Raw genomic sequence first — 351,924 nt, 5'->3', positions numbered from 1 at the left:
CTAACCCTTGAATGATGGCTATTTTTTTGTGTGGCGTAAACTTAGTTCTAGGCATAATAAAATCCCCTTAAGATTGATAGATGAATTATAGTTTTTCATCTGTCAACCTTAAGGGGACTATAGCATTGTTTGCTAATCGTGGGACTTTTTTTCATCAGAACCTGATCTGTCGACTCGGCCAAGGCTGCCAAATCGACGGATCCGTTTCTAATTAGTTAATTTCAATTTTGCCATCACCGGTGACATCTTTAGACTTTGGCAATGTAATCGTCAAAACACCATCCGTCTGGGACGCTTGGATTTTATCAGCCTCAACATCGGGTAACATATAATCCCGTTGAAGCGTGCCTTCGTGCCGTTCATTCATGACAACATTTTGATCTTTATCACTGTGATCAACAAAGCTGTGTTTCTGAACTTTAATTGAAAGCAGGTTGTCGCGATAAGCCAATTTCACATCTTGTTTGTCGATACCTGGAATATCAACTTTAACTTGATACTGATCATCGGTTTCACTGATATCCGTCTTCAAAACTTGTTCACTATCATCAAATGGTGCCCACAAACGTTGTGCCATCCGTTCAAATGGATCCATCATACCAAAACCATTCCGAGTCATTAAATCATTAGCCATAATCACAATCCCCTTTCAAAAATAGTTACTGGCTAGTTATACCGGGTCGTGGCGGTCAAATATTGTTTGACCTTTCCTGACCTTCAACTAATATCTTAACAGCTCTGGTGAAGAATTCAAGAATTTAGCACTCTAACGTATATAGTGCTAAAGCTATGGCTCGATCCGATTAATTTTAGCTATTAGCCGAAATCGGTTACTACACCACCATTTTGACCGACCACCCCTTTCCGGCACCAAAAGCATAATTGTTTCAGTGGACGTCGGCGACTGAAAACGCTACACTTAGCTTAAATAAAGGAGGATTTCCCATGAAAATTAATATTCACCGTTCTAGAAATGATCGCGTTATCGCTGGGGTCATCGGCGGGATTGCTGAACATTTTGACTGGAATACCAATCTTACTCGGATCATTTTCGTCATTTTAGCCGTGACACCAATGTTCCCAGGAATTATTGCCTATCTGGTTCTTTGGTTACTGATGAAGGACCCAATTGAAGATTAAAATGTTTCACGTGAAACAAAAATGAGCGTTAAGTGCTGAATCCAGCCATTAACGCTCATTTTTTAATGTCGTAACCAAACGAGTCCAACTACCAGCGCTAACGTTGCCAGCACGCTTAAACACAGCCACCAACCATGTTTAGTGTTATGCGCCACCGAAATCGTCACCTGATTCTGACCAGTTGCTAATCTTGCGAGTAGCTGACCTTGTGAACGCCGATATGGTACAGTTCGACCATTCACCTTGACCTGATAATTGACGTGATGATAGCCGACTACCGGGAGTTTAACAAGCTTGGCGTGCTTCTGATTACTGCTAAAACGAACCTGCTCATCATTGGCACACTGATATTGAAATTGTGCGGCCGCTTGGCTATCAAAGGCAACTGCCAATTTGTTTAACCGACTAGCGACTGGTAAGTCCTGCTTTTCGGCGTTGGTAATAACTGGCACATTCGTCAGATCAGTCTTCTTCAACATATAATCCGCCATCGTCATGGCATCCAAATCAGCTTGATAATTATGCGTCGTTAAGTAGTGGCGATCATCCTTAATAATGCGCGTTTGTTGACCACTCGTTAGTGGTTGTCGGTCAGCCCACTGTTCTGCGGTCTGCGTTTGCTCACGAATCTGAGCGACTCCCGTTAACGCAATCACAATTAAAAAGCCGCTTAAAGCCCAAACTGTCAGTCGAGTTGGCAACCTGGTCTGTTCAAAATACAATACGACGCCAATCATGAGTCCCATCGCGACTAGTGTCAGCAGGCGCATCGTAAATTGCAATAACTGTAGTGGTGTATTTGCGAGATCCCGCCATGGTAACCAATTTTGTGCAATAACTAATAATGCTGCTGCCCCGACAATCCAGCCACGCCAAGGACCACTAGTCGCAGAGAATAATCGGCTGACCAGTAACAACAAAATCAGGCTGGCCGCCAAACCAATATGGGTACCGTTTGCTGATTCAGAGAAATCATTTTGCAGTAGTCGCGTCCAGACTGTGGTCGGATCCAATGGAATTAAGCTCGGCGTTGGCGTTACCATCCGATTATGGCTGATCCAAGTTAAACTATTAACTAACGAATAGCTCGCTGAAATCAAGGCCAGCCCAGCACTCATTAGTAGTGACCGCAACTCAAACCAGTCGATTCGGCCTTGGCACAATCGAATCACTTCAAGCCCCATGACCGTTCCTGTAAACAGTAATAGCGATAACCAATGTGAATTACCGACTAGTCCCATGCCTAAGCCGAGCCATAATGTTCCTCGCCAATCACGCTGCCAAATTTTAAACAAGCCCAGCATGATCAACGGCAAAAAAGCATAGCCTAATGCCTCCCCCAGATCGACCCGTGTGTACATCAATTGGAAATGATACGCATTGAACTGATACACCATAACGCCTAGCCAACGACCTAATTCTGAACGGGTCAACTGACGAGCTAACAAATAGCTGCCGGCTAGCGTTACTGTATTCAATAGGAAGAAGCCCACTGCCAACGCCGCCATCGGATTAGCCCCTAAGAGCCGTGGCGCCACAAAAATCAGGGTCGTCAACCAGGGATACATCGCGTTCATCGCCGTCCCACGATGCGAATAGCCAATAAAATTCACTAAACTGGGTAACCGCCCAGCATGTATTGCCTGATAAATTGACTCCATCCGCGCCAGATGAATCTCACCATCGTTATTGATGGCAAAAAAGCCCCCATGAAATGCAATCCACGTTGAAACACCAGCTAGCCCTAATCCCAATGCTAGTCCGAAAGCTGGGCGTTGCCATCGCTTAACTGTCTCCCAAGTCATTGCTTTAGCCCCCTCACTAAAACCGCTTAGGATTAGTATACGATGGCAACTAATCCGACCGGTTATGAATACAATTCGTTCGGAAACTAGCCAAAAAGACTGGTAAGAAACACAAATAACCGTTCAGAAATTTTAACTAATTCTGAACGGCTACCTCTTTATTATGATGGCCGAAACGTGCGACAATTAGTCCAATAAAATCGCCAGACTGTAATCATCTACAAACTGACCGTCGAGATAAAACGCCCCTCGGCTGACCCCTTCAACCTGAAACCCTTGTTGCGCGTAAAATTGGCGAGCCGCCGGATTCGTTGACAAAACGTTTAACTCAATTCGATGAATGCCACGTTGCTGGGCTTCTAATTTCAATCGACGCATCAATTGTTGACCCACGCCTTGATGCTGTGCCGCAGTTGCAACACCAATCCCAATATCCCATGTAAACCGGGCAGAAACAAATGGCGGTAACGGGTTCCACGAGATCATCTCAAGAACCTGCGTGCCGGCGACTGCCACCAACTGACTACCGACTGGATAATTAGTGGCATACGCCGTTAGCGTTTGCGCCAAAATGGGACCTGGGCTATTTTTCGAATTCCAGATTTGCTGATCAATGGCAAATAGCCCTGGTAAATCAGCTTCAGTGGAATACCGTATTTCAATTTCTGACAACTTTGTCACCCCTATTCACTCGTTTTATCACTGTTTTAGACCAGTCTGGCAGTCAAAATAGCGACTTTTAACTTTAGATCTGATACGCTATTGCAATTAACGTCATAATCAGTAATAAAAATGTCAAACATTTTTATAACATCAGTTATTAATATTCGTTTATAATAATAATTAACAATACAACAAACTGGAAGGGATGTGGCGAAATTGGCCTCCTTAATTCGGAATAAACGCCGAGACTTTACCGAACCAAACCGTTAAACCTAAAACTATATAAACAGGAGTGATTTTTTTAATGATAGATGATAATACCCAGCAGTCGGCCCATACAGAAGCGGCCGACCAAGACGCCATGCCACCGGATGACCCTAATTTGTGGCAGCTTGATGAACCAACTTTAGCCGCGAAGTACCAAACTGACCCAGAAAACGGGTTGAGCACCGCTGAAGCTGAGCACCGTTTACAACAAGACGGTCGGAACGAACTCGAAACGAAACGCGTTTCCTGTTTCGTTCAGTTCATCAAGCAGTTTAATAACAGCATTATTTATATTTTAGCCGCGGCCGCTGTCATGACCTTCTTCATGCACCGGTATTCCGACTCAATCGTTATCGGCTTAGTCATTATTGCCAACGCCATTATTGGTTATGTGCAAGAACGACAAGCTGGGAACGCTTTGGAACGGATTCGTGAAATGCTGATTTCAAAAAATTTCGTCATCCGAGATGGTCAAAAGCTCGAAGTTGACGCTCGCGATTTAGTCGTGGGTGATTTAGTCAACTTGGAAGCTGGGGATGCGGTACCCGCTGATATGCGGTTGATTGCCGCCGATAACTTAAGTGTTCAAGAATCTGTCCTAACGGGTGAAACGGCTCCCGTCGAAAAAATCGAAGAACCGATGGCCGACACCAAACTAGCGCTCGCTGATCGTTTGAATATGGTCTACGCCTCAACTGCCGTGACTAGCGGTTCTGGTTACGGAGTCGTCACGGCGACTGCCGAAGCAACCGAAATTGGTCATATCCAACAATCTGTTGGTGAAGTCAAAAACAAGCCAACGCCATTGATGCGTAACTTAAATTCGCTCGGTTTTGGCTTATCCATTGCGATTGTCGTCGCCGCCGTCCTGTTATTCCTATTAGGAATGGTTATGCATACGTATAGCTTGCCAACCTTACTGATTGCGGTCATTACGATGGTCGTCGGTTCAATGCCAGAAGGTTTACCAGCTAGCACATCTGTCGTTTTAGCCATGGGGACCCGCCAAATGACGAAGAAAAACGTCATCGTGAAGTCCTTACCAGCGGTTGAAACGTTAGGTGCCGTCGATATCGTTAATACCGATAAAACTGGGACCTTAACCAAAAATGAAATGACCGTTACTAAAGTCGTCACCCCGCACCATTTCTTTGATGTGACCGGTGTCGGCTATGATGACAATGGTGGCGTGAACTTTGATGGCGCTTTAAAGCTCAACGGTAAAACAATGGACTGGCACCAAGATAAGAGTATGGAATGGCTCGTGAATATCGCCGGTCAAACGACGGATGCGCAACTCCATTTTGAAAATAATCGTTGGGAATTAACTGGGGAACCGACCGATGGGGCCTTGACGACCCTTTATCGTAAGATGACCGGTCATGACCCTGAAGTCGCTGAAGTGGATTCGCTTCCCTTTGACTCGGCCTTCCGTTTTTCAGCGCGACTCGCTGATTTAAATGGGCAACGATTATTGATGGTCAAAGGGTCGCCTGCAACTGTACTTCGTTTAACCAACCAAGCACATAATCCCGACTACTGGGAACACGCCATGGCCGATTTAACCTCAGAAGGTTTACGGGTCGTCGCCCTCGCCTATCAAGTCGTTGACGAGACGGTCGACACGATCGATGCCAAGTCAATTGGTGGCTTGGAACTCGCTGGGATGGTCGGTATCATTGATCCACCACGTGAAGAAGCCGCCGCTGCCATTGCGGAACTGCGTCAGGCCGGGGTTGAAGTTAAAATGATCACCGGTGACCATCCAGATACTGCGATGGCTATTGCTAACAAATTGAACTTGGCACCCAACGTTAAAGCCATCTCTGGGCCAGAAATTGACGCCCTAGATGACGAACAGTTGAAAGCTAAGATCGATGACTATAACGTCTTCGCCCGCGCAACGCCTGAAAATAAATTACGGATCGTGCGTGCCCAACAAGCCAATGATCATGTCGTTTCCATGACTGGTGACGGGGTCAACGATGCGCCTGCCTTGAAGCAAGCCGATATTGGGGTTGCCATGGGGATCAAAGGGACTGAAGTGGCCAAGGAATCGGCCGACATGGTACTGGCTGATGACGACTTTGCCGATATCGTGGCCGCCGTCCGTGAAGGTCGCCACGTCTTCGACAATATTCGGAAAACGATTCGTTTCTTACTACCAACCAGTTTCGCAGAAGGCTTAGTGGTCATCATCAGTATTTTGATGGGGCACGAGTTACCACTCTACCCGACCCAGTTGCTCTGGATTAACATGGTTTCAGCATTGACCATCCAGTTCGCGTTCATTTTCGAGCCACCCGAAGCCGGTATCATGGCGCGCGGACCCCGGAACGTCAAAGCTGGACTGTTATCCAAGCTGGATTCGTTTGAAATCGTCTACGTCTCCTTGCTAATCTCTGGTTTAGGCATTTTCGCTTACGACTACTTGACGGCCCTCGGCTTGCCGAACGTTGTCGGTAGCACCATGTCCTTAAACATCATTATCTTTGGGAAGATTTTCTATCTGTTTAACTTGCGGAATGATCATCCGGTCATTTCCAAGTACTTCTTCCAGAACAAGATGGCTTTCTACATTATTGGAATTCTGATCGTATTACAACTGGGAATTATCTACCTTCCATTCATGCAATCCGTTTTCCATACGACGAGCATTAATTTCTGGTACGGTTGGGGAATTCCAATCATCGCCGGAATTATCGTGTTGATTGTTACCGAAATTGGGAAATTTATCCGATTTAGGTTCATTGACCGTGACGAAGCTTTGAATTAAAAATTAGTTTAACAAGCCCCATTGAGAACGCAATTACGGTTCTTTGTCAACTGTTGTTGGTAATCAGTTATCTTTTAGTGCCTAGCCGCCTTATGGCTAGGCACTTTTTGCACACTAAACATCAAGCGAATTCGTAATCTGAAGTTTACGAAGCTTCTAAAACCATATGCAACTCGTTTAAGCACCTTGAGTTTGTTATTGGTTCCTTCAAGCGGTCCATTCGAATAGTTATATTTTAAGGCGTTCTCAATAGATTCCTGATTATCCCTGAGAGAAGCTAGGTGTTTTTCCATTTCTTCTGGATATGCTTGCTCTGGGTTAAGAACATTCAATAGTCAACCCTCATCGCGTAGCCTTACTGCACTCATAATTGCCTGTAATGCTTCATAAGCGTGATTAAGCTCTTTATCGAAATCCAATAGGGTTTCGACCAAATTATTTTCAGTAGTCTGGTCAGAAACATACGTGAACTTGCGATAATTAATAAAGTCTAATTCACCATTGGGTTTTAAAAGGAGTTTCCAGTATCGCTTCAATGCTTTGTACTCTTGACTAGAATGGGCAAACTGTTTCATCACCCGGATACGAGTTTGATTGAAACCTACAACAACATTATTCACGACGTGGAAGCGATCCGTTACGACAATCGCATTTGGGAAGACTTCTTCTACCAGTTTGGGATAAGTGTAGTTCATGTCAGTGACGATAATTTGAACTCGGTCACGACTGGCTTTGCTATAACGGTTGAAATACTTAGTTAAATCACGAATTGTACGAGATTCGAGGATATCAATAAATTCTTTCTTCATTCCATCCATGAATACAAAACTCATGGCTCCTTTGGCATCCTTAGTTGACTTGATTTCGTCCATATTCATTACCGCTGGCAACCAGTCGTAATGAGTTTTGATATCTCGTTCATATGAGTGCAAGAAACGAAGAATCGTTGTAGATGAAATACTTAATTCATTGGCAATGTGACGCATTGAGACTGCTTCAGTGAGTTTTTCAAGACAAGAGAATTGAGTATTACGTGAAATTGTATGATTCTTTGTGGTTAATAGCGTTTGAGCTAGAAAATAACTTGTACATTCCCGACATTTAAAATAACGCTTTTTCAAGTGTAAGATCACGTCTTGCTCACTGATACGTGGAAGTTTTACGTTGGTCGAGCGCCAACCGTATTTAATGATTTTATGATCATTTTTAATACCACACTTTGGGCAAGCTTTTGGACGATAGTCCAAAACCGCCTCGGCGATGATTTGATGCTTTTCTTTGATAATATGAATCTTTTTGATGTTTTGGTCTTCAATTCCGAGCAATACTCTAGTATCATTATCCATGGATATAGTCGCTTTCTTTCTTCTTGAAATGTGGTAGTGGATAGACAAAAGCCTTGTGACTATGTCTATTTTTTTGCACTCATTTTAGTTTACACTATATAACACTTGAAAGAGCATAAAAAATACCTGTTGCCAGTAATCAAGATTTGTCTTGATTACCAACAACAGATATTTTAGAACCGCAATTACTGCGGGTCTCAATGGGGATTTTATGTGGACTTGTTTTTAATATTTGGCCTTTAAACATGACTGCTATTCAAGACAGCCACAGCACCTGCCGGTAGTGTGACACTGTTCTTAACCTTATTGATATGACTGCTATTCAAGACAATATGTCATTGATTACAGCACGAAATTTAGTTCTTAACCTTATTGATATGACTGCTATTCAAGACGATAGGCATCACGACTTGCCTTTTCGACATGTTCTTAACCTTATTGATATGACTGCTATTCAAGACGACAAAGATACAGATGAAAATGGCGATAAAGTTCTTAACCTTATTGATATGACTGCTATTCAAGACCTGATGGTATCGACGCGTGAACTGTCAGCCGTTCTTAACCTTATTGATATGACTGCTATTCAAGACTAACTTGTCATCTACGACATAGTCCATTTAGTTCTTAACCTTATTGATATGACTGCTATTCAAGACATCCATCAAGGCGGCATACGCTAATGACGAGTTCTTAACCTTATTGATATGACTGCTATTCAAGACCAGGTTTTGACGTCCCAGAAGACTTGTAAAGTTCTTAACCTTATTGATATGACTGCTATTCAAGACCATTAAGATTGATTTAAACCCAATAACGTCGTTCTTAACCTTATTGATATGACTGCTATTCAAGACCACAGATCCTCGTACTGTCGTGTCGTTCTGGTTCTTAACCTTATTGATATGACTGCTATTCAAGACATATTGATTTGAAACATGTATGTGCTGTTTGTTCTTAACCTTATTGATATGACTGCTATTCAAGACAAAACCATATTCGGTGGTCTGAACCCATCCGTTCTTAACCTTATTGATATGACTGCTATTCAAGACTGACGCTTAATGCTTCTAACACTAATTTTTGTTCTTAACCTTATTGATATGACTGCTATTCAAGACGCGGGTCAAATTGAAATTAACGGTACTAGTGTTCTTAACCTTATTGATATGACTGCTATTCAAGACCCATTGTGACTAGTGACAGCCGCAGTTTTTGTTCTTAACCTTATTGATATGACTGCTATTCAAGACTTGGCGTTAAGGTAGATTCGGTCAATAAAAGTTCTTAACCTTATTGATATGACTGCTATTCAAGACCGGTATTTAAATCACGACCGGTCATCATCGGTTCTTAACCTTATTGATATGACTGCTATTCAAGACAGTCATCAGCGGCCTTTCGTAAATCATTCTGTTCTTAACCTTATTGATATGACTGCTATTCAAGACTCAGCTTTTCGATTTTGCCAGTCAATGCATGTTCTTAACCTTATTGATATGACTGCTATTCAAGACAATCGCAAAGTCACTTGGCACGGTCGTCACGTTCTTAACCTTATTGATATGACTGCTATTCAAGACACCAATCCCAAAAATAGTCTTTAAAAAGTGGTTCTTAACCTTATTGATATGACTGCTATTCAAGACAGCGGCGGTTGCCGTGTCAGCGGTCACAACGTTCTTGACCTTATTGATATGACTGCTATTCAAGACTTTAGTAGCCCAGCAACGGCATCCGCAGTGGTTCTTAACCTTATTGATATGACTGCTATTCAAGACAGCCGGACTTCCCATTCTATATGGTGGGAAGTTCTTAACCTTATTGATATGACTGCTATTCAAGACTTAATATTCAAGGCTCTGGTCACCCACATTGTTCTTAACCTTATTGATATGACTGCTATTCAAGACAAATGGCGCTTAAATCATGCGAAACGGTGCGTTCTTAACCTTATTGATATGACTGCTATTCAAGACGAACTACATCGTCCAAAGTAGTAGTAGCCCGTTCTTAACCTTATTGATATGACTGCTATTCAAGACTAACGAGGAATATCAATTCTGTGTGATAAAGTTCTTAACCTTATTGATATGACTGCTATTCAAGACTTGCTTTATTTGCAACCGACGTCGCCGTAGGTTCTTAACCTTATTGATATGACTGCTATTCAAGACCCGTCAACCACGCCGCGGACACTTTCGCCAGTTCTTAACCTTATTGATATGACTGCTATTCAAGACGTAGCGGTTTATTTGTGTTAGTCATCAGATGTTCTTAACCTTATTGATATGACTGCTATTCAAGACTTCGGAACAAAAGAACAAAAGCAATCACAAGTTCTTAACCTTATTGATATGACTGCTATTCAAGACCACTCATGTTTATCTCGGCCAGATTTCAGGGTTCTTAACCTTATTGATATGACTGCTATTCAAGACTGGTGGTTGCATTCGCAAGTTGATATAGTGGTTCTTAACCTTATTGATATGACTGCTATTCAAGACGGAGAGTTCTGCCCGAACAGGGCAAGCGTCGTTCTTAACCTTATTGATATGACTGCTATTCAAGACTAACTCAACCACATTATCCATTGCGATTGTGTTCTTAACCTTATTGATATGACTGCTATTCAAGACCGTCATTTTCACATAAGGTTTTAACTAATCTATATTACGCCAATCCACAAAATCCTCATCAACATAATAATAACAAGCATCTACAAACTTTTCTGCCCGTCCGATTTCTGAGAATTCAATGTCAATAACAGTCGCGTTTAAATCACTGACCAGATGATTCAAATCGCTAAATTGCTTATTACTAAGATAGTGACTAATATTCGTTAAAACTAACTGCTTTTTAATACCTAACTCTACTTGTGTCTGAGCTAACGTTTCAAGTATAGCATATGGATCACCCACTAATTCAGCTGGAAAACTGAGTCCAACAAACTTCATGATTTTCTCAAGATCAGGTAATGAACTGACTTCTAATGGTAAATCCATTAAAAAACTGGCACCTGTTACTTCAGACACAACTTCTCGACTACGATCCAACAGCGCCACTTGCTGCTCATCACTCATAAGCACCATTAATCGCTGCTGAATTTTGCGTAAAAAAAGTTTATTCAGATCAACCGAAAGCATTAAATCACCGTACCAGCTACACTGTTTGCCACAATCTTGAATTTCAAAATCATCATTACTAATTTTAATCGTATCTGCTGATTCTGAAAAGCCTCGGCAAATGTCAAAATACATCTTGCTATTACCAATATCAAGAACATTTACTTTGTTTGACTCAATCTTAAACGGCTTAAAAGGATAATAGGTAATATTCATATGACGATAGTCCTTTCGGCTGAATTCAGGATATCCCCGCTAGGTTCACCAACAATGTAATGCATTGCCTGATATTGTTTTTCCGTCACGGTCATTGTTTGAACTTTTCCACCAGGTGGCGCTAAGGGCTTAATTCGTTTTTCTACAAAACCTGCCGTTTGCTTATTCGGACAAATGCGAACATAGACTGAGTACTGCATCATTAAGAAACCTTCTTTGATGAGTGCCTTTCGAAATTTCCGATAAGCACGCCGCTCTTCCGATGTATCAACTGGCACATCAAACATGACCATTAATCGCATGACTCGATACCTCATTAGGAATCTCCACCTCAATTTGAATCTGATCCGTTTCTTCACTTAAAAAATGTAGGCAATTTGCAACATGCTCCTTAATTGCATTGCTTAAAAGCTGTTGTCGCCCATTAAATTTTAGCTCAACACTCAATAACGATACCAAGCCAATCTTGATGTTCCCAGTGAATTCATTAAACCGTTGCTGACTTACCCATTGATCAATGATTGGACGAAATGGTTCCATCAAGTCCGAACCAAGGTTAAACTCGTTCTCATTATTTTCATGATGAATGCCAATACAGGTTAAATAACCATTTGCAACAATTGCTCTGTTTACTAACGATAGTAGCACTGCATAGCCATAATTAAGGGCTGCATTTATTGGACTAAAATCACGGCGATAGAATTCAGAGCCAAAGAGGATTGTAAAATACTTATTAGCAACAACCGCTTCCCGATTGGTTGAATCGTTTAGCTCTAACTTATCAAGTTCATCCACTAATGGGCTTGAATCAAGCTCACTAAAATCTATTACTTGAATTTGATTCTGAATCTTGCTACCGATATTTTTCGTCCATAAATTAGCAATACGACTCTCGGACCAATCTATTTGTCGTCTGACCAAGTCTGCTGTTCGGCGTGTTGGATAATAATCAACTGTTTCCGAAACAGGATTTCCTTGATGATCTGTAAAGATAACTTTGACTTGTTCTTCGGCTAACGCACATATTGCCGCTGTCGTGATCACGGCTTGGGTCGTCTCCAACATCAACAACTGCAAATCACCGACCGGTACGGTGTATTTGTCTTGATCGGTTTGAATAATTAATCTATTCATCGAATAAGATACTTTGGCATGTCGTGTCACAACTATATTTCGCCATCCCATTATTTAAAGCCCCCTTGTTTTTTCTGAATTTACATGCTAAACTGCACTTGTATCAATTTTTAACCTTATTGATATGACTGCTAGCGTCAAGATCAAACAAGGCTTTTATGCCAAGTTTCATCTTTTGAGGTCGTATTCGGCCCATTACATATGTATGACGATGTCACCGCAATTGCGGTGACATCTTTTTTTATCCTACAACTCTTTTAGTGCAACTTTTCGTTCAAATAATCCTGTTGGGGACTGATAAATAACCTCCGTGGAATCCGTTAATTTCAACCCACCTGGAACCTGTAATTTGCCAAAGGGAGTTTTAATGCCTAACACAGCCAAATCACCGAATGTGGCATTGGCATGTAATCCAACAAATATATTTTGTAATACGCCGCTCTTACCCAATATCGTTTTTGCACCATCCGTCGTATTATCAGCTTCTAAGCTTAGGAAAGTCTCTCGACCAGCTGTTACCTTATCCCTAAACTGATTAATATCATACAAACTAAAATAGGAATTAATCTGATTTAAAGTAGCTTCGAAAACATCATTTAAATTAGTATCACGTACACTTTCATCTACCTTTTTATTGATAAACTTACGCTGTGTTTTCAGCGGTAAGTATAATTCTTGTGCATTATGGTAATAAGTATCCGTACCTAACAAGAAACGATGTACTTGACCCTTTACGTTATCTCTCACCGGCTGTTCAAAGCGAACTTTAGGTAATACGACTTCATACTCATCCTCCTTGAATGACCATTTCTTTTTATCAAGCTTTTTACACTCAGGTATCAACTGTTTCAGAGCGGCCTTCTCAGACAACCCAGAGGCCACCATTCTTTCAATTTTAGTTACCATGATAGTTGGTACACCGATAACTTGATACTCAAAACCGGTCTTAGTAGCTACTTTTACAATAGAAAGATATGCTAATGTTTTCCCAGAATAGCCCCCATAAACATCCGTCTCAAAACCGTCTTTTTTAGGAATCAATTTACCGCTATTGTCACTAGCACCGTAAAGTGTCTGGTTGAAAAGTGCCCCACGATTTTCAAAAACTTCACGAGTAACTAAGATTCGCTTGAAGTTATAAATCTTCTCAAACATCGCCAAATCAGTGGCTTTATTCCAGATAACTTCTCCAGTTTCAGGAACTATAATTGGCTGTTCAGCCTTCGCCAGAGCCCGAATCACGTTAAAGTGTTTCAACTCAATCGGTGCTTTTGCGAATTTACCATAAACAAAGAAACGTTCTAATTTCGGATAGCGTTTTAACAAATAGGTGCCTATAAAGGCCGTCAAATAAGCATCAAACGCATGATGATAATTATTCACCTCACGCAATTTTGGAAAGTCAAAGGTTACTCTAAATTGATGTGTTAAATTAGCCTTAACAGAAACAATTGACGTTTCGGGATATTCAGTATCAATTAAACTTGTAATTAACTTAATGACTTGACGTGTCTCAACCAATTGACGATTAACAAAACCTACAGCATACTTATCAATATCTGATGACCGCATCGTTAAATGACGCAACTTTCGACTAGAAATCAAGCCCATTTTATGCCATTCTCGCCATTGCCAAGCCATCTTATCACCGAATTTTTCCATCGCAAATATATCGTTTTTTTCACGATTTTCAACTGCATTAGTTAGAACTCGATTATCTAATGAATCATCTTTGATTAGCGATTGCGGCAAAATATGATCAATATCATATTCTGAAAGCCGGTCAATGTTAATTGATTCGCCTGTATAAATATCGCGACCATTTTGCATAAAGTATAAGACTAGCCGATCGTTGAATACGGCCTTAGCCTTCATCTTCGCCTGTAGTTCCTTTTTGACTTGTGAATCAACAATTTCTTTCGCGGCATCTTGATAAATTGCCTGAATTTGATTGGCCCGCGATTGCGTACGACGTCCTTGTTGGCCACCTCCACGAGCTGCTTCAATAAAGACCCAACTTGGTTCTTGACCATGCTGTGCTTCCTTGATATCTGCTAGAACTAGCATCACTTCTCGAATAGCCTTTTTATTTTGTGGTGACGTATAGAGTTCATTAATCATATCTTGCATATCTGCTGAATTTAAGTCATGCGTGTTGGCTGCTTTAATTTGTTCAGCAACTTCTTCGCGACTCTGCAACGCCATGAAATTATCATTGGTTTCCCATAATGCATCAATAATCGATCGTCCATTACCATCTTTGAAACCAGTCAACAATTTCTTTGACAGTTGACCCCAACCGCGGTACCGAATTCGACTTAACTGTTTCCGTTGCGTCTCATCCAACCACGAAATCGTTTTTAACTTTGCATTAAAGATTTCAGCATCTTCAAATATCGTTGACCATAAGATAATTTTTTCAATATCATCACGCTTGCCGGCGTCAGTTAAAGCAACCGGGATAATTTTTTGATAATCTACATAAGTTGATAACGAGCTATTAACTTTTTTAGGATCAGACAACCCAGTAATTCTTGGTGCGGTTGGATATTCGCCAGCTGCAATTAGATTTTGTTGAATATCCTTAACGCTGACCGTCTTTTTATTTTTAAAGACTTGTTCAAATAACCGCTGCTTTTGTTTTAACTTAATCGGTTGATCGTCAATCTTAATATTGTTCAACTCATTCAAAACTGAAAATCGTTGATATAACAAACTTTGTTGTGGTAAAACTTCTTCTCCAACCAGATACGTATCAGTCGTTTGCATCCGTTGAATAAATTTTGTAGCTGATTCTTCTCGATCGACTTTCTCATCAAAATTCCACGGTGTAATCGCCCCATCAGCTTTACGAACCATCCAAGCAAACTTTGCGCCTGAAGTTTCACGTTGCTCATCCGCTGTAATCAGCGGACCAACATAGTAGGGAACTCGAAAACCAACTAATTCGTCCAATTTGTATGGAAACTTACCTTGCCGTTTCTTAACCGGGTTCTTTTCAGCTAACCACGGATAATAACACTTCTGATTATCAATAATCCGATCCAACTCATTTTGTTGCACTTGATAAGGAATTGACCCGTTTTGTTTTGTTCGTAATTTAGGCATGTATGTTTCATCAGCCATTTCAGCTTCGATCTCCACGGCCAATTTATTAGTAGAAACATCGTCCTTAGTAAACTTACCTAATCTTTTATAAAAATCTTCTTGCGTCACCTGCTTGTGTTTTTCACCATCGATATAGTGATCATAAGTCGCACGAATTTCACGCCCTCGTGAGCGATCTGATTGACTTGCTACATAGTCCTTTAGCAACTGTAAATCATGTCGATGCTGATTATATTTGGTAATCATACTTTGTGAGAATGTTTGACCTTCTGGAATTAGCTGCGCCAAATTAATTGCGGCATATAGCTCAGCAACCGCATTTAACAAGTCCATAGCTGCCCCTTCCAGATTTGACTCGATTGCTGGTAGCACATCCTGTAGGCTACCCATTTCAAATAACCAATCACTCTTTACCGCAGGATCAATTGCCGTCATTGTGAAAATATTGACCTTAGCTTTGTTTCCGACAAGGGCTTTGGCTAACTCAGTCGCAACCGATTTTTGCTGCTTTTTCTGATCAGTAGTTTCAGCTGTTGTGGTATAAATCAAGGGTAAAATTTGTTTCTGCCGATCACTGCGCGATAAGTCTGAACGCAATAAAATAGCCTTTATTTTCGTAAGTTGCGCTACATTAGTCGTTAATTGTAAATCTAACTCTGTATCAATTTCAGCCAGTAGTGTCGTTATCCGACTAAAAGTAGTATTCAGATCTAAGGGTACGGTACGATAACTTGCAGCGTCCCCCGAACGCAAAAAGTTACCACGATATTTAACGATATGATGAATTGCTAAATAAATCTCACGAATGTCAAATTGCCGTTTCTCAGTCATCAAGGCTTGCCGCAAATGATAGATTGTCGGATATTTTATGTAAAATTCTTTATCCGATCGATCATTAAACAGTGTTTTAGCAGAGCCGTCATACTGTGCATCGCGTGGTGAAATTGCTGAATACTTTCGACGTGCAAAAAAATTAGGATCAATTTTACTGATCGGCTCATCGAATATCTCACGTAATAGTCGTAAGCGCCACTTGACTCGGCTCAATCGACGTCGAGTCGTTCGAAATCCACGACGCTCAGCAGCTGCTTTCCCTTCCTTAAATAAACGGGCACCAATTGCCATTTTTCCTTTAACTCGAATCAAGTGTCCATTACTATCTACCACAGTCCAACCAATAGAATTACTCCCGATATCTAAGCCGACACCATATTTCTCTACCATTTAAAATCCTCCTGAGTGTTAATATGAATGATAACAATTACATGCTATCATTATCTCGCATTTAGTTAGCAACTTGCAACACAGAAACGCAGTAATAAAGGTATATGTAAGCGCTAACGTTCGGACGATAACTTAACCATCTTAACTTAGCAATAACACGAACATTCATTTATAGGAAAACTACGAGGGTTGTAGCGACCCAATACTAAATTTACTAGAAATAGGTCAAAATGTTTCACGTGAAACAAAAATTCGGAACCCCATCATCATGAGATTCCGAATTTTTTAGATTGCTTTAAATGTTCCCCGCATCAGCCAGTGCATGACTTGCGGTAACTGTTGATTCCATAATGGCCAATCATGCCGTCCTGGCAATTCATGCCAACTGAATTGATCTCCAAACTTTTCGGCTAACCGTGGTTTGAACGCAACATCCATGTCACGTAACATGTCCTCACTACCGGTAGTCATTAGGACTCGCAGTGATGGCTTCTTAGCCGGTAATTTATCTAGAAGATAGTCTAAACTAACTGGTGAATCAGTCAAATGAGCCGGTTCAAAGACCCCATCAAAGTCCGGCATTAGTGCCGCTTGATCTGTCCGAAAACGGGTTAAATCAGTCACCGGTGACAGGGCTGCCACCGCCGCAAAATGGTTAGGCATTGTCAAAGCCCAGCGTAGCGCACCGTAGCCCCCCATCGAATTACCCGCCACAAAATTTTGAGCAGGATCGTCACTCAATGGAAATATAAATCGAAGCCGTTCTGGTAGCTCCTGGGTCATAAATGTCCAATAATGCGGCCCCTTAGAGATATCGTTATAAAAGCCGCGTTCAGTTTGTGGCATGACGACTGCCACTCGGTATTGGGTCGCCAACGTTTCAATGGCGGTCTGTCGAATCCAAGTTGTTGCATCGCCCCCTAAACCATGCAATAACCAAATCACTGGCAATAATTGATGCCCACTACTGAAGTCGGCTGCCACGTTTCCAGCTGGATCTAACGGTTCTGGTAAAATCACTTGAACCGTCACCGATCGCCGTAAAATATTCGAATAGAAATTATTACTGTGAATAGACATGAGCTTGCCCCCTATATTTTATACTACTTAATTGCCTAACTCTTTCTATAAATATATTCGAATAAATTATGTCATATTTAGTTAACAAATACAACTAAAGGCTATTTTTCGCTGATAATCGCGTCAAAAAAGCCAGTAAAACTCGGTTGAAAGCAACTGACTGCTCTGCCATAACTAAATGACCAGCAGCCGGTATGACGACCGCCTGACCATTGGCGGCCAACCTAGCAGTGGCTGCCGCAAACGCTGGCCTGAATAAAGGTGACTGCCCGCCAGCAATGAGTAATAGTGGGCACTGTAGTTTGGCAACAGTTGGCCGCCAATTTTTCGTCAAATGGCTAAGCAACGATGGCGCCATTTGCCACTGGTGAAACGGACACTCAGTTTCGATGGCAGTCACCAATGCTGCGGTATCCTGATCCGTCGGCTTAAATCGAGCCATGCCCCACGGTCGTTGTACGTATTTAGGCAGGGCTGACCACTGTAATGGCTTTAAGCCATATCGCCAGCGACAACTGTTGAGCGCTTGTGGTGGTTGATCAACATCGACCACAGCCTGCACATTTTGTTCCCCAAATTGCGCCAGATACGCAAAACAGGTTCCCGCACCTAGTGAGTGTCCGACCAACACCGGCCGTTTCAAGGCCAGTAATTGAATCAATTCATGGACATCCGTCGCGCGACGCTTCAATGACTGGCCTTTGATCGTGCGTTCCGAGTGCCCTTGACCCCGACTGTCTAAACTGATGACCCGGTAACCGGCAGCCACCAGTACTGGAACTTGAGCCCGCCAGATTTCCTTAGGCACGCCAAATCCGGCCAATAAGATGATTGGTTGGCCGTTGCCATGATCTGAATAAGCCAACGTCACCCCATCAGAAGTAAGCAATCGCATTTCAACGCCCCCTCTTTTATATAGTTGACTAGTTAGTCAAAATCATCCGGATCTAGTTTGTTGAGCTGCGCAAACCAAGTTTGATTCTGCGCCGTAACTGCGATACTGTCACTGGTCGGCGCCAATAAACTAGCTACTTTCACCCAATCCAAACCAGTCGCCGTCTGAATACTCGTTTGTAACTGACTAATTTGGGCGGTCGTTAGTTGTGAAAGCTGTTGCTTATTTTGACCAAATAAGCCTAATAACGCATTAACCGCTAATTGTTGGCTAAGTAACTGTTGCCACTGTTCAGTCGATAAGGGTTCGACTAGACGCAATCGTTGTTGTAGCGGGACCGCTGGCACCTCTTTCGCCAAGAAGGCCTGAAGATCTGCCCACGCTTGATCCACAATGGCATAGCCTTGCCACGGTAACTGTAAATTAAACTGTTGCAACGTTTTCGTCGTGATCTCGGTCACAGACCAATTGGACGTTGGCGTTGCGAGTGCTAACCACTGTGTCAAAAATTGCTGCATCGTTTTACGAACCACTGGCCGTTGCTGTTTACCACGGGTGAGATGGTAGCGTACTAGCAAAAACTCAGTAACTGCGGTCGGTTCAATGATACGATCTGCCTGAACTTGATGACGTTGTTTAAGTTGCCGCACACGTTGCCGCCGACTTGATTTGGCATAATGCCCTTGCTTAACCATTTAGAGCCCTCCGTTTCAAATAAAGTTATAACCCATTTTACCGCAGAAAAACGCGAAAGAAAAAACACCCACCAGTTAACTGATGAGTGCATCATTTAATCGTCCGTTTTCGCTTGACGATACTTGTGAAAATAAATCATGGTCATAATCGCTAAAAAGACGACCCCGACGAGAATCGAATATCGCGTTTCTGGATTGATAAACATGAAAACTAACGTCAACGCCAAAAAGGCAAGCGTTAAGTAGTTGGAATATGGTGACAGCGGCATCTTGAAAGGATGATTGACCATCTTGGCCGCATTTTGTTTCCGGAACTCAATCTGGCTAATCAAAATCACGACCCATGGGACCATCCCAGGCAAGACACTGGAACTGTAGACCATGACGAAAATCTCACTGGCATCTTTAAAGAACATCGGTAAAATCACGTTTAACACAACGCCAATTAAGATTCCGGCCGAAATTGAGATAACGGCATAAAATGGCACCCCATGACGATTCAGCAACGTCATTCGATGCGGTAACTGTTTGTTTTCAGCTAACGTATACGTCATCCGACTCGCACTGTAAATACCAGAATTAGTCCCGGACAATGACGCCGTGATCACAACAAAGTTAATGATCGAAGCCGCCGCCGTGATCCCAATCTTGGCAAAGGTTTGTACAAATGGTGAGCCAATTTGACTGAGCTGATCCCAAGGGTAAATGCTGACAATCACAAAGATTGCACCCACGTAAAAGATCAAAATTCGAGCAACGGTCGATCGAATCGCTTTGACCAACGTGCTCTGCGGATTCTCGGCTTCACCGGCTGTGACCCCAATCAACTCGATCCCTTGATATGACGCCAAAACGATGGATAACGCAAATACGAAGCCTTTCACGCCACCGGTGAAGAAACCACCATGTGACCACAAATTGCTAATCCCAATCGGCTGACCATGATTCCCAAAGCCAAATAGAATCAGACCCAACCCAGCAATGATCATCAAGACAATGGTAACGACTTTAATCAATGAGAACCAGGTCTCAAGCGTCCCAAACATCTTCACTGAAATCAGGTTGGCAACCGCTAGAAAGACAATTGCAATCAATCCCGGAATCCAATCCGGTAGATTAGGCCACCAATAGCGGCAATACCCGCCCAAGGCAATCATTTCACTCATCCCGACGACCACGAATTGAAAAATATTACTCCAAGCCGTTAAATAGCCGAAAACAGGATGTATGTACTCCGACGCAAATTTCGCAAATGACCCTGTATTCGGATCCACATACAGCATTTCGCCCAATGCACGCATGATCAGGTATAAAAAGGCCCCTGAAACCACGTACGCAATCAACACGGACGGTCCGGTCCACTTGATGGTCGAGCTGGACCCCATGAACAGGCCAACCCCAATCGTGCCACCTAATGCAATCATCTGCATTTGGCCCGTACTTAATTTTCTCTGCATAGCTTTCTCTCTTTTCATTAATTCAAAGAACATCTTGCAAGTTGTCGCAAGTTATAACATCCATCTTAGCTAAAATTTCACTGTGGCGCAAATGATAATTTTCTAATAGAGTCACGCCGACTAGGGTTTTAACAACAATTTAAGCTATTAGATAGAAGTTTATCAACATATCCTTTCGTACTTGTAACCGTTATACTATAGGAAATAACTCAAAGTGAGGACGATTTTCATGGCAAATTATATTAAAGAAATTCGCGCTTTAGTCGGCCATAAACCTTTAATTCTAAATACAGCAGCCGGTATCTTAGTCAATGACCAGCAAGAAGTCTTACTCAATCTTAGAACCGACACTCATAACTGGAGTTTACCAGGCGGCTATCTCGAATATGGCGAAACTTATGCCGAAGCCTGTGTGCGTGAATATAAAGAAGATAGCGGCCTTGATGTCAAAATTGTGGCCCCAATTGGTATTTTTGATAAGGGTGAAACAGTCTACCCCAATGGTGACGTCGTTCAAACCATCACTGAGCTTTTCCTAGTCACCGCGATTGGTGGCCAACAGTTGCAGCACGCGACCGACGAAACCATCAAGTTAGCCTATTTTGATTTTGACAACTTACCACCATTACTCAATCAACAAACAGCTGATACTTTAGTTGCAGCCAAAGCTTTCCTCAAACGCTAATAAAAAAGCAGTGACCAAAGCTAGGCCACTGCTTTTTTATTTTGACCGATTAGTCTACATCATTCCAACTGTCTAAAAATAAAGTCAGCCAGTCCAGCTCTTCCGAGGGTGCCAGCCGTTGTGGATGCTCCGGATTTTCAATAATCGCTATGCTTGAAATCGCAGTTAACGGCACTTGTTGTAATTCAAAGCAATCAAAATTGTAAAATGCCAGCCACGCAATTTTAGGACTACCATCCTCACCTAAGGCCTCGCTGAACAGCTGACAAGGATAGACCGGTAAGCTAATCATGCCACGATCTGGTGAAAAGTAACGTAAGGTACTAATTTCGTGATAAATCGTCGCATGAATTACCGTTTGTAATAAGTCTTGATCAACATCAGCAGTACTTCCAGCCACTAACTGCACACAATCTTGGTAGCTCGACAAGGCATGGTAAGTCTTATCGCCTAACACGCCGCGAATTTTCGCAATTGTTAAATCGCTCACGCTCGGTGCCAGTTCTCGCCCACCTTGGATATTCGGCCGTGGCGAAACTAAGAGTGCGGCCAATTCCGTCTTAGTCAAACTCAGTTGCTGATGTTCCGCCGTTTGTGCAGTGTATGGCAGCCAAACATTTGCTTTAGGATAGTGTAAAGCCAGTCGCATCGCCCGTTTAACTTGTAACGCACCAAAGGGCACCCAACTCACGACAAAGCTAGCCGTTTGATGTGCTGAGACTTGATTAACTCGGTAAAAGGCCTGTGGCACCGTGACATCGGCAATAAAATTATCATTAGCCGCTAGATACGTTCTGGCACTAAGGCCAACGACGTAAAAACTGTCAGCGTTAGCTAAAACAACTGCTTGCTCAGTCTGATTTTTCCACGTGTCCACGACGTTTGCGGCCGCACTTAGGCTACAAGTGACTAAGCTTTGATCTGTGACCGCCGACCAATCTGGCGTCACTAAATAACGTTGTGTCACGTTGAAACGGTCATCGGGTGTCAACCACGGCGTCAATGGCGTTAACTGATAGGTCAACGGCTGACCATTACTTTTAACGATTAAATTTCCGAGTGGTGTCATCAATAACTGTTTTGGCAAGGCGGCTGGCCCTGACGTTACTTTTTGCGTCAACTGTTGTTGGATCCGCAAAGCCGGGTTGTCAGCGACTCCCGTAACCCGATATAAACGCACCTTTAATTTTTGTGCTTGCTGATCAAGCTGACAAATTTCACCATATAAAACGGCCCCTTGGTCCAGTAGCTGAGCATACGGCTCATTTTGATGCCGTGACAAATAGCCTAAACGCGCATGTGACAACGTCCAAACTGAGATTGCATGCGCATCATACTGATTATTGGCTTCGCGTTGTAACAAAACGGTCATCCCATCGGCCAAATCAGCCAAGGTCGTTTGAATATCAGTCACATAGTGCTCACCAACGACCGCAACACATGCCAATTCTTGGTCTTGTGTCTCAGTAGTCTTATCCGTTTCAAATTCAGCTATCTGAACAATTTCTGACGTTGCGATAATTTCGATCTCAGCATCCAGCACTAATTGTTTCACTAAACAGTGCTTACCTTGATCAATAACCGCCAGAATCTGATACCGGATTCCTGCCTGCGTCAAAACTTGCATCCCCACTGCAAAAGTCATTCACTCCCACCACCTTTATCTTTTTGTTTAATTATAGCCCAGCAACGCTAACCAATGAAAGCCTTATCAGCAGTCTTCTAAAAAAGCGTCAATTCCAGTTGCTTTCTGAAATCAACGCTGAGTAAATTTAGTTTAATTTTGATAAATAACGAAAAACCTGTTGCCCCGCTTGACGGCCAAAAACCACCGTTTCCGCAATCGAGTTACCACCAATGCGATTATTGCCATGTAAACCGCCCGCAATTTCACCCGCGGCGTAAAGTCCTGGGATCACTTGCCCAGTCTTGGCAACCACCTGAGTCGTGGGCTTGATTTTGACGCCACCCATCGTGTAATGAACGGCTGGTGCAATATGAATCGCGTAAAACGGTCCGGTCGTTAGGCCTTGCGTCATCCCAGTCGTCCGGCCATATTCAGCATCATTCTGATCAGCCACCGCTTGGTTCCAAGTCGCGACGGTCGTCGTCAAAGCATTAGCTGGTAATTGCAATTTGGCCGCGAGTGCCGCTAAAGTAGTACCGGTTTGGACTAGCCCAACTGAATCATAAAAATTAATTGCTGGCACCCGGTCGCGAACTGCTTGATCCAAAATCAAATAAGCATGCTTAGTCGGTAACTGATCAATCGCAGCAGTAACGGCCTTTCTAGTCGTCAATTCGTCGACAAAGCGTTGCCCCTCATCGTTAACCAGAATGGCGCCTTCACCGCGGACTGCTTCACCAATTAAAAAGGCGTGCGGTGTATCTTGTTGCACCGTGGGATGTACTTGAATCTGCGCCATATCGACTAATTCAGCCCCAGCCTGCTCAGCCAAGCTAATTCCATCGCCAGTTGCGCCTGGCTGATTGGTCGTCTTGTAGTCCTTCAATTCTGGGCGATACTTGGCAATCAGTGCTGGATTAGCGCCAAAACCACCCGTTGCCAAAATAACTGCTGGTGCGTGTAACTGACGTGATGAGCCAGTTGGTAGCTGGATAGTGACGCCATTGACGGTTCCGGCCGTTTGCAATAATTCTGTGACCGTGACTTCCGTGAATAACGGAATTTTTTCAGCCGCAACCACCTTCAACAATTGTGTTACCAAGAACCCACCAATTGGTGCTAAGCTGCTTGGCCGATGGGTCCGTTTAACACTCATCCCACCGGTAATCGTCAAGTCATCTAAGTCAATACCATGTGCCGCCAACCAATCAATAGCTAAGGCCCCGTGTGAAGCAAAGTAGTCTAACATGGCAGGGTCATTTTGTTTCCCACCACCGACAAAAGTTTCCTGATAAAAGTCCGCATAACTATCCACAACATGGTGTTTTAGTTGAACTAAAGTCTCCGCGGCATTCATACCGGACGAAGCCCGCGTCGTGTTACCCCCAATTTTGGGCATTTTTTCTAAAATGACTGGTCTTAGTCCTAACTCGTGCGCTTGTACGGCACTCACTAAGCCAGAACTACCAGACCCGATAATGATCACATCATATTGATCCTGTAAGGTATCCAGCGGTGTTGCTTCAAATTGAAACTTGGCCATGAAAATCCCCCATCCCTTCACTAAATCCGTGTGGCACATCGACTGTTTCACGTGAAACATTTTTGCTAAGTCCTATTCTACTGGTTCACTCTTCAAATAAACAGCCTAAAGTCAAAAAACGGCCCTGACACAGGGTCAGAGTCGCTTTGATGAACTCATTATTTCCAATAAGCATACCGGTATAACGCATCACGTAGCAACGTGAAATGCACGCCACCAACTTTAGAACTAATTAAATGTGCTGCCGATGTTTGATATAACGGCGTGACCCCTTGCTTTGCCGCAACTAGTTTTGCCGCTTGCTGCATACTCTGATAACGGGCCACTTTCGTTTGGGTGCCTGCCGTAATCGTTGCAATCAGCTTTTCATAATCAGCATCTTTGAATTTCCCAAAATCAACTGAATTCGTGACCGAAGCCTTATTTAAGAAATCGATTGGGTCCTGAAAATCGCTCGACCAAGCTAAAGTGGCAAAATCAAAATCGCCTTTACTCAAAGTGGAAATTTCATTCGTTAAAGGTACTGATTTCACATTAACTTTTACCCCCGACAAGTTCTTTTCAATCGCCGCCTGAATGAACTCGGCGACCGACTTGTTGACATCATTATCATTTGTCAGCAATTGTAAGGTAATCGTCTTTTTCCCTAAACTAGCTTGCGCCTTTTGCCAGTACGCTTTCGCCTTGGCTGGACTATAAGGATATAAATTACCGGTATCCGCATTAAAGTCCTGACCCGTACTTGGATTCTTTGTATTACCCGTTGGTACCAGTGACTTCGCCGGGGTTGACCCATCCTTCAAAACATCCTTAACCAATGACTGGCGATTCAAAGCATAGCTCACGGCGCGCCGTAAATCCGCATTCTTCGTAATAGGTCGCCGATTGTTCCACGGCATGAAGTATAGCTGGTTAAGTTTGGTCGTAGTTAACGACTTTTTCAAAGCACCCTGTTGCGCATTAGCGACTTGGGTCCCCGTGATTTGAGTGACTTGGACAGCGTTGCTTTCAAACAAATTTTGCGCCGTGCTATTCGTCTTGACCGTTTCAACTTTCACTGTCTTGAGTTGAACCTGATTTTTATCGTAATAGTTGGGATTCTTGACGTATTTCCAGGTATCACCGGTGCCATCCCAACTTTTTAACACGTAGGGACCGTTTGACAACGTTTTAGCCGCCGAAGTACCATATTTATTACCATACTTTTCAGTAAACGCTTTGTTTAAAGGATAAATTTCTGTGGCGAGCCGATAGTTAAAATACGGCACTTTTTGCGTTAACGTCAACTGGAGCTGATACTTTCCTAGTGCTTTGGCTCCCAACGTCTTGACGGCCTTTTTTCCAGCCGTGATTGCCGTCGCATTTTTGATCTCAGCAACATGCCCAACTTCTTGAGACTTCGTCGTTGGGTCAACTTGTCGCTGTAAGGAATAGACAAAATCAGCTGCCGTCACAGGCTTGCCATTCGACCACTTGGCATTATGGCGTAGGGTAAAGGTGTACGTTTTACCGCCATTCGTTGGTTTGACTACTTTCGTCGCAATCGCTGGAATAATTTTTCCTTTTTGATTGGTCGTATAGAGTCCTTCCATGACTTGAGCAATCGCCGCTTGACTCGCGATATCGTCAGCTTTATTTGGATCCGCCGTCGCAATCGCCTGCGATGCGGTGACCGTCAAAGTCTTGTTATTAGTTTTCGGCTTTGAACTCGCTCGATTCCCACAGCTCGCTAAAACTAACCCTAAAGTAACCAATCCAATGCCGCTTAACCACTTTTTTGTTTTTTTCATTCACAATCCCCGTCAATCTTCGTTATGACTTACCGCAATAAATTTAGCAAACAGCCGTGCCATGACTGGATTAACTGCTTGCATTTCTTCTGGATGCCACTGGACCGCTAATTGTAGCCCACCGTTTGTGGCTTCAATCGCTTCAATGACGCCATCGGGTGCAGTTGCAACCGCCTTAAACCCTGGTGCAATTTTGTGTAATGTCTGATGATGAAACGAATTGACTGTTAGTGCCGTCTCGCCTAGAAAATCAGCCAAGGTAGATGACGGCGTCACTTGGACATGATGCATCCCATAAGCTGGTAACTGCGCCTGCAAATGCTTGATAGTCCCCTGGCCCGTCGGCATATAAGTCAAATCCTGATAAATCGTCCCACCGTAACAAACGTTTAAAATCTGTAAGCCGCGACAAATACCAAAGATCGGCTTATGAGCCGCATGCACGGCCTTGATTAAGGCCAGTTCATACGTGTCGCGTTGCGGATCAATCCCACCTAATTTTTCCAGTGGCTCCTCACCATACTTCAATGGATCAACATCCTGGCCACCACAGAGCAAGAGCCCATCGATCAACCCAACATAGCGATCAATCGTAGCTAATGTCGTGGTGACCGGCAGCATCAATGGAATCCCCCCATTATCTGTAATCGACTGTAAATAAACACGATTAACGTAATCTCTTTGTCGGCCGGGAAACATTTGACTGTCCACGGCTAAAGTTCCTGGTGCGACCCCAATAATTGGTTTTGTCATTTTAAACAACCTCTCTCTTTTCTTTTTTTGCCGAGAAAAAGTCCCTGTACGCAATAAATGCATACAGGGACGATTGGTTTCGCGGTACCACCCCGAGTTCATGGCAAACTAGCCACCTCAGCGGCACATGAAACCATGTGCCAAGATGATAACGCGTCCCCACGGACTAATGCTTTTAAGTTAGTCAGCACTCCAAGTTCATCTTCGGCCAAATTAAGAAGCTACCCTCACACTATCAGTAGTCGCTACTCTTCATCCTTTGGCTTACTCTTCTCTTCAACGTACCAGTTTTAAATTAAAAAATAATGGCGATTTGATTAGTTACAGATTAAGTTTAATTCAACTAAAAGTCAACTATAAAGTTACTTTGCGGCTTAAAATCAGTTCGTTATCGGTATTGATTATTCATACCAATTCGTAACTATCTTGCAACTATTTCCCGGGAAATAGTCAGCCAATAATAATTAATGAGTCGTCGCTTGCAACATTTTTTGAACTGTTTCAGCGATATCGGTACTTTGAGTTAACAATGAAATGACTGCCGACCCGCTCGCGCCCGTCTGCGCAATTTCAGGTAATTGGTCTTCAGTAATGCCACCAATTGCCACAACTGGATGTCGTGAAAGCTGGACCAACTGTGCCAAGCCAGCCAACCCGATTACTGGACCAGCATCTGCTTTTGACCCTGTTGGGAAGACCGGGCCACTGCCAACATACGATAATTGTGCCAATTGATTAGCCTGCGCGACCTCGGCCGGTGTTGAGCAAGAGAGACCAACAAATAGCCGATCCGCCACTCGCGACAACACTTGTTGAATCTGCTGATCACTTCGGCCAACATGAATGCCATCTGCATGCAACGCGATAGCTAAATCAACATCATCATCGACAATAAAAGGTACCCGATACGTAGAACACAACTGATGCAGCTTTTGACCAACGGCTAATCGCGCTTTTGCTGTTAAGTGGCTCGCCCCTTTATCCCGAAATTGGAAAGCCGTAATTCCAGCACGTAACGCTTGCGCCACGACCGTCGTGAGTTGGCCTTCAGCAACATCTTGAGAACCACAAACAAAGTAAGCTTGTAATTGCGTTGGTGAAAACTTAATTGTCATGACGGCTTACCTCATCACTTGGTGTCGCCCAATGATTCAACGGGCCATGACCATGTCCCACTTGAATCGTTGCTTGGATGGCTGCGGTCACATAGGCCTTAGCCGTTTGAATCGCAGTTGCCATTGGCACACCTTTCGCTAATTCAGCCGTCAGACAAGCGGATAACGTATCGCCGGTACCATGTGTCCGAATTGTCTCAGTCCTCGGCGCAGACAACCAAAACGAGCTGCCATCTGCTAAAAGTACAAAGTCCGCCGCCGCTTGTGGATCAGTGACGTGACCACCCTTGATAATGACATTTTTTGCGCCCAGCTTTTGAAGCGCCACCCCAGCAGTAACCATGTCGTTAGCATCTTTGATTGCTAAGCCAGTTAAACGCTCAGCTTCCGGCAAATTGGGTGTCACAACGGTTGCTAGCGGAATCAACTCTTTACGAACAGTTTCAATCGCATTATCCGCCAACAAAGGGGCGCCCCCTTTGGCAATCATCACTGGATCAACGGTTAGTGGCCCAAAGTCATATTTTTGCAAGGCTTCGGCCACCACATGAACATGTTCTGCATCAGCCAACATCCCTGTCTTGCACGCTTTAATTGTAAAATCTGACGCAATTGACCTAAATTGTTCATTAATCAGTTTCGCTGGCAAGGCCATAAAATCCTGAACACCAATCGTATTCTGTGCAGTCACCGCAACAACTACCGCCGTACCGAAAACATGCCGTGCTTGCATCGTTTTTAAATCAGCCATAATTCCAGCGCCACCACCGCTATCCGTACCAGCAATTGTTAAAACTTGTGGAAACTCAGTCATTAATGTCACCTTTCTTTAGTCCACTACGGCAATCTTGTTAATCTCCTCAGTGGTAATTAAATGTAATTTATCGATGAGTTCAAAGGCAAAGGTTCCCGGACGATCAGCGGTCATTTGTTTTGCCACTAACTGACCCGTCGTTGCTAAGACTAAACAAGCGGTCTGAGCCGCATCAAAGTAATCCGTCGATTGAACTGCCGTAAAAGCTGCCACCAGGCTTGAAAGAAGATCACCTGAACCAACGTGTAATTGAAATAATGGCGTACCATTGTGAATTTGGCTTACTTTTTTCCCATCTGTAATAATATCGGTCGCACCAGAGAGCACAACGATGCAGTCATATTTCAAGGCACAAGTTTGGGCAATCTTCACCAAATCACCGGCGCCACTGCCCGCATCGATTCCTTTCGACTGCCAATCACTGCCGGCTAAGGTCGCAATCTCACCGGCGTTTCCACGAATTACTGCAACTTTGACCTGCTGAAGTAGCTCAACCGCGGTCTGATAACGATAGTTACTTGCACCCACTGCGACCGGATCAAAGACAACCGGCTTTTGCTGCTCATTGGCTAACTGACCCACAACTTTCATCTGCGCGACCTGTGTTTCAGTCAAAGTGCCAATATTGAGACAAACCGAACCGGAAATTTTAACAAGGTCTGGCGCTTCCAAGGCTTCGGCCGACATAATTGGTGAAGCACCAATCGCATTTAACCCGTTGGCAACGTCTTGAACCGTCACAAAATTTGCAATCGTTAAAACGATGGGTTTATCTGTACGTAACGTTTCTAGCAAATTTAAGACCATATTGAAACCCTCCCCAATCTAAAAAAACCACTCATCCAATTTTCATTGAACCAGTGGTTGCTAATTTGACTCAGCATCGACACTTTCCCTACGCGAGTCTGGACTCACAGGTTCAAAGGGATCAGCAAGCACATTGCCATCTCAGCCCGTCTATGGACACCCCTAGTGTTTATTCGAATTATCCTAAGTGTAACGGCTGTAAGCGCTACCGTCAACTCACAATAATTTCAAACAATCAGACTAAACATTGATTAACCGCCCTAAACTTTGCTATGATTAAGTTGAACCTTTATTCGGTTAATTCTTATTTTTCCATCATTAGAGTTAACTAACACTGTCCATCAAGGTGACATTATCTATGATGATGCAATTGATGACTTTATAATTGAGGAGTGGAGAATTTGATTAATCCAAATGGTGCTGTTCATCGTGGCTGGAATCGCCGAGTTGTTACTGGTAAGACTTTAGCCGAATGTGATGAACGTCTTGTCACATATTTAAACGATCAAGATTATGGTTCTGGCGAATTCGTCGTTTTGCATGAAAACGATGGTTCCAACCAAAATACTGGTTATGATTTACCTGATGGCGATAATTGCTATATTAGTTTCTTAATCTATAACAGTCGTCTTTAATATACTATAAGGCCCAGCTGAGTTTTCTATCCAGCTGGACCTTATTTATTTAGCATCAAAGATTTGATCTATCAAAGATTAACAATAGCTACTCGTTCAAAAAATCAGCATATGATAATTTTCAAATTAACGGCTTGACAGATTAAAACGACTAGCTGTACACTAGGTTCAACTTAAATATCGTCCTTATAAACCAATGAGGTGGAGATCAAGATTATCGTGCCCGCACAGAGAGTCATCGTTGCTGAGAGTATGGCCGAACGCAGGTAATTAAATGGACCACCGAGGGCTTTTCCGAAATTTCGAGAGTACGAAAAGACGTGTGACATACGTCAGTTGTCAGGAGAATGTTAGTTCTCTATGGAGCAGGAGCGCATATCAGGTCAAGTCGACTTGAGTGGGCTCAATTAAGGTGGCACCGCGGTTTACTAACCGTCCTTATCGCAGCATTGGCTGTAATTATAAGGACGGTTTTTTTGACTTTAAAACGGGGTGAATTAACATGATCCAGCTACGATGGCAAAGCTTACTGATTTTTCTAACCAATACTAAAATTATCTTTGGAGGAATTAATCATGAGCTTTTTAACACACAAAAAATCTTTAATACTCGGCGGCAGCCTAATTCTAATCGGGGGAATCGGCTTCACGATTCATGCCAACGCGCAACCTGCTAAGCACCATGCCAATCAAAGCATTAACCTGTACGAAAAAACAACTTTAACCAGCTTAGATGCTTCAAAAATTACCGATAGTGTCTCCAACTCGGTCCTCAGTCAAGTGGATGAAGGCTTATATCGACTCAACCAAAATAGTCAGCCGGTCAATGCCTTAGCCACTAAGACGACCGTTTCCAAAGATGGCAAGACCTATACCATTAATTTGAAGCATAACGGCCGCTGGAGTAATGGTGATCCCGTCACTGCTAAAGATTTTGTTTACTCTTGGAAACGGACGTTGACCCCCAAAACCAAGTCAGAATTCACTTACCTTTTCACTAACATTAAAAACGCCGATGCCATCGCGGCAGGCAAAAAAGCGCCAGAAACGCTGGGTGCCAAGGCCATTAACAACTACCAATTAAAAATTACGCTGAGCAAACCTGCTTCTTACTTCAAACAGGTTCTAGCTGGCGTGACTTTTTACCCAATCAACCAAAAATCGGTTCAAAAATATGGTCAAGCCTATGGGACCTCCGCCAAGAAAACAGTCTACAATGGCGCTTTCAAGCTGAGTGGCTGGACTGGTACCAATGATAGCTGGACCTTAACTAAAAACGCGACTTATCAGGCTAAAAAAGCTGTTAAGCTGAATAAAATCAATTATCAAGTCATCAAATCAGGAACAACCGCTTATAACCTCTATCAAGCGAATAAATTGGATACCGTCACCTTAACTGGCGAACAAAATGTCCAAAATAAACAGAATTCTGAACTCAAGACCCTTTCAGCTGGTCAAATTGGTTTCATTCAATATAATCAAAAGGATAAAACTGCCGCTAATCGTGACTTGCGGACTGCCATTTCATTGGCCATTAATCGCCAGCAATTGACCAAAACCGTTTTAGAAAATGGCTCCGTCCCTGCTAAGACTTTTGCAGTACATAACATGCTTAAGAATCCGCGCAACGGCCATGATTTTGTTAGTGATGCGACCGTTAAAGGAACCGCTTCTCTCGATTTAGTTCAAGCCAAGCGTTTGTTCCAATCAGCCAAAAAGCAGTTACATCAGAACAAGCTTTCACTAACCATTACTTGTGGTGATGATGATACCACCCATCAAGCAGCTGAATTCATTCAAGGCCAACTCACAAGTCATTTGAAAGGCTTAAAAGTTAGTGTCCGTGCAATGCCATTCAACGCAATGCTCACAAAAGTTTCACAAGGTGACTTCCAACTCAATTTGACGAGTTGGAGTATGGATTTCGCCGACCCTTCACAGGCCTTGATGATTTTAACCTCCCAAAGTAATTCTAATATGGGACGTTACACCAATAAAAGCTTTGACCAAGCAATGGCTGCAGCTGACGGTCAAGATGCCATGAACACTACAGCCCGATACCAGGATCTCGTTAAAGCAACCAAAATTGCGATGCAAGATCAAGCCGTGACCCCATTGTACGAAGGTGGTTCAAACGTACTGATCAAGTCAAACCTAAAGGGTGTGTCCATCAATAAATTCAGTGGTGTCATGTCTTATCGCACTGCTTACGTGGACTAACAACTATGAATTAGGCGCCAACGGCTTAAAACCGTTGACGCCTTTTTAATTCAGCCAATTCGTTTTAAAAAATAGATGGTACTGAGCCCTTTTATCGGTACATCAGCAATTTCACCAAAAACTTCATACCCATTTCGGCGGTAAAAACCAGCCGCCTGATTAGAGCGAGTCGTCAATATCACGGTGGTCACACCATGCTCACGCGCCCAGTCTTCAGCATTTTTCAATAACTGAGTACCCGTACCACTTTTGCGACAATGACTACTAACAGCCAACTGTGCAACAAGCAACGATTCAAATCGTTGTGCCGCAATCAAGCCGCCGACCAGTTGATCATCAAGATACGCGCCAAAAGCAATCTGCTGACTAACTGGTTCATGGGAAACTAACCCATTGTCAGCCCGTTGTTCAGCGAATAGCGCTGTTAGTAATGGTTGGACTGTTGCCAGTGAATTTTCCTTAATAACAATCATTAAACTAGCCCCGCTATCCGCTAAAAGCGCAACGTCCCTTTGTCCTGACCCAGGCCTGGATCAACATATAGCTCTTTAAGCTTAAGCTCAAACACAACTAGCTTAGGCCCAATTAAGTCCCAGACAGTTTGATAATTTGGAACTGTCTCTAGATACCGTGGTAATAAGTCGGCCATTGTCTTTTCAGAGCGTTTTAATTGCACATGCTGTGCTCGAATATAGGGATTACCAACTGCTCCATCATTAGGGACAGAAATCAAGGCAACATCAGGTTGCTGCGCATAAGTTGCTAGTGCGGCACTATTCTTCACTGATGAGAAGAATAATACATCTGGTTGTTCTGGATACCAAACAAAATTAACGATCTTCACATCTGCCTGATTATCTAAAGCCGTACTTAGTGCAATTTTATTCGTCATTGCGATGACATGTTGCAAAATTGTCAGATCCATTTTCAGAGTGCTCCTTTAACTAATCGATAACCTTAATTATACGCTTCTTTAGTTCTTAATCAAACGTATGTTCGTTTTTATTTTAATCTTTTGTGACTGGATCAAGTCAATAAAATGCTGTGCAATTAACGATAACTGATTTTCCTGCCAAATGACTGCAGTCGGCCGGATTAATTCTGGCACCGCTAAAGTTTTCACCTGTAATTGCGTCGTTTGAATCAAATCTAGCCAATCTTGTGGAATCAAAGCGACTCCAATCCCTTGATTTGCCAACCTTAGTAGTGTTAACGGATTATCAACCTGTGCTAAAAAGTTAGGTTCAAAACCGGCATTTTCACAAAGCTTCGTCACCAAGTCCACATGATAATGATGGACGAGTAACGCTTTGTGCTTTAAAGCGACAATTGGTTGTGCTTTATTTTTAGTCAGCCCAGTTAGGTCACGACCCACCATCACAATTGGGACACTGGGCAACTCCAATCGCTGAAAATTTGGCAATAAATTTGTCGCACGGCTAATTCCCAAATCGATTCGTCGTTGTCGCAGTAGATCCGGAATTTCACTACTATCATGCTCTTCAATTAAGAATTGAACCTTAGGGTAACTACGATGATATTGTGCTAGCCACGCCGGAATCAGCCCATTATTGATTGAAGTGATCACACCAATTCTCAATGTTCCCGCTTGACCATCACCAACTGAAGTAATTTCATGTAAAGACTGTTGACGTAATTCTAATATTTCCTGCGCTCGTTGCTGTAAAACACGACCAGCTGGTGTAACGGTCATTTCGCGAGTGGTTCGTTTGAGTAACGTGACGCCCAACTCATTTTCCAACTGCTTTAACTGCCGACTAAGGTAAGGCTGAGCAACATGTAGTTTTGCGGCTGCTTGCGTCATACTTTTCAAGTCAGCAATCGTCAAATAATATTCCATTTGTTTGAAATCCAACGATTTAACCTCCTCACATCATTGATAACTGTGACACGTTAGGAAATACTACTTAGGACCATCTGTTTAGTTACCATATAATACCTTACTCTCAAATGAATAACATCAAATTTGCTTAACCGCTTTCATAAATTTTGAACTATGATCTACTTAAGAAATTGTTGTCTTCGATCTTCTTACTATTATTTATAGTATTAGAAACAACTTCAGAATCACAATTGAGATGCCATCATTGAAAAAGCTACCACATAAAATTTTATGCGGTAGCTTTTTAGTCTAAATGTTTCACGTGAAACATACTAGTGTTCATCCAACCATGCAGAAATTAACGACTCATACTCAGCAATCAATTGTTCTTGTTCCACAAAACACTTTAAAACATGGATAGAATCTAATTCCTTGTGCAATACTGGGTTGCTAATTTGTAATTTTCGGCTACGTTTCAAATCAGCTTTACCCAACTGCGTCAACCACTGAAAAACATTAATTGGCGATTGAATCGCTGTAAAAGTCTCGATTGGCGTGACATTTAACCGGCTAAACAAGTAATCAGCCATTTGAATTCCTCGACTATCAAGGTCCCCAATGTACGTCAGCTTGACTTGGCGCTGCTCCAGTGACTGGACGATTGCCAAATAAGCGGTATTAAAGTCATTACCCGCCTGATTAATCAACGGCCAATCTGGATGTCGGTGTAATAACCAAATGAACACCCCGTTATTTTCCACAATCACTGCACGCTTGGCTGCTAACGGAAATGATTGCATTGACTCTGTTTGCCATGGATTAAGCGTCACGGGTTGTGGCAAGTCAGTTTTAAACACATTGGCTGCTGTAAAAGTGGCCCCAATCAGCTTTGCTGACAATTCATGTAATGGTTGCCCATCGAAACAGTTTGTGAGTACCCATTGATAATACTGATAAACTTCTGGATCTTCATGGGGGTCATTTAACGCATGCGCCGTGAAGCCTAAGTCTACAGCTTGCTGTCCCCGCGGTGGCAATGGCTTGCCAGTCGCAATATCGGCAAAAAGTGGCTCCAATTGTTTGGCATGACTAGAAACAACCCGATTCTTTTACTGTTCATATTTTTCACGATAAGGCTATAAAAGTCTCACGAGTCCAGCTAACGCTTTAAGTTGAGATAACACTCAACGGAAATAACTATTTTGAGACGGTTCGTGTCCCAACTAAATTACTTAAAATAACTGCCACAATAATAATGATGACCCCGACAATCTGGATTATCGCAACCTTTTCGTTCAGTAAAATGAACGCAGCCACAATTGAAGCTGGTAGTTCTAGTGACGAAAGGACCGGCCCGACGCCCAGAGCCAGTTTCGGCATAAAGACTGAATAACAGGCTAGTGGAAATATCATCGAAAAGAAGGCCGTAATCAAGCCCCATTTAACCGCAGCCAACGTCATCGGCACCGTCACTAACTGTGGCCCCCAAGCAATCACGATCATAATCAAAGCCCCCAGACATAGCAACCAAGTCTTACTTACAGGCGCTAACTCATTGCCCAAGCTCGCCGTAAACTGCAATGTACAGGCATAGGCGATTGCAGCTAGAAAGCCCAGCAGTAAGCCCCATGGTGATAAAGTTTGCTCAATTGGAAATAATCCCGCTGCGAGGGCTGTCCCGACTAAGACCAGGACGATACTGACAACTTGACGTCGAGTTGGCCAGCGATGTTGGCGGATTGCACCCAACAAGACTGACAACCAAACCGACTGCATGAGCATCACGGCCGCAACTGCGACGGGGATATAATGTAATGCATTAATATAGAACGTATTCGTAAAACCGGAAGCCGTCCCAGCCGCTAGCACCGCTAAAATTTCTCGATGCGTCACTGGCTGTTGCCGCAATGGCCGCCCGTGAATCAGCTGTAACAACGTTAGGATGACTGCCGCGCCCAGAAACGACCAGAACAACAACGGTCCGTTGGCGACACCTTCACGTCCAGCCAATTTGAACAATGATGCCGGAATCCCATAACTGATTGCCCCAAGCGCCACAAATAATGGCGCAATTTTCTTCAAATTCACTCACCTACCTTAATTAACCCTGGAGTCGTCGCCAAATAAGCCAAAATTTCAATTGACGACACCCCCAACGCCATGCGATAATACTCACGGTGCCAAACCATGATGGGGGTACGCGATCGGCGCGCAAGCGTTCAGAAGGTCGCCGCACCTCATCAAGAAGACCGCCTGACGTAACTGCGTCGAGCGGCCTTTTTTACAACCTTTTTTCGAAATAACCAATCGTCATCCCAGGTTGCAGAACTTCACAACGGTCTGGCAATTGCTGATAACCAGCACGCTGGTATAAATGCACTAATTTGGGTTCCTCAATAATGGTGTCCAGCTGCCAACAAGTAACCAGTGGAAAATGGTTTTCTAAAGCGCTTAACATCAATTTTGCCAAACCCCGATTTTGATATTCTGGCAAAATTAACAAGGGTGAAATTCGCATCGTGGTCGCCGACTGAGCCAGCAATCTAACCATCCCTACGCGACAGCCGTCAACCTCAAAAAAATCATATTCAGTCTCAGCTTGCCTAGCCTTTTCAGTCAGCGATGTCAGTGTTTCTAAATAAGGTGTCGTTTCGACATCATGATAACGGTCAAACAATGGTTTAAATGCCAACTGATACATCCGCAAAATTTCTGGTAACTCTGTCGGTGATACTTGCATAAAAGCCGTTTCAGTCATCTAATCCCCCCCTAGTCTTGTTGTGCCAACCAACTTTCCAGCCGTTTAAAGTACGCCGCTGGTTCATCAATGAACGCCATGTGTCGACTATGGGCAAATAAAGTCCAGTCGGCATTTGATAAATGATCCACCATCGTTTTAGCAATCAAAGGCGTACACAGATCGTTCACCCCACTCGTCACTAATGTTGGCGTGCTAATTTGAGCTAACTTTTCCGTATAATCATAGTCCCGTAACGTCCCAGTTGGGCAATACTCATTCGGCCCCCACGCTGTTTCATAGGCAACAGTGCCAGCATGCTTGGGACGTCTCAAAAATTCGGGCGACGCCGCTGTAACTGGTCCCGCCGCATATAACTGCATAAAGTGATCATTGGCTGCCTGATAGGCTGGTTCGCTAAAGTTCCCTGTTGCTTCCGCTTGGGCAATCGCCTGCTGTTCGGCCAATGGCATGGTTTTAATCAAACGATGTTCTTCTTGCGCCCATAATTTTGCCGAGGAGAGCGTACTAGCCAAAATCAAGCTCTGAATTCCTGCCGGCTGATGGTCGCACAGATAAATAATCGCCAACATGCCACCCCAAGATTGACCCAGCAGATGAACTCGCTTTAGCCCCAAATAAGTCCGTAGCGCTTTTAACTCAGCAATCCAAGTCGAAGCCTGCCACAAACTTTTATCGTTCGGCATTGAAGACTCACCACAACCCAATTGATCGTACATCACAACTGGTCGGCCAGTCTGTTCAGCCAAACGGTCGAAACTTTCAAAATAATTATGTGTTGACCCTGGACCACCATGTAATAACAACAATGGCGTTAGCTCACTTTTTAAGTCACCAACGATTCGATAATAAGTTTGATAACCGCGAAATGGTAAATATCCCGTTTGAACTTGCATCTTGCTCAGCCCCTATCGCTTTTCATACCATTACTTTATAACAATTGTCGTAGTTATGCTAAGCTAAACCTAATCATTTCAATGGAAAGAAGTTGTCCAAATGAAGATCATCATTGCTCCGGCCAAGAAAATGATTGTCGACACCGATACATTCAACTATCAGGCGCTACCGCAATATCTTGACCAAACCAGAAAGTTGCTCGCACAACTGCAACAACTCTCCTACGCCGAGGCCAAAGCCCTGTGGCATTGCAGTGACAAACTCGCTCAGCCAAATTATGCCCACTTGCAAAAACTCGATTTAACGCGGCAACTAACGCCGGCACTACTGAGTTACAGTGGGATTCAATATCAGTATATGGCACCAGACTTATTTACCGACGCTGGTCTCGAGTACGTTCAAAAAAATTTACGGATTTTGTCAGGTTTTTACGGCATCTTACGGCCATTCGACGGGGTCGTCCCTTATCGCCTAGAAATGCAGTCTAAACTTAAAATTAACGCTAACGGGAGCTTATATGATTTCTGGGGGCCACAGCTCTATCAAGCTTTGACTCCCAAACCAGAACCCATTATTAATCTCGCTTCAGAAGAATATGCCAAAAGTATCCGACCTTACTTAAAGTCAGCGCAACCTTTCATCAACGTTATTTTTGGCAGCCTGGTCAACGGCCAATTAAAAGTTAAGGCCACCTTAGCCAAAATGGCCCGGGGCGAAATGGTTCGCTTTTTAGCTGAAAATCAGATAACTGAACTTAGCGACATTAAACGCTTTGACCATCCGCATTACCAATTTGAACCAAATCGTTCTACCGCTACCAAACTAGTCTTTATTCATCACGACTAAAAAAGCCGGCTCTCGCCAGCTTTTTTTAATCTAGTCACTAATCACCAATAACGATTTGATGGCTTTACGTTGATCCATCGCTTCATAAGCGGCTTGAATATCAGCCAACTTGAAACGTTGGGTAAAGACTTTTCCGGGGTGAATCTCACCTTTCAAAACCGCAGCCAACAAAACTTGGCGATCATCAGTCGTTACCGAAGCAATCCCGCCACGTAGCCCAATGTTCTGCCAAAATAAATTATTCGTGTTCATTTCAGCCTTTTGTGGTACGCCAACGCGACCAACAACGGCGCCTGGCCGACCGACTTTGACCGCAGTATCGACGGATAATTCTGTACCGACACATTCCAAGACGGCGTCAGCACCCGCACCATTAGTTAATTCATGAACTTTTTTAATCGCGTCATCACCACGTTCGGCAATGATGTCCGTGGCACCAAATTCTTTGGCTAAGGCTTGCCGATCAGCATGCCGACTCATCGCAATAATTCGCGTCGCACCTAATAGCTTGGCCGCAATCACCCCACAGAGACCAACGGCACCGTCACCCATGACGACCACCGTGTCACCGGCCTTAACTTCAGCGCTTGTTGCTGCATGATAACCAGTTGCCATAACATCGGAAAGCGTCAATAAATCATTTAATTGAGTATCCGTATAGTCAGCGGGTTGACCGGGAATCTTCACCAATGCCCAATCAGCATTTTTAAAACGCAGATATTCCCCTTGATAGCCAACAATCTCATCATCAGTCTTGTTTAAACAATCACCATCAAAGCCAGCTAAACAGGCTGCACAATGACCGCACCCATGGGTAAATGGCGCAATCACAAAATCACCGGGTTTAACATTGGTAACCGCCGTACCGACTGATTCGACAATACCAATCGCTTCATGACCCACGGGACTATTCGCTTGGCGCTTAGAAATGCCACGATACCACCAGAGGTCTGATCCGCAGACACAAGCCCGTACGATTTTCAATACGGCGTCAGTCGGTTGCTTGACTTGCGCCTTGGGTAAGTCTTGAACAACCATTTTTCCAGGTTCGACAAATACTGCAGTTTTCATCACTACCATCTCCAAATTCATTTAGTTTAATTGTAACGAGTTAGCACTAGCCCGTCGAGAAAAGTTAATTATCCTAACAATTGTAGCCTACCCCTTAAAGTGGACTTTAAGGCAAGCCTTTTAAAAAATTGAGTTTGTTTCACGTGAAACATTTTAGCGTATAATTAGCTCAACTAGATAGGAGACCTCATGATGAACCCAGAAACCTTTTTCGAACAAGCTAAATCAGTATTGAATCTGCCTGCGACAACTACCTTACAAAGCGCCTATCAATTCGGCGTTGATGCGGACGACCTTGCCAAGCTAGTTTTGACTGGCATCAAAACCGCTACGACCAGCGCGTATGATTTATATGAAACTGATGAACCATTGCCGCAAGCGGGCGCCTATGACGTCATCTTGAATAGCCAAAATGACCCCATCTGTGTGACTAAGACGGACTCAGTCGAAATCAAAGCTTACGCGGCAGTCGATGCTGACCATGCCTATCACGAGGGCGAAGGTGATCGTAGTTACGCTTATTGGCGTCAGGCCCATGACACCTTTTTCAAACAAGAATACGCGTCAGTTGGTCAAAAGTTTGACCCTAATTCCGCATCAATGGTTTTAGAAAGATTCCATGTCGTTTATCCAAACTAAAAAATAAGAAGTACTAACCTGACAATAAAGGTAGGTTAGTACTTCTTATTTAGAAACCTGATTGTTCCACTAACATACCTTGTTGGATATACTTTATAATCTGTGGATCATCATAAGCCACTGTTCCCGTCTGTAAAGCCAAGTACACTGCCAAAGCTTTACAGCTTTCATCAGTTAAGGTCAACGTAATTCCGTGTTCTGTTAACTCGTCATGTTGATTATATAAAAAAGTTTTCCAACAAACAGATGAATTTAGAGGGTCAAAACACACTTCAAATGCCGATTCTTCTTCAATACTTTCTGAAAAGTATTGAACAGACTTTGTTAATGTTCCCTTTAAAAACTCTTGGCACAGTTTTGCAAGTGAATTTGCATCTGGCCATCCCCAGAAGCCCCTAAAATGATAATTTAAATTATCGTTGATAAATATCTCACCACGAAATTCTTTTAAATTATCAAAATATTCATCACTATAGCCATAATGATTATCAATTAATTGCGTTCGAAACCGCAAATAAATGTCTTCAAGATTTAATACTAACTCCATTTTTTATTTCTCAAATATTAGTCACTCAAATTGACTAACATACTTTCATTATAAACATACGGAAAATGCGCCATCGCCGGAACTTGATCCCATGGCACCGGATAACCAGCACCGTGCGCACAGAAGACGGAATCTGGCGTATTTTCCAAATCACCGACTGGATCATAAGCCTGTGCAGCCAACACTTCTGCCTGATTATGGCACGGTCGATAACCATCGATCAAGCACTCTAATTGGCCTTGACCATGAGTATACGCTCGCACTGTTTGTGGGTAAGCTTGCATTTCCGAAACTGGCGCCGTGCCAGTTAAGGTGGCGTGACCAGTTTGGTCCGTCACCGGGGTGTCAAAGCTCCCATGCATACGCTGAATATCCGTCATGGCACGCCCAATCTGATCCTGTCCAACCGTTAAGCTGAACCGATACCACGGTTCTAACAACTGACAGTTTTCTGTCTGCTTCAACATCATCAAGCCTTGACGCAGTGCCCGCCAAGTTGCCTCACGGAAATCGCCACCAACCGAATGCACATTGCTAGATCGACCACCGACCAAAGTCACCTTCACATCAGTCAATGGTGAGCCAGTCAACACACCCAGTTGTGGCTTGGCTTGCAAATTAGATAAGACTTGATGTTGCCAATTCTTGCCTAAAACTTCCAATGAACAATCAGCCTTAAACGTTAAACCACTGCCGCGTGGCGCCGGTTGTAGGAGTAAATGCACCTCGGCATAGTGTCGTAATGGTTCGAAGTGCCCGACCCCTTCAACGGCTTGTGTAATCGTTTCTTGATATAAAATGCTACCTTCAACAAATTTAACAGCTAACTGAAAACGATCGTTTAAAAGTTGTTGCAAAACTTCAAGTTGGATCGTGCCCATGAGTTGCACACGTAACTCTTGTAATTGACTGGACCAAGTCACTTTAAGTTGTGGGTCCTCATCTTCTAATTGTCGCATCGCAGCTAAACAGGCATGTAAGTCATTACCATTCGGATCTAGCCGATAAGTCAGAACTGGTTGCATCACTGGTCGTTGAGCATCTGCCAAAGTTCCTAACCCCTGACCCGGGTACGTGCCGGTTAAGCCTGGAATCGCACAAACGTCACCGGCTTGAATCGTTGGTCGAATCTCAAATTTCACGCCGTTGTAGACTCGAATCTGATTGACTTTTTGTTCGCCTAGAATAACTGCCTTATTTGCCAACTGACCACCAGTCAATCGTAACCAAGTTAACCGTGCGCCAGTCTCATCATAAGAAATTTTAAAAACGCGGGCACCAAATTCAGTCGGATAAGTCGCAGTTGTCGTCCACCGTTCTAAGCCGACAATTAACTCGTCGACCCCATCGACCTTCAATGCCGATCCAAAATAACAAGGGAAAGCCGACCGTGTCTGAATTAATTTTTGAACAGCCGTGTCCGCAAGTTTACCGTGCGCTAAGAACTCATCCAGCAATCTTTCATCTTGCAGTGCCAAAGCTTCATAAGTTTCATCCGAAAGTTCAGGTGTCTGAAAAGCGACACACTTATCAGAGAGTTCTGCTTGTAACTGGCTTAAAACTTGGCGTTGATTAACACCGTCGACGTCCATTTTGTTCACAAAAATGAATACCGGGACACGATATCTTTCAAGTAATCGCCAAAGTGTCCGCGTATAGCCTTGAATGCCATCGGTCGCCGAAACAACCAAAATGGCATAATCAAGCACGCTTAGTACTTGCTCCGTTTGGCTAGCAAAATCCACGTGCCCCGGTGTATCTAAGAGCGTCATGGCTAAAGCTGGCGTTTTAAAACTAGCTTGGTGTGAGAAAATCGTAATGCCACGCTGTTTTTCCAAATCATCTGAATCAAGAAAAGCATCACCATTATCCACGCGCCCCAGCTGACGCAAGGCTCCCGTCCGATAAAGTAACGCCTCTGAAAGGGTCGTTTTCCCGGCATCGACGTGGGCAATAACGCCAGCAACTAATGATTTCATGTCTAGACCCCCTTTCTAGTGCTTATGCTTAGCTTTGCGCGCATCGTCTAACGACACCACATTATCTGGCGTAGTACCATCGTCGTCATCATCACCATACATGTCATGCAACAACTGATCATACGAGCCATCCGCCTTCATGCGGTCAAAGTAAGCCTCAACAGCATCCCAATCCTGAATGTCGATGCCTTCACGTTGCATCTGGTCAATAACTAAATCTAATGGATCTGGTCCAGCTGCTTTCTTCTCAGCCGCCGCTAACATCTTAGCAACTCCTGACTGCAAGTAGCGTTGATAATTGGCTGCCCGCTTAGCGTTTAGCCATCCTTGCGACGCTACAAAGGCCAAGAATTGATTGAGCATCGGGACGATTGCCTGCAGCTCAGCCTCAGAAAAGTCGAAATCATCGACCATCGTCGTTGCTAAAATAGCGACCAATACCGACTTCGTCCACGATTTAGGCGTCTTGCGATAATGGTCATAGCCCCGCTCAACCAAAGCGTTAACGACCACCGTTAAGAATTCTTGGTCAACGCCGTCTGGCCGCTGTTGCCACGCCTTACTCTGATAATAAGCCGTCAGCCAACCGTCGGTATAATCCTGAATATCCTGTGCCGTCCGTGCTTGCCAGTTGGCTAAATGAGGATCTTGGTTAATGTCACGATCTGGAAAATCATCGGTCCAATCCCAATCATCATCACCATAGTAATCATCTGAAAACAGCCCATTTTCTTCTTCAAAGCTTTCTAGAAAAGTGGTTAACTCAGATTCGGACACCTCAATCTTCTGATTGGTGATTAGGTACTGTAAGAAAGCGACTAAAATTTGATAGGTCATCTTGAAAAAAGGTAAGGCATTCGAATTGTCATCCATCAAAGTCATGCCCCATAAATCCTCAAACATCGCTTTAATATCACTAAGGCGTAACTTTTTAAAACTCGTATGCAGTGATTGCATAAATGTGACCACAGTCGCTTTAACTTGCTGTGTTGGGTAATCTTGACAGGCCTTGTACTCATCGGCTTGTTGAAAATCTGACCAATATTTAGTTATCTCATTATTTGTTGGCATTTGACTGATATCCTATTCTTTTATAATTTGAGCGACACGTTGCTGCAATACCGGTACCACCGTTATCAGAAACCATGGATGCTGATTTAGCCAGCCATAATTTAAGGGTGACGGGTGGACTAACGGAAAATAATCCGGCAAATAGTCGGCATAGTGCGCAACCGTCGCCGTCAGTGTTTTCGGCCGAGTCGGTAAATAAGCCTTTTGCGCATATGCCCCAATCAATAACGTGAGTTGAATGTTCGGCATTAATTTCAGTAATGGCGCATGCCACTTATCGGCAAAACCTTTCCTTGGCGGTAGATCGCCACCATGCGGCTGTTTGCCAGGGTAATAAAAGTCCAGCGGTAGGACCGCGATTTTACCAGCATGATAAAACTGATCTTTGGTCACGCCCATCCAATCTCGTAATCGATCACCACTAGCATCATCCCAGAAGGTCATCGTGGCTTGTGCTCGACGACTGGGCGCCTGACTGATCAATAAAATTTTGGCATTGGCGTCAACATGATACAACGGTTGAATCCCTTGTTTGGTAAAATCTTGATTTTGTGGATCTGCCTGAATCGCACGAAAAATTTCATCAGTGGTCACGCTACCCCATCCCTTGGTTTAATTACTCTATAGCGTACCATATCTCACCTTTTTACCTGCTAAATTAGGCAATTTTCAACGGAAAAACAATTATATTCATCGTTTACGTGATTACAGTCTAAGAAAGCGCTTAATTTGGTATGCTAGTCTTGAGACTCAAAAGGAGGAGTTTAAATGCACACAATTGAAGAACTTGATGACGGCCGCGCCGTCTATCTGAATGGTCACCGAATTAAGGTGGCGGATATTCCGATTTTTCGCAAAACTTTAGCATTAAATAATCAATACTATACCTTGCAAAAGTCGCATCCCGACATCCACACCTACGTCGAAAATGGCCATCGCTACGACATCGCTTATAAGGTTCCCCGGACCGTTGACGATTTACGTCAAAAACACCAAGCTTATCAAGAAATTGCCCAAGCGAACAACGGCATGCTTGGTCGGACGCCAGACTTTTTGGCAACCGGGATGGCCGTTTTAGCGGAGCGGAGCGCCTTTTTAGGGCATAATCAGTACACTAACTTTGGCGAGAATGCCAAGCACTATGCGGAATGGGTCAAAGCCAATGATATTTTCATCAGTCACGCCTTACAAAATCCACAACTCGACCGGAGTAAGCCCATTAACGCGATTCCAAGCGGCTATGCTGGCGTGCACACGATCGAGCGTCGGCCAGACGGTATCGTTGTCTCGGGCGCTAAAATGGTCAACACAATGGCGCCGATCGCGGATGACTTGCTTATCTTTAATCCACCAGAGTTGCTCCTAGAAAAAGGCGACACCAGCTACGGGGTAGCCTTTGCGACACCGTTAAATACCCCCGGCGTGAAAATCATTTGTCGTAAACTGCTTGATCATCCCGGTTACACTGAGGACGATTATCCCCTCAGTAACGCCCTAGACGAAATCGACGCCTATATTGTCTTCGACCACGCCTTCATTCCTTGGAATCAGGTCTTCGTGGAAAACGACTACGAGATGAGTAATCGATTCTTTATTGAAACTGGTATTTTCGGGCATACCTCTCACCAAGATGAGGTCCGTGGCATTACGAAACTTGAATTTGCCACCAGTCTCGCCATCCGCGTCGCGCACACTTTAGGTTTAGACCACTTCCTAGGCGTCCAAGAAAAACTGGGCCGTTTAACCGCGAACTTGGAATTAATCAAGGGCACGATCACTCGTTCTGAGGATAACGGCCAATTGGATGAATTCGGTATCTATACGCCGGATTTACAGGCCTTGTTAGCCGTTCGTGCGAGCCTTCCGGGTTTCTTTGAAGAAGCCATGCAAGTCACGCAACGCTTAGCAGCTGGCTCCATGGTCGGTGTCCCTGGATTTGGTGAATTCGACGGCGACAATGGCTCCATTTTGGAAAAGGCTCTAGCAACTTCGCAAGCAGATGCTAAAGATCGGTCTAAATTACTCAATTTAGCCTTTGACTTATCTAGTTCCGGTTTCGGGCAACGCCAATTAATGTACGAATACTATCATGGTGGTGATCCCATGCGAATTCGTTCCAAGCACTACTTGGACGAAGATTTAAGTGCTGGGAATACCATGTTAGATCAACTCTTAAATCACTAAAATAATGACGAAGCTAATTGACTGGCTTCGTCATTATTTGGTTATTATGCCAACTAACTTGATCATCCCTACTGCTCCATCAATGCCCCGTTTAAGCAACCAATTGTTTCAAGTGTCATCATTTTTAACGACATGGTAATTTTTTGATAACAGTCCTGCAATACTTCCCCACTATGATAGCTACCATAGGGTTAAATAATCAGCGGGGAAGTTACATAAATGAAAAATATCAAACTTAAGATTGCGACTGTTTTATTACTACTTAGTTGTCTCGTTGGTTTAGGGACCAACGTTTCCGGAACCATTTTCCCACAGACCGCAACTGTGACGGCACAAGCAGCTAGTTTATCTGCCAGTCAAAAGCGGCAAATCGCCAGAATCAATTCACGGTTATCCAAAGCTCAAAAGAATGCTAAAAATTGGATTGCTTATCGTGAATCTGGCTACCGCTATAATGCACGCAATGGCCGTTGTTACGGTCGTTACCAATTACTTAGATCATACTTACACGGCAACCTTTCACCCGTTAATCAAGAACGCCGCGCCAATCAGTACGTTGCTAGTCGTTATGGGTCATGGACTAACGCCAAACGTTTCTGGCAACATCACCACTGGTATTAACTTGAATCTCTCCGACTAGTCAGTAATGGCTAGTTTTTTTGTTTCACGTGAAACATTGTTTCGTTTTGAATCAGCAGGAACGGCGACACAGTTGCCAACTGATGAATTTTTATGTATACTACTTTTCGGCTGTTACAGCCAGAATGAGGAGATGATCGACGATGATGGCGTCATTATTAGTACGGAAAAGTGCTGCTTGTTAGCGACACTTTTCTGCAATACCTTTCAGAGAAGTGTTTGGTTTGAATCTGAAAGGAATTTTATTTATGAAACCGACAATTACCACCACTGAATACAATTACATTACTCAACAAGTCAACGATTTGACGAGTGCCTACTTGGCCGTCAATGACTTTCAAGTCCGCCTCGCTGTGCGTGCGAAAACTATTGAGCGTGTCACACCTTTATTACCGAGTGACGAGCTAAACACACAACATTTTTTAGCAGGCCTTGAAACTGACCGCTTATCACGAAAAGCCGCCGCAAAGTTACTCGAGCTGTTAGTCCCAATGGTGGATCCATTTCCCGTACTTTCGACCAAGAAACTCGCAAAACTCTTTCGGAAAGTGAAAAAGTTAAAGCAACCAGAATGGGCAGGCTTAAAACGGTATGAATTGACTTACTTGGGCTGGAATGATGGTGGTAACCAAAAGAAATATCTTGTCGCACCCTATCAAGGCCGTTTAATCGGCATTCAGGGCGAGCTTTCACCCCAAACGGTCAAAGGCGTTTGCGCCATTTGCCAAACGATTGGCAATGTGGCGCTATTCCTATCGACAACTAAATCATCCGGCTTGGGTACTTACACCAAGAAAGGTAATTATATTTGTCGTGATAGCAACCAATGCAATCGGCAATTGACTGATCCACAAGCATTGACGGATTTTCTGACCGTGGTGCAACCACAACGAAAAAATTAAACTAATATAAAATGAGCACTGCGACTTTTTTAATTTAAAAGAGTTGCGGTGCTTTAGATTACTTACAACTGAAATTTTGACGGACTATTTTTTCATTGACCAACGTAATCAATCGTCCCTACATACGTGGGGAATACTGGACTATCCCCTATCGCAGTTCACACGTTTAAGGATCATCCCTACATACGTGGGGAATACTCAATGTCTAGTTTTATCCAGAACTTTCTCGTAGGATCATCCCTACATACGTGGGGAATACATTACGCTGAATGTTTTGTACCACGTCGACGAAGGATCATCCCTACATACGTGGGGAATACCTGTCATGAAGATGATGATTGACGCCAAGCTAGGGATCATCCCTACATACGTGGGGAATACTATTGTAGATCAATACACGAATTTACAAGGTAAGGATCATCCCTACATACGTGGGGAATACTTTGAAATAGTTTTTAGCATTAATTTTCATGTTGGATCATCCCTACATACGTGGGGAATACACTAAAAAAACATTGTCATACCGCGGTTCTTAAATTTTCAAAGCCCCGTTTTCAATTAACTTGGTTGCTAGTTTAAAGGTAGCTTCAGCATCCGATAATGAGTTGTGTGGCTCCTTATTTTCGATGTTGTACTCACTCAATACAGTTTGTAGTCGGTAATTATCCAAAAACTTATCCGACTTCTTAACCATTGGCATCAAATCTAACATTCGATTAGCCAAATCCGCCTGACCAACTTTTTTAAAACTATTAGTCAAAAATAGTTCATCAAAATGTGAGTTATAGCCAACTATCGTTAAATCACCTAAAAATTTCTGTAATGCCTGTAACCCATCACTTAAACTAACTCCTTTTGAAGTCAACATTTCAGCGGTAATATGGGTTAACTCAACGATATTTTTAGGAATCTTTCGCTCACACTGAATTAGCTTGTAAAAACGGTCTACTCGGCCATCTCCTGATTGCTTGACTGCACCAATTGAAATGATTTCATCCTGTGTTGGATCTAAACCAGTAGTTTCAAGATCAATTGCGACCATCGACACCTTTTCAGACTGAGACTGGGCCACCTTATTTCCACGCTTCTTCATCATTACCTTAGCTTTATGGAACTTAGCAGCGTTGCTGAAGCCATGTACCGTCTCTCCTGTGGCAACGTTTAAATGCATCATCAACGGAATGCCATCAAAATCAACGACCTCATAATCCCGGCGAGTGGTTCTAAATTGATACCCTAATTCGTTATTTGCGTTATAGACCATGGTTGCTTCACCCTGACCGATATTTTTCATGATTCGATCCCATAACAAATCACGAATTCGGCCACTAACATTACCCACGTAAACATTCGTTTGAATTTCTTGATACCACTTAGTCAGGTCGCCTCGTAATGATCTTGGTACCTTCGTCAAAGTAATCACAATCATGTGTGGTCACCCGCTGGCAACTCTTGATATTGGACACCAAACTTTTGTAATCCTAAACGGTCATCCCAGAGGTTAATTGTCTCAACCTCATCGTCTGATTCGGTCACGCCTAAAAGAGACTTTAAGTCTTTGACCATTCGGACGAGCAGCTTGCCATCTTTAAAAGCGTCACGCATTGCTAGTCGCGTCCGACTGCCAATGTCTGGATCATCACTATGTTCTGAGGCCACTTCAAAAGCAATTGGAATAGAATACTCCGCTTTATACAAATCCGCAAAATCATAAACAAATGATAGATCGTGACCAGTATGCACAAAGCCTAAGCCGGCAGAAGCACCTAGAGCTGAAATTACACTATAGCTCAACCCATAAAGTGCCTGATGAGCGGCCGTCAGCGCTTTATTAATCGGTGTGCCAGAATCAAAATCATCTGGATTGTACTCGCGCCGTGACCACGGCACCCCGGTTCTTTCCGATTGCTCAAGATAAACATGTCGAACTCGAGCACCCTCTTTACCGCGCAAAGCTTGCATGGTTAGCTTTGAAACATCATCATTTGGAAATCGCATCTGATACATCCGCCGAGCAACGATAACTCGTGACCGTTGATTTGAAACCAAACTGGCCTGGGCGACAAGTAACGCTGATGAATGATTCAATGACCGCCCATAGGCATATTGCCGAACGCCATATTCACCAACCCAGACAACCCCTAGTCCAGATTCACCAATTAGCTCCATCGCCCGATGAGTGACGTCAACTCCCGGCCCAAGCATCAATACACTGATCATGGCGGCAGGTACGTAGACGATACCACGATTATCCGTCACTTGAATCGCACTATCTTGGCGATTTAGCTTGGCATGCTCCAAGTATAAAAATGTGATTCGATCACGAACACGACCTAATTCATATCGATCTGGCTTTTTTGCGCCCATTTTTTTGCTCATTAATCTAAGCCTCCGGAATCACCGTCATCAAGCCCATTCCAAATGCTTTTTCTCGGCCAAGCCCGTTGATCAACGTTTGCTTAAACTCGGCAACATCCTCAACTCGTAACAAGCCTTCAAAAGTGACTCGGCTAAGCCGAACACCACGACCCACTTTACGATGTAACATCGGCCATTCGCGATTAACAATATCAAAGGCTAATGTCGCTGGTTGTTCCGGTCCAGCCGCTGGAACTTGTTCAACTAATTGAAAACCAGATTTTTCAGCACGCTTAACCAACCATTCGCGTTGTTGTGCGACTGTTATATGTGGCATCACCCGGCCTTGCTTTTCGCCCGGACGCGTCACTGTACGGGTAGGATTAGCAGTTAATCGAAATTGCATGATTTGCCCTACTTGGATATGGTCTAATAATTTAGCATACGATTTAGTGACTGCCGTTCCTGGTACGCCATACTGAGTTAATAACTCAAGATCTGGTTTTGACTCACTTAACACCAACAGATACTTTTTTTCAGCTAAAACATCGATCCGCCATAAGTGTCGAGACCGCGTTCCAGTTGCAATTTCAGCTGGAAAACTCTGTTCAACCCAATTATGAAAAGCACCAAGATGTGTTAAGTCTTTCGTTTTATATCGATCGTTAGTATCAATTTGAACTCTTGATAAATACATACACTTGTTCCTTTCTAGAGATATTTCATCGGATCATGCTGCGTTTCAGGCTCGTTGACCTGCACATCCAGCTTGTCGAGATCAACTCTGGTCTTAGTAATAGCGCGAAAGCGATGACTACGGTGACGTTGGTCAAATGAACCAACCTGATCTTTCACCATGGCACTAGCAGCTGCTGGTATTAGATTCGCATCAGCAACGATTTCGAGTGATTGACTATGGCAATTTTTTTGATACCGCTTAGTCGCTTGCCAAGTTAATTTTTGAAGAGCTGCGATTGGCGTTTCATCCGGAAAATCACGAATATCTAGTACGCCTGCAGGTGCATTGGAACGCCGTCCTAAAAACAGTGGAAAATGTGGATGCTTTAGAGCAACCTTAATATCATCGATTAACTGATCATCTTGACTCCCAAGTGCCACGACAAAAACCGCGTCTTGGAGATAATCACGATACGTAATTTTCCGGGTATTCTTCTTCCACTCGACCGTTTGATAATCTGTCAGATTTTTTCCAACTTGATCGATTCTGACCGCAAAATCTAAGTCGTTCAGGTCTAAAATCCGTTCATCAGTGCGACGATAGCCTAACGCAGCCGCAACCATCCCAATCATGGCACTTTTGGTTGGATAGTCATTCGTGGTCCGGCGTTCAAAAGTTGCCTCATTACCATATGACTGCAATGGCGCTGTTAATTTAATCGTTAATGTTTTCATCCTGAACCGCCTTCGTTAAAGCCGCCGTGACTTTCTCTAAAAGTTCAGTGACATTGGCAACTCTCTCACCAACTTTTGAGTCATCCTTACTTAATACGAGATTTAAAATTGGTTGGTCGACATATTGTAAGGTGCTTTCATATTCCGCTTCGAGCCGCTTAATCGAAGGTTCCACATAACCATTTCTCGACGTCACTGGTTCTTCAAATGCCGATACCAAATTGACGGGGGTATCCGTCCGAATCGTAATCATGACATAGCTTGGTAGTGTTTTATTGGCAAATGTATTCTGCTTACCATTTGGCATGGATAACAAGAAGTCCTTAATAAAGGCGCTTGCACCTTGAATCGCATCCTTTTCATCCAAGTTATGCACCAATTCAACCATATTCAAATTAGCGTAACGATATAATGTCGCCGAGTTAAAGTTAATGGTTCCTAACATCGCTGCGCCAGTTGCATCTTCAGGTTGTTCATCATCCAAAGCCGTGAAGTAATCATATTCGGGAACCACTTCATGCGTTGAAACGGCATGTGCCACTTGCGCGGAAGCATCAACATTCAATTCTGGATTATCCGCGACCATCCGACCAAATAAAGCTAAATCAACCGATTGATCACCGTTTAAAACCGCTTTAACTTCTTTTTTATCCAAGGTTTCATTATCAATGGCATATTGTGCTAACTTCGTAATCTGACCCTGACTGATCAGCAATAGTGCGCCCGTCTCGTTTTCCTTGTTCAGTTTAATCCCAGCAGCTTTAAAGAGCTCACTGGTTTTATCCGCAGCGACATCATCAGTCATCGCTGAATCAAGCTCTTTTAATTTCGCAGTCAATAATTTGGCCGCTTCCTTGGTGCGTGTTCCGATAGACACGTTATCATCCTTGAAAGCTAATCTCACAGCTCTTTTCCAACTTTGCGAAGAAACACGTGCTCGTGTCACGCCACCATATAACGCCGTTTTGGGCGCACCAGCATCGTCACGATTAATATTTGATGATGGCACTGTTTGTAAGACACTTAAGTCAACATATAAATTTTTTTTAGTCATTAGTTTTCTACCCCTTCAGTTTTGGTTGTTGGTTTCATACTAAAATATTGTTGTCCCCAAAGTAATCGCACTTGTGTTGCTTGTTCGTAACTGGCTTGTAACCGATATAAATCTTGTGCGAGCCAAGCAAAGTCTATTTTTTGTGTTTTGTTACGTCCCTTTAGCAGACTGTTCAAATGTGAAAGGCCGTTAATCACACTAGCTGCATTAGTCGTTGATAGAACACCTTGAACACGGCTATCCAATGCTTTACGTGTCTCTTCCTTTTGGCGTAAAATCGCTAATGCTGAGAAAAACTTAGCGCCATCCGGTTGGTCACCGCTAGCTTTAGCGTAAACAAATTGTTCCTGACCTTGCTGATAAATTGCATAAAAGCGAATTGCCGTATAGACCGCAATTTCACCTCGGGTGGGCACACCATTATGACTCAGCTGAGTGTCGTCCAGATTGGCCAGCAAGATGGGCCAAACCGCCTGCGCACGCTGACTTGTAATTGTCGGCGCATTAATTAAGCTACTCAAAGTTGCTTTGTCGCGGTTACTACCATCCCGATTTAACAACTTAATAATTCGATTGGTTGTTGCTTCAATTTCATAAGTCATTACTTTTCATCACCCTTTCTCTGGATCAAGATGCGTCCGTAAATTAAACATTAAGCGGTTTTTAGCCGTAAAAATGTTTAACAGTCCTTTTTCACCTGAAATTCCCTTAATATCGCGTGGTGAAGGCGACTGCATCACGTCCGCCACTGCTTGAGTCGTAATTTCTTTAAGTTGATCTTTCCACAAATTGATCTTTTCGTCTCGATCATCTTCACCTGTTAAGCCTGCCAACCATTGCTTGAAAGGTTCATTTAAACGATCATAAAACTTAGCACTCAGGGCACTCGCAAATGGCCGTGTTTCAACGTTGCGAATTGTCGCAATGTCACTGGCAAAATGATAATAATCTTTACCGACCGTTTGCGTCTGTTCAATGACGCCCTCAATTCGTGTTGGCCAATAGTCCGCAATTTCTGGATCAAATAGGACATCTGCTTGCAATTGCATATCATCGATCAATTCAACCGCTGGTGATTGTGAGGTGGCATTGCCATCACTAATCAAGGCAATCGAATTTAAAATCAATGGGGCATTCCGCGCAATCAAGTGCTCTTTTTTAAGTTTACGTAGCCAAATTACCATTCCTGGCTCATGAATATCATCTGCTTGCTTAACCTTGACATACTGTCCAAAGTTACGCCACATCGCAATTCCGACTGATTGTAGACCTTTAAGTGCTGGCCGATATTCATTGGTTTTCTTATCTAGCCGCCAAGTGGTCATCGGTTCAATCAACGCACTATCCGCTGCAAACATTGGGATGCCCGCACTGAAGATTGCAGGTTGGCCACTGTCACGCCACTCAATATGCAAGAGCCGTGACCAAGCAGTATATAATTCGGCTAAATTATCCGGTAAAATCTGTTTCTTCCGCATTTCAACATAGTCGTGGACCGTTGGATACTCCCAAACTGGCTTCTGGAACACATACTCAGCATCACTTTTTCGAGTATTAATTAAGACCAGATTTAACATCAGGGTTTCGAATAACGATTCTCCTTTGACAAAAACTGGATTAAGCCGATAAAGCCACCCGGCCGGATTAGAAAACTTCTCAGTCGTAACAACTTTGGTTTTATCAGTCACACCGGTAAAGTTTTGATAAGCAATGACCCAGCGCACAAGTTCATCGAGCTGAATCTCGTTCTTAGCTTCCCCCGACTTCGGAGCGAAAATAGCTGGCGTATTTGCACTTTCGGAAACCCGTCGATTGATTTGTTTAATCGATACTTGGCCTTTACCCGCCGCAACTCGCTTATTTTCAGGCACTAAAGCATCATAATCTTCAGTTGTCGCTTGATAAAAAGGTTGTTCACCAAAGAAATCAAACCGATTCTGATGCTGCTCCAAATATTGCACAACGATCTCAGAAAAATGACCAGCTTGATGTAAGCTTTTCCAAGTCGCTAGCAAGTCATGTTGACCAGTATCGTCATACATTTCCTGATCAACAGTTAACTCGTTTATTCCCTTCTCTAGCCATGAATAAAGCTCGCCATTTGTATCAAATCGCGTATAGACCGTTGTTAAAATGGCCAATAGCAAACGTAGAATCGCCAAGTCCTGACTATGCATTTCACCGGCAAGCTGTCGATAATTTTGACTATTTTCAAATAACTCCGTCAGCGAAACTGTGCGTTCCTGATTTGACTGTATTTCAATCACTTTTAGCCATGGATCAGTAACCAAGTTAAAACTTTTATTGTCCATAATCATCCTCCTTTACATAACTAAGTCCCAACCGCGATGAATAAGCTAACCGCCAGCCTTCAAAACTCGTTGAAAAGTCCTGATCTAACGGTAAAGCTAACGCACCTTTGAGCCACACGTTACTTTGCCAACCAGCAAAATAGCGACTAGTCAATTTTTCCAAGTCATTGATGGCTTGCTCAATTTTGTCTGGTCCTGGTGTCACAACAAAGGGAATTCTGACCAGTTGTTGTGCAATCTCTTGTGGTTGAACGCCTGTTAAGTTACGACCGTCGAGCAAGAAATTGCCCTCATCGGTGTGTTGCACAAGAATCACTTCCAGCGTTTCCTGAATATCACGGACTGCTGCACTCGCCTTTTGTTCATCCTTATCAACATTGCCAAGACTACGCCCTAACCAATCATGAATCGTCTCGCCAATCCTAAGATTTGGATCATCAATTTGAAAGGCAGTGGCTTTGTTCGTTTTCCTAGTTATCTCATCATCAAACTCAGCTCGTACCGCATCAATGCCGTCAATTTCAGAGTCCGTTTTCGACTCATAGACTCGCTGTACTAGTGGCGAAATATCATCCGGCAACGTAATTGTATTGCCTAAAAAGTGATCCGTTTTCATCAGTAAATAGTTACCGTAAACTGCTTTGTTGCCAGGCCCATAATCATTTGGAGCTTGAATGCCCATAATGAAAAGTTGTGGCTGTTGTAGATCTTTCGGCCGCGCAATCTGATGTCGGTGCAAGCGGCCGGCTCGTTGTAGAATCAAATCCATCGGTGCAATGTCCGTGTAGAGTACATCAAAATCGATATCTAACGATTGTTCCAAAACCTGCGTCCCAATGACTATCATTTTATCAGGACGTTCACCATTTTTGCCGATTGCCGCCTGTAATGCTGTTTCCTGAACAGTCCGGTCAGTGGCCAAAAACGCAGAGTGTAACACCATGAGTTTGATGTCAGACGGAACCAATTTCGCCAATGTCTGCGCACGCTTGACCGTGTTAACAACAATCCCGGCAATACCACCATCACTAATCTTTGTGACAACTGCCGAGATTAACTCATCGTCAGGTTCATTCAATCGTTGGACTTGTAATTTCTGGGGCTGCTGGTCACTCAGACCAGGGAAATCTTTAACTTGCTTAAGCTGATGACCATCTAAAATACTGAGTAATGGATAGGCCTCAGTCTCTTCCCAACCGGCTGGCGCGATTAATTTTTTCTCATAGTATTTACCGTACTTACCTTTTAAATAGGCTTTCAATAAGACATTTCGCTTATCCTTAGGTAAAGTCGCCGATAAGATAACCATCGGCACATGATAGGTGCCTAACCATTCGATTGCTTTGCACAGGTACGAGTCCATGTAACAATCATATGCATGGACTTCATCAATGATGACGACCTTGCCAGCAAAGCCCAAGTGCCGTAAGAAGAGGTGTTTCTGCTTCAATCCCATTAACAGAAAATTATCAATTGTCCCTACTGTAAACTTCGTTAAAATTGATTTTTTACCGGAAAACCATGAATTTAGGATCACTGAACCAGATTGTCCTTCATCAGCATAGACATTTACCGCATTTGGCAGTGCTAAATATTTTTGATTAAACATTTTCTTGCCATGCATCAGATTAATCTGAAATTTTTCGTCTTGAGATTTAGCTAAAATGTCCACCCAAGCCTCAACTCGATCAAACATTGCATTGGTCGTTGCTTGAGTTGGTAGCCCCATAAAAATACCATCCCGCCCAGTTTTATAAGCTAGCTGTTCGGCCGCAATCAGCGCAATTTCAGTTTTACCTAGTCCCATTGGCGCTTCCACAATCACCATGCCTGGATTGGTGGTGGCTTCGATTGCTTGCGTCATTTTTTCTTGCACGGGACGCTCGTCAAATCCCCATCGCGCTTTATAAGGATCATCCAGACTAACCTTTTGTGGCTCCCATTCTCCACCTAAATCCCAGGCTTGCATCGCATGACGAAAGCGCTCAGTCATATTAATATTTTGCCAAGATTGATCAAGTTCAATCAGTGGAAATAACGGAATACTCTGATCCTGAGTTAAGTATTCACTGGACGCTAACCAATCGGCCATGATAAGTAGTCCTTCTAAGATAACGGCTTGTGGTTGCTTGATCTCAGGTACATCACTAGCAACCTGATACCCCGAAGTAACCAGTCCATAATTAAATAATTCCTTTTGGACATGTTTCCACGGTGCCTGGAGCGCTGGTTTATTGTCGCTTTGAAAGTAATTCGCTGTATAGTCATCTAACTGATCGTACGGACTCTCAAATTCCGGTTTACCATGGTGCCCACCGATAATTGCCCCAATTGATTCTGGAACTTCAAAATTCTCAACAATGGCTTCGCCAGCGAGAGCATGCGGCGACTTATTTGCTGAAGCTAAGCGTAATTCATCAAAATCAAGAAAACCGCCATGAGCTAATTGTGATTTCAATTGTTCATCTAACGAGTCATCCCGATCATATGATGGTTTCGCTTGAAAAGCAGGCGTTGCTTTTCCAATATCATGGATGAAGCCAACGAATTTAACTAGTTTTTGCGTCTCCTCTTCCGATAAAGTCCCTTGTAATATTTGTCGCTGGCCGTCACACAACCACTGGTTAAACAGCCAATTGATCGTCTTTTGTGCATCCGTCAGATGCATAATCAATGGTAACCAATATTGTCGACCATCTTCAGATCGCTTCTTCGCCCATAAAACAGATGCTTGTTCAGATAATTTTACGTCCATAAGTATTTCCCTACCTTTCGCAATATAACCGTTTGCTATGTTTGTTTCGCTAAATCAATCATTTTCAAACAATATGAAAATGTACCATTACTATATAAATACGAAAGTTCCTGAAAAAAGCTGATGATTTTTGAGCAACACTGGTAATATGCTAATCGGCTGAAAACGCATACATTTCGTGAGAAACTAATTATTTTTCTGCGAGGCCTGTTTGCCCATCGTTAGCATATCTTCGTAACACATTCAAAGTCATCTTTTTCACTAATCACCTCTCCCAAATCTGCATCACCAATCTCTGCTATACCAGGTAAATAAATTGCAGCATCTGCACATTCTTCTTTAAAATTATCTTAAACATGATGTAAATGGGCCTGAAAAGGTTTATCAACTTCACCATACAACTTTAGTAATTCAAAATTTTGATCTGATTTATCACAATTCCATTTCTTATCAAAATCACCCCCACAATATGTGGGGAACACCCAACGAATTTTCTTGACACCATTGGCGTGCGAGGATCATCCCTACGTATGTGGGGAATACTGGATGATTCAGTGCTTCAGGAAACGATTACTAGGATCATCCCTACGTATGTGGGGAATACCTTTGCTATGGCGTATAACTTATTGACATGTTCGGGATCATCCCTACGTATGTGGGGAATACCCTTTAAATGCAGCACTGATAACCCAATCATCAGGATCATCCCTACGTATGTGGGGAATACTCAGAATCTGCATGAGGGAGTTAGTAGTGATGAGGATCATCCCTACGTATGTGGGGAATACATTCCGGTTGTTGCTGCCGTTGTCGGTGTAACAGGATCATCCCTACGTATGTGGGGAATACGATGCAAGAACAAGCATCTTAATCGATTCATCAGGATCATCCCTACGTATGTGGGGAATACCATAACCATATTTCGATGGAATAATTGGTGTGAGGATCATCCCTACGTATGTGGGGAATACTCGAGCCCTGTGGCTTTGGTAGCTTCAAGCTCGGGATCATCCCTACGTATGTGGGGAATACGATGATAAGCCGATGGGATATGTGCTGCAGCAGGGATCATCCCTACGTATGTGGGGAATACGTTTGCCAGTAAGCGACAATCCTGGAAAAATCAGGATCATCCCTACGTATGTGGGGAATACTTAACTGGTGAAGTGTTTGCTGGAGATGAAGTAGGATCATCCCTACGTATGTGGGGAATACAAAAATCAAAAGGAGGCCAACTAATGGCTAATAGGATCATCCCTACGTATGTGGGGAATACACTAAAAATTCGTTGATATAACGGCATTTTCAATCTTCAACATCAATAAATTACATTAACTTGCATCCTGACCTTCAGACCACATTTCAAGCATACAGCAGCAATTTGCCTTTAACAATGAACAAATTTACAACACATAAAATTGCCGTACAGGACCGATAAAAATACCCAACCTCTAATTCCAACACTCACATTGGACATAGTCATAATTTAGTGGAGAATATAACTCAAAAAGAGGGAACTCATGATGACTGCTATCCCCACAGTCCTATTATGCACACCAAAATAATCGGATTTATCCTTTTATCATAACTATCGAACTGACTTAAAAATCGCTACCGCGGAAGGCAGGCTACTTGAATTTCGATTCAGGATACCCAAGAACATCTTATAAAAATTATTGTCGGCAACAGTCTCACTAGTTTTTCATGGGCCATTATTCCCGAAAACAAGACCACCCCATCGGTAATATCGCTATTTGGAATTTCATTGATAACCAAATATCTGCCGAACTAGCGTATGGCCTTCATCCAAGCGCACAAGGCCATGGATATACGCCTGGTGCACTATCACAAGTAAAGAAAATTACTTTTAACACCTTTCGCCGAAACACTTGAATTGCTATACTGGCGCAACTAATGCCCCTTCACGAAAGCTCCTAGCACGTAATGACTTCCGATTAGATAAGTTTATCACCAAAAGCAGCTTAGTCGGTCCCCCCTCAGACGATGACCATCTATACGATGAATAAATCGACATTTAATACCACTCATCAAATGTAATGAATCATAGAAATCGGAAAGTAACTCGATAAAAAAAGTTCGTCAAGACGGACTTAACACAACACGCATTCACCTTTTTAGCCTCATTCTAATCAAGTTTCGACATCAACCCTAAATTGTCTGAACGAATTAGTTATTCGCCCGTATAGGACCACAGAGCTAATTGATCATTCAAATCTTGGCAATCAAACGGTAATGCAAATTCGGCAGCTTAGCCATCCTTTAGTACAATTGGCACCCCGACTCCACGAAAAAACTGGGAACTTGAACCGCTTTAACCTCAGCAAAAGTCAGCATATATTTAAAGGTAATCTTATGTTCCCAACCGTCACCGAAATCATAAGTGTATCTTATCTTCTTGTAAATCAAGATAGGCATACGCTTGGCTTGCTAGAACCTGCTCCGCCCATAACATCATCTATAAACGTGACATATTCTGAATCACGATGATGCATCAATTCAAAGTTATACAAATGCAAATTTGTCCACGAAAAAGCGAATTGAGTCAGAACATGCAATTAATCGTAACAAAAATGATCAATTTACGTGACACTGCTGGTTCAACGCTCTTCAACTTAATTAAAACTTCTATTGCGGCAACTTCTGACATCATCTGCGTGCAATTTGATCATACACTTTTTAATTCTAAAATCGTACCATTGCTACGTTCAGTTCATCAATTAAATCACTACAAATGCAAAATACGCTCCGTTCACGAATCACACAAGCTAATATAATGATTGCGCCACACCGCAACTTCATTATCATTGGTATAAAGCGCTAACGAAGATAACCTCTTGAATATCTACATTGTCATAATAGCTAATTGGACAGCCATCAATCACGGCACTATTTTCTGATTCACTCGAAATCAAGCTCTCCATATTGTATGAAATCAGTCTGTTACAGTATATCTATACAATGTGTCCCATTAACTTACTAATTTTGACACTTTCAATACGTGAGTACTTTTCTTTTAAGAGCTGTAAAAGTTCCAACTGACCATCACTACACTTAGGACCAGCAACTATTTTGAAAGTCACATTATCGCTTAGTGGAACATCCATGAAACTTTTATCAGCTATTAGTCTTAATCTGTTAATAGGGGTGTCTGATTCATATCCTGCATCGCCTGGATTTAATCCTCCACTAAAGTTATGCAGCAGATTTTCCTGTAACTTTATTAACTCTTTTGTTCTTTCCCATGGTACAGCAGTGAAAACAAACCGAACCTCGTGTTGAAATGACCAGGCATTTCTCTTATATTTTCCTATATCATTTAGCATAATGCTTTCTTCATACCCTGTAGCAGTTTCCGTACGAATATATACTTTTGGAAATAATTTTTCCATATCATCAGTATATTTCATCTTAATTAATTGCGGAATATATGGCGGACTAACTGTATACTCTTTGGAGTCAAATAATAATGGCATCACTTCCATCAAATTACCATTATCATCACGTCTCTTTTCTACTTGAAAAATACAATTTGGACGTTCATCCGATAATTCAATTCTGACCCCTTTCATTCCATTTGAATACATACTCCATTGGGGAATAGATTCATCTTTGATATTAGTCCAACAAGAAGCATACAAAAATCGTCCAATATTATCAAAATCTACAGTTTGGACTTCATCAGGATCATCCATACGACTCAAAGAACTGAAACGAATTGCATTATTTTTTAAGATACTCGCCAGTACATCAACACTTGTATAGTGATACAACGACATAAAAAACACCTTCAATATTTTTATAACTATACGTAACCGATTTCTTACCACCTATAATACGGAATCCCATACCCATTAAGGTTCAATCTGACAATCTATCAATATACTTGTGGTGCAACTTATTTGGAATATAGTAATCCGTATCATGCCTAAGTTCTATCTTTGCTATCTATCCCATTTAATTAAATTTATATTCGTCCAATAAATTAGATATTTCATATACAGGAATTTTAAAATCATTTTCATCTATCTCTCGGCATTCTATCCTAATTGGAATTATGCGTTTTTTCTCAGGATAGTCCGTGCGCGGGGCTAACATGTATTGGTAGAGATGTTGCACCATTTTTGCTTGACGTTCTGAAACACCTTGTTTTAAACTAATTTGGATTCTACTTTGAACAAGTCCTCCGAAGTGCGTGTGTAAGACATAACGTCGGACATTCAATATCACAAGCTCAAAATAAAAAAATCTTATAACTATAAAACTAATTGAATGTCCTAGAAGTCGAAAAATATTTTTCTTCTTAATCCGAAAATTATCAATAACATCAAACTGAACCATTGGTATTGCCAAAATTACTAAGGGAATATTTGCCAACCACGTAACTGGTTCGATTACATACCCTTCCCAAAAAATTGGCTGAAAAGTTATTTTAATATCACTAATAAGACAATATCCCGCATGTACAATGAAAAATATACCAATGACACCTAATACGCTATTTAAAATCTTTGCAACTTGCACTGAATTCTCATGTTCTGCTTGAATACCAACTATAGCTATAATAGTTGTTACAGGAACTAGTATAAATTCCCAAACATACGAAAACGTATAGGTAGATAAAAGGAACTGAACGAATGCACCAAAACCAACGCTCTGAATTAAGGCTCTCCAAAACATATTAAATTTTACCTTTGTTAAAAACGGTACAACTGTAAAGAAGAATAGTATCAGATAATCTTTCATTGCTGATACAGTAATTCCTTGTACATGAAAGTAACATGCACCAAACATCAACATAAGCTGATATATAAAAAATACAATGAACACTGGTTGTATTATCAACCCTCTAATTGATTTTAGAATATCCAATAAACTGCTACGTAAGTTAGAATGAAACATCATCGCGAAAAGTATTATAAAAATCCACGTTAATATAGCCCATTCCCTAGGATTTAAATACTCTATAAATCTATATTTTAATAATTCATCAAATTTTTCTGTAATTATATTTTTGATCAACATTTGACTAAACAATACTTTGAAACATCCCCTTATAAAGTATTCAGTGATTATATGAGCAGTTCTGTACCAGTATACCACAAAAATTTTAAAACATAGTATTTAGAAGTGTACATTACTCGGAATGTGATATTAATTTACATGGTAAAATTCAACTGACGATATGCATCTAACCCAACAAACCTCTTTTTGACTTCACCAACATACTGTCGTCGAAATTTTATAAAGAAGCACCAAATAGATTCTTTTTAAACTAAATTGATAGCCACAATTACTTGGTTAATAATTGCCATTTATCGAGTGAAATCACCTACAATCTTATTCAATTTAAGAAATATACTATACCCTCACAGGACGGGGATAAACATAGTATTATGATGTACATTTCAAATTATTCTATCTTCCAGCCAAAATCATCCGTCACACTTAGACTCAATTTTAGTAGTGCCTATGTGTTTTATTGAATACTCTGGCAATTATAGTAATCGTCGTGTACTTGGTGCATTTAATGCCTTGGACAACCAAGAAAATAGTTTGCACTTTTTATTAGATAACTAGACATTTCGCGTATTTCCGTACATGTCAAAAAAACCGACTAGAAATAAAAAGACTTATCTAAATTCAAATTGGTAGAATTTAGATAAGTCTTTCCATTTTTCATGAATAAAAGAACTCTTATCGCATTACACACACATTTAACCGAAAAATCACCCCCACATATGTAGGGAGATACAGCACTGTATGCCGTACACTACTTAAAACTATTGGATCACCCCCACAAACGTGGGGAATTAAGTTATTTTATCACACTTGAATTTGTTAAATCTGTATTACTTGTGATACGGAGACCCAATATTAATCATAAACGCCCGATAAACCTGTTCCGTCAGCACCAACCGCATCAACTGATGAGGCAACGTAAAGCGGCCAAATGAAATCTGCGTATCAGCGCGCTTCAAGACTTCCGGTGCTAATCCCAACGAGCCACCAATCACAAAGTCGATGTCGCTGTGTCCATAGGTCGTTAACTTATCGATTTCAGCCGCAAATTCTTCACTTGAGCGTTCTTTCCCCAAAATCGCCAACGCATACACGTAATCACGATCCTTGATCTTGTCTAGGATGCGTTCACCTTCTTTTGCCATCACATTAGCCATCTCTGCGTTACTTAATGACTCAGGGGCCTTTTCATCGGGAACCTCCACAATTTGGAATTTTGCAAATTTACTCATCCGTTTCGCATATTCCGCAATCCCCTGTTTGAAGTATTTTTCCTTTAATTTTCCGACACAGATAATTTTGATGTTCATAATTTACCACCTTTGCACAAGTTATCAACAAAGTTATCCACAGGTGCATAACTCCGTTTTCTATATGTTGTGTTGAACGTATGTTTGCCACAACATTTATTTAGACCCTTTTTGTCAAGTTCATCCGGACTTATCCACAGTTTTCCACAGCAACATTTGTTCGTAGACGCCGGTTACAAATCCCATTATATCAACAATCGGCAGTAATTAAAATAAATTTTAAAAATTTCGTCCACAGCCAAAAGCACTCGCTGTGGATAACTTTTGAACAAGCCGCATTGCCGGACTGACGCTTGTTAATAAGTTACCACAACCTACCACAAAAGTTATCCCCGAAGTTATGCACATTTATCCCCCATCGCCTTCACTGGCAAAAAATGGTTCAGCGTGACGCGTGCGACTTCGTTCGGATTCTCGCAACCAGAAAACGGTGAAATCCCCCTGACAGTCTGTTTTGAAACTCGTTTCTTCGGGTTTTCCAATTTTGACACAAAAAGAGCGTTAAGACGCGATTGCATCTTAACACTCTTATGAAAGCCTCATTTTTACTTGGCTTGTTTATTTAACGTTTTGGTCGTTTCCGTTAGCTTCATATTTGTCGTCTTCAACGATCCATTATGATAGTACTTCACGGTAACCGTATCATTGACCTTGTGATCATATAACGCCGTCCGCAAGGTTGCTAAGCTCGTAATCTTCTTACCGCCTAGCTCAGTGATTACATCATACTTCGATAACCCAGCGGCCTTAGCTGGTGAACCACTATAGGTCTTCATGATAACGACCCCTTTAGAGACGCTCGTTGGCAGCTTCAACACTGACTTACGATCACTAGACGAGATATTACCAAGATCATACGTCGCCACACCCAGCGCTGGCCGAACAACTTCACCATTCGCAACTAACTCGTTGATAATCTTAACAACTTCGTTACTTGGAATAGCAAAGCCCATCCCTTCAACACTAGTCCCAGAACTATCAGACGAGAGCTTCATCGAGTTGATCCCAACAACTTGGCCGGCTAAATTGAATAACGGCCCACCAGAGTTTCCGGGGTTAATCGCCGTATCGGTTTGGATAACCGTCGCATAACCGGTTTGTTGACCAGAGGTGTTTGTCGTCGCAACCGTCCGTTTCTTCGCGGAAATGATCCCTTCCGTTAAGGTTGTGGCGTAGTTTGAGCCTAAAGGTGAGCCAATAGCCAAGGCCGTTTCACCAACTTCGATATTATCAGAGTTACCGAAACTAGCGGTCTTCGTCACTTTAGCGGAATTGATCTTCAAGACGGCTAAGTCGGTCACCGAGTCGGTCCCAACCAGCTTAGCAGCTACCTTGGTCCCATTACTCATAATGACTTGAACCGCGTTTGACCCGCTGACCACGTGGTTATTCGTGACGATATAGGCCACGTTACCACTCTTCTTATAGATCAGGCCGGAACCTTCGCTATATTCCTGGAGCTTACTATTGCTAGAAGAACTGGAGCTCGAACTATCATCCGATGAGCCGTCATCGCCACCCAAAATACCGCTCCAACCACTAGTGGTACTTTGCTTTTGCAAGTTGATGACCGAGACTACCGCCGCTTTATTATCCTTAAAGACTTTTGTGGCTTGGGAACTGACATTGACCTTCACGTTAGTAGTCCCCGTTGACCCTGATTTGTTGGATCCTGTTGGCACACTGGTTGAAGATGTCGTGACATTATTATTGCTAAGATAATTGATGCCACCGTAAGCCACACCGCCACCTAACAAACCGGCAACAAGCGCGGTTACAGCGACTTTAACTAATGAATTATTTGCCATAATTTCGCGTCGAAACGCGATCCCTCCCTACTGAGTACTAAGTTTTAAGTTAAGTTTAGCTAAAAAGTGTGATTTTTCTATGACTGAACAGTTTAATCTCTGTTAAATCGTCTCTAAAGGGTCACTAATTTGGTTGCTGTTTCAGGATCAGTATCATAGAGTTGGAAATCATGTTCAACCCCAAAATCGTGTTCTTTCATCATTGAAGCGACCGTTAAATGGGCTAACGTCTTCATATTATTATCCTGACTCCGATGGCCTAAATAAATCCGCTTCGTCCGCTGACCGATCACGTCCATCAACGCATTTGCGCTATCCTCATTGGATAAATGACCTTCATCACTGAGGATTCGCTGTTTTAGCGGCCATGGATAGCGGCCCATCCGCAGCATTTCCAAATCATGATTACATTCAAATAAATACCCATCCGCGTTGCTAATGACCCCTTCAACGTGTTCAGACACGTAACCCGTATCCGTGATAATGACGAAGGATTTACCAGCGTGGTGCAATTCATAAAATTGCGGTTCAGCGGCATCGTGCGACACACTGAACGATTCAATATCCAAGTCACCTAAACCTAACGTGGTATCGGGATCAAAGACGTGTTTTAATTCAGCTGGCACGTTGCCGATGCGACTCGACATTGCATCCCAAGTCCCTTGGTTCGCATAAACGTCCAAGCCATACTTACGCGCTAAAATACCGGCTGAATGACAATGGTCAGTATGTTCATGGGTCACAAACAAACTGTCCACTTCATTAATGTCGCGCCCAATCGAACTCATCAGGTTCGCGATTTTCTTACCGCTCAATCCGGCATCGACCAACACTTTATGTTCAGGTGTTTCAATATAAGTCACGTTTCCGGTACTCCCAGAAGCTAACACGCTAACTTGCATTTGATCTGTTGCTAATTTTAATACCATTATTTAGGTTCTTCCCATCTCTGAAATTCAGCTACTACCGTTGTTATGATACACGCTTTTAGGCCTAGAGTGCAAGACTGCGACCCCCAAGCAAACTAACCTAGTTTCGGCTAATAAAAAAACGCCCGGAACTCAAAATCCCAGACGTCTTCGAACAAAGCCTTATTGTTGCTGCCAAATCATCCCCACGGTGCTACTCTCGACACTAGCGGCATCCGCGGTCGTTTCCGTGCTACCGTTCTTCATCGCAGCCCCTGTGAAGGCGTTGATGCGATGAATGCTGTAGTTGGAACTATTTTTACTGCGCACCGCAAAGATCCAAGTCGGCACATAAACGCTGCTATCCTTCAATTTCAATAGCCGCGAATAACCGAGCTTGCTCCAAACGATCCGTGAGTTATTCGACACTTGGTTATATTGGTAGAGCGCCACTAACGCTTTCTTTTCGCTGATGGTGACCGCTTTTTCACGCAAGGTCTTCACATCACTCACGTAAGACTGCGTGTAGCTGACCAATTGTTGATTCTTATTCACGATTAAATGTAACTGACCAGTCGCGGTTAAAATTTCACCATCCGCCACTTTCTGGATGTACACATAATCACCGGCCGACGACAATGCGGCTGAATAAACATACTGATCGCCATGAATCACGTTCACACTTTGTTTCACGAACGCATCGAGATCCACTTGCGGTTTATCCTTATCCACGGCCATCGTCGTGTGCAAAGTACTCGTCAATTTACTGCTAGTGACGAGCCGCGCCGTCTGTTCAGTTAACTGACCTAAATGTTGTTTTAAGCCACTGTCATTATTTCCAGCAATATAGTAACCCGTGCCCTCTTTGCTGCTCGGATCACTAAAACTAATATTATCATCGCGCATTTCACGAATGACGGTCGTCGCCGTATCACTCGACGATTTGGTACTCGAATCGTCTGAGCTCGTTTGAACGAACATGTAAATCAGGAAAATATCGAGCACGACGAACGCCATGACGAAAATCCATTCAATTCTTCGAAAATTCATTGCGTGCGCCCCCTTACGATCCGCTCAGCATCGACGTATACGTCCGCCAGGCCCCATTATAGTAGACGTAATACGTCGGCGTTAAGTCGATCACGAGTTTGGACGACTTATTTTGCGACCATTGATAGCCTAATTCAATGCTACCAATCTTATTATTTTTATAACCAGCTGCGACGAGTTGTTTCAACACACTCGTTGAACTTGGTAGCGTCACCGCAGTCTGTTTGCCCGTGGTTGGCACCGGCACTTGTAAACTATCGAGTGAGAAGTAATACCGATCTAGCCCATTCGACGTCATCTGAATCCGGACATCCCCGTTTTCCGTTTGATTGAAAATTGGGAAACCTTCGACGTAACTTCGGTAAATAACACTACTGCTCGTCGTATCGTAACCATAATAACGAATATTATCCATCGGCACGCCAAGACTCACGAGGTGGCTATAACTCTTCTGCAATTGCGTGGTAAAGGAAATCTGCCGCGTATCGCCCGAATCACTGTAGTCTTCGAAATAGACCGTCCCAAGTTTATTGTTGACGGTCATCCGTTTAAACGACCCCGTCGTGTAGATCTGTTCACCATTATGCGTGCGCACGGAAACGGACGAATTCCCATCTGCATCCAACAAACGGTTCGCGAGTTCGCTGGCCGATTGTTCGTTCATTAAATAGCTATAATGCTGCATCGTGACCGGTTGCGTATAGTCGAGATACGTATTATTGCCTTCGTAACTCATCTTGACCGCAATTGCCGTCACTTTATTGGCTTGCAAAAATTTCCGCATCGATTTTAACGATTTCTTTTTCAATTTCACGCTATAAATCTGATGTTTACTATCATTTAACAAGTATAAGTGATCCGTATCATTGACCGGAATAACAATGCGACTGAATTCAGAGGAACGATAATTCTTCAAATTTTGATTGAAAATCGTATTGAATAACGCGACCGTGACACTGTCGGGAAAATTCAACACGTACGAATCGGCCCCATTCAACAGCGCCGCATAGCTTTGGGCAGACGTGACCCGGACTTTGACGATGCCGGTCGCTTGCCACTTGCTAAGCTGTTCCTTGAATTGACTGACTAAACTGACATTTTTATTGATCAACAACGTTTGTTTACCGGCAGAATCCGTATGGACCAGCTGCGTTGGTAAATAAATATCGTCGAGTGTCCGCGTGGCTAACGTGGAGTTGGAAGAGGCGGTACTAACTTTATTTTCACGTTCATAGCGTGACGGATTCGTCCAAATATACGCGGACAAGCCCACGCTAAGGAGTATCAATAAGGTTAAGGTAATGGGTAAAATGAGGCGTCTAAGCTTGCGAGTCGTCATCCCAAAGATCCTCCTCTTCATAAGGTTCATATGGCAACGAAATATAGAACGTTGAGCCTTTGCCTTCAACACTGTCGACCCAAATCCGGCCGCCAAGCATTTGAACAACTTCCTTAGAAATTGCCAAGCCTAACCCAGTCCCACCTTGGGCCCGTGACCGCGCCTTATCAACCCGGAAAAACCGGTCAAAGACGTGGGTCAAGTCAGCCCGTGGGATTCCCAAACCTTGGTCACTAATACTAATAATGACCTGATTATGAGTCTCTAGTAACCGACAAGTGACGACCCCACCATCTGGTGAATACTTGATGGCGTTGTTCATAATGTTATCCAGGACTTGGGTAAATTTATCGGTATCAATTTCAACCCAAAGATCCCGTTTCGTAAATTCCCGTTTGATCGTGTAATATTTCGCCGGATTATCATCTTTTTTCAAGATCATATCAAAGCGATTTAAAACATAATTGAACATTTCATTGATATTGACCAATTCCATATCAACTCGGGTCGTCCCAGAATCCATCCGTGACAAGCTGAGTAACTCATTGATCATCCGAATCATCCGATCAGTTTCTTCTTGCGTCACTTTTAAGAAACCTGGGGCCACTTCTGGATCTTTCCACGCGCCATCACTCAACGCTTCGATGTAGCTCCGTAAACTGGTCAATGGTGTCCGCAATTCATGTGACACGTTTGAAACGAATTGTTTTCGGTCGTTATCGATCTTCTGCTGTTCCGTCACATCATGTAACACACAGACCAAGCCACTGATAAACCCAGATTCTCGTTGAATTAGCGAGAAATAGGCATTCAAAATCAGGTCACGTTCATTCGATGAGAAATCAAGTGTTAATTCATCTTGATTTTCAATCAGGTCACGTAACGAATAGTCATCGCGAATCTTGAGCATATCTAAGATGGAATTACCGATTGCTTTTTCAGCGGTCACATCGACAAAATCCGAAGCCGTTTCATTGATAATCGTAATATTTCCACGCCGATCAGTCGCAATGACCCCATCACTCATATGAGCCAGGACACTATCCAACCGTCGCCGTTCTGCTTCAGTGGATTCCTGCGACTCTTCGACCCGAATCGACAAGTTATTAATCGCGCCGGCCAATTGACCCAATTCATCATCACTATAGACACGGACTTGACCCGCATAGTCGCCACGAGCAATCCGTTGCGTCTGCCGCTTCATTTCTTCAATCGGCCGCGTAATTGCCCGGGCAATAATGATGGCAATCCCTAGACCTAGCGCCATCGCCACTAGTGAAGCCAACGCAAAGATACTCATAATTGAGTTGATCGTATTATAAACGGACTTCATATTAGCTCGAACGTACAAGACCCCGACCAACTGGCTGTTATTGCCCGTTGAGTTAGAGCTGTACAACGGCACAATTGAAATATAGTACCGCCCATTGTTTTGCGTATCATACGTATTTTTAGTATAGGAACGATTATTGTAGATGGCATTTTTGACATTACGATCGGTCGTCTTTTGACCGACAATCGATTGGTCATTCACATCATTCGTGCCTCGGATCGTCCCTTTACTATCTATGATCCGAATCTCATCAATATTAGAGTTATTATAATCCGACAGAATTGTTTTAATTTGCGAATTAGCCTTCGCTGTATTATTAGTTGACAGTTGTTCAGCTAACGAGTTATCGATGTACGTCGGAATCTGAACTTGCGTCTTAAACTGTTGCAAGTTTTTCGTTTCCAATTGACGCACAAAAATTGCGCCAACAATTTCTAGCGTAATTACGAGTAATAACGCGAATACGAGCGCAATTTTAAAATTAATCGTCTTAAAAAAATTCTTCCGCTTAAGTTTCAACACGGTTTAACGACCTCTACTCATTTTCAGGATTGCGAAGATAATAGCCAACACCCCGGCGTGTGACGAGCCACTTGGGATGACTAGGATTATCTTCGACCTTTTCACGTAACCGCCGCACTGTCACATCGACTGTCCGGACATCACCAAAGTAGTCATAGCCCCAAACCGTTTGTAACAAATGTTCACGGGTCATGACTTGACCGATATGTTGGGCCAAGTAATGGAGTAATTCGAACTCACGGTGGGTCAATTCAATATTGTCTCCCCGCTTTGAAACCATATAAGCGTCGGGGTGAATTACTAGGTCACCAATTTCAATGTCAGAATTGGTTTCTTCTTCGGCTGGTTGCGCTGCTGGCGTGCCTTGACGCCGCAAGTTAGCTTTGACCCGGGCCACTAATTCTCGATTTGAGAATGGCTTCGTGACATAGTCATCCGCCCCCAGTTCCAAGCCCAAGACTTTATCCAACTCAGAATCTTTGGCCGTGACCATGATAATTGGCATGTCATAATTTTTCCGAACTTGACGCGCCACTTCGAGGCCATCCATTTTTGGTAACATTAAATCAAGCAAGATCAAATCAGGGTGAACTTCTTCCACTTTTTGTAACGCTTCTTCGCCATCAGCAGCGACGTGGACTTCATAACCTTCTTTGGTCAAATTAAACTTCATAATATCCGAGATTGGTTTCTCATCATCAACAACTAAGATTTTTTTCATAACGGTTCTTCCTCCTTAGGGGAAAACAGGTTCAAGTCTATTTTTTGTAAAGCTTCGATTAATGCAGGGGTGCTGGACACCATGCCTGCGTCTGGACGGCTGAAAGTTCTTTTCAGCACTATTTTTAGTATATCACAAATAACCATGGCTTTCTTTGATTGCCAACCTCATGATACCGCGATTTGACGGCAACCCGACGACCCTTTTTATGGTACTAAGAAAGTCTAATTTTACAGAAAAGTTCACTTTTTTTGAAAAAAAACGCAAAATAGTATTGTCAGCGTCGTCGTTTCATGATATTATATTTTTTGTTGAGTTATGGGCAGTTAGCTCAGCTGGCAGAGCAACGGACTCTTAATCCGTGGGTCCAGGGTTCGATCCCCTGACTGCCCATCATAAACCATTAACCAGTTTTCATGCAGTGTCAAAACACCGTGATTACTGGTTTTTTTGTATTTTAAATGCAAGCACCGTTATCATCAGTTGTCATCTTTTTTCAATAAAAGTAAGCCAATTAGTAAGCCAGAAATATAACAAAAAAAGCCACTGTTTCCAGTGACTTAATACTTGCGCGGGGCAGTGACTGTTAGCCAACTTTGGTTAGCAGTTTTTTTAATGCAAAAAAATAACCAGCTCATAACTGAGTTGGTTAGCAATGTCAATAAGATTTGCTGGGATTAAATTTACAAACTTTTTTACTATAATCCTTCTGATTATGAGCCTCGTCAGGGTATATAAGATGATGTGGGTCTAAAAAAAGAGGATATACATTTTCACTATCATCGGTAAATGTAATAACTGCTAGTAGCCTTACACCTTGGCCACAGGAAAGTTGCCAAATTTCAGTTCCGTCATCTAAATCCAAGTTGTTGTGAAGTTTATTTATTATTTTTGTCGCTAGCTCTCTTTTGTCTCCACTCAGAAGATGACAATGTTTTTCCTGTTTTATATCTGAACCCTTTTCCTTTACAAAGGGCAATAACCTATCAACTAACTGGTAATAAACTTTCCCAACTTCACTTTTATCGTGATACTCGTTAGTAAATTCGCCGACCCTTAAGCTGTGAGTCCAATTTTTATATGAATTTAACTCAATGCTTACCTCGTTAGTTCTTTTTTTAAAGTTATAATCAGCTTTTACATTCTTTTTAGGATTAGTTGAATTTGAAACTCCCATGATTATGCAACTCTTTTAATATAGCAATCATAGATATCACGATCACTAATTTCTTCCTGGCATAACTCTATTGGACTATAGCCATTCCTTGCATTTTTCCATGGTGTCTCTTGATGTGTCATACTCTCCAATTCATCAGCAGTATATCCACCATAGACATCATTAACTTGATTCAAGATATCTTCTATATCAGCAGATACTTTGGGAGATTCTTCCCCCACATATTTTTCAATATCATGGTAACCATAGTCTGCATATTTTGCATAAATAGAAGGTATAACCGGCCCATGAACCCAAGCTTCAAATTCATCGTCAAAAAGTTTGTTTTTTAAATCACTAGAATTATCGTTCATTAATGTTAATACCCAAGAGTAAGCGTAATATATCATTTTTTGTAGTTTCTTTGGTGACATACTTGATCTTGTTAAAAACCACTTCGCTATTGTATCAGCGGTATACTCCTTTGACATGTGAATTCCTCCTTGTGGAAACCTTCCTTACAACAAGAATTCTAACATACTTGGAACATTATGAATAAATCTTTTTGAACACTTCTAGCGCCTGGTTCTTTAAATAGTTAAACTTGCTAACGCTAACCGATAATTGTTCACAGGCTTCATTCCGGCTGAAACGTTTCTCAATAATGTAATCATGTAAGATAAATTGATATTGTGGATCATCAATTGCATTGAGGGCGTCTTCGACCTCTTTTAGCTGGTAAGACAGGTCAACATGGTTTATCAGACGGATTTCAGCACCGTTTCGGCTGCTATGGCTTGATACTCCATCGAATGAGGGGCTAGAAACTTGATTAAAAGCCGTCAAATCACGTTTTAGTTTGGCATATTGCTTTAATAAATTACGAATTTTCTTAACATCTTGGCGCATTGGAATCACACTTTCTGGTTCCAGATATATGTATTAAAAAACGGGGCTATTACACCCCGTTCCGACTAATATCAACACAATGAATACTTATATTATAACACTTAAAACAAATATTTTCACTTATAATTGTTTCACATGAAACACATTCACTTTAAAACTTATCCTGTTACTAAGCCGCGCAATTGTTGGATCATGCTGACAACTTGATACGGTGTCTTTGTCATATCAGTTACTCGGTTTTGATACCAGAATTGCGTCAGCAAGGACACCGCAAAATCGTACTGTTTGTAGATAGTCAAATCCTCACTTTTGCTAACGGCCGTCTGAACATAGTCCTCGGCGGCGTCTAAATAGCTTTTAATCATTGGATCATCTTCGGTCACATCAATTCGCAGGCTTAGTTTAATATCATCAACGGTTACAGCCATGTAATCACTCCTTTTTAGGGGGGGAACGAATCGTGCCCCCTTAGTTTTAATTTATGTATAGGGGGGGTCTAAAATGGACACCCCTTTGTATAGCCGTCCCCAAAAGTGGGTACGATTATTTACCAGCAGTTGCGGTTCCTAACGCCACGTTAATTGCAGCGGTCTTATCAATCACTTCATAATCATTCCGCACAATGACGGAAAGTCCTTGACTGAACTGGTCGAACTTGTCCCATTGGGCGGTTACTTGGTTACGCCGGAAAACAGCCACGGCTTGTGATAAGTCCCCCACAATCATTGGGAACGTCCCGTCCGCATTGTTAGCCAGTAATTTATCACTGATCATGACGACTGGTGCCCCTAATAAGGTGAAACCACTGGGTGCTGTTGGATTAGGCTGTAATAAGTAACGGCCTTCGGAATCTTTCAAGGTATCAAGGTAATTGAACCCGGATTGGTTGACTAGCCACATCTTGCTCAAGGCGGGATCTAACGTCACGTTGAAAATCTTTTTAAGATCATCAATACTGGTGGCCGTCGCTTTAGCAAAGTTACTACCCGTTAACAGTCCCATGATCTGCGTGTTGTCCGTGTTATCAACCAATTGTTGTAATTGGGTTTTAACTTCGCTGACAATATCAACTTCGGCGTCTTCGACCACTTCATTAGATAAGGCAATCTTACCCGCCCGGGTCTTCACATCAAACGGCACTTCCGTAAACATGTTCGCATCAACATCGGCAATGTCCGCTAGTTCGTCCTTAGTAGCCAGTACCGCAGATTGTTGACTAGTGGCAATTGGATAAGTCCCGGAACCACTAGAAACTTGCTTAACCGTCGCATATTGGGCGAGGTTGTAATTGGATTGCTTTAATTGGAAAACGGGGGTAATCAGTTCCTTAGGAATAACGGCACTGGCACCGTCAGTCTTTAAACCGTCCCGTGTTTCCCCGTGTGTCCGCACATATTGTTCAAAGGCGGGAATACCGGTTTTGTTTTCATTGCTGTTAGGATCAATAATTGTTTGTTTTGCCATGTTGTCAGGCTCCTTTTCTTGGTTAATAAATTTTTCATAGCTACGGGTATCAACTTGCACATTGGTATCGTCATAAGCGGGAACGGCTACCACTGACACATCGAACAAGCTCTTAACTTGATTAATGGTGCGCGTGATATTACCTCCATCATCTTTAGTCCATTCGTCGGTGTCGTCGTCACTATCAAAGCCAAACGAGCAGGAATCAACGTTCCCACTTTGAACTTCTTCGTAAACATCATTAGCAAACGACGTATTCGGCAACTGCGCGGTGAAATGTAGCCCCTTGTCGTCCGTTTCTAACGTTAATGTGCCCGCCTTGGCACTGGCTAACACTTGGGTATAGTCGTGGTTATTAAGCATAAGAACGTTTGATAAATCGACACCATCAAGGGCTTTGGGGGTAACAACCTCAGTGAAGCCACCTAAGTCTTTACTTGGCGAGTTCCATACAATTGCATAACCACTAATTGTTTTGCCCTTGCTTGTTTGGGAATCTTTAGGTTGCGGGTCTGCTGAATTTTCAGCTGGCCCGTCTTCGGGTGTTTCTGACTGCGGCATTTGTGCTCGCAATTCGGCGTCAATCGTTAACCGTCGGTCTTGTTTCATGAATTAGTCACTCCATTCTTTTGTAAGTTTAAGAAAATATTGCCATCGTCAGTTGGTGGCAAGCCAATCTTGGCCCGAGCTTCGTTACGGCTCATAACGCCGCCAGTGAAACCAGCCACCGCTTGGGCTTGCTGCGTTTGTGGATCAAGGCTCAATAACTTGTCCGTGTTAAACGTAAAGTCATGACCAAACTTGAACGATAGTTCGCTGGTAAAGCTATCAAAGTAATGTTGTAACGTGCCTTGTAGATACTGCACACCACTTTGCTCTTGGTTAGAATGATCGTTCTCAACCCCTAAGCGCTCCGGTGGTAATCCAAAGGCTTTAGCAATTTGTCGGGTCGTCCAGTCATTAGAATTGACCAGCTTTAACACATCGGTATTTAAGGATAAGTTGCTAATGTCCATCGTATCGTCAGTCACAATCGTATTGATTGCATTGTCACCCGTATTGGCTTCATCAAACTGGCTGCGAATATTGCCCTTAGCTTCCGGCCCTAAATCAGATTGATGGACTTTAATAATCGTGGTTCCGTGCACACCAGCAGTAAAAAAGCCGGTTAGCAACTTATTGCCGGCCGACTGAATCTGGCGTTCATCTTTGAGGGCATATAGGGGACTAATTCCCGATACACCGTCTTTGGTGAAATATTTAAAATGTAAAATGTTGTTAGGCGCGATCTGACGACTGTTACCGCCAATCGGGGTATAGGTGTAGGTCAACGCCCCACTGACGTCATCTTGTTCAACCGTCAATTGGTTATTGGCAATCAATTTCAAGGTATGATTAGGCAAAATCTCGGCAAAGCTATTACCATTGAGTAACAGGTTAGCCGCCAACGCATATTTAAAATGGTACCCGTCCATCTGACTATTGGGAGTCTGATTAATCATGGTATTAAAAATGGCCGTATCACAAACAATCGGGTTGCTGGCAATATCACTCGCAATAATATTAATTGCCGCATAAATATCACTATTACGCAACACCGCAGCACTCACAAACGTATACGGGTCGTTACTTGATAAACTAACCAAGGCGTCGGCTACCGGATCATGCGTGCCGCTGGTGGTATTACTTTTAACAAAAAAACTCATTTAATCACCTCTTTGCTTTTCATAATTAATTAGCAAGGCCAACAGAATCATGGCTATACCAGCCAATATTAATCCCGCTTGCCAGCTGATCCAGCAACCAAAACCAATCACTAAGCAGATTAAGCCAAGCACCAACAAGATCGTTTGTACATAATCAGAACAGATCTGCCGCAGTCGCTGTTTTGTAGTAATCTTCTGCATGCTGTTGATCCTCACTTTCTTGGTAATAGTCCATACCAGCTACAAACGCGTTAATCAACGCCGCAATCGGGTCAATCCGGTTACTATTGCGGGCTTTATCCAGTTGCCAGCCATTGTTTATCACTTTCAAGATGGCGTTATTGACCGCATAAGCAAGAATATTATTGCCGTTATGTTTAATCTTGTCATCGTAAAGCTGATCACGGAAATTACGAGTTGGAATATTCAAAGTCTTAGTTCCTTGCCGTACTTCAAATAGTGGGTAGCTTAATTTCTCAAATTTTGTAATTAACGTTTGCGCGTTATACGGGTCATAAGCGATTGCTTTCACTTTCCAGTTGTATTTCCCGACTAGTTTTTGTACAAAATCAAATAGCTCATCATAATCAATAATGCCGCTATCTAATCGGGTGATACTACACTCACCAGCACGTTCCATTGACCGGTAATCAATGCCATCACGTTTAATCTTAGAATCGAGGCCATATTTAGTACCCACAAACGAATGACTATCACAATAAAACTGACCGTTACCAATTGGAACGAGCCAACTAACCGCGGTGAGGTCGTTACTTTTCGATAAATCAATCCCGATATAGGCGTCACGATTATGTAAGTCGGGCACCTTTGCCAATTTACCAGCGGCCCAATCGTCAGCAGAAATATAACTATCCTCACTGGCTTCCAGCCACAGATTGAAGTTCTTAGTCAGCACCGGAATAAGGTTATTTTGCTTAATGGCAAGATCCACATCGGCCTGAATTTTCTCCGTCATGCGTTTCCTAACGTGTGGTTCACTGAACAACGGGTTGGCCTTAATCCAATTGGCTTGATCGTAAACTTCTTCGCGGTCGTCTAGTTCCCAAATTGCCACAAAGTAGCGATCAGCTTCAATCTTCCCCTTTAAAACGTCCGTCAACATCTCATATTCGGCGTGCATTGGAACGTTAAGGTTAAGACCTGAAGTGGAAATCACCGCCAGCAATGAGTTATCTTCTTGTGCTTGACCAGACTTTAAAACGTTGTACACTTTGCGGTCTTTAGCTTCGTGCCATTCATCTAAAATAACGGTCGTCCCGGCATAACCATCAAGCGTACTGGTATCACTGGCAAGGGCCAAGGCTTGCGAATCAGTTTCTAAGTCAGTAATGGCTTGCTTCTGCACCTTGATTCGTTGCCGCATGTACTTCGATTGTTTACGGACTTGCCTTAACCCACTTGAAAGCATGTTATAGCCCAATTTAGCTTGTTTAAGGGCGTTGCTGATGAATAATATCTCTCGGTTGCGGGCGGGCTGACGTTCTCTTAAAAGGCCATTAGCGGCCATGCCAGAAGCCAGATAGGTTTTACCGTTCTTACGAGCCATGCTAATAAACGCCCGATCATAACGCCGGTTACCGGTAGTTTTTTCACGCCAGCCATACAGTTCGCTAATAATCCATTTTTGAAATGGCTGCATGGTGAGTTGGCTACCGTCAGTCTTAGGCATTAATTCGATAAATTTGACCGCCTGTGCCGCTTCGTCTTCGTCATAGTAGAACGGGAAGCTAGCTTCTTTAGAACGGCTTAAATCGCGTTTAAATCGCTCACACGCCCATTTAATTTTTTGACCAGCCAATACTTGACCCGATAATACTTGGTCAACATATTCAATCATGACAACATCGCCTCAAAAGTATCTTCGGGTTTATCATCTTTTTGCTTGTTTAATTCCATACGTGCTCGGCTAGATAGCGACATGCCTAAATCATTAGCTAGGGACTTTAGGTCCTTTATTGCTTGCGATTGCAAAGCCACGTAAGGGTTCGCTTTACGTACACCAGTCTCTGAATTAGTTTGTACCAGTCCGTTCTTACGAATATCATTCTCGCAAGTCTGTACTGTTGCATAAGCGCGGCAGTAGCTTGCTAACATAGCTCGGTCAAGTTCACTAATTGGAGTATTGGCCTTTAAATAAGGCGCTACCCGTTGCCATTCAGTCAAGGCCCGATCATGTAACCAATCCGGCGGGGTTAAATCAAGCACCGGATAATCAAACAAGGCAGTCTCGGCGTCCTTGCGCTGGTCGCGTTCTTCGTTAGTTAAATGTTTTTTCATACTAGCCAAGGGTTTTACTTTTCGACCCAATCGGATCACTCCTTTCGTTTAAATTTACGCACCAAAAAGCCCCCACGAGTTATACCCATAGGCGGCTGATTGATACATATATCCAGAATCCGTTTATTATATCTATATTATCGCACATATCTCTAAAAAGTGCAAATAATTACATGTATATATTGACACGTTTCCCCCTGACTTTTTATTCGTTTAAATTTCGCATTATTAGTAAGGATATTTCACAATCCAGCAAAATCAGCAAAAAATCAAAGTAAAAAAGGGATTTTTATAAACAAAAAAGTGTGTGCTCGCTCCTTTTTGGTCGACCATAGCCCCCCCATATCAACGTTTCTGGGCTGTCATGTTGTTTTGAATTAGTCTCGTGGCTCAAAATTGAGCCGCCAACTTTAATTGTTCACTCGGCCGAGAAATCGGCGCAGTCCATTGCCAATTTTGGCAACGTAGACGCAAAATGCGGGTTGGTTAACTAGGTCGAAAATTTCGACTCAGTAGCTCGGCTGAAAGTTCAGCGCAGTATTGCGCAGATCTACTACCTAAGTTAAACTTAGCCAGTCTGATTCATTCAGCGGAAAATTCCGCTCAACTAAAAAGCGCCGCGCCTTTCAGCACGACACTCATTGGTTATTTAGTTCGTTGTTCTCTAGCCAGTCTAGTCTTCCGGTTATGGTGTCGGTAGCACAATGGTTGTAGGTTGCTTTCATCTAATCGACGTGACCAATCGTCTTTGATTTCAATAACGTGATCGACCACATTAGCCTTGCATATCATACCATCTTGATAACACTGTATACACACCGGATTGCTTTCAAGAAACCGCCGCGATAACTTGCGCCATGCTGACGACTTGTAGAACTGTTGGTACTTACTCTCGGCTGAATCGTACATGCGTTTATGGTAGCGCAACTTGTTAGTGGCCTTACGGTGTCTCTCACAGTATCGTACATCATAAGCAACTAGCGTCCGACAACCAGGGTGCTCACACATCTTCACTGGTTTAGCCATGACCATTAACCTTGGTCAGCGTTATCACGTCATAGGCGTTCAGCTCGCTATCAGAACTAACGCCAGCAACGCGATACGTAACCCCATCTAATATTGCTTCCAAGGTTGTCGTGATTCGTTCGTCATGGCGCACCGCAATTAGCTCGTTAGTCGTGGCAGTCGTACCAGTAAGGCTAATAGTGTTACTGATGGTCAACGTGTACTCACCACACCAGACAGTGAACAGTGGCACGAATTGTTGCTTGGTTGTGCCGTTTATTAAATTTTCAACTGACTTAACGGTGCCAAACTGTACCCGCTTATTTAGTCGACTTAGATTATAGTTCTTCATCGTCGTCACCAGTCCCATAAACCAATGCTTCACAATAGATCATTTTCGAATCGCTCACTTTGATAAAATCAATGCTAGTGCCTATCAACTCATCGTCAATATCTTGTGCTTTGTCAACTTCCCGAACTCTTGAAAAAAGTTCATCAAAATTATCAGCATGTACCATCTTAATTTTCATTATTTTATACTCCTTTTATTCTCTAAAATATTCCCTCTTAACTACATCAACAACATGGCGATTTGCCAACAGGTCATAGTAATAGTAGTTATATGTTTCCTTGCTCATAATCATTACTAGTAAAGACTGGCCGGGATAATACCAATCTACTTTGCTATCAAAGATCACGCCCACTAAATCAAGCGACAAGACGTGCTCCGCTATTTTTCTATGAACGCTATCGGCCGGCCCATAATCATGAGCAATTGCAACAATTCGTGTAGTTCCACTTACCTTTTGTAATTCGGCATGATCCAGCCACTCCCCAAGGTAAGGTGGTGTATCATACTTATTACCCGCATTGTATGAACGATCACCTGCTAGTAGTTTTTCAAGACTATGTGGGCGTTCATACACGGCACATTTATCAAACTTAAATACGTCTTCAAATTTTTTTAGATTTTCTGAACTGCTATATTTTGTGTCTCTCAATAATTGCATTTCTTGCCATTTCATACGTGTTTCCTCCTGTACTTGGAAATGTTCTTTTTAACGTGGTACACGTGGTACACGCAGACAATCGTTGATATAACAACGTTTCAAAGTGCCCTAACGTGGTTCATTACCCGGTACAACGTGGTACACTTAGCATTTTCGATCATTGTACGCGAACATACCCATGTGGACGTTGGCCATTCATTCTAATTCTTTTAGCTTCCCAGCCGTCCATATTGTCCATTAATAACTTGATTCGCTTAGCTTCCGAGTTTGTGCGCCCGGTTAAATAACGATCAACTGTTTTATGGAAGACAACTTCCATAATTTCCCGAGTTGTTGTTTGATTGAGTAGTTTCCGTTCATTACTAACTTGATCTTGTAGCCACTTAGATTGCTGCCCGTAGTCACTGACATAGCTTTGTTTTAAGCTGGTACTCATTTTTCCCCAATCTGTGGGAACTTCCATTGCTAAAAACGCTTCGATGGCATCTCGCATAGGGTCGACAGCTTCCGCAGCCATCTGATAAGCCTTAGCCTCTTTCATGGTGGCCTGATCCAGATATAGCGGTTCGCCATTCTTAAACCAGCACATGGCCTCCGCCAATACTTGAAGCATGTAATTCTCGTCCGGGTGCCATACATCTAGCTTAGCCTTGTTGACCCCACATTTAATTGGATAGAATCGCCGTTCACCGGTCGCGTCCTTTAAATAGTCGGTTTGGTTAGTCGTGCCAATAAATACGCATTTACGCGGGTGTGGCAACGCATAGCGGCCGTAACTATTCCGATATGTGTCGGATTGTGCACTAATAAAATTTTTAATTCCCTCAACGTCCGTTTTTTTCATGGCGGAAAGCTCGGCAACTTCAATAATCCAACTACCTTGTAACTGTTGATAATCGTCTTTCTGCTTCCCCATTCCTTTCAACGAATCATTGAATTTATCCGGGTATAGATTCTTACCAGCCGTACTCTTGCCAAGTCCTTGGCTTCCCTCTAAGATAGGGACAATTTCAAACTTAACTCCGGGAACATAGGCCCGGGCAATAAGACCAGTTAGCCATTTCTTAGTGATGGTGCGGGTGTAATGATTATCTTCGGCACCTAAGTAATCAATGAAATAACGTTCAGCACGTGGCTGGCCGTCCCATTCTACCGCTTCAATACGAGCCTTAACCGGATTGATTGTCTTGCGGCGTGCCTCTGTAACTACCGCGTCGGTAATGTTTTCCTTGCTGAATAACAAGTTGTAATGATCTTCAATATAACTTCTCAATAACGTGTCATCACTATCATTCCAAAAACCTTTTTTGAACAGTGAATTGTCTGCTTGTGGTGTTTTGACAATTTGTTCCGAGAACTCGTCAAAGACAACTAGTCCTTTCAACATTTCGTCATGTTCCATAATTAAACGGATATTGTAAAGAGACTGTGTTTTGATCCCATCGTCCGAATTTTTTTTGAAATCATTCTGCCAATCAGCGTCACGTTGCATTTTGATAACATTATTGGCCGCTTCTCGGGTCTCTGCTGGTAAATCCATTGCTTTGCCCATTAATGAACCCCCTTACTCTCTCGTTTTAAAATGGATTGAAAAATCACATTAACTTCCTTGCTTGGTAGTGCCGGATCAACGAACGAATCATTGATCACTGACAGCATGTTATAGACTGTCTTGGGAGCAGCACCGACGCCAAACATACGACCGGCAATTTTAGTTAACCAAGCATTGCGATTACCTTGGGTTGTCCCGGTTACCATTTCATCTAATAAGCGACCGGTATACTTCTTTTGGCGTGTGGTACAGGCGTGTTCTGACGGCCAGTTCACTTTTTGGCCCACCAACTTATCGATTAGCCATTGAGGAGCCGGCTTAATATCAGCCAAGGTTCGACCGTCTAAGGGTTCATACATTTTGCCGTTAATCTCACTTGGTGCGATCACCGTGAAGTCACTTAGCAAGTCAATACCGGGCCAAACGTCAACTTTGCGAACCTTAGCCCCCGCGTATTTCAAAAAGTAATGGACGCCGCCGTTAGCCGTCCGTTCAATGTAGGTATCATTCGGTAACGTCTGTCCTTGCTTAAATAGTTGTGCCAAGCTATTACGACCGTTTTTAGTTGGCTCGTGCATATCAATATCAACAACTAATAAATCCGATAAATCTAGTCGCAAGCCTAAGTTGTAAGTGGGGTGCTTTTTAAACCATGCGAAGATGGTGTTCTGGTCACTAGTTGCGTCTTGGTAGCCGGCCACCCCTTTAGGTGGCTTCTTCGTATTCTCAATTAGTGGGTAAACCGCATAGCCTTGTTGGGCCAGCTCAATGGCTTTATCAAGCGTTGCGAACTCTTTCATTGTTCATCACCGCCAAACATATTAAGCTCATCAATATCTGCATAGTGATCTTCTGCATATCGCTTTATGACAGTGATTAGTCCACTCAATTTTTCGGAATAATCGTTACTAGCGAAGTGTACATCGACAAAATCATCTAAAGCATCTATTGAAGTTACGAGTGATCCAGCCTCAAACGCTAATTCATCTAAATCTTTAGTTTTCTTCATTACAAATTCCCTTCATATAACCGTGTTAACGTGTTAAAATAAGGGAAAGCATATTTTTGATTATCTCTTCGACCTACTGCTGTCCAAAGTAAAGTAGGCCTTTTTTGTATGCTTTCCCATGCGACTGACCTCACATTCCAAAATACCGACGCGGGTTCTTGACTAACTTAAACGCCACGTTGCCAACAAACGACACAATCATAAATTTGATTACCCATAAAATTGCTGTTGCTATCATGAAATCACCTCCTTAAATTCACTCTGCCCCCGCACGGTGCAATTAAATTGTTTTTGAGGCTAAATACTTATCTAGCTCTTTGCGTTCAATACGTTTTAGTCTGCCAATGCTAGTTACCTTTAAGCCGTCTTTAATCATCTTGTAGACTGTATTCACGCTGCCGATATTTAGTTCTTCCATTACTTGATGATAAGTTAGCCACTGATTTTTTTCGTTATTCATCTTTGCCGCCTCCTACTGTTTTATTAAAGAAACCGAAAACTCGATTTGGTTTCTTTAACTGAACTTATGATACATAGTTGTTCATTTGAAGTCAAGTATGTGATACCATTTATTCAGATAGGTTTCTTATAAAAAACTGAAAGAAGGCATTCAAATTGAACCCCATAAGGTCACGCATGCTTGAACTTCATATGTCATTTACGGATTTGCAAAATGATACACAATTATCTAAAGCTACAATTGCCAGGCTCATAAAAAACGATGAAATTCCTGATAATACCAGACTTTCCACACTAAAACTAATCGCTAATTCTATAGAGTGTCCTGTCTCCACTTTATTAGCGCCTGCCGTTACTAACTATTCCATTCTTCCCCCAACTTCTGAAAAAAAGAAGGTTCGTAACGAGATAAGCAGCATAGTCTTTTCCTATATTGTTCCAATCAATTTTGATCTGATTACCAATTCCACGTTTAAAATAGATTTTTTTCAGAATATAAAAAACCAAAATCTGAACAAAATAATAATATCAGTGGAAAAAGATCTAAATTTAGCAATCGGCGGTTTGATTTTGGGAAATCAACAGCGAACTTTGAAAAGCATATTAAATGAATTGATTATTAACTGTCATTACGAAATGAGCTCTTTTGATAAAAATAATGATATATTTTGCGACTTCAACGCGTTTATTAATTCTGAATTTTCAACACAAGGTACTTTCTCTTTTAATTATTCAAACACCAGCGAGTCCCATTTTTTGCACATATACTTTTAATAATTGTTTTCTTACATAACACTGCCCCCGCACGGTACGTTATGGAGGAAATTATAAATGGCAACAATCAAGAAGTATCAGGACAAGGACGGGAATACCCGTTATCAGTTTCAAGTTTATTTAGGTGTTGATCCTCAAACTGGTAAAAAGAAATCAACCCGGCGTCGGGGCTTTAAATCAAAAAGCGCTGCTCGTATTGCTTTATCCAGAATTGAAGTAGAGTTACAGCAAGAACCGGTTTTACCAGTTGATAACAATATTCTCTTCGTTGACGTCTATCATGAATGGTACGACCAGTATATTAATACCGTTCGTGAAAGCACTTGGGCAAGGACTGCTGGTATGTTCGATAATCACATCTTGCCGTTGTTTGGTAACAAGCGGTTACGAACCATCACCGTCAACCAGTGCCAGCGTGCTGTTAATCTATGGTTTAAAGAAGTCACGTACAATTACAAGCGTTGGTACAATTATCTGGTATCAGTCTTTGAATACGGCTTAAAACACGGCTATATCACACATAATCCAGCTAGAATGATTACAATGCCGGTCAAGCCTGATAGTTGGGGTGATAAGCCCGATAACTTCTGGGATCGCGATCAACTAAAGACGTTCTTCAAGTGCATTGACCAGCAAAAAGAACCCGAAAAGTATTGTCTCTTCCGGGTACTAGCGTTTGCAGGCGTGCGACGTGGCGAGTGTTTAGCCCTGACATGGCAAGATATTGACTTTGTCCATAAGACCTTGCGGGTTAATAAAACACTTACCCAAGGGAAACGCGGCAAGCAGATTATTCAAGCCCCTAAGACAAAAAAGGGCCGCCGCACTGTCAGCTTAGACAATACGACGGTAGAAATATTACAACGCTGGCATAAACAGCAACGTGAATATTATTTGTTTTTAGGTTTTAATACGTTACAGCCGGATCAGTTAGTTTTTGCTAACACTAAGAACGGTTTTAAATCACTTAATACTCCGGGTAAGTGGTTAAAGCGGATCATCACTGACTACCACTTAACCCCTAGTATTACCGTACATGGATTTCGACACAGTCACGCCTCCGCTCTGTTTGCCGCTGGTGCCACCATTAAAGAAGTACAAACCCGATTAGGCCATGAGGACGTTGCAACAACCCTAAATGTTTACACGCACGTCACTAATGGCCAAAATCAACAGGCGGCCAACAAGTTAGCCAATTATTTAGGCTTTTAAACTTGGTATATTCAGACAATTTTTACTAAGTGTACCACGTTGTACTGGGTAATGAACCACGTTAGGGCGCTTTGAAACGTTGTTATATCAACGATTGTCTGCGTGTACCACGTGTACCACGTTAAAAAAAACATTTTCAGTTCTAGCAGGAAACTGGGTTATTTTAACACTTCATAGTAAAAGTAAGCCAATTGGTAAGCCAAAGGTAAAAAGTCTCACGTGAAACACCGCATAAGCACTGGTTTAATAGCGTTTATGTTTCAGTTGGGTTCAAACCCCTGACTGCCCATCCATAACCACTAATCAGTTTTCACGCCGTGATAATCCACCGTGAGAGCTGATTTTTTTTATACCCTAAAATCGCGCTAATTTGAGCATAACGCATGACAAGTCCCGACCACTTCCGGCATACTAGAACCAAAGAAGGTGATCCGCATGCAACATACCACGCGTCAGGCTGCGCTACATATGATCCAAGCGACCGCAGTGTTCACGGTGGCCACAATCGATTCAAAAGGCTTTCCAACAACCGTAGCGCTAAGCCCGCTACCCTTAGATCGCAACTTAGAACAACTTTTCTTCTATACTAGTCGCCAAACGACCACTGTCAAAAATATTGAACGTTGCCATCATGCCACGTTATTTTGTTACCAACTGGCTGATTACTCTTCACTAATGCTCAAAGGCACGCTCACAATTGTTGGTCACACTGAGTTCACGACCGATTGGCGCAAAGAATTGAGTCCCTTTCAGCGTCGTTTGAACTATCATGATCCCGTGATTCTTAAATTCCAAACGGCTAGCATCAAGATCCGCCAAATGATGGCACTGGATCATTTGGAACTATTACCAAAATCTGATGAGCCATCATTGCATTAAGTGTCTGAAGTTTTTTTCAGGCACTTTTTTGCGGCCATTTTGACGTCGGCACCAAGCTTCATTCAGTGAACACATTTGACGCGAACCCGCCCACTAGCCCTTAAATTACCGTCCCAAAGATTGAAAATAACAAATCACTCATAAATCCAATAATATCAGTATTGACCATGTCTAAGATGGTCCTATATTTCGTATCACTTCGTCAGCCAGATTCAGTGTGCTATCTGAACGATTGGCTAATCACTTAAAACAGTTGACTAGCTGAAGGCTGTTGCTGATTGCATCGGGCGTGTGGGTGGCGTTTGACCGGTGCTTTTCCGGTCTTACACCACGGACCGTCTGGGAAATCTGCGGGCTCAGCAGAGCTTCCAGGCGAGGGGCAAGACGTTCCTAAGGCTTGCCCCGGTCCCTCGTCCGCATGTTATCAGCAATAACCGGAAGCGACAATCAGCGACTATCTTTCGTTATCTAATCACTAAAGCAGCGGGACGAATTAGCTTTCAAACTTTAATTATCGTCCTGAAAACTCCCGTGAAAGCAAGTAAACACACTAGTTTATTCAACTTAATTATTAATTTCATCTTTCTGCGAACAGGACCGCGCTGACGGTGACAATATTTGAAACACCCAAAAATCTGGTCTAGGCTTGATAGTGAGATAAACTTTTTCTACTTATCTATGACGTTTTTTCAGTCAACTAACTAAGGAGTGGTTATTCAATGCAACTGATTAAATTACGAATTGAAAACGATGCGATGAACATTGCTTACTACCCAAGCGCTGACGGCCCAGCAACGACCCGTTACGCGATTGCTTACAATCCAGACCAATCAATTAACGATAACCTAGAAAATATCAAAGTCAGATTAGCGGGGCTCAAATTCGACGCGGCGATTCTTGAAAACGGCTTGGATTACGCCTTTTCCGATACAATTGTGGGGGTCAATTACGATCGGATTGACGTTGGTTTAGCACTAACCAATCTGCTAAATATTCCAGTTGTGAGTCGCGCAGCCGTCGACCAAGACGGACTCGTGGCCGCAGTAAAAGCTAAAAAAACTTACTTAAAATGGCACCTCGACTATTATGGTCAATATCAAGGCGTCCGTAACAACGGGCAAGAAGCCATGCTAACAGTCGGCAACGGCTACTTTGGCTTGCGCGGCGCCTACGTCGAAGCGCGTGCCGATAAAAATAATTATCCTGGCACTTATGTGGCCGGTGTCTTTGACCAAGAAACCACGACGATCAAAGATCACGATGTCGTTAATGAAGACCTAGTCAACCTGCCCAACGCCCAATTTATCACGTTTGGGGTCGATCACCAAGAACCGTTTACGATCAACGACCGCGACGTTCAAGACGTTTATCGGAGTCTCGATTTAAAAACTGGAATTTTGACGACAACGATGCTAATTCAGTTGCAATCCGGCCATATGCTGCAGGTCCAATCGCAAAAACTGGCTAATATGCAAGACTGGCACCGTTTCAGCATTCGCTACACGGTCACCCCCCTCAACTTCTCTGGTAGCTTGCAAATCTACTCCGAAATTGATGGAAGCGTTGTCAACGGCAACGTTAGTCGGTATAATGTTTTTGACCAGCATCATTTACAAACATTAGGTATGGAATCTTGTGGGAACACAATGACCCTCGCCGGCGAAACTAAATCGTCCAAGATTAATTACACTTTTGGTGCTAAATTAACAAGCCCCGATTGTGAGACGAGCCAACTAATCGAACTCAAAAATCAGCCACAGGGTGTGCAACAGACGCTTTCCGTCGAAGTGCAGGCTGGGCAGACCTATACCTTTGATAAAAACGTGGTCATCGCGACGAGCAATGTGGCAAACGACACGTTGCTGAACACGGTAGAATCGTCCCTAGCCCAAGCTAGCTTCGACGATACCGTCAAAGCTAGCAGCGACTACTGGGCCAAAACTTGGCATGATGCCGATATTAAAATTCGCGGCGACCTGACCAGCCAACGACTGACTCGGGTCAACATCTACCATAGTCTTGTCTCAACGGCCGCCTTAGAAAGTGGCCAACTAGACGCTTCTGCGGGGGCGCGCGGACTACACGGTGAAGCCTATCGGGGTCATGTGTTCTGGGATGAAATGTTCATGTTGCCATTCTACAGTTTGCATCGACCGGAACTCGCCAAGCAACTCTTAATGTATCGTTATCGTCGACTTCCGGCCGCTCGAGCTAACGCGAAGGCCGCGGGCTTTGCCGGCGCAATGTATCCTTGGCAATCCGCGCAAAAAGGTGACGAACAGGCGCAATTCACCCATTTGAACCCGATCACCCAAGCTTGGGATCCCGACAATAGTCGGTTACAGCGGCACGTTTCACTGGATATTGCGTATGATGTTTGGACATACACTCATATCACGCAAGATACTGATTTTCTAGCTAAATATGGGATGGAAATGCTCTTATCGATCGCGCAATTCTGGATCAGTAAAGCGACTTATGATGAGACGACTGGCCGTTACAGTATCGCTGGCGTCATGGGGCCGGACGAATTTCACGAAAACTATCCGAACAACCAAACACCAGGCTTGAAAAATAATGCCTATACCAATCTCATGGTAGCTTGGCTGTTCGACACGATCGCACAATTGCGTGAACAGCTTGACAACGCTGCCTATCAAAAGGCGGCGTCGGCAGCAGCTTTCAATACCGAGCTCGCCAATAAAATGGCGGACATCAGTCACAAGTTAACGCTGGAAATCAACAAGAGTGGGATTATTGCGCAATTTGAAGGCTACTTCAACTTACCAACATTAGATTTTCATGCTTATCGGCAAAAGTTTGGTGATATTTCGCGGATGGACCGGATTCTCAAAGCGGAAGGTAAGACACCAGATGCCTACCAAGTTGCTAAACAAGCGGATGCGTTGATGGCCTTTTACAATTTTGACGTCCCAACCGTCCAGAAATTGATTGAAAAGCTCGGCTATACCTTACCAAAGGAATATTTGACGCACAACATTCAATATTATTTGGAACGGACGACCCACGGCTCAACGCTGTCACGAATCGTCTATGCGGTTCTAAATCAACTGGATGAAAACTACGACCAAGCTTGGTCACTCTTCTCAGAAGCGCTATTCTCGGACTACTACGACATTCAAGGTGGGACGACCGCCGAAGGGATTCATCTTGGGGTCATGTGTGCCACGTTATTACTTGAAACGCGGAACTTTGGTGGTGTCAGCGCTTTAGCAGATCAGCTACAAGTAGCGCCACAATTACCAGATCATTGGGAAGCTTTGAAGTTCAAGCACACGTTCCGCGGCGCCCACTATACGTTTGTCATTAACCATGAAAAGGTCACGGTCACGGCCGACCAAAAACGGTCGATTACGATTGCTGGTAAAGATTATCAATTACAAGCTAAGAAACCACTTACCGTGGCATACGCTCATAACTAGGAGGAAGTTTCAAATGGCAAAATTTGCTGATATTAAAGGATTTGTTTTTGATTTAGATGGGGTTATTACGGATACGTCGATTTTTCACAGTCAGGCTTGGCATCAAGTCGCTGACAAAGTTGGCGTTAAATGGGATGACAGTTTAGCGGATGCGTTGAAAGGCATTAGCCGGATGGATTCACTAAACTTGATTTTGGCACGTGATCATAAGGAAAATGATTTCACGGCTGCCGAAAAAGAAGCCTTGGCAACTGAAAAGAATGACAACTATTTGAAATTAGTTGCGCAAATGACACCAGCCAACATCTTACCTGGCATTCAAGCGTTTTTGGATGATTTAAAAGCTAAGGGCTACTTGCTTTCATTGGCCTCAGCTTCTAAAAACTCGCCATTAGTCCTCAAGCACTTAGGTTTAAGCGACTACTTCACTAAGTCCGTTGACCCAGCTAGCTTGAAGCATGGCAAGCCCGATCCAGAAATTTTCCGTCGGGGCGCTGAAATCCTCAACTTAGATCCAGCTCAATGTATCGGGGTTGAAGATGCCGCAGCCGGCGTTCAATCGATCAACGGTGCGGGTGAGACGTCCGTTGGGATTGGCGATCCAAAGGTCTTAGCCGCTGCTGACGTCAACTTCACCGAAACTGCTCAACTAACCTTAAGTAATATCGAAGCTGCAATGGCTTAATCCATTAGCTTAAAAATGACTCGTAATGACTGCTTAATTGCGGCATTACGGGTCATTTTTTAATCAGACTTATACTTGCGTTGCCGTCTCCGGTCGCCGCTGATGGCATGCGGTCGCGGGACCGGGTCAAGCCAGGAACGTCTTGCCCCTCGCCGGAACAGTTGCCAAAAACGCAATTGTCCCGGACGGTCCGTGGTGTAAGGCTGGAAAATCACCAGCTAAACGCCACCTTCACGACCGATGCTATCAACGGCGACCTCCGACTAGACAATTGTTTTAAACAGTAGTCAGTAAGCCCTGCTTGAAATCAATAAAGGCAGGGTCGCCAATATTTATACGATTAATCCACTACTCTAATAATCAAATCTCTAAGGGGTTAAAAGGAATCAGGGGAAGCATTCCACGTCAAAAGAAGCAGCTAGCCAGTAACGTTAGCTGCTTCTTTGTACTGTTATAAAAAGGATAATTTATCAGTTTTAAAGTGTTTTTGTCTATGACTAGTCACCAAGCCTACCTGACAAATCATTAATATCTAGGAAAGCTAGTCCTATTAGCACTAGTTCTAAATAGTCCTTCTTCACTAGCGTAGGTCGAACTGGCTGATGCTCAGTGGTGAAATTTCACTTGGTCAGCGTCGTTTGCTGGCCTAGTGAAAGGCTGGCTTGTGAGACCGCCCTTTGGCTCACAAACGGCCCACCACGTTCCAGCGTCAGCCAGTTCGGCTGCAGCGGCAAGCTCAGCTATCCAGCGCTATAAGACACTCAATTTTTCAGTAATCAGTTGCACCTGTTCGTCCAACGTTACTGTTGGTCCAAAACGAAGATCTTCATAGCCGAGTAAGTCATTAGCCTGCCACCAGCTCATTAAAGTGGCTTGGTCAAAGGAATTGGGCTTCATCTGATTGCGTTTTAAAGCAACCTCAAAGGGTAACTCAAAGTAGACCGTCAGCATCTGTGCGCCCCACTGTTGCTTCAACGTTGCTAACATTGGCCCATACACTGACTTTTTCAAAATACCCTCTAAAATAATCGTCTCAAACGACTGGTCTTGTCCCCAAGTAATCAACGCCTGAATGAGTGTAATCGCTGGCGTTCCAACCCGATCCGGCGCTTTTAAAATCACCCGCCGAATCGTATCTTGACTGAGTAGTAACGTTGTCGGACCTAAACGTGTCAATAACGCTTGTGCCGTTGTCGTTTTCCCGGCACCAGAATTCCCCCGTAAAACCACCAATTTCACAACGCCCAACCCCTTTTTACGCCAAGGTTAGGCCAAAACTGGTCACGCGTCAATCCGTTTTTTTACCCCTAAATCAGCCCAAAATGAGCTAACCCATTTTTAATGCCATCATGCATATTATCCGTGGTAATATAAGCCGCTAAACTTTTAACGTTCGCTAACCCATTTCCCATTGCAATTGGCTTATCCACGAGTTGGAACATTTCCAAATCATTCGCCGCATCACCAAAAGCGTACGTTGGCACGTTGGTGAGGCCAGCTTTGACCAGAATCTCACGAATCCCAGTCGCCTTGGAAACACCCCAAGCCATCGTATCGAGCGCTCGCGGATTATTCCGCACGAATCTCAAATAGCCATGATAACGCCATTGATACTTTTCCGCACTGATGGGGTCAAATGTCAGCAGAAAATGAATATGTTCGCGTAAAAAGAAGTCTGGCTGCACCCGGGCTTTTTGTCCCAAACTCCGATAATTCGCAACTGTCAACGCATTGCGATGGCTTAACGCAAAACCGGCGTCGTTATAATAAGCCAAAGCATCCTGATGCTGATTGGCATAATGCGTAATATCCTCAAGTAACCCCTTATCCAATTCATGGGCCGTTAAAAAGTGCCCTTCATACTGCACATAGCTCCCATTGGCACTCACGATCGAATCGATACCGGTCTGTCGCATGATATCCGCGACCTCAAACACGTTGCGCCCGGTCGCAATGACTGGTAGCACATGATTGGCCTTGAGCTGATGAATTGCGGCAACACTGCTAGGGGCCACCGTTTTATCGTCTTGCATCAACGTGCCATCCAGGTCGAAAAATACTACTGCTTGGTACACACAATTACCTCCTAGTGAAACAGTTGAGAACTGGCCTTAAGCCAGTTTTCACTAGGTCTATTATACCGCGGAACCTGATCAGCTATGAAAATCGGGTCTGTCACTTTCATCTAGAAACGGACACATCAAAAAAGCCATGACCAATCAAGGAAAGTCATGACTTTTTCTACGTCTCTTAAGGATCGACGGGGATACTTCTTAATGACATAATCGCGGGGTGCTGATTAAGAAGTACCTTTACAATATACCCACTAGTCCCCGTCTAAACTATCGTATTCATGTAAACTTCAAGTAAAGTTTTCAATAAGTTGCAATTGGTTGCCACTCAGCGCTTGACCAACTAGCCGCCGTTTGATCGCAGTCGCCAGCTGGGCTGGAACCACGTCTAACTGACAAGCGGCCGCGGTAATCTCATGGGTCATCGTCGTGACATTGATCACCACTAGCACCTGTTGCTGGTCTTGCCAGTAAACGTAGCCAATACCGTAGTCCGCTAAATAGAATGGCGCAAAATTAGCGGTATTGAGCCACGGATGGTTTTGACGCCAATGCGTCCACTGCTCTACCACCCGAATTTCAGCCAGATCGGCGTTGGCCCAAGGATAAAAAGCGCGATTGTCAGGATCTTTCCCGCCCGTCATCTTAGCCTCGTCACCATAGTACAGACACGGGACGCCGGGCAATGTCAGTAGCATGCCGACCGCCAATCGCAGCCGCGCCATGTCTTCTTGTAACATCGTTAAGATGCGTGGCGTGTCGTGACTCCCAATATTGTTGAAATTGAACTGGAACGTCGTTTTAGGATAATTTTCCTTTAACGTCATCAAGTCACGCCACCACTCAACGGGCGCCATTGTGCCAGTCAAAACGTGGATGATCAACCGCCGTAACGGGTAATTCATCACCGCTTGCAGCCCGCCACCTTCTAAATAATGACGGCGTTGCCCATAAGCGAGTTTGTGAGAAGCGTCTTCCCAGACTTCGCCAATCAAAACCTTGTCAGGATAATGGTCTAACGCTTGTCGAATCCCCGCGATAAAGTCATCTGGCAACTCATCCGCCACGTCCAAACGCCAGCCATCGACGCCACGCGACGTCCAATAATCGATCACTGAATCGGCTGCGCCAAAAATAAAGTCGCGATAAGCTTTATTTTCTTTATCCACAGTCGGCAAGTCACTGATACCCCACCAACTATCGTATTCGGTTGGATAGTTGATGAAGGTAAACCAAGGGTAGTATGGGCTCGTCCGCGCTTGCGCGGCGCCGACTGTATCATAATGCCCACTCCGGTTAAAGTAGCGTGAATCGACGCCAACATGGTTGAAGACCCCGTCCAAAATCAGCCGCATTCCGACTTGGTGTAATGCATGGACTAAATGGTCAAAATCGGATAGGTCCCCCAAAACAGGATCAATCTTCAGATAATCACCGGTATCATAGCGATGGTTACTCGTCGCTTGAAAGATCGGTGTCAAATATAAGATCGTCACCCCTAACTTCTTTAAGTAGGGGATTTTAGCTTCAATACCACGCAGGTTGCCGCCGAAGAAGTCCCAGCGCAAAATCTCTTGACCAGCCCCGCGGACGTACAACGGTCGATCACTCGCGCGCCCATAAATAAAACTATTGGGCTTGGGCGCGTTCACGTGACCATCAGGATTGCCATTGTAGAAACGATCCACGAAGATTTGATAGGCCACCCCTTCGCGATACCACTTAGGCAAAGTTTCGACAGCCGCGAGCGTCGTCAACTGGTACATCTGGACTTGTTCACGCCGCGCGTATTGCACGCCACGGCCCCCATAACCGCCGTCAACGCAACCATAGAAGACCGTATCACGACTCGTGCTGACCTGAAAATAGTAGAAATAGAGTCCCGCTTGCGTCGGCGTAAAATTCACCTGATAACGTGTCGCCGTTATGGCCGTCATCGGCAGCAGGTGTTCCGCATCCCACTGACCATCGTGCACGATACACAGCGTCACTTGTCCGATCGTTGCGCTAGTCTTCACATTGAGTGCGAATTGGACCGGCGTTTGCTGGGGTACGGCGCCAAAGGGGGTTTTATATTGGGGTTGAAACGAATCATACTCGAGTTGTATCATCATCCCCCGACCTCCTTTTCTAATTGAGTAATTTGGCGTGTGGGACTTGCCAAATATCTTCACTATAGCGTGCCACAGCTAAGTCAGCCGAGAAAATCCCGGCGGCCGCAATATTCGCTAAGGCTTTATGTTGCCATAACTGTTGATCTTGAAAATCTTCGCTGATCTGCTGCTGCTGCTGAACATAACTCTCATAGTCCGCTAACACAAAGTATTCATCATTGTAGCGTAAGAGTGAGTCGTAAATTTCGCGCCCTTCCGTACTGATGCCCGGAATCGTGCCATCCACTAATGTTTCGAGGATCCGCTTGAGCTCGGGGTCGGCATTATAAAAGTCAGCCGCGTGATAATCGCCACGTTCGTAGTAACCGTAGACCGCCTTGGCAGTCAGGCCGAATGAATACTCGTTGCCTTCACCAGCCGCCTCAATGATGTCAATATTTGCCCCATCTAAGGTCGCTAGGGAAACGGCCCCATTCGCCATCAGCTTCATGTTACTCGTCCCGGAGGCTTCTTTTGAGGCCGTCGAAATCTGTTCACTGACATCCGCTGCTGGAATGATCAACTCACCCAGCGAGACGCCGTAATTCGGAATGAAGGCCACCTTCAAGCGGTCTCCGACCTTGGGATCATGGTTTACGAGGTCCGCCAAGGCGTTGATCAATTTAATGATCGACTTCGCGTAGTGATAACTCGGAGCAGCTTTAGCGCCAAAGACATGGACCCGCGCCGGTTCAACCGTTTCAGGATGGTCTTTGATCGCCAAATATTCGCGAATAATCTCAAAGACGTGTAATAATTGCCGCTTATACGCGTGCAGCCGTTTGATCTGAACATCAAAGATGGCATCCGTTCGCACGTCAATTCCTAACTCAGACTTGATATAAGCCGCTAACGCAACCTTATTTTCCGTCTTCACCGCGGTGAGTTGCTTTAGGAACTTCGCGTCATTTTGATAAGCTGCCAGCGTCTTCAACTGGTTCGGCTGTTGCCGCCAAGTTGGCCCAATCTTCGAATCGATCAAGGTCGATAACGGCTCATTCGCCAATTGTACCCAACGCCGCATCGTAATGCCGTTCGTCTTATTGTTAAAGCGTTCTGGGTAGACTTGATATAAGTCGCGCAGCACGTCGGCTTTCAGTAATTCCGTATGCAACGGCGCCACGCCATTAACGCTATGGCTACCGATGACCGCTAGAAAGGCCATCCGAACTTGCCCATTGCCCAGCGGTGCCGTCCGATTAACTAAGTCTTCGCCAAAGACCGGTGTCTTGGCTGCTCGATAACGCCGATCGATTTCAACCACGATTTGATAGATCCGTGGTAGCAGCCCCTTGAACATGTCGATTGGCCAAGTTTCCAAGGCTTCCTGCATGATCGTGTGGTTGGTGTAACTCATGACCTTCGTTGTCAGCTCCCAAGCGACTTCCCAAGAACAGTGATGGTCGTCCAGCAAGATCCGCATCATTTCTGGAATGACGAGTGTCGGATGCGTATCGTTAATGTGAATCGCCACTTTTTTGGCAAGTTCTTTCATGCCTTGATGCCGTAACCCAAAGTGCCGCAAGATACTTTGAACACCAGCGGATGAGAAGAAGTATTCTTGTCGTAAGCGTAGCGCTTGGCCTTCCGAATTAGAGTCGTCTGGGTAGAGCACCTTCGTGATGTCATCGATGCGGTCGCGTTGGGCTTGTGAATAGTAACTATTGTCCGCACTTGGTGGTAATTCCGCTGACCAGAGGCGTAGCGTGTTGGTCACGTCATTTTGATAACCAATCATACCAATGTCATATGGGACGGCCAAAACGTCGTCAGTGTGCTCGTACATGGCCTTTAAGCTACCGTCAGGCTGTGGTGCCATCCACACGTTCCCGCCAAAACGAACCAGACAGGCTTTATTTTCACGCCGGACTTCCCAGACGTTCCCATTGCGCAACCAATCGTCGGGCAATTCCACCTGATAACCATCCATGAACACTTGCTTGAAGAGGCCGTAACGGTACCGAATCCCGTTCCCGTTACCAGCGATTCCCAGACTCGCCATCGAATCCATGTAGCAAGCCGCGAGTCGGCCAAGGCCACCGTTTCCTAACCCGGGATCTGGTTCAGCGGCACTGATGGTCTTAAAATCTAGACCAAGTTCGCTCAGTCCTTGACGCACCGTGTCCAACAGCCCTAAATTGAGTAAATTAGAACTCAATAGCCGCCCCGGCAAGAATTCAATGGAAAAATAATAAACTTGTTTTTGGTCGTGTTTGCGATAACGTTCCGCCGTGTCCTGCCAATGTGAGCCGTTATAGCGCCGAACTAAATGCCCTAACGCAATAAATTGGCCGAGCGACGACGTATCGCTGAGATCCGTGGCATATAACGTTTTAATTTCTGCTAAAAAATCTCGTTTAAACTGTGCTAATGTTAACTTCAAAAATTGCACCCCCTGAGACCTAACTCATGATTGTCTGATAAACTTGCTGGTACTTCTTGGCTGACTTCGCCCAGCCAAAGTCCGGTAACATCGCTTGTTGCTGCAATTGCCGCCAAGCTGTTGGATCTTGCGTATACAAGTTCACGGCCATCGTCATCATTTTTCGTAGCACGGCCGGCGTATAATCATCGAAGCCGAACCCCGTCCCCGCGCCGGTGTATTCGTTATACGGCACCACCGTATCTTTCAATCCACCAACCAGATGGACTAACGGCAATGTGCCATAACGCATCGCCATCATTTGTGATAAACCGGATGGTTCAAAAGCGGATGGCATTAAGAAAATATCGCTCCCGGCATAGATCTGTTGCGCTAACTTCACGTCAAACTTAATTTGCGCCGCAACTTGGTCTGGATAGGCCAACTGATAAATTTCAAACGCATGCTCTAACGCGGGATCGCCCGTTCCTAAGATGATCACTTGCGCGGACTGCGCCTTCAAAAAGTCATCCAACGCGTCCAACAAGAGATCCATCCCTTTTTGCGTTGTCAGTCGTGACACGACCCCTAAAACGGGCACATCCGCTTCTGGCAAACCGACCGCCGTTTGTAGCGCCGCCTTGTCGAGCGCTTTGGGCGCCAAATCTTTTGCCGTATACGTTGCGGTCAAGGCCGCATCCGTGGCTGGGTCGTACAATTTCATATCGATCCCATTCATAATGCCGCTCAACTTACCCTGATTCGCGCGCAACACACCATCTAATCGTTCCCCAAATTGTGGCGTTTGAATCTCCTGAGCATAAGTTGGTGAGACTGTATTGACGGCATCCGCAAAATTAATCCCAGCCTTCAAAAAGTTGACCTGCCCATAAAAGGCAATGCCTTCCTCATTAAAAGTCTGCCAGCCGATCTTGAACAAACTGTCCAAAATAATTGGATCGTAAATCCCTTGAAATTGCATATTGTGAATCGTCAAAACAGTCTTGATGTGCCGATAAGCCTTGATCCAGTAATACTTTTCTTTCAAAAGTACCGGAATAAAGGCTGTGTGCCAGTCATTCAAGTGGAGTACGTCTGGAATATAGTCGACTCGCTCTAACATTTCACAGATTGCCATTTGGAAGAACGCGAACCGCTCCCCATCATCCCAGTAGCCATACAACCCCTCACGCCCAAAGTAGTCTTGATTATCGATCAGATAGTAAGTCAGCCCAGCCAGCTTTAGCGTCTTAATCCCGCAATACTGGGCTTTATCGCCGACTTGTACCGTAAAGTGCAAGACATCTTTGACTTGATCACGATACTTTTCCGGAAAAAGGGCTTCATAGTACGGAATCACGACGCGAATCGTCGTCTTTGCCGCGCGTAACGCCTGTGGTAAGGCCAAACTAACGTCGCCTAGCCCACCAGTCTTATAAAATGGCGCAGCTTCGGCAGCGGCAAACAACACTTTAGTCACTGGTGACCACCTCCGTTTGGCGAAAGATATGTTCACCCTTACTGATGACTAACGGTTCGGTAGGTGTCCCTTTCAAAACCAAGTTCGGACCGATCACCACATTCTTATCGATGATGACGTTCTCAACCTTAGTCCCAGCACCAATACGCGTCCCTTGCATGATGACAGAGTCCTTGATCTGACTGCCACGGTTGATCAGTACATTTCTGAAGATGACGGAGTGGTCAACTTGGCCTTCAATGTAACCGCCAGTCCCACACAGACTAGCGCGGAATTGTGAGCCTTCCGCAAAGAACGTTGGAATTTCGTTCTTAACCTTCGTGTAGATTCGCCGTGAGCTATAGAAGAGGGCCCGGAAGTTGGCTTCTTCCAAAATCGCCATGTTGGCCGCAAAGTAACTCGGCAAGTCATGAATATTTGCTTGAAAGCCTGTATATTCAAACGCGTTCGCATTGTGTTGAATGACCGCTTGCTTCATTAATTCTTCCAAGCTGATCAAGTCACCACGCCGATTAGCCTCATCTAAGATCTCAATTAAGTCCACCGTGCTCATTAAATAAATATCCATATTTTTGGCGGCTTTTTTAGCAGTTTTAGCTAATTTAGCTTTGGCGGTTGGGATCACCGCTGTCGCCATCCCCTTATCCGTCAATTGTAAAATCGTATTTTTAGGAGTTAATTGGTTGGGATCAACACTCTTATAAACGGTCGTGACCGGATTGTCGCGTTCCTCATGATAACGGAGCAACGCCTTCAAATCGATATTGCCCACATTGCGCGTGCTCATGACCACTGAATATTCACTATGACTGCGCTTTAAGAATAAAATTGAGTTGTCATAGTAATGGTGAATCAATTTGGCCTTTTTTTCTGGCGCGACTAATTTCAAATCATTGTAGGGGTACATGAATAGGCCCCCGCGAATCGTATCGAGGTTCCAGTCACGCCCACTCCGCAAATGATCCGAAACCGAACGACCAGAACGTGGCGAGGTCACCATTACGTTTTGAATGCCAGCATTAATGGCACTCGATAACGGAAAATCCAATAACCGGTAACGGCCGCCAAACGGTAGCATTCCCACGGGTCGTTCGCTGGTCAATGGTTCCAACGCTTCCCATGGTTCCACCAAGTTGATGATTGCACTTACACTTCCACGTTTCATGGTTTCTCCACCCCCACAACTTCGTCATAACCAACCACGGCAATATCTGTCGCCGTGCCTTTCACGATCGCATCATCGCCAATCACGGCTTCTTCACCGACTAACGCATGATCGATGACCACATTTTTCCCGATCGTCGCGCCAGGCATCACCATACTGTCGACGACCCGACTACCCATCCCAACGGAGACGCGTTGCGACAAGATCGAGTGATCGACTTCCCCAGCGACATAGCAACTATCCACGATCATTGAATTGTTCACTTGGCTCGTCTCCGTTAAGAACATCGGCGGCAGCACTTGCGCCTTAGAATAGATCCGCCAGTTATTATCGCCAATATTCAAGCGATTATGCGGTGACAAGAATTCCATGTTGGCTTGCCACAAGCTTTGGATCGTCCCCACGTCGCGCCAGTAACCCTTGAAGGCATACGCATAGACAGATTCATTGTGCGCCAAGTAGGATGGAATGACATTTTTTCCGAAGTCTTCCATCGACTTATCCGTCGCATAACTCTTAACTAAATAGTCACGCAGCGTTGGCCAATTAAAGATGTAGATCCCCATGGACGCCTTGTCGCTCTTCGGATGTTCCGGCTTTTCTTCAAATTCAATGATCCGGTCGGTTTCATCCGTATTCATCATCCCAAAGCGCTTCGCTTCTTGTTTCGTGACTGGAATAACGCCGACGGTCAGTGAGGCTTTCTTCGCCTTGTGATAATCGAGCATTGCATCGTAATCCATTTTGTAAATATGGTCGCCAGACAAGACGAGCAAATACTTCGGGTTCTGTTGATCGATATATTCAATATTTTGATAGATGGCGTGCGCCGTGCCTTCGAAGAACTTTTCACCCTCACTGGATGAATAAGGTTGTAGCACCGTGACCCCGCCGTTTAAGTCATCTAAGCCCCAGCTCGACCCATTGCCAATGTGCGCGTTCAATTCTAGCGGTTGATACTGCGTGATCACGCCAACCGTATTGACGCCAGAATTAGCGCAATTACTCAATGTAAAATCAATGATCCGGTAACGGCCGCCAAACGGTACCGCGGGTTTGGCCGTGCCCTTGGTCAGCTTGCCCAGACGGGTCCCCTGACCACCGGCTAAGATAATGCCTAACATTTCATCATTCATTTTTTCGACTCCCCTTTGACTTTGCTCGGCCGGATGAGCAACGCGCCCATGGCCGGCAGCGTAACTTCAAAACTCGCTGGTTGCCCCTTATACGGTTCATCGATCGCCGTAAAAGTGGTTTCCAACTGCGTCCAAGTTCCCCCAAACGCTTTGGCTTCGGTATTAAGCAACAGTTCATACTCACCCGGGTACGGCACTCCGATACGGTACTGCCGCCGTTCAACTGGGACAAAATTGAAGGCCGCGACCACAAAGCTATACTTGCGCTTCGCTTGCCGGATGAAACCAAACGTTGAACTAGCGGCATCATCCGTATTGCTATAAATGATCCCAGCTGGCTGATGATCGAGTTCCCATAATGGTCGGTTCGCGTGGTAGAGCTGATTCAGCGCGGCCGTAAACTGCTGCATCTGATGGTTGAGTGGGTCTTTTAGATCGACCCATTCCAACTGACTCCAATCACGCCATTCCAAAAATTGCCCCCATTCGGAACCCATGAAATTGAGCTGTTTCCCAGGGAACGCCGCCATATAAGTCATCATTGTCCGTAAATTGGCAAATTGATTGTAGCGATCCCCCGGCATTTTATGCATCAAAGACTTCTTGCCATGCACCACTTCATCATGTGAAAATGGCAAAATAAACTGTTCATCAAACATGTAAACAAACGCAAACGTCAACAAGTTGAAATGGTCATGCCGATACAAGGGGTCCATTTCAAAAAAGTCTAACGTGTCATGCATCCAGCCCATATTCCACTTGAAATTAAAGCCGAGGCCACCTTGATCAACGCGGCCCGTCACTTGCGGATAGGCGGAGGATTCTTCGGCGATCATCAGGACGTCAGGATGCCGTTGAAAGACTTCCGTATTCAACTCCTGTAAAAAGGCGATGCCTGCCAAATTGCGATTATCACCATATTGATTTACTTGACCTTCGCGTCCCTCGTCGTAGTCTAAATACAACATGTTCGAGACGGCGTCGACCCGTAACCCATCCAAATGACAATCGTTGAGCCAATACAAGGCACTGGAGATCAAGAAACTCTGAACTTGCGTCTTACCGAGATCAAAATTCCAAGCGCCCCAACGCCGGTTATCCGCGCGATCTGGATCTGCATACTCATAAGTTGGCGTCCCGTCATATTGATAGAGCGCGTCATAGTTACGGATGAAATGACCCGGCACCCAATCGACAATGACGCCCAGATTGGCTTGATGGCACTGATCGACAAAACTCAGAAAGTCCTCGCGGGTCCCGAAACGACTCGTTGGTGCAAAATAGCCCAACTGCTGGTAGCCCCATGACGCATCCAACAAATGTTCCATGACCGGCATTAGCTCCACGTGAGAGTAGCCCATCTGATGCGCATACGGGATCAATTCCGCCGCCAACTCTGCGTAGGTATAGTAATCACCATTATCATGTCGGCGCCATGAGCCCAAATGCACCTCATAAATATTGATCGGCCGATTCTCCGGATGTGACTTTTTACGCCGCGCCAACCATAAGCTATCGTGCCATTGCCGTGCGACCGGCTTCAAAACGACGGCCGCGTCGCCAGGCTTCCGCTCAAATTGTTGCGCGAATGGATCGATTTTGAGTTGTTTTTCACCACGCTGACTTGTGATCTGAAACTTGTAGAGGTCCCCCGCTTGAACGTCCGTCAAACGACCTTGCCAAATTCCCGTGGTTCCAACTAAGGTCAAGGCGGTTGGCTGCCAATCGTTAAACGTCCCCACGACTGCCACCGCCTGTGCTTGTGGCGCCCAAACCCGGAAGCTGACCTGATCATCGGCTTCCCAGTGACAACCTAAATAATCCTGACTTTGAAATCCCCGCCCCGTGTTAAATAAATAACTCTGGGTTGTTACAGCTGTTTCTGAATCTGACAAAGTAGCCACACCCCCTACATGTGATTAGTTGAACAATATTAGAACTTGCCCTAAGTATACGGAGCAATTAAGGTTTTGCCTATCCTTGATTAAGTAGGCTTATTAAGTCATTCACATTGGTTATAAAGCCCGTTTTAATAAGGATTATAAGTTTTAGACCGTTAGAATGTGCAAACTGTAGCGTGACGACTATTCACAGAATCCCCATCTAATCCGGTTTCATCAGCGTCACAAAAAGATTAAGTTTTCCTTAAGAAGTAGTAAAAAATTCACAAAGTTGATAAGTTGAGTTGTCTAATCAATAAAAAAACTGATAATTCCATAAATTGGAATTATCAGTTGATTTTTTAGATCTATTTTTAGAGTCGAAACGGGGAAACTCTGATTATTGGCGAATTTGCCCGTTGCCGTCGATGACATACTTGTAAGAGGTCAATTCGGCTAAGCCCATGGGCCCACGGGCATGGAGTTTCTGCGTAGAAATTCCGATTTCAGCCCCAAAACCAAATTCAAAGCCATCGGTAAAGCGTGTCGAGGCGTTGATATAAACGCAAGCCGCATTAACGCGTTGTTGGAACAGCTTACCGGCTTGGTAATTATCCGTCACGATCGCTTCTGAATGCTGCGTGTTATAGTGATTGATATGTTGAATGGCTTCAGCCTCTGAATCGACCACCTTCACCGCGATAATCAAATCATTGTATTCAGTCCCCCAGTCCGCTTCCGTGGCTGGTACGACATCCGGGATAATCGCCTGCGTGGCGGCATCACCGCGCACTTCCACCCCTTGGTCGCGTAACGCCGTAATGATGGTTGGTAAGTAGTTGGCCGCCACCGCGCGATGAATCAATAGCTTTTCAGTCGCGTTGCAGACCGAGGGCCGCTGGACCTTACCGTTAACCACAATAGCTGTCGCCATGGGTAGTTGCGCTGCTTGATCCACGTAAACATGACAATTGCCAGCACCCGTTTCAATCACGGGCACGGTCGCTTGGGCCAAAACGGCTTGGATCAAACGGGCACTCCCACGTGGAATCAAAACATCAATATAATCAGTCAACTGCATAAACTTCGCCGCCGTCGTATGCGACGTGTCTTGAATCAATTGAATGGCATTCTGATTGACGTCAGCCGCCGCTAATGCGCCTCGTAAGACGCTGACTAATGCCTGATTGGAGTGTAAAGCTTCCTTACCACCTCGTAAAATAACCGCATTACCCGTCTTAAAACAGAGTGCGGAAGCATCGACCGTGACATTCGGCCGGGCTTCAAAAATCATCCCGATAACACCTAATGGCACCCGTTCCTTAGCAATCATCAGCCCGGCTTCATTGCGCCAAGCCCGATCCACATTCCCGATTGGGTCCGGTAAAGCCGCGACTTGTTTCAAGCCAGTTGCCATCTCAGTCAACCGGTCCGCTGTTAAGGTCAAGCGATCAATAAATTTATCCGCGACTTGGGGATTTTCCAAGTCCTTGGCATTTGCCGCTAAAATTTCAGCTTGATGCGCCATTAACGCCGTCGCCATCGCACGTAAAACGGCATTCTTTTTCGTCGTCGATAATAAGCCCAAGTCATAACTGGCAGTTTGTGCCTGTTGGCCGAGCTGCGTTAACGTTTTTGTTGCCTCATCCATTTTGAACCCTCCTATAACCTCTGATTACCCGAATAGTGTTCCCACGGGTTCGCCGGCTAAAATCTGAAAGATAATTGACGGATCTTCGCCGTTAGCGAGAATCATTTGACCATCTGCGTTCAACATCCGCTCAGCGGCCTTTAGCTTTGTGACCATACCACCAGTCCCAAAACGACTACCACTGCCACCAGCTAACTCATACGTGTGCTGATTGACCGTTTCGATATGTGGTAACAAGTTCGCTTTGGCGTCACCATTCGGATTACCGTCATAGAAACCATCGATATCTGACAACATGATCAAAAGATCCGCACCAATATTAGTCGCTACGATGGCTGACAATTGGTCGTTATCGCCAAATTTCGTTTCATGATCCAATTCATCAACCGCCACCGTATCATTTTCGTTAACGATGGGGACAATATTTTGAGCCAAGAGCGCATCAAACGTATTTAAAACGTTGTGATGACTCTTTGGATAGACAAAAATATCTCGCGTCAACAGTAACTGGCCAATTTTTTGTTCATAGACCGCAAAGCGTTCTTTATAAATGGAGATCAACTCCGTTTGACCAATTGCCGCGACCGCTTGTTGTTCCGGAATCGCTTTAGGTCGTTGCTTCAAGCCCATATAATTGAGTCCGACCCCAATTGCCCCGGAAGAAACTAAGACGACTTCACGGCCACGATGTCGCATGGCACTGATGACAAAAGCCAGCTGGTCGATGGCTCGTAAGTTGATCGACCCATCGGGATAAACTAACGTACTCGTCCCAACTTTGATCACGACCCGCTTCGCTTTTAATTTACGCATGACTTTCAAAACTGACACCAACTTTTTTGTTATTTTGTTTCACGTGAAACACTCACTCTGATTTAATTTCGGTATTGAGATAATTCTTCGCCTGATGTTGATTAACGTGTACCACACCCATATTAACCACTAATACGATTAACAATACCACAAAAGCCAGTAAAAATAGTGCTTTATAGGACCAATTATCGATCACGACCCCGCCAAATAACGGCCCAAGTGAACGTCCTAAGGCACTAAAAGCCTGCACTAAGCCTTGATAGCGACCCTTAGCGCTCACCGGTGAAAGTTGACTGACTAGTGTTGGCATGGCTGGTGACCAAGTCGCCTCGCCAATCGTCAGTAAGACCATCGCAAAGACAAAGTGCCCGTAGTCGTGTGCACTGACCAACGATAAGAATGATAAGCCCACAAATAACATGCCAAAGAAGAATTGATAATATAAATTTTTAATGCGATCACCCAGCAAGCTTAAAATTCCCTGAATAATCACTAATAGTCCCGCGTTGACGGTCCATAAGAAACTGTAATTACGTAATGGCATCCCGAGATCTGTCATATGGACCGATAAGTTGCTGACCCATTGTTCATATAATAGCCAAATGATGAATAAACTAATGAAAAACGTCCAAACCATCCGGGCGTTAGCTTTAGGTAATTTCACATTTCTAGCTTGCCGCGGATCAACGCCCGTGACGTCTGAAGAATCCACGTTATATTCCAGAAAGGCAATCACTAAGAAAATCACATATAAGCCAGTGACCATCGAGAATAACAACGCCATCCCCATGCTATAGACGATCCCAACAAACATCGTGCCAAAAACGACCCCAAGATTGGCTGCCAAATACATAAACGTAAAGGTTCGCCGGACTTTATCGTGCGGCACACTGGCAGCCAGTGCGTTGAACATCGTATTCAGCCAACCACTCGCAAACCCCGTGACGACCAATAAGATCGGATACATTGGCCAACCATGTAAAAAAATCAGGCTAAAATTAGCCAGACCATTGAGTAAAATTCCCATTAATAATAAGTAATACGGATTACTGCGGTCAAAGATCCGGCCACCCAGCGTACTTGCGAGTACGTTGGCAATTGAATTGAGCATCAAGACGACCCCAGTTTCGGTCAACGACTTGCCTAACACATTGTGCATGTAGATCGTCGTTAACGGCCAAATAAAGCTCATCCCGATGTTATTCATAAACTGACCGACAATTAACCATGGAATCCCGATCGTTTGTTTCCGCCCCATGACATCGCCACCTTTTTTAGAGCACTATTTTTATCATAGCAAACTATTACTAAAATAACAGATGCTAGGCAGAAAAAAAGCCTTCAACCCGAAGATTGAAAGCCAGCTTTATTTTATTGTGGCTCTTGCGCATAGGAAACTGACGAAAATTTATTAAATGGTTTCACAAATAATAACTTAACCGTCCCCCGCGCACCAGCCCGGTTCTTTTCAATAATGACCTCGACTTCACCGACATCTTGATCATCCTCATCACGCGGATCACCACCGTTGAAGTCGCCACCACTGCCACCAAAATTACCGCCACCGTTATCGTCATCGCCGCCTTCATCGCGATAATAATCTTCACGATACAGGAACGCTACGATATCGGCATCTTGTTCAATTGACCCAGATTCACGGATATCTGATAGCACTGGTCGTTTATCTTGCCGTTGTTCCACGCCACGTGATAACTGTGAGAGCGCAATGACTGGAATCCCCAGTTCTTTGGCTAACTTTTTCATTTGACGTGAAATTTCGGAAACTTCTTGTTGTCGACTTTCAGTATTGCCACCTTCGATCAGTTGCAAATAATCGACGACGATCAACCCTAAATTACCTTGTTCTTTTGCCAAGCGCCGACTCTTTGCCCGAATTTCGGACATTTTAATCCCGGGAGTATCGTCAATGAAGATGCTGGCTTTGGAGAGACTCCCCATTGCGACAACTAAGTGTTCCCACTCTTCTTCATCCAATTGCCCCGTTCGTAAATGACCGGCATCGATACTACCTTCCGCACAAAGCATCCGGTTGACCAACGATTCGGCCCCCATTTCCAAACTGAAAATAGCGACGGTCGTATCGGTCTTCGTGGCGACATTTTGCGCAATGTTCAAGGCAAAAGCCGTTTTCCCAACGGCTGGACGAGCCGCCAAAATAATCAAGTTATCTGGTTGCAGTCCGGCCGTCATCTTATCGAGTTCCGTAAAACCCGTCGGTAAACCGGTAATATCATCATCATTTTGATACAACCGGTCGATCTCTTCAATTGAGGAATTTAACACATCGGAAATTGACTTGAACCCGCTCTGGTTTCGCTGTTCCGAGACATTCATAATATCGCGTTCAGCATCATCCAATAAGGTCGTGACGTCATCATTTTCAGTGTACGCCTTAGTCGTAATTTCGGTCGCCGTCTTGATCAACCGGCGCACAGTCGCTTTTTGGGCGACGATTTTCGCATAGTAACCCGCATTGGCCGCAGTTGGCACAGAACCAGCTAGTTCAGCGATGTAGCTCATCCCGCCAACATCTTCCAACTGATTTTGCGCGGTCAAAAGGTCACTGACCGTCACGGCATCGATGGCTTCATCACGGTCATTTAAGGTGACCATGCTGGCAAAAATAATTTGATGTGCGCGCCGATAAAAGTCCTGGGCTTCCACGAATTCCATCGCTTCAACTAAGGCATCACTATTTAGAAAAACAGCCCCTAAGACGGCTTTTTCAGCCTCAATATTTTGTGGTGGCGTTTGATTCAACCCATCGTTGTTCATGTACGGTCCGTCCTTTTATTTTTCGACTACGTGGACGCGAATTTTCGCCGTTACTTCAGAATGTAACTTAACAGGAACATTAGTGTAACCTAATACCCGAATTGGCTCTGGTAATTCGATCTTACGCTTGTCTAACTTAACTTGATATTGATCTGCCAAAGCCGCGGCAATTTGCTTGCTAGGAATCGATCCGAATAACCGGCCATCTTTTCCGGCCTTCGCAGTCAATTCGACAACGGTTGCATCGTCTTCTAAAGCCGTTTTAGTCGTCTTGGCAGTTGCCAATTCTTCGGCTTCTTTAGCAGCTTCATTCTTTTGTTCGGCTTTTAACGTATTGATAGCCGCTTTAGTGGCTTCTTTAGCAAGTCCTTTTTTAATCAAAAAGTTCGTTGCATAGCCATCGGGAACGTTCTTAACTTGGCCTCGTTGACCCTTACCACGTACATCATCTAAAAAAATAACTTTCATGTGTATTCACTCCTAATTAGCTTCTGGATTTTTATCATCTGGTGCGGTTAACAAGTCAATCAAAGTTTGCTTAACTTCTTCAACTGACTGCCCTTCAATTTGGGTCGCGGCATTCGACAAATGACCACCGCCACCTAATTTTTCCATATAAACTTGAACATTGATCTCACCCAAGGAACGGGCCGAGATCCCGATCCGCCCATCTTCACGGCGCGTCACGACAAAGGACGCATCGACGCCCGACATCGATAGCAACGAATCCGCCGCTTGCGCCGCCGTGACCGGATCGTAGACCTGATCATTTTCGCCGACGCACAACGCCATATCCTGATTGACGAATTCAACCGATTCAATCAAATGATTCCGTTGCAAATAACTATCAACGTTTTCCTTCATGAATTGTTGGACGAGTAAGCTATCCGCCCCGGCTGACCGCAAATAACTGGCGGCATCAAACGTCCGCGAACCTGAACGCAGTGAGAAGGACTTGGTATCAATGACGATCCCAGTCAACATCGCCGTGGCTTCAATCTTATTGATTGGTTCCGCGTCATGTGACTGGTATTCGAACATTTCAGTGATCAACTCACAAGTTGAGGAAGCATATGGTTCAATATAAACCAAAACGGGGTTTTCCGGAAATTCTTCGCCTCGACGGTGATGATCGATAATCATCACGCGATTTTCAAGTCGTTCGTAGAGTTCCTTGGACATCGAAATGCTAGGCTTCGAATGGTCCGCCATGACCAATAAACTTTGATCGGTGGCTTTTTCCAAGGCTTCCGCTGGAGAGATAATCGACGCTTCGATCTTTTCGTCCGATTTCAGCTGATCAAGCAACCGTTGAATATCTGAATGCAAGTTCTGTTCATCTAAAACGATCCAACATTGCTTATCATTCATTTCCGCGATCCGACGAATGCCTAAGCAGGCCCCGACCGCATCCATATCTGGTTGATGATGCCCTTGCACGAAGACTTGGTCCGACTGATTCATTAATTCTTGGAGCGTCTGACTGATCATGCGTGCCCGAACTCGGGTCCGTTTTTCCATTGGATTGGTCTTACCACCATAGAAACGAGCCGGTTCGTCTTCGGCTTTCACCACGACTTGATCCCCCCCCCGGCCAAGCGCCAGGTCCATGTTACTTTGCGCTAAATCAGCCAAGGTGTTCATATTACGCTCGCCATACGCAATCCCAATACTTAACGTTAATGGGAAGTTTTGCTTCGAAGTCGACTCACGAATGCGATCCAAAATTCGGAACTTATTCGCTTCGACCCGTTGCAAGCTGCTGGCGTAACCGAGTAAGAAAAAGTGGTCATCATCCAAGCGTTTGAGATACATCCCAAACATCTGGGTCCACTTCGATAATTCATTCGTCACGTAATTATTTAAATTTGAAATATCGGTATCTGCCATGGATTGCGTGATTTCATCGTAGTTATCCAAGAAAATCTGCCCAATCACCAGCTTTTCGGCCTCAAATTGATCCTCAAGCTCGGCATACTTTGTCACATCCATCAGATACACCGTGTTAGTGCTCTGTTGGACGCGCAAATCAAACTGGTAATCTTGCCAACGAATCGTCGCTGGCGTCTCTAAATTGGCGCTAACCGCCGCTGCCAGTTCTTCATCCACATCTTCCAAGTGATAGCCGATAACATCTTGGTTGCCAAAGTACCGTTGTAAATACGGGTTGACCCACTCGATCGACTGGTCAGCATTAAAGATCAAGACCCCAATTGGCATCTGGATCAACGCTTCTTGCTCACCGCGTTTGATTCGATACGAGAGATCTGAAATATACTCATTGGCGCTAGAACTCAACTCAATCAACGTGTTGTACGACATAAAGCCGGCCATGATGATTAGAACGAGCACCACGGTGCCAAAAATCCAATTCATCAAAAAACCGGTTACCAAAGTAATCAACGACAAGCCAAAAATAACTAAAGCTAACAGGCGTAGTTGTTGATTCTGTAAGAAAAATGGAATGTTTTCGCGCGAAAAAAACTTTTTCATTTGAAATTCCCTCAAGTGTTCTCAGTAATAATTATATTTTATCACAAACCACGGGTCCGTTTCAGCGATTGCTTGTGAAAAGGGGCAGACAAGCTATGCCACTAGAAATTGGCACGTCATTTCCGCCTCCGGTTGCCGCTGATAACATGCGGTCGAGGGACCGGGCCAAGCCAAGAACGTCTTGTCCCTCGCCCGGAACAGTTGCAAAAACCGCAATTGTCCCGGCCGGTCCGTGGTGTAAGGCCGGAAAATACCCGGCCAAACGCCACCTTCACGACCGATGCTATCAGCAGCAACCTCCGGCTATATCCAACCCTCTTCTAAATCAAAGCACTGCTCTTTGAAGTTTAACACCCCTCAAAGCTGTGTCCTAGCAACCTTTTAGCCAGAATTGATACACACTTTCAAAAATATGGTTAACGTTCTTAGCCATGTTAACCCATGTTTTGAGTGACCCGCCATGACATATTTCTTTGCCGATAATGTGCTAAAACAGGCCGTAAAATATATTTTTTCCGGAGGTTGAAGGTATCAAAACAACCGTGAATCCAGTAATACTTGCGTTAGCTACGCCTAAAATGGTCCCATGCGAACTATCACTCGATCACGCAAAATCCGCTCTTGCTAGCACTGCCGACACAGTACACCAATTTTAACTGACTCCGCTAAGTTTAAACAATTGTCCAATCATTCAGAGAAGTTGACTAGCTGTAGGTGGTTGTTGATGGCATCGGCCGTGTGGGTGGCGTTTGACCGATGCTCTTCCGGTCTTACACCACGGACCGTCTGGGAGACTTGCGGTTTTAAGCAAGGCTTCCAGGCGAGGGGCAAGACGTTCCTGAGGCTTGGCCCGGTCCCTCGGCCGCATATGATCAACAACAACCGGAAGCGGCAATGATCAACTATCTTTCAAACTTTTAGACCAAAACAAAAAAACCACAGAAGTCTGTGGTTTTTAAAGTGGCTTTAATTATTCTTCAGAAACGAATGGTAATAAGCCCATGATCCGTGCGCGTTTGATAGCAATAGTTAAAGAACGTTGGTTCTTAGCACTAGTACCCGTTACACGACGTGGCAAAATCTTGCCTCGTTCTGAAACGAAACGACGTAATAAATCAGTATCTTTATAATCGATATATTCGATATGGTTAGCGGCGATGAAGTCGACTTTACGACGACGACGGCCACCTCTTCTTTGTTGTGCCATTGGTATTTCCCTCCTCGATATCTGTAGCTAAGCTACTAGAATGGTAAATCATCATCCGAAATATCAATTTGATCCCCATTATTGGCAAATGGATCAGCTTGGTTATTATTGGACCCACTCGTTGGGGCGCCATTATTACCGGCTGGAGCATTGCTGCTCGAAGCGCTAGCTGGATTACCATTACCAAAAGGATTGTTATTGTTATTCGATGAAGATTGTTGAGGAGCTGCATTTTGGTCTTGACGATTATACCCACTGTTATTATTGTAACCAGCATTATTATTGCCGTTACCGCCATTTGCAGCCTGATGACGTTCAGATTCTGCGCGTGATTCTAATAATGAGAAGTTGTCAACGACCACTTCTGTAACATAAACGCGTTGTCCTTGTTGGTTTTCATAATTCCGGGTTTGAATCCGGCCATCAATCCCAACAAGTGACCCTTTATGGGTAAAGTTTGCAAAATTTTCAGCAGCCTTACGCCAAATGACGCAATTGATGAAATCTGCTTCACGTTCCCCATTTTGATTAGTAAAACTCCGGTTAACAGCCAAAGTGAACGACGCCACTGCGGCACCACCAGAAGTGTATCGTAATTCGGGATCTCTTGTTAGTCGGCCAACAAGAACTGAACGGTTAATCATAGAAGTGCTCCTCTCGTAAATTATTTCGAATTAATTAGTCTTCGCGACGAACGATCATGTGACGTAAAATGTCATCATTGATCTTTGAAAGACGATCAAATTCGTTCAATGGGGCATCATCAGTAGTCGTTAAGTTAACGATATGATAAGTACCTTCAGTGAAACCGCCGATTTCGTATGCGAAACGACGCTTCGACCAGTCTTTTGAATCAATTACTTCTGCACCGTTATCGGTTAAGATTTTGTCAAAACGATCAACTAAAGCTGTCTTAGCAGCATCATCGATGTCTGGACGTACGATGTAAGTAATTTCATATTTCTTTGATTCACTCATGAAATTTGCACCTCCTTATGGACTTCAGGCCCCTTCTTTTTGAAAGAGCAAGGAAAGTAATCTAATCAAGCTTAGATACTCACGAATTAAAAGTATAACATCTAACTTTATTTGTTGCAAGGTTTGAAGCGGCCGACGTAACAATTTTCCCGAACACGTTACACCTATCAGTTACGAGTATTGCCCGGGAAATACTTTTTATTTCTGAAAAAAAGGTCGTTGCCAGCGAAAATACTAGCAACGACCTTCGTTATTAAGCTTCTGAATCTGGTGTATCGGTTGTTTGATCACTGTTTGGTGTTTCACTTGAGACAACTTCACTAGCGGTCTCGCCGTTCGTTGCCGTTGACCCCTCGTCAGTGGTGGTTTCACCATCAACGGGTTGTTCACCGTTCTCAGTGTCATCAGTCAATGGTTCTGGATCAACCTTCGCCATTGTCGCAACTTGACCATTGTCGTCCAAACGAATCAAGCGAACCCCTAAGGTTGCCCGACCAGTTTGTGAAACGGTCGCGATATTAAAGCGAATCATAACCCCTTGGTTTGTCATCACCATAATATCTTCTTGGCCGGCAACCGTGGTCAAGCCAGCCAAATGACCATTTTTCTCAGTCACATTAGCCGTCTTGATCCCTTTACCACCACGGCCCTTGATTGGGTATTCCGCAGCTGGCGTTTGCTTACCATAACCTTTTTCGGTAATGATAAAGACATTGCTATCAGGTTTGAGAATGTCAAATCCAATGACAAAGTCATCATCACGCAGGCGAATCCCACGAACCCCGGCAGCGGTCCGACCCATTGAGCGGACGGTCGTTTCGTCAAAGCTGACGGCGTAACCATCATGCGTCCCAATGATCATATTTTGCGTGCCATCGGTGATCGTTACACCGATCAATTCATCGTCATCCTTCAACGTGATGGCTTTCAGCCCATTACTCCGAATGTTCGAGAATTCTTGAACGGGAGTCCGCTTAACGACCCCTTTAACCGTCGTAAAGAACAAGAACTTATCGCTGTCACTAGCATCACCAGAGACATTGACAACAGCTTGAATCTTTTCGCCAGAGTTGACGCCCAGCAAGTTGATCACTGGAATCCCCTTGGCCGTCCGACCGTATTCAGGAATCTCATAAGCCTTCATCCGATAAACTTTCCCGGCATTAGTGAAGAACAACAACACATCATGCGTTGAAGTCGTCAACAAATGTTCGATAAAGTCATCATCATGGACATCCATCCCTTGAATCCCACGACCACCACGATGTTGTGATTTAAATTCAGTCGTTGGAAGCCGCTTGATGTAGCCATTATGCGTTAGCGTGACGGCAACTTCTTCTTCTTCAATCAAGTCTTCGTCTTCGATACTTAAGACTTCACCGACCATTAATTCAGTCCGCCGCGCATCACCAAATTTACGTTGAATTTCAAGTAATTCTTCGTAGATCAATTGGTTGATACGTTCTTTGCTGCCTAAAATGGCTTTGTAGTCCGCAATCGACTTCAACAGATCTTGATATTCGCTTTCGATCTTTTCACGTTCCAAACCAGTTAATCGAACCAGCCGCATATCCAAAATAGCTTGCGCCTGTTTGTCAGATAACCCATAGTTATCCATCAATTGGTTCTTCGCAACATCACTCGTTTGTGATTGTCGAATAATCGTAATGATTTCATCGATGTGATCAAGCGCAATTCGCAGACCTTCTAAGATGTGCGCCCGTGCTTGGGCCTTCTTCAAATCAAATTGGGTCCGTCGCCGAATGACGTCTTCTTGGTGTTCCAAATAATAGATCAAGATTTGCTTCAAACTCAGGACTTTTGGGGCGCCCTTAACGATGGCCAACATGTTAAAGCCAAAGTTCGTTTGCATCAGCGTCATTTTGTATAAGTTATTCAGGATCACAGAAGCACTGGCATCACGCCGCACATCAATGACGATCCGCATCCCTTCACGGTCACTTTCATCGTTGATATCCGTGATACCTTCGATTTCTTTGTCCCGTGCTAAAGAAGCGATTCGTTCGATCAATTTTGCTTTATTGACCATATACGGCAATTCGCTGACAACGATTCGTTCTTTACCGTTCTTTTGGTCTTGAATATCCACTTTGGCGCGAATAATAATATTCCCGCGGCCAGTTTCGTAAGCTTTACGAATTCCAGATTTTCCCATGACGATCCCGCCAGTTGGAAAATCAGGTCCCGGAACAGCTTCCATTAAGTCCGCGGTCGTCGCATCTGGGTTAGCCATCAACAAATGAATCGCTGAGATGACTTCAGCCAAGTTATGTGGCGGAATATTCGTTGTCATCCCAACGGCGATCCCGGTCGCCCCATTGACGAGCAAGTTCGGGAAACGGGCTGGTAAAACTTCTGGTTCCCGTTCGGTATCATCGTAGTTTGGTTGCCAGTTGACGGTATCCTTATTGATATCGCGCAACATTTCAACGGCAATTTTGCTCAGTCGGGCTTCAGTATACCGCATTGCGGCGGCGCCATCACCATCGACTGAACCGAAGTTCCCATGACCGTCCACTAACATGTAGCGGTAACTAAAGTCTTGAGCCATCCGGACCATTGATTCATAAATCGCCGAGTCACCATGGGGATGATACTTCCCCATGACGTCCCCAACAATTCTGGCTGACTTCTTATACGGCTTATCAGGGGTCACCCCAAGTTCACTCATTCCGTAAAGAATCCGCCGGTGAACAGGTTTCAACCCATCACGCACATCAGGTAAGGCCCGCGCCACGATAACACTCATGGCGTAGCTCAGAAATGACGTCCGCATGGTCTTGGACAAGTTCACATCGGTTATTCGATTTGGTAAATCTGATTCAGCCAAGTCTTGTATCCTCCTTCATCTATGTTTGCCAATTCGTTTTTAAGTTTCTTGATTACTTGCTTTGTGCTTGCTTCGCTTCCGCCAATCAGTTGAACTACTGTGCGGCAGACCTGCAGCCAAAGTGCGGTCTGCAGGGCGCTTTCAAGCCGTAAGATCACGGCTTAAAAGTCGGCCAGCCACTAAGCGGGGAAAATTCCCCAGCTAACTTGCTCGACACGGTAGTTCAACTGATTGGCTCCAGCTACGACGATAGCCAGACAATCAAATTTATTGAGCTGGATATTAGCCAACTAGGCGCCGGGGCTCAGCCGTGGGATTCCCTTAGTCGCGCTCTTGGCGGCTTAGGGAAAACCGAGCTTTGAGACGCGGTTTTCGGCTCAAAGTCGCGTTCACCGCGTTCCAGCCCGTCACGGCGCCTCGTTGGCGATGAAGCAACCACAATCCGCTAAATTTAGACGTCCAGGTCCTTAACGAACACGGCGTTGTCTTCGATGAATTCACGCCGGGGCTTAACTTGGTCCCCCATCAACATGGAGAACACGCCATCCGCATCCGCGGCATCTTCATCGCGCACCCGCAATAAGCGACGTTTGTCGGGATCCATCGTGGTTTCCCACAATTGTTCCGCATCCATTTCACCAAGCCCTTTGTACCGCTGTACAACTGGTTTTGGTGAGGGTGCCAATTGACCGACAACTTCTTTTAATTCTTCATCGGAATCAATATATTTCACGAATTTACCTTGCCGCACTTGATACAACGGTGGCTGAGCGATATAAACGAAGCCGGCATCCACTAATGGCCGCATGTAACGATAGAACAACGTCAATAACAACGTCCGAATATGGGCGCCATCGACATCGGCATCGGTCATGATGATCAATTTGTGGTAGTTGGCTTTGCTTAAATCAAAGTCGCCACCAAAACCAGTCCCCATGGCGGTAAATAATGACCGGATTTCTTCGTTAGCTAAAATCTTATCGATGCTAGCTTTTTCAACGTTTAAGATCTTCCCACGAATTGGGAGGATGGCTTGCGTCAAACGAGAACGACCTTGCTTGGCTGACCCACCGGCAGAATCCCCTTCGACAATGAATAATTCACTGATTTCAGGATCTTTACTAGTGTTATCAGCTAATTTACCAGGTAAATTACTGATTTCTAGGCCACTCTTCTTCCGCGTGACTTCACGCGCCCGCTTAGCAGCGACCCGCGCCTTGGAAGCTAACGTCCCTTTGTCGACCACTTTACGGCCAATGCTAGGGTTTTCCATCAAATACTTGCTGAAGTGTTCTGAGAACAGGCGATCAACGGCTGCCCGCGCATCTGAGTTCCCTAATTTAGTCTTCGTTTGACCTTCAAATTGAGGATCAGGATGCTTGACACTGACAACAGCGGTCATGCCTTCACGAACATCTTCACCAGATAAATTAGCTTCGTTATCCTTCAACAAGCCATTCTTACGGGCGTAGTCATTAATGACCCGCGTCAAAGCACGTTTAAACCCTTCTTCATGGGTCCCACCTTCGTAGGTATGGATGTTGTTGGTGAACGTCATCAAATTACTGTGATAGTCATCCGTATATTGCAAAGCAACTTCAACGGTAATCCCGTTTTGTTCGCCTTCCACATAAATTGGTTCAGGGAACAAGACCGTTTTATTCTTATCGAGGAATTCAACATAATGCCGAATTCCGCCTTCATACAAGAAATCTTTTTCAGTTGGTTCTTCTGGCCGTTCATCGCGAATTGAAATCTGGAGACCTTTGTTCAAGAAGGCCAATTCACGAATCCGAGTCGTTAAAATATCAATATCATAAGTCGTCGTTTCTCGGAAGATATCTGGATCTGGCAAGAAATGAACTACGGTACCGTGCGCATCTTCTGGGCAAGTATCGACGACTTTCATGGGCGTTTTGACTTTACCACGGGCAAAGTCCATGTAATAAACTTGGCCTTCGTGGAAAACCTTGACGTCTAGTTCCGTGGATAAGGCGTTGACGACCGAAGCCCCAACCCCATGTAACCCACCGGAAACTTTATAACCGCCACCGCCGAATTTACCACCAGCATGGAGAATCGTGAAAACTGTTTCCAAAGCTGGCTTGCCAGTCTTCGCTTGCGTGCCGACTGGAATCCCACGACCATTATCAGTCACGGTGATACTATTGTCTTTTTCAACGGTCACATGAATCTTGTCAGCAAAACCAGCTAACGCTTCATCAATCCCATTATCGACAATTTCCCAGACTAAATGATGTAGTCCTTGACTACTGGTCGTCCCGATATACATGCCGGGACGTTTCCGGACAGCTTCGAGGCCTTCCAAAACTTGAATTTGGCTGGCGTCATATTCGCGAGCGCGTTCAAGTTTGGTTTCTTTTTCATTTTCGGTCAATGCGGTTCCTCCTCATGTAAAATGCCATGGTTAACTTCAAATACTTTCGGTTCATTGATTAATTTTCTGGCAACGCCATCTAAACTCGGCGTCGTCAGAAAAGTTTGAACTTTATTTTGGATTGCTGTCAGCAGATGGGTCTGCCGAGCAGCATCTAATTCTGATAGCACATCGTCTAATAGTAAGACCGGATATTCACCCGTCTCAGCCTTCATGAGATCAATTTCAGCTAACTTCACCGACAACGCGGTCGTCCGCTGCTGACCTTGTGAGCCAAACGTCTGCACGTTTTTACCATTGACGCTAAATTGGAGATCATCACGATGCGGTCCCAACAGCGTGGTTCCTTGAAAGATTTCTTTGGCTTGCTGTTGCGCATACATGGTTTGTAGCGTTTGGTAAATGTGGTCTACCGACGTTAATTGATCATCGGCAATTTGGGTGACGTAATGAAAACTCAGTTGTTCTTGGTTTTGCGTAATTTCGGCATGAATCACTTGGGCCCAGTGCTCGAGTTGTTTTAACAGTTCCAAGCGTTTGGCAATAATTTCCGCACCAAAGGCCGCTAACTGATCCGACAACACCCCTAAATACACTTTATCCTTAGCTTCGTGGTGATTCAGCTGCCGTAAATACTGATTACGTTGCTTTAAAATCGCCCGATACTGGCTAAGGTTATAGAGATACTTAGGACTCATTTGGCCGAATTCCATGTCCATAAAACGGCGACGCAAAGATGGCGCACCTTTGACAATGGCTAAATCTTCCGGCGCAAAGACGATCACATTCAAATTGCCAACATATTGTGACAACTTGGCCTGTTCCAAATGATTCACTTTGGCGCGCTTACCTTTTTTGCCCAGTTCCAATTCTAACGGTAGGCTACCAGTTGCTTTATGTAGCCGACCCTTTAAAGTTGCCGTGGACGCCTGCCAGCGAATGAGTTCCTTATCGTTAGCCGTACGATGGCTACGGGTCAGTGCTAAAACATAAATGGCTTCTAGCAAGTTCGTCTTTCCTTGGGCATTTTCACCCAATAACACATTGACGCCTTGGCTAAAAGTCACCGCTAACTGTTTATAATTCCGAAAATCGTGCAGTTCCAAATTTTCTAAGTACATCTAATCAGTCGTTTCTGTCCGATTTGAGCGAATAAAAAATGACCCGTTATCCGCAACTTCAATCGTGTCGCCGGGATAAAGCTTGCGACCGCGCCGATCATCGGGTTCATCGTTAACTAAAACTTTGGTCTCGCGTAAAAACCACTTGGCCTGACCACCGGAACTAATAATGGCCTCTTCCTTCAGCAACTGCCCTAGCGTGATAAAGGGTGTGTCAATTTGTACTGGCTTTTTCAAAATGTCACCTGCCTAACTTTTCATTACAAGCTATCAAACGTCTGTGCCGAGTGTTTTTACACACTCCTCAACAGGTTATATTATACCTGTTTTTAATTAAGAATTCAATTTATAACGGCGTTGAGAGCTCATTTAAGCCGATTTGAGCAAAACTAATGTCGGGGTACTTACCCCCGGGTAAATTTGCTAGAATTCGAAATATTTACGCATTTTCGCGAAATCGGCTGATTTTTCGCGTCAAAAGTTCGCAAAATCGAGACATCATTGTCAGTAACGCCCACTTTTGCCAAAAGCCCAGTCAGGTTTTAGGCGGTAACGCCCCATTATGAGCACCACTAACAACGCTAATTTTACGTCGGTGTCTTTAGTCAAATTGCAGGCTAGAATCGCTTAGACCGTCTTTCGTTGGCTCACAGGGCCAATCCTGTATCGATAACTAGAACGGCCGTCAACTGAACATAACGCTCCGATAGTGACAACTTCAAACGCAGTTAATCGCTGCTGAGTGATCAGGGAAAAAGCTAATTTGTATAAAATCAAATTTCAGCGTGCCAACTTGTAACTTTAAAAGTTATATCAAACCTTAATTCCAGTAAGCATCAGCAATCCAAGCGATGTGCTAATCTAAAAAAGGGCCCGTGATTCACTTGGAATCACGGGCCCTTTTGAGCGTAATTGAATATTTATTCAGTTGCTTTAGAACGTCCGCACTGGGGTGATCAACTGGATAAAGTTTTCGCCTTCTTCAGTTGGCACCAAGGTGAATGGCCGCAAAGCCATGGTAAACGAAATCTTGATCATCGCTTGCCCGAATGACCGCAAAGCTTCTTTCATGTAGTCCGGGTTGAACGAAATTTCAAGTTCATCACCGTCTAATTCGGCTGGTTGCAACTGTTCGGTCACTTCACCAACATCTGGTGAGTTACCAAAAATCGTAATCGTCTTGTCGGTTGGATTGACTGAGAACCGAACCACGTTATTCCGACTTTCATGTGAAAGTAAAGAAGCCCGTTCAATGGCCGCGGATAATGCTGGCGCTTCAATTTCAACCGTCGTGTTGGATTCTTTTGGAATTAACCGCGATGTATCGGGATAGTTACCTTCCAACAACCGTGAATAGAATGATGTGTGACCTAACACGAACAAGACTTGGTTTTCAGATAATCGCATTTGAACGTCGGGATTATCATCGCCGATCATCCGGGACAATTCAGTTAAACTCTTCCCAGGAATAATCACGTCATAGTTGGCGTTATTGGCTTCTGGCAACTTGATCTTACGTTGACTTAACCGGTGTGAATCGGTCGCGACCGCCAAAAATTCACCATCAGCCAAAATAAAATGAACCCCAGTTAAAATCGGGCGACTTTCTTGGTTGGAAACCGCGATAACGGTTTGACCAATCAATTCTTTGAACACATCTCCAGCTAACGTGATGGTATTCGTCGTATCGATCTCTGGTAAATGCGGATAATTTTCTGGATCAAGACCGTTGATCGTGAATGATGCGGCGCCAGACGTGATTTGTGTTTGAAAACCGTCTGTAACGGCAACAGTCATGGTATCTTCGGGTAGTTTTTTTACGATTTCACTGAAGAAACGGGCTGGTAAAACGATGGAACCAGCATCTTCAACGACTAACGTATTGTTGTCATCATCAGCTGGAATCGTGGTTTCAATGGAGATATCAGCGTCGCTACCAGTTAAGGTAATGCCTTCAGTGGCCACATCTAATTTTAACCCAGTCAAAATTGGAATGGTCGTCTTTGATGAAATGGCACGTTGGACGTTAGTTAATTCTTTAATAAATGCAGATCGATTAATCGTGAACTTCATAACTAAATCCTCTCTTTTTCGTGATGCGCGTCTATAACTTAAATTAAGATCTTAAAGTTCGTAGTAATAGTAGAGCGGTGGGTAATGTGGAAAAGTTTATTGAATCCTAGCCCTGTCGAGTTTTCCACATGTGCATAAGTTGTGGAAAACTTTTGGACTTAGGCAATTTTATCCACACTACGCTTTGAGCTGACTTTTCAAATCACCGATCGCTTGTTGGAGATCGGGGTCGTTTTTTAGCGCTGCCGAGATTTTATCGTAGGCGTGAATGACGGTCGTATGATCTTTACCGCCAAATTCATTCCCGATCCGTGGTAACGAGCTGTCCGTCAATTCGCGGGATAAATACATCGCGATTTGACGCGGCGTGACAATCTGTTTGTTACGCTTTTTACCCTTCAACTCAGCCATGGTGACGTGATAGTACTTCGCAACTTTTTCCTGAATGACCGGAATGGAAACTTCCGACAATTTGTTGCTCAGATTGAGGCTCTTCAACGCGTCAGCCACTAAACTCGTGGTGATTGGTGAATTATTTAAGCGTGAGTAAGCTTGGACCCGCGCCAAGGCCCCTTCAAGTTCCCGCACATTGGAGTCGATTTGACCCGCGATGTAACTTAGGGTGTCATCGGGAATGTCGATGCCTTCTAAATCAGCTTTGTTCCGCAAAATCGCAATCCGAGTTTCGAGATCGGGTGGCGTGATATCAACGGACAAGCCCCACTTAAACCGTGATACTAAGCGATCTTGCAGCTTTGGTATCTCGTTGGGGAGTCGATCAGAAGTGAGGACGATTTGTTTATCGTCTTCATATAAAGCATTAAAAGTATGGAAGAACTCTTCTTGAGTTGCTTCCTTATTAGCAAAGAATTGAATATCATCGACCAACAGGAGATCAACGTTTCGATACTCTTCACGAAATGATTCTTGCGTCCCCGTTTGGATGGCGTTGATCAAATCATTGGTGAAAGCTTCACTCGTCACGTATTTAACCTTGCTATTCGGGTCGGTCTCTAATAATTTGTTACCAATAGCGTGCATCAAGTGGGTTTTACCTAACCCGACGCCCCCATAGAAAAACAACGGATTATACATAGTGCCCGGTTCTTCGGACACGACTAACGCCGCAGCATGCGCCATTTGGTTACCCTTACCAATGACGAAGCTTTCAAATGTATATTTTGGGTTGAGTTTCGTTTCCCGCATAAATGTGGGGGTAGTTGCAGTGGTGGTTTCACCAGCAGCAACGTTACCGGTAGTCGCTTGCGAGTTTTTCGTAAGCTGCTGACGTTCTTCTTCAGTTATCATCACTGGCGTAATCTGCTCGTTCGTAGCTTGGAAGGCATAATCCGTAAATTTTGCGGCCAAGTTATTTTCCCAATAATCACGATGCAATTTTGTAGGAACTTCAATTGTCATCTGTAAATTATTAAGTTGGAGTGGTTTCGCCGGCTCGACAAACGTCTGGAAAGTGATCGATGAAAGATCACCTTTCATGGAGAACTTAATGATATTCCATAAGTCATTACGGTCCAGCACGTGGATACCCCTTTTCTTAAAAAACGTAATTCTATTCTAGCATGAACAACTTGAGTTTTCCACAAGTGGACAAGGGAAGATAAAAATAAATCACAAGTTGTTTTTAAGGTTATCCACAACTAGATGAAAAAGTGACTAATTTTATTTTTAAACAAGTTATGCACAGCAGTGCGTTCGAAATCGAGCTTGATATAGCAGCATCTCTAGGAGTTATACACACTCAAAAAGACCCTTGTGGATAACTAAATCACAGGCTGTCATTTTGTCGATAAGCCTGTGCACAATTTGGGGACGGTCGAAAATGCTGCACGGTCAATCCACAGCGTCATGCCCAAAATTTTCGCGTCAGTTTTGAGCGATCCTATAAGAAGAAATAAATTTCGTGGTTTTCAAAATTGACAATCTATGCTATAGTATTCAGGAAATGCGTTTAGGTTTAGACTGCGTTTTGAAAATAACGACTTAATCGAATTGATTCATGTCATTATAGAGAAGGAGGTGTCATGATGAAGAGAACTTACCAACCAAAGAAGCGGCATCGGCAACGTGTCCATGGTTTCCGCAAACGGATGAGCACCAGCAATGGCCGTAAAGTGTTAGCCCGTCGACGCCAACGAGGCAGAAAAGTATTGTCTGCATAGGCCACTGATAATCAGTGGCTTTTTCTTTACAGTCCTGGACCTCATCGTTCAGGACTGTAAAGTTGTGTAGCAATTCGCTCAGGTTAGCTTGAGCGCACACATGGAGATGGATTATGCGAAAATCATATCGGGTAAAAAAAGAAACTGAGTTTCAGCATGTTTTTGAGACCCGCAACTCGTATGCCAATCGTCAATTTGTCATTTACGTTTTGGATAAACCGGAGCAACCACATTTTCGGGTCGGCATCTCAGTCGGTAAAAAGATTGGGAATGCGGTCGCTCGTAATTGGGTGAAGCGCCGGATTCGGCAATCAATCACCGAGTTGAAACCGCAACTTAAACAAGATGCGGACTTCCTCGTCATTGCCCGACCAACCGTTGCTGGTAAGTCGCAAGCCGAAACCAAAGCTTATCTTAGCCATGCGCTAAAGCTAGCGCACCTGCTGGACAATGATTAAAGTGAGGACATTCGTTTGAAAAAGTACAGAAAAATACTGGCAATGCTGGCCGTACTAGCTTTAGTGCTAGTTTTGAGTGGGTGTAGCAATACCCCAATCACGGATAAGAGTACCGGGTTTTGGGATGGCTTGATCATCTTGAATTTCTCACGGGCGATTATTTGGCTATCAAACTTGTTTGGTCATAGTTATGGACTTGGGATTATCGCGTTTACGTTGATTATCCGGGTCATCATCTTACCGTTGATGATCTTCCAAACTCGGAGCATGGTTGCGATGCAAGAAATCCAACCGCAGATGAAAGCTTTACAAAAGCAATATTCATCACGCGATATGGAAACGCAACAAAAGCTTCAAGCCGAGATGAAAAAGCTATATGCAGCACATGGCGTTCATCCGATGGCCAGCATGTTGCCGTTGCTAGTTCAAATGCCAGTTTTGATTGCCTTATACCAAGCTATTTGGCGGACTCAAGCGTTGAAGACTGGGTCATTCTTATGGTTACAACTTGGGAGCAAAGATCCGTATTACGTTTTGCCGATCTTAGCGGCGTTATTCACGTTTGCTAGTTCATGGTTGTCGATGAAGTCGCAACCAGAGCAAAATGGGATGACGACTTCGATGACGTACTTGATGCCATTAGTCATTTTGATTACTGCCATCAACGTGCCATCCGCGTTGTCGTTATACTGGGTTATTTCTAACGCGTTCCAAGTTGGTCAGACCTTATTACTTCAAAACCCCTTCAAGATTAATCGTGAACGGGCTGAGAAGAAGGCCAAAGAACGTGACCGAGTACGTAACATTGAAAGAGCCAAAAAGCGTGCGATTCGGAATCATAAACGTTAAATACAAATGGACCTGCCCATGTGGTGGGTCTTTTTTTTTGCAAGAGTGTGAGGTCAACCGGGTTGCTTCCGAGCATAGCCTAGCCAGTTAATTACTCGGCGATTTTCCGAGTGGTTAACTGGCTAGGCTATGCGGAGGACGCAGGTTGGCCGAACACGTTTCGGCTATAAAATTGTGAGGAGGACGCCTAACGAAATCCAAATCAGTATACATATAGCATCTATTTTTACTATTCAGTCAATAACGACGGTTCTCCAATTTAGCCGTAATTTTATAGTCAAAACTCCCAACAAGTCGCAAATACGCCCCGAATTCCCGCCCACTACGGTGTAATGCTATAATGAACCTAGGTATTTTTATCGAGGAGGAAATCGCATGACAGTATTTGAAGGTAATACCGTCGCAGCTGCTACGGCGGCTGGTTTAAAACAATTGAAATTAACCCGTGATCAAGTCGAAGTTGAAGTGGTCGCGGAACCTAAGAAAGGCTTTTTAGGCATCGGCAGGCAGGCGGCACAAGTTCGCTTAACGCTCAAACCGCAAGCGGCCGCACCACGGTCAACGGCAGCGCCAGTGGCAAAGTCGGCCACTAGCGCCGCCGCTTCGGTAGCGCCGGCTAAATCAGCGGTCAGTGCTGCTGCGCCGAAGTCGGCAGCCGCCCGGCCCAAAAAAACGGTCACAGCAAAATCAACTGCGACACCAACACCAAAATCAGCACAACCAGTTGTTAATTCGACTGCCAGTGCCGCTCCTGCCGCTCCAGAACGCACGCCAGAACAAATTGCGGCGCGGCAGGCAGCTAATGAACAGGCCGTTCGTGATCTGAGCGCGTACTTACTCGAAGTTGTGAAACAATTAGGCATCACCGCAGACTTGGATGTTGATTTTGGCAATCGCTATGCCACCTTGAATTTTGACACGGCTAAGCAAGGTCTTTTGATCGGCAAGCATGGCCGCACGATCAACGCCTTACAAGATTTGGCGCAAGTCTACATGAATCATCATGGCGCTTCGCACGTGAACGTGGTGTTAGATGTCGACGATTATCGGGAACGCCGCGAGGAAACTTTGGAACGGTTGGCGGAGAGTACCGCTCGTGAAGCCATTGCCACTGGCAAACAAGTTTTCTTGGATCCAATGCCATCGTTTGAGCGCAAATTAATTCATGCGGAACTGGCTAATAATCGGCACGTGACGACGTTCTCAGAAGGCCGTGATCCGCATCGGGCCGTCGTGGTTGCCGCGCGCAAATAAGGGGCCATTTGGGAAGCAAACAGGCGTTTGACAAATCAAAAATGTGCTATTATAGTAAGTGTTAATCATTCTTATCTTTTAGATAAAGTAGTCAAAGTGCTTTATCCACGCTTTAAGGTGGCGTGGACTAGGCACTTTTTTTCTGCATTTTGGGACATATTGTTAACTAATTGTAAGCAAAATTTGGTATGGTATTAGGCGGTAAAACGCTGAAACGACGTTAAGAAAGGACTTGATCGGTTATGCCAGCGACCACGGAATTTGACACGATTGCGGCGATCTCGACGCCACCTGGTGAAGGTGGGATTTCTATCATTCGCATTAGCGGTGATAAAACTTTTGATGTAGTAGCAAAGATTTTTAAGGGGAAGAACTTGCGCAAAGTTCAATCCCATACGATTAATTATGGACACATTGTGGATCCTGAATCGCAACAAGAAGTTGATGAAGTGATGGCTTCTGTGATGCGGGCGCCTAAGACGTATACGCGTGAAGACGTTATTGAAATCAATTGTCATGGTGGCCTTGTCGCCACGAACGAAATCTTACAATTGATTTTGAGCCATGGCGCACGGATGGCCGAACCTGGTGAATTTACCAAACGAGCCTTCTTGAACGGTCGTTTAGACTTATCGCAAGCGGAAGCGGTCATGGACTTGATTCGCGCGAAAACGGATAAATCTATGAAAGTGGCCTTGAACCAATTAGACGGTGATCTATCCACGTTAATTCGGCATTTGCGGCAAGATATCTTAGATGTCTTGGCACAAGTCGAAGTGAACATCGATTATCCGGAATATGATGCGGTCGAAGCGATGACGACGAAGATGCTGAAAGAAAAAGCGGCTGAAGTAAGCCAAAGTATCGATCAGCTATTGGCGACGGCTAAACAAGGGAAAGTCTTGCGTGAAGGCCTCGCGACCGCCATTATCGGGCGGCCAAACGTCGGTAAATCAAGTTTACTGAACCATCTCTTACATGAAGATAAAGCCATTGTGACCGACGTTGCCGGGACAACGCGGGACGTGATCGAAGAATACGTGAACGTCCGCGGGGTGCCGTTGAAGTTAGTCGATACTGCTGGGATTCGTGATACGGAAGATAAAGTTGAAAAAATCGGGGTTGAACGTAGCCGGAAAGCCATTGGTGCGGCTGATTTAGTCCTACTAGTTTTGGACAACAGCCAACCGTTGACGGCCGAAGATGAAGCGTTATTAGCGGATACGAAGTCGTCCAAGCGCATTGTCATTTTGAATAAAACTGATTTGCCGGCCAAATTGGACCGCGCTGAATTGGCAAAATTTGTTGATGACGCGGATGTGTTGAGCATGTCAGTCTTGCAACGCGCCGGTGTTGAGCAACTTGAACAACGGATCGCGAAGTTGTTCTTTAGTGAAGGTATCGAAAGCAGTCAGAACAGTGTCATGGTTACTAACGCCCGGCATATTGGGTTGTTAAATCAAGCCAAACAGGCCCTCCAAGATGTCCAAACGGGGATCGCGGCGGGAATGCCAGTGGACTTGGTTCAAATCGATATGACGCGTTGTTGGGAATTTCTCGGCCAAATTACCGGGGATAGCTATGAAGATGAATTAATCGACCAATTGTTTAGCCAATTCTGTTTGGGTAAGTAAGCGGTACGGAGGAAAGAAAGAATTATGACAGAAGTAAAGGAATATACTGGCCGCGACTATGACGTTATTGTTGTCGGCGCGGGCCATGCCGGTTCCGAAGCCGCTTTAGCAGCCGCACGGATGGGCAATCGGACATTACTCATGACCATTAATTTGGATATGGTCGCTTTTATGCCTTGTAACCCCTCAGTTGGGGGGCCAGCCAAAGGGATCGTGGTGCGTGAAATTGATGCCTTAGGTGGCGAAATGGGCCGCAACATCGATAAGACTTACGTCCAGATGCGGATGTTGAATACGGGTAAAGGTCCCGCAGTGCGTGCGTTACGGGCCCAAGCTGATAAGCATGCCTATCATTCAGAAATGAAGCATACGATTGAACGCGAACCTAATTTGACGTTACGCCAAGGCATCGTGGACGGCTTGATCGTGGAAGATGGCGTCTGTAAAGGGGTCATCACGAATACCGGGGCGCGTTACAGTGCTAAGAGTGTCGTTTTGACCACTGGGACCGCTGCGCGTGGGAAGATTATCATCGGTGAATTGATGTATTCTTCCGGCCCTAACAACTCGCAACCAGCCATGAAGTTGTCTGGCGATTTGGAAAAATTGGGCTTTGATCTCGAACGCTTCAAGACTGGGACGCCACCACGGGTTGATGGCAATACGATCGATTACGGTGTGACGGAAGAACAACCCGGTGACCCAGAACCCCATCACTTTAGTTTTGAAACTAAGGATGAAGATTATCTGGATCTGACGCATCAGTTATCTTGCTGGTTAACCTATACTAATGAAACGACTCATAAGATCATTCGTGAAAACCTTGACCGGGCGCCAATGTTTACTGGCGTGATCGAAGGGGTCGGGCCACGCTACTGTCCTTCAATTGAAGATAAGATCGTGCGTTTCGCTGATAAGAAACGGCATCAACTCTTCTTGGAACCAGAAGGCCGGAATACGGATGAATGGTATGTCCAAGGTTTATCGACGTCAATGCCTGAAGAAGTGCAACAACGGATCTTGCACTCGATCAAAGGTTTGGAAGACGCTGAAATGATGCGGCCCGGTTACGCCATTGAATATGACGTGGTTGCGCCATATCAATTGAAAGCGACTTTGGAAACCAAGTTGGTTAAGAATCTTTACACGGCTGGTCAAACCAATGGGACTTCCGGCTACGAAGAAGCAGCTGGTCAAGGTTTGATGGCTGGTATCAACGCGGGGTTACGGGCCTTAGATCGAGGTCAATTTACCTTGAAGCGAAGTGACGCTTATATCGGTGTCATGATTGATGACTTGGTCACTAAGGGAACCAACGAACCTTACCGTTTGCTAACGAGTCGGGCCGAATATCGGTTGATTTTACGTCATGATAATGCTGACTTACGGTTAACGGATAAAGGGCATGAACTTGGTTTGATCGATGATGATCGTTACACCGCCTTTGAAGCAAAACGGCAAGCGATTTCTGATGAACTTGACCGTTTAGGCAAGATTAGAATTAAGCCAAACGATGACGTCAATCAGTTCTTACATGACCACAATTCTGGGGAACTCAAGGATGCTGTTTTGGCTTCAGACTTCTTGAAGCGGCCAGAAGTGCGGTATGATGACTTGATGAAATTCATTCCAGCACCAGCCGAACCATTGGAACGCCACATTGTGGAACAAGTTGAAATCCAAATCAAATACGCTGGCTACATTAAGAAAGCCGAAGATCGGGTTGCGCATTTGAAGAAGATGGAAGCTAAGAAGATTCCTGATCGGATTGACTATGATGCCATTGATGGTCTTGCAACTGAAGCCCATCAAAAACTCAAGAAGATTCAACCAGCGACGATCGCCCAAGCGTCACGGATCAGTGGGGTCAATCCTGCCGATATCGCGATTTTGAGTGTTTATATTCAGCAAGGTCGAATCGCCAAGGTTCAAGATTAGTTAATCAATTTTAGCGCCAGTCATCCATGTGATGGCTGGCGTTTTTTGGCGTTCTATTGCCGCCTACCGGGTGTCGTCATTTAGGGCTGGAACGTGGTGGACACAGTTCGGAGCCAAAGGGCGGTCTCCGAAGCCGGTCTTTGACTAAGCTGCCGGAAAATCACCGCCAACTAAGTCAAATTTCACCACTGAGCCCTAAATGACGACACCCTCACGGCTAAGTTAGCTTAAACCAAAACCAACGACTACGATGCGAGTATAAAGTTAGGGGGATTGTTCATTTTTTGACACGCTGTGTGATTGTAATTTAGCTGTGAGAAGTTTCTGGAAAATGTTGAAATACCACGGATACGACTAGCCTTGTCAAAGCTACCAGTCTATAAGCTTGTTTTTTTACTGGGTTTGCCAAAATAGCGTTACACCAAGTAAAATGCCATAGTAGATCATCCTTTGACCCAACCAATCGGCTAGGTTAGTGCGTCTCTGCCAAATAAGTGAAGACGACTTAAAATTAGAAGAAACGTTGGTTAGCCGTGAGGGTGAGGGGATTTAGGGCTCAGTGGTGAAATTTTGCTTAGTTGGCGGTGGGCTGCCGACGACTTAGAAAAAGACCGGCTTTGAAGACCGCTCCTCAGGCTTCAAAACGTGTCCACCACGTTCCAGCCCTAAATCCCCTCACCCGGTAGGCGGCAATAGAACCACTATCAAAAAGATTGGACTGTGAGATTACGAATTTGTAAAAACCATCAGCCATTAACGGACAAAGACCGGTAATTGGGCTATAATTATTGGAAGTTAGAGTGGGGATAAGGGAGAAACGGGTTGATGAAAACTTTCAAGAACATCATGAGTTGGGTCCTACCGATCGTTGTGGGGCTGCTGATTGCCATGTTGATTCGCCACTTTGTTTTCACGATGGTCCGGGTTGATGGCCCATCGATGGAACCAAATTTGGAGAATAACGAGCGTGTCGCAGTCGTGAAGACGGCCAAGGTCAGGCATTTAAGCGTAATTGTATTTAATGCGCATAATGTGGATCCTGATGCGCGGTCAAAGCGTGTGAAATATGTGAAACGGGTCATTGGGATGCCCGGTGATACAGTTAGTTCCCGTGATGGTAAGCTATACGTCAACGGCAAAGCCTTAAGCGAGAAGTTCATCAGCCAGTTTGAGCGGACACAGGGGACTGGTAATTGGGATTTGAGCGGACTGACGGATAAATATAGTTGGACGATCAAAACGACTAAAGTTCCTAAGAATAGTTACTTTGTTTTGGGAGATCATCGTTCGGTCTCAAACGACAGTCGCTATTGGGGCTTTGTGCCCGCCGGCAAAGTCTTAGGGGTCGTCAAAGTCCCATTTTGGGATACCAATGCCACTAAACGGCATAATGTCAATTCAATCAGTTATTAAAAATTCAGCACTTCTAATCAGAGTAGTCTTGATTAGAAGTGCTTTTTGTTTAGAAAAGTAAACAAATTGGACGACTTTCGATTGAACTCCAGTGCTAACAAGGCTAGAATTGTGACAAACAATATAAAATTGCTTTTAAATGAGTATTGATGGAGGTAATTAAATGGCAACTGAATTAACGAAAACCGCGTTAGCCGCGTTACGAGCGAAGCAGGCGGAAGATCAACTTGCACCGGTTTTGACACGCGCGATTACCAAGAATGGGATCAAAGCAACGAGCTATGACAATCAAGCCGCTAGCCGCTTAGATCGAACTTTTTCAATCGAGCTACCCACTGGTAAGGTCAGCAATCAGAAGCATAGTGGCCGTTGTTGGGAATTCTCATTATTAAATACCTTACGTCACAAATTTGCGACTAAGTATCACGTTAAGGATTTTGAATTGTCAGAGAACTACTTATTTTTCTGGGATAAAATTGAACGCGCTAACATGTTTTATCGCAACGTTGAACAAACCGCACGCCAACCAATTAGTGATCGGCTAGTTCAGTTCTTATTTGATAATCCCGGTGAAGATGGTGGTCAGTGGGCAATGGCCGCCAGTTTAGTGCAAAAATATGGTGTCGTACCAGCTAGTGTGATGCCAGAAACGTATAACACGACGAACACGAGTGATTTCCAAGAGGTCATGAGTCGTAAATTACGCAAAGATGGCTTAAAGCTGCGTCAGTTGGTCATGAATGGTGCGAATGAAGCTGAATTACAATCGCTTGAGAAGAGTATGTTGCAAGAAGTTTATCGTATTGCCGCGTATTCCTTTGGCGAGCCACCGACTACTTTTGATTTGGAATACCGTGATGATGATAAAAAGTATCATCGTGAAACTGGCTTAACACCACAGAGTTTCTATCAAGACTATTTTGACACGAATCTGGACGACTATGTTGTGGTCACCAATTCACCAGATAAGCCGTTGAATCAGCTGTACAGCTTGCCTGATGAAGACAATGTTATTGGTGGGAAACCGATTGAATTTTTGAACGTGGATATGGGTGTGTTAACGGATGTCGCCGTACAACAGCTCAAATCTGGTGAAACGATTTGGTTCGGTAACGATGTGCTACGCCAAATGGATCGTAAGGCTGGTTATTTGGATGGCCATTTGTATGAATCTGCTAAGTTATTTGGCATCAATGGTCATTTGACCAAGGCCCAACGCTTACAAACGGGCGAAGGCGAGGTTAGTCACGCGATGACGTTAACAGGTGTTGATATTGTGGACGACACGCCGACGAAGTGGAAGGTCGAAAATAGTTGGGGTGAAGCGAACGGTGACAAAGGTTACTTTGTGATGACCCAAGACTGGTTCGATGACTATGTCTACGAAGTTGTCGTGCACAAACAATTCTTAGCGCCTGAATTCCAAGCACTGCTGAAGGAACCGGCACGTCGGTTGCCAGCTTGGGATCCATTGCACTAAAACTGACGGGAGGAAACTGCATGAGTATTTTTGCTGAACGACTTGAAACCGCGATGAAGCAGGCTCAACTGACTTCAGCCCAATTGGCAAAGGCCACTGGTATCGGTCGGTCTTCGATCAGTCAATGGTTGAGTAGCAAGTATGTTGCCAAACACGACAAAGTAGTGACGTTGGCATCAGTGTTACAGGTAGATCCAGAGTGGCTATTAGGGGCAAACGTGACGGCTGAGCCAGAATTGGTCGCGGCCAGTGTTGACCCAGAATTGGCGGCCATTTGGGAGCAATTGGATGCAGCAGGTCATAAAAAGTTATTGAAGAAAGCTCGTAAGCTAGTGGCGAAAACTTAAGCCCCAACTAGCAAGAAAAAAGGTAAAAAGAAGAAGAAAGCGAAAGCTTAACTAAAAGGACCGGCCTAACGCGAAAAAGCGTTGGACCGGTCCTACTTTATTTCTTTATTCAGGCCATTTTTCCCAGTCTTTTGCCCAGAATAAGCCCATGACGCCTTCGCCCACATGGACGCCGACGACAGGACCGATTTCACTTTGATCGATTGTTAAGCCTGGAAAGCTCTCAGCGATATCGGCGACCCAAGCGGCTTGCAACTTCGGATTATTCCCGTTCACAATCGTGATGCGTAACGGATAATCAGTGGCTGCGATGGCCGCCGCTAATTTGGCTTTGATTGCGGCATAAGCGCGGCGCATCGTCCGTTCTTTTTCAATAGCGACGATTTTACCGTCCTCAAAGGTCAAGACGGGCTTGATTCGCAAGAGGTTACCAACTAAGCGGGAAGCGTTTGAAAGGCGGCCGGTCCGGACCAAATGGCTCAGATTGTCGACGACAAAGTAAACCTCGGTCGTGTCACGCAAATGTTCAAGTTGTGTGATGACTTCCTCAGGTGTTTTGCCAGCTGCAATGAGTTTGGCGGCTAGCATTGCCATATTGGCTTCACCAGCTGCGGTAATCATAGAATCAAACGGATAAACTTTAATGTTCGTGACATTCGGTAAATAGCTTTCAAGGTTAGTGATGAAGCTGGTAATACCAGAAGAAAGATGGATACTGATGACGGCATCGTAGCCATCGGCGGCCAATTGATCGTACATTTGTTGCATTTGGCCGAGCGTAATCTGTGTGGTCGTTGGTAGTTCAGGCGCCGTCCGCATCCGTTCATAAAATTCTTTGGACGTTATTTCAACATTCTCCAGATAAGTTTGTTGGCCAAAGATAACGGTAATCGGAACGACAAAAATATGATATTTTTTAATTTCGGCGGCCGATAAGTAACTTGCACTATCGGTAACAATTGCTGTTCGCATTTTTCCCCTGCTTTCATCGTGACAGATTATGCTGTATTATACCGCTTGTGTCGTGGTGAATGCTAGTTTTCAAAAACGGTTATGCGCGATTCTTTGCGGCTGAAAATGCGGGTGCTATTGGTCGGAGTTGTATTCTGCCCCTAAAACTAGCATAATAACTTTAATGATGGGGGAGGGCTCAACGATGGCAACAATTGAAATTAAAACGGCAACGGCCGCTGATCGCGTGGCGTTAGCTGAGATTTACTTGATTGACCGGCAACAAGATTTTCCATGGGTCACAACACCCAGATTGGCCGATTTTGACCATGATACTCGGGGTGAATTTATTCAGGTTGCTTGGATCGATGGTCAACGCGCCGGTTTTTGTTCGCTCTATCGGCTAGCTAATTTCATTCATTTGCTTTTCGTTGCCCCTGAATTTCGACGGCAGGGCGTTGGTGAGAGTTTACTGACCGAAATGCGACAGTATGCGACTGAACCGCTCACGTTAAAATGTGTGATGGCTAATGAAGGGGCGCTTAAGTTCTATGCACGCGTTGGGTTTCACGTCGTTAAGGCGGACCGCGATGCCTTACCCCCCAATTATACGTTGCGCGATACACACACCGAACAGTACGTGGCTTTAAATTTGCAATAATTCATAAAACTGAACAGACAATTAAAATCGTGAGCCCTCGTGACGTGTCAGTCAAGTGGACGCACGATTTTTGTGCTTTACACATTTATTTTTAATAAAGTGATTGACATTAACTGAAAGTGGCGCTAAACTCAATTCATAAATTAAATTCTGATTAAAAGCAAAGAGAAGGAACGGTATTAAGTCAGTCTAGTTAGCGAGCTGCAGCTTGGTGAAAGGCAGTCATGACGACTTGATAAAGATCACCTTTGAGTTGAACCCCGAAATTAAGTTGGAGGCGGTTCTGGATGGCACCCATTAGTGTGCCGGCGTATCGCAATTTTGCTGTACGTGCTAAGGTGTTTATTGTGAAATGAACACGAACAAAGGTGGTAACCCGTTTTAAACGTCCTTTAACTGACTCGCTGAAGTTGGTGAAGGTCGTTTTTTTGTCATATTTTAAGGTGGTGAGGACGATGAAATCGGATATTCAGGTGGCTAGTTACCAACATCATTGGTCAAAGGTAATTAGTCCACTGACGACACAACGTTTTGAGGATGGCAACGTCCTGATAACGGGTTCGTCAAAACTGGCCATGGTTTAGATCACATAGTCGTATTTTGAATTAGCTTAAAAGCTAAACACATAATCGTTCCAACACATAGATGAACGAAAAAAACACACATAGAAATGGAGTCTGATTTTATGACGACAACCACTACAACAGAAACAGCATTTGCACAACAACTATTTGATGCTGCTCAAACGCAACACGCTTTAACAATGGCGGATTTTACCGCTGCCGTGCCGGATGAAGACGCCGCATATCGCGTACAGGATCAATTAACGGTGTTAAAGCAGCAACCAGTCGGCGGGTATAAAGTCTCGTTGACTAGTGCGGAAACCCAGAAGATGTTCGCGGCACACTCGCCGCTATATGGGGCACAAGTCACGACTCATTTCTTAGCCGCGCCAGCAACGGTTCGATTGGGCCAATTAATGGCGCCATTAGTCGAAGCTGAGCTTGTCTTTAAAGCTAAGGAAGATTTGGCAGCGACCGATACGTTAACTGATTTATGGCACAAAACGACCGTTGCCCCTGGCTTAGAGTTGCCGGATTCACGCTTTGCTGATTGGTTTCCAAGTTTACCAAAAAACTTAGTTGTGGCGGATGCTGCCGTGGGTGGCTTAGTGGTCTATGGCGAGGAATTAGATACAGATCAACGGTTTGCTTCGGCTGACGCAGTTGCGACCGTTAACTGTCGGTTAACCCATGATGGTGAAGTGCTTAAAACTGGGACGGCTAGCGAAGTACTCGGAAATCCGTTAAAGTCGTTACACTGGTTGGTGGGCAAACTGGCGGAACAAGGGAAGACTTTAACGGCTGGCCAACGCGTTTCATCAGGGACATTTGTGCTACCACCACATTTAACCGCAGGACATTGGGAAGCTAGTTTTGATCAACAACTCGGACAAGTCAATTTAGATGTGACTAACGATTAATCGTACGAACAGCAAACGGTCAGCACAAATTTTGTGCTGACCGTTTTAATGTTTCACGTGAAACATTATTTGTTTAAGCGATGGTAGTCTTGGTCAAAGTAGTTGCCATTACGAATGTCATCTGGCAAGCCTTTATAAGGCGCTTCGCTAATCACGTCGTCGTTGTTTTGACCAGCGTCACCCATGTAAGTGATGGTGGCGAATTCAGGGACCACTAGTTTAGGATAAGTCGCATACTTTTCGCGTGAAGCTTCCATTAAAGGGATGTGTTCGTTTTGGAAAGTGACGGTGATTTCAGGATGGTCTTGGACCCACTTAGGGAAGAAAATTGTCCCATTGACTTTACCCTCATTTGGCAAGAAGTCGAGCGCTACGTCAGTCCCAGTTGGTTCTGTCCAAGCAACCTTATAAATACCTTCAGTTAATAGGACAATATTGGCTTCTTGGTCTTTAACCCAACGACCAGCGACCATGCCGCCGTGAATCCGGTAGTCGACGGTGTGATCATTCTTCGCGTACCATTCATATTCCCAACCATTGTCATAAGTATAGATAAAATGGGTGCCTAAAAAATCGTCTAATGTTTTAAATGTTTTTGTCATGTTAGTAAACCTCTCTCAATCAAATTAAGTAAATTAAAACGTGTCATTCATTACATGTTTTAAACAACAAGGTTAGTGTATACTGAACTTAATGATTCGTCAAGGAGGAGTATCTCATGGCGCAAAAAAATAAACTACAATTCGTCATTTTAGGCTTGCTAAATCAACAACCGTTGACGGGTTACGATTTAACGAAAGCTTTTGATCACGAAATCGGAGAATTTTGGCAAGCGCAGCATAGTCAGGTTTATCCGCAATTAAAGCGGTTAGAGGAACAGGGGTATATTACCCATGAAATTACAATTAGTGGTGAGAAGCTAGAAAAAAAGCTCTACCATATTACCACGACTGGCCAAGCTATTTTGACAACTTGGATCACGGCTGGGACGCCAGAGTTGACGGCGACTAAGGACGAGTTTATTTTAAAACTCTACTTTATTCGTACGAGTCGTGATCCGCGTTTGCCAGAGATGTTAAGCGAACAATTGCAGCTCCATTCAGAAAAACTACAACATTTGCAAGCCCGTTTGACGACAGTTTTTCCAACTAAAAAATCCCAAACTGAAAACTTTGGGCATTATTTAATTTTGCAGCACGCCCTTGGCCGCGAAAATTATTACGTGACCTGGTTACAAGAGACGCTGGCGGCCTTGCCGCACAAGGCTTAACACTGTTCGGCAAAGAATTGTGGAACGGTCACGTTAGCCAGACTAAAGCGTTATAATAATAATGGTCATTACCAATTCAAACCAATGAGGAGGATTAAAAATGGATAGCAGTAAAATGAATGAACCGTTGATCTATCGGCGGATTCTCTTGACTGTGGATGAGGATGATAATACGTCTTCTGAACGGGCTTTTCGGTATGCCACTACGCTTGCGCGGGATTATGACGTGCCGTTGGGAATCGTTTCCGTGATGGAAAGTGAAGATATCAATATTTTTGATTCACTAACGCCATCTAAGATTCAGGCGAAACGAAGACATGTCGAGCAGGTCGTGCAAGACTATGTTAAGTTAGCTGAAACTAGTGGCATTAAGGACGTTGAACCGCTCGTCTATGAAGGCGGCGATGTGGACGACGTGATTTTGGAACAAGTCATTCCAGATTTTAAACCAGACTTGCTCGTCACGGGTGCCGATACGGAATTTGCACATTCGAAGATTGCGGGTGCGATTGGCCCACGTTTAGCACGTAAAGCGCCAATCTCTGTAATCGTTGTGCGTTAAAACAAAAAATTGAACTCAACCCCCTCAGGAGTTGTGATACGCGGAAAGAGGGCGTACCGTTTTGAAAAAAGAAACGGGCGAAAAGAAGAAGTCCAGTAAATTCATTAAAGAAACTGGCACCCAACGCAAGAGTCTGGATGAAATCAATGGGACGATTGAGGTCCCGGAAGATAAAGGCTATTTCCGGACCTTATTGGCTTATACCGGGCCAGGCGCGTTAATTGCGGTTGGGTATATGGATCCTGGGAACTGGATCACGTCGATCGGTGGGGGTGCGAGTTTTAAGTACACCTTGCTGAGCGTCGTCTTGCTCTCTAGTTTAATTGCGATGTTGTTGCAGGCCATGTCTGCGCGACTGGGGATCGTGACTGGTCGAGATCTGGCGCAGCTTACCCGAGAACGGACCACAAAATGGGCCGGCTTGGGTTTATGGGTCATTACAGAATTAGCCATTATGGCGACTGATATTGCTGAAATTATTGGTTCAGGGATTGCGTTAGAGCTCTTATTCGGATTTCCATTGATTGTCGGGATTACCATTACGGCATTTGATGTGTTGATTCTCTTATTCCTGATGAAATTAGGCTTCCATAAAATTGAAGCGATTGTGGCGACTTTAGTGGCTGTCATCTTGTTCGTTTTTGCTTATGAAGTGTTCTTATCTAAACCGGACGCCTTGGGTGTTTTAGGCGGGTACGTGCCGCGAGCTGAGATTCTGACCAATCAACCAATGTTGTATTTGGCCTTAGGGATCGTTGGGGCCACGGTGATGCCACATGATTTGTATTTAGGGTCATCCATTTCACAGACTCGGAAATATGATATTCATGATGAAGCTTCCGTTCGTAAGACGATTCGTTTCACGATTGCGGACTCGAATATTCAATTAACGTTGGCCTTTGTCGTTAACAGTTTATTGCTGATCTTAGGGGCAGCGCTGTTCTTCGGCACGCACAGTGATCTGGGCCGTTTCGCCGATTTATTCAACGCACTGAATAATTCGAAAATCGTTGGGGCGATTGCTAGCCCGATGCTCAGTATGCTGTTTGCAATTGCGTTGTTAGCGTCTGGGCAAAGCTCCACGATTACTGGGACGTTAGCTGGTCAGATCATCATGGAAGGCTTTATTCATTTACGGATGCCATTATGGGCACAACGGTTGTTGACGCGGTTATTGTCTATTACGCCAGTGCTGATTTTTGCGGTTTACTATCATGGTAATGAAGCAAAAATCGAAGGCCTATTGACCTTATCGCAAGTCTTCTTGTCAGTTGCGTTGCCATTTGCAATGATTCCGCTGATTATTTTTACCAGTGATAAAAAGTTGATGGGTGTCTTTGCCAATCGGCCATGGGTTAAATACACCTCATGGGTCGTGGCAGTTATTTTGATTATCTTGAATTTACAATTGATTTGGACGACCTTAGTTTAAGGTTGGAAAAGCGAGCTTCAGTTCTTGATGAACTGGGGCTCGCTTTTTTAGGGGAGATATTATGTCATACACGAGATTGGGAAACATGGATGACTAATCGAGTTTAAAAAGTGGTCTTAAACCAGGAACTTTGTTCAACGATGAACTTTATTTTTGCCGTTTCTGGGACGGTCAAAAGCCCACCGGGTTGGGAATGTGTAACCCTTGATATGATTGAATTTTAGATTTTATAAAAAGTATCGGTTGCATTTTTAAATGAGTTAGTTATAATAACGATTGTAAAATGATTCACAAAGATTTCAGTGGAGGAACCCGATATGATTAAAACCAACCAAAATTCAAAAGTTGAAACTGAAGTAGATTCACTTGTCCAACGTTCTAAAAAAGCATTGGCAGAATTAAAAACATATACACAGGCGCAAATTGATGATTTATGTGAAAAAGTCGCTGTTGCAGCACTTGATAATCATATGAAATTAGCAAAATTAGCAGTCGAAGAAACTGGCCGTGGTGTTGTTGAAGATAAAGCTATCAAGAATATTTATGCTAGCGAGTATATCTGGAATAGTATTCGTCACGATAAAACAGTCGGAATTTTAAAAGATGATGATGAAACCCAGCTGATGGAGATAGCGGAGCCAGTTGGGATCGTTGCAGGGGTCACTCCTGTGACAAATCCCACGTCAACAGTCGTTTTCAAAACCTTAATTTCGTTAAAAGGTCGGAACACGATTATCTTTGGTTTTCATCCTCAAGCCCAGCGAGCAAGTTCTGAAACAGCTCGAATTATGCAAGCAGCAATTACTGCTGCAGGTGGGCCAGCGGATGCAGTACTTTATATTGAAAAGCCAAATATTGATGCTACCAATGCCTTAATGCATCATTCTGATGTGGCAACCATTTTGGCTACTGGTGGTCCTAGCATGGTAACTGCTGCCTATTCATCTGGTAAGCCAGCTTTAGGTGTTGGCCCTGGTAATGGCCCGACTTATGTCGAGAAGACGGCAAATATTAAACAAGCAGTTAATGACATTGTGTTATCAAAAACATTTGATAATGGGATGATTTGTGCATCAGAAAATAGTGCGGTCATCGATAAAGAAATCTATGCGGCAGTGAAGGCCGAATTTATCCGATTGGGCTGTTACTGGGTCAAGTCAAAGGATGTCCAAGCATTGAGTGATGCAGTGATTGATCCCAACCGGCATACTGTTCGTGGCCCTGTTGCAGGAAAATCTGCTTATCAGATTGCACAGATGGCTGGCTTGCAAGACGTTCCTGTTAATTGTCGTGTTTTAATTGCAGAAATTAATGGTGTTGGCGTAAAATTCCCATTGTCTGGTGAAAAGTTATCACCCGTCTTGACTGTTTATAAGGCGGATTCGCATACCTCGGCTTTCAAGCGGTGTAATGAATTATTACACTATGGTGGTTTAGGTCATACTGCTGGGTTACACACCACAGATGACGAGCTTGTAAAAAAATTCGGATTGGCAATGCCTGCTTGTCGGATTTTAATTAATACACCATCCTCAGTTGGTGGTTTAGGTAACATTTACAATAATATGACGCCATCGTTAACCCTGGGAACAGGGTCGTATGGTGGCAACTCGATTTCTCATAATGTCACAGATATGGATCTGATTAATATCAAAACAGTTGCGAAACGTCGGAATAACATGCAATGGGTCAAGATGCCACCAAAAGTTTACTTTGAGCGTAACTCTGTTCAATATCTAGAACACATGGCTGGAATTGAGAAAGTCTTCATCGTTTGTGATCCTGGGATGGTCGAATTTGGTTATGCCGATCGAGTTACGACGGTGTTAAATCGGCGACCAGAACCAGTTGATATTGATATTTTTTCAGAAGTTGAACCTAATCCATCAACAGAGACTGTTTATAAGGGCGTTGCTCGGATGAAGGCATTTCAACCGGATACAATCATTGCATTAGGTGGTGGTTCAGCGATGGATGCGGCAAAAGGAATGTGGCTCTTTTACGAGCACCCTGAGGCATCCTTCTTGGGTGCTAAACAAAAATTTTTGGATATTCGGAAGCGGACTTATCGGGTCCCAGTTGCCAATAAGGTGACTTATGTTGGGATTCCAACAACTTCTGGGACTGGGTCAGAAGTGACACCATATGCGGTTATTACTGATTCAAAAACCCATGTGAAGTACCCAATTACGGATTACGCTATGCAACCAGATATTGCGATTGTAGACCCTCAATTTGTTGAAACAGTGCCTAAGCGGACGACAGCATGGACAGGATTAGACGTCATTACGCATGCTACAGAAGCCTACGTTTCAACGATGGCGTCAGATTTTACGCGTGGTTGGTCGATCCAAGCGTTGCAACTGGCCTTTAAATATTTGAAAGCTTCCTACGACGGAGACAAGTTGGCGCGCGAAAAGATGCATAATGCGTCTACTCTTGCAGGGATGGCCTTTGCAAATGCGTTCTTAGGGATTAATCATTCCATTTCTCATAAGCTGGGCGGGGAGTTCAATTTACCTCACGGTTTAGCAATTGCAATCACGTATCCGCAAGTTGTTCGATATAATGCGGAAATCCCCACTAAATTAGCGATGTGGCCAAAGTATAACCACAATACAGCGCTGTCAGATTATGCTAATATCGCTAGAGCCTTGGGACTGGCAGGCAAGACGAACGAAGAGTTGAAGGAAAGCTTGGTTCAAGCTTATGTTGATTTGGCACATTCGATGGACGTGACGCTGTCTTTGAAAGCTAATCGAGTTGAAAAGAATCACTTTGACGCGACTGTTGACAAGTTAGCCGAGTTGGCCTACGAAGATCAATGTACAACTGCTAATCCACGAGAACCACTGATCAGTGAGTTGAAAGCCATTATGGAACGTGAATGGGATGGTCAAGGTACTGAAAAATAGTTCGCAGCAATTATTTTATGGATTGTTGACTGAATAGTAAACGAAAAACCGTCATCACTGTACGTCAGTGATGACGGTTTTTGTTATGAAACATCTGATTCTAACAACAATTTGATAAGAAAACGATGGTAGCTGTGGCAATGATACAAGTGAAATGTTTGGATGTTAGTTAGAATCAAATAATTATTACAGAGGGCAAATTTATAATAAATTGTCTATCATTAATTGCTATTGGTAGTATAAATGATTTTCAGAAAGTTTTGTCAAAACATTGCGTAAATGATTACACTAATGATTGTTATTGCCAGTTAGCCTTAATTGTAATAGTTAATATTGCGGAACTTATATTAGTTCCATTTTTGACGTTTGAAGATAGCTCATTAGCCATTAGTATTATGAATGTAGCCAAGAGGTGATTATGTGACAACTAGTAATGGTATGGACGAACAAGTAAGTGATGACGTTCAAAGAGTTATTGCATATATTTATTCCAAGGATTTAGTGCACTATTCAGAATTAACTAAGTTGTTAGATGTCTCTAGGAAAAAAGTTCCAAAGTATCTTGATTTGGTAGAGGAGGCTCTGAATGGAACAGATGTTAGATTAATTCGCAAACGTAATGTTGGTATCTATTTTGAAGGTGACTTCGATAAGTTTAAACAAAAATTTCAGGATGATGCACAGTTATTAAATCTTGATGCAGTTGGGCGTGAAAGTCTGATTTTGTTAAAACTGTTGATCTCAGATCATGAAATAACAATGGCGCGATTATGCGAGCGCTTTTATATCAGTGGGAGCACTTTAGATCGTGATATTAAACAAATAAAAATATCATTAGCCAAGCACCATCTGCAGCTATTGAGCGATAATCATGGTCTTTATGTGAAAGGTACTGAACGCAATAAGCGCAACATTGCAAGTAAAATCGTTGCACGATATTGGCGTGAATCGGTCAAAGCAAATGCCCGTGTGGTTAACTTTCCGAGTTCTTTGAACGAATTAATAGATAAGGACTCGCTAAATAAGGTTCAAACAGTTTTACATGAATTACAGATCAAGACGGAGTTAAATTTTACGGAATATCAATATCAATCGCTGCTGATTCATATTTGTATTTCGACGCTACGAATTAAGAATGATCGCTTTCTACAAGATAGTGATTATGGTGTTAATCAGTTTTGTGAAGAGACCAGAGTGTTGGTTAAATTGTTGGAAACAACTTTGAAAATTAATATTCCTGTGACTGAACAAGAATATTTAAATATTCATATTTTAGCTGCGAAAAAGAATCGAATTGAAGTTACTGATTTTGAGCAACATACTAAGCTAAATGCGAAATTGCAAACGTTTTCTTTGTTTTTGACTGACGAACTCGCAGATTATGATGACCAACTCATCAATGACTTAGCAATTCACTTGGAACCGGCATTGCATCGTTTTCAAGTGGGATTACAGGCTTTTAATCCTTATACCAAGGAAATTATCAAACTTTATCCTCAATCTTTTGAGTTAGCCTTCGAATTAAGCCAAAAGATTGATCAACGATTCATGGTTACGATGGATAAGAATGAGATTGCTTATCTAGCGCTTCACTTTGAAGCCTTTCTAGAACGCAATCAACCAACAGCTCAAATTAAGAGTTTTGTCAATATCGTTGTTGTATGTAGCACAGGAATGGGTACCGCACGTTTGCTGACCCAAAGGATTCGTCGTTATTTTAATGGTGAAGTTGTAGTTAGACGGGTTATCTCGGTATCAGAATTATTTAGAACCAAGATTTCAGAGGATTTAATTGTTAGTACGTTACCATTGGATATTCCAAATCAGCGAGTTGTAGTAATTGAGCCATTCTTCAATGAAGCAGAACGGGTTCTTTTGAAGAAACAGATTAATGAAATATTAGGCAAGAAACAACCAACTTCTAATGCATTTATGACATTGTTGAGTTCTCAGCTAATATTTGTTAATCAAGTGTTAAATACTCAACAAGCGGTAATTAACTATGTGGGTGAACACCTGATTGCTAAAAAGTTTGCAAAATCTGGAGTTATTGAGGCAGCACTTGAACGTGAAAAGGTAGCTTCGACAGTTATTGAAAAAGGCTTGGCCGCTATTCCGCACACAGCTAGCAAATACGTAAATAAGTCTAGTATCTCGATCTTTATTAATCCAGGTGGTATTCAATGGGGTGATGATACTGTTAAGATCGTGTTCTTCATTGGATTCAGTCAGAAAGATTTAAAAACTTTGTCACTAGATGAAGTGTATAAATACTTTGATCGCCTGTTAGCTTCTAAGAAAACAATGACTCAACTAGTTGCTGCTAAGGATGTTCCTGCGGTTCTGCAAATAATTAATGAATTTTATAACTAATGAAAAATTTGAACTTAAGAGGGTGATGCGACATTCTTATTAGCGTCGCAATCAATATTAATGAAATGAAGGATGGTAAATTATGAAAGTATACTTAATAGGTCTCGGAAAAATGGGTTATAATTTAGCGCTTAACATGAAAGCGCATGGACACCAGGTGGTTGGATTTGATGTTAGTGTGGATGTGTTAAAGAAAGCAAATGCCGATGGTATCGAGACAATTGATTCTTTAGACCAATTACAAAAGGATACGGAACGAAAAGTTATTTGGGTGATGTTGCCAGCTGGTAAGATTACCAATTCAACTTTGTTACGATTGAAAAAGCTAGTTTCTGAAAATGATATTGTGATTGACGGTGGTAACTCGGACTATCACGTTTCTGTTGAACGAGCTAAAGAATTTGCTGACATGAAGGTCTTCTTTATGGACATCGGGACATCTGGTGGGACATACGGGGCATTACATGGTGCCAGTTTTATGGTTGGCGGAGATGAAAGCGCTTACGAATACATTGAACCATTACTTAAGTCCATGGCAGCTGAAGACGGCTTGCTGTATACCGGTAAATCGGGCAGTGGTCATTACTTAAAAGTTATTCATAATGCAATTTTACATTCAATGATGGAAGTTATTGGTGAAGGGTTTGATCTATTACATGCTAGCCCATTTGACTATGACTTAAAGAATGTTGCTTATACCTGGAATAAGTCGGCTGTGATTCGTGGTTGGTTAATGGAATTAATGTATCATGCGTTGGATCAAAACAAGAAGCTGGATGATGTCAGCACAGTCATTCATTCAAGTAGTGCTTGTGCAGATGCAGTTAAATCAGGAATGGATTTAAATATTCCGGTGCCGGCATTTGGACTTTCATTATTGATGCGCCAAAGAACTCAAAATCAAGCAACTTTTGATGCAAAAGTTATTAACTCCTTGAGAAAGGAGGTTGGCGGTTATCGGCCGGAAGCGTAGGTTATTCTATTGGTATAACGTGGAACATCAAAAAGGTAGAACTATATACTGTTGGAACACTTTAATCAGTTATATAAGATTATTTTTAATTTTATCAGGCGTAATTCTCTGTGTTCAGAATCATTATGTGATTGCGCTACTGGTTGTACTGGCCTATGGTGTTATTTACTTCTCGTACCTTCATAAGAATCACAATATCCTACTTAAGATTCATCAAAAAGAATCAATTGCAAAGATTACTGGATTTCGATATTCATTTGTTCGCCCGTTACAAATATGGGTTAAGTAGAATGTCAGGTAATTACCAATAGAAAAGGTTTATCAATTGAAGGTAGTGAAATTATGAATGATTTGATAAAAGACAATATTAATTTGCATGCAAATGTGAAAACAAGAAAAGAAGCGCTATATCAAATGAGCGTTATGCTTGAAAAGAATGACGTCATCAGTGATAAAGATGCTTTTTATGCAGCTGTACTTGACCGTGAAGCGATTGGCCCTACTGGAATGGAAAATGGCATTGCGATTCCTCACGGTGAATCCGATGTTGTTAAAGATGCAGCTATCGCAGTTTTTAAGACTAACCAAGATCTGAAATGGGATAGCTTAGATGGAAAGCCAATTAAATTAATCTTCATGTTGGTAGTCCCGACACAGCATCGAGATGTTAACCATCTGAAGATACTATCGCATCTCTCGGCAGCGTTAACTCATAAAGATGTTCAGCAACGGTTATTAACAGAAAACAATGTAATCGATTTCAAAAAAATATTAGAAAAATCTGGAGGTATGTAGTTATGAAAATTGTTGGTGTAACGGCTTGTACCGTAGGAATTGCACACACTTATATGGCTCGTGAAAAATTAATTAGTGCGGCTAAGAGCTTGGAAATGGAAGCGCATGTTGAAACGCAAGGTAGTGCTGGGATGGAAAACCAGTTGACGGAAGAGCAAATCCAAGCGGCTGATATTGTTATTATCGCTGCCGATGTTGCTATTACTGGTGAAGATCGGTTTCATGGAAAGGCAGTTGTCAAAGTTCCAACCAATACTGCCATTCAAACGCCTGAAAGTTTATTACGGACAATCCAAAAGAAGTTGCAGGTTGCTAATTAATTTTAGTTGAGTGTCATAAACTTTAAGGAGTGGTAGGACATGTATCGGGATATATTTAAAATCGACAACTTAAAAAGACACTTTTTAAGTGGATTATCTTATATGATTCCTCTTATCATTATGTCTGGATTTTGTACCGCAATTGCCCGAATTATAGGTGAAACAGAGACTAAAGGCTCGTTTTCTTATTATCTACTTGCAGCTGGTAATGATGGCTTTTCGATTATGATTGCGGTTCTGGCTGCTGGGATTGGATATTCGATTGCCGGTAAATCGGCAATCGCACCTGGCTTGTTAGGTGGTTATCTTTCGACGGTGGTTAATGCTAGTTTTTTAGGCGGGATTATTGTCGGGATTACGTCTGGGATGTTAGTTCTCTGGTGTAACAGTTGGAAGTTGCCGAAGTCAGTTAAGTCGATGGTGCCATTAGTTATTATTCCATTATTAGGCGGGATTTTAGAGACAGTATTAGTTATGTACGTCATCGGTCCACCGTTAGCCGCATTGACTGGGGCCGCAGTCAAATTCTTTATGGGTATGAATCATGCTTCAAGATTTGTACTTGGATTCTTACTTGGTAGTATGACGGGGTTTGATATGGGTGGACCAGTTAATAAAATCTCATTTGCGATTGTTACTGCGTTTGCATCTTCAGGCGTCTGGGGTCCAGCGGCAGGTAAAAACGTTGCTGCGATGGCACCGCCATTGGGGATTGCACTCTCTGTATTGTTATTCTCACCACATAAGTATACGAAAGCTGATCGTGAAAATGCGAAAGCTGCAATTATTATGTCAATGTGTCAGGTTACTGAAGGTGCCTTGCCGTTTGCCTTTGAAGACCCGATTCGAGTGATACCTGCAGTTGTATTAGGATCGGGAATTGCTGATGGCTTGATTTTGTCGTGGGGTGTTACGGTACCATTACTTTCAGGTGGAATCTTTACCATTCCAGTTGCAAGTAATCCCTTCCTCTATTTAGCAGCGCTACTAATTGGTGCTTGTATCACTGGGGTAACGCTTTCCCTAATCAAGCCCAAGATAAAGGAAGGCTCTAAAGAAGAAGAAGTTCATGATGATTTAGATATCGATATTAATATTGATTAAAGATTAGGAGATTGTTAGTTATGACTAGACCAAATTTACAAATTGCTTTGGATCAGGATTCTTTGGAAGACGCACTTGGAATTGTCAAACAGGCTGGTCCTGAAGTTGATGTTGTTGAAGCTGGAACTATTTTACAATTACAAGAGGGTGTTAAAGCAGTCCGTTGTTTACGGCATATGTTCCCAGATAAGATTGTCGTTTCTGATACTAAGTGTGCAGATGCTGGTGGAACTGTGGCAAAACACAGTAAAGATGCTGGCGCTGATTGGATGACAATGATTTGTTGTGCAACGATCCCAACGATGCAAGCTGCTAAGAAAGAATTGAATGACTTACAAGTTGAATTGTATGGCGATTGGACTTGGGATCAAGCCAAAAAGTGGCGTGAGATTGGGATTGATCAAGCTGTCTATCATCAAAGCCGAGATGCTTTATTGGCTGGTGAAGTTTGGGGCGAAAAAGATTTATCAGTTGTTAAAAAGCTAATTGATATGGGATTTAAAGTTTCAGTTACTGGTGGTTTAACCGTTGATACCTTGAAACTCTTTAAAGGTGTTCCTGTCTTTACATTTATTGCTGGTCGAGCAATTACTGGTCAAGATGATCCACATGCTGCTGCAAAAGCATTACGGGATGAAATAACCAAGTATTGGGGCTGATATAAATGCTTGGAATCTATGAAAAAGCTTTACCACATCAAATGGACTGGAATCAGAAATTAAAATTGGCGAAAGACTTGGGGTTTGATTTCGTTGAAATGTCAGTTGATGAAAGTGATGAACGCTTAGCACGATTAGACTGGGATAGTAATGAAGTTGAGGCTGTACATCAAGCCATTGTTCGTAATAATTTGCCAATCTTATCGATGTGTTTAAGTGGTCATCGGCGGTTCCCACTAGGGTCACTGCAGCTTAAAAGTCGCGAGACGGCGTTGTCAATGATGTTAAAAGCGATTAAACTTGCTTCTCGACTTGGCATTAGAAATATCCAATTAGCCGGTTATGATGTTTATTATGAAGATAAGTCACCCCTAACTCGGCAATTGTTTCTACAAAACTTGACTAAATGTGTCAAAATGGCTGAAAAATATGAAGTTATGCTTTCAATTGAAATCATGGATGATCCGTTTATTAATTCAATCTCCAAGGTTCAACATATTAAGACGTTGATTCATAGTCCTTGGTTACAAGCCTACCCGGATATCGGTAATTTATCTGCTTGGCCAGAAAATGATGTTGGTTACGAGTTGGAACATGGCATTGATAATATTGCTGCGGTTCATTTAAAGGATACATTACCAGTTCATGGTGATTTCCCAGGTAAATTTAAAAATGTACCGTTTGGTGAGGGTGCTGTTGACTTCGTTGGCTGTTTAAGAATATTGAAGTCATTGGGGTACAATGGTCCTTACATGATTGAGATGTGGAGTGAGACAAGCTCAAACCCAGTTAAGGAAATCAAAGTGGCTAAGCAATTTATTGACGAGGTATTTGCAAAGGCTGAAACGGAGGTTGACGATCATGCTTGAAACGTTGAAACAAGAAGTCTATGAGGCGAATATGCAATTACCAAAGTTAAATTTGGTAACATTCACATGGGGAAATGTGAGCGGTATTGATCGTGATAAAGAGCTATTTGTCATTAAACCAAGCGGTGTCGCCTATGATAAATTGAAACCGAATGACATGGTCGTGGTAGATTTGGACGGTCAGATTGTTGAGGGCGAGTTGAATCCCTCTAGCGATACGCCAACGCATGCAATTTTATACCGTGAATTTCCTGAAATTGGCGGTATTGTCCATACTCATTCACCATGGGCAGTTTCCTTTGCGCAGGCTGGAATGGATGTACCCGCTTGTGGAACCACGCATGCAGATACTTTCTATGGCCCTGTACCAGTGACACCACAACTCAGTCGGGAACAAATTACCGATGATTATGAGGGAAACACCGGCCGTGTTATTGTTGAAACGTTTAAAAAATATCAATTGGATACAGATGCTGTACCAGGTGTCTTAGTACAAGATCATGGCCCATTTACTTGGGGGGCAACTCCGGATAAAGCAGTTTATAATGCGAAGGTGTTGGAAGTTGTCGCTGAAACGGCATATCATACCATGCAATTATCAGGGCATACTGACCCTTCAGTACCACAATATTTATTGGATAAACATTACTATCGCAAGCACGGTGATAACGCTTATTATGGTCAAAGTAACCCCAAATCAATGACGCATGAACATATTTTGTAAAAAGAACTGGTAGATTGGCTTGAGTAATTGTTTTTTACTCAAGTCAATTTTTTGTACACCCGGCATGGGTGATAACTAGGCGGTGTGAGTCCGCTGTGGGCCGCAGTAGTCAGATCCACGAGTTGAAGGCAAGGGTATCTGCCGCAAGACGGAATCTGAAGTAAGCCTAAAACAAAGTACTGAACTGATGAATAAGAAGTGGCGACAAGGCTAGCCTTATTTGGACGAAGTTGCCAAATAAGCTGAAATCTAATATTACTCGAAGATAATGAAAGTAAAGCCAACAGTTGCATGGTACGAAAGCTATCACGCTTACCAGGAGGGACCTGATTTACAAGTCCCCGGCTAGAACACCGATATGGTATACAGGAACAATTTAGCCAGTGATGGTTACTTGAGCATTTCAGCAGTCAAGTAATTGAACGTAAATACCAGCGAGGTCACCTTTCTTTTGGTTACCGGCGGTTGGTGTAATTGCAATTAAATCGTAAATAATGGTTGTAAAGGCTTGTTTGAGTTCAGTTCCTTTAACTTTTTTAAATAGCTTTTAACTTGATGGGAAGGAACAACCTCATAAGCCAATATCTTTTTTTAACTGTTCCTTAGTCATAGGCGATTCGTTTGCTAAGGTTTCTTGCTCAATTTGTTTGAGTGCCTGTGGAATGGCTTGTTGGCGCTTTTTAAATTCATCTACTAGTTTGTAGCTAGGAGTTTCCTCGGCGATTAAATCGGTTAGGATCTCTGCGTCAAAATTTAGAATCGGATTCTCTTCAACGAAGCGATAAAAAATGCCATCGGTGGTTAGTTCAGGTTCCACAGTAACACCAGCAGCAATGTTGAATGTACTTGGGACGGTTAATGTTATTGAATTACCTTGTTTTCTAGTTTTAGTTTTCATTTTAAGCCTCCAATTGATGTCATGCGAATATGACTACAAGGGTAGTATACAAGTTGTCGGATGTAATTACAAGTTTGTACATCTGAAACCTGAATTGATGAAATACACGGTAAGCAAAAAGAGCCTGGACAAAGATCCAGACTCTCGTGATTACGCTTGTTGAAGTGATTCAGATTTTTCATTTCCAGTTTCAGAAACAGTGGTACTTAAAATTTCATCACCGAAATTAACATTATTGCCTAAACTGACAGTTTTAATTGAATTAAATTCTTTAGTGTTAGTGACAATGATAGGTACTGTCATATCATATCCGTCTGCTTCAATAGCTTTGATATCAAAGGTTTCTAATAAGTCACCGGCTTTAACAATGTCGTTAACCTTAACCTGAGTATCGAAATGTTCACCTTTCAGGTTGACGGTATCTAGTCCTAAATGGATGAGTAATTCAATGCCAGTGTTGGATTTTAAGCCAATCGCATGTTTAGTGGGAAAGACTGAGACGACTTGGCCATCAAATGGTGCATGTACCTCGCCAGTGGTAGGTAGGATAGCTAATCCTTTACCCATCATTCCAGTTGAGAAAACTTCATCTTTAACGGCGGATAATGGCATTGTTTGACCAACTAATGGTGAGCCAACTTCACTGGCTTTGACTGCAACGTTGAGCTTCTTTGCTATAACTGGTTTAGGCTTAACAACTTCACCAAATACCATACTTAAGGCAAAAGCAACACCGAAAGCAACAACCAATGAGATTAGGAACCCGATAAAGGAACTATCAAAACCATTTTTGCCCATGAACATTGGAATCCCGAAGATACCACCAGGCGCAAAACCGCCGTACATCTTGGCACTTGAAAATCCTGCAATTGCACCACCAAATGCTGAACCGATTGAGGCCATTACGAAGGATTTCTTATGAGTAATTGTGACACCGTAAATAATAGGTTCAGTAATTCCGAGAATCCCTGATAATGTCGCTGAAGCGGCCAATTCTTTGAATTTTGGATCTTTAGCCTTGATGGTTAGCGCTAATGCGGCACCAACTTGACCAAAAACAGTGCAGAATAACATTGCGTCAATTGGGTCGTAACCTTTAGTAGCAATATTATTTAGGAAAATCGGAATGAAGGCCCAATGTAAGCCAAGTAAAACAGCTAATTGCCAAATTCCGGCTAAAACAAATCCCGCAACAACTGGTGCAATGCCGTAAACCCAGAGAACTGCATCAGCTAGCCAAGTACTTAACATACTAGTGATTGGTCCTACGACCAAGAAGGTTGCTGGAACGACGATTACCAAACTCAGTAATGGTACAAAAATCATTTGTAATGATTTCGGTAATTTAGCTTTTAGTAATTTGCTGACTAAGGATAGCAACCAAGCAGCTGCAATGATTGGAATTAGTGTTTGAACATAATTCATTAAAATAACTGGTGCTCCTAAAAAGGTTAGGCTAGTTTTAGCTGTGTAGGCACTAACCATACTTGGGTAGACTAAAGCACCACCGATGACTGCAGTTAAATATGGATTGGTTTTGAAAGTGTTTCCAGCTGCAAATCCCAAAATAATTGGTAAGAAATAGAAAATAGCATCGGATGCAGCGTATAAGATCATGTAGGTTCCTGATTTAGCAGTGAGCCAACCGGTAGCAGTACATAAGGCCAGTAGTCCTTTCAAAACACCAGAAGCGGCTAAAACACCTAAGACTGGCATAAATAGTGAAGATAATAGTGCCACAGCCTTATTCCAGAAACTGGTGTCTTTGTCATCATCATCAGTTGATTCGGTTGTTGAAATGTTACACAACAGTGGCATCACTTGATTGTAGATATCATCAACCTTGTCTCCAATAACAACTTGGTATTGACCGCCACTTTTTACAACGGTCATGACACCATCCAAATCTTTAATTGCATCAGTATCAGCAATGCTTTCATCTTTAAGCTTAAAGCGCAGTCTAGTAACGCAATGAACTAAGCTTTTAACATTATCGACGCCACCTACTAGTGAGACAATCGATTTTGCTAGGTCTTTATCTTTCATAATAATTAACCCTCCCGTTTATTAATTTTAATTAGAACATCTTCTAAACAAGTTGATAGACCGATTCGAGTTGACGAAATCCAGTGACCTTGTTTTTCTAAATGAGTTTGTGGATCCCAGATGGTAATTTTAGAATTTTCTTGATTCAATCCTAATGGTGTAACGTCTAATTCAGTATTAGTTGGTAAATAAATTAGGTAGCTCGTTTGAGTATCGTTAGTGGCTGATTGAATTTGTACAGTGTCATTCAACGTTTTACCAGTAGGGTTACAACCACTTGGAAAAGTTGTTGTCATGATTTGCTTTAAGAAAGCTAAATCGTTGGCACCTCGAAAGCGTAAGGCATCATGCCAATCAAAAGGGACATCAAACCCTTCACCAGCGACAATTCCAAAGCTAGCACCAGTGTGATGCCAACTCCAGATACCGTGTGCACCGTAAGTAATTCCTGCATTAGCACCAGCTAGCACGGATGACCAAGCTGCGGTTCGAACATCATGTGGACTGAAACGCCCATATTTTTGACGACTGTAACTAATTTGGTCGTAACATGGTTCTGTATTAATCATTGGCCCGTCAAACTTCGCTCGCTCGGCTAACGGAATTGTATATGCAGTAGCCTGACCATCGATATTGTGACCTGATTGATAACTAAAGAAGTCCATTTGGTCCAAGAACTCTTCTGGTACATCACTAAAACGACCTTTAATATGAAATGAATACAATGCGTCAGGATCATTTTCTTTGGCCGTTTTTAAAACTTCACGATAATAATTAATCGTCTTTTCAGTGTTAAAGTCTGTATCGCCACTTACGAAATAGATTGGATCAAATTTTTTAAACCGTTTTGTAACGTAGGCGACATAGTGACTTAAGTCCTTAAAAGTAAAAAGGTTATTACGTGCAATATGAGAAGCCCAAGTATCTGGAACATAGTTAGCCCACAGTAAAACTAGTGCGGGAATCATATGATGTGCTTGCACATTAGCTAACATTTCCTCAGCACGGTCAAAATAAGCCGTGTTGATTTTGGAATAGTCGAAAGTGTAACCGCTGTCATTTTTGGTGATGGCGAATGGGTAAATGTTCAAGTCGTTTCCACTGGCATCCCATTGCTTTAATAAGTTGATTTGAACAACGTTGAATCCTTGTTGTTCACGATAATCTAAATAATAATTCCAATCAGTTTTTGCAATGTTGGTAAAAGCACTCCAACAGGTGTCAGCAAAGTAAAAGAAAGGCTTTGAATTTTGATAAATTTGATGATTGCGAACCGATAACATTATTTCACGCCCCTTGCGAATACGCTTTCTTTTGTCTACGTTCATAACTTAACATGCCTTTAGTAACGTTTCAATATTAATTTACTAAAACAGAGCTAAACTAAAAACAATTAAAGTGATTTTCGTGCAACCACTCTCGTAGCAATTAATGTTTTTTGAGGTTCCCAGTTCTGATTAAACACTTGACCAGACAATTGTCGAATGGCTTGGTCGGTAATTTGTTGGATTGGAACGTGAACGGTTGTTAGTTCTGGCGTTAATAAAGTACCTTCGTAAATATCATCAAAGCCCATGATGCCTAATTCTTTTGGTATATCAATATGGGCATTCAGACAGCTTTTAATTAGACGAGTGGCGATATAATCATCTTCACAAAAGATGGCATCTGGCGCATCTTTATCCATAATTTGATGAATGTTTAGCCCACGAGGATCAAGTTCAGTTGGGGAAATCGTATAAAAATGACGATTATCAACCGCTAAGTTTTGAGTTGCCAATGCATCTTTAAAACCTTGGCGGCGCATTCTAAAATTGCTGACTAGCTTATCAGAAGCGACGTAACCAATCTTTTGATAGCCTTGTGCCAACATGAACAAGCCCGCATCATAGGCGCCTTGATAATTATCCATGGTTACGAAGTCAGCCTTGATATTGTGATAGTAAGTGTCAATGAAGACAACGTTGGTTAATTGCCCTTGAATGAGTTGAATCTGATCGGCAGTTAGGTCTGTTGCTAGAACAATCGTTCCAGTCGAGCCAGCTTTTTCAGATAGATCACTTAATGATTGACTCAATGTGTTGATATCAACGGTTGTGATCTGTAAGGCACCACCAGCATTGCTAATGCGTTCGGACAGTGCAGAAATCAAACTATCAAAAAATGGTAGTGAGCGATAGTTTTTACCAACTAGCCCAGAAGATTTGATGGCTAATAAATTTACATTTGCTAACTCATGGTTAGTGTTTCGACGATTCTTTCGTAATGGCTTGTAGTTATATTCATCGATTACTTTAAAAATTTTTGCTCGGGTTTCCTTACTAACGCCTTCTTTACCATTGAGTGCTAGCGAGACTGCTGAGCGAGAAACGTTGGCGATTCGTGCGATATCATCCATTTTCATTGTCATTAAGACCATCCCAATTCTAAATTTATTTACTAACGCTAAACTAAACTAAAAACATTATTTCAACCTTTTGTTGCTAACGTTCACCTAAAATAATAGCATAAGTTTTAGTAAAGCGGTTACCTAAATTTAGGAGGCAGCAACATGGCAGATAAAATTACATTAGGCTTTGCGCCAACACGACGGAATATCTTCTCTGCGGACGCAGCTATCGAATTTGCCGGTTATACTCGGCAAAAGCTAGATGAGATGGGTGTGAATTACGTTGACATCCAAGATGTGAACGATGACGGGTTACTTTATGATGACGCCGGCATGGAAAAGATTACTAAAAAATTTAAAGCAGCTAAAATTGATGGCCTATTCTTAGCAAATGAAAATTTTGGGACTGAATATGAATGTGCACGATTAGCCAAACAGTTTGACGTACCAGTCTTGCTCTGGGGTCCAAAGGATGAAGCGCCAGCTGCGGATGGTTCACGCTTACGTGATACACAATGTGGCCTCTTTGCGATTGGGAAGGTTTTACGGCGCTTCAATGTTCCATTTACTTATATTAAGAATTGCGATATTGATGACCCCGCCTTTGAACGCGGCGTTAACGATTTTATTAAAGTCTGCAACATTGTTAAAACGTTCAAAAACACACGAATTTTACAAGTTGGGCCGCGACCATTTGACTTCTGGTCAACGATGGTTAATGAAGGTGAATTGCTAGAAAAATTCAATATTTCATTATCACCGATTCCTATGACTGAATTAGTTGAAGAAATTCACACTTTAATCGATCAGAAGGACCCTGAAATTGTTGAAACGATGACTCATCTCAAAGCCATTGCTACAGTTGAAATCAGTGATAAAGATTTGCAAATGGTTGCCGCATTGAAGACGGCCATCAAGCGGTTATGTGCGAAGTATGGTTGCAATTCTGGTGCCATTCAATGTTGGACGGCGCTTCAAGATGAAATCGGTATTTTGCCATATGCGAGTGAATCGCTTCTACAAGATGAAGGGTTACCAGTCACTTGTGAAACAGATATTCACGGGGTCATCTCAGAATTATTGGTTGAAGCTGCGACGATGGGCGAACATCGGGCGGTCTTTGCAGATGTGAACTGCCGTCATCCTAAAAATGAAAATGGCGAACTGCTACAACACTTAGGTGTTTTCCCATTCTCCACGGCGAAAAACAAACCAGTTTTGCCAAAATCTCACTTTGTTTTCGATTATCCAGGTTCAGTTGGTTTTGAAGCACAAGATGGTCATTACACGCTATGTCGTTTCGACGGCGATCACGGTAAGTATTCATTATTGCTAGGGAATGCTAAGACCACTCCCGGCCCATATGAACAAGGGACTTATCTTTGGCTTGAATTTGCCAACTTAAATCGCTTTGAAACGAAGTTGGTTTATGGCCCTTACATTCACCATATGGCTGCGGTCCGTGATGATGTGGTTCCGGTGCTTTACGAAGCCTGCAAGTACCTCGGGGTGGCACCCGATTTCTATGATCCAATTGAAGAAGATGTGCACGCTTATCTGCGTGGCGATACGACTTCAATTATTAAAGACTAACTAGCAATTTCAGAAAGGGATGGACTTCATTGGACGTACAAGCATTGAAGCAAAAAGCGACTGAGTTACGCAAAGCAACTTGTAAAATGATCTATGCATCAAAGACCGGTCACACTGGCTCAGATTTATCATGTACCGATATTTTAGTGGCCTTATACTATGGCGTCATGCACCAAACTGCGGCGACATTTACTGATCCAAATCGAGACCGTTATATTCAGTCAAAGGGGCACGCCGTTGAAATTTTATGGAATGTGCTAGCTGATCGCGGGTATTTTCCAAAATCGGATTTAAAGACATATTCTCAATTTAATTCACCATACATTGGTCATCCAAATAACCATGTGAATGGGATTGAAATGAATACAGGTTCGTTGGGGCATGGCTTAGCTTTAAGTGTTGGTGTCGCTAAGGCAGCCAAAATGGACGGCAGATCCTACCATACTTACACCTTGATGGGTGATGGTGAACAAGCAGAAGGCTCAGTTTGGGAAGCAGCGATGGCAGCCAGCAATTTTAAGTTAGACAATTTGACAGCAATCATTGATCATAACGGCTTGCAAATTTCTGGTAAGACGGTCGACGTGATGAATAGTGAGCCATTAAAGGCGAAATATGAAGCATTTGGGTGGCATGTGATTGAAATTCCTGGGAACGATATGCAAGCCATCGTTACAGCACTTGAGACCAAACCAGTGGCTGGCAAGCCAACTTTAATTCTTGCGGACACGACTAAAGGCTGTGGTGTAAAATTCGCCGAAAATAAGGCTGAATGGCATCACAAAGTTCCAACAGCTGAACAATATCAAGCTGCTTTAGACACGTTTAATCAAGAATTAAAGGAGGGTGCCAAATGAGTAACGAAGGTAAAAAAGCAGGAGCAGTGATGTGTGACGTGCTGACTGCCGAGGCTAAAAAGGATTCAGATGTTTTAGTTTTAACGAGTGACTCACGCGGGTCCGGTTCGTTGATGCCATTTGCGGAAGCTTTACCAAAGCAATTGGTAGAAGTCGGTATTGCTGAACAAGACTTGGTAACGATCAGCGCGGGGCTAGCACATAGTGGGAAGCGGCCATTCGCAGTTTCTCCAGCGAGTTTCTTAACGATGCGGAGCATTGAACAAGTTAAGGTTGATGTGACCTACTCGAATAGTAACGTCAAACTTATTGGAATTAGTGGCGGAAACTCGTATAGCGTTTTAGGAAGTACCCACCATTCGCTACAAGACCTAGCAATTACCCGAGCGCTACCAAACTTAGAAGTTTACATGCCAAGTGATCAGTATCAAACGGCTGCGCTCTTTAAGTATTTGGCACACTCCGATAAGCCGGCCTACGTGCGAATTGGTAAGAAGGTTTTGGATAATGTTTACCCTGATGAGGCTGCTGCTTTCAGTCAGCCTGGTCACGCAAATATCTTAAAACAGGGTCGAGATATTGCTTTGATTGCTGCCGGTGAAACGGTCAGTGTTGCCTTGGCGGCTGCTGAAAAATTGGCAGGTTTAGGCTATTCAGCAACGGTTGTTGATCTAGTGAGTGTTAAACCGTTAGATACCGCGTTGATTGATCAATTATGTGCGCAATATCCAGCATTGATGACGATTGAGGAACACAGTGTCATCAATGGGATCGGTTCAGCGGTCGCTGATCGGGTTGCAGCCAATGGTGGCGCAAGATTAAAAATTATTGGCTTCCCTGATGAACCAGCAATTGCGGGGACACAAGATGAAGTCTTTAAGTATTATGGAATTGATGGCGATGACATTGCAGCACAAGCGGTATTAATGTTGTCGTAGTGGAGGTTGAACGCGATGACACAATTAATGTTAGGAATCGATCAAAGTACTCAGGGGACCAAAGCGGTTCTTTTTGATAGTGCTGGGCGACTCTACCAACGTTTTTCAAAGAATCATCGTCAAATTATTAATGATCAAGGCTGGATCAGTCATGATTTAGATGAAATTCGGCAAAATGTGATCCTGTTAGCAAGTAAGGCGCAGCGATTGGTTGCCAAGAATGGTGACGAGATCGTTGGGATTGGCATTACGAATCAACGTGAAACTGCGGCTGCTTGGTCTAAAAAAGATGGGCATCCGTTAGCAAAATCGGTTGTTTGGCAATGTTCACGGGCAACTAAAATTTGTGATGGGTTAATTGCGAGCGGTGTCGGTGATATGGTTCAGCACAAGACTGGAATGCCACTTTCACCATACTTTACGGCAGCTAAGTTTGATTGGTTAATTCAAAATGAACCAGCTGTCAAACAGGCGCTAGTTGAGAATGACTTGTGTTTAGGAACCATGGACAGTTGGTTGATCTATCAATTAACGGCTGGTGCAAGTTTCAAAACAGAGCCTTCGAATGGCTGTCGGACACAGTTGTTGGATATTGAATCGGAACAGTGGGATTCGCAGCTTTGCGAAACCTTTAATGTGCCGCTGACGAGTCTGCCGGAAATTGTTGATTCAAATTCATGTTTTGGTTATACAGATTTTGATGGCGTTTTTGGTCAAAAAATTCCAATTCATGGTGTTTTAGCTGATTCACAAGCGGCATTATTTGGTCAACATTGTGTGGACTTTGCGGCAGTTAAAGCAACTTATGGCACTGGTTCTTCAATTATGATGAACATTGGTGATCAAGCGATTCGGTCTACCAATGGACTCATGACGTCGATTGCTTGGCGTTTCCATGGTCAAACAAAATATGTTCTAGAAGGGAACGTTAACTATTCTGGTGCGGTCGTCAAATGGCTCAAAGAAGACTTGGGACTAATCGAAAAGGCTAGTGAAACTAGTGATTTGGCAGAAGCCGCCAATCCAGCAGACCAAACATATCTGATTCCAGCGTTTTCCGGGTTGGGCGCACCGTACTGGGATGATAAAGCCCAAGCAGTTATCTGGGGAATGACACGAACGACACGTAAGCCTGAATTAGTCAGAGCGGCGTTGAATAGTATTGCTTTTCAGATCAATGATGTTGTTCAGCAGATGCTGGCTGACATTGGCTGTCATGAAGCTGTCCTAAAAGTTGATGGTGGCGTCACTAATAATGATTATTTGATGCAGTTCCAGTCGGATATTACAGCCGCTAAACTGCTATTACCGAATGTTGAAGAGTTGAGTGCTTTCGGGGCAGTTTCAGTCGCCGCATTGGAGCTGGGATTGTATACCGAAGCAACGATTAAACAAGCCATTACTTATGTGGCTTATCAGCCCAAAATGTCTGCCGAAATACGCCAGCAGCAAGTTGCTGGTTGGCAACACGTGATGTCGATTGTGACTAAGAATTGTCAGTAAATACCAAAAGCACCGAAACTTCAATCGAGTTTCGGTGCTTTTAGTCATTAAAAAACGTATTAGTTAGTCGTTTGCCCCAGCGTCAGCAAGTAGCAGTACACGAGATCAGCCATTTCTTTTAGATTAAAGCCGCTGCAACGCTCGAATTTATCAATCCGATACAGGAGCGTATTGCGGTGTAAAAAGAGATGGGCCGCGGCCTGTCGCACGTTGCCCTGAGTCTGATAGAGTGCCGTAATTAACTGCTGATTGTCGGGATCCATCAAGAGGTCGTTGGTCAGGACATCTAACTCGGAACGGTGTGCCTGTGCCAAATAAGGCAACAAACAACCGCTCACGGTACTGACCGCTTGTTTATGGTCTTGTAAAAATAATTTTTGTTCAAAAGTGTACGTGGCGGGTAGCGTCGTGGCGTCTGTGTGCCAACTCCCAATCAAAAGATGCGTATTGGTATAAAAGTCGTTATCCAGTAAGTCTAACAATCCCGTTAAATCTGGTTGCGTCAGCGGACTGATTGGCTCGCTCAAAAGCAGGTAGCCATCATTTTCGGTTGTGAAGGCGCGATGAATGACCCCGTTGAAGAGATCAGCTAAGGCGTCCAGCCATTGGACATGGTGTTGGCTATCATCGGTAAAACGAACCTGAAAGTGTAGGAGCTGCAATTGTTTAGCCGTTGTATGCGGCGCAACAGCCGAGTCACCGGTCAGATAGTTCGACCACATATCATCGGCGGTCTGGGGAGTCTTTGACTGTGTCAGGAGCTCCAGCAAGGACAGTTCGCGCCGTCCCAGTTCAGTCGTATCGATACATAAATATTTACCAGCGGCTAAAGCGATACAGACCATATGTGGCCCGTTGATGGGGACGGAATTGACCGTTGCTTGCGGATAAATTAATTGTAATTGTTGCAGATCCATAAATAGCACCTCCGAAAAATTAAAGGTTAACATCCTCAGTCGAGGCCCGAATCATCAATTTAATGTCGACGACCGTTTGCTCCTTAAACGTATGTTTAGGATTATTGATTTGGTCCAGCAAGGCTTCGACCGCCTTGGCGCCGATATTGGCAAAGTCTTGAACGACCGTAGTCAAAGCGGGCTTGTTCTTTTCCGCCGCAGGGAGGTTATCGAAGCCAATCAAGGCTAGGTGTTGCATGATATCTGGATTGACCTCTTGGAATTGGTGCATGGCGCGCAGGGCAATCACGTCGTTTTCAGCGATGATTGCGGTGATGCCTTGCGCTTGTAGATACGCCTGCAGCTGTAGCGCATCGGTACAAGCTTGTAGCGCTTGCGCCCAGCGTAGCGGTAAGCTGGGATCGATTTTATTCAACTTAAGTTCGTTAAAGTAGCCCATGAACCGGTCACTGACGGTGCCAGTAAAGGTTTGCCAGAAGGGGGTCGCTGGTAAGAAAGCAATCCGTTGATGACCGAGCTGTTGCAAGTAGTCACAAGCGCTACTGCCACCAGCCACGTTATCGCTGATGACACTTGGAATCGCGAGTGCGGATGGCCGCTTATCCAAAACGACTAATGGGAGTCGTTGTGCATGTAGCGCCATTAAAATCGGCATTTCAGTCGCCAAATTTTGTGGGTAGTAAATAATCCCGGCGTATTGATGCGAGAGGGCGCTCATATCTAATTGTAAGAACGCTTCGTTAGCCATCAATTTTAATTGCCAGGTCGTGTCTTTCAGGGTGGCGCGAATGCCACTTTGATAGTCCCCAAAAGCCGTGGTTTCTGGGAAAGGTAACACTAATAAAATTTGGCGTTGCGTCGTGCTTTTATGTGGTTTGACATAAGTTCCCCCACCACGGACCCGGTAAACGAGATCAGCCGCCGCTAAATCGTTGAGGGCGCGTTTGGAGGTGATTCGGCTGACGCCATACTTAATGGCCACCGCATTCTCGCTCGGAAGGCGATCATTGGGTGCGTACTCGCCGCGTAAGATAGCCATGCGCAGCCTTTGATATAAAATTTCGTATTTAGCCATAATAAACCTCCACTTGGTATAGTCTGCCCAACAACTTTTAGCGCGATTTGTGGGTTAATAGTTTGATTCTAACCGCTTACATGGTATATTTCAAGTGTAAAAATATACCAGGATGTGTCTAAATTAAAGGTTAAATTTAAGTCATCACTAAAAAAGAGCCTGAGATGGTCTCAGACTCTAAATCAAGTACGACACTATTCGGCTTGTAGCATGCGGTACTGTGAATCGTATAATTCATAATATTCGCCACGTTGGGCAATGAGGTCAGCATGGCGGCCAGCTTCGACAATCCGGCCATCATTGACGACTAAGATCTGATCCGCTTGTTGAATCGTTGAGAGACGGTGCGCCACGATAAAGCTGGTCCGGCCTTTGAGGAGTTCATTCAACCCTTCTTGTAGCAAGGCTTCGGTCTTAGTATCGATGGCGGCCGTGGCTTCATCCAAAATCAGAATGCGTGGATCAGCAAGCAAGACGCGGGCAAACGCTAATAATTGGCGTTGTCCGGCTGACATACTGCCACCCCGTTCCTGGACTTCTGTTTGATAGCCGTCTTTCAAGGTCCTGATAAAATCGTCAGCGCGAGCAATCTTGGCGGCGGCAATGACTTCTTCATCCGTCGCATCCAGCCGCCCATAGCGAATGTTATCCATGATCGTGCCGGAGAAGATGAACGTATCTTGTTGCATGACGCCCATTTGCGTCCGTAGCGATTTCAACGTGACCTGACTGATATCCACATTATCAATCGTGATATTACCACCAGAAACGTTGTAAAAGCGTGATAGCAAGTTGATGATCGTTGATTTACCGGCACCAGTCGGGCCAACTAGGGCAATCGTTTGACCAGCTTTCGCATGGAATGAAACGTCATGCAAGTTCAGCGGGCCATCTTCGTCGTAACGGAACGCGACGTTATTGAAGCGGACGTCACCTTTGATTGGTGGCAAGGTGAAGGCTTCGGGGGCGTCGACAACATTAGGCTTCTCATCCATCGTTTCAAAGATACGCTCCAAATAAGCGGTCGCCGTAATCAACGAATTATAGAAGTTCCCAATATTTAGCACGGGATTCCAGAAGTTGTTGATATAGCCTAGAAAGGCGATCAAGGTCCCAGTACTAACGACGACGCCAAGTTGCTGAACACCGATAAAGTAGATCAATGCCGTGGTGATCGTCGAAATATTTTGAACCCCGGGGCTCAGGGCGTATTGCACCTTAACGGCCCGCATGTATGAGTCCCGATTATCGTTAGCGACGGTGTCAAAGGCGTTGATGGCATGTTTTTCTTGGGCGAAGCCTTGAGTCACTTTGATGCCGTCGATACTTTCGTGAATGTAAGCGTTTAAATTGGACTGCTTGTTACTCAATTCACGGTAGGCCACGCGTTGTTTCTTTTGAATATAGTAGGCCCACAAAATCAAGATTGGAATCAACACTAAGCTATCTAAAGTTAGTTTCCAGTTGATGGCAAACATGAAGACTAGGGTTACGATTAAGGAAATAATATCCGAAATCAAGTTGACCAGTCCGTTCGCCAGCAGATCGCTCAGCGTATTAATGTAGTTAACGACTCGAATGAGGATCTTACCATGCGGCCGTGAGTCGAAATAGGCAAATGGCAATTCTTGGAGATTCGTAAATAGGTCCGTCCGCATATCGATCAAGAGATTTTGACCGATCTCAGTAATCGCCCAGATTCGATAACGAAAGCAGCCAAAGGCAACTAGTAGACTGGCGAGGAAGATTCCGCCTAGTAGCCACAGCAAATTGAAGTTGCGTTGTGGAATGGCGGTATCGATAGCCACTTTCATCAAATAAGGTCCCAAGATGATCGCAATATTCCCAATTAAGATGGAACCAAGCACGAGCAACATTCGAAGTGAGTAAGGTCGCAGATAATGACCCAGCCGCGCGTAATCATGCCAATTAAAGTGTTCGTTTAATTTTTCATCTTCATTATACGTATTACGCTTCGCCAAGGTCTTCAGCTCCTTTCGCTTCTTTGAGTAAGCCTAGTTGACGGCGGTAAGTTTCAGCATAGTAGCCATCTTGGGCCAACAACTCGTCGTGAGTCCCATGTTCAACGATGCGGCCGTGGCGTAAGACAATGATTTGATCAGCGCGGCGGAGCGATGACGTTCGTGACGCGATGATGAAGACAGTCTTATCGCGAGTGACTTTGCGCAGTCGTTGCTGGATTGTGGCTTCAGTTTCCATATCCAAGGCACTGGTCGTATCATCCAAGATCAGAATCCGGGGATCTTTAACTAGCGCCCGCGTTAACGAAATTCGTTGTTTTTGACCACCAGACAGGCCAACGCCACGTTCACCAACGACCGTGCCATAGCCATCCGGCATCGTGTTGATAAAGTTATTTGCATCCGCAATGTCCGCCATGTCCCGAATGAATTGTTCTGGGGCTTGGGGGTTACCGTAATTAATGTTGTCCGCAATCGAGTCCGAGAATAAGAATAAGTCTTGGGTCACGATCGTGGTTTGATTCCGCAATTCTTGCGCCGGCCAATCGCGAACATCGCGGCCGTCGACCAAGACTTTGCCGCTAGTTGGGTCGTAAAAGCGCGCAATCATATTCATCAAAGTTGATTTACCAGAACCGGTTTCTCCTAAGATGCCGAGTGTTTGCCCCGGTTTAACCGTAAAGTTGATGTCATCGAGGACTTTGACGTCAGGTGCATATGGAAAGGCGAAATCAACGTGTTCAAAAGTAACCTCACCCTTGATCTTAGGCACATCGACGGCCTTAGTTGGTTTGATCACTGGTTGCGAGTCGAGCATGGCTCGAATCTTGATCGTGGCGGCTGAGAAACGCTGAATATCGTTGATCAGCCAACCACTCATCCGCATCGGTTGGTTCAACATCCAGAGAAACCCGTTGAACGATACCAGTGCGCCTAAAGTCATCTGATGATTGATGACGAGAAAACTCCCGAACAGTAGTACGATCACGGATAAGAGGGAAGCTAAGAAATCCAGTGCTGGCAAGTAACGCCGTGAAACTGCGGCCGAAGCCATGTTCTTTTCACGATAGTCGTGATTTAACTTTTCGAATTTCTGAACTTCAAACTTTTCACGGGCAAAGGCGCGGATCACGCGGTTCCCAGAGATGTTTTCTTCGACCATCGCATTCAAACGGGCAAAACTTTGCCGAATGTTGAAGAAGACGGTGTGGGCTTCTTTACTCATGCGTGTCGTTAAGATTCCGATAAAGGGCGTCAAAATAACTAGCGCGAGCATCAATTGCCAGTTAATGGTCGCCATGACCACGACGGCTGTAAGAAACCATAAAATACATTCCATGGTATTGTAAGTGACCCAACATAAGAAATTCCGAATAGCGTCGGTATCACCGGTCAGGCGGGCCATAATGTCCCCGCTAGTGACGGAGCCGAAAAATGTGTAGTCTTGCGACTGGAGTTTCGTAAATAGGTCATGGCGAATATCGAAGAGTGAATTTTGACCGACCCGTTCGCACAAAATGATATAGCAGTATCGAATCAGGGTCCGCAAGGCGGTCACCCCGATCATAATGGCTAAATAAGGGATTAATAATTCAGTATGACCTTGATTAATGACCCGATCGACGATGATCCCACCCAGTAATGGGACGACCACGATGCCGGCCGCATTGATCACGATCAGAATAAGGGCCACAATAATTTGCCACCGGCTACGTTTGGCGTATTGCCAGACCCACTGGTAAGGGTTCATAGTTAACAACCTCTCTTGGTGTGAAATTTGCGAGACAGTCTCGCTGACACCAGCTTAGGTTATTAGTATGCCGGTAAACGGCGAGAATCTGAATGGAATATTTTGACTGATTACATGGCTTTTTTTGCCAAAGGGATGTGATGAAAATGCTCAAACCAAGTTATTTTTGAAAGCGCTTTAATCGTCAAAAATCAAGGTGTACACTCGGGTGGTTGTGAAATGAGTTAAGTGTAGGGGGTCGTTAGTTATGAAGCTACAGTACTTAGGAACTGGGGCCGCGGAGCGCGTGCCAGCCTTGTTTTGTCATTGTCCGGTGTGCAACTATGCCCGTCAGCATGGCGGGAAAGATTTGCGCACTCAGACACAAGCCGTGATCGATGACGGGCAATTGTTAATTGATTTCCCGGGTGATACTTATTTGCATGCGCGGGCGTACGGGTTAGATTTTTCGGACTTCACAAATTTGCTAATTACGCATTGGCATAGCGACCACCTCTATGCGGAAGACTTAGCGCTACGGATGCACGGTTACGGTCAAAATTTACCTCAAACGTTAAATGTGTACGGCAATGCGTTTGTCGAACGATTTTATGAACGCGCCTTTAAACTGGAGGGCCGTCATGATGCGAGTCGTATCGTTTATCACTGCGAAAAGAATTTTAGTCGGTTCCAAGTTGGTCGCTATCAAGTTTGGTTGCTAGCCGCGCAACATGGGCATTATCGGGGTGACTGTTCGATCTATGTGATTCGTGATGCGACGGGTAAGACCATGCTTTGGACGCATGATGGCGCCTATTTCAGTGAACCGATGTTTCAATATCTAGTGGCTGAAAAGCTACACTTTGACTTCGTCTCACTGGACTGTAACAACCAAGCTCACGCTGGCGAGCCGGGAGGACCTCATATGGGGTGGCCGGATAATCAACGGTTGATCGCCCGGTTCGCTGAACTTGGCTTGGGTGATGCGCAAACGCATTATGTTGTGAGTCATTTTTCACATAATTCTGGGCTAAACCATGCCCAAATGGTGGCGTTAGTTCAGGGAAGTAACGTTGATGTGGCCTATGATGGGTTAACGGTTGAAATCTAAAGCGGTGCCTTGAAAGCGGGCTGAATCGGCCACTTGGTATAAGCCAACTAACAACTTTAGGCCCAAATGATGGCGCTTACCTAGCCCGACATCACCCGGTATGGTATATTTCAGTCGGATAAATAGATCAAGTTATGAATGACTAACTACGAGGAGGAATACTAAATGATAGTATGGCGTGGGTTACACGCAGAACAAGTTCAAGCGGTGAAAGCCGTTTGTGCTGTGGATGAGTTGAGCGACGTTGAATTGACCGTTGATTGTCGGCCTGGGGCGGCAGGCGTTGCCCTGACTCGTGACGGGTCGCAGGCAACCCTGATTTATGGTAGCAAGGTTGATTTGATGCGTGGGGCAGCGTTATTAGCGGGTAAAGCAACGCAAGCCACGACGTTTGAAATTGAGCAACGCCCACAATTCAAAGTGATGGCTGCTATGTTAGATGTGGCCCGTAACGGGGTGCCAACGGTTGCGATGCTTAAGCAGATGATCCAGCGTTTAGCTAGCATGGGTTATAACGAATTGTGGCTCTATTTAGAAGACTTATTTGAAATCCCAGAAGAACCTTACTTTGGCCGTGAACGTGGTCGCTACAGTCAAGCTCAGTTACATGAAGTGGCGCTATACGGTGATCGTTTTGGCGTCAAAATCGTACCAGCCGTCCAAACGTTGGCCCATGTTCACAACGCCTTGAAATGGGACGCGCATCACGCGGTCAAAGACACGGATGATACGCTATTGGTTGGTGCCCCGGCGACCAAGACTTTCTTGACCCACTTATTGCGGGCGGCGAGTGCGCCATTTATCACCAATAAGATTCATATTGGGATGGACGAAGCGTATCAACTAGGTCGCGGGAGTTACTTGGATCAAAATGGTTATACGGACCAACAAACGTTGATCTTGGCGCAATTAAAGATGGTTGTTGGGTTGACGAAAGAACTGGGGCTCAAGGCTTACATGTGGAGTGATCTCTGGTTTACCTTTGCGTCGCCAAAGCATGAAATGTATGATCCCGATGTGCATTTTGACGCTGACTTCAAGGCCAGTTTGCCACCGGTTGGTCAAGTTTACTGGGATTATTACCATGAAGATGAACAGACTTACCGTGACCGCTTTGCGCAACACTTTGAACTGAGTGATGACGTGGTCTTTGCCGGCGGTATCTGGACTTGGAGTGCTCTCGCACCGAACCAAAGCAAGATGCTGGCAACAGTTAAAGCCGGTCTGAATGCCGCTAAAGCGAGTGGCGTCGAACAAGTCGTCGCCACGATGTGGTTTGATGATGGGGCAGAAGTGCCACTGAGCGCATCTTGGTATGGGTTACAAGCCTTTGCCGCGTATCAATATCACGATGACGTGCAACCGGCAACGATTGATGACGAATATGCGTTGACGCAAGGTGAATCGCCAGAATTTTACAAACTATTGGATCAATTTGATAACTTTACCAAAGGCATTAACGCTGATGCTGATAATGTTAGCAAGATTGTGCTCTACGAAGACTTGTTATTGCAACGTTACCGGGAAAATTTGCAAAAAGCCGATATCAGTACACAGTATCAAGCCTTGATCAGCGCGCTTGGCAAGTTGCAAGTACGCGCGGATAATCGCCTGACATTGACGTTTTACAGGCAACTCGCGCAAACCGTTTTAGCGAAGTCACAAGCGCTACAAGCGGTGGCAAAACTTGGCGCTGCGGATGCGGCCGATGAGACTGCGACAGCCGCCTTGACGGCAATCACCGCCTGCAAGCAAGCACTCGTCAAATTATTAGGCTTGTTCCGTGAAGTTTGGCAGCAGCAACGCCGCGGCAACGGTTTTGAAATCATTGACGTGCGCTTGGGTGGTCAAATTGCGCGTTGTGACACCGTCAGTTGGCGGATTAAAGCCTGGCAAGCTGGTCGTGATGATTTAGCGGAGCTACATGAACCATTGTTGCCAATGGACAAGCGTAGCAACGGTCTGATTGGTCACGGGCTCTATAAGGAAATCGTCAGTGCCTGTGATATTTCGTTCTAGTGGGGTCAAGTTGTCATAAGTTGACTAATGTATAGACAACCATTATAAATTGTCTATGTGTATAATCAACTTGTTAATAAGTTTCACTTAACTAGAAAACTACTGCAAACTGGATGATAACAAGGCTAGGACTAACCTCGCTTGTGCGATCAATTTATGAGGCTAGCTAGTCCACCGAGTCAGTTGGTTAATTGCAGTGCTTAAGGTTAATTTTACGAGTCTGGGAATGCTTACCAGGCTCGTTTTTTTGAGGGAAAATCAACTAATTACAGTTACTGTGGCGGTACCCAGCGAGTCAAGTAAGTGTAAAATCAGACTGCTGGCGAACAACTGTAAATAGGCCGTTTACCCCTTCTTGTTGATTTTTGTACAAAAAATATACCTAATTTTACCTAAATCTTAAATTTGTTAACATATCCCTTAAGTTAGTTGATTGTTGCAACAAAAGAAAGCGGTTACTATAGCAAGTGTAATAAATGAAAGGAGGGAGAAACGATGGTACAAGATCCTATTGTTAACGACACAGTCGAATTACCGCCGGTTAAGAAAAAGTCTTTCTTTCGGCAGCTTCGAGACAACCGCGTGTTCTTACTCATGGTTGCGCCTGGGACGCTATTCTTAATCGTTTTCTTCTATATTCCAGTGTTGGCTAACGTTGTGGCCTTCCAAAATTTTCAATACTCAGATCAAGGCTTTATCTATAGTGTGCTTCACAGTCCTTGGGTTGGTTTCCAAAACTTCACGTTCTTCTTCAAGTCCGCGGACTTTTGGTTAGTTATTCGTAACACGATCGGGTACAATTTGACCTTCTTGTTACTGAACTTCTTCTTCGCCATCTTCTTTGGGGTTGTGATGAGTCAAATGCGGAATCAACGGTTGTTGAAGGTTTACCAAACTTCAATGTTATTCCCATACTTCTTGTCATGGGCGATTCTGTCATATTTCGTTTACGCCTTCCTCAGCTCGGATAAAGGGATCTTTAACCACATTATCCAAGCGATGGGTGGGACGCCAATTGACTTCTACAATACACCGTGGGTTTGGCCGTTCATCATTATCTTCCTAGGGGTTTGGAAAGGGATCGGTTATAACAGTATCCTTTACTTCGCCACCGCCATGGGGATTGACCCATCATACTATGATGCCGCAATGATGGATGGTGCGAACAAGTGGCAACAAATCAAGAATGTTACTTTGCCACACATCTTACCTGTTGCAACCTTAATGCTGATCTTGAACATCGGTGGGATCTTCCGGAGTGACTTCGGGCTGTTCTACTTAATTCCACGTTCTTCTGGGGCTTTAATCAATGTGACTCAAACGTTCGATACCTTTATTTATCGGGCATTAACGACTACCAACGATATTGGAATGTCAACCGCCGCTGGGCTATTACAATCCGTCGTCGGGGCCTTACTCATTATCGTCAGCAACTGGATTGTTCGTCGAGTACAACCAGAATCAGCGCTATTTTAGGAGGTGACGCCATTGCGTAAAAAAAAGCATATTTCAGCAGTTGAAATTCGCAAGTTCGGACCTGGCGCCAACCTGTTTTTCAACATTTTCCTTGGTATTTTCGCTTTAACTTGTATCTTGCCATTTTTCTTCATCATTATCTTGTCCTTGACGAAGGAATCGGATATTACCGCTTACGGGTATCAATTCTGGCCAAAGCATTGGACTTTCGCCAGTTACCAATACCTTTCACGGATGGGTCACCAAGTCTTAGTTTCACTTGGTGTGACAATATTCGTGACCATCGTTGGGACGATCATGAACAGTTTGTTTAGTTCCACTTATGCCTATGCCATCTCTCGTCGAGACTTCGCGTATGCTAAATTCTTTACGATTTTCGCTTTGATTTCAATGCTATTTGTTCCTGGGATGGTGCCAACATACTTGATTGTGACACAAATGTTGGGCTTGCAGGATAACATCTGGGCCTTGATCTTACCGATGAGTTTCGGGGTTTATAACGTGCTGATCATGCGAACGTTCTTCAAGACATCGATTCCGGAAGCCATTATTGAATCGGCGCGGATCGATGGTGCCAGTGAAATGCGGATCTTCTGGAACATCGTGGTCCCATTAGCGATTCCTGGGATTGCCACGATCAGTTTGTTTACGTCATTAGGTTACTGGAACGATTGGATGAACGCTTTACTTTACATCAACAAGGACAGTGTCACACCACTGCAATACTTGCTGGTCAAGATTCAAAACAATATCCAATACATGACTCAGAACATGTCCAACAACGGGGCGATCGCTGGTGCAACCAGTGTGCCAACCGAAGGGATGCGTTTCGCGGTCGTCGTAGTGGCAACGTTACCAATTGCGTTGACCTACCCATTCTTCCAAAAGTACTTCGTCAAAGGGATGACCATTGGCGGGGTCAAAGGTTAATTAATTCGAGCATCAGGTTGTGTTTAAATTTAATGCCGATGCGGGTGTCATTTCAGAGAACAGCTGACTTTCGTACCATTCAGAGATTCGGGATCTTATGTTTCAGCAGTGAGCTTGTTTGACCAAATGAAAAGCACGCATTGACTCATTCCGAGGAGGATGAAAAGTATGAACAAATTAATTAAAGGTGCAGCGGTTGTCAGTATTGCTGCATTAGGGACCATTGCCTTAGCTGGCTGTGGCAAGTCTGGTAGCGATTCTGCTAGCAAGATGACCACGGTTAACATGTATATGCCTGGGGATAAGCCTAAGAACTACTCAGCAATGATCAAAAAGGCTAACAAAGAAATTCATAAGACGTATAAAGATATTAACGTCAAAATGAACTTTATTGGCTGGGGCGATTATGCGCAAAAGTATAACGTCATGGTTACTTCTGGGAACAGCTACGATTTAGCATTCTCACAAAACTATACGAATAATGCCCTCAAAGGGGCCTACGCTGATATGACCAGCGAACTTAAGAGCGGTGTTGCCAAGAAGGCTTACAAAGAAGTTAACCCTTCATATTGGAAAGGCTTGAAAGTTAATGGTAAGATTTACGGCTTCCCTGTAAACGCTAACATCTATGCGCAAAACATGTTAACTTTCAACCAGTCATTCTTAGACAAAAATGATATTAAGATCAGTGGCGTGAACTCATACGCTAGCATGGAACCAGCTTTAGCGAAATTCCATAAAGCGAACCCTGGTGTCGCAGCCTTCGCGATTGGCCAAGGCTTCAAGGCTTCACCAGCGCACATGGACTTCCCATTGGGTAACGGCCTACCATTTGCCATTGATTCAAGTGGTAAGAGTAAGAAGATCGTTAACGTTTATGACACCACTGAAATGCGTGGTATCTTGAAGACCTTGCACAGCTATTATGAAAAGGGCTACATTCCTAAGGATGCTGCTACTTCAAGTACCCAATACAACTTGCAAGACAACACTTGGTTCGTTCGTCAAGAAACCCAAGGTCCTTACGATTACGGCGATTCAACCTTGGAAAACAATGCCGGTGGCAAGAAGATGCAATCTAAAGCCATCACTGATCCATACAAGTCATCAGCACAAGCACAAGTTGCTGTTTGGAACATCTCTAAGACTTCTAAGCACAAGACCGAAGCAATGAAAGTCTTGAACTTATTGAACACTGATAAGAAGCTCCTTAACAACATCACTTGGGGTCTTCAAGGTCAACAATGGAACTACACGGATGAAGCTAAGGGTAAGATCAAACTTACTAAGAAGTACAAACCAAACTACTTCATCGGCGCTTGGATGATGGGTAACAACAAGAACTTGTACACGCTTGATACCACAACTGATGCCATGATCAACAAACGTGATGCTGGCATTAAAGCGTCTAAGACTTCAGCTGCTTTAGGCTTCAACCCTGATACCAGCTCAATGAAGACTGAAATCACCAACTTGTCAAACGTTATGAGTAAGTACCTCGATATTCTTAACACTGGTACCGCTGATCCAGAACCAACCATCAAGAAGATGGATAAGGAACTGAAGACTGCCGGTTACGACAAGGTTCAAAAAGAATTACAAAAGCAATACGATGCCTTTCTTGCTAAACAATAATTAGCAATTAACGCGTTATCACAAAGAGGTCGGGTGCAACTTGCGCTACGACTTCTTTGTCTACATAGCCCTATTTTTTAAAGTGTCATGGAAAGGATGATTTGGGATGAGTCAACATTGGTGGCAAAGCGCGGTGGTTTATCAAATCTACCCCCGGAGTTTTCAAGATAGCAACGGTGATGGGATCGGTGATTTGCCCGGAATTATCAGTCGCCTCGACTATTTGCAAAAATTAGGCGTTGGCGCCATTTGGCTGAGCCCAGTTTATCAAAGTCCGAATGCGGATAATGGTTATGATATTTCCGATTACCAGGCCATTAATCCGGAGTATGGCACAATGGCTGACATGGATCGGTTAATTGCTGAAGCCAAGCGGCGTGGCATTCGCGTTGTTATGGATTTGGTGGTCAATCATACAAGTGATGAGCATGCCTGGTTCGTGAATGCCCGGGCTGATCAAGCTAGCCCGACGCGTGATTATTATGTCTGGTCAGATCCGGTCGATGGGCATGAACCGAATGACTTAACCTCGGGGTTCATTGGTGGTTCTGCTTGGGAAAAAGATGAGCCAAGCGGTCAATATTTCCTACATCTGTTCTCGGCCAAACAAATTGATTTAAATTGGCAGAATCCCAAGTTACGACAAGCCATTTACGACATGATGAACTTTTGGATCGATAAGGGCATCGGTGGTTTCCGGATGGATGTCATTGATATGATTGGCAAGGAACCGTTCAAAAAACGGCTCGTTAACGGAACTCATTTACATGATTATTTGCATGAGATGAATCGTCAAACGTGGGCTGACCGAGATTTCTTGACGGTCGGCGAGGCGTGGAGCGCGGGCCCGAAAGACGCCTTGCAATACAGCAATCCGGCGAACCAAGAGTTGAGTATGATTTTTCAGTTTGGTCACTTGTGGGCTGACCGTAAAGTTGGCGGGGAAAAGTGGGAAACCACACCGCTATCGGTGAAACGTTTGAAGCAGGCGCTATATGACTGCCAACGCGTTTTAGGGCAGCAAGGTTGGAACAGTTTATTTTGGAACAATCATGATTTACCACGCGCTGTGTCACGATTTGGGGCAACGACTGGGCCAAACCGTGAGTTGAGCGCCAAGATGTTGGCAATAACGTTGCACGGCTTAAAAGGGACCCCGTATTTGTATCAAGGCGAAGAAATCGGGATGACCGATTGTCCAGTTAACAAGATTGAACAAGTGAACGATGTTGAGGCACGTACGATCTATCGCCAATTACGCGACCGCGGTGAGTCCGAGTCCGCGGCAATGGCTAAATTGAATCGGTTTAGCCGGGACAACGCGCGGACGCCAATGCAGTGGGATACGAGTGCCAATGCTGGCTTTAGTACTGGTCAGCCGTGGCTAGCGGTTAATCCCAACTATACTCAAATTAACGTCCAAGCAACTTTAGCTGAATCGGACAGTATTTTTAACACTTATCAGCAATTGATCAAGTTGCGGCGAACGAATCCAGTCCTGCAAACTGGGACGTTTGCGGCGATTGAAGGTGTTCCAGATACCGTATTTGCGTATACCCGGACGTTGGCTGATCAGACTTGGTTGATCTGTAGTAACTTTAGCGCCGAACCGGTTGAAGTAAGGTTACCAGCACGGTCGGCGCACCGCTTAGTTGGCAACTATCCGGATTATCCTCAGCAGTTGGGAACTGTGAAATTACGGCCGTATGAGGCCTTCATGGTCGCTTTGGATGTGTAACTGATAGCGCTATCAAAAACAAGCGATTTTTGGTATGATTGAAGACGTTGTGACGACGTGAAAAGTGGTCACAAACCGTGACTTGACGGGAACGGCAATGGTAACAACAGCAAGGGGGAATTAGCATGGGACGTGCAGCAGATAAAATTTTTACAAGAATCTTTATCTTTTTAATTATGACGGTCTATTTCTGGATATTAACGGTAGCTGGTTTAGTCGTTTTAGGGATTGGTCCAGCACTGCGGACTGTGACTGAAATGTATATGGATAACGAATGGGATTATAAAAAATACGGCTTTGGCAAGGCTTGGCGTCGGTTTAAACAAGACTTTTGGCAAGAAAACTTGCATACGTGGTATTTCCCAGGCGCTGGGATTGTTTTAGCCTACAACCTTTACTTAAGCACCACGGTTAACCAAGCTTGGATGTTATTCGTGCAATTCGTGATCGTCGCCGCTTTGATTTTTGATTTCAGTTTGGCGATGTTTACGGCAATGTTACGCTCACACTATGATGTGTCCTTTAAAGATGCCGTTAAGTTAGCGATTGTGCAATTTTTCAGTAGTTTTATCCAACTATTAGTCTTCGTGATTGTGACGATCGTCTTGATCATTGTTTCCTTGAAATGGCCTGGCTTGATTCTATTCTTGAGCCCCGGCATTTACGTGTTTGCGACCGATGTCTTGTCACATCAATGGTATGCCAAAATCGATAAGATGCTTGAGGCGGCCTAAATGCGGGCGCGTGATTACATGATGCGGTCAAGTTTTGTCCGTTTGATCAAGCTTTACACAACCATCATCTCGGTGATGGTTGTTTTGGCAACCAGTGTTTTTGTACTCGTGAGTGTGCGAACTTATGATTCTGAGGTCCATCAAGCAGAAACAACGGCTGCGACCCAAGTTGGACAAACGATTGCCCAGAACCAACAACTGATCTCGCAATTTGCGACGCAGTTGACGGCTAATGCGGGCAATTTACCGAGTGTGGAAAAATATTTTGACTCATCACTGTCCGATTATAGCGATTACGCCATTAATAAAAGTATTAAAGGTGAGCCGTATTTCTTCTGGCCAACGGAATCGCGGCAATTCTTTGTCCAACATGACCAAGTCAGTCAACTCACGCTCCGACTAGGTAACCAGAAAAAGGTCTTTATGGCGACCCCAACCAATTCTGGTGGTGGACTGTATCCGGCTAAAGCCGTGACCCAACAGTTTGCAATCAGTGCACCGTTGGTCAATCAATATACGTTGGAGACGGATGGGGTCATCAGTCTCAGCTTTGATCAGACGGCGTTAAAGCGCCAATTACAGCAGTTACCAGCGACGCGGGCCTTTCAGATTGCGGTTGAGTCCGATGCGAACGATACGGTCTTTTACTATGCCGGTAAGCAGGTCAAGGCCCATTCCAAACAAGCTTTCAAACGCGCCTTAGCCGCTGATAACATGGCTCGTTTGCGTGGCTTTCACGTCAATACGAAAGACTTGCCCTCTGGTTATCAGTTAACGATGGTCGTTAATCAGGCGACGCTACATGCGTTGTTATTGGACCATGTTTTACCGTTGATCTTATTAGGGTTAGTGCTCCTATTAGGTTTAAGTATTGGACTCTGGTTGACTTTTAGACGTTATCAACATCAATTGAAAGCGATCGTGGTCTCAGTTCAAGATGTCTCAGATGGCAACTTGTCGGCGCGGGTCCCAGTCGATCTCAAGCCCACCGATTTACGAACGTTGGCGGATGGGATCAATGCGATGTTGGAAGAGATTCATGAACATATTAATACGATCTATCAGTTACAGATTGCGCAGCAAGAAGCGAACCGTAAAGCGTTGCAAGCGCAGATCAATCCCCATTTCATGTCGAACACGTTGGAATACATTCGGATGGCCGCCCTAGATGCTGACCAACCGGAACTGGCTAATGTGGTCTACAGTTTTGCGGCCTTATTGCGGAACAATACGGATTTGTCGCCGCGCACGACGATCAAGCAAGAGCTGAAATTTGTCGAAAAGTACGTCTTTTTATACCAAGTGCGTTTCCCAGATCGATTGGCTTATCAATTTCAAGTGGCGCCGGAAGTCGCTGACGTGGCGTTACCGAAGTTCAGTTTGCAGCCGCTAGTTGAAAACTACTTCGTGCATGGCGTCGATTTTGCCCGCCAAGACAATGCCTTGAGTGTGAAAGCTTGGCGGCAAGGTCAAACCGTCTATATCAAGATTATTAACAACGGGCGGCCGTTAACCGCCGCCGAAGTCAAAGCGGTCAACGTGAAGATGCGCCAACCATTAGATGCGGAACAACAAAAGTCGATTGGCTTACAAAATGTTTATTCACGACTGTTGGATACGTTTGGTGAGTCATTTACCATGGCAATCAGCAGTGATGGACAGCAAGGAGTGACAGTCAATGTGCAGTTTGATCTCAAAGAATAAACCGATGCGAAAAGTCATGCTAGTTGATGATGAGTACATGATCCTGCGTGGCTTAAAACGACTCGTTGACTGGGAAAGTCTTGGCTTAGAAATTGTGAATACGGAACAGAATCCACGTTTAGCAATCAAGTATTTACAGACGAATTCGATCGATATTTTGATTTCGGATATGAATATGCCAGAAATGGCGGGGCCTGAATTTGTGACGCGCGCCAAAGCGTTGCGACCGGAAATGGAATTAATCGTGATTTCTGGTTATTCAGATTTTGATTATGTCCATGCCGGCTTAAAACAAAACGCGGTCAATTATCTCCGTAAACCAATCGATACGGACGAGCTACTAGAAACGCTACACGGGACACTTGCCCGCATTGATGCGCGGCAGCAGGTGACGCAAAACGCGTCATTGGCGGTGCAAACACAAGTCCGCACCTTGCTAACAAGTGATGATGCCGCGCTACAGCAGCAGGTGTGCCAGTCGTTAGGGCTGCAGTTTGGTGAGACCCAGCCAATCCGTTTAATCGGTGTTCTGAATCCTTTACCCCCGAAAGATCTCGTGACGTATTTACGAGCCTTAACGACGGTCAAAGGGTTCTACACAGAAGCCAAGGATTTCATCATTATTTTTCAAGGAACGGCGGCAGAACTCGATGTCTTCATTGCCGAGGCACCCCATCAAATTGGGGCTGAACGCCGGCCGTTCTTAATCGGGGCGCCTTGCCAGACGATGGCGCTGTTGAAGCAGCGTTATCAGCAATTACGCCAAGAAATTGCGCGGCAGTACTTCTTTGAAACGGCGGCGGGGCTACGAGTCATGTTGCCGGAAAATCAAGAACAAGCAACTTTAGTGTTGCCGAGTTATTCAGATGTCAAAGACATGATCGATAATTTGGATTTTGCCGATTTTTCAGCTTGGTTGACGACGCAATTTGATGACATGAAACAGGCGAATGTTTCGGATGGCTATGCCCGTCAGTTTGCACTAGTTGTATTGCTCGTACTCAGTGATCATTTAACGACGGTCAATGACAAGTCGGCGACGATTGCGGCCATCAATCGCGCGCGTGACGTGAGTGATCTCAAAGCGACGCTATCGCAAATAGCCAAGTTAGCCAAGCAGCATGGCCGGCCCAAGTTTTCAAGAAATGTGACGGCCATGCGTCAATTGGCGCAACAACGTTTTTCGGAGCAATTGTCGCTAGCGATGGTCGCGGCCGAGTTACATTTAAACGCGGTCTACTTGGGGCAACAATTCAAGCAAGAGGTCGGCCGCAGCTTTTCTCAGTATCTCAATGACTATCGGGTTAACGTGGCCGTAGATTTGTTGCGCCACTCGGACCAAGATATTGGTCAAATTGCGACGATGATTGGGTATCAAAATTCGAGTTATTTCTTCAAATTGTTTAAGAATCAGACCGGGATGTCACCAGGGGAGTACCGTAAAGCGGGAACCAGCGGGCGTTGACCGTGAAAATTCGGTAAAAAGCCTAAAGCCATTCGGCAACTTGCCTTAAAAGTAGGGTTTTATTAACTAATGTATCCGGTTTCATCTATGATAAAGAGTATAACGAAATTAACTAATAAGGGTGATTATAATGAGCAAAACATTAGGTAGTATTGAAGCAGGCGGGACTAAATTTATTTTAGCAGCCGCAGATGAATCATATAAAATTATTGCTAAAAAACGGATCCCAACGGAAGACCCTAAAACGACGTTGGCAGGTTGTATTGACTTCTTCAAGGAAAACCCTGTGGATGCCATTGGTTTAGGGTCATTTGGCCCAATTGGTATCAATAAGGGCAACAAGGACTATGGTCATATCTTATCAACGCCAAAGCCTGGTTGGGCTGGCACGGATATGGTCGGTACCTTGACTGACGCTTTGCACGTGCCAGTTTACTTTACGACCGATGTGAACGCGTCTGTTTATGGTGAATATATCGCCGGTAGCGCTAAAGACGTTCATTCGGCGGTTTACTTCACCATTGGGACTGGGATTGGCGGTGGCGTCATCCAAGATGGTAAGTTTATTGGTGGCTACTCCCATCTTGAAATGGGGCACGCACCGGTCATGATGCACCCAGATGACCATTACGAAGGTTTCTGCCCATTCCATGGTAATCGTTGCTTTGAAGGGGTCGCAGCTGGCCCTACCATTGAAGCGCGGACCGGTATTCCTGGTGAAAAGTTGGAACGTGACAATCCAGTCTTTGATTACATTGACTATTACGCGGCTCAAATGGCCTTCAGCGCTTACGTCAACTATGCCCCAGAAAAGATTATTTTTGGTGGCTCAGTGGTCAATGACGACGATATGATCAAAGTGCGTCAATACTTCGACAAGTTGAATAATGACTATGTCAAGATTCCAGAAAACTTGATCGTTCACAGTCACTTCGCTGACAATGCTTCAGCGACTGTCGGTGATTTTGCCTTGGCAGCTTCATTACTAAAGTAGGCTAACTGCTGGCTAAGTAAGTGATTTTAGATATTTAAGTTGTTTTTTAGTAATAACTGTTAATCAAATTGGTGTGCTATGAAAAATGGCACACCAATTTTGATTAACAGGGTGCGCCGAAGCTGTAAATGTCACTGGAATGCCAGTGACCAGACCTTTTTGGTACATTGACCAGCCAAATGACTGGCTTTTTGTACAATGTGCCCATGGTAAATGACAACGCTTTCAACTAGAATAGAAACTGTTGAAAGTTGGTATAAATAAACAAAAGATATTAACTAATCTGATATATATTCGAAAGCATTGTGAGAAAGGCTGGTATACATTATGGTTGAAATTAATCTGGAACATATCTATAAACGTTACCCAAACGCTGATAAAAATTCAGTTAATGATTTTGATCTCCACGTTAAAGATAAGGAATTTATCGTCTTCGTTGGACCTTCTGGTTGTGGGAAGTCAACGACTTTACGGATGATCGCGGGTCTGGAAGATATTACAAAGGGGACCTTGGAAATCGGTGGGAAAGTCATGAACGATATTCCACCGCGTGACCGTGATATTGCCATGGTCTTCCAAAACTACGCCTTGTATCCACATATGACCGTTGCGGGGAACATGGCCTTTGGGTTGAAGTTACGTAAATATAGCAAAGAAGATATTGCTAAACGAGTTGATAACGCCGCTGAAATCTTAGGTTTAACGGACTTCTTAGACCGTAAACCGGCCGATTTATCTGGTGGTCAACGGCAACGGGTCGCTTTAGGCCGGGCCATTGTGCGTGATGCCCCAATCTTCTTGATGGATGAACCTTTGTCTAACTTGGATGCCAAATTGCGGGTTTCAATGCGGGCCGAAATCGCGAAGTTACATCGTCGCTTGAATACGACCACGATTTACGTTACTCATGATCAAACTGAAGCGATGACGATGGCTGATCGGGTGGTTGTTATGTCAACTGGTCAGATCCAACAAATCGGGACCCCTTCTGAAATTTATGATCGGCCACGGAACATGTTTGTTGCCGGCTTTATCGGGTCACCAGCCATGAACTTCTTTAATGTCAGCTACCGTGATGGCGTGATCAATGACCATAAAGGGGTTGAATTGCACGTTCCTGAAGGGATGAGCAACATTTTGGACAAGCGGGGCTACAACGGTAAGGAAATCGTCTTCGGGATTCGTCCAGAAGATATCCATACTGAAAAAGTCTTTATTGATACTTGGCCAAAACAAACCGTACATGCCACGATTAACGTGTCTGAATTGCTTGGTGCGACGAGTCAATTGTACAGTCAAGTTGGCGATACTGAATTTGTGGCTAACGTTGATGCACGTGACTTCCACAAGCCAGGTGCCAAAGTGGACATGGGCTTTGATATTAACAAAGCGCACTTCTTCGATAAGGACAACCAAAGTTCAATCATGTTAGACGAAGAAGAAGAAAACCAACCAACTGAAGCTTAAGTTATTGACAAGCCCCCTAACCTTGTCGACTTAAAACTGCTTCCAAAAACTCTCCGTGGGAAGCTCGCCGGTGACTCCTAACCATCGACAACTCAATATGATCATCCCAAATCATAATGATTTTGAGCTTCCCACACCCTTGCCAAAGGCGCTCGCAGACTATCTGCGAGCGCCTTTACTGTTCTAATGACTACGAACTAGTCAGACACTTTGAATCGACAATTGTACACAATTGTCGATTGACATGTTAAGCTAAAAGTAAGCGATAACATGTTTTGGAGTTAGAGTTTAAAAGAGGGTGGATTAGGTGCACAGTGTAATGATTGTTGATGACGAGTACATGATCCTCAAAGGGATGGCAAAAATCGTTGATTGGCAGCGTCACGGCTTTGAAATTGTTCAAACGGCCCGCAATGGGAAGCAGGCTTTAGCCGCATTTAAGCAGCAACCGGTGGATTTAGTGATTACGGATGTCCGCATGCCGGAGATGACTGGGCTAGCGTTGATGCAAAAACTGCAAGCGTTGCCACAAGCGCCGGTCGTCATTGTTTTGTCAGGCTTTCAAGAATTTGATTATGTGAAACAAGCGCTGCATTTTGGCGCCATGGATTATTTGGTTAAACCAATTGATGCGCAGGAATTAGATCAGGTATTGGATCGTGCCAAGCAGCAGTTAGACTTACGCACGAAGACGGATGCGACGAAGCACTATTACTTAGAGATGCAGACAGAACGGTTGATCTCACAAGAGCTGACCCGGAGCAAGCGACCCAATTATTGGACAGCGCAGGCGCAGCGACTAACCAACATAAGTTTACGGTCATCTGTTGTAATGCTGTGACAAATTATGATGCTTTAAGTCAGGCTTGTCAGCAGCAGAAACAAAATCTGTATTATGCGAGTCAGGATCAGTTTATTATTTGTTTTATCGGCTCACACATTGCCTTAACGCAGTTTATTCAGCAGTTAGAAGCGCAACAGCTGATTACGGGTGAGTCCTTTGTGACCGTGGGGCAACGGGTCAGTGAGCTTTCGGAATTGGCCGATAGTTTGGAACAGGCGCAAACACTGGCCGAGCTATACCAATTTTACGAAGATCGGTCGCCATTTTTATCGGGGGCAATGCGAACTGAATGGTTGCGGCAAGCGGAGATTCCTAAAATTTCGTTGGACAAATTCAAACGGGCGCTAGGGAGTGACAACCAAACCCTCATGGTCACGTTGACGCGGGCGATGTTTGCCAAGTTGAGTAATGAACACGTCGCCCCGTCGTATGCGCGGCAAGTCGCCTTTCTGGTGCTAAATGTGTTGAGTAATTACCAGACATTCAGCAATCAAGATTACGAGCGGCAACTCACGGCAATCGACAATGCACCGACGATTGCGCGGTTGGAAGAAGCCGTTGTCGCAATCGTACAACGATATGAGCCGAAGACGCAGCCGAGCTTTTCTAAGAACGTGCGACAAGTTATCGATATCGTGGCGCAAGAGTATGCGCAGGATTTATCGCTGACGCAAGTAGCGGATCGGCTGCATTTGAACCCGGTCTATTTGGGCCAGTTGTTTAAAAAAGAGGTTCACACGAGTTTTTCGAAGTATTTGAATCAGCATCGCATCGACCAAGCCAAAGAAATGCTGACGCATACGGATGAAAGTATTAGTAACATTGCGTTAGATATTGGTTATACGAATAGTGGTTATTTTTATAAGAACTTCCGGTTGATTTGTGATATTTCACCAAAGGAATATCGGCGCCAAGCGTTAACGCAGCCGATGAGATAGTCTTTGCAATTATTAAAACGGTTTGCCTCCGGGCACTGCTGATGACATGCGGTCGTGGGACCGGGCCAAGCCTGAAAAACGTCTTGACCCTCGCCCGGAACAGTTGCCAAGGTCGCAATTGTCCCGGACCGTCCGTGGCGTAAGGCCGGCGAAAAACCAGCCGACCAAACGCCACCATCACGACCGATGCAATCAGCAGTGCCCTCCGGCTTGTTAAAGGGTTGAGCTTTTGCAATTTTTAGATATTAAGTAAAAACCGAGCAGTCGATAATCGCATTCAGATCATGGACTGCTCGGTTTGTGTTTAAGCATTGAAAATTAGTTGGTTAATTATTTGGAACTAGGCCTAAGCGAGTGGCAATATGGGTACTTGTCATCAATTTTGCATGGCTGATTGTGAAATCTGTCAACGGTTCACCATCAATACTCGTGCTTTGAACGAAGTTGTTGTGATCGTGGTTATTAGTGGTCGTCAGCTGTAAATCGTGACCTGCCAAGTGCAAGGTCACTTGGTCAAAAGCAGGAATCCCGAGGGCGTATTCCGCGTCAGCGGGGCATACTGGGTAGAAGCCCAAGCAGGCAAAAATGAACCAGCCAGCCATTGAGCCGTTATCTTCATCACCAGGGAAACCAGTGGCCGAAGCGTTGAATAGTTTCCGTAATTGTTTAACTGCAACTTGCGTCTTCTCAGGATGACCAGCGAAGTCGAACAAGTAAGGCAGATGGAAACTTGGTTGATTGGAAATCGCCAGTTGGCCGTAGTCTACAGCAGCTAATTCAGACATTTCATGGATAACCATTTCATAGCCGCCGACGTGATAAGTCGGTTTAGTGTTACATAATTCAGTTAGTTGGGCGTTAAATCGGTCTTTACCACCCAGCGCCGTCATTAAACCGGAGATGTCATGAAAGGCGCTGTAACTGTTTTGCCAAGCACTACCTTCCGTATAGTCGGTTCCCCAGCGGTCTGGCACAAAGTTAGGCTTGAAGTTACCGTCACTATTCTTAGGGCGTAAAAAGCCAGTTTCAGGGTCTAATAAATTAAGATAGCGTTTCGATAATTGCCAGTATTTTTCCGCGACTTTCGGTTGGGCTAACGTGTCGGCCACTTGCCCGATGCAGTAGTCACTGTATGAGTAATCTTGTGTCCAGTTCACGCTTTCCTTGTATTTATCGGCTGGAATATAGCCAAACTTGTCATAATCGGCGCTACCTTGACGACCATAGCGTTCACCTGTAGCGCTTTTAGAATCGCTATCTTGCATGGCGGCCAACAGTTCAGGCATTAAATCCGCGGCTAAGCCTTTTTTAGCACTTTCAGCGATCACGGAATCAACGAGGTTGCCGGGCATCATGCCGCGTTCGTCTGGTGCGAGCCAGCGTGGTAAGAAACCTGTTTCTTGGTAACTAGTCAAGAAGCCCCGCAGGAATTTTGGCAATAGTTCGGGTGCCAGAATTGAGAAGAGTGAGTAGACCGTCTTCGAAGTATCCCAGAAACCATTGTTGGTATAAAGTAGCCCAGGTTTGGCCGTTTTTGCTATGGTGTCGTAATGAATCGGTTGTTCAGTTTCATCTAATTCATAGCAACGTTGTGGGAACAAGAATAAGCGATAAAGGCAAGTGTAGAAGGTCTTCACCGTTGCTGGATGATGATCCTCAACCGTGATGCGGCCGAGGTAATTATTCCAAAGGTCAGCGCTTTCATTTAGTAACATGTTAAAGGTTGGCGTCTGTAGCCGTTGCAAGTTCCGGGTCGCTTGGGCTGCGTTGAGATAAGAAGTGGCTAAGCGACAGTCAACCTGGGCTACCGTGGTCGCTAAAAGTAAGGTCAGTTGTTTGCCGGCGCCTTTAGTTGCGGCATGCCACTGATTATCGGCATCGTAAAAACCAGAATTAACAACATCAAAATTAGGAATTGCGAGTTCAAACGCCATGGCCAAGTTTGGATCTTCGCCACCGTGGTAATCGGAGACACTCATTTTGACGCCAGTTGCCGTGAATTCGAATTGACCGTCATCGGGTAATTGGATCGCAATCCCGTGATGGGCGAGTTCTAACTGTTGGAAGTCGTAATTCAGGGCGGCACCATAAGCAGTTGGGACTAAGTCGGTTTGCACATTGAAATGATCGTCGAAAAGCGCTAAATGGTGAGCGTTAAAGGTGGCTTCATTTGGCCGATAGTTCCCAACTAGATCAGGCTTTTTGTCAGGATCAGCCCATTGCACGGCCGTTAACAGCAAGTGGCTGTAATCGCCGATCCACGGACTAGGCTGATGGGTCAAACGAATCCCTTCGAAACGTGGTGAGGCGGGTTGGAAAAACCAAGCGCCGTCAGCGCCGTTCGTTTGAACACTAAAGTAGTTCATGCCAAATGGTACACCAACGTATGGTAAACAGTTACCGTGGGAACGTTGCGGCGTATTAGCAGTTCCCTGGCGAATATCAATTTCATCAATTTTCAAGAGTTTGTTTCCTCCTTGGAAGCTAGAATTCTAGTAGAAGCGCGTTTGATCAATTTTACTGGCAAACGCACGATTTTCGGATTAGCAGGTGTATTGAGTAAGAGTTCAACCGCTTTTCGGCCCATGCCTTTAAAGTCCTGGGCAATCGTCGTCAAAGCGGGATAGGTCAAGCTGGCCGCCTGAATATTGTCGAAGCCGATGATCGAGAGCCGTTGCCAAATTGCTGGGTCAACGGCGCGTAAACGATTCATCAACTTGATGGCGATTAAGTCGTTTTCAACCACAATGGCCGTAATTTGATGCTGCTTGAGATAGTCTAACCAAGCGGTCGGTGTGAGTTCATTGAGGGCCACGAGTTCGTGAATCGACGCGACAGGCTTCAAACCGGCTTGATGTAAGGCTTGTAAGTAACCAAAGTAACGTTCATAGACTGAACTTGGTAGGACTGCCCCTGGATTTTGTGCATAGAATAAAATATGTTGATGGTGCTGTTTAATCAAGTGGGTCGTGGCGAGCTGACCACCGTTGAAGTTGTCGGCAGCGACCACGGGTAATTCTAATTCGGGCAGTGATTTATCGAGCAAGACGACGGGCACGTGATCCAACTTTAAGAGATAGAGTTGTTCCGCTTCCTGATAAAGGTCTTGTGGTAAATAAATAATCCCGGCATAGTTGCGCTTGATTTGTGTCGTGGTCAACTGGGCAAAACCACGGGGATCCATCGTGACGGCTTGATAGTTGCGGGCGTTGGCGGCGGCGCTGATACCGGAAGCATAGTCACCTAAACCAGCGTCGGTCGGAAATGGCAAGACGACGAGCAATTGTTTACTGGTTGTCGTCTGCGCATGCCGTTGGACGAAACTGCCACTCCCTTGCTTACGATAGATCAAATCGCGACTTTCTAACTCGGTCAGAGCCCGTTTTGAAGTGATCCGACTCACATGGTATGTTTTGGTGAGTTGTAATTCTGTGGGTAACTGGTCATCTGGTTGAAGTTCGCCAGTTAGAATTTGCTGTTTTAAATCGTTATAAATCGTCATATAACGGGGCTCTTTCCTTGGCATAACGTTAGTTCCTCCTTTGATTGTTTGATTTCAATGTTAATATATCATTTTTGGGTGAAAAAGGGAAGAAAAAGTCGCAATTTGATATAGACAACCGGAACCAGCATGTTATAATGACAGAAAATGATATATCAAATATGGGGTGAAACGATGACAACGAACTATGTTGATGAAGATGTCCAAGCATTTGTCACCAAGATCAATCAGTTAAGCCAACCTTTAAATCCAAAATTAGGCACTGTTTTTCAGAAGACTTTTTTAAATACGTTAGAAACGACGATTTCTGACGACGAACAAGGGTATGCGTTTATTTTGACCGGTGATATTCCGGCGATGTGGCAACGTGATTCAACGGCACAAGTCCGACCGTATCTCGCGTTAGCCCATGAGGAACCGAAAATCGCACACTTGATTACACGGGTCGTGCAACGGCAATTCTTCAATATGACCATTGATCCGTATGCGAACGCGTTTAATGAAACCGCCAACAATCATGGGCACCAATCCGATCAGACCGAGATGGGGCCTTGGATCTGGGAACGTAAATTTGAAATTGATTCCCTGTGTTATCCGGTACAGCTCGCTTACCTACTATATAAGAATACCGGTGCGACCGCGCAATTTGATGACAATTTTGTAACCGGTATCAAAAAGCTGCTAACGACCTTTGAAGTCGAACAACACCATGCGACGTCACTTTATCAATTTATTCGAACGCAGGATCATCCTGAAGATTCCTTGCCACAAGGCGGTAAAGGGCGTCCAGTTGGTGATACCGGCATGATCTGGTCCGGTTTCCGGCCAAGCGATGATGCTTGTGAATATGGTTATCTGGTGCCAGCGAATATGTTTGCCGTGGTAATCCTGGGCTACTTGCAGACGATCTTTAGCAGTATTCTCGATGATCCGAATATCGTTTCCCGCGCCAAACGGTTACAAGAAACCGTTAAAGCTGGGATTGAAACGTACGGTTACACGACTAATGCCAATGGCGAAAAAGTTTACGCCTACGAAGTGGATGGCTTAGGTCAGGCAATTTTGATGGATGATGGGAATGTGCCAAGCTTGCTAAGCGCGCCATACCTTGGTTATTGCGACTTACTAGATGTCAATTACCAACGGACTCGGCAAACGCTGCTGAGCCCAGAAAATCCTTACTATTACAGTGGCAAATTAGCCGCTGGGCAAGGGAGCCCACACACGCCGAAAAATTACATTTGGCCAATTGCGATTGCAATGGAAGGCTTGACGACGAACAGCCGCGAGCAACAATTAGCGGCACTCCAGACATTGATTAAAACGACCGGTGAGACCGATTTGATGCACGAGTCATTTGATGTGAACGATGATCATCATTTTACGCGCGAATGGTTCTCATGGGCCAACATGATGTATTGCGAATTATTATTGACGACACTTGGCTTAAAAATTGAAAGGTAGCTAATTAATTATGACAAAGAAAAAAGTATTCATTATTTCACACAGCCACTGGGATCGCGAATGGTACATGCCATTTGAACAACATCACATGCGTTTGGTCACTTTAGTTGATAACTTACTTGATATTTTCAAAAATGATCCCGACTTTGATAGTTTCCATTTAGACGGCCAAATGATTGCGCTTGATGATTATTTGGAAGTTCGCCCAGAACGTAAACCAGAAGTTGCGGCGGCAATTCGGGCCGGTAAGTTGCGCATTGGACCATTCTACATTTTACAAGATGATTTCTTGATCAGTCCTGAGTCCAATGTCCGTAACATGATCGTGGGTCGTGATGAAGCTAAAAAGTATGGTCAGGCGGTACCACTCGGCTACTTCCCAGATACCTTCGGGAACATGGGCCAAACGCCACAAATGATGGCCTTAGCGAACTTAAAGACGGCTGCCTTTGGTCGTGGGGTCACGCCAACTGGGTTTAATAACCAAACCGGTGATGCGGACTACGAATCACAATATTCAGAAATGTGGTGGCAAGGTCCTGATGGGTCAAAGATTTTAGGGTTGTTATTTGCAAACTGGTACAGTAATGGGAATGAAATCCCCGTTGACCCCGCACAAGCGAAGGTCTTCTGGGATCAAAAGTTAGCGGATGCTGAAAAGTTTGCGTCCACTGGCGATTTGTTGATGATGAATGGGGTCGATCACCAACCAGTTCAATTGAACGTGACAAAAGCCATCAAAGTTGCCAATCAACTCTATCCTGATTATGAATTTATTCATACGAATTTTACGGATTATTTGAAGACGTTGAGCGAAGATCTGCCAAAGGATCTCAGCACGATCAACGGCGAATTGACGAGCCAAGAAACCGATGGCTGGTACACTTTGGCCAACACGGCTTCCAGTCGGGTCTACTTGAAACAAACGAACACTAAGACGGAACGGTTATTGGAAAATCAGGCAGAACCATTGGCAACGATGGCTTATCCAGCTAAAGACTATCCACATGACCGGCTACGTTATGCTTGGAAATTATTGCTCCAAAACCACCCACATGACAGTATTTGTGGCTGCTCGGTTGATGAAGTTCATCGTGAAATGATGACGCGGTTTGCGAAGTCGAGTGAAGTTGGTCGCTTCGTAGCCCAAGATGCTTTGACGTTGCTCGCTAGTCGGGTCAAGACGACTGATTTTGACGCCAGCGCCAAGCCATTTGTCGTAGTGAACACAGCTGGTTACACGAAGTCTGGAATCACCGAAGCCACGATTGAATGGGATCGCCGTAACTTTAGCGAAGCCGGCACGATTCAAGAACAACGGGCTGAACTTGAAGCCGAATTAGCAGCCTTACCAGAATTAGCGGTTGTGGATCACAATGGCCAAGCAGTCCCATTCCGGATTGTTAACCAAGAAATTGGCTTCCATTATGACTTGCCAAAGGATAGTTTCCGGATTGCTTATCAAGCGATTGAAATTACCGTTGCCTTGAACATCACTGGATTACCAGCCTTTGCTTGGGAAGCCTTTGGTCTACAAGCGAAGTCTGTGGCTGCGAAAGCCATCGAAGTCGCACCAACGACGCCAAGCAATGACCATGAACTCAGCAACGAATGGGTGAAAGCCACGCTTGAAGCAGATGGTAGCTTAACGGTAACAAACCGCGAAACGGGTAAGACTTATCATCAAATGATGGTCTTTGAAGATACCGGCGATATGGGTAATGAATATATTTATCGTCAAACGGCTGACAATCACGCGATTTTATCGACAGACTTCCCAATGGAAACTGAATTGGTACACGATGATGCCTTGGGGACAGAACTCAAAGTGATCAACCACTTACAAATTCCAGTTTCAGCGGATGAAACGTTGATCAAAGAAGAAAAAGCCATCATTGATATTACGCAACGGACGGCTAAACGGTCAGCTGAATTACAGCCATTAGACATTACGACCACAATTACTTTAGGTCGGCATAGCAAACAATTACAATTTGAAACGAAATTAAATAACCAGATGCGTGATCATCGGGTCCGCGTGTTATTCAAGACGGGCTTGGTTACTGAAACGAACGAAGCCGATTCCATCTACGAAACGGTGACGCGGCCAAATCATCCAGCGAAGACTTGGCAGAACCCAACGAACCCACAACATCAACAAGCCTTTGTTAACTTGCATGACGCTGAAAATGGGGTCACGGTTGGGAACTTAGGTCTGAACGAATACGAAATCTTACCTGAAGACGGCACCATCGCAGTTACTTTGATTCGCTCTGTGGGCGAATTAGGGGATTGGGGCTACTTTGCAACGCCGGAAGCGCAAACGCAAGGCGAATTTACGTTTGACTACAATTTGGAATTACATGATGGGACTGAGGCGCAACGTTTGGCCAGTTACCACGATGCTCAGACGTTCCAAGTGCCATTCAGTGTACAAACAACCGCACACCACGCTGGCGATTTAGCACCGGCTGGGCAATATGTCCAACTCGATACACCAGCCTTTGCGGTCACTAGCTTGAAACGGGCTAACGACTCTGATGGCGTCACGCTACGAGGTTACAACTTAGGCCAAGCAGAGACACCATTAGTGGTCAACTTTAAGGGTGAAACCCCACAAGTGGTCAACTTCTTTGAAGAACCATTAACCGATAAAGCAGTCGATACCTTAGCTCCAGCTGAGATCAAGACGCTATTATTTAAGGACGCCGAGGTGAAGTAACGTGTCAACGTTAGGATTAATTGATATCGGTGGGACCAGTATCAAGTTTGCTATTTGGCAAAATGAGACCTTGGTCGGCCATCACGCAATTCCAACGCCGGAAACCAAAGCTGAGTTTATGACATTGCTGACGGCTGAAGTTGAAAAAATGAAGGCGCAAGCGCCAATTACCGGGGTCGGTATCAGTTCACCGGGGTCAGTCAACAAGGCGACCGGGGTTATCGAAGGCGCCAGCGCGATTCCGTACATTCATAATTTCCCGATTCAAGCGGAATTAGTGGCACGTTTTGGCTTACCGGTTAGTATTGAAAATGATGCCAACTGTGCCGCTTTAGCGGAGTTAGCTAGTGGTGCCGGCCGCGGCGCTAGTAGTTTAGCCTTCTTGGTAATTGGTACCGGGGTTGGTGGCGCGCTGATCTTCAATCATCAAATCTGGCACGGCGCGCATTTATTTGGTGGTGAATTTGGCTACACGAAAGTCAATGATCACGGGACACTCAGTGAACTGGGAACCGTACCGAATGCGATCAAACGCTATCTAGCCCACACCGACAAGCAATTTTCGGAACCGTTGACGGGTGAGATGTTATATACACTGGCAGCTAAGGCCGATTTGGATGCGCAACGCGAATTAAACACGATGTATGCGGCGCTCGCCCAAGGTGTTTTCAATATTCAATATAGTTTTGATCCTGAAAAGATTGTTTTAGGTGGCGGAATTTCGAACAATCCGCAACTGATTCCAGGCATTGAAACGGCCCTGGATAAGATTTATCAGCAAGTCAAAATTGCAACGCTTAAACCAGAGTTGGCGTTGTGCCAATATACGAGCGAAGCGAACTTGCGCGGTGCGGCAGTCGACTTTGAGCAATCAGTGAATTAGGAGGAATTTTGGATGGTCACTTTTCCCAAGGATTTCGTTTGGGGCGCCGCAACGTCGGGCCCGCAAACTGAAGGTAATTTTCATAAACAACATCAAAACGTCTTTGATTATTGGTTTGCAACTGAACCGGAAGCCTTTGATGCCGGCGTCGGGCCCGATACGGCGTCCAACTTCTATAATGATTACGACGCTGATTTAGCGAAAATGGCGCAGGCTGGGATTAAAGGGTTGCGGACCTCGATTCAATGGACCCGTCTGATTGATGACTTTGAAACAGCTAGTTTGAATCCGGATGGCGTGGCGTTTTATAACCATGTGATCGATTCGATGCTGGCCCATCATATCAAGCCTTATCTGAACTTGCATCACTTTGACTTGCCAGTTGAACTGTATGATAAATACGGTGGTTGGGAATCTAAGCATGTGGTGGACTTATTCGTCAAGTTTGCGGAGCAATGTTTCAAATTATTTGGTGATCGTGTCGATGATTGGTTCACATTTAATGAACCGAAAGTCGTCGTTGATGGGCAATACTTGTATGGCTGGCACTATCCTTGTTTGAAAGATGGGCCGAAAGCGGTGCAAGTCGCTTATAACATGAATTTGGCCTCAGCGAAGGCAATTGCTAGTTTCCATAAAATTTGCCCGGGATCGACTAAGAAGATTGGGATTATTTTAAACTTGACGCCAGCGTATGCCGCGACGGATGATCCCGCGGATGTGGCTGCGGCTGAATTTGCGGAATTGTGGTCGAACAACTTATTCTTGGATCCCGCGGTATTGGGTCATTTTCCAGCTAAATTGGTGAAAACCTTAGATCAAGATGGCGTTTTATGGGATGCAACGGACGAAGAGTTGGCGATTATCGCCGCTAATCCGGTCGATTATTTGGGTGTGAACTATTATCACCCCTTCCGAGTTGAACGCCCAGATATCAGTCCTAAGAGCTTGCAACCATGGCTGCCAGACATTTACTTCAAGGAATATGCCATGCCTGGTCGCGTGATGAACGTGGACCGCGGTTGGGAAATCTATCCCCAAGCGATGGCGGATATTGCCGACAACATTCGCGAAAACTACCACAACATTCCATGGTTCATTTCCGAAAATGGGATGGGTGTCGCCGGTGAAGAACGCTTCATGGACGCTGACGGGGTCGTTCAAGACGACTATCGGATCGATTTCATGAAAGAACATCTGACAGCACTGGCTAAAGGCATTGATGCTGGTTCAAATTGCAAAGGGTACTTTGTTTGGACGGCGATTGATTGCTGGTCTTGGAACCATGCTTATCACAACCGTTACGGCTTGATTCGCGATGATATTCATACGCAGGAGAAGACGTTGAAGAAGTCGGCTGGGTGGTTTAAGGCGCTTAGCGAGACGGGAACGTTTGAGAATTGAGTAACTTGTCATAACTAACTAAAGATCCGCTGGCATCGTCTAAGGATGCCAGCGGATCTTTTACGACTAATTTGGAAGATTTCACAATCATAAATTGACCAGTGGTAATTGTTTTATGATTAACAAAAAGGCGTATTTTAAGAAAAATATGGACTAAGAGTGTAAATAAATGATAATATTCATAAAAGAACCCTATAACATTCATAAAGCCTTAAAACGAACATAACATGGTATTGTAAGCGCATTCAATCCCATTTATCATTAGACATGAAATATGAGATATGAATTTATGGGAGGAATTATCATGGCAGATAAAAATATCAATAACGTAACACGTGAAAGTTGGATCTTAAACACATTTCCTGAATGGGGGACTTGGTTGAATGAAGAAATTGCTGACAAGCAAGTTAAGCCAGGGACATTTTCAATGTGGTGGTTAGGCTGTACCGGGATTTGGTTGAAAACCGCTGAATCAACCAACATTTTAGTTGATATGTGGTGTGGGACTGGTAAGCAATCGCATGGTAATGGCAAGATGCGGATCGGTCATCAAATGCAACGGATGAGCGGTGTTCAAGCAATGCAACCAAACTTACGGAACCAACCATTCGTCATTGACCCATTCGCTATTAAAGATGTTGATGCTTTGTTCGTTAGTCACATTCACAGTGATCATTTGGATGTTAATACGGCGGCTGCAGTTAATGCGAACTGCCCAAATGCAAAATTCTACGGGCCAAAAAAGGTTTGTGAAATTTGGCAAAGCTGGGGTGTTCCTGCTGAAAAGACCGTTGTCGTAAAGCCTGGGGATGTCGTTACAATCGGTAAGACTAAGGTTAAAGTGCTTGAAGGCTTCGATCGGACTGCATTGGTTACGGAAGATGATCCAGATGTTACGTTGAAAGGTAAGATGCCACAAGATATGAATAATATCGCAGTCAACTACCTCTTTGAAACAACTGGTGGGAATCTCTATCATGCAGCTGATTCACATTATTCAAATATGTTTGCTAAGCATGGTAACGAAAATCATGTCGATGTTGCTTTGGGCGCTTACGGTGAAAACCCTCGTGGGATCACGGATAAGGTCACTTCCGTTGATATCTTGCGGATGGCTGAATCCTTAAAGACAAAGGTTATCATTCCAGTTCATTACGATATCTGGACAAACTTTATGGCAGATCCTAAAGAAATTACCATGTTATGGAACTTTAAGAAGGATCGTTTGCAATACAAATTCAAGCCATATATCTGGCAAGTTGGTGGGGAATTCACATATCCAGATGATAAGGATCGGATGGAATTCAACTTTGACCGTGGTTTCCACGATGCTTTCTCAATTGATAACGATACCCCATTCCCATCATTCCTATAAAATAACGAAGTTGGTGAGTTGAAATGCTACTGAATGATTTCTTAGAAAAAGACCTTGTTGATATTCGCCATGAACCAGCCAAAGACTGGCGCGATGCGTTGCGTCAATCAGGAGCTAAATTGATTGAACATCAGTATATTAAAAAAGAATATCTTGACGAAATTATTTTAAACGTTGAGAAAAATGGGCCATATATCGTGATTGTACCTGGTGTGGCGATGCCACATGCATTAGCTGAAAGTACAAATGTCTTAGGAACTGCGATTAGCTTTACAAAGTTTCCAGAACCAGTGGTTTTCGATAAAGATAACCCTGACTCACATGCACAATTGTTCTTTACGCTAGCAGCGAAGGATCCGGATCAGCATTTGAAAAACATTAGTGATTTATCGGATTTATTAATGACGGATGGTCTGATTGATAAACTTCTAGCTGTTGACAGTGTTGCTGACTTTAAGGCAATTGTTGACGGAATGAGTTAAAGAAAGGGGAACACTCATGTCGCAGTTTCTAGATATTTTAATGAAAATATGGGATTACTTCGCCAATAACATTTTGACGCAACCAGCTTACATGATTGGGTTTATCGTGTTACTCGGCTACATCTTGGAACGTAAACCATTGTATGAATCAATTGCCGGTTTTTTGAAAGCGGTTATCGGGTACATGATCTTAATGGTTGGTTCTGGTGGCTTGGTAAGTAGTTTCCGACCAATCTTAACTGGATTAAAGGATCGTTTTAATTTAACAGCGACGGTGATCGACCCATATTTTGGTCAAAACGCGGTTACTGATGGGCTGATGAAAACCTTTGGGCGGACATTCGGTGATGTCATGCTGTTGTTGCTGTTTGCATTTATCTTCAATATTTTATTAGTTCGGTTCCAGAAATATACTAAATTAAGAGCCGTTTTCACAACTGGTAATGTTCAAGTTCAACAAGCGGCAACGGCATTCTGGCTATTACTCTTCTGTTTCCCTAAAATGGGTCGGATTGAAGTTCTGTTGGTCATGGGTGTTATCCTTGGTCTCTATTGGGCAGTTGGGTCTAACTTAACGATTCGCTATACCCAAGATTTAACGGATGGTGGTGGCTTTGCCATCGCCCATCAACAAGTTTTCGGGATTGCCTTTGTGTCATGGTTATCGGATAAATTCAAAGCACATGAAGTTAAATCTAACAAGAAAGCGCAACGGTTGGAAGATATCCAACTCCCTGGTTTCTTGAAGATTTTTAACGAAAACATGGTTGCAACTGGGATTTTAATGCTGTTCTTCTTCGGAATCATTATGTTAGTTCTTGGTCGGCCATACTTTAATGGCGTCTATGCTGCCACTAAAGGGGCATCCGGCCTTGCACCAGAAGGTAGCTTCTTATTTTACATTTTAACGACTTCATTAAGTTTTGCGGTTAACTTAGCCATCCTACAACTTGGGGTTCGGACTTTCGTCGGCGAATTAACTGAAAGTTTTACTGGTATTTCAGACCGACTATTACCTGGTTCAGTGCCAGGGATCGATGTGGCTGCAACCTTTGCCTTTGGCGAACCAAACGCTGTTACGATTGGTTTCTTATTTGGGGCTTTGGGTCAGTTTATCGCGATTGGTGCGTTGCTTATTTTCCATTCACCAACTATTATCATCGCTGGATTTATTCCGTTGTTCTTTGATAATGTGGCCTTTGGGATTTATGCCAACAAACGTGCCGGTGCCAAAGCAGCGATGTTATTACCGTTCCTCAGTGGTTTGATCCAAGTCTTTGGGGCCGCCTTGATTTCTAGCTGGGTTGGTTTATCGAAGTTCGGTGGTTACCTTGGGATGTTCGACTGGGATACAGTTTGGCCATTCTTCACCGTCCTCATGAAATTCCTTGGCGTCTTTGGGATCATTGCAGTGGTCATTATCTTGGTTATTATTCCACAACTCGAATACCGTCACGATCCAAAGAATTACTTCTTGATGGTTACGGATTACGAACAATATAAGAAGAACATGGCTGAAAAGAAAGCGGTAAAATAACAGTACGTTTAAAACTATTAGGGGGATTTTATTATGAATATCTTAGTATCTTGTGCCAATGGATCAGGAACCAGTTTGATGATGATGAAGAGTGTTCAAAAAGCTTTTAAGCAATTGAATATTCCAATTTCAAAAATCGAACATACCAGTCTAGCAGAAGGCAAGAGTAACGCCCGTTCATACGACATGGTCTTTACGCCAATGAACTTCGTTGACATGTTTGATGAAGCTAAGGCTAAGGGTGTCATGATCATCGGTGTGAAGAACGTCATGAGTGATAAAGAAATTATGCAACATGTACGTGAAGAAACCGATTTAGTTAAATAATCAATCGGTGACTATTTGACAAGCGAACCGATAATGTAGGTTCGCTTGTCGTGTTTAACAGACTCATTAGGAGGGTTTAAATTGACAAAACCAAATTTACAAGTTGCACTTGATAACAATACTTTAGAAAGTGCTTTAGAAGACGTACGCGAAGTCGGCACGATTGTTGATATTGTTGAAGCTGGAACCATTCTTATTTTACAAGAAGGAACTAAAGCGGTTTCATCAATGCGGGCATTATTCCCAAACAAGACCATTATTGCGGATACCAAATGTGCAGATGCTGGTGGCACAGTTGCTAAGAACATGGCGGATGCCGGTGCTGACTGGATGACTTGCATTTGTGCCGCGACGATCCCAACGATGAAAGCTGCCAATAAGGAAATTTCTGAAATCCAAGTTGAATTATATGGTAACTGGACACGTGAAGACGCTCAGAAGTGGTTAGATGCCGGAATTACCCAAGCAATTTACCATCAAAGCCGGGATGCGCTCTTATCTGGGGGTAGTTGGGGTGAAAAAGATTTAAATAAGGTTAAAATGTTAGTAGATATGGGTTTCCGAGTTTCAGTTACGGGTGGACTAAGTGTTGACAAGTTAGCGCTATTCAAGGGTGTAAACGTTTACACGTTTATTGCTGGCCGCGCCATTACCCAAGCTGATGATCCAGCTAAGGCTGCCCAAGCCTTCCAAGACGAATTAGTCCGTCTTTGGGGCAAATAAACTAATATAACGTTGTAGATCGGGGATGTAATCGTGAAGAATTCCATGGAAAATGTTCAAAATCGACGTAATCAACTGTTGGCAGAATTGAAGCAACTTGATTCGATTACTGTTAAGGATTTGGCTGCGCAGTTAAACGTATCTGAGATTACAGTTCGACGAGATTTAAAAGCATTGAACGAGATGGGACGGGTTAACTGGCATCATGGTATCGTTGAAAAAGTTGATGTTGCATCATCCCAGGACAATTCTTTACGATCCAAAATTGAACAGCTAAAAGATAGTATTGCCGCCGCAGTACCAAGTTACATTGGTGATAATAGTACACTATTTGTGAATTCTAGTTCACTCTGTTGGCGCGCAATCAATCAATTAGCGACGAAGCCCTTGACCATTATTACGAACAATATTCGAGCCACTGAATGTGCGCGTCACCCAGAAACGTCCATCATTTTAACGGGTGGGGAGGTTCGGTACCCCAAGGAATCCCTCGTTGGGACTGTGGCCATCCAACTCCTAGAAACGATGCAATCGGATTATACCTTAATTGGTTGTGATGGCATCAATGCTGAAAATGGTGTGACAACTCAGAATATTTATGAAACACAAGTGAATAGTACGATGATTCAGCGTACCAAGCAGAAAGTTATTTGCGTCGCAGATTATCGTAAGATTGGTGTTTCGAGTAATTATCATGTGGCTGATTTATCCTCGGTTGATGTTTTGATCACGGATGCTTTTGCGAATGAACGCGTGATTCGTGATTTTCGCCATCGTGGCATTGAAGTGATCCAGGTGGCGAATTAAGGAGGACCATGATGGTTTCGTTAGGAATTTATGAAAAAGCCTTACCAAAAGCTGAATCGTGGTTGTCACGATTACAGTTGGTTCGTGAGCTAGGCTTTAACTTTATTGAATTATCGGTCGATGAAAGTGACGAACGTTTAGCACGGTTAAATTGGACAAAGGCGCAACGTGAAGAGGTTCGGAATGCAAGCTGGGAGACTGGTGTTAGAATTCATACCTTGATGTTGAGTGGTCATCGGCGGTTTCCGTTAGGTTCTGCGGACGCTGAAGTTCGAAAAACGAGTTTACGGATGCTTTATCAGGCGATTGATTTAGCCAGTGATCTTGGTATTCGGAACATTCAATTAGCTGGTTATGATGTTTATTATGAACCTAAGACGGTGACTACCCGTGAGTATTTTTATGAAGATCTCAAACTAGGTGTTGAATACGCTGCGGCTAAAGAAATCATGCTTTCGATTGAAACAATGGATGATCCATTTATCAATTCGTTAGAAAAAATTTGTGAGATTAAGACACAAATTCACAGTCCTTGGTTACAAGCTTATCCAGATGTAGGCAATCTGAGTGCTTGGCCAAGCAATAATGTGGCGCGTGAACTAGAAGTCGGCGTAGATAACATTGTCTCGGTTCACTTGAAGGACACCCAACCCGTTACAGCAACAAGCAAGGGTCAATTCCGCGATGTGCCATTTGGTGATGGAACGGTCGATTTTGAAGGGTGTTTGCGGACGCTAAAACGACTCGATTATCACGGCGCATTCACAATCGAAATGTGGACCGAAAAAGCCGCTGATCCAATTCATGAAGTTAAAGTTGCCAAACAATACTTTGATGACTTATTTACGAAAGTCGGACTGGAACAGGAGGAAGACGCATGCTTGAAGAACTAAAACAGGAAGTTTATGAAGCTAACATGCAGTTGCCAAAGCTGAATTTGGTCACATTTACATGGGGCAACGTCAGTGGCATTGACCGCGAAAAAGGCTTGTTTGTCATTAAGCCAAGTGGGGTTGATTACGATAAGCTGAAACCGAGTGATATGGTTGTTGTTGATTTAGATGGGAAAATTGTTGAAGGGGAGTTGAATCCTTCAAGCGATACGCCGACGCATGCCATTCTATATCGTCAATTTCCAGAGCTTGGTGGGATCGTTCATACTCATTCTCCTTGGGCCGTTTCCTTTGCACAAGCTGGGATGGACATTCCAGCTTGTGGAACAACTCATGCGGATACGTTTTATGGGCCGGTTCCAGTTACACCGCAATTAAGCAAGGCTCAAATTGCGGATGATTATGAAGGTAATACTGGTCGGGTAATCGTGGATACTTTCAAGAAGCGTGGCCTAGATACGGATGCTGTCCCTGGTGTTTTGGTCCAGGATCATGGGCCATTTACATGGGGGGCTACTCCGGATAAAGCAGTTTATAATGCCAAAGTGCTAGAAGTAGTTGCGGAGATGGCTTACCATACGATGCAACTCTCAGGTCACTTGAATCCATCTGTCCCACAATACCTCTTAGATAAGCATTATTATCGTAAGCATGGTGACAACGCCTATTATGGGCAAAGTAATCCCAAATCAATGACGCATGAACATACACTGTAAGTAATTAAATAAGTATGCAAAATAGTATGAATTGGCTAAGTCCGTTCATACTATTTTTATTTTGATGATAATTAAATTTATATGACGTTGTTCCTGAGAAATTCAGGGGTAACGTGATAAAATTGAAGTTGGCAGCGGTATCTACCTAGTTAAATGAATGCGCTTACTAAGATGGGTAGGTTGATTGCTGAGTAAAAAAGCGCTCATTGGATATGGTGAGTGACTTTAATTAAAGGGAGTTAATTATGGAAACGAATTTAACTGAGATTATTGCAAAAATTGAGGATTATGCCGTTCAACAGACCCTACCAACCGCTAAAACAACTGCTTTATTTCGTAGCCTATTGAGTGATGCGTTGGCGAAAGCGACTAGTGCTGAAGCGGATGGCACCTATTTCGTCAAGACAGGCGATATTCCAGCAATGTGGCTGCGGGATGCCACATTCCAAGTACTGCCTTATATCAAATTAATGAAAGCGATTCCTGAATTAGAAACTGTTCTAGTTGGCGTTTTACGCCGAGAATTACGTTACGTTCAACATGATCCTTATGCCAATGCGTTTAATCAAACGGCGTCCGGTGCACATTGGAGTGACGATGAATCGGACATTCCAGTTTCTGATTTGGTTTGGGAACGTAAATTTGAAATCGATTCGCTTTGTGCCCCATTACTATTAGCATTAAAGCTACATGAAAATACTGATAACATTGATTTCTTAGATGATGAATTTTGGCAGACCCTTGAGCTCATCATGACCGTTCTGGAAACAGAACAGCATCATGACCAGTCTTCGTATTATTTCAAGCGGCTTGATTGTCCAGATAATGATACTTTGACCAACGATGGTAGAGGTACGCCGGTGGGGTACACTGGCATGGTCTGGGATGGGTTCCGTCCGAGTGATAACGCCTGTGAGTATGGTTATCACGTCCCCTCTAACTTGTTCTTAGTGGCTGTTTTGACTAAAATTACACCACTGATTCCAGCTAAGTTTAATGCATTAAAAGCTCGCGTTGAAACGCTGGTTGCGGCGATCCAGCAAGGGGTAACACGCTATGCAATGGTAACTTTGCCAACTGGTCAAGTTGGTTATGCGTATGAAGTTGATGGACTCGGTCATCAAAAGTTAATGGATGATGCCAATGTGCCAAGCTTGTTGGCTTTGCCATTTATTGGTTATACGTCAATTGATGATTCGATTTATCAAAATACTCGTGAATTCATTTTAAGTGATCAAAATCCTTATTATTATCAAGGTAAAGTCTTGGCGGGGATTGGGAGCAACCACACGCCAGAAGCCTATGTTTGGCCAATTAGCTTGGCGATGGAAGGTTTAACGTCGATGGATCAAGCTGTGAAAGTGGCGCAACTTGAAAAGATTGCTGTGACTGACAATGAGACTGGCCAATGCCACGAAAGTGTGAGTGTTGATGATGTTAGTCAATATACGCGTGATTGGTTCTCATGGGCAAACATGACTTATTGTGAATTAGCGTTAGACGTGTTAGGTGTCTAAACTAATCGCTTGAATTAGGTTGCAATAAAATAAAAGGTCGCGCATTTTGAATTTAATAGCGCGACCTTTTTCGATTAAGTCTTATTTTTTCTGACCGTAGTAAGCGTCTTTACCATGCTTACGGTAGTAGTGTTTGTCGAGTAGGTATTGTGGCACTGAGCTGTCATTTCGTGTTAATTGAAGCGTGTGGTAGGCCATCTGGGCAACAACTTCTAGAACTTTGGCATTGTACACGGCTTTAGCTGCAGTTTCACCCCAAGCAAAGGGACCATGTTGGCGAACCAGGACAGCTGGCACGGCCATTGGATCAATCTGATGATCCTTGAAAGTCCGTTCGATTACGATACCAGTATTTTTTTCGTAATCTGATTCAATTTCTTCCTTAGTTAAGGCTTCAGAAACGGGTACTGGGCCATAAAAGGTGTCAGCGTGTGTTGTCCCGAGTGCCGGTAGGTCCATTCCAGCTTGGGCAAATGAGACGGCCCAAGGTGAGTGGGTGTGCACGATACCACCAATTTTAGGAAACTTTTGGTAGAGATAGGCATGCGTTGGGGTGTCGCTAGAAGGGTTGAGATGACCTTCAACGACATTTCCTTCAAAGTCACAGACGACCATATCATCAGGTGTGAGTTCGTCATAGGCGACCCCCGATGGTTTAATGACAAATAGTTGCTTGTCACGGTCGACAGCAGAGACATTACCCCAAGTGAAGGTGACTAGATTCAACTTGGGAAGGCGCATATTTTGTTCATAGACATATTTTTTTAACGATTCTAGCATGGAAGTTCACTCCTAAACAATAATATTTCGAACGGTCTTTGGATCTTTGGCACTGAGTAACTTTTTGACATTATCAGTATTTCGAACAATATCGATTAATTCAGTTAACGCTTTTTCGTGTTCACGCTTGAGCCCTGGTGAGAGGACAAAGATACAAGTGACGTAGACACTTTGATTCTTGGCAGTGATTTTCACCGGATGGTCTAAGAGCACTAAAGATAAGCCAATTTTTTTACTCCCTTGATTTGGTGCGGCGTGAGCCAAAAAAATATCGTTAGCAATTAGCATGTAAGGACCGTACTGATCAATTAGTTTTAAAATTTCTGATTGGTAACGGGTTTCAATGATATTATCCTTGACCAGTAGCTCGCAGCCGACGGTTAAAACGTCATGCCAAGCTAAGTTGCCATCATTATGCATAATTTTAATATGTTCTGCTGGCAAAATGCTTCCCAAAGACGGATGGTCAGGTGATTGCGGCGTACGATTGGTCTCCGGAAAAATGAACTTATCTAGGCTCATTCGTAAGCCATTTTCATCTTTGATAGTGGCATATTGATTGATTATTTTTAATAAACTAGTGACGACGTTGGTATTATGTTCAATTTTTCGTGGTAATTTTTCGCGAAATTGCGTTTCAATCATACTTTGATCATGATCAGTCAGAATCGCCTTAACGTTAACGACTGGAATTGGATAATCACTTGCTGCGAGTGGTGCTGTACTGATAATTAATTTAGCTTGGTAATTAAATTTGAAAATCTGTGGTAGTTCACGAATTTCTAATGGCAAGGAAAATTTGATTAACGGATACGTGTTACTTAATTCATTATAAAGCATGACCGAGGTTCCGATACCACTTGAACAGACCACTAAAACTTCAGCTAATGAAGCTCGTTTATACTTGTCGGTGTCTTGTAAATCTTGATAGTCATTACTATTGCCAGAGCCAAAGTATAAGCAAATTAAGGCCACTTCGTTGCTTGGCAGGTGCTTACCAAGATAGTGTTCAAGTGGATTGCAGGCAATGGCTGTAAATTTGACCAGTTGAGGATAGCGTTTTTTGATTTCATCAACTTCGCTGGAAGAAAATGGAATTCCAAACTTTACTCGGAAAAACGTGGCGTAGAGGTGGTTGCTAAGCACTTTAGTAAATAACTTATAGGAAACCTTTTCGCCAGTCAGTTGCTCGTAACGAAAGATAATTTCTTGAGCGATATCGTTTAGATCATCATAAAGACTGGCATTTACGCAGTCCATTTCAGTGGCTTGTGAGCATAGAATGACTTTACTGAGAAAAATCACTTCACCCACTGAATAATCTTTACCAAGCATTCGTTCCATAATTTGCTCACTAGTCGAGATGACATCCGTTGTATTTTCCATGATCCAATAATAATCACTTTCATCTTGAATCACTTTACCTTGATGAATCCGCCAATCCGAAAAGATTAACAGGAAAGTTAACTGGTGAATGGCATTTTCCGAGAAATTCATGTGGAGCGTCGCCTGGCAGTCAATAATGATCTGCTCATATTGTGTGATGTTGTAGCCGAGACTGCCAATAAATTTGAATAATGCTGTGTTGTGTCGTTGTAGTAGTTCGTAAATGACTAAACGGACAGTGCGTTCATCGCTGTCGATTTTACGACCTTGACGAGTACTAATAATAGTCAAATTTGGAAAAGTCTGACTAATCTCTTTGAAGTCTTTAATAACGGTGTTCCGTGAACAATCAAAGCGCTCTGCCAGCTTGTTGATTGAGATATCGTCTTGATTCTTGAGTAATAGCCAGATAATTTCAGTTCGGCGTTCTAATGGACCAAGATTGAGCCTTGTCTCATTGGCAGGGGCTTCAACTGGATGATGCGGCTGCTTACTGAGTTGTTGACGAGCCTGGTCAGTCAATTTATAACCATAACGCGGGATATTTGTGACTGGAGCCAAATTCTTGGTTTTTAGGCGTGCATTGATGTTCGCTAGCCAATTGAAGGCTGTTCGACGTGAGATATTGAATAGTTCTAGAATTTCTTCGAGGCTAATATATTCAGTAGAATAAACCAAATAGTCTAATAAACGATCAGCACCAGTTAATTCGGCTGAATTATCTTTAGTCAATATAATCACCTTTCATTTCTAATCAGAGTTAGTTGCTGGAATGCAAACAAAGGACAGATAGCAGCTAATGCTTACTATCTGCCCTTTGTTCAAGCGCTTTAATTAAAGGCCAAGTTCTTTGACGACTTTATCAATAACCGTGTCAACACCAATATTAGTTAATAGTGGGAGACCGTTGATAACGGGAATCTTAATGGCATCATTGTCATATTGAGTCGTGGTAATTGCCATATCATATTGGCTAGCTAAAGATTGAACTTCAGCAACTGAAGCTTGGCCTAATTTGTATTCATCGGTTGAAATACCACGCTTTTCTAATTCTTCTTGTAATTTATTCATAGCAGCTGTACTTGTAACAACGCCGGCACCACATGCAACTAAGATTTTTTTCATAAATAAACACTCCTATATTTTGATTGAATTAAGTTATTTAGCAGTTTCTTCTGATAAGCCTTTTTCTTCTTCGACGATCTTCTTGTGGTTCCACCAGCAGAGTCCAAGAATTAGAACTAAGCCAATGACATATGCTGTAATCTTATGGGTGGCAACTTGTACGAATAACCATGGGAATGGGTTAGACCCGTAATCGATACTTGAGATTAAGGATGAACCCTTTGGAATCGTAAAGTGAGCAGCCCGCGCACTCTTGGTGATTAATGGGGCTAAATCGGTCCCAATCCAAAGACCAAGGATAACGTTGACGGCACCAATGATGAATGAACGGAAAAAGTCTCCGTGGGTAATCGCAACGATCAATGGGAACATGAAGACGAAGCCGACTAAACCAATAGTTGGTAAGAATTGGTTACCAGGTAAGATAAAGGCGAATAGTAAAGCTACTGGAATCATTAAGGTTGCACAAGCTAAGACGACTGGGCTACCAATCCCAACGGCGGTATCCATCCCAATGTAAATCTTACGTTTGCCAGAGAACTTCTTTTGCGTATAAGCTTGAATGGCAGTTGAAACAGGAACAACCCCTTGAAGTAAGAGTGCCGCCATCTTTGGTGTGATGATCATAACCGCTGAAAGTGTGACACCCATTAACATAATTTTACCAAGTTTAGCAGAAATTGCCATCCCAGGAATAAAGCCATAAGCTAGGACCCCAATGATCAACCCAATTAAGAAGCCAAGTAAGGTTGGTTCGCCCCAAGACCCGAACTTCGTGTTGAATCCTTTAGCGTCCAAATGAATCTTATTAACACCAGGAATCTTGTCTAGAATCCAGTTGAGGACAATGGCAATCGGAACAAAGGAACCGGCATACCCATGAGGAATAGAAATCCCTGGTAAGCCTAAGTACTTTTCTGATAATGGTGCAGTTCGGTCGGCAATCACCATGATGACAATCATGTTAACGCTGGCAAGGAATAAACTTAAGGCAATGTCACGAGTTAAGGCATAAACTAATGAGCCACTAAATGCGAAATGCCAGAAGTCCCAAATATCAACGTCAATCGTTGAAGTCGTTTTAGTAAGTAGCATAATAATATTAATAGCAATACCTAACGGAATCATACTTACACCAACGGCAGTCCCATAAGCAATTGCAGAAGCTGAAGGCCAGCCAACATCAATTACTTGTAGGTTCAAATGCATGACGGAAATCATGTTCTTAATAGCTGGATTCATAACATCGGTCAAAATTGAAACAGTCGCATTTAACCCGATAAAACCAATCCCAACCATTAAGCCACCACGTAAAGCTTTGGTGAATGGTACTCTAACAACTAATCCAAAAATTAGCATGACAATCGGAATCAGGACGGTTGGTCCTAAACCGACAATATACATAATAAAATCAATGATAGGTTTCATTAATGATACCCCCCTTAAATGTGCTCGGAAACGATCTTGAATAATTGCTCATTATCTGTAATTTGTTGCAATTGGGCTAATAACGCTTGATCTTGGAATAACGCCATTAGCTTTTGTAACATTGAAACCTGACTGTGTGGATTTTTCATTGCAAGCATGACCACGACTTGTGCGTCGACAGTTTGATCAGTGACTGCCATGTTGTGAAACTTGACCGGTTCTGCCAAAGTAGCGAAAGCAATCGCGGCCTCGTTGACATATTCAACATTAGTATGTGGAATCGCAACAGCAATCTTTCCAGTTGGTAATCCAGTTGGATAAACTTTTTCGCGATCTTTAACTGCTTGTTCAAAAGTGTCCTTAACTTTACCATCTTGATGGAGTTGTTCTGCTAAGTAATGAATGACTTCGTCAGAAGTGCTGGCTTTTACTTGTGAAAAAACTAACTCTTTGCTTAAGATACTCATGAATACACCTCCCAACTGAACGGCATTGATGACTTGAATCCGCTTGCTTAACTTACAATGCTTATTAAACCATCGTTGAAAACGCTTTAAAAGTGAATCTGGATGACGACTTTTGGTGCAATCGGTGCACCACCATCAGTTTAAAAATATTGATATACCTCAAGTTGTGCAACTTTTCAAAATGCATGTTTGTTTTGAATTAGTCTATAAACCCTTATTTATAGGCATTTTATTAAATGTGAGGGTTGATTTTTGCACTAAAAAAAGGTGGTGCACTGAGAATAGAAAGCTCAGTGCACCACAAGCGCTAGTGTGAAAAATTATTTTCTAACAATTTCCAATAAATCGGTAGGTTCTTCTGGCTGGTAGGTTGCTTTAGAGAAATCGGTCGTTGGTAATGCCCCCCAAGTTGCACTGGCAAAGTCGATGCCAGCGTTTAAAGCTGATTGCATGTCGTAGACGGTATCGCCGACGTACATGGTTTCGGCTTTGGCCAGGCCGTGTTGCTTGATGGCGTATTCAAGTGGGGCGCCACTAGGTTTGTGTTCGGTCGTTTTGTCGGCGGTCACAATAATAGGAAGACTCGTGATTTCAGGAAAATTGCCTAAGTCACTTTGCACTTCTGCTGCGGTACGCGAAGTAACGACGCCAATTTCCAAACCCAGCGCGCGTAATTTGGCCCAAGTTTCATGGATGCCATCAAACAAACGAAGTTCATCTTTATGGGTGCCAATTTCGCGCGTAAAGTCAGTATTGATTTCAGTCGCGTGGCCTAATTTAAGTTGTTGGATAATTTTATCAGTTGGAATTCCGACTAACCCACGTACTGTTTTAGCTGGAACGTCGACGCCGTACTTAGCAGCGACTTCGTGGAAAACGGTGGCCGCAATGGCAGCAGAGTCGATCAAGGTATTATCGACATCGAATAAGATGGTTTTATAAGTCATATGAGTTGTGATCCTTTCAAATTAAAACTGTTATCTATTTAGTTTAACACGACCCGAACATTGAATCGTGACTAAAAACCTGAATATGACTCAGTTAACACTGCCAAATCTGCACATTAGTCTTAACATTTATAATATTGGTATAGGCTTTTAAATTAATTCTAACAAAATTTGAAACAACCGTTGACAGCGGTTACATCACCTGATAACATAACTAGTATAAATAAAAGCGTGTTACTGACTCGATCAGGCATAAACCTACTATAATTTGGACAACCGGTTTCCTAAGGGGATTGGTCTACATTGTGGCAGGTTTTTTTATTTAAAATCCAGGAGGCACGTTGATGAAATTTCTAAGGAACTTTAATAATAACGCTGCCCTGGTGGAAGACGACGAAAGTGTTGAGTGGGTCGTAATTGGCAAAGGCATCGGTTTTGGCAAACATCCGGGGGACGCCCTCGATGAAACGAAGATCGAACGCCGCTTCATTGCAACCATGCAAGGCAATATCGACGTTGATAGTTTTAAAGATATTAAGCCCCAAGCCTTATTGATTACGACGCGAGTCATCCATTTGGTTGAACCATTGTTAGGTCTTAGTTTTAGCGATTATCAATATTTTGTTTTAGCCGATCACATCGACTTTGCCATCAAACGCGCGAATGATGGTATCGATGTGGACAATGGAACGGTCCGATGGGAAGTTCGTAAGTTATTTAGTAAGGAATATCAGGCCGCTGAAAAAGCTGTCGCGATGATCAAAGATTGTGCTAAGATTTCTTTACCTAAGAGTGAAGTGGTCTTCATGACCTATCACTTCGTCAATGCAGCGTCTGATGGTTCTAAGCTTCAGGAGACCATCAAGATTACCAAATTAATTGCGGGCATTATCGATATTGTGCAGTATCAATATCAGATAACGCTTGATCCAGATTCTTTTAACTACAACCGGTTCGTTGCCCATCTACGATCGTTGATGGTGCAGCGGGTGGCTCAGACCACTGTTGGTGGTGGGGAGCTGGATCCGTCATTACTCCAGTTAATGCAGGTAAAATATTCGTTTGCTTATGAAACAGTCGAACGAATCGATACCTTTTTACAAAGTAAGACAAATTGGTCATTATCACCAGATGACAAGGTCTATTTAACCTTACACATTTGGCGTGTGACGCATCGTCAAAAAACAGAATAAGTAAACCGAAGATTTAGTAGGTGTGTTACTGGTTAGGCAGGCATGAACCCAAATTTCTTTGCTCAAAAGGTGCCACAATCAAGTGTGCTTGGTTGCTGGCGTTTTAGGCAAGGGTATTTGGGTTTTTGTTTACCTCAGGTTAATTTTTAGGAGGAACAAGCAATGGCTTATGAAGAATTAAGTAAGAAAATTATTGCCGGCGTTGGCGGTAAAGAGAACGTCAACAGTGTCGTGCATTGTACCACTCGGTTACGTTTTAAGCTCAAAGATGAAAGCGTCGCCAAAACCGACGAATTAAAAAATACGGACGGTGTTATCACGGTCGTGCAATCTGCTGGCCAATACCAAGTTGTGATTGGGAATGAAGTTGCAGATGTCTATGAAACCTTAGTTAAAATTGGTGGCTTTGCCGGTGGTGGTGAAGTTCCTGACGATTACGGCGAAGATGAAAAAATGAGTCTCACCGACCGCTTTATTGATTTGATCTCTGGTATTTTCAGTCCCATGTTAGGAGCCTTATGTGCCGCTGGGATGATCAAAGGTTTTGACGCGATGTTCTTAGCGTTTGGCTGGTTATCGGCTAATTCTGGGACCTATAAGATTCTATACGCGATTGGGGATGGCTTCTTCTACTTCTTACCAATCGTCTTGAGTATTTCGGCCGCCAATAAGTTTCATCTGGATAAATATATCGGGATGGCCATTGGGATGGCGCTTTGTTACCCAGATATTGTCGCTTTAAATAGTAGCAAAACGGTCTTAACCACGTTATTTAGTGGGACTTTCTTCGAATCATCAATTCATGCGACTTTCTTAGGGATTCCAGTCGTCATGATGAGTTATACGTCATCAGTGATTCCAATTATCTTAGCAGTTTGGTTCGCGGCTAAAGTTCAAAAGTGGGCCAAGTCATTTGTCCCAACGGTTGTTAAAACGTTCTTAGTGCCATTTATTACTTTATTGATTGCCGTTCCAGTCACATTCCTCGTCATCGGACCAATTGCCACTTGGATTAGTGATGGATTATCAACGTTCTGTGTGGCCATTTACAACTTCAGTCCAGTCATTGCCGGTATCGTGATTGGTGCTTTCTGGCAAGTCTTCGTTATTTTTGGGGTTCACTGGGGATTGGTTGCCGTTACGATGGCCAACTTGGCTTCACAAGGTTACGATCCAATTTTGATTTTATCGTTGGCCGCTTCTTTTGCCCAAACTGGGGTCGTCTTGGCGATTATGTTACAAACGAAAAACGAAAAAACGCGTGGGATTGCTTTCCCAGCCTTTATTTCAGGGATCTTTGGGGTCACGGAACCAGCGATTTATGGGTTGACCTTACCACGGAAACGCCCATTTGTGATTAGCTGTATTGCTTCAGCAGTCGGTGGTGCCATTATTGGTTTAGCCGGAACGAAGCTTTGGATGATGGCCGGCATGGGTGTCTTCAGTATTCCTGGTGCCATTAACGCGAAAAATGGGATTGATTCATCAGTTTATGGGTTATTGATTGCCATGGCAGTTGCGGCTGTTTTAGGTTTTGCTTTACAAATGTTATTTGGTTACAAGAGTGTTGATGTAGATGATAAACCAGCTAAGAGTGCCGTTGAAACGGCGAGCGAACCAGAATTGGCTGGTGTTGACGTACAAGCCTCAACTGGAACCCCGACCGCTTTGAAACCAGAAGTCACTTATAATGTGGCCACTAAATTAGCTAGCCCAGAAACGGGGACGGTTTTACCATTGAGCGATGTTCAAGATGAAGTCTTCTCTTCTGGTGCGATGGGTAAAGGGGTTGCGATTGAACCAACGGATGGCGTACTGGTAGCACCCGCTGATGGGACGATTGCGTTGGTCTTCCCAACTGGCCATGCGGTTGGACTAAACACGACCGATGGGGTTGAACTCCTGATGCATATTGGGATGGATACCGTTGAATTGAATGGTAAAGGCTTTAAGACATTAGTTGAAAAAGGTGATGTGGTCAAAGCTGGTCAACCATTAGTTGAATTCGATATTCAAACGATTAAGGACGCGGGTTTCTCAGTCACAACGCCAATCGTGGTAACGAATTCTAAGAATTATCATGACGTTAAACCGGTCAATGCGGACGTTAAGTCAATTAAAACGACCGAACCATTGTTGACCTTGGACTAATAGTGACAGCGAAAGGATGATTTAAACATGTATTCAAAGACAATCCCAACTGGTTTTCCAAAAGGGTTCCTCTGGGGTGGCGCGACGGCGGCCAATCAGGTTGAAGGGGCTTGGAACGTTGATGGTAAAGGCTTAACAACTGCGGAAGTGGTTAAAAGAGCCGCTGATCGGCAGAAGCTGACGATGAACGCGGTCACCCAAGAAAGCTTACAGGCAGCGATTGCTGATCAAACTGAAACGTTATACCCGAAACGGCGTGGCGTGGACTTTTATCATCACTATAAGGAAGATATTGCCTTATTTGCCGAAATGGGTTTCAAGGCGTATCGGCTATCGATTGCTTGGGCTCGGATCTTTCCCAAGGGTGATGAGGCCACGCCTAACGAAGCTGGCCTGAAGTTTTACGATGACGTTTTTGCTGAATGCCACAAGTATGGCATTGAGCCGGTCGTTACCATTTCGCATTATGAGATGCCACTTGGGCTGACCTTAAAGCAAAATGGCTGGGCAAGCCGAGCAACGATTGCCAATTTTACACGCTATACCGAAGTGCTATTCAAACGCTACAAAGGTATCGTCAAGTATTGGCTGACGTTCAATGAAATTAATGCCTCTACTTGGGGCTTTATGGGAACTGGAGCGGTTGATAGTGACCTCGACGCTGCGGCTCAGACGCAATTACGCTATCAAGCGCTACATCATGAGTTTGTCGCGAGTGCGTTGGCTGTGCAACAGTGTCATCAAATTGACCCCGCCGCTAAAATTGGTTGTATGTTGGCGCGGATGCAGACGTATCCCAATACGCCGAACCCAGCTGATGTGCGAGCTGCTCAGTTACAAGATCAACTCAACTTGTTCTTTACCGACGTTCAAGTTCGTGGTGAATATCCAGAATACATGAACCGCTACTTTGCTGATAATGGTGTGACACTCCAGTTAGCACCGGATGATGAAGCCATTTTGAAAGCGGGCAAGGTGGATTATCTTAGCTTTAGTTACTACATGTCAACGGTCACTTCGGCGGATGATAATATTGAAAAAGCCAGTGGCAATTTGAATATGGGGGGCAAGAACCCTTATTTGAAAGCGAGCGATTGGGGCTGGCAAATTGATCCGGTTGGCTTACGGCTCTCATTGAACGAATTCTGGGATCGTTATCGGGTGCCACTATTCATTGTTGAAAATGGGCTTGGGGCTGCGGATCAATTGACCGCCGATGGCAAAGTTCATGATGAGTACCGCATCGATTACTTGCGGTTACACATTGAACAAATGAAAGAAGCCATTAAAGATGGCGTCGATCTGATGGGTTATACGACTTGGGGACCAATTGATTTGATTAGTGCCTCGACTTCTGAAATGAGCAAGCGTTATGGGTTCATTTATGTTGATCAGGACGATGATGGTCAAGGGAGTTTGAAGCGAATTCGCAAAGATTCCTTTGACTGGTACAAAAAAGTCATTGCTTCAAATGGTGAAGATTTAGCTTAACGTTAAATAGTGACTGCTGACGACTGCCGGTGGTCACTATTTTAGCTAACGTTTAGTTATTCGGACCGATTTAAGGTTGAATTTACTAACTAACATTGATTATACTAAGAATGTAAGGGCTAACAAGCCTAATAAATCAGGCAAGTCAGAAAGGGTGTCAGTTTAATGTCAGCATTTCCAGAAGGATTTTTATGGGGCGGTGCGACCGCTGCGAACCAACTTGAAGGCGGCTATCAAGATGGGGGTCGGGGACTTTCCATCGCCGATGCCTTACCTGGTGGCAAAGACCGGTTTAAGATCGTGTCACAACCAGATTTTGATTGGACGATCGATGAAGCGAAATACACGTATCCAAATCATTTAGGCATCGATTTTTACCATCGTTATAAGGAAGATATTGCTCTGTTTGCCGAAATGGGCTTCAAGTGCTATCGCTTCTCAATCGCTTGGTCCCGCGTTTTCCCTAACGGTGACGAGACAGAACCTAATGAAGCTGGACTGAAATTTTATGATGACGTGATTGACGAATGCTTAGCACACGACATTCAGCCAGTAATCACGATCTCACATTATGAATTACCACTTAACTTAGCTAAAAAATATGGTGGTTGGAAGAACCACTACTTGATTGAATTTTACGAACGCTTTGCCCGGACCGTTTTGACTCGGTATGCCGACAAAGTTAAGTATTGGATGACTTTCAATGAAATCAATAGTGCCGCCCATTTCCCAGTCATGGGTCAAGGAATGGTCCCATCAACTGGCGCCAACGATAAAAAGAATGTTTTCCAAGCTTGGCATAACCAGTTTGTGGCGAGTGCCAAAGCGGTTAAAATTGCGCACGAACTCCGGAAAAACTTACAAGTTGGTTGCATGATTCTCTATGCGACAAGTTATAGTTATGATTCAAATCCAATAAACCAACTTGCTAATTTGCAACAGAACCAAGATTTCAATTATTTCTGTGGCGATGTTCAAGTTCGCGGTGAATATCCAGCTTATACTAAGCGGTTATTAGCTAAATATGATTTGAAATTTGAAGATTTACAGATCACGGATGGCGAACTAGCCTTATTGAAACAATATCCAGTTGATTATATTGGCTTCAGTTATTATATGTCGATGGCCGTTGAAACGACCGACCAAGCGACTGATACGGTGGCTGGTAACTTGATGGGTGGGGTTAAAAATCCATTCCTCAAGGCCAGTGACTGGGGTTGGCAAATTGACCCAACTGGGTTACGGATCGCGCTCAATGAATTATATGATCGTTATCAGAAGCCCCTCTTCGTTGTTGAAAATGGGTTAGGTGCGATCGATAAACCTGATAAGAACCATTATGTCGAAGACGACTACCGGATTGACTACTTGAAGCAACATATCCAAGCAATGGCCGGTGCCATCGCAGATGGTGTTGACTTGATGGGGTACACGCCATGGGGCTGTATCGATTTGGTCAGTGCTTCGACAGGTGAAATGAGCAAACGCTATGGCTTCATCTATGTTGATTTGGATGACCAAGGTCAGGGTACCTTGGATCGTTACCGGAAGAAGTCGTTCTACTGGTATCAAGATGTTATCAAGAACAACGGCTTAGAAAAGAAGAAGCCGGTTGAGCCCAAGGCGAATCCACTCGATATTGATTTGAGTTAGACCGTTCAATGATAGTGTTCAGCAAATTTGCTGGGCACTATTTTTATTTTACGGTTTATTAAGGCCAGCGAGTTTGCTAAGATGGTAGATAAGTTAAAATACGGTTAAAATTTCAGGAGGAATTCTTAATGACAGAACGAATTGATGGACACACGATCTTAATCGGCTTAATGGCTTACCCAATCCGGCACTCCATGTCGCCAACCATGCACAACAACGCTTTTGCAAAACTCGGCCTAAACTACGCTTACTTAGCCTTTGATGTGACAGCTGAGAAGTTGCCAGCTGCGATCAATGCCTTGCGGACGCTCGACATGCGTGGCTCAAATATCTCCATGCCTAACAAGCAAAAAGTGATTCCATTGTTAGATAAGTTAGATCCAGCCGCTGAAATGGTTGGCGCGGTGAACACAATCGTGAACGATGACGGCGTGTTGACTGGTTATACGACCGATGGGATTGGCTTTATGAAAGCTTTGGACGACGAAGGCATCGATATTCGCGGTCATAAGATGACCTTAGCCGGTGCTGGCGGGGCGGGGACAGCGATTGCGGTGCAGGCGGCTCTCGATGGCGTTAGCGAGCTCTCGATCTTTAATTTGCATGATGCGGAATGGGATAATGCGGTTCGCAACGTTAAGTTGATCAACGAACGGACTGATTGTCACGCCACTTTGCATGCGCTAGAAGATCGTGACGATTTCAAAGCTGAGATTCAAGACTCGTTCATTTACACAGATTCAACTGGTGTCGGGATGAAGCCATTGGAAGGTCAGACTTTGATCGATGATCCAAGCTGGTTCCGCAAAGACCTCGTTGTTTTTGACACCGTTTACGCCCCACGGATGACGAAATTGATGGCGGTCGCTCAGGCTGCTGGGGTCGAACACGTCTTCAACGGTCTTGGCATGATGTTGGAACAAGGTGCCGCTGCCTTCAAACTTTGGACGGGGGAAGATATGCCGGTGGATTACATTCACCAAATTTTATTTGATGATGAAACGGATGCCGCTAACTAACAGTGGTCGAAAGGGGTTTGGATTATGGCAGGAGTCGTTAATTGTCGGCAACTCGCACTCGGCACCGGGCGGCCTAAAATTGCCGTCCCGATTACCGGCCACACGACCGCTGAAATTCTGGCCGCGGTTGCGCCGATTAAAGCAGCCCAGCCAGATTTAGTTGAATGGCGGGTGGATTTCTATGAGGATGTCACGGATGCCGAAAAATTACAGCAAACGGGGCAACAGTTGCGGGCAGCACTAGGAAATTTAGCATTGCTGACTACTTTTCGGACGCACGGGGAAGGTGGCGAGCTCGCTTTAAACGAGACAGCTTACTTCCAGCTTTGTCATGCGATCTTGGTCGGTGGGTTTACGGATGCATTGGATGTGGAACGCTATCACGATGAGGCTAGTGTGAAACAAGTCGTTGCTCAAGCCCATCAGCAAAATGTTGTGGTCATTATGAGTAATCATGATTTTGCAAAAACGCCAGCGCAAGCTGAACTGGTTCAGCGATTGACGAGCATGGTCGCTTGGGGCGCTGACATTGCCAAAATTGCGGTGATGCCACAGTCGCCAACAGATGTTTTGACGTTGTTAGCCGCCACTAATGAGGCACGCGAGACGCTGAATCAACCAATTATTACGATGTCGATGGGTGATCTGGGCAAAGTTTCACGTCTCGCGGGTGAGGTCTTTGGGTCGTGTTTATCATTCGCGACGGTTGGGGCAGCGTCCGCTCCCGGACAAATTGCGGTGGATCGATTACGGCCAGTGTTAGACGAGTTGAAGCTGAAGGGGTAAACCCATAAAACTTAGTAGACCAGTTTCTTGCTAAATGATATTGTAACTTTAAATAGAAGCGTAAAAAGCGCGCTATTTTTGAAAAATATGGTATAGTGAAAACGTAAAAAGGAAGTGCAAATGAGCACTCCCTTGGCAAGCTGCTTCAAAGGCAGTGGCCAGCAACAAGTAATTGATGATGATAATCACCTAAAACCGGCTAAAGTTGATTAGGTGGTTATTTTTTTGTTTTCTGGTCTTGTATGACTCGATAGATGAATTTGAACAGATCAAGTGTCAAACGTGCACACCCAAGTCCAATTCCGAGCCAACCCAAAACGTCCAAGGCTGGAATCCTTTCCTAGTATCGGTACAATATTTTGCATTGCACCACCACCTTTCAAGTCTAAACAGCCACCTACCCTCAAAACTTCCTGTATGTTTAGTATCCCATTAGAATCATTAGCCTAATACTAAAGCCACTCATAAATTAAATGATAAAAAAATAGCAATGCCACGAAGGACATTGCTAGTGAATTGCACGGTGCTATTCGGCTGCTGCTTGGAAGAAAATAGCGGTACCCCAATCTTGGGCTTTGATTGCTGACTTGGCACGTTTAGCAGCTGCTTCGGTGTCATCGGCGTTAGTCTTGAAACGCATCTTCATTCCTTGCTTATCAACGAATTCGAAGTTGATGCCGTCTTCGTCGAAGTTGTTGAGTAAGTCGATAATTTTGTCCTGCATGAGTGGTGAGTTTACAAAAATCATAAGTGAATCCTCCTAGTATGTAAGCGTGACTTGTTTGTTAAATAAAGCGCTTTCTAAAAGCTTAGCAATATTCCTGAAAGCTGTCAATAGTCAAGCCTAGTTGGATTTACAGCTAGTTAAAACTTTTACTAAAGTTGGTGAGCGCTTCTGCTATAATAAATAATGAAAACGGTTTATAAATTACGGAGGTGTTTTAATTGGAAACTAAAGCAACAGTTTTTGACCAACTTGATGGTCAAGATGTGATGCGGTATACCTTAATTAATGATCAACAAACGCGAATCTCAGTTTTGAGCTATGGCGGGACTTGGCAGGAGTTTGTCGTCAACGAAGATGGTGTTGAGCATCCCTTGATCTGGGGGCTCGATAGTCTGGCAGATTACCAGCGGGTCGGTTTTTGTCTTTGCCAATCAATTGGTCGGGTAGCTGGTCGCATTGGCGGCGCCAAATTTAAAATCGATGGGCAAACTTATCAAGTTGATATGAATGAACAGACGCATTCTTTACATGGCGGTTACCATGGGTTCAACACGTTGAATTTTGCTGGTGAGTTTAGCCAAACAGCCGACAGTGTGAGTGTAACGTTGAGTCATCACATTGAAGCCACGGATGACAATTATCCAGGCAATTTAGACTTACAGATTAAATTTACACTCAATAACGAGAACCGCGTTTCGATTGCCTTTACTGGTGCGACGGATGCAGCCACGCTCTTTAATCCAACGAATCATGTTTACTGGAATGTCGCGGACGATCGGACGAGCTTAGATCATCAATGGTTACAGATCCATAGTGATCAGCATTTAGCCTTCGACGCTGAAAAGGTGCCAACTGGGCAGAAATTAGCGGTTAAAGACACTGCCTATGATTTTAACTACCCACAACCTGTTCAGGAAGCATTGAAGCAACTTAAGGTTGAAAGTGATGGCGTTGAATTTGACGATGCCTATGAAGTGACCCCAAGTGCAACGATCCCGATTGCGGCGTTAGGTGATACTGAAGGACAGCGGCAAGTGACCTTATATTCGGATCGGAATAGTCTCATTATTTTCACGGCTAATCCCTTTGATGGTGAAGCACAAGCGGCCCATCACTACAATGCTTTAGCGACTGAAGCGCAAACGTTGCCAGATGCGATCAACCAAAAAGATTTTGGTGATATCATCTTACGACCCGGTCAACCGGTGACTCACACAATCAGTTATCAATATGAGCGTTTAACCAAATAAACAAAAAGCAAGGGCCACATCGAAAGATGCGGCCCTTACTGTACCTAATAATTATACTTATAATAGTATCACATAATTTATTTAATGAAAGTCTTTCGGTCGGCTTTTTTGACTTGTGCCCGCGTTTCATTTTGACTTTGGGCCAAATCGACCTTGGCGTCGGTAGCGCGAGCGTGGTTCTTAGGCCAGAAGAAGGCTTCGATTTCTTCTAAAGTTTTGTCTTTCGTTTCTGGAACGAAGAAGTGAACGCCGACGAAGATGATGACGTTCATCAAGGCGAAGAAGATAAAGGTATTGCGACCGCCCCAAGCATTTAGCATGACCGGGGTAAATTGGCCGACTGCCCAGTTGGCGCCCCATAGGAAGACGGTACAGATACCGGAAGCCCGAGCCCGTAAATAAGTAGGGAAGAGTTCGGGAATCATGATCCAAGGAATCGGTCCCATTGAAATCGCAAATGAGATCACGAAACCAAAGAGGCTCACTAACAACAACAGGCCGTTACCACTAGCGAAGGCGTAAGCAATTGCGGCTGACCAAGCGGTTAACAAGCCGGCACCGACCATCAGTAACTTTTTCCGGCCGGCACGGTCGATCATTAAGGTAGCGCCAATCGTGGCCAACATGTTCACGACCCCAATCCCAGCAGTTGCCATGAATTGGGAGTTTCCACCAAAGCCAGCCGTCTGGAAAATTTGCGGGCCATAATACATAATGACGTTCATCCCAGCAGCCTGATTACAGAAGGCTAGAAAAATCCCGATACCAAGTGCGCGCCGCAAGCCTGGTTGGAACAGCTTGGCTAAGGTTGAATTGCGATCACGACGAATAGCAGTCGCAATTTCAGTCATTTCATTTTGTGCGCCAGCCTGACCGTTGATTTTAACGAGAATGTTAAAGCCAGCTTCGACTTTTGTATGTTGAATTAACCAACGTGGACTTTCGGGGGCGACAACTAAGGCAATGAAGAAAAGTAAGGCTGGGACGGCACCGATGCCGAGCATCCAGCGCCAACCAGTGACTTCGCCCCAATGATAACCGCCTTGATTAACGATCAAGAGGTTCACGAAGTAAGTCAAGGCAATCCCAATCGTGGTCAACAGTTGGTATAAGGAAGACAAAGTTCCACGAATCGCGGCCGGTGCTACTTCGGAAATGTAGGTCGTTGCGAGTGAGGAGGCTAAGCCGATCCCAATGCCCCCAATGATGCGAGCGCCAATTAATTCGGCAGGACTATGGGTAGCGGCTGAAAGCAAGGCGGCGATAAAGAACAACCCCGCGCCCCACATCAGAATCTTCCGGCGACCAAAACGATCACTCAAAAATCCGGAGAAGGCGACGCCAACAACGCCCCCAATCATAATACTAGACGTAATGAAGCCTTGTGCGGCCGGGGACAGATGATAAAGGGTCTTTAAAAAGCCAATGGCCCCTGAAATACAGGCGGTGTCGTAGCCGTAGAGCAAGCCCGCCATCCCAGCCGCGAGTGAGATGAGGATAACGTAAAACTTGCGATGAGTCTCTTCCTTAGATGCCATGTTGATTTCCTCCTAAATAGGTTAAGCAATTACAATTTTATTTACTAAAGTTTACTTAAAAGAGTTTAGGTCAAGATTAGTGCCTTTGTCAAGCGCTTTCTTTGTTGAAAACGAGGGAGTTAGTCAATCATTTGGTGGTCGAAGAGTGTTGTTAAGCCATTAGTTGACATTGAAAACAGGCCGCAAAAAATGAAAACGGTTGAGACCGATTGACAGCGGTGATGGAAAGGCTTATATTAACTCTAGTAAAACTTTTAGTAAAACAAAACGGAGGGTTTAATTATGAAAACCAGCGACTTACAGCAAGAATTCAAAACAACTTTTGATCGTGAACCAGAACGGGTCTTCTTTTCACCGGGTCGGATCAATTTGATTGGTGAACATACTGATTATAATGGTGGTCACGTTTTCCCTTGTGCCATTAGCATTGGGACATACGGTGTGTATGCGGCGCGGACGGACCAAACTGTGCGGATGTTCTCGGCGAATATTGCTGATCAAGGAATCGTTACCTTTGATGTGAACGATTTGACTTATAACAAAGCCGCTGGTTGGACGAATTATCCTAAGGGCATGATGGCAGAGCTAATTAAGACTGGGGTTAAGTTTGACCATGGCTTTGATTTATACGTCCATGGTAACTTGCCAGATGGTGCCGGCTTATCGTCATCGGCTTCCATTGAATTGTTAACTGGGATCGTTTTGAAGACGGCCTTTAGCTTGACGGTGAGTCAACTCGATTTGGTCAAATTGGGTCAAAAATGTGAAAACAACTATATTGGTGTTAATTCTGGGATTATGGATCAATTTGCCGTGGGAATGGGTAAAAAAGATCAAGCTATCTTGCTTGATACCAACACCATGGACTATTCCTATGCCCCAGTAAAATTGGGCGATCATGTGATTGTGATTATGAATACGAACAAACGCCGCGAATTAGCAGATTCTAAATACAATGAACGTCGCGCTGAATGTGAAGAAGCGTTGCGCCGGTTACAAACGAAACTTGCGATTAAGTCATTAGGTGATTTGACTGAAGCGGAATTTGACGAAGCGGCTTACCTCATTAATGATGCCACTTTGATCAAACGGGCCCGGCACGCGGTATTCGAAAACCAACGTGCAATTCGTGCAACGAAAGCGTTGGCCAACGATGATTTAACCACCTTTGGGAGCTTAGTCACCGCTTCGCACGTGTCATTACATTTTGACTATGAAGTCACCGGGAAAGAGCTTGATACGTTGGCCGAAACGGCTTGGAAACAACCTGGCGTCTTAGGTGCCCGGATGACTGGTGCTGGCTTTGGCGGTTGTGCGATTGCCATTGTGGCTAAAGATGAAGTGGAAAACTTCAAGGCTGCGGTTGGCAAGGCTTATCATGAGACGATTGGCTATGACGCAGATTTCTATATTGCTGAAATTGCGGATGGCCCTAAAGAATTGAATTTGGTTGAAGCTTAAGGATTTAGAGAAAGCGGAGGAATTGACATGGCAGTTTTAGTTTTAGGCGGTGCGGGCTACATCGGCTCACACGCAGTTGATCGGTTGATTGCAAAAGGTTACGACGTCGCAGTAGTGGATAATTTGGTGACTGGACATAAGGCTGCGATTAATCCTAAGGCGCGTTTCTACGAAGGTGATGTGCGGGATACTGACTTTATGAACGAAGTCTTCGATTGGGAAAATGTAGAAGGCGTGATTCACTTTGCGGCCTTTTCTGTTGTCCCAGAATCGATGAAGGATCCACTCAAATATTTCGATAATAATACAGCTGGCATGGTCAAATTGCTCGAAGTCATGCACAAACATGATGTGAAACGAATCGTCTTCTCATCAACCGCCGCGACTTATGGTGAACCCAAGCAAGTGCCAATCAAAGAAACTGATCCACAAGTGCCAACGAATCCTTATGGTGAAAGTAAACTAGCGATGGAAAAGATCATGCACTGGTCGGACATCGCGTATGGCATTAAGTTTGTGGCCTTACGCTACTTCAACGTGGCTGGTGCGAAGCCGGATGGGAGCATCGGTGAAGACCACCATCCCGAGACGCATTTAGTGCCAATTATTTTACAAGTGGCTGCTGGTGAACGCGATCAATTACAAATTTTCGGTGATGATTATCCAACCCCAGATGGCACCAATGTGCGCGATTACGTCCACGTCGTCGATTTGGCGGATGCCCACATTTTGGCCTTGGAATATTTGAAACAAGGCCATGACAGCAATGCTTTCAATCTTGGCTCATCAACTGGGTTCTCAAACAAACAGATGTTGGATGCGGCTCGCGAAGTCACAGGCAAACCGATTCCAGCAGTGATGGCGCCACGGCGTGCGGGTGATCCTAGCACTTTGATTGCGGCTAGTGACAAGGCTCGCGACGTTTTGGGCTGGGCACCACAGTATGATGATGTCAAAGAAATTATTAAGACAGCCTGGAACTGGAAACAGAGTCATCCAGCTGGTTATAACGATCGGGGAGGCCAAGCTTAATGACAACCGTTGATCAATTTGTGGCGGCCGTCATTGCGTCGCCTTCGCAATATACTGAATTAGACCAAATTTATGTGCATAACCGCGTTTGTGCGCTTGTCGGCGATGAGACGCCAGTTGAAGCTGCTGATGACCAATTAACGAGTCTGACAGATGCCTTAGTACAAACGGCTATCAAGAAAGGCAAGATTGAAGATAGTCCGTCTGATAAAGACATTTTGGCGGATCAATTAATGGATCTCGTGACGCCGTTACCATCGGCTTTAAATCAGACGTTTTGGAATAAATATCAGACGAGTCCTCAAGCTGCGACAGATTATTTTTACAACTTGAGCAAGGCCAATGACTACATCAAAACCCGCGCAATCGCGAAAAATGTGGTTTTCCCGGCTAAAACTGATTTTGGTGACTTGGAAATTACCATCAATTTATCGAAGCCTGAAAAGGACCCGAAAGCTATCGCGGCCGCAAAGGATCAACCAGAAAATGGTTATCCATTGTGCCAACTTTGCATGGAAAATGAAGGCTATCTTGGGCGTTTGGGCTACCCAGCCCGGAGTAATCATCGGGTGATTCGTATGACGCTAGGCGGTGAAACTTGGGGATTCCAATATTCACCTTATGCCTATTTTAATGAACATTCGATTTTCTTAGATAAAGTGCATCGGCCAATGGTGATCAATCGCCAGACGTTCAGCAATTTAATTGAAATTGTTAAACAATTTCCACATTATTTTGTCGGCAGTAACGCGGATCTCCCGATTGTCGGGGGGTCGATGCTGACACATGAACATTATCAAGGCGGGCGCCATGTCTTTCCAATGATGAAAGCGCCGATTGCACGCGCCATTGATTTGGGTGTCGCTGGCGTGTCCGCTGGCATTGTTAAATGGCCCATGTCAACGATTCGCTTGACGAGTTCGAACACTGAGGCGTTATTAGACGCTGCCACGAAGATCCATCAAGCGTGGATGACCTATTCTGATGAAAGTGTTGATGTGCGGGCGTATACCGACAATGTGCGTCACCACACCACGACGCCAATCGCTCGTAAAGTTGGCGATGACTATGTCTTAGACTTAGTGTTGCGGGATAATCAGACTTCTGCACAATATCCAGATGGTATTTTCCATCCACATCAGGATGTTCAGCACATTAAGAAAGAAAATATCGGTCTAATCGAAGTCATGGGACGCGCTATTTTGCCAGCACGATTGAAGACGGAACTCCATGAGGTTGCAAATTATGTTTTGGGCCGTCATAATCAGATGGTAGCGATGCATCAACCTTGGGCGGATGCACTCAAAAATAAGTATGACTTTACTGAAGCCAACGTCACCGAAATCATCGACCGTGAAGTGGGCCAAGTCTTTGCCCGCGTCTTAGCAGATGCTGGGGTATTTAAGTGGGACGCGACCGGCGAAGCGGCTTTTGATCGCTTCGTGGCGACGGTAAAAGCACAGTAATTTTTGAAATGACTAAACAAATTGCGTTGGGGGGCCGTACACAATGGCGGCAACACTGAAAGATATCGCAAAAGCCGTCGGTGTTTCAATGGCGACGGTCTCGCGGGTTTTAAACTATGATCAATCGTTATCAGTCGGCGATGAAACCCGGCAACGGATTTTTACGGTAGCGGATAATTTACAATATTCAAAAAACAAACGTCGGGCGAATGTGCCGGTTGCCAAGCAAAAGTTGGCGATTGTTCAATGGTATTCAGAGTCTAAAGAACAAGATGACTTGTACTACATGTCGATTCGAATGGGTATTGAACGCCAAGGCCAGGCACATCAATTTGAAGTGACGCGCATTTTCCAAAATGACACGGGCAAACTGGATGCGGACGTGGATGCCATCATCGCAGTCGGTAAGTTCAGTCCGCAACAGGTCGAAAATATGGCGACCTTGACGGATAAACTGGTCTTTGTGGATGATGATCAATTTGAGGCCGGCTTCGATAGCGTTTTGACCGACTTTAAGTTGGCAACCGAACAAGTCGTGGCGTATTTTTGGCAGCAAGGCATTCAAGATATCGGCATGATCCATGGTGTCGAAATGACGACTGACCAAGCCGTTGAAGTGCCAGATCAACGTTTCATCAGCTTCAAGGCAGCGATGACGAAGCGCCATGCGTTTGAGCCAAGCCACGTTTTTCAGGGAGACTATACGAGCCAATCTGGCTTTAAGATGATGCAACAAGCGATTAAAACACTAGGATCGGATTTACCACGGGCCTTCTTTATCGCTAATGACCCAATGGCGGCCGGCGCGTTGAAGGCGTTACAAGCCGCTAATATTAAGGTGCCTGAACAAGTGAAGTTGTTCAGCTTTAATGACACCTCGCTAGCGACCTTTGTCTATCCTGAGCTGAGTTCGGTTCGGGTGGCGACCGAGTTAATGGGTGCGACCGCGGTTGATCTGATTGTTAATCGGTTGAAGACTGGTCGGACGGTCCCACAACGAGTAGAATTAGGCGCTCAGTTGATGGCCCGTGACAGTACAAAATAACTAATATAAGCTAATTGGTGAGTGGCTTTAATCAGGTTCTTCAAGCACCAATGTTATACTTACTTTAATCAAATGAGTTAAAATTTAAAAGCTACGATTGGGTTTAATAGTGCCAATCGTAGCTTTATTAATAACATTGAGTGAGGAAGATTGAAATGGAAGATTGCGTAATCACCTGTCCAATTATAATTAGTTACGCTGAAGATGATACGGATGTGCCATATCTGGTTGAAATTCCGACATTTGAAGGAATGACGCAAGGTAGTTCGCTGACAGACGGTATTGCGATGGCACAGGATTATATCGGATTAGCAGCTAACCTACGTTTGGAAAATGGGCAATCATTACCAATTAATTCTGAAACGATTCCAGCGACATCAGCAACAGTCGTGATTGTATCCGTTAATATTGATGACTATCGACGGCAACATGCCACGCAAATGCTTTAATACAAAAAGGTCGTCCTAAAATTCACCAGTCTTGGGGTGATTTTAGGACGACCTTTGCTTATGGTTTAGTCATGTTCGCCAACGGTCATCGCATTTTTACTATGTTGTAATAACAGGTAGTGTAAGGTACCAAAGACTGCGCCGACTAAAGCGGGAACGAGCCAATCCATCCCGCTAGCTGCGAGTGGCATGAACGATTGAACGTGTGCCATTGCGTGACCAAGCGCTGATTGACTGACGGATGCTGGGAAGGCTGCCATCATATCAAATAGCGCAGGAACAACGGTGAAGACCACGACCCAGCGATAAACGACCGCTGCTCGGTGGAATAATGGCGATAAGATGGACAAGAAGATGAGTGCCATGGCCAACGGGTAAAGAAACATGAGGACGGGGGTCGACCAAGCAATGATTTGGTTTAGGCCAACATTGGCAGTCAAGAATGACGCCAAACAAGTGAGTCGTAACCAAGCCTTATAACTCAAAAAGCCAAAGTGTTTATGGAAGTCTTGAGCAAAAGCAGCGACTAGACCAATCGCGGTCGTTAAACAGGTCGTGATGATCAGAACGGCCAAAACGGCTTGACCAAAAGTACCCATGTAATGATTAACGATTTGATTAAAAGCGACCCCGCCGTTATCGGAAAGTTTAAACATGCCTAACGATTGCGCACCGACTAGGATTAAGAGCACGTAGATGACGCCTTCAAAGCTCATGGAAAATAGCCCAGCGCGTGCGGTGACCCAAGCAGCCTTGTTCGGATCGGTTTGACCCATGAAGTTGACGGCGGTGACGATGGTGACGCCTAATGCCAACCCAGCCAAGGCATCCATCGTGTTATAGCCTTGCAAGAAGCCATTTGTGAAACCAGCTGTTTGATAAGCTGCAGTAGCCGCAGTGTTTCCGGCACTAGCTAGGGGACTACTGAAAGCGACAAAGAAAACGACGACTAATAATAGCAAAAATAAGGGATTTAATAATTTACCGACACGGTTCATGATTTTATGTTGTTCCAAGGATAAGTAATAAGCTAGGCCAAAGAAAGCGGCGGAGAAGACAAGTAAAGCCAGCGTTTGATACTTAGCTGGGAAAAATGGTGCCAGGCCAACGGTGAAAGAAACGGTCGCGGTCCGTGGCGTACCGAAGAAGGGGCCGATGGTAAAGTGAATCAGAACCATAAAGACAATGGCAAACGTTGCGCCGAGCGGCTTACCAATGTCGTAGACGCCTTTAGATTTGGTCACGCAGACGGCTAAAACGGAGAGCAATGGGAGTAGGACGGCTGTTACTAGAAAGCCCACGGCCGCAACACCCCAATGACTCCCAGCTAATTGCCCAAGATGCAGTGGAAAGATTAAGTTACCAGCGCCAAAGAAGAGGGCGAAGATCATGGAACTGAGGGTGACATAATCACGTTTTGTTAAGTTTCGTTTTTGGATTTTATTTAGCATGTAAAACACTCCTTAATTTTTGCCGGTTAAACAAAAAAACGTCCTTGCATTCTGAGAGATCTCTCAGATACAAGGACGTTTAAAACGCGTTACCACCTTAGCTTTGTAATTATATTGCTATAATTACCTTCACAGGTACGGCAAGTGACCGGTCACTTGCGATACCCTGGCTCGATAATGGGAGCACCCAACAGCAACTAGGCTAAGCCATCGTCACTGCCGCTCAAAACTGATTTTCGGTAATTGTGTCATTGTGCCATCTCACCAAACCGGCACTCTCTGAAAAGGACGACAATCACGTACTGTGTTTATCAACGCGTTTGTTAACCGTTTTTTAATGTGCCTATAATTTACAGCCGTTTTGAGTTCCTGTCAACCTTTTTTCTGAAAAAGGTGATTCAGTTAGTGCGAATTTAGGTTGAAAGATGGATAATAGAGATAAATTATGATTAGCAAGGGGGCCTGCAAATGGCTGAAGAACCAATTCCTAAGTGGCAAGCCAATCAGAACCGACATACACGGTTCCGAACGATTGTCAGTGTGATCCGTAAATATAATGTGTTGAGCAATTTAGCACGCCAAAAGCATCCAAGTCAGGTGCGGGCCGCCTTTGAAGAGCTTGGGCCGACTTTTATTAAAGTTGGTCAGATTTTGTCTTCACGAACAGATATTGTGAAGCCTGAATTTGCGAATGAATTTAAAAAATTACAAGATAACGTACGGTCAGATTCATTTGACGTGGTCAAAAAGACGATTGAAACGCAAACTGGTAAGCAAATGTCTGAAATGTTTGCCAGCTTTGATGAAAAACCATTCGCGTCAGCTTCAATGGGGCAGACCCATCATGCGACGTTGTTAAATGGCCAAAAAGTTGTGGTCAAAGTCCAGCATCCAGGCATTGATGCCGAAGTCGCGTTGGATATTTCATTATTTGAACGCGCCTTACCGCTATTACGGTATATTCCAGATTCCTCGGTCATTGACTTACGAGAAATGGTCGCAGAGATTAAACGGTCACTATTCAACGAGTTAGATACCAGTATTGAAGTTCGCAATGGGACCCGGTTTTATCACTTAAATGATCATGATGATATTTTGCGAGTGCCTCATGTGTATGCGAAATACAGTACCCAGAAAGTGCTCGTTAATCAATACATGCCCGGAACGAGCATTCAACACTTTATGGCGAAAATGATTAAGGCGGATGAAGCTGACGACCATCGTTATGATGAAGAACGCCAATATTTAGCGCATGTTTTGGTCACTAATTTCTTAAAACAAGTTTTTGAAGATGGCTTTTTCCACGCTGATCCACATCCCGGTAATATTCTTTTGCGAGAACTGAAAAAAGATGATATTGGGTATAACGATACCGTAGCGAAAACGACTGGAATCATTGGTAAACGGAAGTTACCTCCATATCGTTTGGTCTATCTAGACTTTGGCATGATGGGCTCAATCAGCCCTAACTTGATGGACGGGATTGCGAATGTGGTGATCGCGGTTACGACTGAAAACACGCGCCAAGTTGGTAAAGCTATTTTGGCTATTTCCAATCGGACGGGTGAGGTCGACGAGGAAGCTTTCTTTAGTGAGTTAGCACCGTTTTTAGGCCAGTATTACAACTCCGGTTTAGGTGATATTGACTTCCAAGGCCTAATTTTTGAAATGGTTAAAGTTTGTCGGACTAATAATATTCAGGTTAATCCTGAAGTCACGTTACTCGGCAAAGCGTTTGGAACGATCGAAGGCATTGTTGAAACGCTTGATCCAACACTATCGATGATGGACGTGGCGCGGCCATTTGCCCGTCAGTACATGCGTGAACACTTAAACTTACGCAATGAATTGGAAGATGGCTTGTTGGCGACTGCCCAAAGCTTGCGCGACACGCCTAAACTACCGTCGCGGTTGTTGTCAGCGTTAGATACATTTGAAAATGGGCAAACACGGGTCAATATCGTGTTCTCACACCGGAAGATGTTTATCGACCGGATTGATACAATGGTAAATAAAGTTGTCTTGGCCGTCATTTTGGCCGCATTGATCGTGGGGTCGTCGTTATTGGTTCAGAGTCATTCCGACAACAATTGGATTACGTATATCGGGATCTTTGGATACGTGACGGCGGTCGTGGTGATTATTGGACTAGTGATTGGTACGCTACATTCTTGGTATCGACATTGGCGACAAAAATAAGAAAAAGCGATTTGGCTTTCAGCAAAATAACTTTGCTGGAAAACCAAATCGTTTTTTAGTATTTCAACTTGTTTTGTTTGTATTGAATTGGGGTTAATCCGAGTGATTTATCAAACAGTTTAAAAAGTGACGGTGGACTTTGATAGCCAATACGTTCAGAAATTTCGTTAATTGAATAATTAGTCTCGAGGAGTAGCTCTTCGGCTTCAGCTAATCGTTTTTTCGCAATCAATTCTTTAAAAGTCAGTCCAGTTTCCGCCTTCAATTTATTGCCCAAATAATTAGCGTTGTAGCCAAAATGTTTACCTAATTGTTGCAAACTTAATGTTGTAAAGTGCCTGTCAATATAAGTCAGAATATGAGATAAATCATTGTGGTTGTCCGCAGCTGCTTGGGCAGTTACTTCAATAGCATTAGCTAATTCGGTTAAAATTAGCGATAACAATAAGTTCATTGAACGATTACGATAGGGGTCATTGCCGAGTCCTTTAATAATTAGATCATTAATGAGGGATAGGGCCATTTCATTTTTACGGATATCAAAAACGACAAAGTTATTATGGACGGCGTTTACTTGCGCAGCATTGATCATAAATTGTGTCGCAAGGTTCTTAGACTGTGAAAGATTAGTCAAAATGCTAGTCAGAATTGAATCATCACGAATCAGAATGTTGATTAAAATATCGTTTTTTCCAACGTAGTCGATTTTTTGAACAATATCCTTATCCATTAAAATAATTTCATGTTCGTGTAAGGTTATCTTTTCGTCATTAATGTATTGGGTACTATGGCCGGAATACATATAGTTAAGTTCAATAAAGCTGTGGGTATGGGCTGGCATATATGAGTATCGATGGTGTTTGTTAACAAAAATATTGCCACGTTTAAAGAAAGTAGTCTTGGGCATTTCTGGGATGCCAGAATGGCTAGCTGTAATTTTGACATCATTGATGTTACCACCATGTAGCCGTTGCTGTGTTTCAATCGGATCCTCACTGCGTAAGTGTTGGTCTAATTCGATACTATTCATAATAAATACCTCTAAATTAACTGTCATTTCGATAATGGTAGCACAAAATATTGAGCAACTTCAATTAGGATGTGTAACTTGAATACGCCTAACTAAAGATTGTGAACCTGTAGTTAGGATATATATCTTATGTAGCCAAGCCATTGTTGATTGCTGATGAAAACGGTTTAATAGCATTTGTAAGCGATAACAAGAAAGAGGTAACTGTTATGAAAAAAGGATGGTTAATGAAATTTTCACTTTTGTCAATTTCATTGGTTTTAACGTCAGCCGGGGCAATTTCTGGGAATATTCCAGCGATGGCCAAGACTTTCACGAATGAACCATTATCGTCAGTTGAAATGCTCACCACGATTCCGGCCCTGATGGTTGTGATATTTGTTTTACTAAGTAGTTTTGTTGCTAAAAAGATTGGTTCTAAACAGACGGTAGTTCTTGGGTTAATCATTGCTTTGGTTTCTGGATTAGTACCGGTATTTAGCACCGATTTTACGGTTGTTTTGATTTCGCGTGCTGGCTTAGGTGTCGGTTTTGGGTTATTCAACTCATTGGCAGTCAGCATGATCAGTGATTTCTTTGATGGGGACACGCGGGCGCAATTAATCGGATTTCAAAGTGCCTTCCAAGGGTTAGGCACGGCAATTATGACCTATGTTGCAGGTCAATTATTAAAGACAAACTGGCATGTTACTTTTTGGATCTATGCAATCATTTTACCAATTCTAGTCTTATTTATCTTATTTGTGCCTAGTCCCGAAAAGGAAGGTTTGCAGGCACAAACCAAATCTAGTGACAAGCCGGCTAAACAATCGACTAATGTACAGGTTATCGGTTATGTCTTGTTTCTATTCGTTGTTTTGGTTATTTATATGGCGGCGCAAGTCAAGTTGGCGTTGTTATTGACAACCAATGGCTATGGTAGTGCCACAGATGCGGCCAATATTATTAGTATTATGTCGATTGGTGGTATGTTGGCCGGTTTTGCATTTGGTGCCGTATTCAAGGTCGTTCGTCAATACACGATTCCGTTTTCAGTTGTATTAATGGCTATTGGCTTCTTATGCTTAGCACTGGCTAATAATGTCATATTGGCTGGATTTGGTGGAATTTTAACTGGAATTTCGTTTTCATTATTCGTGCCATATCTATTCAACCAAGTCAGCATTGTTTCACCCGCTGGATCAGCAACCTTATCAACGTCATTATTGCTTGTTGGTTCGAATCTAGGGTCATCGATGTCACCATATGGCTTGGCGCTATTAAGTATGTTGTCAGGGACGACTGCTGTAAATGGTATTTTTATGGTTGGGAGCATCATTCTGGCAGCAATGGCAGTCATTGGTTTTATCTTTGTGTTGAGCCGGCGGAATAAGCAAGTCTTGAAGGAGAATTAACATGGCATTTACATTTCAAATCAATAATGATATTAAATTTAATCACAATGAGGATTTACTGGCAAAAGCTGAAGCTAATCGGCCTACACTAAAACATACCGTCGTTAAGCCTACTGATTTGGTTGACATTGTGGCAGACTCAGCTGCATTCAATGGATTTAAGGCCGTTTCAAACCAACAGGCTATTGAAAATTTACCAAAATATACCTTAAAAAAGGGTGGCAAGTTAGTATTAGACTTTGGCGACCATCAAGTTGGCCGGTTCAGCATTGATATCGACTCAGTTGGCTCACCGATGGATGCACCTTTGTATTTACACTTAACGTTTGCGGAAACGCCAGCTGAAATTGGTGTGGAAGCTAGTACTTACGACGGCTGGTTAAGCAGTTCATGGATTACTGAAGAGTATGTTCATTTGGATGTGTTACCAGCCAAACTAAGTCTACCGCGGCGTTACGCTTTTCGTTATGTTGAAATTGAAGTGAAAGATACGTCACCTAAGTGGCAAGCTAGCTTTAGCAATCCAGAAGTTGTGACTGAAAGTGCCGTTAGCATGGATACTGTTCCATCAGTAAAAATTGATGATCCGATGCTCAAAAAGATTGATGAAGTTAGCATCAAAACGTTACATGATTGTATGCAGACAGTCTTCGAGGATGGTCCTAAGCGTGATCATCGTCTCTGGTTGGGAGATTTACGGTTACAAGCGTTGGCTAATTATGCCACTTTCAATGATTCAGAATTAGTTAAGAGATGTCTGTATTTATTTGCCGGAATGACTACAGTGGACGGAAAAATTTCAGCTAATGTGTTTACTGAGCCGAAGCCTCAACCTGATGATACATTTATGTATGATTACAGCCTATTCTTTATTTCAGTGTTGAGTGATTATTATACACAATCACAGGATATGACCGTTTTGAAAGAGTTATATCCGATTGCAAAGCGTCAGATTGATTTAGCAATTGCCGAAGTTGGGTCAGATGACTTATTGAAAATGAATGAAGACTGGCCGGTATTTGTAGATTGGTCCAATGAAATCGATAAAGCAACTGCTGGGCAAGCTATCTTAATTTATGCTTTAAAACAGTTTGTTGATATGGCTCAGCAAGTCGAACCAACGGCGGTGCAACACTATCAAAAGCTGGTAGCATCATATTCAAAAGCGGCAATTGACCAATTGTTTGATGTCCAACAAGGCTTATTTGTCAGTGGTCCTAACCGTGAAATCAATATTGCTAGCCAAGTTTGGATGGTACTAGCACATGTTTTAGATGATCAAGCGAACAATCAGTTGATGTCAAAGGCGATTGAAAGCTTGTTCCCAGTTACCGGGATTGCGACGCCATATATGTATCACCATATTGTGGCAGCCTTGTTTGAATCAAATCATCGTACCGACGGAATCAAGCTAATCAAATCATATTGGGGTAAGATGATTGAACTAGGGGCAGATACCTTCTTTGAAGCATTTGAACCGGAAGATTTAAACTTTTCACCGTACGGTAGTCCCATCATCAATAGCTATTGTCATGCTTGGAGCTGTACGCCAACATATTTAATTCGTAAATATTTGGTGAACTAGGCTTGCGAGAGATGAGGGAGAATGAAATGGCGAAATATTTAGTTTTTGATGTTGGTGGCACGATGATAAAGTATGCCTTAATGAATCACAGTGGGCAGTTGTGTGAGAAACATCATGTACCAACACCAACGACCAGTTTAACTGACTTTATTGCAACCATCCAAAACATCATCAATCGTTACCAGAATCAATATGTTGGTGTGGGAGTTAGCATTCCGGGAAAGGTGACTCATCCGGATGAAACGATTTATGGTGGTGGTTCATTGCCATTCTTGGATCAGCAACAATTGCTGTCACTGTTAACGTTACCCAGTGATGTTCAGCTAGCAGTTGAAAATGATGGCAAAGCAGCGGCCTTAGCAGAACTTTGGTTAGGCAACCTGAAAGATGTTCAAAATGGGGTTGCATTGGTACTTGGAACTGGGGTTGGTAGTGGCTTGGTTTTAAATGGACAGTTGTTCATGGGAACGCATTTTCAAGCTGGTGAAATTAGCCTTATGTTGACTAAATTACAACCGACAATGACTAATTTACTTGGCGCGCAGGGGTCCGCAGTTAAGATGATTGAGGAGATTGCGACAAAATTACAACTACCTGATCGTCATGATGGCTTAAAAGTCTTTGCAGCTATTAATGAAGGCGACGAACGCGCAGTACCAATTTTTACAGCATATTGTCAAGAAATTGCTTTAACGATTCATAATTTACAGAGTGTTCTTGATGTTCAGCGTTATGTGATTGGTGGTGGGATTTCTGCGCAGCCAATTGTGACCAAAACGATACGTGAGGCTTATCATTCCTTACATCAACAGTTACCAATTATTCAACAGACCTTGACGGTACCGGAAATTGTGACTGCTAAGTTCAGTAACGATGCAAATCTATATGGTGCACTTTATCACCTGTTACAAGTGATTAAATGAGGCTATTATTATGTTATATTTTGCATATAAAGCGTAATTATATGCAGAACATAACATAATTAGGCCAGTAAAAAACGGATTATCCGACCGACTTGGTCAGGTAATCCGCTTTTGAATTGCAACTTATTATTAGTCTTCGCTACCCATCACACGTGCGCAGTAAGCGGCTAAAATGGCACCGACTTCTGGGGCTAAGATGTAGACCCACAAGTGTGAAAGTGCCGTGCCGCCAGCAAAGATAGCTGGTCCGATTGAACGAGCTGGGTTCAATGACCCACCGGTTAAGTTCAAAGCCACAATGATTAAGAAGGCTAAAGTAACCCCAATTGTGACGCCGGCAAATTCACTGTTGCCATGTGCAGCACTAGTAACGTTCAAAATAACCATTAAGAATAAGAATGTGACGAGTGCTTCAACGAAGAACGCCATACCACTATTGATCTTAGAGAAATCAGTCTGACCTAAGGCACTAGTTGAAAGGCCCAAGGCACTGACAAAGCTCCGAATAGCTGCGGAAGCAACGATAGCACCAAGAATTTGGCTCACAATGTACCATAAAGCTTCCATGGCATCGATGCGCCGATTGATCAACATTGCCGTCGTGACGGCTGGGTTGAAATGACCACCTGAAATGCCCCCGAAAGCATAAGCTGAAACGGTGATAGCTAACCCGAAAGCTAAGCCAATGGTGAGAGTGTCACCTTTAGCAACAACAACTGCGCCGGTCCCAAGGAAGACCAGCATAAATGTACCGAAGAATTCGGCTAAATATTTGCGCATGAAAATTCACGCTCCCTTTTTAGAATAATTGCTAACTTGGCTTTATTTTACAATACTTTCGGGTGTATCGCTCACGATATACTCAGGTTATTAATGATTTAGATAAGCTAAATACAAGAATTATGTTGATTATGTAATCGGTTACTTTGCTTAGAATACAAGTTGGGTGGCTAACTTTGATAATGAGCCTGACGCTAACAATAAATTATTTTATATAAACTGTTGCGTGTCGCTCATCAAAACTAGTTTGTTAAACTTACAAAACCACAACAATGTTTTATTTTAGAACACACGTTCCCCAAAACGAACTACTATGATATCATTAGACATGACCACAAATCCGTGCCATGATAAGGATTAAAAGTGACAATAAGGTTTGAGAATCTAGGACTTTGAGGAGGCTACATCAATGCGTTTTCTACATACTGCCGATTGGCATATTGGCAAGAAATTACATGGTTTTGATTTAACTGAGGAGCAGGATATTGCTTATCAACAAATTCGACAATTAGCTATTGATGAAAAGGTCGATGCTGTTGTCATTGCTGGTGATTTGTATGACCGTGCTATTCCGAACGAAAAATCAGTGACACAATTAGATGATATGTTAATTGACTTAAATTTAAAGCAACATTTTCCCGTTCTGGCAATCAGTGGTAATCACGATAGTGCCACGCGGTTGCGGACGGGTAGTCGCTGGTTTAAGGAAACAAAGTACTATTTATATACGAAATTTAGTCAGGCATTAACGCCGGTCGAATTTGACGACACACAATTTTTCTTACTACCTTATTTTGAACCGTTTGAAGCTCGCCAGTATTTTGAAGATGACCGTATTCGGACGGCTGAGGCTGGCATGATCAAGTTAATGGCAGCGATGCAAGCTAAGTTCGACTCAACTAAGAAGCATGTTTTAGTGGCACACTTTTTTGCTGCCGGCAGTGAGCATGTTGATTCGGAAACGCAAGTGATGGTCGGTGGGTTGAATGCAATTCCGGTCGATTTACTGGCACCATTTGACTACGTTGCGCTGGGCCACTTACATGGTAAGGATGCCTTGCACGCTGACCGAGTTCGATACAGTGGCTCGCCAGTGAAATTTTCTGTTTCAGAAGCTAATCAGCAAAAGGGTGTTTGGATCGTGGATACGGACCCATTTGAAATGACGTTCAAACCACTGACCCCGAAGCGGGATGTGCGTGTTCTCGAAAATGACTTTGAAACCCTGACAAATCCAGAATTCTATCAACAACAGAAGCAGGACGATTATTTAGCTATTCGTTTGACGGATAAACGCGTGATTCCGAATGTGATGCAGGCGTTGCGGGAAATCTATCCCAATATTATTGAGTTGGAACGTGCGGATGGCCCAGTTGTGACGGATACTGCGACGGCGCAAATCGATCCAACTTTGGCTCCGATGACGTTGATGACGAAGTTTTTTGAGCAAACAACAGCTGGTGAGATGACGGCTCAGCAACAGCAATGGGCCGAACAAGCGCTCACCACGGCCAATAAGGGGGATTAGCATGCGACCATTAACACTACAACTTGACTTTTTTGGCCCATTTCGCCATCAAACGATTGATTTTACGAAGTTTAGTGATTTTCCGGTATTCCTGATCAGTGGGAAAACTGGTGCGGGCAAAACGACGATCTTTGATGCTATGTGTTTTGCTCTATTTGGGGGAACTTCTGGTGGAGATCGGCAAGTCAAACAGATGCGTTCCGACTTTGCGACCTTTGATGATGAAACGTCAGTCACGTTTAATTTTGAACATCAAGGACAGACATTCAAAATTGTGCGGCAGCCAGAACAAGAAGTTGCCAAGAAACGGGGGAGTGGCACCCACATTCAAGTTGCCGCTGTCACCTTGACGATTTTTGATATGACCGGTAAGGAAGTCGACGAGATCACGAAAGTTAATGCTGTTCAGGCCTATATTCGTGACTTGTTACAGCTGACGCGTGAACAATTTTCACAGATTGTGCTACTACCACAAGGCCAGTTTCGACAATTTTTGATGGCTAATAGTGATGATAAAGAAAAAGTCCTCCGTGATATCTTTGGCACCAGCTTGTATCGCCGTTGGGCCGATGAACTACGCCGACAATTGAAGCAGCAACAACAAGCCAACGCCCAAGCAACGCAGACATTAAAAACGTATCAGCAACAGTTAACTTGGGCAGCATTGACGGCGGCAGAAGCAGCAGAACTAGCGCCTCAAGATGCTGTTGAACATCAATTAACGGAGCAAACGACGCAAACGGCCCAACGCACTGAGCTAAAAGGTCAGTTTGATGTGGCTAAAAAAACATTAGAGCAAGCCCAACAAGCTGAGCAAGCTGGAAAAACGTTAAAGCAAGATCATGATCATTTAGCACAACTGTTAGCTACCCAAACGCAATTAGTGGCGCAACGACCAGCGATTGAGGCGCAACGGACACAGATCAAGACGTTAGAGTGGGGGCAAAGTTTAGCCAATGCGGCGCAACAACTCGCGTTAGCTCAGTCCCAAGTTAAAACTGAAACCACTGAACAACAGCGTTTGATCACACAGCAGAGTAAGCTGGCAACCCAACAAGCTGCTGCGACTACGACGGTGCAGGAGTTGACAGCGCAGGCGACGTCAGCTAAGCAGCGTGAGGCTCAAATCACGACTTTAACTAGTAAACGTGGTGTTTACGAACAGGTCGTTCAAACCCAGAAAGCTTTGAAACAAGCTGAAAAGCTGGTAGCAGCTGAACAGCAAACCCAAGCCACAATTGAGGGAAAATTACAGCAACTAAGTCGTGAAGAAACGGAATTGACGCCATTGAGTGCGCAACTACCAGACTTAACGACGCAGTCTGCTAAATTGACGACCCGTCAACGCGACTTAGCCGATTTGGATAAGCAACTAGCAACAATTAAGCGACAACAAGCGTTGGTTGATCAAGCGCAACAAGCAGTGACCCAACAACAGGAATTAGTCCTTAAACAACAGCAACAAGTCACTGAAAAGGACGACCGCTATCATCAATTAGATAGTGATTGGGCGAGTGAGCAGATTGCATTATTGAGTCAACGACTGTTGCCAAATCAGCCTTGTCCAGTCTGTGGCTCAACAGATCATCCACAACCAGCGCCAGTTGACACGATTACGGTAACTGAAACAACGGTTAAGCAAGCGCAGGCTGCCAGTGTTGAGGCGAATAAAAAGCTGGCCACAGTTCAAAGCCAGCTCGCAACTCAAAAAACGGCCGTTGTAACTGCTCAAAATGACTTAACCACTTTGGTCACTGCCTTTAAAGCAGCAACTAGCCAATTAGCGGCTGAAACTGATACTTTAGCTACTATTGAAATGGAGATGCAACAGACCGAACAAGCCTTGACGATAGAAATACAGGCCAATACGGCTCAGATTACTCAGGCAAAACAAGCTCATGAACGGCTAGCACAGTTAAAGACTCAGCTTGAAACAGTGACTGCCAAAGTGCAATCACAAATTCAGACCGTAACTAATGCGACAACACAAGTCTTACAATTGAAAACGCAGTTAACCGATCGACAAACGCAATTATCGCCAGAATATCCAACTTTAACAGCGCTTGATGCTTATCTTAATCAGCTTAAAACTGATCAAGCAACGTATGAAGCAACGGTTAAACAAGCTGATTTAGCGCTAGCTCAATTAAATGATCAACTTTCAGCAACTAAAGCGCAACTGATCACAACTCAGCAACATTTGAGCACTGCACAAGCGACAGTTACTAGCCAAACAGCTGACTTAACGGCAGCCATGACGACTACTTGGGGTGCGGCAGACTTTAGTCGATTACAACAACTATTAGCTCAATTACCAACTTTGCCTAAGTTACGGCAGACCATTAATGACTACGAACAACAGTGGTCGAGCTTGCAAGGTCAATTGACCACGGTTAAACAGTCGATTGCCGATCAACCAGTACCCGATTTAGCTGTTTTAACTGATCAGGTTAAGACGGCGCAAATAGCTGAGCAACAAATCGAACAACAATACTATGAGTTAGACCGTCAGTTGAAAGCTAACCAAGCTTTAGTGGAAAAAATGCAAAAGACGTTAGCGGCAGTCCATGAACAGCAAGAACAGTTAGCTGAAATTTCACAATTGTCACAGGTTGCCAATGGGAATGGTGCGCAGAAGTTAAGCTTAGAGCGGTTTGTCTTGCAGACTTATTTGCAAAAAGTTTTGCATAAAGGTAATCAGCGGTTGCAACAACTGACGCGTGGCCGTTATCAATTCCAATTGGATACGGCTTATGGCACTTATCGTAATGGAACCGGACTTGAAATCAATATTTATGATGATAATGCGGGTAAGGTCCGCAGCGTTCATACCTTATCTGGTGGCGAAAGTTTTGTCGCGGCCTTATCCTTGGCACTTGCCTTAGCTGAAGTAATTCAAGAACAAGCTGGCGGTATTAAGATCGATGCTTTATTTATTGATGAAGGCTTTGGGTCATTAGATGAGGAAGCCTTGGAAATGGCGATGGAAACTTTACAACAAGTTGAAGGCCAGTCCCGGATGATTGGGATTATCAGTCATGTGACGGAACTTGAAGCCCAGATACCAGCGCAGTTACAAGTCATTCCTGAGGGTAATGGGGAAAGTCGCGTGAAGTATCAGCTGTCTTTTGACTAACTGTTTCACGTGAAACAATCATGAAAATGGAGGCAAAGTATGGCGTTATCTTATCAAGGTCTGTTAACGGCGGTACCAATCGTTTTACGAGCTGGAAATGTGCCTAATATTGTTGGTGAAGCAGGAATTGGCAAGTCGGCGTTAGTCAGTGAAGTGGCGGCTAGAATGCAGGCCAAACTGTTCACAACGGTCGTGAGCTTATCTGAAAAAGGCGACTTAGCGATTCCAGTGCCACCACTGACTAGTGAGTCTTTTATCCAAACGAAAGCTTATGGTCAATTGGCTGATGTCCAGTTTGGCTATGCCCATACGTTGATTGAAATTATTCGTTACGCTGAAGCCCATCCAAATCAACCTATATTATGGTTCTTAGATGAATTTAACCGCGGTACCCAAGCGGTCCAAAGTGAATTAATGAATCTGGTTTTACAACGGACCATTAATACGCTGACCTTGCCAGATCAGGTTCAATTGATCTTAGCTGAGAATCCAGATGCAAGTATGACTGGCTTTGAAAGTAGTGATTATGGGGTGGTTGCTGGGGATGCGGCCATTAAAGATCGAACGGTTCGGTTAGTAATGCGCACGGATGCGGGTGACTGGTTAAAGTGGGCGGCAGCGCTTGACCCAACAACTCAACGACCGAATATTCACCCGTTGGTTCAACAGTTTATTGGTGAGGACGTGACTCGCTTAAATCAAGCAGACGAGCAAGCCGATATGATTGCTACCCCACGGGCCTGGGCTCGCGTGTCGGCGAACTTGTTCGAATTAGAAAAATGTCCAACGGCTGTTCGTGAGCAAGTGGCGTTGGACATCTTCCAAGGGGACATTGGGCAAACTTTAGGCATCGCGTTTGAACAATATCTAGAACAACAGGCCATTCATTTAACACCAGCGATGATTTATGAAGAACAACCTGTTGGTGCGGTGGTTCCAGCACCAATGTTCAGTCAGTTTAAAGCGATGAGTGAGCCACAGAAGAGCGCTGTGTTACGGAGTTGTTTAGGGGTGACCAGTCAATATGCTTTAACTGATGATCAGCATGCGGGTCGCTTTTTGCAGTTATTACAAACCGTGAGTCAAGATGGTCAGTTTGCGCTAGTTCAGCAGATTGGGCATGACCGTGACTTGTTGAAACAACTGTATACAGCCGACATTGCTAAAAGTAGTCCGTATGTGACGGCGTTATATCAATATTTGCAACAAGTGGCGAGTTGGTCGAACCAATAGGAAAGGGTGAGTGGCGTGTTAAATAATACGGCCGAATATGCGCAGTGGCGTCAACAAATCAGTCATGCACCCACGCCTGATTTGTTGGGGGCAGGTCAAACGATGGTTGATCGTGCCGTGATTGAATTATTGGCGGCTGACCAATTTTATGGCGAAGTGTTGACCCACTTACCACGGACTAGTGTTGAAATAAAGTCGGCGTTCGCGTTGACTTGGCAAGCAAATCGATTGATTTTACAGTTTTCACCACTAGCGATTGCCCAGACCTTTCCACGTTTTGATCAGCTGCAAGCAGGGCTCAAACATGTGGCGTTACATGTCATTTGGCAGCACCCGCTGCGCTATCGACAACAAGTTGCGACCCAGCAACAATTAGTGACACTTGCTACTGATCTTTCAGTCAATCAGTATGTGACTGGCTTGCCGGCCGGGGTAACGAGTCTAAGGACGGTGCAAGCGTTAGTTAAACCGCAACTCCCGATTAAAGCTGATTCGGGGGTGTATTTAAACTTATTATTGCAAGCTCAACAGCGCAGTCAGCAAACTGGCAAGCAATCACAACCACCGAGTTCACAGAAAAAAACATTGCCTCAACCGAGTACTGGCCACAAACCAGCCACCACATTGATTGATGATCCAGCTAGCTGGCAAGCCACTGCGAGTCAATTGAGTAATCCGAATTTGGCGTCATCTCGGTTACAGCAATTAACCCATGATGCCTGGACCGCGACGCAAGAGGCGGGCCGTGGCCTAGTTGCCGGTAAAGTCGCGGCTAGTTTAAAAGTGACTCATCAACCGGCAGCCTTAGCTTGGCGTCGATTGATTGTAAAAGGTTTAGGCCAAATGCCAAGTGGTAAACGACCATCACGAGCGCGATTTAATCGTCGACAACCCGCACGGATGGAATTACCGGGGCAAATTAGTGATACTCGTTTAGCGGTACAAGTTTATGTCGACAATTCAGGCTCAATCAGTGATGACACGCTACAATACTTGTTGAGTCAGGTTGCGACATTGACTCAAACCGTAACGGCAACAATTACTGTTAAGGCGTTTGATGCCATCGTTCAGCCCGGCCAATCTTATCAAGCCAACTTGCCGCAACAAATTCGCTTTGTTCGACATGGCGGCGGTGGAACCATTTATCAAAGTATTTTTGATGATTTAGCGCGAGAACACCTAACTAACCGGACCACGTTAGCCTTGATTCTGACAGATGGTCGTGGAGAACGTACGATTGATGATCATGGCTTTACGAATGTGATTTGGTTGTTAGCACATCACACAGATCACCTATCTGTACAACCAGTGATTGGTCAAGTCGTGACGCTGCGAAAAGAGGTTAAAGTAGATGACTGAACCGTTAAAATCAGCAGAGATGCAATCACTACTGACACATGATTGGCGCTATCAACGGGCCGCTGCCGTTTTAAAGGGGCAGTGGCTGACGATTGTTGCAGAAGAAGAACTGCCATTTCGTCAAGTTATTCAGCCAGAAGATCTACAATTTGCCAAGGCATTACTGATAAGTGGCACACTGACTAGTCAATTTGAGTTTGATAGCTACGCTGGTGTGCAAAAAATACGGCGCTATTTTGGCAATCAGTTGAGTGTGAGTGCTGAGCAGTGGTTAGTCCGGCCATACGTTTAAACAATGATAGTCTTTGTAAAACAAATGAATAGTTTTATACGGCAACGACTCGAAAGCAATGGTAACTTTTGAGTCGTTATTTGTGCAAAATGTGATACTAATCAGGTGCTATCTATCAGTTGGTGTTAGCAAACAAAAATATTTTTGAAATCGTTAACATATTTAGCTATTTTCTATTGCTTATCGATCCATTATCTGTTATTGTTATGTCGGTTGATGGGGTTATTCATTTAAACCGTTTAAATTAAATAACGTTGTCTGAATGACATGGTTGTACTTGGTTGTTTAAGTAATGGGTTTACTGCTAAACTGCATTAGTTAGTTTAGTGAAATAACTAATCTAAGCTAATCTGTTCATTTGGATTAGATCGTTTTGTCATATTATCAAGGAGGAATAGGATCATGAAAAAACATTTAGGCTTAATGACATTGGGCGTTACGGCACTATTGGCTATTCCAGTTGTTGGGAACGCAGCGACTTTTGATCCAGTGGTAACCGGTGGTAGTACGGGGACTAGTAAAGCTACGATTGAAATGACTGATGATGTTGACAGCATGCTACAACTAAAGTCAGCGCCTGACGTGAACTTTCCAAAACAATTTACCGACAACCGGGCTCGGGTGGGCTTGGAAGCAAGCACAGTTAAAGATCCGCTGAGTGTCAAAAATCCGACATCTGATGGCTGGCAAGTCCAAGTTGCCGCTACTGACTTTATGACTTCTGATAGTAAGGTTCTGACTGGTGCCCAAATGACATTTGGCGGTGGGACAGTCGACAATGGTGGTACGCCGGTTGTTCCTGGCTCTCCAGCAGCTCAAAAAGTGACCGTTAATAGCACCCCCGCAACTGTGTTTGCCAGTGACGATGCTAGTAAAGTGGGTGGCGATTGGAATGTGACCTATAAGCCAGCTGATGTTAGCTTAGATATTCCACAAGCAGCTGTAGCAGGCACATACTCAGCAGACCTAACTTGGACGATTGGTAATACGCCTAGCTAGTTAAAGCTATTTGTGGGTGAAGATTGTCGCATGAAACGGAAGCGCTTTATTATGAAACCAAATTTGGCAGTAGTTTTCCTGAGCTTATCAGCACTGTTAGCAATACCAATGGTTGGGCATGCCGCAACATTCGATCCAGTAGTAACTGGTGGTAGTGCAGGGACTAGTAAAGCTACGATTGAGATGACAGACGATGCTAGACTCATGACACAGATAGTATCTGCTCCAGATGTCGCCTTCTCGAACCAGTTCGCTGACGGTCGCGTTCGAAATGGGTTAAATGCCAGCAAGGTTACGGATCCATTAGCGGTGAAAAGCTCGGTACCGACAGTTTGGACTGTTCAAGTGGCAACTAGCGGCTTGAAAACGACTGATGGTACTGAAATGACGGGAGCTCAGTTACATTTTGCGCCGGGAAAAGTAAGTAATTCGGGTAATTTCAGTATTGTTGCTAGTTCCCCGGCCTCGCAACAGGTTGATCTTAGTGGCACCCCAACAACAATCTTTAATGCACCAGATGCGAAGCAAAATGGTGGGACATGGTCCGTCAACTATCAAAATACAGATGTCACAATGGATGTGCCGGCGACCGCAGTTGCGGGGACGTATTCGGCAGATTTAACGTGGACGATTACATGCACACCTGGTCAATCAACTTAACAAATTAAAATGGGGCCTGAACCCCATTAATACATAACTTATTGCTCAACACGAGGGGGGATACAACATGAAGCATCAGATAAGTCTCGCGATTTTAAGCCTTTTGGCATTACTAAGCATTCCAGATGTCAGTAAGGCAGCAACTTTTAGCCCAGCGGTGACCAATGGTGGCTCTGGAACCAGCAAAGCACAAATTACATTGTTTGATAACTTAGAAGAAGATCCAATGGTGGAACTGACTACCGCGCCAGATGTTGCTTTTCCTAAACAATACGCTGATGGTCGTAGTCGGAACAATCTCAATGCTGAAAAAGTAACTGACGGCATTTCGGTGACGAATCCCGGTTTGGCGGATGGTTGGCATGTACAAGTTACGGCAAGTGATTTCAAGACGACCACCGGGAATACTTTGACCGGTGCGCAATTAAAATTCGGCCAAGGAACAGTTACTAGTGATACTGGGGAAGAGGCAGACGATGATACTTTCAATCCTGGTCACAAGAAAATTGAGACGCAGCCGGTTGTTGCCAGCCAAACACCGCAAACTATCTTTAGTGCGACTGAAGGTAGTGGAATTGGGACTAATGCTGCCGCATATACGCCAACTGCTGTTTCACTTGATATCATGTCAAACACTGCTGTTGCGGGAACCTATTCGGCAGATCTAACGTGGACGGTTGCGCTATCACCAGAATAATAATTTCATTTTAGGGGGGCTTGTTAAGATGAAAAAATTAGGTTTCTTAGTTGCTATCGGTGTGTTGTCATTGTTGATGCCGGCGAGGGTTAAGGCCGCAACTTTTGATTCTAGTGTGACCAACGGCAGTGCGGGAAAAAGTCAGGCAACGGTTGAATTTACGGATGATGCTAGTCAAATGTTACAACTGGCTGCTGCACCTGATATAACTTTTCCCTCACAATTCGCGGATGGCCGGTCACGTCAGGGTCTGCAGGCAAGCAAATTGACTGATTATTTAACAATTTTCAATAATGCAGGAGTTAGTGCATGGTCTGTTCAAGTTGCCGCCAGTGGCTTTTATAATGCAACTGGTGGAGAGTTAAAGGGTGCTCAGTTGCATATTGCTCAAGGCAGCATGCTTTCATCCAATCCAGATGATAATCCGGGTATGCTGATCTTAGATGATATTCTTGCCCAGAAAGTTTCACCGAATGCGACGCCGCAGTCAATTGTTACAGCGACTAATAGTACTTATCGAGAGTGGTATTTATATTTAAAGCCTAGTCAAGTGTCTTTAGATTTACCCGAAACCAACGTGGTTGCTGGTAATTATTCGGCAGATCTGACATGGACCATTGCGGCGACACCAAAGTAACGGTTTAACGGATGGGCGAATAACCTATCTTACATAAGATTAATGATTAAAAGTGGGGACTGAGAGAATTGAAATTAAAATCATGGTTAGTGGGGTTGTTGGCTAGTGTTAGCCTATTATTGTTGGCATTACCAGGACAAGCGGAGCAAAATCAGTATGCAATTCGGGCGGTCTTACCGAGTAACCAAGTGGATCAAGAAACAGGCTATTTTGATTTGAAAGTTAGCCCAAAACAAGAACAAACCATTTATGTCCGGATCAAGAATGAAGCTGCGACCAAGCAACAATACGATGTTGCGACAAATTTAGCACTCACCGGGGACAGTGGGACGATTGTCTATAATCAAGCAAAGCCAAAGCTAGATAAGACGTTGCCATTTAATATCGCCGATACGGTTACGGCGCCTAAAATTGTGACTGTGCCAGCTAAAACGACGAGTAAGTTTGCGCTCAAGCTAAAAATACCAGCCAAACCTTTTGATGGCATTGTCTTAGGCGGAATTAATGTTTCCCCACATGAGCAAGCCAATCAAAAACGTCAAGCAGGTGTTACGTTGCAGAATAAGTTTGCCTATGTGCTTGGGCTACAATTGCGGGAGCAAGCTAATATTACAGTTAAACCAGATTTAAAACTTTTGAAGGTTGCCCCGCGCCAAGAAAATTATCGTAATTACATTGCAGCTAAATTGCATAACCCACGGTCAGTAATTATTCACGATTTTCATGTGGACAGTTATGTTGTCAAACAAGGGAGTACTAAGAAACAACTGCAGACGACTAAAGATAAGATGCTGATGGCGCCGAATAGTACTTTCCATTTTGATATGGGTGACGGGACTATGATGTTAACACCCGGCACGTACATGCTGCATTTAAAAGCAAATTCTGAAAATGGCAAGTATAAATGGTCATTTACAAAAAGTTTGTGATCAGTCAGAGAAAAGCTGATAAGTTAAACAACAAGTCGGTTTATAAACCGCAACAAGTTAAAACAACAAACTGGGCTTTAATCATTGCGCTAATTGTGATTATTTTAATTTTGTTGCTGATAGTCATTTGGCTGATTTGGAAGAATCGTCGCAAGAATGATGATAATCAAACAAAATAGTAAGAGTACAACAAAAGAGCTTGCAATCATTTTTGATTACAAGCTCTTTTGTTGACTTTAACGTTGTAAAAAGGTTCGCCAAGCACGCTGGCGTTGAGCCAAATCAGGTTGACTACCCTGACGGAGGCGGGTTTGCAGCCCAATGCGAGCTTCTAGCAGACTTTGTGCTAAGGCCATACTTGATTCCGAGGTCATAATCGTCCCATTCGCTTGGCCTTTCAAAATGACTGATGCCATCAAGGTGAGGTAGTCTTCATAGAAACGGTCAGTGGCTTGTTTGACATCAGTATCGGTGGCACCGAACTCTGCGACCGCGTTGGCAATCAAGTCACCAGTCGGTTGATTGGGCTGATTCAAGTCACGACTGTACAGCATCAATAAAACAGTCAATGGTGAGTCACCAGCTTGTTCTAATTGTTGCATGGCCTGAGTGCAGGCAGCAAGGGCGCGCTGATGATAACATTGCAACGCTTTGAGATATAACGTGTGTTTGTCTCCAAGGGCGTTATAAAGACTTTGTTTCTTGACGCCACTGGTCGCGACGATTTCGTCCATTGAAGTATGGTAATAACCATTTTGCCAGAATAGCAACATGATTTTTTCAATGACTTGTTCATCACTAAAGGTTTTCTTGGCTGGCAAATTGTTCATTCCTTTCGATAAATCAACTTGTTTTTTTAAGTATACCATAGGCCGTGAGTGACTTTAGCACCTGATCAGGGGGATTGAAGACGCTACATAATGTCTTTGAATCTTCTATACAAATGTATTTGTTTATACAGAGGCTTTTAATGAGTAGATTGGCAGCAAAAATAAATATGTTCATAAAATGAGTCGAAAAATCTATTAGTTCAAATTTAAGAACCGTTTGTCTAACGCAAACACAGCAAGGAAACTAGCTCAATTATGCTATTATTATGTCGGAATATATTAGTTATGGTTGTCAATGCTTAACCCTAATAATAATCCTCATTTTAATTTCACTAAAATATAATGTTCATGGGATAATTGGTTGAAGGTGGTCATCAATCTATTAAAAAGCAAAAATCATAAATTCTTGAAACCCTTGGTAATAAACTGATTGAAACAGTTTGTATAATTATATTTGTATTTATATAAAAATGAGAACTCCCTCAGAAGTCCGTTAGAAAGGTCTTTTGGGTGATTAGTTAAGCCCTTTTATTAATTGACAGCGATTACATCGACATGCTATATTTTGCGTGCTGATAGGGAAAGAACACAAAAATATCTATTGGTAACTATGCTTAGTTTTGTTAATTGACTAATTGTAAAGTCGTGCAAAGGATGTGATGGGATGCATTGGAAAACAGGTTTCGCTGGTTTAACCGCGATCGTTAGTGGCCGCCCACTCGTCGCGGGAGCCGATGTGCAACAAGGCACTTACGATGTCACCGTCACAGCTTCAAACACGGCAGGGGGCGTTTTAAATCGAGGTCCACTGGCAGATTTGCTGCCGCAAATGAACGAAATCCAACAATGGACCTTGTTTGGAATTGGCCTACTAATTGTTAGTTTATTAGGATTACTGATCAAACTCTGGTGGCAAAGCCGTCAACAAATAAAGGAGCAATCGTAATGAAAAAGACAATTGGAACACTCATCGCCAGCCTTTCACTTTTAGGTGCTTTACCCTTAGCTGCTCAAGCTGCTGACACAAGTACTGAAAAAGACACCACTGCTGAGATCATCTTAAATCAGGATGAAACTGCGAAAGATATTACCTTAGAAAAAGCGCCAATCATCAATTTAGGGGAACATGATAACGATATCGAAACAGCCACATACACAGCTGAAACGATTACGGATTTAGTCGAAGTTAAAAACCCGGGGAATATTTCCGGTTGGCACGTGGGTGTTAGTGCGACACCTTTCCAAACGAGTGATAGCAGTGGTACTTTACGTGGCGCGGCATTAACCTTTATGCAAGGGGACGTTTACGCGGTGGATGACAATAATGCGTCAAAAGCCCCAACTGCATCTGAAGTAACGCTCAATACGAATAGTCAAACCATTCTATCAGCTGATGAAAATGAAGGGATTGGGGTCTTCGACATGGCTCATGCGAACAATCAAGTTAGCTTGAAAGTGCCAGCTGGTAACTCAGCGGGTGCCTACAAATCAACGATGACCTGGACTTTAAATAACGCCCCTTCTGGCAGCTAGCCCATTAATTAAACGGCTAATGCTGCATTCATGGGAGCGAGGTGTAACTGATGCGGCCGTTGATTTGGTGGTTGGTTTTAAGCGGAATTTTAATTGGCGACTGGTTGGTTACCCCCATGGCTGGCCAAGCTGCCACACAAATAACGCAGTCACAAGTTCAAGTTAAGATTACCCCCAATGAAGATGATAGTGCGGTCAAACCAGTGGATCCGGATGACCCGTCCAAACCTTATCCTGGTGATCCAACTGATCCAGGCAATGTTGACGGAACCGGTTCTCGGGGTCGCTTAACGATTGATTATTTAAGTAATTTAAAATTTAACAGTGTGACAACAGCTAGCGGACCTGCCACGGCGACGGCCAAGAATTCAAAGGCGATGGTCCAAGTCTCAGATCGCCGTTCGACTGGGAGTGGCTGGACCTTACAAGTCTTTCCCAGTGCGCCAACGAATGGCAAGCAGGCCTTAGCGGCGACAATTGACTTGGGAACGATTGAAATCAAACCAGTCACTGAAACGGTCAGTGGGACGCCACAGTTGGTCAACGAAGGCCATCTAGTTGCTGGCCGCGTGAACAATGTTTTAAAAGCAGGTCAACAAGCGGGGTTAGGGACGTGGTTATTGATTATGAACCGCGGTTCGCAGCCAACGACGCTTCATCTAAATGATGTCAAGATTCCGGCCGGTGATTATACTGGCACGCTAACTTGGTCATTGACGAATGCGCCAAGTTAATTAAGCTTGCGTAACCCGTGCTGACAGGTGCGAGTGACGTCTAGCTGGTTCAACAATCATCGTTTCCGATTGTTTGACGAGTTAGGCGCCACTCATTGGCATCCTGCCAGTCACGGGTTGCGCGCTACATAAGATTACCATTGAAAAAAGGAAAGGGTAATGACGATGAAAAAACTATTTATCACAATGACGATGTTAGTGGGCGTCCTCTTCGGTGGTTTAGTGACCAATGCACAGGCCGAAAATCTGAACTATACGGTTTCAGCGGACTTGCCCAAGAATCAGCTTAATTCCAAAGTGTCCTATTTTGATTTGAAAGTGACCCCAGGACAGACACAGGATCTGACGATTCAGATTAAAAACAGTGATAGCGCCGCGCATAAGTATGTCGTGACGCCTAATCGCGCAACGACCAATGACAATGGGGTCATTGATTACAGCCAGACTAAAGCCAAGGCAGATGCGTCACTGAAATTCGATATTAAATCAGCTTTATCACAATCACAAACAGTTGAGGTTCCTGCTAAGACGACGAAGGCAGTCACCTTTAAATTGAAAGTTCCTAAAAAAGGTTTCACTGGGATTGCGTTAGGCGGAATCAACGTTGTTCAAGAAACAGCTGCTAGCAAAAATAAGGCCAGTGGGATGACGATTGAAAATCAATATGCTTACGTGATTGGATTGCAGTTGCAAGAGGAAGCTAAAGTGACCGCCGAACCTAACATGAAACTATTGGGCGTCAAGGCCAAGCAAGTGAACTATCGCAACTATGTTACTGCCAATTTACAAAATACGGCGCCGGTAATCATGCACGGTTTGAAGATTAAAAGTTATGTGACAAACGTTGATTCGACTAAGAAAATCACCACGACGGATAAAGAAAATTTAGCCATGGCGCCAAATAGTAACTTTAACTACGCGATTGGCGATGGTAACCAAGCTTTAAAAGCCGGCAACTACACGTTACACCTCACAGCGACCGCTGAAAAAGGCAAGCATAAGTGGCAGTTCACGCGTAACTTTACGATCAGTGAACAAAAGGCCAAAGAATTGAACAAAACTGCTGTGGGCCAAGAGAAACAACCAAATTACTTCTGGTGGTTCGTTGGACTCGGTGTAATTATTCTCGCCTTACTCAGCTTAGTCATTTGGCTGATACTCAAGAATCGTCGTGATGACAATAATTAATTGAGAGGAGCGGATTGTGATGCGCAAGCGACTAACAACAGGATTATTAGCCGGATTAATGGTGATGGTGAGTCTCGGACTTACCATGATGCGCACGCAAGCCGCCGATGTTGACCCAACGGCGGGTGCCATTGACAGTGCGCCAAAAGGGTTGAACCAATTAGATAAACTCTTTATTTTACCGACAGAATTTTCTAATGGTGTCGCCAATTCTGCGAGTATTAAAGATGTGAACACGACGAGTGCACCTAACACGCAAGCGATTGAAATCAATAATACTAAAAAGCAATTGGGTGGGGCGTGGTCCAGCGAAGTAAATAAGCTGGATTTGACCAAGAATGACACGATTAAATTTTGGGCTTACTTTGGCGCTTCCAGTAGTAAATCGAGTGATGGGCTAGCCTTTGTCATGCAAAATGACCCAAATGGTACTGGTGCTGCCTCTGCCTTTACTAAGAAAACCGTGGTTGGTGAAACACTTGGGGTCTGGGGTGTCGATAACGACACGAACCGAAAAGATCCGGCCGAAATTGCGGCCACGGGGATCCAAAATAGTTGGGCGCTTGAATTTGATTCCTTTAGTAATACTAAAACGAGCTATAGCGACGCCGGTAGTGGGAGTGCCTTCGATTATGGGATCAAAGGTCAACACATTGCGAGCGGGTATCCCGGTTTAGCGGCGCAATATACGCCAGAAAAGGTGACTGGTTTAACTATCTGGGGGATTATCGGGACGAATCGGTATTTCACACAAGTTCATGATAATGTGCAGCCGAATCTGAGTTTAGCGGATGGTCAGTGGCATCATGTCGTCTTGGACTGGAATGCCGCTGCTAAAACGATGACGTCTACGTATGATGACATCAATGTTGACGGCACCGCTAATGCTAATACAGTGACCCAGGTTCATCCAATTGATACGAGTCAATTTAATAGTGCTGATGGAAAAGTAAACTGGGGCATTATGGGAACCAACGGTGGGAATACGGGCAACAGTCTGGTCGTCTTTGAAACAGTGCCCAATCTAATGCTAGATGGCGCGGCAGATGTCAAAGTAGTCGATAAGTCAAAGAATCGTGAAGTGACGACTGGGATGAAAGTTAAAGCTAAGGATAGTCTGGAATACACCTACACGTTGACTTATAAAGAAGGTCAGATGGATTGGGATCACATTACGGCTAAGATTACTTTGCCGAAAGCTGTGACGTTTAGCGAGGTTAGCATTAAATATGCGGATGGCGGTACGCAACTCATGAAAGCACCAGAAGCAGGGGCTGAAAGTGTTGACTACGACATCGGAAAAAATCTCCATGCTGATAATCGGACGGCGACGATCACGATGGTAGGTAAGGCCGATAATGTGGCGGTAAATACGCAAACGACCGCTACCGATGCCTTTTTTACAAGTGACAAGCTTGAAGTTAAAACGATCGCGCCGGATTATCTAATTACGGTCGACCAACCATTGATACTCTACATGTCAACGCTGTCATACACCATTGAAAATGGGCAAGACTTAAAACTGACGGGATTTGTATTTGGGGAAGATTCTGAACAGTTAACGAACAGTTGGATTACAATTTATCCGAAATTAAATGGCGAGGATCTGGAACCATTTAAAATGAGTGACGATGATGAATCAGCACTCTTCAAAATGATCGTGAAATCAAGTCAGCTACATGTTGGGGACAATACCTTGGATCTTTATGCAATGGATGAGGACGAAAACTACTCAAATACGTTGAACGTCAAAATTCATGTCACTAGTGGTTCCTTAGGCTTTAAGACGGTTTCGGCGACGAGTAAGTTTTCAGCCATCACGCTTGATGGTAAAGCTCAAACCGCGCAACGCGAGGATGATTGGGAACTCGTGGTAGCCGATGATCGTGGGAAGGACTCCAGCTGGCAATTACAAGCGAGCGCGAGCGACTTTAGCAACGAAGATGGACGCAAATTACCGGGACAAGTTGTCTATAAGGATGGCACACAATCGACCGTGATCAATGGGTCTGGGACCGTGATTGATAGTCACACGAGTACCAGTGATACGGATGAATATGATGTGATGCAAAGTTGGACCAAAGAGACGGGTTTATTCTTTGAAACGAATGCGGCGGCAACACCTGGCGCCTATTCTGGGAAAATTACTTGGACGCTTTCAAATGCGCCTAGTTGAATACAAAAAATCAGTTCTCGTTATTGAGAGCTGATTTTTTTGTTTGCATCATTGTTTGAAAGGCATAAAAATCCGAGGGTGCAAATCGCGTCATTGCACCCTCGGATTAAATTAGATTGCCGCAGTTATTTAAAAGTAGAACGTTATTCAGTCACTTTATTAGCTTCTTTGGCGATTGCGGCTTGGCCAAGAATATTCAAGTAGTTAAATGGCCGGTCATAGGTTGGTTGGAAGAACATGTCCACAAAGCCTAAGTCATCGATCGTGTTATCGTTTTGGATCAGGACAGAAATCGTATTGGCTGACTGTGAAACATCATGTTTACTCATGAATTGGGCCCCTAAAATCACCCGTGTTTCTGGATTATAAACAAGTTGCATCAAGACTGGCGTTGTTGATGGCATGAACTCTGGCCGATAATTGTCTTCGACGGTGACGGCGTCAGCTGGAATGCCGGCTGCTTGCGCATGTTCTAAGGTCATCCCAGAAGCGACGATGGTTTTGCCGAACAACATCAAGCCAGAAGTTGACTGGGTACCCATGTACTTCCGAGTCGGCTTGAAGATATTTAAACCAACTAAAGTTCCTTGGCGAACGGCATTGGTTGCTAATGGAATATAAGCATCTTCGTGTGTTGGGTTGTAGTGAACGGCGATTGAATCACCAGCACCATAAATATCTGGGTCAGAAGTTTGCATGTAATTATTAGTCTTGATTGCCCCATTGGCGTGCATGTCAACTTTGCCTTTTAGCAGGCCGGTGTTAGGTCGGAAGCCGACACATAAGATAGCCATATCAGCGGTATAACTGCCTTTATCGGTAGTCACAGTGACTTCATCGCCATCACCGCTAAAGCCTTTGACCATCTGACCAAGGGCCATTTTAATGCCGTGGTCGACAAAATCTTTTTCGATGCGATCAGTGTAGCTTTGGTCTAGATACTTGTTCAGAATTCGTGGCAAGCCATCGATCAAGGTCACTTCTTTCCCTTGACGTTGATAGGCTTCGACTAATTCAGTTCCAATGTAGCCCCCACCGATGACGATGACGCGCTTGGCATCCTTGGCGTCGGTCCAGAGTTTTTGAGCGTGACCCCAGTTTTTGCAAAGATAAACATTTGGATTATCGATACCATCAATTGGGGGAATCACTGGCCAAGAACCAGTGGTCATGACTAATTTGTCATAGTGGTCGGTCTTAACGGCACCACTAGCTAAGTCGGTGACAGTCACCGTATGTTCGTTAGTATCAACATCAGTCACTTCATGTTGCATGTGGACTGTTGCGCCAAGTTCAGCTAACTTTTCCGGACTTGAGTAAAAAAGTCCTTGTGGGTCAGCCACTTGGCCACCAAGGTAGAGCGCAATCCCGCAGGAAAGAAACGAAACGTTGTCATTTTTTTCATAAATTGTGACGTCAGTTTCTGGGTTTGAGGCTAAAATTTGATTAACTGCAGCGGTGCCGGCGTGGGTACAACCAATAACGATAACTTTCATATTAAAACACTCCTTAGCTAATGTATGTCATTTCACAAATAAGACTGTGCATAATTAATTTGCCTACGATTTTATTGTACTAAATTAAAAAGAAAACGCAACCATAAACCATTTGGAAGTTAACGGTGCTCATTAATCGGATGATAATTAAATGCTGATTTAACAGGACTTATCGCAGTTGACGGTCTTGATATTCTTTGATAAGAATAGTTAACGACATGTTGTGATTCAATTATAAAGGTCCTTAACTGAAAACGCAATCAAGAATAAAAAAAGGCTCACAAACTAACTGCTGTGAGCCTTGATTGTAAATTACGCTTGCCAAGTAAAAACCGTTGGCGTCGTGTTGGTAAAGCTCAACTGTGTTAAAATTGCCGCCACAATTGGATTGGGTTGGGGGAGTGTGACCCTTAATTCAGTTAAGCCCAATTCCTTAGTTGCAAAATCAACTAAGCGTTGATAAAGTTCGGTTAAAACGGCATTGGTTGCTTGCTCAGCTAGGACGGTGACAGTTAGTTGCCCCGTTTTAGCCGTTAAATTGAGCGGATCAAAGCCGGCTTGGCCAATTAAATGGTCGTTTGACCGCTGGGTAATCCCCCAAACGAGCTTCTGATCATGGAAGATTTCGCGCATCGTTTGATTGATCATGTCGGCGGTAGTCAACATGGTCAGTGCTTGATTAGACTGTTCTTGCGATTGGAGTGTTAACACATCTTTAACCCGTGCTTTGGTTAGCCAATCAAAGGTATAGTGTGGCGTTAAAATAGGATGGTACTTTTCTAATTTAGGCATAGGCACTCCTTTTTGAAATTAAAAAAACGCCTGGCAAACACCAGACGTTTTGGTGATCAGTGATTAAATTACCAGATTTTAACACGTTGGTCCGGTGCCAGATACATCGGGTCTTCGGGCGTAATGTCAAAAGTGGTATAAAAGTCGTCTAAGTTCTTTGGTTGCACGTTCGCACGCAATTTGGCTGGTGCGTGGACGTCGATTGAAAGCAAAAGTTGCATGTATTGTTTCGTCGCTTTCATTCGCCAAACCATGGCCCAGTTGGTGAAGAAAGCACTTAAATCAACATCATCTTCACTTTTGGCAGCTTCTTCAGCACAGCTCAAGCCACCGGCATCGGCAATGTTTTCGGAGACGGTCAAGGTCCCATTAACTTTAGCGCCGGCAAAATCAAGACCATCGAATTCAGTGATCATTGATTTGGCGAGTTCTTTGAAGTGGGCAGAATCGGCTTCAGTCCACCAATTGTGTAAATTCCCGAATTCATCGAACAACGCGCCATTGTTATCGAACGCATGTGAGATTTCGTGGGCAATCACGGCCCCAATCCCACCATAGTTGGCACTTGAAGACTGTTCCAAACTGTAGAACGGTGCTTGTAAGATGGCGGCAGGGAACACGATGATGTTCATGAATGGATGGTAATAAGCATTGACCGTGTCAGCGCTCATCTCCCAACGGGTCCGGTCAGTTGGCTGGCCCCATTTGGCAAACATATCTTTTCTGGCAATCCGTCCAAAGGCCAGCACATTGCTTAACACGCTCCCACCATCTGCGGCGGATAACGTCTTGAATTTCGTGTAAACGGCTTCCAATTTATCAGGATAGCCAACTTGGATGCCAAGATTATTCAATTTAGTGACGGCTTTGGCGCGGGTATCGGCGCTCAACCAAGTGTTAGCTTCTAACCGACGCTTATAAACGCCAATCATCTTTTCGACCATTTGGTGAACATCCGCTTTGGCAGCTTCACCGAAGTATTTGTGACCATAATAAAGGCCAACAACTTGGTCAAACGTGCCAGCAGCTAAGTAATAAGCACTCTTAGCTTGATTACGGGGTTGCTTTTGACCAGATAAAGTCCGTGAATAAGTTGTTCCTAGCGTCCGCATCTCATCACTCAAATAGCCGCTCAACCGTTGAACGAGCTTAGCTTTCATCCAGTTCTTCATCATATCGAAGTTTTCAGGATTAACGACTTCGTTGAAATGATCGAAGAAAGCTGGTTCTGGCAAAATGACGATTTCAGGATTGCCATTGATAACGGAATAAGTAATGGCAGCTAAATCGAGGTACTTGCTGTCATTGGCGAAATCTTTAAAGGCGCGGGGATTGTACATCTTACTGTAGTCGGCTGATTCTTCAGCACTCTTGACCCACGGCACGATTAACCGGTCAAATTTTAACGTATCGTCCACGATTTGTTGGGCTTCGTCTGCTTTATAACCAGTCAATTGTAAGAGCTGCGTCATCATTTGGCCGTAAACGGCTAATAATTTTGGCCCCGATTCATTACCTTCATCATAGTAAGTCTTGTCTGGCAAAATCGTGCCCGGCGCTTGGGCAAACAACGCGTTGACTTTGGTATTTTTCATGTCCGCGTCAACGTCCAGACTGAATGGTAATGGGAGCCCATCATAGATCCAGTCGGGCATCCGTTGTTGGAGATCGGCAAAGTCACTAAGACTGTCGATTTGTTTCAAACAAGGCAAGATTGGCTTAGCGCCAGCGGCATTGCGTTGTTTGAAGTCTTTGGTTAATTGATAAAATTTAATGAATTCAGCTAACTGCGGATCAGTTGGTTTCGTTTCGCCCGCAGCCATGGCATCAAAATCGTGCATTAACGTTTTTTCAATCGCATCAACAAGGTCCATAAAGCCACCAGTTGAAGCATGATCGTCGGGAATTTCGGCGGTCTTGAGCCAGTCACCGTTGACGGCGTCATAGAGATCTTGTTTAACTGCTGCTTGACTGATTGTTGCCATTAAATCCACTCCTCGATTAATTTTCTAATACAGCTTTAATTATAACGTAGATTAAAATTGCCGGTGCAAAAAAAGGCCGGGATTTCGCCCGACCAACGTAAATTTATTCAACTAATAATAATTGGTCCGCGTCATTGATTTGGATGACCTTACCCGGTCTCTGCGTAATTAAGCCAGCTTGCTCAAAACGAGTTAGTTTTCGACTAATTGTTTCAGGGGTAGTGCCTAGAAAAGTAGCGAGATCTTTTTTCTTTAAAGGTAACTTGAAAGCCGTAACTTTGAGTGAAGCCGCAGTTTCAGTGAGGTAATTTGCCAGACGCGCTTCGACGGATTCGGTGGCTGTACTCGTTGTCTGCCGTTCCAATTGCGTGAGCCGTTTGCCGAAGACGTTCAGCACGTTAATGCTGATACTTGGATATTTTTGCATCAAAGCTTGGAAGTCTTCGCGGCGAATGCTGCAAACATCCGTTGGCACTAAGGCTTCCCCATAGGAGGTGCGGCGCTTATTTTCAAATAAGGCGGCCTCGCCATCGATATCCCCAGTTTGCAATAGATATAATAATTGCTCCCGACCATTTGCTGCCAATTGATACACTTTCGCTTGACCACCTGAAACGATCATTAAGGTATCCAATGGATCATCCGCGTTAAACAACGTTTCCCCCGGTTGATAGTGGTGATGTTGCACGATGGATTCGATCGTATCAAGTTGGTCAGCGGCGAGTTCTTGAAAAATTGGCACTAATTGAACGCATTCATGGGTTGCGTGTGCTGACATGAAATTACCTCCTTTATATCTCCGACCTAACTATATCAGAATTTATCGTTAGGGGCTTTCTTGCTGTCTGATTTGATGTCTCCGGCGTAAATAACCGTATGACTTGTTAGCGCGCTAACAAGTCCGGATCGGATAAAACATAGCAAGACCATGACGCTAATTCTTGACCAGATTTTCCTAATCATTTTAGTCTGTTCAAATTTTAGCGTTGTATCTGTCTACGATAACTCAGCAAACTATGAAGCGCTATTTAGCCGTGAGGGTAGACGGCAAGTTTCTACTATATAAGTACGACAACTCTTTCGAACAACATTATCATATAACGAAAAAAGATTTTGTTTCTTGATGGCGGTCAAGTTTTTATCAATAAATTCCCGTTATGATAGAACCATCAAATCGCAACTCAACCAACGGAGGTAATTAAAATGACTAAAGCAATTATGCAATTAGACACGTTAACTTGCCCGTCATGCATGACCAAGATTCAAAAGGCTTTGGAAAAGCAGCCCGGTGTGCAGGCAGTTAAGGTTTTGTTCAATGCTAGCAAGGTTAAAGTTAGCTTTGATGAAACGGCGACGACCGCTGAAACGCTGGCTGATGTGGTGACTGAACTTGGGTACACCGTTAAGCAACTGAAAGTTAAAGCTGAAAAAGTTGCCATTTCTTGATGGCGGTCAAGTTCAAATCATGTTTCGACTAGTAAACTAGCCTTATTCAATGAGATTTAAACAAACGGAGGTAATTATTATGGCAAAAGCAACGATGCAATTAGGGACACTGACCTGCCCATCATGCATGACTAAAATCGAAAAGGCTTTGGAAAATCAATCTGGCGTGGAAAACGTCAAAGTATTATTCAATGCCAGCAAAGTAAAAACGAATTTTGATGAAGGCGTCACTGACGCTGATAAGTTGACGGATGTTGTGACTGGCTTGGGCTATGAAGTTCAAAGCGTCAAGGTCAAATAAGGAGGCCCCCCATGAGTGAATTAACTATCGAAGATCAATATGCAGCCGAATTAAAACAAAGTGACATCGATCATCATGTCCCCACTGCGGGAGCAATGACAAACCATATCCTATCGAACTTAATGGTAGAATATGTCAAATTAAACCAAGTTAAATGGTACGTGAAGGGCGCCAATGCTTTCAATTTACGGCCAGAATATGCACGTTTAATCGCGTTAAACACTAAGCATTTTGCGGAATTAGCGGACTTATTGTTGGATGAGGCGCAGAAGCCATCCTCAACGACGGCAGAATTAACGAAGTATTCAATGCTCGAAGAAAACGGTGCCTTCAAGTACAACGACGTTGACACACTGGTCGCCGCAACGATCAAGGATTTCGATACGGAAAACTTGTTCGTTGACCGGGCCATCAAGTTAGCTGAAAAAGAAGCACGGCCAGCATTGGCTGCCTGGTTAGTGGGCTACCGTGGCAGCAATAACCGCAATATTCGTCAATTACAAGCTTTCTTGGGCAACGATGCTCGCGATGGCTTGGACGAAGAAGACGACGATGACGAAGATTAAACGTTAATGAAGTCAGTATAGCGACCTTGGATTAGTCTGTGAGCTAATCTAGGGTCGCTTTTTGTATATATCAGCAAGAAACACCCATCAATCTCCGAATTGATGAGTGTTCTAAGGTGATACATGTTACTTATTCTTTTCCACCTGCATACTAACATGTATTCTGCTGTAGAGATACTGAAATGTATTACGTGTGAGTAGCGGTTTTGGTGTATATCAAATTAGTTATAAAATAGCATAAGTTGGCTTTGTGCCGCGGTTGCGCTATACTAGCGCTAACAAAAACTGGGGGAATTCAACCATGTCGATTAGCGAAATCATTATTTGGACGGCTGTTTTTATCTTAGCAACTGGCTTTATTACCGTTATTACAACGGCAGTTTTAATGCGGCGAGCTAAAAATCATCCAGTTGATGAACCGAAGCAAACGTCCAAGGAAGATGATTGGGATAAAGATAGCTGGGCCCATGATGATTGGAAAAAAGGTAACTGGGACGATAAATAAGTGAAGCAATAAAAAATCCGCCATCTTCGGCGGATTTTTTTAGTGATTATTTTGTTTTTAATAATAAATCTAATGAGTGTGCCAAATTTTCCACATCAACGTCAGTCATATTATCAACACAATCATTGATGTTACGGGCAATGACAAGCTTCATGGCCTTATCAATGCTTGATTTAACAGCGGATAACTGCACGAGGACTTCGTCACAAGAACGATCTTCGTCCATCATCCGCAAAACCCCATCCAGCTGTCCGGCTGAGCGTTTCAAACGCGTCGTAATTTGTTTACTAGTAACGTAATGCGTCTCGCTGTCAGCCATGATTAGTCGACCGCTTTCTTCAATTCAATTTCAAAGTTAGACTTTGGCCGCGCACCAACCATGTGACTGATGACTTGGCCATCTTTTTTAATTAAGAAGGTTGGAATGCCTTGAACTTGGAACTGGCTCGCAACTTCTTGATCATTATCAACATTTAATGAAACAAAGTTAACTTTATCCTTGTAAGCTGGGTCTTCCGAAAGAGATTTCAAAATTGGATCCATCATCTTACATGGTGGACACCAGTCAGCACGAAAGTCGACTACGGCAATACCAGTATCAGTTTCTTTGGCAAAATCTTGATCATGAATTTCTTTAATCATTAGTTATTCTCCTCCAATGCGTTAATTGATGTTATTAATATACCCCCGTAGGTATATGAATGCAATTATTTTGTTTGAGATTCTTAGCGGATATAACAATATTTATATAGTAGTGAGGGTGGGCTAGGTGTATATTTACTAATGGTTTAAAAAGAAAAAGGGGTGTTTTGGGTGAATTTTAAAAGAATGATGACGGTCGTAACGGTTGGGGCGACAATGTTTGCTGGAACTGTTTCAGCACAAGCTGCAACCAGTTATGCTCGCACCAAGACGGTCAATGTGAAGCATGGTAGTTACTATGTGGCTAATAAGCGAGGGAAGACTTATAACTTTAATGGTTCGACGCGCAAGTTTCGGATGAAGGCAAATCATGCCTTGAAAAATTATACTAAGACGACTTGGACTAAAACGGCCCAGAGTTATGTGACGAAGAATCACAAGAAACAGTTATATTTCTATGTTGTGAATGCCAAGACTAATGTTAAGGGCTGGGTTTACGCAAAAGATTTAAAGGCTGGTAAAAATTATCAGGCTAGCTCAGTTAAAAAGACTAAAAGCGCGCCCTTCTATCGCGCTAAATCTGGTAAGCTAGTCACTATTTCGGGCAAGAATAGTCTGCTCAAGCTGACAAATGGGAAGACCTTAAAAACAAATTTAACCTATAACCGGACTAAACAGCGAGATGTTTATCTCAATGGAAAAAAACATCATTATTATTACGTTGTGAGCGCTGATAATAAGTTGCGTGGCTGGATTGCCAGCGACTATTTGAAGGCTGGTAAAGACTATCAAATGACTGGAGTTTCTAAGTTGAAAGCCACGGCTTTAATCATGGCAAAAGCTGGGAAAACCTATCGCTTAACTGGCAAAAATAATGCAATGCATTTAACTAGTGCGCGGGCGTTGTCAGCTAAAGATAACTATACGACGACGCAAGCACGTTATATTTATATGCGGAATAAGAAGTATCGCTATTATAATATTTCAAATACCAATGGCTCAGTAAGCGGTTGGGTACGGAGTGACTATGTAAAAGCTGGTAAGCACGCTGTCGTAACTAAGCAAACCAGTTCAAGCCAAAAACCAACGTCAACGACGAAGGTCACTAGTCATTCAAGTAGTCGGGTCGTTTCAAGCAGCAGCTCTAGCACAAGCAAGCCTGTCACGAGTAGTAGTTCGAGCGTTGAGTCTGTAAGTAGCAGTTCTAGCTCGAGTGTGACATCTTCAAGCAATAGTTCTAGTTCGTCTAGTACAGCGACTGCTCCCGTGAATGATTTTGCGGGCAAGTCAGTGCATGCAATATATACTGGCACAAGCGATTATTTGTATACCTCAAGTGATTTTACAGATGCAAATATTGCTTCTCAGTCGCTAAAAAGTGATTTGGGTATGCAAGTTTATCCAAATAATGAACGACAGATGAATTTTACTACTTATGCTTTACCCGTTACATTGGATGGCAAAAATCTCTATATGAAACTTAGTTTTCCTGATTTGATTGATGATGGTATTTATCTCGATGGTGTCTATCAGCCTGGTATTGGGTTATATACTGGTGTAGTGAAGCCAACGGATCCATCTGTTCGATATGACCGACCAATTCTACCAGATTCAGATTGGATTTATTACTATGATGGTGGCTTTTCTGTCTTCAGATATGACGGGACTAATTGGGTTCAAGTGTCCTAGATCTTCGACCGTTAATATCAATAGTTAAATTATTACACAAAAAGAACCGCCCTCAATGAAGGCGGTTCTTTTTCACGTGTTTAAGCGGTAGTTGTAGCCGTTTGATGAACGGGTTCTTGACGAGTCTTATCGAATTTAGTCCGGAAGTTGATTAAGCGCATCGCGTTGAAGATGACAACTAAGATGCTGGCTTCGTGGACGAACATCCCGCTAGCCATGTAAATGTAACCGAAGATTAAGCCAATTAATAAGAAGGCGACGGTCGCAATGGCAATGATGATGTTTTCACGCGTGTTTAAAACGGTTTTCTTAGCTAAGCCGTGGGCATGAACTAAAGCCGGAAAGCTGGATTGCATGAGGACGACATCGGAAGTATCAATCGCGACGTCAGTCCCACTACCCATGGCGATCCCAATGTCGGCGTTGGCAATGGAAGGACTATCGTTGATGCCATCGCCGATGAAGGCTACCGTGTTTCCCTCAGCCTTGAGCTGTTTCACGTAATCGACCTTTTCTTCTGGTAAGAGGTTGGCGTGAACTTCATCAATATTGAGTTCGCGAGCAACGGCATCGGCAGTCAATTCGTTATCACCAGTTAACATGACTAGTCGTTTGATTCCTTGCGCTTTCAAAGCAGCTAAGGATTCTTTGACGTTGGGACGAACGGTGTCAGAAATACCGAAGATCATTTGGACAACGCCGTCAATGGCCATGATGACCGTTGATTTACCGGCTTGTTGCATCTCGTTTAAATCATGAGCTTGATCCGCAGTTAAACTAATATCATGAGCAGTTAACATTTTTTGATTACCAATCACAACTTGTGAGTGGTTGACTTCAGCGCAGATACCTTGGCCCTTAACTGTTTCAGTGTTATCCAAATTGAGGTCGGTACTGGCTTTGGCGTGGCTTCCAGCATAGTCGATGATGGCTTTGCCAAGCGGATGATCCGAAACGCCTTCAACGGTTGCGGCTAAGTTTAAGAGTTGATCTTGATTGTTTGTATAAGCTTTGAAACTTGAAACGGCGGTGTTGCCTTCCGTTAAAGTCCCAGTTTTATCGAAAACGAGTGTATCTACTTTGGCAAAGGTATCGACGACTTCGCCACCTTTGATGAGAATGCCGCGTTTGGCACCATTCCCAATTCCGGCCACGTTTGAAACGGGCGCGCCGATAACTAAGGCACCAGGGCAACCGAGTACCAAGACGGTGATGGCCAGTCGGAAGTCACGGGAGAAGACGAACACTAAAGCAGCTAATACGAGGACGGCGGGAGTATAATATTGCGCGAAGCGGTCGATGAACTTTTCAGCTTTAGACTTCGTATCTTGCGCTTCTTCGACGAGTTCGATGATTTTAGCAAAGGTCGTGTCATCACCAACTTGGGTGGCTTTGATTTTTAAATAGCCGTTTTCAACAATGGTCCCGGAATAAACTTGATCATCGAGATTTTTGTTGATTTGACGGGATTCACCAGTGATGGACGCTTCGTTGATATAACCATTGCCTTCAACGACGGTCCCATCGACAGGAACTTGGTTCCCGGTTTTGACTAAGACGACATCACCTTCGTCAACATCATCAACGTCGACTTCTTCAGTACCGGCGTCAGTGACTAAAGTTGCAGTGGTTGGGGATAGATCGGTCAAGCCTTTGATAGCGTTCCGTGTTTTTTGCAAGGTCTTGCTTTCAAGGTATGACCCGAACAGGAATAAGAAAGTAACGACGGCTGATTCGTTAAATTCACCGATGATGAAGGCGCCAATGACGGCGATGCTAACTAAGAGTTCGATACTGAAAACTTTGTTGATCAGCGCGCTCCAAGCACGGACGGCAATTGGCACGACCGCGATGATGGAAGCGACGGCTAGGCTGATTTGGTAACCGAGGGTATAATTGAGAGCGTATTTGCTGAGAAACCCGAGTGCGATGAGGATCCCAGTAATTAATGTGATTTGGTTCGTATGTTTAGTTAAGAACTGTTGAAATTTCATTTTGAGGACTCCTTATTTGATTTGATGAATCTAGTATATAAGCTAGTCCTTGATTAGAAATTGACGTGTATCAAGTTTGACAAATAAGATTGAGAATTGATGGAGTGAAGGACATGAAATACCAATTAACGACGGCGAATAATCCCGTCATGCCGGCTTATTTTCAAGGTCGGTGGGCAATTAAGACGATTAAAAATACCCCAGTAATGTTTAGTACGAATTTAGGCGCTGAGTTTTGGTTCCAAGTTAAACAGGCGAGCTATGTGACGATCAGCTTATTAGACTTGGCAGCGACGGCCAGTGCGTGGGTCGCGATTCAAATCGATGGCTTGCCCTATCAACGGGTCGCAGTCAAAACAATGCCATTCCGGTTAACTTTGGATGGGCAAGCACATGTGATTCGTGTGGTCATGAGTGGCAATACGGATCAGGATCCTGTTTGGGATGGGACGAGCGGCTTTGCCGTTGAAGCGCTACAAACGGATGGCGCCTTGCATGCGGTTAAACTAGGTCAACATAGTCTGACCTTTATTGGCGATTCAATCACGGCTGGTTGCTGGGTCGCTGGTAAGACGCCCGCAGAAGATTATCGCGGTGAAGCCAACTATGCCGCGATTGCGAGTGACCAATTGAATGCGCGCAACGTTCGGATTGCCTATAGTGCAGTTGGCGTTAACAAACCGGGGAAGGGTGGCGTGCCACCTTTGCCAAACGTGTTAACTGCCATTGACAGTCAGACGCCATGGCAGCCAACGCCCACGGATATTGTGGTGATCAATGTTGGGACGAATGACGGCTTGGAATCGGCTGAAAGCTTCACAGCTTTGTTAAAACAGTTCATTAATCAAGTTCAAATCTTGTATCCGAATAGTCGAATTGCAGTATTAGTGCCATTTAATCAGCGGTTTGATCGTGTGATTCGGACCGTGGTGCCGGAATTTATGGCAGTTCAGCTGATTGAAACGGCTGACTGGGAACCCAGCACGACGGATGGCGTTCACTTAGATTTGGCCGGGTCGCAAGCGGTAGGACATGCTTTAGCGGCCGTTTTACGTAACTTGTATCCAGAAATATTTACTGATTAATTGAAATAAGCTCCCATTAACCTTGATTTAGTTAGTGGGAGCTTATTTTAGTTAGCGTTCACGTTTTAAAGCTTGGGCTAAGAGTCGTTGGTACGCGGCTAGGACGTTGTCAGGGATGTCAACATGGCGCAGATAGTTGGCACCCAGCGGCCCATAACCTTGGGGGGTATCCCACAATCGTTGGAGTTCACCTAGCAATAATTCAGTGAAGTACGCGGTCGGCCAAGCACTTTGGTAGGCGGGTTGGTCCACGAAACTGACTGGATCAAGCTTAGTTAGTTGAAGGGCTCGCGGAGAAAAGTGGGTCAATTGGTAGTCTGGTCCCCAAACTTGTTCAAAAGTCAGTTGACTACGGTATGCGAGGAGTGGGTCTTGAACCAGCATCACGCGACGCCAGCTTTCAGGTGCCAACGCCAAGGCGTGACTAGCATTTGAGCCGGTGTTGGTTGACGTTCGATCCTGTAAAATTTCACCTTGGTAGCCTGCACGCCGAATGATGCCAGTCATCAGTTCAGCCTCACTCAGGGCATTTTTGACCCCCATATTTTGGCGCAAGTATTTAGTGGCATGACCAATCCCGCCGGCAATGATCATGGTTGGCAGTTGTTGTTCAATCGCAATATTGGCCGCAAATTTGGCAGTCACAGGTAGACTGTTCCCACATAAAACTAGCCCATCAAGGTTTGCCAGTGGGACGGCTGGTCGGGTGAGCCAAGCGAGACATCGATTTAAGTCTGTCAGCTCAGTCATGTTGATTGCCTGGCTTAGTCCCAAAATGTGCGGCGGCAGCGCCAAAGTTGAAGCGCGTGTAATGGACTGCTTCAAAGCCAGCTGCTTCGAAGAGACCAACCAATTGCCGATAACTGACAAAGTGTCGGGTCGTTTCTTGTAAATAGGAATATTCTTGATATTGATGTGCGAAAATACGCCCGAAAAATGGCACAACTTTGGTGAAATACCATTGCCAAACTGGTTTGATCACTGGTTGATCAGGTTGTGAGGTTTCTAGGCAAACGAGTTGTGCGCCGGGTTTGAGCACGCGGTAAATTTCAGCTAAAGCTTGTGGCTTATCCGGTAAGTTGCGGAGACCGAAGCCAATGGTGACTAAGTCAAAACTATTGTCCTTGAAAGGCAGGTGCATCGCGTTACCGCGACGTAACCAGACCCGATCATCGAGTTTGGCTTGGGTAACTTTCTGTTGGGCAATTTTTAACATTGGTGCGGAAAAGTCAAAGCCAATCACTTCGCCAGTCTGGTCGAGTTCTTGGGCAATCGCAATCGTCCAATCGCCAGTTCCACAGCATAAATCGAGTGCGTGCGCGTTTGGGGCGAGCTTAATTTGGGCCATTGTTTGTTTGCGCCAGTGTCGATGGGTTCCCAAACTGATAATATTGTTCATCCGATCATAGTTGGGCGCAATGGTATCAAACAGCCCCTGAACGTTATGTAAATAGCGATTTGCCATAATGCTAGTCTCCTTGCTAAGTCTTGATAGTTCTACTATAGCAGATGTTTCTTTAAAAGGGTCAGTGACATTGCTTGCGAATTTGCGAGGGGTCAAAAAAAGCGGCCACGGTGAAATTAATCATCGTGACCATATTTGAAGTGAGTTCATTAAATAGCTTGGTTAGCAACCGCCAATGCCACCAAACATTATTGGTGACATGATGATGCCGGCTGCAATATTACGTTTGCGCATTTCGTCGGCGTCAATTTTACCGGCTTTAACGTCCGCCTGTAATTCGCGATAAATGGCCATCACTGGTTCTGGAACTTGGTGATGATGAATATAATATTTCGAAATGTCGTGGGTGAGGTTCGTAATAACATCCAAATAAGGCTTGTTATTATTCAAGTCGGTCGCGTTGGTTAATAATAATTTTTGCATGTCTAAATCGTGATCTGCTTGCGCTGCGGCATAGGCCGCGCTCAGTTGATCAGTTAATGTTGTGACTAGTTCATCATTAGTTTCTTTATCTATCGTCATAATCCCCCGCCTAATCCCTTTAAGTAATTAAATTATAGAGCTTAATGAGGGACGGGACAACTTATCGCAAAATAAAAAAAGCCGACAATTGTCAGCTTTACGACTTGGATAATCAATGGACCCTACCGGATTTGAACCGACGACCTCCTACATGCGAAGCAGGCGCTCTCCCAACTGAGCTAAGGGCCCAAGTACAGTAATTAGTATACCGCAAAATTGAGCGCTTGCAAGTCCCGACTAGTGCCGACTCGCGCGATGATTCTGGCCACCACGAATTTTATGCACCCGACGTTTAAACTGGGGTTGAGCTTTGCTGACAAACTTGAAATGTTGCATCTTACCGTTAAAGACTTGCCCACTCAGTCGTAATTTCAACCAATCCTGCATCACAGTAATCATGCTGTTGATCTGGTCGCGGCGCAACTGATCATGGTTTTGTTGCGCGAGTGGGAGGAGGTTGGTCTCTAACTGGTGGACGAGTTTTTGATGGTAGGCCAATAACTCTGGCGTTAATGGTGCATCAGTGTATGAATTGAATAATTTCTGAATAGTTTGAAGCGCATCTTTGATATCATTTGGTTGGTAAAAGCGATCATTGATAGTTGTCAAATTAATTTCCTCCGTAACTTTCATCAGTATAACAAATTTTCGAACAAATCGGCGGTAAGGTGTGGCTATCTGAAGTGTTACCCGTTAAAATGAGGGTATTCAAGGGGGTGCCATTATGGCCGAAACAACTGTATTGATGACCGAGGCGGAACAAGTTCTCAACCGTGCTTATGACAACTTTAAAGAAGTCCAGTTACAGCGTTCTAAGGAAGCCTTATTTGAAAATGCAAACGAGATCTTTACGGTAAGTAAGATTGCGGATGCGACCCTACTCTATTTATTTGATGAAGTGATCGCGCAGCGCGTCGTTGAACTTGATAACGAAGTGCTTGCGACCATGTATGAACAAGCCAGTCAGACTGAATTTTTGAAATTAAACTTTACCGGCAACGATATTCGATGGTTATTGGGCTTACCCCGAACCCATCATCGTCATCGTGAAATGTGACAAATTAGGGAAGGTGCGTGATTAAATCATGCGCTTTCTTTTATTTTATATGAGTTTTTTAAAACTTTTTTAAAAAAGTTTCGAAATAAATAGCTAAAGCGGTTAATCGTTGTCCACTTTGAAACGGCGTGGTTGAGGCATTCTGAAAATAAGATGTTACGTTTGTGGTATATTGTTAAGGTTCTGTAACTTTCGTAACATATTGTTATTTTGTTGGTACTTGTATGTAACACTAATTGAGTATTATAGGTAGTGGCTTGAAGTACATATGCGTGACATTCTTCTTGGAGTGATCATCATTAAAATGAAAAAAGTAAATATTAAACAAGTTATGTTAGGAACCGCTGCTTTAGCCGGTTTAATGGTTACCAGCCAAGCAGTTGCAAACGCTGATTCAATGACTATCCAAGCTGGGGATACGGTTTGGGCATATTCACAAAAATATCACGTTTCAATTAACGAAATCGTTAAACAAAATAAATTAGGTAGTGCTGATTTAATCATCGCTGGCCAAAAGATTAACATCCCTGGTGTTAAGACTTCTGACAACTCAAAGACTACTACTACTGCTAGTGCAAGCAGTGTTAAGTCAACGAGTGCTGCTACTTCAACTAGTAGCCAAGCAACCAGCGCCGCAGCTACTAGCTCATCTGTTACTAGTGCAAGTAGCACGAGCCAAGCAGCTTCAAGCAGCAGCGTAGCTTCAACGAGCGCCGCTGTTCAATCAAGCACTTCAACTGCTAGTGCAAGCAGCAGTGTTGCCTCAAGTGCAGCCGCTACTTCACAAAGCTCAAGTGTTGTTAGCTCAGCTAGCCAAAGCTCAGTCGCTTCACAAAGTTCAACTAGTCAAAGTTCTGTTGCTTCACAAAGTAGCAACAACACTAACACTAGCGCAGCTTCACAAAGCTCAACGAGTGCTGCTAGCCAGACTTCAGTTCGGACAACGAGTCGTGCTGCTTCAACAACTAGTTCATCAACTGCCACTACGACTAACGCAAGTTACAGCTCAGCAATTGCTGCAGCTTACACTTTAGTTGGCACACCATATGAACAATTAGATTGTTCAGCATTTACCCAAGCTGCCTTTGCTAAAGCTGGTCGTCAAATCGGTCGGACTACTTACGCACAAGCAACACTTGGCGCCCATGTTTCATTCAGCCAAGCACAAGCTGGCGACTTAGTATTCTGGGGCTCTAACGGTGCACCATATCACGTTGCAATCTACTTAGGCGGCGGCCAATATATTGGTGCCCATGATTACGGTGATCCTGCTTCTGTTAAGAGTACTGCATACTTCACACCAAGCTTTGCAATCCACATGTAATCAAAAGCTAACGTCATTGACGTTGGTCACGAGTCGTTCATCTTATTGATGAACGGCTTTTTTTAATGCAACGAAACGAAAAAAGACAGCCAAATTAATGGCTGCCTTCAAAGAAGACACTAGGCCTTCGCTTTACTGTTCATATACTTTTTCAACAGTTGTAACTCATCTTGTGTTGGTGTCACTTCGCCGGATTTAATGTTATGAATCCGTTCAACAGAAATTTGACTGCCGAAAGCTAAATCCCCGTCTGTGAGATGGTGCTGACGTTCGAAAGCAATCAGTTTCTCGGACAGTTGGCTTAATGGTAGTTCCATGCTCCTCACCCCGATTATTAGAATTCGTAAAAGTTCAGTGCGGTAACTGATACTTTTATTATAACCTTAAATCGGGAAAAACGGGGCGCGAATGGCTAACGAGTTACTTTGTCTGTTAATTGTTTTTGCAATTTAACCAGAATATCAGTGATTTCGTGTGGCAAACGATCATTATGCGTATGCTGGTACTGATCAACGAAGTTCGCCCGAATTCCTAAACGAGTTGCGACTAAGTTCCGATAGTCGGCATTGTCATAATCGACTGGGAAATCGGCCAACTTTAAGTTCTGCATGTGGTCGCAGCCAGCAAAGGATTCCCATTCGGTCGTGTTATTGACGATGGCTTCCAGCGCGCCTAAAGTGATTTCCTTAGGAATCTTCTTGTCACCGAAAAAGCCGGTATTTAATAGGTAGCAATCCAAATGACGTTCTTCGAATAACGCTTTGAAATCATGATAGTCTTCCGACAATGGGTAAACGCGGAATGGATTAGCAAATGGTTCGATGACGAGCGCATTACGGTCCACGTCGCCAACGATATTTTCGGCAGAACTCCGCTTTGTCGCTAAGGTTGCCCCAAAAGTTGCGGCTAGGACTGGATCATCGACTTTAATGACTGGCGGGAGACTGTCATCTTTCATGATCCAGAAAATGGCGTTGATTGGCGCATTTTCCTTGTCGACTCGGTTAGTGGAGGCGTAGCGTGATTTGATGGTCCGGCCATTCCCATTTCGTAAGTCTTCAGTGACTAGCACTTTACGTCCCTGATCATCTAAAGTGACGCCAACATTTTGAATCGTCATGAAATATTTGGTTTCATCGGAAGTCATCGGATAATCATTCGTTTTATCAAAGTAGGAAGGTTCTAAGGCAACTGAACTCCCATTTTTACGATTGATGACAAAGGCATCGTCATGTAACACGGTGATGTCATATTTGTAGCCGTGCTTAGCGTGGGTCAAAGTTGATTTGCCAGAGCCAGAAAGCCCAAACATCGCAAAGACTTGATCTTGCTTGTCCTTGAAATGGAAGGCCTTTAAACCGCCGTGACATGAAACATAACCGTGCCGATGGGCGATGGACCAAGCTAAGGTCAGCGTCGACTTCTTGAGTTCGCCAAAGTATGGCATGCCCAAGATGGCCGCTGCATTATGTTTAGGATCGAACAATGCTAACCCATCTGGATAGTCTGGATCGTGGTAGCTTGGGTCGGCATAGATGTAAATGTCGCCTTCGGGATAGGCTACGGAGTTATCGAACATCGCTTGATAATGCTCGGTAATTGGTTGGAAGTTCAGCATATACGAGAGTAAGTTGTTAGCATAACCATCCGGGATCGCTAAGTGCGCACGAACGATAAAGTCTTCATCTAGGCCGACTAGAACGTCGGTTTTGATAAAGTGTTTTTGCTGTCCGTTGTAAACGGCTTGGCGCAAACGACCCGCCATATCGGCCTCGTCAACGCCTTCGTCACCGAGAATCCGGCGAGCTTGAGCGGTCCGACCAACGACTTTACCAGTGTTGTCGATTAACATTTTAGCGTCTGCGGGTAAGCCTAAATCGGTTGGCCGATAAATCGGTAAATCGGTTTGAATCGTGCCTGGACCTTGGACAGCTAATTCATAGGCTGTAGCGACATTAGGAATGTGAGTCATGTTGTTACCATAAAAGGCGGTCTCAATCGTGGAACGAATTTGTGAAAAAATTGGGTTACTGCGACCGATATCGGCTAATTTGTATGAATTGTTAGTACTCATGTTGAAAGCCTCCTCGAACATTTAATGATTTAATTCTAACACAAATCCCTATCTATGAAAGCGCTTAATTTATTATTATAACTGACATAGTATCATCTTAAAAATAACGTAATAATTCATTTCAATCGATACTTATAGTAAAGAATGAATGAAAAGTCTATTTGAAAACCAATTGATAACCATTGAGCATGGGAATTGACCCAATTAAATTGAATCCAATTAATTTGATAAATCACCAAAAATTAGTTGCACCGAATGGTATATTAGTATAGTTTATTGAGTGGAGTCTTAGACCAAATTGGTCTTATTTTGACATGGTTTAACTAATCGTTAACATTGTATATATTTTCGATGACAAGTGTAATCAGTGGCACTGCCAGCGAGAGACATTAATAATGAAGGAGGTGGCGTCGGTGCCACGTAAAAGAAATACCCAACGCCGCATGGAAATCGTGAACACTGCTTTTCGGTTATTTGCCGAAAGCGGGTATAGCATGGTTCAGATGAAAGACATCGCTGAAGCTTGTCATATTAGCAAATCGTTGCTACAACACTATTTTCCTAAGAAGATCGTGTTGCTGAGTACGATGCTAAATGAACTGATGTTGAGTGCTTTTACCTATAGTAATGAGCAATTAACGGCACTGTCTTCGGAACAGCGGACGATGATTCAAATGAGCTTTTTACTGCGAACACTCGATGAAAATCCTAAGATTGAACATTTTATTCGTGATGTGTTTGAAAGCCCAGAACTCACGACAGAGCTGGTGTTAGTGAGTTTGGATTGGTTGGAAGCCATTGGGGTTGAGGGAGAAACTGCTGCGATTCGATACGCGATTAATTTCTCAGTATCTGGTGGGATGGCGGTCTTTTTTAAGCGCAAATTGTTGAAAGCTAGTGTCGAGGCGATATCAGAGAACATCGCACAATCGTTTTACTTGTTATTAGGCAAGGATGTCCAAAAGATTAACCAGGTTTACTTAAGTACGGCCAAGTATAATACGGATCGTTATTACCAACACTTCGTTGATTATTTACACACTCACGCGACAATCGATCTCAGTTCAGAAATAAAAATTTAATATAAAAAATAACCTAAATTCCTTGTATTTCGTAAAATATACTAGTACACTTTAAATCGGGGAAATGATAAAAGACGCTTACTAATTTTTAAAAACTTTGGAGCGAATTATGAATTATTGACTGATTCTGATTCGATCGTTAGATTGAAAGGGAGATTTTAAATATGAACGAAGATATGGAGTTTTTTAACCGATTCAGCCATATGTATTTACACGGCTTTAAGAACCTAGCTGACATGTTTGCGGAACCAGCCACAGAGCACGGAATTACGCTAGACGAATTTTATATCCTTTATGACATTGCGGAAGCAAAGGGTAAGATTCGTTTAATGGATATTGCGGAAACTCATGGCGTTACGCGCTCAGCAATTTCACGGTTAATCGGCCGTTTATTACGTAAAGACTACTTATACCAAGAAGCCGAAGATCATGATCGTCGGAATAAAGTTTTGAAATTAACACCAGAAGGCGCCCGTATTGAACATGTCGTCTTCAGTGAATTATTGCAACGGAACCACGAATGGCGTCAACTATTCAGTGCAGCTAAGCAGTACCAAACTTTAGACTTAGTTGAAGAATTTATGGACAAGTTTGTGAATGAAAATGCCGGCAAGCAATCACAACAGGCCAGTTATGCCGAAGATAAGCGTGCCGAAGCTTAATCTTTACCTGTGTTAAGTGTCCATCATTTAAAAAAAACCGTTCAACCGACTTAAGAGTGTCGGGAGAACGGTTTTTTTATAGTCAGAGTGTTAAGGCCAACGGGTTGCCACTGAGCATTGCCTAGCCAAGGCCATAATGCGTTTTTTGCATTTTGGCTTTGGCGTAGCAAGCGGAGGTGGCAGTTGGCTTTAACACGTTTCGGCTATTCAGTTAAGGAATGGCATTATTATTGAAGGATAAATCGTGATAATTAAGCCGAATCGTGAAGTTTGTTAGTTGACATTACTATGTCAAACTCTAAAATCTGTGCCGAAAGTTTGATCGTGTGCGATTGCCGCCTTCCGGACGAAAAATTTTAGGGCTGGAACGTGGTGGGCATGTTTTTGAGCCAAAAGGCGGTCTCAAAAGACGGCCTTTGACTAACCTGCCGGCAGACCACCGCCAGTTAAGTCAAATTTCACCACTGAGCCCTAAAATTTCTCGCCCTCACGGCTACTAAACTACGCTAAAATCAAGATACACGTACACATATATATCGCGTTATCAGTCAGAATCGGGGCCGGTGCTAGTCGAAGTACGGTTCCTCGGCCGCATGTTATCAACAACTGGAAGCGGCAATTCTCGACTAATAGCGTAAAAAAGGGACCATAACGACTCATTGTTTAAGTCGTTACGGTCCCATTACTATTCTGATGTATCTAGAGTTATTGATGCTATCCGAAAATTGATTTAAAAATAGAGCTGAAGAAGTTCACGATGGCGGTCCAAATCTTTTGTAAGAGATTTTGGTTCTCTGGGGTATCCAATTTGCTGAAGATACCTTTGGCGTTAGATTGGATGTTCTTCATCAAAGAACTGGCCTGGGTTTTGAAACTTGAGGAGTCTAATGCTCCAGAATCACGAATTTTGACTAATAAGTTAATAATTTCTGTTTTTTGATTATTGGTGATCACATTAGTTAAATTATTATTGGTAATTTGTTGATTCACAATGTTTGTAATTTGATTGTTGGTGACGTTACTGCCTTTTTTAGCCATTTCTTCCTTGGCCCCAGCGACCGCGTTGTTCAATTGGGCATCTGAGTAACCATCTTTGTCCTTATTGGCGCTGGTAATCCCGCTCAAGGTGCTTAATTCACTTTGAGCGGCGTTGACTTGCTTGGTGTTTAAAGTATTACCACTCTTAGCATATGCGGCGTAAACGCCGGCTAAAGCCCCTGAACCATCGATTGGGGTGGCGGAGGTGACATAAATATTAGCGTCAGTAATGCCGGCGGTCAAAGCGGCATTCTTATACTGGTCGGCGGTAATCGTGGTGATATTATTACTACCGTTATAATCGAGAATTTTGACATTAATTCCTGAACCAGAACTGGTCTTTTGAATCATGGCACTCGACCACACGCCGGAACTGCTCGTAAAACTCTCGCCGGCGGGGTTGAGGTACTTGACTAAGGTATCGCCATTAACGGTTAAGGTTTGATAGTTGTCACCATTTAAACTGGCAGTTAACGTGCTGAGCGTGCCACTCTTTTGACTGTTTGTTAAACTGGACCCAAGTGTCACGATGGGTTCATCGGAACTAGTATCGGCGTGTGCCAGTAATTGCACACCACCAAAACTGAGTAATAAGGCGGCTAGTAAGCCGAGCCATTTAAATTGTCGTTTCATGAAAAGGTTCCCTCCACATCTTAACTAATGCAACTTGAATTATAGCAGACTGATGGTTCAAACAGTTCTTGGTTTGCACAATTTGACAGACTCCTAAACATTTTAAGAGTTATTTATCATTTGCCGTGTTGGTGCTGGTTCGCTATACTCAGGGTAACTTTAACGAAGGGTGGGGACCTTATGACACGCAATCGTGTGATTAATAGTTTGAGCTATTTGAGTATTTTATTTCTACCGGTGTTATTTCCATTGATCGTGTGGGCGCTAACTGGGGATAATCCAGAAATTCATCGTCCAGCCGCCCGTGCCTTTTGGGTACAACTGTTGCCAATGATTATGGGAATCGTATTTTTAATCGTTTTGGCCGTTTCTGGTTTTTACATGGATAATTTGGTACACAGCGGCTGGTTAGCTATTGCGTTGCTATCGGTTTTAGCCGTGATTGCACTAGGCAGTTCGCTATATGCGTTGATTCGTGGAATTCAATATTTAGTTAGCGAGTAGCTTTTTTAGGAGGTGCGTCGAGATGGCAAGCTCACAAAAATTAACGCCGCAAGCAACGACTACGGCAATGATGATCCAATTTTGGCAACATGGCTATGCGCAGACAACGGTAGATGAGCTGATTACCGTCGGCCAGTTATCGCGGTCCCAATTTTATCGCAATTATCGGAGTAAAGCCGTGGCCTTACGTCGAAGTTTACAAGCTTATGAAACCATTTTAGATGATCAGTTAACGCAACTCATCCAACGCAATCAGGCGATGGGCACGCCACTGACAGCGTTATTAGCCGATTGCTTGTTGATGCCGTTTCAGAGTGATCGTTGGCCAGCTGGGTGTTTGATGGTCAACTTGATGGCAGAATTAGGCGATCAAGACGAACTGATTGCCAACCAAACGCAAGCCATTTATGCCAATTTACAAACGCGACTTGTGGGGTTGCTGAGTCCGCATGCGAGTGATTTGGCGGTGTCAGTCGCAACCGTTGCGGCCAGCTTGATGCAAGTTCGGACTGGGTTGCAAGTCTTAGCCAAGCAGCATCCGAGCGGTGCCCAATTGAAACAGCAAGCCATGGCGAGTGTTGACTTGATCGTCAGGGGGCAATAATGATGGCCAAGCTTGAAGTGATTTTAGGTGATATTACCAAATTAAAAGTTGATGCCATTGTGAATGCCGCCAACACGAGCTTACTAGGTGGTGGTGGGGTCGACGGCGCTATTCATCGCGCGGCGGGACCAGAATTGTTGGCTGCTTGTCGGCCACTGCATGGTTGTGCTACCGGTGAGGCTAAAATAACCCCTGGTTTTCGGTTGCCGGCCAAATATGTGGTGCATACGCCGGGACCAATTTGGCGCGGTGGGCAGCACAATGAGTTGACGTTATTAGCAAACAGCTACCGAAATAGTTTGAATTTAGCGGCCGTCCATGATTGTGAGACGGTTGCTTTTCCTTCAATCAGTACGGGCGTCTATCATTTTCCATTAGCCGTGGCCGCTGAAATTGCGCTACGAACGTTGCGGGATACCGCTCTGACGACGGCTCAAAACGTTCAATTGATTCAGATTGTTTGCTTTGATGACCAAACTAAAAAGGCTTATGATACCGCGCTAACAGCGTTATCGGCCTAAACTTTACAAAATCCTTACTTTCAAACGCTATTCACTAGGGCCGAGCATTGCTATAATTAAATAGCTTAAACTCGTTAGCGAGCAAAGATTGCTAGCGAGATGAGTTGTCGGGGAAGTTGTAATCAAACTGAGCAGCATGGGGTGCGCCCAGCTTAAAAGAAAGGAATCTGACATTGTTAGATATGATTAAAGCGGTGATCCTGGGGATTGTCGAAGGAATTACCGAATTCTTACCAATTAGTTCCACTGGACATTTAGTGTTGGTTGATGAGTTCATTAAGATGCAACAGTCAACGCAATTTACAGATATGTTCAACGTTGTGATTCAATTAGGGGCCATTATGGCGGTGGTTGTGCTATATTTCCATAAATTAAATCCGTTATCACCTCGAAAGAGTAGCACTGAAAAGCATGACACTTGGATTTTATGGAGTAAAGTCATCTTAGCTGTGATTCCATCAGTCATTATTGGCTTGCCATTAAACGACTGGATGGATGAACATTTGATGAACTGGGCAGTCGTTTCGGCAACCTTGATCATCTATGGGATTCTCTTCATTGTCATTGAAAATCATAATAAGCAATTATCACCGAAATTTGGCGATTTGAAGACGTTGCCTTATACGACAGCGCTCTTCATCGGTTGTTTCCAATTACTTTCCTTAGTGCCAGGGACATCACGTTCCGGTGCCACAATCTTAGGGGCAATCTTAATTGGGACATCGCGGTATGTGGCTACTGAATTTTCTTTCTTTATGGCGATTCCAACGATGTTTGGGGCGTCACTGTTGAAGCTGTATAAGTACTTTGACCATGGTAACTCATTAGCTGGGTTACAAGGGGCTGTGTTGGCCGTTGGGGTCATCGTTTCCTTCGTCGTTGCCTACTTATCCATTCGCTTCTTGTTAGACTACATTAAGAAGAATGACTTTAAGGCTTTCGGTTGGTACCGAATCGTCTTAGGGGCTTTGGTGATCGCCTACTTTACCTTAGTTCACTAAAAACTGAAATGAGTCTAAAACACCACTTTAACCGCAGCGCCGTTGTTGCTAGGTTAAAGTGGTGTTTTTTACAGCTGTTTTAAACTCTGGGCCAGATGCCAAGTCATGCGATTGATGAACTCGGCGACTAGAAAGCCAATGGCGATAACACCGGCAATGATGACGACTTGTGCCAAGTATTGGTTGGCGATCTCGGGGTGGCCGGTCACTAAGTTGCGGACCACGCGATAGGATTGCCCGCCAGGCACTAGTGGGACCAGACTAGGAATGTTAAAAATGATCATCGGCATGTGCTTGTAATGAGCGGCTAGTCCGCTGGCGACACCGATAACGATGGCCGCAACTAAGTTCCCAATGGCGAGTTTGACGTCGATGGTGGTAGGTAACACTTGATAGAGGGCTTCATACGTGAGCCAACCCGCTGCCCCGACCCAACCACTGAGATTAACGGCGCGCCGTGGAATATTTAATAGGACGCCAAATCCCGCTGTGGCGAGATAAGCGAGAATCGTTTGCAAAAGTCCAGTTGTTAAAAGCCAATGCCACATGGCGTAAGCCTCCCTTTAGTAAAATATCGATGTTAAGGCGATGCCCAGTCCAATCGCACAAGCCGATAAGATGGCTTCAATGGCACGGGCGGGACCGCTGAGTAGGTTGCCAGTCATGGTGTCGCGCACCGCGTTTGTGATGGCGACGCCTGGGACGAGCGGCATGACCGCACCAATGATAATAGCATCGGGATGATAATTATTTTTAGTGAGATAAAAGCCAATTAGGGTGATGAAGCCAATCAGAAAAGCACCCACAAACTCACTTAAGAAGCGGATGTGTGCGAGGCGGTTCACCCAATAATAGGCGGCAAACCCAGCCATACCGGCTAAGCCACAAGTGATGAGGTCGGCTGGGGTGGCGTGCCCAGTAAAGGCGACCATCAACGTGACGCTAACGACTAACGCGGCTAGCACTAACCAGCTGAATGGAAAGGTCGGTACAGCCTGATTGACGTGCGCGAGAGCGTCGGCAAATTGGTTGAGATCAATTTCTTGATTGGCGAACTGGCGGGACAACGTATTAACTTGATCAACTTTTTCTAAGTCCATCCCACGTTGATGAATGGCCCGAACTTGGCTGGCGTCAGTTTCAGGCAAGGAAACCGTAATACCCGTCAAGAGGACGAAAACTTGCGCCTCAGGATAACCGGCGTTGGCTGCAATCCGGTGCATCGTATCTTCAACCCGCGCAATTTCGGCCCCATTTTCGAGTAGAATTGCGCCAGCCAGCAACGTTGTTTGCATTAATAATTTGGGCTCAGTCATGCGGGGCACTTCCTTTGAAATTGAATACTTGTATTTTCTCACGAAACTGGCGACGCGTCACTCGTTTAGGAACAGATTGCTTGACCATTAGCCCCAAAGTACGGGAAAATCAAAGGGTAAATAAAATACTGGAGGCATTTCGATGACAGAATTAACAAAGCTCACCGATACGTATAGCTTAAATAATGGGACGAAGATTCCGATTGTTGGGTTCGGAACTTGGCAAACCCCTGATGGTCAAGTCGCATATGACTCAGTCCTTGCTGCTTTAAAGGCTGGTTACCGGCATATCGATACGGCCGCTGCTTATGGCAACGAAGAAAGTGTTGGTAAAGCCATCGCGGATAGTGGCGTTGCGCGTGAAGACTTATTTGTGACGACCAAGCTATGGAACGCAGATCATGGCTACGAAGCCACTAAAGCGGCCTTAGCGACGTCATTACAAAAATTAGGCTTAGATTACGTGGATCTCTACTTGATTCATTGGCCAAATCCAGCCGCAATGCGGGATAACTTTGAACAATTGACGGCGGATACTTGGAAAGCCATGGAAGAACTTTATGCGAGTCGTAAAGTCCGGGCCATCGGTGTTTCAAACTTTCGGCCAAAGCACTTGGATGTCTTATTGAAGACGGCCAAAGTGGTCCCAGCTGTGAACCAGATCTTCTTGAACCCAAGTGACATGGAAGCGGATGTTGTGGCTTATAACGAAGCCCATGGCATTTTATCCGAAGCATACAGTCCACTTGGCACTGGGAAAATCTTTGGTATTCCAGAATTGAAGACGATTGCCGACAAGTACCAAAAGAGTGTTGCGCAAATCGTTTTACGCTGGTCCTTACAAAATGGCTTCTTGCCATTACCAAAGTCTGTTCACACAGACCGGATTGAACAAAATACTGAGTTATTCGACTTTGAATTGAGTCCTACTGATATGGAAACTATCGATGGGATGCACGGGGTAGCTGGTTTAGCCAACGATCCTGATCAAGTTGATTTCTAATTTAAATCGATAATTAAACGTCGCTAAGCTTAGACAACTGTCTGAGTTTGGCGGCGTTTTTGAGCTTTGGGGGAATTAGTGCCTCCGGTCGCCGCTGATGGCATGCGGTCGTGGGACCGGGGGAAGCCTGAAGAGCGGTCTTCCCCCTCGCCCGGAACAGTTGCCAAAACCGCAATTGTCCCGGCCGGTCCGTGGTGTAAGACCGGCAAAAAGCGCCGCTCTAACGCCACCTGCACGACCGATGCCATCAGCGCCGACCTCCGGCGATTTCGATTGGCTACAGATTAGGTTGCATCTTAAGCCAGTTGCTCAATGAAAAATAACTAAATTAATGTTTCGATAATTTCAACACGAGCAAAAAACGTTGAATCGAAAGGCTTTAGTACTGGCCCTTTACGATTCTGAAGTGATAGTCTGATTAGATCGACTAAAAATAAGTTTAGCTGGTTTAATGCCTGCACCAAGCGCCCGAGTCAGGTTGGCTAGTGTGGTACACTCAGAAAGATTTAATCAAATGAAGTGGGTGGTCGACATGCTAGCAACGTTATTATTAGCAATTTTACCAATTGTTGTGACGTTAGGACTTGGGTTTATCGCTGGTTGGCGACAGCAATTTCCGGCCAATACTAGCGACAGCTTAATTCAGCTCGTCATGGTGTACGCGTTGCCGTTGAGCCTGTTTGGGGGCATCTTGACGTTAAAGCGCGCCGTAATTCGAGAAAATTTGGCTGTGGCGGGCTGGTTAGCTGTCGGCATGTTGGGCGGCCTAATCGTACTGATTGTGAGTCAGCGGTTGCAGCGAGTGCCTTTGACGGCGGCTACCTTGCGTGCCTTGTCGATTGCGAGTCCGTCGGTGCCTTTCATGGGAACGTCCGTCTTGTTGATTGTTTTCGGCAAAATTAGTATTCTGCTGGTGGCTTTGGGTGGGCTATATATGAATTTAATCCAAGTGCCGACGAGCGTTTTTCTGTTAACGTTGGTCGGTCATGAGGCCACGACGAGTCCGTGGGTGACGCTTCAACGAACCTTATTGACTGCTAGTCAACAGCCCGTCGTTTGGGCACCGATTTTGGCTTTCATCTTGAATTTGGTTGGCTTTAAATTGCCGCTGCAGTGGCTACCGCTGTTCACAGAACTTGGTCAAGCGGCAGGTGGGGTCGCGTTATTTGCACTCGGTCTGATTTTAGCCGCCCATCAGCTGAAGGTGACCCGGCCCATCGTGAAAAATGTGGGTTTAAAAAATTTAGCCTTACCATTAGTCGTTTGGTTGGCGATGCATTTACTGGGATTACCGCTCTTAACGCAGCAATTAGTGGTCATCACCTTAGCAATCCCGACTGCAGCGATTCCGACGATGTTGGCGGTTCAGCAGCGCTTACCGGCGGATGAATATGTGGCGACGCAGTTATTGAGCACGTTACTAGCACCGATCACCATGGGGATTTTTATGCTGGGACTACACGTGACTTAAAAAAGAGTGTGCGACGGCACGGGTTGCTGGTGAGCATTATCGTAGTTAGGGCATTATGTGGTGGCTTTTCCACATGGTGCCCTAACTGGGATAAGCGGAGCCCGCAGTGCCGTCAAACACGTTTCGGCTATAAATATTTAGCACGACAAAAAGAGCCTGGGTTCTTCTCCCAGACTCGTTTTTGACTACGACTGATTAGTAGTTCACTTTAAAATTAGTTGGCTGTGCTGCGGTCACCACGGGATGTTCAGCGAAGTAATCGGCAATTAAAACGGTCATATCCGTAGAAAGTTGCCGGTCAATTTTTTCAGTGCTAAACATTGGGTAGTTTCCACCACCGCCTGCGCGGTAATGGTTCAGCGTAACGGTCAAAGCTTGGTCAGGTTGCACCGGGGCGTCATGGTAATCCAGTTGAACGACCCGCTTACCAATTGGCCGCGTTAAATCGAAAGTATAGTCGATCCCGCTATAAACATCATAAATATAATGGCGTAATTTCGGTTTTAAAAATTCGGGATTGACGATAACTTTATCAGCGACCAGTAAGAAATAACTGGCACAACGTTCCAAAGCTTGTTTTAAGTCGGCGCCAGTGATGGTTTCAACGGCGAGCTTATTTGGATAGACATAGCTATTCATGACTTCACGCATGGTGACGTGTTGCTTTAAGCCAGGAACATCATCGTTAAAGAGCGCTGTGGCGGCAATATCGGTGCCGGTCGCGGCCATTTCGACCTGATTAATAAAGTTGAGGTACGGATGATTATGTAGCCGCGCTTGCAAGTGATTGTGGACGAGCATACTGCCGTTAATTTTGCCTAACGGGGTGTCCAGCCAATCTTCCATTTTAGTATTGATTGGGGTTAACAAGTTCATCATATCGGCGTCCGGAGCACTATTCTTAACACTAAAGACTTCCGGTTTTCGTTTGGTGATTTGTTTATGGTCATCCAAATCGAGCGTGATCATAGCCACGTTGGTGCCTTTCATTCCCGGTTGTGTCACGGGCACGCCATGCACCGTGACCGCTAAACGGCGGTGTTGGTGGCCGGTAATCATGGCGTCGATACCAGGAACTTCTGCGAGTAACGCCGAGCCGCGGTTTTCACCGTTGAGCCGTTCGGTTGGTTGATCAGTAACTGGATCGCGTTCAAGACCACCGTGATAAGCCACGACGACGACATCCGCGAGTGCGCGCAACTTTGGCACGTATTTTTTAGCGGTTTCGACGACATCGGCAAAATGCAGTCCGGTTAAATGGCGCGGTAATTCCCAACGTGACACGAACTGGGTCGTTAAACCAAGAATCGCGACTTTGACGCCAGCCCGTTCAATAATTGTGTACGGTTTGGCAAACAGCTTGCGGTTCAAGTCGTCGGAAATGTTAGCGGCCAGCATCGGATAGTGTCGCGCAGATTCACATAGGTCGAGGAATTCGAGCCCATAGTTGAATTCGTGGTTGCCAAAGACGCCCGCTTGAACGTGATTACAGTTCGCTAAACGGGAATATAGCGGCGCAGCTTCTTGATGTCGGCGGGCGATAAAGTAGGTTAACGGTGAGCCCTGCACGAAATCACCGTTTTCAATCACAATTGGCCAGACGTCGTCATCGTTTTGAGCCGTTAATTTTTGAATCATGGTTGCGGCACGACTCAGGCCAAAAGGTACGACACGGTCGCGCTGGCTATAGTCAGTGGGCGCTAAATAACCATGGACGTCGCTGGTTGAGATTAATTTGATTTGCATTCGGCAGGCCTCCACTATAATTTAAAATCTATTATAACAATATTAACGCTAATTAAGTTAATCAGGACAGTTTACAATCTAAATTTTTTAAGATAGCGGTTGGCTGGGCAAATTCACCTGCAACTTAAGCTAAGGATAGTTGTGTAAAAAGGGCGTAATCATCAAACGTTACACTTGCTTTGGTTGCTCAATTAACCAACCTTATCGAGCCTCATGGACAAACTTTCTTCATAATCTGGGCAAGAATCGACTAAATGTTTGCGCTATCATTAGGTGATAGGAATCGGAACGATAATCACAGTAGAGGAGAAAATTATGAGCAACGCTAAGCTAACCAACCTTAACTTAACGCCGAAATCTGGATTAAAGCCAGCTGAGGTCGATGCGCGTCTGGAACAATTTGGCATCAATGAATTGATTGCTAGTCGGCAGCCCCCATTATGGCGAAAAATCTGGCAACATTTAAGCGATGTCTCGTCGCTAGTCCTATTGTTCGCAGTGGGGCTCGCAAGTTATATGGCAATCGCCCAAAATGGCGGTTGGATGAAGACCGTCGTGATTGGGTCAATTTTAATTATTAATGTTGCCATTGGCTTGTATCAAGAAGCCTCGGCAGAAAAGGCCTTGGCTGCCTTGAAATCCATGAGTTTGCCAACGACCACGGTGCGGCGCGACAATGTCACTCAGACGATTGCGGCTGAACAAGTGGTGCCAGGCGACTTGGTCTTATTAAAAGCTGGCAATCAAGTACCAGCGGATGCGGTCGTGATTGAAAGTACGAACTTGACGATTGATGAAGCCGTTTTGACCGGAGAAAGCGTGCCGGTGGAAAAGGACAGTCTCGTGATTGGCACTAGCCCAACAGCCGAGCAACAAGCCTTTGCGGGGACGGCGGTCACGGGTGGCACGGCCGTGATTCAAGTCGTGGCAACGGGAATGGCTACGGAATTAGGCCAAATTGCGGGGCTGTTGAATAAAACGAAAAAACGCGCGACACCATTGCAAGGTCGCCTGAACCGACTTTCAGGTTGGTTGACCACTTTTGCCGTTTTAGGTGGGCTGATGATCTTCGGTTTGAGTATCTGGATGCAAAATCAAGGTATCGCCGATAGTTTAATGATTGGGATCTCTTTAGCGGTCGCGGCGGTGCCAGAAACGTTACCGATCATCGTGACGATCAGCTTATCGCACGGGGTCAAACGGATGGCTGAACGCAATGCGATCATGCGTCGTGTGAGTGCCGTAGAAACGATTGGTGGCATCGATGTGATTGCTTCTGACAAGACCGGAACGTTGACACAAAATAAAATGACCATTACTAAATATTGGACGCCGAAAACTGGTATTTTGTCCGCGACTGACCCAGTGCCAGCGGCAGGACGGCAACTGATGCAGTCCTTAGGTTTGGCAACTAATGCTGAAATCAAGCAAGTCGACGGGGTCGAACAAACCTTGGGTGACGCGACTGAATTAGCCATCGTGCGTTGGTTAACCCATAACAACACAAGTCGGGCAACTTTTGAACAAGACTATCCGCGGGTCGCTGAAGATCCATTCGATTCCAAGAAGAAAATGATGACGACCGTTCACGAGTTAAATGATGAACAACAATTGGTCATCGTCAAAGGGGCTTTGGATCGGTTGCCATTGCGCGCTGACGCCACTAATTTAGCGGCTGCGCAACAAGCCCATGATGAATTTGGTGAAGCGGCATTGCGAGTTTTAGCGGTTGGGTATAAAGTGATGCCACTACAAGCTGATCCAAGTGCTGATTGGCAGAGTGTCAATCAAGACCTAACGTTGGCCGGTATCGTGGGAATTATTGATCCACCACGGCCGGAAGTGATTCCAGCGATTCGAGAAGCGAAGCGGGCCGGGATTAAGCCAGTAATGATTACCGGGGACCATTTAGTGACGGCAACGGCAATCGCCAAAGACATTGGTATTTTGACTGATGGTCAACAAGTGATTTCCGGTGAAACGTTACGTAGTCTGTCGGATGACGAGCTGGCGGCACAAATCAAGGACATTGCCGTGTGTGCCCGTGTGTCACCGAAAGATAAAATTCGCATCGTGCAAGCTTGGCAGGCGACGGGCGCAACGGTTGCGATGACGGGTGATGGTGTCAATGACGCGCCCGCCTTAAAAGCGGCGGACGTGGGGATCGCCATGGGTATTACCGGGACAGAAGTATCCAAGGGCGCGGCAGATATGATTTTGACGGACGATAATTTTGCAACAATCATTGCAGCGGTCAAGGAGGGCCGGACAGTTTATCAAAACATCTTGAAAGCTGTCGAATTTTTAGTTGGTGTTAACTTTGCCCAAATCTTCTTAATGGTCGGGGCCGTGCTGTTTGGTTGGGGTGCGCCACTCTTGGCGGAACAGCTCCTAATTGTCAACGTACTGGCCGATGGGATCCCAGGGTTCTATCTCAGTCGCGAACCGGGTGAACCAACGGCTATGCAACAAGCGCCAGTCGGTAGCGATGAAAGCGTCTTGGCGCGCGGCTTAGGTCGACGCTTAGGCATACGGGCGTTGACGTTTACCATTTTAACGTTAGGCATTTACGCGCTCGGTCGCTTTGTCTTAAGCGCTAACCAAGCAACCGTCGGGATGACGATGGTCTTCCTCGTGTTGGCCGTGGGATCAATGATCGATATTTATGCCATCAAGGATCGGCAACCGCTATCGCTGATGAGTTTGAAACGTAATCCAACGTTAAATCGGGCGTTGATTGTGGGCGTTGCCGTCGTCATTGCGATCGCGGCGATTCCGGGAGTGCGCAATTTGATCGGGTTAGTCGCTTTACCGGCGAGTGGCTGGGTGATTGCGATTGTAGGAATGTTTGTGCCAACAATTGTTTTAGAACTAAACAAGCGCTGGCACCGGCGTCGTCAAGGGATTGTGGCGGACCCGGATTTGGTGGAATAACCATAATTTATTTTTGATTCAATTGCTGGAATGTATTTACTAGTTTATTCAGATTATGCCGAAAAACAACAAGGTTGAAATAAATGATTTGTTAAAATGATGTTAAACTAGCAAAAATGTTGTTATTGACTGTACTACTCGGTCAGTAACAACATTTTTTGCATTTTTATTGAGCGTTAAAGTGTGCCAATGTAACTGTTATAGACGGCCGTGGTGTCGGTGGCTGTTTTAACAGTAGTTAACCAGTTGGGCTTTTGTAGTAATTTGACTAATTGTGATAAGGCTAGAACGTGTTCTGCGGCGTCGATTGGGGCTAATCCGATAATCACACTTACCTCTTTGTTTGTCTGTTCGTTTTGATCGTATAGTTCTATTGGATGTTTGAGAATGAGTAAGGACATCCCAATTTTGTTAACACCATCCGCTGGTCGGGCATGGGCTAACATAACCCCGTTACCAATGACCATGTATGGACCAAACTTCTTAGTCGAGTCGATAATCTTAGTAACATAATTAGGCGATACGGACTGGTTATCTAATAACGGTTTAAACGAAAGTTGAATGGCTTGATTCCAGGAGTCGAAGGCGTCATCACTGATTTGAATATTGTCTTGTGGCAACAAGCTCTTGAGACCAAAATTGCCGTCTAACGAAGGCTTGGCCGGGCCTTTATTTTTAGAGATTAGATTGGTTAAAGCTGATTCTAATGCAACTGGATCAGTAATTCTGGCGTATTCGCTGATTAAGTCCATTAGATTAGTAACGGTGAGTGTATTTGAAGCCTTATTGATAAGACCTAACTTGGCAAGTTCTTGATTGATTTGTTGCCATTGTACCGGTGTCGGGATAGGAGCAACGACAATGGCCGGTATTTGGTAGTCCTTTGAGAGCTTAATTGTGCTGATAATTAGGCGAACAGTGACTAAACTACTATTTTTATGCTTGAAAACACTCATTGGTTTTGAGAAGCGCACGTTCGGGTAGCGGCGTGTTAACTCCTCGTATAGGATTCTGGACGTACCAATGCCACTGGAACATACAACTTCAACGGTGGCGTCATTTTTGCTTTGGCTACGGAGCATACCACCAAAATAGATGGCAACTAACGTGACCTCTTCATCTGATAACGACTGATGGATTAACTCTTCAAAAGGTTTTAACGACATTCGGGTGAAAAAGACCAGTTCGTCGTATTGCTTCATAATCAAGTTTAAACTGGGTTGTTTAAACCTGATGTGATATTTAACCCGGTAGTAGGTAGATAGTAGATGCGTCAGCAATGGAACTTCCAAGGTATTGCTTGAAACGTCTGAACCCGACAAGTCGTTAAAACGAATGATTACTTGTTTAACGATTGGACGGATAGTCTGGGCGATACTGTTGTTAGTATTAACATGAACAAATTGTCCACTCTTTACTAAGTAGGTAATAAACGCAACTTCTTCCTCACTTTCGACCTTATACATAGACAGAAGCGAGCGTGCCCAGTCCGTCAGCGTGTCATGTGCTAATGACGCCTTATCTGCAGATGATAACAAGTGGTTTTCGTTTGAATTCGTCAACCGGTTGAGATACCAACAAAAAAAGGTAATAAAGATAGTTAGCGTATCATCACTGAAATAATTGCCGGTTTGTTTTTCTAGTTGACGCAGTAGTTCCGTGATTTTTAATGACATTTCCGGGTCAATGGCCAAAACAGTATTGATGAGTGCTCCATGATCGCTAATGGCGGTTAAAAACCAATTACGTTGATCACGTTCAATACCTTTGATTGTTGTACCAGCGGATGATGATACCAGCGTTAAATGGTACTTCTTGACTGATTCACGCAATGCTTTAAAGTCAGAGACTGCAGTATGGTGCGTGACGTTAAAACGGCGTTGAGTGTTTTCGAGTGAAACTTTATCGCCATTAACCAGGGACAGCATGATTAGAATATGGCGTTCCTGTTGTGGAAATACTGGTGTAGCTGGTGCGGCCTGTTGTGATTCCTGCAACAGCGCCTTTTTTGTGTCGGTCGATAGATAGTAGCCCACACCCTTCATATTCTGAATGGGGTCTAGGTCGCGGTCAGCTAAATAGTCATTTAGTTTCTTGACCGTGTAAAAGAAGGTGCGTCTTGAAATGTGCAAGCTGCTATTGATTTTATCGAAGCTAACGTAGATTTGAGGTTCCAGTAATAGGTTCAAAACAGCTTTACCGTGCTTGATTGTTTCTAGTGACAAGACAGTGACTTCCTTTCGTAGTGTAATAGTTGCACTAATCTATCTGCAATTGTTGCACTTGTAAGCGCTTTTATCAAGAGTAAACTAACCTTTGTTAAGTAAAGCACATAGGAGGTGGAGAGATGCAGTTACTTAATCCTAGTTTAATTCAATTAAACGTTCGGGCTAGTAATTGGCAAGCGGCAATTAGGAAATCGGCAGAACCCTTAGTTAATCAGGGTTTTGTAACTGCTAATTATCCGGAACGTGTGATTGAAATTGCACAAAAGGATGGCCCTTATATCGTGATTGCACCCAAGATTGCTTTATCACATGCAGCAGTCGAAGATGGTGCAATCAAGAATGGTTTGGGGCTATCGGTGTTGGTCAAAGCAGTGCCGTTTGGTAATAAGGTCAATGATCCAGTGAAACTAGTATTCACGCTTAGTTCAGTGGGGGATGACGTTCACTTGAACCAAATGGCAGAATTGGTCAACGTCTTACAAAAGCCTGGTCTGATTGAGAATATCGAACAGGCACAGAATATTGATGATGTCGTCAAGCTAGTTAATGAAAGGTGATTAATTATGAAAGTTTTAGTAACGTGTCGCAATGGTATGGGTACCAGCACAATGTTAACAGTGCAAGTTCGTAACGTGGCCAGCAAGAATGGTTGGGATGTTGATTGTGAACATGCCAGTCTCGATGCCGTTGGTAGCTTCCATGGTGACCTAATTATCTCATTGAGTGATGTTGCCCAAGAACTTAAAGACGAAGGCGTTAAAACCCCAGTTATTGGGATTCAAAGCTTAATGGATGCAAATGAAATTGAACGAAAGATGGCCCCATTTGTAGGAAAGTAGGCGTAACCCATGCTAAAGTTCTTAATCAGTTTATTTAGTAGTCCGGCTATCCTACTAGGTGCCGTGGCTTTCATTGGTTTAGTTGCTCAAAAAGGTAAGGATTTCACGGATGTCACTAAAGGGACTTTGAAGACCATCGTTGGTTTCTTAATCTTCCAAATTGGGGCAACCACGATTACCAGCACGTTACAATCATTCAACGTGCTTTTCCAAGACGGATTTCATATTCACGGTGTCATTGCGGCACCCGAAGCGGCGACTGCGATGGCCCAAGGTAAATACGGGTTCGTTGTTGCGTTGACCTTAATTCTAGGCTTTGCGATGAACTTAGTCTTTGCACGGATCACACCATTTAAAAACATCTTCTTCACCGGTGGCCATTCATTATTCTTCGCCTGTGTTCTAGCGTTGATTTTGAAGTTTGAAGGCTTGAACGATGCCTGGGCCATTATCCTCGGTGGGACGATCTTAGGCTTCTGTTCAACGGCTTTACCAGCCCTATGTCAACCGTTTATGCGGAAGATTACCGGTGGGGATGCCCAAGCGATTGGTCATTTCAACATGATCGGTTATGCGACCTCTGGCCTAGTCGGTATGCTCTTCAAAAAGCATGCAAATGAAACAACCGAAAATATTAAATTTCCTAAGTTTCTGTCATTATTCAAAGATTTCATCATTGGTGTTGCAATCGTTATGCTCATCATGTTTTACGTGGCTACCTTTGCGGCTGGCCAAGCAGCTACAGCTAAAATTGCCGGTGGTGTTCACTGGTTAGTCTTCCCTCTAATTCAAGCATTAACCTTTACCGCCGCAATGAGTGTCTTGATGTATGGTGTTGGGATGTTCCTTGAAGAAATTACGAATGCGTTCGTTTCAATTTCAACGAAATTCATTCCTGGTTCACGTCCTGCACTTGATGTTCCAACAATCTTCCCTTACGCGCCAACCGCTGTGTTAGTTGGCTTCCTTGGCTCATACGCTGCCGGTCTGTTAGGGATTGTCATCATGACGGTGTTCCATTTCTCAACTGTTATCATCCCTGCAGCCCATATCTGTTTCTTCTCAGGCGGGGCCGCTGGTGTCTTTGGTAATTCTACCGGTGGTTGGCGGGGTGCTTTAGCTGGCTCATTCGTAATGGGCTTGATGTTAGCATTCTTACCATTATTATTATTGCCTGTACTCCAACAAATGGGTATTCAAGGATCAACGTTCCCTAATGTTGATTACAACGTCGTTGGGATTCTCTTGAAACAAGTATTTAGCATCTTCTAAAACGAGGTATTATAAATGGATATTCAGAAAGCAACTGTTACTAAAAAGATTCGTGACTATGGCATTATGTCAGTCGTTCGTGCTGACGTTCAAACATCACTTAACATCGCCGAAGCTGGACTAAAAGGCGGCGTTAAGCTGATTGAATTGAGCTACACTGTTCCGACAGCCCAGGAGTCAATTCAAGAAGTTAAGAAACAGTTCCCTGAGATTTTGATCGGTGCTGGGACAGTTTTAGATGAAGTTACCGCGCGCTTAGCAATCATGAGTGGGGCCGACTTCATCCTCTCACCACAATTTAACAAAGAAGTTGCATTGATGGCTAACCGGTATCAAGTACCATACTTGCCGGGATGCAACTCCGTTTCGGAAGCAGTTGAAGCCATGACCTATGGTGCGGCCTTCGTTAAGATTTTCCCTGGGTCCGCAGTCGATGGTCCAAAGCTAATTAACGTGATCAAGACACCAATTCCTAATATGCCTATCTTGGCATCCGGAGGCGGGACATTTGATAATTTTAATGACTTCCTAGATGCTGGGGCTGATTGTGTTGCCTTTGGCGGTCTCTTAGCGAATGGCAGTATGGAACATATCCAACAAAACGCGCAACGTTTAACCAATCAATTAGCTGCATATCGTGAAAACAATTAGCTGATAGATTGATTGTTTAATAAACATACTAAAACTAGCTCTGTAAAATCAAATCAGATTTTACAGAGCTAGTTTTAGTATGATTTTTATTTTGTGTCATTAAAATGATTGGTTTCGACACTTTAAGATTGGTGTACACGCTTCAATCAACACATCATGAAATACCGATGAGTAAATTTCTTTAGTATAACTGTGGTTCTCATGAGTAATGTAATTTATCTGATTTTTCGTAGCAGTCGAATGATTAGAATGATGAGGAGCCCAGGAAACGCAACTAGCATCAAAATGCCGTGCCAAATAAAGCCCAAGCAAGCGTTCATAAAATCATCGGTGGCTTCTTGACGTAATAAGAGACGGTCGAGATGCAATGCCGGTTGGCGGCTATTGTTATTGTGTGTGGTTCGTTCGCTGATGAGTTGTTTTAAGACTTGTGCCTGCAGTGAAATCAGGTGGATTGGGGGCTGCGTTAATCGTGGGGCAAGCCACATGACTAGTGGGTAACCGACTAAATAGGATAGTAAAAAGTAACGGTTAACGTTAGTCCATTTGAAAACGAATGGGCCATATGGGGGTGCCGTGACTGAATAGAAGGTTAATGCAAAGAATAGGCCGGTCTGACAATAGGCACGGCCCCAAGTTTTTAGTAGCTGCATTCAGATCACCACCTATCATTGAATGATATTTGGGCCGCATTGTAGCGCGAATGGGTACAGCCGGCGATTAATCAGGTTTGTAAGGTTATTGTGAGAGTAATCAGGTGGTTTGCCGTTAGGTTCTTAAATGTTTGAGACGAAAATTTGGTTGTTTCTGTGAAAATAAAAAATGTTATATTCAAATGACTGTCTAGTCGCCTAGTTATCAGGAAGTTGGTTCTAATAGTAATTTTAATTTCAAGTATTAGTTATATTGGGTTATGCCTTGTTGGGGTTGATTGTTAAAGCTATGCTTGTGACATCAGCAAATCAAATGGGGAAATCACTTATGAAAAAATTACTTTTAATTGTAACTGGCCTAGCTGCGCTGGGGGCAATCAGCGGTCATTTATATACGCGCACACAATCAGCGGCGCAACAGCGGGTCACGACGGCTAAACCACGGGTCAAGCAGCCCGTGACCGTGACATTGGGCGTAACCGATGAACTGGCAAAACCAGCAACTAACGCTGACTTTATCGGCCTAAATGATTCAGAAGAACAGTTTACTAAAAATGAGCAAGAGGCCCGTCGCGTTGAGAACCATTTCCATTTTGCGAAGGCCATTACGACTCCCGCCAAATACAACCAAGTTCTGAATGGCATTTATAGCACGACGTTGAAACGCCCGACCATCATCAAAGCGAATCGGTCGGGATTATCGGTGTTACAAGTCCAAGTCCCTTATCATATTGAAATGATGCAAGGTTTTCATCCTGGTAAAAATCGTCATTTCTATAATATTTCCAAACTCATTCGACTAAAAACGGGGGAGCAAGTTTGGCAAGCTCAACCTGTCGGCGATACCGTCTTTAACGATGATCATCGGACTTCGGATGGCATTGTGAAGATTAACCTACCAATTAGTCCGGAATACCCAGAAAAGCAGTTGCGCGACTTTACACTGCAATATTTAACGCCAACCGGTGCGACTACTTCAGTGATTTATACACTAAGCTAAGAAGACTGATTATAATAGACAATAAATTGGCTACGCTGGAAAATCAGCGTAGCTTTTTGCACGAAAAAAATCACTGCGATTAGGCAGTGACTTGAGAAGTTATCGTTTAGTTTAGAAGACTGGTCGATTGGCTGGCTTAGATCTCAAATCATCGCAGTTGTAAGTGGCTAATTCTTGCAACCCATCCTTGCTAGCATCGAAGTAAGCTGTCAAGCCTTGGGAAATCATGAGATTTAACTGCTTGTCAGCATCGAATTGAACGACTAACACTGGCGTCTTTTCAGCGACAGCGGCGCCAATTTCAAACATGGTGCCAGAGTCGGGTTCGTTGGTATCACTCGTCATGTCAAAGTCGAGCAAAGCAACCACTAAGTCGGCCCGGTGAACTTGACGCATGTCCGAGGCGTAAACGTATTGTTGCCAAGCACGGCTGCCGAAAGGTTCATCTTCAAATTGATGTTCTTGAGGTAAGAAGATTCCCTCAGAATTGATCGTTGGATTCGCAATTAATGCGGCCTTTACTTGTTCAATACGGGCTTGTTGCGCATCGTCAAAAAAGGGAGCTGCTAAATAAACGTTATTCATGAAGAACGTCCTTTCTTTGGTGCAGTAGTTTTAGGTATGTCTTATTTTAGCCGAAAGCAGCTATGGGTTTCAAGTCTTGTCAATATTAAGTAAATAATGATTATTTATTATATAGATTATAATTCTACATAACCTAATGATTAAACTAAGAGGTCTTGTAATCAAAGCTAGTTTCAGGTAAATTAAGACGTAGTATTTGGAGGCTTTTTTGATGACAACAACTTTAACAGAATTTAAATTGGTGCCGTGGCAACAGTTGCCAACGATGCCAATCTATATGGATCAATTACTGCAATTTGTGAATCAAAGGTTAGCACCACTTGGTTTGCCAGCTGTTACTAAAACGATGGTGAACAGCTATGTTAAACAACACTTTTTTAGTCGACCAGTGAATCGCCAATATCAACGTAATCAAATTGTGGCCGTGCTAGTCGTGACGATTTTAAAGCAAGATTTTTCCTTAAATACGATTAGTCGCGCAATTTTGGCTATTCGGGATTCTCGCTTGATTGAGAAACGCTATGTAGAATTCGCTATGGCTTTTGAACAAGCGATACAGGCACAGCCAGTATTAGTTAGCAGCGCAGATAAGACAACGCAAGTTATTCAATTTGCAGCCCAGACAGTTGCTTATCATTTATTGACACGAGAAACTTTGGCATGAGTTTTGGACATGAGAGAGGAATTAAAAGCATGACAACTAAGAAAAAATGGACACTTGCATTGGTGGGGATTGTAGCTGTTCTCGTAATTGGGATTACTGGTGGGAGCTTCTATTTGTATCACTTTGCGTTTGAACCGACCCCCAAAGTGTTAACTTCGACCTCGAAGAAGAGTCACGCGATTCTGGTTAAAAATAAGGCGTGGCTCAAGCAAGTCGATAAGCAAACTTGGCATGAAACTTCGGCAACGGATAATCTTAAATTGGTTGCGGACTTTGTGCCGGCTACTAAGAAGACTAAGCGAACGATTGTCGTGGCCCATGGTTATATGGGAAATAAGGAACAGATGGCGAGCTATATTCGACTCTGGCATCGCCAAGGCTATAATGTTTTGGCCCCAGATGATCGTGGTAATGGTCAAAGTCAAGGCAATTACTATGGCTTCGGTTGGCCAGATCGTTTAGATTACGTCAAATGGACTAAGCAAGTGGTACGACGCTTAGGAACCGATAGCCAAATTGGGCTGTTTGGGGTTTCGATGGGTGGCGCGACCGTAATGATGATGAGTGGTGAAAAGTTACCAACTCAAGTTAAAGCGATTGTTGAAGACTGTGGTTATACGAGTGTTAGCGATGAATTGTCGTATGAATTAAAACAGCTGTATCACTTACCAAAATTCCCGTTGATCTATACGGCAGGCTGGGTCGCAGATTGGAAAGCCCATTTCAACTTCCTTGAAGCAAGTTCGGTTAACCAATTGAAGAAGAACAAGTTACCCATCTTCTTTATTCATGGGTCGGTCGATACGTTTGTGCCAACTAAAATGGTTTACGAGAATTACAAAGCAACGACGGTTAAAGACAAGAAGTTGTGGGTCGTTCCTGGTGCTAAGCATGGTGAAGCCTTAAATAAGCAACCCAAGCAGTATGAGGAAAAAGTTTCAGCTTTTATGGGTCAGTATATGAAGTAGGCAAAAAGGCTAGTTGATTGGATTAAGCATTCCTAAGCGACTAGCTTTTTTGATGTTTCAGAATAAAAACAATTATAAAAAAGGTTGACAGCAGCCAAGTAAGGGCTTACATTAATGACATACAAACGAATAAAATTAGACATGTAACTGGTAAAGCAGGCAGGATCTAAAAAGTTATTGGGTGACGACCCAATCGCTTTTCAGATCCTGTTTTTTTATGTCTAAAGGAGTGGAACAAAATGGATTTTAAGACAAGTGCTAAAGCAATTATTGCCGGCGTTGGTGGCGCAAAAAATGTAGCTACGTTAATTCATTGCTCAACCCGGCTACGATTCACCTTGAATGATTTTGATCAAGCAGATTTGGAACAATTAAAGAAAATTGATGGGGTTCTCGGTGCGGTGATTGCCGGGGGTCAATGCCAAGTTATTATCGGAAATGATGTTGTTGAAATGTTTGACGCTGTTGAATCAGAATTGGACGGCAAAACCAGTGGCTCAGGTGCTAAAGGACCTAAGCAATCATTTGGTAAAGTCACTTTAGACTTTATTATTGGTGTTTTCCAACCGCTAGTACCTGCGATTGCCGGTGGTGGGATTCTTAAAGCAATGCTGATGTTAGTTTCTATGTTCGGTTGGATGAGTGATAAGAGTCAAACATATCAAGTCTTGAACTTAATTGGTACAGCGCCATTATATTTTTTACCACTTATAGTTGCTGTAACAACTGCAAAGAAGTTAAAAGTTAATGAGCTGGTTGCGATGTCAATCGTGGGTGTCTTGATTTTACCAGATATTGTTACCATGCTGACTAAAGGAACAGAATTATTTGGCTTGAAAATGATGAACGTGACTTATAGTTCGCAGGTTTTTCCGGCAATTCTAAGCGTTTTATTCTATGCAGCCATGGAAAAGTTGTTCACGAAGTATTCGCCAAAAAACATTCGAATCTTTTTTGTCCCAATGATGTCAATGCTGACTACGGCACCGGTTACATTACTATTTCTTGGACCATTGGGTTATGTCGTTGGTGAGGGTTTTGTTAGTGTTATTTTATTCTTGAATGTTCACTTTGGCTGGATTGCAACTGCTTTGTTGGCTGGGATTTTACCGTTTATGGTTATAACAGGAATGCACAAACCAATGATTCCATATGTTATTTCTAGTCTCAGTTCAACAGGACGAGAATCACTGTATAATCCTGCGTCATTGGCGCATAATTTGGCAGAAAGTGGTGCTTGCTTTGCTGTATCTTTACGAACTAAAGATACAAAATTACGTGCAACTGCGATTTCTGCTGGGATTTCGGCAATGTTTGGTATTACCGAACCAGCACTATATGGTGTGACGATTCAGCATAAAAGAGTATTAATTAGCGTTATTATAGGTAGTGTTATTGGTGGTGCTTATGTTGGATTGGTTGGGTTAGCAGGGTTTGTAGCAGTTGGTCCTGGACTAGCTAGTTTGCCGATGTTTGTAGATAAGAGTAATCCAGCTAATTTAATTCATGCTTTGATTGGTTTTGTGATTTCGTTTGGGGTTGCATTCATTGCTGGTCTGATTTCTTGGAAAAATGAAACCGATACTACAACAGATGAACCCAAATCGACGACTACCGAAGTTGCTGCTGAAGATTTAAATGCACCAATTGCGGGCAGAGTAATGCCGCTTTCCGAAGTACCTGATGATGTTTTCTCTCAGGGCTTGATTGGTCAAGGGATTGCGGTCGATCCAAGTGAAGGCCGACTAGTTGCGCCGACTGCTGGGACAATTGAAATGGTTTACGAAACTAAGCATGCATTGGGTATGAAGACTGATAATGGGGCCGAGTTGTTATTCCATATTGGGCTGGATACAGTGCAACTTAACGGAAAGTATTTCGAATCAGATGTTAAAGTCGGCCAACATGTTGAAGCTGGCGAATTACTCGAAACATTTGACCTCGATAAAATTAAAGCTGCGGGCTATAATCCAGTGACTATGATGGTTGTGACCAATCAAAATGATTACACAGTTGCTGTCGATGAAACTGGTGAGAACTCAATTAATGACTCAGTCATGAATATTGCAAAGTTAGGAGTTTAACAGATGGGATTAAGAAAAGACTTTTTATGGGGCGGCGCGATTGCTGCTAATCAAGTTGAGGGTGCCTGGGATGTAGATGGTAAAGGTTTATCTGTGGCCGATGTTGCGACCTACAAGCCTAAAGTTGATGTTAAAGATTATCGTAAACAAGTTGGTGTGACAACGGCCGATATTGATGCTGCTATTAAGACTAAAGATACGGCTGATTATCCTAAACGGCGAGGGATTGATTTTTATCATCGTTATCCAGAAGACATTGAGCTGTTCCATAAAATGGGCTTCAAGATCTTACGTTTATCGATTGCTTGGACGCGAATTTTTCCAACTGGCGAAGAACCAGAACCAAACCAAGCTGGTTTAGCTTATTACAAGGCAGTGTTCGCCAAAATGCATGCGGTGAATATCGAACCAATTGTGACGTTATCGCATTATGAAATGCCTCTTGCGTTAGCCACGAAGTATAACGGTTGGGCAGATCGCCGTGTCATTGATTTATTTGTTAGATTTTGTCAGGCATGTTTTACGGCGTTCAAGGATGATGTCAAATATTGGCTAACCTTCAATGAGATTGATAGTGTTACGCGGCATCCCTTTACTTCAGCTGGAATTATTCCAGATCAAACTGAGAATTTGTTGCAGACCGAATATCAGGCTTTTCATCATCAATTCGTTGCTTCGGCTTTAGTTACTAAGGCGTGCCATGCAACGATTCCAGGGAGCCAAGTTGGCTGTATGTTGACTAAATTGACGGATTATCCAAACTCGTCAGATCCACGGGATGTGCTGGCCTCATTCAACAAGAATACAATGAACTATTTTCCAGCTGATGTGCAAGTTTTTGGGGAATATCCGGCCTTAGTTTTGAATTATTTCAAAGAACAAGGTATTGAAATTACCATGGCACCAGATGATTTGGCAATTCTAAAGGCAAATACTGTCGACTTCGTCTCATTCAGTTACTATATGTCGATGGTATCATCATACGATGACAGCAACTTGACATTGACTACTGGTAATACAGTAGTTGGTGGTAAGAATCCACATTTGGAAACGACTGATTGGGGTTGGACGGTTGATCCGGTGGGTCTGCGAATCTCATTGTTGCAACTCTATGATCGGTATCATAAACCTTTGATGATTGTTGAGAATGGGATGGGGGCCAAGGATAAACTGACCACTGATCATCACGTGCATGATGATTATCGGATTAAGTATTTTAAGGAACACTTTGAACAAATGATTCAAGCTGTAGATGCAGGTGTTGATTTATTGGGCTACACTAGTTGGGCGCCAATTGATTTAGTCAGTGCATCTACCTCACAAATGTCGAAACGCTATGGCTTCATTTATGTTGACGAGGACGATTTAGGGCACGGGTCTTTAAACCGTTATAAGAAGGATTCGTTCACTTGGTATCAGAAAGTTATTCAGACAAATGGTGCTGACTTAAGTTAAACTGAGAGTGGAGGTGATGAGATGCTGCACATCAAAAAAGTTTTGAATTCTAGTGTTGTGTTGGCCACGAATGAGCGTGACCAAGAATTCATTTTGCTTGGTAAAGGCATCGGCTATGGCAAGAAATCCGGAACAGTCGTGACTGATGGGGACTTTAATCAAGTTTTCGTTCCAGCACCTGATCCCAATGTTGAGCAACTATTGACGACAATCGCCTCATCATCACCTCAGCTGATTGAAATTACGCAACAAGTGATTAACCACGCTACTGATCGGTTACACATGAAGCTCAGCGATACGCTCTTTATATCACTGCTTGATCATTTAAAGTTTGCCTTAGAGCGAGCTGAAAAAGGAATTGTCATTACAAATCGGGTTTATTGGGAAATCAAGACTTATTATGCGGCTGAGTTTGCGACTGGCAGCTTTGCTGTAAAACTGATGAATGACCATTTAGGCACTGATTTCTCCGATCAAGAGGCAGCTAATATTGCAGCACATGTTATTAATGCAGAGAATGGCACGGATGAACGGAAAGATGCGTTAAAAGCGGGTCAACTGATCGGTCGGGTAATTAATATTATTAAATATCAGGCTGGTGGGACTTTGGATGAATCTGATCCAAATTATCAGCGCTGTTTAGTTCACGTGAAGTTCTTAGTTGAGCGTGCAATTGCCCACAATTTATTAACGGATGGTGATCCCGCAATGGTGGCATTGGTTCAGGGACAAAATCGACGAGCTTACCAAATTGCAGAAAAAGTAGCGGCTTATTTGAATATGAAGTTTTCGGACCCGTTGCCGGATGAAGAGATTATGTTAATGGCAATGCAAATTCAACGGATTCTGAAGTGAATAAAAGTACTACTAACTCAACGGTTGGTGGTACTTTTGTTTACGCTTTATTTCGAAAAGGATGCCGCATACTAGGAATGAAAATCAAAACGACAATGAAGTTCAATAGTAGTGATAATGCGGTGAAAATGAAAACACCATTGTAATCAAACCAATTCGATACGGCCCCACCCAGTAGGGAACCTAACATGCTACCAAGTGCTTGAAAGGATTGATTCCAACTAAAAATAGTCCCCGTTAGCCGATGTGGGGTGTTTTTCGACAATAGCGTTTGAACTGTGGGAAAGAGTGCGCCATCGGAAATCCCAATCATGAACCGCAATAGGCCCAATGTCCAAATACTGGAAACGAAGCCTTGCGGGAAGTACATCAAAATGGCAAAGACAAAGCCGAAAACTAAAATACGATCAGTCCCACGCGTATCGCCAAGATGGCCTAAGCGCGGTGCCGACAATAGGGTAGAAATCCCGGGCAAGGCGGCAATAATCCCGGCAACGACCGTAATTGGACCGACATTATGCATCAATTGTTTGACGTACAGACTGATAATCGGGGTAATGGAGTTATTCCCCATCTGAATAATCATGGTAGAAACAAGCAACGTCACGATTAACGTTGGATTTTTGAATTGACTCAGCAAACTCCCCGTTTCAGCGTCAGCTTTTTGTGGTTCTGGATGATAATTTTCGTGGACCAACGTTAAGCTTAGGACGAAGACAATCAACAAGAGAATCCCAGTAATGATAAAAGTGAGCCGAATTGAGAAAACTTGTGCCAAGACACCGCCTAAAATGGGGCCAATTAGGTTACCAGAAACATAGCCGGTGGTGAGAATCCCAATTGCAGTGCCACTGCTTTCTTTGGGTGTTTCGGTGGCAATTAAGGCACTCGCGTTAGGAATATAACCTGCGCAGAGTCCTTGCAAGAATCGCAAGAGAATTAGCATCCAGATATTGTGGACAAAGCCCATTGCGCCAATGACTATGGCCATCCCGAGCGATGAACGTAAGAGCATGAGCTTACGGCCACGCCGGTCGGCCAGCTTACCCCAAAGTGGCGAGACAATTGCGATCACAAAAAAGGTGACTGCATAAGTCAGGCCGCTGTACATCGTCAATTGTCCGCGGGTGAAGTGGCCCAGTTCACTTACATAAAGTGATAGAAAGGGCATGACTTCTGAAAAGCCCATCCCCGCAATAAATGTGCCTAACCATAAAACGGCGAGATTTCGTCGCCAACCTTCAAGTGCCCCTTTCAAATGGAAGCCTCCTCTGATGCTACTTACTAATTAATTACGCAAACTACCAGCAGTTCATTTTTTATTTTTGAAAATAAGTCGGTTAAACTGATGCAATCATGTTCTACTCTTCATCTTACGGCTTTTTAAAAGTAAGTACAACGACCGAATTTAGGTAAAAGTGACTTGACCATTGCCGCTGAAAAAAGGACAATGGTTAACAATTGTAGAAAGGGTGAACGTCGTGAAGCAAGAACCAAAATATCAGATTGAAGTCGTGGCACCAGAACACCGGCACATGTCGAACTGGGACATGTTTGCCACTTGGATCGGTGCCAATGCCAACAACGGGACATGGTATGTTGGTGGGGTCTTAGCAGCTTGTGGGTTATTAACTGCTTTGAAGGTGATTATTGCTTCGTCGACGTTATCATATTTGTGCTTATCATTGGTCGGTTTTATGGGTTACAAGACCGGTGCGTCAACCATGAGTTTGATTCGTGGGTCGTTTGGCGTGCGTGGGAGCTACGTGCCATCATTCGTTAATTTAACCATTTACATTGGTTGGACCGCCGTGAATACATTTATTGCCGCCACCTCGGTGAGTTATTTGTTACACGATATTATTGGTTGGCCAATCTATGGTCAGCCGGGTGGGGCCAAGGGTCTGATCATGGGGGTCATCGTCATGAGCATCCTCCATTTTTTAAGCGTATCAGTCGGACAACGTTCTGTTCAAATTGTTGAACGAATTGGGATTATTTTAGTCATTGCTTTCGTCTTGTGGGAATCAGTCGTAGTCTTCAAAACGGTCACATTCCCACAATTGTTTGCCTGGCATGCCCCAATTAAGTTGCACATGACTGCGGGGGCTGGGATGGACACGTTAGCGGCGTTTAATCTCGCCTGGGTGATTGCTGGTGCCGATTTTACCAAACGGTCGGGGTCGACGAAGATGCCGTTCTTAGGCGCGTTTACTGGGGTATTCTGGTTTGCCTTTATTGGGCTGGCCGCAACCATTAGTATTGCAATTACTTCTGGGACTTATGATCCGAATAATTCGGACCCCAGCACGATTGCCAGTCGTTTGGGTTTAGGGGTTTTAGCGTTACTCGTCATTATTTTAACGAGTATGACGGCCAACGCGGTCAATTTGTTGGCGGCGGGCTCGGCGCTCTCGAACATTTTTCCCAAGATTCGCTTACGACCAGCCTTGTGGGCCGTCACCTTGATTGCGACATTGGTTACCTTGATTCCACTAGTGATTGGGAGCTTTTTAGCCGCGTTTACGGCGTTCTTGGACTATATCGGGATGGTGCTGGGACCGATGATTACCGTCATGTTGGTTGATTATTATTGGCGGCATCATCAAAACTATGATGTTAATGAATTGGCGAGTTCGCAGGGACAGTATTGGTATTCCCATGGGATTAATTGGATTGCGCTAGCTTGTTGGGTGCTGGGTGTCATTATTTATTTGCTATTGAAACATATTCCGTTTGTCGCGGACATCTTAGGGGCCACCTTCATCGATATGGTAATTGTTGGGTTCCTTTATATGGGATTAATGCGGATTTTCTACCCCATGAAAACCAAATCAGCTTAAATTTGGATTACAATGGAGGAGTAAACGAAATTTAAAGGGGCGTAACTATGTTTAAATTAGATGCAATTGATAAAGTTTTAGCTGAACTCGGGGACCATGTGGATTTCGCCACAGTCGCTAAAAAGCAAGCCGATTTAGGCGTTCAACATTTCCAATATGAAGTGGCTGCCGGTTCGACAACTTACTTTGGCGCGGATGGCTACTTAGTTGAACGGCGCACGAATGGTTTTGGGACAAAGGTTGCTTTGGAAGAAGATCCTAAAGAAGTTGCCAAAGTTGGTCAAGAATACGTTGATGGCAAATTGTCATTGGCAGAAGCTGTTAAACGTTTAGCCGCTGCTGGTTGCCAAGCTTGGACGGCTAACTTGAAGCGCAATGTGATTGATTTTAGTGGTGATGAAGGTAAGTTCATGGCCACCGTTAAATTTTAACAAGCAAACAAAAAGCCGGACAGTTGTCCGACTTTTTTAATATCCAGCGTGATGATATTGGCGGCTTAAACGACGCTCGACTGAAATCAAGGTGAGCGGGTTCAGTTTACGTAATTGTTCTGAATCGTAACGCATGACTAATTGCTCAGAACTGTTAACGGTCACTTGGTGAACCCCATTAAAGCCTTCCAACGCTTGTAAAACTTGTGCTTGTAATTCTGGATGCTCTGGCCAAACTGGCGATGTTAACATGACTAGGCCATGTTCAGGATGTTGCATCGTTATTTGATACTTATTGAGATACTTATTAAAAACATCAGCTGGATTCATCATGCGTAACTCCTTAGATACTGGTCCAAAGCGGTATTGCGGCCCAAATGAAGAAGCCGGCTAATCCGGCGGCGGCAACGCCAGCGATGGCCCAAATGATGGCGACTAATTTTTGTTCTAAATGAAAGTAATAGGCACCCAAACCCCAACAAATTAGAGCTAAAATGGCGCTGGTGCCGACAATTAAATTAATTGTAATTTCCATTAAAAGTTGAAAGCTCCTGTCTAATCCTACTAGTCTATTGTGGCGGATAGTTGGTAAAAGTGCAATCAAAAAAAGGACTTTTGGGTGTTCCTTTTGCTGATGAAAATAGACTTTCAGAAACTTGTCACTTGTTTCTGAAAGTCTATTTTAGTTTGAGTTCAGTTAGTTTTCTTCTGCAGGGGCTTGTTGTGCAGCTTCAGCAGCGCGTTTTTCCGCTAAAGGATCAATCGACTTTTCCGGTTTGTTGCTGACCAACATTGAGAGGAAGAAGCCTAATACGGAGAGGGCTAAGGTGAACCAGAAACCGTAATGAATCCCGTGAACAAAGGCAGTTGAACCAGTTGCGTGACTGGCAGCTTGGCCGATACCTAACAAACTGGTGGCAATGGCAGTCGCTAAAGCCCCCAAGATTTGTTGTAAGGTGTTCAAAATGGTACTTCCATCGGCTGCAACTGGGCCACGTAAGGCGTTTAATCCGTACGTTTGGGCTGGTGACATGGCTAATGGTGCACCAATCATTAAGATGATATGGGCCAAAACAACGTACCAGTAAGCTGAATGCGTCGTCGTGAAGATCAGCATTAAGGCGCCGACGAAGGTCAAGGCAAAGCCGATGCGAGTTAAATATTTTGCACCATAGTTATCGAATAGCCGACCAGACGTTGCTGAGACGATGGCGTTGATAATCCCACCTGGTAACATCAAAATTCCAGTCAAGGCGACTGGTACCACGAGTCCCTTTTGCCAGTACATTGGTAATAAATACATGGATGACATGATAATCCCGAAGTCAATCATGACCAAGCTAGTTCCGACACTGAACTTTTTAAAGCTGAAAGCCCGTAAGTTCAAGATTGGGGTGTCTAAATGTAATTGACGGTGGCAGTAGAAGTAAAGGAAGACGATTCCAACTAATAACGCAATCAGAACCATCGGATTGCCCCAACCACGGTCGCCGGCTAAACTAGCGCCGACAACTAAACCACCGAAACCAATTGTTGATAAAATAATTGATAAAATATCAACTTTAGGTTTAGTGACTTCGGAAACATTTTCCATGAAAATTAACGTAATAATGAGGGCAATTGCTAATAATGGCACGAATAACCAAAAAATCCAGTGCCAAGACAAAGCGCCTAAAATCAAGCCGGCTAAAGTCGGTCCCAAGGCTGGGGCAAACATGATGACCAGTCCAACGAGTCCCATCGCGGCCCCACGTTTTTGTGGCGGATAGATCGCCAATAGAACGATAAAAATTAGCGGTAGGATTAACCCAGTGGCAATCCCTTGAATCATTCGGCCAACCAGCAACATGGCAAAACCATTGGCTAAGGCTGAAACAATTGCCCCAACGATAAAATCGCATAAGGCAAAAATAATCAGTTGGCGTGTTGTGAAATGTTTCGTCAACATGCTTGATAGTGGTAACACGATACCGACCATCAATAGATAACCGGTAACGAGCCATTGGATCGTCCCAGTATTGACGTGTAATTGTTGTTCTAATTGAGGGAGGGCAATGTTTAAAGCAGTTTCACTAAACATCCCTACAAAGCCCCCAAGTAATAACCCAATCATAATTAAATTAGGGTTTGAATGTGACTTGGTTTGCATATTAAATCTCCTTTTTCCATACAATAAACACAATAGGTTACTGTAACAGAAAAAAGCGTTCTTCGTAAGTGATTTCTGAAAAATGTTTTCATATTTCAGAAACAGTTTTATTAAGTTCGTGCGTCAAATTGGTGACCGCACTTTGGACAAGTGACGCGCACGTGACCATGATGTCGTGGAATTCGGATCCGCTGGTGGCAATTGGCACAGTGGAAGAAGCGGTATTGCCAATGTTGTTTAACGTGGTAACCTAAACGCGTAAATGGCCGTACTAATGGGAACCAAACGTGTTGAAAGCCACGATTAATGGCGACCTGTGTATAGATTTTTTTTGAAAAAAGGCGCCAATAACTCACGATTAATAAAATTAAGGCGACGAGAGCTAACCAAGTTACTTTAGGAAAGAAACTAACGACGATTAAAATTAATGCCAGGTTATTTAAAAATTTATTCAAAGTATCATTTTGCCCATAACGACCGATCATAAAGCGTTGTAGACGTTGTATAAATTTTGAATTTGGTTTCAATTTTGCAAACCTCCCAAGAGTAGTAATGGCATATCCTAACATATTTAAGGGTGGTGGGCAATTTTAGTAGTACTTTGCTGAAAAGTCAGTGTATACTAAGGGTTATTCCAAAAAGGGTGGGGGCCTGAATTTTATGACAACGAAACAACAAATTACACAAGCAATGGTTTTAGATGCGATCAGTCGGGCGGCTCTGACCTTAGATCGTGCCGATCCAGCGCAAGCTAACTTACAGCAATTATTGAATGATTTTCGGAAAACCTTGTTACAAACGGCTGGTCAATCAGCGACAACTGTTTTGTATCAGAGCAAACTAGTCAGTTATTTATTACAAAACACTGCGGATTATCCAACAACCGTCACCACATTGATGACGTTATTGGCACAATTCGTTAAACAAGATAAGTAAAAGTTCAGCCGTCGATTAGGATGGCTGAACTTTTTTATAAGGTGCCGTATCAGGATACCGATGTTGCTGGCAATGTGCTGACAGCAACTGATTGATTAGAAAAATAGCCCGGATGCTTGTCAAAAAATGACCGGTATCCGGGCGATTTGTTTCCAGTTAATTACTTAGCGGTAACTTGATCACGACCGTTATTCTTAGAGTGGTAAAGATACCCATCAGCTCGTTTATAGAGGGTGGTGCTGTCTTCATCATCTGGATGTTGTTGGGTCAAACCGATTGAAATACTCAACTTAATATCCTGATTATCATACCTGAAAGGTGCCGTCCGGATGATCTCACCGATCCGTTTAGCATGGATGAGCGCATCCTCCAAGTCATAGTCGTTGAACAGAATGGTGAATTCCTCGCCACCCGTTCGATAGAGGACTAAGTCTTTATCGATACTGTGTAAATATTTTTCAATCAATAAGGCTAGTCGTTCTAGCACATAATCGCCGGCTAAATGACCGTAAGTGTCGTTAATCGATTTGAAATGATCGATATCGAATAACATGACGGTGAATGGTCGATCATTGTCACGTTGCTCTGAAAAACTTGTGCCAAATTTAGTCCGAAAGGCAAAGAAGTTCTTCGCATGGGTCAGCTCGTCGAAGTTCGTATTGTAAGTTAATTGTGCTAACGTTGCCGCGTCTCGGTACAACAAGTTGACGTAGAAATACACGATGACCAGCATAATGAACATGTAGAGTAATTCTGCTAAAACGATATTGACGGTTAAGTGTAGCCGCAACGCAACAATCGCCCACAGCGCCGTTGAAAACAACATGGCGACGATGATATATTTGACGAAATCCCAGTGGTTATAATGTTTGCGTCGCTTTAACAGCTTCATAATAAAGAAGAAAGCGACGAACAGCATGGTATACAGCCAAGATAACGTTTCGGTGATCGTCCCGTTGATCAGCATAAAGAGCACTGCGGTCACGACCCATTGCCAGAGCTTGATGCCAAGCAATAGGAAGTAACTCACAAAAACGACCGCAAATAGTTGGAAATTCATGAAGACCCAAGTCGTCTGTTGATGACTGACGATGAGTTGGAGCAGGATAACAAAGGCAGCCATATAGATCAGGCCAACCATTGTTCGGACACCTTCACGGTCAAACTTTTTACCCCGTTTCTCGAGGTAACGGATGGCGCGGTCGGCTAAAGTCCAATATAACGTAATCATGCCAAGTAAAAAGAAGATACTGGTTACTAACGATGGCACATACCAGTGCGTTAGTGTCATGAGATTGGCCCCCCATCTGCCTATAAAATGAAGCGTGCCGGTGTTAGGCGGGCATCGGTTTACCGTAGAGATAGCCTTGGTGGATCTTAATCCCAAACTTAGCGGCTAAATCCTGATCATGTTGATCCTCAACGCCTTCTAGTACCATATCTAAACGGTACTCACGAGCAATCTTCGTCCAGAATGCCAATAATTCTGGAATTTTATTGGCTTCGCCGCTCATCCGCAGATTTTGCATGGCGAATTTGATCTGGTCGACGTAAGGTAAGGCGTCTTTGATATTTTCATAGGTGTTGGTTCCAGTACCAACATCGTCTAAAACGAGCTGCATGTCATTCTGATGCAGTAAAATGCTATATCGTTGCACTTCTTCAAGCGTCGGTGCATCGGTCAGTTCGATGGTTAAGGCTGAAGGATTTAGCCGCTTTTTTAAGGCAACGATTGTGCCCAAGGTGAGCGGATTCTCGATTTGGTCATGGTTCAAGTTGAACGCGATGACTTTGTTAGTTACGGATGTTTTTAGCGCCGCCGCCGTTTGCTCTAACAGTTTTGATTGTTCGTTCAGCGAAATTTCAGAAAAGTTAGTTGGCAGCGTCCAGGTATCTTTTTGGTGTTTGCGCAATAAGACTTCATAGCCATAAATCGAATGGTCCGTTTCATTGACTTGTGGTTGGACAAAGAATTTGTAGGTCATAGTCTTCCCCCTTTGACAACGAAAATGAGTGATTTAATAAGTAAACCAGTTTAAACTTATTGTAATATACATCAGAAAGTCGTTCAATAAGTTGGCCGCAATTATCCTCAGTGATAATTAAATTAATTTAGTTAATGATCGCATTTGCGCTATGATAGTAAAGACAATTAGTTGTATTTTGACGTTTACGGATGTAAACTATATAAAAGTTAATCCTAGAGATATAAATGGAAAGGTGGCTAATCAAGTGGAAGCACAAACACAATTAGAAATCAGCGATGCTGAATGGGAAGTCATGCGGGTCACGTGGACTTTAGGCAGCGTCACGAGTAGTCAAATGGCTGAAATCATGGCCGAAAAGATGGGTTGGAAGACTGCGACGGTGAAGACGTTACTCGGTCGTTTGATCAAAAAGGGCGCTTTGCGGGCCGAAAAAAATGGCCGTGCGTTTACTTACTATCCAACGGTCGATGAACAACCGTCGATGGATGAAGCAGTGGAAACGTTGTTTGGCCATCTTTGTCAAATGCGGGTCGGCCAGACGTTGACCGACTTAGTTGGTAAATTGACCCTGAGCCAAGCGGATATTGGTCAACTACAAACAGTCTTAGCGGAAAAGGCGAAAACAGCCCCGGCAGAAGTCGATTGTGACTGCGTACCGGGCGTCACAAAATGCTAAGCGACTGATTATGAAAATAACTAAAAGTTCCAGTACCTAGACGTCATCAGATGTCACGGTACTGGAACTTTTTTGATTATTTAGTCAATACGGGTAACAAAATATCATCGACGACGGTGATCACAGCGGCTTCATCATACGGCCGTTCGCTTAAAACATACGACAGTAATAGCAAGGTCGGTTGCCCTTTGGCCGCGGCTGACAGTTTTGCCGGTGGCGTATTTAAGTCGCCCCGTTCAGCTGCGTGTTGCAGGATTTCTGCCAAGAAACGTTGGAAGTAATTGTCATTAAGAAAATCAAATTCAATATTTGAGACGTTAGGAAACAAATCCAGCGCGATGGCTTTGAGGTTGTGAATTCCAATGACTTTAATTGCTGGTAGCGGTAATTGCATTAACTGAATTAAATCGGTTCGCAAATTTCCGGTATTTGGAATATCGCGTTTGAGCAGGTCTGGATGGGTTTTAAAATAGTGCCGTGCAGCCGCGGAAACGACGGCTGCCTTGCTGTCCCAGCGCCGATAAATCGCATTTTTGTTTGTATGAGCGGCGGTGGCAATCTGAGCCATCGTCATTTGGTCGTAGCCGTTAGTTTGCATCACTGTTAAAGCGGCGTCTAAGATTGCGGCTTCAAGTTCGGCGCCTCGTTTACGATGTTCAGTGGCCATTTTTTTGTCACCATTCCCTTGTTTTTTTAATAAAAGCGTGTATCATCTCTACTTAGGTACTGCAAGTACCTTAAAGGAGAGGTGCAGATGAAAACACGTCATGAAACGACTCAGCCGACTGCTCCGGCTGGTCAAATGGATATGAAAGCTGCCTTAATCATGATCTTAGTGATGATGGCCCCAATGCTAGATACCACGATGACCAATATTGGCATCAACACTATTTTGAAAGACTTAAACTCGACTGTCAACACTATTCAGTGGGTCACTTCGGCCTATGTCTTGGCGTTAGGCTTAGCCGTACCACTGGCCGGTTGGCTCGTTGATCAATTATCTGGCAAGTTATTGATGGAAATTGCGCAGGTTGCATTTTTAGTTGGCTCGCTGGTTTCCGGCATGGCTAGTAACGTTTCGATGTTGCTGATTGGGCGAATCGTTCAAGGGGCGGCCGCTGGGATTATTATTCCGCTGGCCACGACTTTGATGATTCGGATGGCACAAGGGCAAAATTTAGGCCACTTGATGTCTGTTGTCGGCTTGCCGATCGTTTTTGCCCCAATTCTTGGTCCCACGGTTGGCGGGGCATTGATTAAGTTTTGGAGTTGGCACTGGTTATTTTACATCAATATCCCAGTGATCGTGGTCGCGCTTGTTTTGGTGCAAGCTTACTTACCGACGTTTGCGCCCAATCCTGACAAACGGCGCCCCTTCGATTTCGTGGGCTTTACCTTGATTGTTGGGTTATTTTCTGGCTTGATCGTGGCCGTCACGAACTTTAGTCAGGACGATATTTTTGGTAAATTGAGTGTCTTGGCACCGGGGTTACTGGCACTCGATTGCTTGTTAGGCTATGTCGTGTATGCCGCCAAGTGGCCACGACGCGCTTTGCTCCCGCTGAAGCTGTTCAATAATGCTCATTTTTCTGCCTCGGCGATTTTGTTATTCATGTCCGGGCTGATGGTCAATGGGGCGATGTTTGCGTTGCCGCTGTTTCTGCAAACGAGTCGTCATTTGAGCGTCATTATGACTGGCGTTTATTTGATTGCACTGGGCGCGGGCATGTTGGTCACGCGAACGCAGGTGGGTAAGATCACCGATACGTATGGCGCCAAGTGGGTCGTGATTATTTCGCTGGTCATGGCCGTGGTCACAACGATCCCATTTGCGTATTTTACGGAAAGTACCCCAGATTGGTTAATTTTGACGATGTTATTCCTCATGGGCCTCAGCCGTAGTGGTGTGACGATTCCAATCATGAGTGATAGTTATACTGGGTTGAATCCAGAGTTGATTCCGGAAGCAACCGTCACCACGCGAATGGCACAAAATATTGGTGGGTCTATTGCGACCGCCATTTTAGCCGCGGTGATTGCGAGTGATGAGGGGAATAACGTCGCTACGACCGCGATGATGGCAACGGCTTACTATCATACCTTTATCTGGATTGCTGTTGGAACGGCCGTGGCAATTATCCCGGCCTTATTCTTAAGCGTAAAAACAAAGGCGGTGGCATAAATGTTAATTATTATCATGCTGATTGCCGGTTTCACTGCCGGTTGGTTATTGATTACCCGTCATCGGCTATGGGGAATTGTGGCTGTTGTGGTGATGCTGGGCTGTCAGGGGCTATTACTATTAGATACGGTCGCTCACTTTGGGACTAGTTTAACGACCCAAACTGTGACGACTAAAATTGCGCCTGTCGCTAGTATTAAGGGCAATCAGTTATTGGTCACTAAGCAGCTCAAGCAAGGTAAAACAAGTTATACCGCTTATGCCACGCGGCAACCACGAACTCGGAAAACACAGCTGATTTTGAACCATCAAAAGCGAGTCCGAATCGTGACGGGCGTTCGTGACGATCAGGTGGCAAAAGTGACCCAGAATCGGTGTTACGTTTATCGTCAAGCCTGGCTGAAATGGTTATTTAGCGGTGTGACAGCTGAAAACCAACGCCAGCAACAGACGGTCACTTATCGCTTGTCATCAACGTGGCATGTTTTGACTAAGGCCCAACTGACCACTTTAAGTCGGCGCTTAAAGCAGCCAGCTGTACAAGCGCAACTACAACAAACTGTAAAACAACAAGTGGCAACTAAGCTGAAAGCCCAGCCACAGTTGGCCAGTCAAAAAGCAACTTTAGTTAAACAGGCGGAACAAACCGCGATTAGTACAGTCATTAAGCAAGTTCAAAACGGACAAAATTAGTCTATTAGCGTAGTCATGGTGAGTTTTGCCATGACTTTTTTTGACCCGTGATTAAAGTCCTTAAAATGGTATGATTAAAGGAAAAACGTAGGGGGTTAAGCTGGTGTTTAATTATCAGGAGATTGAAAGCTTAAATCGGTTAGAGCTGACGGTTTATGATTATATTATTCAGAATAAAAGCGCTGTAATTAATATGACGATTCGTGAATTGGCTAATCAAAGTCATGTTTCGACCACGACTGTCTTACGATTTTGCAATAAGGTGGGTTTAGATGGCTTTATGGAACTGAAGTATGCCATCAAACGGGATTTGGCACACCAACAGCTGGAGCAACCTAAAATGACCCGGGTCGTTGATTCCGTTAATGAATTTTTAGGTCGGTTTAATGATCAAACTTATCAGGATCATGTGCAACAAGTGGCGGAGATGATGGTTGACGCCGACTTGATTTTATTTTTCGGGATTGGGACCAGCGCTACTTTTGCGCAATATGGGGCCCGTTTATTGGCTAATCTAGGGCTATATACACTATCCATTATTGATCCATTTCAACCACAACCGACACAATTACGGCATGCTGAAAAGATTGTGCTAGTCGATGTTTCCGTTTCTGGTGAACGTGAACAAGTGTTAAAGCAAGCACAGTTTTACCATGAACTCGGGGCGAAGGTCGTCTCAATTACCAATACGGCTGTTTCAACCTTGGCCCGACTTTCAGATATTAATATTGCATACAATGCGCATGAAGTTCGTGACATCATTAATGATGATGTTGATTTGACGACCCAAGTCCCAGTTGTTTTGACGATGGAACAAATTATGCATAAGACACATCAGATTCAAGCAGCCCGGCGTGCAAAAGCCGATAGCTAGCGGATACTACCCTGAAATGTAACAGGTTACTTTTTTGTGACAGGTTATATTTGGAACACCTGTTTTTTTAGCGCCATTTAGCCTTTTCAAAGCGATAGGCGTTCGTTATAGTTGTAAATGAAAGCGGATACAGAAAACGACTGGCCAGTCATGATTCGCGATTGATTTGCAATTATTCAGCATGGAGGGGTGTTCAATTATGGGCGATTTTATGAACAACAAAATCTTGCCACCAATAATGAAGTTCGTTAACACCAAAGCCATCACTGCTCTGAAAAATGGGATGCTTTTCACCTTACCATTTATCATGATTGGCTCAGTGTTCTTGATCTTAGCATCGTTGCCAGTCGCTTCTTGGGCTGCATGGATGACCAAGACCGGACTATCAGCGATTTGTATGCAGATTTATAACGCGTCATTCGGGGTAATGTCAATCTTTGCCGTTTCTGGGATTGCATATACCTGGGTTAAAGATGACGGCTTTGATGCGATGCCAGCGGGATTAACCGCACTCGTTAGTTTCTTAATTATTCAGCGGCCAACCACTGCCATTATGATTAATGGTAAAGTGGCAGTTACCGCAGCCCAAGCTGCTCAAGTCCCAATGATCGACCGGACTTGGTTAGGCGGCCAAGGCATGATTGCAGCTATTTTAATCGGGTTAATCTCAGGCTGGATCTACTCATGGTTCTTAAAGCGCGATATTCGAATCAAATTACCAGAACAAGTGCCAGCTGCTGTTGCTGGGTCATTTACTGCTTTGATTCCAGCCACTGCGATTACCGTTGGTTGGTTAGTCGTTTATGGCCTGTTCGATGTCTTCGGCAATACGACTTTAGTTGAATTTATTTACAAAGTTGTTCAAACTCCATTACAAGGGTTAACGGATACTTTTGGCGGAATGTTGATTATTGCGTTACTCATTCCATTATTCTGGTTCTTCGGGGTTCACGGTGCCGTTATTATTGGCGGTATCATGGGACCATTATTGCAAGCCAACTCATTAGCTAACGCTAAGATCACGGCTGCTGGCCACATTGCTTCTGCTAGCAACGGTGGACACATTGTCACCCAATCATTACTTGATCAATTCGGGACGGTGACTGGTTCTGGGATGACTTTAGGCTTGGTTGTCTTCATGGTCTTCTTTGCCAAATCACAACAAATGAAATCAATTGGCCGTTTAGGTATTGGGACTGGGGTCTTCAACATTAACGAACCTGTCCTCTTTGGGACACCAATTGTCATGAACCCAATCTTGGCTGCACCATTTATCTTGATGCCAGCTATTTCCATGGGTGCCACTTATTTAGCTATTAAGTTTGGGGTGATTCCATACTTCCGTGGACCAATGGTGCCTTGGACCACGCCGCCAATTATTTCAGGGTTATTAGTTGGTGACTGGCGGACCGCTGTTTGGCAAGGTGGGATGATTGTCTTATCATTCTTCGTTTATTGGCCATTTGCGCGTAAGCAAGATGCGATCCTATACAAACAAGAACAAACGAAGTTACAAGCTGATACTGATGGTATTGATATCAGTGAAGGCACGAAAGCTGATAACTAAATAGTTAATCAGTTGGAGAAGGCTGCGATAGTAATTTATCGTGGCTTTTTTTGATTCGAAGCTGAAAATTGAAAACCGCTGGACTATCCCGCGGTGATGCCTAATCAGGCTATGAAAGCTAGTTGATAATTGCCGCTTCCGGTTGTTGTTGATAACATGCGGCCGAGGGACCGGGGCAAGCCTGAGAAACGTCTTGTCCCTCGCCCGGAAGCTTTGCCTAAACCGCAAATCTCCCGGCCGGTCCGTGGTGTAAGACCGGAAATTCGCCGGTCAAACGCCACCTACACGGCCGATGCCATCAACAACAACCTACAGCTATTAGTCAATTGTTTAAATTTAGCAGAGTCAGTCAGAATTAGTGTGCCGTGTCGGCAAGAACGGATTCCGCCTGATGGGAGTAATGATTGGTATGAAACCATTTTAGGCATAACCAATGCGAGTATTACTATTCTGTGTAGGTCTAGTTTTTAAACATTTTATTGGGGGCTTGTGATTAAATGCGTGCTAACGATGATTATTGTGTGAACGGAGGGAACGATTATTAGCGTACAAGAGGTCTTGGAATTTTGATTATAAATACATATCAATGTATTTAATGACACAATTTTTTTGAGACTTCCATATTTTGGTAGGATAAATCACAGAAAAACTTCGTTAAATGATATAATGAGATACATCTTAATCACTAAAAGGAGGGGCCTAAATTGTTAATTGATTTTTCAATGGAGAACTTTAAATCTTTCAAAGACAAGGTAACTTTATCTTCTGAAGCCGGTCAGCGACTAAGTAAATATAAAAAGACGAATACACTGGATATTGGCAGAACGTCGGTTTTAAAAAACCTGTTAGTCTTTGGTCCAAATGGTGCCGGCAAGTCAAATCTTTTAGATGGCATCAAGACGATGAAAAATATGGTTTTAAACGATCCTGCCAAAGCCACCGATTCGTTACCTATCAACCTGTTTCAACTAGATCCGGAGTTACTTGAAGATGAGCCACAAACGACATTCTGTGTTGATTTTAAAAGAAATAGCAATGAGTTTAAGTATGAATTTTCCTATAATCAAAAAATGATTACTCGTGAGGAACTAACTATAAATAATAAGAAGACCCCTTATTTTAAACGGGTGGGTAAACGATTTGAAATCTTGCCCAAGGAGTTAGTGTCCGTTTCAAAAAGAACCAAACCTAATTCGCTTTTCTTGTTTACTGCACAACAAAACAATGATTTTAATGCTATTGAAGTCGTCACATGGTTTGATGAAGATTTAATTTTTGTTGGGGATTATAGTAGAGCGGCAATTCCTGATAACCTAGCACTGTTGATCAAGAATAATAGTGTGAAAGAACAATTGCTTAGATTTTTACATTTTGCTGATTTTAATATCACGGATATTGAAGTGATAGATTCTGCCAAAACTTCAATCCCAGTTTCTGGTTACAGCATACCTTTACAGACCAACAGGACTGAACTTTTTACGATGCATAAAGAATATGGTACTGATGGTGTATTCTTGGGGAAAACCAAGAAGATGCCAATCGATAGCGAATCTCGCGGAACTCAAAAGATACTGATGATTGCGTTATCAATTATTAATGCAGAGTTAAATGATAATGGGAAGACGCTACTTTTTGATGAGTTTGATGATTCACTTCACTTGGAATTGTCGCAAGCCTTAATCAAGATATTTAACTCAGAAGCAAATAAGAACCAATTCATCTTAACGACACATGAACTACAACTGTTAGATTCAAAAGTACGAGTCGATCAAATATACTTTGTAGAAAAAGATTTTCACGGTATCAGTGATTTAAGCTCAATCTTTGATTTCAATGATCCCCGTAATATTTCTCGCAGTGGAGTTAGCTATATGAAGCGGTATTTAGAAGGAAGATTCGGTGCTAAACCGATCATTGATTCAGATGAAATGCTAGAGTCCTTGGGTGACATAAAAGGTAAGGGACCTAATCATGAGGGGTAGGCAGAAGAAAGGAAATGGCAGGGGCGAGAAGGCCTATCATAAAACGATTGACATATTTGTTGAAGGAGGAAGTAATCATTAACTAAAACGTAGAAAAACGTTGAAATATGTAGAAGAAAATACCAAGCGGCCACAGAGAGAAAATATGGAGGTAGCGAGCTTGGTAATGATTAAAGCTAGTGATTTTGATTCCACAGTTCGAATTTCGTAAAAAAGTGCAAAATGTCTTTCCCAAATAAGAATCGTGTTATTTATACCACTTTAATGATCAAATCACTGACATCGATAGTCGCCTAAATTATAATTAGAAGTGTGCTTACAAACTAATAGACAACACTAATTTGGGTGGTGACGATGCTGATGATTCGAACACAAAAGGTAAGGCTTTACCCCAACCGTCATATGGCAAAGGTACTCGATAGCCTTTGCGATTATCGAAGATATTGCTGGAATGAGGGGCTGTCCACTTGGAATGATATGTATGATTTGCATACACTTGATTTAAGTAGTCCCCGTCCCAGTGCTTATTCAGTTCGGAATGAGTTAGTCGGAAATAAAGCAGATTGGCAGTACGAGTTATCAGCACGTACCCTCCAATTAGCTGTGGCTGATTTAGGACATGCTTGGCAAAACTTCCTTGACAAATCACAACCTGATTGGGGTAAGCCAACTTTCAAGTCGAAAAAGGCCGCTCGACAAGGCTTTAAAACCGACCGGGCTAAACTTGTCGCTGGTAAGGTTCGCTTGGATAAACCACGTGGTGTTAAAGATTGGTATGACATCAGGATTAGCAAACATTCGGATTTGTCAGGCGTGCTGAAGGTAATCAGTATTTATCGTGAAAATGGCAAATACTGGGCCAGTCTTCCTTTAGAAGTTGAGCTTGATGCCAAACTACGAACTGGTGATGTATCGGCTGTTGACGTGAATGTTGGACATTTAAACTATACAGCCGGTGTTGTTGGTGCAGTGCCGAAACGATTACGCAAATTATATCAGCGAATCAAGTTTTACCAAAAGCAGTTAGCTCATAAGCGAGTCATGAATGGTAATAAAGCAACCAAAAGTGGTCGTTACGTTGCAATGAGAGCCAAATTGCAACGTGACTATCGCAAAGTTGCTAATATCCAACATGACATTATGCAAAAGTTTACGACAAAGCTAGTCAACGATTACGATACAATCGTGATTGAAGACCTGTCAGTTAAGTCTATGCAAATGAGCCACATTGCTTCTAAAGGTTTGCAACGGTCAATGTTCGGCTACTTCCGGCAGATATTAACTTATAAGTGCGACTGGTATGGTAAAGAACTGATTTTGGCAGATCGACAGTATCCCTCAACCCAGCGCTGTTCAAAGTGTGGTCATATCAAATCTGGAAACAACAAAATCACGCTCCAAGGTAATGCAACACATCAGACTAAGCATAATGAATATGTTTGTTACAGTTGTGGAGCTGTGATTGATCGTGATGAAAATGCGGTTGCTAATTTACTAGCTTTAATCTAAAGCAAAAAAAATCACAACTAAACGGGGCTGGCTAAGTCCTCATGCTGTCATAGTTGGTCAATGTGATTACTCCTTAGTGGAATATCGGAAAACCGGCGTGATAACGGTAGCAAGTAAAATAAAAAAAGGAAATATGCAACCTTTCTGAATGTAGAAATCAGTAATGTTTTTCTACATTTCTCCATATTTTGCATAGCAGAATCAGAACTGCAATATTTAAAAATGCTCCAACGAAAGTATAGTGCAAGCAATGTTTTACGGATTAAGCAATTGTCTGGTAAAAAAGGCCCAGCGCTAGTTAGTACAGCTAAAAGACAAGTCGCTAATGGCAATCGGAAGCATGCAGAAGAAGTTTATCTGATGTTCGACCGGGATGACCTGACCGTTAACGAAATTAAGACTGCTGAACGGCAAGCAAAAATGGCGGGATATCGAATAATTTTCTCCAGCATTGATTTTGAAGTGTTTATTTTGTTGCATTTTAAAGCATTTAGTAAGTCTTACACGAGGCCAGAATTGATACAAACTTTATCAGGATCTAAATGTTTTGATCAAGATTATAAAAAGTTTAAGGGCTCAGAATATGATAAACATTTGATTGATAGTGTGGCCACTGCAGTGAAAAATGCCAAAGCGTTGAGTGAAAATAACCCAGGAGACATGGCAACAACTGACCCATACCTAAACGTTCAAGATCATATTCGGCTGATATTTGGGAGAGAAGATTAAGAATTTTAGTGTTTTACCTCAATGGCTGTTTTTCTGGTGATGATCAATTGAGACAGATTTAATAAGTGTAGAATTGTGGCACTCAGGACTATTGGTTATTGCGGCTTTGATATGCTTGAGCGGTTAGAAAAATTGGAGGAATTGTTGATGGCAAGAATCAACGAACAAACGTCTCTCGAAAAATGGAATCGTTCACTGGCAGTTAAAATTCCACACCAGATTATTAAAGAGCTTAATTTGAAAGACAATCAGCTTTTGACCATATCTGTTCAAGGTGACTCAATTGTCCTAACACCAATTGAAAAGCAGCCGACAAATATTCATGAGTTGTTTGCTGATTGGGAAGATGATAGTCAGCGAGACAGTGAATTAGATTGGGGACCAGCTATGCCTAACGAAATCGTTTGGTAGATTTGCAATTGATAAATATCGTATTTGACAGTCTATGTAGGCTGTCTTTTTTTAGACTTATTGGCCTCCTGAATTCAATAATGCAAAATTGACAAACTATTTTCCACCAAGCTCATCAAGTCACTATGAATTCGATAATAACCGTGTTTTCCAGCAGTTGTTGATTTGTAATACACTTCAATATCACAGTAATAAAAAATTTATGAGGCAAGTGCTTGACTTTTATCGTTTACGATTGTAAACTTTAGTCATAAATTACAAATGTAAACGACACGGAGAGAACTTTGGGGAGGTTGTTAAGATGAATAAAGCAGAAATGAACGATATGCCAAAAATGGCACCAGAAATGGACATGAGTAAGATGGATATGTCTGATATGGACATGGATATGGGTGGCGGCCAAATGATGCACATGGGAAACTTGAAACGGAAGTTCTGGGTTTCCTTGATTTTGACGCTACCGATTCTCCTGATGAGTCCGATGATGGGGATGCAATTGCCATTCCAATTAGTTTTTCATCCAAGGTCAGACTATTTAGTCGGGGTGATCGGGACGATTGTCTTCATTTATGGTGGTCAACCGTTCTTCAGCGGGGCGAAAGCTGAATTGGCGAATAAAAAGCCCGCAATGATGACCTTGATTGCGATGGGGATTGGGGTTGCCTTCATCTACAGTATTTATGCAGTGATCGCCAATAACCTCTTAAATGTCACCCCACAAGTGACCGACTTCTTCTGGGAACTGGCTACTTTGATCGATATCATGTTACTAGGTCATTGGATTGAAATGAATACGGTCATGAATGCCGGTTCAGCGGTTGATAATTTAGCGAAGTTATTGCCAAGTTCGGCGCACAAAGTCGTTAATGGTGAGACGAAAGACATTGATATTTCAGAATTAGTTGAAGATGACCATATTCAAGTTCGTGCCGGTGAAAAGATTCCAGCCGACGGGGTCATTGTGAGTGGGAATACATCAGTCAATGAGTCCATGGTCACTGGTGAAGCACGTTTAGTTGAAAAAGGCCCAGATGGCAAAGTCGTTGGTGGCTCAGTGAACGGTGAAGGGACGTTTGAAATGCATGTCACTGGGACTGGTGAAACTGGGTATTTGGCCCAAGTCATGAAGCTAGTGACAGACGCTCAGGCGGCTAAATCAGCACAAGAAAACATGGCTGATCGAGTGGCTGGGCTACTATTCTATGCTGCTTTAACGGTTGCTATCGTGGCTTTCATTGTTTGGATGCTCGTTGGTAATTTAGCGTTGGCCTTGTCGATTGCAGTTACTGTTTTAGTCATTGCTTGCCCGCACGCACTTGGTTTAGCAGTGCCATTAGTAGTCGCACGTAGTACCGCGATTGCGGCTAGTCACGGCTTATTGATTCGGAACCGGGATTCAATGGAAAAAGTCAAAGAATTAAACTACGCCTTAATGGACAAAACAGGCACGTTGACTGCTGGTAACTTCAAAGTAGCCGAATATCAAAGTTTAGATCCGCAAGTTAAAGCTGATGAGGTTTTAAGTCTCATGGCAAGTTTGGAAAATGGGTCCAGTCATCCGTTGGCAGTCGGCATTTTAAAGGCTGCTAAAGCGCAAAAGCTGACTTTAGCAACCGCCACTGATGGTCATCAAATTACTGGGGTCGGTCTCAGCGGAACAGTTTCAGGTCAGACGTATCAAGTTGTGTCTGCTGCCTATTTGGACAAACAAAAATTGGCTTATGATCAAGCTGCTTTTAACCGTCTAGCTTCAGCTGGGAATTCCGTTAGTTTCTTAGTTCAAGATCAACAAGTGCTTGGCTACGTGGCTCAAGGTGACCAGATCAAACCAGAAGCGAAGAATTTGATTGATAGTTTGAAAGCGCAAAAGATTACGCCAGTGATGTTGACCGGTGATAACGCGCAGAGTGCCCAAGTTGTAGCTAAACAATTGGGGATTACTGAAGTTCATGCGAGTTTGTTGCCTGAAGACAAGGCTAAATTAGTTCAACAATATCAAGGTGATGGGAGTCGGGTCATGATGATTGGTGATGGCGTCAATGATGCGCCTAGTCTAGCTAGTGCAGATATTGGCGTTGCGATTGGTTCTGGGACGGATGTCGCGATTGATTCGGCGGATGTTGTCTTAGTTAAGAGTAACCCAAATGATGTCGTTGAATTCTTGGAATTAGCTCGTCAAACCACTCGGAAAATGGCCCAAAACCTCTGGTGGGGGGCTGGTTACAACGTGATTACGATTCCACTGGCAGCCGGCATCTTAGCACCGATTGGCTTTATTTTAAACCCAATGGTCGGGGCCGCTGTGATGGGTTTAAGCACGGTGGTCGTAGCTATCAATGCAATGACACTGCATATTAAAGATTAAACTGATGACCGTAAATTAAATGTTGCAAATGCGTGTAACTGCTTGGTTTAGGTGCTAAAATTGAAGTACTTAAATCAAGGAAGTGAGTCCCATGTGTACAAGTTTAACGTATCAAACAACGGGCGGTGATCAATTCTTAGCTCGAACGATGGATTTTGCTTTTGAACTCGGTGGTCGGCCAGTGGTCATCCCTCGGCAACACCACTTTACGAGTGTGACGACTGCGGCGGGCTTTGATGCACCATACAGTTTCGCGGGAACTGGACGGGATCTCAATGGCTATATCTTAGTCGATGGCGTCAATGAATATGGTGTCAGCGCAGCCGCCTTGTATTTCTCCGGTCAGGCACATTACGCGGCCGAACCTGTTGACGGTCAAATCAATTTGGCTCCCCATGAAGTGATCATGTGGATTTTAGGTAACGTTAAGAGCACGGCTGAATTGGGTGACCGTTTGGCAGATTTAACGATTACTGAATCCGCCGCACCGTTATTGAACATCGTGGTGCCATTGCATTGGATCATCAGTGATCGCGAAGGCAACACTTATGTTTTGGAACAAGAAGCGGATGGGATGCACTTTATGAAGGATCCTGTGGGTGTGATGACGAACTCACCAGATTTCGGCTGGCATTTACAAAACTTGAGTAACTATGTGGAACTTCAACCAGAACCGCATGCGGAAACGCGTCAATATGGTGACCTCCAGATCAATGCTTTTGGACCTGGGACTGGTGCGCTAGGGATGCCTGGGGATTACACTTCACCATCACGCTTCATCCGGACGGTCTTTAACCGTGAACATACAGAAGCGGTGGCGACCGATGGGGAAGCTGTGAACGCCTTATCACACATGTTAAACTCAGTCGAGATTCCTAAGGGCGTCAAGATTAAGGCCGATGGGTCTGCCGATTATACGCAATATCGGTCATATATGAGCATGAATGAACCAGCCTTCTATATGCAACCGTATAATGATCAAACCATTACGCGGGTCGCTTTAACCGAAGACTTAATGACTGCTTCAGCACCGACGGAATTTGCGTTAGCGACGGCACAACAATTCAATCAAGTGAACTAAAACAAAGACGTCTAATCTAATGTTGGTTAGACGTTTTTTTATTGAGTTCATTTAACAAAACAATGTCATTAATGCTACACTTTAACTGAGTTTAGGGATACATAACTTTAAGTGCGGATCGCGCTTGCATTTTCAGCTAAAAAGGAATAACATCTATTAAGTGATAATGATTATAAAGTAGCTGATGGGGGTTAGCAAAATGAAACAAAAAATGACCTTAGCACAACGCGTAAATATTTTACGGGCGAGTGTCATGGGTGCCAACGATGGCATCTTATCGGTCGCCGGGATCGTTGTGGGGGTCGCAGGTGCGACCACTAACAGCTATTCAATCCTGATTTCTGGTCTAGCTGGGATGCTGGCTGGGACGATTTCCATGGCAATGGGTGAATATGTGTCGGTCAATACACAAAAAGATGCTCAAAAGATGGCGATTCAACGTCAAAAAAAGGCGTTGGCCGACAATTACGACGATGAAGTCGCGATGGTGACTAAAAAGTATGTGGATCAAGGCATTAGTACTCCTTTAGCACAGCAAGCAACGGCGGAAATGATGCAAGAGGATGCCTTAGTGACGACGGTTCGTGAACGCTACGGCTTTAATCCGAGTGAATTTATTAGTCCTTATGCGGCTGGGATTGCGTCGATGATCTCATTTCCAACGGGGTCCATCTTGCCACTAGTGTCGATCACCTTTTTCCCAGCCCACATTAAAGTGCTAGCGACCGTGATTGCGGTGGCGATTGCGTTAGCGATTACTGGCTATACGGCGGCAATTCTTGGTAACGCGGATCGGAAGCACAGTGTTTTCCGGAATGTCTTTGCCGGATTGTTAACCATGTTAGTGACGTATTTTATTGGGCATTTATTTGCTTAGCGTTAATTGAGGGGGAAAGAGCAGATGATTATGTCAAAAACGAAACCAAAAAAAGCCCAACAAACGATGGACGAAAAACTGAATACGTTGCGAGCGGGCGTCCTTGGTTCTAACGATGGTATTTTGACCGTTGTCGGGGTGTTGTTCAGTGTGGCGGCGGCCACTAGCAATCAATTCACGATCTTTATTGCGGGATTATCCGACCTGTTAGCCTGTGCATTTTCGATGGCGTCAGGTGAATACGCGTCAGTTAGCACACAAAAAGATACTGAGAAGGCCGTGGTTGAAAAAGAACGGCAACTGTTAAAGACAAATTTTGAGGATGAATTAGCGGCGGTTAAACGCCATTATATGACCTTAGGCGTGACTGAAACCACGGCAATGGCGATCGCCAAAGACTTGTTAGCGAAGAAACCATTGGAGACGGTCGTAAGTGTTAAGTATGACATGAAACTTGGCCATTATATGAATCCCTGGGACGCGGCCTTTTCATCACTGTTTTCGGCTTCGGCCGGTGGGATTTTTCCACTATTTGCCATGACGTTTTTACCGACGGCCATGAAATGGCCGGGGACAATCATCGCCGTTTCATTGTCTGTGGCGTTGACCGGTTACTTATCAGCCGTTCTTGGTAAAGGGAACGTGAAGACTGCAGTTATTCGAAATGTGATTGTCGGGATTATTACCATGTTTATTCACTACTATGTTGGGACGTTATTTTAAACGATTAATATTAAATCAGTCATGAAACGGATTCGTCAAAATTAGACGGACCCGTCTTTTTTTGTTGAAAATATGCGTTGAATTTTCAGTGAGTTTTAATCAAGCCCCGGTATAATGTTGCCATTAATCTATAAACAGGGGTAAACGAGAATTGAAAACTAAAACCACTAGTCGCTATATGCAAGGCATTATGTGGGCAATGTTGGCGTCGACACTCTGGGGAATCTCCGGGACCGTCATGCAATTTGTCTCACAAAATCAAGCAATTCCCGCTGACTGGTTCTTATCGGTCCGGACCTTATCTGCTGGGGTCATTTTATTAGCTATTGGAGCCATCCAACAAGGCCGGGGCATTTTTAAAGTGTTCCATTCTTGGGCGTCAGTCGGCCAATTGGTCGCATACGCCACACTCGGTTTGATGGCGAACATGTACACTTTTTATGTCAGTATTGAAAAAGGGACGGCCGCTGCCGCTACGATTTTGCAATATTTGAGTCCGCTATTTATTGTATTAGGGACCTTAGCCTTCAAACGTGAATTACCGTTACGAACGGATATGATTGCGTTTGGCGTCTCGTTATTAGGCGTCTTTCTGGCAATTACGCGCGGCAATATTCATGAATTAGCGATTCCAATGGATGCCTTGGCTTGGGGCGTGTTATCTGGGGTCACGGCAGCCCTTTATGTGGTTTTACCGCGTAAAATTGTGGCCGAAAATTCGCCCGTCGTCATTTTAGGCTGGGGGACGTTGATTGCTGGGGTGCTCTTTAACTTGTACCATCCACTCTGGCGAGGGGCGCCGAAAATCACGCCCAGTTTAGTGACTTCGATTGGCGCAATCGTGTTGATTGGGACGATCTTTGCGTTCCTATCACTGTTACACAGTTTGCAATTTGCGCCGTCAGCCGTTGTCAGTATCGTGGACGCGGTTCAGCCAGTTGTGACGTTTATTTTAAGTATCATTTTCTTGGGCTTAAAAGTCAGCATTGTTGAAATTATTGGGTCAGTGCTGGTCGTTGTGGCAATTTATATTCTCCAACGGTTCCGCAGTGATCCCAATTTAGACTAGGCTTAACTTAAATCGATCAGTGATAACTTGGATCATTTCAAGTTATCACTGATTTTTTTGCGCAGTTCAGGCTACAGTTGACGACACAAACTTTGGGCGGTAACTTAAGATTCAGGATTAATCAATGGAGGGATATCGGATGGCAACATTATTGACAGCGGCACAACAAGCACAAGGGCGTAAAATTTTGACTGAGTTTGACCATTTAGCCGGTTTTGTTCCTGGCGAAGGGTCACTCAATCCAGTGATTGTGATGGTTTCGGAAGCCCCAGGGCGGGTTGAAGCGCAAGTCGGTCATCCTTTTCAAGGACTAGCGGGAACTGAGTTGGATCGTTGGTTAGCTGAGCTTGAGTTAACTCGTGATCAGATCTATTTGACTGGGGCCGTACGTTCACGGCCATATAAAATTGGCGCGACCGGCCGCAAAAGTGATCGCCGTCCAACGAAAGCAGAAGTGGCAGCCAGTGCGCCGTTGCTGGATTCAGAATTACAACAGTTGCAGCAACATGTCCTAGTTCCGCTTGGCAATACGGGATTACAACGTCTGTTGGGGCCGAAAGTCAAAATTAGCGCGGTCCATGGGCAAGCCTTACACGCCCCAATTCAGCAGTGGTCGGCCCAGAACCAGCGTTTTGAGTGGTCAGCGGATGAGTATGTGATTTTTCCACTATACCATCCCTCATATAGTCGGCGATTTAAGGCCGTTTTACCGACTGTCGAGGCCGATTTAAAGGCACTTAAAGCCTATCTGGCGTTGACGAAAGGGGACGGAAATAAGCTGTCAAAAACTTGCAACTAACTTCTGAAGGCTTATATTGTCGCTACCAGGGGTAATATTGAAAATAAATTAAAAAATATGCCGTCATTATCTAAAAAATAATGGCGACATGTTGATTACATTTAAATTTAGTTATTAATACCAAGCAGGCTTGTCGCCATCGGTATTTGGTTTGTTAACACCGAGTGACTCGCGAATACTCTCGCTTGGGTTTTCAGCAAGTTTAACCACTAACGCTGCGATACTCTTGCGTGAGACTTCGGTTCCTTTGAAGGCGTCATGGCGACCGGTTGTTTCGTAATCGATTTCGTCTTTATCCGTCAGCCAAGCTGGTCGAATAATCGTGTAGTCTAAGTCCGAGTTTTCGAGGACTTCGGCGGCACTGTAATAGGTGGTCAGATAACTGCCTAGAGTGGCATTGTTCCATTCACCGAATTTGCCGGGCACTTCGTCGTAAATGCCTAAGGTTGAAATCCAAATCAGTCGTTTGAGACCAGTGGTGTGCATCGCTTTTAAGATGGTTTCAGCTTGGGCTTTAATGTTTTTACCAGCCAAGTTGGCATAAACGACATCTTGACCTTGCATCGCTTGGGTCAATTTTTCAACATCCGTGGTATCACCATCGATAACCGTGACACGATCAGACTTTAAATCCGCCACACGTTGGGCATTTCGTAAGTAAAGTGTGAGTTTTGAATCTGTTTCTGCTAAAAATTGTTGTTCGGCTAACCGGGCAATTTGGCCAGCGGCACCGAGGATTAATACGTTTGTCATGAATATCCCCTCCTGAATAGCTTAACTGTAAATCTTATGATTACAGAATGCAAGTGACACGCTTCAAACTTTTTTGAGCAAAATTGTGCCACTTCTAAAAATTAGCACTATAATGAACTTGTAACGGATGATGAATCCGTTTTCCAAATAAAAGAGGCGAGTCTCATGGCACAAAAGCTTAGCAAGGAACAAAAAAAGGCTATGATTCAAAAAGCTGAAGAAGAACGTGCAAAGCATCCAAAGCAAAAGAACGGCGTTTCCGGTTTTGAAACGATCGATGAAGATGCTAAGAAATTATCCAACAACTAATTTCTAACACGATAGCAATCAGGTCAATCACATTTTGTGTGATTGACCTGATTTTTTTAGCTTAAAGATAGCCGTTCTGATAGGGGCGCAGTATAATATTAACAAACGGATGGGGGTGGCTCACATGGCTGAATTTACGACTTTTATCGCGGCGTTAGACCAAACGTTAGCGCAAGAAAAGTTGGCTACTACGGAGTTAGTCTATGTGCCAGTAACGTTTAGTTATCATGACCAACACTTACAAGTTGAGATTAATATGCTTCAAACCTCGTTTAATCAAGGGGACAATGTGTTTGCTGTCCCAGATATTTTAGACCGGATTCGGATGTTAGTTGGTCTGGAACTCGCTGATCGGCCAAAAGCACATTGGCCACGTCAAAGCTCGACCAAAAATTTGACGATCACACCACATAAAGTGGTACGGGTTATTCCGGTCGATATGAGTGTTTATCAAGTTGATTAAAGTTAAATTTAGCACTCCGGCGTATTGAGTGCTAAATTCTTGCATTCAAGTTCCAAATGATTAGGATAGAAACTGTAAACAAGTTGAAAGGGTGATTTAGATATGGCTAACGATATGATGAATTGGCACAATGACTTATTTGATCGATTTAATGATTTGACGAAGATGGATGATCTGGTTAATGGTTTGGAACGGTCATTCTCCGGCAATTTTGGGAGTAGTTCAGTTTTAAAGACTGATATCAAAGAAACTGACGAACAATATGAGATGCATGTTGATGTTCCCGGCATTAAGAAGGATGACATTGCTTTGAAGTATCGTGATGGCAACTTATCAATTGCCGTTAAACGTGATAGCATTAGTGATGACAGCGATAAAGACGGCAACATGATTGCGAGTGAACGTCGGACGGGGCGTTTTGGCCGTCAATACGCGTTACCAGATGTGGACGCGTCGAAGATCGAAGCGCACTATGAAGATGGTGTTTTGAAATTGACGTTGCCTAAGAAGGCTGCGGCCGATACCCATCACATTGAAATTCAATAATTAACTTAAACCGGTGCTTTGAGCAATGCTGCTCAGGCGCCGCTTTTTTGACTTAGATTTATTGGTCGTTTAGCTTAACTTTTAAGTGGAAATTGGGTCATTGGCTTTAGAACTAAAGATTTTCAATAATTTGAGTTTTGATTGCCCAACCGGCCTGATTTTCTGGTACAATTCAGTAATATCAGTCGTTGAGGTTAATGAGCTTGGCTAGTTAATTGAGCCAAGCTCATTAACAGCTAGCGACGGGTTGATGGCGGCAAGTTGTGCTATCAGTTAGTATTTGGAATAGTCGTAGGATTAGCAGAAAGTAGGAATGCGTGATGACGGAAGGTTTTAGACCGAGTCACCCTAAGATATCGATTGACGATGACCCTGGAATACGGTCCCAAATCGAAGGGTTAACTGGTGAACTCTCACAACAACAACTCGCCAAATGGGCGTTGGTTATCGCTAAAAAAGCGATGCAGTATGTCGATGACAATCAGAAGCACGATCGGCAATTACGGTTGGCAATCGATGCCAATGAATTATGGCAGGTCAATTTAGCAAGTGTCTATCAAGTACGGCAAGCAAGCGCCAAAGTTGAGGCGATGATTGCCAATAGTACTAGCTCAATTGGGGCGGCCGCTTTGGAATGTATTAGCTGGGCGATTGCGTCGGCCTATGTCGATGAAAATGCCTTGCGGGCAGCTGATCAGGGTATTAAGTTGGTTAATTTGACCCAACCGAATGATCCGGCGGCAGTTACCGCGGAACGCCAATGGCAATATCAGCAATTAGCTGAATTAGTCCAGAACATCAATTTGGGGCTACGGCATATGTTATAATTCTCACAGAGTTAAGTTAGGTGGGGAAAATTATGACGACCGAAGCACATGCGGAAGCTAAGCAAGAGTTGTTGCGTCAATATCAAGAAATCGTGACCAAGTATTTAACGAATATCAAGGAAACGGTGGATGCAGACGCGCATTATAAATTAAAAAATGAATTGGGATTTAACTATTTTGTCGACTATTTATTTTTGGCAAACGTTTGTTATCAAGCTAGTTTAGATATTTTAAATAATGAAGATCAAAAATATCCGGAGTCTAATGACCGCTTAGCGACGATCATCGTTAAGTATCCAGAGTACATGACCTTGGCCGTGTTTAACGCGGATTTTCAAGATGCTAGTGTGACTGATCACTATGAAAAAACTTTGGTTGATTTAGCAAACCGGTTAGAATAAGTTAAGCTAAAAAGTAACGCCACGAGCCCTGCTAAATGGGGTGCGTGGCGTTTTTAGGAGGAAATCAAATGATTGAGTGGTCATCAACCACAATTAAGGCTTTTCAAACGACCTTACTAGACTGGTATGACAAGGCTGGTCGGGATTTACCTTGGCGGCATGATCATGAGCCTTACCATATTTGGGTATCAGAAATCATGTTGCAACAAACCCAAGTCCAAACTGTGATTCCATATTATGAGCGCTTCATGGCTTGGTTCCCAACGGTGACGGCCTTAGCGCAGGCCCCCGAGGAACGACTGTTAAAGGCGTGGGAAGGACTCGGGTATTATTCACGAGTTCGTAACATGCAACGCTGTGCGCGGCAGTTATTGGCCGATTATGATGGTCAGTGGCCACAAACCGCGGCTGAACTGAGTGATTTGATCGGGATTGGCCCGTATACGGCTGGCGCTATCGCCAGTATTGCCTTCAACGAGCCGGTACCCGCGGTCGATGGCAATGCCTATCGCGTTTTTAGCCGTTTGTTAGAGATCGATGCGGATATTACGAAGCCGGGCACGCGGGAAATCTTTGAACAGGCGATTAGTCGGATTATGTCAACGGATCGCCCGGGAGATTTCAATCAAGCCATCATGGACCTGGGTGCGAGTTATATGACGGCACGGCAACCAGATACGGCGCACTCGCCAGTCAAAGCGTTCAACCAAGCTTATTTGGATGGCAAGGAACTCGACTATCCTGTTCGAACCAAGAAGCCACGGCCACAACCGGTCGATTACGTGGCTGTCGTTACTAAAATGGGGCCAGACTGGTTAATGACACAACGTGGTAGCAAAGGGATGCTGGCCAACCTTTGGACAGTACCACTGATCAAGCTCACGGATCTAGACGTGACGACCGATGATTCGGCAGCTGACTTAATTAGCGCAGTTCGTCAGTATTTTAAACAGGAATATCAGTTGATTTTAACGGCGACTACTCTGGCCGTCCGCCCGGTAACGCATACGTTTACGCATCAGAAGTGGACGATTCAGTTGCTACAAGGGCAAGTTGAACCGGCAGAACTGGCCTTTTTTGCAGGAGAACGCGTGTCTCCCACTGACTTGGCGACGTTGCCGATGCCCAAAGTCCAAGCCAAAATTTGGGATCGTTATCGGCAGGCTGACCCTGAGTAAGCGCTGAGGGCCGCAACGTGTTGAGATTGTGTTAAACTATTAGCAACTAATAATCAGGACTAAACACAATGGAGGGCGCCACATGCTGAATGTATTTGATATCGTTAAGTTAACTAAGATAAATCACAAGGAAATCGACAGTAACCAGATCGTGGTAACTGATGGCAATGGTAAGCCCAATGCCGTTTTAACGGAGTTGCTCAATGACGTCGTCAGCAATATGCAGTTGTTTGTTAATATGACGGAGATTTACGCCGTGGACGATCTTTTACAAGCCTTATCAGCCCACACGCCATTGCCTGCCGATGTGCTTGATGAATATGAAAAGATCTTACGTGAACCGATTTATGAGATTAACTTTGTGCCGAAACGTGGCCAAGTTGAAGTTGTCGTCGGTGAAGGCTAAGTAAAAAAGATTCAGTTTGGTCAGCCGTTATTGGGTTGACCAAACTGAATCTTTTTTGACGTGACGATTAGTTTAAAGCGTCGTTTGCGGCTTGCCAACCATGATCTGGCTGCCAGTCGCGTTTTTTGATGTCGCTTAAATAGGGGTTACCGGCGACGACAAAACGGAGTGGTAGTTGGCCACTGGCGGCGGTCGGGTTTACGCCAACTCGTGGTAGTGCCAGAATTTCTCGTGGCACTTTCCGGTGGCTGAGGTCAATGGCTAACTCACTGTCGGTAATTGGCTGTAAATTCATTGCTTGGTCTTGAATGCCGAGCGCTTGCATCAGTTTTCCGGGACCATTGGATACTAGGACGCCGCTTTTACCACGATTGGCGACGAGTTGTTCAGGCTGAATGCTCGGCTCGATGGCGCGGATGAGGACGCCTTCTGGAGTTTCTGCCGGTTGGGTCACAATGTCTAACAGGTAATTAGCGCGTAAACGATAAATATAAAGTGTGCCGGGGCCACGGTACAACGGCTCACTAAAAGCGCTGCGCCGGCCGTTGTACGCATGTGCGGCGGTATCGTTGGTTCCGAGATAGGCTTCAGTTTCGACGATTAGGCCGCCGACAGTCATGGTCGGAGTGCGATATAATAAAGTTGTTCCTAACAGGGCTTGTGCAATTTCAGTTGTCGGTCGCCCGGTGAAAAAATCGGTGTTTGCAAATGATGAATGAGACAAAATAATCCCTCGAATTCTATAGATTGAAGATGGTATTGATGACCTTAAAATTAGAACGTATTTATACAAAGCCCGCTGACCTAGATGGTTACCGTATTTTAGTCGACCGGTTATGGCCACGGGGAATTTCCAAAGTGAACGCGCATTTGGATGACTGGGCAAAAGTCATGGGACCCAGCACGGAATTGCGAAAATGGTTCAATCATGATTCTGAGAAGTTTGCGGACTTTCAGACTCGCTATTTAGCAGAAATTGAGGCAAATCCTGCAACCGCTGAGTTTGTAAAAAAAGTAGCTGAACAACTTAAACAAACTAACGTCATTTTATTATACGGCGCCAAAGACGAACAGCACAACCAAGCGGTGGTTTTACGCGATTACTTACGGGATAGTGGTCAATTACCGTCTCTTTAATATTAAATTCTTTATAATACTCTTTATAAAATTGGAATAATTCGGCTTATAAACTGCGACTATCAAATTAATTTTATTATTTTCTTGAAAACGCTAGCAATTAGCCGCAAATTTTGCTATGATTAGGTTGTTAATTAATGACGTCAACTATTACAGTGCACAATAATGGGGGTTGCATTGTGATTCAAGCAAGATTGGGGATAATATTATGATAAACTTATGTGTGTTACCAAGTACCGCAAGTTGTCGGAAAGCCCATCGCTGGTTATTAGAACATCGGATTCCATTCCATGAACGGAATATGAATGCACAACCATTAACTGAAGCTGAAATTAAACATTTGCTCCAGTACACGTACGACGGGATTGATGATTTGATCAGTACTAAGTCGAATGCGTACCAACAATTAAGTCGAACCACACCAATTGAAGATATGTCACTAAGCGAAGCGGTACATGTCTTGAGTCAGACGCCACAGTTACTACGTCGGCCAATTATTTTTGATGACCATCGTTTGTTATGTGGCTTTAATCAAGACGAAATTCGGATGTTCATTCCGCGTGATCAACGTGTTTTGAAGCTGAAGTCATTGTCCGAACACCAAATGGCATAATGCTAGTGCGTCTAAGAGTGATGCATTAGTGCTGGGGTAATAAAAAACAAAAAAAGAGCCGTTAACTGTCATCAAAAACTGATGTAAACAGTTAACGACTCTTTACTTTTATAACTCACTGGATATGAATAATTGATTGTGTGAAATGTATCACAATGAAGTATACTGCCGAAAAGGGTGCGGTCAATCTATGCGTATTTATGCGCAATCTTGGCAGCGACGGCAGCGGCAATCGCGCCAACCAAATCATCGATAAAGGTATTGACGACGCCAGATTTGTCGGTGTCTAATTTTTTAATGACGCCCTCTTTGACTTTGTCGACATAACCATAGTTGGTGACGCCGATCGTGCCGTAGATATTGGCCATGTTTAAAGCAATACCTTCGTCGACCCCAAAAACGCCCGCATCACTAGCAACGATGGTCTGTAACGGTTCTTTGAGTTGACCTTCAGTTGCGAGTCGGTCTAGTTCGAGTGCGACCATGGCGTTGTTTAGGAGTTCCCGTTTATGCAAAACTTCTTGTGTCTCGGTTTCACATTCGGCAACGGTTAAGTCTGGAATGTAATTGATTTGCAAGTTATAAGTGATCTGAGCGATTTCGCGATAGGTGATACCCTTGGCTGCCAAGGCATTAACAACGAATTCATAAGCCGCTTTATCGGGGTATTTGAAATTTTTATCGTACATAATTTCCTCCAAGTTAATCAAAATGTTGGTTAAGATATTTTGTTTACTGACACAAGCTCAATTATAGGCGTGTTATGAGGAAAACGATATTGAAGGGGTCTCAGATTCAGTATTTGAGAACCAATCATTGGCGGACGCCGCCAACGATAAAGATAATAATTGAGATTTACCCCGAATCGGTTAGAATAGAAAGAGTGAACATAACGGGGAGCGTAGGAGATTTTGGTGAAACGGTTTAGAATAACACTTCAATTTCTGCTACTGACTTTTGTAATCGGCGCGGCTGTGGTTTTAATCGGGGCCCGCAAGAGTGATCCAAAGATTACAAAGGTGACGAGTCAATTAACCCCAAAAACGGCGGTAAAACTCAATGGTCAGTATCAGCAATCGAAGACAGCAACAATATTTTTACATGGGTACAACGGTGGCGCTAATTCAACCAATTATTTGATCAAGCATGCTGAAAAGGCAGGAGCGGCTCAAAAGGCATTGGTGGTCCACGTCTATAAGAATGGGGTCATGGCCTTTAAGGGGTATTGGCACCATTCACTGAAGAATCCAATGGTCCAAGTGGTCTTTCAAGATAATCATGCTTCGCAAAAGGCCCAGATCTATTGGTTACATCAAGTTTTAGTCCAACTGAAAGCGAAGTATGGGGTCGATCGGTACAACGCGGTCGGTCATTCCCTAGGCGCGAATGATATTGTGAACCAGGCGTTGACGTATGGGCATGACCGAAAGCTGCCCACACTGAATAAAATTGTGACGATTGGCGGGCCATTCGACGGGCTTACGGGCTACTTGAATGCTGAAACGGAGCATCAGGTGCGGCAAATGGCGGCAAAACCAGCCCGGTTTACGCGTCATTTTGCGACCATGTTATCAAAAAGACAGAATTTTCCCAAAAATGTTCAGATGTTGAACGTGATTGGAGATACCAACGCTGGCTTTAATAACGACGGTTACGTGGGCGTCGCTTCGGCCCGATCGATTAGCTATGTCTTACGTCACAAATTAGCTAAGTATGAAGAACGGTTCTATAGTGGGACTGCGGCGGCGCACTGTGCGTTAAATCAGAACCCACAAGTGGCGCGGTCGATGATTTCATTTTTATGGTGAGTTTAGTTGTGCGTTCCTTTTGACGGGAACGCCTTTTTTGAAAGGAAGCAATACAATTGGCAAAAATTTTTATTTCAGCGGCAATTCCCACGAGTGGTATCACGAGTTTACAAGCGGCTGGTTATCAACCGGATGTGTATCAAGGCAACGGGCTTATTTCACATGCTGAACTCGTAGCAGGTGTGGCGGATGCCGAAGTTTTGATTACGCCGCTTTCAACACAAGTCGATCAAGATGTGATTGACCATGCGCCTAAATTGAAATTAATTGCCAACTTTGGGGCTGGTTTTAACAATATCGATGTAAATTATGCAGCCAACAAGGCGATTGCGGTAACGAATACGCCGGACGTTTCGACAGCTAGCACGGCAGAGGTCACGGTCGGGCTGATATTAGCGTTGATGCACCGCATGGTCGAAGGCGACCAGCTGATGCGGACGACTGGTTTTGATGGTTGGGCACCGCTCTTCTTCTTAGGTCATGAAGTGAAAGGCAAGACGCTTGGGATTGTTGGGATGGGTGCGATTGGACAAGCCGTTGCCAAACGACTACATGCCTTTGGGATGAATATCGTTTATACGCAACGTCACCAATTGAACGTGTTTACTGCTAGCAAGACGGATGCGACGTACTTACCATTAACGGAATTATTGCAGACGGCGGATGTTGTCAGCTTACACGCACCGCTGACGAGTGAAACGCAACACTTATTGGGTGCTGACCAATTGGCCTTGATGAAATCAAGCGCCTATCTCATTAACGCGGCCCGGGGCCCATTAGTTGATGAGCACGCCTTATTAACTCAATTGCAACAAGGTAAACTGGCAGGAGCGGCCTTGGACGTTTATGAAACGGAACCGACGTTAACGCCTGGTTTTGCGGACTTAAAAAATGTGGTTTTGACGCCCCATATTGGCAATGCCACGGTCGAAGCGCGGGATGCCATGGCTAAAATCGTGACGGATAATGCGATTGCCGTCTTGAATGATGAAATTCCACAGGCTGTTGTGAATGGGGTGAAAGCGCCAGTGCAACCCCGTGATTAAGTTGGGTGGCTGACTGCTAAATTAGAAAAAGATTAAAGATATGGCTTGACGATTAAAAATAACGGTGGTATTGTTAATCACAAGTTAATAAGCGAACGTTAAACGTTACATCAAGTAGATGCAGGTCTGGGTGTCAGGAAGTCGGTGGTTGCTGCGAACCGATCAGGAGCTGTGGTTGAAATACGGTAGCGGAGTTTCAGATTTGAACGGGTAATAACTAGAACCGTTATCTTCTAGTGAGTGGGGGATTTTTTAATGAATCCTCAACCTGGGTGGTACCGCGACTAGTCTAATCGTCCCTGTTGTTCTAACGAACAATGGGGGCGATTTTTTGTATAGAAGAGGATGATTAGGATGGAAATTAAACGTTGTGGTGGGATTGCGCGATATTGGGTCTGCTAGTTGGTTGTTACTGAAGCTTTGATTAAAGGAGTTATTAATCATGAATAAAACCAAAAGCACCCCAAAAATTAGTACCTTAGAAGCAGTCATTGTCTTATTAGTTGTGTTAGGCATTATGAGCCTTGGTGTTATTGGGTTCGGTTTGTCACCTCAAGTTCCCGTGTTACTTGCCATGGGCGTTGTGACTGCTTGGGCCATGTTGCGTGGCTTTCCTTGGTCAGCAGTGAATGCCGGTATTAAGGAAGGTATCGATCAAGGGATTATTCCCATCTTTATTTTTATTCTCATTGGCGCGATGATTTCCACCTGGATCGCTGCCGGCACGATTCCAACGTTGATGGTGATTGGCTTTAAGCTGATCAATATTCAGTGGTTCTTGCCATCAGTCTTCATCGTTTGTACGTTAGTCGGTGCCGCAGTCGGCAGTGCCTTTACCGTAACCTCAACAGTTGGAATCGCCTTCTTCGGCATGGGGGTCACGATGAACCTGAATCCAGCATTAGTCGCAGGCGCAATTATCAGTGGCGGTATTTTTGGTGACAAACTTTCCCCATTATCTGAAACGAATAATCTGGCTTCGGCGGTCGTTGATACGGATTTATTTGCCCATATCAAACACTTACTCTGGACGACGCTACCAGCTGGGGTGATCAGCCTCGGATTGTTTGCCATCCTAGGGCATGACAATGCCAATGTCAGTTTAGCCAAGATTAATGAAACGGTCGCAGTCTTGACTGGTAACTTCAGTATTTCCGCATTATCATTATTGCCAATTATCTTAGTTTTCGTTTGTGCTGGCTTTAAAATGCCGGCCATTCCAACGATGCTCTTAAACATCTTTGTTTCAGCGGGCTTAATTTTAGTTGAACAACCGAAAATCACCATGACGAAGTTAGCGGGAATTATTAATACCGGCTTTGTTTCTAAAACGGGTAACACGAGTGTGGATACATTGTTATCACGGGGCGGTATCGTCAGCATGATGAGTATGGTGGCACTGATTGTTGTCACGTTGTCACTTGGTGGGTTGTTGATGAAATTTGGTTTAATCGGTCAAATCATGACCCCAATTGCGAAACGCTTAACGAGTGACGGCAAATTGATTACAGCCGGAATTCTCACTTGTATCGGCGTCAATGTCTTTGTCGGGGAACAATTCCTATCTATTATCTTACCCGGCCGGGCCTTTCGTAAGGCCTTTAACGACGGTGGCTTAGCGGATCAATCCTTAGGTCGTGTGCTGGAGGATGGTGGGACAGTCATCAACTACTTAGTGCCATGGGGTGTTGGTGGGGTCTTTTTAACCACGACGTTAGGGGTCCCAACGGTTCAGTACTTGCCATTTGCTTTCTTCAGTCTACTTTGCCCAATTATTTCTATCATCAGTGGCTTTACCGGTGTCGGGTTAGCGCATGTGGGTCAATCCAAGTCTGCACAGGCTAAAGTTACTCAAGCGACTGAAATTAACTAATTTATAGTGATAGAGACGCTAAACACTGAGTGATAACTAAAAATACCAGCGCGAGTTATAATGACCGGCGCTGGTATTTTTTAATGCTTGCTTACTTTTCAGGAGTTAAGTTAGTTTGGAAGTCGTCGAAAATGGGGTGCGATAAATTGATACCCTTAGCCTTGGCAATGAACCAAGCGAGCACTTGGAATGGAATAATGGCTAAGAGTGGCACTTTCAAGCCATCTTCAATTGGATAAAGTTGCAACGTTTGTTCGTCGTTAATTTCCGGCTGTTCACCAGTAAAGCTGATTGTGTAAATGTGTGGTGTCAACCGGGATTCGTAGGCTTTGACCGCTTGTAGTGCTAGCATAACGTCTGGCTGCGTGGACATCTCTAGATAGAATTGGCGGTGCGTTTCGTGAGCACCGAGATAGCCGCCATGGGTAAATTCAGACAGTGTATAGCCGTGCGTCGGAACGCGAACGATTTCCGTAAATTTCGTTTCCATTTCAGTTAAGGTGCCCGCTAAACTGCTGGCACCGATACTTGTAAACTCGGTGGCAAGACCGAAGTCAATCGTAAATTTCCGATAATAGTCATTGGCGCGTTGAATTGTTTCATTGATATGCTCAATGATCAAGCCGAAATCATCGAGTTCCTGGTTGGCGGCTAATTTTGTGAGCAAGTCACGGTCGGCGGCACTCCGTAAACTTAAAAACATCAGTGCGAGCACGATGGCGTTGTAACTGAGTGTAATGTATGGAATGGTTTCTTTGCCAGTCAGCAAGTTAAAGCTTGTTTGCGCTAACGTCACGAGTGGACTTTCCAGTTGTGCGGTCATGGCAATTGTCGTGGCGTTGCTACTAGTTTGGGCTTTCTTAACAGCGGCCAGAGTGAGTGGGTCTGACCCGCTGAGTGAAATGCCGATAATGGTGTCGATGGCTGGATTGACATGTCCATAGTTTAAATAGGCGGCAGCGTCAACGACGTCAACTTGAAGATTGGCTGTTTTTTGCATATACGGCCGCGCGCTTTTGGCGGCATTTAAACTGGAAGCATTGGTTAAAATCAACCAGTGTGCGGTAGTTGCCGGGACATTGGCCAGCGCTTGGGAGGTCGCGGTTGGATAGGCCGTTAATAAATTGCCGAGTACTGTTTGTTCGCGGCGAATATAGGACAACATTGTGGGATTATTCATCATCATCATGAGCGATGGCTCCTTATAAAATTAATTAGTTAATTAAATTTAAATGCGATTAATTATCAACATCATAGCCGGTCTACCGAGTGAAAGCAACGACAAACGGTTGTGAAATCCGGATACTAACCTGTTTGGATGCGGCTAAACGGTAGTCGTCATCTCAATTGGTTACGGTTTTACTGAGATTGGGCTTGGTTATTCGGTCAAATCAATGTTCGTGTTTGCAATTGCGCCTGAATTCTGCTAAGGTTACTGACAAACAAAAACCATTAACTAAATTAATTGCCTATATAATGCCATGATAAGGATGGCGAGTTTCTACCCAGCACCGTAAATGTTGGACTATAAGCGAATTGAGCCGATGTCATTCGCGCGCTTTTTGCCGTGGATTGCAGTCGGCTCTTTTTCTTTCTGAATAGGCAGAAGGAGCAGATTTTGACAGAAAAAGTAGATTTGGTGATCACTGGTGCGCAAGTGTTGAACGTCTTAACGCGTGAGTTTGAGGCGACTAGTTTGTGGATTAAAAATGGGCAGATCATTAGTAATTTAAAGGATGAACCGTATGTGGCGGCGCAACAGTATAATGCGACTGGCAAATGGATCGTCCCTGGCATGATCGATGCGCACGTCCACATGGAAAGTGCCATGGTGGCACCGAGTGAACTGGGCAAAGTTTTGCTGAAACATGGCGTTACGGCGATTGCGACTGATCCACATGAGTTAGCGAACGTTGCCGGGACCGCGGGCATTCAGTATTTAATTGATGATGCGCGACAGACCCCACTAGATGTCTTTTTCATGTTGCCATCCTCAGTTCCGTGTGTGCCATTTGATGATAATGGTGCGACTTTGCATGCGGCAGATTTGCGGCCATTATATGCTGAACCAGAAGTGCACGGCTTGGCCGAAGTGATGGATTACGGCGCTGTCGAGCGAGGTGATCAAGATACACTGGCAAAGATTCGTGATGCCAACGCCCACGGCTATCATGCGGATGGCCATGCGGCAGGTTTGAATCCCCATCAATTAAACGTGATGCGCAACGCCGGCCTAGATACTGACCACGAATGTACGACGGTGGCTGAAGCGTTAGACCGGGTCAAAGCAGGTATGTGGGTCTTTTTACGTGAGGGCACGGTTGAACGGGATGTGTTAGGCACGATTGGCGCCGTTACAGAAGCTAATGCGGGTCGTTTTGCCTTTTGTACGGATGATAAAACGATTGCTGATCTGATGACGGAAGGGTCAATCGATTACAACGTCAAATTGGCGATTCAAAGTGGCATGCGCCCCGCTTTAGCCTATACGCTCGCAAGTTATCATGCGGCGTTAGCCCATCGACTCAACGATCGCGGCAGTTTAACTGCTGGCAAGTTGGCCGATTTAGTCGTCTTAGATGATGTGACGCAGGTCAAAGTGGCCCGTACCATGAAAAACGGTCAGTGGCTCACTTCGGAAGCCAAGACTCAGCCGTTACCATTTACCGCCACACGGATTCATCAGCATGCGACTTTAGCCCAGTTGAACTTACCTTTAACGACTGGTCATGTGAATGTGATTGGCGTGCAACCGAACCATATTGAAACGGATCATTTAGTTTGCGACGTGCCGGTCGCGGATGGCGTCTTCCAACCAGACCTACAACAAGATATTTTGAAAATGGTCGTTGTTGAACGGCATAAAAATACCGGCCGTGTGGGGGTTGGCTTGGTCCATGGCTTTCAATTAAAACACGGTGCTGTGGCGGGCTCCGTCGCACATGATGCGCATAATATCGTAGCGGTTGGGACGTCAGATTTGGCAATTTTACGTGCCATCGACCAAATCACCAAGACTAACGGTGGCATTGCAGTGGCGGATGATGAGCAGATTATGGCTAATATGCCACTAGCGATTGGCGGACTATTATCAGCGAGTGCTTACCAAGTTGCAGCCGAACAATTGGCAACGATCAAAGCGGCATATAATCAAATTTGTGAAACTGACATTCCATTTGATCCATTTATCACCCTGTCTTTCTTAACTTTACCTGTCATTCCAACCTTGAAATTAACGGATCGTGGATTGTTTGATTATGAGTCCTTTGACTTTATCCCAGTTGAAATTAAATAAATGCGGCACAACTAAAACAGCCGCTCATCCAAGAAAAGATTTTCTAGGATGAGCGGCTGTTTTTTGATGAGTTATGATTTTGAGCGTTTGCTGCGACGCCAAGCAAAGTAAAAAGTTATTAGCATATAGAAAAAGTCGACTGGAATGGTTTCACGTAAGGGTACGTTTAGTAAGATTACGGAAACTAGTGTCAGGACTACGATAAAAATTAGGGAGCCTTCTGACCAATCGAGGACCCATTTAGGCAAGTCAATCACGTCCGTTTCGTTTCATTCCAGCTTACCACAATTCGATCATTAATTTTGACGAATTGTTTTGGTTGGTGCAGCTTTGATGGCTAGGCGCGGCCGGTCACGTAAAGCGCGGAGTGCCCATAAAATTGAAACCGTATCGACGACTTCTTGGAGCATGGCCCCAAAGAGCGCAGGAATAATCCCGGAACTGGCGATCAGCATCAAAATTGTACAAATGGCAATCCCAATCCAAACGGACTGTTTTGCCACGGCCATCGTATCCTTAGCAATTTGAATGGCCGTGACGACGCGGCTGAGGTCGTCTTTTAAAATGACGACGTCGGCCGATTCACTTGCCGCCGTGGAACCATGAGCCCCCATGGCGATGCCAACATCGGCAACCGCTAAAGAAGGGGCGTCGTTAACACCGTCGCCGACCATGATCACGGGGCGACCAGCTTTGGGAATGGTTTTTAAGTTTTTGATTTTATCGGCTGGCAGCAAGTCCGCTTGCACGGTATCGATGCCAACTTCAGTGGCGATTTTATCCGCAATCGCGCGTTGATCCCCCGTGAGCATCATGACGTTTTTAACGCCTTCTGCGTGTAAGGCTTGCAACGTGGCGATGGCTTCTGGCCGGACATTATCGATAAAGGTAATGTAGCCAGCGTAGTGACCATCGATTGCCACATAAATGGCGGTTTCTGCTAAGGGCTTTTGAGCCGTTTCTGGGTCAACGAAGCTTAATTTTCCGACCTTGACTTCGTGATCATCAACTTGAGCCGTGACCCCGTTCCCGGTGACTTCGGCTAAGTCATTGGCTGGGCTTAATGGCGTATCGTTGGCATATTTAACAATCGAACGCGCCAAAATATGACTAGAATTTTGTTCAGCACTGGCGGCTAAATGTAAAACGGTCTCAGCGGTAAAGGCTGCTTGAGGCACAATTTTATTAACGGTCAATTGGCCACTCGTAATCGTCCCGGTCTTATCAAAGGCGGCAGATTTAGCGGTGGACAATTTTTCCAACATATCCCCAGTTTTAACGACGATCCCATTTCGACTCGTACGACTCATCCCAGAGACTAGCGCAACGGGTGCCGCTAGAATCAATGGACAAGGGGAGGCGACAACCAAAACTTCGGCAAAGCGATGCGGGTCACCACTCATGGCCCAAGCGACACCAGCAATGACGTAAGCGACGAGGGTAAATGGGACTGCATAGCGGTCAGCCAGCCGAACGAATTTAGCTGGGCGAGCTTCAGATTCTTTGACTAATTTAACCAGTTGTTGATACTGACTGTCGGCTGCGACTTTGTCAACGACCATCGTGACAGCACTGTCGCCGTTAACGGCCCCAGACATTAAGTCGTCACCCACAACTTTTTCAACTGGTTTGGATTCACCGGTTAAGGAAGATTCATCAAACAGGGCAGTACCATCGATTAAATGACCATCGACGGGGACGAGCTCACCTGGTTTGACGACGAGTTGGTCTGAAACGTTCGCATCTTCAACCGCGATATCGGTCAGTTGACCATTGACAAGTCGGTGGGCAGTCCGTGGCGAGTTATCCAATAAAGCCTTTAGCTCGGTGCTGGCACGTTTAGCGGCGTAGTCTTCCAACGAATCCCCACCAGTCAGCATGATCAAAACAACGAGGCCGGCCCAGTATTCACTAACGGCTAAGGTCGCCACAATTGCGGTAATGGCGAGCAAATCGACCCCATATTTCCCTGAACGTAATGTTTTGACCATTTCAACAAACATGGAGAGGGCCATGATTGACCCCGTCAAAGTAATGATTATTTGTGCGGCTAACTGTTGATGTAAGCCAAATTCTAAGATTAATGCCACAATTCCGACACTAACAGTTAAAGTTAATTTGTAATAATGTCGCATTGATAATCCCTCCTCTTGAATTTTGTAACCGGTTCCTTTGTGATTAGCATAATGTTAACACTAAACATCGTTAATTTAAACAGATAAGAATGGTTCTAAACAAAACATAATAATTTGCGGAAAAGAAGATTTATTTTCTGAAAAATCGGTAAAAATGACCGGTTAAAAGGTGGCTTAAGCTTATCGTGATAGGCTTAAACGCCCGTCAAACCGGTTATTTTACATATTTTCTAATGCTAGTATACTAATAGATGAATATCAGATATCAGAATAAATACTGAAATCAGCATTTGTATTAGCGGTGTCGCGCTGTACAGGTGGTAACTTGTTACCCTGTCGTGCGACCTTTTTGTGTATGATGGCACCATTTAAACTTGCTAGGTGACTGCATGCAACTAACTTATCTGATAAATTCAAGGGGGTTATCCATTAGCAAGATATTGAATGTAACAATTTGATCGTTACGTTGTGTGTCAGAGTGTGCGCGAAGGCGGGAGCTGGTGAGCATTGCCTAGCTAATCACATAATGCGTTCTTGGCATTCTGTGATTGGCGTAGCAAGCGGAGCCCGCTGCCTGAGTAAGCACGTTTCGACTATTATAGTAGAAACGTGCTCGCCGACACTGCGACCTCCGCTTAGGGTAACTAGGCAATTACTCGGAAAAGCACCGAGTACTTACCTAGTTAGCCTAATGCTCAGTCGCAACCCGTGTCAGCTCACACTCTTGCACTAGCTATCAGCGCTAAATATGGTGAATACCAACGTAGATTATGCAATTAAAAATTGTCAGTATGGCGTCCCGCGGAATTCAACCAACGGAAAGAAGGAAATTCTGCTACTGATTTTGAGTTAGCACAAACCGAGTTCTGCAGACAATGCCGATTAAACCTTATTTAATAAGGGTACTGAGTGCTCCGAGGAATCAATCTCGGAGGGGTGTACCGATTGCTAGTCGGAAATTAACGCGTGGGGACTTCCAGTTAGCTGGGAGGCAGAACCACGAATATTTGATATAGAAAGTATATGTTCAGTAGCAGGTTTATTATTTTAAAAAGCAAGAATATTGATTGGTGGGTGTACTTACCAACGATTGGATTATTCGCTGTCGCTTCAATTTTTCTGTTAGTCGGTGGTAAATCCTTGGAAACTGGCTTGGGCTCAATCCTGAACTGGTTGACGGTTAACATGAGTTGGCTGTACATGCTCGTTTACGTCATCAACTTTATCTTCTTCATTTACCTCGCTTTTAGTAAGCTCGGTAAAACGAAACTAGGTGGCCCCAAAGACAAACCGGAATTTTCAACATTCCATTGGGGTAGCATGGTTTACGCAACTGGGATCGATGCCAGCATCTTGATGTTGAGTATTGCTGATCCTTTGCGTTATTTACAAAGTCCATCATTTGGCGTCAAGCCATTTTCAAATTCCGCGTATAATTATGCGCACATGCTCGGTCAGTTTAACTGGGGCCCTATGGCGTGGATGATGTTTGCACCAGCCACGATTGGGATCGCTTATGCGATGTATGTGAAGCATGTCAAAGTACAACGGCTCAGTGCCGCCATTTCAGTTTTAGCAGGTCCGGGTCTCGCCAAACAGCTGGCCCGCAATGTCATTGATTTCTTAGTCATTATCGGCATCATGGGTGGTGTCGGGACTTCTGTTGGGATGGAAATCCCAGTTATTTCGAAGGTTTTGAGTACCGTTACCGGTGTCGCAGATACGATGACGTTAAAGCTTGGACTATTTGCCATTCTATTTGTCATCTTTGCGGCGGCCGTCTTTAATGGCCTCAAACGTGGGATTGGCCGGTTAAGTTCAGCCCACATTTGGTTAGCGATTGGGTTCTTAGTGGTTGTCTTGTTAGTCGGCCCAACGACTTATATTTTGAATTCTGAAACGAATAGTATCGGGTTATTTATCAATAAATTTGTTAGTTTAAGTTTCAATTCATCACCAAATGGGCCAATGACTGCTATGCAAAGCCAAACGATTTTCTATTGGGGCTGGTGGTTATCCTTTATGCCAGTGATGGGCTTGTTCATTGCACGGATCTCACGTGGCCGGACAATTCGCCAAGTCTTAGGTGGGATGTTGTTATGGGGCTCATTAGGCTGTGTCAGCTTCTATGCCATCCTTGGTGGGTACGCGTTGTACTTACAAAAGATGGGCATCGTCAACTTGGTTCACATTTTGAATACTCAAGGCCAAGCAGCGGTGATTGCTGCCGTCTTAACGACCTTGCCGCTTAAGATGATCATGTTAGCCTTGTATTGCTTATCGTGCTTCATCTTCTTGGCAACGACGGTCTCTTCATTTGCCTTTATTACGTCATCATTTACAAGTAAAGAATTATCAGTTGGGCAACAGCCTAGTCGTTTCAATCGGATGAGCTGGGTCGTCATCTTCCTCTTGTTCTCATTAGGATTAGTGACGGTCGGTGGCTTCAAAGCTATTCAGTCGATTTGTGCGATGTCGGGCTTCCCATTGATTGCAGTCTGTTTGATTTTGCTAGTTTCCATCTATCATGATTTGACGACGGATCCAGTGGAAGAGGCGGCTAAAATTGCGGCGAAAGCTAAAGTTGCGGCTAAACGGAAAGCGTTGGCGCGCGATGTCGAAATCTCGACGAAATCTGACTACGCTGGTGAACGGCGTACCAGTCGGAAGTCGGCTTCGGAAACGGATTAGGCTGAGTGAACTGTTTCGAGGCTAAAATTTAAAATGACTCAGGAGAGGTCTGTATGCAAAATACAGGCCTCTTTTTTTCAGCTTAAGCGACAATTTTGCCCTAGTTTACGCAATCTAAACAATAACTTTACCGGACGGTGATCATCCCTTTACACCGACAATCTATACTCATAACTGTAATCGAAATAAGTCAATGTAAGGTGGTTACTAATGATGAAGACATTCGGTAAATTGATGACGGTTTTAGGATTGGGCTTATTAATTAGTGGTTGGGGGACCCTAGTTCGGTGGCATCAGCCACATCCCGTTTCCTTTCGCTGATAATCCAGCGGCGGCAACCAGTTTACCAGTCTTGCGACATCGGCAACAACGACTGCGAGCGGTCACCTTACCGCCAGAACTACCAACCCGATTGACGACTGGTCCAATACCCAATGCGGTTCATTGGCAATCGAGCGTACGAGTTGGAATGTTTAAGCCCGTTTCGAATTAAGTCATGGTTGGTATAACCAAGGTCAAAAGAGATTAGGATTGCAGGTTTGGGGAGTAGTTATTTGGAGCTGTCATGATGCCTAGGTGGGCCTCGGCAGGTTTTGTTGAGCTAGGCGACATGATTGGGTTGGGCTTGGGTGACCAAGTCCTTTTTTGCGTGGTAAGCGATTGGAATCGTTTTTTGAAAGTCACCTGACAAACGCGTGGTCATTGCTACCAAGCTTGATGACTGGTAGTTAGTGACGGTCGTGCAATGATCAGTTGGATAGAATTTTGTGAATGACTGTTGGCAATAATTGTATCGACGGGGAAATCAGACTATGATGAGACTAAACTGATGTGTACAGTTATTGAAAATCAGATTAGGGGATGCATTTATGGAATCTGCCGAAAAAATTGAAATTTTACGCCAATTAGTTAAGATTCAGTCTGTTAACGGGAACGAATTAGCAGTTGCAACTTACCTCAAGACATTATTTGATCAAGCAGGGATTAAGTGCCAAGTCCTGCCAGCTGGGGATCAGCGGGCGAATTTGGTTGCTGAGGTTGGCACTGGGCAACCTGTTTTAGCTGTTTCTGGGCATATGGATACGGTCGCAGTCACTGCCGCTGAGTGGAATCAGGACCCATTTACCCTGACCACGGTTGGCGACCAGTTAGTCGGTCGTGGCAGTTGTGACATGAAGAGTGGTTTGGCAGCCTTAGTAATCGCGATGATCGAGTTAAAAGACCATCAGGTTCCGCTAAATGGGACGATACGGTTGTTAGCCACATATGGTGAGGAATTCGCAGAACAAGGGGCGGCTGATTTGACGGCAGCTGGGTATATGCAAGACGTGGCCGCTTTAATGATTGCTGAACCAACTGGTTATAATATTTGTTACGCGCAAGCGGGATCTGTCGATGTTACTTTAACGTCTAAAGGGCAGACAGCACATAGCTCAATGCCGAAAATGGGCAACAATGCGGTAGCTCATTTAGTAAATGCCTTAGTTCAGATTCAGGAAAAGGTCAAAACTTTGACGGCTGGGGTTAGGAATGATGTTTTGAACACGGAAACGTTGTTTAATATCGATGTTTTCCATGGCGGTAATCAGGTCAATACGATTCCAAACTTAGCTCAAGCACAAATCAATATGCGGACGATTCCAGAAATTAGCAATGACGCCTTGATCAAGACGTTTAAAACGACGCTAGCCGACTATAATGCCGCTAATGGCAGTGACATCAGTTTACACGTTGAAATGTCGGTTCATCCCGTCGTCGGTGATCCCGATGGCCGGATGCTACGCTTGATTCAACGACTAGGCCAGCCTTATTTAGAACAGGTCAGTTTTACGCCAGCGGAAGAAAAAATGACGCAACTAGCAGCTCAAGCGATGGGTGTGTTGATTACAGACAAAACGATTCCCGCCATGGGAGCTGCTGGAGGTACCGATGCGCGGCAATTCTTAATTGACCGGCCATTAGGCGCCGATTACACAGTCTTTGGACCGGGTAACTTTACGTCCCATCAAGCCAATGAGTCGATTTCAGCAACTATGTATCTTGACTTCATTAAGTTGTATGAGGAGCTCTTCCCAGCTTATTTGAATGGGGAAAGCTAATAGGATAGCAAAACAGCGTCTCAGAAATCTTAACCTGATTTCTGAGGCGCTGTTTTGGTGGTATCTCGACTGCTTATTTGGTTTTCTTTTTAGCAGGTTGTTGTTTTTTGAGATCACGTAGCGCGTCTTTAAAGGTGACAATTTTATCGGCGTGCTTAACGGACCATTCTTTGTAGTTTGAATGTGAGTCCGTGTCGCTAATCTTTAAGCCAGTTTCTAGCCAGAACAAAGCTTCGGTAAGGGAGCCAAAGTTATGAAACCAGAGGGTGTGGCCATTGTCAGAATCCATGGCAACGTAGGATTTGTAATGGGGGGTTAAGAAGGTATGTTTGACGATCTTAAATGCCGCCCGGCGACGAGTTAATTTATAATCCGGTAAAATATAGCGTCCCGGATGGGCTAACCGCGGAATCGAATTCTTACGTTGTTCCTTATATTCCGTCAGCATTGCCTTGGCGCGGTCAGCGTTGATAAGCGTAATGTTGAATTTTGACATAGCAGGGCTCCCCTTGATCATGCATTTAAAATGATTATTGATTTTATTTAGGTGTTTACATCGTCAATGATAGCGCAGTTTTACTAAAAATCGAAATATAAAAACTTGAATTTAAGGTGATTTAACGCTTCTTATGCGAAATTTAACTAAACAACCAGGCCAATGCGTGAACAGATTGGTAATTGTTATTTCAAACAGCAAGAGTTTAACGCAAGTTGGTATTTTTTTGAGTAACTAAAAAGCGTTTGAGCATTGCGCCCAAACGCCTCTAACATACCATTAAGGTAAATCGTTGCCGGCAGCAAAGTAGATGTCGTACCATTCTTGCCGGGACAAATCAATATCAGCACCAGCAGCATTCTCAGTTAAATGCTTGGGGTTCATGGTGCCTAAGATGACTTGAATCTTAGCGGGATGCCGCAAAATCCAAGCAGTCGCAATCGCACTCTTGCTGGTGTGCTTTTCATCGGCGAGGGCTTGCATGGCGTCATTCAACTTAGGAAACTTCGGATTGTCGAGGAAGATTCCGGCGAAGTTACCGTATTGATAAGGTGACCAAGCTTGAATGGTCATGTGGTGCAGACGCGAGTATTCAATGATTTCGCCGTCGTGGTTAATACTGCGGTCATCTTGCATATTGGTGTGCAAACCGAAGTCGATGGCACCGGTATGCATGACACCAAATTGCAACTGATTGATCATCAAGCGTTGATTTAGCGCTGATTGAAGTAAGTCGACTTGCATCGGATTAAAATTAGAGACCCCAAAATGACGGACTTTGCCACTAATCTGAAGTTCATTGAAAGCCTCAGCAACTTCGGCTGGTTCCATCAATGGATCTGGACGGTGAAGTAGAAAACTATCTAAGTAGTCAACGCCTAAGCGGCTAAGTTCACCGTCGACGGCTTCAATGATGTGCTGTTTAGAGAAATCATAGCGTTTGCCAGGGACAATACCGCCTTTGGATTGGAGATACAGTTGGTCACGCTTAACTGATGATTGTTTTAAAGCTTTGCCAAAAATGGTTGATGAGTCGCCACCACCGTAGATGTCGGCGGAATCAACATAATTGATGCCGAGATCAACTGCGGTTTCCAGTACTTTGGTGGCTTGGTCGACAGTTAAACTATTCATACGCATAATGCCTAAAGCGACTGCGGATGTTTGCATCCCACTTTGGCCTAAATTGATTGTTTTCAAGTGAAAAATCCCCCTTAGAGTTTAAGTTAAGTATACGGGTTAGTGAAAGGGATGTAAACGGTTGCGGGTCTGTAAAAACGAGTCACTTACTTCTATATAATAGTTATTGCGATTATTTTGCTGGTGAAAAAGGGGACCGAGACGATGAAAGCACAAAAAAATAGAACCCAAGGCTTCTCAACTTGAGTTCTACTTATGAGGAATAATCCATATTAGCAAGAAATACTTGTTCAGTGTTCTTAATGCGTTACACCTTCATGCTTATTCAATTTTACGTGTGTCCAACTTCTAACGGACTAACCCGTATTTATTGTAGCTATCTGCTCTAGTCGATCAAAAGTACCTAAATACTTGATTCTTGACTCTTCAAACGGGTTTTAACGAAAGCCGAACTCGCGTTTAAAACTTAGGAATGTCTTCGTAACAGACATGCACCTCCGTTTAAACTTTTAGAAACCTGAAGCTTACAATGGAACTGTACTAGTGGAACTTTAAACTTGGCATCGGCGACACCCTGTCTCTAATCTAAAGATTAAAACTTGATAGTCTAGATAACACCAATTGATGCTGTTGCGGTTATCGTTTATTCAAGGGTTAACGTTCAGCCATCCAACGTAAAATCTCCCGACACTCGCTAGACCGATAACGCTTTTCAACGCCCGAAATGGTTTCGATAACGACCCTAACTTGTCTTACTAGCTGCCTAACATTACAGCGACAGCCAATGCTCATTGAGAAGCTTGCTAATGAGGATTAATTCCTTTCCTCACTTAGTATACTAACAGAATATGTAAGCGGTTGCAATACTAAAGTGCTGAAATTTTAAAAAGTTATTGGCGTTGCTTTTATCCGGATTTTCGTTATGATAAAAGGGTACAACAGTCTGTATGGCGCACGGATTTAACGTGCTGACGGATGATGAAAGGGTGGCCGATAACACGTGATTGATAAAATAGCAGCATACATTGAGAGTTGCCTTGATGCGGGTGATATTTACGGCGCATCGTTTAGCCTAATTACCCCTAAAGGCGTGACCCAGTATTATCGTGGTAAACAAGGAAAAGATGACTTTGCAATTGGTTTAGATCCATCGATGATTTATGATTTGGCTTCGGTAACTAAGGTCGTTGGGACCACGACTCGGATTTTTCAATTGCTTTCGGATCATACGATTCGCTTAGATGATCCCGTAGCACGTTTTCTGCCTGGGTTTGCCCATAAAGAAATTACAATTAAACAATTGTTGCTTCATAATAGTGGCCTGCCGGCTGACATTGATAATTTGACCAATATGAATCGTGAAGATTTAATTGCGGCGGTTTATGACGCTAAGCTGATCAATCGGCCGGGTGAAAAGTTTGTTTATTCAGACTTGGGATACATTATTCTTGGCTGGATCATTCGGACCGTCGATGGTGCTTTAGCTCGGAGCATTCAAGATCATGTTCTTTATCCGCTAGCCATGACGAACACCGGCTATAATTTAAATCGGCCTAAGGTTCGGTTTGTGCCAACCGAGTTTGATCCTCGTCGTGGGCAAATCCAAGGCCAAGTCCATGATTATAAGGCGTTCTTACTCAATGGTGAGAGTGGTCATGCGGGTCTATTTTCGACTTTGACTGATTTAACCGTTTTTATTGAAATGATGTTGAACTTTGGCGAGTATCAAGGCAAACGCGTTTTAGATGAAAATGTCTTTGACTGGTTAGGCGAATACGATGTTGAAGGTCGCACCCTTGGTTGGGAACGTTACAATGGCAAACATCAGTATCTACATACTGGTTATACCGGGACGGCGGTTGCTTTTGATTTAGATCGGCAAGTCGGATTAGTTCTTTTAACCAATCGGGTCTATCCAACCAGTGATAACCAAGTTTGGAATCGTGATCGACAACAGGTTTTTGATCTGTTTTTTAATGATCAAGACTAGTGCAACAAAATAAGCAGTTAGGTCGACTCATCTGAGCGGACCTAACTGCTTATTTTTGTAGCCAGCGAAGACCTGGCGTCCGCGCACAAAGTTGATAGAGTCCAAAACCGCTAATGACACCAGCCCAATTGGTGAGAACGTCGTCGATGTCGATCCAACGATCAATGTGAACGAGCCAATCTAAGATGAATTGGCCACTTTCCAATGACAACCCGGTTAAAAGTCCCAACAGGATTATTCGGCGCCAAGCTAACTTGGGCCGATTCCAACCAATTAAGAAACCTAAAGGCATCGTTAACAGCACGTTGAGCCAAAAGCCAAGATCCAATTCGCGAATCGGGTTGTAAATGATTTTGGTTGGTCCCCACTCAATGTAGGGGAGGATAACGCCACTACTAAAATCGTAATTGGTTGGTGTGTAGCAGAAGGCCGTTAAAATCCAGATGAAGCCGAGCAATGCGCTGCGTTTAAGCCGCTGAAGCTTTGTTAGTGGCAAGCGCCAGATGTGAATTTCCGTGAAAAGAACTGTAATGGTCATTAATAACCAAGGTAGCCAGCCTAACATGTGCAATGGCACTCCTCTCTATCTAATAATGACCTCTATTATAGAGATAAAGAGGTGTTTTTGACAAATTATGAAAAAAGTTATCAAAAATTGTTGACACTTTCATTTCAAATTGGTATATTAGTATACGTTGCTGCTACGGCAGGTCAGCCAAGCGCTGATGAAACGAAAAAGATTATTGAAATTAGTTGTTGACAACTTCTTCAATAATTGATATGATAGTTTCTGTTGTCGCAACGGCAATGATAGTTGAAAAAGCCCGTTAAATTCTTTGAAAAAAAGTATTTGACAGTAAGCGCTTCAGATGCTATGATGATTAAGTTGCGTTGAGGCAATCAACCAACAAATTAGACCTTTGAAAACTGAACAAAGTTTCGACAAATCAAATGTGTAGGGTCTAGCAATCTTCGAGATTGTTAGCAAAACATTTGCGAAGTCAATTCGTGAAAACAATTAATAAATTTGAACCAACTTTTTAAATGAG

At 44.0% G+C, this 351,924-nt stretch carries 309 protein-coding genes, 2 tRNA genes, 2 pseudogenes, 3 CRISPR repeat arrays, 2 riboswitches and 1 other annotated feature; of the genes and pseudogenes, 163 read left to right on the top strand and 150 right to left on the bottom strand.

The features are described 5' to 3' along the window. Positions 1 to 211: 211 nt before the first annotated feature. Positions 212 to 634, bottom strand: coding sequence for an Hsp20/alpha crystallin family protein (locus tag FFM70_RS01575; RefSeq protein WP_137615104.1), 423 nt, complete (start codon positions 632 to 634; stop codon positions 212 to 214). Between the two features lie 311 nt (positions 635 to 945). Here FFM70_RS01575 and FFM70_RS01570 point away from each other — a divergent pair, with 311 nt between their 5' ends. Further along, the gene (locus FFM70_RS01570; protein ID WP_137615103.1) at positions 946 to 1,140 is read left to right on the top strand and encodes a PspC domain-containing protein; all 195 of its coding nucleotides are present in this window, start codon (positions 946 to 948) and stop codon (positions 1,138 to 1,140) included. A 62-nt stretch (positions 1,141 to 1,202) separates the two neighbouring features. Here FFM70_RS01570 and FFM70_RS01565 read toward each other — a convergent pair whose 3' ends face one another. Beyond that, a complete protein-coding gene (locus FFM70_RS01565; protein ID WP_137615102.1) occupies positions 1,203 to 2,945 on the bottom strand; it encodes a hypothetical protein in 1,743 nt (580 codons plus the stop codon). Positions 2,946 to 3,131: 186 nt separating this feature from the next. Continuing rightward, the gene (locus tag FFM70_RS01560; RefSeq protein WP_137615101.1) at positions 3,132 to 3,617 is read right to left on the bottom strand and encodes a GNAT family N-acetyltransferase; all 486 of its coding nucleotides are present in this window, start codon (positions 3,615 to 3,617) and stop codon (positions 3,132 to 3,134) included. A gap of 295 nt (positions 3,618 to 3,912) precedes the next feature. On the opposite strand from FFM70_RS01560, the gene FFM70_RS01555 reads away from it, so the two are divergent. Beyond that, on the top strand, positions 3,913 to 6,651 hold the full coding sequence (locus FFM70_RS01555) for a cation-transporting P-type ATPase (protein ID WP_137615100.1): 2,739 nt from the start codon (positions 3,913 to 3,915) through the stop codon (positions 6,649 to 6,651). A 74-nt stretch (positions 6,652 to 6,725) separates the two neighbouring features. On the opposite strand, the pseudogene FFM70_RS01545 reads toward FFM70_RS01555, so the two are convergent. The 9 genes and pseudogenes from FFM70_RS01545 to FFM70_RS01505 all read right to left on the bottom strand — a co-directional run bounded on the left by FFM70_RS01545 (position 6,726) and on the right by FFM70_RS01505 (position 20,931). Beyond that, positions 6,726 to 7,997 (bottom strand): annotated as a pseudogene (locus FFM70_RS01545) (ISL3 family transposase). Positions 7,998 to 8,290: 293 nt separating this feature from the next. Beyond that, positions 8,291 to 10,636: a CRISPR direct-repeat array (repeat unit 36 nt; unit sequence GTTCTTAACCTTATTGATATGACTGCTATTCAAGAC). Positions 10,637 to 10,660: 24 nt separating this feature from the next. After that, positions 10,661 to 11,338, bottom strand: coding sequence for a type II-A CRISPR-associated protein Csn2 (csn2, locus tag FFM70_RS01540; RefSeq protein ID WP_137615097.1), 678 nt, complete (start codon positions 11,336 to 11,338; stop codon positions 10,661 to 10,663). Continuing rightward, positions 11,335 to 11,640: a CRISPR-associated endonuclease Cas2 gene (cas2, locus tag FFM70_RS01535; RefSeq protein ID WP_137615096.1), complete on the bottom strand. Its 306-nt coding sequence runs from the start codon at positions 11,638 to 11,640 to the stop codon at positions 11,335 to 11,337. Before cas2 ends, csn2 begins: the two co-directional genes overlap by 4 nt. Next, complete coding sequence (gene cas1 / locus FFM70_RS01530; protein WP_137615095.1) at positions 11,618 to 12,523, bottom strand: type II CRISPR-associated endonuclease Cas1; 906 nt, start codon at positions 12,521 to 12,523, stop codon at positions 11,618 to 11,620. Before cas1 ends, cas2 begins: the two co-directional genes overlap by 23 nt. 195 nt (positions 12,524 to 12,718) lie before the next feature. Beyond that, positions 12,719 to 16,804 (bottom strand): type II CRISPR RNA-guided endonuclease Cas9, encoded by a 4,086-nt coding sequence (cas9, locus tag FFM70_RS01525; RefSeq protein ID WP_137615094.1) that lies wholly within the window; start codon positions 16,802 to 16,804, stop codon positions 12,719 to 12,721. A gap of 285 nt (positions 16,805 to 17,089) precedes the next feature. Then, positions 17,090 to 17,884, bottom strand: coding sequence for an alpha/beta hydrolase (locus FFM70_RS01520; RefSeq protein ID WP_137615093.1), 795 nt, complete (start codon positions 17,882 to 17,884; stop codon positions 17,090 to 17,092). A 94-nt stretch (positions 17,885 to 17,978) separates the two neighbouring features. Next, entirely contained in the window at positions 17,979 to 18,779 is an 801-nt protein-coding gene (locus FFM70_RS01515) for an alpha/beta fold hydrolase (RefSeq protein ID WP_137615092.1), read from the bottom strand. Positions 18,780 to 18,811: 32 nt separating this feature from the next. Then, on the bottom strand, positions 18,812 to 19,474 hold the full coding sequence (locus FFM70_RS01510) for a hypothetical protein (protein ID WP_137615091.1): 663 nt from the start codon (positions 19,472 to 19,474) through the stop codon (positions 18,812 to 18,814). A gap of 95 nt (positions 19,475 to 19,569) precedes the next feature. Further along, positions 19,570 to 20,931 carry an amino acid permease gene (locus FFM70_RS01505; RefSeq protein ID WP_137615090.1) on the bottom strand — a complete coding sequence of 454 codons (1,362 nt, stop codon included), beginning with the start codon at positions 20,929 to 20,931 and terminating at the stop codon, positions 19,570 to 19,572. A gap of 229 nt (positions 20,932 to 21,160) precedes the next feature. Here FFM70_RS01505 and FFM70_RS01500 point away from each other — a divergent pair, with 229 nt between their 5' ends. Then, complete coding sequence (locus tag FFM70_RS01500; RefSeq protein ID WP_137615089.1) at positions 21,161 to 21,616, top strand: NUDIX hydrolase; 456 nt, start codon at positions 21,161 to 21,163, stop codon at positions 21,614 to 21,616. A 49-nt stretch (positions 21,617 to 21,665) separates the two neighbouring features. Here FFM70_RS01500 and FFM70_RS01495 read toward each other — a convergent pair whose 3' ends face one another. The 7 genes from FFM70_RS01495 to thiM form a co-directional block, all read right to left on the bottom strand. After that, positions 21,666 to 23,261, bottom strand: coding sequence for an HIRAN domain-containing protein (locus FFM70_RS01495; RefSeq protein WP_137615088.1), 1,596 nt, complete (start codon positions 23,259 to 23,261; stop codon positions 21,666 to 21,668). A 127-nt stretch (positions 23,262 to 23,388) separates the two neighbouring features. Then, the gene (locus FFM70_RS01490) at positions 23,389 to 24,786 is read right to left on the bottom strand and encodes a flavocytochrome c (protein ID WP_137615087.1); all 1,398 of its coding nucleotides are present in this window, start codon (positions 24,784 to 24,786) and stop codon (positions 23,389 to 23,391) included. 158 nt (positions 24,787 to 24,944) lie between these two features. Next, positions 24,945 to 26,576 (bottom strand): peptide ABC transporter substrate-binding protein, encoded by a 1,632-nt coding sequence (locus FFM70_RS01485; protein ID WP_137615086.1) that lies wholly within the window; start codon positions 26,574 to 26,576, stop codon positions 24,945 to 24,947. Between the two features lie 12 nt (positions 26,577 to 26,588). Next, positions 26,589 to 27,329 carry a gamma-glutamyl-gamma-aminobutyrate hydrolase family protein gene (locus tag FFM70_RS01480; RefSeq protein ID WP_137615085.1) on the bottom strand — a complete coding sequence of 247 codons (741 nt, stop codon included), beginning with the start codon at positions 27,327 to 27,329 and terminating at the stop codon, positions 26,589 to 26,591. Between the two features lie 464 nt (positions 27,330 to 27,793). Next, on the bottom strand, positions 27,794 to 28,444 hold the full coding sequence (gene thiE, locus FFM70_RS01475; protein ID WP_137615084.1) for a thiamine phosphate synthase: 651 nt from the start codon (positions 28,442 to 28,444) through the stop codon (positions 27,794 to 27,796). Next, positions 28,434 to 29,258, bottom strand: coding sequence for a bifunctional hydroxymethylpyrimidine kinase/phosphomethylpyrimidine kinase (thiD, locus tag FFM70_RS01470; protein ID WP_137615083.1), 825 nt, complete (start codon positions 29,256 to 29,258; stop codon positions 28,434 to 28,436). The genes thiE and thiD overlap by 11 nt, the downstream gene beginning before the upstream one ends. 15 nt (positions 29,259 to 29,273) lie before the next feature. Continuing rightward, positions 29,274 to 30,065 (bottom strand): hydroxyethylthiazole kinase, encoded by a 792-nt coding sequence (gene thiM / locus FFM70_RS01465; RefSeq protein WP_137615082.1) that lies wholly within the window; start codon positions 30,063 to 30,065, stop codon positions 29,274 to 29,276. Positions 30,066 to 30,132: 67 nt separating this feature from the next. After that, a riboswitch (TPP riboswitch) is annotated at positions 30,133 to 30,239 on the bottom strand. 227 nt (positions 30,240 to 30,466) lie between these two features. Between thiM and FFM70_RS01460 the strand changes: the two genes are divergently transcribed. Both FFM70_RS01460 and FFM70_RS01455 read left to right on the top strand, forming a co-directional pair. Next, the gene (locus FFM70_RS01460; RefSeq protein WP_137606803.1) at positions 30,467 to 30,700 is read left to right on the top strand and encodes a hypothetical protein; all 234 of its coding nucleotides are present in this window, start codon (positions 30,467 to 30,469) and stop codon (positions 30,698 to 30,700) included. Positions 30,701 to 31,275: 575 nt separating this feature from the next. Further along, entirely contained in the window at positions 31,276 to 32,919 is a 1,644-nt protein-coding gene (locus FFM70_RS01455) for a peptide ABC transporter substrate-binding protein (RefSeq protein ID WP_137615081.1), read from the top strand. A 50-nt stretch (positions 32,920 to 32,969) separates the two neighbouring features. On the opposite strand, the gene FFM70_RS01450 is transcribed toward FFM70_RS01455, so the two are convergent. From FFM70_RS01450 to pepI, 7 genes are all read right to left on the bottom strand, one after another. Further along, on the bottom strand, positions 32,970 to 33,392 hold the full coding sequence (locus FFM70_RS01450; RefSeq protein WP_137615080.1) for a GNAT family N-acetyltransferase: 423 nt from the start codon (positions 33,390 to 33,392) through the stop codon (positions 32,970 to 32,972). 20 nt (positions 33,393 to 33,412) lie between these two features. Beyond that, complete coding sequence (locus tag FFM70_RS01445) at positions 33,413 to 33,844, bottom strand: pyridoxamine 5'-phosphate oxidase (protein ID WP_137615079.1); 432 nt, start codon at positions 33,842 to 33,844, stop codon at positions 33,413 to 33,415. Between the two features lie 48 nt (positions 33,845 to 33,892). Then, positions 33,893 to 34,795 carry a LysR family transcriptional regulator gene (locus tag FFM70_RS01440; protein ID WP_137615078.1) on the bottom strand — a complete coding sequence of 301 codons (903 nt, stop codon included), beginning with the start codon at positions 34,793 to 34,795 and terminating at the stop codon, positions 33,893 to 33,895. A 299-nt stretch (positions 34,796 to 35,094) separates the two neighbouring features. Continuing rightward, the gene (locus tag FFM70_RS01435; protein WP_137615077.1) at positions 35,095 to 35,838 is read right to left on the bottom strand and encodes a DUF2399 domain-containing protein; all 744 of its coding nucleotides are present in this window, start codon (positions 35,836 to 35,838) and stop codon (positions 35,095 to 35,097) included. A 121-nt stretch (positions 35,839 to 35,959) separates the two neighbouring features. Next, positions 35,960 to 36,844, bottom strand: coding sequence for a DMT family transporter (locus tag FFM70_RS01430; protein ID WP_137615076.1), 885 nt, complete (start codon positions 36,842 to 36,844; stop codon positions 35,960 to 35,962). Positions 36,845 to 37,043: 199 nt separating this feature from the next. After that, entirely contained in the window at positions 37,044 to 37,520 is a 477-nt protein-coding gene (locus tag FFM70_RS01425; protein WP_137615075.1) for a GNAT family N-acetyltransferase, read from the bottom strand. Positions 37,521 to 37,531: 11 nt separating this feature from the next. Then, positions 37,532 to 38,416, bottom strand: a complete 885-nt coding sequence (gene pepI / locus FFM70_RS01420) for a proline iminopeptidase (RefSeq protein WP_137615074.1) — start codon at positions 38,414 to 38,416, stop codon at positions 37,532 to 37,534. A 100-nt stretch (positions 38,417 to 38,516) separates the two neighbouring features. Here pepI and yaaA (FFM70_RS01415) point away from each other — a divergent pair, with 100 nt between their 5' ends. Then, positions 38,517 to 39,263, top strand: a complete 747-nt coding sequence (yaaA, locus tag FFM70_RS01415) for a peroxide stress protein YaaA (RefSeq protein ID WP_137615073.1) — start codon at positions 38,517 to 38,519, stop codon at positions 39,261 to 39,263. 30 nt (positions 39,264 to 39,293) lie between these two features. Here the strand turns inward: yaaA (FFM70_RS01415) and FFM70_RS01410 are convergent, their stop codons facing one another. After that, positions 39,294 to 40,334, bottom strand: a complete 1,041-nt coding sequence (locus tag FFM70_RS01410) for a zinc-dependent alcohol dehydrogenase family protein (RefSeq protein ID WP_137615072.1) — start codon at positions 40,332 to 40,334, stop codon at positions 39,294 to 39,296. A 192-nt stretch (positions 40,335 to 40,526) separates the two neighbouring features. On the opposite strand from FFM70_RS01410, the gene FFM70_RS01405 reads away from it, so the two are divergent. Continuing rightward, positions 40,527 to 40,973 carry an ASCH domain-containing protein gene (locus tag FFM70_RS01405; protein WP_137615071.1) on the top strand — a complete coding sequence of 149 codons (447 nt, stop codon included), beginning with the start codon at positions 40,527 to 40,529 and terminating at the stop codon, positions 40,971 to 40,973. Between the two features lie 49 nt (positions 40,974 to 41,022). On the opposite strand, the gene FFM70_RS01400 is transcribed toward FFM70_RS01405, so the two are convergent. Genes FFM70_RS01400 through FFM70_RS01385 form a run of 4 tightly spaced genes read right to left on the bottom strand, consistent with a single transcriptional unit; the run spans position 41,023 to position 45,164 of the window. Beyond that, entirely contained in the window at positions 41,023 to 41,520 is a 498-nt protein-coding gene (locus FFM70_RS01400; protein ID WP_137615070.1) for a hypothetical protein, read from the bottom strand. Positions 41,521 to 41,537: 17 nt separating this feature from the next. Beyond that, a complete protein-coding gene (locus FFM70_RS01395) occupies positions 41,538 to 43,499 on the bottom strand; it encodes an elongation factor G (protein WP_137615069.1) in 1,962 nt (653 codons plus the stop codon). A gap of 15 nt (positions 43,500 to 43,514) precedes the next feature. Next, positions 43,515 to 44,570, bottom strand: coding sequence for a hypothetical protein (locus FFM70_RS01390; protein ID WP_137615068.1), 1,056 nt, complete (start codon positions 44,568 to 44,570; stop codon positions 43,515 to 43,517). Between the two features lie 12 nt (positions 44,571 to 44,582). After that, positions 44,583 to 45,164: a uracil-DNA glycosylase family protein gene (locus FFM70_RS01385; protein WP_137615067.1), complete on the bottom strand. Its 582-nt coding sequence runs from the start codon at positions 45,162 to 45,164 to the stop codon at positions 44,583 to 44,585. Between the two features lie 174 nt (positions 45,165 to 45,338). On the opposite strand from FFM70_RS01385, the gene FFM70_RS01380 reads away from it, so the two are divergent. The 3 genes from FFM70_RS01380 to FFM70_RS01370 all read left to right on the top strand — a co-directional run bounded on the left by FFM70_RS01380 (position 45,339) and on the right by FFM70_RS01370 (position 48,295). Then, entirely contained in the window at positions 45,339 to 46,754 is a 1,416-nt protein-coding gene (locus FFM70_RS01380) for a 4-hydroxyphenylacetate 3-hydroxylase N-terminal domain-containing protein (RefSeq protein ID WP_171002271.1), read from the top strand. Between the two features lie 219 nt (positions 46,755 to 46,973). After that, complete coding sequence (locus FFM70_RS01375; protein ID WP_137615066.1) at positions 46,974 to 47,375, top strand: aggregation-promoting factor C-terminal-like domain-containing protein; 402 nt, start codon at positions 46,974 to 46,976, stop codon at positions 47,373 to 47,375. A gap of 266 nt (positions 47,376 to 47,641) precedes the next feature. Continuing rightward, on the top strand, positions 47,642 to 48,295 hold the full coding sequence (locus FFM70_RS01370) for a FusB/FusC family EF-G-binding protein (RefSeq protein ID WP_137615065.1): 654 nt from the start codon (positions 47,642 to 47,644) through the stop codon (positions 48,293 to 48,295). A gap of 109 nt (positions 48,296 to 48,404) precedes the next feature. Next, a CRISPR array of direct repeats spans positions 48,405 to 48,798; the repeat unit is 28 nt; unit sequence GGATCATCCCTACATACGTGGGGAATAC. A 29-nt stretch (positions 48,799 to 48,827) separates the two neighbouring features. On the opposite strand, the gene cas2e is transcribed toward FFM70_RS01370, so the two are convergent. From cas2e to cas3, 8 genes are read right to left on the bottom strand one after another with little or no spacing between them, the layout of a single operon-like run. After that, positions 48,828 to 49,724 (bottom strand): type I-E CRISPR-associated endoribonuclease Cas2e, encoded by an 897-nt coding sequence (gene cas2e / locus FFM70_RS01365; RefSeq protein ID WP_137615064.1) that lies wholly within the window; start codon positions 49,722 to 49,724, stop codon positions 48,828 to 48,830. Beyond that, a complete protein-coding gene (gene cas1e / locus FFM70_RS01360; RefSeq protein WP_137615063.1) occupies positions 49,721 to 50,674 on the bottom strand; it encodes a type I-E CRISPR-associated endonuclease Cas1e in 954 nt (317 codons plus the stop codon). The genes cas2e and cas1e overlap by 4 nt, the downstream gene beginning before the upstream one ends. Positions 50,675 to 50,678: 4 nt before the next feature. Then, positions 50,679 to 51,350, bottom strand: a complete 672-nt coding sequence (gene cas6e, locus FFM70_RS01355; RefSeq protein WP_137615062.1) for a type I-E CRISPR-associated protein Cas6/Cse3/CasE — start codon at positions 51,348 to 51,350, stop codon at positions 50,679 to 50,681. Positions 51,351 to 51,364: 14 nt separating this feature from the next. Then, positions 51,365 to 52,066 carry a type I-E CRISPR-associated protein Cas5/CasD gene (cas5e, locus tag FFM70_RS01350; RefSeq protein WP_137615061.1) on the bottom strand — a complete coding sequence of 234 codons (702 nt, stop codon included), beginning with the start codon at positions 52,064 to 52,066 and terminating at the stop codon, positions 51,365 to 51,367. Next, positions 52,047 to 53,120, bottom strand: coding sequence for a type I-E CRISPR-associated protein Cas7/Cse4/CasC (gene cas7e, locus FFM70_RS01345; RefSeq protein WP_137615060.1), 1,074 nt, complete (start codon positions 53,118 to 53,120; stop codon positions 52,047 to 52,049). The genes cas5e and cas7e overlap by 20 nt, the downstream gene beginning before the upstream one ends. Beyond that, the gene (gene casB, locus FFM70_RS01340; protein ID WP_137615059.1) at positions 53,120 to 53,722 is read right to left on the bottom strand and encodes a type I-E CRISPR-associated protein Cse2/CasB; all 603 of its coding nucleotides are present in this window, start codon (positions 53,720 to 53,722) and stop codon (positions 53,120 to 53,122) included. The genes cas7e and casB overlap by 1 nt, the downstream gene beginning before the upstream one ends. 9 nt (positions 53,723 to 53,731) lie before the next feature. Further along, a complete protein-coding gene (locus tag FFM70_RS01335; protein WP_137615058.1) occupies positions 53,732 to 55,432 on the bottom strand; it encodes a type I-E CRISPR-associated protein Cse1/CasA in 1,701 nt (566 codons plus the stop codon). Beyond that, positions 55,422 to 58,187 (bottom strand): CRISPR-associated helicase Cas3', encoded by a 2,766-nt coding sequence (gene cas3, locus FFM70_RS01330; protein WP_137615057.1) that lies wholly within the window; start codon positions 58,185 to 58,187, stop codon positions 55,422 to 55,424. Before cas3 ends, FFM70_RS01335 begins: the two co-directional genes overlap by 11 nt. A gap of 514 nt (positions 58,188 to 58,701) precedes the next feature. Further along, positions 58,702 to 59,463: a CRISPR direct-repeat array (repeat unit 29 nt; unit sequence AGGATCATCCCTACGTATGTGGGGAATAC). A gap of 428 nt (positions 59,464 to 59,891) precedes the next feature. Between cas3 and FFM70_RS14110 the strand changes: the two genes are divergently transcribed. Next, positions 59,892 to 60,080, top strand: coding sequence for a GNAT family N-acetyltransferase (locus FFM70_RS14110; protein WP_137615056.1), 189 nt, complete (start codon positions 59,892 to 59,894; stop codon positions 60,078 to 60,080). A 387-nt stretch (positions 60,081 to 60,467) separates the two neighbouring features. Here the strand turns inward: FFM70_RS14110 and FFM70_RS14105 are convergent, their stop codons facing one another. The 10 genes from FFM70_RS14105 to yycF form a co-directional block, all read right to left on the bottom strand. Continuing rightward, positions 60,468 to 60,623: a plasmid pRiA4b ORF-3 family protein gene (locus FFM70_RS14105; RefSeq protein WP_137615055.1), complete on the bottom strand. Its 156-nt coding sequence runs from the start codon at positions 60,621 to 60,623 to the stop codon at positions 60,468 to 60,470. A gap of 536 nt (positions 60,624 to 61,159) precedes the next feature. Then, positions 61,160 to 61,984 carry a DUF2971 domain-containing protein gene (locus tag FFM70_RS01315; protein WP_137615054.1) on the bottom strand — a complete coding sequence of 275 codons (825 nt, stop codon included), beginning with the start codon at positions 61,982 to 61,984 and terminating at the stop codon, positions 61,160 to 61,162. Between the two features lie 178 nt (positions 61,985 to 62,162). Further along, the gene (locus FFM70_RS14140; protein WP_263390592.1) at positions 62,163 to 63,242 is read right to left on the bottom strand and encodes a hypothetical protein; all 1,080 of its coding nucleotides are present in this window, start codon (positions 63,240 to 63,242) and stop codon (positions 62,163 to 62,165) included. 815 nt (positions 63,243 to 64,057) lie between these two features. Beyond that, entirely contained in the window at positions 64,058 to 64,537 is a 480-nt protein-coding gene (gene rlmH, locus FFM70_RS01305) for a 23S rRNA (pseudouridine(1915)-N(3))-methyltransferase RlmH (protein WP_137615053.1), read from the bottom strand. A gap of 545 nt (positions 64,538 to 65,082) precedes the next feature. Further along, entirely contained in the window at positions 65,083 to 66,345 is a 1,263-nt protein-coding gene (locus FFM70_RS01300) for a S1C family serine protease (RefSeq protein ID WP_137615052.1), read from the bottom strand. 113 nt (positions 66,346 to 66,458) lie between these two features. Continuing rightward, on the bottom strand, positions 66,459 to 67,274 hold the full coding sequence (locus tag FFM70_RS01295; RefSeq protein ID WP_137615051.1) for an MBL fold metallo-hydrolase: 816 nt from the start codon (positions 67,272 to 67,274) through the stop codon (positions 66,459 to 66,461). 162 nt (positions 67,275 to 67,436) lie between these two features. Further along, the gene (locus tag FFM70_RS01290; RefSeq protein ID WP_137615050.1) at positions 67,437 to 68,303 is read right to left on the bottom strand and encodes a two-component system regulatory protein YycI; all 867 of its coding nucleotides are present in this window, start codon (positions 68,301 to 68,303) and stop codon (positions 67,437 to 67,439) included. 13 nt (positions 68,304 to 68,316) lie between these two features. After that, entirely contained in the window at positions 68,317 to 69,642 is a 1,326-nt protein-coding gene (locus tag FFM70_RS01285; RefSeq protein WP_137615049.1) for a YycH family regulatory protein, read from the bottom strand. Continuing rightward, complete coding sequence (gene walK, locus FFM70_RS01280; protein ID WP_137615048.1) at positions 69,623 to 71,497, bottom strand: cell wall metabolism sensor histidine kinase WalK; 1,875 nt, start codon at positions 71,495 to 71,497, stop codon at positions 69,623 to 69,625. Before walK ends, FFM70_RS01285 begins: the two co-directional genes overlap by 20 nt. Before the next feature lie 13 nt (positions 71,498 to 71,510). Further along, positions 71,511 to 72,218, bottom strand: a complete 708-nt coding sequence (gene yycF / locus FFM70_RS01275) for a response regulator YycF (protein ID WP_137606834.1) — start codon at positions 72,216 to 72,218, stop codon at positions 71,511 to 71,513. Between the two features lie 320 nt (positions 72,219 to 72,538). On the opposite strand from yycF, the gene FFM70_RS01270 reads away from it, so the two are divergent. Continuing rightward, positions 72,539 to 72,611 (top strand) — tRNA-Lys (locus tag FFM70_RS01270). A 265-nt stretch (positions 72,612 to 72,876) separates the two neighbouring features. Here the strand turns inward: FFM70_RS01270 and FFM70_RS01265 are convergent. The 16 genes from FFM70_RS01265 to FFM70_RS01180 all read right to left on the bottom strand — a co-directional run bounded on the left by FFM70_RS01265 (position 72,877) and on the right by FFM70_RS01180 (position 84,787). Continuing rightward, entirely contained in the window at positions 72,877 to 73,395 is a 519-nt protein-coding gene (locus tag FFM70_RS01265; RefSeq protein WP_137615047.1) for a hypothetical protein, read from the bottom strand. A 2-nt stretch (positions 73,396 to 73,397) separates the two neighbouring features. Then, positions 73,398 to 73,865 (bottom strand): Panacea domain-containing protein, encoded by a 468-nt coding sequence (locus FFM70_RS01260; protein WP_137615046.1) that lies wholly within the window; start codon positions 73,863 to 73,865, stop codon positions 73,398 to 73,400. A gap of 58 nt (positions 73,866 to 73,923) precedes the next feature. Then, the gene (locus tag FFM70_RS01255) at positions 73,924 to 74,283 is read right to left on the bottom strand and encodes a hypothetical protein (protein WP_171002270.1); all 360 of its coding nucleotides are present in this window, start codon (positions 74,281 to 74,283) and stop codon (positions 73,924 to 73,926) included. 158 nt (positions 74,284 to 74,441) lie between these two features. Next, positions 74,442 to 74,711, bottom strand: a complete 270-nt coding sequence (locus FFM70_RS01250; protein ID WP_003643632.1) for a head-tail connector protein — start codon at positions 74,709 to 74,711, stop codon at positions 74,442 to 74,444. 115 nt (positions 74,712 to 74,826) lie between these two features. Beyond that, on the bottom strand, positions 74,827 to 76,356 hold the full coding sequence (locus FFM70_RS01245) for a phage major capsid protein (RefSeq protein ID WP_137615044.1): 1,530 nt from the start codon (positions 76,354 to 76,356) through the stop codon (positions 74,827 to 74,829). Then, on the bottom strand, positions 76,353 to 77,453 hold the full coding sequence (locus FFM70_RS01240; protein ID WP_137615043.1) for a phage portal protein: 1,101 nt from the start codon (positions 77,451 to 77,453) through the stop codon (positions 76,353 to 76,355). Before FFM70_RS01240 ends, FFM70_RS01245 begins: the two co-directional genes overlap by 4 nt. A 154-nt stretch (positions 77,454 to 77,607) precedes the next feature. Beyond that, positions 77,608 to 79,311, bottom strand: a complete 1,704-nt coding sequence (locus FFM70_RS01230) for a terminase large subunit (RefSeq protein WP_137615042.1) — start codon at positions 79,309 to 79,311, stop codon at positions 77,608 to 77,610. Continuing rightward, positions 79,308 to 79,781 carry a phage terminase small subunit P27 family gene (locus FFM70_RS01225; protein WP_137615041.1) on the bottom strand — a complete coding sequence of 158 codons (474 nt, stop codon included), beginning with the start codon at positions 79,779 to 79,781 and terminating at the stop codon, positions 79,308 to 79,310. Before FFM70_RS01225 ends, FFM70_RS01230 begins: the two co-directional genes overlap by 4 nt. A gap of 615 nt (positions 79,782 to 80,396) precedes the next feature. Further along, entirely contained in the window at positions 80,397 to 80,777 is a 381-nt protein-coding gene (locus FFM70_RS01220) for an HNH endonuclease (protein WP_137615040.1), read from the bottom strand. Continuing rightward, complete coding sequence (locus tag FFM70_RS01215) at positions 80,770 to 81,108, bottom strand: phage head closure protein (protein WP_137615039.1); 339 nt, start codon at positions 81,106 to 81,108, stop codon at positions 80,770 to 80,772. Before FFM70_RS01215 ends, FFM70_RS01220 begins: the two co-directional genes overlap by 8 nt. Further along, positions 81,095 to 81,286, bottom strand: coding sequence for a hypothetical protein (locus FFM70_RS01210; RefSeq protein ID WP_137615038.1), 192 nt, complete (start codon positions 81,284 to 81,286; stop codon positions 81,095 to 81,097). The genes FFM70_RS01215 and FFM70_RS01210 overlap by 14 nt, the downstream gene beginning before the upstream one ends. A gap of 15 nt (positions 81,287 to 81,301) precedes the next feature. After that, positions 81,302 to 81,781, bottom strand: a complete 480-nt coding sequence (locus tag FFM70_RS01205) for a hypothetical protein (protein ID WP_064775019.1) — start codon at positions 81,779 to 81,781, stop codon at positions 81,302 to 81,304. Positions 81,782 to 81,923: 142 nt separating this feature from the next. Beyond that, positions 81,924 to 83,318 carry a virulence-associated E family protein gene (locus FFM70_RS01200; protein ID WP_137615037.1) on the bottom strand — a complete coding sequence of 465 codons (1,395 nt, stop codon included), beginning with the start codon at positions 83,316 to 83,318 and terminating at the stop codon, positions 81,924 to 81,926. Next, a complete protein-coding gene (locus FFM70_RS01195) occupies positions 83,318 to 84,118 on the bottom strand; it encodes a bifunctional DNA primase/polymerase (protein WP_137615036.1) in 801 nt (266 codons plus the stop codon). The genes FFM70_RS01200 and FFM70_RS01195 overlap by 1 nt, the downstream gene beginning before the upstream one ends. Next, entirely contained in the window at positions 84,115 to 84,327 is a 213-nt protein-coding gene (locus tag FFM70_RS01190) for a hypothetical protein (protein WP_137615035.1), read from the bottom strand. The genes FFM70_RS01195 and FFM70_RS01190 overlap by 4 nt, the downstream gene beginning before the upstream one ends. A 280-nt stretch (positions 84,328 to 84,607) precedes the next feature. Beyond that, the gene (locus FFM70_RS01180; protein WP_137615034.1) at positions 84,608 to 84,787 is read right to left on the bottom strand and encodes a helix-turn-helix domain-containing protein; all 180 of its coding nucleotides are present in this window, start codon (positions 84,785 to 84,787) and stop codon (positions 84,608 to 84,610) included. A 176-nt stretch (positions 84,788 to 84,963) separates the two neighbouring features. Here FFM70_RS01180 and FFM70_RS01175 point away from each other — a divergent pair, with 176 nt between their 5' ends. From FFM70_RS01175 to pgmB, 5 genes are all read left to right on the top strand, one after another. After that, positions 84,964 to 85,560, top strand: coding sequence for a helix-turn-helix domain-containing protein (locus FFM70_RS01175; protein WP_223877396.1), 597 nt, complete (start codon positions 84,964 to 84,966; stop codon positions 85,558 to 85,560). 57 nt (positions 85,561 to 85,617) lie between these two features. Beyond that, a complete protein-coding gene (locus FFM70_RS01170; protein ID WP_137615032.1) occupies positions 85,618 to 86,772 on the top strand; it encodes a site-specific integrase in 1,155 nt (384 codons plus the stop codon). Between the two features lie 435 nt (positions 86,773 to 87,207). Continuing rightward, positions 87,208 to 87,651, top strand: coding sequence for a pyridoxamine 5'-phosphate oxidase family protein (locus tag FFM70_RS01165; RefSeq protein WP_137615031.1), 444 nt, complete (start codon positions 87,208 to 87,210; stop codon positions 87,649 to 87,651). A gap of 719 nt (positions 87,652 to 88,370) precedes the next feature. Continuing rightward, complete coding sequence (locus FFM70_RS01160; protein WP_137615030.1) at positions 88,371 to 91,094, top strand: glycoside hydrolase family 65 protein; 2,724 nt, start codon at positions 88,371 to 88,373, stop codon at positions 91,092 to 91,094. 13 nt (positions 91,095 to 91,107) lie between these two features. After that, the gene (gene pgmB, locus FFM70_RS01155) at positions 91,108 to 91,779 is read left to right on the top strand and encodes a beta-phosphoglucomutase (protein WP_137615029.1); all 672 of its coding nucleotides are present in this window, start codon (positions 91,108 to 91,110) and stop codon (positions 91,777 to 91,779) included. 750 nt (positions 91,780 to 92,529) lie between these two features. Here the strand turns inward: pgmB and FFM70_RS01150 are convergent. The 23 genes from FFM70_RS01150 to dnaA all read right to left on the bottom strand — a co-directional run bounded on the left by FFM70_RS01150 (position 92,530) and on the right by dnaA (position 123,947). Next, the gene (locus FFM70_RS01150) at positions 92,530 to 93,018 is read right to left on the bottom strand and encodes an AAA family ATPase (RefSeq protein WP_171002269.1); all 489 of its coding nucleotides are present in this window, start codon (positions 93,016 to 93,018) and stop codon (positions 92,530 to 92,532) included. Between the two features lie 68 nt (positions 93,019 to 93,086). Further along, positions 93,087 to 93,854 carry a Cof-type HAD-IIB family hydrolase gene (locus FFM70_RS01145; RefSeq protein ID WP_137615027.1) on the bottom strand — a complete coding sequence of 256 codons (768 nt, stop codon included), beginning with the start codon at positions 93,852 to 93,854 and terminating at the stop codon, positions 93,087 to 93,089. Positions 93,855 to 94,141: 287 nt separating this feature from the next. After that, complete coding sequence (locus tag FFM70_RS01140; protein WP_137615113.1) at positions 94,142 to 95,959, bottom strand: glycoside hydrolase family 13 protein; 1,818 nt, start codon at positions 95,957 to 95,959, stop codon at positions 94,142 to 94,144. A 22-nt stretch (positions 95,960 to 95,981) separates the two neighbouring features. Further along, complete coding sequence (locus FFM70_RS01135; RefSeq protein WP_137615026.1) at positions 95,982 to 98,387, bottom strand: glycogen/starch/alpha-glucan phosphorylase; 2,406 nt, start codon at positions 98,385 to 98,387, stop codon at positions 95,982 to 95,984. 19 nt (positions 98,388 to 98,406) lie between these two features. Then, positions 98,407 to 99,846: a glycogen synthase GlgA gene (gene glgA / locus FFM70_RS01130; RefSeq protein WP_137615025.1), complete on the bottom strand. Its 1,440-nt coding sequence runs from the start codon at positions 99,844 to 99,846 to the stop codon at positions 98,407 to 98,409. Next, positions 99,839 to 101,011 carry a glucose-1-phosphate adenylyltransferase subunit GlgD gene (glgD, locus tag FFM70_RS01125; RefSeq protein ID WP_137615024.1) on the bottom strand — a complete coding sequence of 391 codons (1,173 nt, stop codon included), beginning with the start codon at positions 101,009 to 101,011 and terminating at the stop codon, positions 99,839 to 99,841. The genes glgA and glgD overlap by 8 nt, the downstream gene beginning before the upstream one ends. Further along, positions 101,008 to 102,147: a glucose-1-phosphate adenylyltransferase gene (locus FFM70_RS01120; protein ID WP_137615023.1), complete on the bottom strand. Its 1,140-nt coding sequence runs from the start codon at positions 102,145 to 102,147 to the stop codon at positions 101,008 to 101,010. The genes glgD and FFM70_RS01120 overlap by 4 nt, the downstream gene beginning before the upstream one ends. Further along, positions 102,144 to 104,042, bottom strand: a complete 1,899-nt coding sequence (glgB, locus tag FFM70_RS01115; RefSeq protein WP_137615022.1) for a 1,4-alpha-glucan branching protein GlgB — start codon at positions 104,040 to 104,042, stop codon at positions 102,144 to 102,146. The genes FFM70_RS01120 and glgB overlap by 4 nt, the downstream gene beginning before the upstream one ends. A gap of 385 nt (positions 104,043 to 104,427) precedes the next feature. After that, complete coding sequence (locus tag FFM70_RS01110) at positions 104,428 to 105,678, bottom strand: glutamate-5-semialdehyde dehydrogenase (RefSeq protein ID WP_137615021.1); 1,251 nt, start codon at positions 105,676 to 105,678, stop codon at positions 104,428 to 104,430. A 24-nt stretch (positions 105,679 to 105,702) separates the two neighbouring features. Beyond that, the gene (gene proB / locus FFM70_RS01105) at positions 105,703 to 106,491 is read right to left on the bottom strand and encodes a glutamate 5-kinase (RefSeq protein WP_171002268.1); all 789 of its coding nucleotides are present in this window, start codon (positions 106,489 to 106,491) and stop codon (positions 105,703 to 105,705) included. Between the two features lie 52 nt (positions 106,492 to 106,543). Continuing rightward, on the bottom strand, positions 106,544 to 107,749 hold the full coding sequence (locus FFM70_RS01100) for an MDR family MFS transporter (protein WP_137615019.1): 1,206 nt from the start codon (positions 107,747 to 107,749) through the stop codon (positions 106,544 to 106,546). 113 nt (positions 107,750 to 107,862) lie between these two features. After that, positions 107,863 to 109,287, bottom strand: a complete 1,425-nt coding sequence (gene dnaB / locus FFM70_RS01095) for a replicative DNA helicase (protein WP_137615018.1) — start codon at positions 109,285 to 109,287, stop codon at positions 107,863 to 107,865. A 15-nt stretch (positions 109,288 to 109,302) separates the two neighbouring features. Beyond that, positions 109,303 to 109,755, bottom strand: coding sequence for a 50S ribosomal protein L9 (rplI, locus tag FFM70_RS01090; protein WP_137615017.1), 453 nt, complete (start codon positions 109,753 to 109,755; stop codon positions 109,303 to 109,305). 12 nt (positions 109,756 to 109,767) lie between these two features. Then, the gene (locus FFM70_RS01085; protein WP_137615016.1) at positions 109,768 to 111,780 is read right to left on the bottom strand and encodes a DHH family phosphoesterase; all 2,013 of its coding nucleotides are present in this window, start codon (positions 111,778 to 111,780) and stop codon (positions 109,768 to 109,770) included. 970 nt (positions 111,781 to 112,750) lie between these two features. Then, positions 112,751 to 112,987: a 30S ribosomal protein S18 gene (gene rpsR / locus FFM70_RS01080; protein ID WP_057705745.1), complete on the bottom strand. Its 237-nt coding sequence runs from the start codon at positions 112,985 to 112,987 to the stop codon at positions 112,751 to 112,753. Positions 112,988 to 113,022: 35 nt separating this feature from the next. Then, a complete protein-coding gene (gene ssb, locus FFM70_RS01075; protein ID WP_137615015.1) occupies positions 113,023 to 113,631 on the bottom strand; it encodes a single-stranded DNA-binding protein in 609 nt (202 codons plus the stop codon). Positions 113,632 to 113,665: 34 nt separating this feature from the next. After that, the gene (gene rpsF / locus FFM70_RS01070) at positions 113,666 to 113,965 is read right to left on the bottom strand and encodes a 30S ribosomal protein S6 (RefSeq protein ID WP_137615014.1); all 300 of its coding nucleotides are present in this window, start codon (positions 113,963 to 113,965) and stop codon (positions 113,666 to 113,668) included. Between the two features lie 253 nt (positions 113,966 to 114,218). Then, positions 114,219 to 116,762 (bottom strand): DNA gyrase subunit A, encoded by a 2,544-nt coding sequence (gyrA, locus tag FFM70_RS01065; RefSeq protein ID WP_379855488.1) that lies wholly within the window; start codon positions 116,760 to 116,762, stop codon positions 114,219 to 114,221. Between the two features lie 505 nt (positions 116,763 to 117,267). Beyond that, a complete protein-coding gene (gene gyrB / locus FFM70_RS01060) occupies positions 117,268 to 119,214 on the bottom strand; it encodes a DNA topoisomerase (ATP-hydrolyzing) subunit B (protein WP_137615012.1) in 1,947 nt (648 codons plus the stop codon). Next, a complete protein-coding gene (recF, locus tag FFM70_RS01055; RefSeq protein WP_137615011.1) occupies positions 119,211 to 120,335 on the bottom strand; it encodes a DNA replication/repair protein RecF in 1,125 nt (374 codons plus the stop codon). The genes gyrB and recF overlap by 4 nt, the downstream gene beginning before the upstream one ends. Then, positions 120,336 to 120,572 carry a S4 domain-containing protein YaaA gene (yaaA, locus tag FFM70_RS01050; protein ID WP_137615010.1) on the bottom strand — a complete coding sequence of 79 codons (237 nt, stop codon included), beginning with the start codon at positions 120,570 to 120,572 and terminating at the stop codon, positions 120,336 to 120,338. Between the two features lie 696 nt (positions 120,573 to 121,268). Beyond that, positions 121,269 to 122,408 (bottom strand): DNA polymerase III subunit beta, encoded by a 1,140-nt coding sequence (gene dnaN, locus FFM70_RS01045; RefSeq protein ID WP_137615009.1) that lies wholly within the window; start codon positions 122,406 to 122,408, stop codon positions 121,269 to 121,271. Between the two features lie 177 nt (positions 122,409 to 122,585). Then, positions 122,586 to 123,947: a chromosomal replication initiator protein DnaA gene (dnaA, locus tag FFM70_RS01040; protein WP_137615008.1), complete on the bottom strand. Its 1,362-nt coding sequence runs from the start codon at positions 123,945 to 123,947 to the stop codon at positions 122,586 to 122,588. Between the two features lie 506 nt (positions 123,948 to 124,453). On the opposite strand from dnaA, the gene rpmH reads away from it, so the two are divergent. The 9 genes from rpmH (at position 124,454) to FFM70_RS00995 (ending at position 133,961) form a co-directional block, all read left to right on the top strand. Next, a complete protein-coding gene (rpmH, locus tag FFM70_RS01035) occupies positions 124,454 to 124,588 on the top strand; it encodes a 50S ribosomal protein L34 (protein WP_003640225.1) in 135 nt (44 codons plus the stop codon). A 113-nt stretch (positions 124,589 to 124,701) separates the two neighbouring features. Next, positions 124,702 to 125,046, top strand: coding sequence for a ribonuclease P protein component (gene rnpA, locus FFM70_RS01030; protein WP_137615007.1), 345 nt, complete (start codon positions 124,702 to 124,704; stop codon positions 125,044 to 125,046). 15 nt (positions 125,047 to 125,061) lie between these two features. Continuing rightward, positions 125,062 to 125,895 (top strand): membrane protein insertase YidC, encoded by an 834-nt coding sequence (yidC, locus tag FFM70_RS01025; RefSeq protein WP_137615006.1) that lies wholly within the window; start codon positions 125,062 to 125,064, stop codon positions 125,893 to 125,895. Between the two features lie 375 nt (positions 125,896 to 126,270). Next, positions 126,271 to 127,149, top strand: a complete 879-nt coding sequence (gene jag / locus FFM70_RS01020; protein WP_137615005.1) for an RNA-binding cell elongation regulator Jag/EloR — start codon at positions 126,271 to 126,273, stop codon at positions 127,147 to 127,149. A gap of 242 nt (positions 127,150 to 127,391) precedes the next feature. After that, the gene (mnmE, locus tag FFM70_RS01015) at positions 127,392 to 128,783 is read left to right on the top strand and encodes a tRNA uridine-5-carboxymethylaminomethyl(34) synthesis GTPase MnmE (protein ID WP_137615004.1); all 1,392 of its coding nucleotides are present in this window, start codon (positions 127,392 to 127,394) and stop codon (positions 128,781 to 128,783) included. A 24-nt stretch (positions 128,784 to 128,807) separates the two neighbouring features. Further along, positions 128,808 to 130,721 (top strand): tRNA uridine-5-carboxymethylaminomethyl(34) synthesis enzyme MnmG, encoded by a 1,914-nt coding sequence (gene mnmG / locus FFM70_RS01010; protein ID WP_137615003.1) that lies wholly within the window; start codon positions 128,808 to 128,810, stop codon positions 130,719 to 130,721. Positions 130,722 to 131,546: 825 nt separating this feature from the next. Continuing rightward, positions 131,547 to 132,134, top strand: a complete 588-nt coding sequence (gene lepB, locus FFM70_RS01005; RefSeq protein WP_137615002.1) for a signal peptidase I — start codon at positions 131,547 to 131,549, stop codon at positions 132,132 to 132,134. Between the two features lie 163 nt (positions 132,135 to 132,297). Beyond that, positions 132,298 to 133,614 carry a C1 family peptidase gene (locus tag FFM70_RS01000; protein ID WP_137615001.1) on the top strand — a complete coding sequence of 439 codons (1,317 nt, stop codon included), beginning with the start codon at positions 132,298 to 132,300 and terminating at the stop codon, positions 133,612 to 133,614. Positions 133,615 to 133,634: 20 nt separating this feature from the next. After that, positions 133,635 to 133,961 (top strand): helix-turn-helix domain-containing protein, encoded by a 327-nt coding sequence (locus FFM70_RS00995; RefSeq protein ID WP_137615000.1) that lies wholly within the window; start codon positions 133,635 to 133,637, stop codon positions 133,959 to 133,961. Between the two features lie 105 nt (positions 133,962 to 134,066). Here FFM70_RS00995 and FFM70_RS00990 read toward each other — a convergent pair whose 3' ends face one another. After that, a complete protein-coding gene (locus tag FFM70_RS00990; RefSeq protein WP_137614999.1) occupies positions 134,067 to 134,933 on the bottom strand; it encodes a DegV family protein in 867 nt (288 codons plus the stop codon). A 184-nt stretch (positions 134,934 to 135,117) separates the two neighbouring features. On the opposite strand from FFM70_RS00990, the gene FFM70_RS00985 reads away from it, so the two are divergent. From FFM70_RS00985 to FFM70_RS00980, 3 genes are all read left to right on the top strand, one after another. Continuing rightward, positions 135,118 to 135,573 carry a GNAT family N-acetyltransferase gene (locus tag FFM70_RS00985; protein ID WP_137614998.1) on the top strand — a complete coding sequence of 152 codons (456 nt, stop codon included), beginning with the start codon at positions 135,118 to 135,120 and terminating at the stop codon, positions 135,571 to 135,573. 455 nt (positions 135,574 to 136,028) lie between these two features. Continuing rightward, entirely contained in the window at positions 136,029 to 136,157 is a 129-nt protein-coding gene (locus FFM70_RS14005; protein WP_263390591.1) for a hypothetical protein, read from the top strand. Positions 136,158 to 136,243: 86 nt separating this feature from the next. Further along, a complete protein-coding gene (locus FFM70_RS00980; protein WP_379855437.1) occupies positions 136,244 to 137,056 on the top strand; it encodes a 2-keto-4-pentenoate hydratase in 813 nt (270 codons plus the stop codon). A 65-nt stretch (positions 137,057 to 137,121) separates the two neighbouring features. On the opposite strand, the gene FFM70_RS00975 is transcribed toward FFM70_RS00980, so the two are convergent. Continuing rightward, on the bottom strand, positions 137,122 to 137,658 hold the full coding sequence (locus FFM70_RS00975; RefSeq protein WP_137614996.1) for a phenolic acid decarboxylase: 537 nt from the start codon (positions 137,656 to 137,658) through the stop codon (positions 137,122 to 137,124). A gap of 116 nt (positions 137,659 to 137,774) precedes the next feature. Here FFM70_RS00975 and FFM70_RS00970 point away from each other — a divergent pair, with 116 nt between their 5' ends. From FFM70_RS00970 to FFM70_RS00910, 12 genes are all read left to right on the top strand, one after another. After that, complete coding sequence (locus FFM70_RS00970; RefSeq protein ID WP_137614995.1) at positions 137,775 to 138,326, top strand: PadR family transcriptional regulator; 552 nt, start codon at positions 137,775 to 137,777, stop codon at positions 138,324 to 138,326. A gap of 100 nt (positions 138,327 to 138,426) precedes the next feature. Next, positions 138,427 to 138,888 (top strand): universal stress protein, encoded by a 462-nt coding sequence (locus FFM70_RS00965; RefSeq protein ID WP_137614994.1) that lies wholly within the window; start codon positions 138,427 to 138,429, stop codon positions 138,886 to 138,888. A gap of 61 nt (positions 138,889 to 138,949) precedes the next feature. Further along, positions 138,950 to 140,320 carry an Nramp family divalent metal transporter gene (locus tag FFM70_RS00960; RefSeq protein ID WP_137614993.1) on the top strand — a complete coding sequence of 457 codons (1,371 nt, stop codon included), beginning with the start codon at positions 138,950 to 138,952 and terminating at the stop codon, positions 140,318 to 140,320. Positions 140,321 to 140,637: 317 nt separating this feature from the next. Continuing rightward, positions 140,638 to 143,235, top strand: a complete 2,598-nt coding sequence (adhE, locus tag FFM70_RS00955) for a bifunctional acetaldehyde-CoA/alcohol dehydrogenase (protein WP_137614992.1) — start codon at positions 140,638 to 140,640, stop codon at positions 143,233 to 143,235. 420 nt (positions 143,236 to 143,655) lie between these two features. Further along, complete coding sequence (locus tag FFM70_RS00950; protein ID WP_137614991.1) at positions 143,656 to 145,608, top strand: BglG family transcription antiterminator; 1,953 nt, start codon at positions 143,656 to 143,658, stop codon at positions 145,606 to 145,608. An 82-nt stretch (positions 145,609 to 145,690) separates the two neighbouring features. After that, positions 145,691 to 146,581, top strand: a complete 891-nt coding sequence (locus tag FFM70_RS00945) for an NADP-dependent phosphogluconate dehydrogenase (protein WP_137614990.1) — start codon at positions 145,691 to 145,693, stop codon at positions 146,579 to 146,581. A gap of 342 nt (positions 146,582 to 146,923) precedes the next feature. After that, on the top strand, positions 146,924 to 147,376 hold the full coding sequence (locus FFM70_RS00935; protein ID WP_223877394.1) for a PTS sugar transporter subunit IIA: 453 nt from the start codon (positions 146,924 to 146,926) through the stop codon (positions 147,374 to 147,376). 2 nt (positions 147,377 to 147,378) lie between these two features. Next, positions 147,379 to 147,696, top strand: coding sequence for a PTS fructose transporter subunit IIB (locus FFM70_RS00930; protein WP_137614987.1), 318 nt, complete (start codon positions 147,379 to 147,381; stop codon positions 147,694 to 147,696). Positions 147,697 to 147,735: 39 nt separating this feature from the next. Next, the gene (locus FFM70_RS00925) at positions 147,736 to 148,800 is read left to right on the top strand and encodes a PTS fructose transporter subunit IIC (protein WP_137614986.1); all 1,065 of its coding nucleotides are present in this window, start codon (positions 147,736 to 147,738) and stop codon (positions 148,798 to 148,800) included. 20 nt (positions 148,801 to 148,820) lie between these two features. Then, entirely contained in the window at positions 148,821 to 149,459 is a 639-nt protein-coding gene (locus FFM70_RS00920) for a 3-keto-L-gulonate-6-phosphate decarboxylase UlaD (protein WP_137614985.1), read from the top strand. Positions 149,460 to 149,464: 5 nt separating this feature from the next. Continuing rightward, positions 149,465 to 150,328, top strand: a complete 864-nt coding sequence (locus FFM70_RS00915) for an L-ribulose-5-phosphate 3-epimerase (protein WP_171002267.1) — start codon at positions 149,465 to 149,467, stop codon at positions 150,326 to 150,328. Continuing rightward, on the top strand, positions 150,321 to 151,052 hold the full coding sequence (locus FFM70_RS00910) for an L-ribulose-5-phosphate 4-epimerase (RefSeq protein ID WP_137614984.1): 732 nt from the start codon (positions 150,321 to 150,323) through the stop codon (positions 151,050 to 151,052). The genes FFM70_RS00915 and FFM70_RS00910 overlap by 8 nt, the downstream gene beginning before the upstream one ends. Before the next feature lie 403 nt (positions 151,053 to 151,455). On the opposite strand, the pseudogene FFM70_RS00905 reads toward FFM70_RS00910, so the two are convergent. The 5 genes and pseudogenes from FFM70_RS00905 to FFM70_RS00885 form a co-directional block, all read right to left on the bottom strand. Continuing rightward, positions 151,456 to 151,584, bottom strand: a pseudogene (locus FFM70_RS00905) (type II toxin-antitoxin system RelE/ParE family toxin); the annotation flags it as partial. 39 nt (positions 151,585 to 151,623) lie between these two features. Then, entirely contained in the window at positions 151,624 to 151,950 is a 327-nt protein-coding gene (locus FFM70_RS13895; RefSeq protein WP_179951157.1) for a hypothetical protein, read from the bottom strand. Between the two features lie 150 nt (positions 151,951 to 152,100). Next, positions 152,101 to 153,996, bottom strand: coding sequence for a beta-glucoside-specific PTS transporter subunit IIABC (locus FFM70_RS00895; RefSeq protein WP_137614983.1), 1,896 nt, complete (start codon positions 153,994 to 153,996; stop codon positions 152,101 to 152,103). Between the two features lie 5 nt (positions 153,997 to 154,001). Further along, entirely contained in the window at positions 154,002 to 155,279 is a 1,278-nt protein-coding gene (locus FFM70_RS00890) for a glycoside hydrolase family 140 protein (RefSeq protein WP_171002266.1), read from the bottom strand. A 110-nt stretch (positions 155,280 to 155,389) separates the two neighbouring features. Beyond that, positions 155,390 to 156,406, bottom strand: a complete 1,017-nt coding sequence (locus FFM70_RS00885; RefSeq protein WP_137614981.1) for a LacI family DNA-binding transcriptional regulator — start codon at positions 156,404 to 156,406, stop codon at positions 155,390 to 155,392. A gap of 141 nt (positions 156,407 to 156,547) precedes the next feature. Here FFM70_RS00885 and FFM70_RS00880 point away from each other — a divergent pair, with 141 nt between their 5' ends. Genes FFM70_RS00880 through FFM70_RS00865 form a run of 4 tightly spaced genes read left to right on the top strand, consistent with a single transcriptional unit; the run spans position 156,548 to position 161,276 of the window. Then, on the top strand, positions 156,548 to 157,978 hold the full coding sequence (locus FFM70_RS00880; protein ID WP_137614980.1) for an L-fucose/L-arabinose isomerase family protein: 1,431 nt from the start codon (positions 156,548 to 156,550) through the stop codon (positions 157,976 to 157,978). A 29-nt stretch (positions 157,979 to 158,007) separates the two neighbouring features. Further along, positions 158,008 to 158,835: a transketolase gene (locus FFM70_RS00875; RefSeq protein ID WP_137614979.1), complete on the top strand. Its 828-nt coding sequence runs from the start codon at positions 158,008 to 158,010 to the stop codon at positions 158,833 to 158,835. After that, positions 158,832 to 159,773 (top strand): transketolase family protein, encoded by a 942-nt coding sequence (locus FFM70_RS00870; RefSeq protein ID WP_137614978.1) that lies wholly within the window; start codon positions 158,832 to 158,834, stop codon positions 159,771 to 159,773. Before FFM70_RS00875 ends, FFM70_RS00870 begins: the two co-directional genes overlap by 4 nt. 15 nt (positions 159,774 to 159,788) lie before the next feature. Continuing rightward, positions 159,789 to 161,276, top strand: coding sequence for an FGGY-family carbohydrate kinase (locus FFM70_RS00865; RefSeq protein WP_137614977.1), 1,488 nt, complete (start codon positions 159,789 to 159,791; stop codon positions 161,274 to 161,276). Positions 161,277 to 161,335: 59 nt separating this feature from the next. Here the strand turns inward: FFM70_RS00865 and FFM70_RS00860 are convergent, their stop codons facing one another. The 4 genes from FFM70_RS00860 to FFM70_RS00845 all read right to left on the bottom strand — a co-directional run bounded on the left by FFM70_RS00860 (position 161,336) and on the right by FFM70_RS00845 (position 167,000). Then, positions 161,336 to 162,193: a helix-turn-helix domain-containing protein gene (locus FFM70_RS00860; protein WP_137614976.1), complete on the bottom strand. Its 858-nt coding sequence runs from the start codon at positions 162,191 to 162,193 to the stop codon at positions 161,336 to 161,338. A 19-nt stretch (positions 162,194 to 162,212) separates the two neighbouring features. Next, positions 162,213 to 163,268: a GntR family transcriptional regulator gene (locus FFM70_RS00855; RefSeq protein WP_137614975.1), complete on the bottom strand. Its 1,056-nt coding sequence runs from the start codon at positions 163,266 to 163,268 to the stop codon at positions 162,213 to 162,215. A 194-nt stretch (positions 163,269 to 163,462) separates the two neighbouring features. Further along, entirely contained in the window at positions 163,463 to 165,250 is a 1,788-nt protein-coding gene (locus FFM70_RS00850; RefSeq protein ID WP_137614974.1) for an ABC transporter ATP-binding protein, read from the bottom strand. Next, a complete protein-coding gene (locus tag FFM70_RS00845) occupies positions 165,237 to 167,000 on the bottom strand; it encodes an ABC transporter ATP-binding protein (protein ID WP_137614973.1) in 1,764 nt (587 codons plus the stop codon). The genes FFM70_RS00850 and FFM70_RS00845 overlap by 14 nt, the downstream gene beginning before the upstream one ends. A 247-nt stretch (positions 167,001 to 167,247) precedes the next feature. Here FFM70_RS00845 and FFM70_RS00840 point away from each other — a divergent pair, with 247 nt between their 5' ends. The 13 genes from FFM70_RS00840 (at position 167,248) to FFM70_RS00780 (ending at position 184,034) form a co-directional block, all read left to right on the top strand. After that, on the top strand, positions 167,248 to 168,090 hold the full coding sequence (locus FFM70_RS00840; protein ID WP_137614972.1) for an MBL fold metallo-hydrolase: 843 nt from the start codon (positions 167,248 to 167,250) through the stop codon (positions 168,088 to 168,090). Positions 168,091 to 168,255: 165 nt separating this feature from the next. Beyond that, the gene (locus tag FFM70_RS00835) at positions 168,256 to 170,109 is read left to right on the top strand and encodes a beta-N-acetylhexosaminidase (RefSeq protein ID WP_137614971.1); all 1,854 of its coding nucleotides are present in this window, start codon (positions 168,256 to 168,258) and stop codon (positions 170,107 to 170,109) included. Between the two features lie 495 nt (positions 170,110 to 170,604). Continuing rightward, positions 170,605 to 171,585 (top strand): ABC transporter permease, encoded by a 981-nt coding sequence (locus FFM70_RS00830; protein ID WP_137614970.1) that lies wholly within the window; start codon positions 170,605 to 170,607, stop codon positions 171,583 to 171,585. A 12-nt stretch (positions 171,586 to 171,597) separates the two neighbouring features. Then, on the top strand, positions 171,598 to 172,515 hold the full coding sequence (locus FFM70_RS00825) for a carbohydrate ABC transporter permease (protein WP_137614969.1): 918 nt from the start codon (positions 171,598 to 171,600) through the stop codon (positions 172,513 to 172,515). 168 nt (positions 172,516 to 172,683) lie between these two features. Then, on the top strand, positions 172,684 to 174,150 hold the full coding sequence (locus tag FFM70_RS00820) for an ABC transporter substrate-binding protein (protein WP_137614968.1): 1,467 nt from the start codon (positions 172,684 to 172,686) through the stop codon (positions 174,148 to 174,150). A gap of 106 nt (positions 174,151 to 174,256) precedes the next feature. Then, positions 174,257 to 175,888 (top strand): glycoside hydrolase family 13 protein, encoded by a 1,632-nt coding sequence (locus tag FFM70_RS00815; protein WP_137614967.1) that lies wholly within the window; start codon positions 174,257 to 174,259, stop codon positions 175,886 to 175,888. A 125-nt stretch (positions 175,889 to 176,013) separates the two neighbouring features. Then, entirely contained in the window at positions 176,014 to 176,622 is a 609-nt protein-coding gene (locus FFM70_RS00810) for a YesL family protein (RefSeq protein ID WP_137614966.1), read from the top strand. Next, positions 176,623 to 178,326 carry a sensor histidine kinase gene (locus FFM70_RS00805; protein ID WP_137614965.1) on the top strand — a complete coding sequence of 568 codons (1,704 nt, stop codon included), beginning with the start codon at positions 176,623 to 176,625 and terminating at the stop codon, positions 178,324 to 178,326. After that, complete coding sequence (locus FFM70_RS00800) at positions 178,301 to 179,791, top strand: response regulator transcription factor (protein ID WP_223877393.1); 1,491 nt, start codon at positions 178,301 to 178,303, stop codon at positions 179,789 to 179,791. Before FFM70_RS00805 ends, FFM70_RS00800 begins: the two co-directional genes overlap by 26 nt. 130 nt (positions 179,792 to 179,921) lie before the next feature. Then, the gene (locus tag FFM70_RS00795) at positions 179,922 to 180,785 is read left to right on the top strand and encodes an ROK family protein (RefSeq protein ID WP_137614964.1); all 864 of its coding nucleotides are present in this window, start codon (positions 179,922 to 179,924) and stop codon (positions 180,783 to 180,785) included. Positions 180,786 to 181,112: 327 nt separating this feature from the next. Further along, entirely contained in the window at positions 181,113 to 182,252 is a 1,140-nt protein-coding gene (locus FFM70_RS00790) for an ABC transporter ATP-binding protein (RefSeq protein ID WP_137614963.1), read from the top strand. A gap of 307 nt (positions 182,253 to 182,559) precedes the next feature. Continuing rightward, entirely contained in the window at positions 182,560 to 183,093 is a 534-nt protein-coding gene (locus FFM70_RS00785; protein WP_137614962.1) for a response regulator, read from the top strand. Continuing rightward, entirely contained in the window at positions 183,090 to 184,034 is a 945-nt protein-coding gene (locus FFM70_RS00780) for a helix-turn-helix transcriptional regulator (RefSeq protein ID WP_137614961.1), read from the top strand. The genes FFM70_RS00785 and FFM70_RS00780 overlap by 4 nt, the downstream gene beginning before the upstream one ends. A gap of 326 nt (positions 184,035 to 184,360) precedes the next feature. Here FFM70_RS00780 and FFM70_RS00775 read toward each other — a convergent pair whose 3' ends face one another. Next, positions 184,361 to 186,496 carry a GH92 family glycosyl hydrolase gene (locus FFM70_RS00775; protein ID WP_137614960.1) on the bottom strand — a complete coding sequence of 712 codons (2,136 nt, stop codon included), beginning with the start codon at positions 186,494 to 186,496 and terminating at the stop codon, positions 184,361 to 184,363. Continuing rightward, positions 186,493 to 187,560: a GntR family transcriptional regulator gene (locus FFM70_RS00770; protein ID WP_137614959.1), complete on the bottom strand. Its 1,068-nt coding sequence runs from the start codon at positions 187,558 to 187,560 to the stop codon at positions 186,493 to 186,495. Before FFM70_RS00770 ends, FFM70_RS00775 begins: the two co-directional genes overlap by 4 nt. 150 nt (positions 187,561 to 187,710) lie before the next feature. On the opposite strand from FFM70_RS00770, the gene FFM70_RS00765 reads away from it, so the two are divergent. The 13 genes from FFM70_RS00765 to FFM70_RS00705 all read left to right on the top strand — a co-directional run bounded on the left by FFM70_RS00765 (position 187,711) and on the right by FFM70_RS00705 (position 202,386). After that, complete coding sequence (locus FFM70_RS00765) at positions 187,711 to 189,000, top strand: glycoside hydrolase family 125 protein (protein WP_137614958.1); 1,290 nt, start codon at positions 187,711 to 187,713, stop codon at positions 188,998 to 189,000. A 10-nt stretch (positions 189,001 to 189,010) separates the two neighbouring features. Beyond that, complete coding sequence (locus FFM70_RS00760) at positions 189,011 to 191,722, top strand: alpha-mannosidase (RefSeq protein ID WP_137614957.1); 2,712 nt, start codon at positions 189,011 to 189,013, stop codon at positions 191,720 to 191,722. 1 nt (position 191,723) lies between these two features. Beyond that, entirely contained in the window at positions 191,724 to 192,605 is an 882-nt protein-coding gene (locus FFM70_RS00755; RefSeq protein WP_137614956.1) for an ROK family protein, read from the top strand. A gap of 12 nt (positions 192,606 to 192,617) precedes the next feature. Beyond that, positions 192,618 to 194,009: a glycoside hydrolase family 1 protein gene (locus tag FFM70_RS00750; protein ID WP_137614955.1), complete on the top strand. Its 1,392-nt coding sequence runs from the start codon at positions 192,618 to 192,620 to the stop codon at positions 194,007 to 194,009. A gap of 304 nt (positions 194,010 to 194,313) precedes the next feature. Next, the gene (gene ulaG, locus FFM70_RS00745; RefSeq protein ID WP_137614954.1) at positions 194,314 to 195,384 is read left to right on the top strand and encodes an L-ascorbate 6-phosphate lactonase; all 1,071 of its coding nucleotides are present in this window, start codon (positions 194,314 to 194,316) and stop codon (positions 195,382 to 195,384) included. Positions 195,385 to 195,407: 23 nt separating this feature from the next. Continuing rightward, positions 195,408 to 195,866 carry a PTS sugar transporter subunit IIA gene (locus FFM70_RS00740; protein ID WP_137614953.1) on the top strand — a complete coding sequence of 153 codons (459 nt, stop codon included), beginning with the start codon at positions 195,408 to 195,410 and terminating at the stop codon, positions 195,864 to 195,866. 16 nt (positions 195,867 to 195,882) lie between these two features. Continuing rightward, the gene (locus tag FFM70_RS00735; RefSeq protein WP_137614952.1) at positions 195,883 to 197,403 is read left to right on the top strand and encodes a PTS ascorbate transporter subunit IIC; all 1,521 of its coding nucleotides are present in this window, start codon (positions 195,883 to 195,885) and stop codon (positions 197,401 to 197,403) included. A gap of 33 nt (positions 197,404 to 197,436) precedes the next feature. Then, the gene (locus FFM70_RS00730; protein WP_137614951.1) at positions 197,437 to 197,730 is read left to right on the top strand and encodes a PTS sugar transporter subunit IIB; all 294 of its coding nucleotides are present in this window, start codon (positions 197,437 to 197,439) and stop codon (positions 197,728 to 197,730) included. An 81-nt stretch (positions 197,731 to 197,811) separates the two neighbouring features. Then, positions 197,812 to 198,453 carry a 3-keto-L-gulonate-6-phosphate decarboxylase UlaD gene (locus tag FFM70_RS00725; RefSeq protein ID WP_137614950.1) on the top strand — a complete coding sequence of 214 codons (642 nt, stop codon included), beginning with the start codon at positions 197,812 to 197,814 and terminating at the stop codon, positions 198,451 to 198,453. Positions 198,454 to 198,486: 33 nt separating this feature from the next. Beyond that, the gene (locus FFM70_RS00720) at positions 198,487 to 199,260 is read left to right on the top strand and encodes a DeoR/GlpR family DNA-binding transcription regulator (protein WP_223877392.1); all 774 of its coding nucleotides are present in this window, start codon (positions 198,487 to 198,489) and stop codon (positions 199,258 to 199,260) included. An 11-nt stretch (positions 199,261 to 199,271) separates the two neighbouring features. Continuing rightward, on the top strand, positions 199,272 to 200,153 hold the full coding sequence (locus FFM70_RS00715; protein ID WP_137614949.1) for an L-ribulose-5-phosphate 3-epimerase: 882 nt from the start codon (positions 199,272 to 199,274) through the stop codon (positions 200,151 to 200,153). After that, on the top strand, positions 200,138 to 200,869 hold the full coding sequence (locus FFM70_RS00710) for an L-ribulose-5-phosphate 4-epimerase (RefSeq protein ID WP_137614948.1): 732 nt from the start codon (positions 200,138 to 200,140) through the stop codon (positions 200,867 to 200,869). The genes FFM70_RS00715 and FFM70_RS00710 overlap by 16 nt, the downstream gene beginning before the upstream one ends. 245 nt (positions 200,870 to 201,114) lie before the next feature. Beyond that, complete coding sequence (locus FFM70_RS00705) at positions 201,115 to 202,386, top strand: glycoside hydrolase family 125 protein (RefSeq protein ID WP_137614947.1); 1,272 nt, start codon at positions 201,115 to 201,117, stop codon at positions 202,384 to 202,386. An 81-nt stretch (positions 202,387 to 202,467) separates the two neighbouring features. On the opposite strand, the gene FFM70_RS00700 is transcribed toward FFM70_RS00705, so the two are convergent. The 6 genes from FFM70_RS00700 to FFM70_RS00675 all read right to left on the bottom strand — a co-directional run bounded on the left by FFM70_RS00700 (position 202,468) and on the right by FFM70_RS00675 (position 208,519). Then, entirely contained in the window at positions 202,468 to 203,166 is a 699-nt protein-coding gene (locus FFM70_RS00700) for an L-ribulose-5-phosphate 4-epimerase (RefSeq protein WP_137614946.1), read from the bottom strand. 12 nt (positions 203,167 to 203,178) lie between these two features. Further along, complete coding sequence (locus tag FFM70_RS00695; protein WP_171002265.1) at positions 203,179 to 205,284, bottom strand: BglG family transcription antiterminator; 2,106 nt, start codon at positions 205,282 to 205,284, stop codon at positions 203,179 to 203,181. 102 nt (positions 205,285 to 205,386) lie between these two features. After that, complete coding sequence (locus FFM70_RS00690) at positions 205,387 to 205,677, bottom strand: PTS sugar transporter subunit IIB (RefSeq protein WP_137614944.1); 291 nt, start codon at positions 205,675 to 205,677, stop codon at positions 205,387 to 205,389. Positions 205,678 to 205,710: 33 nt separating this feature from the next. Continuing rightward, positions 205,711 to 207,105 (bottom strand): PTS galactitol transporter subunit IIC, encoded by a 1,395-nt coding sequence (locus FFM70_RS00685; RefSeq protein ID WP_137614943.1) that lies wholly within the window; start codon positions 207,103 to 207,105, stop codon positions 205,711 to 205,713. Positions 207,106 to 207,119: 14 nt separating this feature from the next. Beyond that, on the bottom strand, positions 207,120 to 207,572 hold the full coding sequence (locus FFM70_RS00680) for a PTS sugar transporter subunit IIA (RefSeq protein ID WP_137614942.1): 453 nt from the start codon (positions 207,570 to 207,572) through the stop codon (positions 207,120 to 207,122). Positions 207,573 to 207,892: 320 nt separating this feature from the next. Continuing rightward, complete coding sequence (locus tag FFM70_RS00675) at positions 207,893 to 208,519, bottom strand: HAD family hydrolase (RefSeq protein ID WP_137614941.1); 627 nt, start codon at positions 208,517 to 208,519, stop codon at positions 207,893 to 207,895. Between the two features lie 344 nt (positions 208,520 to 208,863). Between FFM70_RS00675 and FFM70_RS00670 the strand changes: the two genes are divergently transcribed. The 6 genes from FFM70_RS00670 to aroD all read left to right on the top strand — a co-directional run bounded on the left by FFM70_RS00670 (position 208,864) and on the right by aroD (position 216,812). Further along, entirely contained in the window at positions 208,864 to 209,712 is an 849-nt protein-coding gene (locus tag FFM70_RS00670; RefSeq protein WP_137614940.1) for a PRD domain-containing protein, read from the top strand. 162 nt (positions 209,713 to 209,874) lie between these two features. Then, the gene (locus FFM70_RS00665; protein WP_137614939.1) at positions 209,875 to 211,863 is read left to right on the top strand and encodes a beta-glucoside-specific PTS transporter subunit IIABC; all 1,989 of its coding nucleotides are present in this window, start codon (positions 209,875 to 209,877) and stop codon (positions 211,861 to 211,863) included. Between the two features lie 27 nt (positions 211,864 to 211,890). Then, positions 211,891 to 213,354 carry a glycoside hydrolase family 1 protein gene (locus FFM70_RS00660; RefSeq protein WP_137614938.1) on the top strand — a complete coding sequence of 488 codons (1,464 nt, stop codon included), beginning with the start codon at positions 211,891 to 211,893 and terminating at the stop codon, positions 213,352 to 213,354. A gap of 165 nt (positions 213,355 to 213,519) precedes the next feature. Then, positions 213,520 to 215,007 (top strand): glycoside hydrolase family 1 protein, encoded by a 1,488-nt coding sequence (locus tag FFM70_RS00655; protein ID WP_137614937.1) that lies wholly within the window; start codon positions 213,520 to 213,522, stop codon positions 215,005 to 215,007. Between the two features lie 128 nt (positions 215,008 to 215,135). Continuing rightward, a complete protein-coding gene (locus FFM70_RS00650) occupies positions 215,136 to 216,026 on the top strand; it encodes a shikimate dehydrogenase (RefSeq protein ID WP_137614936.1) in 891 nt (296 codons plus the stop codon). A 24-nt stretch (positions 216,027 to 216,050) separates the two neighbouring features. Then, positions 216,051 to 216,812, top strand: coding sequence for a type I 3-dehydroquinate dehydratase (aroD, locus tag FFM70_RS00645; RefSeq protein WP_137614935.1), 762 nt, complete (start codon positions 216,051 to 216,053; stop codon positions 216,810 to 216,812). Positions 216,813 to 217,338: 526 nt separating this feature from the next. Here the strand turns inward: aroD and FFM70_RS00640 are convergent. Then, entirely contained in the window at positions 217,339 to 217,560 is a 222-nt protein-coding gene (locus FFM70_RS00640) for a hypothetical protein (RefSeq protein WP_137614934.1), read from the bottom strand. Between the two features lie 197 nt (positions 217,561 to 217,757). Between FFM70_RS00640 and FFM70_RS00635 the strand changes: the two genes are divergently transcribed. Beyond that, complete coding sequence (locus FFM70_RS00635; protein ID WP_223877391.1) at positions 217,758 to 218,789, top strand: aldose epimerase family protein; 1,032 nt, start codon at positions 217,758 to 217,760, stop codon at positions 218,787 to 218,789. Positions 218,790 to 218,866: 77 nt separating this feature from the next. On the opposite strand, the gene FFM70_RS00630 is transcribed toward FFM70_RS00635, so the two are convergent. Then, the gene (locus FFM70_RS00630; RefSeq protein WP_137614933.1) at positions 218,867 to 220,327 is read right to left on the bottom strand and encodes a sugar porter family MFS transporter; all 1,461 of its coding nucleotides are present in this window, start codon (positions 220,325 to 220,327) and stop codon (positions 218,867 to 218,869) included. A 282-nt stretch (positions 220,328 to 220,609) separates the two neighbouring features. Between FFM70_RS00630 and FFM70_RS00625 the strand changes: the two genes are divergently transcribed. The 5 genes from FFM70_RS00625 to FFM70_RS00605 all read left to right on the top strand — a co-directional run bounded on the left by FFM70_RS00625 (position 220,610) and on the right by FFM70_RS00605 (position 225,780). Beyond that, positions 220,610 to 221,788, top strand: a complete 1,179-nt coding sequence (locus FFM70_RS00625; RefSeq protein WP_137614932.1) for a galactokinase — start codon at positions 220,610 to 220,612, stop codon at positions 221,786 to 221,788. Positions 221,789 to 221,815: 27 nt separating this feature from the next. Then, positions 221,816 to 222,820: a UDP-glucose 4-epimerase GalE gene (gene galE, locus FFM70_RS00620; RefSeq protein ID WP_137614931.1), complete on the top strand. Its 1,005-nt coding sequence runs from the start codon at positions 221,816 to 221,818 to the stop codon at positions 222,818 to 222,820. Then, complete coding sequence (locus tag FFM70_RS00615) at positions 222,820 to 224,286, top strand: UDP-glucose--hexose-1-phosphate uridylyltransferase (protein ID WP_137614930.1); 1,467 nt, start codon at positions 222,820 to 222,822, stop codon at positions 224,284 to 224,286. Before galE ends, FFM70_RS00615 begins: the two co-directional genes overlap by 1 nt. 43 nt (positions 224,287 to 224,329) lie before the next feature. Further along, complete coding sequence (locus FFM70_RS00610) at positions 224,330 to 225,331, top strand: LacI family DNA-binding transcriptional regulator (RefSeq protein WP_137614929.1); 1,002 nt, start codon at positions 224,330 to 224,332, stop codon at positions 225,329 to 225,331. Positions 225,332 to 225,486: 155 nt separating this feature from the next. Continuing rightward, entirely contained in the window at positions 225,487 to 225,780 is a 294-nt protein-coding gene (locus tag FFM70_RS00605; protein WP_137614928.1) for a type II toxin-antitoxin system HicB family antitoxin, read from the top strand. A 65-nt stretch (positions 225,781 to 225,845) separates the two neighbouring features. Here FFM70_RS00605 and brnQ read toward each other — a convergent pair whose 3' ends face one another. Continuing rightward, positions 225,846 to 227,231, bottom strand: coding sequence for a branched-chain amino acid transport system II carrier protein (brnQ, locus tag FFM70_RS00600; protein WP_137614927.1), 1,386 nt, complete (start codon positions 227,229 to 227,231; stop codon positions 225,846 to 225,848). A 68-nt stretch (positions 227,232 to 227,299) separates the two neighbouring features. Further along, positions 227,300 to 227,555 (bottom strand) — a binding site (T-box leader). A 144-nt stretch (positions 227,556 to 227,699) separates the two neighbouring features. On the opposite strand from brnQ, the gene FFM70_RS00595 reads away from it, so the two are divergent. Next, on the top strand, positions 227,700 to 229,430 hold the full coding sequence (locus FFM70_RS00595) for an ABC1 kinase family protein (protein WP_137614926.1): 1,731 nt from the start codon (positions 227,700 to 227,702) through the stop codon (positions 229,428 to 229,430). Between the two features lie 55 nt (positions 229,431 to 229,485). Here FFM70_RS00595 and FFM70_RS00590 read toward each other — a convergent pair whose 3' ends face one another. Then, positions 229,486 to 230,460 carry an AraC family transcriptional regulator gene (locus FFM70_RS00590; protein ID WP_137614925.1) on the bottom strand — a complete coding sequence of 325 codons (975 nt, stop codon included), beginning with the start codon at positions 230,458 to 230,460 and terminating at the stop codon, positions 229,486 to 229,488. Positions 230,461 to 230,669: 209 nt separating this feature from the next. On the opposite strand from FFM70_RS00590, the gene FFM70_RS00585 reads away from it, so the two are divergent. The 3 genes from FFM70_RS00585 to FFM70_RS00575 are packed head-to-tail and all read left to right on the top strand — an operon-like array spanning position 230,670 to position 234,362. Further along, positions 230,670 to 231,854, top strand: coding sequence for an MFS transporter (locus FFM70_RS00585; RefSeq protein ID WP_137614924.1), 1,185 nt, complete (start codon positions 230,670 to 230,672; stop codon positions 231,852 to 231,854). A 1-nt stretch (position 231,855) separates the two neighbouring features. Beyond that, a complete protein-coding gene (locus FFM70_RS00580; protein WP_137614923.1) occupies positions 231,856 to 233,439 on the top strand; it encodes an alpha-L-rhamnosidase-related protein in 1,584 nt (527 codons plus the stop codon). Between the two features lie 26 nt (positions 233,440 to 233,465). Continuing rightward, entirely contained in the window at positions 233,466 to 234,362 is an 897-nt protein-coding gene (locus tag FFM70_RS00575; protein WP_137614922.1) for an ROK family protein, read from the top strand. Positions 234,363 to 234,491: 129 nt separating this feature from the next. Here FFM70_RS00575 and FFM70_RS00570 read toward each other — a convergent pair whose 3' ends face one another. Continuing rightward, positions 234,492 to 235,142: an MIP/aquaporin family protein gene (locus FFM70_RS00570; RefSeq protein ID WP_137614921.1), complete on the bottom strand. Its 651-nt coding sequence runs from the start codon at positions 235,140 to 235,142 to the stop codon at positions 234,492 to 234,494. Between the two features lie 409 nt (positions 235,143 to 235,551). Between FFM70_RS00570 and FFM70_RS00565 the strand changes: the two genes are divergently transcribed. The 10 genes from FFM70_RS00565 to FFM70_RS00520 all read left to right on the top strand — a co-directional run bounded on the left by FFM70_RS00565 (position 235,552) and on the right by FFM70_RS00520 (position 246,612). Next, complete coding sequence (locus tag FFM70_RS00565) at positions 235,552 to 236,670, top strand: exonuclease SbcCD subunit D (RefSeq protein ID WP_137614920.1); 1,119 nt, start codon at positions 235,552 to 235,554, stop codon at positions 236,668 to 236,670. A gap of 1 nt (position 236,671) precedes the next feature. Continuing rightward, positions 236,672 to 239,806 (top strand): AAA family ATPase, encoded by a 3,135-nt coding sequence (locus tag FFM70_RS00560; protein ID WP_137614919.1) that lies wholly within the window; start codon positions 236,672 to 236,674, stop codon positions 239,804 to 239,806. 39 nt (positions 239,807 to 239,845) lie between these two features. Continuing rightward, positions 239,846 to 241,039 carry an ATP-binding protein gene (locus FFM70_RS00555; RefSeq protein ID WP_137614918.1) on the top strand — a complete coding sequence of 398 codons (1,194 nt, stop codon included), beginning with the start codon at positions 239,846 to 239,848 and terminating at the stop codon, positions 241,037 to 241,039. A gap of 15 nt (positions 241,040 to 241,054) precedes the next feature. After that, entirely contained in the window at positions 241,055 to 242,398 is a 1,344-nt protein-coding gene (locus FFM70_RS00550) for a vWA domain-containing protein (RefSeq protein WP_137614917.1), read from the top strand. Further along, positions 242,391 to 242,690, top strand: a complete 300-nt coding sequence (locus FFM70_RS00545; protein ID WP_137614916.1) for a hypothetical protein — start codon at positions 242,391 to 242,393, stop codon at positions 242,688 to 242,690. The genes FFM70_RS00550 and FFM70_RS00545 overlap by 8 nt, the downstream gene beginning before the upstream one ends. A gap of 402 nt (positions 242,691 to 243,092) precedes the next feature. Beyond that, positions 243,093 to 243,689 (top strand): WxL domain-containing protein, encoded by a 597-nt coding sequence (locus FFM70_RS00540; RefSeq protein WP_137614915.1) that lies wholly within the window; start codon positions 243,093 to 243,095, stop codon positions 243,687 to 243,689. Positions 243,690 to 243,740: 51 nt separating this feature from the next. Beyond that, entirely contained in the window at positions 243,741 to 244,349 is a 609-nt protein-coding gene (locus FFM70_RS00535; protein WP_171002264.1) for a WxL domain-containing protein, read from the top strand. Between the two features lie 67 nt (positions 244,350 to 244,416). Continuing rightward, positions 244,417 to 245,046, top strand: coding sequence for a WxL domain-containing protein (locus FFM70_RS00530; RefSeq protein WP_137614913.1), 630 nt, complete (start codon positions 244,417 to 244,419; stop codon positions 245,044 to 245,046). Between the two features lie 28 nt (positions 245,047 to 245,074). Continuing rightward, positions 245,075 to 245,683 carry a WxL domain-containing protein gene (locus FFM70_RS00525; protein ID WP_137614912.1) on the top strand — a complete coding sequence of 203 codons (609 nt, stop codon included), beginning with the start codon at positions 245,075 to 245,077 and terminating at the stop codon, positions 245,681 to 245,683. A 68-nt stretch (positions 245,684 to 245,751) separates the two neighbouring features. Further along, positions 245,752 to 246,612 carry a WxLIP family cell surface protein gene (locus FFM70_RS00520; protein ID WP_137614911.1) on the top strand — a complete coding sequence of 287 codons (861 nt, stop codon included), beginning with the start codon at positions 245,752 to 245,754 and terminating at the stop codon, positions 246,610 to 246,612. Positions 246,613 to 246,848: 236 nt separating this feature from the next. Here the strand turns inward: FFM70_RS00520 and FFM70_RS00515 are convergent, their stop codons facing one another. Continuing rightward, positions 246,849 to 247,442 (bottom strand): TetR/AcrR family transcriptional regulator, encoded by a 594-nt coding sequence (locus FFM70_RS00515; protein ID WP_223877399.1) that lies wholly within the window; start codon positions 247,440 to 247,442, stop codon positions 246,849 to 246,851. 664 nt (positions 247,443 to 248,106) lie between these two features. Between FFM70_RS00515 and FFM70_RS00510 the strand changes: the two genes are divergently transcribed. The 5 genes from FFM70_RS00510 to FFM70_RS00490 all read left to right on the top strand — a co-directional run bounded on the left by FFM70_RS00510 (position 248,107) and on the right by FFM70_RS00490 (position 253,073). Further along, entirely contained in the window at positions 248,107 to 248,388 is a 282-nt protein-coding gene (locus tag FFM70_RS00510) for a cell surface protein (protein WP_137614909.1), read from the top strand. Continuing rightward, positions 248,388 to 248,975 (top strand): WxL domain-containing protein, encoded by a 588-nt coding sequence (locus tag FFM70_RS00505; RefSeq protein WP_137614908.1) that lies wholly within the window; start codon positions 248,388 to 248,390, stop codon positions 248,973 to 248,975. Before FFM70_RS00510 ends, FFM70_RS00505 begins: the two co-directional genes overlap by 1 nt. Before the next feature lie 50 nt (positions 248,976 to 249,025). Next, positions 249,026 to 249,709, top strand: a complete 684-nt coding sequence (locus FFM70_RS00500; RefSeq protein WP_137614907.1) for a WxL domain-containing protein — start codon at positions 249,026 to 249,028, stop codon at positions 249,707 to 249,709. A 165-nt stretch (positions 249,710 to 249,874) separates the two neighbouring features. Then, entirely contained in the window at positions 249,875 to 250,897 is a 1,023-nt protein-coding gene (locus FFM70_RS00495) for a WxLIP family cell surface protein (protein WP_137614906.1), read from the top strand. Between the two features lie 19 nt (positions 250,898 to 250,916). Next, complete coding sequence (locus FFM70_RS00490) at positions 250,917 to 253,073, top strand: lectin-like domain-containing protein (protein ID WP_137614905.1); 2,157 nt, start codon at positions 250,917 to 250,919, stop codon at positions 253,071 to 253,073. A gap of 143 nt (positions 253,074 to 253,216) precedes the next feature. Here the strand turns inward: FFM70_RS00490 and FFM70_RS00485 are convergent, their stop codons facing one another. From FFM70_RS00485 to FFM70_RS00470, 4 genes are all read right to left on the bottom strand, one after another. After that, complete coding sequence (locus FFM70_RS00485; protein ID WP_137614904.1) at positions 253,217 to 254,569, bottom strand: FAD-dependent oxidoreductase; 1,353 nt, start codon at positions 254,567 to 254,569, stop codon at positions 253,217 to 253,219. Positions 254,570 to 254,881: 312 nt separating this feature from the next. Beyond that, positions 254,882 to 255,361 (bottom strand): GNAT family N-acetyltransferase, encoded by a 480-nt coding sequence (locus FFM70_RS00480; protein WP_137614903.1) that lies wholly within the window; start codon positions 255,359 to 255,361, stop codon positions 254,882 to 254,884. Between the two features lie 68 nt (positions 255,362 to 255,429). Further along, the gene (locus FFM70_RS00475) at positions 255,430 to 257,346 is read right to left on the bottom strand and encodes a M13 family metallopeptidase (protein ID WP_137614902.1); all 1,917 of its coding nucleotides are present in this window, start codon (positions 257,344 to 257,346) and stop codon (positions 255,430 to 255,432) included. A 103-nt stretch (positions 257,347 to 257,449) separates the two neighbouring features. Next, positions 257,450 to 258,124, bottom strand: coding sequence for a Crp/Fnr family transcriptional regulator (locus FFM70_RS00470; RefSeq protein WP_137614901.1), 675 nt, complete (start codon positions 258,122 to 258,124; stop codon positions 257,450 to 257,452). Between the two features lie 425 nt (positions 258,125 to 258,549). On the opposite strand from FFM70_RS00470, the gene FFM70_RS00465 reads away from it, so the two are divergent. The 4 genes from FFM70_RS00465 (at position 258,550) to FFM70_RS00450 (ending at position 260,164) form a co-directional block, all read left to right on the top strand. Then, the gene (locus FFM70_RS00465) at positions 258,550 to 258,792 is read left to right on the top strand and encodes a heavy-metal-associated domain-containing protein (protein ID WP_137614900.1); all 243 of its coding nucleotides are present in this window, start codon (positions 258,550 to 258,552) and stop codon (positions 258,790 to 258,792) included. Positions 258,793 to 258,871: 79 nt separating this feature from the next. Then, complete coding sequence (locus FFM70_RS00460; RefSeq protein WP_171000301.1) at positions 258,872 to 259,093, top strand: heavy-metal-associated domain-containing protein; 222 nt, start codon at positions 258,872 to 258,874, stop codon at positions 259,091 to 259,093. 11 nt (positions 259,094 to 259,104) lie between these two features. After that, entirely contained in the window at positions 259,105 to 259,659 is a 555-nt protein-coding gene (locus FFM70_RS00455) for a ferritin-like domain-containing protein (protein WP_137614899.1), read from the top strand. A gap of 301 nt (positions 259,660 to 259,960) precedes the next feature. Beyond that, positions 259,961 to 260,164: a hypothetical protein gene (locus FFM70_RS00450; RefSeq protein WP_137614898.1), complete on the top strand. Its 204-nt coding sequence runs from the start codon at positions 259,961 to 259,963 to the stop codon at positions 260,162 to 260,164. 46 nt (positions 260,165 to 260,210) lie between these two features. On the opposite strand, the gene FFM70_RS00445 is transcribed toward FFM70_RS00450, so the two are convergent. Together FFM70_RS00445 and FFM70_RS00440 are read right to left on the bottom strand one after the other, a co-directional pair. Then, positions 260,211 to 260,483, bottom strand: coding sequence for a metal-sensitive transcriptional regulator (locus tag FFM70_RS00445; protein ID WP_137614897.1), 273 nt, complete (start codon positions 260,481 to 260,483; stop codon positions 260,211 to 260,213). A 2-nt stretch (positions 260,484 to 260,485) separates the two neighbouring features. Next, on the bottom strand, positions 260,486 to 260,806 hold the full coding sequence (locus FFM70_RS00440; protein ID WP_137614896.1) for a thioredoxin family protein: 321 nt from the start codon (positions 260,804 to 260,806) through the stop codon (positions 260,486 to 260,488). Positions 260,807 to 260,977: 171 nt separating this feature from the next. Between FFM70_RS00440 and FFM70_RS00435 the strand changes: the two genes are divergently transcribed. Then, positions 260,978 to 262,495, top strand: a complete 1,518-nt coding sequence (locus FFM70_RS00435) for a hypothetical protein (RefSeq protein WP_137614895.1) — start codon at positions 260,978 to 260,980, stop codon at positions 262,493 to 262,495. Between the two features lie 80 nt (positions 262,496 to 262,575). On the opposite strand, the gene FFM70_RS00430 is transcribed toward FFM70_RS00435, so the two are convergent. Then, the gene (locus tag FFM70_RS00430) at positions 262,576 to 264,489 is read right to left on the bottom strand and encodes a heavy metal translocating P-type ATPase (RefSeq protein ID WP_137614894.1); all 1,914 of its coding nucleotides are present in this window, start codon (positions 264,487 to 264,489) and stop codon (positions 262,576 to 262,578) included. A gap of 113 nt (positions 264,490 to 264,602) precedes the next feature. Between FFM70_RS00430 and FFM70_RS00425 the strand changes: the two genes are divergently transcribed. After that, positions 264,603 to 265,574, top strand: a complete 972-nt coding sequence (locus FFM70_RS00425) for an SGNH/GDSL hydrolase family protein (protein ID WP_137614893.1) — start codon at positions 264,603 to 264,605, stop codon at positions 265,572 to 265,574. Positions 265,575 to 265,625: 51 nt separating this feature from the next. Here the strand turns inward: FFM70_RS00425 and FFM70_RS00420 are convergent, their stop codons facing one another. The 5 genes from FFM70_RS00420 to FFM70_RS00400 form a co-directional block, all read right to left on the bottom strand. Then, positions 265,626 to 266,324 carry a YdcF family protein gene (locus FFM70_RS00420; RefSeq protein ID WP_137614892.1) on the bottom strand — a complete coding sequence of 233 codons (699 nt, stop codon included), beginning with the start codon at positions 266,322 to 266,324 and terminating at the stop codon, positions 265,626 to 265,628. Next, on the bottom strand, positions 266,317 to 267,039 hold the full coding sequence (locus FFM70_RS00415) for a demethylmenaquinone methyltransferase (protein WP_137614891.1): 723 nt from the start codon (positions 267,037 to 267,039) through the stop codon (positions 266,317 to 266,319). Before FFM70_RS00415 ends, FFM70_RS00420 begins: the two co-directional genes overlap by 8 nt. A 162-nt stretch (positions 267,040 to 267,201) precedes the next feature. Further along, entirely contained in the window at positions 267,202 to 267,561 is a 360-nt protein-coding gene (locus tag FFM70_RS00410) for a bacteriocin immunity protein (protein ID WP_137614890.1), read from the bottom strand. A 116-nt stretch (positions 267,562 to 267,677) separates the two neighbouring features. Further along, positions 267,678 to 267,750, bottom strand: a tRNA-Ala gene (locus tag FFM70_RS00405). A gap of 48 nt (positions 267,751 to 267,798) precedes the next feature. Beyond that, a complete protein-coding gene (locus FFM70_RS00400; protein ID WP_379855392.1) occupies positions 267,799 to 268,194 on the bottom strand; it encodes a hypothetical protein in 396 nt (131 codons plus the stop codon). A gap of 91 nt (positions 268,195 to 268,285) precedes the next feature. Here FFM70_RS00400 and FFM70_RS00395 point away from each other — a divergent pair, with 91 nt between their 5' ends. Continuing rightward, entirely contained in the window at positions 268,286 to 268,618 is a 333-nt protein-coding gene (locus FFM70_RS00395; protein ID WP_137614888.1) for a hypothetical protein, read from the top strand. Positions 268,619 to 268,922: 304 nt separating this feature from the next. Beyond that, positions 268,923 to 269,942 carry a C40 family peptidase gene (locus FFM70_RS00390; RefSeq protein ID WP_223877390.1) on the top strand — a complete coding sequence of 340 codons (1,020 nt, stop codon included), beginning with the start codon at positions 268,923 to 268,925 and terminating at the stop codon, positions 269,940 to 269,942. Positions 269,943 to 270,061: 119 nt separating this feature from the next. Here FFM70_RS00390 and FFM70_RS00385 read toward each other — a convergent pair whose 3' ends face one another. Together FFM70_RS00385 and FFM70_RS00380 are read right to left on the bottom strand one after the other, a co-directional pair. Beyond that, on the bottom strand, positions 270,062 to 270,259 hold the full coding sequence (locus tag FFM70_RS00385; RefSeq protein ID WP_137614886.1) for an LBP_cg2779 family protein: 198 nt from the start codon (positions 270,257 to 270,259) through the stop codon (positions 270,062 to 270,064). A 95-nt stretch (positions 270,260 to 270,354) separates the two neighbouring features. Then, positions 270,355 to 272,016: a phosphoenolpyruvate carboxykinase (ATP) gene (locus tag FFM70_RS00380; protein WP_137614885.1), complete on the bottom strand. Its 1,662-nt coding sequence runs from the start codon at positions 272,014 to 272,016 to the stop codon at positions 270,355 to 270,357. Positions 272,017 to 272,459: 443 nt separating this feature from the next. Here FFM70_RS00380 and FFM70_RS00375 point away from each other — a divergent pair, with 443 nt between their 5' ends. Then, the gene (locus FFM70_RS00375) at positions 272,460 to 273,098 is read left to right on the top strand and encodes a TetR/AcrR family transcriptional regulator (RefSeq protein ID WP_171002273.1); all 639 of its coding nucleotides are present in this window, start codon (positions 272,460 to 272,462) and stop codon (positions 273,096 to 273,098) included. 164 nt (positions 273,099 to 273,262) lie between these two features. Continuing rightward, positions 273,263 to 273,760, top strand: a complete 498-nt coding sequence (locus FFM70_RS00370; protein WP_137614883.1) for a MarR family winged helix-turn-helix transcriptional regulator — start codon at positions 273,263 to 273,265, stop codon at positions 273,758 to 273,760. Between the two features lie 714 nt (positions 273,761 to 274,474). Here FFM70_RS00370 and FFM70_RS00365 read toward each other — a convergent pair. Next, entirely contained in the window at positions 274,475 to 275,431 is a 957-nt protein-coding gene (locus FFM70_RS00365; RefSeq protein WP_137614882.1) for a DUF1002 domain-containing protein, read from the bottom strand. 180 nt (positions 275,432 to 275,611) lie between these two features. Between FFM70_RS00365 and FFM70_RS00360 the strand changes: the two genes are divergently transcribed. The 4 genes from FFM70_RS00360 to FFM70_RS00345 all read left to right on the top strand — a co-directional run bounded on the left by FFM70_RS00360 (position 275,612) and on the right by FFM70_RS00345 (position 278,061). Beyond that, positions 275,612 to 275,935, top strand: coding sequence for a magnetosome magnetite crystal formation protein family (locus tag FFM70_RS00360; RefSeq protein WP_137614881.1), 324 nt, complete (start codon positions 275,612 to 275,614; stop codon positions 275,933 to 275,935). Positions 275,936 to 275,957: 22 nt separating this feature from the next. Then, positions 275,958 to 276,539 (top strand): TetR/AcrR family transcriptional regulator, encoded by a 582-nt coding sequence (locus tag FFM70_RS00355; protein ID WP_137614880.1) that lies wholly within the window; start codon positions 275,958 to 275,960, stop codon positions 276,537 to 276,539. Positions 276,540 to 276,541: 2 nt separating this feature from the next. Then, the gene (locus FFM70_RS00350) at positions 276,542 to 277,060 is read left to right on the top strand and encodes an O-acetyl-ADP-ribose deacetylase (protein WP_137614879.1); all 519 of its coding nucleotides are present in this window, start codon (positions 276,542 to 276,544) and stop codon (positions 277,058 to 277,060) included. Between the two features lie 173 nt (positions 277,061 to 277,233). Continuing rightward, positions 277,234 to 278,061, top strand: a complete 828-nt coding sequence (locus tag FFM70_RS00345) for an undecaprenyl-diphosphate phosphatase (RefSeq protein ID WP_137614878.1) — start codon at positions 277,234 to 277,236, stop codon at positions 278,059 to 278,061. 68 nt (positions 278,062 to 278,129) lie between these two features. Here FFM70_RS00345 and FFM70_RS00340 read toward each other — a convergent pair whose 3' ends face one another. Beyond that, complete coding sequence (locus FFM70_RS00340) at positions 278,130 to 278,609, bottom strand: threonine/serine exporter family protein (protein WP_137614877.1); 480 nt, start codon at positions 278,607 to 278,609, stop codon at positions 278,130 to 278,132. Between the two features lie 15 nt (positions 278,610 to 278,624). Beyond that, on the bottom strand, positions 278,625 to 279,377 hold the full coding sequence (locus FFM70_RS00335) for a threonine/serine exporter family protein (RefSeq protein ID WP_137614876.1): 753 nt from the start codon (positions 279,375 to 279,377) through the stop codon (positions 278,625 to 278,627). Between the two features lie 142 nt (positions 279,378 to 279,519). Here FFM70_RS00335 and FFM70_RS00330 point away from each other — a divergent pair, with 142 nt between their 5' ends. Together FFM70_RS00330 and FFM70_RS00325 are read left to right on the top strand one after the other, a co-directional pair. Beyond that, entirely contained in the window at positions 279,520 to 280,380 is an 861-nt protein-coding gene (locus FFM70_RS00330; RefSeq protein WP_137614875.1) for an aldo/keto reductase, read from the top strand. 532 nt (positions 280,381 to 280,912) lie between these two features. Next, positions 280,913 to 281,851, top strand: coding sequence for an AEC family transporter (locus FFM70_RS00325; protein WP_137614874.1), 939 nt, complete (start codon positions 280,913 to 280,915; stop codon positions 281,849 to 281,851). A gap of 195 nt (positions 281,852 to 282,046) precedes the next feature. On the opposite strand, the gene FFM70_RS00320 is transcribed toward FFM70_RS00325, so the two are convergent. Next, positions 282,047 to 283,597: a bifunctional metallophosphatase/5'-nucleotidase gene (locus tag FFM70_RS00320; RefSeq protein WP_137614873.1), complete on the bottom strand. Its 1,551-nt coding sequence runs from the start codon at positions 283,595 to 283,597 to the stop codon at positions 282,047 to 282,049. A gap of 315 nt (positions 283,598 to 283,912) precedes the next feature. Between FFM70_RS00320 and FFM70_RS00315 the strand changes: the two genes are divergently transcribed. After that, positions 283,913 to 286,531, top strand: coding sequence for a cation-translocating P-type ATPase (locus FFM70_RS00315; protein ID WP_137614872.1), 2,619 nt, complete (start codon positions 283,913 to 283,915; stop codon positions 286,529 to 286,531). 176 nt (positions 286,532 to 286,707) lie between these two features. Here the strand turns inward: FFM70_RS00315 and FFM70_RS00310 are convergent, their stop codons facing one another. After that, the gene (locus tag FFM70_RS00310; RefSeq protein ID WP_137614871.1) at positions 286,708 to 288,756 is read right to left on the bottom strand and encodes a BglG family transcription antiterminator; all 2,049 of its coding nucleotides are present in this window, start codon (positions 288,754 to 288,756) and stop codon (positions 286,708 to 286,710) included. A 122-nt stretch (positions 288,757 to 288,878) separates the two neighbouring features. On the opposite strand from FFM70_RS00310, the gene FFM70_RS00305 reads away from it, so the two are divergent. The 4 genes from FFM70_RS00305 to FFM70_RS00290 are packed head-to-tail and all read left to right on the top strand — an operon-like array spanning position 288,879 to position 291,521. Then, positions 288,879 to 289,316 (top strand): PTS sugar transporter subunit IIA, encoded by a 438-nt coding sequence (locus tag FFM70_RS00305; RefSeq protein ID WP_137614870.1) that lies wholly within the window; start codon positions 288,879 to 288,881, stop codon positions 289,314 to 289,316. A 6-nt stretch (positions 289,317 to 289,322) separates the two neighbouring features. Next, the gene (locus FFM70_RS00300; RefSeq protein ID WP_137614869.1) at positions 289,323 to 289,598 is read left to right on the top strand and encodes a PTS sugar transporter subunit IIB; all 276 of its coding nucleotides are present in this window, start codon (positions 289,323 to 289,325) and stop codon (positions 289,596 to 289,598) included. A gap of 9 nt (positions 289,599 to 289,607) precedes the next feature. Next, the gene (locus FFM70_RS00295) at positions 289,608 to 290,870 is read left to right on the top strand and encodes a PTS ascorbate transporter subunit IIC (protein ID WP_137614868.1); all 1,263 of its coding nucleotides are present in this window, start codon (positions 289,608 to 289,610) and stop codon (positions 290,868 to 290,870) included. A gap of 15 nt (positions 290,871 to 290,885) precedes the next feature. Further along, positions 290,886 to 291,521: a beta/alpha barrel domain-containing protein gene (locus FFM70_RS00290; protein WP_137614867.1), complete on the top strand. Its 636-nt coding sequence runs from the start codon at positions 290,886 to 290,888 to the stop codon at positions 291,519 to 291,521. Between the two features lie 215 nt (positions 291,522 to 291,736). Here FFM70_RS00290 and FFM70_RS00285 read toward each other — a convergent pair whose 3' ends face one another. Then, the gene (locus FFM70_RS00285; RefSeq protein WP_137614866.1) at positions 291,737 to 292,174 is read right to left on the bottom strand and encodes a hypothetical protein; all 438 of its coding nucleotides are present in this window, start codon (positions 292,172 to 292,174) and stop codon (positions 291,737 to 291,739) included. 328 nt (positions 292,175 to 292,502) lie between these two features. On the opposite strand from FFM70_RS00285, the gene FFM70_RS00280 reads away from it, so the two are divergent. Further along, positions 292,503 to 293,174 carry a hypothetical protein gene (locus FFM70_RS00280; RefSeq protein WP_137614865.1) on the top strand — a complete coding sequence of 224 codons (672 nt, stop codon included), beginning with the start codon at positions 292,503 to 292,505 and terminating at the stop codon, positions 293,172 to 293,174. 111 nt (positions 293,175 to 293,285) lie between these two features. Here the strand turns inward: FFM70_RS00280 and FFM70_RS00275 are convergent, their stop codons facing one another. After that, complete coding sequence (locus FFM70_RS00275; protein ID WP_137614864.1) at positions 293,286 to 293,759, bottom strand: nucleoside 2-deoxyribosyltransferase; 474 nt, start codon at positions 293,757 to 293,759, stop codon at positions 293,286 to 293,288. A 211-nt stretch (positions 293,760 to 293,970) separates the two neighbouring features. Here FFM70_RS00275 and FFM70_RS00270 point away from each other — a divergent pair, with 211 nt between their 5' ends. From FFM70_RS00270 to FFM70_RS00250, 5 genes are all read left to right on the top strand, one after another. Then, a complete protein-coding gene (locus tag FFM70_RS00270) occupies positions 293,971 to 294,423 on the top strand; it encodes a DUF1836 domain-containing protein (RefSeq protein WP_137614863.1) in 453 nt (150 codons plus the stop codon). A 29-nt stretch (positions 294,424 to 294,452) separates the two neighbouring features. After that, the gene (locus FFM70_RS00265) at positions 294,453 to 295,391 is read left to right on the top strand and encodes an alpha/beta hydrolase (protein WP_137614862.1); all 939 of its coding nucleotides are present in this window, start codon (positions 294,453 to 294,455) and stop codon (positions 295,389 to 295,391) included. 239 nt (positions 295,392 to 295,630) lie between these two features. Continuing rightward, positions 295,631 to 297,475: a PTS beta-glucoside transporter subunit IIBCA gene (locus tag FFM70_RS00260; RefSeq protein WP_137614861.1), complete on the top strand. Its 1,845-nt coding sequence runs from the start codon at positions 295,631 to 295,633 to the stop codon at positions 297,473 to 297,475. A gap of 3 nt (positions 297,476 to 297,478) precedes the next feature. Further along, the gene (locus tag FFM70_RS00255; RefSeq protein ID WP_137614860.1) at positions 297,479 to 298,930 is read left to right on the top strand and encodes a glycoside hydrolase family 1 protein; all 1,452 of its coding nucleotides are present in this window, start codon (positions 297,479 to 297,481) and stop codon (positions 298,928 to 298,930) included. 21 nt (positions 298,931 to 298,951) lie between these two features. Continuing rightward, positions 298,952 to 299,785: a PRD domain-containing protein gene (locus FFM70_RS00250; RefSeq protein ID WP_137614859.1), complete on the top strand. Its 834-nt coding sequence runs from the start codon at positions 298,952 to 298,954 to the stop codon at positions 299,783 to 299,785. A gap of 40 nt (positions 299,786 to 299,825) precedes the next feature. Here the strand turns inward: FFM70_RS00250 and FFM70_RS00245 are convergent, their stop codons facing one another. Next, on the bottom strand, positions 299,826 to 301,043 hold the full coding sequence (locus tag FFM70_RS00245; protein ID WP_137614858.1) for a multidrug efflux MFS transporter: 1,218 nt from the start codon (positions 301,041 to 301,043) through the stop codon (positions 299,826 to 299,828). Positions 301,044 to 301,266: 223 nt separating this feature from the next. Between FFM70_RS00245 and FFM70_RS00240 the strand changes: the two genes are divergently transcribed. Both FFM70_RS00240 and FFM70_RS00235 read left to right on the top strand, forming a co-directional pair. Then, entirely contained in the window at positions 301,267 to 302,628 is a 1,362-nt protein-coding gene (locus FFM70_RS00240) for a cytosine permease (protein ID WP_137614857.1), read from the top strand. A 47-nt stretch (positions 302,629 to 302,675) separates the two neighbouring features. Further along, positions 302,676 to 303,059, top strand: coding sequence for a DUF1398 family protein (locus FFM70_RS00235; protein ID WP_137614856.1), 384 nt, complete (start codon positions 302,676 to 302,678; stop codon positions 303,057 to 303,059). Between the two features lie 36 nt (positions 303,060 to 303,095). On the opposite strand, the gene FFM70_RS00230 is transcribed toward FFM70_RS00235, so the two are convergent. The 4 genes from FFM70_RS00230 to FFM70_RS00215 form a co-directional block, all read right to left on the bottom strand. Next, positions 303,096 to 303,392: a hypothetical protein gene (locus FFM70_RS00230; RefSeq protein ID WP_223877389.1), complete on the bottom strand. Its 297-nt coding sequence runs from the start codon at positions 303,390 to 303,392 to the stop codon at positions 303,096 to 303,098. A gap of 10 nt (positions 303,393 to 303,402) precedes the next feature. Then, positions 303,403 to 303,594 (bottom strand): hypothetical protein, encoded by a 192-nt coding sequence (locus FFM70_RS00225; protein WP_137614855.1) that lies wholly within the window; start codon positions 303,592 to 303,594, stop codon positions 303,403 to 303,405. Positions 303,595 to 303,756: 162 nt separating this feature from the next. Further along, a complete protein-coding gene (locus tag FFM70_RS00220; RefSeq protein WP_137614854.1) occupies positions 303,757 to 305,208 on the bottom strand; it encodes a DHA2 family efflux MFS transporter permease subunit in 1,452 nt (483 codons plus the stop codon). Between the two features lie 110 nt (positions 305,209 to 305,318). Next, positions 305,319 to 305,735: a zinc ribbon domain-containing protein gene (locus FFM70_RS00215; protein ID WP_137614853.1), complete on the bottom strand. Its 417-nt coding sequence runs from the start codon at positions 305,733 to 305,735 to the stop codon at positions 305,319 to 305,321. A 133-nt stretch (positions 305,736 to 305,868) separates the two neighbouring features. Here FFM70_RS00215 and FFM70_RS00210 point away from each other — a divergent pair, with 133 nt between their 5' ends. Next, positions 305,869 to 306,144: a hypothetical protein gene (locus FFM70_RS00210; protein WP_137614852.1), complete on the top strand. Its 276-nt coding sequence runs from the start codon at positions 305,869 to 305,871 to the stop codon at positions 306,142 to 306,144. A 160-nt stretch (positions 306,145 to 306,304) separates the two neighbouring features. Here FFM70_RS00210 and FFM70_RS00205 read toward each other — a convergent pair whose 3' ends face one another. Together FFM70_RS00205 and FFM70_RS00200 are read right to left on the bottom strand one after the other, a co-directional pair. Continuing rightward, positions 306,305 to 307,435: a GGDEF domain-containing protein gene (locus FFM70_RS00205; protein ID WP_137614851.1), complete on the bottom strand. Its 1,131-nt coding sequence runs from the start codon at positions 307,433 to 307,435 to the stop codon at positions 306,305 to 306,307. 43 nt (positions 307,436 to 307,478) lie between these two features. Continuing rightward, positions 307,479 to 308,129, bottom strand: coding sequence for an EAL domain-containing protein (locus tag FFM70_RS00200; RefSeq protein ID WP_137614850.1), 651 nt, complete (start codon positions 308,127 to 308,129; stop codon positions 307,479 to 307,481). A gap of 247 nt (positions 308,130 to 308,376) precedes the next feature. Between FFM70_RS00200 and FFM70_RS00195 the strand changes: the two genes are divergently transcribed. Beyond that, positions 308,377 to 308,808 carry a CopY/TcrY family copper transport repressor gene (locus FFM70_RS00195; RefSeq protein ID WP_137614849.1) on the top strand — a complete coding sequence of 144 codons (432 nt, stop codon included), beginning with the start codon at positions 308,377 to 308,379 and terminating at the stop codon, positions 308,806 to 308,808. Positions 308,809 to 308,884: 76 nt separating this feature from the next. Here FFM70_RS00195 and FFM70_RS00190 read toward each other — a convergent pair whose 3' ends face one another. Continuing rightward, on the bottom strand, positions 308,885 to 309,475 hold the full coding sequence (locus FFM70_RS00190) for a helix-turn-helix domain-containing protein (RefSeq protein WP_137614848.1): 591 nt from the start codon (positions 309,473 to 309,475) through the stop codon (positions 308,885 to 308,887). An 87-nt stretch (positions 309,476 to 309,562) separates the two neighbouring features. Here FFM70_RS00190 and FFM70_RS00185 point away from each other — a divergent pair, with 87 nt between their 5' ends. From FFM70_RS00185 to FFM70_RS00120, 14 genes are all read left to right on the top strand, one after another. Then, a complete protein-coding gene (locus FFM70_RS00185; RefSeq protein ID WP_223877388.1) occupies positions 309,563 to 310,990 on the top strand; it encodes a DHA2 family efflux MFS transporter permease subunit in 1,428 nt (475 codons plus the stop codon). Then, a complete protein-coding gene (locus tag FFM70_RS00180; RefSeq protein WP_137614847.1) occupies positions 310,991 to 311,683 on the top strand; it encodes a DUF4811 domain-containing protein in 693 nt (230 codons plus the stop codon). Positions 311,684 to 311,786: 103 nt separating this feature from the next. Beyond that, entirely contained in the window at positions 311,787 to 312,557 is a 771-nt protein-coding gene (locus FFM70_RS00175; protein WP_137614846.1) for a MurR/RpiR family transcriptional regulator, read from the top strand. Between the two features lie 199 nt (positions 312,558 to 312,756). After that, positions 312,757 to 314,124, top strand: coding sequence for a PTS sugar transporter subunit IIC (locus FFM70_RS00170; protein ID WP_137614845.1), 1,368 nt, complete (start codon positions 312,757 to 312,759; stop codon positions 314,122 to 314,124). A gap of 704 nt (positions 314,125 to 314,828) precedes the next feature. Further along, a complete protein-coding gene (locus tag FFM70_RS00165; RefSeq protein WP_137614844.1) occupies positions 314,829 to 316,106 on the top strand; it encodes an AAA family ATPase in 1,278 nt (425 codons plus the stop codon). A gap of 360 nt (positions 316,107 to 316,466) precedes the next feature. After that, positions 316,467 to 317,615, top strand: coding sequence for an RNA-guided endonuclease InsQ/TnpB family protein (locus tag FFM70_RS00160; protein WP_137614843.1), 1,149 nt, complete (start codon positions 316,467 to 316,469; stop codon positions 317,613 to 317,615). 144 nt (positions 317,616 to 317,759) lie between these two features. Then, complete coding sequence (locus tag FFM70_RS00155) at positions 317,760 to 318,344, top strand: RloB family protein (protein ID WP_307722482.1); 585 nt, start codon at positions 317,760 to 317,762, stop codon at positions 318,342 to 318,344. Positions 318,345 to 318,491: 147 nt separating this feature from the next. Further along, positions 318,492 to 318,755: an AbrB/MazE/SpoVT family DNA-binding domain-containing protein gene (locus FFM70_RS00150; protein WP_137614841.1), complete on the top strand. Its 264-nt coding sequence runs from the start codon at positions 318,492 to 318,494 to the stop codon at positions 318,753 to 318,755. Positions 318,756 to 319,056: 301 nt separating this feature from the next. Then, positions 319,057 to 321,120 carry a heavy metal translocating P-type ATPase gene (locus FFM70_RS00145; RefSeq protein WP_223877387.1) on the top strand — a complete coding sequence of 688 codons (2,064 nt, stop codon included), beginning with the start codon at positions 319,057 to 319,059 and terminating at the stop codon, positions 321,118 to 321,120. A gap of 91 nt (positions 321,121 to 321,211) precedes the next feature. Continuing rightward, positions 321,212 to 322,201 carry a choloylglycine hydrolase family protein gene (locus FFM70_RS00140; protein WP_137614840.1) on the top strand — a complete coding sequence of 330 codons (990 nt, stop codon included), beginning with the start codon at positions 321,212 to 321,214 and terminating at the stop codon, positions 322,199 to 322,201. 199 nt (positions 322,202 to 322,400) lie between these two features. Next, entirely contained in the window at positions 322,401 to 323,078 is a 678-nt protein-coding gene (locus FFM70_RS00135; RefSeq protein ID WP_137614839.1) for a VIT1/CCC1 transporter family protein, read from the top strand. Between the two features lie 30 nt (positions 323,079 to 323,108). Beyond that, positions 323,109 to 323,801, top strand: a complete 693-nt coding sequence (locus FFM70_RS00130) for a VIT1/CCC1 transporter family protein (protein WP_379855485.1) — start codon at positions 323,109 to 323,111, stop codon at positions 323,799 to 323,801. A gap of 178 nt (positions 323,802 to 323,979) precedes the next feature. After that, positions 323,980 to 324,870 (top strand): DMT family transporter, encoded by an 891-nt coding sequence (locus tag FFM70_RS00125; protein WP_137615106.1) that lies wholly within the window; start codon positions 323,980 to 323,982, stop codon positions 324,868 to 324,870. A 139-nt stretch (positions 324,871 to 325,009) separates the two neighbouring features. Then, the gene (locus FFM70_RS00120) at positions 325,010 to 325,669 is read left to right on the top strand and encodes a uracil-DNA glycosylase (RefSeq protein WP_137614837.1); all 660 of its coding nucleotides are present in this window, start codon (positions 325,010 to 325,012) and stop codon (positions 325,667 to 325,669) included. Positions 325,670 to 325,783: 114 nt separating this feature from the next. On the opposite strand, the gene FFM70_RS00115 is transcribed toward FFM70_RS00120, so the two are convergent. After that, a complete protein-coding gene (locus FFM70_RS00115; RefSeq protein WP_137614836.1) occupies positions 325,784 to 326,422 on the bottom strand; it encodes an SDR family oxidoreductase in 639 nt (212 codons plus the stop codon). A gap of 165 nt (positions 326,423 to 326,587) precedes the next feature. Here FFM70_RS00115 and FFM70_RS13820 point away from each other — a divergent pair, with 165 nt between their 5' ends. From FFM70_RS13820 to FFM70_RS00085, 7 genes are all read left to right on the top strand, one after another. Continuing rightward, positions 326,588 to 326,731: a hypothetical protein gene (locus tag FFM70_RS13820; protein ID WP_171000307.1), complete on the top strand. Its 144-nt coding sequence runs from the start codon at positions 326,588 to 326,590 to the stop codon at positions 326,729 to 326,731. Between the two features lie 124 nt (positions 326,732 to 326,855). Next, positions 326,856 to 327,194, top strand: a complete 339-nt coding sequence (locus FFM70_RS00110; protein WP_137614835.1) for a hypothetical protein — start codon at positions 326,856 to 326,858, stop codon at positions 327,192 to 327,194. A gap of 102 nt (positions 327,195 to 327,296) precedes the next feature. Further along, positions 327,297 to 327,740, top strand: a complete 444-nt coding sequence (locus FFM70_RS00105) for an Hsp20/alpha crystallin family protein (protein ID WP_137614834.1) — start codon at positions 327,297 to 327,299, stop codon at positions 327,738 to 327,740. 320 nt (positions 327,741 to 328,060) lie between these two features. Beyond that, positions 328,061 to 328,567, top strand: coding sequence for a putative immunity protein (locus FFM70_RS00100; RefSeq protein WP_137614833.1), 507 nt, complete (start codon positions 328,061 to 328,063; stop codon positions 328,565 to 328,567). A 32-nt stretch (positions 328,568 to 328,599) separates the two neighbouring features. Next, the gene (locus FFM70_RS00095) at positions 328,600 to 328,968 is read left to right on the top strand and encodes a hypothetical protein (protein WP_137614832.1); all 369 of its coding nucleotides are present in this window, start codon (positions 328,600 to 328,602) and stop codon (positions 328,966 to 328,968) included. Between the two features lie 68 nt (positions 328,969 to 329,036). Then, on the top strand, positions 329,037 to 330,146 hold the full coding sequence (mutY, locus tag FFM70_RS00090) for an A/G-specific adenine glycosylase (RefSeq protein WP_137614831.1): 1,110 nt from the start codon (positions 329,037 to 329,039) through the stop codon (positions 330,144 to 330,146). An 82-nt stretch (positions 330,147 to 330,228) separates the two neighbouring features. Further along, on the top strand, positions 330,229 to 330,552 hold the full coding sequence (locus FFM70_RS00085; RefSeq protein ID WP_137614830.1) for a hypothetical protein: 324 nt from the start codon (positions 330,229 to 330,231) through the stop codon (positions 330,550 to 330,552). Positions 330,553 to 330,619: 67 nt separating this feature from the next. Here the strand turns inward: FFM70_RS00085 and FFM70_RS00080 are convergent, their stop codons facing one another. Beyond that, positions 330,620 to 331,276, bottom strand: a complete 657-nt coding sequence (locus FFM70_RS00080; protein ID WP_137614829.1) for a DNA-3-methyladenine glycosylase — start codon at positions 331,274 to 331,276, stop codon at positions 330,620 to 330,622. Positions 331,277 to 331,314: 38 nt separating this feature from the next. Here FFM70_RS00080 and FFM70_RS00075 point away from each other — a divergent pair, with 38 nt between their 5' ends. Both FFM70_RS00075 and FFM70_RS00070 read left to right on the top strand, forming a co-directional pair. Continuing rightward, positions 331,315 to 331,689 carry a DUF488 domain-containing protein gene (locus tag FFM70_RS00075; protein ID WP_137614828.1) on the top strand — a complete coding sequence of 125 codons (375 nt, stop codon included), beginning with the start codon at positions 331,315 to 331,317 and terminating at the stop codon, positions 331,687 to 331,689. Between the two features lie 208 nt (positions 331,690 to 331,897). Continuing rightward, a complete protein-coding gene (locus FFM70_RS00070) occupies positions 331,898 to 332,302 on the top strand; it encodes a Spx/MgsR family RNA polymerase-binding regulatory protein (RefSeq protein ID WP_137614827.1) in 405 nt (134 codons plus the stop codon). Between the two features lie 188 nt (positions 332,303 to 332,490). Here FFM70_RS00070 and FFM70_RS00065 read toward each other — a convergent pair whose 3' ends face one another. Next, positions 332,491 to 332,991 carry a phosphatidylglycerophosphatase A family protein gene (locus FFM70_RS00065; RefSeq protein WP_137614826.1) on the bottom strand — a complete coding sequence of 167 codons (501 nt, stop codon included), beginning with the start codon at positions 332,989 to 332,991 and terminating at the stop codon, positions 332,491 to 332,493. A gap of 222 nt (positions 332,992 to 333,213) precedes the next feature. Here FFM70_RS00065 and FFM70_RS00060 point away from each other — a divergent pair, with 222 nt between their 5' ends. The 3 genes from FFM70_RS00060 (at position 333,214) to nhaC (ending at position 337,029) form a co-directional block, all read left to right on the top strand. Beyond that, positions 333,214 to 334,110: an alpha/beta hydrolase gene (locus FFM70_RS00060; RefSeq protein WP_137614825.1), complete on the top strand. Its 897-nt coding sequence runs from the start codon at positions 333,214 to 333,216 to the stop codon at positions 334,108 to 334,110. 56 nt (positions 334,111 to 334,166) lie between these two features. Beyond that, positions 334,167 to 335,156, top strand: a complete 990-nt coding sequence (locus tag FFM70_RS00055; RefSeq protein ID WP_137614824.1) for a 2-hydroxyacid dehydrogenase family protein — start codon at positions 334,167 to 334,169, stop codon at positions 335,154 to 335,156. Positions 335,157 to 335,598: 442 nt separating this feature from the next. Further along, positions 335,599 to 337,029, top strand: coding sequence for a Na+/H+ antiporter NhaC (gene nhaC, locus FFM70_RS00050; RefSeq protein WP_137614823.1), 1,431 nt, complete (start codon positions 335,599 to 335,601; stop codon positions 337,027 to 337,029). Between the two features lie 91 nt (positions 337,030 to 337,120). Here the strand turns inward: nhaC and FFM70_RS00045 are convergent, their stop codons facing one another. After that, positions 337,121 to 338,218: an SIS domain-containing protein gene (locus FFM70_RS00045; RefSeq protein WP_223877385.1), complete on the bottom strand. Its 1,098-nt coding sequence runs from the start codon at positions 338,216 to 338,218 to the stop codon at positions 337,121 to 337,123. A 260-nt stretch (positions 338,219 to 338,478) separates the two neighbouring features. Then, a riboswitch (purine riboswitch) is annotated at positions 338,479 to 338,577 on the top strand. 70 nt (positions 338,578 to 338,647) lie between these two features. Here FFM70_RS00045 and ade point away from each other — a divergent pair. Further along, entirely contained in the window at positions 338,648 to 340,324 is a 1,677-nt protein-coding gene (gene ade, locus FFM70_RS00040) for an adenine deaminase (RefSeq protein ID WP_137614822.1), read from the top strand. Positions 340,325 to 340,620: 296 nt separating this feature from the next. Here the strand turns inward: ade and FFM70_RS00035 are convergent, their stop codons facing one another. Next, positions 340,621 to 342,459, bottom strand: a complete 1,839-nt coding sequence (locus FFM70_RS00035) for a heavy metal translocating P-type ATPase (protein WP_137614821.1) — start codon at positions 342,457 to 342,459, stop codon at positions 340,621 to 340,623. A 1,023-nt stretch (positions 342,460 to 343,482) separates the two neighbouring features. Here FFM70_RS00035 and FFM70_RS00030 point away from each other — a divergent pair. Together FFM70_RS00030 and FFM70_RS00025 are read left to right on the top strand one after the other, a co-directional pair. Further along, positions 343,483 to 345,150 (top strand): BCCT family transporter, encoded by a 1,668-nt coding sequence (locus tag FFM70_RS00030; protein WP_137614820.1) that lies wholly within the window; start codon positions 343,483 to 343,485, stop codon positions 345,148 to 345,150. Positions 345,151 to 346,019: 869 nt separating this feature from the next. Beyond that, the gene (locus FFM70_RS00025; RefSeq protein WP_137614819.1) at positions 346,020 to 347,249 is read left to right on the top strand and encodes an ArgE/DapE family deacylase; all 1,230 of its coding nucleotides are present in this window, start codon (positions 346,020 to 346,022) and stop codon (positions 347,247 to 347,249) included. Between the two features lie 73 nt (positions 347,250 to 347,322). Here the strand turns inward: FFM70_RS00025 and FFM70_RS00020 are convergent, their stop codons facing one another. Together FFM70_RS00020 and FFM70_RS00015 are read right to left on the bottom strand one after the other, a co-directional pair. Next, a complete protein-coding gene (locus tag FFM70_RS00020; RefSeq protein WP_137614818.1) occupies positions 347,323 to 347,745 on the bottom strand; it encodes a hypothetical protein in 423 nt (140 codons plus the stop codon). Between the two features lie 279 nt (positions 347,746 to 348,024). Then, on the bottom strand, positions 348,025 to 348,945 hold the full coding sequence (locus FFM70_RS00015) for an aldo/keto reductase (protein WP_137614817.1): 921 nt from the start codon (positions 348,943 to 348,945) through the stop codon (positions 348,025 to 348,027). A gap of 940 nt (positions 348,946 to 349,885) precedes the next feature. Between FFM70_RS00015 and FFM70_RS00010 the strand changes: the two genes are divergently transcribed. After that, a complete protein-coding gene (locus FFM70_RS00010; protein ID WP_137614816.1) occupies positions 349,886 to 350,875 on the top strand; it encodes a serine hydrolase domain-containing protein in 990 nt (329 codons plus the stop codon). Between the two features lie 49 nt (positions 350,876 to 350,924). On the opposite strand, the gene FFM70_RS00005 is transcribed toward FFM70_RS00010, so the two are convergent. Continuing rightward, entirely contained in the window at positions 350,925 to 351,440 is a 516-nt protein-coding gene (locus FFM70_RS00005) for a VanZ family protein (RefSeq protein ID WP_137614815.1), read from the bottom strand. Positions 351,441 to 351,924: the final 484 nt, after the last annotated feature.

Source organism: Lactiplantibacillus nangangensis, from assembly GCF_005405065.1.
GTDB classification, from domain to species: domain Bacteria; phylum Bacillota; class Bacilli; order Lactobacillales; family Lactobacillaceae; genus Lactiplantibacillus; species Lactiplantibacillus nangangensis.
This window is presented reverse-complemented; position numbering and strand designations above follow the sequence as displayed.

What these genes read in the sequence shown, in the direction of transcription:
- FFM70_RS01575 (WP_137615104.1), bottom strand. Translation starts at nt 634, where the DNA reads ATGGCTAATGATTTAATGACTCGGAATGGTTTTGGTATGATGGATCCA.
- FFM70_RS01570 (WP_137615103.1), top strand. Translation starts at nt 946, where the DNA reads ATGAAAATTAATATTCACCGTTCTAGAAATGATCGCGTTATCGCTGGG.
- FFM70_RS01565 (WP_137615102.1), bottom strand. Translation starts at nt 2,945, where the DNA reads ATGACTTGGGAGACAGTTAAGCGATGGCAACGCCCAGCTTTCGGACTA.
- FFM70_RS01555 (WP_137615100.1), top strand. Translation starts at nt 3,913, where the DNA reads ATGATAGATGATAATACCCAGCAGTCGGCCCATACAGAAGCGGCCGAC.
- csn2 (WP_137615097.1), bottom strand. Translation starts at nt 11,338, where the DNA reads ATGAATATTACCTATTATCCTTTTAAGCCGTTTAAGATTGAGTCAAAC.
- cas2 (WP_137615096.1), bottom strand. Translation starts at nt 11,640, where the DNA reads ATGCGATTAATGGTCATGTTTGATGTGCCAGTTGATACATCGGAAGAG.
- cas1 (WP_137615095.1), bottom strand. Translation starts at nt 12,523, where the DNA reads ATGGGATGGCGAAATATAGTTGTGACACGACATGCCAAAGTATCTTAT.
- cas9 (WP_137615094.1), bottom strand. Translation starts at nt 16,804, where the DNA reads ATGGTAGAGAAATATGGTGTCGGCTTAGATATCGGGAGTAATTCTATT.
- FFM70_RS01520 (WP_137615093.1), bottom strand. Translation starts at nt 17,884, where the DNA reads ATGTCTATTCACAGTAATAATTTCTATTCGAATATTTTACGGCGATCG.
- FFM70_RS01515 (WP_137615092.1), bottom strand. Translation starts at nt 18,779, where the DNA reads ATGCGATTGCTTACTTCTGATGGGGTGACGTTGGCTTATTCAGATCAT.
- FFM70_RS01510 (WP_137615091.1), bottom strand. Translation starts at nt 19,474, where the DNA reads ATGGTTAAGCAAGGGCATTATGCCAAATCAAGTCGGCGGCAACGTGTG.
- FFM70_RS01505 (WP_137615090.1), bottom strand. Translation starts at nt 20,931, where the DNA reads ATGCAGAGAAAATTAAGTACGGGCCAAATGCAGATGATTGCATTAGGT.
- FFM70_RS01500 (WP_137615089.1), top strand. Translation starts at nt 21,161, where the DNA reads ATGGCAAATTATATTAAAGAAATTCGCGCTTTAGTCGGCCATAAACCT.
- FFM70_RS01495 (WP_137615088.1), bottom strand. Translation starts at nt 23,261, where the DNA reads ATGACTTTTGCAGTGGGGATGCAAGTTTTGACGCAGGCAGGAATCCGG.
- FFM70_RS01490 (WP_137615087.1), bottom strand. Translation starts at nt 24,786, where the DNA reads ATGGCCAAGTTTCAATTTGAAGCAACACCGCTGGATACCTTACAGGAT.
- FFM70_RS01485 (WP_137615086.1), bottom strand. Translation starts at nt 26,576, where the DNA reads ATGAAAAAAACAAAAAAGTGGTTAAGCGGCATTGGATTGGTTACTTTA.
- FFM70_RS01480 (WP_137615085.1), bottom strand. Translation starts at nt 27,329, where the DNA reads ATGACAAAACCAATTATTGGGGTCGCACCAGGAACTTTAGCCGTGGAC.
- thiE (WP_137615084.1), bottom strand. Translation starts at nt 28,444, where the DNA reads ATGACAATTAAGTTTTCACCAACGCAATTACAAGCTTACTTTGTTTGT.
- thiD (WP_137615083.1), bottom strand. Translation starts at nt 29,258, where the DNA reads ATGACTGAGTTTCCACAAGTTTTAACAATTGCTGGTACGGATAGCGGT.
- thiM (WP_137615082.1), bottom strand. Translation starts at nt 30,065, where the DNA reads ATGGTCTTAAATTTGCTAGAAACGTTACGTACAGATAAACCCATCGTT.
- FFM70_RS01455 (WP_137615081.1), top strand. Translation starts at nt 31,276, where the DNA reads ATGAGCTTTTTAACACACAAAAAATCTTTAATACTCGGCGGCAGCCTA.
- FFM70_RS01450 (WP_137615080.1), bottom strand. Translation starts at nt 33,392, where the DNA reads ATGATTGTTATTAAGGAAAATTCACTGGCAACAGTCCAACCATTACTA.
- FFM70_RS01445 (WP_137615079.1), bottom strand. Translation starts at nt 33,844, where the DNA reads ATGGATCTGACAATTTTGCAACATGTCATCGCAATGACGAATAAAATT.
- FFM70_RS01425 (WP_137615075.1), bottom strand. Translation starts at nt 37,520, where the DNA reads ATGACTGAAACGGCTTTTATGCAAGTATCACCGACAGAGTTACCAGAA.
- pepI (WP_137615074.1), bottom strand. Translation starts at nt 38,416, where the DNA reads ATGCAAGTTCAAACGGGATATTTACCATTTCGCGGTTATCAAACTTAT.
- yaaA (WP_137615073.1), top strand. Translation starts at nt 38,517, where the DNA reads ATGAAGATCATCATTGCTCCGGCCAAGAAAATGATTGTCGACACCGAT.
- FFM70_RS01410 (WP_137615072.1), bottom strand. Translation starts at nt 40,334, where the DNA reads ATGAAAACTGCAGTATTTGTCGAACCTGGAAAAATGGTTGTTCAAGAC.
- FFM70_RS01405 (WP_137615071.1), top strand. Translation starts at nt 40,527, where the DNA reads ATGAACCCAGAAACCTTTTTCGAACAAGCTAAATCAGTATTGAATCTG.
- FFM70_RS01400 (WP_137615070.1), bottom strand. Translation starts at nt 41,520, where the DNA reads ATGGAGTTAGTATTAAATCTTGAAGACATTTATTTGCGGTTTCGAACG.
- FFM70_RS01395 (WP_137615069.1), bottom strand. Translation starts at nt 43,499, where the DNA reads ATGAAATCATTAGTTGCTGGCGTTATTGCCCACGTCGATGCCGGGAAA.
- FFM70_RS01390 (WP_137615068.1), bottom strand. Translation starts at nt 44,570, where the DNA reads ATGCCAACAAATAATGAGATAACTAAATATTGGTCAGATTTTCAACAA.
- FFM70_RS01380 (WP_171002271.1), top strand. Translation starts at nt 45,339, where the DNA reads ATGCACACAATTGAAGAACTTGATGACGGCCGCGCCGTCTATCTGAAT.
- FFM70_RS01375 (WP_137615066.1), top strand. Translation starts at nt 46,974, where the DNA reads ATGAAAAATATCAAACTTAAGATTGCGACTGTTTTATTACTACTTAGT.
- FFM70_RS01370 (WP_137615065.1), top strand. Translation starts at nt 47,642, where the DNA reads ATGAAACCGACAATTACCACCACTGAATACAATTACATTACTCAACAA.
- cas2e (WP_137615064.1), bottom strand. Translation starts at nt 49,724, where the DNA reads ATGATTGTGATTACTTTGACGAAGGTACCAAGATCATTACGAGGCGAC.
- cas1e (WP_137615063.1), bottom strand. Translation starts at nt 50,674, where the DNA reads ATGAGCAAAAAAATGGGCGCAAAAAAGCCAGATCGATATGAATTAGGT.
- cas6e (WP_137615062.1), bottom strand. Translation starts at nt 51,350, where the DNA reads ATGTATTTATCAAGAGTTCAAATTGATACTAACGATCGATATAAAACG.
- cas5e (WP_137615061.1), bottom strand. Translation starts at nt 52,066, where the DNA reads ATGAAAACATTAACGATTAAATTAACAGCGCCATTGCAGTCATATGGT.
- cas7e (WP_137615060.1), bottom strand. Translation starts at nt 53,120, where the DNA reads ATGACTAAAAAAAATTTATATGTTGACTTAAGTGTCTTACAAACAGTG.
- casB (WP_137615059.1), bottom strand. Translation starts at nt 53,722, where the DNA reads ATGACTTATGAAATTGAAGCAACAACCAATCGAATTATTAAGTTGTTA.
- FFM70_RS01335 (WP_137615058.1), bottom strand. Translation starts at nt 55,432, where the DNA reads ATGGACAATAAAAGTTTTAACTTGGTTACTGATCCATGGCTAAAAGTG.
- cas3 (WP_137615057.1), bottom strand. Translation starts at nt 58,187, where the DNA reads ATGGACGTAAAATTATCTGAACAAGCATCTGTTTTATGGGCGAAGAAG.
- FFM70_RS14110 (WP_137615056.1), top strand. Translation starts at nt 59,892, where the DNA reads ATGGGCCATTATTCCCGAAAACAAGACCACCCCATCGGTAATATCGCT.
- FFM70_RS14105 (WP_137615055.1), bottom strand. Translation starts at nt 60,623, where the DNA reads ATGCCTATCTTGATTTACAAGAAGATAAGATACACTTATGATTTCGGT.
- FFM70_RS01315 (WP_137615054.1), bottom strand. Translation starts at nt 61,984, where the DNA reads ATGTCGTTGTATCACTATACAAGTGTTGATGTACTGGCGAGTATCTTA.
- rlmH (WP_137615053.1), bottom strand. Translation starts at nt 64,537, where the DNA reads ATGAACATCAAAATTATCTGTGTCGGAAAATTAAAGGAAAAATACTTC.
- FFM70_RS01300 (WP_137615052.1), bottom strand. Translation starts at nt 66,345, where the DNA reads ATGGCAAATAATTCATTAGTTAAAGTCGCTGTAACCGCGCTTGTTGCC.
- FFM70_RS01295 (WP_137615051.1), bottom strand. Translation starts at nt 67,274, where the DNA reads ATGGTATTAAAATTAGCAACAGATCAAATGCAAGTTAGCGTGTTAGCT.
- FFM70_RS01290 (WP_137615050.1), bottom strand. Translation starts at nt 68,303, where the DNA reads ATGAATTTTCGAAGAATTGAATGGATTTTCGTCATGGCGTTCGTCGTG.
- FFM70_RS01285 (WP_137615049.1), bottom strand. Translation starts at nt 69,642, where the DNA reads ATGACGACTCGCAAGCTTAGACGCCTCATTTTACCCATTACCTTAACC.
- yycF (WP_137606834.1), bottom strand. Translation starts at nt 72,218, where the DNA reads ATGAAAAAAATCTTAGTTGTTGATGATGAGAAACCAATCTCGGATATT.
- FFM70_RS01265 (WP_137615047.1), bottom strand. Translation starts at nt 73,395, where the DNA reads ATGGGAGTTTCAAATTCAACTAATCCTAAAAAGAATGTAAAAGCTGAT.
- FFM70_RS01260 (WP_137615046.1), bottom strand. Translation starts at nt 73,865, where the DNA reads ATGTCAAAGGAGTATACCGCTGATACAATAGCGAAGTGGTTTTTAACA.
- FFM70_RS01255 (WP_171002270.1), bottom strand. Translation starts at nt 74,283, where the DNA reads ATGCGCCAAGATGTTAAGAAAATTCGTAATTTATTAAAGCAATATGCC.
- FFM70_RS01250 (WP_003643632.1), bottom strand. Translation starts at nt 74,711, where the DNA reads ATGGCTGTAACCGTTGATGATATTAAACTAAGCCTGCGAATTGATGTG.
- FFM70_RS01245 (WP_137615044.1), bottom strand. Translation starts at nt 76,356, where the DNA reads ATGAAACAAGACCGACGGTTAACGATTGACGCCGAATTGCGAGCACAA.
- FFM70_RS01240 (WP_137615043.1), bottom strand. Translation starts at nt 77,453, where the DNA reads ATGAGTTTTTTTGTTAAAAGTAATACCACCAGCGGCACGCATGATCCG.
- FFM70_RS01230 (WP_137615042.1), bottom strand. Translation starts at nt 79,311, where the DNA reads ATGATTGAATATGTTGACCAAGTATTATCGGGTCAAGTATTGGCTGGT.
- FFM70_RS01220 (WP_137615040.1), bottom strand. Translation starts at nt 80,777, where the DNA reads ATGGCTAAACCAGTGAAGATGTGTGAGCACCCTGGTTGTCGGACGCTA.
- FFM70_RS01215 (WP_137615039.1), bottom strand. Translation starts at nt 81,108, where the DNA reads ATGAAGAACTATAATCTAAGTCGACTAAATAAGCGGGTACAGTTTGGC.
- FFM70_RS01210 (WP_137615038.1), bottom strand. Translation starts at nt 81,286, where the DNA reads ATGAAAATTAAGATGGTACATGCTGATAATTTTGATGAACTTTTTTCA.
- FFM70_RS01205 (WP_064775019.1), bottom strand. Translation starts at nt 81,781, where the DNA reads ATGAAATGGCAAGAAATGCAATTATTGAGAGACACAAAATATAGCAGT.
- FFM70_RS01200 (WP_137615037.1), bottom strand. Translation starts at nt 83,318, where the DNA reads ATGGGCAAAGCAATGGATTTACCAGCAGAGACCCGAGAAGCGGCCAAT.
- FFM70_RS01195 (WP_137615036.1), bottom strand. Translation starts at nt 84,118, where the DNA reads ATGAAAGAGTTCGCAACGCTTGATAAAGCCATTGAGCTGGCCCAACAA.
- FFM70_RS01190 (WP_137615035.1), bottom strand. Translation starts at nt 84,327, where the DNA reads ATGAAGAAAACTAAAGATTTAGATGAATTAGCGTTTGAGGCTGGATCA.
- FFM70_RS01180 (WP_137615034.1), bottom strand. Translation starts at nt 84,787, where the DNA reads ATGAATAACGAAAAAAATCAGTGGCTAACTTATCATCAAGTAATGGAA.
- FFM70_RS01175 (WP_223877396.1), top strand. Translation starts at nt 84,964, where the DNA reads ATGCTTGAACTTCATATGTCATTTACGGATTTGCAAAATGATACACAA.
- FFM70_RS01170 (WP_137615032.1), top strand. Translation starts at nt 85,618, where the DNA reads ATGGCAACAATCAAGAAGTATCAGGACAAGGACGGGAATACCCGTTAT.
- FFM70_RS01165 (WP_137615031.1), top strand. Translation starts at nt 87,208, where the DNA reads ATGCAACATACCACGCGTCAGGCTGCGCTACATATGATCCAAGCGACC.
- FFM70_RS01160 (WP_137615030.1), top strand. Translation starts at nt 88,371, where the DNA reads ATGCAACTGATTAAATTACGAATTGAAAACGATGCGATGAACATTGCT.
- pgmB (WP_137615029.1), top strand. Translation starts at nt 91,108, where the DNA reads ATGGCAAAATTTGCTGATATTAAAGGATTTGTTTTTGATTTAGATGGG.
- glgD (WP_137615024.1), bottom strand. Translation starts at nt 101,011, where the DNA reads ATGAAACGTGGAAGTGTAAGTGCAATCATCAACTTGGTGGAACCATGG.
- FFM70_RS01120 (WP_137615023.1), bottom strand. Translation starts at nt 102,147, where the DNA reads ATGAATGATGAAATGTTAGGCATTATCTTAGCCGGTGGTCAGGGGACC.
- FFM70_RS01110 (WP_137615021.1), bottom strand. Translation starts at nt 105,678, where the DNA reads ATGGATGAGGCAACAAAAACGTTAACGCAGCTCGGCCAACAGGCACAA.
- proB (WP_171002268.1), bottom strand. Translation starts at nt 106,491, where the DNA reads ATGCGTAAATTAAAAGCGAAGCGGGTCGTGATCAAAGTTGGGACGAGT.
- FFM70_RS01100 (WP_137615019.1), bottom strand. Translation starts at nt 107,749, where the DNA reads ATGGGGCGGAAACAAACGATCGGGATTCCATGGTTAATTGTCGGTCAG.
- dnaB (WP_137615018.1), bottom strand. Translation starts at nt 109,287, where the DNA reads ATGAACAACGATGGGTTGAATCAAACGCCACCACAAAATATTGAGGCT.
- rplI (WP_137615017.1), bottom strand. Translation starts at nt 109,755, where the DNA reads ATGAAAGTTATTTTTTTAGATGATGTACGTGGTAAGGGTCAACGAGGC.
- FFM70_RS01085 (WP_137615016.1), bottom strand. Translation starts at nt 111,780, where the DNA reads ATGAAAAAGTTTTTTTCGCGCGAAAACATTCCATTTTTCTTACAGAAT.
- rpsR (WP_057705745.1), bottom strand. Translation starts at nt 112,987, where the DNA reads ATGGCACAACAAAGAAGAGGTGGCCGTCGTCGTCGTAAAGTCGACTTC.
- ssb (WP_137615015.1), bottom strand. Translation starts at nt 113,631, where the DNA reads ATGATTAACCGTTCAGTTCTTGTTGGCCGACTAACAAGAGATCCCGAA.
- rpsF (WP_137615014.1), bottom strand. Translation starts at nt 113,965, where the DNA reads ATGAGTGAATCAAAGAAATATGAAATTACTTACATCGTACGTCCAGAC.
- gyrA (WP_379855488.1), bottom strand. Translation starts at nt 116,762, where the DNA reads ATGCGGACGTCATTTCTGAGCTACGCCATGAGTGTTATCGTGGCGCGG.
- recF (WP_137615011.1), bottom strand. Translation starts at nt 120,335, where the DNA reads ATGTACTTAGAAAATTTGGAACTGCACGATTTTCGGAATTATAAACAG.
- dnaN (WP_137615009.1), bottom strand. Translation starts at nt 122,408, where the DNA reads ATGAAGTTCACGATTAATCGATCTGCATTTATTAAAGAATTAACTAAC.
- rpmH (WP_003640225.1), top strand. Translation starts at nt 124,454, where the DNA reads ATGAAGAGAACTTACCAACCAAAGAAGCGGCATCGGCAACGTGTCCAT.
- rnpA (WP_137615007.1), top strand. Translation starts at nt 124,702, where the DNA reads ATGCGAAAATCATATCGGGTAAAAAAAGAAACTGAGTTTCAGCATGTT.
- jag (WP_137615005.1), top strand. Translation starts at nt 126,271, where the DNA reads ATGACAGTATTTGAAGGTAATACCGTCGCAGCTGCTACGGCGGCTGGT.
- mnmE (WP_137615004.1), top strand. Translation starts at nt 127,392, where the DNA reads ATGCCAGCGACCACGGAATTTGACACGATTGCGGCGATCTCGACGCCA.
- mnmG (WP_137615003.1), top strand. Translation starts at nt 128,808, where the DNA reads ATGACAGAAGTAAAGGAATATACTGGCCGCGACTATGACGTTATTGTT.
- lepB (WP_137615002.1), top strand. Translation starts at nt 131,547, where the DNA reads ATGAAAACTTTCAAGAACATCATGAGTTGGGTCCTACCGATCGTTGTG.
- FFM70_RS01000 (WP_137615001.1), top strand. Translation starts at nt 132,298, where the DNA reads ATGGCAACTGAATTAACGAAAACCGCGTTAGCCGCGTTACGAGCGAAG.
- FFM70_RS00995 (WP_137615000.1), top strand. Translation starts at nt 133,635, where the DNA reads ATGAGTATTTTTGCTGAACGACTTGAAACCGCGATGAAGCAGGCTCAA.
- FFM70_RS00990 (WP_137614999.1), bottom strand. Translation starts at nt 134,933, where the DNA reads ATGCGAACAGCAATTGTTACCGATAGTGCAAGTTACTTATCGGCCGCC.
- FFM70_RS00985 (WP_137614998.1), top strand. Translation starts at nt 135,118, where the DNA reads ATGGCAACAATTGAAATTAAAACGGCAACGGCCGCTGATCGCGTGGCG.
- FFM70_RS14005 (WP_263390591.1), top strand. Translation starts at nt 136,029, where the DNA reads ATGAAATCGGATATTCAGGTGGCTAGTTACCAACATCATTGGTCAAAG.
- FFM70_RS00980 (WP_379855437.1), top strand. Translation starts at nt 136,244, where the DNA reads ATGGAGTCTGATTTTATGACGACAACCACTACAACAGAAACAGCATTT.
- FFM70_RS00975 (WP_137614996.1), bottom strand. Translation starts at nt 137,658, where the DNA reads ATGACAAAAACATTTAAAACATTAGACGATTTTTTAGGCACCCATTTT.
- FFM70_RS00970 (WP_137614995.1), top strand. Translation starts at nt 137,775, where the DNA reads ATGGCGCAAAAAAATAAACTACAATTCGTCATTTTAGGCTTGCTAAAT.
- FFM70_RS00965 (WP_137614994.1), top strand. Translation starts at nt 138,427, where the DNA reads ATGGATAGCAGTAAAATGAATGAACCGTTGATCTATCGGCGGATTCTC.
- adhE (WP_137614992.1), top strand. Translation starts at nt 140,638, where the DNA reads ATGATTAAAACCAACCAAAATTCAAAAGTTGAAACTGAAGTAGATTCA.
- FFM70_RS00945 (WP_137614990.1), top strand. Translation starts at nt 145,691, where the DNA reads ATGAAAGTATACTTAATAGGTCTCGGAAAAATGGGTTATAATTTAGCG.
- FFM70_RS00935 (WP_223877394.1), top strand. Translation starts at nt 146,924, where the DNA reads ATGAATGATTTGATAAAAGACAATATTAATTTGCATGCAAATGTGAAA.
- FFM70_RS00930 (WP_137614987.1), top strand. Translation starts at nt 147,379, where the DNA reads ATGAAAATTGTTGGTGTAACGGCTTGTACCGTAGGAATTGCACACACT.
- FFM70_RS00925 (WP_137614986.1), top strand. Translation starts at nt 147,736, where the DNA reads ATGTATCGGGATATATTTAAAATCGACAACTTAAAAAGACACTTTTTA.
- FFM70_RS00920 (WP_137614985.1), top strand. Translation starts at nt 148,821, where the DNA reads ATGACTAGACCAAATTTACAAATTGCTTTGGATCAGGATTCTTTGGAA.
- FFM70_RS00915 (WP_171002267.1), top strand. Translation starts at nt 149,465, where the DNA reads ATGCTTGGAATCTATGAAAAAGCTTTACCACATCAAATGGACTGGAAT.
- FFM70_RS00910 (WP_137614984.1), top strand. Translation starts at nt 150,321, where the DNA reads ATGCTTGAAACGTTGAAACAAGAAGTCTATGAGGCGAATATGCAATTA.
- FFM70_RS13895 (WP_179951157.1), bottom strand. Translation starts at nt 151,950, where the DNA reads ATGAAAACTAAAACTAGAAAACAAGGTAATTCAATAACATTAACCGTC.
- FFM70_RS00895 (WP_137614983.1), bottom strand. Translation starts at nt 153,996, where the DNA reads ATGAAAGATAAAGACCTAGCAAAATCGATTGTCTCACTAGTAGGTGGC.
- FFM70_RS00890 (WP_171002266.1), bottom strand. Translation starts at nt 155,279, where the DNA reads ATGTTATCGGTTCGCAATCATCAAATTTATCAAAATTCAAAGCCTTTC.
- FFM70_RS00885 (WP_137614981.1), bottom strand. Translation starts at nt 156,406, where the DNA reads ATGACAATGAAAATGGATGATATCGCACGAATCGCCAACGTTTCTCGC.
- FFM70_RS00880 (WP_137614980.1), top strand. Translation starts at nt 156,548, where the DNA reads ATGGCAGATAAAATTACATTAGGCTTTGCGCCAACACGACGGAATATC.
- FFM70_RS00870 (WP_137614978.1), top strand. Translation starts at nt 158,832, where the DNA reads ATGAGTAACGAAGGTAAAAAAGCAGGAGCAGTGATGTGTGACGTGCTG.
- FFM70_RS00865 (WP_137614977.1), top strand. Translation starts at nt 159,789, where the DNA reads ATGACACAATTAATGTTAGGAATCGATCAAAGTACTCAGGGGACCAAA.
- FFM70_RS00860 (WP_137614976.1), bottom strand. Translation starts at nt 162,193, where the DNA reads ATGGATCTGCAACAATTACAATTAATTTATCCGCAAGCAACGGTCAAT.
- FFM70_RS00855 (WP_137614975.1), bottom strand. Translation starts at nt 163,268, where the DNA reads ATGGCTAAATACGAAATTTTATATCAAAGGCTGCGCATGGCTATCTTA.
- FFM70_RS00845 (WP_137614973.1), bottom strand. Translation starts at nt 167,000, where the DNA reads ATGAACCCTTACCAGTGGGTCTGGCAATACGCCAAACGTAGCCGGTGG.
- FFM70_RS00840 (WP_137614972.1), top strand. Translation starts at nt 167,248, where the DNA reads ATGAAGCTACAGTACTTAGGAACTGGGGCCGCGGAGCGCGTGCCAGCC.
- FFM70_RS00835 (WP_137614971.1), top strand. Translation starts at nt 168,256, where the DNA reads ATGATAGTATGGCGTGGGTTACACGCAGAACAAGTTCAAGCGGTGAAA.
- FFM70_RS00830 (WP_137614970.1), top strand. Translation starts at nt 170,605, where the DNA reads ATGGTACAAGATCCTATTGTTAACGACACAGTCGAATTACCGCCGGTT.
- FFM70_RS00820 (WP_137614968.1), top strand. Translation starts at nt 172,684, where the DNA reads ATGAACAAATTAATTAAAGGTGCAGCGGTTGTCAGTATTGCTGCATTA.
- FFM70_RS00815 (WP_137614967.1), top strand. Translation starts at nt 174,257, where the DNA reads ATGAGTCAACATTGGTGGCAAAGCGCGGTGGTTTATCAAATCTACCCC.
- FFM70_RS00810 (WP_137614966.1), top strand. Translation starts at nt 176,014, where the DNA reads ATGGGACGTGCAGCAGATAAAATTTTTACAAGAATCTTTATCTTTTTA.
- FFM70_RS00805 (WP_137614965.1), top strand. Translation starts at nt 176,623, where the DNA reads ATGCGGGCGCGTGATTACATGATGCGGTCAAGTTTTGTCCGTTTGATC.
- FFM70_RS00800 (WP_223877393.1), top strand. Translation starts at nt 178,301, where the DNA reads ATGTGCAGTTTGATCTCAAAGAATAAACCGATGCGAAAAGTCATGCTA.
- FFM70_RS00795 (WP_137614964.1), top strand. Translation starts at nt 179,922, where the DNA reads ATGAGCAAAACATTAGGTAGTATTGAAGCAGGCGGGACTAAATTTATT.
- FFM70_RS00790 (WP_137614963.1), top strand. Translation starts at nt 181,113, where the DNA reads ATGGTTGAAATTAATCTGGAACATATCTATAAACGTTACCCAAACGCT.
- FFM70_RS00770 (WP_137614959.1), bottom strand. Translation starts at nt 187,560, where the DNA reads ATGCCAAGGAAAGAGCCCCGTTATATGACGATTTATAACGATTTAAAA.
- FFM70_RS00765 (WP_137614958.1), top strand. Translation starts at nt 187,711, where the DNA reads ATGACAACGAACTATGTTGATGAAGATGTCCAAGCATTTGTCACCAAG.
- FFM70_RS00760 (WP_137614957.1), top strand. Translation starts at nt 189,011, where the DNA reads ATGACAAAGAAAAAAGTATTCATTATTTCACACAGCCACTGGGATCGC.
- FFM70_RS00750 (WP_137614955.1), top strand. Translation starts at nt 192,618, where the DNA reads ATGGTCACTTTTCCCAAGGATTTCGTTTGGGGCGCCGCAACGTCGGGC.
- ulaG (WP_137614954.1), top strand. Translation starts at nt 194,314, where the DNA reads ATGGCAGATAAAAATATCAATAACGTAACACGTGAAAGTTGGATCTTA.
- FFM70_RS00740 (WP_137614953.1), top strand. Translation starts at nt 195,408, where the DNA reads ATGCTACTGAATGATTTCTTAGAAAAAGACCTTGTTGATATTCGCCAT.
- FFM70_RS00735 (WP_137614952.1), top strand. Translation starts at nt 195,883, where the DNA reads ATGTCGCAGTTTCTAGATATTTTAATGAAAATATGGGATTACTTCGCC.
- FFM70_RS00730 (WP_137614951.1), top strand. Translation starts at nt 197,437, where the DNA reads ATGAATATCTTAGTATCTTGTGCCAATGGATCAGGAACCAGTTTGATG.
- FFM70_RS00715 (WP_137614949.1), top strand. Translation starts at nt 199,272, where the DNA reads ATGGTTTCGTTAGGAATTTATGAAAAAGCCTTACCAAAAGCTGAATCG.
- FFM70_RS00710 (WP_137614948.1), top strand. Translation starts at nt 200,138, where the DNA reads ATGCTTGAAGAACTAAAACAGGAAGTTTATGAAGCTAACATGCAGTTG.
- FFM70_RS00705 (WP_137614947.1), top strand. Translation starts at nt 201,115, where the DNA reads ATGGAAACGAATTTAACTGAGATTATTGCAAAAATTGAGGATTATGCC.
- FFM70_RS00700 (WP_137614946.1), bottom strand. Translation starts at nt 203,166, where the DNA reads ATGCTAGAATCGTTAAAAAAATATGTCTATGAACAAAATATGCGCCTT.
- FFM70_RS00690 (WP_137614944.1), bottom strand. Translation starts at nt 205,677, where the DNA reads ATGAAAAAAATCTTAGTTGCATGTGGTGCCGGCGTTGTTACAAGTACA.
- FFM70_RS00685 (WP_137614943.1), bottom strand. Translation starts at nt 207,105, where the DNA reads ATGAAACCTATCATTGATTTTATTATGTATATTGTCGGTTTAGGACCA.
- FFM70_RS00680 (WP_137614942.1), bottom strand. Translation starts at nt 207,572, where the DNA reads ATGAGTATCTTAAGCAAAGAGTTAGTTTTTTCACAAGTAAAAGCCAGC.
- FFM70_RS00675 (WP_137614941.1), bottom strand. Translation starts at nt 208,519, where the DNA reads ATGACTTATAAAACCATCTTATTCGATGTCGATAATACCTTGATCGAC.
- FFM70_RS00670 (WP_137614940.1), top strand. Translation starts at nt 208,864, where the DNA reads ATGAAATTTCTAAGGAACTTTAATAATAACGCTGCCCTGGTGGAAGAC.
- FFM70_RS00665 (WP_137614939.1), top strand. Translation starts at nt 209,875, where the DNA reads ATGGCTTATGAAGAATTAAGTAAGAAAATTATTGCCGGCGTTGGCGGT.
- FFM70_RS00660 (WP_137614938.1), top strand. Translation starts at nt 211,891, where the DNA reads ATGTATTCAAAGACAATCCCAACTGGTTTTCCAAAAGGGTTCCTCTGG.
- FFM70_RS00655 (WP_137614937.1), top strand. Translation starts at nt 213,520, where the DNA reads ATGTCAGCATTTCCAGAAGGATTTTTATGGGGCGGTGCGACCGCTGCG.
- FFM70_RS00650 (WP_137614936.1), top strand. Translation starts at nt 215,136, where the DNA reads ATGACAGAACGAATTGATGGACACACGATCTTAATCGGCTTAATGGCT.
- aroD (WP_137614935.1), top strand. Translation starts at nt 216,051, where the DNA reads ATGGCAGGAGTCGTTAATTGTCGGCAACTCGCACTCGGCACCGGGCGG.
- FFM70_RS00640 (WP_137614934.1), bottom strand. Translation starts at nt 217,560, where the DNA reads ATGATTTTTGTAAACTCACCACTCATGCAGGACAAAATTATCGACTTA.
- FFM70_RS00630 (WP_137614933.1), bottom strand. Translation starts at nt 220,327, where the DNA reads ATGGCATCTAAGGAAGAGACTCATCGCAAGTTTTACGTTATCCTCATC.
- FFM70_RS00625 (WP_137614932.1), top strand. Translation starts at nt 220,610, where the DNA reads ATGAAAACCAGCGACTTACAGCAAGAATTCAAAACAACTTTTGATCGT.
- galE (WP_137614931.1), top strand. Translation starts at nt 221,816, where the DNA reads ATGGCAGTTTTAGTTTTAGGCGGTGCGGGCTACATCGGCTCACACGCA.
- FFM70_RS00615 (WP_137614930.1), top strand. Translation starts at nt 222,820, where the DNA reads ATGACAACCGTTGATCAATTTGTGGCGGCCGTCATTGCGTCGCCTTCG.
- FFM70_RS00610 (WP_137614929.1), top strand. Translation starts at nt 224,330, where the DNA reads ATGGCGGCAACACTGAAAGATATCGCAAAAGCCGTCGGTGTTTCAATG.
- FFM70_RS00605 (WP_137614928.1), top strand. Translation starts at nt 225,487, where the DNA reads ATGGAAGATTGCGTAATCACCTGTCCAATTATAATTAGTTACGCTGAA.
- brnQ (WP_137614927.1), bottom strand. Translation starts at nt 227,231, where the DNA reads ATGCTAAATAAAATCCAAAAACGAAACTTAACAAAACGTGATTATGTC.
- FFM70_RS00595 (WP_137614926.1), top strand. Translation starts at nt 227,700, where the DNA reads ATGGCTGAAGAACCAATTCCTAAGTGGCAAGCCAATCAGAACCGACAT.
- FFM70_RS00590 (WP_137614925.1), bottom strand. Translation starts at nt 230,460, where the DNA reads ATGAATAGTATCGAATTAGACCAACACTTACGCAGTGAGGATCCGATT.
- FFM70_RS00585 (WP_137614924.1), top strand. Translation starts at nt 230,670, where the DNA reads ATGAAAAAAGGATGGTTAATGAAATTTTCACTTTTGTCAATTTCATTG.
- FFM70_RS00580 (WP_137614923.1), top strand. Translation starts at nt 231,856, where the DNA reads ATGGCATTTACATTTCAAATCAATAATGATATTAAATTTAATCACAAT.
- FFM70_RS00575 (WP_137614922.1), top strand. Translation starts at nt 233,466, where the DNA reads ATGGCGAAATATTTAGTTTTTGATGTTGGTGGCACGATGATAAAGTAT.
- FFM70_RS00570 (WP_137614921.1), bottom strand. Translation starts at nt 235,142, where the DNA reads ATGCGCAAATATTTAGCCGAATTCTTCGGTACATTTATGCTGGTCTTC.
- FFM70_RS00565 (WP_137614920.1), top strand. Translation starts at nt 235,552, where the DNA reads ATGCGTTTTCTACATACTGCCGATTGGCATATTGGCAAGAAATTACAT.
- FFM70_RS00560 (WP_137614919.1), top strand. Translation starts at nt 236,672, where the DNA reads ATGCGACCATTAACACTACAACTTGACTTTTTTGGCCCATTTCGCCAT.
- FFM70_RS00555 (WP_137614918.1), top strand. Translation starts at nt 239,846, where the DNA reads ATGGCGTTATCTTATCAAGGTCTGTTAACGGCGGTACCAATCGTTTTA.
- FFM70_RS00545 (WP_137614916.1), top strand. Translation starts at nt 242,391, where the DNA reads ATGACTGAACCGTTAAAATCAGCAGAGATGCAATCACTACTGACACAT.
- FFM70_RS00540 (WP_137614915.1), top strand. Translation starts at nt 243,093, where the DNA reads ATGAAAAAACATTTAGGCTTAATGACATTGGGCGTTACGGCACTATTG.
- FFM70_RS00535 (WP_171002264.1), top strand. Translation starts at nt 243,741, where the DNA reads ATGAAACCAAATTTGGCAGTAGTTTTCCTGAGCTTATCAGCACTGTTA.
- FFM70_RS00530 (WP_137614913.1), top strand. Translation starts at nt 244,417, where the DNA reads ATGAAGCATCAGATAAGTCTCGCGATTTTAAGCCTTTTGGCATTACTA.
- FFM70_RS00525 (WP_137614912.1), top strand. Translation starts at nt 245,075, where the DNA reads ATGAAAAAATTAGGTTTCTTAGTTGCTATCGGTGTGTTGTCATTGTTG.
- FFM70_RS00515 (WP_223877399.1), bottom strand. Translation starts at nt 247,442, where the DNA reads ATGAACAATTTGCCAGCCAAGAAAACCTTTAGTGATGAACAAGTCATT.
- FFM70_RS00510 (WP_137614909.1), top strand. Translation starts at nt 248,107, where the DNA reads ATGCATTGGAAAACAGGTTTCGCTGGTTTAACCGCGATCGTTAGTGGC.
- FFM70_RS00505 (WP_137614908.1), top strand. Translation starts at nt 248,388, where the DNA reads ATGAAAAAGACAATTGGAACACTCATCGCCAGCCTTTCACTTTTAGGT.
- FFM70_RS00500 (WP_137614907.1), top strand. Translation starts at nt 249,026, where the DNA reads ATGCGGCCGTTGATTTGGTGGTTGGTTTTAAGCGGAATTTTAATTGGC.
- FFM70_RS00495 (WP_137614906.1), top strand. Translation starts at nt 249,875, where the DNA reads ATGAAAAAACTATTTATCACAATGACGATGTTAGTGGGCGTCCTCTTC.
- FFM70_RS00490 (WP_137614905.1), top strand. Translation starts at nt 250,917, where the DNA reads ATGCGCAAGCGACTAACAACAGGATTATTAGCCGGATTAATGGTGATG.
- FFM70_RS00485 (WP_137614904.1), bottom strand. Translation starts at nt 254,569, where the DNA reads ATGAAAGTTATCGTTATTGGTTGTACCCACGCCGGCACCGCTGCAGTT.
- FFM70_RS00480 (WP_137614903.1), bottom strand. Translation starts at nt 255,361, where the DNA reads ATGCCTAAATTAGAAAAGTACCATCCTATTTTAACGCCACACTATACC.
- FFM70_RS00475 (WP_137614902.1), bottom strand. Translation starts at nt 257,346, where the DNA reads ATGGCAACAATCAGTCAAGCAGCAGTTAAACAAGATCTCTATGACGCC.
- FFM70_RS00470 (WP_137614901.1), bottom strand. Translation starts at nt 258,124, where the DNA reads ATGTCAGCACACGCAACCCATGAATGCGTTCAATTAGTGCCAATTTTT.
- FFM70_RS00465 (WP_137614900.1), top strand. Translation starts at nt 258,550, where the DNA reads ATGACTAAAGCAATTATGCAATTAGACACGTTAACTTGCCCGTCATGC.
- FFM70_RS00460 (WP_171000301.1), top strand. Translation starts at nt 258,872, where the DNA reads ATGGCAAAAGCAACGATGCAATTAGGGACACTGACCTGCCCATCATGC.
- FFM70_RS00455 (WP_137614899.1), top strand. Translation starts at nt 259,105, where the DNA reads ATGAGTGAATTAACTATCGAAGATCAATATGCAGCCGAATTAAAACAA.
- FFM70_RS00450 (WP_137614898.1), top strand. Translation starts at nt 259,961, where the DNA reads ATGTCGATTAGCGAAATCATTATTTGGACGGCTGTTTTTATCTTAGCA.
- FFM70_RS00445 (WP_137614897.1), bottom strand. Translation starts at nt 260,483, where the DNA reads ATGGCTGACAGCGAGACGCATTACGTTACTAGTAAACAAATTACGACG.
- FFM70_RS00440 (WP_137614896.1), bottom strand. Translation starts at nt 260,806, where the DNA reads ATGATTAAAGAAATTCATGATCAAGATTTTGCCAAAGAAACTGATACT.
- FFM70_RS00430 (WP_137614894.1), bottom strand. Translation starts at nt 264,489, where the DNA reads ATGAAATTTCAACAGTTCTTAACTAAACATACGAACCAAATCACATTA.
- FFM70_RS00425 (WP_137614893.1), top strand. Translation starts at nt 264,603, where the DNA reads ATGAAATACCAATTAACGACGGCGAATAATCCCGTCATGCCGGCTTAT.
- FFM70_RS00420 (WP_137614892.1), bottom strand. Translation starts at nt 266,324, where the DNA reads ATGACTGAGCTGACAGACTTAAATCGATGTCTCGCTTGGCTCACCCGA.
- FFM70_RS00415 (WP_137614891.1), bottom strand. Translation starts at nt 267,039, where the DNA reads ATGGCAAATCGCTATTTACATAACGTTCAGGGGCTGTTTGATACCATT.
- FFM70_RS00410 (WP_137614890.1), bottom strand. Translation starts at nt 267,561, where the DNA reads ATGACGATAGATAAAGAAACTAATGATGAACTAGTCACAACATTAACT.
- FFM70_RS00400 (WP_379855392.1), bottom strand. Translation starts at nt 268,194, where the DNA reads ATGAAAGTTACGGAGGAAATTAATTTGACAACTATCAATGATCGCTTT.
- FFM70_RS00395 (WP_137614888.1), top strand. Translation starts at nt 268,286, where the DNA reads ATGGCCGAAACAACTGTATTGATGACCGAGGCGGAACAAGTTCTCAAC.
- FFM70_RS00390 (WP_223877390.1), top strand. Translation starts at nt 268,923, where the DNA reads ATGAAAAAAGTAAATATTAAACAAGTTATGTTAGGAACCGCTGCTTTA.
- FFM70_RS00385 (WP_137614886.1), bottom strand. Translation starts at nt 270,259, where the DNA reads ATGGAACTACCATTAAGCCAACTGTCCGAGAAACTGATTGCTTTCGAA.
- FFM70_RS00380 (WP_137614885.1), bottom strand. Translation starts at nt 272,016, where the DNA reads ATGAGTACTAACAATTCATACAAATTAGCCGATATCGGTCGCAGTAAC.
- FFM70_RS00375 (WP_171002273.1), top strand. Translation starts at nt 272,460, where the DNA reads ATGGAAATCGTGAACACTGCTTTTCGGTTATTTGCCGAAAGCGGGTAT.
- FFM70_RS00370 (WP_137614883.1), top strand. Translation starts at nt 273,263, where the DNA reads ATGAACGAAGATATGGAGTTTTTTAACCGATTCAGCCATATGTATTTA.
- FFM70_RS00365 (WP_137614882.1), bottom strand. Translation starts at nt 275,431, where the DNA reads ATGAAACGACAATTTAAATGGCTCGGCTTACTAGCCGCCTTATTACTC.
- FFM70_RS00360 (WP_137614881.1), top strand. Translation starts at nt 275,612, where the DNA reads ATGACACGCAATCGTGTGATTAATAGTTTGAGCTATTTGAGTATTTTA.
- FFM70_RS00355 (WP_137614880.1), top strand. Translation starts at nt 275,958, where the DNA reads ATGGCAAGCTCACAAAAATTAACGCCGCAAGCAACGACTACGGCAATG.
- FFM70_RS00350 (WP_137614879.1), top strand. Translation starts at nt 276,542, where the DNA reads ATGGCCAAGCTTGAAGTGATTTTAGGTGATATTACCAAATTAAAAGTT.
- FFM70_RS00340 (WP_137614877.1), bottom strand. Translation starts at nt 278,609, where the DNA reads ATGTGGCATTGGCTTTTAACAACTGGACTTTTGCAAACGATTCTCGCT.
- FFM70_RS00335 (WP_137614876.1), bottom strand. Translation starts at nt 279,377, where the DNA reads ATGACTGAGCCCAAATTATTAATGCAAACAACGTTGCTGGCTGGCGCA.
- FFM70_RS00330 (WP_137614875.1), top strand. Translation starts at nt 279,520, where the DNA reads ATGACAGAATTAACAAAGCTCACCGATACGTATAGCTTAAATAATGGG.
- FFM70_RS00325 (WP_137614874.1), top strand. Translation starts at nt 280,913, where the DNA reads ATGCTAGCAACGTTATTATTAGCAATTTTACCAATTGTTGTGACGTTA.
- FFM70_RS00320 (WP_137614873.1), bottom strand. Translation starts at nt 283,597, where the DNA reads ATGCAAATCAAATTAATCTCAACCAGCGACGTCCATGGTTATTTAGCG.
- FFM70_RS00315 (WP_137614872.1), top strand. Translation starts at nt 283,913, where the DNA reads ATGAGCAACGCTAAGCTAACCAACCTTAACTTAACGCCGAAATCTGGA.
- FFM70_RS00305 (WP_137614870.1), top strand. Translation starts at nt 288,879, where the DNA reads ATGCAGTTACTTAATCCTAGTTTAATTCAATTAAACGTTCGGGCTAGT.
- FFM70_RS00300 (WP_137614869.1), top strand. Translation starts at nt 289,323, where the DNA reads ATGAAAGTTTTAGTAACGTGTCGCAATGGTATGGGTACCAGCACAATG.
- FFM70_RS00295 (WP_137614868.1), top strand. Translation starts at nt 289,608, where the DNA reads ATGCTAAAGTTCTTAATCAGTTTATTTAGTAGTCCGGCTATCCTACTA.
- FFM70_RS00290 (WP_137614867.1), top strand. Translation starts at nt 290,886, where the DNA reads ATGGATATTCAGAAAGCAACTGTTACTAAAAAGATTCGTGACTATGGC.
- FFM70_RS00285 (WP_137614866.1), bottom strand. Translation starts at nt 292,174, where the DNA reads ATGCAGCTACTAAAAACTTGGGGCCGTGCCTATTGTCAGACCGGCCTA.
- FFM70_RS00280 (WP_137614865.1), top strand. Translation starts at nt 292,503, where the DNA reads ATGAAAAAATTACTTTTAATTGTAACTGGCCTAGCTGCGCTGGGGGCA.
- FFM70_RS00275 (WP_137614864.1), bottom strand. Translation starts at nt 293,759, where the DNA reads ATGAATAACGTTTATTTAGCAGCTCCCTTTTTTGACGATGCGCAACAA.
- FFM70_RS00270 (WP_137614863.1), top strand. Translation starts at nt 293,971, where the DNA reads ATGACAACAACTTTAACAGAATTTAAATTGGTGCCGTGGCAACAGTTG.
- FFM70_RS00265 (WP_137614862.1), top strand. Translation starts at nt 294,453, where the DNA reads ATGACAACTAAGAAAAAATGGACACTTGCATTGGTGGGGATTGTAGCT.
- FFM70_RS00260 (WP_137614861.1), top strand. Translation starts at nt 295,631, where the DNA reads ATGGATTTTAAGACAAGTGCTAAAGCAATTATTGCCGGCGTTGGTGGC.
- FFM70_RS00255 (WP_137614860.1), top strand. Translation starts at nt 297,479, where the DNA reads ATGGGATTAAGAAAAGACTTTTTATGGGGCGGCGCGATTGCTGCTAAT.
- FFM70_RS00250 (WP_137614859.1), top strand. Translation starts at nt 298,952, where the DNA reads ATGCTGCACATCAAAAAAGTTTTGAATTCTAGTGTTGTGTTGGCCACG.
- FFM70_RS00235 (WP_137614856.1), top strand. Translation starts at nt 302,676, where the DNA reads ATGTTTAAATTAGATGCAATTGATAAAGTTTTAGCTGAACTCGGGGAC.
- FFM70_RS00230 (WP_223877389.1), bottom strand. Translation starts at nt 303,392, where the DNA reads ATGATGAATCCAGCTGATGTTTTTAATAAGTATCTCAATAAGTATCAA.
- FFM70_RS00225 (WP_137614855.1), bottom strand. Translation starts at nt 303,594, where the DNA reads ATGGAAATTACAATTAATTTAATTGTCGGCACCAGCGCCATTTTAGCT.
- FFM70_RS00220 (WP_137614854.1), bottom strand. Translation starts at nt 305,208, where the DNA reads ATGCAAACCAAGTCACATTCAAACCCTAATTTAATTATGATTGGGTTA.
- FFM70_RS00210 (WP_137614852.1), top strand. Translation starts at nt 305,869, where the DNA reads ATGACAACGAAACAACAAATTACACAAGCAATGGTTTTAGATGCGATC.
- FFM70_RS00205 (WP_137614851.1), bottom strand. Translation starts at nt 307,435, where the DNA reads ATGACACTAACGCACTGGTATGTGCCATCGTTAGTAACCAGTATCTTC.
- FFM70_RS00200 (WP_137614850.1), bottom strand. Translation starts at nt 308,129, where the DNA reads ATGACCTACAAATTCTTTGTCCAACCACAAGTCAATGAAACGGACCAT.
- FFM70_RS00190 (WP_137614848.1), bottom strand. Translation starts at nt 309,475, where the DNA reads ATGGCCACTGAACATCGTAAACGAGGCGCCGAACTTGAAGCCGCAATC.
- FFM70_RS00185 (WP_223877388.1), top strand. Translation starts at nt 309,563, where the DNA reads ATGAAAACACGTCATGAAACGACTCAGCCGACTGCTCCGGCTGGTCAA.
- FFM70_RS00180 (WP_137614847.1), top strand. Translation starts at nt 310,991, where the DNA reads ATGTTAATTATTATCATGCTGATTGCCGGTTTCACTGCCGGTTGGTTA.
- FFM70_RS00170 (WP_137614845.1), top strand. Translation starts at nt 312,757, where the DNA reads ATGGGCGATTTTATGAACAACAAAATCTTGCCACCAATAATGAAGTTC.
- FFM70_RS00160 (WP_137614843.1), top strand. Translation starts at nt 316,467, where the DNA reads ATGATTCGAACACAAAAGGTAAGGCTTTACCCCAACCGTCATATGGCA.
- FFM70_RS00150 (WP_137614841.1), top strand. Translation starts at nt 318,492, where the DNA reads ATGGCAAGAATCAACGAACAAACGTCTCTCGAAAAATGGAATCGTTCA.
- FFM70_RS00145 (WP_223877387.1), top strand. Translation starts at nt 319,057, where the DNA reads ATGAATAAAGCAGAAATGAACGATATGCCAAAAATGGCACCAGAAATG.
- FFM70_RS00140 (WP_137614840.1), top strand. Translation starts at nt 321,212, where the DNA reads ATGTGTACAAGTTTAACGTATCAAACAACGGGCGGTGATCAATTCTTA.
- FFM70_RS00135 (WP_137614839.1), top strand. Translation starts at nt 322,401, where the DNA reads ATGAAACAAAAAATGACCTTAGCACAACGCGTAAATATTTTACGGGCG.
- FFM70_RS00130 (WP_379855485.1), top strand. Translation starts at nt 323,109, where the DNA reads ATGTCAAAAACGAAACCAAAAAAAGCCCAACAAACGATGGACGAAAAA.
- FFM70_RS00125 (WP_137615106.1), top strand. Translation starts at nt 323,980, where the DNA reads ATGCAAGGCATTATGTGGGCAATGTTGGCGTCGACACTCTGGGGAATC.
- FFM70_RS00120 (WP_137614837.1), top strand. Translation starts at nt 325,010, where the DNA reads ATGGCAACATTATTGACAGCGGCACAACAAGCACAAGGGCGTAAAATT.
- FFM70_RS00115 (WP_137614836.1), bottom strand. Translation starts at nt 326,422, where the DNA reads ATGACAAACGTATTAATCCTCGGTGCCGCTGGCCAAATTGCCCGGTTA.
- FFM70_RS13820 (WP_171000307.1), top strand. Translation starts at nt 326,588, where the DNA reads ATGGCACAAAAGCTTAGCAAGGAACAAAAAAAGGCTATGATTCAAAAA.
- FFM70_RS00110 (WP_137614835.1), top strand. Translation starts at nt 326,856, where the DNA reads ATGGCTGAATTTACGACTTTTATCGCGGCGTTAGACCAAACGTTAGCG.
- FFM70_RS00105 (WP_137614834.1), top strand. Translation starts at nt 327,297, where the DNA reads ATGGCTAACGATATGATGAATTGGCACAATGACTTATTTGATCGATTT.
- FFM70_RS00100 (WP_137614833.1), top strand. Translation starts at nt 328,061, where the DNA reads ATGACGGAAGGTTTTAGACCGAGTCACCCTAAGATATCGATTGACGAT.
- FFM70_RS00095 (WP_137614832.1), top strand. Translation starts at nt 328,600, where the DNA reads ATGACGACCGAAGCACATGCGGAAGCTAAGCAAGAGTTGTTGCGTCAA.
- mutY (WP_137614831.1), top strand. Translation starts at nt 329,037, where the DNA reads ATGATTGAGTGGTCATCAACCACAATTAAGGCTTTTCAAACGACCTTA.
- FFM70_RS00085 (WP_137614830.1), top strand. Translation starts at nt 330,229, where the DNA reads ATGCTGAATGTATTTGATATCGTTAAGTTAACTAAGATAAATCACAAG.
- FFM70_RS00075 (WP_137614828.1), top strand. Translation starts at nt 331,315, where the DNA reads ATGACCTTAAAATTAGAACGTATTTATACAAAGCCCGCTGACCTAGAT.
- FFM70_RS00070 (WP_137614827.1), top strand. Translation starts at nt 331,898, where the DNA reads ATGATAAACTTATGTGTGTTACCAAGTACCGCAAGTTGTCGGAAAGCC.
- FFM70_RS00065 (WP_137614826.1), bottom strand. Translation starts at nt 332,991, where the DNA reads ATGTACGATAAAAATTTCAAATACCCCGATAAAGCGGCTTATGAATTC.
- nhaC (WP_137614823.1), top strand. Translation starts at nt 335,599, where the DNA reads ATGAATAAAACCAAAAGCACCCCAAAAATTAGTACCTTAGAAGCAGTC.
- FFM70_RS00045 (WP_223877385.1), bottom strand. Translation starts at nt 338,218, where the DNA reads ATGATGATGATGAATAATCCCACAATGTTGTCCTATATTCGCCGCGAA.
- FFM70_RS00035 (WP_137614821.1), bottom strand. Translation starts at nt 342,459, where the DNA reads ATGCGACATTATTACAAATTAACTTTAACTGTTAGTGTCGGAATTGTG.
- FFM70_RS00030 (WP_137614820.1), top strand. Translation starts at nt 343,483, where the DNA reads ATGTTCAGTAGCAGGTTTATTATTTTAAAAAGCAAGAATATTGATTGG.
- FFM70_RS00025 (WP_137614819.1), top strand. Translation starts at nt 346,020, where the DNA reads ATGGAATCTGCCGAAAAAATTGAAATTTTACGCCAATTAGTTAAGATT.
- FFM70_RS00020 (WP_137614818.1), bottom strand. Translation starts at nt 347,745, where the DNA reads ATGTCAAAATTCAACATTACGCTTATCAACGCTGACCGCGCCAAGGCA.
- FFM70_RS00005 (WP_137614815.1), bottom strand. Translation starts at nt 351,440, where the DNA reads ATGTTAGGCTGGCTACCTTGGTTATTAATGACCATTACAGTTCTTTTC.